This window comes from Bacillus cereus, assembly GCF_025917685.1.
GTDB classification, from domain to species: Bacteria; Bacillota; Bacilli; order Bacillales; family Bacillaceae_G; genus Bacillus_A; species Bacillus_A cereus_AT.
Map to the genome: position 1 here is coordinate 2878849 of NZ_CP089518.1, position 461373 is coordinate 3340221.

A 461373-nucleotide genomic window follows, 5' to 3' on the forward strand; every position below is an offset into this window, starting at 1 on the left:
AAATCGTAAACAACAACTATTACGTTTTGCCTCAATCATTACGATTGGTGTAATGAGTATGTTAATTGTTCAAGTGTTCCCTTTTATTCGACTTATGTTTGGTTTTATGACGGAAGTTATCGCATTAGGAGTCGGCTATGCTTTAATGCCATTAATTAAAGCAGCTGAATTAAAAGACACTGAAGATGTTTGGGCAAATAAAGGACATCTCTTAAAACCACGAATTGAAGACGGGAAAAAACTTCCTGACTTTGACCCAATACTTATTAATAGCATTACAGTATTAGTCTGTACAGCCATCGCTATTTATGTCGTTTGGAAAATAGTAAAAAAACGAAAACATTTAAGTTTACCAAATATGCCTGTCTTTGAATCTACAATCATTACTGATAAAGAAGGAATTAGTCAAAAACGAACGAAGCGAAATAAACCACCACATAACGAAATTCGAAGAGAAATTTTCAAACTGGAGAGTAAGTTAGCCCCTCCTTTAAACCGTGAACGAGGAGAAACAATTGAAGCTTGGCTAGAGAGAATTAATGAAGAAGAAGGTTTAAATATTCAGAGGCATATAATTATAGATGCGTATAATGCAGTACGTTATTCAAATCGTGAAGATACTATACTTCTGCAAGAATTTAAGAAAGAAATTAATAAGCTTTATGCGTATCAGAAAGGTTTGAAAAAGAAGAAAAAATGAATCAATTTAAGATATGACACACACAAAAGACTCCTATTAAACTAGGAGTCTTTTTGTGTAAAAGTCCACGTTGCTTTTCACAATTTATGCTTTTTTTCCTGCTTCAATTGCTAAAGATTCTTCATGCCACCAAAGTGTTTCTTCAGGGTCTTCTTTAGCGATTAAATGTGCTTCTTTCTTCGATTCTACGGTAGGATAAGATCCTTTTAGTGCACGTCCTGATGTTGTAACAAACAGTACACTAAATACAACTAATCCAATTACACTTACACCAGTTAAATAAAATGCTGGTGCGAGCGGGTTACCAGTAGCGTGAACTAAGTATGAACATACGAGCGGTGTTGTCCCGCCAAATATAGATACAGAAATATTAAAGGAGATAGATAGTGCACGATAACGTACATCGGTGAAAAAGAGTGCTGGTAATAACGAAGGCAATGTTCCTTCATAAACACTAAGGAAGAAACCTAAGACGAAAATACCCGCAAACATAGCTACAATATGTCCGTTACCTATTAGTAAAAATGCCGGAATTGCAAATACAGTTAAACCAAGTAAACCAATTTGCACTACGCGTTTATTACCTACTTTATCACTTAATTTACCGAAATAAAGTGCCAGTGGAATCATAAGTGCCATCGTAATTGAAATAATTAATAAGCCAGTTGTTTCTTTGACTTTTAGTACTTGTGTTAAGTAAGAAGGAATATACGAAAGGATCATATAGTTTGTAATGTTAAAGAAGGCAACAATTACTGTGCTTAATACGAAGTCTTTTTTATGATATTTTAATATATCAATAAATGAAAATTGTTCATTGTCTTCAGATTCCTCTTGTGCTTTTTCCATCTCTTCAAAAATTGGAGATTCATCTAAATGACGTCGTAAATATAAACCGACCAAACCAATTGGTGCAGCAATTAAGAAAGGAATACGCCATCCCCAGCTGAGCATTTGCTCATCTGTTAACAATAACGTCAAAATGGTAACAATTACCGAAGCAGCAATGTAACCTGAGAGTGTCCCGATTTCAAGACCACTACCGAGTATACCACGCTTTTTATCTGGAGAAGATTCTGCGATATAAACCATTGCTCCTGAATATTCGCCGCCTGTAGAGAAGCCTTGAATCATTCGCGCAATTAAAAGTAGTATTGGTGCCCATACACCAATTTGTTCATAGGTTGGTAGTAATGCGATGAATAATGTAGAAAGTGCCATTAAAATAATAGTTGTACTTAAAACAATCTTTCGGCCATACTTATCTCCTATTCTACCAAAGAAAATACCTCCGATTGGTCGAACGAGAAAGGCCGCCGCAAATGTACCAAATGTTAGTACAAGTTGCAAACCACTATTATTCACACCTGAGAAGAATAATTGACTTAAAATTACTGCTAAATACGCGTATAATCCGAAGTCAAACCACTCCATTGCATTCCCAATGCCAGTAGCAATAACTGCTTTCCTCGCTTGTTTAGGATTGACAATATTAACGTCTTGAGGTTCAAAATTTAAATCATTATTTTGTTGCATATAGTAAAACAGCCCCTTATTTAATTTAACTTCTTTAAGCACACCTTCTCTTACTAGAATAAATTCAATACGAAGCACTTAAGGAAAAGCAACGTCTCCTTATCTGTTATTATTGTTTCACATAATTAATTATTTGTCCAATGAGATGCTCCCTAGGTTAAGTAATTTAGTATTTTAAAAAGCTGAAGAAGGCGCTATACGAGTACCTTTTTCAGCTTTTTATTTTAATACATAAATTTATTTTTTTCACCCCTATTTTCTTCCTATTTGAATTAAAAATAAGGTACTTTTTCATAAAGCTTTTTAAACACTTGCTATAGCTGATAAGCTATGAATACAGGAGATAAACTCATAAATAAATGCATCAATCTCTTCTTTTGTAATTATATATGGAGGAAGTAAACGGATGATGTTCCCTTGTGTAACATCAACTAACATCCCTTTCTCCATTAGCTCTACCTGTAATTTCTTTACATTTGTATTCGTATCATTCAAACTAATTCCAAACATCATACCAGCATGACGTACTTCCTGAATATAATAAGAATTTTCATTCTGAATTTCTCGCAATTTATCATTTAAATATAGTGACATTTCATAAGCTTCTTGCATTAAACCATCGTCAATCAATGTATTTAAAACCGTTAACCCTAAAGCTGTTCCCATTGAAGAATGAGCAAACGTTGTGCCGTGATCTCCTGGTGCAAATACATCACATAATTTTTCACCTACAATAATTCCACCTAGCGGTATCCCGCCTCCTGCTCCTTTGCCAATTTGAATAATATCGGGTGTAATATTGAAATTTTGATAAGCGAATAGTTTTCCTGTTCTCCCCATACCACTTTGTACTTCATCAACAATAAGTAGTACATTATATTTCTCACATAAGTTTTGAACACCATGTAAATATTCACGCGATAAAGGATATATACCGCCGCTTCCTAAAACAGGCTCTAACATAATCGCAATTGGATTTTCATGAATTATTGTTTCTTCTAATTGCTCTATATTCTCACGCTCTACTTCATATACCGGAATCGATGTTTTAGGGAAATTTTGATATACACTTTCTTGTCTCGTAAAATGAAGTGCTCCTAACGTACGTCCGTGGAAACTATTCTTCAGCACTACGATTCCTTCACGTTCCTCATGCGTATTAGCTCTATACTTATCAATTAATTTCAACGTTGTTTCTGTCGCTTCCGTACCTGAGTTTGTAAAAAAGACCTTTCCGTTTTTTAAAGAGCAATCAACTAATTTCTTTGCATACTCAATCGCAACTGGGTTTAAAAAATGAAACGGTAGATGCAATGACTTCGTAACTTGCTCCATTGTCGTTTGCACAATTTTAGGATGATTGTATCCTAATACATTTACTCCTACACCAGAAAATAAATCTAAATACTCTTTACCATCTACATCATAAAGTTTACTTCCTTCTCCTCTTTCTATCGCAACCCCCGTACGACAATACGTAGGCATCATATATTCTTTATCTAATTGAGACCAATCCGACATAATAAATTCCTCCTGGCTATTTTCCCGTTTTTCATGTTCATTATCTATAAATTCATTTACAAATTAATTTTTAAGATTGATATTTTAATAGTGGTTTTCTTCCACCTCTTAAATAAAACGTGTTATTTCTCTTCCCGATATTCATTTTTCCATAATTTCTTCTATTTCAACAGGTCCACTGCATACGCGTTTTTTTCATCTAGCGGTCTGTTCCTATTTTGAACTTTGCATGTCATACATAATCAAGGTTAAAAAATCATATTTAGTAACAATGGACAAAAAAAATTTGGAGGCTATATTGATGGATGAAAACTATGATAAACAGAGGCAATCTTTACTAGGAAAAGACTTTAATGAACATGGAGAACGTAATGAAAAAGCTATAATTCACTCTCAAACAGTTGGTTCACGTGGACCTGTTTTAAAGCAAGATAGTGTGCTTCACGAGGCGTTACAAGAATTTATTCATGAAAAAATTTTAGAAAGACCTGTTCATGTAAAAGGTTACGGTGCATTCGGCTATTTCCAAACGATATATCCGATGTCAGAACATACTAAACTAAGTTTTTTACAAAATTCTAATGCGAAAGTTCCTGTTATGGTACGATTTTCATTTGCAGTTAGTACGAAAGGAACACCTGATACTTCTAGAAATGTACGCGGTTTTGCTACAAAATTTTATACAAATGATGGCGTTTTTGACCTTTTATGTAATCACATTCCTGTCTTTTCTGTTCGTGATCCGATGCGTTTCCCTGAAACAATTAAAGCGCTCTTACCTTCACCTAAAAATAACTTAATAGACCCTGATAGTTTTTGGAGTTTTGTCGCTACAGCACCAGAATCAATTCATTTTGTTGTCCGCTTATACTCTGATACTGGTACTGCAAAAAGCCTTCGCCACATCCCAGGACATAGTGTAAATACATATGTTTGGAGAAACGCTGAAGGTAATCGAAAGTATATAAAGTATCATTGGTATCCATTTGAAGGTGTACAATTCATTACTAGTGAGGAAGCAACTAAACTAGCTGCGGAAAACCCTGATTATAGCGGGAAAGATTTATACGATGCAATTGAGGCTGGTAAACCAGTGGAATATGGTCTATATGTCCAGCTCATGGATCCAAAAGATGAAGCTCATCTTTCTTATGATCCTTTAGATGATACAAAAGTATGGGACGAAAAGGCGTATCCTCTTATACCAGTCGGTAAAATGGTATTAAATAAAAATCCTGAAAATTATATGGAACAAGTCGAAAAAGTGTCCTTCTCTCCTTCTAATTTACTGGATGGAGCAGAACTATCTGATGATAAAATGCTACAGGGCCGTGCTAATATTTATAGCGATTCTCAAAGACGAAGAATTGGACCAGAATTTCGTAAATTACAGGTTAACCAGCAGCAAGATTGGACACCTGCTAATCAAATTACAAGCGGTGATGGAAGATACGTTGAAGGAAAACTTGAAAGAACTTCTATAACTAAGCAAGATGACTTTGGGCAGGCTGGTGATTTTTATGCGAAGTTACAACCGATAGAAAAAGAACATCTTGCTGAAAATTTAGCTAATGATTTGAAAGTCATTTCCAATGATATTAGGAAGATAGTTTTGGGGTATTTCGATCAAGTATCAACTGATTTGAAAACAAGAATTGAGACAAAAATGAAAGAGCATTAAGAAGATTAAAACATGCTTTACGAATGAGAATTCAAATCTATATTAATTATTTTCTTGTCAAAATCCAATGAGGTTACTTAATTTAAAAATATAAAGCCAATATACCCCTGCTCTAATTATAGAACAGGGGTATATTGAAGTAGTTTAATATTTAACATTAAACTAAAAAATACAACTAGCAGCCTCTCAAACCAACTATAGTAAACTATTTTACTTCCACTGTATAATTCCCTGTTCCCCCGCCATATTTATATACACTTAAATAATATTTCCCTGGCTTTGCATTATAATTGCCAAGCAATTTGTTTCCATCACGTTTTGTTGCATAAGTTACATAATTATTTAAGTCTGATTCAGAATATAGTACCCAGTTCAATCCAATATTTTGTTCGTTCGTAATAGTAATTTGTAAATCTTTTGGGTCCTTTACATCAATAACAAATCGGTCAACCTGATCTTGATCGCTTAAGTTTCCTCTTAGTAACGTATTTAAAGATAGTGGATTCGCTGTTTCAAATGAATTATTCGGTTCTTTTTCTACAGCCGTACCTTCTTCTGTATTCACTCCACTAAGCACAACATCATATTCAAATTGTCCAGCATTATTAACACGGTAATTTACAAAGTAAGCAGTCAATGTTTTATATCCAGTCCACTCTTTTCCTGAAAGACGTTTCAACATATCATTCGTTGCTTGATTCATCACTTTCCAGTCCTCAATTTCTCCTTTTGCCGCACTTCCTGTATATGTCCCCTGTAGTGTAAATGTATTAAAGAATTGTGATTTATTTTTTGTTACCTTCACATCTTTTAACTTTGCTTCATTAGTGATATCTGAAGTAACGTCCGAAAGCGATTTTGGATCATGCTGAGTTAAATACTCATCTGATACTTGTGGAATTGTATACTTATCACGATTATCAATAAGCATTTGCATATAAGATTGATATTCTTCATTTAATTTATTATCTTTGCTTAATGTAGAACGGTATGCATCGTAACTTGAAACATCATTTGCACGAATTAAATCATGCACTTTATCGAACATTTCAGGACGGTTATTATACATATATGATTGCAATGCAAACGAATAGTTATAAAAATCCCACGTTCCATATCTCGCATTTAATGTTTGTGATGCTGTATAACGTTTTGCAGGATCATAAGATAATCCACCAATTATACTTTTTCGCGGTACTACACTATCTAATCGCGTTGAACCTGCAAAGAACTCTGCATTCCCTTCTTCAAACCATGTTAAACGTTCATTTTGATACATTTCCCCTTGGCCCCATAATCCCTGAACTTCGTATCTTCCCTGTAAGTAGTGCGTAAATTCATGGCGGAACAATTCTTCCAAACTATAAATACTTTGCTCTGGTGTACGTTCATATGTAAAGAACGTTCCTGTCCCTTCAATATAAATTCCACCATTATTCGTTTCATATCCGTACAGTTGGCGATTAAATTGATACTCATCTGGACTATTATAAATAACCATCGTTAGTACATCATCAGCATGTCCACTTTCAAGTGGTTTATCGCTACCAACTGTACGATAAAATTGAGAACGTACTTCTTTTGCCGCCCAGTATAGACGCTTAATTTTCTCTTCACTAACTTTATCCCCAGCTTTAAAGACAATTGCTCCATCATCAAACGTATACGTTTTCGGTAAATATTTCTTTTTACCATCTTCTCGAATTTGATCTAAATTTATTGTTTTTCCGTTCGCATCTACTCCTCCGTAATTTGTAGTAATTTGTTCTGCTGCAACAAAATATTGCTCCCCAAAATGTGGATAAATCCTCATCGCTTCGGTAACAACTTGCTGGCCTTTTGTTGGTGTACTATAAAGCTTGCCTAATCGACCAGCATAATAAATTCCATTATTAATTAACCAGCCGTTTTTATTTGTTACTGTACCAATTAGTGCAAAACGATTTACTTCATTTATAAAGTTATCAATATTTCGATACCACATCGTATCTTTTGGCTCTTTTCCAGTCGTGTACATATCCGTCTGAATATCAAAGTCAATCCCCTTCATCAACTCATAAATAGCGTCTCCTTTCGTTCGGTCTTCAATGAAAGTTGCAAGATTATCGTTGTATTGTTTGAAAATTTCACCTGCATATAAAACCGTTTCAACATCAGCCGATGCATTTCCAATTAATTTTCCATATGATGAAATAACTTTATTTTGTTCTGATGTACCAAGTTTGAAATTCGGATTTTTTGCAATTGTTTTTAAAGCCGGTAAACATTTATCATGGTAGCTACGCTCATTTAGTTTGCTTAATTCATCATGGTAAAAACCTAAATAAAATGCTGCACGTAAAGCTTCTACTAATGTTTCAATCCCTTTTGAATCATCTTTCGTATAAGCTTGTCCTTGTTCTGCTAGTTTATTAATAATCGCTTGCATTCGGCTATCATCTTGATAGAATTTGAGACTATCACTATTAAACTGAAATAATTCCGGAATTTGATACCAATTAATTGTCACAAGAAGATCAGTTAATTGTTTGTTACTTAATTGATTTAACTCAGCCATCGAATACTTTTTTTCTTCAGCTAACGGTTTAACATCCTTGTTTGGCGCTAGCGGACGCTGCGATAAATCCGATAACTTTAACCGTTTTGTAAAAGATGCATTTTCTTGTACTTTTGAAGAGTGTGCCAACTCATCAACGGATTTCTGTATACCTACCGGCTCCATTTGTAATACGTTCTTCACATTTTTTTCTTTTGTCTCTGCTTGAATTTGTAAACCATTGCATGATATTGTCACTAGTCCAACACCAAGAATCAACTTAGAAATTTTTGAATATTTAACCATAACATTGCCCCCTAATAATTTTAAAGAAAATTCTGAATTTTTATATCAGAACATACTTATTTGTATGTATTTACAGTTCCGCTATAAATACAAGTATGATCAATGATGCAATAGTAGCTTGTTTTATACTATTACGAATACAGATTCCTTACATACAATCCCCTTCCTTAAATTTAATACAAGCAAAAACTGTGCCAATGATATTTTTTGCGCATAGTAAACATTTCTTTATTAGTACTGTAGAATAAAATATACATAAGTGGTTCAACAATGTATAAATCTTTTGACACATACTCCTCTCTCTTTTTACGATAAAAAGATCCTTTGAAAATTATAAGCACATTTACTAGCAAGTAATTTGCAATATACACCATCCTAAATGTTAATAACCTCAAAAAAAGAAGGTAAGTATACATAAGGTTAATATGTATACTTACCTTCTTCTATAGCAACCTTTCAGCAGATAAAAACAACATTAATTAGTATTTCATTACATCATTTCATATTATGGTATTCATTCCTCTTTTTCAGATAATCCTTTTCACATTGTAACGGTTTGTATTCCACTATTTTGCCTTGCTTCTTTTTTGTTTCGGTAACAATCCATTCCCCTTTTTCAAGGTTTAGATTTAGGCGTTTCATTACATTAGTATCGTCTATTTCTTTATAAAGTAAAAATGCTTCTTGCGCCCTCACAAATAAGCTAGGTTGCCCTCTAAATCCACCACTATCATAAATTTTAGTTAATGAATTATAATATGAATCATTTTCCTTTCCGCCATACATCAAATGCGCAGCCTCTAGGTCTCTTTTACTAACTTCCCAAAAACTGTTTTCATCAATATTTAAATTAAATGTGGATTTAATGTCCTGTATTATATTTTCCGCATACTTTTCATCTCGAACTTTTCTTTCTTCGAGACAATCCGAAGATAATCTTGGTGCATCTGTTTGAGAATGTACAACGTGTTGAATAGATACACATAAAATAAATACACTTAAAATAAACAATATTTTTTTCATCATTACATATCACCTCAAATGATTTAGATACTATATTATTTGAGGCTTAGGATATTCTTATGCTAAGAATGAGAAAGGTCCTATAAAATAGACTTTTTATAGAACCTTTCCTTTTAATATTGATTTATCAGTTTCATCGGCGAAGCAAGTACCTTACTACTTTTCACATCATATAATCCTATAGGTGTTACCCGTATAAAAGGCAAGTGCGTCGCAGAAAAGAATAAAATCGTAAATGCTGGATCGTTATAGGTGTATCCTCGCTCTTGTAGTAATTCCACCATTTTTTTCTCTTTATGTATTAATTCGCTCATTTTTAAATCGGACATAATCCCAAGCAACGGTAATGCAATTTCGTGTAACACTTCATTTCTTTCCGCTATTACCATACCGCCACCTAGCTCTTTTACTCTATGAAAAGCTGTAAGCATATCTTCTTTCCTTTTTCCAATAAGAATGATGTCACCTGTACCGGAATAAGAGCTAGCAAGACCTCCTAATCTATTCGCAAAACCTTTCACAACTGTATTCACTCGCCAAGTGCCATCACGAGCAATCATCATAAGGAAACATTCATCATGCTCAATAGAAAGTTCCTCAACGTTTAAGTCGATTTCAGTTACATATGGTTTTGAAATCACATCATTTAATAATTTTATACCTGTTGTTTCAGAAAAAATCATATCTTCTTTCTTTAAAGACCAGTCTAGTTGTAGAGGGGTTACTTGAAATTCATCCCATTCTATACGTAATGATTCATTTTTATTTTCTCCATCACGTTTCATCCATTGTCCTTTTGCAATTACACTAATCGGCACCGGGTTTTCTTTACTTTCCAAAATATTAATATTGGCGATTCTCCCTGTGGCAATCGCACCATGTAAATACTCCATATTATAATAACGAGCAATGTTATAACTTGCCATATTATAGGCATCAATAACCGGTATCCCTTGCTTAATCGCTATTTCTATCAATCTATTTGTCATTCCGTTTTCATAAAATGATGGATGCGAACCGTCTGTTGTGAAAATGAATCTATCAAATTGTTTAACACCTAGTTCTAGCAATTCTTTTAGTAAAACTTCTAAATCCGGTCTAATTGAAGAATTTCTAAGAGAAACGGTGTAGCCTTGCATAAGGCGTATTAATGCTTCCTGCCCTGTCATCGCTTCATGATCACAATCCGTACCTAACAATTTTAACTTTGCTAAAGTTGTTTCAGATGCTCCAGGAAAATGCCCTTCTACTTTCTTCTGTAATCGTTTTGTTTCCTGTACCCAATTTAACATTTCCTCATCGCCATGCAATAGTTTTGGCCATGCTGTTAACTCCCCGCCTTGAAGAACATCTTCATGATTAAGCCATTCCATTATTTCTTCACTATTAAACAATGATTGGCCATTTTGCAACTCAGTTTGTCCATCGAAACGACACCACCAATACATGCTTGCCGGAATCTTTTTAAATTCATCTAATAAACGAAATGCTTCTTCACGTTGTAATGTGAAAAATAAAGTTAAATTATCATTAATAAAAGTTGTTGTCCCAAATTGCATTGCATGATTTGCTAACGTCTCTGGATTGTATAATTGATATGGATGTGCATGCGGTTCTATGTAACTAGGAACTACATACTTCCCTTCGCAATCAATAACTTCACAATGAGTAAATTGCTCTGGCAGTTTTTCTCCTACGTATACAATGCGGTCATCATAAACCCAAATATTTGCTTTCATCCACTCACGCATATATGAATTTAAATATGTCGCATTCTTTAATAAAATGTGTGGACTTCTCATGCCATCTAGTACTTCAACATGTTCTCGTAATTGCTTATTACTCCATTTATAATTATTTTGTCCCAATGTACTCAACTCCAAATCTATTAATTGTTATATTGGTTAAAACGAGAAATAGTTAATCAACTAAAGTATTTTCCATTCATAACTCCCCTGTATAAATCCCTATAGCCTTTATTATATGTAATAGTTGTAAGAATAACAATTTTCAGAATAGTAAGCATACCTCTTTGCTCCAAAATAAAAAGGATGTCATGAACAGACATCCTTTTATCTTTTGCTAAGCTAATGGATATACAATTATTTTAGCTTGATATTGATGTGGTAGACCCCTTTTGAACCGCTATGTTTTTTGAAGCTAAGCTTACAATAATAGTTATTACGATATTAATAAATAATGCGATTGCTCCTGTACTAATGTCGTTAATAGTGTGTGGGACTGTTGGGAAAAAGGTTGCAATTTTTATATTAAAAATCGTAGCATACAATACAATAAGTACCCCTGTAATAATACCAGTCATTGCGCCATATTTATTAATATAATTTTTTTGAGAAAAACTAAGGAATAATGCAGGTGCCAATTGTGCGATAAGACTGTACGACATGATATTTAACAGTGCAAGTGCTGTCCCGCCAAATACGGTGAAGATTAAAGCAGTCAAAGAAAGGATAATGATGAATAGTTTTGAGGCTACTAATTGTTGTTTTTCGGTAGCTTTTGGAAAAACAACATTGTAAATCCCTTTTGTTAATCCAACAGATGCAGACATTAACATAACAGAAGCTGGTACTAAAGCTGTTAATAAACCAGCTGCTCCAACTATTCCAACCACCCAAGGATCAAATGTTTGAATAGTTAATCTTAAAAGAGAAAGATCTCCATCAGCTCCTTGTAAACTAGGAATTTTTACGATAGCTGAAAAGCCAATAAAGAAAACAAACAGTAATAATATCGTGTATAAAGGTAGAGTAATTGCATTTTTGCGAAGTGCTTTTTCACCATTTGCTGAGAAGACCACAGTGAAAGAAGTCGGTAATAAATAAAAAGATATTGCATTTAAAAGGATTGTAGAGATAAACCACGGTACACTTAGTCCCTGATCGGCTAACGTTAACAATTCAGGTTTAACAGCCTCAACAGACTTAAACATTTGCTCAATTCCACCAAAATAGTGGCTAGGAATGTATAGGCCTAAAAAAATAACTACTCCCAAAATCATAATATCTTTAATCACAGCTGTCCAAGCTGATCCATGAATACCAGAAAATATTACATATGTTGTAATAACTATTGCACCTATAATACTTGCAACTATTGGTGAAATAGCTCCAAAAGAAGCCTCTGAAACAATAATCCCTAACCCTTTCATTTGTATACAAATGTATGGTATAAGCGCCAAACTTCCCACAATAGCTACTATAACCCCCATTGCACGACTATCATATTTAGATGCAAAATAGTCAGGTTGTGAAATAATACCATGTTCTTTACCGTATCTCCAAATTTTAGGTGCAATCCAATAAGATATTACATATGCTAAAAATATATACGTGGGTACATAATATGCAGCAGCACCTTTAGAATACGCCCAACCACTTCCGCCTAGAAAAGTAAAAGTCGTATAAACCTCTCCAGCTATTAATAGGAATATGAACAGGGGTCCAAAACCTCTGCCGCCAACTGAAAATTGCTGCAAATTCATCTTTTTTCCTCGTCTGGCTGCTATCCCTAAATAAAGAGATAGAATTAAGAAAATAAAAATAATAAATAATGATATATTCATTCTGCCTCACTCCCTTTATTATCAGGATCCAGCTTATAAACAATGGTTAAAATAATTGAGGAAAGTACCATCCAAAATACAATCCAAAATAAAAGAAAAGGCATCCCTAATACGTAAGGCTCAATTTTATTTGCAAATGGTAAGAATCCAACACACCCTATAAAAGGAATTAAGAGTAAGAGTTTAATATATTTCAAAATATTCTCGACCTCCTATTTCATCGTTTGAATTTTTATGGATTAAGAGCCGATATTATAAAAGGATTTGTTAATATATATCCTTTTTAACTTACTAGCATCTAAATCTCTGATATGCAGAATAAAGTGAAACATTAATCAGCGGGGTTTTGTCCATCCCCAACTGATTATTAGCCCGCAAATAGCGGGCTAATGGTAACGAATAATACGAGGTAATATCATTGCAATACTCCATTTTTTTCCTAAATCTAATTTTTCATCATTAAATCATTCTCTTTTTGATAGACAATTTCTCCGTCAATAATCGTTGTTTCCACTTTCAAATCCTTAATAAGGTCTGGTTCAGCTTTTAAAATACTTTCACTTAAAATAACTAAATCAGCTAATTTCCCTACCTCTATGCTTCCTTTTATATCCTCTTCAAAACTTGCATAAGCGCCATTCCATGTGTAAAGTTTAATAGCTTCTAGTACACTAATGGATTGATTAATGCCAATTTCAGCTCCAAATTGGCTTTTTCTATTAACTGCAGTATGAATTCCCAATAATGGATTATAATCGGTAACCGGTGCATCTGAACTACCTGCTGCAATAATACCTTTATCTATATAATCACGAGCAGCGTACATATAATTAACACGTTCACCATAATTGTGAGCATATATCTCGCCATATTCATATGGAAATGGCGGGTTTGGAATAGGGATGACTTCAAGTTGTTTCATTCTTTCTTGTAAATCTGGAGTTGAAACTCCTGCATGCTCGATTCGATGACGATGATTTTTCCTTGGTGCTTCTTTTAACGCTCTTTCTACGCAATTTAAATACATTTCAATGGCTTTATCACCTTGAGCATGTACTGTAATTTGATAGCCTTTTTTATGTGCTTCACCTAGAACTTTATATATTTCTTCCTCACTATAATAAAGAATCCCGAAATTGTTAGGATCGCTGGAGTAGGGTTTTCGAGTTGCAATTGTTGGACCAGAGCTACTTCCATCTAAAAATATTTTAGCCGGCCCAACTCTAAACTTCTCATCCCCTGTACCGGTTACTATCCCTGCATTCATCATTTTATTTACAAATTTATCCGATTCATTTATGGTACCAATTATTGCATATATCCGAACACCGATGTCTTTCGTTTTTATAGCTGTTTGTAACAAACGATAACAATTAGAATCAAAAGTAGCTGCTTCATGAATACTCGTGATACCCCCAGAAATGAAATGATCCGACGCAATTTTTACAGCTTTCATAAGCTCATCATCTGTATAACTTGCTACATCATTCATCTTCATATTTGCAGCTTCAAATAATTTCCCTGTAATTTCCCCCTTCTCATTTTTTTCAATTACTCCACCTTGAGGATTCGGTGTCTTTTCGTCATATCCAGCCTTCTCTAGTGCTGCTGTGTTTACGATACAAATATGTCCGCACGTACGAGAAATGATGATTGGATGCTTCGCTGAAATGGCATCTAGCTCCGCAATCGTTGGATACCTTTTCTCCTTTATGGTAGTTTCATTAAATCCCCAAGCTCTTATCCACTCACCTTCTGGAGTTTCCAACGCTTTTTTCTTAAGCTCATTCAGCACATCTGCAACAGAGTCGATGTGACTTTCTTTACAACTGATATTCAATTGAAAAACCCCATATAAAACCAGGTGTGTGTGTGCATCAATAAATCCAGGAAGAAGAGATTTGCCTGCTAGGTCAATGACTTCAGTCTTCTCCCCAATGAATTTATTCGTTTCTAAATTTGAACCAACCCCAATTATTCGATTATCCTTTATCGCTACAGATTCTACTATTGAGTTTTGTCTGTTTGATGTAATAACTTCACCATTGATAAATACTAGATTTGCATTCATACAAACACCATCCTTTTTATATAAGTACAAATTGAAAAAACGACATAAAACTTTTCTTTTTAAGTGAAAGAGACAACGAGTGCAGATCACCTTTTAGTCTTCATAAACGTGACTTAATTAGAATTACGCGCGATTAAAGCGCTTTCAATAAAAAGGGAAATCCTTGACAAATAGAAAAGATTCCATTAACTACCTCCCTCTATAAATTAATAATTCCGCACTGTACATTTTTATAATGCAAAAATTATGCCATCAATTTGGAACAAAAACATTAAAAATAGACGGAAAATTATAAAAATTTCATTTAAATCTGGCATTTGTGAGATATAATGAATTAAATTCGTTTCAATAGATTCATAAATGGTTCATTCTTTTCACTAATTTCCATCTATGTTGAACCACTTGCGTTTCAACATAGATGCATTCATAGGAGGATTTAAGCCATGTCCGACATTCCTGTCCAAATTGAAAGTAAATATCTCTTGAAGATTCTTGATAGTCTTGAAAGTGGGATGAATATTGTTGACAAAAACGGAACGATTATGTGGGTAAACCAAGCATGTTGTAAGCTTTTTAACAAAAGCAAGGAACATTTGATTGGTAGGAATATTTTCGTTCTGAAAAAAGAGGGTGCGTTCACTCCATCCGTAATCGAAATGGCTTTACAAAATGGAAGTACTGTAACCACTGTGCAAGAAATCACCGGTGGTAATAAGATGACAGTAACAGGGGACATTATTTTGGATGAGCAGGAAAACCCCCTTTATTTTGTAGCACATGGTCATGATATAAACAATTGGATGGATAATGTTTCTAAGCTAGAATGGGAAGAATTAGCCCCCGTATTGAAGCGGTATTTGCTAGAAATAAAAAAAATGAATACCCGGTATATTCTAATGCAAGAGGAACAGTCCTTTATTGGACATAGTAAAATACATAATTTGCTTGCTGAAATCCTGGAAAGAGTGGCAAGTGTTGATTCAACTGTGCTTATTAACGGAGAAACAGGCGTTGGAAAAAACGTAGTTGCAAAACGTATTCATGAATTGAGTGAACGAAACAGTCAACCCTTTGTCCACTTAAATTGTGCAGCAATTCCCGATACACTTCTCGAATCTGAATTGTTCGGCTACCATAAGGGAGCCTTTACAGGTGCGAATTCAAAAGGGAAAACAGGGCTCGTCAAAACAGCCGAAAAAGGAACGCTTTTTTTGGATGAAATTAGTGAACTTCCGCTACATTTGCAGCCCAAGCTCCTTCAATTACTGCAGGACAAGACCTATATGCCTATTGGCGGTTCACAGTTAGTAAAGGCTGATATTCGCATTATTGCAGCAACAAACCGCAAAATCGAGGAAATGGTAAAAGAGGGAAAATTCCGGGCCGATCTATATTATCGCCTTCATGTTTTACCAGTAAACATTCCGCCGCTACGCGAGCGACATGAAGATATTTTTCCACTACTCCATTTCTATTTGCAAAAGTATAACCAAATATTCAACCAGACACGTACCTTCTCGAAGCAAACGATAGGTGTTTTTCAACGTTATCAGTGGCCGGGAAATATACGCGAGTTGGAAAATACTGTTGAGCAGCTCGTTATTATGGCTAAAAAGGAAGAAATCTCAATTCATGATTTACCAGAGCGCTTTCTTTCAGTAAGTATGGAAGAAGAAGCTTTACAATCTCTGAAAAAAGGCAACAATTTAAACGAGATTATCGAAAGTATGGAAAAAATAATTATTGAACAGGCAATTAAGAAAAATAAGACTACACGTAAAACTGCAAAAGTTCTTGGAATTACCCAAACTTCACTGATTCGTCGGTTAAAGAAATACAATATCCGCAATGAAAAAGAATAGCGTTTTTGTTGTAGAGGGATTAATTTTTTTCTTAATTTGATGGCAATATGGCGGTACCCCATCGCTATCAAGCTAAGCTTATGTAAAGTCAATTTTAGGCGAGATTGTTTCTTTTTTCTAAAGGGCACGTGTAGGTAATTTTAAAATTTGCATATGAAATAAACCCTAGTATAAAATCCTTGATTTTTTAAGAAAAGGTATTGGAGTTTATCTTTTGTATATACACCATCATTTCATTAAAAAAAGAAAAATAGATGCCTATGGGCATCTATTTTTTTAAAAACGACTACTTAAAATCATTTTACTTCTACAGTATAATCCCCTGTTCCACCGCCATACTTATATACACTTAAATAATATTTCCCTGGCTTCGCATTATAATTTCCAAGCAATTTGTTTCCATCACGTTTTGTTGCATAAGCTACATAATTATTTAGATCTGATTCAGAATATAATACCCAGTTCAGTCCAAGGTTTTGTTCGTTCGTAACGGTAATTTGTAAATCTTTTGGGTCCTTTACATCGATAACAAATCTGTCAACTTGATCTTGATCACTTAAGTTTCCTCTTAATAACGTGTTCAAAGATAATGGATTCGCTGCATCAAATGAATTATTCGGTTCTTTTTCTACAGCAGTACCTTCTTCTGTATTCACTCCGATAAACACAACATCATATTCAAATTGTCCAGCGGCATTGACACGGTAATTTACAAAATAAGCAGTTAATGTTTTGTATCCGCTCCACTCTTTTTCTGCAAGATGCTTCAGCATATCATTCGTTGCTTGATTCATCACTTTCCAATCCTCATTTTCCCCTTTTGCCGCACTTCCTGTATATGTTCCTTGTAGTGTGGAGGTATTAAAGAATTGTGATTTATTATTTGTTACCTTCACATTTTTTAACTTCGCTTCATTGGTGACATCTGCTGCAACATCCGAAAGTGGTTTCGGATTGTGCTGTGCTACATAATCATCTGATACTTGCGGAATTGTATACTTATCACGATTATCTATCAGCATTTGCATGTAAGTTTGATATTCTTCATTTAATTTATTATCTTTACTTAATGTAGAACGGTACGCATCGTAACCTGGAACAGCATTTGTACGAATTAAATCATGCACTTTATCGAACATATCAGGACGGTTATTATACATATACGATTGCAATGCAAACGAGTAATTATAATAATCCCACGTTCCGTATTTTGCATTTAATGTTTGCGCTGCTGTGTAACGTTTCGCAGGATCATTAGACAATCCACCAATGATACTTTTTCGCGGTACCACACTGTCTAATCGCGTTGAGCCTGCAAAAAACTCCGCATTTCCTTCTTCAAACCATGTTAAGCGTTCATTTTGATACATTTCTCCTTGACCCCATAATCCCGGAACTTCGTATCTGCCCTGTAAATAGTGTGTAAATTCGTGACGAAACAATTCTTCCAAACTATAAATACTCTGCTGTGGTGTACGTTCATATGTAAAGAAGGTTCCTGTTCCTTCAATATAAATTCCACCATTATTTGTTTCATAGCCGTATAGTTGACGGTTAAATTGATATTCATCCGGACTATTATAAATAACCATTGTTAACACATCATCAGCATGTCCACTTTCGAGTGGTTTATCACTACCAACTGTACGATAAAATTGAGATCGTACTTCTTTTGCTGCCCAATATAAACGTTTAATTTTTTCTTCGCTAACTTTATCCCCCGCTTTAAAGACAATAGCCCCATCATCAAATGTATACGCTTTTGGAAAATAATGTTTCTTACCATCTTCTCGAATTTGATCTAAATTTACCGTTTTTCCATTTGCATCTATCCCGCCGTAATTAGTAGCAATTTGTTCTGCTGCAACAAAATATTGTTGCCCTAAATATGGATATATCCCCATTGCTTCTGTAACAACTTGCTGTCCTTTTGTTGGTGTACTATAAAACTTGCCAAAGCGACTAGCATAGTAAATACCATTATTAATTAGCCATCCGTTTTTGTCTGTTACTGTCCCTATTAGTGCAAAACGATTTATCTCATTAAAGAGAACTGACTTCTATTTGGGTAACCATAATTATCATAGAACTTTTACTTTAACAGTTTGTCTTCCCCAATTCATGGCCTTACTTTTTGAACCTACTAAAACATCAATACGATTACCTTTAATGGCACTACCGGTATCACCAGCGATTGCTTCACCATAATTTTCTACCCACACTTTTGATCTTAACAGTTACGTGCTTTTTGGCTACGCCAAACTGAAATTCATCTCCCACCTATCGTTGGGCTACGCCCTGTGCACGCTTGAGGAAGGAGAATTCTTTCTGGTAATCCGTTAAATTCATTTTCTTTTGTTAGAATTTCGTAAATACGTTTTGTAAATCTTTTCATCAGAATCGTTTCCGTACTCTCTATTGATTCACTGCTTTTGCTACAAGGGCAGCATATGCTTCTGCACCTGTTTTCGTTAAATGTACGCCATCTGGTTCAAAGTATGCCTGATTTCCAGCACTTGCTGCATACCAATCAACTAACACTACATTTTTGTAAGCTGATGCTGCTTCTTTTAACTTCTCATTCACCAACGATTCCCACGGACGTGGTACTCTCGTATTAATTAATATAATTTTACGTTCATCCCCAATCACTTTTATTAATGATGCTAATTGCTCCTTAGTAAAGGCTCCATTTGTACCTAATCCAATAATGACATGATTTCCTAAATTCCCCTCATTCTTTAGCTGTTCCACAGCAGGGATTGCTTTGGACATTTGCCGCCCTATTTCCGCATCAATCCTAATATTAGGAAAAGTATTTTTTAAATACGGAGCAATATCAATCATGATTGAATCTCCTACAGCTGTAACTGTTAGAGGGTCTTTAGGCTGTGCGGGAATCGCTTCTTTTTGTTCTTCTTTATTTTGAGGTGGTTCATTAGCTGGTTTATCCCAAACTGCAACGGGATGTTTAGCCTGCTCTTCTTGCACAGCTTCCACCTTATCTTTTGGAGGATTCTCCTTTGCTTTAGTAGCTGTTGTTAATCCAAAAGTAGCTATCGAAGAAATAAATACTGCACATATTAAAGCTAACTTACCACTTACAGTTAAGTTTCTTATTTTCAAGTTTTTAATCCGAATATTCTTCAATGCACCTTTTCGTATTGGATTTTCAATAAACTTCCACGAAATTTGTGCAATAACTATAATTAGGAGAAATTGAAGAATTGCTCTTGTAATCGAAAACTCTCCAGCATTTACCTTCGGAGTCGTCAATGTAATAATCGGATAATGCCAAAGATATATTCCATATGATCGCACGCCCATCCAACGCAGTGGTCTAAATCTCAAAAATAGTGCGATTCTGATAGCCGGATGCGCAAGGTTAGCGACTAACAAGGCTGTAGCAATTGATAAAAGGACCATTCCCCCACGGTATAGAAACGGCTCATATTGATTCGTCTTCCAAAACATAATGAGAATGATACTAAGAGCAACTCCCCCAATAACATCAAGAATAAGACGTGCTTGCGGAATAATTTTATTCGCAAGTCTACTGCTTGGCCAAATTAAAGCAAGCGCCGCTCCAATTAATAAAGAAAAAGCCCGTGTATCAGTACCGTAATAAATTCTACTTGGGTCAGAGCCTGGTTCATATAGAATTGCCATTGCTAAAGCAGATGCAATTGCTCCTAGACAAATAAATAAGATCATGCGTGATTGTTTTTTTATGTAATAAAATCCTAAACTAATGACGAACGGCCAAACCACATAAAATTGTTCCTCAACAGCTAACGACCAAAAATGATTTAGTGGAGAAGGCTGACCAAAGCTATCAAAATAAGATAATTTATGATAAATATACCACCAGTTACTAACATAAAATAACGCCGCTAATGAGTCTCCACGCATTTTTTCAAGTAAAGAGCTATGAAAAATCGTAATCCATGCCAACGTTATAACGAGCATAACAAACATTGCTGGAAGCAATCTCCTTGCCCTACTAAGCCAGAATTTCTTCAAATCAATTCTCTTATTTCTCTTCCACTCCATCGCTAGAATATCTGTAATTAAATAACCTGAGAGTACAAAAAATACAGTAACCCCTAAAAATCCTCCAGGCATCCAATTAAAGTTAATATGATACAAAATAACACCTAGTATAGCTAGGCCCCTTAGACTGTCTAATCCAGCCATATAACGACTATTTTTTTTAAAAGGTTTAGTCACCTACAATCACCTCTATTTCTTGGAAATTAGGTAAATAATAGTGGTATAAAATGCTATTAATTTCCTAAAATCATATAAACTAAACTATTAAAAACATCATTTGGGAAGGCTCTTTTTTTTATAATTACACGCACAGTAACTAATACTTTATCGCGTTATCTGTTTCTGGTGTGAAAATTTTTAAACTAGTTTTTTTGCTCATCCCCCCGACAAAGGGAAATTTGCTTAGTTAATTAAAAAGTTATATGCTGTGTATCAAAAAGTACACCTTTTGATACGTTTTTTACAGACGTATCAAGGACTGACATTGTGCATATGATCTATAACGCATATATAACGGGTTTCCTATAAAGAAACGTTATAAAAAAGGTCTACTCATTACGAGCAGGCTCTCTATTTTCTTCACTCAGCCTACTTTATTTAAAACTTCGGCTGCTTCTGTAAACATTGGTGCATAAGTAGAAAATAATAAAAATAATGATACTATAAGTCCTATGATTTTCTTCATACTCGCATCTCCTTATCAATCCATTTAAAAACCTTTTAATTATATATTAAGCTTTGATACTATTGAAATAATAAAAAAGGATATGCATAATTACATATTTCTCTTATTGATAGAATGTATCCTATTGAAAAGAAAGCCTTTCCTTGGTATTATTAGTCTCTTTGTTAGCTTAATAGCGATATGGGGTTCTGGTGCAAAAAAATGATAAATAAAAAAGAATCATGGATTCCTAACGAAATTACCTGTTAAGTAGTTAATCCAAACAGCTGGTTGATAAAAATATTCTGATTTTGGACAGACTGGTCCTGCAAATCAATTTGTTCTTTTTTGAGCGTATGCATGGCTTCCACACCACTCAATATAGAAGCTGATGTTTTGTATGATTTAAATCCCAACATAGAGCGTATACGTTTTTTAATAAAACGAGGCTCTTGTTCTACTATGTTATTTAAATATTTTATCCTTCGGATTTCGGTGCCTATTGGTATCCTTTTCCTTCCTTCAACTGTTCGATAGCAATTGGAAAAGCAGGATTCTTATCGACTGTTATAACACGAGGCTTTGAAACATGAAAAGACTGCAAAGCTTTCTTGAAAAAGTGCTTTGCAGCCTTATGATCTCTAGATTTACTCAAATAAAAGTCAATCGTGTTTCCTTCAGAATCAACGGCACGATATAGAATCAAGTTTATCTTATCTATACTATAATAGCTTAGTCCCTCACAACAAGAGCGGATAGCATTTACAGTTCTCTTATTTATTTTACCACTTGAACAGATACTGGTTTCCAACCCTGATTCTCTACCCAATCAATATCAACCTTATATTTTTTATTACTTTGCTTATCTCGTACATTACCGTAGGCTTTATTATTACCATTATTCCCAATAAAATCAAAAATCAATTGACTCTCTGGAACATCAACAGCATATGAAATTGCTTTTTTCATCTCATTCCAATCTGCTGTTCCTTCTTTAAATTTCATTGCAGGTTTTGCTCCTTGCTCTGTACCAATTGGCTTCCAAGAAGGATTAGTTTGAGAACCCTTTTCTTGAGATATCGTTTTTTCTCCCTCTTTATTTTCATTTTCGTTCGTTTTTACAGGTTCTTCTACTTTTTGTTTCTCTTCTAAATGTGCTGTTTCTTTATCTCCGTTTTTCTTTTCTTCTATTTTTGCCGCTTCTTTATCTTCATTTTTCTTTTCTTCTACCTTTGCCGCTTCTTTATCTTCATTTTTCTTTTCTTCTACCTTTGCCGCTTCTTTATCTTCGTTTTTCTTTTCTTCTATCTTTGTTGCTTCTTTATCTTCGTTTTTCTTTTCTTCTATCTTTGTTGCTTTCTTTTCTTGAGCAATTGCTTTCTCTGATGTATCAGAAGTGAAAAACAACTGATATGTCACTATGCCAACTGTTACTAATACCACACTAAATGCGATATTAAATATCCCCTTATTACGACGATTTTGTTGTTTTGCTTGAAACCTGCTTCCTTGTCCCATTTTTCAAACCTCCGTGTTTATTTTCGCCACTAATCTTTACGTATTCTTCCTAAGAATCTTAATATTTTTATTAAATAATAAAAATGAACTACACTTCCCATACAGAATTCCATATAAAAATAATAAAATTTATTCTTTTTCAAGTATCTGACATATGTTATTCAAAAATAGTTTAATAAATTAAAGATTGATAAGTTTCTGTACTTAAGTATACTTTTAACAATTAAGCCTCTTCTTCACCGATTTATAATTTTTAAAATCAAATGCCCTCTTTAGTTTGCGCTTTCCAATGGATATGCCGTAAAATTAAAAGAGATTTTACCTCTTTTACCTTCTTTTCAGAACAGCTTTCGCCACTAGGGAATTCTATTATTCCTAATCTAACCTTTAATTCGCTTTCATGACAAAACGAATCTTTATGAAGTCCCCTTATCTTTTGTATAAAGCGCCTTTATTTTTTTCTATATAGAGCATTATCTCTTTGTTTATAACCTTCTTAAAAGCTTCTTCTCTACTGTAAAAGTCATTTAAACTATACAATCCATACCATTTAATATGTAATGTCTCTATTAATTCCACCTCGTTTCCCAGACAATACTATCATTTCTGAATATTTTATTTATTATGAATACACATTCCCGCTTACTTGAATTAAAAATTGTGCTTTTCTATAATACATTTTATTGTTAATAACTTCAATAATGAATATGTACATATGTAGCATTGAATGGATGCAAAAAAACATAGAAATTTAATCTTTCTACGTTTTTCCTAACATCTTCCTTCCATTTCACTTTGTGATCGAATTCAAAACTACACTTGTGACTATTTGGTTGAGTGATCGGTACGTCAATATTTTAAAAAGGAGCTCTCTTGATAAAGAGAGCTCCTTTTCTTATTTCTTCTTCTTTTCTGTCGGTTGGCTTTGTTTAGCGAAATTAGACGAATCATCGAAATTCGGTTGTTTTTTACCAGCATTATTACTTCTACCTTTTCCCATATGTAATGCACCTCCCCTCATCCTTACTATTCCCAATAAAAAAATCCTCTTGCATCCAAGATAATTTTTTATCATTTTAGCCAAGAAGACTCCTTCCTCAAGGAACGCTTAGTGAGTAGGTGGGAGATGAATTGGCTTCGGACAAGAGATGGCAGGAAGCCATCTTAATTGTTCGACATACATAAACTATTACTTCACTACCTATCGAATATATGTTTGTTGTATAATAGACGCATATAGAAATGGAGGTGAATGGAATGATAATCAATACAGCATATAAATTTCGTATCTATCCAAATAAAGCACAAGCAACCCTAATCAATAAAACGATCGGATGTTCTCGTTTTGTATTCAATTATTTCTTATCTCTATGGGATAACGCATACCAAGAGACAGGGAAAGGTTTGACATATGGTACATGCTCTGCCAAACTCCCTGCTAATGAAATTATTGACGTTTCTTTATCCAGTAATGATAAATTGGTCGATATTGCAGCTAAATTAAAAAACATAAAGGGAAGATATGATGAAAAATTACCAGTGAAAATTATACTGGGACTTTTATGTGAGAAATTTATTATAACTGGAGAAAATGCATTGAAAATAAAACCATTTATATTTAAATTAGTACATAATAATTGCTGTGAGGGATTCGATTATATAGATGAACAGCTGTATAATTTCAATGAAGAAATTAATTTAGCCGCAGATAATATATATGGGAATCTAGAAGATATTAGTCAAGAAATAAAAAGGTTTTTATCTGTTTATAAAGATTTTATTATATATTTTCATTTACCTTATGGTGGGCTGGATGATGAATAAAAACAACAGGTCTCAAAGACTCTTAAAACTTCTTGAAGCAAATAGAAAAAGGCATAAACCTACTCATGGTGCTTTATATGATGAATGCATCTGCGTGTTAGGTGCTGAAACTAAAGAATTATCTCCTGAAAGAGGATCAGAAATATACAAATTATTAAATGACTCTTACCCTTTTGAATGGTGGGGACGAATCAGTTGGAATAAGGTTTCCCTTAAACATGCCATTGACTCCATGAATCAAATATCTCATCTTATCCCATTGGAAAGTAAAGTCTATATCCTCTGGAGTACCGGACCTACTCCTGTTCTCTATGCAAATTTAAACGATATATTACGTAATATTGGCGATGTAACGGCGGTTGGTAGCGACACTTATCTTTTTTGTCCAAATAATTTTGTTATAGAATTTTACCATGAAGGTGAAATCATGATTGGTTTTGGAAAAGACCGTATTTAACAGCCAACATACAAAGAATTTTTTTTGTTTCTAGATATATTCATACTGATATTGATGTGTTATGTAAACTTAATATGAATACCTTATGCAATCAAAATACCTTTCATCATCTATATTCTTGATGTAGTACACTCTGGATAAAAGGTAGAGGGAGATAGACAATGAAAGAAATCATTAAAGAGATTGTTTCTACAAGTAAAAGATACAAAGTTCATGTTATCAAACGAAATGATGGTTTTTACACTACAGAAGTTTTTGCGTGGTTTGAGGATTACGGATATGAGTATTGGGCTCCTATTAAGCAGGGGTTATCGTTAATTGATACAGAAAATCATGCCATATCTATAGCAACGGAACACTTAAAAGTGTATTCAGGTGAAAGTGATTAGTGGGGACCAGCCGAGAGTTATTTACTTTATTAAGGTTTACTTTAGTAAATAAAAGGCTAGTTAGCTCTTATAATGGACTAACTAGCCTTTTTATTATTTTTTCCTTTTTACATATGTTTCTCATGCAATTTACGTTCAGAGAATTCGATAAATCCCACCAGATTTTGTTTTCTAAAACCGATACGAAAATATAAACTAACTAAATATTACGATACACGAAATTACTATATTAATTTTAATAAAAGTCCCTTGAAAGAAGCCACTTATTTTACAAGGTACTGTTCTACTTCTTTTATTAATAGTTCTGCACCTTCTGGGCTTAATGTTATCTTACCGTTTGCTAATGATATGTTACGATTTGATACCTCTCCTGTTAATGCACAAACACCACCGGGCTGATATTTCTGTAAAACAATGTCTTCACCTTCTACAAAGATCTCTAATGGTGATTTTTCTTTAATACCTAGCGTATTTCTAAGTTCCTTTGGAATTACCACACGCCCTAAATCATCTACTTTTCTAGTCACTCCGGTTGCTTTCATCTAGCGTCTTTCCCCATTTCATTATCAATTGTACCCAAGTTATTCTCCACTATTATAACAAGCTTTCCCCATACATGAAAATTTAGTTACATTTACAAAAGAACAAGTGGAACAAATAGAGAATTATTGGCATGAAAATAGGCTGAAGAATCGAAATGAAGCAATTCACCAGTTCGTAGAGAAAGAATTTAAGTCATAAATAATGAGTACCCTTTTCATTTTCCCTAAAAACACATGTAAAGCCTGTATCTATCTTTACATGCGTTTTATAATGAATAAGACCTATTGTATTAACTTCTTCATCAAAACGCAAAATAAACCGATTTGGACAGCCGTTTTCAAATCAAAACTCATTTTTACAAAAAAGGAAAAAGTGCTGGATTTTTATCAACTATAATTACCCAGGTATTAGAGACATGAAAAGACCGCAAAGCTTTCTTAAAGAATCGCCTTGCAGCCTTATGATTCCTATACATTTAATTATTTTTATGTTTGAATTTATTTCTTAAGGAACTTTTTAAGGCAGTGAAAAATATCCTTCTTATTTTTCACTATATAATACTTAAACTTCTCATCTTCAATGTTTTTATAAACAGAAAAAAGGGTAAATGATGAGCGATTATACTGGTTTAGTTAGCCGGGATGTAACCAAATTTTATATATTCTGTTCCCAAAACTCACTTATAACTTTATTATTTTCACCTCAAGAAATCCATTCCCCTTTAAAGAGGTGTTGTATTTTAGACTCAATAATCATTAATCCCTCATGGGAGCACCATATCATACCCATCAAGCTCAGATTTTAAAGTACCCCCTAAATGGAGATTTTGTGTTTTTATGGTACCGAAGTTTATTTTTATCGTTTTGGGGAACAACAGATTTTTAACTTGATAGCAATGTGGCGGTACCCCATGCCCAACAAATTAAGATTTTGAAGACTGTCCAAAATTTCTTCTCCCCCTTCCCCCCTTTCTAACAAGATTACAATTTTATTAAGTACTAATAATTTTTATAATTAGTTAATCTCTGCATATGATTCCATTCAAAGATACAAAATATTTAAGTAACTATTTTTAATTACATTGTTTTTATATCTAAATTCACAAAGGAGCTACATAACATGGATGAAAAAAATCTATTAAGTCAACAACTTGACCACGTGTCATCAGATGCTCTAAATACTCCTAGTAAAGATCAAGAACAGATGGAAGAAACAACTAATCCAGACAATACCAATGTTAAAAAGAAAAGCATTAATCAAGATTTACATGGCGTGGACTTACCAATTTCAGACGTATATAGAACAACGAACAAAAAGTAAATTTCAAAGGGAAAACTCTTAAGAACGAGTGAACTTAATTCTTTTCCCTTTTCCTATTCAAATAACTATTTTGTTAAAGTTTAATTGGTCCGCTTTGATAGATTACTTCTAAATATTCACAGGTCCTCTTTGTCATTTAAAAAGAGGACCTGCTATTCGTAGCAAATCCTCTTTTGTTAACCTGAAACTTAATAAAAAATGCTTTCTTCAAATTATTTTTGAATGAATTCCAACAAAAAGAATATTTCCGTTTTACTTTCATTCGCTATCAATCATATACAGTTTCATACGAAATCGATTAAAAAGTCGTACCATCCTTTTTAACCTACATTGGATAATAAGACTGTGATGGATAATAGGACTGTGATGGATAATACGATTGTAATGGGTAATAAGGCTGTAATGAATAATACGATTGTGATGGATTATGGATTTCCTGCATTTGCTGTGCTTGAAATGCTTGTTGCTGCGCTTGTATAGCATGATGAACAGCTTGAATAGTACTTTGTGCAGGCCCCTGCCCCCCTAAAGGACGCATTTGCTTCTCATTGTAAAAACAATTACGAAACATTCTTTATTCACCTCACCCCTGCAGATATTTTTGTTTTCCACCTTTCATACTATGAATATTGAATTAAGGTGGATAATACATGAAACATTACACCTTGTAATTCCTAATTCTCTTTCGTTCAATTATTTTAACTTAATCCAATTTCCCATCCCCCTCTATCCACTTCATTGTTTTTTCTACATCTAATTCCGTATAAGTCTTTTCTCCATAGCGAACTGATTCATACAACGGAATAATGTCTCTCGTTCTACATATTCGTTTTAACCATTGTTGCATCGTTTCATAGGACCTTCTCTGTTCATGAAATGGTAAAGTCTTTTCCCATTCAACTAACGCTTTCCTTATCGTATCTGTAGGTAATGGTCGCTTTAACCGATGCTTCACTTTCTCGTTTTTTTCGGTTCTTACCGTATATTCTTTCATTACCGATTGTTTCTCCTGTTCTATTTCTGATTTCATTAACTTTTTCCTAACTGATTTATAAAGAAAATATATAATTACCGCTACAATAACTACATAAAAAAATACAGTAATCCATGAATTTGAAAGAAAAGAAAATATGGCTCCCCATGAATTTTTCTTTTCGAAATCTTTAAATTTTTTACCCGTTGTTGTTCTTTCTCCATTATCTCCTACTTTTTTCTTTTCAATAGGTGTTTCATAATCTTCCGTATTATTAGGATTTATTGTTTCCTTATAAATTTTTTCAGATTTCTTTTCACTAAAAAAACGTTCTTTTACTATGTTCTGTACATGCACCACACCTTGTGATAACGATATTGCACTAATCGCAAAGAAAAGTATGATTAAAGCTCTTACACTCCAAAACTTCACTTTCATATGCCGTTTTTTATTCCACATGACATAAATCCCTTCTTATTCTTTAATTACAATCCATTTATTCGTTCTACTATATTTCTTTGGAGAAGTACCCAAAATTAAAGGAACTGCATCCAATTCCTTACGACGAAAGCCAGCTGTGTAAAAATAAGAAGATGATACAGGCGTATCTTGGTCCGATATTGAGGCAAGTACTTTTAATACATTTTGCAAATGTTTCCGATTATCCCCGTTCTTTATATGTAGCAAACCGTTATCTTTCACACTATTAATCCATAATTCAAATGAACAATCTTGCAAAAGCAGTTGCTTGCATATGCCTGCTGTTAATTCAATTAGTTCTTCTGTATCCTTTCGCAAAGAAACGCCACTTTTGTTTTGCAAGTTGAGATAAATCGCGTATTTATCTGATTGCGTTCGCTCATACTTTTTCGCAGTTATCGTCCCTGTTTTCGCTGTTGCACTCCAGTGGATAGAACGAAAATCTTCATTTTCATAAGACTTCACTCCCATTACTTTCGTTTCATCATATAGCGGTGAAGACATCGCTTTTCGAAATCCCCGTGACCATTCTTGTAATTCAGGCACTTGTATTTTCGGCACAGCTGGTAAGACTAAATAGGAGGGCGTATCAACTTGTTTATATGTTATATGGTTCGTTATGAATCCAAAGAGATCAGTAATGACAATTTCAACTTCTTCCCATTTCGCAATTCCTCTTTTTAACGCTACAGCTTGCAAATCAAATGAAACTGACTCTCTTCCTTTTAAATTAAAATTCATATAATAATTTGAACCTGTACTATGATTTTTGTTTATTTCATCATGATTCCAAGTTAGCTTATTTTCACATTTAAATCGAAATACGATATTAAGAATAGGAAATATCGACTTGTTTGAAACTTTAATTTTGCACATATTCGTTTCACCTATAAAAACATTTGAATTCCCCTGACTGTATTCCCATTCAACACGAGATACTTTACGTATGTATACATACATAGCACCTATTAAAATTACATACAAAAATACGAGAGATAAAAACAATAGATTACTTGAAAATACACATAAAATAACGGCTACAACTGACATAACTCCCATTACGAAAGGCTCCGCTAAAGGTGTATACACAAGCTGTTGATTCATCGTACATTCTCCACTGGCACACTAATCGCACCAAGAATTTCTTTCATGATTTGTTCTTTCGTCGTTTTCATCTCTCCCTCAATCGTTAACGTTAAACGATGAGCGCAAACGGATGCAGCCAGCGTCTTTATATCATCTGGCGTACAATAATCTCTTTCATTTAATATTGCCCGTGCTTGAATCACTCTCATAAATGCCAACGTCCCCCGCGGGCTTACACCAATTTCAATTAACTCATGTTTACGCGTTGCCTCAATAATTTCAAGTAAATAATCTTGCACATCATTCCCTACTAACACTTCTCTTGCTCGTTTTTGCACTGTAATAATTTCTTCAGTTGAAATAATTGAATGTAACGTTTCTAACGGATCATTCGTTTGAAAACGATTCATCATCTCCTTTTCTGCTTCTCTCGTAGGATAACCTTGCCGAATCGTAAGTAAAAATCGGTCTAATTGAGCATCAGGTAAAGGAAATGTACCAGCCGATTCAAGAGGATTTTGCGTTGCAATTACTAAAAAAGGTTCTGGTAGTGAATGTGTCTGTTTCGCAATTGTAACAGTACGTTCTTCCATAACTTCAAGTAACGAAGATTGTGTTCTCGGTACAGCCCGATTAATTTCATCCACTAATACTATATTTGCAAAAATAGGTCCTAACCTCGTTTTAAAATCCGATTCCTTCACATCGAAATATTCAAGACCAATAACATCTCCAGGCAAAGTATCCGCTGTAAATTGTATTCTTTGAAACTTAGCGTCCACACTTTTAGCCAAACTTTTCGCTAATGTCGTTTTTCCCGTCCCAGGTACATCTTCTAATAAAATATGTCCTCTTGCTATAAGAGCTATTGCAGCCAGCTCAATTGATTCATCTTTCCCTATAATAACCTTCGAAATATTGTTAGTAATTTTCTTTAATATGCTCATATATTTATCTCCTGCCTTTATTTATTCTGAAAATTAAGAATTATCATTTTCCAAATTATAACACATTGCAGTAGAAGTAAATATGTTCCTATCAAAATAAAAAAGATACCCTTAGCAATACGCTAAGGATATCTTTTTATCATATTATTTTACTAACTCTCCATTATAAGCTTTTATATCAAGTGGAGCAGTTAAAAATTGTGGTGCTTTACTAACGAAGGCAGTATAATGTTCACTCGTATTATGACTCGCAACTGCTTCTTTATCTTTCCATACTTCTACCATCGTATAGACATTTTCATTTTCTGTATCTTTATAAAGGTCATAGGATACATTTCCACTTTCTTCTCTTGAACCATGAATGAGTGGCTGAATTTCTTCTAAAAATGGTTGTTGTTTCGCTGGATCTACTTGAAATATTGCGTGAATAATAATCATGGTGTTTCCCCTTTCATACCTCACTTATTTCTGTACTATGTTAAATTACTTCCACTCAGCAACTTTTTCAACTGGAAGACGTACTGATTGATAACCACTGTCAGCTGCTTTTCCGATTGAAATTAACATTACTGGTACGTGACGCTCTTTGTCTAATCCGAATGCTTCTGCGATTTGGTCTTTTTCAAATCCACCAATTGGGCAAGTGTCATAACCGTGAGCACGAGCTGCTAGCATAAATTGCATCGCTACAAGACCACCATCAATTAAAACAGTATCTTTCATTACTTCTGGTGTAACCATTGAGAAGTAACCTGAAAGTTTTTGCATTTGATCTTCTTTTACTTCAGCTGGCATTAAACCGCGCTCAACTGCTGTACCGTAAATTTCTTCTGCGTTATCAAAGTTGTTTAAGTCACCAAATACAGCAATCATTGCTGAAGATGTTTCTACTTGAGATTGGTTAAATTTAGCAAGTGGCGCAAGTGTTGCTTTTGCTTCGTCACTTTCAATAACAAGGAATCTCCATGGTTGCATATTTACTGAAGACGGTGCAAGCGTTGCTTCTGTAAGAATTTCAGTCATTTCCTCTTTGCTAATTTTTACAGCTGGATCGTATTTACGAATTGAACGGCGTCCTGTTAAAATTTCATTAAAGTCATTTGTTTTTAGTAAGTTTGTCATAGTTGTATTCTCCCTTTTTTATAATTCTTTTATATTTTCTTGAATGCGGTCTAACATCGTTAAAAGATTGTCGCGTTCTTCTTCACTTAATCCTTTAAATGCTGAAGTAGCGAAACGCTCTTTTTCCTCTTGATACACTTGAATTTTATTTCGCCCCTCTTCTGTAAGAGTAACTAACGTAATTCTGTTATCATCTGGATTTTTACGTCTTGTAATCATTCCGTTTGCTTCCAGCTGTTTTAAATGCCTCGTAATCGCAGCATTATCAATATTCACTTCTTGCTGAAGTGCTTTTTGACTAATTTCACCTACTTCATATAACTGAAGTATAAGCTCTAGTCTAGATTGACTCATACCCGTACACCCTTCAAACTTCGAACTTACTTCTTTATTGAGGAAGTGTAATTTATATAAAATTATTGCTTCTTTTGAGCATGAACTTGTCAAATTACCCCTCCTTTACATCCAAACTAAAAATGTTTGATACATCAATAGTTGATATGTCAATTAATATAATCTATATCGATTTAGAATGCAAGCATTTTGTTTTCATTTTATTTTTTCCAAATTAAGGCGCATTGTAGCGTTACAAAAAATGTAAATTACATTATAATAGTAATAATTTAAATGACTGGAGAGTGATTGTAATGCGGCAATACACAAATAGAAATGAGGAAATGAAAATGGAAAATGAAATGAGGATATTTATATATGACAACAATAAATATAGGGATTGTAGCGCACGTAGACGCTGGCAAGACGAGTTTGACTGAGCGTATTCTTTATGAAACGAATGTGATTAAAGAACTTGGCCGAGTTGATAGCGGCAGTACGCAAACTGATTCAATGGAATTAGAAAGACAGCGCGGAATTACAATTAAAGCATCTGTCGTTTCTTTCTTTATTGATGATGTAAAAGTAAATGTCATTGATACACCTGGACACGCTGATTTTATCGCTGAAGTGGAGCGATCATTCCGTGTTTTAGACGGTGCAATTTTAGTTATTTCTGCCGTTGAAGGTGTGCAAGCACAAACAAAGATTTTAATGCGGACATTACAGAAACTAAACATACCGACTTTATTATTTGTAAATAAAATAGACCGTAGTGGTGCAAATACTGAAAAAGTTGTGAAACAAATAAAAGAAATCCTTTCAAATGACGCATTCCCCTTTTACTCTACTGAGAACGAAGGAACAAAGGAAGCTCGTATTATTGAATATAAATCATATGACGATTGTATGGAACGATTGGCATTGTATAATGAATCATTGCTTGAATCCTATGTAAATAACGACATAGTACCGGACACACTATTAAGAAAAGAACTAGAAATACAAATACAGCAAGCAAATGTGTATCCGATCTGTTTCGGTTCAGCAATGACAGGTATGGGAATAGCTGAACTACTTGGAAATATTTCAGCACTAATTCCAGCTAATAAATCGGCACAAAATGAAATATTATCTGGTGTTGTATTTAAAATAGAACGTGAACCTTCTGGTGAAAAGGTTGCTTATGTAAGAGTTTTTTCAGGTAGTTTACACGTTAGAAAATATGTTGAGATACAGCGCGCTGAGTCTCAATCACATAAAGAAAAGATTAAAAAAATGTGCATATTTCATAATGGAGATGCCGTTCAAACTTCTACCGTTCCTAGCGGTGAATTTTGTAAAGTGTGGGGACTGAATGATATTAAAATTGGTGATATTATCGGTGAACAGACGGATTATATAAAGGATATTCACTTTGCCGAACCGCAAATGGAAGCTGTCATCGATGCAGTACCTAAAGAACGAATTCATGATTTATACACTGCTCTTATGGAACTATGCGAAGAAGATCCGCTCATTAAAGTGTGGAAAGACGGTGTTCATAATGAACTATACATTCGCCTTTTCGGTGAAGTACAAAAAGAAGTGATCGAAACAACGCTTTATGAGAAATACAATATACAAGTTGCTTTTTCAAATACGCGAGTTGTATGTGTTGAAAAGCCAGTTGGTATAGGTTATGCCGCCGAAGTAATGGGTGAAAAAGCGAATCCATTCTACGCAACAATTGGTTTCAAAGTTGAACGAGGTACACTTAACTCTGGCATAACGTATAACTTAGGTGTTGAACTTGGATCACTGCCTTTAGCATTTCATAAAGCGATTGAGAATACAGTATTTCAAACGTTAAAACAAGGTTTATACGGTTGGGAAGTTACCGATATTATTGTCACGTTAACACATACCGGATACGCAAGCCCGGTTACAACAGCGAGTGACTTTAGAAATTTAACACCGCTCGTATTAATGGATGCTTTAAAGCAAGCTGAAACATATGTATATGAACCAGTAAACGAGTTTGAATTAACCGTACCGGAGCATGCAATTAGTACCGCAATGTATAAGCTTGCAGCCATTCCAGCAACTTTCGCAGAGCCTATATTGCATAATGATTCTTATCACTTAACTGGATCATTACCTGTTGCGAAAACAGAGAATTTTAAACGAATACTACATTCATTTACAGAAGGAGAAGGTATATTTACAACGAAGCCAGCTGGTTTCACAAAGCTTACGGCTCCCTTCCCTACTCGAAAACGTGTTGATTATAACCCGCTGAATCGGAAAGATTATTTGCTTCATGTTTTGAAGGCTTATTAAATTAAAAAAGAGGTGCAAATTGCACCTCTTTTTGCATGTATTGAAACTTAAATTAGTTTGTCCTCACAACTTCTTTAAGTCTTTCTATTACTTTTGCTATAGCTTCAATCGAATTTTCTGTTTCATATTCCCCAACATTTACAGAATGATTTGCGTTTTTGACGACATCAATCGTTAAATTCGTTTTATGTAACTGATCAATTTGATCTACATTGTATTGGTGATCTTTGTCCCCAATTACTAAAAGCCCTTCGTGATGACTATGCAAGATAGAATCAAAAATCGTATCAAACGTCAGTAACGGTGTCATTAATATCATTTTTGACTGTAAAAACTCTTCTCTCTTCATTAAATTATTTGCAATCGGAATCGTTCCGAGTGATTTCCCTAAAAATATAGAATTGCTATAGCGTCCATTTTTCAACACTTCATTCATTACAGGATTAATATCATCCATCATTACTTTCGTTACTTCTTCCATTGGCTTATTCATTAATTGTCCATCATAGGAATAATGAATATGTACTACATCTATTTTATTTTCAAGCATAAGCATCGTTGCATAATAAAATAACGGCTTATCATAATTGTAGCCTGAACCTGAGAACATAAAGCAGATTGTATTAGAACCTTTTTCAATATGTGTGTAATGAATTACTTTACCCTCTATATGTATCTCTTTTTTAGTCCCCTTCACCGTTTTCCCCTCCGGATACGTTTACTTTTGTAAAACAATATGTTCTGTATGAACTGATAAATCCTTTACTTTATCTTTTATAAATGCTGGTTGTAAGTTATATGCATCTAACTCTTCTACCGGCACCCACTTAAACAAATACGTTCTACCCTCTTCTTCAAGAATGTATTGATCCGCCCCATTCGCGGGTAATTCATGTAGCTCTACTTCATAATAAAAACTGATTTCATGAAACTTTCGCTCAGAAAGTGTAAAGAAATTTTCTACTGACCATACCAATCTCTTCACTTCAATTGGAACACCTACTTCTTCTGCAAGCTCCCTTTTTAACGCATCTTCACTATTTTCTAACATTTTCACTCGTCCGCCTGGTACGTACCAAAAATCTTCACCGTCACCTTGCAAAATAAGGATTTTATTACCTTGTTTACAAATTGCTCCAACGCGGTAATTAAAACATGTTTCCTCTACTTTAAACGTAAGATCCATCCGTAATGCCCCCTTATATATTAAATATCGAATTATAACAAAACGATTATGTATGTACAAATAAGATTACTAAATTCGCCCACTTCATTCAATCATTTTTGAATTTTCCAAACACTTATTTTTCATCATTACAAGTGTATATACATATGTTACAATCACAGTGCACACTAGAAGAATATGATGGGGGTACGAATGGAAACGTTATTAATCCAGCAAACTGAGAAATCAAATAAGTTTTGGAAAATCGTTGTAAAAGATACAGACTACGTTGTTTTTTACGGAAAGATTGGCACAGCAGGTAGTGTGAAAGCGACAGAGTTTGAAACAGAAGAAGAATGTATGAAAGAAGCTAACAAACTAGTTACTTCCAAACGTAAAAAAGGATATACAGACCCATGTCTTGGGGAAGATTACATAAAAGAAAAAACGATAACAGAAGAAGAATTTTGGGAACTACTTGATCGTGCAAAAACGAAAGGTGAAGACCAAGAAGAACAACTCGAATGGCTTACTTCTCACCTTGCTAAACGTACGGTGCATGAAATTGTAGCTTTTGATACGCATATGCATCGCATATTAAAAGATTCTTATACTTCTCATTTATGGGCAGCTGCCTATATTATTATGGGCGGCTGTTCGGATGATTGTTTTGATTACTTCCGCGGATGGTTACTATTCCAAGGAAAAGAAGTTTACAAAACGTGTATTGAAGATCCAGAACGGTTAATTCCTATATTAGAAAATATGAGCGAATATGACGTTCCTGAAATGGAAGAACTTACTCTATATTATGGTCAAACTGTATATGAAGAAAAGACTGGAAATGAAGAAGATACATACTTTACACTTTATCATGTACTTTCAAATGAAAGAGCCTCTAATATTGACATCGAGTTAGATTGGGATGAAGATGACGAAGAAGGATTGAAAAAAATGTTACCAAGGTTATGGGAAAAGTACGGGGAAGATCCAATTGAATGGTAGATGAATATTAGGACTCTGTTTAACAAATAAACAGAGTCCTTTTTTCATAGGATTCTTATTTAAACTCCCTTTATTTCACGCCACTTATCTAATAGTACCTGTTCTCTCTCAATTTCAATACCTGCTTTTAATTCCCTATCTTTCATATCTCTCATCCATACATATACATCTGTAACCGTATTTTCTAAACTTCTAAAAGTAAGCCCTTCTTTCACGGCACTATCGATACTAATAGAAAATCCACCTTTCCATGGCTTCGTTTCACCTTCTAAAGGAAAAGTTTCTGGAATCCATAAAGGCATCTCTGTCCATGGCTCTACTTTATGTTCCTTCATAAATGATTCATCTATCCAAACGAATTCAGCATCGCTATTCATAACCTTTTTACACGTGTTTAATAGCTCTTCCATCGTCATTTCATAATTCGGACCTGTTATATTGAATGTGCCTACTTTATTATTTTCTGCCATGTTTAGTCCAAAGCTAGCGACATCTTTTATATCCACTAATTGCACTGGACGATCCTTTCTTCCTGGCACTAACACATTACCGCCCTTTGCTACGCGCTGAATCCAGTATGGAAGTCGATCTGTATAATCAAATATTCCTGATAGAAGTCCTGCTCTTACATGTAAAACACGACCCGGCCAATACTTCTCTGCTTCTTTTTCACATAACACTTTAAGCGCACCATAATGCTCAAAAGGAGATATTTCACCATTCTCTACAGCCTTTATTTGATCAGCCGGTGGTTCAGGTTGTAATGTATAGTCTTCTTTTATGTGGTGGGGAATCCAGTCTTTATATACGGAAAGGCTTGAGATGAATATATAGTGTTCAATATTATCTTTAAGTACTTCTCCAACATTCCGAATGTGATGCGGAGAAAACCCACACGTATCTACGACAACATCCCATTTTCGATTTTCTAAGCTTAATACATCACCATTTCTATCACCGATTAACTGCTCCACTTCAGGAAAAATTTCTTTATTTGTTCCGCGATTAAACAATGTAACTTCATGCCCTCTTTTTAAAGCCTCATCTACAAAAGCTCTTCCTAAAAAACGTGTACCACCTAGAATTAGAATTTTCATGGTTCTCCCCCATTCGCGATTAAAAATCCTTTCTAATGTTTAACGATTTTTTGTTGTGAAAAGTTACGGTGGATTTGTTGTTTTTCTTTAATTCTATAAGTAAAAAAGAGACCATTTTGAAAAATTAATCAAGATGGTTTCTAAATTAAAAAGTAATTATATTTTATATGTATCTTAATTAAATTGCTAACTCTCATTCTGTTCATTAATTCTTTAACTCCGCACAACTTCCCCATCAACAACGAAAAAATAAGTCCGATGCAAAGGCATCGAACTTATTTTTTTAAGCTTGATAGCTAATAGGTTTGAATTAAAATTAATATGAAGTCCAACCTCCGTCTACAGAAATCACTTGTCCGTTTACGAAACTAGCTTCGTCTGAGCCTAAGAAGATAGCCAGTTGTGCAACTTCTTCTGGTTGTCCAGCACGTGGATTAATTGCCATACCTAATGCTTGGCGGCTCGCACCAAATTCGCTCACATTCGTCATTGTAGAAGCAATGTTTGTTATGACTGCTCCAGGAGCGATACCGTTACAACGGATGTTGTTGTTCGCATACATAAAGGCCGTGTTTTTTGTTAGGCCAACGACTGCATGTTTAGATGCTGTGTAAGCAGCACCAGCACGTGCACCGTATAATCCACCTGCAGAAATATTATTGACGATCGTACCATGTCCTTGTTCCAAGAATAGATTCACTGCAATACGCATTGTTTTCATTACAGATACTGTATTCACAGAGAAAACCTTCTCCCAGCGTTCGTCTGAAACTTCACCAACAGGCTCCATTCCATCCATGATACCTGCATTATTAACAAGAATATCTAATTTCCCGTAAGCTTGTTTTGTTTCATCGAAAAGACGTTGAACATCTTCATCGGAGGTAACGTTTGTTTGAACAGCAATGGCCTCTGCACCTGTAGCTTTAATTCCTTGTACTACATGTTGAGCCCCTTCTAAGTTTAAGTCTGATACAACGACTTTTGCTCCTTCTTTTGCATAACCTTCTGCAATTGCTTTCCCCATGCCTGACGCAGCACCAGTGACAATTGCTACTTTACCTTTTAATCTCATCTGAAACGGCCCCCTTTGTCTTTTATTGCACAGTTGTTCAATAAAAATTATAATAATATAAAAGAACGCTTACAATGAGCAAAAAAACGATAAATGTTCAATAATTAACACATCGTAAGAAATGTGTTCAATAAGAGGTGAAAAAAATAATGCGTACAGATATGCGTATTGTGAAAACAAAAGAGGCGTTACATAACGCATTGTTAGAATTATTAAACGAAAAAACTTTAGAAGTCATCTCCATCTCGGAAGTTTGTAGAAAAGCAAAAATAAATCGTGGTACATTTTACTTGCATTATAAACAAGTAGAAGATTTATTTGAGGAGTATTTTAAAGAAATTACAGCAGATTTGACACGTTCTTATCAAGAACCTTATCGCTATGTATCAGTATTGAAAACTAGTAAATTAGATCCTTCTACAATTCGGATTTTTCATCATATCGAAAAATATAAAACTTTCTATAGAATTGTTTTTTCCAAAAGGGTTCCTTTAATGTACTATTATTTATTTTTTGAGGAAATAAAGCATTTGTTACTTCAAGATAAAGAGGCTTTGCTTAAAGAAGGAGTGAACCATTCACTTTATTGTTCCTACCAAGCGAATGCGATTATTGGCATCATTATTCAGTGGTATCAAAATGATTTTTCTTATAATACAAGTTATTTAAATGATCAACTTGTTCAATTTTTAAATATAGGAGTAGACGGCTAATTTAAAACAAAGTTGTTTTATGGAATTATTCATTCCGTCTATTTTCATTTCATATATAATTAAAATATCGGATGTTCGATTAACAACTTATATATACTTAGGTAGGTGAAAAATATTAATAGAAACATAGTTTATCATTCTACATTATGTATTTATTGTCTCACATCGCTTGTATATATTATCTTGCTGAACATAGAAAATGGTCGTAATTATTTAGGGTTTACGATGGTTGTTCCGCTTTTAGCTGTTATTTTATATCAGAAATTATATAAGAAACAAAAAATAGTTCATACATTTGGATTTTCACGTCCAAAAATAAAAACACTACTCTTCTCCATTTTATTTCCACTATTTCTAGGACTATGTCTCCATTTTTATTTTTATATTTATAATATTAAGTTCCTATATAATCATTGGAATGAATTAAGATTTCTCTTGCTTATTGGTCTTACAATTGGATCTTTATCTGCATTATTAGAGGAAATCATATGGCGTGGAAATTTTCATTACCATTTACGAAAAAAATACTCATTAACGCAAACAGCAATCATTACTGCATCACTTTGGTCTTTTTGGCATTTACCAGTATCAATCTTTTATAAAAACTATGAGTTATGGTTTGTAGGAATATTAAGCTATCTCTCTTTATTATTTATATTATCTATAATTTTGACGTATACGAGAGAGTATAGTCGTTCTGTAATAACACCTGCAATTTTACATGGTATGTTTAATGTATTTTATTTAACAAACGGAGTGGAAACCACGAACGATATTAGCCTAATGGAATTAATTAAATTTATATTGCTGGTAATTGTGTTTGGCATGATGTACATTATACATCGAAAAGTTAAAGAATAATTTACAATAACAGAAAAAGGTGTTTCAGCTTGCAGTTTAATATACCTTAATTAACTCATAAGTACTTCAACACCTTGCAATTATTCAATAATCGTATAGGTGTTGAAGTTTTCTAATCTTAATTTAACGAATTCTTTCTCACAACACTTACTTCTATCATGGAGAACAAAAAAATTATAACTAAATCTTTTATTCTCATTTTCATAAAAATACACATCTTAATCTTTTAAATAAGGAAGGATACAGTCTTTAATTAAATCCCATCTATCCCCCGCTTCCGGTACAATTTCAGATGCAATCGCCACCACCAATTCCTTCTCCGGTATACAACAAATCACATTTCCACCATCGCCCATTGCACAATATGAAAAGATACCATCTTCTTCTCGTAACCACCATAAGTACCCATAACGGTTTGGATTCATCGCTATTGATTCTTGTACCCATGATTTCGAAACAATTTGTTTTCCATTCTGAATACCATTGTTCAAATACATTTGTCCAAACTTAGCCATACCTCTAACTGTTAACGTCAGTCCCCAGCCACCAGTTGAAATACCATTTGGATCATGAACCCATCCTTTCACATCTTTTCCGAATAAGTCATCGAATCCAAATGCTTTCATATTGTAGTTTGGAATTTCTCTCATACCGATTTGCTGGAATAGGTATTCATTCGCAAACCCACGAGCACTTTTCCCTGTTATACTCGTAATAATTGCTGATAGTAAATGTGCTCCTGCGGATGAATATTTAAAAGGTCCAATTTCTCCGCCGTTCCCAATTCTATTAAGTGTATACTGCACCCAGTCCTCTTGTGTACATAGTTCTTCTAACGGTTCCTGCCAGTCTGCAAAAGGGTATGGAGCTGTCATTGTAAGAAGGTGCCGCACTGTTACTTCAGAAGAATTAGAATTATGTTCTGGAAAAAACTCTATTACTTTTTGATCAACGCTTTTTATATACCCTTTATCTACACATATCCCAATTAACGCAGAAATAATCGTTTTTGTGACTGATGCTACATGAAATGTATCATCTGGACCGTGGCCATTATAATATTTTTCAAAAATAACATTACCTTTCTGTACTACTAGCATACCGTTTATATTTTTATAGTCTTCTTTTATTTTACAATCTAATTTTCCAACAATTTTCATTGTTCTTCCCCCTTAATCTACAATTAAAAAGGTTCGATAGGTACATATATTTCAACTATATGTTTATGTTCTGGGTGCTGCCTTGGATCATTTTTATACAATTCAAAAGGATACGAATCTCTCGGTTTATATCCGCTATTTGGTAACCACTCACCGTATAAAAAATCCCATGCCCCTTTATATTCATCTTGGCGTATTTCAAAATGACCTATCGCATATTTCCCTGAAGGTATTACCATTATTCCTATATCGTTCGTTTCTAATGCTAACTCATTCGGAATTGTTATACATAGACTTGTTCTTAAATGATAGTCCTCAGTAAATTCATGATGATCATGGTAAATGGTTAATACTTTCGTATCCTCAAATATATGATAGTTTTGCTCAATTGCGTAATGAAATAGTTTCTCTATCATTTTTGGAAAAGCTATAGTTAACTCTTCATATGTACCGATATGTCTTATGTATGCGACGTTTATATTGTCCACTGTTACAATTTCGACCTCTCCTCGAACCTTCTTACATTCATTGTATTGAGAAGTTTCACTTAGGTCTTTGCAATTCTTGCTATTATGATTTCTATAGTTGGACGGACTTACACCGTAATAATTTTTAAATGTCCGGGAGAAAACTGCTGAATCAGTGAATCCGAAGTGATAAGCAATATCTGTAATTGTCATATCTGGACGATAAGTAAGTAGATGTGTTGCTCTTTCTAATTTCAAACGATTCATGTACCGAGATAACGGCTCATCCACTATCCCTTTAAAAATTCTATGAAAGTGAAACTTTAAAAAGCCTGCTACATCGGCTAACTCTTCAATTGAAAGTGAATCATTTATGTGTGATTCTATATAATCTTGAACTTTATAAATACGCCGTAAATACTCGTTTTTACTTTGAGAATTCTCCATATTCATACCTCCTCACAACAAAAAGACTAACAATATGTTAGCCCATTCTTACACATGTTTTAAAAATAAAACTCTACCCCCGCCGTTCCCATCATAATTTTTATGTACGGATACACCATCTATCTCATCATCTCCAGCTTCAATTTGAAAGCCGATTTCTTGATGAAATTGTATCGATTTTTTATTAACTGGTGACGTGATTGCTTTTACAACTTTACGGTTGCTTGCACGAGCGACATCAAAGAAATAAGAATATAACGTCGTTGCAATTCCTTTTCTTCTATACTCCGGATTTACGCCGATAAAATGAACGTATGCTTCATCTTTATGCGTTTGTGAAAAAAATCCACATAAGAAACCTAACGTTTTTCCATCTTCTTCAATGATAAAACTCGTTTCTTGAAAGTGAACGAAAAACAGCTTCGGCAACATATTAGCCATGTTTCTCCCGCCCCACCAATCATTTAATACAGAATGAATCTTTACATAATCTTCCCCTTGAATGTTTCTTACTTGCATGTATTTCTCCCTCTCACTCACTTCATTTTTTCATATATTTTAATAACCGTTTCGACTAAAAGAATGAATACCCAAATACCTGAAAATACAAGCACAGACTGGAATATCGATCCAATTACCATAACACCAACTGCACCTGTTATTGAAAATGATATTCCACCAAGCCCTGGATCCTGTATAAGTGCTCCAGCAGAAAAAGCAGTTATAATAGATACTATTAAATAAATAACACTCATTATTTTTAATATTTTTATAGAAAGATACGAAGTTTGTTCTTTCTCCACTTGTGATAATTCGATTTCGCCACTCGCAATTCCTTTTTGTAGACAATCTTCACATAAAAATTCTTCCTTAATTTTTTTACCACCATGCAATGTACCTGTTATTTCTTTACATCGGGAACACTTTCGGTTTATCATTTTCGTACCACTCCAATCTAATAAGATTATACTTATATAATTCTACATTTACCTTAATATTACTTTTATGTATTTTATAGAGAAATGAGGTGTTTTATGATGTCTAAACTTACTTTTGGTTATAAAAAGCCCACTGAACAGTATGTATTACGACCTAGTTGCTATGCGGTTATTTTTAACGATACTTGCTCAAAAGTGGCTGTTATCCAAAAAGGAGATCGTTACTTTTTACCTGGTGGCGGTATGGAAGGTCAAGAAACCAAAGAAGAATGTTTACATCGTGAATTGCTCGAGGAATTAGGATGGGCAATTGAAATTGATCAATATTTCGGTAATGCAGCACGATATTTTTATGCAGAAAAGGAAGATACACATTATTTAAATGATGGGTTCTTTTATATTGCGAACATGGTGCAAAAACAAACTGAAAACTGTGAGGAGGATCATGTTTTACGGTGGATGTCTCCATTACATGCTGTAGAGCTTCTCATTCACGATCATCAAAAATGGGCTGTTGAACAAGCGCTTTTATTACGAAATAAAAAATGATCTCCTTCTATATGAAAGAGATCATTTTTACTACTAACTTACTTTTTTCAAATTGAGAGCTGGCTTTTTGATTCCGCTCTTTTTTACAACATATAAACCGATGAAGATAATAAGTCCACCAACGAGTTGCATCATATTAATTTGCTCTCCAATTGTTACAGCTGCAAAGATAACTGCGAATAATGGTACAAGATACATATAAACCATTACTTTCGTTGAGCCTATTTTACTAATACCAACATACCACATGGCAAGTCCGAAGATTGTCGCAAAGACGATTGAATATGCTAGTGATCCCCAGCTTGGCATATCTACTGGCCACGTTAACGTATTTACGTTGAATAAACAATATACAACAAGCGGTACAATTCCAATTAAAGTAGACCATGATGTGACTCTCATTGCGGAGTATTTTGTAATAAGTGGTTGCGCTAAAATTGGATACCATCCCCACGCAATTGCTGCGACTAATCCAATTACATTTCCGAGCCACGCATACTCGTATGTAGCTCCTCCCGTATGCCCTGTTAATAAAACGAATGCTGCACCAATAAATGCTACTATTGAGCCAATTTGTACTTTCATCGAAAAACGTTCTTGTTTGTGTAATACTGCTAATATTCCTGTAAAAATAGGTGACATCGCAATTAATAATGAGGCGTTCGTTGCTGAAGTATATTTCACAGATAGCATAAACATCGTTTGATACATTGTCGTACCAACGATACCGACTGCTACTAATCGTAACCAATCTTTTCTTTCAATACGTAATGAGCGTTCCATTAAAAATGTAATAAGTAATAATACCGGCGATGCTACTAAAAATCGTAAACTATTAAATTGAATGGATGACATAAATGCCACGCCATACTTTCCAATTGTATAATTTGCTCCCCATACTAAAGCAACTGATACTAGGAGCCACTCCATTTGCCATCGTTTCATCCGAATCTCCCCTTCCATATTTAGCATAGTAAAATTGGCTGGATATAACACCGTCCAATTGGCTGTTTTTTTACCCAGCCAATTTGTTATACTTGATACATATAAGATTTGCGGAGGCGTTTGTATGGAATGGAAGCTAGATAACGACAGTAAAATCCCAATTTATCAGCAAGTTGTTGACTTTATTGAAAGACGTATTACATACGGAGAGCTTCCCCCAGGTAGCTTCCTCCCTTCAGAACGAAAATTAGCTACGCAGTTAAATGTAAACCGAAGTACGGTAACGACTGCTTATAATGAACTTCGCGCAATGGGAATTGTAGAAAGTACGACCGGTAAAGGTACACGTGTTAGTACACATATGTGGGGCGTTTCTCCGACATTAACACCCAACTGGAGAGGTTTCGTAGAAGGTGGTACTTTTTTACCAAACTTACCGTTACTTCGTCATATTCGGGCAGAAGTACAACAAAATGAAAACATCATTGACTTCGCAAACGGAGAGCTCGGTTGTAACCTCTATCCTCATGATCAACTACAAACGATTTTACGAGAACAACCGTTAACACAGTCATTAAGTTACGATCATCCGCAAGGGTATCTCCCGCTAAGACAAGCGGTAGTAAAATATATGAAAGATTATTTAAAAATCGAAGCGACCGAACAGTCGATTATGATTACATCCGGCGCTCAACAAGCACTTCACCTTATCGTACAATGTTTATTAAATCCAGGTGATGCGGTCGCTTTCGAAAGTCCATCGCACTGTTATTCCTTACCTCTATTCCAATCAGCAGGTATCCGTATTTTCCCATTACCTGTCGATGAGCATGGTATTAATCCGGATGATGTACAAGAGTTATATAGAAAGCATCGTATTAAAATGATCTTTTTAAATCCAAATTTCCAAAACCCTACGGGAACAATGCTTCATCCAAACCGTAGAAAAAAACTGTTATCACTTTGCGCAGACTTACGAATTGCGATTGTTGAAGATGACCCGTCCAGTTTACTTAATTTAGAAAATAGGCAACCTTGTCCTACTTTAAAATCAATTGATGAAAATGGAACGGTCATTTATGTACATTCCTTATCAAAAATGATTGCGCCAGGGTTACGAGTTGGCTGGCTTGTCGCCCCGCAGTCTGTCGTAGAGCGATTATCAGATGCACGGCACCAAATGGAATTAGGAATGAGCATATTCCCGCAGTGGCTTATGCAACAATTTTTTGAAACCGTACCATTTCACTCGCATATTGTACCGTTACGAAAACAACTAGCAGAAAAAAGAGACATCATCGTCCGTGCTTTAAACGAACAACTTCGCGACAAAATCTCTTTTTCCAATCCTACTGGTGGTATATACATATGGGGAAAATTAAAAGAACCGATAAACGAAAAACAACTTATTATGCAAAGCTTAAAACAAGAAATCGCCTTTATGCCCGGCAGTATTTTTGGCGCGAAAGATGGTTATATTCGTTTATCTTATGGAAAGGTGAATATTGATCAAATTGAGGAAGGGATTTCTCGTTTGCGTGAGGCTATTTTAGTTTGTGAAAAATAGCTTTAGATAGAGCTTCCTCGTTTGACAAAAGTCAAATCTACCATTATTATCAACTCGAACCTATTTATCCCGCTATTTGTGGGCAATAAAACTCCCACCTGAAAATTCAGCTGGAACAAAGAAGTTGGGTGGGAGTCGGGCTGCCCGTAAACGCCCGATTGGTTCAACTAATAATCAGTGGAGATGAACACCCCCACTGATTAAAGTTTCACTTTATAGGAGTGATAAAAATGAAAATTTATGTTGATGCAGATGCTTGTCCTGTAAAAGATGTGATTATTTTTGAAGCTACGAATGCTGAAATCCCTGTTACCCTCGTTACTAGCTTCTCTCATTATTCTAATGCTAAGCAGCCAGCAGGTGTGGAAACAATTTATGTTGATTCTGGAGCAGATGCTGCGGATTACCGGATTATGCAGTTAGCAAAAAAAGAAGATTTAATCGTAACGCAAGATTACGGTCTTGCCTCACTCGCTTTAGCAAAAGGCTGTATCGTTCTACACCATAAAGGCTATAAGTATACGAATGAAAACATTGACCAACTATTACAAACACGTTATTTAAGTGCAATGGTTCGAAAAAGCGGCAAGCGCACCAAAGGTCCAAAACCATTTACAGCAGAAGATAAAGAGAAGTTTAGAGAGCTCTTTAAAAGTATGATCGCACTTTAAAAATGAACCTTCTATTTGTAGGGAAAGCTTAATAAAAAAGAAGAGAATATCCAAATAAACATTCTCTTCTTGAAGTTTACCCGTTTAAAATGAAGGTAAATTATCTAAGTTATTCTCTTTTATACCATCTGGTTCACTACGTATAATATCTCTACCATACTTATGAAATACGTCCACATGAGCTAACTTCCCTGATTTTGCTTCACTAAGAGCAGTAATATAATCTAACTCTCTTCCACTACTTGTTTTAAAAGCAATCAAATCCCCATCATCATTTTTACGAACAGCAACAATTTGTTCTACTCCTGAATCGACTTCCTGAGCTACTTCCAAATGGACTTGTTCTTCCCCTTGATGTAAGTATTCATTATAAACTTTTTGAAAGTCTTTTTTATCCAATAAACTCACCTCCAAAACATTTTATTAGTATGGTTGGGAGGCATTAGTTTTATGTACTTTAACATAATGTATTTTCATTTATTATAAGTATTGAATCATATATTCTAATCCGAAGACTTCTTTAATACCTACGCAATTTCTTCAAAGTCTCCACTATATCATCTGTAAAGGCTGTGCTACCCTCTGTCTCTAAAACTCTGAAATATAAACTTCTTAAGAAAGCTCTAATATTTTGTATTAAAATAGCATGCTGAGGATGTCGGATGTCTTCAACAATTGCTATACTATGTAACCAGTTGCTCCACTCTTCTTCAGTTAAAAGATTTTGGTTACGTAACGACATAATTGGCGTTACTAATCTCTCATCCTCAAAGTGTATGTATACGTAGTCATTTAAACGAACCTTTTGACGAACAGCAGCTAGTATTGCATATGAAAACTCACGATTTTGTATTGTACGTGCTAAAGCATCTAGTGCATCTGCTGCATGTGCAGTAGAGTGTGCCCAACCTTTTCCTTCTATGTAACCTCTTACATCTTCTTCTAAATAAACATATTCCAGCACTTGTTCTGCCACACTGTACAGTTGTTCTTCAGATAACAACGGTTCTCTTTCATGGACAGATAAAATAAGTGGTGGAATCAAAACGGAGAACGCACGTTTAAAAACCGAGTCTGTTCCCTTTTCACCAATTTTATAAAATAAATAATCAGGACTAATCGCTTGTAACATTAATCCTCGTAATTCTTTTTGTCTAAATACATCATTTGTAATCCATGTGTGAAGCGTACTATATATCAAATCATCACGTAATTCAGCATCAGGTGATCCGATATAATCTAGCATCCACTGTGCATATGGATATGCATCTACATCTTCTGGCACAGCATAATTATTATTTTTAATTTGTTGTAATTCTTCTTTTAGTTCTAGTACTTCTGTCATTATATTCCCTGTCCCCTTTTTACGTTTTTTAACTTATTTTCGCCTTATCCCCTGTAATGTTCCTCATAAAATCAAGTTGACTTTTAATATAGTTTTAGTCCCTATCTTTCTATGAACTTGATTCAATTATATAAAATTTCTCCCGAGAAATAAAAGGAAATACATTGGAGCACCAAAGCTTCTCACTTTGTTTACATGCATTTCATGTAAGTTTAGGTTATAAAATAAAGTATGTTTTTTCATATGTATTCAAACGTAGTTACAATCAAAATTCGAATCATTTTAGAACTTGTTTAATAAATTCGGTTTTAGCTTTTGTGTATGCTTCTCTATCTTGGTTAAACCTTTTAGCTAACTCTTGCTTTAGATTCGAATAATCATAAACTAATTGTGGATTTTCTCGTAAGCGGTTACGAAATGAAAGTTGTTGCTCCCATCGTTCAGTTCCTTTAATCATCAAATGCAGATGAGCTACACGCCTATTATTCTTAACTTTCACAAAGAACCTTCTCCAAGGTCTTCCATCTAATTCCGGGCCTACATAATGCCAATCATATATAGCCAATTTTGCTGAAATATCGAGCACTCTATCAAATGATTCTGTTTCAGCCATTAGATCAATGATAGGTTTTGCAGGTAAACCAGGTATGGATGTACTGCCTATATGTATTACTTTGCTTATACCGAGAGGAGTAAGCAGTTCATCAAGTTGCTGTTCCTCATATCGGCCTTTATCTTGCCAATCAGGATTTGCATTAACTATCTCTACTAACTCATTCGCCCATACAGGCCAATCGTTCGGATTATCTTTTTTATCCACCCAACACATCCCCTTTCACCAACTTTTTGCTATATAAACGATTTTAAATTCCTTTAAATACAACTACCGGATCATCAAAATTACTATTCTGAAATATAACATTCGCACATTCTTTCGGATTATGCTCATCTATATACATCTTACAAGCCGCATGATATCTGTTTATAAACATTTTCTCTGCTTCTTTATAACTTCCAAAAGCCTTAGTCTCCCGCTTCGCACCACGTTTTCTCGCAATCTCAAAATCTGTATCTACAAAGATTTTGTAATCAAATAAATGCTCAACGTCTTTTTTCAATAGAAATGTTCCATCTACTATTAGCACCATATTTGGCGGCGCCACTAGCGGCTCATTATGTACATGCATATCCGTTATTAAGTTATGAGAAATCATTTCATACTGTAAATTCCCGTTAGGTCCTAAAGGCTTTAATAACCTTTCTTTAAAAGCTGTATAATCGTGTGCATCTTCGTAATACCCTCTTGCTGATTCTTTGCCTTGTGTATAGCGAATCACTCTTGGATTATGAAAATCGTCAATGCTGGCGCGTGTTACTGGTAATCCTCGTTTTTTTATTTCTTCCGCTAGTTCTTTTGCAAATGTTGTTTTTCCTGAAGCTGTAATACCGCTTACTCCAACTCTTATTGGATGCGTTAAATTTAACGTTAAAATATGATCAGCGATTTCTTTCATTCGTTTTTGGCGACTCATTATATTCCCTCCCTAATCCAGTTCACATAATACAATTATAGTAAATATGTTTGGTCACTATTTGTAGGTAAGTCGATATTATTTGTCAAAACGTTGATTTATTTTTATTGCTTTACATACTCCTTACTTCCCCTTAAACCCTCGATATAAAGCAGTTCGTAACTCTTGTTTGTATTCTTCGATGTCTGGCATATCGAGTTCTTCTGCTAGCCTGATAGCTAATTCAATATCATACGGTACTCGTACGAATTGGATGGAAAAGCTCGCTGCTTCTTTGTCATTGTAAATCCCTTCAAAGATTAAATAGGAAGCTTGTGTAATTTCAAGAGGATTTCCAACACTACCAGCATTACATAACGTTTTGCCTCTAAAATTTTGAACGAACGCTTGGTGAACATCACCGTAGCAAACGACATCTGGTTTTCTTTCCCCTTCTATATTCTCTGTGAGATCACTATTTTCGAACATACTAACACGCTCTTCTCTTGAAGCGTGTGGTTGAATTCTTTCATATAAACTTCTTGGTGAAGCGTGGAACATACGAATGAGTTTGCCGCTCATAAAAAATTCGATTGAAAATGGTAAGCTTCTTAAATAATCATTTTGTTCTTCCGTTAATTGTTTTTGATGCCATTTTAACGCTTCAAATTCAGTCGGTTTTGTAATAAAATCATCCCAGTTTCCCATTACTACTACTTCACATTCTTTACGAATGATTTCAATCACTTCACTAGAATGAGGTCCTTTTCCGACTAGATCTCCAAGACAAATAATGCGTTCGATTCCTCTCAATTTAATATCTTGTAGTACAGATTCTAGAGCCGGAATATTACCATGTATATCTGAAATTATCGCTATTTTATCCACATAAATCCCTCCATTACTTATTGTTTATTATATCCTCATGTTGTGATTGATACCATTTTGGAATATAGGATGAAAAATGATTATGATCTTCTATAATTCGGTTTAATCTCTCTTTCATATCATCTACTAAATGTGGCGTACTTCGGTTTGTCCATACGATATCCGCTGGGAATGTCATCGCTGCATATAATGAATACAGTTTCCAAAAGTGGAGTGACGGATCGCCTCCGTAATAACCGTGAACTTGTCCAACAGCAAATGGTTTGCTTATTCTTGTAGTAAAAATCGCTACGTTATAAAAATCGTGTATTGGATCGCCAAAATCATATCCACTAAAATCGATAACGATAAATTCATTATTATGAATCATACTATTTGCTGGGTGGTAATCATCGTGTAAAAATGTGATAGGACGATTTTTCAATAAGTCTTTATGATCCTCTACAAAGGTTGATACTGGCTTCATATCAAGAAAGTCTACCTCAAAGTCTGCTAATGCCTTCAAGTATCTCTCGTACTTGTTCCACCGAAACGTTTCCCACGAATCAATGACATTCTCTTTTTCTATTGCATGAATTCTCTTTAAAACTTCTCCAGCTCTTTTCCCCGCAGCATATTGCTCTTTCACCGATAACTTACCTAAACTTTCTTCTCCATTTACACCTTGGGTCCATTCAAATATTTGAACACATTTATTTAATCCCTCAAGTTTTATGAAATGAATTAACTTCGGCGTTGGAATATGTAATAACTCTAATTGTTTCATATACATATATTCTTCTTGTTTTCGTTCAAAATTAGCAGAATCACACACTTTGACAAAATACGTTTCTCGATTCTCTAATTCAACTTTATATTTCTCTTCATTTGAAAACCCTTTTGTAATAGCTGTACATTTTACAATACGTGACCACTCTAGTTTTCTTTCTATCTCTGTTAATATCTCTTCCACACACTCACCTCTATCAATATACGTACAAACTACCTAACACTTCATACTCTCGTTTCTTTTCTCCTTTAAACTCCACTGCAAATGGATATTCGCCCTGGTTCTTCAGGCGATCTTGAACTAGCCCTTCCCCAATCGGTTCACAAAACTGCACATGAATATCTCCAAACACTACACTTTGACACTCAGCATTCCATTTTTCATTTTTCACAACTGAGCTTGTAGATAGTCCCATTACTTCTTTCCATTTCCGTACCGTTTCTCGAACATTTTTCACCGCGTAATGAATCGTTTCAATTTGTTGTACTTTGTTTTTATGTTCCGTGATCGTTCCAATGTTACGTAAATCATTTCTTCTTTCTTCGTCCGTTTCATTCCACTGTATAAAGAAAGGTAATTTCGGTTCGTTCTCTTCTTGCTTAACAAATAACATTTTCCATTCTAAAAGTCGGCCATCTTTTCTCATGCGTTTCCCTTCAAATGGCCCTATCGTATGTAAGCCGTGTTTACTAAAATTAACTGCGAGTTCCTCAATTTCATCTGTTCGGATTGCGATTTGTAGCATTCCTTCTCCATTTTGTAGTTTCACCACTGTTTCTTGTACTAATGGATTTTCTGCTTCTTTCACTTTTTCTTCATGTTGAACTGCCAGAAATTCTATGTATGATAAATCAAAATAACTTAAACTATTCCAAGTACCCCAAGTAGTATGCTCTCCGCCTAATACAGTATGAAATCCAAGTTCCTGCATTTGTTTTGCCGCTTCCTCCGGTGTACCATGAACTGCGTGAACAAGATGATCAAATCGTAACATGTCTCTCTCCCCTTTCTCTCCATCCTTTTATTGTATATTTTATTTTTCTTTCATTCAATTCAAAAACTTTAAAACCCAGTTGATTTATACGATTAATATGTATTATAATGAAACAAATTTAATTATTGCTGATTGGAAAAACCAAAGGCACTTTTCTCATACGGGAAAAGTGTCTTTTTCATTTATTATTACAGGGGGATTATTTATGCAGAAATTAATTGTCTTTGCTATTATTGGATTTTTCGCTCAATTGATCGATGGAGCACTTGGAATGGCGTATGGGGTAACGTCTACTTCACTATTATTAATGTTTGGTATTGCACCAGCTGTAGCTTCCGCATCGGTTCATTTAGCTGAAGTCGTTACAACTGCAGCTTCCGGCGCATCTCATATCAAATTTGGAAACGTTGATAAATATACAGTTTCCAGGCTTACATTACCTGGGGCAATCGGCGCATTTGTTGGGGCATGTTTTTTAAGTAATTTGCCTGGAGATGTAATCAAACCGTACATTTCAATATTTTTATTCACTTTAGGGGTTTATATTTTATTACGATTCATCATTCAAAAACAAATTGTCACTTCAAATAAGCGTATATCTGCAAAACAACTTGTGCCGCTTGGTTTATTCGCTGGATTCGTTGATTCAACTGGTGGCGGTGGTTGGGGGCCGATTACGACACCCGTTCTTCTAGCAAGAGGAAATGAAGCTAGAAAAGTTATTGGATCTGTAGATACGAGTGAATTTCCTGTTTCACTCGCTGCAACAATCGGCTTCTTCATCTCACTTGGCTGGGAACAAGTAAGCTGGGTTTGGGTATTTGCGTTAATGCTTGGCGGTATTGTCGCAGCTCCAATTGCTGCATGGTTAGTCCGCATCGTTCCACCCCATTTACTTGGTGTATTAGTTGGTGGTCTTATTATCTTTACGAATATTCGCACACTGCTTACTACATTTAAAGTGGATCCAACTATTATTTCACTTTCTTACGTTGCAGTTGGTCTTGTCGTTATTATTTCACTTTTCATTGCTGTCCGTAATCATTCCAATCGTTCTAACGTATCGACAGTCAGCTATCCGAAAGATCAAAAACAAATGCTACCATAATTAATAAAAATACCGCCCCATTTACTTCGAGCGGTATTTTTTATTTTTCAATCTTCCAATTTATCATCGTTTCAGTACTATTCACTCTTTTCATATGTAATTTCTCTAATACACGAATGGAGCTATAGTTTTCAAAGAGTGTTTCAGCTATAATCGTTTCCACTTCTCCTGTTTGAAAAGCCCACTTCATTAAATCACTAACAGCTTCTGTTGCATACCCTTTATTCCAATATTTCTCAATAAATCCGTAACCAATTTCTACCGTATGTTCCTCGTTTGGTTTCCCTTTAAACCCTATATCCCCTAGTACGATTTTATCTTCTTTCCGAATGACATACCACGCGCCCCAAGGTAATAAAGCTTCGTCTTGTTTTACACTTTCTACATGCCCTGAAATATGCGGGCCGCTATTGTATCCTTGATTCTTCGCAATTTGAACCCATTCTTCCGTACACGGGATAATATGTAATCTTTCCGTTTCTAATTTCATAACGATGTCCCCTTTTTAATTAAACAGTACTTCGATTTTACCACAAAAAGAAAGAATATTCACTCTTTTGATTTACACATATGTTTTTTCTTTGAAACAAAATAAATGAAGTAATCACCTTTAATAGTTATGTCGAATTATATTTTCTGAATTTTCTTTCGCTTTTAAAGGGTTTTTCATTATTTTTTGCGAAACATTTGTATAACAATTTTTTTCTTTATTTATTGTTACATAACAGTAGGTTCGGGTGGAGTTTTGCAAGCGTTTCCTATACAATAACCGATATTTTTTGACTTTTCCTAACAAAATCCCTTGCAATATATTCAGAAAATCATTACAATTGCCATATATTAAAAATCATAGCAATGAATAAATCCTCATCAATCCGATGAGGTAGAGGTTGCAACTTTTAAGAGTAGAACGGCCGAGACACAGAGAATGTCACCGACTCCGTTTGAAAGGAAAAGTTGCCGAAGTTTATATTTCATCTCTGGAAATATGAGCTGGGGCTGTCTCCGAAAGGAACAGAACTGTCACGTTTACAAAATTACCGTGTAGACGTGGGGTGCTATCTTAACGGAAGGGTATGATGGGGGTGGTTATTTGTGAAACGTTCCGCCTAATTCTTTTGGCGGTTTTTTGTATTTTTCTCCCCCGCTCCTTCCTATCTTACTAGAAAAGGAGTGTTGAACATGAATAGCGCAACGAATCAAGCTACCTCTAAAAAGCAAACTACACAAGGACAAGGTGAATTAAAACGCGGATTAAAATCTCGTCACCTTACGATGATTTCTCTCGGTGGTACAATCGGTACCGGATTATTTCTTGCCAGTGGTGGTGTTATCCATTCAGCTGGTCCTGGCGGTGCATTAGTCGCATATGCCGCAATTGGAATTATGGTTTATTTTTTAATGACAAGCTTAGCAGAACTCGCAGCTTACATGCCTGTTACTGGCTCTTTTAGCACTTATGCAACAAAATTTGTTGATCCATCACTTGGTTTTGCACTTGGATGGAACTATTGGTATAACTGGGCGATTACGATCGCTGCTGAACTAGCGGCCGTAACATTAATTATGAAATTTTGGTTCCCAGATACCCCTTCTCTTATTTGGAGTGGACTTTGCTTAGCTATTATTTTTCTCTTAAACTATTTATCTGTTAAAGGTTTTGGTGAATCTGAATATTGGTTCGCACTTATTAAAGTAGTTACTATTATTATCTTTTTAATTGTCGGCTTTATGATGATTTTTGGAATTATGGGCGGCGAAGCTGTCGGTTTTAAAAACTTCACTGTTGCAGATGCACCATTTAATGGCGGTATCATGGCAATTATCGGTGTATTTATGGCTGCTGGTTTCTCATTCCAAGGAACTGAATTATTAGGAGTGGCTGCTGGTGAAACTGCTGATCCAGAACGCAATATTCCAAAAGCAATTCGTTCTATCTTTTGGCGCATTATATTATTCTATATTTTAGCAATTCTCGTTATCGGTTTATTAATTCCTTATACGACTGATAGCCTTGCAGCAAGTGATGTAACAGTAAGTCCATTTACACTAGTATTTGAAAAAGCGGGCGTTGCCTTCGCTGCTTCTGTTATGAACGCTGTTATTTTAACTGCAGTACTTTCTGCTGGTAACTCTGGAATGTATGCATCAACTCGTATGCTTTGGGATTTAGCTCGTCAAGGAAAAGCACCAAAGTTCTTAGGCAAATTAGATAGCCGTGGTGTACCTGTTAACGCATTAATCGCAACATCAGTTGTTGGTAGCATTGCTTTCATCGCTTCTTTATACGGTGACGGTGTTGTATACATTTGGTTATTAAATGCTTCTGGGATGTCAGGATTTATTGCTTGGGTAGGAATTGCTATTAGTCATTACCGTTTCCGAAAAGCTTATGTTGCACAAGGGAAAGATTTAAAAGATTTACCATATAGAGCAAAATGGTTCCCGTTCGGTCCAATCTTTGCATTTACACTTTGTGTTATCGTTATTTTAGGACAAAACTACGGAGCATTTATGGGAGCATCTATCGATTGGAACGGTGTACTCGTTTCTTACATCGGTTTACCACTCTTCTTAGTACTGTGGTTAGGATATAAATTTACTAAGAAAACGAAAGTAATTCCACTTGATAAATGTGAACTAAAATAAAATAAAATAAAATAAAATAAAATAAAATAAAATAAAACGAGCAAACAAATTTGTTTGCTCGTTTTTTATTGCAATTCATCTCCCTTCCCTATCGCCACTGTTTTTGCGATAATAGAGGAAATATACATAAAGGTTGGGATTACATGAACATTCGTATTACTGATGAAGCAAAAGCTGCTATACATAGATTAGAACGTGAAGACAAAAAGATTATTCGCATTAGAGGGACGATGACAAACTCTTGTAGCATTTTCGTTGATGTCGATTTAATTTGGGATACATATAATGCGGATGATGTTGTATATGAAGATGCACATCTTATCGTACAAATGGATTCATTCACGACAGATTACACTGGTGATACTGTGAAACTTGATTATAAAACGACAGGTTTTAGTATTACGACTCCTAGTGAGACTTTGGTGTATGGATTGTCGATTAAAAAATAAACATTGTTTTTATCTGACCAATGGGGTGAAAAAATGGGTAAATATGTTCCGTTAAAATTTTTATTCAACAAAGAATTAGCAGAAAAAATGGTTGATTCTATTTCTAAACATGCTCCTAATTTCTCTAAGAAAAACTTTGTAGATTCTGTAACGAGTAAAGTTGAAAATTTAGAGTTGAAACAACGTATAGAAGTAATAGCAGATGAATTACACTATGCATTACAAAAAGATTTTAATGAAGCAATACATATATTACTGAAAACATTGGGGCCAGAAAACACAACAGAAGTAGGCACATTTACAAATGGTTATATGTACATGCCTATTACAAAATACGTTGAAAAATATGGGCTTAACGATTTTGAATCCTCTTTCAACGCAATGTATGAAATAACAAAAAGGAATACTGCTGAATATGCCATTCGGCCTTTTCTTGAAAAATATCATGAAGACACACTAGACATATTACAACAGTGGATTCATGACGAAAACAGCCACATTAGGAGATTAGTTTCCGAAGGTACAAGACCGAGGCTTCCTTGGGCTAAAAAAATTGGAGCTCTGAAAGGTGACTTTAGAAATAATTTAAAGCTTCTTGAGCTATTAATGAATGACACTTCTAAATATGTCCAAAAATCAGTAGCCAATCATATTAACGATATTACAAAAGAAGATAAAGAACTCGTTTTTCAATGGTTACAACAATTACGCGATAACAAACTTCCTGTTAACCCTTGGATTATAAAACATGGGTTAAGAACGGTGATAAAAAATGGTACTTTACCAAATGATTTTTCTTTTTAAGTATTTTAAACAAAAACACTTATGCTTCAAAAATGAAGTATAAGTGTTTTTTCTCTTTAAAACATTATCCCTGCCTTAAAATATTTTGAAACATTTCCGGCTTACTTTGTTCAAAGCTCTCTATTAATTCTTTTCCAAATATCGTTATACTCTTCTCCCAAGGATGACCTAAATACCCCCACTTAAAGTCCTTCTGAATAAAGAAGTAGTAATCTCCATTTGGAAAAATCGGGATTGTCCACTCATCAAATTCATTTCTATCGAACTTTAAATGTGGATTTACCCAGTAACACTCATGTTGCCAATCAAGTGCCATTATATATTCATTCGATACTGTATTCTCTTTTAAAACTAGTAATGCTTTTTCTTCCAGATCGTCATATACATTTAAATCTATCGATTCTCCAAAGTAATGAGAAATATCATATGTTATAAAAGGACTTGGCACCTTAAATGATGGGAATATAGAAACACTTGGTAAAAACTCAAGCTCACTATATATCCTATCCCATATTTGGTCATACTCTCCGTCTGTAAATTCCATCCAATTTTTCATTAAACAACTGCCTTCCCTTATAATTTCAAAGGATTTCCTCTTGGTTATCTCGAATATATAAATAACTATTCTCGCAAGGAGCGAATTTGTATGAATCTATTTGAACACGAAACGTAAAACCGCTTCATTTTAATAAGAGGTCCTCCCTTTCTCTTTTCTTACTATATCATTCATTAACGAAATAGGAGGACATAATATGAAACGTGATTCATTATTTTCGACATTATTAGAAAGTGCAAAGACAAACTTTAGTGGCTGGGATTTTTCTTTCATTTCAGAAACTGGCCGTATGAATAGCGAGCCTTTATCATGGTCGTACGGTAGCACAGCCTTCCAGCTTATGCAACGTGCAAAATCAATGCTAGATATGGGAACTGGCGGCGGAGAGTTTTTATCTATGTTACAACCGTTCCCGTCAACTATTTATGCGACTGAAGGCTACGCACCAAATGTACCAATTGCTCGAAAGAAATTAGAACCTTTAGGAGTTACAATCGTAGAAGTTACTGATGATACTGCTTTACCATTTCAAGATAGTCAGTTTGATTTAATTGTCAATCAACATGAATCCTATTCTGCTTCTGAGGTGAAAAGAATTCTTTCTACAAATGGGATATTCCTTACTCAACAAGTCGGTGGTCTTGATTGTGCGGAACTTAATGAGCAGTTTGGCACACCACTGAATAGCGAATTTTCAAGTTGGTCACTCAAAATGGCATGTAATGAACTAAGGGAGAATGGATTTACTATTTTAGATGCGAAGGAAGAGTTCCCTCTTCAGCGTTTTTATGATGTCGGTGCTGTTGTTTATTACTTAAAAGCAATTCCGTGGCAAATTCCTGATTTTATAGTAGATAGCTATACCGAGGAATTGTATCGCATACATGAAATTATCTTACAAAAGGGATATTTCGATGTGAAGCAACACCGCTTTATTATTAAAGCAAATTATGAAGAGTGAAATTGGAATTAGCATTCCTTGTAAAAAGCCAAATTCCCATAAAGAATTTGGCTTTCTCTTCGTATTTTAACGTTTCTTCTCTTATTGAGAAACGAGATATTTTTCATTTCGTTTTTTCGTATCATCTTCTGTCAAAAGTGTAGTTGTGTAATCAATAATATTCCGATTATCATATGTGAATGTATGCTCTAAATTGTTTTCTTCTTTTAATACTCTTGGTAAATATCTTTGCAAATTGCTAACTACACCTCTATTATCACCATCTAATATCCAATCAATTGACTTCCATTCTAATATACCTTCATCCGTACTTAATGGTGTATCCATATGCTCTCCACCTGGCAAATCAGCAAGGAATACATACATGCCCTCACTACCACGAGGCTCATCCTTTTCTTTAAAAATGACATTCCCCTTATACGTTACACTTTGCAGCTCTATACCCGTTTCCTCAAACGTTTCTCTAATTACACCTTCATATGGTGTTTCATTATCCTCTATTTTTCCTCCGACACCATTCCACATTCCCATTGTCGGCTTTTTGTTTCTATTTAATAGAAGTATGTTATCCCCTTTTCTAATGAAACATATTGTGTATTTATACATACCATCATTTCCTTTCTGTTTCCCAACTTTTTTAAATCTAAATTGTATTTTTCACGCATGTAAGCACCTCACATAATATACAGTACAACTTTCATACGTAAAAACTTTACGTCAAACGAAAGAATCCTTTTGAGAAAGGAGAATTCAACATCGATAACATAGGAAATGAATTTTTAAAACGCTTTTATGATAGCAATGTATGGCCAAACGGTACAAACTGGATCGGTGTTCCCATTTGCAAACTTCCCTCTGACCTTTTCTTATATCAAGAAATTATTTACGACTTACAACCGGATTTAATTATTGAATGTGGGACTTTCCACGGTGGTAGCGCACTTTATTTAGCTTCTATTCTAGATTTAATAGGAAAAGGTCACGTTCTTACTATTGATATAATGCCGCAACCAAATCGCCCATCACATAATCGGATTACGTATTTAACAGCTTCTTCTGTTTCTGTAAGTGCTGTCCAAACTATTTTAAGTATGCGAAAACCTGACGATGTTACTTTAGTTATTTTAGATTCCGATCATAGTAAAGAACATGTATTAAAAGAATTGCAATTATATAAATCAATTGTAACTACTGGTAGCTACATGATCGTCGAGGATACATGTATTAACGGAAATCCTATTCTTCCTGATTGGGGCCCTGGTCCGATGGAAGCTGTGGAAGAATTTTTAACAAAAAATAATAATTTCATAATAGATGAGACAAAGCATAAATTTTTCATATCATTTAATCCGAATGGTTTTTTGAAGAAAATAAAATAACTAGACTAAACTAGTCTAGTATTTTCATTTTCGAAAAAGGATAGTACACAAATTCCACTTTTCCTATTATATTATCTTCTTCAATATAACCTAAACCATTTCGACTATCCTTACTTTGTTCACGATTGTCTCCCATTACAAATAACTTATTTGGCGGAATCTTTGTCTTTTGAAAATTGTAAAACACTTGTGTATTGTTATATAAATCTTTATTTATATAAGGTTCATCTTGCTTTTTGTCATTTACGTATACAGTTCCATTCGTTATGTTAATTATGTCACCAGGAAGTCCTATTACGCGTTTCACATAATATTTCGACTCATCCTCTTCCTTAATAATGACAATTTCTCCGTGCTGTAAGCTAGAAAAATGTACAGCAGCTTTATTTACAAATACGTAGTCTTCTTCATGTAAAGTCGGCTGCATCGATTTTCCTTCCACCTTACATAAAGTAAAAGACTGGTACGTTACTACCATAACAAATATAAATAGTATGTATTTTCCCCAACCTCTCTTAATCTCCTCTTTCATATCTATTCCCACCTTATCAAAACACTTTTCAATTCAAAAATATATCACTGCACCTGTTCATTTGCGCAGTGATATACTACAATTTGAATTTCATTTTACTGTGCCGTACTCGGCTGTTGTGCTACTGGGACTAGACTTACACCCGATCGCTGCGCTTTTAAATCAAAATACGCATCCAAAATCTCTTTACCAATTGCAGAATTAATACCTGATTTATCATTATTCACCCATGGCACAACAACAGAAAAAGCGACTTCCGGATCAGCGTCATATGGTGCATACCCGGCGAGAGTTAAATTATAACATTTTTTTCGATAGTTGTTTTCATCTCTTCCAATATCACTCTCTCCACCGTACACTGTCTCTGCTGTTCCTGTTTTTCCAGCCGGTTTATAAGGTAATCCTTTAAAAGTTCCAGTACCGGTCCCATCTAACTCTTGGAACACCCTTCTAAATCCTTCTTTCACATGATTTATATATGAAAGATCCATATCCACTCGATTTAACACGACTGGTTCCATCGATTGCATAACTTTTCCGGCTTCCTCTGGTCTATTTGGTTGCTCTCTAATTTCTTGTACAATTTGTGGTTTCATTCGGTAACCACCATTTGCAATCGTTGAGATATATTGAGCAAGCTGCAACGGTGTATATGTATCATATTGTCCAATCGCATAATCAAGTAAAAAACCAGGTATATTATCAGTTCTACCCATTTGACCAATCGATTCATTTGGCAAGTCAATACCAGTTGGCACACCTAAACCAAATTGTCTAAAGTAATAGCGCATTTTATTGAATGTTTCTTGTTTAACATCTAACGGGTTGTTTGGTACATAATCAATACCTGCCATTTTTAAAGCTGTATTAAACATATATACGTTCGATGAAACTTGCAAAGCTCTTAAATCATCAATATCTCCAAAGTCTTTCCAAGATTTCTTCGGCTTCGAACTTCCTTTAAAGTACATTGGCGCATCAAAGAAATGCGTATATGGCTTAATCGCGCCTGCTTGATATCCAGCTAATAACGTAGCTCCTTTCACCGTCGACCCTAACTCATAAGAGCTTATCATCGTTCCTAAAGCGTAGTCTTCTATTTGCATACCGCCATCTTTATTTACAATTTTCTTGCCTGCTAATGATAGAATTTGACCATTTTTCGGATTCATCATAACGACGAATGCACGATCCATCATAGGTTCAGAAGAATGGAATGCCCTTAAATTCCTTTCAAGACTTTCCTCCACCTTTTTCTGTAAATCCATATCAACTGTTAACATTAAATTATTTCCACTTTTTCCTTGTGTCACTTTTTCAGTCCGAATAATATTTCCAGCTCTATCAGTAATATTTTTAGACTGTTCTTTCGTTCCATGCAACACATCTTCGTATTGTTTTTCGATGTAACTCTTACCAATACGATCATTTCGGTTATAATCTCGTACTAAATAGTAGTCTAATTGTTCCCTTGGTAATCCTTCATTCTCACTCGAAACACTACCAAGTACAGAACGTAGTATTTTGTCATTTGGGTATTCGCGCTCCCAATCCACAGTCGTATCTACGCCTGGCAAAATCGATAGTCTTTCACTCACTACTGCATATTCATTTTGACTTACATCTTTTTTGACGATTTGTGGCGTCATTTTATATCCCGCATTCATTTTGCTTTTAATTGCTAGTACTTCTATATCCTCTTTCGAAAGCTCGTTTAGTTCTTCTTGTGTAATTCTTTCTCGTCTCAACTCTTCTACTTTTTTATCTAATTCTTTTCCTTCAATCTCCTGTTTCCTAAATTTACTCTCATCTTCTTTCGTTACTTTTGTTGCTGCACGCTTTTCGTTTAACTGCATCCAAAAATCTTTTTTATCTGTCTCTGTTAACTTGTCCATATCTTCTTGTGGCATTTCAATTAGCTTTGCTAAATTTCTTGCCACTATTAAAACCTCTTTTGAGTCCACTCCTTTCATTTTCGTATATGTAACTGTTCGTAACGGTTTATTATTTACAATAACTTTCCCTTCCCGATCAAACATCTTCCCTCTCGGAACTGGAGTACTCACTGTTACATCTTCCTTTTTATTCACTTCATTTCGATACGTTTCTCCGTCAATAATTTGTACTTTACCTAATTGAATAATAATAGCTGAAAATAAAAGAAAAACGATAAAAAATAGTACATTTAACCGAAACGGAATATGAGTCTTTTTCTTTTTCGACTGTTTCTGCTTCTCCTTTTTCTGTCTCATTTTGCTCCCTCGCTTCATTCTATTAACATTTCTGCGCAAAATCATTATGTATCAAATTTATTTATATGATATATATAGAATTTTATATTAGTTACAAAGGAAAGAAAAGATTTAATTTTCAGTTTTTGTATTTTGCACCCTATTTATTACCATTCCCTTAATACGTAATTACATGAATATAATGGATACAAAAAACTGAGGTGGACATCATTCACCTCAGTTTCTTTACGAAAACAAAAACTTATTTAATCGAAGATAGCCCTTGGGCAAATTCACCAATCTTTTGTTGAAAAACATAATTAAAGTTATATTCTTGTCCTGTTCGTTCTTCATTTACTAAAATGGTTGTTGCCCCTATTTCTCTTTTGGCGATTTCTGGGAACGAAGCGACAGGTTGCACTTTTAATGACGTTCCCATAACGATAAGTACATCTGTTTCATATAAACGTTTAATCGCATTTTGATATTGCGGCAATGTATCTCCGTATAAAACAACGTCTGGATTTAAAATGAAATTACACTTCCCGCAGCGCGGTACTTCATGATCAATCATATATTGTAAATCATATCCCGCTTTACACTTCGGACAATGTGCTGTTTGAAGTGTTCCATGTAAATCAATGACATGTTTACTACCACTTAATTGATGTAAACCGTCAATATTTTGCGTTAAAATCGTAATATCTTTCCCTTGTTCTTCTAATTCAGCTAAAAAGCGATGTCCACGATTTGGTTTATATTGATGAAACGTATTAATTTGAAATATTTCTTTATAATGCTTCCAAAACTCTTTCGGACTTCTGTTATAGTATCCCCTTGATAAATACATCTCCACATTCGCATCAGCATACAATCCATTTGCTGAACGAAAATCTGGGATACCACTTTCCGTACTTGCACCAGCACCTGTTAACACTGTAATTTTCTTCGCTTGTTCTAAAATTGAACGTACTTCTTCAAATTGTTGCACAAAAATCACCTCTATGTATATTGCTATACTTATTATATCAGTTGTTTACAGGAGGTGTTATCCGATTCGTTTTATTTAATGCGTTGTACCCCCAATTTCCACGATATCCACCTCAACCGTCGTCGTTACCTCAACTGCCAATTCTATCCCTTTACTAATAGTAGAAAGTGACATACTCGGTTGCCCTGGATAATTGCTCGCTTGTTCTGGTAAAAATGGAATATGAACAAACCCGCCTTTTATTTTCTGATCATGTTTCTCCAGTTCATGCATAAGGCCATAAAAGATATGATTACAAACGAATGTACCTGCCGTTTGTGAAACGGAAGCTGGTATGCCTTCTTCTTGAAGTCTTTTTACGATTGCTTTCATCGGAAGCGTAGACCAATAGGCAGCCGGTCCTTCTTCTACAACTGGTACATCTACCGGCTGATTCCCTTCATTGTCAGCAATTCTTGCATCATCAATATTAATTGCGACACGCTCTATCGTAATATCTGGTCTGCCCCCAGCTTGTCCGATACATATAATCATTTCAGGATTTAGTTCTTCTATATATTCTTTTAAAACTTTTATTGATTTATGAAATACAGTTGGTACTTGTTTACTAATAATCTTGTACTCTCCAATTGTTTTTTCATGCAAACTTTTTGCTACTTCCCAAGCTGGGTTGATGCTTTCTCCGCCGAACGGATCAAATCCTGTTAATAATACTGTTTTCATATTTTCCCCTCCTAATTAGAAACGATATACAAGGCCGTACATAATAAACATATTGATAATAAAAATTGATAGAGCGATTGGTACTTGTGCTTTAATAACTGCATTTTTATCTTTCAATTCTAAAAGCATTGCCGGTACGATATTAAAGTTTGCTGCCATTGGAGTAAGCAGCGTTCCGCAATATCCAGCAAACATACCTAGTGCTGCCATAATTGCTGGGTTTCCTCCGTGCATTTGCACAATTAAAGGTAAGCCAATTCCTCCAGTAATAACGGCAAATGCTGCAAATGCATTCCCCATTACGACTGTAAATAGCATCATTCCTAAACAATACGCCATAACAGCAACGAACGGGTACTCTGTCGGTAACACTTGTCCGACTAAATCAGAAACGACTTGCCCAACGCCAGACTTCGCGAAAATACCGCCAAGTGCTGCTAACATTTGTGGTAAAATTACAGCCCAACCGACAGCTTGTAATAGTCTGCTTCCTTCTTGAACAGGCGTTGTTATTTTCGATTTTGTAATACGCATCGCCGCAACGAATGCAAGTAATGCTCCTAGCGCTAATGCTACTAACGTTACTTTATCCGGATCAACAAGTGAGACATTTCCCCATTTGATTTTCCCTAACGTTAATGTACCGATAATTGTAAAAATAGGAATTAATAGTGCAGGCATAAAAATTTTATTTTTCAATTTCTCAGCATGTTTCACACGTTCTTGTACTGGAATTTCTTTCTCCTCTGATTTTGTTACTTTGTTTAGTGAAGCTAACACGACCATAGCGAGTACAATACAGCCAACGTAAAACGAAGGGATTACATTTCCGAATAAAAATGTAACTGCAAATAACGCCCAAAATAAGCTAGAACCAAATCGATTTGGATGTTCACGATCAAATGCAATACGAACAGCGATAAAGGCAACGATTATACCTAATACGTAATAGATTGTATCCATTGTGATGATGTTCATTTTATATTGCCTCCTTCTCTTCTTTTTCTTTTGATTCCATCGTTTTCGCTATATACTTATCAAACCTTCTAAATCTAATCCAGCTTACAATAAGGGCAGATATCGCAGTTGGAATACCCCAAAGTGCCATATCCCATACACCAACATGCATTCCTACTGAATCGAAGAACCCTTTCATTAGTAAAATGGCACCAGTTGCGATGAAAATATCTTCTCCGAAAAACCAAGCTGTGTTTTCCGCGGCTGCTGCGTTTGCTTTAATCTTTTCTCTTAATTTTTCAGGGAGTTTACCGTATTTACCCTGCGCAGCTCCTTCTGCCATTGGTGCAACAAGCGGTCTTACTGTTTGCGCATGACCACCAATATTTAGTCCAAGTGCTGCTGATGATTCTCTTATCGTAAAATATGACATTAATACTTTTCCAGTTGTAGCGCCTTTTGATTTCGTTATAAGTGCTTCTGCTCTTTCTTTTAAACCGTAACGCTCTAAAATTCCGATTACCGGTAAAGTTAGTATAATAGGCATAGACATATATCTATTTTCTATGAAAAATTTACCGAACATGCTGATGACATCATAAAAGCTTAATCCTGAAACCATACCAGTAACAATACCTGCAACCATAACTACTAAAAGTGTATTTAATCTAAATAAAAAACCAACTGCAACAAGTAGTATCCCGATTAATTTAATCATTCTATCACTTCCCCCATTTTTTATTTCGGTGCACAAATAGAAACACCATTAAGTTCGAATGTTCTGTATATTTTTTTCGCAAATTGGACTGCTTTCTCCCCATCACCGTGTAAACAGATCGTTTTCGCCTGAACTGTTACTTTCTCTCCGCTCACCGCGTTTACATAGCCTTCTTTCACCATTTGAAGCACTTGCTTTATCGCTTCGTCTTCATTTTTTATAAGTGCATTTTCTTCTGTCCGGCTTGTTAACGTTCCATCTTGCTTATACGTACGATCTGCAAAAGCCTCTTGTACGAGCGTTATATTATATTTTTCTGTTGCCCTTATAAAAGCCTCACTATTTGCTAATCCGTAAAGTAATAGATTTGGATTGATATGATAAATTGCCTTTGCGATTGCATCTGCAATTTCTGAATCAATTGCCGCCATATTATATAAGGAACCGTGCGGTTTTACATGTTGCATTTTCCCGCCTGCCGCTTTAACAAATCCGTCTAATGCGCCAATTTGATATAAAACATAATCGTATACTTCACTTGCTGAAACATGCATGTTCCTTCTTCCAAATCCAATTAAATCAGGAAATCCAGGGTGTGCCCCTATTGCTACGTTTTGCTGCAGAGCTTTTTCAACCGTTTGCCGCATAACAGACGGATCACCAGCATGAAAACCACAAGCAACGTTTATAGAGGAAACGAACGGAAGAATTTCATCATCATTTCCCATTTTATAAGCTCCAAAACTTTCTCCTAAATCACAGTTTAAATCGATTGTATTCACGATGTTTTCCTCCTAATGTCAGCTTCGTAAAGCGATGAATTTCTTTAATAGACTCATACTTGTTTCCTGCTTTATATATAATTGCGCAGCTTTTTCCATAGTTATTTTTTCAAAAGTTACATAGTCTCCTGGTTTCAGCTGCGCTAGAAGAGGTAAATCCACTGAAACTACATTTCCAATTCTCGGATAACCACCTGTCGTTTGTCTATCCGCCATTAATATAATAGGCTGTCCACCATTCGGTACTTGAATTGTTCCGAATGTAACGGGACTCGATAAAATTTCTACCTCTTCCACTCTATTTAAAACATCTCCGTCAAGCCTATATCCCATGCGATCAGCATAATTGGATACTTTATACTCTTTCGAAAAAAACGACTTTATACTTTCTTCTGTAAATTGATCATATTCAAAGTCTGTTATGACGCGAAGAATAGGATGCTTCTTATATTTTGGTAAAGCATCGCTGCAAATTGCCCACTTCGTTTTTATACGCTCTTCTTCTTGTAAGTTTTGAATGAAACGATTCGCAACTTCTGCCCCTGTACCAATTTGAAAATAATCTCCTTTTTTCAGCATTCTCCCTTCAATACCACCAAGAGCAGCACGTATGTAAGTACTTTTACTTCCCATCGTACGATCAATATTTATACCGCCCGCAAAAGTCACATATGCTCTGCAACCGCTTTTCGCTTTTCCGAGGCAAAGCATGCTTCCTTCTTCAGCTAATATAGGGCGCCATAATGGAATGCGCTCTCCATTTAATAACGGTTCCATATCTGCTCCGCCAATCGCAAGCAATGTCGTTTTCTTTATTAACAATTTAGGTCCCATTATTGTAATTTCGATTCCCGCCTCATTCTCCTCATTACCTACTAACATATTAATCATCCTGAGCGCACTTTTATCCATAGCACCGCCAACAGGCACACCGTATTGCTGATAATGAAATCTCCCTAAATCTTGGACTGTTGTAAACATTCCAGCATGCAAAACCTCTACATCCATTCTTTAGCCCCCTCAAGCGATACGTACTCTTCCTTTGTTATTGGTTTAAATCGCAAATACATACCACTTTGAATATATGTTGGTGTTTCTTCTTTTGGATTAAATAGAGAAATAGGTGTTCGGCCGATAATATTCCAGCCTCCTGGTGTTTCAAGCGGATAAATACCCGTTTGATTTCCGCCAATCCCTACTGAGCCAGGAGCGATTTGTAACCGTGGTGTTTCTTTTCTAGGTGTTTCTAGTTCTTTTGATAATCCCCCTAAATAAGGGAATCCAGGCGTAAAGCCTAACATATAAACGAAATATGTTGTTTCACTATGTATTCGAATAACATCCTCTACTTGTAATCCTTGATAATGTGCAACCTCTTCTAAATCAGGTCCATATTCTCCCCCGTAACACACTGGTATAGAAATATGTTTCACATCTCGGTTCACTTCTTCTTTATAAGAATCAGACAGCTCCCGTATATACTGGCAAACATAATCATATGGTCTTATATTTCTATCATTTTCCTTCCATACTTCGTACAAATTGTAATAAACCGCTAATGAAGTAAACGACGGAACGCATTCAACTATTCCTGCAAACGGATGTTGCTGCAGTGCTTGAAATAATCGTTGTACTTTTTCGTATATATCCATCCCAATTTCTTCACCAAATGTAACAATAATTGCTTGATCCCCTAACGCAGAAAATTTCATCCCACTCCCTCTTTCTATGCCAAAAAGCCGAGTTCTTTCGAAATGCGGTTCGCTGTTTCTTTCACTTTCGCAGTAAAATACGCAATGTTACTTTCGCTATACTCAATTGCCAATCCCGAAATACTAATGCCTGCTACAACCGTTCCATCACTTGCAAAAATTGGAGCTGCTATAGCCGCTGTATGATTTTCTAATTCAGAATAACTAATTGTATATCCAGCTTGTTTTGCCATATGTAACACTTCTAGTAAATGTTCCTTATTCACAATCGTTCCATCTGCAAACTGCTTTAAATCCGTTTCCTCTACGTACTTTCTTTTCTCTTCCTCAGAAAAATACGATAGTAAAATTCTTGGACATGCACCCGCATAAAGCGGCGCTCTTCTTCCAACCGCCGTATAAACACGTACCGGCTGAACTCCTTCCATCTTCTCAACGTAAATTGCATCATTACCATCTTGAATAATTAAATTTACTGCCTGCCCTAAACTATCTCTAAGCTCTTTCATATAAGGAATCGCAATATTTCTTACGGATAACCTTTGTGAAACAAGTTGACCAAATCGTAAAAAAACGACTCCGAGACGATACTTTCCCTTTTCTGTTTTTTGTAAAAAGTCCATTTCTTCTAACGAGCCAATTAAACGATAAACAGATGTTTTCGGCATATTCGTATGCTGAACCATCTCTGTTAAACTTAGCTCTTCATGTTCATAAAACAACTCCAAAATATCCATTGTCTTAACTGCCGTTTTATTTATACTCATCCTATCTCCTTTTAGTTCCGAATTTCGGAACTTCAATTCCGTTTTTCGAAACAAATATATAATTTAAAATTATAAAATATTCTTTCAATTCTATCAATATATTTTTCACAAACAAAAAAAGTATGGAAGAATATTTCTCCCATACTTTTTCTTTATTTTATAACGCTCTAACTTGTTTCAACGGCCAGAAAACAGCTTGTCCTTTTCCGACAATTTCATCTTCTGAAATAAATCCAAACATACGACCGTCTTTAGACACTTCACGATTATCTCCTAAAACAAATACTTGGCCTTCTGGTACTTTTGTTTTCCCTGTGATTTGTTCTAACGTAAAGTCTGGAGTTAATACACGGCCTGCTGCTTTTTCTTTAAACTCTTTTAAATATGGTTCTTCCATCGCTTTTCCGTTTACATATAACACATCGTTTTTATACTCAACTGTATCGCCTGGTAAACCAATTACTCGTTTTACTAAATCGTATCCTTCTTTTCCGTGGAAGACGATAATATCAAAGCGTTCTAATCCACTTATACTATAACCAATCTTATTCACAAGAACTCGTTCGTTATTTTCTAAAGTGGGCATCATCGATTCACCTTGTACTAATGACGGTGTAAATAAAACACCGCGAATAATAGCGATTAATACAAGGGTAAATCCTATCGTTTTAGCCCATGAGAATAATTCTTTCTTCGTATTTTCCTTCATCGTTTCTCCTCTTTCTTACGTGTTTATTGTATTATTTGAACTAATTCCTGTACTAAATTAGGATCAATTTCAGCAAAACATGATTTCCCTTCTCTTACCGCTGTGCCGACATGAGCTTGCGAAATTCCAGTTTCATCTAGCAATCGCTTTATATTTTCTTTCGTCACGCCAGCTCCAGCTACAAGCTGAATTTGACCATCGCTTACCTTTTGCATTTCTGTAAGCACCGGAATATTATCAACTATATTTCCTTGCCCACCTGAAGTTAAGACGTGAGTCACTTTATGAAACTTCTTTAAAGTTCTCATCGCTTCTACTGGATTTTCTGTGTCGTCTATTGCTCGGTGATATGTGACATTTATCCCGTCTACCACAGATAGTAAATCCGCTAATTTTTCTTCATCCACTTCATTTTGTTCGTTTAATACGCCTAATACAACACCATTTGCACCTAACTTCTGTGCGATGATAATATCTTCCTTCATCATTTCAATTTCTTCTTCCGTATATGTAAAAGACTTTGCATGCGGACGAATCATAACATGAATCGGTATATGTACTGCTTCTACCGCTTTTTTAATAAATGCATAACTCGGCGTTAAACCGCCTTCTGTATAAGATGAAATTAATTCAATTCGCTTCCCGCCAGCTCGTTCAATTCGTTTCACATCTTCTAAACATGTTGCAATAACCTCTAGCATGAGATGACCTCTTTTCGTGCTTTTTTCTTATTATACAGTAGGTGAAATAAGAAACATAGCATTCCACTATAAAACTACAAAAAGAAGAATGAAAAGAAAGATTTTTTAAATTGATAATAATTTTCATATATGTTATGTTTTTCCTCGTAACTATACATTCTTACACCCTTATAAAAGGAGGTAAATATATACTTCTTACAAAAAAACGGTTCGTTATCTCTAGTTCATTTATTGTAATTGCATTACTGTGCGCGATTACTTTTTTAACAAAACCAAATACAAAACTAGATTCCTCGACTTCAAGTATAGAAACAGAAACTATTACCCTTTCTTCAAGCAATAAAGAAGAAATCCGAACATTTCATTCATCTTCATTTAATAATTCACATATATTCAAAGGTGACACAGGCACAGGATTTGAATTTAGCGGCCTAGGTGACTTAAATATTACGATTAAAAACACTGGTACAAACAGTTTTACTTATTCAATTAAATTCAAAGAAGATCGTTTAGTCAAACACACGTTACAGCCAAGTGAAAGTAAATCCTTCACTTTACGTTCACTCATCGCCAACCCTTTACCAGGGGATTATTCATTATTTGTACATAATCAGGACGGTTCTGAAAGTAGTATGAGTCTTGAAGTACAGCCACAATAGAACAAATTAAAAAGGCTATCCTCTCATCAAAAGGATGGCCTTTTTAATTTGTAAAACGAGAACTTCCTCTCCTTTGAACAATGACATAATACACGGAATTATATCAACGATTCAACATAGCATACCAATTCACCGACAACAAAAAGTCTGCTCCAGAATGGAACAGACTTTTTATTTCTTCATTACGACCGAAACGCCGCATCCGCCAGCATAGATAGTGTTGCATCATCCATCGGCGGATTGTGTAATCCTGCTCTGACGTTTAAATAGTAACGATGAAGCGGATTTTTTTCCGATAAACTTTTTGCCCCTACGATACGCATTGCTTTATCTACAATGGCTATCGCCGCATTTGTTACGGCGTATTTCACTGCTGCTAGCTCTGCTTGTAGTGAAAGCTTATCTTCTGCTTCATCGTACTTTTTCGCAATTTGATATAAAAAGACGCGAGCTTGCATAAGCTCAAGTTCTAATTCTCCGACTAACCTTCTAACATTCGGTAATAAACTAATTGAATGATTTAAACTATTTGGCTTGTATGATTCCGCAAACTGAACTGCATAATTTCTTGCCGATTGTGCAATCCCTAAATAACACGCTGGTATATGCAATAACCAGCCAATCCCCTTTTGTTTCACTTTCGAACCTTTTACATCAGTAAAAAGGCGATTCTCTATCTCTACATTTTGTAAAATAAGATCGTGGCTAGCAGTTCCTCGCATTGAAACGCTATCCCAAGTTTCTTCAATTGATACACCTAGCGTATTCTTTGGAATGACAAACTCCCCGATTTCTTCCCGGCCCTCAATACTTGCTGAAATGATAAAATAATCAAGTACTGGTGCCATCGTCGTAAAAGTTTTCCTTCCATTTATAATCCATTTATCACCTTTTTGAACTGCTAATGTCTCTGGTTTTCCGCCTCGCGTCGGACTTCCTGTTCTCGGTTCTGTCGCTGCCCTATTAAAGAGCGCACCATTACGTACTTCCTCACAAAACCATTGGAACATCTCTGCATTCCAAGAACGATTTTCCGCTAGCTCTTTCACAATACCAATATGCCATCCAATGGATAACGCAGTAGCTCCACAGCCTTCTGCTATTTTCTCTTGAAATAAAACAAAATCATATAAAGAAATCGCATTGCCTCCTAATTCTTTTGGCAACGTTAATTTCGTATATCCGATATCTTTCAAATCATTAATATTTTCATATGGAAAAGAACCTAATTCACTTAGTTGATGCTCCCTTTCCATGAACTTCGGAATCAACTTATTTATTTGCTCAATAACTAAAGTTTGTTCTTCTGTTTCAACAAATGAGAGTGCCATACTATAATCCCCTTTATGTTCGATTCATAAACCGTTCATTTTGTCATTATGATTATATGAAGTTACCTCTCTATTGTTTCACTATTCCGATAAAAATACAATGTTTTTGAACAATAAGAAAAGTTCCTATATAAAGATAGGTTCTTTTCTTATATTAATCTCCTTTCAATGCCTTTAACGGCAAGGAAGTTACATATCCGATATACGAGAATAATTCTTTAAAAAAGAATGGGATTTCTGTATCTAATGTTTTATATGCCGACGTTGGAGTTGGTGATGCATATGCTTCAATCTTAATATGTTTTGCTATTCTCATCGCACGTTTCATATGAAGTGGATCACTTACGATTGTATAGGTGCGTATTCCATTCTCTAATCCAACTTGCTTCGCATTCTTTAAATTTTCTTCAGTGAAAAGGGATTTTGTTTCAATTAAAATATCCTCTTCTTTTACACCATGTTTCAGTGCATACACTCTAGCAGTACGTGCTTCTTCAAGCTCTGCCTCAAACTTTGTACCACCTGTGAAAATAATTTTTTTAATATTACCGTTCTTATATAAAGAAATTGCATGATTAATTCTTTCTTTAAATACAGGAGATGGTTTTCCGTTCCATGATGCTGCTCCAAGCACGATACCAGCATCTGTCTTCACTCCATCATCTGTTTTAAAGCGATAACTCCAAATATCGTAAGCTGCATAACTTACATATAAAATAATAGAACAAATCATAAGCAAGAATACTTGCAAGATTCTTCTTTTCTTACTTTTCTTATTTTCTTTCATTTATAACTGCCTCCGTACATCATCCATACTTCTATATAAAAACGTATATATCAAATCATTTTGTTTGAATTTGTTTAAAAGAAGGAATTTTTCTTGTTATATATATGTATTAAAGGGTTTTCATTTAAAATTGAGGATTATCAATTCATTTTTCGTTTGCGGTTTTCATTACGTTTGTGTAATTTATAAGTTTATTACCATACAACTACATTGTAACGAATTTTTTCTCATAATGGAATGATGAAACAAAAGTAAATAAAAGAAGTAACAGTTTTGTAAGAAAAAAGGTATATTTTTCATCTGGACGATCCATACACCTTTTTTAATATGAATTATCGTTTTTCTTTATACGACTCTAATTTTTCTAATAACCGTTCCTTTACAACTGGCCATTCACTTGCAATAACACTGTATACAACTGCATCTCTAACATGTCCGCTCGGTAATTTTCTTTCGTTTCTAAGTACACCTTCTTTTACTGCACCAAGTCTTTCAATTGCTCTTTGTGCTTTTTCATTTCTTACATCAGTCTTAATTTGCACCCTCAGCATATGTAATTTTTCAAAAGCGTACTCAAGTAACATATACTTACACTCTGTATTTATACTTGTACGTTGTACACTCGGGTCATACCACGTTTGTCCTAATTCAACTATCTTATCTTCAACTGAAATATTATATAAGCGTGTACTTCCTGCAATTTCATTTGTTTTTTGATCAACAACTACAAATGGTAAATCCTTACCTGCTCCATAAGCTTTTATCGCCTTTTGAACATATTGCTGCATATCTTGAACAGTATCCATTTTAGAGATTAAATACGCCCAAATATCTCGATTTCCTTCTACGATTGAAAACATTTTTTCGACATCATTGCTATCCATTAACCGTAACTTTGCTCTTTCGTGAATAATTTCCATTTATTACCCCTCCTCTCTTGTAACTATATCATACAAAATAATAACGTATTATTAATATATAATATATTAAACGGAGTAAAAAACTCGCTTTTCTTTAAAGCGAGTTCATTCGTTATAGAAGTATGTATGCAATCGGCGTAATAATAAGCAACGTTAAAATTGTTCTTTGCACATATAAAATAATAAGTTCAGATACTTTTAACGGAATATCTGTTGATAATATACAAGGAATTGAAGCTGAGAAGAACAATATAGATGATACCGAAACAACCGCAATAACAAACTTTGTCAAAAGTGGTGCGCTTACAACTAATAATGATGGTAAAAACATCTCTGCAATACCTACTGATGCTGCTTTAGCAGCTAGTTCTGCTTCTGGAAGTTGTAAAGCCCATGTAAATGGATAGAAAATATAACTAACCCAATCAAATATTGGCGTGAACTTTGCTAAGACGATACCAATTAGCCCTACTGACATAATCGATGGTAAAATTCCCATTGTCATAATAAATCCGTCTTTTAAATTCACTGCGATATTTTTCATAATACTTGGCGCAGATTTCGATACTTCTAATGCATCTTCCCAAGCTCGCTCTAACATTTTCTCTTTATAAACGGGCTCTGGGGACCCTTCTTTCGTAATATATGTATCTGGTTTTCTACTAAGAGGTGGGATTCTTACGGTGATAGCGGTCACGATGAATGTTACAACAAGCGTAGTCCAAAAGTACATATTCCATAAATGCATAATGTCTAATGTTTTTGCGATGATGATCATAAATGTTGCGGATACTGTTGAGAAACCTGTGGCGATGATTGCTGCTTCTTTTGTCGTATACTTTCCTTCTTTATACACCCGGTTAGTAATAAGAAGTGCAAGTGAATAACTTCCAACGAAGGAAGCAACCGCATCGATTGCTGATCGTCCAGGTGTTTTCCATAACGGGCGCATAATCGGACGACAAAACGTGCCGATAAACTCAAGCAATCCGTACCCGACTAATAACGCTAAAAATGCCGAGCCAATTGGGACGAGTAAACTTACTGATATAACTAACTTCTCATACAAAAACGGTCCAACATCTGGCGCAAAGAACCAAGCTGGTCCTACCTTCAAACAATATAATACGCCAAAAACAACACCTACTACTTTTAAAATAGAAAAACAAATATCTACAATAGATGCATTCCATTTTTTCGTATAAAATGGATAAATCGCACCAATTATCATTACAAGTAGTGCGTAATATGGTACTACAGATGGAACTGAAGTCCGAATCCACGATACGATATGATCAATCATAATAGACGAAGCACCGTTTATCGTAACTGGTACGAAAAACATAAACACCCCAACTAGACTAGCGAGTATAAACCGAAGAATAATCCCCTTCTCTCGCCCTGTCTTAATTACATTACTTTTTAATTCAATTTCATTCAAAATTCGACACCTCCTATCATCTAAATATTCTGTATAATTATATTGAATCCCTTCTTTTCCATTGAAAATTAAAAAAGTAATAATCTTACTTTTTTATTGTCAGTCTCCAAAAATTATCATATAATGTTCTTCGTAAATGTTACATATACATACTTAAAACGCATAATTTGTAACCATTTTATTTCCTTTTCTCAATTTACTCATTAAATTAACCAAAATAGAAGGAGAATTTAAAATTGAAAACAATAAAAATAGCTATGGCAAGCGCACTGCTACTTGGTGCTATCATCGCTCCATCTAGTTCTTTAGCTGTGAGTGAAACTGTAACACAAAAAAATAATGTGCAGTTGGAGATTGACGAAGACGATTACTACTATCAGTTTCCCGATGTTATTGGCTGGGCAAAGCCGTCCGTTGATTATTTAGTAAAGAAAAAAGTCTTAACTGGCTTACCAGACGGTACATTTGGACCTAATCTTGAAATCGATAGAGCTTCTGCCGCAATTATCATGGCAAAAATATTAAACTTACAAATAGACGCTTCAGCAAAACCATCATTTAAGGATTCTCAAGAACATTGGGCTACTCCTTATATTGCTGCAGTTGAAAAAGCTGGAATTATTAAAGGAGTAGGTAATGGAAATTTCGAACCTTCTGGAAAGCTAACAAGAGCTGCTATGGCTTCTATGCTTGTTCATTCATATAACTTAGACAAAAAAGCCACTGAAAAACTACCTACTGTATTCCAAGATTTAAAAGGACACTGGGGTGAAAAATCGGCCAACCTTCTTGTTGCCCTTGGTATTTCACTGGGTTATGGTGGTAGTCATTGGTATCCAGATAACACTATTACTCGTGCAGAAGCTGCACATTTAGTTGCTCGCACAGACCAATCGAAAGATAAAGAAATTAAATTAAAGCAAGTTACTATGAAACAACATTATTTTATTTATCCTGAAACCTCTCTTCATTCAGGTATACTTGCTGAATATGCACCACAAACCGTTACTGTATTCGATGAATCTGAAAACGGATGGATTAAAATTGCTACAGATCATGGTCTAAAGTGGACACCATTACAAGAGAAACAAGTATATATTGATAAAAACTTTGTTACCTTTGATAGACCGTCAAGAACAGGATATGTGGTTGGTAAATATCCCCCTCAAACTGTAACAGTCGTTGAAGAAAATAGCATCTGGTTAAAGATTCGCACTAGCAAAGGTCTTCAATGGATGAATCCATACTTAGAAGAGGGTGAAGGAAAAGAACTCACATACATACCAAAGGAATTTTTCGCTTACGATAGCCCTAATTTTTCTTCTAGAGTATCTGGAAAGTATGCTCCACAAGGTGGTATAGAAGAATTAGCTAAGACAGATGACGGATGGGTACAAATTCGTACAGATAAAGGACCAAAATGGGTAAATATGTCTTATCTCTTACGTCCAAAGCTTCTCTTAAATGTTCCTGCTATTAATCAATTGCCGGAACTACAAAAAGGAAGTACAGTTGTTTCACTGCAAATGCTTTTAGAATACTACACAGGACGTTCATTAAATAAAGTAGAATTTGCGAAGCAAATGCCATTTGATACAACGCGACGCAAGACTGATGGAAACGGAAAAGTTACAGTTTGGGGTGATCCAGACATCGGATTCGTTGGTGATGTAAGTGGAAAGAGCTATGGTTACTCTATTAACCCAGCACCATTGAAACAATTACTTGATAAACATGCAAGAGGTACAGATTTAACAGGACAGGATTTCTCTGTATTAGAAAGCTATGTACGTAATGGTAAACCAGTTGTAGCGTGGGTAGGGAACAAAATAACTTCTCCGCAACTAGAACATACTTGGCAAACACCTCAAGGAAAAACCGTAAATGGATACAGAAATGCACATACTATTATCATAACTGGTGTAGATGATCGTAACATTTACTATAATGACCCATTAGACGGTAAAAAAGACCAACCCATGGTAAAATCCCGATTTGAGCACAGTTATAATCAAATGGGTAAAAAAGCTTTAAGTATCGATTAATAATGTAAAAAGCCTATGTTGATCATATAATCAACATAGGCTTTTTCTATGACATCTCAAAATCATCAACAATTACTTGAATTACACAATACGATTCTTCGGCTACTTTCTCACTATTATCCCTATTCGCATCATATGTAATTAACGCCTTCCAAAGCGCCCACCCTCTCGCTCTATTCCACGTTTCTTCATCCATACACAATACTTCTTTAAATACACTTCTACTATTTTCATCAAAAAACGTCCATGCCATCGCTGCATCACAGGCAGGATCTCCTACGCCTAAAATACCAAAATCGATTACGGCACTAAGCTTTCCATCCTTAACGAGTAAGTTTCCTGGTGCAACATCTCCATGAACCCAAACTGGTTTACGGTCCCATGTTGACCGAAGTGCTAAATCCCAAAGATGCTTTAATAATGCCTCATCAAAAATGTCCTTATTATTTTCAATGGCTGTTCTTGCCTCTTTATCGTATACGGATATAAGCCCGCCCCGGTAAAAATTATGCGCTCCAGCTATTGGTCCGTTACTCGTATCAATTGATTGTAATTCTACTAGAAATGAACCTAAGTCCGCCGCAAACTCATCTAAGTCACAAACATTTTCTTTCGTAACCGTTTCTCCCTCTATCCATTTATTAATAGACCAAGGCCATGGATACGCTTCAGATGGATTTCCTTTCGCAATTGGTGCAGAAATTGGCAAAGAAAGTTCCTTACTTAATATAGGAAGCCACTTGTTTTCTTTCTCTACTTGCGGTGTATATGCTGCATCACTCGGTAATCTGACACTCATCTGATTCCCTAAATGAAACGTTCTATTATCATGCCCGCTAAACTTTACAGGCTTCACTTCTAAATGTGCCCATTCAGGAAACTGTTCCTGTATTAACTTCTCAACTAAACTTACGTTAATTGGATTCATTCACTTTCTCCTTCTCTTTTGAAATTTACTAAGCCCATCTGTACTACCAATATATTCAAAGCCGCATCGCTTATAAAAATCATTCAACAGTTGGTTATGCCCAACACAATCTAACTTCAAATACTCTTTATCACTTTGCACATTCTCTTCTACCCAATGCAAAATCCATTCTCCTATTCCATTCCCCTTATACTTCCGTTTTACCGCAAATCTATGAATATATAATGAATTAGAAACTTCCTCTTTACCAAAAATGTGTTCATCCCATTCATTTTGTTTAGGAGAAACTGTAACTGTACCAACTATTTCATCTTCTTTCATAACAACATACGTATATTTCTCGCTTATGCCTTCTAATATTTCAGCTGTAGCTTCTCCTCCTAAAAGATACTGCCATTGATTCACTTCTTTATGTTGTAGCCATTGTGCTACTTCTTTTAATAGAATTATAATACTATTACTTTCATTTTCAGTAGCAATTCGAATTGTATATTCTTTACTAATATTTCTCTCCATATTGCTGTTCCCCTTTCAAATTACTACCATACTGACATACGAGTCCTTCCATCATTTTCATCTGTAATATATTCTACATAAAATCCTTGATTCAGTGCGTTTTCATACATCATTTCAATCTCTTCTTGTTTTTTCGCATAAATTTGTATGTAATCACCATCGGCTACTAATACGACTACTTCACACTTACTCTCCTTAAATTCTTCATATGTTTCAATTTCTCCTAGTACTTCCCCTTTTGGATATGCTTTTAAGTCTACAAATAAAAGATAATATATGTTATCTTTTATTTGTTTTTTTAATTCTGATCCTTCCATGATCTCGTTATCTTCTGAAAATAATTCTGGACCTAATCCATTCCCTACTATTATATAAGCTTCCTCCCTTCCCACGGCTTGCCAATCAAATGTAATAATATCAATTGGCTTTAACACTTTCCAAAGTAAATTATCATATCCATCTAGAATATCTACTGTAATTCCTCTTTTCATATGTTTGCTCCTAGCTTATTTATTTTCATTTTCGTTCCATACATTATATACCAAATTCAACTACTATATTTTGTCGATACTCTTTGTAACTTGTATTTCATCATAAAAAACCGCTCCACTACTAGCGAAACGGTTTCCTTCTGCTTACATTTAAATATCCTATTCAATTGTTGCACTGCGTTTTAAAATAATTCCTAATATATTCACCACATCAGCCATTCATTCTTAATGCTCACTTCGTTTTCACAAAATAATATAAAAACCATACCGCATGATTTTGTTCATCTGCAGCTATTCTCCGCAACAAATCTTTCATAGATGCATCTGATGTTTCATCTGAAATTTCTAAATAAAAATCTACAGTCTTTTGCTCATCTTGTATAGCGAATTCTAATCCTTGTAAGTAAGTATTAGGACATCCTTCATTAAGCTTTGGTTTCGGCTGCCTGCCAGTTAAATTCGTATAGATTTGTACAAAATTTTGAAAATGCCTTATTTCATCATTACGGATTTCAAGAATTTGTTTTTTTTCTACTTGATTTGGAGCCATATTAGCTAATTTTGCATAGCAATTTATAGCCGTAAACTCTCCATCAATTGCTTTTTCAATATCGCTAATTAGCTTATCATTTTGCCTATACCAATCATAATAATTCGAATTATACATCGTATCCCCTCCATACTTTCGCATAACATTTTATGCATTTTGAAATAGTAGGAGCATGTGTATATAACGGGACGGCTTTAGATTGAAAGTAAAGTTTGATAACAAGGTCTATTTTGTAGGGTAATTGCTTATGCATACAATAACACTAATTTTTTGTATACTGTTGCTATAAACTCTCGCGGGAGTTGGAAAATACATTCGCGAATCAACGAAAGGTTCAACATGATGCGGTGCGAAGCTATTATGAGTTCAGTGACATAACTAGGAGGTTCCACTATGCCATCTTTATTTAAAACTATGGAGTTCCAGCTAAAAACCGAACGACTTGATCTGAGTATGTGGGAGGAATCCGATTCAGTTTGGATGAGAAAATTAATTGGCGAACGTGGTGTGGACATGCCGACCCTCGACTCCGTTCGTAGCCGGCTTATTGAGATGCGCAAGAAGGCAGACGAAAATGGTATTTCCCTTCTCACTATTCGAAGGAGAGACGAAGGCGATGTCATCGGATACTGTGGCCTGATTATCGGGCGTTCCACACTTGAAGAGCCGGAGATTGCATACGAGTTGCTCCGCAGTACTCATGGTAAAGGCTATGCGACTGAGGCAGCATCCGTTGTGCTGGACGCTGCGATTGCTACTGGGCGCCATAGACTTTGGTCGACTGTAGGCGCTTGGAATGTTGCTTCCCTCCGGGTGCTAGAAAAGATAGGATTTAAGCGGCATCACAGTACATGGGAGGACGAACGTGGTGAGATTGTTTGGAACGTACGTGATCTTTAGAGATCCCGCCTTAATTCCAAACAAAACACTGTTTAACAATCAGGCGTTTAAATTGAGAAAAAATCACAAAAATTATCAAAATTTATTCCAAGGCTACAACAGCAAATACGAATTCTTCAGTTTATAGATTTCACCACAAAAAGCCGTTTCACTAAATAGTGAAACGGCTTTTTTTAAACATTCAATTCTGTTTTATGCCCTTTTACTGCATTACGTTTGAAAGCAGTTGCTAGTATAGTAACCATACTTACTACACCAATCCAAACGAGGACAGTAACTGGTGTATTCCAACTTAAACCTTTTCCGAAGAAGAAGATTTCTCTAAGTCCTTCGATCATAAATTTCATTGGTAACCATGAGTAAACCCAGTCTTGATAAAACGAGGGCAACATCTCAGGCGCTAGTGATAATAATGGTGCTCCGAAGAACAGCAATAAAGCGAATAATCCGATCCCATTTAGTCCAACTAATGAGAGCACCGCTGTAATCATTAAGAAGAAACTAAACGCTGTAATAGATAAGAACAACGCCGTATCCGTTACATTCGAAATATTTAATCCTACCATTCCATCTGCAATCCATGTAAGACCAAATCCAATTACAAGCGCCGCAACAGCTCCTGTTACTATTTGTTTTACTTTTAATACAAAGTTTTCTTTTCGTGAGCCGACTGGCATTTTACTAATCGCAATAAAGATGATTGCTGCACTCGCTAAACTGGCAATCCATAACGGTTGGAATAATGATATTGGTGAGTTACCGTTCGCACTATTTTTGCCAATTTCATTTACATTTGTCACTTTCTTCGCAATAGGTGTTACTAAATTTGAAGCTTGATCTGTTGTTAAAGTAGCACCTTTTGCTTTAAACGCATCTAGTAGCTGCGTACGAACAGTATTGTTCATATTATCAACCACACCATTTAATATTTGCCCTGCCATAGTTGATGCCGCTGTATTCATTCCTTGATTTATGAATATTTCTACCTCTGGTGAAGATGGTTGTGGTGTTCGTAACGATGCTTGTTTTGCGCTAAATTCTTTCGGAATGACTAATGCCGCGTAATATTCTTGATTGTTTAACCCCTTTTGAACTGATTCCTTATTTTTTACTTCTACCCACTTCACCGCAGGTTCTTTATCTGATTTCGATGATTTTTTCATCGTATCAACGATTTTTTGCCCCATATTCATTTTAGGTTGATTCGGAATTTCTACTCCTTGATCCTCATTTACAATTGCAATTGGTAAATTTTTCGGCTGAGGTTGAACGCTTGGAAATAATGTTAATGAAAAAATAAAAACAATAAGTAGTGCAATGACTGGTGATAATAATAAAAGTTTATTTTTAAACATGTTCTTTTCCCCTCCTTTAATTTCAGTTACAATAAGTGAACAACGTGTTGTTTATTTATATTTTGAATTATATGTTTGCGTTGAACCTTATACAATAATCAGAAATCGCGAATGTGTCGGTTATAAGACACATTTGATAAATATGTTGAAGAAAATTTAGGAGGGACATACTTTGCGAGATAGTAATTTAGATTTACGAGTGATTCGTACGAAAACGGCCATACGAAATGCATTTGTGGAATTAATTGAAGAAAAAGGCTTTGACGCTATTACAGTAAAAGATATTACAACGAAAGCAAACATAAACCGTGGTACGTTTTATACACATTACCTAGATAAATTTGATTTAATGACGAGATGCCAAGAAGAAATTATGTACGAGATGTCTAGCATTGCAAAAAAGAAATTTCCTGAAGTGATTGCGGATCTTGGATCAAACCCTTCCCCAACGACTCCATTTGCACTTCTCACTTCTATTCTTGAATTTCTAAATGAAAATAGTGATTTTATAAAAGCTGTACTTAGCCCAAAAGGAGATTTATCTTTCCAAACAAAACTGAAAGACTTTATGTGGAAAACACTGTTTGAAGATACGAATGATGCTCTCATAAAGAAAGAGAATTTACTTGTCCCGAGCCAATACTTTGCTTCTTATATGGCATCTGCTCATATAGGTGTCATTCAGCAATGGTTAAATAATGGGCAAAAAGAAACACCGGAGGAAATCGCTCACATTTTATCAACAATCGCAGTTCATGGACCTTTTTATGCAGCTGGCTTGAAGAAATAGGCCTGTTGCATAGAAACATGTTTTAATCAATCTCAATTACATCAACAAACTTAAAAGTGTGCTTACTACTAAGAGCATCAGTTGCATATAACCGTCTATCAACCACTGTTATCTAATTTTCATATAAGTGTAAGCACATTTTCATTGGAATAATACCCTTTACCAAATTTCTAGGCTAAGTAGTTACTATTTTATTAATAACTTAAAATTCATGTTCCTACGAAAAAAGCTGTTGAAAGGAATCCCCTTCAACAGCTTCTCCATTATTAACGATATAAACGAACTGCACCTGCAGAATTATCATCTGCTTGTCCAACTACTTCAAATTTCAATCCAAACTTCGGTAATTTACGTCCTGCATCTGGGATTAAATCGTTCATATACGATTTAGAATCATCAAACTTCGTTACACCTGGTAACCCTTTGTAATCATATGTTCCGCGTGTTGGAGATACAACTTTCCACGCTGGCGCTTGGTTAAAGGAGAACGCAGCATCTGCGATTTGGAATCTTGTACTATTTTTAACAGTAGGTTTGCCATTTAGCGTTCCAACAATTGCCTCTGGGTGAGAGTCAACAACTCCTAAGAAACCTTCGCCTGGATGCATACCAACCCAATTATCTGTAAAGCTAGAGTCTGCATACCATACAAGAAGACCTGTATTATACGGTACACCACTACTATATTTTAACGCTTGATCAGCACCGGCGTAGTTTCTCCACTCTAAATAGTAGTTATGTTTCTTCTTATCAAAACCGTTCGATACAACGAAACCATCTAATTTTAATTTCGCTTCGCCTTCTGTATCATCAGAGAAGACATCATTTCCATCTACAGTTAATGTAGCGTTATCAAGAGTAAAACCGTTCGGTGCAAAACCAGCATCTGTAATGTATTCGAATACTAGTTTTATTTTTTGACCTTTAAATTGACTTAAGTCATATGACTTATCTACCCATTTACCATCCGTTGTATCTAGACCATTTTTCACATTCTTTTCGCCAATGCGATCCACTAACGTTTTCTTATCATCTTCTGTCACTGCATGTACTTCTAGGAAGTCATAATCTGTTTCAATCTCATACAATGTTTTGTAATCAAATTTCACATTTGTTGCATTTGTTAAATCAAACATTGGTGTTTCTAATGTTGTATGAAGATTATCACCTTTTGTACTATAGTAATATTTCTTACCAAATGCAGGCTGTATACCCTTTACCTCTTTATCTGGTAAGTTAACGCGAATTAAACCAGGACGAGCTGATTTCGTTACACTTTGATCTAAGTACGTCGCCAAACCGATACCGCGGTTTAATTTTTCATAGTCAACCTCTACAATATTTGCCCAGTTTCCACCCATGTTCTTTTGAAAGAACTCTTTGTTTTGCGGAGAGAAACTCGGTGGCGTTGTACCCGCAATTTTACCAGCCCAGCTGCCGCCGCTCATAACAGACCAAGAGTTAATTGGCTCACCTGCTCCTGAATACTTCGTATCATACTCATCTGGAAGACCTAAATCATGACCAAATTCATGCGCGAATACACCAACTGCTCCGTCTTCCGGCTCAATTGTGTAGTCGTATGCTGCCATTTTACCGCCCCAGTTATCAACCTTTGCTTTTGTTCCTTCAATTGGATATGGTGCTCCAAGGTTCCAACGATGTGACCAAATTGCGTCATCACCTAGTCTACCACCGCCTCCATCTTGCCCAACTCCAGCGTGAATAACCATTAAATGATCAATAAGACCATCTGGTTCATTTTTATTGCCATCACCATTATTGTCATATTGATCGTATTGATCAAATTCCGATAAATCAATACCACTTTCTACTGCTGCATTCAATGCCTCTTTTACAAAATCACGAGGTCCTTTTGGTCCTTTATTATCATGACCGCCATCTCCTGCATCTGCACCATAATCCGCTGCATTACCAGAAACTGTCAACCACTTTGTTACTGTCCCATCAACTGTATAACTACCACCCGATTGCTCTTCATAATATTGTTTAAATGTTGGGGTTTTTGAACCATCAAAGAGTGTAAACGGCTCATCACCAAATAACATTTTTTGATAATGTTCTGGATTAAAATCATTTGAATACATATAACCTGGTACTTGATCAATATTGTTATGCTTAAAATCAGCAAACTCTACTAGCAATACAAGAACTTTATCTTTACGAACATCACCATTATATTGTTTTTGCTTCGCTGAAGTAGTTGGTACTTTGCCGTTTAATCCCCCTTTAACCGGCTCTTGTCCAGCTACCGGACCAATAGCAGGTTGATTTACTTTTTCTTTCTCATCTGCTTTTGCATCTTTAACTTTTTTCAAAAAGTCAGCAGCTTCTCTCGTAACACTGTCCCCCGCTGCTGGTTCTTTTCCAGCATTTTCGCCTTTTTTCTTCTCTACGTATTTTCCAACAGCTTTTAATGTGTCTTCTTTCGACGTAGATTCACTAATTACACCGCGTTTCTTGAGCGCATCTGCTAAACGCTCCTCTTGAATTAAATTTTCATCAATTGGACTTAAAGTTCCTACATTAGACGGCGTTGCTGCATAAACAGATTGACTACCAAACCCAAATGTGCAACTAAGCACAGCTGTCGCCGCAAGCGTAGACAGCACCTTAAAAGGCTTTTTCTTCATCCCTATTCCTCCCCAATATTAAATACGTTCCAACGTTTATATAATAAAGAATATTCTAATAATTCGCAATATATTGTCTTAATTTGTAATATTTTTGAAAATATTCTTTGTTTTAGATTGATATACATTCTGATTCATCGATGTTTCAGGTGATAGCAACTGGCTTAAAAAATAAAAAGACCATCCACTACTTATAGCGGATGATCTTTCATTTAAAGTGCAACTACAGTATCTCAATATACCCCTCTGTTCCATGTACCCGAATTCGTTGCCTGTCTTTTATTAGTTTTGTAGCATTCTCTACCCCTACGACTGCTGGTAATCCATACTCACGTGCGATAACTGCTCCATGTGTCATCAGTCCGCCAACTTCGGTGACCAATCCTTTTATAGACACAAACAATGGGGTCCATCCAGGGTCAGTAAAGGCAGTAACTAATATATCTCCATCTTCTAAATTCGCATCTTCCATATTTAAAATAACGCGTGCTCTCCCCTCAATCACCCCTGAAGAAACAGGTAGACCTACGATTGCTTCAGCCGGGAGATTTTCTCGTTTGTACTTCCCAGTAATGATTTCTCCATCAGACGTAATAACACGCGGAGGCGTTAGTTTTTCATATAATTTGTAATCATTTTTTTGTTTATGAATAACCTCATAATCTAGTTTATTTGTGCGAACGACTTCGTGAAGCTCTTCAAAAGTTAGGTAGTATATATCATCAACTTCATGAATGACACCGCTCTGCACAAGTTGCTCTGCTTCTTTCAATAACGCCTGCTTATATATGAAATAACGATGAATCATGCCGTATTTTGGGTATTCACGATAACCGGTGTAATTCCGGATGTTACGAATCATTCTCTTCGTCTCTTCTACTTTTTGTTTACCATCCGGCAAGTGCTGCAATCGCTCTAATAACTCTTCTTCTTTTTTCAAAGCTTCCCGCAGCCCTTCTTCAAACTTCCTCTTACTAGCACCAGCTTCAAAGTCTCTTATATGATTTAAAATCATCGGGATAATTGTAGCTGGCTGTTCACTCCAGCGCGTTTTCGTGATGTCGATTTCTCCGCTGCATCTCATTCCGTATTTATTCAGAAAAGCTTGGATTGCATCCCGAACTTTTTCCCCGCCTTTAAACTGGATTAGTTCATCTAAAAAGCTGTCATCTTCTACATGTTGTAAATACGCAATAACTTCTGGATACGACCGAATCACATCTGCCACATCCAATAACGCTAGCCCCATTTCTGACGTAACATTATGTTGTACAGATTGTGAAAGTATGTCTGCAGCATTCTTTTCCCCTAGCCATTTCTCCATCTTTTCATTAACCCATGAGGAAGCATTCATACCTGCCATAATGACAGATATACTTTGCGGGCTAAATAATACTTTCCTTAATTGCTTAATATCTTCCAAAATAAAATCAAGTACATCTGATCCTGATTTCGTTTGTATGTTTCGTTTTAACTCTTCGATCGATGCTTGACTATTCTTTATTAAATCCGTGACGATTGCCGGATCGTTTTCGATTTCTGGTTGCGAACTTGCAGGCGGCGCACTTTTACTAACACTTTTTTCTTTTTCATCATCCGGTAACAATTTGATAAAATTCTCTCGCTCGATTACAGTCGTTAATGCATCTCGTATGAGCGGATCTGATTTTCCTAAAGTGTTTATTAAGTAATCTCTGCTAACAGGTGAAGCTAATTTTTGTGTAGCATCAACAAACAGCCTTCCTCCCGCTTTGCGCATAGGGGCACTAGTCGTTAACAGGAAAAAAGATAACCCTAGTGGTTTCATCGCATCGGTCATCATTTGTTGGTGACCAACCGATATATATACATGATTTCCCCCACCATTTGCTTCTGGAATTGGATATAAAGTCGTAATCGGACGACTTTGAACTATATAAAATGTATCATCAACTAAACACCATTCAATATCTTGCGGACAAGCAAAATAAGCTTCGATTTGTCTTCCTATCTGTGCTAGCTGTAATATTTGTTGTTCCGTAAGTGTTTGAACCTTTTGCTGATTAGGAGCAATTTGTTTTGTTTCTGTTCCGCCTTCTTTTCGTCCATAGATAGCTAATTTTTTAGTCGCTATCATCTTTCCCACAATTTCGCCTTCTTTTACTTTATAATTATCAGCAGATACTAAGCCTGATACTAACGCCTCACCAAGCCCAAAACTTGCATCGATTGATAACACCTTTCGATTAGAAGTAATTGGATCAGCAGTAAATAAAATTCCTGAAGCCTGCGGGAAAACCATTCTTTGAACGACAACACATATAGAAACTTGGCTATGTTCAAAACCATTTTGCATTCGGTATATGACTGCTCGATCTGTAAATAAAGAAGCCCAGCACTTTCTTACATGCTGCAAAATTGCTTCTTTTCCAATGATATTTAAATACGTATCTTGTTGACCAGCAAACGAGGCATATGGTAAATCTTCAGCAGTAGCGCTAGAACGCACTGCATAAGCATGCTCATTTCCAAAACATGAGAGATAATGAGTAACTGCTTTCTCAACATCGGAAGTAATTTCTACTGCCATAACGATTTCTCTAATCCTCTTACTGATTTCACCGATTTGATTTCGGTCCTCAATTTTTAGCATTGTTAATTGATTCAACAAAGCTTGAAACGCTTCATTTTGTTCGATGGCCTTTTCATATCCTACCGTTGTAACACAAAAACCTTCTGGCACTTGTATACCTTGAATGTTAGATAACTCTCCTAAATTCAATCCTTTTCCACCAACGAGCGAAAGCTGCGTTTTTTCTATTTCCTGAAAATCGAGAACGAAAGAACTCATTTAACATCTCTCCTTACTATGCATGTGTTCTTGATTGTAGCAGTAGTAAATGCGAAGAAACAGTCTATTTTGAATGTTATTTACGTGATATAATTAAGTTAGGAAGAGATCATCACTTTTATTTCTCCCTCTAATTCACTTCAATCACATCAACAAACTTAAAAATCCGTTCATTATAAAAAGCATCTGTACAAATAACCGTCTCATTTATTGGATTAATATCCACTACTGTTATGTAATTTTTATATAAATAACCATCTTTATAATATGTAAGTAAAATCTCTTCTTCACCTAAAAATGAAGTTAATAGCTTATTTTCAATCATTTCTTTTGCATCTTGCGTTAAGATTGGACGCCGGGCTTTCGTTTGCTCCTGTATCATTTCTTTAATAACTGCAAACTGCTCTGGCATACTGGCAAACGGTTGCCACTTAACCATTCCTCTTCCTTTTGGCATGTTAGCATTTTTCACGATTTGTGCCCTCCTAATAATGTGTTTCTATATCTTGCTGTTGCGACGCTTGTGTAGGAAACCCCACGTAAAATACTGTTCTTACCAAATCGTGTTCGAATTTCGTCCATAACCTTCGTTAATCGCAGTTCTTTTTCTCTTTGTACAATGTTATCGAAAAGCGAAATTTGCTCTTCCCCTTCATTTATTAAATTTGTTAGCGAAATACTTATTGATCGAATCGGCTCCCCTGTATGTCGCTCGTATAAAAAGTATGTACAAACATTGTAAATATCCATTGTTAAGTTTGTTGCCCGATTTAATGTATGTGCCTTTCGTATCCCTCCGCCGTATTCCTTGCTATATCCAACTGAAAAATGGATTGTTTGCGCGCATTTCTTTTCTCGTCTCAACCTATAACAAACCTCTTCTATATGTTCTAATAAAATAACGATGAACTCTTCTACCGAATAATCACGTAATAATATTTGGCTTTTTGCTATCGATGTTGTTGCAGGAACGTATTTTTCTGCTATTCTGCTAAAATCAATCCCATTACTATGTAAATGTAACTCTTCTCCTATTACACCAAACGATTGTTTTAAATATTTCAAAGGATACTGCGCTAACTCCCCTATTGTATGTATACCTTTTCGGTTCAATTTCATTTCCGTTTTATACGATATACCCCAAAATTTACTGAGCGGTCTAATACCCCATAACTTCTCGGGTATATCGTCATACGTCCACTGCGCTATTCCATCCCTATTCTTTTTCGCTTCAATATCCATTGCTACTTTACTCAATAATAAGTTCGGACCAATGCCAACTGTACTGTCGATCCGCGTACGTTCATATATTTCTCGCTTAAACTTTAATGCGAACTCACGCGGATTACTTGCAAACAAATGAATACTTGCAGTCATATCCATGAAAAATTCATCGATACTATATTGATGAAAATCTTCGGGCGCGACATACTGCAAGGCTAAACCAGTTATGAAAGTTGAACACTTCATATACGTATGCATAATTGGATTCACAATAATAATATCTGGTCGCTTCGGTATTTCGTACAATCTTGCCATCTTCCTGATCCCTAACGCTTTTAATGGCGGTGTTGCTGCTAACACAATTGATCCGCTCTGATTCACATCCCCTACAACGGCCAATTTTGTATAACGTGGATCCAGTCCTTTTTTAATACATGATACACTCGCATAAAAGCTACGAAGATCTACACATAGAATAATACGATTAGGTAAAAGAAAATAATCATACAAGGTAATCACTCCTAATAAAAGAACATTTGTTCTTATTATATACGAACTCTTGTTCTTTTTAAAGGGGTTTCCATGAAAATTTTGGTTAAAATAACCTTAAAATTCTTTTTAAGAAAATCTTAAGAAAATCTCCCTTTATTCATAAGAATTTTTTTCTATACTGAAACATGTAAATGAACAAAAGGAGAAATAATCATGAAGAAATTTGTAATTTGCATAATAGGAATAGGCCTCCCTATATACTTACTACCTTTCATATTACGCGGAGATTTAGACAGATTTAATCCGATTGCTGAAGAAAAAAATGTATACGCCGTTGCGAAGGGATATGGCGTTCCAGATTACCATCATAAAGGAAGAGCTATGTACTCACTAAAGGGTGTTGATGAATTAAGGAATGAGAAAGAATATACAATAGGAACGAACACTCCTAATGATTTTATAAGAAAAACTTACTTGAAAATTCATGTGAAAGGTAAGTATGTCTATTCTTACGACGTTATTTCTGAAAAGGACATTCCGGAGAAAATAAGAGGACAATTAGAAATAGTAGATAACTAAAAGAGCCTACTCGTATGAGCTGGCTCTTTTAGTTTGTTTTATAATGTTACTTTTCCCATAAGCTAAAGATTCTATTACCCATTTTCATATTTTTTGAATCAATAGGTGGAATCTCTCCGTCTATTTATCAGATCGGGTGCTTAATCTGTTCCCCAAACCGATAATTGATATAAACTTTCTTCTGTATAAAGCATATTCTTATTGGTCGACTTAATCTCCATAAAAAGTCCCTCCAATAAATTTCTTAATGGAAGGATTCATCTAAGATAGTTAATTTCACCGGTGGTTAGCTCAACTTAATGACTACGGGATCTGTCCCCATTTAGTGATGAAACCCATTATCACATTTTGTATCATGTGGCATAGGCCCGTCCAGGGAATCCAGAAAGGCAACGGCCTGTTTGAGGTTCATCAAAAATAAATGCGCGAGATCCATTGATAATCCATTTCGAACCACAACGCGCATAATCGTCACCTCTTCCATATCTGGAGGCAATGGATAAGCGGGTACTTGCCAGCCGAACACACGCAATTGTCGAGATAAATCATAAAGATTCCAGTTTAATGTGTAACCATCTTTCAGTCGCCAAGCGAAAACCGGAATATCCGAACCATCGGACAAAAGTTCGAACGGTCCCATCTTCTGAATCGCCTTACTAAGAAAAAGAGCAACTTTCTGAGAAGCCCTTTGGACATCATAGTACCCACTTTTCCCCAAACGCAGGTAATTGTAATATTGCAGGAGCACTTGTGCGCCAGGACGAGAGAAATTCAGAGCAAAAGTCGGCATGTTCCCGCCCAAATAGGAGACGCGGAAGATTAGATCCTCAGGGAGATCTTCAGCTTCTCGCCAAATTATCCAACCCAACCCAGGATAGACTAATCCATATTTATGTCCGGATACATTGATGGACTTCACCCTCGGTAATTGAAAATCCCAGACTAAATCTGGTTGAAGAAACGGTGCTATAAATCCCCCCGAAGCCGCATCCACATGCATGGGAATGTCGAGGCCCGTCCTCTCCTGTAAATCGTCCAGCGCTTTCGCAATGGCGGCAACCGGTTCGTAAAGCCCGGTATAAGTCTCACCGAGAATCGGTACTACACCAATCGTATTTTCATCCACGACAGCGAGGACCCCCTGAGGATCCAATTGGGGATGCTCTGGGCTAACCTTCACATAGCGTGGTTCAACCTCCCAATAGTTCGCGAACTTTTCCCAAACGACTTGAACAGCAGAACTAAACACGATATTGGGACGATCCACCGGTTTCCCTTCGCTTTTGCGTGCGTTTTGCCAGCGTCTCTTTAACGCAAGCCCCCCGAGCATACATGCTTCCGACGATCCAGTTGTTGAAACACCCATAGTCGTAATGGGGTTGGGCGAATGCCAGAGATTGGCTAAAATGCGGACACACCGCTCCTCAATTTCGGCTGTCTGTGGATATTCATCCTTGTCAATCATGTTCTTGTCGAATGATTTGGCATATAATTGCTCTGCGGCAGGCTCCATCCATGTGCTAACGAATGTTGCAAGATTCAAGCGGGCATTGCCATCAAGAGCAATTTCATCATGGACGATTTGATACGCTGTTTCTGGTAACATGCCTTTATCAGGCATGTGAAAGCGCGGAACGGCTGATTCTCCTTCGCGGGCAAACAGAGGATTTATAGAAAATTCGTGAGGGAGCTCCATTTGCATGTGACGCGGTACATATTGTGGATTATCTGGTACAATCTCTTTTCCTTCGTATGCATCGTTTTGAGCTTCTACTTTTCGATCCTGTGGCATACAAGTCCCCCTTAATTAATTGTTTAACGAACATATTATTTACAAAAAAACATTTGTTAAACCAAGGAGACAATTCTAATAAAAGGTGCTGCCACCAAGTGAAAGCACTGTAGAAAAAACTGTGTCTATTTTCTTGACGTAGTATCAGTTATCATTTTTTGATTTTTTAAACACTTACAATATTTAATGCATGCAGCAAAGTTGGTGCTTCTCTCACGATAACAAACAGATTAAGGACTTACTGTTGTTGTCACAGTAAGTCCATTTTTCACCGAGTCTATTTCGGCATCAATGGCGCAGGTTTTACGGGCAGCGATCGAAGGCGGGCTGGACCCGGAACAGGCGTACACCATGAGCGACATGGCAATCCAGTGCATAGAAGAAATAGATGATATAAAGTAGCTTCAAGATCACCGCAACACCGTTGCAATCGAGTTTACAAAAATGGTAAATCAGATAAATGAACACAAATCCCCTAAGCCAGTCAGGGTCTGCGAAAGTTATATTAAAAATCATATTTACGAGCCTATATCGGTGAAACGGCTCTCTGAAATTACTGGGTTAAACCCAAATTACCTGTCCTCGATGTTTAAAGCAATCACCGGATTTTCTGTATTAGGCTTTATCAATAAAGAAAAAATCAATGAAACAAAAAAGCTGCTGATAACGACAGACCTTTCCTTAACGGACATTTTGAACCTACTTCGTTTTTATGACCAGAGTCATTTCACAAAAACATTCAAAAAATACACAGGTATTACACCTAAAATCTTTAGGGATCAAAACAAGCACACATATGGGAACATAGTAATTTGTTAGGAGAATACCATTTTTATTCGGAGAAAGTGATATCATTAGATTCTTTAAGGCCACTAAAACTTTCTTAACGTTGTTAAAAACGGGGTAATCGTCAGGAAAATGAGCTTAGCGTTGTAAATCACAAAATAAAAACCCCCATTTCTCTGTATTTAAATTGAGAAATAGGGGATTAATCACTTAACAATATTGCCCGATTGTTGAGGATTTTTATTTAAAATAAATAACTGATTAATAGTCCGATTGATAATAAGAAGCCGAAAATCGTATTTGTCATCGCTGTTGATTTCATTGCGATGCGCATATACCCTGGATCCTTTGCCCCTTTTTGGAAACTTTGAATTGCAGAAATTGGCTTTTTCAAACCTAAGAACATAACTAATGCCCAAGGGCTTATATAACCCATCAATACAATTACAGCAATCCATAAATAAGCAATGAAAAAGGCTACCGCTAGTGTTACCACTGCTTTTTCTCTCCCAAGGAGGATTACTAATGTCTTTCTTCCACCTTTAATATCTTCTTCGATATCTCGGATGTTATTCGACATGTTGATTGCACCTACTAAAATTCCAATTGGAACGGAAATCAATATACTTTCAATCGTTACAGTATTCGTTTGAATAAAGAAAGCAATGAGTACAAAACATGTTCCCATTAACAATCCAGAAACTAATTCTCCAAACGGAGTGTACGCAATTGGTAATGGACCACCTGTATATAAATAGCCAACCGCCATCCCAATTAACCCAATAACGACTAACCACCAGCTACTATTCATACAAATATAAATTCCAATAAGTGCTGCTACTACATACAATAAAAGCGCAACTGTTAAAACATTTTTTGGTTTCAATCCATGACGGACAATTCCACCACCAATGCCAACAGAATCAGCGGTATCTAATCCGCGTTTGAAATCATAGTACTCATTAAATAAATTCGTTGCTATTTGCAATGCTAAACATGCGCTCATCATCGCAATAAATAAAAGCCAATCAACTTTGGCAACATAAAGTGATGCTACTGTCCCTAAAATTACAGGAGAAAACGTCGCCGTCAATGTATGTGGGCGCGTCATCTTCCATATTAATTTAGCGGGACTAATTTCTTTTTCATTCCCCATAACTCTGTTCAATCTCCCTACATTTAAGTATAAATTACTAGCAGTATCGTTCTATCTATTTCCTGCTTCACATCCATTATATCAAAAAAACGAATTGGCATAGAACTGTAATGCTCTTACTTGTTCCCCTATCACTCTTAAATTCAGTTTTTCAAAAGAAAGTCCGTTGCTCAAATTCGAACAACGGACCTTCTTTATACCAACCAATTTAAAACATCCTCAGCAATCTCTTCTGGTCTATCCCAATGCATTAGATGCCCTGTATCTTTGTAAAGCTTAGTCGTAATATCAATATGCTTCTTAAATTCCGCAATCTGCAATTCTCTTATTTCTAAATAATTATCTGGAAGATCACAATACAATAATAAAATATCGCTTTTAATTTTATGAGATTTCAATGTTTTATACACCGTATATTGAAACTTAATTACACCTCTAGCGGTATCGCCATTAGCATGCCATTTCACCTTACTATCCTCTTCTCGCATTAAATCATAAACCGCACGTTCTATTAATGGTGACCATCTGCTGTAAACCATTTCTTCTGATTGGATGAATGCTTCTTTACTGTCAAAAATATATTCATCAAAATCCTTTTCGTAATGAGTGATTTCTTCTTCTAATGATCGCGGTGGACACTCTCCTTCTTTCTCATCTTTATACAGCTTCGCAAAATAATCTGCATTCATTTCACCATGATGATAACCACCATCTAGCAAAATCATTTTATTCACTTTTTCTGGACATTCTGCCGCATAGTGAAGTGCAACGCTTGCGCCCCATGAATGTGCTAATATATGAAATGTTTCTTTTCCTATGTGCTCAAGTAATGCTACCACCCAATTTGTTAAATGGAATGCACCGTAATCTTCATCCTTCTCAAAATTTGGTGTTTTCCCATGTCCAGGTAGATCAAACGATACAATATGATATTTATCTTTTAAAAGTTCCGCTATTTCTATAAAACTTAATTTTGTACTTCCTAAACCATGAAAACAAATGATTTGAGGTTTACTTTTATCTCCCCATTCACAAACACTTGCTTGGTATTCACCAAATTCTACAAAAAAGTGATTCATTTTTAATCTCCTCTAATTATTAGATATAAATTAGTTCCAATTCAAAATTGTTTTTTCAGAATAAATAGATTCTACAAAATTATCCGAATCCCTTTTTCGCAAATAATTTTTGTAGAATGCGAGAGTTAACTCTCGTTGAAAACACCAAACGCTTACCTTCATGTTTACCGCTGCTAATATATTTAAGTTAATAGTTAGACTACATCTTCACGCCAATGAAATTAATATAGTTTAATAATTGCAGTATTCGTTTATCATATGTGTGATTTTTCAAAGTCCTATCCAGCCCATTTTTCGCTATACGTTTTCTTTCTTGTACATGTTCCAAATAGTACTCCGCTTTTTGTATAAACTCCGATGCACTATTAAAAGTTTCTATTTCAACACCTGGTATGTAATGCTTTGATACATCTGGACGTATATCCGTTAATTGAAAAGAACCTACGGCATTAATTTCAAACGTCCTATTATTTACTGAATATGCTTTGATATTTGCAGAATTACAATTCAATTCCTTATCACTTGGTGAACGATGTAAATTTATATTGATTTTAGTAGATACGTAAAATTGTAACGCATCTTCATACTTTGCAAGTGGCAAGAGTTGTATTTTATCCTTTAATCTTTCATAATTCTTTAACTTCTCCCAACCAAACCCTACAATTTTTGTGTTCTTTTCTGCTAAATACTCTGCAATCGAATCAACAAAGTTAATTCTATTTTCAAATGCTGCGCCTATAAAACTAAGATCATACTTATATGTATCTTCTTTAAGAGAAGGTTTAAATACCTCTTGATTTGCTGCTAAAGGGAGATGAAACACATTGTTACATCCTATCTCCTTATAAAACTTGATACAATTTAAATCTTGCGTAAATATGTAATCATAATACGGAACAAGATTTTGTGTTACCTCCGTATAATAAGGATCCTCTGTCAGCCAAAGTCCAGTAGTAAAGCCTGCATTCTTTAAGACTGGCATGACACTATTAAATTCTCCGCTTAAACCACTTAGTACCAAAATAAAATCTGGTTTAACTTTTAACGCAATTTTTATAGCTTTTTCTGGACTCACCATAATTGTATTGCTGTTTACCTTTTGTAAACTATTCAAAATTGCTACTTCTATCATTGGATAATAAAAAGGAATGCCTGATTGAATAAATAAAATTTTCTTAGGAGTATTGTCTTTCATGTCCTTCCTCCTATACGTATTTTCTCATTCTCCAGAAAAATACTTTAGGATTTAGCTAAAAGCCTTTTGTGTAGGCTCTGCAATCTTTATTCATTTTCATAACGTCCTACTTTATATTTATAAGCACCGTTTATGTCCATTATGTTGAACTTTCTCGACTTCACAGACTAATAAGATTTTTACAGTGAATAATTTTTCATCCTCTTTAGAAGCTGTCACGAAAGGAATAAAATTAGGTTATATTCAGCCAAATTATGAAATATAAAAAATGAATACATAAAAGAAAGAGATAACCCCTGGGAGCTATCTCTTTCTTATCGTATTTTACAAAACTTCAATAATTACGCTAATTAGATTTTACTTTTGTAATCCAGTAATAATGGTATCTATATTCCATTTCATCATTTTCAAGTAAGTATCTCCATCCTCACCTGATTTACCTAGTGAGTCTGTAAAAATTGTCCCTGCAATCGGCACGTTTGTTTCTTTTGAAACAGTTTCCATACTACGTCGATCTACACTTGTTTCTACAAATAAAGCTGGCACTTTGTTTGTTTGAATTACACTTACAACATCTCTAATTTGATCTGGAGTACCTTGGTTTTCTGAGTTAATTTCCCAAATGTATCCCGTCTTAATATCATATGCTTTTCCAAAGTATTTAAAAGCACCTTCACTAGAGATTAAGAAACGTTTTTCCTCAGGGATTTGATGAATTCTGTTCACTGTCTCATCGTGTAACTTTTGAAGTTCTGCTACATACTTGTCGGTATTTTTAGTATAGAATTCTTTATTTTTAGGGTCTTCTTTAATTAATGCCTTTTTCACATTTTCAGCATATAAAATGCCATTTTTAATATTCATCCATGCATGTGGGTCTGGTTCTTTTTCTAATCCTTTTGTCTCTAAATAAATAGCTTCTACGCCTTCACTTACTTTATACACAGGTGCATCTTTCTCTGATTTATTTGCCGTTTTTAATAGCTTTTTAAACCACGCTCCACCTTCTTCTAGATTTAATCCATTGTAAAGTACCATATCTGCATCTGTCATTTTCATAACATCTTTTGGTAGTGGATCATATTCATGCGGGTTAGCTCCAATTGGAACAAGACTATGAATCTCAACTTTATCCCCGCCAATTTGCTTCACCATATCATATATAATGGAGTATGTAGTTACAACTTTTAATTTTTCACTGCCCTCTTCTTTTCCATTTGTGTTACTAGAACACGCTGTTAATGCAAATACGAAAATACAAATTACCGATAATAAAACATTTTTAAATTTCATTTTTATCCTCCAATCAATTATGACAACTCTGCTCTATTTTTTTTAATTTTGATAGCTCTCCAAAATAAACCTTGTGACGGTGAGAAAAAGAATGCCAATGCGAACAAGAATGTTGCAACAAGAACAATTGTCGCACCTGAAGCAAGATTATAAGAGAAACTAAAATATAGCCCTACTACAGATGAAAGTGCACCAATGCCTGCCGCTAAATAAATCATGACCCATAAACGATTTGTTAATAAATACGCTGTAGCCGCTGGTGTAATAAGCATAGCGACAACTAGAATAATTCCTACAGTTTGAAGTGATGCTACTGTAACCATTGTAAGTAGGATCATTAAGCCATAATGAATCCATTTGTTCGGTAACCCGTAACTTTGCGCCATCGTTGGATCAAAAGTGGATACGAGTAATTCTTTGTAAAACAGCATCACAAGCCCAATAATGACCACTCCGATAATAAGTGTCATCCACATATCTGAAGAACGAACTGATAGGACGTTCCCGAATAAAATATGATATAAATCTGAACTACTCTTCATAAAGGTAATTAAAATAATCCCTACAGCAAATACAGATGTAAACATAATCCCTATTGCCATATCATGTTTAATTCGGCTATTTTGACTTACAAATCCTATTCCAACTGCAGTAATAACACCTGTTAAAACAGCTCCTATGAAATAGTTCATACCAATCATATAAGAAAGTGCTACTCCAGGAAGAACGGCATGTGAAATGGCATCACCCATTAATGCCATACCTCGTAAAATAATAAAACATCCAATGACACCACAGATAATTCCTACCATAACGGAAGTTAATAACGCCTTTTGCAGAAAACTGTACTGCGTTAATGCATCTATAAATTCTACAATCTTCATGATGAATGTACCTCCGCTGCATTATTAAACAATATTCCTTGATTCACATATGCTTTTGACATAACAGTTGGTTCTAATACTTGTCGTACTTCTCCGCAATGAATTAAGCTTTTATTCAATAATAATAATTTATCAAAATACGATTCTGCTTTACTTAAATCATGATGTACAACAACAATTGTTTTTCCTTCTTTACGTAATTCCCTAAGAATTTTAATGATTGTCTCTTCACTTGTTACATCTATTCCAACAAACGGTTCATCTAAGAAGAATATTTCTGCCTTTTGCGCTAAAGCTCTCGCCAAAAAGACACGTTGCTGTTGTCCACCTGAAAGCTCACCAATTTGGCGATGTTTAAACTCTTCCATTCCGACTTTCTTTAGACATTCAAATGCCCAATCCCGCTCCCCTTTCTTCGGTCTTTTCATCATCCCTAAAGATGGATATGTTCCAATTAGCACGACATCTAAAACTGTGATCGGGAAGTCCCAATCTATATCACTTCTTTGCGGTACATATGCAACACTCTTTCTAACACTTCGAATATCCTCTCCAAGAATTTGAACAAATCCCTTATCATTTGGGATTAAATCCAATACAGCTTTCATTAAAGTAGATTTTCCCGCTCCGTTTGGACCAATAATTCCAACGAGATTTCCTTTTTTAATCTCAAAAGAAACATTTTGAACCACTTGATTCCCTTGATAGGATACAAATAAATCTTTGACAATTATAGCCTCAGTCATTTTTTATGTACTCCCCCTTCTTTTTTTCGTCAATGTAATTATTTTGCACAAAGGCAACTTTTAAACAAAAAAATATAATGCGAATGTAAATCCGCGCCTAAGTTTCCTTAGGGAAACTTTTTTATATGAGTCAAATTATATAAGCTAGATGCAAATTTGTAAACTAATTTTTACGAATTTATGAATATACAATAAAAATCATTATCACTATGAAACAAAATACATTATCCATTCTATGATTTTCTAAAAAGGATATTACTGTGAAAAATTAGCACTATAATAAACGAAAGAGCCCACTCATATGAGGTGGCTCCTTCTCTTTTAGAATATTTAATACGCTCTACAGCAAAAACTATGATTACGGTTAAATTACTTCCAAACAACACCTCGCCTCTCATATTCCATTCTATATTCAACAGCAGCTGCAATTTTAGAACTTGCGAACCTTTCCGTAATCCAAAGAGCTAAATCAATTCCTGAAGTAACTCCTCTTGCAGTAATAATATCGCCTTGATCTACAATTCTGTAATGAAGAAGTTCTGCTCCATATTCACTAATTTCAGTTTGCGCCAAATGATGCATTGTTGCCTTTTTATCATTCAATATACCGGATGCAGCTAGTAGCATACCTCCTGTACAAACTCCAGCAACAATCGTTCCTTCATTGTGCATCTCTCTAATCATTTCGGTCAAAGTACCAAGCTCTGCTTGCTTTCGTGCCCCATGTTCAGCTTTATGATTCCAGCCACCACCAGGTACAATTAACAAATCTGGACGATTATCCATTCGTAAAAAATCATGTAATTTAACCGTAACTCCAAACGAAGTAATAGCTTCTTGTTTTTGTTCACTCGAAACGAATTCAACCGTAAATGGTGCCCCTTCTTCTATCGCTCTTTTGAGTACCTCAAACGGTGCGAAAGAGACAAGTTCTCCGAAGCCATCAAACAATACAATTTGTATTTTCATTTTTTGAACACCTCATATCGTTTCTTTTTGAATCCCAAATTAGGAGAATACATGTTATCTACAAATTAACAATGAAGATAGTCTTTCTCCCCTCACTCTATAAACTTCCAAATGTTCTTCTAATTCCCTCTCATCACTTATTACACTTAGCGTTTTCTTCACAAAATTCCAATTCAAACTACCGGATAGCCATAGTAATGAAGACAGTCTCTTATAATCATTTGATGTTACAATATTACTAGCCTTATACCCTTCTAAAAATGCACTAGCAACACTTGGACTGACTTCATGTGATTGTATTCCTTCCGTTCGAGAGTACCATTTTAGTAAAAAGGCTAATCCCTCAATACGATCAACATAGCCAATCGATTCAAAATCTACAATTCCTTTTATCTGTTGATTTGAATCCCATAAAACATTCAAAGGATTTAAGTCTGTTTGTACGATAAACTCTAATTCACTCGTATATGCGCACTCTATATGATATTTAGCGAGCTCTATATACTCTCGTAATTCTCCACATGTGCTTGCCCTACTTTCTAGCATATGAATAAACTGGGCATACCCATCCAAATGAGATTTCTTTTGAAAAATCGAGCTTTGAGATGCGCAAGAAATATCATGAATCTTTCTTGCTTCCGTTCCGAAGGCTTTTGCGATAACTTCTGTACAATTTGTAATATGTTCTCCTTCAATCCAATTAGACAATACAAATCGGTATTGTTCATCATTCCAAATGACAAGTGTAAATGACTCTCCTGCCCTATTCTTATTTATCTGCATAAAAAGAATCCCATGCTCGCGTAAATAATACGTAAAACGCACTTGCTCTATCAGTTGTTCGTTTAATAACGTCCCAAAGGCGGGATTGATTGTTCGCTTGCTATTTATAAACCTTGCGGAATACCGCTTTCCATTTACCATTATTTTATAATGCAGATCCGTATTCCAACTATCTTTATGTAACTCTTCTTCCACTGCTAGTGAATGAATTTCTTTAAAATAATTCATTAATACATTTCTTATTATATGTTTCACCCTATTCCCCTTTCATGCAAAAATTCATTTTTGTACTTCCGAATAAAAACCTTTTAAAGTGAGGATTTTTAAGATATACCTAATTTATTCAAGTAAAAATCATATCCTACATGATTAAATACATTTCTAACTTTATCACTATGACAGAATATTCTCTATTCGTTTCATTAATTTCTGTAAACCAATTTAGTCATGACTATGTACAATAAAAAAAGAGCCAATCACCTATATAATAGAAGATTGACTCTTTTCTTTATTTACTCCCCTGTTTCTAAAAAACGTTTTATACGTTCACCAATTTCATCACGAACACGTTGAAATTCAGACCACTCTTTTCCTGCTGGGTCATCAAATCCCCAGTGAACACGATTTACATGCGGCGGAGTAGATGGACAAACAGAATCCGCATGACTACAGAGGGTAACAACTAAATCAGCGTTATTTAAAATATTTGAATCAATCATATCTGATGTTTGATTTGTTATATCGATATTTACTTCATTCATTGCTTTAATAGCATTTGGATTCACTCCATGTGCTTCAATGCCTGCAGAATATACATTCCACTTATCTCCTAAGTATTGTTTCCCCCATGCCTCTGCCATTTGGCTGCGGCATGAATTTCCTGTACATAAAAAATAGATTGTCTTTTTGTTTTCCATGTTGTTTTCCACCTTTGTTTTTAAATTATACTGGTTGATCATTAAAATATTTACGTTTAAACCAAAAAGCGACGTTTACAAGTGCAATCATTACAGGTACTTCAACTAACGGTCCAATGACAGCTGCGAATGCCGCGCCTGAATGAATACCAAACACACCAACTGCTACAGCAATTGCTAACTCAAAGTTATTACTACCTGCTGTAAATGCTAACGTTGTAGTCACCGGATAGTTTGCACCAATTTTTCTTCCCATAAAGAAAGAAACAAAAAACATTACAATAAAATAAATGAGTAATGGAATTGCTATTCTTACTACATCTAGTGGCACGCTAACAATCATCTCCCCTTTTAAAGAGAACATAATGATGATTGTAAATAGCAATGCAAGTAATGTAAGTGGACTAATTTTAGGTATAAATACCTTTTCATACCACTGTCTTCCTTTTAACTTCACTAGTACAAAGCGTGTCAACATACCTGCTATAAAAGGAATTCCCAAATAGATAAATACTGATTTCGCTACTTCTACCATTGTAATATCGACAATAGCACCTTCAATCCCTAACCATTCCGGGATTACTGTTACGAACACGTATGCATAAACCGAGAAGAATAACATTTGAAATACAGAATTAAAAGCAACTAGACCAGCTGCATACTCTTTATCCCCATCAGCAAGGTCGTTCCAAACAATTACCATTGCAATACAACGTGCTAAACCAATCATAATGAGCCCGACCATGTATTCTGGTTTATCAGGAAGAAAAATAATTGCTAACACAAACATAAGTACAGGTCCGATAATCCAGTTTTGTACTAAAGATAGAACTAGCACTTTTACATCTTTAAATACTCGGCCCATTTCCTCATAGCGAACTTTCGCTAATGGTGGGTACATCATTACAATTAAACCAACAGCGAGCGGAATAGACGTCGTGCCAACTTGTAATGAATTCAGTCCGTCTACTACACTAGGAAACACAAATCCTAAACCAATTCCAATAGCCATCGCTAGAAAAATCCATAGTGTTAAATATCGGTCTAGAAAAGATAAACGTTTCATTTTATTTTCCATCTCCCATTAACAACAAGAATTTTTATCTACTACGTTAGAAATCGTGCAACAAGATGACTCTTCTATTTTGTGAACATCACTATCTGCTTTTGTATAAAAGAATTCCCACTCATTACCATCAGGATCCGTTACCCAAAACTTATTTTGCACTGCATAGCAACAAGTTGTATCCATCTCATCACGCGCAAAGAAACCCTCTTTTTCTAATCTTTCTTTATGTAATATGATTTCTTCAGCTGTATCCACTTGAAAACCAAAATGATTTACCTGATTTCCATTCACTTCATCTCGCACGTTCAGCGTGAAATTAAGTCCTGGTGTCTCTAATAAAAATTTTGCATAATCCATTTTCACCTTAACTGGTGATACACCGAATACCTTTTCATAAAATTCAATAGACTTCTCTAAATTCGTAACGTTTATACCGACGTGAACATATTTCATACCTTATTCCTCCTCTTTATATATTATTAATCAATTTTTTTTGATTAATAGCGCAAAATTTTAACAACAACTACCTTTTCCTGTTTTTCTAAAGATACAGCACAATTCTTCTGATAATAAATTATTCACTTCCGCATCATTTAAATCATAATAACTCCACGTACCTTTTGTTTCTTTTACAATTAAACCTGCATCTAATAAAATCTTCAAATGATAGGACAACTTAGATTGCGTCATTTCAAAAATCTCTGTTAAATCACATACACAAGTCTGACCTCGCTGACAAAGTTCATACATAATCTCTAAACGCTTCTGATCCGCCAACGCTTTAAATTTTTTCTCATAGAGCTGAAAATCTTGTGCCATTTTAGTTCACTCTCCCTTCATCAATTTTTTTTGATGTTTATAGTATATACGCTGATTAGTTCTTTATGCAACTGATTAATCAATTTTTTTTGATTTACAAAAAGCTTCCTCGCACCATAACTTTGCTACAACTAAAAAGGACCATAGCCTTTTCAAAAATGAAAAACTACGGTTCTTTTTACAACTTAATAGTTAAAATATTTCCGAAGAATGGAGTCTCTATAACTGTTTTTAATTTTAATTTGATCGTTATAGAGTAGTGCCCCTATAAACAAAACCCTCCAGAAACATCTAAAATCTGCCCTGTTACCCAGCGACTATCAGAAGAAGCAAGGAATGCTACTGCATCTGCGATATCTTCAACTTGCCCTATTCGTCCAAACACAGATGAGTTCGTAGCAAAACTTCGTATTTCAGGATCATCTAGCAATTTCGCATTAATATCTGTCTTCGTATATCCAGGCATAATTGCATTCACTGTTATACCTCTTTCTCCAAGATGCTTAGCTAGAGGAAGTGTCATCGTATTTAATGCCCCTTTACTTAAACCGTATGCAATTGAGCCTGTAAAACCAAGTCGTACTTCAGCTGATGAAATGTTAATAATGCGTCCCTCTGCTCGTAGTAACGGTAATGTTTGCTGAATTAAGAAGAACGGTGCTTTAATATTTACAGACATAATTTCATCAAAAACTTCTTCTGTCGTATTTTCAATCGTTCCTTGTGTACCTATCCCTGCATTATTTACTAAAATATCTATCTCTGATGTACCAACTCTTATTTGTAATTCATTCTTTAATTGTTCTACTAGATTTTTGACACCATCAATTGAATTGAAATCTGCTTCAATTAAGAGCGCCTTTCCTCCATTAGATTCAATCTCACTAATCGTTTCATCTGCAGCTTCCTTATTTCGGCCGTAGTGAATCGCAACTAATGCACCGTCGTTTGCCAATCTCATCGCAATCGCACGACCAATACCGCGACTCGCCCCGGTTACTAACGCTACTTTCCCATCAAGATTCTTCATTTTTCCCATCCTTCCTAAATTTCCGTTTGATAAAGTGAAACTTTAATCAGCCCTCACCAATCGGGCTTTTACGGGCAGCCGCTCTCCCACCTAACCTCTTTGCTCCAGCTGAATTTTGAGGTGGGAGTTTTACTGCCCGGCAAATAGCAGGATAAATCCTATACTTACATTTTCATTTAAAAATCAATAATTTTAAATATAGATTTATAGGTAATTAAGTTCGTTAACTTATGATATTATAGTTATAATTTGTGATTTACTTTAGAAAACAAAAAGAGGAGGCTACACAATGCAAAATGCAGTAAAATTAGATGAAGTTGACCATAAAATTATGAACTTGTTGTATGAAAATGCGAGAATTTCTGTTTCAGAAATAGGACGAATTATATCCATGACGCAGCCTGCTGTAAAAGAGCGTATTAATAAACTTGAAGATCAAGGAGTTATAGCAGCTTATCGAACAAAATTTGAGCCTTCCAAAATTAATAAAAACATTCAAGCATTCATCATGTTTAAAACGAGCCAATGCTCTGATTTTATCCAATATTGTAATGCTGCTCCTGAAGTAACAGATTTATATCGAATTAGCGGGGAATTTAATTATATGATGAAGGTCATGAGCGATTCGATGGATTCTCTCGCTGCATTTTTAGACTCTTTAATGCAATTCGGATTATCGTCTCCTTTAATTGTTTTAAAGAGTGAGTTTGAGGAGAAATTGTCGTTCTAATAAAGGGATACGTATTATCCCCCGATAACAGTAAAAGTTTTTCCTTTATGAGAGAAACCAACAAAATCAATGATTAGTAAACAAAAAAGAACATTGATTTTCCAATGTTCTTTTTTACATTTCTGCTTATTAATTAGATTCCTCGTTGAATAAATTCCCCTTATCCCTTATCCCTGATTCCTCTGCGCTTCCTTAAACTCTTCCTTCACCTTCTCTAACAGCCCTTCTTCCGTAATTAATCGATACGCCGTATTTGCAAGTGCTTTTGCGGATGTAATTAGCGCTTTATCTCCGAGTTCTGAACGTGCTGCTTCTCTAAATTCATTCGTATGTGCAATTAAGTCATCTGGGCCAATTTTAATGTATGGATGTATTGTCGGTACGACTTGGCTTACGTTTCCTGCGTCTGTTGAGCCGATTCCAATTCTTTCTTTACGATTTACGTCTTCACCTTGTAGTTCTAGTTCTTCGGCTACGACGTCATTAAATGTTTTTGTTACGAGTAATTCATCGATTTCATTTTGGAATTGATGAATTTTCACTTTCGTACCTGTTGCTAACGCTGCTCCTTGTGCGATATTTTTTACTTTTTCTGTTACTTCCGCACATCTTTTTCGCGTTGCTGCACGAATGAAGAACCTTGCTGCGGCGTAGTCAGGAATAATGTTAGGTGCTTTTCCGCCCTCTGTAATAACACCATGAATTCTCACATCTGACGGCAATTGTTGGCGAAGTGCGTTAATACTGTTATACAGCTGGATAATCGCATCTAATGCGTTAATCCCTTCTTCTGGTGAGGCTGCTGCATGAGCTGTTTTACCGTAAAAATGAAAATCAAGTGGATCGACTGCTAGTGAGGGACTTGTTGTTGCTGTTTTTCCGCTTGGATGGATCATAAGCGCTGCATCAATATTATTAAATAAACCAGCTTTTACATAACTCGATTTTGCGCTACCATTTGGTCCGCCTTCCTCTGCTGGTGTTCCAAACACGACAACTTCTCCGCCGATTTCTTCAAGTGTTTCTGATAAAGCAATTGCTGCTGCAACACTAATTGTGCCAATTAAATTGTGACCACACGCATGACCGAGCCCCGGTAAAGCATCATACTCAGCTAAAAATGCGATAACTGGCCCTTGTTTTCCTGAACTTTTTCGTGCGATAAAACCTGTTTCATGTCCCGCTATATTGTGCTGCAGTTGGAATCCTGCACTACCTAGTAATAAACTTAACGTTCTTGATGCGTAAAACTCTTGGTTACCAATCTCCGGATTCGCATGAATATCATGACTTGTTTCTATGTACTTTTCCTTATTTCTTTCTATACTCTCTTCAATCGTTTTTCTTTGTGACGTTACTCCTGTCGCTCCCATTTTTCTTCCTCCTTTTATTTTCACGTAAAAAAGCCTCTTTCTAAAAGATAGAAAGAGGCTTTGAAATATACATTCAAAATGAGCTTCTTTCTTATCTTTCAAGTTACCTTGCTGGAATTGGCACAGTATTCATAAAGAATCCGCTGCCGAGGTGTCATAGGGCCAGTCCCTCAACCTCTCGTGATAAGAATTTTCATAAAATTATATTAAATTATTTTCATTCTAAATTCATTCCGAATAAAAGTCAAGGAATTCCTATCCGAATTTACCGAATATCTAAAAATCCTTTTAATACACCAATTGTCTCCGGTGCTTGCAGTCTTGCACATATGTACGGAAATTCCGTACTACCTTCAAACATCATTTGAGATGTGAGAGGTGCCCCTGCCCAAAAGATTTCATCATCAATTACTATAAACGGGAACGCTTTGTTTTGCCTTTGTAACTTTACATTTTTTAATGGAACTGGTCCGTCACTATACACTGTTATTTGCGCATTTGTACGCATTAACGCTTGCCATACTCGTTTATCCACTTGTCTTGTACTTGGAAGTGAAATGATAATTTTTCGTTTTGCCGCTAGAATATCTTTTAATAACCCTTTCGGCTCTTCAAGATTCATTTCCATAAACCAGCGTAAACGTTTCGAAATTTTTCGCTCCCACAATTGTCTTGATGTCGTTCGATCATACACATCACCGTGACGTTCTATATGTGCAGTTAATTGTGATAACGCTTGTTTTCTCGAAAGGTTTTTACGCATATAATGGCAATCCGATAATTGAATGAATTTCCCTCTCGCTCTCGTTACTGCTACATTGACGAGGCGATGGTTTTTATGATCAAAGAATAACACACCAGGACGTTCCTGTGGATAACTATCAACCGTATCAAAGATCATCATATCTCTTTCAGAACCTTGAAACTTATGAACTGTTGCCGCTAATACTGGTATATTTTGATATTTCGTTCTCTGTAACATTTCTCTAATACATGTTGATAAAAAGCGGGACTGTGCTCGGTACGGTGTAACTACACCAATTGATTGAACACCGTCTAACAGTCCAATTAGCATCATTTGCATCGCCACTAAACCAGACATAATATTAAAACGCGAACCAGAAGCAGCATCTTTTAACGAAAATGCTCCCATTAAGCTCGTATCAAATAAAACACTCGCTTCATTTGCGAACGGTTGTAGTTGCGCAAGTTTTTTACGCTCTGAAACAGACGGATGATCGTACACTCTATTTTTATAAATAAATGAGTTCGTAAACTTCGATATGTCTGCATGCATACGTCTTTGTTCCTGCAACATAAAAAGGTTGGGATGTGCTTCTGATTTATTTACAGTATCAACAATCCCGGCATGATAAAACATATCTTCGCCGAGCCATTTTCGAACGAGTTCATGGTTCGCCATTGCGATCGGAGGTAACTGTAAAAAGTCACCGCAAACGACGATACGTTTTCCAAGTGAAGCTGCTAATGCAATTTGCGGAACATAGGCCATACTTACTTCATCTACGACAACTAAATCAAATGTGCGATCATAAATAAGCGCATCAATTGCACATTTTGATAAAGTCGCACCGATTACTTTCGCATTTTCAATATATTCTTTTTCTACTTCTTTAATTTTCGCTTTTTGCTTTCGAAGATCACTTTCTATCTCTTGTATACGCTTCTTATCAGCAGAAGTCGCTTTATATGATAAAATCTTTTCACGAAGATCTTGTCGTGTCTCTTCTAAATAAAGTCTTTCTTCTCCCCAAGATCCGTTCGTCGTTTCAACCAACTTCGATGCTAGTAATGTTTCATGATTTCGTATATGCTCATGTTGACTATAACCGTAACGAACGATTTCACCAGGTGTCCATTTCTTTTTCTTCTCAATTTGCTTCGTTACTTCACTCATTAATACGTCAACTGCCGCATTACTATGAGCTAACACAAGTACCGATTTCCCTTTTTGATAATGAGCCGAAATAATACGTGATAAATTGTAAGACTTCCCTGTTCCCGGTGGTCCCCACACGTACGTTGTCGGATTGTAAAACGACCGATACGCCAATTCATTTTTCGGATTTTTCATCTTCTCAATATGTTTCGGACTGCTCGTTCCCTCTACTAAACGTTTAATTCGTTGACGTCTTAGTTTATCTTTACGGGCTTCCTTCAAACGCTCTTGCAGCTGTTCTAATAGTTGCCACGGTTCACTGTATAAAACCGCTTCTCTTATTTCGCCTTGTATATAATCATTTAATTTCAGTTCGATTTCTAATCCATGCACAGATAGTACTTCCCCTGTCGCTTCCTCACCATCGAACTCAATTCGAATTGGTGAACCTTCAGGTATGCTTACTTCCGAAATAAGCTGAAAGACATATACCGTACTTTCATAATCTGTATATAAAAAACGACCGTTCATGATAGAAATTTTACTACCACCTATCGTTTTCCAATGTTTAATTTCATACGCTAACGCATAATGCCACTCTTTCATTGTTTCCGATAATGAAGGAGTTTGAGTAGGTGTATTCATCGTATAATCTCCTTCCTTCTCCCCAAACATACTTTCTCACTATACCATATAACAAGCTCAAAATTGTAAGGTTTTTATCTTGATTATTTTCTTAATTTTCAATAATATATTGTATATAATTTTCAGAAAGAAGGAATCTACATGCCAGTTAGAAGAATTGAACACGTAGGACTTATGGTTGCAAACTTAGAAACATCTATCTCATTTTATGAAGAAGTAGTCGGCTTACAGCTCCTTAAACGTATGGGGCATCCAAACCCAGATTTAAAACTCGCTTTTTTAGGTGTGGAAGAATCGAAGGAAACAATACTCGAATTAATTGAAGGTTATAATTCTTCTCTTCCAGCAGAAGGAAAAGTACATCACATTTGCTTTAAAGTGGATTCATTAGAGGAAGAAATCGAAAGACTACAAAAACACAAAGTAACCTTTCTACTAGGAGAAGAAATTGAAACATTACCGGATGGAACACGTTACATATTCTTCGCTGGTCCTGATGGAGAGTGGATTGAGTTTTTTGAGACAGAAAGATAAAGTTCACACCGATCGGGCCATTTAATGGAGCGAGTTTGTGGAAGGTGAAAAACTATGAAAAAATTTTCTCGAACAGGAAAAATATTATTAGCTTTTGGCGCAGGTCAATTGTTTTGGGGACTTGTAATGCTTATTGGAACTAATTTATTTGAGCACACGGGTAACACAGTGAGATATAGTATTCTAATCACCGGAATGGTTTGTTGCATTGCATCTAACTTTTTTAGAGAACCTAAGAGCTAACTAATACGTGAGTTATACTTCCTGTTATAAATAACTTTATTATCAACATAAGGAGCAGAAACTGATGAATACAGTCTTTATTATCGTTTTTTGGGTACTTATACTATTTCCACTTCTTTATATAATCCTGATAAAGAAGTGGAATATAAAAGTAGCTACCTTATTTGTTGGAAGAATTCTATTAAGCATTGTCTATTTCATAAATGGAATGGTGTTAGGACTGCAACGAAATTGGATAGATCCTCCCTATGAAACCGAATGGGATTTCTTTATAAAGTCTTTACTAAAAGGAAAAACTGATGCACTTATACACTTGCTACTTCTAATTATTCTTGTCACATTCGACTTAATAATCTTATTTTATTATAGAAATAAAAAGAATTAGCATGTCTCCCTATTTCTTTTATCTTATCCCATATTGATGCGTAGGAAACAACCTTATTTATTATACGACAAAACAATGATAAATACGGACCTGTTATCAGGTCTTCTTTGTTACACTCTTTTTTAAAACACATAGCCCAAACAGAATTTGTTATTCCTAGTTACTAAACAATAGTAATGTTTATAATTTTGCAACATGTATAGATGGGTATATATATATTGCAATTACTTTAGCAAATTACAAATAAATTTGCATTTACTGTGACCCTTACCTCCCAGTAAGGGTCTTACCCTTTTATAAATAACTATTTCAATACAACTTTTTTCACAGTACTTTCACGTCAATTTCACAAACTCAAGAACTCTCAGATGTTACACTTAATACATCCTTTTCCAAGGAACTATATGCCGATACATGAATCCCTATCTATATAGGGATTCTTTTGTGCGAGATCCCCCTCACCATCAATTTAAGAATTCAAAAAAAGAAGGGGTTCATCCCCCTCCTTTTTAAGCTTGCTCCGACTGTCGGAATTATTTAATAGAACCACGATTCAGTTCCGTTAATTTTTCATTGATGTTAAAAATTCTTACTCTAATATCTTTAACACCAGCTGCTTCAAGTCTGTTCTTGTGCATTTCAGCGTATTTTTCAGCATCTTGTTTTTCTTCAAATACATAAATGCCTCCAGCTTCTTTCGTTTCTTCATTCTCTGTCCATATTTTCCAATGGAACCCTTCTTCTTCATTAATACTTTTTGCTAAATCCCAAAACGCTTTTTCCATTTCTTCACCAAAAGGACCTTCAAACGGAAAATCAACTTGTAATAAATATGCCATCTTTACTCACTCCTATTTTTAATATAAAATTCATCAGGAATTCCTTTGTATAAAAATCCTTCCCATTCTTTTACTGATTATGTTTTTTTCGATTCTAATAATGGGAATGTCTCAAGTTAGCGCTACTATTATTCCAGTACTAGTTTGAGGCTTTCCCTATTCTTTATTGTATTTAAAAATTAAAGAGTTATTAAAAGCTCATTAAAAAGAGATCTATTTAGACTTAAGATTCCTACCTATATATTGAACAATTTTTCTAAACTCTGTCGATGTTGAACGACCAAATGGAATCGTTTGTCTCTGTTGATATAGTAGTTGTCCATTTTTCTTCATAAGAAAGTAGGCAGGTTTTCCATGAGTACCATGGGCTTCATAAGGGATAGCATCGCCATGATAGAAAACATCATAAGCTTTTAAATCAACCAGATATTCATCTGATCCAATCAGGAATGATAAATTATTTTCCAATACCATATTCCTTAAGAATTGTCCGGTTAATTACTATTTATCTAAATACATTCATACTACTAATTAATAAGCAACGCTATGAGTAGTGCCGACACACTCAAAATGCACGTTAAGGTACGCGTGTGATTCAGCAACGTCCAATGGGATTCAAATTTGACTCTGAGTTCATCCCATCCAGAATCTCTTACAGGTAGTTCAGCTGAGATAATTGCTCTATTCATCGGAAGGTTTCCTGTGAAAGTGATCAGTAGAGTGGCAACATAACTAATCAATGCGATTAATCCTAAAATAACTTTATCAAATTGCTGTAGGTAAACGGCTAATACAACAAAACCAATCTGCGCTATAAGAGCACCGTTTGAAATGAAGAGAAAAATCGGATTAGCCACTGATGAGGTAAAGTGTCTAACCGAAAGAACGAAGGTACGATCATCCGAATTCCGAAGGCCAGGCATGACAGAATTTGAGTATGCAAAAACGGTTCCAGCAACAATACTTGTTGTCAATATAGCAAGAAACGCTAAGACGTTGAAAAATAATAACCCATTCATATGTTTTCACACCCCCTATCTATAAAATAATTACAAAACGATACCAGCTTAAACGCATAAAGTTTAACAGTTTTCGGTTATGTTTAAAAAATATGATAACAACTTATCCCTAAACTAAGGACAAACAAAACAAGCGCAGGTATTGCTTTCTTAAAGGGATCTTTCGCTAATACAATAAGAGTTAATGCAGCTGCAAGCATCGTACCGCCTAACAACAATCCTGCCAATAAAGCTGCCATTGGGACCCAAATTCCTATCAACATTCCAATTGCTCCTACAATCTCAAAAGCCCCAGTTAAGAAATTAAAAAACGAAGGTAAACCAAATCGTTTGAACTCATCTGCCATTTTCCCAGATATAATTTTCGTACCTGTCATTAAAAAGAACAGAAACAATACAACTTTTACTACATTGATTAATATTAAAATAGCAATCACATCTTTCTTATTTATTTGATATTTTTACATGCTATAGCATATATAATACAAAAATTTGACTGGTACTAGGAAAAAAGGTGATTCTGAATCAAATATCATACAAAATAAAGCTATCTCCCCATTACTCGAAACAACTAATATATGCTATAGCATACATTATACCTAAAACAAAGTTTGTCCCTTATAAATAGCATAGCATCAATAAGGAACAAATATTAATAACGTGTATCATACAATTTGTTTAATAATGATTGTAATACTTTAATCTCTTCCTCGCTCAAATTACTCGTAACGAAATGGTGAGCATCTTTCACTACAGGCAAGATTTCTTTTTTTAACTCGTCACCTTTTTCAGTTAAAAAAAGGTTGTGTGAACGCCTATCTTGGTCATTCAAAGCCTTCTTTACAATCCCTTTTCTCTCCATTGATTGTATCATTCTTACGACAGTAGTTTGATCTTTATCAATAGCTTCTGCTAACTCTTTTTGAGTAGTTCCCCTTTGGCTACAAAGAACACTAATAATCCCCCACTGCTCTGGCGTAACTCCAAAAGGCTTTAATTTCTTAGTAAAATAATTGGTCATTTTCACATCAGTACGATGAACAAGATAGCCTATTAAATCATGTAAATTCATGTTTCACCTCTATAAATTAAGATATAAAAGGATATAGCATACCAGTCAATTATTCACAGTGAATGCATTTGTTTCACTAATTACATGCTATGACATATATATTAAATTAGGTCATTTTAATTGTCAAATGAATTACCTATTATTCTACGGCAAAATTCATTCCATACAATATAAAAAAATATCTAATTTGATAAATTCCTCCAGCGATTTGACACTGTGCTAAAAACTGTTCAGCCAGTGCGCAAAGGTTTATATTTTAAATTTCAAATTACGTCAAGAAATTGGTTAACACCGTACCCATCAAGCTAAGATTATATAACTTTTGTTTCATATGAGATTTTTTCTACAGTATCAGTCCAGCTTATTTAAAAATAATAAAATCCCGTGTTCAATAACAATACGGGATTTTTATAAATAAGTTTATTTTTTAATTTAACACATATTCGAAAGAAGTTCATTAGTTACATATTACTTATCTAATTAAGAAAAATTCAGATACCAGCCCAAACATCTTTTCCATATCGTCCTTCATCTTGCAAACGATCCAACCAATTCCTTGCTTCTTGTTCACTGACTTCATGAATTTCTTGATATGCTTGACAAAGGGTATCTTCTACATCAGGAGCCATTTTACTTCCATCACCACATATATAAAGATGAGCTCCATTATCTAATAACGAAATTAAATTGATTCTATCTTGTTTTATTAAATGCTGTACATATGTTTTTGGATATCCTTCCAGGCGAGAAAAAGCTGCGTGTAAAGAGATTAATCCATCTCTTTCATCATTTTCTAGTTCTGTACGATAGAGATAATCCTTTTCAGGATGACGACAACCAAAATATAGATGTGCTTGTCCTAAGTTCATACCTTTTTGTTTTTGAACACGACGTGCTTGCAAGAATCCACGGAATGGTGCAATTCCAGTACCTGGCCCAACCATGATAATTGGTGTTTCTGGATTTTCAGGTAATTGAAAGTTTGATTGTGGCGTTCGAATGAAACAAATAATCTCATCTTTATTATGACGCTGAGCTAAATAATTAGAAGCGACTCCTTCATATGTCCCTTGCCCACTCCATGCAGGTGCATTAACAACACCAACCGTAATGCTCAGAAGATCCTGTGCAACGAGTGGAGAGCTTGAAATAGAATAGTAACGCGGCTTTAGCGCAGGAAGAAGTTCTAAAAAGCGTTCAAATCGGATTTCACAGGCCTCATACTTTTCAAGTAGATCCAACATTGAAATACGTCTCTTTAGTATTTGTTCATGATAAACTCCTTCTTCCAATAATGATTCCAATTCCTTTTTATGAGGAGGGCATGCTGTGAATGTCACCATTTCTCGTATTTGTGCCCGAGTGGCTGCTTCTTGAACTTCGACACTATAACTAAGAAGGGCAAATAAACTAACAGGACTGTCTAAAGGTATGTGATTTACACTGCGCCCACTTGCGCTCAGTATGACTTGATCCTTCCCGTTTAATCCAAAGCGCGTTAAAATTCGGTTAACATTTTTCTCGCTATTAATTGGCAGCACCCCAAGGTGGTCTCCTTCTTGATACGTAGCGCCTTCTGGCAAGGATATCTCAATATGTCGAGTGCTTCTATCACTACTGGATGATTGGAGTTCACGATTTTCCAATACAGATGCATAAACTGCTTCATATGTTCGCGCAAGAGGAGACCCTCCAAGACGACTGACAAATTGCAGACTCAAAGTACTGCGCTCTTTTTCCATATTTTTGTTGAGTTCCAATCCAAACGCCTTCATCGCATCAGACCACATGCTTTGTTTCCATTGCTCGAGCTGTTCCTCGAAATCACCACTTGCATCCGCTTCTCCACGTGTAGAAAATCTTGTTGCTCCTTTTTGAGCCATTTGCTCATCAATGTATCTTGGAATTCGCTGATAGGTACTAGCCCAATTATGATCTCCACAACCAAAAACTGCGTATTGAACACCTTTTAGCTCATCCGGTTTTAATTCCTCCAACCATTGCACAAACTGCCCTGCATTACTTGGTGGTTTTCCATTATAAGAAGAAGTTACAATAAGAACCGCTCCTTCTTTTGGCAGACTTCCAATTCGATCATTAAGAGCTACCACTTCCGTTTGAACACCTTCTAAACTAGCTGTATCTGCTAATTCTCTTGCAATACCTTCTGCTACCCCTGTATCCGAGCCATATAGAACAAGAAGTGACAGCTTATCGGCTCCAATAATAGAAGGAGTCTTCTGAACTTGCTGCTTGATTTCATGAGTTTTCAACTTCTCCCCTATAGGTGCAGGGACAGTAGGATGGCTGATAGTTTGATTTCGGGGTAAAATCCTAATCTTAAAATCACCGGGCTTTAGCGTTAATGTTTGTTTTACGTCCAGCTGATAGTCTTGATAATCGATTAATTCAAAATGTTGAAGAAGCATTCCCATTACGAGTGTGGCTTCATGAAGTGCAAACTGCATACCGATACATGCTCGTTGACCATTTCCAAATGGCTTATAAGCATGATGTGGAACCTTATCCAGCTCTTCAAATCGTTCAGGTTGGAATTCTTCCACATTGTCTCCCCACGCGTCTTTATCCCTATGTAGCTGTGGAATAAGAACAGAAATACGATCTTCTCCTTTCTTAATTGGGTATTTCCCACCAATCACTGTATCTTCTTTTGCATAGAGGCTGAATGCTGGAGCAGTAGGCCATAGACGTAGCGATTCATTTAAAATCATCCGGATATACTTAAGTTTCATAACTTGTTGGTATGTTGGAGTAGGATCTGTCAAAATCCGATCTACTTCTTCATATGCTTTTTTCAATTTATCCGGATTCTTTAATAAAAAATAGATTGCAAAAGATAACAATCCACTTGTTGTTTCATGCCCAGCTATTAAAAAAGTGATAATTTGAAAACGAATATTTTCATCATCTAATTTTTCACCAGTTTCCGGATCCTGCACATTTAACATACGGGAAAGTAAATCATTTTCTTCCTGATTTCCATTACTTTTACGTTCAGCAATAATATTATCTACTAAAGAAAACATGGATTGAATATCATGTTGAAATTGACGTTTCGTTCTCCACATGAGTTTGTCTTCTATATCCAGTCGCTGTAATTGATGCATAGCCTCATCTAGAGCACGGCTCATACTAGTGATGAAAGGATGAGAGGTCTCACGATAAAAGCTATTGAATCGGTAATTAAAACCACACAGACCAATTGTATCCAATGTAAGGCGAGTCATATCCTCCGGAACATCCACATTTTCATTCGGATTCAGTCTTGCCCATTTTTGAACGAGTTGTACGGCAATATCGGCCATCATGGCATGGTAATCTTTCATTGCCCGTTGGCTGAATGTAGGCATCAAAATATTATGAGCTTTTTTCCAGTTAGGCTCGTGAGTCTCGCTTGTAAACAATCCGTCTCCAGCAAAGGCACGAACCTTTGCTAAAGCACCCTCTATACTTTTATCGAACCGTGTTTCGTCACAGACTTCTGCTACCAGTTCATGTCCAGAAACGACAATGATAGTATCACTTAAAGTTTGAATTCGAAAAATGGGACCATACTCTTCCGCTAGCTTGATAAAGGATAAGGTCGGTTTATCTTTATCAATTAATGGGAGATTCCCCAGCGGTCCATATGTTTTCGGCTGAGGAATGGCAGATACTTTTTTTTCCATTAAAAACATCCTTTCAAAAAAGCATGAAATAAAGTGAAACTTTAATCAGTGGGGGTTTTGTTCATCCCCCACTGATTATCAGCCCGACCCCCGCCTAACTTCTTTGCTTCCGCTGAATTTTGAGGTGGGGGTCTTACTACCCGGCAAATAGCGGGATAAAATATCCCATTCAATAAAGAGAAGATAGCAATGAATCGCCTGGGATAAAGATATGTAATTGATTACCTTATTTTATCTTTTCCCTAACTATTCATGATTATGATATTGCTTATAAGGTTGGTAATCTAAGTTGTTTGTTGACATTAGATTTATAACTTGCAGAAAAAATACTAACTTAAAATGAAGCGAATTATTATAATGTTTATCAGAAATTGAAAGCGGATGTCATCTCTTGTATTTGTTTATAAAACGTTCATTTTGATGAATCTTTTTTATAAATCAAATTCCACCCTAACAACTCCCCCACATATTTTAATCAAACTTTATTTTAAAACCACAGTAGCACTACATACCCAGTAAGCTAAGATAAGCGAACACACCCAAATAAAGAAATTGATGAACTAAAGATTGTAGTATTTGGAAAACCAGTAGTTCCTAATATCTATTCAAACAAATACGATAAGCAAGTATACCGTGTTACTAATGAAAGAGGACCTGATATGAGCATCAGGTCCTCTTTCACTGTATATAATTATTTCACTGTTTCTTTCAGTTCTTTTCCCGTTTTAAATACCAGCTTCTTAGCAGCAGAAATTTGTACTTCTTCATAGGCTAACTAATCGGCAAAAAACTTGTAGAAATCAGTATCTAAAGTTTTGTTTCACACTACCGATTTAACCTCTCGACAGCTTCCGCACTTGTATCTACACGTTTAACGAAAAAAACTAATAGTAGTGCAACAACATTCATGCCAAGCGCTACATAGAATGAATATTGAATTCCGGATAATAAAGCCTTCTGAGTTAACATTGCCTTCGTAGCTTCTGTGAAGGTTGTTGGATCTAATTCAGACATTAGACTTTCAGCTTTTGTTTTTGTTACAGAATTCATAATCGTAACAAGAATAGCAGTACCAATCGAACCGGACACTTGTTGAGCTGTATTATTAACAGCCGTACCGTGCGGATTTAAGCGAGTTGGCAATTGATTAAGGCCATTTGTCATAAGTGGCATCATCACCATCGCCATCCCAAACATCCGCAGAGTGTAAATAAGAATAATATGTGTGTGACTAGAGTCGATTTGCAGGTTTGCCAGCATATAAGTTGAAACAGCTGTAATAGAAAGTCCTACTATGCCAAGAATTCGAGGTCCATATTTATCAAATAGTTTACCTGTAATTGGTGACATAACCCCCATTATTACCGCACCTGGAAGCATCATCAGCCCAGAGCTCAGCGGTGAAATACCGCGGACATTTTGTACATAAGCTGGTGTTAAAATCATACCCGAAAACATAGCCACCGCATTGACAATTGCAATTACAGACGCAAGTGCAAACATTGGGTACTTATAAACACGTAAATCCAATAAAGGCTCATTCATTTTTAATTGACGGATAATGAAAGCAATTAGGGAAATAGCTCCTATGATTAAGGTTGTTAAGACAACTTTATTCGTCCAACCATCGGAGCTTGCAGAACTGAATCCATATAACAAACCTCCAAAACCGACAGAAGATAATAGTAATGAGAGATAATCAAGTTTTGCATTTTTGTTTTGTCTCATGACATTCTCCGATTTCCAAATCCCTAACAGTAAGCTAATGATTGCTAGCGGTAAAATCATTTCAAACAGCAAACGCCAGTCATAGTACTCTACAATATAACCTGATAGTGTCGGTCCAATTGCTGGAGCTGTAATCATAACTAATCCAAAAATCCCCATTGCCGTTCCCCTTTTTTCTCTTGGAAAGCTTACTAGCATAATATTCATTAACAAAGGCCCCATGACTGAAGAACCTGCTGCTTGAACCATCCGGCCAGTAAGTAATAAACCAAAGTTCGGTGCTACAGCCGCTAAGGCCGTACCAAGAATAAAAATCATCATAGATGTAATAAATAAGCTCCTATTGGAGAAGCGGGTTATTAAAAATGCTGATGCCGGAATTAATATACCACTTACAAGCATATACCCTGTAGAAAGCCACTGGATCGTTGAAAAATCTTTAATGTCTAAATCCTTCATTATTGATGGCAAGGCTACATTTAAAAGCGAGTTATTTAGAAATGAAACAAATGCCCCAATAAAAAGGATTACAAGCATTAAATATGGTGGTTTTCTTTTATTTAATGTTTCACTCATATATTTATTTGCCCCTTCATTATAAATTCCATTGATTCGTTTAAATCGTTTGCATATCTGCACAAGAATACATTATCCTTGCAGTATTTTGCCAAACTCTTCGAATGGATATTCTCTTTTTAGCAATTTTACTTACTCAGCATAACATTTTAAAATCCTTTTTATTGATTAAACCTTTATACACATTTAAATAAGATTTTGAATAAATATTTAAACACGTTTGTTAACCGAAATTAAATTAGGCTGAAATAAAAAAAGAAGCAACTGAAAATACCCTTCTAAAATAAAGTGAAACTTTAATCAGTGGTTTTTTACAAGCAGCCCAACCCCCATCTAACTTCTTTGCTTTCACTGAATTTTGAGGTGGAGGTGTCTTACTGCCCACAAATAGCGGGATAAATCAACAAGACCATACACCCATTCCTTTAAATACAGGCTTGTAAATCTAGTTATGTAACCATCCATAAAAAGGAATATTACATAGGCTAAGTCTAACATTACATTTTTAAAGTGAGGGGAATAAGCTTATGCACCAATATTGGTATTTGAATTCAAAGGGAGACGAGGAACAATATAATAACCAAATTTCAATGTCATCATTATATTCACAGCCCCAAATAACTAAAGCTGAGGGAATGAATGGTCTGAAGATTCCTGAGAATTGGAGTTGTCGAGTCTATCCATTTGGTTGGGATTCGCCAGCCAATTATACGGGTTTCAATCCCCAGTCCTCCCCCTTCTCTTGGGGCCAGCCAAACAATTATGCGGGGATGATGCCCCAAGGACATCCTGCTAATTGGACTCCATTACCAAGCCATGTTGATTTTAATTTTCAAAAACCTCCCTTCCCCTGGGCCCAACCATTCAATCATGCAGGGATGATGCCCCAAGGACATCCTGCTAATTGGACTCCATTACCAAGCCATGCTGCTTTTAATTTTCAAAAGCCCCCCTTCCCCTGGACCCAACCATTCAATCATGCAGGGATGTTCGCACAAGGGCATCTTGCCGCGTTACTATCACCGCCAGCCAAGGCTTTTAATTTTAATGCCAATAAATGGGGTGTTTTCGGAAACCCTCCAGCGTGGGGAGGACAGGTAAGTCCCATGGGATGGGGGAATAACGGTCAGCCAGGAATGCTTGGAAACTTACTTGCAGTAGGAAAAAGCAGCATGAATGGAATAGGAATGATTAGTAGTCTAATCGGTATGGGGAAGTTCTTCTTTTAGTTAATTAGAACAGGCGGATAGGTCCATAGCCCAGACTTAAAAAACATTTCCTTTTCCATTGATTTAATCTTCTCAAACATGCTTCCAATACTCCCTCCAAGTTCGTTTCCTCGTCTTTCAAATTATAAAAACATCTATTACCATGTATCTGATAACTTGATAGCGGTGTGGTAGCACCAACAAAACGCAAATTCCGTACGCAAAAAACCGGTCCCTTTACGAAAGAACCGGTTTTTTTATTTTTATTTATTTGAAAAGTAGTCAAATCTTTTTTGAACTATTTAATGGATCTGGGCAAAACATAATAAAAAGTACAATACCATCTAAAATAAATGCTGTTGCTGATGAAGCGAAACTTTAATCCGTGTCATTAGGGGCTCATCCCCCACTGATTATTAGTTGCGCCAAGTGTATGTATTTTTTGTCAAAGTTTGTCGTATCCACTTAATTTGCACTAAAACACTGACACTACAATAAAAATGGAGATTTTCGATATGAACACACAAACAATCTCCCCCTCTTATTTAATGTTTTTACTAGTAGTAAAAACACAAAATCATGTCCATTAGTTACACAAGATAAAGGATATTTGTTAATGTTTATCCAATATGAAACACTATAAATAAAAACATTCATGCAAAGGAAAACATCATAAAAATTTATAAAGACAAAGGTGAGGTTATTGAATATTTCAGTTCTTGGTTGTGGACGTTGGGGTACTTTTATAGCTTGGTATGCTAACAAAATTGGTCATAATGTCATGTTGTGGGGCAGAGAAAACTCAAGAAATTACATTAAATTAAGCGAAACTAGAAAAAATGATTATCTTAATCTCTCAGAAGATATTGAGCTAAGTAATTCTCTACATAAAGCGATTTCAATTGCGGAGATTATTATTATATCGATTAGTGCACAGGAATTACGTTCATTTGCTAGTCAATTAAACTTAATTAATGAAATACAAGGAAAAACCTTTATCTTATGTATGAAAGGACTTGAAGCCACAAGTGGAAAGAGACTTTCTCAAGTATTTAGTGAAATCATTGAAACAAATGTCAATATAGCTGTTTGGGTAGGACCTGGACATGTACAAGATTTTGCGAATGACATTCCAAATTGTATGGTGATTGGATCTGAGAATATTAGTATCACTAAGAAGATTGTGCAGGAGTTTAATAGTGATTTAATACGATTTTACTACGGACAAGATTTGATTGGTAATGAAATAGGAGCTGCTACAAAAAATGTTATGGGCATTGCCGCAGGAATGTTAGATGGATTGAATTACAGCAGTTTGAAAGGTTCACTAATGGCTAGAGGGACAAGAGAACTTTCACGTTTGGTTACAGCTATGGGAGGAAATGATTTAACGATATACGGATTGAGTCATTTAGGAGATTATGAGGCAACACTGTTCTCCTTACATAGTCATAATCGAAAATTCGGAGAAGCGTTTGTCTCAGGTCAAAAGTTTAAAAAATTGGCAGAAGGAGTTTCAACAGTAAAAGCATTGAAAGAGCTATCTAAACAATACGATGTTGAACTTCCAATTAGTAACGCTTTATATGAGATTTTGTTTGAAGGTAAAGATGCAAAAGATACATTAGAAGAACTTTTTTTAAGACCTGTTAAATTTGAATTTTAAGGATACTTCACCCAATTCTTGCTGTTGTAAAATCAGTAACATATAATCAATTAAAATAATTTAACAACCCACATTAGCAACAGAAACATCAAGAAAAGGCATTCCAAATATGGAACGCCTTCTTTCACTTTATAAAACCTTTCAACAATCTGAAATATTCTACTTAACAAAATCACACATTTAACGAATGAAATGAATTAATTGCATAACGCTCTTCTAACTTTTCTTGCGAAATTTAGTGGATCATCAACGTCTTCAATATTAACGTAAATCAAATTTGGATCATCACATAACCACTCATTGTGTATAGACGAAACAATTATTCCTTGTTTAATAATTGTAGCAACAAATCCAGTGACTTCCTTTTGTAAGAGCGCTACCCGTCCTAGACATAATGCCCGTCCAGTTTTATGATCTCTTGATTCGAATGAGAAGGAAGTTGTTACTCTAAAACGTTTCCCTAAGATTGTTGCTTGTATTTCATCCCGATTTATTGTTGCCACACATTTTCCACCGGCGAATCCTTCTTGGCCACCGATAATTCTTGCAAACTGTTGACAAATTGATTCCTCATTAATCGCCATACCTTTAATCATCCCCCCTTTTACTGTTAGGTTATGAATGAATACATCGGTCTGAAACGGTAATGAATCTATTCTATTACAAGAAAGATGACGGGCATCGGAGACTAAAGGCAAAACTCGGTTATTATATGGGAAGACATTTTTAGAGAACATAAAAAAGACACCTTAAGGTGCCATCCTCCGACTTGAGAATCATATCTATGTATGGAAAAATTTTAAAAAAGACCAATACAAAAGAGAAGCTTCTAACTGTAATGTATGGAGCTCTTATGGTATTAAGAATCTCCGTTATATTACTTTCTAATCAATCTCGTTAAAGCCATCCCAAGAAATCCAGCACCCATTCCTATGAGCCATCCAGTTTGGGCACTACCTAACATAGATCCCACTCCTCCGCCAAGAAACATGCAGCCAACGAATACTAATCCTCCAATTCCCCAATTCGGCCGTTCCATAATTCAATCACATCCTTTCAATAAAACATATGCTTTTAGCTATCTAAACTTTCTTGCGTAGGATGGTTAATTATTTTGCTTAGGTTTAACACTATCAGGGAATTCAAAAATTTCTCTTTTTTATATAGACCAGTCATTTGCCACATTCTTTTTACATATATTTTTTTAAAGAAGGTTTCCATTCTGATAAATCCTGATAAACAAAAGTTATATTGTCACATATTCCCTCTGCAACTTCGTACATATGTTTTATATCATTAGCCGTAAATAATATAGATCCTTTGCGTTGAGTGCTATCTACAATAGTTGGTATGGTGTCGCCCTCTTTTACTAATAGATCAATTAATGCGACCTCGGATATGTTAGTTAACCCTTTATACTTGATTTCTTTTAAGCAACCTGGTTTTGGAATCAAGCTTAAAGACATAGCTTGACATTTTGAAGGTACACATCTAAATTCATCTATAGTCTCAGTAGCTAACGCATCATAATAGTATCCAAATTGAGATATGCCAGTTGTTAGTTCCACCATCTTCCAGATGTTTCCGCCACCTATTCTAACTTGAGATTCTATGATTATTGGCTTATTTTGTTTGTCTATCTTTATTTCTGTATGAGTAATGCCGTTTTCCATTTGCATGTCGTCCAAAAATAACATTACTTTCTCCATAATTAATTGTTTTTGAGATTCATCTATAGGTGCTGGCATAATAGTATAGTTTATTATAAATGTATCTTCTTTAAATACTTCAGCTGATATAGCAAGTATAGAATGTTTTTTGTTATAAGAAACGGTTTCAACCGTATAAACTATATCACCCTCAATGTACTCTTCCACTAAAACAGGTAGTTGAATACCATTTTCTTCAATAAATACCCCTACGTCATCTCCCGAGTCTAGCTTAGATACTCCTTTACCCCCTGCCCCAATCGGCGGCTTTATTATAACACTATCTTTTTTATTCAAAAATTTATTAATGTCTTCAGTGTTATTACAAACTGTCGAATCTATCGAAAAGTCCTTACCTGCTAGAATTTCACGCATCATGTCTTTATTGCGGGTTATCATATTAGCATTGTAAGAAGGCCCTTTAACATTAAAAATCTTTGCAATTATGCAAGCCGTATCTAATGCTGTTTCGTTGAAAGATACAACCACATCAAAGGGTTTCTCTTTGAATAATTCTTCAGCATAGTATATAGACAAGGGTATGTTTGTCGTGTCTAATTCTTTTTTATAGAAACATTTTTCTAAGATAGCCCCCTCAAAATATATGTGTTTAGCGTAAGATCCTATATACGAAACAGTATACCCACTGTCTAATGCACCTTGGATAGGCTTTGTCCATCCCCCTATAAATAAAATGTGTGGTTTATTTTCTATGTCAGTTCCTTTTAATACCTTATGCATCATAATCATCTCCTCTAAAATGAACTCGTATATTCAATGTCTGTTCCTTTTGATACGCCTCGTCTTAACAACGCCACTAAACACAATGTTGTTCCGAAGCCACCTATAAATAACGTAGTTTGAAGCCCAAATATAGAAATTAAAAATGCACTGGCAAAACTCCCCAATGCCCAAGCTCCCCAATTAAGCGTACGCTGTACAGCATTTACTCGGCCTAGCATATGATTTGGTGAAGCAAGTTGTCGTATAGTTGCAGCGTAAGGGCCAAATACACCTTCTCCCATACCATGTATGATACTTGCGGCTACTATACCGTAAACTGTTCCCATATATCCCATTATCGGTATAAAAGCCAAACCGGTAACTGATACAGTAGCGCTATAAATAAGCATTTTTGTATTATTGATTTGTTGACTTTTTTTCATGAGTATCGTATTACCTATTAAAAATCCCACCGCTGCTGAACCTACAACAAACCCTATTTCAATTTCAGATAGACCCATTACCTTATAAAGGAATATTACTAAAATGCTATTTAATATGTATTTAAAAAAACCGTAAACAGCACCACAAGTTACAATCGGCTCCAATACAGGGTGTTTTTTGAAATATATCAAACCTTCATATATGTTTTTGTATATGGATTTTATATTTACGTCTTTTAAAGAACCCTCTGTATGCGATTTAAACTTTGAAATGAATAATACAAACATAAAACAAACAAAATACGTTACTGCGTCAACAGTGAATGAGCCTGTTAATCCAACTAGAGTAATGACGATTCCAGCTAGCATAGGACCAATTACTATAGAAAGAGACTCCGAAAGTGCTAGTTGAGCATTTCCTTTTTTTAAGTTGTCTTTATCTGTTACTATTTCCGGTAAGAAAGAAGGAATGGCAATGTTGTAAAACGTGGTGAATATTCCATTTAAAAACATAATAAATACCAGTAAAGGGAACGTTATAATATTTGTTACAGTCAGTATGAATACGGATAAAAACAATACTCCTTGACATATACTACAAATTAGTAAGACATTTTTCCTATGAAAAATGTCTATTAAAGCACCGGCTACTAACCCGAAAATTAGGTATGGGAGAAATATAACCCCACGAAGCATAGCAGCATTTGCTTCACTGGTTTGTAACACCTCTAATGCAAAAAGTGGCAAAGCTACTATTGTAAACTGAGTACCTAATAAACTTATAGACTGTCCTAGCCAAAGCTTGTGAAAATTAAAATGTTTGCTATCTTTCATAATATCCTCCCATTAAATTCATATTTATAAATTATCAAGTTAACGATATAAGTAAGAGCAGGTAAACCTATCTTTCAACTAATATCTGTACCACATAAAAATTCGAAGCCTAATATAAAAGCGATTTTAGTTTCAAAATGAAGACTTGATATTTAAAACTCTCCTGGCTAATGAAAAGCTCATCTTCCGAAAAATAATTCCGCATTCGTTTATAAAACAATTGATATACGGATGGGATTTATTTGTAAGAATCTAGTTGTTAATTAGTTTATTTCGAATTCATTTTCCGATCGTATGGCACTTTGAATCACCTCCAGCATCAGTATAACCTTGAAGACACGCTGTTGTACGCATTTTGGAATGTAACAGCAAGATAACGAAGCTACGATGACGAACTGAATGGATTTAACCTTGTCATTGGAGGACATACATACATGACAATTGATTAAAATAGATCAAGCCCTATGAAATAAATTTTTAGATAAACCAAAATAACAAGCAAAAAGCCCCTTCAAATTTGAAGGGGCTTTTTAATATATAGAAATTAGCTTAAATTAAAGATAACATCTCTTAAAAGGGGGCATTTTTTTATTATTCATGTTTATTGAGGAGCCTTCGTTTGAAGCAACTTTAACCCCATACCAATAAAAATCAGTCCTGTTACTTTATTTAGAATCATTCCTACCTTTTGATTTCCTCTTAATTTTTTTGTGACATATGAAGAGAAATAAGCAACAAATAAACACCACAATAGTCCAGTTACTGTAAAAGTAATTCCTAAAATGATAAAAGGTATAGGACCTGCAGCCTTTGTATCTATAAACTGCGGAAGAAACGCAATAAAGAATAAAGAGACTTTTGGATTCGTAAGACTTGTTAAGAGTCCTTGTAAATATATCTTTCTAATGTTCAATTTATTGGATGGAGCTTGAAAAGCTACATTTGTCTTATCAAGTATCATTTTAATTCCTAAATATACAAGATAGATAACACCTATAACCTTAATGGTGTTAAATAACACAACGGATTTTGTAAGTATAATAGATAAACCAAAAGCAACCAATAACGTATGAACTAAAGAACCAGTAATAATACCAAAAACAGAATACACACCTGCTTTTCTACCTTGTGAAATACTTCTCCCCACAATATACATGGTGTCTGCACCAGGAATTAGATTTAATAAAATCCCTGTTAGTAAAAACACTTCGTAATTAATAATACCGTACATTCTAGCACCCCTATCTATTTTTTTGGTGCCCTTATTGATATTAAATGAAATAAAAGAAAAAGAAAAGTGTTTTCTATTTATTCAATAAAATTAGTGAATTCTTGATTTACAACCGATAAAACTGATGGAGTGTACCATTTATATTGCGGACCCAAAACTCACTATTGAATAAGTAAAACCCCAGAAATCCAAAGGTCTCTGGGGCTTCATTATATATTTAGCTCTTTTTGTTTTTTACTTTGTTTATGTTTATACAGCAATTTTCGACTTATGAGAGAAATCAGTAATAAGATCAGTATTAGTACGACAAGTTGCATAAATGATAAATCAAAATATTTAGCACCTGTAACTATTAAAAGTGTAGAAATCGTGCCTTTTACAATGAAAAAAATAATAATCCATAATCCGCCTTTTTTCCAGTTCATTTTATATTACCCTTTCCTACGTTTAAATTCTTGAAAGATTTAATGATAGTTCTTAAATGTGACAACTTAATAGAAATCTATTATATCAATATAAAAAATAGACTTTTTCACAAAAATCATATCCAATTACATACGACGATTCCATAATAAATGAAAATGATATTCAGTGTCAATTTTATTGATTATTTGAACACCTATTTTTTCATCTCAATCTCTTCCCACTTTGTTTCTTATAAGCAATGAACCCTTGTCTTTAAACAAAAACACCTCCATTGCATTTGCACACTTAGTATGCGAATGCAAGAGGTGTTTTTTCATGTACCATCAGGTAAGATTTCCTGCTTTGTTTATCAGTTTAAGTTTTTGATACGTAGCTATTTTCTAGTACACGATAACTGGATCATAAGTGTCCAAACTATCATACACAGTTTTTGCTACATCAGGAAGAAGGTTAACACATCCGCCTGATCCCCCTGTTAAATAAGCATTATTTGCCCAGTTTGTTCGCCAGCCTGCGTCATGGAATCCTTGACCGCTATTTGTGAATGGAACCCAGTAATCTACTTTAACTGCATAATCAGCTTTACCTACTGCGCTTCCTTTCAACGTGTATGGTGTTCGTTTATATAGGACGTACCACACACCTGGTGATGTATCTTCACTCGTGCTATGTTTACCAGTTACTACATTTGTTGTGACTGCTAATTTTCCATCTTTATAAATCCAAATTTGTTGCTCTGCAATTGAAACTTCCGCATACGTGTCTCCGATGCCATTATTCGATGTTGTTTTATAACCGATACCTTCCTTCTCCCAACCATTTCCGTGAATATTAGAAGCAGATAGCGATTTTTCACCCTTTTCAAAGGCTTGCCCAACTTGTTTTGTTTCTTTTTCAACATCTAGTGCCCAGCCGTAGCCTTGTCCTTTTACTGATATGACCGAACCGGAATGGGTTTTAAAGCTGAAATTTTTATTTAATGTTGATTTAGCATTATTAATTTCAGCAATCTTATTCTTAATATCGCTCGCATCGATTGTAACCTTCATATCCTTTGACATAGAGGCATTTTGAATTAAATCTTCCGCTTTTAAAGGATAAACTTCATTCTGCACTTTATATTCAACTGACTGTTGAAGAAGATTTTGTAGTGCTTTCTCCTCTTTTTTGATAATCGGATCGTCTTCTTTAATAGGCTGTATGTATGTAGACTTCAGATGAATTTCGCTTTTATATTTCTGTTTGTCGTAATCTTTCAGTAGACTAGTAACGTCATACTGTTTTCCTTCAACACTTTTCGAGATAACAATCTTTCCTTGTTCGAGCTTCGCCATAGCATCTTGAGGCGCTTTTAGTTTTTCATTCATAGAGATGAGTTTTTCTTCTACAAGTTTTTTCATCGTTTCACTACGATATTGATCCGCCTTTTCTGGTAGCAATGAATAATTTTTTTCCTTTGCGGAAGGGAAAAATGTCCACTGGCTTTTTAGTAGTTTCTTAACTTGTGGCAAATCTTTTTCCGTAAGTTCTGTTTTTGTCTCTTTTTCATCTAAAATTTGTTGTTGATCGACATAGACTTTGTTTGCTAGTCCAGATGTTTTTAATTTCTGTATTGCCTGATCAGCACTCAAACCACCGACTTTTGTGTCATTAATCGTAACATTCGAATTGAAGTGAGTTGCCTGATAATAACTTATTCCCCCAATGAGAAGTGCAATTATACCAATACCCACTGCGATAAGCTTCCAATTTGTAGAACGTTTTTTTGATCTTACCCGTTTTTTCTCAACTTCTTCAACTGATTCATTTACTGTATTGTTGTTCATCAATCTTTCCCCCGTATACATTAACGTCAATCGATTTTAAAGCAAAACCATTGACTAGTGTACCTCATTTTCCCTGAAATTTCATTATTTTTGGCCAAGTTTTATTGCATTTAAATGATTAAATTTAGATTTTTTAATAGAACAACACATTGAATAGTCCCTTACAAGCAGTAAATCATTACAATAAACACCAAAAGGTTAAGTACCATATACTTTTGCTAACTTCTCTCCCGTAACAATCCAAAACAAAGTAGCTGCGTTTTTCCCTTCTAATTGAGCATACCGATTATCCCCCGCCATTATCTCTACTTTATCCTTATTAGGACTAATCCAAATTTGATATGACACAGCTTTCACCTCAATTTTCGGATTTTTAAACTGAAAAATAAATCGATAATCAGCTGAACGAGACATTTCCACTTTTTTATTTTCAAAGTTAGTATCATTTAATATTTTCTTTACTTGCAACACCGGATTATTGTCTGTCACTATCTTAAAATCTTCATATTTATCATCACCAACATGTTTTTGCACTTCGATTCTTTGATCTTCATTTCCTAGTATATTTGAACAGCCGGTTACTATGAATATACATATAGCAACAAAAACTAAAACCAATTTTCTAACTCGCATATTAGTCCCCCTCTTTTAATAAAAGGTACCTTTTAATTTTACATATAAACATTAATAAGGAAGGAGTGCTATTCAATGCAAATGAATACATACACTTGGAAAAGTTATACGTTTCTCATTGTAAGTATATTCGTTACTATTAACCTCTTTCTCCCTATTTTAGAAAGAGTTGGAGCAGATTACGTAGTTCCTTTCGCATATTTCATAGTAACTTTTGCTGTTATAGCAATTATATTAGCGGTTATCGGTTTGTGTTTTACTCTATTTAACACAGCAATTATTTTATTTTTCCTTTGGTTCGGTTATCATTTCACGTAAAATATAAATATAATCCGTAACCTAAAAGAAGTATTAGTATTATAGAAATGCTGAGTATCGTGTATATGAACCATCTTAATGTTGTACTCATATAATCACCCCTCTCACGTTTCGATAATTCCATTATATAACAAATAATTCATTGAAAGTTTAGAACGTGCTTTAAAATAAATTAGGCGAAATAAGGGACGCCATTTGACTCCCCTTACTTCGCCTTTAAAGAACAATGAGTGAATCGCTTACTCAAGTAGCTTATTAAGTAATCTTTCACTATTTTTACACAATGGTAATTATAGTGTTTTTTGACATTTGATCAGTATAAATTTAAATGGAGGTTTACTTGCCATATTTTTATGTGGCTCCACAATTTCCTTAGTTTCCATCAGTCCATATTTTCCAAAGTCTTGTTGTACCGAGTCAACATCATAAAAATACATTTTTACCCCTTCCATTATCTCGAAGTAGTCTTTACCCAGTTGTTTCCCCTTCCCAAACATTGGGGCATCTTTAGAAATAGTAGTAAAAATCATATATCCGTTTGGTTTTAACTGACTATAACAATCTTTAATAAACTTCTCTCTCTCATCCTTATTCAATAAATGAATAAGGGCATAACAAAATATACCATCATACAGTTTGTTATCAAAAGGCATATCAGTTACTGAGCCATGGAAGAAATCGGCATTAAACTCATTTTGTTTTGCCAATTCAATCGCCGTTTTTGAAATTTCAATACCTGTTACATGTATTCCGTTATCAATAAAAACCTTTGCATTTCTACCGTACCCAATACCAGGAATCAATATATCCTTCACTTTCTTTTCAAGGAAAAAGTCCTTCGCTAAGATTGCGGAGTCTGAAGCTTCAAATCCCCACATCATTTGATTTTCTATAAAACTCGCTTCCCAAAATTCTGTCATACATCAATCTCCTATATATATATCGTTGTTTACCATTGCATGTTGAAAAATCATCGCGTATTCACGAAATTGTATCAAATTTCAACGTGAATTCAAAACAAAAAGCATTGGATATCCAATGCTTTTTCACACTTACGCAAACAGAGACGTATTCGCATATAAAGCTGGTGAGCCACCTGAATGTACGAATAAAATGTTGTCCTCTTTATTAAATTTACCTTTTCTAATTAAATCGATTAGTCCCGCTACTGCTTTACCTGTATAAACTGGGTCAAGTAAAATACCTTCAGTTTTCGCAAGTAACTGTACTGCTTCAACCATTTCTGATGTTGGTAAAGCGTAACCTGCTCCTACATATTCATCAAAGCATGTAACTGCTTCGCGTGAAATAGAGTTTGGAATACCTACGTGAGCTGAAGTTTCATCTACAAGTTTTGCTACTTTCTCTTCTTGCTCCGCTTTTCCTCTACTTACATTTATTCCGATTACAGGAATTTTGCTTTGCGTTCCGGAAAAACCAGTAATTAGACCAGCATGCATACCAGCGCTACCACTTACACAAACAACTGAACTGAAATCAATTCCTTGCTCAAATGATTGAGCCATAATTTCTTGCGCACAAGCAATATACCCCATTGCACCAGTAGGGTTCGATCCACCAACTGGTATTACATATGGTGTATTTCCTTTTTCACTTACTTCTTTCGCTACTTTATGCATTTCTTCCATAAGGTCTGTTCCGTTTGGCACAACAATTACGTTTTCAGCACCTAATAAATGATATAAGAAATAGTTTCCGTTAAAGTCTGGCTTTTCTTCTGGCTCAAGCCCTTCTTCTAACACAAGAATACATTTCATTTTTTCTTTTACCGCAGCTGCAAGTGTTAGACGGCAATGGTTTGACTGAATACCACCAGCTGTAATTAACGTATCTGCACCTTTCGCCTGTGCATCCGCAACTAAAAACTCTAACTTTCTCGTCTTATTACCACCAGCTGTTAAACCAAGTAAATCATCTCGTTTAAAATAAATAGTTGGGCCACCAAGTGCTTCAGAAAAATTGTTTAACTTTTCAATTGGTGTATATGATTCTGTATATTTTTTTCTAGGGAATTTAGCTAAATTCATTGTAACGCTCCTTTTGTACTTCTTTCACAATATATGTAACGATACTATTATTACATGTAAAAATGATGAAGTCACCTTTCTGGATTAAAAATGTATTGAATTTCAATTTCAGTACGGTACATGAAATTTATATCGACTTTCTGACAAAAAAGGCCTACTCATTAAAAAGTAGGCTCTCTTCCAATTACTTATTTACCGAAAAACGAAGCAGCTGCGTTAATCCCGGCTGTAAATTCATTTCTCCTTTATGACGGACGTAAACGATTTTGTCGCCATCAAATTTTGGCGGTTTTCCTGGATTATACGTATTCCACTCGTTCGTTCCTTCTACAGAATACTCCATATATTCTGTTGCACCAACGATTACATTATTTCTATCATCAGCCGTCACATCTGGTGCCATTTGTGCGATTTTTGCATCACTAATTGATAATTTCTTTATATCCTTATCACGTTTATAATCGTAAGCCGTTACGACTACATCGTTACCATATGCTTTTATTTGTAATCCTTGTTTGAAAGAATATCCATCCGGCGCAGTCTTCTCTCCGCCATTTGGTCCAGCCGACATCCAGCCCGTTTCAATTCCGCCAGTATTTACGACTGTAAATCCTTTTTCATCTCCACCTGCAATTTTCTTTTTACCAGCCCAGTCCGGTAAGTTTAAATCCCAATGCGTATGACTCGTAAAGAAAACGACCTGCGGATAGTCTTTTAATATATCGTACAATTTATCAACGTTTAAATAATCTTGTAAATATGGTGATTGTCTTGATCCAGACACAGTATCAGGTAAAACGTGATGAGAGAAAATGAAAATTGGCTTATTTTTATCTTTTTGACTGTACTCTTCTAAATTTTGCTTTAACCAACCTAATTGTTCATCACTCATATATACTTCGTCCCACATTTTTGAATCGTGATATTTCATATATTTTTCTGTTCCTAAAAATAGAAGCGGATAACCGTCTAATTCTTTTTTATGATATACCTTTTCTTGCCCACTAAATTTCAGATAGCGGTTAAATAGCGTTTCCTCAGTTACACCATTTGGCCATGTATTTTGAGAGAGTTTCCCATCAGCCGTCCATTTACCTGCATAAAACTCATGATTCCCAACTGTTGACCATACATTTTCCGGGAGCTTATTTTTGTTTAACACACGCTTTACATCATCATATTGTGACTGCTGTCCAGTTGACGTTATATCCCCATTCATAATAAGCGCTCTAGAAAGTGGCGTCACTTTGATCATATCTTTTAACACATGATCAAAATCCCCTAAATCTCCTTGAATGTCGCTAATAACATTAAAAGTTGTAGCTGACTTTCGAACTTGCTCTTTTACTTCTGCATGTGCTGAAAATGTCGCTAATAACGCCGCCATAACAGCTAACAAAGCAACTGCCTTTTTCATACAATTTCTCCCCCTAATAATAGAATGTATAAACTGACATGTTCTGCATTCTCTTAGTTGCTTGTCCAATTCATATTATAAAGAGGGATTGTAAAGATTGATGGCGTAAAAATTTAAGTGTTTTTTAAGAGATTTTGTCTTTTTTACACTACCCATTTAACAATTGGCACCAATTGTTCTATTTACCTATTAATATTAAATGAGTGTAAAATCACACGATAACTCGCTTAGTTTGATACGTTGTGTTTTAATCTATTTTACATAATCTCAATAAAACACTTTACCTTTTTAAATGTTCTTCATTTAATTCGAATAACTCCGGTAAAATAAAACGGCCATCTTTTCTGTATATTTTCACAAAAAGAATACCGTTTTTTCCGTTTTATAGATACAATCTCATTTATTTCTCTTGGTGTTCCGCATTCCATTCACTTAAATAGGATGCATATTCTAATTCATCTGGATTATCATGTAACATAGAAATAAACTCTAATTTATTTCCATCAAAATCCAAAAAGTATACACTTGCAGCTGGCATCCATCTTTGGACAATTGGCTCTTGATTTCCTTTTCCTTGGCTTCCTACCACTTCTATTCCACGATTCTCTAACCACGATCTAGAAGCCTTTAGAAATTCTAAATCTACACCAAAAGCAAAGTGTTTCATCTCAAAATCTTCAATATTATGTACTTCCCATAGTCCAAGCATTTGCTTTTTACTTTCTCCTACCCAAAAGAAAGCCACTTTTCTTTTGGATAGCTTTCTTGCTAATGCTAACCCTAACTTATTTTGATAGAAATCTATCGCCTTTTCTAAATCTCTTACATGTAAATGAGTTTCATATATGTTCTGTATCATTCTACTTGCTCCCTTCTTTATTGGTAACAACGGGCTTAGTAGTTCCTGTAATTCTAAATCCGAAGTATGTATCTCTATATCCAATATACCTATTTACTATTCTATCGAAATTGAAATATGATATATCCAACTGTGGTAGTAAATTCAAATGAAATTTCTACTACTTTTGTAGGAGAAATCTCCATTAAAAAAAGACACAGAGATTTCTCCCCATGCCTACTAATCCTCTACTTCTTCACCGCATGTACAAAATACACTGTTTCAAAGGCTTCTAAATAAGTGCTAGTTCTATTCACATTATATGGGGGGATTGTAAAGATTGATGTAGTAAAAAATTAAGTGTTTTTCAAGAGATTTTGTCTTTTTTCACTCAACAATTACCGAGCCACGCCAATCTAGCTATTTATTCATTTACATTAAATAAATGTAACTTTATACAATGAATTTTTTTGTTTGTTATGGTGGGTTTTAATCTCCTTTACACAATTTCAATAAAGCACTTTACCTTTTCAAATTTTCTTCATTTAATCCGAACAGCTCTGACAAAATAAAACGTCCATCTTTTCTTATCAGTACGTCATCAAACCAAATTTCACCACCGCCATACTCTGGCCTTTGAATGTTTACTAAATCCCAATGTATTGCTGATTTATTCCCATTGTCTGCACCTTGTAACGAATCTCCAATTGCTACATGATAACTACCATTTATTTTTTCATCGAATAACGTATTATTCATAGGGTGTAATATGTAAGGATTAAAAGCTAGTGCAAATTCTCCAATATATCGTGCTCCTTCATCCGTATCAAGAATTTGATTCATTCGCTCTGTATCATTTGCATATGCCTCTATTATTTTTCCATGCTTAATATGTAACTTTATATTTTGAAACGCATAACCTTGTTGAACTGATACTGTATTAAATGTTACTACGCCATTTACTGAATTTTTAATAGGTGCTGTATATATTTCGCCATCAGGGATATTATCCGTACCATCTCCCTTTAATACACCGATTCCTTCAATTGAAAAGTTCAAATCCGTACCATTCCCAATAATCCTCACTTGCTTTGTCTTTTCCATTAATTTTTTTAACGGATTCATTGATTTCGACATTTTATGGTAATCTAACGTACAAACATCATAATAAAACTTTTCATAAGCCTCGGTGCTCATATTCGCTTCTTGCGCAGAGGCTGCATTTGGAATTCGAGTTGTCACCCATCTCGTTTTATACACTGCTTCACTATGAGCTTTTCCAAATACCTTTTGATACAATTTCATTTTTTCTGCTGGTACATCCGCTAATTCGTATGCATTTCTAGGACTACGGAGATTAATATATACTTGCATCTTACTTAAGCGATAACACTCCCAATCCGCAAACAACTTAAATTGTTCTTCAGATCCAGACAAAATCAATTGCCTCGTAACAGAAACGTCACGCATTGATACATGTGCATATCCCCCTGCTTTTTCCACAGCCTTAATAATTTCACGAACTACCATAGGATCTATTTCAGTAACACTTTGAATTAATACTTGATCACCAGGTTGTACTTTAGTAGAATGGTTGACTAGCACGTTTGCTAATTTAGATAATCCCCGTTTCATTACGCTCCTCACCCTTCCATTTCCGTTTCAAAAACTTAATAAAAAAAGAGAAATACTTTCTTCAAGCATTTCTCTTTTTTATCCGAACGATAGATATAAAATAAATTATTAGAAATATAATATATAAATTCCATAACGTAGGTATTGCAGCTATACTAAGGTACAGCGTCCCAGGTAATAACCAAGCTCCAAAAAGAATCATCAAAATAGGTTTTCTAACAAGTACTGCAATTACTGCTAAAAAAGAAGGAAGCAACAAAATGAAAAATACAGTGATATATACTTTCTTATCAAGCATTTGATTGCTGTAAGGATTGAAATAAAGGAAAACGATCGAAAGGATAAAAATGCTTATAGCCGCTAAAACTCCTATAAAAACATATACTTTATTTTCCATAATCCATCTCCCTTCCAATCGCAACATACTCAATATGTTCCAGCACTATATAAACATTGCTCCCCTTTTAGTTCGCTTTAAAATTGTAAATCGGCTTAATAATATGTTTAATGTCGATTGTGTCCTTTGTATTCTCAACAATCTCATCCATTGGCTTATATACCATCGGGGCTTCATCTAACGTCCTTTCTGCAACAGATGTAGTCCAAACCGCTGTCATTGTGTTTTGAAAATCCTCTAAGTTAAGTACTTCTTTCGCCTTCTTACGGCTCATAATACGTCCTGCGCCATGCGGTCCAGAAAAGTTCCAATCTGGATTTCCTTTACCAAATGCAATGATTGAACCGTCTCTCATATTGATTGGAATGATTACTCGTTCATTTTTCTGAGCTGAAATAGCACCTTTTCTTAGAATCATATTTTCCAAATCGATGTAGTTATGAATTGTAGTGAATTGATCTGTTACTTTCCAATCCATTCTAGTGACGATTTCATCCATCATTGCTTTACGATTTAACTCCGCATATTTTTGAGCAATTTTCATATCATTCATGTAATCTTTAAATCCTTGACCTTCTAAATAAGCTAACTCTTTACGAATCGCCGGCTTCTTAATTCCTCGTATAGCTTCATGTATTTCTTGTTGTCTACCTTCTCTTGTAAGACGCTCAATGATTTCTTCTTTAATAGATTTAACATTAATAAGTTGCTCGTAAGCAAGGTTTTGATAATACTCTGCTACCTGTTTGCCTAAATTACGAGAACCACTATGAATGACAATATATACATTCCCTTTGTTATCCTCATTCAATTCGACAAAATGATTTCCTCCCCCAAGTGTACCTATACTCTTTTGAGCACGTTGCAATGTAAAAGGGGCTCTTACACTATCAAAATCAATCATTTTTGAAAATCGATGTTCCTTATCTCGAATACGAAAACCACTTGGGACAAATTTACGAATTGTTTCGTCTAAATGATCGAAGTTGATTTCTTCTTTTTTCTTATCGATCATAACAACTTCCATGCCACAACCAATATCTACCCCGACTAAATTAGGAACGATTTTATCTTGAATCGTCATTGTTGTCCCAATCGTACAGCCTGCCCCTGCATGAGTATCTGGCATAATACGAATCTTGCTATCCTTTACAAACTCTTGATTACAAAGATCAATAATTTGACCTGCTGCAGTTTCTTCAACATTCGTAGTAAATACTTTCGCTTCATTGTATTTCCCTTGTAATTTCAACATCTTCTATTTCCCCTTTCCTTTAGATTCTACAAAACATCGATTAGTATATATTATATATTCAGATATTATATAATATATAGCAATATATTTATAATTATATTTTCCATCACTACATTTAATTTCCTTGTTTTTCCTAAAAAAAGAGACACAGAGATTTCTCCCCATGCCTACTTATAGCTTTAAAAGTTAACTACTGAATATTTTTATTGCGCTCTAATTGGTTTTGAATTCCTGACCTATCAATTTGAATCCAATACTCTGCAATTTTCCCATCTTCTACTCTATACACCGCACTTGCCATTTGAATTATCGGAAGTCCTGTAGGTTGATATCCATCAATTTCTCCTACATGCATACCTACTTGTTTCCAACGTACATATACTTTACTTCCTTGTACTAAAAATTCTTGAATTTCTAAAGAAAAATTACCGTATACTTCAATCATCTCTCTTACATGTTCAGCATAATCTTCAGGTGTTCTACAAACTGTTTGTTCTTCTTCAGATACAATTTGATGTGCCAATACTTTTTCTGCCATTAATTGATTTGAATAGTCAGGATTATTCCCTGAACGTACTTCATCAAAAAATTTTCTAACAATTTGTTCTGGCTTCATTTTAACCCCTCCTTATTAAGAAATCCAATACTAATCATATCATAGTTTATTTTAATCTAACTATTAAAGTAAACTGATTCGTGTATACAATAAAAAGACAAAGTCTCTTCTTTCTTAAGATATCCCAATTGTTTCCCCTGAAAATTCACAATACTAATTATCTACTTCTTCACCGCATGAATATACTGCACCGTCTCAAAAGCTTCTAAATAATCGCTTCGTCCTTCAAAATATAATTTATTTATGTCTTCTGGCGATAAATGCTCATAAATGAGTAAGTCCGCCTTTTCTAACAGTGCTTCCATCTCGGCATAAGAATAACATGATTTCATCGGTTCTCCCCCTACTGCAGCCATTTTCACCATGTTTTCAACTCGATTGGATAATCCTTTTTCCATAAATAAGTTTTCATCCGGATAATCGAAAACGATAGAGCTCCCCTCTGGAACCATCTCGAATAAACATTCTATTAAACTAGAAAGCTCTTCTTTTGTTAAATAGTACGTAACACCTAAAAGGCTAAAGAAAGTCTTTTTATTTTCAAATCCTTCATTACGTAACTGTTCATAGGAAAAACCTTTCGTGAAATCCATGGAAACAAAATGAAGATTATTTGGAACTTCAAGTTTTGCTTCTTTTATTCTCTCCTTCTTAAAACCTTGTGTAGTAGGATGATCCACTTCAAATATTTCTATTTTATTTTCTAATTCTTTGTGTCTAAAACTGAACGTGTCTAAGCCAGCACCGAGTATGACGTATTGTTTTGCTCCCAATGTAATTTCATGGAGTAATACTCTTTCACAATATGCCGCACGTGCTAAAGGTGTTGGTGATAATTGAACTTGTGTAATCCATTTTAATATTTCCTTCGAATCATCTTGAAACTTCTCTGCAATATCTTTATTGAAAAAATGTATCCCTTGAACCATATTCATTTCAATATTGTTACGTTCTTTTTGTGAAATTAAATCTTTAGCTACATAATCATCAAAGATTTTAGGACTATCAAATTCACTATGATACGCCCTTCCGAAAGCTGATACTAACGACGTTACACTTGCTTCACCTTTTTTCACGCACATACACTCTCCTTCATTTTCACAACAAAAATAGGGTCCCCCTGGCCAGGAGAACCCTATTATACACGTTATTTTTATATTGGTAAATTATAGCATAAATAAGTTTTTTTGTCAAGTTTTCAGCTCTCCTTAACACTTCGAAAAATTGTATGTTTTCAAGAGGAAAATTGAAATTACATACATAATATTCCTATTTTAATGAGCAGGTCCTTTTGAAAAAAAGAAAAACACTCTGAGGTGTCTTTCTTATACTTCATTTTTCACCAATATAAATATTAAAAATTCTAAATTATTCGCCCATCCTTTTTTTAGCAGTATTAGTATCTTGAGATACTGCTATGTGCTTGGTAGCTATAGCTAAACCTGTTTTTGGCATATTAACATAGATTGCTTCAGAAGCACCTTTTTCTATTTGATAGGTTTCATGAAATACACCGACACTCCCATTATCTTTAATCTTATTGTTGTATGATTTCCAAGCATGTGAATGTTTTTTTCCGTGAGCGTAGTTTACTAACTCATCGAATCCTTTCCAGTATTGAATTAAGATTACTTTTCTCCAACTAAATAAAACTTCTGTATGTAAGAAACCCCATTGTGGGTTTTGATACAATTCTTTAATCATAGGTCCCATAGCGTTAAAAACTGGTATCCACTTCCAAAATTTTAATAGGTTATTAATACGCATACCAATAATAAAAACAACAAATTCTTTATCCTTGCTATTGGCTATATGCCTGCCGTTAAAAATTTTAGCTCCCACTTTAATCCCCCTTTTTTACTGAACATAAATAATGTGCAGCTCCCAAATAAACCATAACATTTTCCCATGAATTTTCCAATTACTTTAACATAGATTATGAAAGGCTGTACTTAACAATAAAAGGTATACGTTTCCCACCTTTTTTTATTATTAACAGCTATTATTAATATTTACTCTAAATCTCCTTTTCACCAGGAACATTCCCATACTTCAGGGATTTTTTAAAGCTTCAAGTAATTATTCCTTATGCTTCACCTCAAGAGAAATAAACGAAATTAAATTCCCTTCCATATACATATTTCAATAATAATAGTATTGCTTGCCTCTTTCTAAACAGAATATTTTTAGTTCATTTGAGTTAGGACAACATCACATCACAATCCTTCATTTTCACAACAAAAATAGGGTCCCCTTGGCTAGGAGAACCTTATTTCACACTTTTTTAATATTGGTAAATTACATAATAAATAAGTTTATTTGTAAAATTTTCGGCCCACTACCACTCCGACACTTTGCATATTCTCTGGCAGGAAAATTGTCGATTCACACCGAACATTCCTGATTATAACAATACTTATGGAGGCCAATATGAAAAGATTAGTCATCATCACAGTAGGAAAAACACACAGCGGGAAAACTACATTTGCAAAAGCATTAGAAAAAGAGCTATCCCACTCTTTCGTTATGGATCAAGATAACCAAGCCGAATTTATTAGCACGCATTATGAAAAATTACAGCCGACTAAGGGCCCTAATACATTTAAGCATGGTCTTTCAAAATTCATCGTTGATTATGCAAAAGAATATACAAATTTACACCTTATCATTTGTAATTCCAATCGCAGTAAAAACGGAAGATTATATTTACTAAACGAATTATTTCCACAAAACGAATATGTACGTATATTAGTACATTTTGACATCCCAGATGATGTACTTTATGAAAGAGTGGCTCGAAGCACGCGAATTACAAATATTTTTAGAGGTAACTATTCCAGTTTCAAAGAAGTTCTCAATCGCCAACAGGCTGAATCCCTTCATGAAGATGTAGTAGATCCTGTAGAAAACGAGGCTGATTATTTGTTTGTTATTCGCAATAATAAAGATGTAAACTCTACTATCGAAGAAATTGTTCATCTTGCTGAAGATTTATCCCCTATCCCAAAATAAGAGACTATAAGAATTACATAATCACAGATTATTATGCAAATACTTCCTCTAAGCGCCGAACATGGTATATAATGATATAATAATCTGCTTTTATATGCTCAATTTTACACAATAGAGTTTATTCATAGGAAAGAGGTACAAAAATATGAAAACAAAACAAACAATCGCTGCGTCTACACTAGCTTTAGCAATGATTGCGGGATCTACCCCTACTCATGCAGAAGTAAATGATGCTACTCCCCAGCAAAGTACTGGAGATCGATTAGCTGAAATTAAGCAACATAAACAAGAGTTAGATGCGAAATTGCAGCAACACAAAGAAAATGTGGATCAAACATTAAATGAACTTAACCAAGTTAAGGAAAATGTTGATACAAAGGTTAATGAACTACATCAACGTAAACAAGTTGCAGATGAAAAAATCGGCGAGATTAAGCAACATAAACAAGAGTTAGATGCAAAACTTCAGCAAGATAAACAGATTGCTGAGGATAAAATTGCTGAAATTAAAGAGCATAAAAAACAAGTAGATGACAAAGTCGCTGAAATTAAAGAGCATAAGCAAAATATCGATGAAAAGGTTAATGAACTTAAAGATCATAAACAAACTGTAGATGAAAAAGTGAATGAAATTAAGCAACATAAAGAGAACATCGATCAGAAGGTTAATGAACTTAAGGAAGTTAAAAAACAAGTAGATGAAAAATTGGCTGAGTTAAAGAAAGCGAAACAAACTGCTGAGGATAAACTTGCTGAAATTAAAGAAAACAAGCCGAATGCAGGTAACACGTTAGAAGAACTTAAGAAAATCAAACAAAATTTAGATAGTCTTTCAGCTAACTTAGAACTTGCTAAACAAGATGTGAAAAACAAACTAGCTGAGTTACAAGAGGCTAGACAAGACTTAATAAATAAAATAAATGAAATTAAACAAGCAAAACAAACTGTTTCAGACGATTTAACACAGAAAAAACAAGACTTAGATATTAAAATAAACGACTTTAAACATACTGAGAAGAAAATTGACGACAAATTAGCTGAGTTACATACAACGAAGCAAAATGTAGATAACAAAATTAATGAAGTATCACAACCTAAACAAACGACAGCGGATAACACCAATACTACTGTTCCAGCGAAAAATAATGCTAGAGAGCTCCCTAACGCTGGTAGTGAGCAATCAAGTAACGTGCCACTCGGGATGTTATCTGTCTTAGGCGGCGTTCTATTACTTACGCGTAATAAAATTAAAAAGTATTTATAAAACAGTTATAATTTATATTATATAATCTACTGTCTCTTCTTTAAGAACCTTTGCATCGGCTTCTTAAAGAAGAGGCCAAATATAGGTGAGTTTACGTACTAGCTATTCCTCTAAATTTAGATTCTCCTCTATCCACATATCATTTTTTGTAAAGGCAAACCTTTCACTTTTTCAATATGATAATTCCACTAAAAACATATATATCAATTATTTTATCAAATGCCAAACTTATATTAGTTCATTATGCTTTAACAAAACTGAAAAACTTTCACTCGTACTGTAATTCACCTAAGTCATACTGATAGGAAAATGTACAATTCTTTAACAAAGTTAACTCTCAATTCATACACTACTAATAGAACTTGTGTAGCAATAAAATTTTCCAAATCATCTATACTGCCGCATATTCACCCTCTACTGGCACCTACATGATATTTTCATCATCCCTCCCATAAAGTCCTTATTCTTCTAATTACTACATGACCATGTTCCATCGCTACATTAGAACGACATCTATAAAATATTTATAAGGAGTGAAATACATGGGTTCAACAAAGCTCACAGGACGAGTAATTTACAAAGGAGATCCCGGTTATATAGAAGCTATTAAGAATTGGAATCCTTACGTTGATGTCTTCCCCCTCGTCTTTGTTTTTGCACAAAATTCATATGATGTCAGTAACGCCATTAAATGGGCTCGCGAAAATCATGTTCCCTTACGTGTCAGAAGTGGTCGGCATGCACTAGATAAAAATCTTTCTGTAGTAAATGGCGGCATTGTTATCGATGTAAGTGATATGAACAAAGTTAGTTTAGATAAAAAGAATGGTATAGCAACCGTTCAAACTGGAATTCACGTCGGCCCACTTGTGAAAGGACTAGCTAGAGAAGGATTTATGTCACCATTTGGAGATAGTCCAACAGTTGGAATTGGTGGCATTACAATGGGCGGTGGATTTGGTGTAGTTTCACGAACAATCGGTCTAATAAGTGATAACCTTATTGCTTTGGAAACAGTAGATGCGACAGGCCGAATCATCCAAGCAGATCCATGTTGCAATAAAGATTTATTATGGGCTTCTAGAGGTGGTGGCGGTGGAAATTTCGGATACAATACTGAATATACATTGAAGCTTCACCGTGCTCCTAAAACTGCCACAGTCTTCAATATCATTTGGCCATGGGATCAGTTAGAAACTGTTTTCAAAGTTTGGCAAGAATGGGCACCTTTTGTAGATTCACGATTAGGATGCCTACTTGAAATTTACAGCAAAATAAATGGACTTTGTCATGCAGAAGGTATTTTTTTAGGTTCAAAAAACGAGCTTATAAGCTTATTAGAACCTTTAACAAGTGCTGGAACTCCAACACAAATTGTTATAGAAGAATTACCCTATCCAGCCGCTATAGATTTCTTAGATCCAGATGAGCCAATCCCTGGTCGATCTGATCAGAGCGTTAAGTTTTCTTCGGCTTGGGCACTTAACCTTTGGCCGGAAGAGCCTATTTCAATTATGAAACAATTTTTAGAAGAAGCTACTGGAACAGAAGCTAATTTCTTTTTTATTAATTGGGGAGGTGCTATAAGTAAAGTACCTAGCAATAAAACAGCTTTCTTTTGGCGTAGCCCATTATTTTATACGGAATGGACTGCTAGTTGGAAAGATAAGTCCGAAGAGGCTGCAAATCTAGCATCAGTTGAAAGAGTACGCCAATTAATAAAACCTTATGTAACTGGTTCTTATGTTAATGTTCCAGATCAAAACATCGAAAATTTCGGACAAGAATATTACGGATCAAACTTTGCTAAACTTCGGAAAATAAAAGCAAAATATGACCCTGAAAATCTATTCCGCTTTCCACAAAGTATACCACCCTCTTCCTCTTGTTAATGTATAACAAAATAAATAAAACCTCTTTAATTTAAATAAAAAAAGGAACTCTTACAATCGTAAGAGTTCCTTTTTCATCATACCAATTGCCCATCTCTAAGCGTCAATATACGATCACATACATCGAGCATTCTTTCATCATGTGTAATCATAATTGCTGCTTTTTGACTTTCTTTCACTTCACGTTTCATCATTTCAACGACTTCACGTGCACGTTTTGAATCTAAGCTTGCAGTTGGCTCATCAGCTAATATTAAATCTGGGTTGTTCATGAAAGCACGAGCGATTGCCACCCTTTGTTTTTCTCCACCAGATAGTTGATTGGGATAATGTTTTTTTCTTTCTCCTAATCCAAATGCCGCTAATAAATGATCCGCACGCTTTTCTGATTCTTGTTTACTTTCTTTTTTTAGCTTTGCAATGTAAAGTAATTGTTCTTTTACATTTAAATATGGAACAAGGTTTGCAAATTGGAAAATGAATCCGATTTTTTTCAAACGAATATCTGTCATTTCCTTTTCTGATAACTGCGTAATATTTTGCTCACGAATGTAAATATCCCCTTTTGAAGGTGATAGTAATGCACCCGCGATTGATAATAATGTACTTTTCCCTGATCCAGAAGGACCGACGATTCCGATAAACTCTCCAGCTTTCACATCAAGCGACATCGGATGAAGGGCTGTTACTTCAGTATTCCCTTCCCCGTACACTTTACTTACTTTGTCTAATTTTAATAATGAAGTCATTACATCCCGCCTCCAATTGCTTCTAATGCATCAACTTTTAATACTTGATATAACGAAATAAGTGTTCCTAAAATACTAATTACGATAAAGATTACTGCATATTGTGCAATCATCGGTGTCGTTAATAAGAACGGCATACCTGCTGGTAAAATTTGTTCTAACCCTTGTACAAGAACGATGCTGATTATCATCGCCACGACTGATAAGAATAGCGCCTGTACGACTAAGCTATTTGCTAAATAAGTGTTCTTTGTACCAATTGCTTTTAATACACCTAATTGCTGTGTTTTTTGCAGTGTAATTACGTAGAAGAATACACCGATTAGTAACGCAGCGATAACAAGTAGGAATGCAATGATCATCGTTAATGTTCCTTGCTCTTCTTTAAATCCTGGAATGCTTTGTAATACTTCTTTTTTGTCGATAACATGTGCATTTTTAATTTCTTTATCTGTATTAAGCGCAATTGCACTATAATCTTTTTGATTTGGTTGAGAGATAGAGCCCCATACGTCTTCATTTACATAAACGACTGGTGTATGGCTAAACATTTGATCTTTCGTAAATCCAACGATTTTAAATTCTTTCTTTGAAACAGGATCGATAATTGTATCCCCAATATCTACTCCTTTTTCTTTAATTGATTCGTCAGCAACCATTTCGTTGTTTGCTGTACCTAATTTCTCACCTTTTACAATTTTCGGTTCTAAAAATGAATCACGTTCGCTTGAGAAAATAGCGACATCAACTTTTTTCGAACTATCTTTCTTTTCATAAGTTGAAATCTTCACACGAAACGGAACTGCCTCTTTCTCGCCGGCTTGATTTACTACGTTATCTACATCATCTTTCTTAATTTGTGAACGAAGTAATTTATTTTCCGCATCATCTGCTAAAACGAACTTATTTGCCTCCATATTTTGAATTGACGATGCATTATCATACGACAACCCATTTGCTAATCCTGAAATCACAAGGACTAAAAATGATAATAACACCATAATAAGTCCGATTAACCCGTATCTTAATTTTGATTGTTTTAATTCACGCAGAGCTAAAAACATTTCGCTCGCTCCCTTCTCTTACTTTCTATGCACTTATCATAAAAAAGAAATATGAACGGAATATGAACAGAAGATCAAAAAATAAAGATTAAATTTTCTGAAAGTATTGAAAACAAATATAATCCTTGATACAATTCAGTCAAATAATATTGACCGAGTAATTTAATTTAAGGAGTTGATCATTTTGAAACCCATGTTCACACTAACTACTTATAGCCAACTAAAAGCAATGAGCGATCCACTACGAGTCGAAATGATGATGCGTCTATGTGAACGTCCTTATACAGGGCAACTACTATCTGAGAAATTCGGCATTTCAAGGGCGAAAATTCATTATCATTTAAAAGAATTAGAGAAGAATGGTTTTATAGAAATCGTCTATACAGAAGAAAAAAATGGCATCGTTCAAAAATTTTATCAATCTGTCGCTAGAGGCTTTACCCCTGCCGCAGAACTATTACCTCATTTAGAAATATTAAGCGAATCAGGTCGCCAAATCTTTTTACAAATGACGGAAAGAACGAAAAGCCATATTCTCGCTGCACCAGAAGAAGCTTTTACATTACGAAAAGTAAGCGAAGACCCCTCTGAGTGGAATTATGTTTCATCCTGCTGGGAGTTTGATGCTAAGCCAGAACAATTTCAAGTGTGGGTGAAAAAATTTTATGAATTGATGGCTGAATTAAATGAGATCACAAAAGACGCGGATAAAGATCCAAATAGTAAATCATATTACATTTCTACTACTGCACTACAAATCGATGAGCGAGCAATGCAACGCTTTGTTAAAAAAGAAGAAAAATCGTAATTCGATTTTTTTTACAACAACGGTCAATTTTATTTTACCGAATAAATTTATTATAAAGGAGTAGATTAAATGGACATATTAAAAAACCGGAATTTCCTCTTATTGTTTTTAGGGAGAATTTTTACAAACATAGGAGATAGCTTGTATTATGTCGCCGCAATGTGGCTCGTATATAAGCTGAGTGGCAATCCTTTTTATTCTGGATTAGCTGGTTTTCTTACATTATTACCTTCTGCACTTCAATTTCTTACTGGTCCATTCGTTGATAGGTGGCCAATTAAAAACACCCTCGTCATCACACAAGTTCTGCAATGCATTCTTATATTAATCATTCCTATTACACACTACTTCGACCTATTAACAGTCCAACTACTACTCATCATTATGCCCATCGTAGCCTTTATCGAACAATTCGCCTATCCCGCACAATCGAAAGCTTTACCACTTCTACTGCATAAAACACAATTATTAAAAGGAAACTCACTCTTTTCATTTGCATATCAAGGCATTGATTTAATTTGTACGACTCTTTCTGGAATATTAGTAGCACTACTTGGCGCAATCACTTTATATGTAATAGACTCTTTTACATTCGCGATTACTGCCCTTTTGTTCTTTTCATTGAAAATGCCAAAGCAAACAGAAACCAATACATCACTTTCAACTAAACAATATTTCACTGATTTAAAAGAGGGGTTTTCGATCGTCTTCCGTTCATTAATGGGCGTATTCTTAATCGGTTCAGTAGTCGCTAATTTTTCAATTGGTATGACGATGGCCATACTCCCTTCTTTCGCTGATTCTTTAGGAGGCGTGAAATCATATGGCTTCTTCTTAGCTGCTATATCAGCAGGTAGTCTCATCGGTGCTTTATTCAGTTCATGGGTTGGCAAACGTCATGTTGGCCGTGTCTCCATTATTAGCTTTGCGGCTGGTGCTTTCTTTTGGTTTCTCTCTACGATTGTACCGTTTCAATGGTTATCCATTTTTTTATTCGGCCTAGCTTGGATACCAATTGGTGCGACCAACATATTATTTGCGACAATTAGTCAAACTTTAATTCCAAATCAATATATTGGACGCATCAACTCTGTCATGCGAAGTATGGGTACAATCGCTATGCCGCTTGGTTCATTAATTGGCGGATACACCGCAAATGTATATAGTAGCCAACTCATTTTCGCGCTCGCTAGCATCGGGATTTTATTTATTTCTCTCGTATGGCTACTTCATCCGAAATTACGAGCATTGCCGAAAGCTGATGAAATTACAGCGGATACTTTTGGGGTCCATTTTAAGGAAGAACGTGGGAAAGGTGCGGCTTTATAGCAGAAATACAGTACGTTAAATTTATATCAGCGCAACTCGAATTATATCGACTTACCGACAAAAAACGACCAAAAAAGAGGCCGTTCCAAAACAGCCTCTTCCTTTTCATTTATTTCGGAAGCTCAACCTGAACGGTCGTCCCTTCCCCTTTCGTACTATACACTGAAACATTTCCATTATGCAGTTCCACAATCTTCTGCACAATCGATAATCCTAAACCACTACCTTCTACGTTTCTTGCTCTTGCTGTATCTACTTTGTAAAAACGATCAAATATACGATCCATTTCTTCTTTTTCCATACCAATTCCGTTGTCTGATATAGAGATCATAACGCTAGATTCTAATTCTTCTACAACAAATTCAATCGTATCGCCATCGTTTGAAAACTTAATGCTATTCGTAAAAATATTGCTCCATACTTGATGCAGTAAGTTTTCATCACCTTTTATAGTGATGTCCGGTACATCAAATTCAACAGCTATATCTTTCTCACGCCACTTCCATTCGAGCATAAAAATGACGTCTTTAATTTGCTTTTGTAGGTGAAACTCTTTAATTTGTAAAACTTTCTCTTCTTTATCTAGTGAAGCGAGCGTAAGTAACTGTTTACATAAACTAGACATCCGCTTACTTTCGCCCTCAATAATTTTCAAGTAACGTTTTCTTTCCTCTTCACTCATATTCTCCGACTGTAATGTTTTCGAAAAACCTTGTATCGAAGAAAGTGGCGATTGGAATTCATGAGAAACGTTAGAAACGAATTCTTGTCTCATTTGATCTAATTCTTTTATACTCTTCGTCATCTTTTGAAAATTAGTCGCTAGCGTACCAATTTCATCTTTTCGATTTTCATCTAATTCAATATCATATTCACCACTTGCAATCTTTTTGGTAGCTTTCGTAAATGTTCGAATGGGACGAACAATATAACCTGCTGCGATCGCTATAAAAATGATACTTAATAAAACGATAAAACCGAGTAATACTGCTAAGAAAATTCTCATCTCGCCAAATTGTTGCTGAATATCAGGGCGAATAAATAAAGCGTACTGTTTATCACCATGTTTTAATGGGACACCTACACTATTAATTAATTCATTATCGAAAAATCCTGTAATAAACAAACGGGTTGGATATGTGGAAACGCCATTAAACGTTTCACCTTGCAATACTTTATGAACTGTATCATCACTAATCTTTATTTTACGAAACGCATTCCCGATACGCTTTCCATTCTTTTGGTCATCTACAATATAAATTTCATATCCTAATTTCGCAATAGACTGTAAGTATACCTCTTTATTTTCTTCACTTTGCTTTTCATATAATGATTTTACTTCTTCAGCATACTTTAAAATCTTTTCACTATTGTACGGTTTTAACTTCACTTGATAGTACACATTCGTTAATAAAAAGCCAATTATACTACTAAGTAGCATAATTCCAACTGTCATAAAAACAAATCTAGAATACAGTGATTTCATCTTATTTCAACTCCAACTTATAACCGAGCCCGCGTATTGTCGTAATTTGAAAATCATCAGTTCGTTTTGAAAAACGATCTCTAAGACGTTTTACATGAACATCAACCGTTCGTTCGTCCCCTTCAAAATCCATTCCCCATACTAGCTCAATTAACTCTTCTCTTGAAAATGTTCTTCCAGGATAACTAGCTAATTGTGATAATAATTCAAATTCCTTTAATGGAAGCAAAATCGTCTGCCCGTTACACTTCACTTCAACACCTTTACGATCAATTGTCGTTCCATGAAGTGTAATAATGTCAGCACTAAGCATTTGATAACGACGCAATAATGCTTTCATACGGAAAATCACTTCAGCTGGCTCAAATGGTTTTACAATATAATCGTCCGTACCAGAAATAAATCCTTTTTCTTTATCAACTAACTGATCTTTCGCCGTTAATAAAATAACAGGAATATCATGATACTTCCGTATTTCTTCACATAACGTATAACCATCAACGAACGGCATCATAATGTCTACTATCGCAAGATGAATATTTTCCTTTTCTAAAACGTCTTGCGCTACCTTTCCATCTTCCGCTTCAAAAACTTTAAACCCCTCTTTTTGTAAATGGTAATGTAATAACTCTCTAATATGCTTATCATCATCAGCTAATAAAATATGTATCATCTTCATTAAACCCTCTCTTGTTCATCCTTCTACATTCTTACATTAAGAAACAATTGTACTTTTTGCAAGAAAAAGAAAAACAATTACAGCATTAATTTTTTCATGGCAATGAGCTAAATTTTAAAATCCATTAAGTGAAATTATTGAGGTTATCAAAGATACTACGCATTAGAACCACAATACAGTACAATAGATCGTATGATAATGTAGCTTTGGAATAAAGGTTCATAAATAATACCTACAAGCCAATATTTTATGATAAATAAAAAGAATCCATTTTGAAATAGATTTTAAATAGACTAAACTAAGAAGAGGATATTACGTTCAATATATGAGCATATATCCTCTTTTCTTATAAACATTAGATTACTTATACAGATAATAAAAATAAAACTCTATATGTATGACAAATTCAGAAAAATTTGTATAATTTAGATAACTAACGTATCTCGTAACGGAAAGCGTTGTGAGGTCTTTAGACTGAGCGTTAATTGCTTTAGGCGTGCAGTGCTATGAGAGTTACAAGAGGTTCTCATAGAGAATAACAACAAAGGATACATATTACTGGATCCAAAAGGATTCCCTGTAATAAATCATTTAAGAGGTGACGATTATTAATGAAACAACAAGAACGTATTATCTTTCGTGAGGTTCAGCGACCACAACAAATTTGGGTATGGATACTCATATTGGGGATTTCCGCACTGATGTGGTATGGATTCATTCAACAAATTATCCTTGATACCCCGTTTGGAGATAAACCAGCTCCCAATGGTGTGTTAATTGCTTTGTGGTTGTTTTTTGGGATTGCCTTTCCTGTATTAATGCTTGGGGTATTGAAGCTGATCGTAGAGGTCCGTGAAAAAGGTCTTTATGTCCGTTTTGTTCCTTTTCATTTTCAATATAAACAGTACCTTTTCAAAAATATACGTCACTATGAAAGCATTACTTACAGTCCACTAAAAAGATTCGGAGGATGGGGAATTCGTTTTAACCTTAAGGGTGAAACGGCCTATAATATGAATGGAAAGAAAGGTATTGAGTTAAAGTTAAAATATAATACAGTGGTAATCGGCACTCAAAAACCGGACGAATTAAAAAAAGCATTGGACTCGGCACAAAAAGCATAATGAAAATTAATCGTCAACAAACGGGCATTATTGTGGAATAAGAAAGGACATTACATATTAGTCATATAAAATATATAATGTCCTTGAATTTATTTGTTTTTTTTAAAATTTAGGTCTTGATAATTAAATGATCAAAATAGGTTCTCATATTTTCGCATTAAGATTATTTCAATAAAAAATATTGCTCATTTTCTGCCTTTTTAAAAACTAATTCTAACTCTTATTAAGCCTTAGAAATATCAACAAATCCTTCTCCAAATACGTCACGAACATCGTGTATAGCGATGAACGCAGCCGGATCCGTAGTTTGAACAATCCGTTTTAGCTTCACTACTTCTTGTTTATTAATAACAATATAAAGAATTTCCTTCGGAGTTTTCGTGTAATATCCATGACCTGAATACACAGTAACTCCTCTGCCCATTAAGGTAGTCACCTTCCCGGCAATTTCATTCGGGTTATCAGAAATAATCGTAATGGCCTTTTTCGGATTTAAACCTTCAATTACAAATTCCATTACTTTCGTTCCTACATATAGCATAATAATTGTCAGCATCAGTTTTTCTGCACCAATGATGAAATAAGATGAAAACGCAACGATTAAATCGAAGAACAGTAGACCGTAGCTAATGCTCCAACCTAAGTACTTATGTGTCATCCTCGCTAAGATGGTAGTACCTGCTGTCGTTCCACCAACGCGAATGATGAGACCAATCCCGCATCCGATAAATATTCCACCGAAAATGGCATTTACGAGCATTTCATCAGAAGCAATCGTCCATCCTTCTGTTAAATGAAGGAATAGCGAGTTCGTAACTACAGCAATAATCGTATAAATCGTTGTGATCTTATTTAAAAATTTATAGCCGACTATTAATAAAATCGCATTTAAAATTAAATTGACTAAACCTGGTGACCACTCAAATAAGTAGTAAGTAATAATCGTGATCCCTGTTACCCCGCCTTCACCGAACTCATTCGGGATAACAAACAAATTGACACCTAAAGCAAAAAGGAATGCACCAATAATAATAAAAATAATGTCTGTCGTTCTTTTTTTCATACAGTACCTCACTTCTTATGTAAATATTTCTTCAGATATAAACTCTCACCATTATATCGTGGAATATTCAAATCGAACAGTGGTTTATTTTTATTTTAATATAGGATGATAAATCAACTTTATCCTATATCCACATGTAATTAAAAAAGGATAACAACTGTATTTATTATGTGCTACAAATAAAGTTTTGATTTCACATGCAATTTACCCTAAAAAATGTATATGAACACTCTCACTCGCACAAACTTCGAATACAAAACAAATAGGCGAAGCTATCGAATAGACTTCGCATCAAGCATTTGATTACAGAGATTTATATACAATTTTATACCTCCGTATGTTGTTGATTTTGTTTGGTTGATCATTTCTCTTTATTTCTTCCGGGCAATGAACTCTTTTCTTCAAACAAAAAAACTCCATTAAATTTGCATACTTAGTATGCAAATTCAGGAGTTTTTTCATATACTACGATTCGGATTCACTTCAAATACATACAATTCATTTTTTATACCTAACTTTACTTATTCAAAATTAGCACGAGGTTCCTCTAACCCCTTCTTACTACTCCAGTTAAATAAGCTTTCAGACTTCGTTTGCTGCCCTGGCTTCACAAACAACATTGCCCCCATTGCAATAGCGGCTAAAATGGCAGCTACGATAAACATAGAAGGATAGCCATAACTTACAACTAAATATCCAGTTAATGTCGGGGCTAAGATTGTCGCGATATTAGCGATGAAATGCATAATTCCACTATATGTTCCTGAGTAAGCAGGAGCAGCCGTATCGACAATAATTGCCCAAAATAATGAACTTGGTAAAAAAGCAAACGCATTTCCAAGCGACATAAGCGCTAATACAGCTACATAATTGTCCATTACGGGAATGAAGCTAAAACATATTGCTGTAAGTAATAAAGAAATAATTGGTAACCCTGTTCGAGCTAAACGAAGATTCCCTGTTTTACGTAAAATACGATCAGATAGCTTCGCCCCTAGCGGCAATGTTATACATGCTCCAAGCCAAGGAATCATCCCAAGATACCAAAGGGAAGATAATTGAAAATGGAATACATCTTGCAAATATTTCGGTGTCCAAGTTAATATTAAAAAATTGATATATTGAAAGCAAAAATATGCTATCGTAACCATAACGAATGTCGGAACTTTAAAAAAGGAGTACCATGGCTCTTTTGAAGTTTCTTTCTCTGCTTTTACTGCTTGAAGCACACCTTCCGTACTTCGTATTTCAGCTAGTTCTTCTTTTGTCACTCGCGGATGATCCTCAGGCATATTCGTAAAAGTAAAATACCAAATAATCGCCCATACAATCCCAATTGTACCAAGGATAAAAAACATGATTTTCCAACTTGTAAAAGATAGTAAGAAGACCGCTACAGGTGCAGTTAATACTGCTCCTAACGGAACGCCAACAAAACCAAGAGATGTTAGAAAAGCTCTTTCTTTTGGAGCTGCCCAGTTTGCTGCTGTCTTATTCGAAACCGAGAAAGATGGCCCTTCTGTTAATCCAAATAAAACGCGGAAGATAGCAAATCCTATTAAAGCAGACCCTCCAAAAACAGCAATCCCTATTTCTCCAGCAAAAGCGGTCGCAATTTCAAAAATAGACCAAGCGGTTGCTGCTATGATCCATACAAATTTCGGCCCCTTTTTATCTGAAAAAATACCTCCTAATAAAGAACCAATCATGTAACCGTAACCAAAATACCCTAATATAGCTCCCCACTCCTTCGGGTCAAAGCCATATTCTTTTATAATGAAAGACTGCGCATAAGCGATGGCCCCTCGATCAATATAATTCACCATCGTAATAAACGTGAGCATTGTAAAGACATAATAACGAAATTTATTCTTCATCAAAACCCCCACTCCCCTCGTATTCTTTTGTTTTTCTCTCTAATCCTTTAATAAAATGACATGAACCTTTCCAGGACCATGAACTCCAAAAGCTAATTCCATCTCAATATCACCTGTCCGGCTAGGCCCAGTGATAAAATTAATACAGGCAGGTAATCCATTCGAAACTTGTTCATGAACTCTGGTTACTCCTTCTGTTAAACGTCTATAAATTGTATGCTCTGAGAGAATCGCTACATAAACTGCTGGCAAAACGCTAACTAAACGTCCGCGTCCACCACCATTCCATAAAACAACTGTTCCCGTCTCAGCGAGTCCCATTTCGGCATATGTAATTCCCATATCTACTTGAGCTGCATAATCCCGTAGTTCTCTTTCCTCTTCTTTACTTTGCCAAATTCGATGAGAAACGAAATTTCCTGTTAAATACTTTCCTATTTCAAGCTGATGTAATCTATCATCATCCCAATACACCGCAGATTGAACATTAAATTTATGTACAACATACTGAAGTGCACTCTCTATTTCTGAACGGTATATATGACTTACTTCTGTATGTAAAATATTCAAGTTTGCAATAAACTGCTTTATTAAAATTTCGTGATTTATCTCTTTAGGAAAGTGGCTGAGTGGATCGTTTTTCCACCTGGGAGGAGTAACCCCCGAGCGACGTTCTCGGTTTAGTTTCCGTGCGATATTGTTTAAAAAAGATTGTTGTACATCCGTATTCATATTATGAATCCCTCATTTCTTTTTTCCACCAATCACGGAATGATTGTTTCGCAGGTTTTGGAAAATCTCTACTTTCTGTCCACCCTTTTAATGGGCCTGGACCATTCGCAATATAACCATCTTTTGCAAATATTGATAAACCTGTGTGTGCCATTTTAATAGCTTTCTCATAAACGAATGGATGACTCGCCATAAACGTGAAACCTTTAAAGGCCAGTTGCTCAAATTTCGTTATAAACCCTTGTTCCACCACATCTTTACGGTGTTCAATGAGAAGGTCATGTAATGGAATTTTCACGGGGCAAACATCTGTACATGCTCCGCACAAACTTGATGCAAAAGGTAATTCTTTTAATTCTTCATATCCTTCTAATAAAGGCGCTAGTACTGCCCCAATTGGCCCGCTATAAACACTTCCATAAGCATGGCCCCCAATATTACGATACACAGGACAAACATTTACACAAGCTCCGCACCTTATACACTTTAATACTTCTTCATAAGCAGTTCCTAAAATATCAGAACGGCCATTATCTAGAATAATTAAATGAAATTCTTCAGGTCCATCCATATCTTCATGTAAACGCGCTCCATTAATTCCAGTTACATAAGATGTAATCTTTTGGCCTGTAGCACTTCTTGTTAACATTGAAACGACTACATCAAGATCTTTCCATGTGGGAACAAGGCGTTCCATCCCCATAATAGCAATATGAACTTTTGGCAATGTCGTAGTAAGACGAGCATTTCCCTCATTACTTATAAGAACAACTGATCCAGATTCCGCTACCGCAAAGTTACAACCAGAAATACCAATATCAGCTTCTAAAAACTCTTTACGCAATTGCTCCCTAGCAAATTGCAGTAATTGATTCGTATCAACTGGGATCTTTCTTCCTGCTTCCTTAGAAAAAAGCTCTGCTACTTGTTCCTTCGTCTTATGAATGGCTGGGGCGATTAAATGAGATGGAGCTTCTCCAGCTAGTTGAATAATGTACTCCCCAAGATCAGACTCTACTACTTTTACCCCTATCTCTTCTAATTTTTTATTAAGGTGTATTTCTTCTGAAACCATGGACTTTGACTTAATTACTGATTTCGCTCCTTTTTTTCTTGCGATTTCAGAAACATACGATACGGCATCTTCTGCTTTGAAAGCAAAATGAACATGCCCCCCATTTTTTCGAACATTAGTAGCTAATTGTTCCAAATAACTATCTAAATTTTCAATTGTATGCATCCGAATTTCAGATGCTGCCTCGCGCCATTCTTCAATATTCCCTAATTCCTGTGTAGCTTGTTCCCGTCCCATCCGAAGCCTATCTTGTGTAAACGGAACCGCGCTTCTCATCTGCGGATCGTGCAACGCTTTATCTACTCTTTTCAAAAAAACTTGTTCCCTCGCCACACTCATTTATTCAGCCCCTTCGCCAGTACTTCTGCTACATGTAACACTTGAATATTTTTATTTTCCCTGCGCAATCTTCCTCCAATATTCATAAGACATCCCATATCTGCTCCAATTAAGAGATTGGCTTCTGTCGCCTCAATATGTTTTATTTTTTCATCAACCATCGTTTCAGAGATCGAGCTCATTTTTACTGCAAAAGTACCACCAAACCCGCAGCAATCTTGGCAATATGGTAATTCTTTTACGTCTAAACCTTCTACTTGCGATAATAACTTAAGTGGTTCCTCTTTTATCCCAAGCGCCCGACTCATATGACAAGATTGATGGAAAACCGCTTTCTCAACTAGCTTAGATTTCAAATCATTTTTTCCAAGTACATTCACTAAAAAATCCGTCAACTCATACGTTCTATCCGCTAAATGAACCGCTTTTTCATACCATTCACTATCATCTTTAAACATCTCTTTATAATAATGATGAACCATGCTAGCACAAGAACCTGAAGGAGTCACAATATATTCACTATGTTCAAATGCTTTGATCATTTGCTTTGCTGCTAGTTTTGCTTCTTCTTGATATCCGCTATTGTAAGCTGGTTGCCCGCAACAAGTCTGTCCTTCAGGGAAATCTAGTTCCACTCCACATTGATTCATAATTTCTACGACACTCTTACCTACTTGAGGAAAAAACATATCTGATAAACAAGTAATAAATAACGAAACTTTCATAAAAATCCCCCCTCAAAACGATACAATCTATTTTCAAATTATTAATCTATCGAATGAAATTTTTAAATTTTTAGAATTTTCTATTTTTAAAACTTTTTGTTTATGATATCATGTGGGAGATTATATGAAAACTATCTATTAGGTTGTTTTTGTATACAAAAATGGTATAGAAAGGGACTTTGACATGGATATAAGAAAACTTCGTTACTTTATTGTAATCGCTGAGGAAAAACAGCTTACCCGTGCTGCCCACCGACTTCATATGGCACAGCCACCTCTAAGTAGACAACTATCGCTACTAGAACAAGAATTATCAGTAAACTTATTTGAAAGAAATGGTCGAAATATGCATTTGACTGAAGAAGGTAAAATTTTATATACGAAAGCCAAAAACATTATTCATCAATTAGAAGAAACTATTACGGAAATTAAAGATACCGGTGAAGGGCTAAGGGGCAAACTATCTATTGGAGCATTTCATTCTTGCATTCCTTTTCTCTCTGAAAAAATCCGCTATTTTCAAGATAACTATCCAAATGTGAACTTAAAAATATGGGAAGGTGGCCCTTTATACTTAATAGAGCAATTAGAAAATCGGTATATCGAACTCGCTATCTTACGTACACCCTTTAATAAAGATATTTTTTCTAGTATTTGTTTATCAAAAGAACCTTTCGTATTAGTCATGCCTGCTAAATGGGAACTATATCATTCACACCTTCCAATCCCTCTAACCGAGTTAAGTCATATTCCCCTTTTACTTTTACATAAAGATAAAGAAAACAGCTATCATCAGCTCGTCATCGATGAATGCAAACACCTTGGTATAAAGTTAAATGTAGCATGTGAATGTCCTGACTCAGCATTTATTCTTATGCTTATCATGACTGGAATCGGCGCCTCTATCTTGCCGAAAAGCGCTGTATCTCATATCCCACAAGAATTTATAAAAATAGTAGATTTAATAGATTTCCCTTATGAGTCTGAATCATCGATTATATGGCTGAAAGATCGGAAACTTTCTAAAAGAGCTCAAAGATTTATAGAATGTACATGAATTTATTTTAGAGGTGTAGCGATGAATCCCTTCGCTTCTCTATCACTATTACCTCGTTTACAAGAATATTTCTCCTGTTATTATCATTGGACATGTTATATTCGCCGCTTATGTGAATACGAGAATGGCTCATTAATCCTTCTAAACAGAAAAAAACAAAGATGCGAAGTCATAGAAGAGACTTCACATCTTTGTTTTTTTAAATGAATGAAAATCCTCCGTAAGGTCTTTACTACAAGCGTAACACCTTGCTGCTTTATATCCTATTTTTCTAAACGGAAGCCCCATCCTCAGTATTATTTTGAAAATAGAATGATCAAAATGGGTTTACTTATCTTTCTCCATATATTCTTTAATCTTTCGTTCTTCCCACTCTTTTCCGAATATCCCAAATGGAAAAGTTGTCAAACCGTGTATAACGATACCGATCCCCCAACCTCCAAGTGGATATAAAAACCATAATTTACTTGAATCAGAGCTTATATTTATGAAAAAAAGCATTAAGTTCACTAGTATATAGACCGTTAAATGAATGTAAAATGCTTGTAAATTCTCCACTCTTTTTTTAGCTCGTAAATAATTCTCATCTCGCTCCATATGTAAACACCTCTTTCATTATTGGATTTTTTAAATTCGCTCCGATTTAAACATCATATTCTAATCGGAAATCCCTTATTCTCAAAAAAACACAAAATAAAAAATACCCATCAAATTGTCATACACATGATAATTTAATGGGTACTGCATGATACATTTAGTTTTTACATTTATTGTTTAGAGTAAATTGCAAATAACGACTTATACTCGCCTTATTAAGACCAAATCCAAACATCATCATTATTTTCAACGTTGCTCTTTACCTCATAAACCTTTTCGATATGATCCGTTGTGTTCCAGTTAATAGAACTTCCACCCCAGCCCACATACTTCATATCAATTTTCACTTTCTCACCCGTATTAAATACTTGTCCCTTTGTAAGGTACACTTCAATAATAGATTTCTTTCCATTTACTGATGGATACTGAACAACGACATATTTAGTAGCACTGTCTCCCTCATCTTCCATCGTTCCTACTTTTGATACTTCTCCAATCACATAATCAGGTGAGCCATCTTCTTTCATGTGCATACCTAACTTGTTTGTTGTATTCTCAACTGCAGTTGCAACCATATATTCTGTAAAATTACGCATCATAGATCCAGTAGCTTTTACTTCATCTCCTACTTTCACGTTTGAAAGTGAATCCATATATACACTAACAGGTTCTTCGTATTGCTTAGATTTTACTACAATCACACCATTATCTACTTCTATTACTCGTCCTTCTAACATCGAGAAATTCGATTCAATAGAAGCTGCACTCGCTTTTGTTACTTCTAATCCTGGTAAATTCGTTCCTGATAATGCTGCGATACCTAAAGCACCTGCTAAAATTATTTTTTTCATACCCATTATGAAACATCTCCATTCATGATGATTTTATTTGTTTGATTGGCTACGACCAACCTGTAATCACTATAGTTACAGGTCATAAAAATAACAACCACTTTTCCCATGCGATGTTATATACTGTAATATTCAAATATAAAGCATACGATTCTTACACTTGTGACTTTCATATAAAGTTAAATAAAAAAGGCAGTGTAGATTATTCCTATATCCAACACTGATGCTAGATTCTTAAATGACAGCAGGTGTATTTGTTGATGATGGAGAAACTAATGTCATATACAATGTTCTTCAATTCTACGGTTTGTATAATCGTAGTTCATTACATTATGTAGGGGCGGAATTCATATGTTAATAAAACCAAAAAGATTACAGGCAGGAGATATTGTAGCAACAGTAAGCGCTTCATGGGGAGGAGCGGGTGATTCTAAGCTAAGATGGCGTTATGAGCAAGGAGTAAAGAGATTAGAAGAAGTATTCGGTCTTAAAGTTATCTCAATGCCAAATAGTTTAAAAGGTAGTGAATACCTTTATAAAAATCCACAAGCTCGTGCGGAAGATTTAATGACAGCATTTAAAGATACGCGTGTTAAAGCAATTATTACGAATATTGGTGGCGAAGATAGCATCCGTTTACTACCTTATATTGATTTTAATGTGATACGTGAAAATCCGAAAATCTTTATGGGGTACTCTGACGATACCGTTTCGCACTTGTTTTGTCATAAAGCAGGAATTTCCTCTTTTTACGGTCCAGCAATTTTAACCGATTTTGCCGAAAATGTAGCGATGGATTCATATACAATTGAAATGGTAAATCGGACTCTCTTTTCAAATGAAACTATTGGCGAGATTCAACCATCTCTTGAATGGACGAGTGAGCGTTTAGAATGGATAGAGATGAATAAGAATAAACGGCGTACAATGCAGCAAAACAATGGATATGAGCTACTTCAAGGCTCTACCACTATACAAGGGCGCTTAATTGGTGGTTGCATTGAAGTACTGGAATTTGCAAAAGGAACGGAACTTTGGCCTGAGAAAAAACATTGGGAGAATAGTATCCTTTTCTTTGAAACATCTGAAGATCATCCAGAACCAAGTTATATAAAGTATTGGTTGCGGAATTATGCAGCGCAAGGCATTCTGCAAAAAACAAAGGGTATCATCTTTGGTAAACCAAAAGACGAAACATATTATGAAGAATATAAGCACGAAATACTGAAAGTTATGAAGGAGCATAATTTAGAAGATTTGCCGATTCTTTATAATTTAAATTTTGGCCATACCGAACCAAAGTTTATTTTACCTTACGGTGCGATGGCAGAAATTGATTGTGAAAATGGATCTTTCCGTATTTTAGAAAGTGGTGTGGAATAAAGTGAAACTATAAATAAGTGGGGGTTTTTCACCCCCACTTATTTATTACATCCATTTGGTTCCTTCTCCTACTAATTTAAAGAATAATCCCTGAAAAACTCCCCTTCAATACTTCTTTTTCAAGTTGATTCATACATGTAAACATCGCAATAATCTTTGTACGATTTTTTTCATCGGGTTCAAATTGTTCAATAATTACATCACAACGAATCGTATCCCCGCTAAAAACAGGGCGTAAAAATTCAAAATCCATCTTACGAGCTAATACATTATGATCATCGCCAATTTTTGTGGGCAGTGTTGATGTTAACAGCCCTTGTACAACAAATCTCCCTTGCTCATCCGGTGTAACATGATGAATTCCCTCATCCTTAGATACTTCTGTAAATAAAACAACATCTTCTTTTGTAAAAGTTCGCTCAAAGGTGATTTTTTCGCCTACTTGCAATTTCATCGATACCCCTCCTCAAAAAACAGTTCACAATTAACTAAACTCCTGTTCCCTTTGTTATATAAGAAAAACCGAAACTAAAAATCATTTCGGTTTTTCTAAACTATAGAAGTCTATATTTATCCCGCATTAACGGTCAGTAAGACTCCCGAATGCGAGAAACCTAGGTGGGAGATAACTGCCCGTAAATGCCCGATTGGTTCAACTAATAATCAGTGGGGATGGACAAAACCCCCACTGATTAAAGTTTCACTTTACTTTAACGAATGAACAAACAACCCGCTACGTAGTTTCGGTTCAAACCACGTTGATTTTGGCGGCATTACTTCTCCAGCGTCAGCAATTGCTAATAAAGCTTCCATTGATGTCGGATATAATGCGAATGCTGCTTTATATTCACCGCTATTTACAAGGCGTTCTAGTTCTTCTAATCCGCGGATTCCTCCGACAAAATCAATGCGTGAATCAGAGCGCGGATCATGTATTTCAAGTACTTGGCTTAATAAATGATCTTGCAGGATAGATACATCTAAACCTTTAACGAGATCATTCGCATCAAACGTTTCCTCTTTCACTGTGATCTTATACCACTTCTCGTTTACATACATACCAAATGTTTTTGGCTCATTTGGTTTATATGGAGAAATCCCTGCTTCTTCTACATAAAAGTATTGTGCAATTTGTTTTAAAAACTGTTCTTCTGATAGGCCATTTAAATCTTTCACAACTCGGTTATAGTCCCAAATAGAAAGTTCATCATGAGGGAATAAAACAGATAAGAAGAAATTAAATTCCTCTTCTCCTGTGTAATGCGGATATTGTTCTCTCCGCATTAGACCAACTTTTGCCGCTGATGCTGAGCGGTGATGTCCATCCGCAATATATAGATTAGGAATCTCTTCAAATGCTGCTACTAATTTCGCAATCACATCTTCATCTTCAATCTTCCATGCAACATGCTCGACTCCGTCTTCTCCCGTAAATTTATAAATAGGCGCATGTTCTTCTTTCCAGCTTGCAATTAAGCGTTTCACTTCTTCTTTTGTACGATACGTTAAAAAGATAGGTCCCGTATTTGCGTCACACACATCTACGTGGCGAATACGATCTTGTTCTTTCTCATGACGCGTTCGCTCATGTTTTTTAATTGTATCATCCTCATACTCATCAATTGATGTACAAACAACCAGGCCTGACTGCGTTCTTCCTTGCATCGTCAGTTCATAAATGTATAGTGCTGGCTCTTCATCTTGAATGAACACTTCTTCTTGTATAAATTGCTTTAAATTTTCACCCGCTTTTTCATATACGCGATCATCGTACGGTGAAAGTGCCGGATCTAAATCGATTTCTGCTTTATCGACATGTAAAAAAGAATATGGATTCCCTTTTACAACTTCTCTTGCCTCTTCACTATTTAATACGTCATACGGTAAAGCTGCAACTTCTACTGCTTTTTCTTCTACTGGACGAATGGCCCGAAACGGTCGGATTTTTGCCAAGTTTCTCTCTCCTTTACACAATCATTCGAACGGCTACAACACCTGTAATTTTGCTTATATTTTCCACAATATTCTCTTTTATTATATCATCAATTCCGTTATCAATATCAATCATTGTGTATGCCCAAGAATGTTTACTACGATTAATCATATCGGCAATATTAATATGATGTTCTGCTAAGCATCCTGTAATTTGTCCTACCATGTTCGGAACGTTTTGATGCATTATTGTAATACGTTTCTTTCCGATATACGGAAGTTCTACGTTTGGATAGTTTACTGAATTACGAATATTTCCTGTCTCTAAATATTCACGTAATTGACGAGCTGCCATTACTGCACAATTTTCTTCAGACTCAGACGTAGATGCACCAAGATGAGGCGTCGCTGTTACATTTTTCATCTTTATTACATTTTCATTCGGGAAATCTGTTACGTAATGTGTAATAATATCTTCTTCTAACGCTTTTTGAAGAGCATTTTCATCTACAAGTTCTCCTCTTGAGAAATTGAATAGACGCATTCCTTTTTTCATCGTCTCTATAGCGTGTTCACCAACAATCCCTTTCGTTTGGTTCGTAAGTGGAATATGCAGTGTAATATAATCACAAGTTGTAAAAATTTCATCTAAACTAAATGCTCTTTGCACATGTGTAGAAAGACGCCATGCTGTTTCAACAGATATATACGGATCGTATCCGACAACATCCATCCCTAAAGCTAACGCATCGTTCGCAACTAAAGCACCGATTGCACCAAGACCGATAACACCTAAACGTTTCCCCGCAATCTCTGATCCAACGAATTGCTTCTTCCCAGCTTCAACAAGCTGTGGTACTTCTTCTCCATCCAACTCTTTCGTCCAGCTCACTCCGTTTATAATATTACGGGAAGACATAATAAGACTTGCGATAATAAGTTCCTTCACTGCATTAGCATTAGCCCCTGGCGTATTAAATACTACAATCCCTTTTTCTGTACAACGCTCAACAGGAATATTATTTACACCGGCACCAGCTCTTGCAATTGCCTTTAAATCTTCTGAAAACGCTTCTTGATGTAAAGAATAGCTTCGAAGTAAAATACCATCTGGATGACCTATTTTGTCTCCAATTTCATACCGATTTCCATCAAAAATTTGCAAACCCTTTTCCGCAATTTGATTTAACGTTTGAACACGAAACATATCCCCATCTCCCTATCTATTCTCAAGCTCAAATTCCTTCATATAATTTACTAATTGCTGTACACCGTGTACTGGCATCGCATTGTAAATACTAGCGCGCATACCACCGACTGAGCGATGTCCTTTTAGCGTAACGAAACCACGTTCTTTTGCATTTTGTAAAAATTGATTGTTCAGCTCTTCTGACGGTGTTGTAAACGGAATATTCATAAGTGATCGATATGTAGGATCAACTGGTGAAGTAAACAATTTTGATTCATCTAAGAAATTGTAAAGAAGTGAAGATTTCATTCTATTCTGTTCTTCAATCGCAGATATCCCGCCTTGCTCTTTCAGCCACTCTAATACAAGTTTTGTTACGTAAATACTAAAGGACGGCGGTGTATTATATAAGGAGTTATTTTTGCTGTAAGTTTCATAGTTTAACATCGTAGGACAAGAGCGATCTGCTCCTCCAATTAAATCTCTTTTTATAATTGCAATCGTTAAGCCCGCTGGCCCTAAATTCTTTTGCGCTCCCGCATATATAAGACCAAACTTCGAAACATCATATTGTTCTGATAAAATATTTGAGGACATATCCGCAACGAGCGGTACTTTATCTACATGTGGAATGTCCACATATTTCGTCCCCTCAATTGTATTGTTCGTTGTTATATGTACATAATCTAGTTTTTCATCGCCTAGTAAACCATCCAGTTTAGGAATTGTAGTAAACTTCTCTTTTTCAGAAGAAGCAATCACTTGCACTTCTCCAACTTTTTCAGCTTCTTGCAGCGCCTTTTTAGACCATGAACCTGTCAGTACGTACCCAGCTTTTTTATACGCACTCATTAAATTTAACGGTATCATAGAAAATTGTAATGACGCACCACCTTGTAAAAATAAAACTTCATACTCATCAGGAATGTTCATTAATTCACGAAGCAAGCTACTCGCTTCCTCTATAATACTTTGAAAATAAGAAGATCGATGACTCATTTCCATAATAGACATGCCTGTCCCGTTATAATTTACAAGCTCCTTTTGCACTTTCTCTAAAACTGGCAAAGGGAGTATAGATGGTCCAGCTGAAAAATTATACACTCTCTCCATCACCCAGATGACCTCCTTATTTCTCATTTTTATTAATTTTTAAACTTTCTGAATTATACCTCACAATACAAGACACGGTCAATTTGTTTTCTATTATTACGGTGCAAGACGCAATGGAATCGCTTGCACGTGCATACTATATATAAACATACAAAAAAGTGTTAAGTACATAATCGTACTTAACACTCTAATAATAAAAGAATAATAGCTAATTGTTCGTAAAGAACCGATCAAAAATTTGATAAATAGCAGAAAGACCAAAGAGCCAATAAATAGTGTCCACAAGCGCCGGCATAGAACCAAACCATTTCTCAACTACATTGTAATCTAACGCCACAAACAACCAATTCAAACCGCCAAGAATCACCAATATTACTGTAAGGTAAGACAAAAATTTCATTATGATTGCCCCCTAGGTGATAAGATGGTGAAAGGCCTTTCACTAAAATATATGTAATAGATTCTAAAACTTACCTATTTTATAAAAATTATTTTCGATACCATCCATTAATAACTGCCTCTGCTTCTTTACTATGTATTTGATATGAATGATTACTATCATTTGAGCCAATAAACCATATTGAAAACCCTTTAAAATACGGCTTCGGTTCTAATACATCACGGTAAGCACGCCACCCGTTAAGTTGTACATCTTTTGAAAACACATTCGTAACATCTGGGTTCCACGGATTTTGCAGTCCAAGTTCACGTGCTGGAACGTTAAATCCACCAAAATACACTGGCTTTCCTGTTGTTTTATGTAATTTCTCAAGTTGCTGCACGACATTTTGGCCACGATTATATACTGTCGTCGCAAATAAACTTTGTTTTACTTCTTCGTACGATGGATTTCTTTTTCCTGAAACTTCAAACCAACTATCAATACTTACGATGTCCACCTTTTTTAAATACGGGCGATTTATTTTTTCCAGAAACTTCGCTTCATAAGATGGATCAAAGCTTGCAGTTAACCACCAGTTCATTTGATACAAAACATTTCCTTTATACTGTTTACGAACAAAATCAATTGTATCGCTCCAGTATCCTTCTGCATATTCCATATTCACGAAATTAGAAGCAATCTTGAGTCCATACACATTGTATTTACTAGTAATGGAATCAAAAATATCTTGTAAAACAACCGTTTTCCAATTCCAGAAGAAATCGTTAATATTACTCGGGTTCCATTCCGTCTCTCCAATATTTCCTTGCTGAATAAACGGGAACGGCTCCACTATAACTTGAATATTACGCTTTAATAATTCTTGAATTAAAATAATAGCTTGTTTCTTTTGCGCCTGATTAATTACCATATTAGCAGAATTCACATTCGGAATATCAACTTGGATCGGTACATTCACCGTATTTAAATTCAAACGCTCCACATCTGCTAACACTTTCGCTACATTGCCTACTTCCCATACCGTTACGTTTCCTGATTTTATTTTTCCAGATTGAACAGTATTTACATCCGCCTGTACCTTTCCTTGGAAACAAAAAGAAAACAACATGATACACACTCCTAAAATACTTACTAAACTCTTATTTTTCTTCATAACTTCCCTCCCTGTAATTTTTGGCATTATTAATTATTTTATACAACATTACACATATATTCCAGAAATATATGAAGTGGAATTTTTATTAAAAGAAATACTGTTCAACCTCATTCATTATTTATTCATATCAGCCTCCTAAAAATAGTAGGGAAAATTTCAAAAGAGACCCTTACATATAGTAAAAGTCTCTTCTAACATTATCGCGGCTTTAAAGTTAATACTTTTCCTTCAATTCCGTCTGTATTTAAAGTAGTCTTATGATAATCTCCATTGACCCAATCATCTATTTGATCATGATACCAATCGCTTCTAAAATGTCCCGACTGCCCCGGTCCTACTATATGATAACCGTTTGACATATCTTTCGTATCAATAACAAATCTCCAAGAAGCACCATGATTTACAATACCGTTATCTCCGTAACTCGCTGCTTGAACGGTAACTTGACTTCCGCCTATCGGAACTGCTTTCTCACGATTAAATGCAAGTAATGCTAACATACTAGATGATTTCGAAATTGGATGCGTAAAAGCAAGTTGATGGTAATCGCCCCACTTCCACTCTGCAACATCGGGTCCATATTCCTTCTGTAATTTCTTCATTACATTCTCGTACGATGTATGCACAACTTTCGTGAAACCTCCGTACTTCGTAAACCAAGCGCTATTTTCTCCTGCTACTTGTTTTCGAATCAATTCATCAACAACTTGTGACTTCCCTTCAAATAACTCCATCACATCTTTCGGTATTTCTTTTGAAAATAACGTATTCGAAATTTCTTTCATTAACAAATGGTATATTAACGGTGCCGCTTCATCTTTACTATCGTAATAATTCCACTTTGTTAATTGTTTTACGCCTTCTTTCTCTACTTCATTTAAAGATGCTTTATTTAACTCCTTTAAAAATATAGGAGCAAATTCTTTCCCGTATAAATTTTTTTGATCCATCTGTAAATCTTCTAAATCTTTCACCGTATATTTTTCCTTCTCTTGTAAAAACTCTTGAATACGCATTTGTCTATATGGTTGCGCCCACGTATTACTAATATGGTATGGATAATTATCATCAACAATCTTATTATTTGCAGTTGAAATAAACCCTTGTTTTGGATTTATTACTTTTGGAAGCTGATCAAACGGGATATAACCTTCCCATTCATATTCATCTGTCCATCCTGGCACTGGCAAACTACCATCACCTTTTTTACGCACTGGTATATTTCCATTCGCTTTATAAGCAATTGTGCCGTCGTTTGATGCAAATACAAAGTTTTGAGTTGGTGTATGAAAGTCTTGAAGTGCAGTTTCAAACTCATCCCAATTTTTCGCTTTATTCATATTTAGTACAGCCTTTAATTCAGCGGAAGGCTCCAAAGCAGTCCATTTCAAAGCGAATACTGTTTTCGTTTTCTCTTTCCCTTTATCCGCAAACTCTGAAATGACTGGACCATGCCTCGTAACAGTCACGTTATAAGGAATTGTTTTCCCGCCTTTTACTTTAATAGATTCATCAACAACTGTAGCTTTTTCCCACTTATCGTTATACAAAAATTCATTTTCATTATTAGGATTTTTCTTCTCAATATATAAATCTTGCACATCAGGACCTGTATTCGTAACGCCCCATGCTATTTTGTCATTATGACCTAATATAACACCTGGCACTCCCGCAAAAATAACGCCACTCACATGTAAATCTTTCATTTCAAGTTGTGATTGATACCAAATAGAAGGCGTCGCAAGAGATAAATGAGGATCATCCGCTAAAATCGGCTTACCAGACGCACTCTTCTCACCGCTTATAACCCAATTATTACTACCATTAAACTCAGGCGGAATTACCGTTTTTGCAAAACTTTGTGCTACATTCACATTTGTATTTTTCAGTTCAGCTAGCAATCTAGGCGCATCTTTCGGATATGTAGGAAATAGCTCATTTGCTTGCTCTTTCGGTAGGTTTTTCAGCGCCCAATATCGAAATGCCTGCCCGTGCCAATGTCCGCCCAAATCAAACGCCATATACTTTCCAATCGTTAAAGAATCCACAATTGACCATTCAGCAGGCTCATAGCCTAGTAAAGTAAACTCAACCGGCAATATTTTTTCCTGTTTCGCCTCGCGTATAAAAGCGTTCACTCCATCAGCAAATGACTGCAAAGCGTATTTCGCTTCCCCATCATATTGACTAACAGACGCTTCTGCCGCTCGCCGTAAACCGAGCGTTCGAAACAACTTATCCCTATCAACAGCTGCTTCCCCAACAACCTCACTTAACATTCCAGAAGCTTGCCTTCTACTTAAATCCATTTGGAACAAACGATCTTGCGCTTGTACATACCCTTGCGAGAAATATAAATCATGCGCATTTTCCGCTTTAATATGCGGTACACCTTTACCATCCCGCTTCACCGTAACAGCATGTTGTAAATCATCGAGACTTATCGTTCCATCTATCTTCGGCATAGATCTAAGCGTATACAAGTTCAAAAAAATCGCAGCACAAATAACTAACAAAAGAACGATACTACTAGACCAAATAAAAATTCTCTTACCCCTAATTCGTTTCTTCTTTATGACGACTTCCATATCCATATAACCCCTCCTTTCTCAAACTATTCGCTTCTATCGTGAAAGAACCTTTTAGAAAAGAAAAAATCCTTGCTCTCTCATACTATGGATCATACAAACTGAATACCGCTCTCGTACGCACTACGTCCTTTCCTTTACTGAATTTTACTCGTCCTTTCTTACACCAATTCCTCAAAATCGCCTTTACATAAGCGAACGTTCCCTTATTATTTTCAAACGCAATTTTAAGTGCCTCTAGTACTCTATCTCCTGAAATCCTTTGCATCCATTCCTTTAATTCCTTCACGATATATGGAGTTAGACTACTTATATTTTGTTCGTAAAATTTGTAGACTTCACTTTGCGGAGTGGCATCCTCTACTATTTCTATTTCTACCTCTTCTGCCTCTTCATTCTCTTGAATAATCCCTTGTTGTGAATTACTACTAACCTCTTCCTCTGGCATACCAAAATACTGAAGTAATAATGGAATCTTGCATTCTTCTTCAAGACATTTACGCAAAAACTTATGTAGGAACTCTTTACTTTTCACCATTTTCAGCTCACGTAATACACATTTCTCTATGTTCGCATTAAAAATAGGATTATAGTGTAGCCAATTCATAATGAATAACTCTTTCGTTTCCGCATCATATAAAATCTTCCCGTATTCCACAAACCGGTTCAATAACTTCTCAACAGTCTCCATACTGTAACCAGTCTCAAGCTCTGCCAAACACTTCGGTAATATGTAAATACCACATTGCTTCGTCTTCGTACCAGTTAACAAATATATGTAAAAATAACGCTCTTCTGGCGTTAAATCTAAAATGAATTCATCTTGCCAAAAGTTCACCTGCACATTACGGTACACTGCCATCAGTTTCCCTCCCGCTCTTTACTAGTAAAAAGGAAAATTCCAATCCTTCAATATAAATATAGGAATGAGTAAACGGTTTTGGCATTCGATTTCCAATTTTTTTTACTACTACTACGCCGGTTTTATTTTTTCGCACTTGTTTTGTTCTTGTAGTTGTTCTTGTAGTTGTTTTTGTTTTTTCTTAATGATTTATTACTTGGTAGGTGCTTATGAGGGGCTTTGAAGGGGCTTATATAGTGTTTTCATTCCCCTCTTATCTGATATCTAATTACAAATGTCTCCAACAATCTTCATACATTGCAGACAACCATTATGATTCACCTGCTCATATTTACCCGAAAACAAAAAGCACTTGTTGCCTTCATAGACAATTCAGTGCTTAAGGTTGAAAGTTTATAAATAAGAGTGTCTATAATCGACATAGTTGATTGAAATATTTATTTTAGTAACGATAATATGATACATACCGTATTATCTACAACTGAACGTTCTGGGCGAGATTTCATTAACACTGTTAATCCAATTAATGAAGTGACTAGCGTTTGCGCCAATGCTTTAGCATTCACATCACTTTGCAGTTCTCCAGACTGAATACCTTTGGCGATTAATTCTTGAAATATAATTGCAAGGTACATTTGATGTTCTCTAGTCAACACTTCAAATTTTTCATTATGAGGAGAAAGCTCAACCATTGTGTTAATACAAAAACAGCCTTTATTTGATTCTCTTTTATATTCCTCTTCCACCATATTTTCAAAAAATGTACGAATGGCCTCTTTTACAGATCGTTCTTTTTGAAGTTTTGTTCGAATGCTGGTCGCATGTATATTTATGTATCTCCGTAATGCAGCTTCAAACAGCCCTTCTTTATCACCAAATGCCGCATATAAACTCGGTCTTTGTATTTCCATTTTAGCAGTTAGATCACTTAATGAAGTAGCAGCGTATCCTTTCTCCCAAAAAAGTTGCATAGCAGCATCCAAAGCTTTTTCTTTATCAAATTCGCGTAGTCGAGCCATTTAACCCCTCCTCTTTTTTCACCTGTTTTCTAAATTACAAATCACGTTTTTATGTACCAATCAGTATATTATATATCGTATTAAATTATAAATAATATGTCAAAAAAACTGAAATTACTTTACAATTCATTTGACATATTAACTTATCCCTGATTATATTTTATTTAAGAAATAACATACCGTTCGGTACATTATTTCAAAGACAAAAGGAGATGATATTATGGATGCTAAAGAAAAAATGACAACTGCTCTTACTCAGAATAATGATCAGTTTCAACTCCCTATCAATACAATCATGCCCCGCTATATAATTCTATTATTTTCAATAGCTTGTGGGATGGCTGTGGCGAATATATACTTCGCTCACCCTCTACTTGATTCTTTATCCAATGAGTTTAAGATCAACCATTCAACTATTGGTGTCGTTATTACTATTACTCAAGTTTGTTATGCACTCGGATTACTTTTATTAGTTCCACTTGGTGATTTATTAAACCAAAAAAGACTTATTATTGTTCAAATGCTTTTATCCGTTTTCGCTTTAATTGTGATCGGAGTCGCTCCTTCAAGTACCGTACTTTTTATAGGTATGGCCTTAGTCGGAATTCTTGCAACTGTTACGCAGACACTCGTTGCTTACGCATCCATTTTAGCTAATCCAAAAGACCGTGGGCGAATAGTAGGTTTCGTCACGAGTGGTGTCGTAATAGGAATTCTACTTGCACGTACATTTGCCGGAACATTAACAGATCTAGCTGGATGGCGTTCCGTTTATCTTACCTCTGCTGTACTTATGCTCTTCGTAATTGGTTTGTTATATCGTAATTTACCTAATCTTGAACATAAAAAAACAGCTATGACCTATCGTAAATTATTACATTCCGTTCTCTTATTATTTGTAGAAGAGCGCCTCTTACGCATTCGCGGAATATTAGCATTGCTCATTTTCACTTCATTCAGTATTTTATGGACTTCATTAGTTTTACCTTTAAGTGCTGCACCATATAATCTATCACATACAGCTATCGGAGCATTTGGTCTTGCTGGAGTTGCTGGTGCATTAGCTGCCACTAAGGCCGGACAACTTGCTGATCGCGGATTCAGAGAAAGAACTACTGGCATAGCCTTATCCTTATTATTACTTTCATGGCTCCTCATTAAATTAATGAACCATTCTCTATTCCTACTTGTTACCGGCGTTATCCTTTTAGATTTAGCTGTGCAAGCTGTACATGTCACGAACCAAAGTATACTTTTCACAGTGCGTCCTGAAGCAAGAAGTCGGCTCACTGCTAGTTATATGATTTTCTATTCTATCGGCAGTGCTACAGGTGCCATTCTTTCCACAAACATTTATGCAAGCTACGGATGGAACGGAGTTTGTATATTAGGTGCATCCGTTAGTGCTTGTGCTCTTTTATTCTGGGCAATGACCTTACGACGATCATCAAAACTAAAAGAAGAATAATTCATTTGTGTATTTTTTAATACGTGTTTTTCTACAAGGCTATAAAGTGAAACTTTGATCAGTGAGGGTTTTGCTCATCCCCCCGCTGATTATTAGCCTACACCAATCGGGCGTTTACGGGCCCCACAAATAGCCGGAAAAAATAGCATTTACTTTTTAACATAAATCAACGGCATTTTTATATTAAAAATGCCGTTGATTCCAAATTCTATGTATGCGATTCGCCATTTCATGATAATAGATCATATACTAGCGAAATACATCTATTACAAATTACCTTTAACTTTTCCAACAATCTCGTTTATCGTATTTCGATCTAGCTTGTCACTAATTTCGTATGGCTCACGATCTCCTACTAATTGTACGCCTACGATGTCGTTGCGGTCCTTACCGTATTGCACTTCAATAATAGATCCGCGCTCTATTTGTTTCCAAATGTAACCTGCTTCATCTTTATTGTCTAATGTAATACAGTCCTCAATGTTTTCATTAATTCCAATTAACATATTATCGTCAATATACCCAATTTCGTACTGTTGACGTTCTTTCGCTTTTCCGCTTACTAATATACCCGCGCTACCATATGAGTAATCCATATAGTCCTTTTGCTCCGTTTGTACCGCTTTCGGCTCTTGTACTTCAGTTTTTTCAGTAGTCCCACAACCGGTAAAAAGACCGATTGGCATAACTGCAGTTAATATTACTCTAGTAAATTTCTTTATCATTTATAACTAACCTCACATGATTAAGTTTTAGTTTCATTTATTGCTTTATTAAAAGATAACATGACAGCGCGAAGAAAAAGCCGAATAAAAAATATTTTTTACATTTCCCACTTATATAAAGGACTAGGCCATTTAAACCTAGTCCCTACATAACTTTAACTTTTCTTTACATGCTTAATGATGCTTCATTCTTATTTCTTTACTATACCCTGTACAACTTATATGTTAGAAACTTCTTCTTTCATTTTATCCCGCATTAACGCCCGATTGGTGCGGGATAATAATCAGTGGGGGATGCCCCCCGCTGATTAAAGTTTCACTTTATATACCCTATCTCTTTTCTCATCATTCTTGATAAAAGTAAGCTTCCCTTCCGTCACAAAACCTTCTAATAGTAAGCATACTTGTCCATATGCTTTTGGCTTATTCGTTGTGAATCTTTCATCTGATATTTTACCAGCTCGTATTAATTGTTCGCATAGCTCCAGTGCACTTATTTCTTCGGCATTCATTAATTCTAATATATCTTTTTGCAATGGTGATAAAGGTTCAGGTATCTCGGCTACCTCTACCTTTTCTTGTTTATTTTCTTTTTCGTCTTCAAATAAATCTTCAAATGAAATTTGATTCATTACATCTTTTCCTTTCTCATAACGAATTTGCTTAACATGAACTGAATCCTATATGTACTAGAACTTTTACATTTAGTTATTGTTATGTAGTCCTTACCTCTTTACATAAATTTTATAACACATGTGCATTATTTTACGTAGTATATTCCCATTATACCAAATATACGTTCTGTCATCTATTGCGGAATTCTTTATTGTTGAACTGAAAGCAATAGTAAACATCCAGTGCACAAATCATGCTAACAAAAAACACTGCTAATCGCATTGTTTGAGCTATCTCCACATGTCTATCAAGCTAAGAAAAACGAACATCCAAAATAAAAAAGCGAGGTTACTATTGTAGTACCTGAAAAGCAGACAGTCTTTAAGACCTAGTTAAGCAAGTATTCTATGTTGCGAATGAAAAAGGATCTGATATGAATATCAGATCCTTTTTCACTGCTTCTTTTATAAATTTAATTTCTTGATACATACATCGTTCCACACGATTACTGGTTCATACGTACTCAAATTATCATACACAGTTTTTACAATACTAGGCGGAAGGTTAACACATCCTCAGATCCACCTTTTCCTGTGGCAGTGCATAATGTTTAATAGAATTAAAGCATATTTTTACTTGCCAGACTTAATTTTTTCGCTATATTCTTCTAAAGTTAACCCTTTTTCTTTTAGATAAACAGCAACTTCTTTTCCTACATAACGATAGTGCCATGGCTCATACTTAATGCCAGTAATATTCTCTTTATCTTTCGGATAGCGGAGAATAAATCCATACTCTGCAGCATTCTTATCTAACCATTTGAATGCATCGGTAGTTTCAAATTTTGCATTTAAATCTTCTACAGTATTCTGCCATTCAACTGAAATAATGTCTAATGCTAATCCAGTATGATGTTCACTTGCGCCAGGATACTGAAGATATTCCAATGCCTTAGCACTAGCCTCTTTATCCGACAAACCTTGAGATTTATAGCTTTTAACTGAAGCATCATAATACGTTTGTTGTAATTTTATAGCTCGATAACCTGATCTTAAATAAAGATTGATTCCCTCTTTTTTTGCAGCTGCTACCATATCCTGATAGGAAGTTGCAATTCTACTATCTATTTTCATATTTGGCTTAGCATTTTGGGTGATACTTGTTAATTCAATTCCTAGTTCCTTTGATAACATATGGTCTCTATTTACAAGAATAATTCTCCAATCATTAGGATCAGAGATAGGTAAAACATCTTTTTTCTTCGCATTTATCTCATTTTTATTTTTATCGTTATTATTAGTAGTTTCCTGAGATGTTTGTTTTCCACTACAAGCAGCAAGGCTCCATCCCAATGCCAATACCAATGCTAAAATTATAAATTTTTTAATTGTATCTCATTCCCTTTTTGTTTATTAGTCTTTATACCAATTTCCCAACACATCTTTAGGAATATCCTTGAAATCCTTCAAAGAAACGGGGCCGACAAATTCTTTAATCCCATGATTTTTAGAATTTTCATCCGAATAATCTTTTAAAAATTGAATTTTAAAATGTTTCTTACCATCAGCATAGTCGGTTACTGTCGGTACAACTGCAGCTTGTCGTATACCAAAAGTTTCATCTTCATACTTGACAAATTGTATATACGATAGTCCTCCAATCAATGTTTCTAATTTTTCTTGAGCAGAAATAAGGTTTCCAAGAGAATAATAGATTAGCGTTTGATGTCCATCTTTATTTTGTTTCCACTCAACTGGTTGAATTACATGTGGATGATTTCCAATTACTACATCTACACCTAAATCTGTTAAATATTGAGCAACTTCTTTTTGTTGGTTTGAAGGTGTAGAGGTATATTCAACTCCCCAATGCACCATAACAATCACCATATCAGAACTACTCTTTGCCTTTTCCACATCATTTTGTATCGCTTTTTTATCAATTAAATTTAATGCCCAAGACTTATCAGCTGGAATTTTAATTCCATTCGTACCATATGTATAATTAAGTAACGCAAAACGAATCCCATTTTTTGTAATCGTTTTTATTTCATTGCGCTCGTTTTGACTCTCATTAATGCCTACCGGGATAACATCCGGATATTTCTTCCAGTATTCTCTTGTATTCGCAACACCTTTAATACCCATATCCATAGCGTGATTTGTCGCTTGAGTCACTATATTGAATCCAGTATCCACTAGAGATTGACCCACTTCTTCAGGTGTATTGAAAGTAGGATATCCCTGTACTTTTAAATTATTTCCTGCAATCGGGGTCTCCTGGTTCACTATAGCAAGATCACTTGATTTAACAGCTTTTTTGATATTTTCATAAATATAGTTATAATCATATGAACCGTCTTTTTGTTTGCCATCTTTAATTACTGCGTCATGGTATAAATTATCACCCGTTGCTAATAAATTCACAACCGATTTTACTTTTTTATCTTCCGTAAAATTAGGAGACTGTTGGATAGGACTTTTATCTACCCAATTCGGTGTTTTTAATGATTTATCTGTATTTGATTGTGCCGGTGGTAATGAAGCTTTAGATGTCTTAACATCTGTATTATCACAAGCGGTTAAAATCACTAAAAAAATAAGACATAATAAAAAAAACTTTTTACTTCTTTGTAAAGTATCTAACATGTGATCCTCTTTTCTGTTTTATTACTTATAACCAGTTCTAACAAATCATTCTTTAAAACAACGTATTTTGGTTTTACCCTTAATTATGGAAGGACACTTTGTTACATCAGCTTCGGAATATACGGATAATCATTTTCCATTCTCTAGCAATCTATCAATTCCATCAGAATTGATAGATTGCTAGAGAAACATGATCCATCAGGATGTCGACTAGATTCTAATCAATCCTCCAGATATTGAGTTTCATATACCTGTTCCAATTGCAGTAACTGATTTAATCTAAACAAGATAGGAGAATAGTTCATATAGCCTCTTCTCTTGCTTTACGTTCGTGAGTGGCTCCAAAAAGAGGGGATCGTTTGCTGTACCCCCTTTAAATATTATGAATCTTTGTAACTAATTTCTTTACGTTAAGCGACAAATATTATACCGATAAAAACAAGTAAGACCCAAGAACTTATTTTACCAATATACAAAAAAAGTAGCAATCTTTTCTACGCCCTATATAAAGAAGCCAATTAGGAGAAATGCAAAAGGAAATGGCATTTTATATGTATCGTACTCTGAATTGCACATAATTTTTAGCAAAAACAATAAATACATAATTCCCCGTTTGTTTTCTATGAATTTCCGCAAAAAAAAATAGAGGTAGTACCGAAATTGGTACCAACCCCTCATCCAATCATTTCAATATAATTTCACGCTTTCTTCAACGAAAATAGAATATAAATTTTTTCAATTTCATGCGATTCTTCTAATACCCACGAAGTTTGATTTAAAATCTTCTGTAACCCTTCCAATCCAAGATACCTAATTTGCACACCAATAAACTCCGTAAATCCAAGGTATCCCGGATTTACATGCGCTCGGTCGAAAATTAATGAACCCGTGACACGGGCATCCGCTGGGGAATTTTCAAAGAAACGGTTTAAATTCTCAATGATATCTGAATCCGAACCATACTCGAAAAGCCCCCCTTCCGATGAACAGAGCTGAATCCAACCCGAATGTTCCAAACTCATTGTTAATAATGAATCCGGTTGGCTCCAGTTATAATGAATTGTATTAAGAGTTATATCAAGACCATAGAATCGTTCCCCCTGCTGCTTCAAGACATCCATACACCTTTTTGCGAAATTAGGGCCGTAAGTATCAATATCTAAAATATTAATCTCAATCTTTCGTCCCTTAAGTAATTCCGGGTCTGATTCCTGTATTAAAATCAAAGTATTGATACTGTCCGTAGCAGCACCACCAGCTATATTAAAAAAACAAAGCCCCCGTTCAGGGAATTGCTTAAGCTGAGACAACAAAATTTCCGATTGGTGTCTGCAAAGATCCCTCAGCCTAATCCGAAGTCCCATAAAAGAAGTTTGCTTCACCGCCCACTTGTCCCGAAAGCCTAATTTTATCCCCTTACTTAAACCAGGGCCTAGTTTGTACAGTAAAGTACGCATACCGCTAAGATAAGAATCATCAACATTCGACATTTTCACAAAGATATTTTGAATAAAGCTAGGCATCTTTTTTAACGATTCAATGCTCCGGGCTGATTTGAGACAATTCAAATGATACGCCTGTTCATCAATACTTTCATTAAAAAGGGGATGAGTGATATCCAGCACCGGCAATTGAATTTCATCCTCAAAAACCGCATAGAGGATTCGCTGATTTTGATTTACTTCCATATTTTGAACTCCACCTCGCTTAAGCGATCAAATTCGAACTAACTAAAATACAAATCTAGTATAATTCTGCTCTTCCAGAAAGATTTAAAGTTGCGGTTGTATTTACTTGCCATTCCGCACCGAACACAAAAAAATGATACGTATTTATAGTATGCTTTTTGATATTACAATTTTCTTCTAGACGACAAAATTGATGGAATACGGATTAACGAGCACTCGGCTAATTCACCTATTTTCCCTGCAAATTTTTAGTTTTAATTTATTATATTCGCTCTCCAATCCATGTCCGGCCAACTAGTTTCTTTTCGTTCTTCCTAGAAAATATCCATTCATTCTATTCAATTCCTCATCTTCCTATTCCTTCATTGGTCAATAAAAAAATAAGCCATCCAACTCACAAAGACTGAATTGGATGGCTCTATACGATAATGAGAATTTGTTATTTGTATTACTTCAATTTCCCCTCAAAAACAATTTTTCTACCACACGGTTCAACTTCTGTTTTCCCGTCTTTCTTTACTTCATGAAAGATTGGCTCTTCCATGCGACGAGATGGTGCGTATCCTTCTTGTTCCATGCGTGCCAAGCACTCTGTAATTGTTTCATTTTCTAGTACTTCAAATTTTTTCTTATTAGGTTGTTTTGTCATGCCCTAACCTACTTTCTATTTTTCTTGATGCGAATTGATTTTTCATGTAAATAATATATAACATTGCGAGAATACCCATTATAATCATAACCGCAATAAAAAAGCTTGTATACTGTATTTTTTCTATAAATACGCCTCCTAATACAGGACCCATAATACTTCCTAAACTAAAGGCAATTCCAGATAATATATTTCCTGCTGGTAGTAAGTGTCTCGGTAATAAATCTGTCATAAATCCAAGACCTAATGAGAAGCATGATCCAATTACCATACCAGCTAGAAGCATACAGGCAAAGACAATCCAGTAATATTGATCAAATACTGCTGCAAGTAGGAAAATGCCAGTACTTACGCTGAACATCCACGTTAAAATACGATCTCTTCCGTATTTATCACTTAACATACCGAGCGGGATTTGTGTAATAATACCTCCAACTGCGAATGCTGGTAATAAGAAGGAAACTTCCGATACAGACCATCCTTTGCGAAGTGCGTATACTGGCAAATTACTATTTAACATCGCTTCAAGTACACCATATGCAAGTGGACCAATAAGTGCAATCCAAGCTAATCCAACGACTTGTTTATAACGAGAAAAGGATGATTCACTCTCAGTTTTCGCCTCATCTTGTGCTGGAAATGCATTTTTCGTTGGTAGTAGTAAAAGCCAGCCAATTAAACAAAGTATAGTAGATACGATAAATGGTGTTGCAAGACCGTACTGAACAGTACTCGCTAAATACGGACCAACGGCGAAACCAATTCCGAAGAATACACCGTATATCGATACTTGTCTACCTATTTTACTCGGGTCCGATGTTGTCGTAATCCATGTTTGCGTTCCAACATGAAGCATATGATCTCCGACTCCAACTAGAAATCTAAGAACGAACCATACCCAGAATGAAAAGGTTTGTGTAAAAAAGAATAATGAAATAATAACGAGAAACCCACCAATCACGATAATTGGCTTCATTCCAAACTTTTGCATCGGTTTTTCAAGAAACGGTGAAATAAATAATATCCCAATGTATAATGCCGTCGCATGAATACCATTAATACTTGAACTAACCCCTTCTTGTTCAAAAATCATTGCAATGGCAGGTAATAGCATGCCTTGTGATAAACCCGAGATTGCTACAATCCCAACCATAATCCAAAATGTAAAACGCATTGACATCCCTTATCTCTCCCTTTTGTAATTCACCACACTCATTATATATTGTTTACTATCGAATAAGAAAGAACTAGTGGCTGAAATAATTTTGGTTTTCCCACAAAAAAGAAGCTAGATACATTTCATCTAACTTCTTCCTCAACCTACTTACCTTCTAACCAATCCTCAACATGTTTTATAAATACATCTAAACAATCAATAAACGGTGAATGACCGCAATCTTCTAACAATTTTAATTCTGCATTCGGCAAATGTTTCGCTAACTCCTCACCCACTACTTGCGGTACGACATAATCTCTATCACCTTGTATGACGAGTGTCGGAGCTTTAATACGATGAATTTGCTTATTTCCCTCTACAACCCCATTATGTTCATCCGAAATATTAAATGTAATGAGCGCATAATTCACATCTACGAAATTACGTTGCGTTAACATATCATCTAAATACTTTTCATAACGATCCGGTTTAGGTTGATTATGTGTATATATTAATAGATTCCACACTGTACGGTAGTATACTTTATTCATATTTTTTATCGCATCTAGCACTGGTGCAATTTGTACGGGATCTTGCGCGATTTCTTCTTTCGTTTTTAATAGACTTGTTACGATCGGTTGCCCGTTAATATCTTTTTTAAAGATTGGATAGCCCTTCATTCCTACTGATTCTACTAAAATTAACTTTTCGACAAACGTTGGATGATTCGCTGTAAATTCCATCGCAACACCACCACCCATTGACCAGCCCATTAATGAAAATTTCTCTAGTTTTAATTGATTGATAAATAGTTTTACATCTCCTGCAAAGTCTTGTAGTGAATCTATCGACTTATTATAAGTTGATTGTCCAAATCCTCTTAAATCAATTGCGTAAATATGATATTGATCTTGCAGTTTCTCAATAACTAAATCAAAGTGTTGTGACGATGTCATATTCCCATGAATGAGTACGAGTATTTCTTCATTTTGCCTTCCAACTTCTTGATATGCAATCGTTTCTCCATTCGATAATGAAACAAACTCCATTGTTGCAGGCTTAATCATCACAAGTTCCCCCATTCTTTTTAATAGAAAGAAAATTCTTTACTTAATTAAAGAATACCATACAGAATATACGTTCTCAATATAAAATCTATACGAAAATTTAACATAAAACTACATGTCTATTACTAGACAATTATTATGAAAAAGGATATAGTTAGCTAGGTAACTAATTTGAAAGGATCAAAATACATGGACGAAAAACAACATTTTTTTCACATTGTAAGTCAAACTTCTCGTAAATTTACGAAGAAATTCAATGAACGCGTATCTCCAACTGGATTATTTAGTGCGCAATGGGCTGTTATATTCCGCATTAATCAAACTGGATCTTGCACCCAAACAGAGTTATGCCAATATTTAAATGTTGAATCACCAACGATGACTCGTACGTTAACACGCATGGAAACGATGGGCTGGATTATTCGTACTGAAGGAAAAGACCGCCGCGAGAAGCTCATTTCCTTATCGGAAACAGCAATAGAAATGATTCCAGTATGGCAAGAAGAAGTTGATGCCTTTGAAGAAAAGACGCTAGAAGGTATTAAAGCAGAAGACTTACATGAAGCTTTTCAATTGTTACAACAAATTATCAAAAATTTAGATCATTAATATGGAGGGATGACGATGCAAAGTGAAAAACTTTGGACGAAGGATTTCCTCGGAACTTGTTTTAGTAGTCTGTTTCTCTTTTTAACGTTTTACATGCTTATGACTACTCTGCCTGTCTATGTTATAGACGGCCTAAAAGGAAAACCTGAGGAAATTGGTTTAGTTGCAACTGTTTTTCTTATTTCATCTGTTTTATGTAGACCATTCACAGGAAAATGGCTCGATGATTTAGGAAGAAAAAAAATATTATTTATTTCACTTTCACTATTTTTAGCCGCTACTGTTATGTATTTCGGTACGCAAAGTTTATTTTTATTACTTGCCCTTCGCTTCTTACACGGTATTGGATTCGGAATGGCAACGACAGCAACTGGAACAATTGTAACTGATGTAGCACCAGCTCATAGACGCGGCGAAGCACTTGCTTATTACGGCGTATTTATGAGTCTACCGATGGTAATTGGTCCTTTTTTAGGTTTAACAATTATTTCTCATTTTTCATTTACTGTACTATTTATCGTTTGTTCAGTATTTTCATTACTCGCATTTTTATTAGGATTACTAGTCAATATTCCACATGAAAAACCAGTAAACAAACAAAGACGAGAAAAAATGAAATGGAAAGACTTAATTGAACCATCTTCTATTCCGATCGCTCTAACAGGATTTGTTTTAGCCTTTTCTTATAGTGGTATTTTATCCTTTATTCCTATTTATGCAAAAGAGCTCGGTTTAAGCGAAATTGCAAGTTACTTCTTTATTCTATACGCACTTGTTGTTGTAATTTCTCGTCCATTCACAGGAAAAATCTTTGATCGTTTCGGTGAAAATGTACTTATTTATCCAGCTATCATTATTTTCACAATTGGGATGTTCATTTTAAGCCAAGCGCAAACTTCATTTTGGTTCCTTGGCGCAGGTATGCTAATCGGTTTAGGTTACGGAACATTAATTCCAAGTTTCCAAACGATTGCGATTTCTGCAGCTCCAAACCATCGACGTGGTTCTGCGACAGCTACTTACTTCTCGTTCTTCGATAGTGGTATTGGCTTCGGTTCTTTCATTTTAGGAATAGTCGCTGCCAAATCAAGTTATCATAATATGTATTTCATCGCAGCTATTATCGTTGCGTTCACTTTACTTCTATATTATGGATTACACGGACGAAAACAAAAATTCAAAAAGCAACGTACAGACGGACAAATATCCGCGTAACGTTAATAAGGAAAGTAAACTCCTCTGTTTACTTTCCTTATTTTGTGTTTCTTTCAAGACGAGCGTATACTTATGATAGAAACTAAAGGAGGTACATACATGAATGTAAAGAAATCTCCCCTGCTATTATTGCTATTAATATTACTATTCGTAGTTACAGGGCTTGGATTTACTTTTTTTAAAAATAATAAAGCAACTCCAACTAAAGATAATGTCACTAAGGAAAATTGGTTAAGTGATCCATACTTACGTTGGTCGTATACACATATGAAAGAATTTACTTTAATTAATGAAGTAAAAAACAATCCTGACCAAATTGCTCACTTCCCTACCGCGTTACAAAACTTAGACGATTTTGCAATTGAACGTGGATTTGGAAATACGACTCCTTTAAAGAAACTTTTAGATAAAAACAAAACAGATGCTTTTGTCCTTGTACATAATGGACAACTTGTTTATGAACGATATTTCAATGAATATAACGAAAGCGAGCCTCACGGAATGGCATCGTTAGCAAAAGTGTTTACTGGTGCAATCATACAATCTCTCGCTGATGAAAATCGTATTGATGTAAAGAAAACAGCTGATACTTACATAAAAGAATTAAAAAATACACCGTTCGGCAAAGCAACACTTCAGCAATTAATGGACATGCAAGTTTCTGCAGAGTACCCTACTCACGGATATATGCAGCCAGGACTAGAAAATCAAGATGCTCAATTATATTTAGCTAGTAATATTTTACCCCGAGGTAAAAATTACGAGGGGCCAATGAAAATTTATGATATGTTACTAGAAGCAGAAGAAACCGCACCGCCTGGTTCAGCTTTTTCTTACAATAACGGATCAACTGAAACACTCGCTTGGGTTATTCGAACAATCACTGGTAAATCGTTAGCTGAAAATGTAAGCGAACGAATTTGGTCTCAAATTGGTATGGAAGAAAATGCTTATTACGTAACAGATGAAACAGAAGTAGAACAAGCAAGTGCTGGTTTAAATGCAACTGCTAGAGATATGGCGAGATTCGGTCAACTATTATTAAATAACGGGCAATATAATGGAAAGCAAATCATCCCTTCTTCTATAACAGAAAGTGTGAAAAATGTACAAGAAGGTGAACTTGCAATCGGCGATGGCGCTTCTATTTCTTATCATAATCAATGGTGGATTCCGCACAATGAACAAGATGCTTTCGAAGTGTTAGGCAGTTACGGACAAACGCTTTACATCGATCCGAAAGCAAATATGGTAATTGTCCACTTCTCTTCTAACGCTGCGCCTAGTAATGAAATCCATTCGGTTTATTCCAATATGTATATTGATATTGCACATCATTTGGAAAAGCTTCCACAGTAGTGGAAGCTTTTTTTATTTACACAAATCCTATTCCAGTTATCACTTGGTTATTAGAAGTTACCGAAAGAATTACTATGTGAGCCACGCCTAAACCCTATTTATTGTGATAATATTTTATAAATTTGAAAACACTAGTGCTTAGGAAAGGAGGGATTGCGAATGTCTGTAAAAAAGCTATTAACTGGATTAATCATTTCACTTGCGATGATTGTAGTTATAGCTACTTTAGGTTCGCTCCGTGTATTTGCCGAATCCGACGCTGTGAGACAGCCTGTTGAGGTTGAATTGAATGATGATTACTTTAATCCGAGTACCATCACTGTTCCGGTTGGGAAAACGACAACGTTGCTATTAAAAAACAAAGGCAATAGAGAACATACCTTTACGGTGAAAAAGCTCGGAATTGACGTAGAAGTCCCGTCAGGAAAAGAAATTACAATTACCGTAAAACCTGAAACTCCCGGTACATATGAACTAATATGTCGGTTCCACTACTTGAAAGGAATGGATGGAAAAGTAATAGCCAAATAACAAGCAGTACCGACCGATCCTTACTTTTTTATAAAGTGAAACTTAAATTCGCGGGGGTGCCCATCCCCCCGCAGATTATTAGCTCTCACTAATCCGTTTTTTACGTGCAGCATAAAATCTTTACGCTGTTGTAGCGTACGAAATTTGTGTTTTGTTGGCGGTACCCCATCGCTATCAAGCTAAGGATTGGGAATCACCTCAAAACGAAAATTTTACCCTTTACAGTTAGTTATAGAATCCGGCTTATTTTTTTCGTTTCGGGGAACTACCAATTTCTTAAGTTGATGGATGTGGGACGCTACTCCAGATAGGCATCATTTTAAAAAAATTAACTGCTCTTATATACTATAAAGAGCAGTTCTTTGTATGTAGTAACACAACTAAATGAGAATTTACGCCTTGAAATATTAGGAAATATATTCTTGGAAATGTTCGATAATAAATTCTTTAAATGTTCTTGCAGCAGGAGATAAATAGTGATTACGTGCTGTAGCTAACGCGATGGTTCGTTCACATGGATAATCAGTAATTTCTAGAAAATGTAGATGGGATTGATCGAATTCATTTACTTTAGGTAATATAGCTATGCCTAATCCAGTGGCTACAAAGCCTAAAATTGTTGCGATTTCTTCTCCCATAAACGTAATTTTTGGATAAACTTGAAGCGTTTCGCACATTTGATCGAATATATAGCGAAGGCCGTATCCTTCCTTAAAACAAATAAATTCTTCATTCTCTAATTCTTTAAATGATATATGTTTTTTCTGAGCGAATGGATGATTTTTTGAAACAGTGAGATACAGCGGTTCTACGTTTAACCTTGTCCATTCAATTTGCTCGTGTAAGATCGGCGGAGAAGTTAAGCATATGTCTGCTAATCCTTCTTTTACTTTTTCTAAAAGGTGAATGTTTGCCCCTTGATACATTTGAAATGTAACGTTTGGATAGAGCTTCTTATAATCCGCGATAATTTCAGGGATTGGACGAGTACCTAATGTATGTAAAAAAGCAATTGAGATTTCTCCGCTTTCAGGAGAAATCGTCTCTTGGATTTCTGCTATTCCAGTATGTAATGCGTTTTGTGCTTGTTTCGCTCGTTTTAGAAACATCTCCCCGTATCTTGTTAAGCGGACGTTTTTCCCTTCTCTAATGAATAAAGGAACATGTAGTTCTTCTTCCAATTTTAAAATTGAACGGCTAAGGGCCGGTTGAGAAATTAGTCGTTCTTTTGCAGCTTTTGTGAAATGTTTGTGCTGTGCTACAGCAACGAAATTTTCAATTTGATGCCATTCCATATATTCATCTCCCTATTATGCATTTTGGTTATCAATATGATGTGAATTATAAATTAGACACATAGATAAAGGAAGCGTAACATAAAGAGTGCAGTTTTGATAGAAAAAGGGGAGATTACAATGACTTATATCCAAAAAGGAACAAAGACATATACAAATGCTAGCATAGCATTGTTTCTTGGCGGGTTTGTTACGTTTGCTTCATTATATGCAACGCAACCACTACTACCTATATTAGCAAAAGATTTTGGGATTTCCGCACCAGCAGCGAGCATAACATTATCTATTACAACAGGGATAATGGCTATAATGATGCTCATTGTAGCAACAATTTCAGATGTAATTGGTCGGAAACGGATTATGGTAGTATCGATGTTTTTAACATCTATTATCGGAGTATTGACAGCATTTAGCCCGAGTTTTACTATGCTCGTTTTGTTAAGAGGAGCACTTGGATTATGTATAGCAGGTCTACCGTCTATTGCAATGACTTATATTGGGGAAGAATTTGAGCCAAGCGGACTAGGAAAGGTTATGGGGCTGTACATTTGTGGAAATGCGATAGGAGGCATGACAGGTCGTATTTTTATTGGAATTGTAACAGATATATCATCATGGAGAATTGCATTAGGATTGCTTGGTATTATTACAGTCATTTGTAGTATCCTATTTTGGCGTACATTACCAAATCCTCTGAATTCTAAGAAACAAACGGTTAACTTTCAATCTATGTGGAATGCTTATGCAGTACATTTCAAAAACAAACAATTGGTAGCGACTATTTTTCTAGGATTTACATTAATGGGGAGTTTTGTAACATTGTACAATTATATTGGTTTTTTATTAGAAGAGCCTCCCTATTCGTTAAGTCAAACGTTCATTGGATTTTTATTTATTGTATATCTGATGGGAACATTTAGTTCTGTATTTATGAGCAAGCAAGCAGATTTGCACGGGAGAAGCTTTATACTTATGGTTTCTATTACGATTATGATGATAGGAGCGATAGTAACACTTGTACCTAATCTTATTATAAAAATAATTGGGTTATCTATTTTTACATTTGGTTTTTTTGGAAGTCACTCTATTGCTAGTGCTTCGATTGAAAAATATGCAGAAGTGAATAAAGCGCAGGCGGCAGCATTGTATTTATTATTTTATTATCTAGGTTCAAGTTTTATTGGAGCATTTAGCGGTTATTTTTGGGAGCATTTCCATTGGATTGGAATCATTTCATTGATTGTGATGTTGTTAATTGGAGGACTTTCGCTCGTTTTATTAGCTCAAAAAGAGTATCATATTCAGCATAAATCTTGACGATGTAAATGAAAGTACCTTTTGTTAACATAAAGCCAATGTATTGTGAAAACTATAAAAGCCCCTTTAGAAGATATGAAGAAACTTTCTGATCACTCTAATAATACTAAGTTAAGCTATAATTGTGTTTGAAGGGTTCACCATACATACCCATCAAATTAAGAGTTTTATAACGCCCCAAAACAAAAAATGTACATTTTCTCCTGGAGGTGTCAATTTTTTCGTTTTGGGGTATTTGCTTTTCTTAGGTTGATAGCAATGTGGCAGTACCCCATGCCCATCAACTTAAGGTTTTGAAATACCTCCAAAGCAAAAATTTTATCCTTCCACAGCTGTCTATAAGAGTTCAGCTCATTTTTTCGTTTTGCGGAACAACAGATTTTTTAACTTGATAGCAATGGGGTGGTACCCCTAATACCCCAGAAGGAAAAGAAGAGTATAATTCCTTTAACGTACAAGGAGTTCCATATATCATTGTAAAAAATCATGAAAATAACACCCAAAAAATCAATTCTTGGATTCAGCACTTAATCATTAGAAGAGGCTATTTTATAATAATCATCCCCCAAAAAAGAAACGAACAAAAATGTTCGTTTCTTTTTCATAGTGTTTAATGCTCAAGAAAATTTATAACCGCATAAATATATAGAACGACTAGAGCAAAGGCACATATTCCCATAATTATAATCGCTAGTGCGCTTTTCTCTTGTCTAAACCCTATAATTCCAAGAATAAATGCACTCAACATTGTTACCATAAGCATTTTAGAAATGTTGGGAATTGAATATTCACTCAACCAGGTAGAGATACTTACAATTGCGAAAAAAGAGAACACAGTTAGAATAATAGATAATATATTAATATGCTTCCCATACTTCAAGTGCATTTCGCTCCCCCTTTTTCTTTTCATTAGTGAATAATAGGTAGATGATTATTTTTATTTTATTCTAAATTTTCTTGAAAGTATACACCCAAAAGAAGAGGTTGTCCCAAAATTCGCTGAATAGTTATTTTCGGGCAACCTCTTTTCTTTATTTTTTACTTTCCTCTAGTTTAGAGATACTTGCTTCTTTTTCAGGTAACGTATCAACAAAATCCTTTTGAGATTTTAATAGGTCAGATTGTTGTATCCAAGCCTTAAGATCATCTAAAGATTTACGGGCTTCTTTTACATCGCCAGTAATATCATTCATGTTCAACTTATTAAATTTTGCCTCCCCTTCTATATGCATATACTTATATTATTACAATTTCTGTGAAAACTGAAAGAGATACATATGTTATCAATTTGATAAATATTCTGTTGGAGGCATTATGTATCATTTATTATCTTTTTCGGTAGACTGAATATATTCAAAGAAATCCGGTGGTTCTTCCATTGCTTCTTTTTTAAATTTTTTAAGTTCTTCACGTTCACGCGGAGACAATTTTTCTAGTAGGAGTACTACCCCATTATGCAAAAGATAAAAATTGGAAGCCAATAGATGAAAAATAATAATTCCTTATTCAACTAACGCATGCATTAGTTGAATAACCTAAGGCTGTTTCGGTAGCCATTTTTTCGTACCAACTGGCATTTTAGTTTTCAATATGTGAAAAGGGATTTCTAAGTGATTAATTGAATATATATTTATTGTTTACTAATTTTCAGGAGGCCCTTTATGGGAGATAAGCTTTACTGTATTGCTGCATATCAAGTTCTTAATGAAGAAAGACTAGGAGCTTCGCACGGTTCTATAATAACTTATAGTGATGCTGTGACAGGATCTCCTGTTAGTGAGTTAGGGTGTTTTTTAATTTATGTATTATAGTAACGTATCCGAAGAGATTGATATAGTGACATATCAACCAACTGAGGTGGTACCACGAAATTGCAACTCTCGTCCGCAAGAATTATTTCTTTTGGGTGAAAGTTTTTTTACTATATAAGTTTCATTCTGTCATAATTTAAAGTTTTCGAGAGGAGAAATGATATGAATCCTATTTTATTAGATGTTCCGTTACAAATAGAAACAGACAGACTCATTCTTCGAGCACCACTTCCAGCTGGTGAAGGGAATGTAGTACATGAAGCTATTAAAGATTCAATTCATGAATTAAAGCAATGGTTGTCTTTATTCCAGTCAATTCCTACTGTTGAAGAAACGGAAATTCTCCTGAGAAATGCGCATATAGATTTTTTGAAAAGAGAAAGCTTTCGCTATCTTATCTATAATAAGGAGACGAATGATTTCGTTGGAACGGCTAGCCTTCACCGAATTAATTGGAAGGTTTCTAAATGTGAAATTGGATACTGGATTAACACACAATTTAGTGGCAGTGGATATATGACAGAAACAGTAAGTGCTTTAACAAACCTTGGATTTCAGTTATTCAAATTTAGAAGGATTGAAATACGATGTGAATCTAATAACACGAAAAGTCGTGCGATCCCTGAAAAACTAGGCTTTGAACTTGAAGGGATATTACGTAATGAAGATTTTGCAGCTGACGGCAAACAACTAACTGATACCTGCATCTATGCAAAGGTAAATTAGATTGAAATTTTAATACTCAATTGAGTCTGTTTACATAGTTTATTCCCCTTCTAATCCATTATTGTGATTTGTTCAAAACCATAGTACACCTATATGTTTAAAATGTAATGTACTGAAATGATATATTCTATTAAAACAATAAATTTTACTTCTCATAGTAATAATATCAGTATTATAGATGTTACAATCATTTTATAAATAACTTCATGAAGTTATAAAATTAGGACCGTACATATTAGACATATCTAAAATGTACGGTCCTTTTACAATTTGAATTTCTTTTTAAGCTTCTTATATTTTCTATATGAACGTCTAACAATGTTTAACATGAAATACGGTATTTTAACAGGGAAAGGTAATTTATAAATGAAAGGCAAATAAAATGTAAAATATGCCTTTTCTAGGTCTCTCCACTTACTATCTTCTTTTGTTTTTAAGAAATCAGATACATCGACTACATATCCCCTTCCGTTTTCCATCATCACATTTTTCCCGTGAACATCACAAGGAGTTAATCCTTGCTCCCTTGCATACTCTATAGCTTCATTGATATCAAGGATTACCTGCTTAGGAATTTTAATCCCCTTATGAATAGCATCGTATAAGGTAATTTCTTTTAAACGTTTCAATACTATGAAATTTTCTCCTTTATATATAAGCTTCGAATAAGAAGGATGATTTCCGATTCTTCGGTATACTTCTGACTCTTTTTCAATTCCTTCTCCTTCTCGCGCGTAAACTTTCACTACCCAATCTTTGTATTCTTTGTGCATAAATACTGCGGCATAATTACCTGTCCCTAAACACTTCCAAAGTCTAGGAATATCTTTAACTACTACAGGCTCGAATTCCTCCTCACTTCTTATGCTTACCTCTTTTAATAATTCGTCCTTTATCAATCCCACAAAACTATTTATACTCATCATTCCCACTCCGGTTTTGCTAAAAGGTGTACTACCCCATACCCATCAAGTTAAAAAGTACATTCTTCCCTAATACGAAAAAAATGAGCAGACTTCACTAAGTAACTAACTTTAGAGAAATAAAATTTTCATTTAGGGGGGTACTTCAAAACCTTAAAATGGATATTCTACGCAAATATATACTATTAATAAGTTATGTTAACTTCACATGATTATATTATAAAAAAATTCTGTAAATACCGTTACAAAAAGTGTACAAGCTACATTTATTAATAATATACAACTTACACAAGTTGTTCAATGAAGAATATTTCGCAGATAAAATTGACTGTTTTAAACTAGAAACTCCAAACCATTTACTCCCATATACTCAAGGAGTTAACGAATGGATTGGTTTATTTTTTGTCGGAGGAAATAGATTAGCAGATGGAGAAAGCACATCACCTCGTTGTCCAAATGATCCTAAAGGTCATAGTAACGAAGAAAATGATCTAATGCTTCCTATAGTACCAGCAATTCTTAATCCTATTCTCACACAAAAAGAGGTAGAAAAAGCTCTGCACAGTCCTAAAGCTTTTTATTTTCAAGATTAATATAAAAAAAGAGGACAAGAACATTCTTACATCAAAATTTCCTCCCATTTCTCTACTTATCAAGTAACATTAATAAATGAGGTACCGTCACATTCTCATAAAGCTAAGGCTTCACACCATTCATTAAGCAAAAAAAAGACCGTATTATTACGGTCTTTTTTTATCCCCCTTACACAGAAACTATGACTGTGTAACTTTATTAGAAACAAGTAGTTTTTCAATACATATAGGTAACATATCTAATAACGTTTCAAATGCGTAATTTACGTCCAGACGCTCCGTCCATTGATGTGCATCTTTTCCTACCGGTCCCATATTTAATACTGGAACGTCAAATTCTTCTAATTCCTGCAGTGGAATTGAATATCCTTTATCCCATAATGGCATATTGTCTACAAGAGAACTCATTGAATCCAATGGGTTCTGTAAGCCCACATAGCTCAAATCTGAAATTCCCCCGAAATAATTTTGATTTTCAAATGAAATGCTATGATTATAGTGGGCATACTTTTTCATTTCTACAACTGCCTCTTTAATTAAAGGATTGTTGCGTGAACTCACAGCTGGATAGTATGGCGGAGCAAAGAAAAGTACAATCATTGGAGCCTTTTCTTTACATAAGATAGCTAATTTGTCTACTAAATCAATAGTTACCGCACGATCATCTTTATCTTCTCTATTTTTTATAATATCGGATTGAATTTCATCTATTTTTTCTTGTCCATATTGTTCAATTGCATACGCGATAAGCTCTTCATACGTTAATACATTTACTTTGAGATTCGGCGGTATGAACGGATTATACTTAGAAAAATGATACGCGCGCTCCTCATACGATTCTTCGATTTTCTCTGCTACTTTCGTTACTTTTTGACGTAACAATGAAACTACATCTGTCATCGTTTTTTCTAGTAAAAACAAATTAAATAATGTGACAGCACGATGAGGAATTTGTACAGAATAATCCTCCTTTAAGTCTCTTTGAAGCAAGTTAGTTGGTGGAGGGCTCGCTTCCCCTTCTACAATATCACAAAGGTCCGTATTCAACTCTAATTCTGCTGTTAATAATGCAGCCATATAACTCCCATTTAACCCTGCAAAAGGTTCGCCTACATGTGTCTCTTTTCCATAGCAAAGGAAACCAGGTAACACTTTGCCAATAGAACCAGTATAAATATACTTATTTTGGTCACCAGGATGTCTTGAAAACATAGGCTCTGAATTTAAGACCGTTTTATAATCTAAGTCGTGTTCTTTTGCTAAATCTAATAACCTCGGAACAGCAGCCCTCATCCCTACAGAGTTCACTTCTTCATCTGGAACAGCCAATAAAAGAACATTCCCATCAAATCTTCCTTCACAAGCTTGTTCAACCATCGCCATTTGTAAAGCTAGACCACATTTCATATCCATTGTTCCTCTACCAAAGAGCCAATCTCCTTGTTCAATATCTTCACGTACATGATCTGGTAGCTCATCTTTATGAGAATAAAACATAGATGTTAACTTTTTAGGGTTAAATGCATCTTCTTTCCACACTCCGTAATCTTGTACATCTACAACATCAAAGTGACTAACAAGAATTACAGTATTTTTCGTACTATCACTTTTCTTTACTAGGGCTGTAACAAAATATCGTCCATCCCCCGTCGGATTTTTTTGCAAATGATGCGGATTTTGTTTGAAATACTGTAAGTCAGATAATTGTTCTACAACAAAGTCTGGCAATATAACTTCAGCTTCTGAACCTGTAATACTAGGAATTTCAACAAGATTGCTTAATAATTGCACCAATTGTTCTTTAGATTGCCACTTTGACATATAAATCCCCCTATTTTTCCGCATTATGAAAATCAATTCCAATATATGAATAAAAAATGACGACAGTTATCAAAATTATACTTCTGATGTTCTGCCGATTTTTATTGATATTTCATGAGCCGCTTGTTTTACCTTACTAATAAGAAAAGATAGTCGATCATCATTAATGCGATGACTAATCAATCCGATACTTAATGCTCCTACTACTTTATGATTAAACCCTATAATAGGTGCAGCTACTGAAGCTGTCCCTTCTGTTTTTTCACCATAACTCACAGCATACCCTTCGTTTCTTATCTGCTTTATTTGATCGGAAAGGATTTGCTTTTGTTCTGGTAAAGAAGAAAGTAATTGTTCTACAATGTGTTCCATTTCATTCGTGTTCATATTGGCAAGCATCGTTTTATTTGCTGCACCAATCGAAAGTGGAATCTGTTCCCCTAAGTTATCGATAACTCGAATTTTTAAAGGGCTATCAATTCTTTCAATGATAATAGAATGTGTTCCATTTGGAATGTTCAAATAAACACTTTCTTCAACTTCAGAGGCCAAACGCTTCATCACTTCTCTTGCAACAGATCTATAGTCTACCTTCTCCAATTGACGTAATCCTATTTCCATCCACATTGGTCCAATCTTGTACTGTTTTGTTTCTGAAATTTGCGTAACTAATCCATGCTCCATTAGAGAGTTCAGTAACCTATGTACTGTACTAACCGGGAGATGTGTTCTATCAGCTATATCAGAAATAGCCCAATACTCTTTTTCATTTGTAGAATTTAACAACTTAATAATACCTATCGCTCGATCAATGGACTGTACCATAACTCGCCTCAACTTTACTTGTAGTATGTTTAGCCTAATTAACTATCAATTTAACAAAAATTCAAACTGAAATCAATTAATTTATTTAATTTTCAAAATAAACAAAAGATACGCTATCAACATTTTGAAAACGCAAACAAAAAAATATTGACTTTTTCTCTTAATTATCTGAAAATTATAACAGGATTTCACATCACGGAATGCATTCCATAATACGGAAAAACATCAATTTTCATACTACCAATTTTGAAAGTGAGGAAAACAATGACGCAAGTAAACAATTCAAACAATGAATTAAAGCGCACGATGAAAAGTAGACATTTATTCATGATTGCACTCGGTGGTGTGATTGGAACGGGGTTATTTAACGGATCTGGTTTTATTATAAGTCAAGCTGGACCTGGTGGATCCGTACTTGCCTTTATGGCCGGTGGATTATTAATGTATCTTGTTATGTTATGTCTTGGTGAGCTTGCTGTAGCAATGCCTGTTTCAGGATCTTTCCAGGAATATGCTACCAAATTCATTAACCCTGCCACTGGGTTTACAATCGGCTGGTTGTATTGGTTAAGCTGGGCGAATACGACCGGTCTTGAATTTACAACTGCTGGTATTACAATGCAGCGCTGGTTTCCTGATATTCCTGTCTGGGTTTGGTGTTTAATATTTGGTGTTACAATATTCACTATTAACGCATTATCTGCTCGTAGTTATGCAGAAACAGAATTTTGGTTTTCAAGTATAAAAGTATCTGCCATTATTGCTTTCATTATTCTTGGCGGCGCCGCTATGTTCGGCTTTATTGATTTAAAAGGAAACGAACCCGCTCCGCTTCTTTCAAATTTTGTAAATCATGGTGGTTTATTCCCAAATGGACTTGCCGCTATTCTTTTAACAATGGTTACAGTCAACTATTCCTTCCAAGGTACAGAACTTGTTGGAATCGCAGCAGGTGAAAGTGAAGATCCAGCAAAGACTTTACCTCGTTCTATTAGAAATATAATATGGCGCACGATGTTTTTCTTCGTCTTAGCAATCTTTGTTCTTGTAGCTTTAATTCCTTGGGAAGAGGCAGGATTAACTAAGAGTCCGTTTGTTGCTGTTTTTGATAATATAGGTATTCCTTATGCAGCTGATATTATGAACTTTGTTATTCTTACTGCTGTTCTTTCTGTCGCAAACTCAGGGCTGTACGCTGCAACACGAATGCTTTGGTCATTATCAAAAAATGATATGGCTCCAGCCTTTTTAAAGAAATTATCATCACGAGGGATACCTCTAAACGCTTTAATCTTAACGATAGCTATTTCTGCTTTTTCTCTTTTGACAAGCGTTGTAGCTGCTGAAACAGTTTACTTATGGCTGATTTCAATTTCTGGAGTCATTACAATTATTGTTTGGATGTCAATTTGTGTTTCTCAATTCTTTTTCCGTAAACATTATTTAGCCGAAGGTGGAAAATTAGAAGACTTAAAATTTAAAACTCCACTTTATCCTCTTGTACCAATTCTTGGTTTTGGATTGTATGGCATTATATTAATAAGTCTTATCTTTATCCCGAATCAAAGACTAGGAATCTATTGCACTGTACCATTTATCATCTTTTGCTACACCTACTATCACTTAAAGGTAAAGAAAAGAATTGCTACTAACACTCATACAGATACTAAAATTAGCGAAACTTCTTAATACTGTAATTTAAAAGACCGCACATTGCTTTTATTTTGTGATAAGAGCCATAATTTTGCCGTTTGGCAAGCTTATGGTTCTTTTTATTTGCGGCAAACATATGCTTCCAGGATTTGAAGAATATTTTTAATATCGCTTTTAAATAAAGTCACGCTGTTTATAAAAAAGACGCGATGTTTTGTCCCTTTGGATCTGTTTATCTAAAGAGATGTTTTTATAGTGAAAAGAAGATCTGAACTGAAAGACGAATTAAGGAACTGCTAAGTAGCAATAAAGTTACTCCACTAAAGGGCCAGATTGTTGAGGAACCTTTTCAGGCAATTGGATTATTCAAGTTTGAATAGATCATTGAGATTGCGAAGGTTTTCACTTAAACTGACGGGGCAGTAATACTCAATTGAAAATAATGGTAAAGTTAGTGAAAAGAAGAAGGATTGAAAATCGTATAGATTCATTCATTGTAATACATTTTAAGTTTTTGTGTGGCGAGGTATTTGAGAAGTAAGAATGATTTCATCAAAAAAACCATTGGAGCTCCAACCCGTTTTTATATGACTATTTTTTCAGACCCAATTTAACATCATAACAAATTATAAATAAACAGTCTATACTTTTGGTTAGATTTTTTATATAGTTTGATTGACAGCAAAACCTAAAAAAGGGGGGTTATTCATTGAGAATCACTTGTCACCTTGATCAATCTGATTTACAGGAGTATATGCAAAAAGTCTTTGGTACCAGTTATTTGGTTTCTAGTGTAACGAAAATGCATGGTGGTGCACAAAAGGTAGTCTATAAGATTGACTGCAGCAATGGATTTTCCTGCGTTCTGTATGTTTGGGATCTTACCATGAATTATTTTCAAGAAGAAATAGCAAACGGAGATATACATGAGCACTCCTATAGTAGTGATTTATTTGAATTAAATAACAAGTATTTAATCCAACAAGGAATTCAAACTCCCCTTCTATATGATCTGAATAAGGAAAGAAACCGTTATCCTTATGATTATGCTCTCGTTGAATATGTAAATGGACAAAAGGCAGAAGTTTATTTTCAACATTCCGATTCATATGTTAAAGATAAAGTGTTTCAGCGGATAGGAGATATGCTGGCAGACATGCATGCTAACGAGAGACTTACTCATGGGAAAGCGAATCAAAGTAGGATCAACACGGAAAAATGTCATCACTTGCAAATGAAGAATGCAAAAAGAGCTTTAGATTACGCATGCCAACATATTGACAGCATCAGGGCTAGTCATAGCAATCTACTCGATACATTGTACGAGCTTGAATCAAAAATTGAACCAAGAAGTCGTTATGGATTTATACATGGGGAACTCGGCCCTGATCATGTATTAATTAATGACAAACTAGAACCTTATTTGATTGATATCGAAGGAGCCGAGTTCTTTGATATTGAGCATGAGCACAGTTTTTTGCAGTTTCGATTTGGGGATTATTATCGATATTTAAAGAATGGTACTCTCGATCCCAACAGGATGTTATTCTATCGATTCCATCATCATATATCCTTAACTTCAGGCGGGTTGAGATTGCTTCACAGAGGATTTCCGAATCAACAATTTGCAAAAGATCTAATCGATCACCATTCCCGTTGTGCACTGCATTTTATTGAAGGTTGAACTTATGTCATTAAAAACTAAAAGACAGACAGGAGTTAAATACAATGATAAAAGGTTTCGGAGGAATATTTTGGAGAACTAACAATCTTGATGTTATAAAAAAATGGTACAGTGAAGTGTTGAAGATTGAAATAGAAAATTGGAATGGGACTGTGATTAAACCTGAATTAGGAACTGAGACTATCTTTTCTTTCTTTACCGAGAATGACAGTTATTTTCCAACAGAACAACAAGTGATGTTAAATTTCCAAGTACATAATCTAAACGAGACTATTCAGCATCTTGAACATATTGGTGTACCTCTTGAAAAGAAAGAAGAGATTAGTGAATTTGGAAAGTTTATTTGGATTAAAGATCCTGAAGGTCGATTGATCGAACTTTGGGAGAAATAGTGGATTTTAATCCTTTACTATTAAGCTAACAGATGCTTTAGTTCAATAAGGTAAATAAAAAAAGTGCATCTCCGTTTATTAGACACATTCTAACAATCGGAGGTGCACTTTTTTATGTATTAACACTTCTTAGTGTTGTAAATCCGTATTTTCCTGATTCTCCCCCTTGTAGAGATTGATTACCAAAATGATTATATTCATTGAATCGTGCTTATTTACTCTAAAAGCTAGAATTAGAACCGATAATGACAGTAGCATCCAGTTCCTTGTTTCTAGCGACTTTTGTGCTAAGCCCAGCAGCAGCAAAGATTTCAAAGGCCTGAGGTGCCTGAACTTCGCTCGTCTCTATTAAAAGATGTCCATCCAAAGCTAACCAGAGTAAAGCTTCTTCTGCGACTCTTCGTAGAATGTTAAGACCATCGTCCCCTCCGTCAAGCGTTACATTTGGTTCATATAGGCGTGCCTCACGGGGGAGAAACTTTATTATTTCGGTAGGAACGTAAGGTACGTTCGCAACTAGGATATTTACATGACCCTTAAGTGAGTCTGGTAGAGCTTTATACAAGTCACCTTCAAAAGCATGACCGCCAAAATTCGTTACATTACGGCTAGCGCATTGTACTGCGATAGGGTCAATGTCAACAGAATACAATTCAACTCGTCCCAAAGCTGATGCCAGTGCGGCACCCACAGCACCTGATCCACAACATAGATCAACAATGATATCGCTAGAACGCAACAGGACCTCTGTTTGATGAACAAGGAACTCGGTACGTTTACGTGGTACAAAAACACCTCGATCCACTTCTATTCGTAGACCACAAAACTCCGTGTATCCAACAACGTATTCCAGAGGTAGACCGTTGACTCGCATTTCTACCATTTTCATAAGGTCCTCTGGAGTTAGTGCCTCTGACATAAGTAACCGGGTCTCATCTTCTGCGAAAACACAACCAGCGCTCCGAAGCTTGCTAACTATACATTTTTCTATTTTCATATCCAAAAAGAAATTTGTTTTATTCTCTATATTATCTCACCACTTTTGATAAAGTTTGTTTGTAATTCAAAATTCGTTAATAATAGCTAATATCCTTCTTCAATAATCTGGATCTTACATACAGTGAAACTTTAATCAGTGGGGGTTTTGTTCATCCCCCACCGATTATTAGCCCGCACCAATCGAGCGTTTACGGGCAGTTATCTCCCACCTAACTTCCTAGCATTCGCCGAATTTCGAGGTGGGAGTTTTACTGCCCGCAAATAGCGGGGTCACCTGTAATTTGATGGTCATATTCGTCTATGACCACCTCTTCCCTTGTATATAGAGCATTCTTTTCAATTTCAGTTCAAAATGAAATAACATTTCAATATAAAATATCAATCTACCTAGACATTATGACAACTATCTTTAATATCTGAATTTTCTATACATTAAAGGATGTTACTCAAACAACCTCGAATATTGTAATACAGTGAAACTTTAATCAGTGGGGGGTTTGTTCATCCCCCACTGATTATTAGCCCGTAAATAGCGGGATAAACATACATAAGGAGGTTGATCTATTTTGTTTCGTTCGTTTACAAATGGATGTGTTGCCCTTGTGCAACGTTTCTTGCCAGAACCGTTTATTTTATCATGTTTATTAACTGTTTTCGTTATCTTCTTCGGCATGTTTGCCACGCACCAAACACCGGTAGAAATGATCACGCACTGGGGCAATGGCATTTGGGGACTTCTCGCCTTTTCTATGCAAATGGCTCTTGTACTCGTGACAGGATCTGCTTTAGCAAATGCCCCACTTATTAAAAAAGGGTTAACGAAAGCAGCGAAACTACCGAAAACGAACGGCCAAGGTATTATCGCAATTTCAATTGTAAGTTTACTAGGAGCATACATAAACTGGGGATTTGGTATTGTTGTCTCTGTTTTATATGCAAAAGAAGTGGCAAGACAGTTAGACGGATTAGATTATAGGTTAGCAATCGCTTCTTCTTACTCCGGATTTCTCATTTGGCATGCAGGCCTTTCTGCTTCTATCCCTCTTACGTTAGCAACAGGCGGCGAAACTTTAATCAAAACGACGGCTGGAAGTATTAAAGAAGCGATTCCAATAACAGAAACGTTATTCTCACCATACGCTCTCGTTCCAGTCATTATCTTTTTAATTACGATGCCTCTCATTAATAAAGCAATGCATCCAGATGAAAAACATACGATTACAGTGGATCCAAGTGTATTCCGTGAAGAAGCTGCAGCTCAAGAAGTAGAGCAAAAAACATTCGCTGAAAAAATGGAAAATAGTATGATTATTACACTTTGCATCGGGCTATTAGGTCTTATTTATATTTTTAACTATTTTAGTACGAAAGGCTTTAACCTTACACTTGATATCGTTATTTTTATGTTATTGATTGCGGGTCTTATTTTCCACCGTACTCCGATTCAATATATTCGCGCTTTCTCTGACTCAACAAAGAGCGCTTCTGGTATTTTACTTCAGTTTCCGTTCTATGCTGGAATTATGGGCATGATGATTGGAGTAAATAGTGAAGGGCTTTCGCTTGGAGGAGCTATTTCTACTTTCTTTATTAGCATTTCAAATGAAACTACTTTCCCGCTCTTTACATTTTTAAGTGCTGGAATTGTTAATATTTTCGTTCCTTCTGGAGGCGGTCAATGGGCAGTGCAAGCACCAATTATGATTCCAGCTGGCGCTGAACTTGGTGTACCTGCTGCGAAAACAGCGATGGCCATTGCATGGGGCGATGCTTGGACAAATTTAATTCAACCTTTCTGGGCATTACCGGCATTAGCAATAGCTGGTTTAGGCGCTCGTGATATTATGGGATTTTGTGTTGTTAATTTACTTTATGCAGGATTTATCATTAGTCTGTGTTTCTTATTTATTTAAACAAAAAGCTAGTTTTATACTAGCTTTTTTACATAATAATTCATTTATTTCCCATGCAATTTATAATCATCTTCCACTCTATCTCCGTAAGATTTAATGCCTCAAATGCAAAAAAATCTTCACATATTTTTTCAATCAAATGTGGATTTTCCCTCAAGAAATTCCACTGTAATACTTTAGGAAGAAAATGTATTTCATATTCTTTACTTCCTCGTACTACCTCATCCACTTCTCTTTCACAAATCCCTCTTATTAAATAATCATTTCTTAATTGTATTTGAACTTGTTGAAACGCTTCGCTACACTTCTTCAATTGAAGTAAACACGTAATATACGTCCGAAAAAGTTCGTCATCACAATTGCAACATTTTATAATACGATCAAGTTCAGTCATAATGTATGAGCCTTTTCTTCTATTTGTAATAACCACTTTTCTCGCTTCATCATAATCCAATCCGCTGATCGATATAATAGTGCCACGTACCATAACGGTGAGTCTAACGTATTAATAACCCATGCTTTCTTTCCTTTCAATAAACCTTTCGGCAGGGCTCCTTCATATTTATAAGCAAATCCAGCTATAAAAATACGATCGATAAATCCTTTTAAAATAGCAGGCATGCCCCACCACCATATCGGATATATGAAAAGAAGAGTATCCGCTGCTTTCACTAATTCTCTATATCGCTTCGTCTCTTCTTCATATAGTAAATCCCGTCTTTTTTTCTCTTCATTAAATACAAGTACTGGATCAAATTGTTCCTTATATAAATCAAGTACCGTAACAGAATGATTTGTCTTCTGTAGTCCTTTTTGCACACGCTCTAAAATTGCCCCGTTAAAGCTTGAAGGATTAGGATGAGCGTATATAATTAGTACGTCCACTACAAAACAACTCCCTCTATAGTTAACGTTTCCCCTTCTTTAACATCTTCTCTACGATTTGTACATTTTTCGAACTTTGTAACAAACGATTTAATACTGTTAGTAACTCTTCTTTTTCTAGACCGTTCAGTTTCTCTTTAACCGTACTCTCACCAGCACCTTGAATATCATAAACAACTGCCGCCATATGCTTACAAAAATTCTCATATGGACACTCACAGCTACTTTCTGTAAAATCTTCTAGATCAATAATCACTTCATAATTCCCTGCATTCCCAGTAACAAAAGCAAATACTTTCTTATCGTGTATGTCAACATCTTCTACATGTCCCTCTTCATAATATTCATAACCTTTATCTATAATGTACTTGGGAATCCATTTCGTTATATCTTTTAATAAGTAAGCGTACATAACAACACTCCTTCCTTTAATTCCCTTTTGACTTCAAAAACCCCGCATGTTATTCTAATTACTGTCAAATAGCGAGTCTACGTGACAAAACGACTGACACCTATTCGGCGAAGGTGTCTCTTTTATTTGCAGCCGATAATGAAGTGCCTCTTTCAGGCACATTCAATCTTTGACACTACACACTCAACACCATTCCCTTGTATCAGGCTGCTTTAGCAGTCTTTTACACTACATACTTCAAAAAAAAGAGAGCCTAGCTCCCTTTTCCCGCTTTATAAAATACCCCTTTTTCAGCATAGCGATATTCATCATCAGCTAAAGTAATTTTCCCATCCAGTTTGAGTTCATCTAATAGTCTTGATAAATAAAATTGATGTAACATTTTTTTCGTGAATTTTCCTTCATGATGCGAAACGATATGTTCTTGAATATCTAACAATGATATTGGCTTATCTTGCTCTATCATATATTCATAAACTGTACTACGCAGTTTTACGTATTTTTCGAGTGTCACAGTACTTCGCAACCCCTTTCTTCTTATTATATGTTTTCGTAATCGGTTTTTTTGCAACAAAAAAACCTCTCCGATAAGAAGAAGTTACGTATATCTTCGTCTTATCTCCCAGAACAAAAATGTTCTGCTGGAATTAGCACCTGCATCGCGGTTGCTGGGTTTCATCGGGCCAGTCCCTCCACCTCTCTGGATAAGAAAATATTCACTTTATAATAAACTATACGTAATTTCATTTTAATTGTCAAATAAATATAACAAATTATATTTTTCTCCTCAGTGTTCATACTACATGTATATGAGTAAAAAAGGAGGACTATGAAATGTATCAAAACGCCCGCGGATATGTACAAGATTCTTTTCAATCATTAAAAGAAGCAAAACATTGTTTAGAAGAAGCACTACAAACAGTTGAAAAAGATTTTAATCGCGCACGTATTGAACAATCCCTTTACGCCGTAGAGCAAGCATTGCAAAGATGTGATTATACCGTTCACATTTTAGAAAAAGATTGAAAACTTCCCATCAATAGATGGGAAGTTTTTTCAAATGGCATACTTCATTATTATTGCCGTTATGATTAAAAAATATACAGAATTAACAATTTCTAAAACCCCTACTTTTAATGTAGAAATTTTTTTGCCATACAATATAATCGCTCAAATGACACTTGGTACGAATATAAGAGAACACCATGGATGGATAGCAAATACAATTACCGTCAATACAATATGATACCCCCAAGATATGAGACGATACTTCGGATTATTTTTCTCACGAATCATTGTTTTCACATAAAACGTACTTCCTAAAAAATACAAAAATGAAATAAGCGCAATGAATACTGCGGTTTTATCGATTTGCTTCATTGAAAAATAATAACTTATTAAACCACCTATACAAAACACTATAATCGCACAAATATCATTGAGTAATGCTCGTTCATTTTTTTGACGAGTGTAATACATATTTACAATAAACAATGGAATCATTAATACTGCGAATAAAAGAATCCGCCATTCATATAATAAAGAAATCATCCCAAATACGAGTGCAATAATAGAATACACCATTGCATTGTGTAGCAATTCTTTTTTTCGTCTTTGCCTTATGTACATGAGAAATGGATACGTAGCTAAATAGATAAAGAACCACGCTAAAAACAGTGGGATATGATAGAAAGTAGGGTTCCCAAGTATGACACTTAATAGAAATGGTATAACAAGCATGGCCCATGCACCGTGCTGCTTCGGAATAACTAACTTCATTAACTATACACCTCCTCTTTGAAAATAATTCTCACCTAATATTATACAAATATTTTTATATAATAGCTGACTTATATTGGATCTATTTTTTGACAATAAAAAAATGCTCCTTACAATATGTAAGAAGCATGAAAGAGGCAAACGAATATGTAAGTCGCGACCCTACCTTATATGAGTATGCTTTTCTATGTCACCTTATGCTCATCTAATATACCATATTTCTTTTTAAATCTTGTGAGGATCGTAATCCATGAAGTGCTAAATAACAGAAGGAAAATAACATTCGATATCGCATGACTAAGATCGAAAGAAAAACTTGCGACATAGTAAGCAATAACTGTTTCCCACGTTGCTTCCTGTATAAAACCGAGAAGACCCCAGAAATTCATAATCCAACCAAATAAAAATCCAACGACGAATCCGTACAACAGTCTTCCCCACAGTTTTTTCATCAAAAATGTATTTCGGAGTAATCCCGCTATAAAACCGATCATACCCCAAGAGAACATTTGCCACGGCGTCCACGGACCTTGACCTAAAAAGATGTTAGACACGATAGCTGCCGTTGCCCCAATCATAAAGCCAGTTTCGCTCCCAAATACAATTGCAGAAACGATAATAACAAACGAAGTCGGTTGTACACTCGGTAATATCGAAAATGGTACCCGGCTAACTGCTGCGATCGCCGCTAACACAGCAACGATAACAATTTCACGTGAAACAAACGCCTTCCTTTCAAAACGGATATAGAAAGGTAACATAATGATAGCTAATAAAAACAAACTACTTAACATGTAATAACCGTCCATGATAAGTGTAGTAAAGAGTAATGTGCCTATTATTACTATAAAAATACAAATTATGAATGCAACATATCGTTTGGACACGCTTCGTACACATCCTCCCACGTTAATGCAAACGGTAACTCTTTACGGATGAATCGATTAATAGATGTTGTATAAAAGAAGTTACCACTAAAGAACTCTTTCGGTGCATCATTCATAATAACTTTCCCATCAAATAACATCATGCATTGATCTACATATTTTGCTGCAAATTCAATATCATGCGTTGCCATTACAATTGTTGTACCTTCTTTTTGCAACTGTTTAAACAGCTCTCCTACTCTTTCCTTTTTCCATGGATCTAGTCCCTTTGTCGGCTCATCGAGTAATAATAAAGTTGGCTTTGATAATAACGTTGTACATAATGCTAGTAATTGCTGCTCTCCGCCGCTACAATCATGTGGATGGCGCTCTTTAAGTGAATCTAACCAGAACTTTTTCAACATTTCTTCTGCTATTACTTTTCCCTCTTCACCATATAATTCATTAGCACGCTCATAAACCTCTTCCCATACTGTATCAAATGTAAAATGATAATACGGATGTTGCGATACATACCCTATACTTTTAAATCGTTCTTTCGAATCAATTTTATGTATCACTTTTCCATTCCACTTTACCTTACCTCTTCTAGCTTTTTGCAATCCTGCTAAAATCGTTAACAGTGTAGACTTCCCAGTTCCGTTTTTCCCAACTAGAGCTGTCCATTTTCCTTTTTCGATGTTTACTGTTAAATCTCGCAAAATAAGTGGACTATTTTTCTCATATTGAAAAGATATATGTTCTGCACTTAAAATCACTTCTTGCTTTTCACATTGTTCTACTTGCCCATTCCTATATGATATCGCTGAAAAATCATTCATTTTCATTTGCGCTTCTCGTACTGTAAACGGAATATCTTCTACATTCCATTCTAAAAACAATCTTGGAATTTGTGGAATGAATGGATGGAACTTTTCTACTTCCCACATGTTCGCTATCACACTTTTAGAAGTACCATCATAAATGATTCTGCCATTATCCATACAAACAACACGTGTTGCGAGCGGTATAACTTCATCTAAACGATGTTCACTTAAAACTATCGTAATTCCAAGTTCTTCATTAATACGTTTTAACAATCCTAAAAACTCTTTTGCAGCAATCGGATCTAGCTGCGCTGTCGGTTCATCCAGTAATAGTAGCTTCGGCTGCATGACTAATACTGCCGCTAAATTTACTAGTTGTTTTTGACCACCAGATAACGTATGAACAGATTGGTGCAATAAATCTTGAAATCCTAAAAAGCTAATGAGTTCCGCTATTCTTTTTTGAATAATATGTGATGGTAACCCGATATTTTCTAAAGAGAATGCTAATTCTTGAATAACTGTATCCATTACGAGCTGATTTTCTGGATTTTGAAATACCATACCAATTTCTTGTGCAGATAATAAATCTGGTACATCTTCTAATAAAACACCCTCATAATATGTATGCCCAGAACGTGTACCAATTGGAAGTAACTCCTTTTTAAAATGTTTCAATAAAGTTGTCTTCCCAGATCCTGAACCACCAGCAAGTACTATAAATTCTCCTTTTTGAACAGAAAGAGAAATATGCTGTAACGCGTATTCATTTTCATCAGCATATATAAATGATAAATTCTTTATTTCTGCATGCGCCACCATATCCATTCCCTTCCTTCCATCATAATTGGTAAACTAACAAACATCATAAATAATAAAAACATCATTCCATCGTATTGCTGGAATAGTATTGATTCCACTTTCGGATAGATGATTAATTTCCCTCCTCCATAATAACTAAATATGAATGAGGCTATAAATAGAATACTTAAATAACTTAGCGTGTACCAATCGCGTCTTTCCATTCTATACCGAATATAAGTCGTACGTTTTGTTACACCAAATCCACGAGCTTGCATAGAATCTGCTGTTTGTAGTGCATCTTCTAACGAACAAACTAATAACACTTGCAGTAATTTCATCCCATTTTTTATACGCTCAATGAGTGAACCTGAATCTAATTGCACACCTTTCGTTTTTTGGACGAGTGTAATTTTCTTTAACCGCCTAATAAACAAAGGAACAAACCTCACTGTAATCATCGTTAACAATGCTACTTTCGGTGAAATTCTGGAAAATAAATATAAAAATTTATGACTCGAAATAATATCATTATACGAAGCAAACGTAAACATAATTGCAACTAATAATAATCCCATAACAAGTCCATACATACAGGCCTCAAGCTTAATCCGGCTATCTCCTAACCAAAATAACGTAGTCGCTCCTCTATGTGTTAATAAAGAGTTAAATAAAATAACCATCAAAAAGAACACGATAGTACTAGGTAGCATCTTTCTTATTTTATCGCCATTCCCTTGTACTATATTTAAAATTACTATTAGTATAATCGCTCCAATTAAAAAAAGAGGATGAAGACACATCATACATAGTATCATCACCCCAATATAATAGAAAAAATTCACAAAAGGATGTAAAGAAGAAAAGCTTATTTTCATAGTCCTTTACCGAAGATCCTTTCCTATTTTAATACAAACACCCACTCGATTGTATCTCCTGGTTTTACTTTCACTACACCAGCACTATAGTTTGGAAAAGCACCGTTCACACGATATTTCCATCCACTAGTTTCAGTAATATCTTTTTCATATAAATCATTAATACCTTTTACATAAATATCACCTTTAGATCCCATTACATCAAGCTCTAGCCCTGTGCTCTTTAGCACACTATAAACAGTGTCACCTTCTTGTACATCAACCTTCTTCGCACCTAATATATATCCTTCATGTCCTTTTACGGAGATAGTAACTTGTTTAGGTTTTGGTATTATTGGATCTGGCACTGGCGGTACTGGATCTGGTACCGGTGTTGGGGGAGCTGGTACAGTTACTTTTTGACCTTTATTTGGATCTTCTTTTTGCTCCTGCTTTGGTGTTTCTTTTGGCTGATTAACAACCTTTGCTTCTTCTTTTTCTTCTGGCGCTTTCTGCGGCTGAGGTTTCTCTTCTTGTACTTTTTGTTGTTCCGGTTGTTTATTTGCAGCAGGCTGTTCCTTTGGTTGCTCTTCTTTCTTTACTTCCGGTTGTGCCTGCGCTTTTTCTTCTTTTTGTTTCTCTTCTACTTTCTGTTCTTGTTTATCTTTCTGCTCTTCTTGTTGTTTCTCTTCCGGTTTCGGTACATCTTTTTGTTCTTCCTGTTTCGCTACTTCTTTTTGCTCTTCTTGCTTCGGTTCTGCCTTCTTCTCAGGCTTTACAGCCGTTTCTTCACATCCGGCTAATAATCCCAATGAAAGAACTAAAGAAATGAACCATTTCATCTTACTCATGCTGTCCCTCACCTTTCATAATAAAATTAGGAGCAAATGATTGCTCCTAATTTTTGTTAAGCTGCTTTACGTCTCCATAATACATATGCAGAAGCAATACATAATACACCCATACCTACTTCTGTTGCTGCACTATGAGAAGATGCTCCTGTTTGTGGTAATTGATTCTTATTCTTGCTTGTTTCTTTATTAACTCGTTCGTTATCTACAACAACTTTCAGATTTTCATCTTTTGGTTGTTTTTGTAACTGTTCTTGTTGTTTCGGCTGTTCTACAACTTCTTTTTCTTCTACAGTTGTCTCTGGCTCTACAATTGGTTTCGTATCGATTTCATTCTCTACTACATTTGACCAATCATAAATCGATTTTCCAAGATCTTTAAACTGAAGTAAAGCTAAAAATGCTTGCTCTGTAGCCATTCCGCTACCTTTTTGATCACTCGGTAACCATTTGAACTCACCATTTGGAAGCTGGTATGACATTAAATTTTGTACTGCTTTATTAAGACGATCGTGATCTACATCTTTAACTAGCGATAGTCCCATAATTGCTTGTGCAGTACTATTAGAATTCTCTCGTCCATCAGCGGCAAAACCACCATTACCTAGCTGCTGCTTGTATAAATAATCAACAGCTTTTTGGATAGCTGGCTTTACATCTGTTTGATCTTGATAAGGAGCTAATGCAGCTAATACCATACTTGTTACATCAACGCTACTAGCACTTTCTTTACTACTTGAACTATCATACGTCCAGCCACCGTCTGTATGCTGTGACTGTAAAAGTGCTTGTACTAAAGTAGTTCGATTCCATTTCGCTTCAACTGGAACCTCATATTTCTTTGTATCTAATGCAAGTAATGTAAATGCGTATCCTGTAACAGAATTCACTTTATCTGATTCAAATAAATTTTGTACTAAATTTTGTCCCTCTACCTTTGTAGGATCTACATTCATTGCATTCATCATAATAATCGTTCTAGCTAAATCTGTTGCTGAAAAACGATTTAAACGCTTCTTAACCTTTTCAGCTACTGGCTGAACATAGCTTATTTTCGTTTCAAGTGGAATATTTACACCTGAACGAGCGAGTCCAATCGCAACCCAATCACTACCAATTCCATCTTGTAACATCTTTTCTGACGTTTTAGAAATTGCTTCATTTAATTGTGCTACTGGAATTTCAACTTTCTCTTGCTTTGGTTGTTCTGTTGTTTTATCTTCTGATTTTGGTTCTTCTGTTTTACCGTCTGGTTTTTCTGTTTTCGGTTCTTCTGGTTTTGGTTCCTCTGTTTTACCATCTGGTTTTTCTGTTTTCGGTTCCTCTGGTTTCGGTTCCTCTGTCTTTGGCTCTTCTACAGTTTTGCAAGTTCCAAATTTATCCAGCGTTTGTTGCAATGTTTCTTGACTCATATTGCTCCAGTCTGCAACGTAACGAAATGCAACAACATCCCCAGACTCTAATTTATAACTATCCGCACCAACTTCTGCAGATTGGTCATTTACATCATATAACCAACCGCTCGTTGCTCCGGCCATTAATCCATCGATACCCTTTATATACGTTCCAAATGACATATTTTCAGATGTTACCTTGTCACCCATGACTTTTTGTAGCAAACTAAAAGCTGTTTCTCCATCTTCAATGGAAACTTCTTTTGGACATAACATAATTCCTTTTTGTGATTCACCAATAATTGCAAGTTTCGCTGTCTTTCCTTCAGCAAACGTAATATGTACTGTATTCGTAAAAGAAACAAATACAAGTGCCACTGCCATTAATGATGTAAGCAGCCATTTCTTTAACATTGCCATCCCAAAATTTCCTCCCTTTACTAACATTTACACAAAAAAAGACCCTTTAAGGGCGTGTGATTGACACTCTCTTTTTGTAAGTGTCGAACAAAATACACAACACCTCCTACCCGCATTATTCGCGTCTATATTTGTATAGGAAAAATAATTTCGTTTATGAACGCACCATTGTGATAACATTCACTTTTCTAGGCAAAATTTAATCCCTTTTCAAGTTATCGTAAACACGATAAACCTATACATTCTGCAAATTTTGATTTTCTGTATTATTTTACTATTGACAAAGATTTTTGTCCATGATTTATCAGATTTATTTTCTAAGAATAATAGATTAATAAGCTTCCATTAATAGAAGTCATCCCTCACTATGAAAGCTTTTATCACTAACAATAATCCCATCTTCATCTACATAAACATATTCATTCGGCTTCCATTCAACTTCACCAAATTGCACCGGAATATTTCTTTCTCCTTTTCCTTCTTTTACACTTCTATTTGGCATCGTCCCTAATGCTAAAATACCAATATTAATATTTTTTAGATCCATAGAATCACGAACATACCCATTTACAATAATTCCTGCTAAGTTTCTTTCTTCCGCAATAGCTGCTAAATTATCACCAAGTAACGCACAATTTTTAGAAGCTCCGCCATCAACCACTAATACTGTTCCTTCCGGCAGTGTTTGTAACCCCTCTTTTACTAGTACATTATCATCCTTCACTTTTACTGTTGCGATTTTCCCATAGAATTGTTCTTTCTTTCCATAAGATTGAAAAGACTGGCGACATATTTGTAATTCCTGTTCAAATTCATCACATAGATCCGTAGTTTTCCACATCTCTTTCCCTCTTTTCTTTTCCTTTTATATTACATATTCTTGGATTTTTTTCGTTTCCCTGTCTAATGTTGCAATAATTTGTATGTGCAGAAAAAGGATAGAAAAACTATTGCCTTAAGAAGCTACCTTTATTATAATCTATTTCACAGATAAATTTCAGAATATTAAAAATTAACAAAGTGAAAGGGAGGGGTTCTATGCAATTACAGACCGAGGCAAAAAAACAGCCTAGTAAACGAAAGTTTAAAATGCCTGACGCGTACGTACTACTATTTTTTATTGCCTTACTTTGTGCCATTGCTACATATTTCGTTCCTGCTGGAGAGTTTAAAAGAGTTACAAACGGTACTGTTACAACGACAATACCAGGAAGTTATCATTCTGTTCCACAATCGCCGGTAGGATTTCTTTCTTTTTTTACTGCTATTGAAAAAGGAATGACACTTGCTGCTCCTATCATCTTTTTAATTTTATTTACGGGTGGAGCTATTGCGATTCTTGAAAAAACAGGTGCTCTTGACGGTTTAATCTATCATGTGATTAACAAATTTCGTAATCAGCAATTACTTTTCATTTGTATTGTCGCCGCACTCTTTTCTATTCTCGGGACGACTGGCATTATCGTTAACTCAGTTATCGGCTTTATCCCCATCGGCATCATCGTTGCACGCACATTAAAATGGGACGCTATCGTCGGCGTAGCAATTATTTATTTAGGCACTTATGCTGGTTTTAATGCTACTATATTATCTCCCTCACCTTTAGGCATTTCACAAAAAATCGCAGAACTTCCGATGTTTTCAGGGATTGGTTTACGCACAGCAATCTATGTTTCTTTTTTAATTGCCACCATTTTGTATATTAATTGGTATGTAAAACGCTTAAAAAAATCGAATAAAGGAAGCATACTCGGAGATAACTGGTTTCCAAGTAACGCTCTTTCAAGTGAGAAAGAAACAGAGAAAACAGAAGTTCCTTGGACAATGCGCCATAAATTAATTTTACTCGTTTCAGCTTTATCATTACTTGTATTTTTAATAGGAGCTTTTCGGCTACATTGGACGGATGCAGAAATGACCGCTACTTTTATTTTCATAGCAATTACAGCTGGAATAATAGGTGGCATGAAAGCGAACGATATCGCTTCTACTTTTCTAGCAGGCTGTCAAAATCTCATCTACGGTGCTTTGATCGTCGGAATGGCTCGTTGTATTTCAGTCATTTTAGAACAAGGCAAATTACTTGATACAATCGTTAACCAACTCGCACAGTCTCTCGAAGGACATAGCCCTGTATTTGGGGTTATCGGTATGTATGTAAGTAGTGCCGCATTACATTTCCTCATTTCATCCGGGACAGGAGAATCTGTTATTTTCATTCCGATATTAGCTCCATTAGCTGATTTCATGCATATTACACGCCAAGTTACAGTACAGGCTGTTATGCTTGGCGAAGGTGTTGTGAACTGCCTCAACCCAACTTCCGGTGTTTTAATGGGCGTTCTCGCAGCGAGTGGCATTTCTTATGGAAAATGGATTCGATTTATGGCTCCACTTGCATTCATTTGGTTTATCATCGGACTTATTTTTCTTATTGTTGGCGTGAATATTGAGTGGGGACCGTACTAAAAGACTCATATTATACTTAACTTGATAAAATATCTATTCTATTCTCCAATCCTATAAAAATCACTTATTCTAGTATAGATATAAACAGGGATTGACCATAGTGATCAATCCCTTCTCTCGAAGTAAAATACCTTTAAGTATTTTACTTCCAAATTTTATTTACCCATTCAGGATGATCAATAAAAGGATTGCGATTATGTTGATATTTTGTAAAAATCACTTCATTACGCTTTCGCTCTAAATCATCGACAGGGTCTTGTTCATTCCATTTTAGTAAAACAGATAGTTTCCCCATGTATGGATCTTTATTGTTATTGACCTTTTCATTTAGTTCTAAGTCTATTTCGCCGTTATCTCCTTCGTAACGAACAGCCATGTAAAACAGCATTCTAGCGATATCTCCTTTTACACTATCACGAGGTTCCCAAGAATCACTATCATATTTACATTCTGTCGCTTCCGAATGATTCATACCACCATTATCAAAATCCAGATTTCCACGTGAACTATTTACAGATACATCCGTCGCTCTTAAATGATGCAAATCTGTTCCAGGTCCTGCAGCCGTTCCAAAATCACCGTGAGATTTTGCCCAAACATGCTCTCGGTTCCAGTTATTAACTCCTGAACCATTCGTAAATTTCCCTTGCGAACGCCCAGTATATAAGAGCAACACATTATTTTTATTATTTGGATCTTCATCAGTATCTCTTAGCGCTTCCCAAACCGCACTGTATGATATCTTTGTATGATTATCAATAACATTATGAAGTTCCTTCTTTAATTCTAAACCCGTTTTTCCTATAGCGTTATTATAATATGTATCGTCATAGTTTTTTACAGTAACCTCTTGTGCTGAAAACGTATCTACTTGTGGAGATGCTGAAACTACTTCACCATGTATGATATCTGTGAATGATAGAGATGCTGAACCTAAAATAAAAAATGAAGATAGTGTAACCATAGCAAGTTTTGTGTTTCGGAACTTCATATACCCATTTCCCCTTTAAAATATAATTTGAAGTCATTCACTAAAAATGTTCTCCCTAAAACTACGAAAACGTTTAAAACTCCATTCCCCTTCTCTTTTTATTTAATACAAAACCCTATTCAGTCTGTATCATTTCCACACTTTTGGTTTATCTACTTTTCAAAAAAATTCACTTTTCACAAGGAACATCCTTCTCTAGTAAAGATTATTAAACTATTCTTTACAATTAAAAAGTAGTTTAATGTTAACTTATAATTTTCAATTTTTTTATGCAATTATGCATATTTAATAAATTGTTCAAAAAACATTTTGAATAAAAATCATTCAAAGAAAACCGTGCAACAAAACAGATAGAGTCTAGGACAGAAATAGTACAAATCAAGATAATAGCTCGACTTTTCCTTTTTCCATAACTGTCTTTATTTTTTGTATAAAACTCTTCCTCCTCTGAAGAATAAGTACAAAAATAGATTGGATACCATGTAGGCACCAATCCATTTTAATTAAAGAAACTGTGTTAATTCTGCATTCACAACCCGTTGTGCAGTAATGATAACACTTTCAGTTGTTATTCCATAAACACTATATAGCCCACCCGGTTGATTAGGAACAATTTGAACTTCATATTCAAATGCTTGTCCAAAAGCAGGATGAACTAAACTTAGAGTTTCAATAGTAGAAGCATTAGAATTCACATTGAAATTCACCTGTTCAATTAATACTATTGAACCGTCAAGTCTAAAAACTCTAGCTACTCCAGTAAGTGGGCCAGCAGTACGGTTAAGGATTTTCACCCTAACTCTATTTGCATTAGCAGGTTGATTTCCCAAGTTTTCAATAGGACCTGTAGTAAAAGCCATATTACATTCACCTCCATTACATTATTACAATATTCAACGTTATACATTAACGCTATAAACTAATTACTCAATTCTTTCTAAATAAAAAAGCTCATTTCTTATATTTTTTAATAAGAAACAAGCTTTTCTTTTTCAACTATCATTCCTAAGATAAATCTATCTGTCCCGGAAACTTTTGGAGCTAATTGACGTTTATGTTGAGCATAAAACTACTTCTATTTATTTGGCATCGAATCTATATACTTTTTAACTACTTCATATACATATTCTTGATTTGCCGCTGCTGTATTTGGGTTGTATTTTCCGCCGTTTGTTTTATTGTTAGATAATACTCTAATTCCTAAAAATGGTACGTCATAAGCTTTTGCGATTTGCGCTGCGGCAGCGCCTTCCATTTCTTCTACAGATGTACCGTATTTTGTATGGAACCACTTAATTCTATCAACTTCATTATTCCAAACGTCTGCTGAACCTATCGTACCTTCAACCACTTTACCTTTTGTATATTTATCCTTTACTGCATTAGCTGCTGCAAGTAAATCCTTATCTCCCTCGTAGTATCGGATTTTCTCAGCATTTGGATCTTCTCCTGCACTTCCTTCAGAAGCCATTAAGTCCATAGATATCCATTTTGCCGGCTCAATTCCTTGATTCTCATCCATATTTGTTGTTTTTAATGAACCTATATTCGCGACTTTTTTTCCTAAAACAATATCAAATACATTTAAATTAGGATCATGTCCACCTGATGTTCCTTGGTTAATAATCGCTATAGGCTTATATTTTTCAATAGCCACTGCTGTAGCGGCTGCTGTATTTTCCATTCCTTTACCTGTTTTCGCAACGATTACAGGATAATTGTCTACAGTTCCTTTATAAAATACAAAACTCCCAGATTTTTCTTCTTTCACATTTTTTAACCTTTTTGCAAATTTTTCAGCTTCTATCGGCATTGGACCTTGAATTAAGATAGGGTTTTGATTGCTTTTTGCCTCTGCTACTTGTTTTGGACTAGCACTACATCCTGCAAGTATTGAGAATGATAATGCGATAGTAGTTGCTAGGGCACCATATTTTTTCAACAGATTGTTCTTCATAAATAATCTCTCCTCTTTCTCTTGTTGTTTTCTATACTCAAGGTTTTGGTCCAAAGAAAAAAGTTCTAGAAACTGTAGAAGACTCTCTACTTTCTAGAACTACGATAGTCAAAGTTAATTAAGCAAAAGATAAAACAAATGCAAAATTATAAATCGGTAGCACTCATTACATAGAACGACCGAATACTTTAACCCGTAGTCCAGTTCTTTCATTGGGAACTAGGTAGAAACGCTCGGACCATATTACCGAGTATATACGAGTGATGATATTTAAAATTATTATATGGATAATATAACAAACTATTAATCCACACGCAATAAAAACATGAACATTTTTTGTTAACACTTAAAAAACGTTCGTTTTTTAAGTGTTAAATCAATAGAAAATCCTATTTTCATAATACATTATACCGAAAAAAATATAACCTAAACTAGATTAACCCCCAACAACCACCCCAAAATAAAAAGAAGCTCCATAAAACTAGAACCTCTTTCTCTATGTATATTTACTTTGTTACCTCACCAAACTGCGCTCTCGTCACTTTCGCCAAGTCATCAACTTTCAGCTCAATTTGTATACCGATTTTCCCGCCGCTTACTATCATCGTTTCAAGTATTTGTGCGCTCTCATCAATGCATGTAGAAAATAATTTCTTCATTCCGACCGGTGAACAACCGCCGCGAATATACCCTGAAACTTTCGTAATATCTTTAACAGGAATCATTTCAATCTTCTTTTCACTTACTGCTTTTGCGGCTGCTTTTAAATTTAGTTCCTCATCTACTGGAATGATAAAAACATGATAATTTTTACTATTCCCTTGAGCGATTAACGTTTTATATACTTCTCTCACTTCTCGTCCAATTTTCTCGGCAACTGATACGCCATCAATTTTCCCATCGTCCGGATCATATGACATCATCGAATATTCAATTTTTTCTTTATCTAATATTCGCATCGCATTTGTTTTATCTTTTTTCATGAGCTTCTCCTTTTAATACATAGAAATTTATTTCACATCATTAATTTTCCTTTTATTATACACCTTTTTCAAATTCTCCTACAAAACTTCACATATTGTTCAATTTAAAGTAAAACTTTAATTATTAGGTTTTGACTCTAAACATCCTCAACTTAAAGGTACTAAGAGAGCAAAAAGAAAACCGACTCTTACCTTCAAATAAAAGGCTTGATGTCGGTTTTACATTTAACGTCCAAACTCCTTATTAAATATTTTATCCCTCCCCTCAATAACCTCCGGACCTACTGCATTGATAGCAGTTACTAAAATATGCTCTCCTCCAATAGGTCCACCGACCCTCGTTTCAAATCCATATGTCCCACCAGCATGCCCCCAATATGATTGTCCGTCCGGTGTTTTTTCTTCATAAATTCCTAGTCCAACCTTACCTATAGGTGAATCTACTGTTTTGAACATCTGATCCATTAGCTCTTGATTTAGAAGCTTTCCACCCAACAGTGCACTGAAGAAGGTAGTCAAATCTTTCACTGTTGAAACCATATCTCCAGCTGCATTCGCCCATGACTGATTTATTTCTGTCAAATCATATAAACGACCCGATCTATCCATATTATATCCTGTAGCATGTTCACCTGGTATGTGCGGACTTGCTTCCATTACGAATGTCTCTTTTAACCCCAGTGGCTCAATGAATCTTTTTCTAATTTGCTCCGCATACGTATCTCCTGTTATCTTTTGAATAATCTTCCCAGCTATAACAGTATTTGTGTTCGAATAGTCCCAGCCCTCCCCTGGTGCAAATACAGGCGGCTTTGCAAGTGCTAAACTGATAAGTTCATCGGTACTATAGTAACGAAATGGGTTTTGGGGCAGTGTAAAATCTCGCATATCCTTATCTATATTGGTTGCAATTCCACTTGTATGATTCAACAACTGACGAATTGTAATTTTATTTCCATCATATCCGTTACCCTGTACGACTCCTGGCAACCATTTTTCGACTGAATCATCAAGGTTTAATTGCTTCTCTTCAGCCAATTGCAGTACAACAGAAGCTGTGAATGTCTTAGTGATACTTCCGATACGGAATGAAAAATTCGGTTCCACTGGGCGTGGCATTTCATAACTTGCCGTCCCTGTAGCATAAGACCACCGCTTTCCATCCTTTAATCCACCAGCTATAACACTTGGGATTTTTTTATTCGTTACTACTCGATCCATTACGTATTTAACTTCTTCTCTATGATTACTTTTCTTTTCCTTATCCGTAGGTTCCTTTTTTGATTTTTCCCCAAATTCTTTAGCTAATATATTGTTAATCTGTTTTTCGGCTCCTAATACATTAATGTTTATCGAGATAACATGTTGACCATCTTCCGTTCCACCAGCAAAGTTAGTAAAACCAGGAATACCACCACCATGTCCCCATACTTCAGTACCGTCTGGCAATTTTGTTGCGTGAATGCCAAGCCCATACTTTCCTAATGGGGTATCAACTGTGTTAGTCACCATTTCCTTCTGTATCTCCGGTGTCAGTAGTTTACCACTTAATAAGGCACGGAAGAACGTTGTCATATTTTCTCCTGTCGAAATCATTTCACCACTAGCATTAGCAACTGATGGATTAAACAAAGTAATATCTACTAATTTATCTCCCGTATTCAAGTAGCCACGGGCATTTTTTTTCGGAATATCCATCGAACTTCCAGGAAGGACTGTTTCTTTTAAACTAAGAGGTTCAATAATTCGTTTTTTTATCTGCTCGGTATATGATTCCCCTGTTATCTTCTGAATAATCAATCCTAAAATAACCATATTCGTATTCGAGTATGACCAGCCTTTTACCGGTTCTAATTCTAAGGCACGGGAAATTAATTGTTCCGGTCTATAACTCTCACTTGGATTCTCTATTAATTTCGCTTTAAGATCTGGAGTCAAGTAATCTGCAATTCCGCTTGTATGATTTAATAATTGACGAATCGTAATTTTGTTACCATCATAGCCTTTCCCTTTTATAAGTCCCGGCAACCATTTCTCTACCGTATCATCTAGACTTAGTTTCTTCTCTCCAGCAAGCTGCAATGCAACTGTAGCTACAAACGTATTCGTTGTGCCCCCGATTCTGAAAGCAGAGTCAGCATCTACCTTATGATTCCTCTCAATATTTGCTTCACCAGAAGCATATGACCAACTAGCTTCTCCATTTTTCACAGTAACAATGACTCCTGGAATATTTTTTGTATCGGCAGCTTTATCGACAACTTGCTCAGTTGATATCTTTTTGTTTACCGCATGTATGTTTCCATGAGAAGGTATCGCTAACGCTCCAACCAATATAGTCCCTGTTAAAGTAAGGGCCGTTCCTTTTTTTAAGAAAAATGACTTCATTATACATCGCTCCTATTATTTTGAATTTTTCTGTTGCCTCACTCCCTCACCTTAACTTCAATATTGTTAAATAACATAGTGACAAAATGCTTTAATTTACTCGTGACACTATGTGCACCTCTGTCACATAAAACATGTGATAAACTGTCAACTGCTTCATATGACATGCTTTGTTGCCTGTCTTTCTATTGACGATTTAAAAGATATGTTACATGATGAATCTGAATCATTAGATAATTAATCTTAAAATATAAGTAGGTGCATAATTTATGTTCTCATTCACAAAAAAATGGTTTTGGTATGATTGGATATTTATATTAGTACGAACGTTTTGGCTATTCATTATCATCGGTACTAATTTTATGTTTCCATCATTCATTCATACGTCAAGTATAATCGTACTTGCTCTCGCTTTTGTCGTTTACCTTGTACCATTAATTATTCGATATAAGAAAACAGAATGGTACCCTGCATTCGATATTATCACCGCAGGTTGTTTTTATCTTTATTTAGCATCCGTAGCCCCAAATTTACTTTGGCCTTTCATTTTACTCGTAATCACTATTGGCCTATGTAGTAATCAAAATAATTATATATGGAGCGGTATTTTTTGTGGATTTGTATTCCCATTATTGAACGCCTTGATTGCCGGGCGGTCGCCATACGAAATGATTGTTAGTTGTAGTATCGGTTTTGCCATTGGCGTTTCTTTTAATATATTAATTCAGTATCATAAACAATCTCGAATTATTGAAGAGCAAAAACTACTATTAGAACAACATATTAAAAGGATTGAAGAGCTTACTCTCATAGAAGAGCGTAATCGATTGTCACATGAGCTACATGACACAATTGGTCATACACTTACTTCTCTCATCGCTGGCGTCACATCACTAAAATCATCAGTACCGAATTCACAGTTTGAAAGAATTGATTCACTTATCAGCATTGCTCAGCATAGTCTAGATGACATTCGAAAGCATCTACACGAGCTATCTCATAATCCACTTAGTAATTCATTAAGTGAATCACTGCAACAATTAACAGAAGAATTTATAAAATCTACAGGTACAACCGTTACATTTCGTACGATTGGCAATGAAACTCTTGTGATGCAAAAAGTGAATTTTTGCCTATATCGTTGTCTTCAGGAGTCGTTAACAAACGCTGTTCGGCACGGTAAAGCGAGCACCATATCCGTTCAACTGCATTTCGACGGACAACAACTTCGATTGCAAATTGAAGATAACGGTATTGGAATGGAAGAAATTCAATTTGGCTTTGGCCTCAGTGGAATGAAAGAACGACTTGAACAATTTCATGGTACATTATCTGTTCATTCTAGTACTGAGCAAGGAACATTCATCGTTTGTAATATTCCATTACAAACAGAGTTTGTACATAACATAATTCGCTTATTAGTCGTTGATGATCAGGAACTTATTACAAATAGTTTAGAGCAAATTTTAGAGCATCACACTGATTTTACTGTTGTTGGTAAAGCACACGATGGAGCTGAAGCTTTAAAATTATGTGAACAATTACAGCCTGGCATTGTACTAATGGACATTCAAATGCCAGAAATGAATGGTATTGAAGCTTTACTAGAAATGAAGCGACGTTGGCCTAATATGAAAATTGTTCTTATGACAACATTTGAAGATTCCTTACAAGCAACAACTGCACTAGAGCATGGAGCTGAAGGTTACATGTTGAAGTCTATTCATCCACAAGAAATGAAGGAAGCCTTGAAGCTTATTTATAATGGTGGGACTTGGATCGATCAATCGGTTGCTACACGAGTTTTCGAGGAAATGAAACTTCAACGTGAGCAATTAGAAAAAATCGGATCGACTAAACAAACTTACCCGTACGGACTTACAAAACGCGAAATGGAAATTTTAGAGCATCTATCAAAAGGATTACGCTATAAATCTATTGCTGCTAAGCTATTTTTATCTGAAGGAACGATCCGTAATTACTGTTCAAATCTCTATTCAAAGCTAGGTGTCAGCAATCGTGAAGAGGCGGTAAAAATGGCACGAACAGAAGATATCTTGTAGCTACTGTGGAATTAATAGGCTTCCCTTTAAAACTGAAAATATTGATATTTCAAAAATCATCTGTTATACTTTGAAAAAAACTTATTAAGGAGAGATTTCATATGTGTACTTTCAATACTTCTTTCCAACTTCATCATCATACATAACGCCGTGTATCCGAAGAAAAATTTTTCTTCGTGGGTACAGGGCTTTTCCTGTTGACCCACGAAGCGTTCATAAAGCTATGTGGGTATTTTTATACCTGCATAGCTTTTTTTAATTAAAAAAAGGAGTGATTACAATGGAAATGAAAAATGTAAAAGGAACGAAAGACTATTTACCAGAGGAGCAAGTATTGCGAAACAAAATTAAAAGAGCATGTGAAGATACATTTGAACGATATGGATGTAAACCTTTAGAAACACCAACGTTAAATATGTATGAACTTATGTCATACAAATACGGCGGTGGTGATGAAATTTTAAAAGAAATATATACACTTCAAGATCAAGGAAAACGTGAGCTTGCCTTACGTTACGATTTAACAATCCCATTCGCTAAAGTCGTTGCGATGAACCCAAATATCCGCCTTCCTTTTAAACGTTATGAAATTGGGAAAGTATTTCGAGATGGTCCGATTAAACAAGGGAGATTCCGCGAATTCATTCAATGTGATGTTGATATAGTTGGTGTAGAGTCTGTCATGGCAGAAGCTGAACTCATGAGCATGGCGTTTGAACTATTCCGAACGTTAAACTTAGAAGTAACAATTCAATATAATAATCGAAAATTATTAAACGGTATTCTCCAGTCTATTAACATTCCTACTGAATTAACGAATGACGTAATTTTATCATTGGATAAAATCGAAAAGATTGGGATTGATGGTGTAAAGAAAGATTTATTAGGGCGCGAAATCGCTGTACAAACAGTAGAGTCAGTATGTAGTACCGTTTTATCTTGTATGGAGTTTAAGCTTACTGAATTTGAAGAAGTATTTAATAATACACTCGTTACCGAGGGAGTAAACGAATTACAACAATTGCAGCAATACTTACTCGCTCTCGGAATAAATGAAAATACGATATTCAATCCATTTTTAGCAAGAGGACTCACAATGTATACAGGCACTGTGTATGAAATCTTTCTAAAAGATGGCATGATTACATCTAGCATCGGTAGCGGTGGTCGTTACGATAATATTATTGGAGCCTTCCGTGGTGATAATATGAGCTATCCAACAGTCGGTATTTCATTCGGTTTAGACGTCATTTATACAGCTCTATCACAAAAAGAAACAATATCGTCTACAGCGGATTTATTTATCATCCCACTTGGGACAGAATTACAATGCTTACAAATCGCCCAGCAATTGCGCTCTACTACTTCCTTAAAAGTCGAACTTGAACTAGCCGGACGTAAATTGAAACGTGCCCTAAACTATGCAAATAAAGAAAATATCCCGTATGTGCTTATAATTGGCGAAGAAGAACTATCTACAGAAACAGTTGTATTGCGTAATATGAAGGAAGGTACTGAAGTGAAGATTCCCCTCTTCTCTTTGGAAAATGGCACATTAAATAACTATATGTAATACGAACCACCCTCATTTGGGTGGTTTTTCTATTGAACAGATAAAACCCATTAAGTTTACATAATATAATTATTATAATCCATAAGTGTAAATCACAAAAACATATCCACTCACCACTATATTTGGTAATACATTCATATTAACTTATTTAGGAGGCATTTACTTTGAAGGCAGTCGTAAAAGCATTAAAGTGGACTACAGGTATTTCCCATCTATTATTAATTCCTTGTTATTTATTTCAGGGGCTAGTTGACTTATCCGGGATACCATTTCTTATAGTAATTGCTTTACATATTATTACTATTGTATTAGCTAAAAAGGCAGGTATGAAAGGCTATGCTAATTATATAGGAATCTTGGCTATTCTAGTTGCTTTCTTTCCATATATACAAATCGCTATACATATTATAGCGTCTATTTTCCTTCTATTAGATGCGGCTTCCACGAACATAAAAGAAGTGTATGATTCATAGTGAATTGAAAAATAGAAGTTAGAGACAGTTTTTTTAACCCTATACAAAAAAGAGGGCAGATATGCATCTCCCTCTTGCGTCAAACTACTCTTGTTCTTGCTCGTCCAAAATCTTCTCAAACGCAGCAGATACTTTTTCAAATTCCTCATCACTTTCAATGTATGAAAATTCGTCAGCTTCTTCTACTTTTAAAAAGAAGATATCAATGTCTTCCTCTGTTTCTGTTTGAATGTCTTCAACAAAGGCAACCGCAATGTATTCTGCTCCTTCGACATCCATCGCTCCAAGCACTTCAACTTCCTGTTCCTCATTATTCTCGTCGCTAAGGCTAAAGATTTCGCCTACTTCAATATCTGACATATTCATTCTCCTCCTATCACACTCTAAAAAATAGAACGTTCATATCGTATACTTACTAGCATATCTTTCCATAAAAAAGTTGAATTCATACAGAAAGAACAACAAATTTTCGCTGGTTTAGCATAAGTATCCAATTAATACTATAATCGATAAATATATATTTTCATACTAAAGAGACTTATGCAGCAATTCGAGTACATCTTTCATAGCATAAGGACCATCTTTTTTTACGTGCTCCGCAAATTCAGAAACGAGACGTAGTGTTCTCACACTTTCGATTGGATGCTCTCCTGATGCACTTTCAGCAGAAAGCATAACTGCATTTGTCCCGTCCAGTACAGCTTGAAATACATCAGTCACCTCAGCTCTTGTAGGAATAGAATGATCTACCATAGATTGAAGCATTTGTGTCGCTGTAATGACATACGTATTCGTTCGATTGCACTCACGAATCAGCATTTTTTGTAAAAGCGGAATAACTTGATACGGCAATTCCACGCCTAAATCTCCCCTTGCGATCATAATTCCATCCGCTTCTTTACATATATCTTGAAAATTCTCGATTGCTTCCAGCGTTTCTATTTTTGCAATTAAACTTGGGGACGTTTCTTTATGCTCTTGTATAAAATCTCGTATTTCTTTTATATGACTAGGTTTTCGTACAAAAGAACACGCAATAAAATTAACATCTTCTTCTAAAAGAAATTGAATATCTTTTTTATCTTTCTCTGTAATAGCCGGTAAACTAACGATTGTACCTGGTAAATTCACCCCTTTATGAGATGAAATATTGCCACCTGTTTTTACCCTTGTTTCTATTTTTTCCGTACTTACCTTTTCAGCGATTAACTCAACTTCTCCATCATTAATAAGAATTCTACTTCCAACTTTCACGTCATTCGCAATCCCTACATAATCAACACTTGCTTCTTCTTTATTCCCTTCAACTGGAGTGGTATGTAAAATAAATAACTCCCCTGCTTCAAGTGTAATTTGTTCCTCTTTCATTTCACCCAATCTTATTTTAGGACCTTGTACATCCCCTAGAATTTTAATAGAATCGTCTAACGATTTCACTAAACGCATGATTGTTTTATGACTTTCATGCGTGCCATGTGATAAATTCAACCGAACAATTTTCATACCATTGTTTATTAACTGCGCTAATGTTTCTTTATTATTACTTGCTGGCCCAATTGTACAAACTCGATCAATTGTCATTTTCCCACCATCCTTTTTTAAATGTTTCCCATAAAATAAAGAGAAGATTCTTTTTATAAGAAAGACCGTACAACTAAGGGTGCAAAGAAGTTTTATATGAGGAGAATGTTTTGCTGAAGAAGTAGCTTAAATTTAACTTTTTGACTCCATAGTTATTGTTAGTTTCGTTGCAATAGGGTACTACTAATAATAAATCTTGTTTACATACGAATGTTAGATTGGGATGTCGAAAACAATCTATGGAGGGACAGCAATGACTAATCTTCGTAAAAAGATAATAGGACTAACATTAGCGGGAACGGTAGCACTAGGTTCATTCGCTGCAGGAAGCATGATGATGAACGGTAATGAGGTAAAAGCTGCGGCGAAAAAAGCAGAGAAACAACCAAAAAACGTAATTATCATGGTTATGGATGGGACAAGTTCTTCCGTCACAACATTGGCCAGATGGTATAAAGGCACACCTCTTGCACTAGATCAAATTGTATCCGGAGGTGTTCGTACGTATTCCGCAGAATCAGCTATTACGGACTCTGCACCGGCAGCTACAGCTTTAGCGACAGGAAACAAATCAAATTCAGGTTACGTGGGCGTATTACCTTCTGTTGTGAATTCACCTGGCTTAGAACCAGTGAAAGAAGAATGGAAGTTTCGTCCAGTTGCCAACGTCTTAGAAGGCGCAAAACGTTCCGGCCGTGCGACAGGAATCATTGCTACTTCAGAAATTCAGCATGCTACTCCTGCTAGCTTCTCTGCCCACCACGTTAACCGTAAAAATTTCGAAGTGCTTGGTGAACAGCAAGTTTATCAAAATATGGAAGTTGTTTTAGGTGGTGGAAAGGCAGCGCTTCAGCCGACGACAAGCAATGGAATTCGTAAAGACAACGAAGATTTAGTAAAAGTCATTCGAGACAAAGGCTACGACTTTGTCGAAACAAAAGATGCGTTATTAAACTCTAAATCAAATAAAATCTGGGGTTCTTTCTCTAATACTGCCCTTGCCTTCGATATGGATCGTGAAGCAAATCATCCTGAGCAGCCAACTCTTTCCCAGATGACGAGCAAAGCAATTCAAACATTATCAAAAGATAAAGATGGTTTCTTCTTATTCGTAGAAGGCAGTAAGGCAGATTGGGCAGCACACGCAAATGACCCAATCGGGATGATTAGCGATGTATTGGCATTTGATGATGCGGTTACCGAAGCGTTAGAGTTTGCGAAGAAAGATCATAATACTATGGTTATCGCTTTAACCGATCATGGAAATAGCGGTATTTCCATTGGTAACAGCAATACCACAAAAGGCTATGATACTACACCAGTATCAGCTTACATAGACCCACTGAAAAAGGCAAAAATGACACTTGAAGGTGCTACAAATAAACTAAAAGATGATTTATCTAATATAAAAGAAGTAGCTGCTCTATACGGTTTAGACAACTTAACTGATGATGAAAGAGAAAAATTAAAAGCTGCACGTAAGAAAGCTGATGTAGGTCCGATCCTTACTACATTATTGTCCAACCGTGCGAACCTCGGTTTTACAACTGGTGGTCATACGGGTGAAGATGTATTCTTATACTCTTACGGTCCTCAAAAGCCATACGGTTTAGTCCAAAATACCGACATTGCGAAGACAATGGCCAAAGCAATGGGCTTTCAATTAGGAGAAATAACTAAGAAATTATTTTTAGATGCTGAAACATCCTTTAAAAAAATTGGTGCAATTGTAACGATTGATAAAAAAGATGCACTAAACCCTGTACTTGTAGCAAAACGCGATAATACGGAGGCAAGATTGTCTGTTAATAAAAACATTATCTGTATCGATGGAAAAGATTATGAATTAGGAAGCATCGTTGTAGAAAGCAATGGGAAATTCTATGTACCTGAGCAAGCAATTCAACTATTTTTAAGACACTCTCACTAAATTAAAAAGTGCCTCCACGTGTCCATCAAACTAAGTTTCGAAAAAAGAAATTGAACTTCCTATGCAAATATACAAACAGACGTCATACAAAAACGCCATCCTTTCCTATGTTTCTACAGAAAGGATGGCGTTTTTTTCGTTATATTGATACAAATTTATCTTATTAAATCCATTCAACAATTGTATCCATAGTTTTTCTTGTTTTATCACGCTTCGGCTCTCCTTTACGGTAACCAAAGGCAACCATAACTGATACTTCAAGATTATCGTCTTTTATAATTCCTTCTTGACGAAGTAAAGAATCTACTTTCGCTTTATCAAATCCTTCTATTGGACAAGAATCAATACCGATTTGAGCTGCACTAGTCATCATATTAGCTAAAGCAATATAAGATTGCTTTGATGACCAATCAAGTACAGCACGTTCGGAGTCTAGCAATTTAAAATCGGATTCTTGGAATTTTTTGAATATTTCATATCTCATCTGTTGGGCTTCTTCAGGTAATCCAATAATATCTTTCATCATGTGCTGAATATACGCTGCATCATAGTGCATATCTTTAATATTTCTTGAAAGAACAATGACAAAATGACTTGCTGTTGCGAGCTGCCCACCTGCTCCCCATGAATATGGTAATAGTTTTTCTCTTAATTCTTTATTTTGTACCACAATAAATTTCCAAGGCTCATAGCCAAAAGAAGAAGGAGATAATCTGCCTGTTTCTAAAATAAATTTAAAATCATCTTCTGAAATTTTCTTCATAGGATCAAACTCTTTACATGCATGTCTAAAGTTAAAAGCTTCCATAATTTTTTGTTTTGTATTTGTGTTAGTCATAAAAAAAACCTCTTTTCATTATTTTTTTGCTCAACCAAATTATATTTTTTAAGCAACAATGATACAAGTACGCACATTTATGTGGTATAGTATCAAAAAAGATACTATTGTAAAAGGAGAGTCTTTTTTATGGTTAGTTCGAAAGAAGATGATGTGAATTATCCATTTTTAAATACTTATTCATGTCCAGTAGAAGCTATGGTTGAAGTTATTGGTGGAAAATGGAAAGGTGTTATTCTTTATCATTTATTAGATGGTAAAAAACGATTAAACGAATTAAAAAGATTAAAACCTAATATCACTCAAAGAATGTTAACACTTCAACTTAGAGAACTTGAAGCAGATGGCATCGTACATCGAGAGGTATACCGTGAAGTACCTCCTAAAGTAGAATATTCGTTAACCGAACTTGGCGAGTCACTACGTCCAATGATCCTTTTAATGATGGAATGGGCAACTCATAATATGGAGAAGGTTTTGGAGTGTAGAAATAACATTAAATAATATATAAAACCTGTAATTAGCCATTACAAACAACTCAAAAAAGATTGCCTCATAGGATACGGGTAATCTTTTTTGAGTTGTTTAGGTATGAAATTTTTGTCTTTGTAGCCTGTATCCATCAAGTTAAAAGTTTTTTGTTCCCCATCAAAGATCTATTTCTATTTTGTCATTGTTCGCTATAAAACATATACAGTTTCATATGGCAACGATCGAAAATAAATTCCATCCTTGTGTAATCTACATCGGGTAATATGATTGTGATGGGTAATACACCTGTGGTGGATAATAAGACTGTAATGAATAATAAGATTGTGGTGGGTAATAACTTTGTTGCATTTGTTGTGCTTGTAATGCTTGTTGCTGTGCTTGTATAGCCTGATGAACAGCCTGAATAGTACTTTGCGCTGGCCCCTGCCCTCCTAAAGGGCGCATTTGCGTTTCATTGTAAAAATAATTGCAAAGCATTCTTTATTCACCTCATCTCTGCATATATTTTTGTCTTCATGTTTCATACTATGAATATTGAATTAAAGTGGATAATTCCTAAAACTTATCATCTTGCAATCCCTAAATTTCTTTCTCTTCAATAAAATGAATCAAATGTAAAATAAAAGTTAATTTCAAGACAAATCATTGAGATTTTTGAAATTTTCATATATTGTTTTAATTGGGTTTAAACTCTCGAATATCAGAGGTGTTATTTATGAAAAAGATATATATTATTATCGGTATTTTACTAGTTTCGATACTTATAATTTATATTTTGTTCAATACTTCAATTATACAAAGTCCGAATTTATCTCATGCACCTTCTAAAGAAAAGATGAAGAAAGAAAAACAGAGAGAGTTGCAAACTAACACCGTTTCTTACGGCTTAAAGGATGATCAAGGTCAACATATCGACAATGGAAGTGACATTACTAGTAAAAATAATAAGATCAACGTAGCATTATCATTTATACATAATATTAATGAAGACCGAAAATATGGATTAATTATTTTAGAAGATTACGAACAAAAGCCTTTTAAAATAGATGACACTCCAAATGCGGTATCCCACTATTCTTTCGATATAAAGCCAAACAGTTCGATTACTACTAAAATCCATTTACAAATTTCTCCTACTGCTAGGGAATTAACCTTTTTAATAATTAAAAAACCTGAATATAAATTAAAAGATAATGACTTAAATAAAGCCGCTATATTAGAAGAGGTTCTAAGTATGCGATATTCGATTAATACTCATCATAGAGATAATGAGAAAATAAAACCTACTCCTGTACAGCTGAAAACTGTTTTAAAAGATGATCTTTATGAACCATTATTTGTTACTAGAAATGAGGAAAAACTACAAGCGGTGCTTTCTGAGAATGAAGGTAAAGAGCTAACTATATCAAATGGAAATGAAACAACAGAAGAAATAAATTATGCAATCGTGGCCTTTAACAATTGGGAGCAAGTTGAATTATTAAATAACAAAAAAGTTGCTTATACTACGGTCGCTCCTGAAACGAGACAAATTTTTAATTTCACATTACCTATAGTGGAAAAAGAAAGTAATTTCCAATTAGTTGCTTTTCCATTTCCTTATAAAGTCAGTAAAAACAATTATATGAGTCAACAAGCATTCGGTTCATTTCGCATCGTAATTAAAAATGAACAATAAATTAAGTCAGACTGAATGTAGCGAGCCCCTTATACTACCTCTACAAACTAAAAAGGCCTACTCACACGAGTAGGCTTTTTAAACTATGAAAGCTTCGTTAATAATTGATTTAAATCTTTTTTCGTTTTCGTCGTTAATGACTTCATTTTATTAACATCGATCTTTTCTTTCTCCGCTCCTACAATTAACGGATACATACTTTGACCAATTGTTTTAGAATCCGTCGGATGTGATGCTTCTAACTCTTTTTCAATTACATCCCACTTCTCATTAATTTGTTTTCCGAGTTTATTTACTGTATCTAACTTAGGATTAGCAGCCAACTGCTTGTCTAAGCTATCAATTAATGCAACAACTTCTTTAACGCTCGTTTTCACAGCAACACTTTTCTTCGGATCTTTCGTTGTCTTTCCGTTATTGTTTGTGCTTGTACTTGTGCTTTGATCTGTTGTTTTCCCGCTAGTAGTTTGATCATTCGTTTTTCCTGTCGTTTCTTTTTCTTTTGTTTTTCCATTCTCATTTTGAGTTGACGTTTTACCGTTGCTTTCTGTTCCTGATGATTCTTTCGTATTTTTTGTATCTTTATCTGTTTTTTCATTCGAAGAAGTATTTGTGTCTTTTTCAGTATCTTTCGTTGTTTTTGACGCTTCATCTGCACTTGTCGTTTTTGATTGCTCTTCATTTTGTGCAGTTGCCTGATCCTTCTTCGCTGCATCTTTATCTGTGGAGGTACTACAAGCTGCCATTGTAAGCATTGTACCAATTGCTACTGATGCGATAGCGACCTTTTTCATTTTCATATAAATCCCCCTATGTTTATATAATTTATCCTCCTCTTTACGATTCTATTTTCCCTTGAAAAATTCCTTTTCACACGAATCACCATCTTTCCGACAGTAATCTTCATAATAATACGTACAAAAAACGATAAATTCATTTTAATATTCGAGTTTCTTCTACTTCATTTTTCTCCTCTGCAGCAAAAGAAAAAGAGTATATTGTCACATGAAGATTTACAATCTACAAATGACAACATACTCTCCTATCAATTTTTTATCTTTCTTGACATTTTATTTATGCAAAAAAATTAAATATTTTATAATATTTTTGTTTCTCAACAATTGTTAACATAATATTATTATGAATAACCTCCATTCGAATGAATGACTTGCCCAGTAATCCATTTTGCCTCTTCACTTACTAAAAAAGAAATTAAACGTGCTGCATCCACCGGTTCTCCAACTCTACCTTGCGGGAATTTCCATACTAAATGATGCTGTAATTCCTCTGTAATCCATCCTGTATTCGTTGGCCCTGGATCAATAGCATTGACTGTAATCCCCTTCTCCATCGCAACTGGTGCTACTGATTTTGTAAATGCTTCAATTGCTCCTTTCGTTGCTGCGTATGCTAGTTCATCAGGCATTGGCCCTAGTGACTGTCCTGAAGTAAGGTTAATAATACTTCCATTCGTCTTGCTTGCATAATGTTTTATAAATAATGAACTTAATAACATAGTGGCACGAACATTTACCGTATAATGTTTATCTAACTGTTCTATATTTAATTCCTCAATTCTCGTATGAGTAGCATACGCTGCATTATTAATTAAAATAGATGGATCACCTAAACGTTCTGAGACCATATAAAACAAACGATTTGGCGAATATGACTGCGATAAATTGATTTCTGCCATTTCACATCGAACACCGTAACTTTCAATCTCCTCTTTCAACAAAAAGGGCTCTTTGTCATGCATTCCCCACGGCATCGCTTTATCATACTGAGACCAGTACGTGAAAAAAATGTCTATTCCTTTTTGAGCAAGCACCTTGCATACAGCTGCACCAATTCCATTCAGACGAGTTGCCCCTGTTACAATTGCTATTTTCTTCACCTTTTCTCCTCCATCTATGGATAAATCCTCTGCACGAATACAGAGGATCTATCTTTTTATTCAATATTTGACAATATGCGTTCTGCACCTAGTTTTAAAATTTTAATAAAGATATAATTTACAATCGTAAACATTACAAATAAAACAATAAACATAACCCACAGTCCTACTTGAAGGAAGAAGTATAATACACTTACTCCCGCTACAATAACTAAAGCTATTAAAATATTAGCTAAAAAATTCCACAAAGTTGTATAGCGGCTCTTAAATAATTTCTGTTCTGTATCCCAATGTATATCGGCAGTTTGTGCATCCCAGCGTGTACCGATTAAATTGATTAGCAATAACCCGTTCGCACTTAGCAAGTACCAAAGTATCATAAAGACTGGTGAAACTCCCGCTACAACTGCCATCGTAATACCGAATACTGCTAGAATTGCTATATTAATTATCCAAGCTGTTAATGCTTTCGCAAAAAAGATATCGGACGCCTTTACTGGTAAGTATCGATTCACAAACCAAGAGCTTCCATCTCGTGAAAATGACGTTGTTGCAATAACGTTACTTCCCATTAAAAATAGAGATGCACAAAGCCCTACACCAATCGTAAGACCTGCTGATTCTGGATTATTAATATATTCTGTAATCCATTTTAAATTTCCATCTTGTACAAATAAAACAAAGAATAACATAATCGGCATAACGAAAGTTTGTACAATACAATTTAAGAAAAATTGCGGTGTACGGAATAACGTTTTAAATTCTTTTTTCACATATGCTTTTAAATGTGAACTTTGTACCGTTGATTTCTGTAAACCTTCCGACGTAATAGCTTGTTTCTTTGCTGTACTCGTTGAAAGTCCAATAACCCCTTTTAAATATGTACGCTCTGCAATGTAATAAAACACCACAAAAAATACAAATGAAATAAGTGCAAAGATTAATACATATAAAGGTCCCTTCCAACTTGCACTTTCTATTAATGCCACTGCTCCAAAATATGTAGTTGGAAAATAATTTGTCATTTGTACTAAAAGAGAGGATTGATTATTTACAAGGTATTCCGCAGCTGCGTCTCCAGAAAACGCACTTTTATTTCTCCACTGCATAAATACGTTAATTCCTACAATAAATAGTATACTTACGATTCCAATGAATATATTTCCTCGGTCTTTATTTTTCGCTATATTCGTATACCTCATAATAATTGTCATCAGTAACGAAGCTAATACTAACGGCACGATCGGGAAGAGTAAGTAAATAAAAATCATGTATATGTAATATGTAATAAATGCGCCACTTTTTAGACCGTACGTAATAAAGATTGGTAATAAAATGAATGAACTCATTACGTATTGTGTTATTAATACCGTTAAAAATTTCGCTGAAATAATTTGCGCTGGTTTTAATGGTAACGGCAGTAACATTTCAATATCATTGCTGTAGTAAAATACAGTTAAAATGTTCGTAATACTCATTAAAAATACCCAAATACTCGCAATCGCAAGTCCTATTGCGATAATAATTCCCGGTTCCTGTCCTATATGTTTCATACCTTCATACATTCCGTGTGTCATCGAACCAAATATTAAGAAGCCAACAAATAATATTGCTGCAAATGAAAATACATACGCCCAGCGTTTCTTCTTATCTGTTATGAAATCTGCATAATTTAATTTCAATAATACTTTCGTTAACGTCCAAATTTTACTCATTGCCCGTCATCTCCAAGAACATTTTTTCAAGTGATTCATTGGATTTAAAATGATCTCTCATTTCATTTAAATTCCCTTTAAACTGAAGATTCCCCCTATTAATAATCGCAACGCGGTCACATAATTTTTCTGCCACTTCTAATACGTGTGTAGAGAAAAATACAATCTTCCCTTTATCCGCATGTTCTCTCATCATTTCTTTTAAAATATATGCAGATTTCGGATCAAGCCCTGTTAATGGTTCGTCTAAAATCCATACATCCGGCTCATGTATAAGCACACCAATAATAACGATTTTTTGTCTCATACCGTGTGAATAACTTTGAATTTGGTCAGATAATGCATTATAAAGATCAAATTTCTTCGCTAAAGACTCTATTCGTTCTTGTCGTACCTCTTTCGGCACTTCATACATATCTGCCATAAAGTTTAAATATTCAATTCCTTTTAATCGTAAAAACATATCTGGGCTATCTGGCACATAACCAAACGTCTTTTTCGCTTCCATCGGCTCTTTCGTAATATCTTTGCCGTTAATCGTAATGGTCCCTTTGTCCACCCCATGAATACCAGTAATCATCTTAATTGTCGTTGATTTACCCGCACCATTCGGTCCTAAAAATCCAAAGATTTCTCCGCTAGGTACCGATAAGCTTAAATCTTTTACTGCATAGGTAGATCCATTATAACTTTTCGACACATTCATAATTTCAATCATTCCATCCAATCCTTTCCTTAATTACCAAATAACTATATTGATATTATAGCATACTTCTATTTTTAGATTTTTGTATTTTTTAGATTTTTGTATTTTTTCAGTTTTTTAACTTTTAAAATAAATATACAAACCTAATCCAACGATTAAAACAACAGCCAGTATAATATAAATCATCGTCAGCCGTTTAATATTCCCTTTTGTCGCCTTACTATAATTCGCATCACCATTCCGCCCAATTAACACCGTCGCCACTACAGTAATCACTACAAGTAATACAACGATCATGATCCAAGTTAACATTTCTTCCTCCCCCTCCTTACAATCATTTTACAATATTATCCTCTTTATTTCGCAGTATATTTCCTCTTTTTACTATTATTATGAAAAGAGCTGGAAAACTATTATTACCATTCATTTCCATACGTGATATATTTATAACATGATGTGATTTATTTCTAACATTATAAGGAGGATCTATCATGAAAACAACTTGGATAAAATATTTAGGATTTCTCGGTTTTTTCGGATTTCTCGGATTTTTTTACGAAAAAGGATTGTTTACTATGTTCTGTTTCTTCTCCTTTTTCACAACGTATAGAACGGTTCAACACGATGAACTGTTTGAACAAATCGTCAATAAATCGTGCCGCAATGCATTTATCGTTACATTACTAACTACCGCTATCATTATGTTTATTGAAATGTTATTTCCAAACCCTACACTACAAGAGATTGATATCGCTCTTATTTTCGGCACACTTATTCTTACGTTCGGTTTCTCTATGTTCTTTTACGATAAACCAGTTGATGAAATGGAAGATGCGCCATGGCGTTCATAACGAAGATAAAAGAATACCGCGCCAAATTGGATTTGACACAAGAAGATTTAGCGAAAAGTGTTGGTGTACGCCGTGAAACAATTAGCCATCTCGAAAAAGGAAAATATAATCCTTCCTTGCAGCTTGCCCATGATATCGCGAAAGCACTACATAGTTCTATTGATGAGATCTTTATTTTTGAAGATTAATGTAAAAAAGCCCTTATAAAATAAAGGGCTTTTTGTGTCATAACATGTCGTTAAATCGATATCTTTTGTTGAAAAGTCGATATATTTCATTTAGATTAGGAACAGACTACACTTTTTTCCGCAATCTCTACAATTCCTAAAATTTGCAGCAAACTCTCCACTTCATAGGTCGGCTTAACACTTGTCTTGTTTTCTTTCAATCTCGGATTATACCAACACGTATCAATGCCGTAATCTTCTCCGCCTTTCATATCAGAAGTTAGCGAATCTCCAACGATTAGTACGCTTGATTTATCAGTAATCCCAAACTTCTCAAATGCATACTCAAAAATCTCACGTGCTGGTTTTTGATGACCAACCTCTTCTGAAATAATAATATGATCAAAGAAGTTACTTAAAGGTGAATTTCCAATTCTCGATTGTTGTACTTTCGTATATCCATTCGTAATAATACCTAGCTTGCAATCTTGTAGATTCTCACATAATTGCACCGCACCTTCTATAAGGTGTACTTCTTTCCCTAAGTTTTCAAGGTATACATCACTAAATTGCTGTGCATCTACTTCTATATTATGAAGCGCAAATAATTGTCTAAATCGATCTACCGCTAATTCACTTAGCGTAATCATTTTATTTTCTAAGTCTCTCCATAATCCATTACTAATCTCTTTATAACTTGCAAGATAATCTTTATATCCTGTAGGCATGCCAAACTGTACAAACGCGTTATGTAATGCGTTTCTTTCCGTTTCAGGGAAATCTAATAATGTATCGTCTACGTCGAATAGTATTACTTTGTATTTCATGATGTTCTCCTCAATTCCTAATTTAAAAACTTCATTCTCATAGCTTAATTATAAGCTTATATATATTTCATTATAAAGTGCTTTAACCCGCTCTTTATAGAATACACCTTTATCTTCTATTTTCAAATGTGCTATAAATAAGTTTGCAAGCATGACCGCTGTATCTAACCTATAAAATAAACTAACAATATGCGGAGTAGCGTTAAAGATACTATCATTCTTATATCCCTCTTTAAATTCTTCCCAATTAACCTCATTCGTTTCAGCTATTCTCATAAGCTCCAATAATGGATGACCAATTAGAGCGTTATCCCAATCAACTATCGCTTTAATTTCTCCATTATATCCAATTAAATTGGCTGGTCGAATGTCCATATGCAATAAACTCTTTACATGATCTGCTGTACTAAGAATATGTTCAATTGTTTTTGTATCCGGAAGATTAATTTCACAGTTCGTGATTGTATTAAACCCTTCTATCCGTTTCACAATTCTTTCTGCCATATACTTACTAATGGGCTCTCTACTATTTTGTTCGTAATGCAAACCATCAATTGGCATACTATGAAGATTGCTCACTAACTCCCCTATTTTGCATGCAGAAATTGGCATATGATCAGTATACACACAATCCGAAATTAAAAAATCAAGTTCGGTTGAAAGATGCAATCCGTGTATCCTTGGTACTGGAATACTTTTTGAATGACAATACTTAGACAGTCCTGCTTCCTTTTGCAACGAAATCCGACTGTTAAATAAATCTTCATTTATATTTTCCACTTCTCTTTCCCATGGTACTCGAAATGCCAAAGGCCCCTTTTCTGAATCCCCTCGAAAAACAATATTTTGCACTCCCGTTCCAATCACCTTTAAATCCTGAACAGCTAGTTCCTTATACTCTTGACTTAGTATTGTTGCTAGCTTTTCTCTTAACCCCTCTGCTTTTACACGTGTATGAATCATTTTATCCCCCGATTCGTAAGTTCTTTTCATCCATTTTCTCCTCGGTGCACAACATCCTCATTAGCCAAATTATAGCAACAATAGTAAAAGGAGGCTAATCCAATTAGCCTCCTGACTTCTTATTTATCCTCTAACAATAACACTTTCATTTCCTCTAACGACTCTTTCGTAAAGCCAAGAGCTTTTTCAGCGTATGCTTCAATTGATCCGTATTGCTTCTTAATTTCATTAATCGCAGCTTGTAAATATTCAGCACGTGCTTCAAACATTGCACCTAATATCGCTCTGCTCTCATCGTTTTGTAATTTTGCACCTAAAAAGGCCATCATTTTCTCATTTAACTTTTCACGGAAGCCGTTACTTAATAAATAGTCTTCCATGACTGTTTCTTCTGATACACCTAATAGAAGTAATAATAATGCCGAACCAAATCCAGTACGGTCTTTTCCAGCTGTACAGTGGTTTACTAACGGTAAGTTTTCTGGATTTCGAGCTAGTTTTAAGAAGCTCACAAACGCCTCATTACCACTTACAAAATCTTGATTCATTTTCACAAGGTATTCGCCTGGTTTGCCTAATACTGATAAATCACCAACTTGGAAAAACTCATTTATATTTAAATCTTTCGCTAATTCTTGCATAACTGGTAAGCATATTTGACGAGCGCCTGTAATACCTGGATTTGGCTTATGTTTCACTTCAAAATCTGTACGATAATCACAAATTAATTTTAAGCCAGACTTTTGTAAATACTCGATATCCCACTCTGTTAATCCTGCTAATTCTTCAGAGCGGTACAACTTGCCCCATTTTACTTTACGGCCTTCTGTCGTTTCATATCCGCCCATATCACGGAAGTTAAACGCGCCTTGTAATGGCAGTCTACGCTCAGCTACTGTTACTGCTTGTCCATTACTACCTACTAGTCTAAAATATGGACGCTCATTTCCGCTTAAGTTTTCAATTGTATATGATGATTCTCCATTTACCGTTGCAAGTAATTCTCCAGTTTCTTCAATATGATCTGGTGAAGTACTCCAATAAATACGAACTTCTTCTATATTATTTTCCCACTTTATTTGTAACGTATTATCTTTATTTCTTTCTACAGTTGCTTGTAGCCAATTTCTTTGCTGCCCCATTCTTTCACCAACGCTTTCTCTTATAATCGAATCTTACTCTATTGTATTATAGGAATATCTACTTTGTCGTTCTCATTTTTCTTTTTATCTTACAAACAGGCAAAAAGTTCTTTTACTTGTTCAAAATTTGTACACGGATTCCCTCGAAATACGTATGCGATTTGTTCATTACCTAAATCTTCATATACAACTGTTCCTCGATCAGGGTGCGAATAAAACTCTAACCCGTTTATCATCTGTTTAACGCTATAATTCGTTGTCCATGAAGAAACAGGATAGTACGCTTTGTTTTTATGCCTACAAACCCAAAGTGCATATAGTTTACTATCTTCATCCCAGTATACATACTGCGTTTCGTCATTTCCTAATCCGACCGATTCGAGCTTCCAACTTAACTTTTCATGAATTGGCAATTTCGAATAGATTACGTCATCTGGAGCATTCCACTCACGACATCTTCCTATCTCACCCATTTCACCTCTATTCGCTTGAAAGCTTAATAAGTGAAATGGTGTATGTAATATCGTTTTCGCAAACTCCATATTTACCGGCTGTAACCCAAATAGAAATCTTTCCATTTCATCTTGTTTTACATTTCCACGATCAATAGAAATTTCAATTTGCGTTTTCCATTTAGATGTAACGTAACTTTCTTTTCCCTTATAATTTACACCTTTCCAATACACAAGCCCTTTATATTGAAAACAAGCTCCTTTTGCTTGAGAAATACAACTATCTGGAAATACCGGCTCTATTATATCGAGAAAAAACTCTTTTACCCGAAACATTCCAGTTGGAGTAACAACCTGAAACAAAAATGTTTCCCACTTTTCACCCTCATAACGCTCTGAAAATTTTTCGATGTTCCAACCTTCTAACAAGATCTCTGGATACAGTAAAACAAAAGAATGGAATTGTTTCTCCAGCATATATAACCCTCCCGCTAAATGAGTTCGAGAGAGTAAGCCATCCATCCTTCTAAAATATTCTCACATATCGCTCAGTAGAGCTCAGTTGCTGACATCCGTTCTTTTCAAAGACATCCTTCATCCACTCGTTTTGTACATTTGTCTCACCAATATAATAAGATGCGCCTATTTCCTTTAAGACAAACATTGCCCCTGTAAAGAATGCTGCTTCATACCCTTTATTTCGCATATTTGGAGCGACTGCGAAATACATAAGTTTTCCTTCTTCTAACGTACCTCTTTCAATATGCGGGATTACAATTCCTATTGGCTCTTCTTCATCGATACTCGCTGTTAAACAATGTTCTTTCCATTGCCCACCAATTTCTTGTAGCATCATATTTACAAATTGATCATAAGTGACTTGTTCTTCCGTCATTTCGTTCCAAAGAGAATAAAAAGTATCTTCTCCTACTTCTTCAATAAGCTTAAAATCAATTTCACTTTCTACAGCTTCTACTTCATATATATCCTTAAATACGATCATGTTTTCAGTAATATATTCAAATGAATACGTTTCGAAACATTTTTTATACACATCATAATTTGGGCTTTTTGAAGAGATTTCAAAATGTAGTTTTTCTAATCCATCTTTTTCAGCTTCAGCAACGCAATATTGCATCATCTCTTCTAATTGCTCTTCTGTAAAAATCTCTGCATTATTTTCTTTTATCATGACAGAAGAAGCATTTCTTCTTATTTTAAAATGTTTTTCTAACTGTTCTATAGTCATCATATATTTCCCTCATCTATGTCATACTCGAATTTCTACTTGTTCTCCTTGCATGAGCAGGATTGTCCTTGAATATATAGAATACTAGAAAACATCGCATCTTTAAAGTGCGGAGGAGGTTCTCCATTGGATATTACAGCGCTGCAACAACAGTTAGAGCTTATACAACAAAATGACTATACGCAACTGCAACATATAGATATTAATGAGTTAACGTTGAACATGCTTCAGTATGTCGGAACGACTGATAGTTACGTTCGTTACCAACTTATCTATAAATGTTTTTCCCATTTTATTCATCACGAATTTCTTATGGATGATCAACTGAAATTACTTTTACAAACTTGTTTAAGTGATGAGTATTTATATTGTGACATTCACTCCCCACATACAGATGGGGTTTTCACACGTTCTTACACTGTTTCGTTAATCGCGTTAATACTCCAATTCGCTAACTCGCACTACTTTTTTACAGAGGAGGATATCAAAGAAATAAAAAACAAACTCATTACATACACAAACTTAGAAATGGATTTTCGAGGCTATATTGAAAATAAAGGATGGGCTCATTGTCTTGCACACGTATCTGATGCCTTCACTGAAATTGTTCACAATTCCTATACGACCTTTGAGTCGTACGAGGAATTAATTCATTGTTTATTAAATAAAATGTTCATTCCATCGGATCTATTTCATAATAACGAAGATGAACGCATTGTTACGCCGTTACTATCGATGCTATATCATGACTTTCCGCAAGATGAGTTAATTTCAATTATTTATAAAAAAATAAAAAGGCTTCCTCAAATCAGAAAACGCCTTTCCCTTAATGAGTATTGTATTTTATGCGCAAACATTAAACTCTTTTTACGCACATTATTTTTTAGAACAAAAGATGATCATAACTTAGCATTTACAGCACGTAAAACAGAAAAAATGTTAAAAGAACTGCCTAATTATTATTAAATATAAGGAGAAGAAATATGGGCTATATTGAAGACATGAGAAATCTAGTAGGAAATCATCCACTCATTTTAATCGGGTCACACGCCATTATATTAAATGAGAAAAATGAAATATTATTGCAGCTCCGTACAGATTTTAACCGCTGGGGCATTATTGGCGGCGCCTTAGAATATCATGAAACGTTAGAAGACGCGTTAAAACGAGAAGTATTTGAAGAAACTGGACTTATTATCAAAAATCCAGAACTTTTCCGTACATACTCAGGACCTGATTTCTTTCAAACCTATCCAAACGGTGATCAAGTACATGGTGTACTCGTTGTTTATATTTGCCGAGAATTCCACGGCGAGCTTGTATGCGATCAAACGGAATCGAAAGAACTGCGCTTCTTTTCGCTTGATAAGCTGCCTTTTAATCTTCATCCAGTCATTGAGCGGATTATTAAGGAGTTCCAACACTCCAATTAAAAAACATTACATATTTTATATAGAAATAAAACAACCTCATCTCCCGTCATTATAACGTGAAATGAGGTTGTTACCGTTCACCATAAATTCCAATTTCCCCAAAATGATATTAACGCTCTCTTTCTACAGCTTTATATTCCTTTGCAAATAAGAGTGTTATATAAGAAGTAATAAATGAAAAAATAGTATACATGCCCACCCAAAAGAAAAATGATGGATCGTATAATGTAATATTTAACATAAGAAAAATAAGAAATGTTACCATTGGCATCATATAAAATGTACCTACTTTATATGTCACAGCTATTGATATAATACAAATAAGCAATGGATATATACAGAAAATAAAAATTGACTCACTCAATGTTATGTCCCCCTTTCTGAAGAAATAATAGGTTTCTCGTAAACATTTTGGGGAACAACAAAGTTTTATATTTTTATTCGTTATTAGTAAATAAAATGTTAGATTGTTATCTCAATCTGATTTCCTTCAGGATCACTTACTACACTTTCGTAGTAACCATCCCCTGTAGTACGCGGGCCGTTTAATACAGGGGATCCTGCTTCTCTTAATGTATTAGTTAATTCGTTCACTTTTTCTTTACTACCTACAGAAAAAGCAATATGTGCATACCCTATTGTTTGTGTTTTTATTACATCGTCTATCCCTACCTGCCTCATAAGTTCTAGACGCGCACCACCTTCAAAAGTTATAAAATAAGATTCAAACTGCTTTTTCGGATTGTGATATAAGCTATTTTCTTCACCATTAAAGTACTGTTTATAGAAATCACGCATTCCTTCTAAATCATTCACCCAAATTGCTATATGTTCAATTTTCATAATCGACACCTTTTCTTTTATGCTATTCAACTGACAATTGGATGCTTCATTGCCAGCACATTTAATTTTCTTTATTTGTTCTCGTAATCATAAGATCAAGTCCAAGACTTTTTAATCCATATAAATAATCTTCTTTCCAATTACTCACTGATATTTTCGGAATATGTTCTGCCGGGATATACTGCGGACAACTTTTTACAATTTGATCTATTACGAATTGGTTCACTTCATCATCACAGAAGATGAATCCATGAGGGTTAATAATAGCTATACATGTAGCTATTAATCGGGTAATAGCATCTATATTATATTCCTCTGGATTATTAGAATTTTCAACTTCGTCTCCACTTCTCAAAGCTTGCAAGAAATTTTTATTATCGTACTGCGGGACGAAAGATATCTCTCCTGAGAAAAATGTACTTCCGCGTACAACATCTCCATTTACCATAATCCCCGCACCTGGCCCATTTTGACCTGAATACAAATATACAAGAGATGAATTGTCATTACTTCCTGTGTTTTTATGATAGCCGAGCACAGCAGCATTCATATCGTTTTCTATTACTACTGGTATAGAAAACAGTTCCTCCAAATGACTTTTCAAATTAAAATTTTGGAACTTTTCATATCCAGGAATATAGAAAATACGCCCATTATCGACTGCACCAGGAACACCAATTGATATAGAACTTATTTTTGGAAACGTAGCTATAAGACTTTCTATATGTTCTGTTAATACGCTTAGGCCCGTATCAATTAATGCACTTGAAGTACTTCCTTGTTCTTTTACTTCCCCTAAACAGTTAAAAATTGTATAGTTCGTCTCATTTCTCTCTAAAAATATCGCTAAACCTAACATATATTCTGGATTATATTCATATCGTTTTGCTCTTCTTCCGCCACTTGAATCATCTAAACCGGCTAAAGTTACTTCACCGTCTTGTTTCATTTTTTCTATAAATTTACTTATCGTTGGAAAACTAATTTCTAATGTATTACTAAGTTCAACTTTCGTTGCACTACCTCGCTCTAGAAGAGCTGTACGAATGCCGCGAAGGATTGTCTCTTTAATCGATTTTTGAGTAACAAATTGTTCACTCAAATCGCTCACCACCTTAATCAACATACTTATTAAACACTTTTAATAAGTTGCGTTGACAATATATCATACATCATTTTCTAAAGCAATAGAGATGATATATTTCTACTAGCGGCACTCCGTATTTAATTCGATGTATTCTCTCTCGTAACAGACGATACAATTCCAGACAAGATAACAAATAATAAAACAGCTAGCAAAGCATTACGTATTCCAAATGCTTCTCCAAGTATCCCTAAAAATGGTGGTCCGACTAAAAACGCTGTAAAACCGATTATAGAAACTGTAGCAACATTAGAAGTCGCATTTTCGCCGCCATCTCCAGCAGCAGAAAGCCCAATCGGGAAACCTAGCGCGGCACCAATCCCCCACAGTACTACACCAAGTGCTAGAAAATATGAGTCACTCCCAAATATGACAATTGTCATTCCTATAATTGCCATCATAATAGTAGCACGCATAACAGCGGCACGACCGAATCGATCAAGAAAATAACTACTACACATACGAGCTAACGTCATTGCCAATACAAAAATAGTGTACATAATAGAACCTGTCACTACACTTTGCTGATATCCGTCTACCATCACGATAGGTAGCCAATCATTAGCACTCCCTTCTGCAAATGCCATTCCAAGTACAAAAAGACCAAGTAAAAGCACCTTTTTTTCCATACGTAAGGAAGTATGCTTTGCTCGCTGTTTGTTCCGCGATTTCTCCTTCTTTCCTGTTCCATGCGGAAGAAAACGATACAACATACATACAAGTAATACAAATACGATCGAAATTGCAAGAAACTGATACAGAATTGGGATGTGAAGCGAAGCCGCGACAGAACCACTAAGCGCGCCTACTAAAGTTCCTACGCTAAAAAAACCGTGAAATTTCGGTAGAAGTGTTGTTCCTAATTTCCGCTCAATGGAAGAACCTTCTACATTTAATGCGACTTCTGCTAATCCATATCCTACCCCAAATACTAGTAAGCTACCAAAAACCCCCATACTAGAAACAAAATAAATATTAATACCTAAACAAAGCAATCCAACAATCATAAAAAACATACTGCCTATAATAACGCCTCTAGCTCCCTTACAGTCAATGAAGCGACTTGCACTCAGTAAACCAATTATTGAACCGACTGATAGTCCGAACAAAATCCAGCCCATTTCTGCATTTGAAACTGCTAAAATCTCTCGCACCGCTGCCGTTCTAGAAATCCATGTAGCAAAAGCGACACCTGGCAAAGCAAATAAGAGGAATAGAGCGTTTCGAGAGGCAAGTAGTATCTTTGTATCATTCTCCGCGAAATCTTTCTTCATATGAAACACCTTTCAAATTGTTTATGCGTTAATTTACACACTGATGAAAACACCTTTTATTCTTCTATCGTTTTAATAACTTTAGCTGGGTTACCACCAACAACTACATTATTAGGTACATCTTTTGTCACAACTGCCCCTGAAGCAATTACAACATTATCTCCAATTGAAATACCAGGGTTAATAATGGCTCCCCCGCCAACCCAAACATTGTTACCAATCTTTACAGGCTTCCCATATTCTTTTCCAGAGTTCCGCTCTACCGGATGCAACGGATGCGTAGCAGTATAAATGTGAACGCCAGGTGCAAACATACAATTATCACCGATTCGTACTTCACAAACATCCAAAATCACACAATTAAAATTTGCGAAAAAGCTCTTTCCAACATGAATATTGTAGCCGTAATCACAACGAAAATCAGGATTAATGTGGGTTTTTCCGTCAGCTGAAGAACCTAAAAGCTGATTTAATAAAGTAAAACGTTGTTCATCTCCTGTCTCCATAGCCTCGTTATAAAGACGTGTCAAACGTTTTGTCTCCACCCTATCAGCCACTAATTCTTCGTCATCCGCAATATACATTTCTCCCGCCAACATCTTTTCTTTTTCCGTTTTCATAGAATCATCTCCTTCGTTATAGAATGAATTACACTTATTAAACAACTTTAATAAGTGACTTCAATTATACTTATTAAACACGTTTAATAAGTATCCCTATATTAGCATACTTTTTAATATATGCAACTAATAAGTTTGGAAAAGAAGTGCGAACTCCTTGCTCTACGTATCGATATAAAGAATAATTTATATCGAAAAACGAGGGAACGCTCATCGCCCCCTCTCAAATCCAATCCGTTTTTTAATTTCTGCTAAATTTATCTTCGCAATTTCACGAGCCTTCTCAGCACCGTTTTCTAACGCTTCATATAATAAATGCGGCTCATTCATATACATTTCGTATTTTTCCCGAGGTCCAGCCAATTCGCGGTCTACAACGCGAAACAACTCTTTTTTCACATCTCCCCATCCAATGCCTGTCTCATACTTTTCACGCATCGACTGCATTTCATCTTTCGTCGCGAATTCTTTATATATTGTAAATAACGTTTCTATTTCTTTCGGTTCATTTGGAAGTGAAGAATCTGTTTTGATTTTAAATATTAACTTTCGTAGTTTTTCTTGTTCTGCAAATAATGGGATCACATTCCCATAACTTTTACTCATCTTTCTTCCATCAAGGCCGGGTAAAATGGCACCCTCTTCTTGCACTACATACTCTGGAAGCGTAAATGTCGTGCCGAATGTATGATTAAAATACGTCGCAATATCACGCGCAATTTCAATATGCTGAATTTGGTCTTTTCCAACTGGTACATGAGTAGCTTGGAATAGTAATATATCAGCCGCCATTAAAATCGGATACGTATATAATCCCATATTCACTCCAGCATCGACCTCTAACCCTGCTTCTTTATTTTGCTCTACTTTCGCTTTATACGCATGAGCACGGTTCATAAGACCTTTCGGAGTTAGACAAGCTAATATCCAAGCTAGTTCTAAAATCTCCGGCACTTCTGTTTGTCGGTAAAAAATAACATCTTCTCCAAGTCCGAGTGATAACCAAGTAGCTGCTACCTCTTTCGTATAACTACTGAACTTTTCTGGATCATGCACAGCATTTAACGCATGATAGTCAGCTATAAAATATAATGCTTTTCCTTCATTATTTTTTGACATTTGTAATGCTGGTTTAATTGCACCAATATAATTTCCTAAATGCGGATAACCTGTTGGCTTAATTCCTGTTAACATTATTTTTTCACTCACACTAACTCCTCCTTCCTCAAAATAAAATAAAAAGAGCCCCTCATCCTATAAAAAGGACGAGAGACTCCCGCGGTACCACCTTAATTAGCTATCATTAGCTCACTTCATACTTCGATAACGTGAAGTAACCGTCTTTACCTACTCATTTCAGTGAGAAGCTCCAGAGCCCATTCCATATCCATCCCTTACTGATTCCCACCACATATCAGTTCTCTGAAAAGTTTTGAATATGTACTCTTCTCTTTCATTGCTTTTTAGTTATTTTTTACAGTTTATCACATTTTCCCTTCTAATAAAACTGAATTTTCTGATTTTCTTTATTTGGAATTTTAACAATAACCATTACCGATTTATTCCATACCATATATAATCAATATATACAGAATTTCTTTGCAATACAAAAACGGGGTGAAGTTATGGGTTGGTTTACTAAAAAAATCGATAAGTTTAAGAGAAATATTCAGACTAACGATGATACTTTAGGGGTAATTATACATTTCACACCTATCGCTATATATTTATACACCTGCGATGAGTACATAGAAACGTTTGAAGGTGCGCTCACTTTTGAGAATGAGAACGGAAATCAAGTAGAAATAGGGGGTACTTTCATTTCTCTTGAAGTAGATGCTAATTTTCGCATGGACGATTTAATATTTGATTACAAACTAAAGGAAAGCAATCTACCTATTGTTGAATTAAAAGCCTACGCATGAGACTAATTTGTTTACTATAAACTAAATAAGAGTAATAGATTTCTCCTCCCCAAAAGTCCTTATCGCTACCAAAACTGAAGATAAAAGAATCTTCTCGAAATGATAATACTATATCTTTTGTTTAAAAGGATTGATGATAACAAACTCTAACATGAACAGATTGCCCAGTTTATCAATTCATTGTATAAATTATTAAATTCTTATTCGAAGATTGAAAGTCCTTTTATCTATATCCTATACATATGAAGTTCACATAACCCCACTTATCAGTAGTTAGTCTGCCTAATTTCAAATGAGAATAAGCTCCTTTATTTTCTTTAAGCATAGCATGTAAAAGAGTATGAAATATTTATAAAAAGTAGGTGGAAACATTACATTAGATTCTCACCGTATTATAGGTTTTCCTGGAATGGGTATGGGCGGTTTCCCTGGAACAGGTATGGGTGGTTTTCCTGGAATGGGTATGGGTGGCTTCCCTGGAACAGGTATGGGTGGTTTCCCTGGAATGGGTATGGGCGGTTTCCCTGGAACAGGTATGGGTGGTTTCCCTGGAATGGGTATGGGCGGTTTTCCTGGAATGGGTATGGGCGGTTTCCCTGGAATGGGTATGGGCGGTTTTCCTGGAATGGGTATGGGTGGTTTCCCTGGAATGGGTATGGGTGGTTTTCCTGGAATGGGTATGGGCGGTTTCCCTGGAATGGGTATGGGCGGTTTCCCTGGAACAGGTATGGGCGGTTTCCCTAGAATGGATATACCAGTTATCTATAACCTTGATTTTTAATAGGGATACCGCTACATTGCTATCAAACTTTGAAAATACATTTTAATATCTATATACCAAAAACCTAAACATACTTCTTATTAAATGCAGCAAATGAAATTACATTTTTCGATATAAAAAAACAATTGATGCCCATCATAAAGTAAAAAACCCTTCTCTAGACGCTATATTAGAAGCTGATTAATGGGCACGCCAATATGCAAATCAATTATTAGTAAAAAAGAGCTAAAACAGTTTTATCTGTTTTAGCTCTTCTTTACGTATTCAACTTCACAAATCTATAACCGTGCGTTACTAACACTTTTAATATCGCATATCCTGGAATTGCTAAAATAATCCCCATAATTCCAAATAAATTTCCCGCAGTTAAAATGATAAATATAATAGTAATCGGGTGAATATCTAACTTTTTCCCCATGACTTGCGGAGAAATAAATTTACCTTCTGCTAATTGTACAATCATCATAACGATAATTACTTTTAACACCATTGATGGCGAGTCGATAAATGCGATAATTAAAGCTGGTGTAATTGCAATGATTGGTCCTACGTACGGAACGATATTTACAATCATCGCTAAAATAGCAAGTAGTACCGCATATTTAATACCAATAATAAGATAACCGATTAATAGCATAATACCGATAAATAAACTAACAATAATTTGCCCTCTAATATACGAACTAATCGCATAATGCATATCATCTAGTATTCTCTTCGCTGCTGGTTGTCTTTGCTCAGATATAAACCTTAAAAAATGATTCGGTAATTGCTCACCATCTTTTAAAAGATAGAACAATATAAACGGAACCATTACAAATGTTAAAACGACCTCTGTAACAGTACTTAAAAATCCAGTTACATTTCCTGTCACTGATGATAACGACTTCGTAAAATCAACTGTGTAGTCTTTTACCATACTCGCTACATCAATATTTAAATTCTCCTGAATTTTCCCTAGTAAATTACTTTCTCCGAATCTACGTGCTGCTCGTTCGATTTCATGACCGAAATACGGTAAGTTATCTATTAATGCATCAATTTGATCTTTAATAATTGGGATTACAGTTACAACTAAAAATACAAATAACCCTAGTACTACTAAATATATGGAAGCTATTGATACGATTCTTGAAACACCTTTCTTTTCTAAAAGCGAAACGAATGGATGTAAAATATAAAATAGCACTCCCGCCAATAATACCGGGAAGAAAATTGTTTTTAAAAAGACGATAAACGGAGTAAACACAAAAGAAATTTTCGTTAGCAGTAATATGTTAATGAACAATAACGCAAATCCAAGTAACACCGCTAAATAATTTTGTTCTCTAAAAAACTTTTTCAACTTATCTCTTTTTCTTATATTTACTTTCTCCAACGAAACCACCTCTTTGAATAATGAAAAGCCCTTATTCAGGGCTTCTCATTATAATCTATATCTTTATTTTCTTGCAGCTTTCACTACAAATGATACAATAAGAATTAAAACGATTGCTCCTAATAATGCTGGCACGACATGAATCCCACCAAATGATGGCCCAAAAGATCCAAATAATCTACCACCTAACGAAGCACCTAATAAACCTGCGATAATATTTCCAAACATACCACCCGGAAAATTTTTACCCGTTATAGAACTAGCAATTGCACCTATAATAGCACCAACTATTAATGTGATAATCCATCCCATCTTTAGTCCTCCATTTCTATTATGGTGTATTTCTTTTTAATACTAAATGATTATGTAACTATTATAATTATTATATCCAAAAAAGAAAAATGTTGTCAAATCTATGAAAATAAAGTCTACAAGGAGGTTTTACCCTATGATTCAAAAATTAATAACAGCTTCTCACAACACGGCTACTTCTATTTTAAACATTCAAATACCCGCTTATGAAATCGAGGCGAAATATATAAATAGTACAGCTATCCCTCGTCTTTATGATACTGTAGCCGATATTCAATCATGTGATGAAATTTTTTACGGCTATTTTTATGAAGATACACTTGCCGGGTTTATTTCATTTAAAATGGATGAAGAGGAAGTTGATATTCATCGTTTAGTAGTATCCCCTGATCATTTTCATAAAGGAATTGCAACAAAACTACTACTATATGTATTTGACATGTTCTCCCCTTCCAAAACATATATTGTACAAACAGGGAAAGAAAATACCCCTGCTCTATCTTTATATAAAAAATACGGATTTATTGAAGTAAAGGATATCATATTACCCGATGGTGTGGTTTTAACCTCCCTTAAAAAATCAGAAAACAATAAATAGTTTGACTCATTAAATTATTTATGTTATCTTTTACTTTATAAAACCTTTTGCTGAGTCCAAATTTTGGAGCGGGGGAACCATTTTTGTAGCTATGCTACTTGGGGCGAATCTTATTTAAGTAGGGAAACTCTCACTTCCCGAGTCCGACAGCTAACCTCGTAAGCGTAATGGGAGAGGAAGGTGCTTTTTGCCTATGTTACACAGTGTACCTCCTTAATTATAAATATGGAATCGATACCATTAGACACCTATATTTATAGAAAAGGAGACATGTATAATGTTACGTTTATCTGATCACGCAATAAAAATGATGGAGCAAAGACTTCGACTTGAACAGCACCGCACATATCAAGCAAATAAAGTTGTAGATAATTTACATCACAAATACTTCTTTCAGCATATTTTTCAGCCGAAAAGATAAGGAAACCATACGTATAATATAATTTAATACAGAAAGCTTTGCGGTTCTGAATCGCAAAGCTTTTTGTATTACTATTAAAAATAATTTTCCATTAACTTATTCATCCAATCTGGCACACGAGCATTTTCTCTTGTATCAAAAGCAGCAATATATGGTTTTATATCTAAAATAGCCGTTCGATCATTAGCGTCTAATCCTTGCACAGTCATAATGTTATTTTCAATCGACAATATTTCAACAGTAGTAATTCCAATAGGGTTTGGACGATGCTTTGTCCGCTGAGCAAAACATCCCTTTTCATCAAAATCACTTAACCCCCTTGGCTTTCTAGCCCACGACTGTTTATTTTCTTCCTGAAAATCATTCATATAAAAAATAACAATTGCATGAGAATAATCCTCAAGACCTGTTAATCCTCCAATATACTCTGGATATATTTTGATGTTTGAAATAATACTTCCCCAATTACGATACACTTTCTCGTCTATAGAAGATTGTACTTCACCAATCTTCACCATACTCACATGGACCATTTTCCTCCCCCTTTATATAACACTATTTACTTCCTCGCCTTAATAATAAAAGTAGTTGGTACCATCCTAGCTTTATATAAAGAATAATATTTCGTAGACGGCTCAGCTCGTTCTCCATCAAACGAGCTCGATGGTTCAGGCTCTTCTATTCTCTCAATTATAAATCCGGCTCTATTTAACTCATTTATGTATGTACTTATTTTTCTCTTATATAATGTCGCTTGTACATTTTCTCCTTTAAATGTTTCAAACGTAATAGGCGTTTCCTCATGATAAGAAGACTTTATAGCAATTTCTTCTGTACCATACTGTAAATTTGAATATACTGGGTGCTCCCAACTAAAAATAAAACTTCCTCCTGGCTTTACATATGAATAAATCAGTTCCAACGTTTTTCTTAAATTCGAAGTCCAACCTAATGCATAAATGGAATATACAATATCAAAATACCCTTTCGGAATATCCCCTTCTTCTTCCATTGCTCCGCATACTAACTTTGGATTCCAACTCTTTAACGTTTCATTCGCTGTTTTAATTTGTTCACTTGAAAGATCAAGCCCCCATAATTCCTCTGCTCCATGTTCCGCCATATATTGCAACGAATGCCCACTTCCACATCCAATATCAAGAACTTTTTTATTTCTGATTGAATCGAACAAATGAATCTCATCTTCAGACGCTGTATACGGGCCGTATTTAGGTAAACAATCCACTTGAAAGAAATAAGGTGCAACTGTATCCCAACACTTTTTATTTAAAGCTAACATTTGTGTATCTTCCATATCCTACATTCCTCCATCCAATTTTCTTCCCCTACTATAAATTACACATTATAGCCTGATCTTCCTTTTCTCTTTGCCCGGTAATTTTTCACTTTCGCGATCGTTCCGCACGCTCTTCCTCCTTCTTCTCCAGCATACATACCACACCATCTTTTGCTTCCATTTCGCGAATGATCATAAAATACCCAGCGACAATCTGGACATGCTTTTAACCTTCCCCACAAATTTCCTTGAATTGACATTAACACAATGCTTAATACTTTTGTATATACATTCTCTTCGTGCACAGGCCCATATGTAATACCTTTCATATCTTCCTTTACATGTACATGAAATGGGTATTTCACTAACCAATTTTGCAACGATCCTTCGCCTTCAATTGCCACCCGAATATCTTCTCGAAAACTTTTTAATTCCTCTATCGTATGAAATGGAACCTTTTTATGAAAATATTTTTTCATAAAAAGGTTTATATCCTCTTCTGTTTGTAGCAAATCAATTGGCTCTCTCGTATCGTTTGGTATTCTCCATGTATTTAAAAATTCCCGAATATATTCTAGTTCATTTGGTGCATTTTGATTCAATTCCATCCACCTTCTTCTCAAAATTTACTTTTTTCTGACTTTATGTATAATTATAATATAAAATAGTTAACCATCAAATAATTTTACTGGTTACATAATTAGGAGGAGTTCTATGAAAAGTCTCTCAATACCGATACGTTTCATGCTTATTTCTTCATTTTTTATGTCTTTTGGGTATTTTGCAGTATACGCATTTTTAGCTATTTATCTATTAACCTTTCTCCATTTTTCAGCTGTTCAAGTAGGAACAGTGTTGACGGTTATGACAATCACATCACGAGTTATCCCATTATTTTCAGGATTAATTGCTGAGAAAATCGGCTATATCATTATGATGATAGCCGGATTATTTTTAAGAGGAATCGGATTTATCGCTTTAGGAATATGCTCTGATTTCCATACAATTTCTATTTCTTCTGCACTTATCGGTTTTGGAACTGCATTTTACGAACCTGCTGCTCGCGCCATATTCGGGTCACAACCAGCTCATATGAGAAAAAATTTATTTACATATTTAAACCTTAGTTTTAATTGCGGTGCAATAATCGGACCAATTGCAGGAGGTTTTTTACTCTTACTCGATCCAATCTATGCTTTCTCCCTAACAGGATCTCTTATGCTGTTATTCGCTTTTATCTTTTACTTACTTAAAAATCACTTCCAAGTCACTACTGAAAACACGTCTATTACATTAGGAATACAGGCCATCTTACAAAACAAGTCTTTCCTTCTGTTTTCATTTATCATGATTTTCTTCTATATTATGTTTACTCAGCTTACTGTCGCACTTCCACTTCATATGAAAAACATTAGTAATAGCAACCAACTCGCTACATTAGTTATTACGATAAATGCAATAACAGGCGTCATATTTATGGTGCTATTCCGAAAACTATTTCACAAATACAACACACTTTCGATTATTAAATACGGTGTTTTATTAATGAGTATTTCCTTTTTACTCATTCCTTTATTTCAACACCCATATTGGCTATTTATTTGTGTAATTTTATTTACAATCGGTGAAACACTCGTATTACCTAACGCTGATATCGCTATTGCAAATTACAGTAGCGAATCATATACAGCTACTTACTTCGGATTTTATCAACTATCACTCGCATTTGGTTTTATCATCGGTAATTATACCGGTACATCTTTTACATCCAACTTAAACGGAATGTATACACCATGGCTTATTTTCGGTGGAATAGGACTTATTGGTTTTATTTCCCTACATATTTTAAATGTTAAAAAAGGATTACCTAAGGAGGATATATACCTATGTAATGATACGAAACACCTTTAACAAATTACAATTGAGATGGTACCTTTAGACAACCGACCTATAATAAAAAGATGATTATGTCTTTTACAACCAAATAAATAGCAAGCCCCTATATAATCAGTTTCAAATTCTAATCCTGGAACGTATCCAGATTTGATACGTTCTATCATTTTTTTATAACAATCATTCTCTTCTATATATTCCTCAATTAACTCTTTCTTATCGTTTTCTGTCCAGTTTTCTTCTACTTCTTCATTCTGAACATCTTCTATTTCTGCTGTTTTCGCTTCGATAGACTCCCGTATAACTTCATTTATACGGGAGAAATTATTAACTTTATATAGAGCATAAACAAATCTACCAATCCAATTGGGGCTTTTCCAATATTCTTTGTATCCCTTTTCGAACCATTCAATTGCTTCTTTATAGCAATTCAACTCAACATATAAATCTGCTACATTAATTTCCCCTAAAAAATTATCAGATTCCCTGTTAAAAGCATCTAACTTCTCTTTCGCTTCTGTCGTTCGTTCTAAATCAATTAAACATTTTACATAGTTATACATTATATAGTCCGAATCCCCTGCAACTCGTAAGAAAAATTCCGAAGCTTTTTCCAGCTCTCCAAGATTATAATGTGCTACAGCTACATTGTGATATGCTTCATCCGATGGTTGAATCGAAATAGATTTTTGTAATACTGCTTTCGCTTCTGCCCACTTTTTTGTTTCATATAAATTTCCCCTAAGATGTTATAGGGAAAGTATGAGGAAGGATTCAACTTAACAACTTCTCTTATTAATTCAAGAGCTTTATCATCATTCTCTTCCTCATAAAAATACATCCAAGCAAGATTATTGAGAGATTGTACATCTCTAGATTCATGTACTGCTTGTTGAAACAGTTCCATTGCTTCCTCATATTTATTTTGTTCAAACATTTCAATTGCCTTCTCGTTAATGTTCAAATAACTACCTCCGAAGTGAATGAATTCATCTATTCTTTATCATTATTTTAAAATGTAAAAATTGTAATTTCCATAAAAAATTTCTTTATCCTGTCTACATTTCGCTTGAAACAGAAGCTAAAACACACGAATTCACAACAATAAGTATACATTTCAATCTCCCTTAAATTGGATATGCAGCCTGTTTTAATTTACATATTATGGTATAATTAAAAAGAGTACTAGCTAAACATTTAAGCTCCACACTAGCAGTCTAACAATGCCAAAATCAAAAATCACATAGAATTGGGGGATATTATGAAACAGAAATTAATTGTTCTTCTATTCATTGGAATCATATTATCAGGATGTTCCACTATAGCAGAAAATTCTTTAGAAACCAGGAGTGGCAATATGGAATTATTAACACCAACGATTATTACAAAAGATAACGAATTAGAAATTAAGACCGAGGGCATTGATGAAAATAAAGTGACTTTTATTTATGTTGCCAATAAAAAAGTATTGGAACAAAAAATTAATAATGGCGAATCTTACAAACTTAACATTAAAGATATCGAGCACGCACATAGGACAGATTACAAACCAAGAGTTCAACTTTTGCAAACGAAAGATGATAATAATGATGGAGAAATAGTAACCTTCAAACAAGTGAGATATACAGTTAAAAACTAATTTGAAAGTTGTTTCATTATAAATGTAACGAACGAAAATATAATTTCAACAGTGGGTAAATGTAAGGGGTGCTAACATGAAAAAACGATGGATTTCTTGGTGGATTGGTAACATATTTTGGATTATCGTTTTTGGAATCTGGGCAGCTATTATTTGGCTACGAGATGTTGATGGTGCTGGTGTTACTCAAACACCTGAGCTTAAATTAGTGGCATTTATCGTTTTATTAATTGCTTTTATATTACCGATACTTATTCAAGTTGTATGGTTAATTGTTAATCTGAGAAAAGGTAGAAAAAAATAACGCATAAAAAAGAGAGGAACCTTTTTCAAACTAGATTCCTCTCTTTTTTATATGGGGATTATGCCATTCTTGTTAAGCTGCACTATTCCCTTTTCTTTACGATGCATGATCATCTTTCTTCTTCAACAACGCTCTCTTCTTCATCGCCTTCGTTAAATATCCGCCTTTAAATGAACGGATTTCATAAGAAGACATAAATGCTTTTGGTGCAATTTCATTAATAATTTCTAAAAGCTCTTTCTCTCTAGAACGCTTAGCAACGATATCTAACCGATAACGTATAGAATTAATACCTTCACCTTCAAATACTGTAACACCAAATCCAGAGTGCCGTAATTCATCTACTAATTCATTACAACGGTCTAGTAAACTAACTTGATACGTAATATAACCAATTGCTAATTTATTCTCTATATAACCGCCTAATAATAGTCCTGTACTAAAGCCAATGACATAGGCAATGATGTTCATCCAATTTGATAAATCTTGAAACACAATACCTAAACTGACAATGTAAATAGCTCCTTCTAACAATCCAACACCAGCAGCGGATCTTGTTTGATTCTTTACAAGCAAAATCGTACGGATCGTTAAAATGGGAACGTAAATAATTTGAAGCACAAAAATAAGTAGCGCTTGTAACATTGGTATCCACCTCTTTCACGAATTCTTTTGTCATGATAACATACTTAAGCTTTAGAAATCGATGGGTTTTTAAATTTTCTCGAATTTTTTTCCACACTATTGAAAAACCTAAAAAAGAAGCGTATTATATTTGGTCGTAAATTCAATTGTCATTATTAAATCGCTCATAGTATATTAACTATTGCGCCATTTATTCTCAAACACAAAAAAGGAACCCGGTCAGGTTCCTCTCATTATAACTCTATGTTTTTCGAAGCTTGTTCTCTTTGCTTCTCTTCTTCTTTTACTAACTGCATATTTGCATAGGCTAAATTCGCAATCATTAAAAAGTGACCACCTAAAATACCCGTACCAAATGCCCACATTTCCATTTCATGCTCAATTTCATACATAATGATAGCCCCTAATATCGCGGCTGCAAATCGGTTTAAGACTCCTAATCCAGGAGCCTTTTCTTTCATTACAATACTTCTTCCTAGTTTCTCCACTCTACGAGCTAATAACCAAAGGCAATATGCGCTAACTGCTAAACCAATACCGAACCCTGTCACTTGTTTTCCAAATGGAGTAATCGCCCACATTAGTAGTAAACCACTAAAGATTGTATACAATTGTAATCGATATACACGTAAGGCTACTTGAATCAAAATATCCGCTCCTAATTTCACATTTTATTATGTGTCAGAAGAAAAGCAGCAACTTACACAGTTGCTGCTTTCTCTTGTTCTTGTTCCATTTTTTGAATTTCAACACGTTTAATTTGATAAGCATCTTTTTCTAACACTTTAAATTCATAACCTTCTGCTTCAACGTATTGTCCTTCTTCAATTTCATGATTTTGCATCATAATCCATCCACCGATTGTATCCACATCGTCTTCTTCAATGTGTAATCCAAACAAATCTTTTACTTCTGAGATAAGCACTTTTCCATCAACAATTTTATGATACTCGTTCACATGTTGAATTGGTGGTGCTTCATCTTCATCATATTCATCACGAATTTCGCCGACGATTTCCTCCAATATATCTTCAAGCGTTACAATTCCAGCTGTTCCTCCGTACTCATCATATAAAACAGCCATTGGAATTCGCTTTTTCTGCATTTGCAGTAATAAATCATGAATTGGAGTAGTTTCCATAACTTCAATAATCGGACGCATATACGTGCGAATCGATGATAAATCTTCTTTATCGTTGTTCATATATCGAATAAAGAAATCTTTTACATTGACCATACCGATAATATCATCTTTATCTTCTCCAAAAATCGGATAACGTGTGTATCGTTCATTTTGGATTACTTTCATGTGTTCTTCTACTGAATCTTCAAGATAGAAACCAACGATTTCCGTACGCGGTACCATGATTTCTTTCGCAATGCGATTATCAAATTCAAAGATATTATTTACATACTTGTATTCAGCTTGATTAATTTCTCCACTTTCATAGCTCTCTGAAAGAATAAGACGTAACTCTTCTTCTGTATGAGCTACTTCATGTTCAGAAGCTGGCTTCAAACCGAATAAACCAGTTACAACACGAGCAGAACCATTCAATACCCAAATAAACGGATACATAGCTTTATAGAATATCATTAACGGACCTGCTAATAACAATGTCACTTTTTCAGCTTTTTGAATTGCCATCGTTTTCGGAGCTAATTCCCCGACTACAACGTGCAAGTACGTCATCGTCATAAATGCAAGACCAAATGTTAATACTGATGAGATAGAAGGATTTAAATTCCATTTCTCAAATAATGGGTGTAATAATTTTTCTATCGTCGGTTCACCTAACCAACCAAGTCCCATCGCTGTAACTGTAATACCTAATTGACAAGCAGATAAATATTCGTCTAAATTTGTTGTTACTTTTTTCGCTGCTAATGCGCCGCGTTTCCCTTCCGCAACAAGCTGATCAATGCGACTTGAACGTATTTTTACAATCGCAAACTCTGCTGCTACGAAAAATCCAGTAAATGCGATTAAAACCGCAACCATGAATAAATTAAATATTTCCAATGAATCCCCTTAGTTAAAAAACTAAGGTGTCCACCTCCTGTATACTATAATGTTTTCTTATTTGTTCGTTAGAAAACATAGCCCGATACAAAAATTAAAGAGGTCGGATTTCACTTATTCTATAATAATAGAGCAAGTGTCTGTATTAAAGCTGTCGTTTGACCTGATAAAGATTTCGATATTTTTTCACGTTGTGAATCAGTCAATTCATCTAAAAGAGGCTTTAACTCCGTTAGTTCTGCTTCTAATCTATGAATATGGTCTGTCACATCATTCACATGTTTCGAAACGTGTTCATTGATACCGAGCAGCTTTTTCTTCTCCTCGATTCTCTCTTTAATCTCACAAAGCGGCATATGCATTTCTTTGCACTTCTCAATAAATTGTAATGTCTCAAATGCTGTTTCGTCGTAATAGCGATAATTAGATTGAGATCGCTCCGCTTTTAAGATACCTAGATTCGTATAATAATCAATCGTTCGTTTCGACACGTGAGCCATGAGAGCCAACTGTCCGATTCGATACACCTTCCCAACGATCTTCCCCCCTTGTTTATATTACTCCCATCATACAATACATAAACTGTACAGTCAAACGTGATGGTTTCTTATTCACAATTTATACAAAATTTTACGTCGCATCTTATGTTATCCATACACATATAATCTATTAAATTAACTATATAATAAAATCATTAGATTCATTAAGCCACCACTACCAAAATATAGCCAGTGAATAGCCCGTTCCTTTCAACCTTTCTTATTTAAGAACATATCATAATAGTATCGATATAAAATTCTTATTTATTCTATAGGAGGAGATTGAAATTACCACGACTATTATTTCTCATTTTTATAACGAAGAATATTTGCTTCCTTGGTGGCTTATGCACCATACAAAAATATTCGATCACGGTATATTAATTAATAGAGGCTCCACTGATCGTTCCGTTGAGATTTGTAAATTATTCGCACCCCATTGGGAAGTACGAAATTCAAGATTTATTGAGTTTGATCCAACAAATACTGACATTGAAGTGATGGGAATTGAAAGAGAAGTTTCAGGTTGGAAAATCGTTTTAAATACTACGGAATTCTTTTGTTGTAATAATGCAGAAGAGTTTTTCTCATCCCTTCATACACTAGGGCAAAATATGTATGCAATTAGAATGATTTTAATGATTGATAGCCATACTTACAATTATTCAAAGCCAAGATATTCTATCCCCTTAGTGGAACAACGACACCACGGTGTCTTCCCTTATAACCCAAAACTCGGATGTGCCTGGAGATTTATTCACAATCACCTAGATGGAGCATATTTACCCGGTAGACATTATTCGCGGCACGGGAATATAGTTTATAACTATCCTTCATTTATTTTAAAATTTTATTTTAGCCCTTGGAATGAACAGTCAAAGGCAAGAAAATTACAAATCACACCTACCCTTTCCAAAATGGGTGTTCAAATGGGGCTCCAAACACATTATGGACAATCTCCCGAAGAACTTGAAACCCGTTTTTTAGAGCTTAATAACGTAACACAAGATCTCCGTAATAATCCTGAATATCAAGAATTATTTCCAAAGTTCAAACCTTAATATTATACGTACCGGCATTCTCACACATACTTTTTTCCTTCTTGATCAAAAACAATACCATTCGCATAAAATATGAATACTGTATATACTATAACTTTTTTAATTTAGGAGGACAAAATGAAAGCTGTTATTCTTGCTGGTGGGTACGGGACAAGGATTGGGGAAGAAACTCATTTAAAACCAAAACCTATGATTGAAATTGGAACAAAACCTATTCTATGGCACATTATGAGTTTGTTTAGTCATTACGGAATTACTGAATTTATTATTTGCTTAGGCTATAAAGGATATGCAATTAAAGAGTTCTTTTTAAATTACAACTTACACATGTCAGATTTCACAATACATTTAAGCGATAATACAATTACTAACCATTCTCATCGTATTGAACCTTGGAAAGTTACACTAATTGATACCGGTCTAAATACTGAAACGGGTGGACGGGTTAAAAAAATACAAAATTACGTCGGGGACGAACCTTTTTGCCTTACTTATGGTGATGGATTAAGTAATGTAAATATAAAGGAACTAATTGCATTTCATAAAAATCACGAAAAAATAGCTACTGTTACTGCCGTACAGCCTCCAGGAAGATTTGGATCTCTCGTTTTAGATAAACAATCTGTCACATCCTTTCAAGAGAAGCCACTAGGTGATGGTGGTTGGGTGAATGGTGGTTTTTTTGTTTTAAATCCTGATATTTTCAATTATATTAGCGGGGATAAATCTATTTTTGAAACAGAAACTTTAGTGCAGTTAGTAAATAAAAATGAATTAGCAGCCTTTCAACATACTGGTTTTTGGCATCCGATGGATACATTGCGCGATAAAAATAAATTAGTCGAGCTATGGGAAAATAATAAAGCTCCGTGGAAGGTTTGGTAATATGGCTTCATCATCTTTTTGGAATAAGAAAAAAGTATTTATTACGGGACATACTGGCTTTAAAGGTTCATGGCTCACCCTTTTTTTAACTTCTTTAGGTGCAGAGGTCATCGGCTACTCTTTTCAGCTTCCATCCTTCCCTAACCTTTTTGAACAAGGTAACGTGGCAAAAGAGTGTACGACAATTAAAGGCGATATTACAGATTACGATTCTTTATTCCATGCCCTGAAACAACATACTCCTGACATACTATTTCATTTAGCAGCCCAACCAATCGTCACCACTTCATATAAAAATCCTATCGAAACATTTAAAACGAATGTTTTAGGTACTGTTCACGTATTAGAAGCGGCAAAACATATAGAAAGTATACGCTGCATCATTAATGTTACAAGCGATAAATGTTATGAAAATGATGGGAGCGGTAACCGGGCATTCGTGGAAAGCGACCGACTTGGAGGGTTTGATCCTTATAGTGCTAGTAAAGCTTGTGCTGAACTAGTTGCAACGTCATATCAAAAATCATTCTTCCGCACTAACACTCAGAAAATTGCCTCAGTCAGAGCAGGTAACGTCATCGGCGGCGGTGATTGGGCAGAAGACAGATTATTCCCAGATATCATTCGAGCGTATTTACAAAATGATACGTTAAATATTAGAAACAAAAACGCTATTCGCCCGTGGCAACACGTATTAGATCCTTTACATGGCTATATCCTTTTAGCTGAAAAACTTTGGGAAAATACCGAATATGCAGAAGCTTGGAATTTCGGCCCGATGAATGAACCTAACAGAACGGTTCATGATGTCATTCAATCTATAATGAAATTATGGAATAAACCACTAACAATCCTTTCTCCTCTTACAAATACTCCTTATGAATCACCTACTTTAACACTCGATAGTACAAAAGCAGTAAATAAACTCAGTTGGACTCCTAAGTTATCAACAGATCATTCTATCGCTTGGGCTGTTGATTGGTACAAAAAATATGCATCTGGTCAAAATATGGAATCTTTCACGCGACAACAAATCGATGCATTCAAAAATTTATAAGGGGGCTATAAAATGGAACAGAAAAAATGCCGTTTTTGCCACTCATTACTAACAAATACTTTTTTAGATTTAGGAGTTTCCCCTCTCGCTAACTCATTTGTAGCTCCTGAAAACTCATATAAAATGGAACCATTTTATCCGCTGCACACATTTGTTTGTAACTCTTGTTTGCTTGTACAATTAGATGAATTTGAATCTCCGCACAATATTTTTCATGACTATTTATACTTCAGTTCTTACTCATCAAGCTGGCTACTACATGCTAAGCAATACGTAGAAATGGCAATTAAGCGTTTTAACTTAACAAACCATTCAAAAGTGATTGAAATTGCGAGTAACGACGGGTATTTATTACAATACTTTCAAAAAGAACATATCGAAACGTTAGGAATTGAACCAGCAAAAAATGTAGCAGAAATCGCTATCCAAAAAGGAATCCCTACTGAAGTGAATTTTTTCAGCAACGACTTAGCAAAAAAATTACCACAAGCCGATTTAATCATCGCAAATAACGTATTAGCACACGTTCCGAACTTGCATGATTTTGTCGCCGGTTTAAAAACGTTATTAAAACAAGATGGCACGATAACAATTGAATTCCCGCACTTATTAAATCTCATATCATTTAAACAGTTTGATACGATCTACCATGAGCATTTCTCCTATTTCTCACTTATAAGTCTTCAAAAAGTTTTAGCTCATCATCATTTACAAATTGTTGATGTAGAAGAGCTTTCAACGCACGGTGGTTCATTGCGTATTTTTATAAACCATCATAGTGACTCATCCACTATCCATTCCAATGTTACAAACTTAATCCAAAAAGAAGTAGATCACGGGCTAGATACATTAGATTGCTATCTCCTTTTTTCTAAACAAGTGGAGCAATTGAAAATAGATATTTTGAAATTTTTTATCGAAGCAAAAACTTTAAACAAACAGGTTATCGGCTACGGAGCTCCCGCTAAAGGAAACACCCTTTTAAATTATTGTGGAATCGGAAAAGAATTCCTAGCTTATACGGTAGACAAAAATCCCCATAAACAAGATCTCCTTTTACCAGGAACTCGTATCCCTGTAAAATCTCCAGAAGAAATTCAGCACACTAAACCTGATTATATTCTCATATTACCTTGGAATTTAAAGGAGGAAATTATGAAAGAATGCTCCTTCATCCATGAATGGGGCGGCAAATTTTTAGTGACGATTCCAGAAGTTGGGGTAATTGAGCCATGAAAAAAATCCTTATAACAGGCGGTAGTGGATGGATAGGTAAGTATGTTGTACATTCACTTATAGAAAAGGGCTATGAAGTGCACGCCACTTATAATAAAAATAAGCCTTCTCACCTTTCCTGCCATTGGCATAAAGTAAACTTGCTTCGCGATGAAGAAGTAAAGAAACTCATTTACGAAATTAAGCCTACTTATCTTGTTCATTTAGCTTGGGAAGCAGTGCCACCCAAATGCTATGTATCCATCAATAATTATTATTGGCTCCAGTCCAGTATTTCTTTAATTCAACACTTCACAACATGTGGTGGAAAACGAGTCGTTGTAGCAGGTACAGGTGCAGAGTATGAATGGTTTAACGGTGTATTATTTGAAGATTCTCCGCTTCTTTCCTATAAAACACCTTATTCATTATGTAAAAATGCATTACATTCCTGGTTACAATCGTACGCAAAACAAACCGGCCTCAGCATGAGCTGGGGCCGAATTTTTCATATGTATGGTCCTTATGAACATGGCAATCGTCTCATTTCTAATATTATCACTTCATTATTAAAAAACGAGGAAGTACTATGTACACATGGAAATCAATCTCGAGATTTTCTCCATGTGAGTGATGTCGCTGATGCTCTTGTTACCTTATTACAGTGTAACGTTACAGGTACGATAAATATCGCTTCTGGTCACTCTGTACAAATTAAAGAATTAGCTTCTATCATTACCAAAAAGATAGGAAAAGAAAATCTAATTAAACTAGGTGTTATCCCTTTTCCTAAAGATGAACCTTTATTTGTCGGTGTTAATGTGGAACGTTTAAAAACTGAAGTAAAATGGGTACCAAGATACAATCTAAACGAAGGAATTGAGGAAACTATTTTCTGGTGGGAATCATTTATAAAAAAGCATAACGATACGCAGCACTAAAACGTAAATCCTTCGTCCCTCTCGCTAATTCCCTATACCATTCTTCCAATCTTTCAGGTGTAATAATGTGATGTGTCCCCATTCCTGCATGCTTACTACCTTCAGAAAGAGTCGGACCAATTTGTAATTTTCTCTTCCTCATCTCATCATTCCACGGACTAAATCCAAGCCATGCAATACAAGCAAGAGGTGGGTAATTCATAAATTCATGTGCAGTTAAATGTCTTCCAACTGTGTAGCTTCCATGTTCATTATTATGAATGAACCTACCTCTTCTCCATAATCTCCAATCTTCTGGTAAGTAACCATGAAATCGCTGTTTCATTAAAGGCATATCATACTTAAGTTCTGGATAACTATAGTCAGGATTATCGACCATGATAAGCCCTTCCAGCCAGTACATCTTTCCTCCCATTTCATTAAGTGATTTCCAAAATTGTTTTTTATCTTGAACACAAAGAAACTCCGTCGTATTTAAAATCATTTTCCAACCTTCTAATTCTTGTTCTACATGCATTACTTCACGGTCAGTTGCTAACGCATCAAATTCTGGATGTGCAGAATCTCGCACTTCCCAATGCGGTGCGAATTTTTTGCAAATTTCGACTGAACGATCTGTAGAACCTTTATTAATTAAAATACCATGATCAAACAGTTTCGTATGATGCATAAGCCACCACGGTAATAAATATTCTTCATTGTAAAAATGAGAAATAACGGTTGTAGTTATAATAATCTCCTCCTCTTTCTCTATTAATCTACTTTTTCATCCTACTCTTAATATACTTATCAGTTATGCAATTGGTTTCTTTTATTTTAAAAATATGTTTTTCTACCATATACTATGCTTTCTTCGACAACCACCATTTTCTAAAGAATCAACTCCGTACAATTAACATCCCAATAAACTGAAAATTAAGTTATAATATCATTATAAAATTATGAAGGAGGAATGCGCTCATGTACTACAACACTTCATTCGAAAACGATCAACCTGTAGACCGTCTATAATCTAAGACGGGCATTCATATAACAAGTGCACTATGCCTCGTCTTAGGGAATAAATCATAACCCTAAAAATAGACGGAGGTAATTCAAATGAAACAAACAATTTTAGGAGCTATATGTTTATCTCTAGCAGCAAGTATTTGGGGCGGTATGTACGTCGTTAGTAAATACGTACTCGACTTTATCCCGCCACTTACACTCGTTTGGCTACGTTTTATTATCGCTTTTGTTGTTTTATATGTGATTTTGAAAATAACTGAAAAAAAGCAAAAGAAAAAAATAACCATCCACAAAAAAGATTGGCTATCATTTGCTTGGATTGGATTCATCGGGTATTTCATTTCGATCACATGTCAATTTATCGGAACGAAATTATCCGATGCTCATACAGGCTCCTTAGTGACATCAGCTACCCCTGCATTTATGGTTATATTTGCAGCGCTCATTTTAAAAGAGAAACTAACTACTCGTAGACTTTTATCAACTATAATAGCGACAATCGGTGTCATTATCGTTATCGGATGGGATATTGAAATCGGCTCCTATTTTATCGGTACAATCATTTTAGTTGGAGCCGCTATTACGTGGGCTTTACTGTCCATTTATGTAAAAATCGCTTCAGCTCGATTTTCATCTTTAGTTATTACAACGTACGCAATATTTTTTTCACTCTTTTTCATTACACCTTTTATGATATGGGAATTCCAATCAAGTCCTATTGAACATATGAACATGTGCGTATTATTAGGCGTACTCTATTTAGGAATCGTCTCAACCGCAGGTGCATTTTTCCTTTGGAATAAAGGGTTAGAATTAATGGATGCTAGCATCGGTTCCTTATTTTTCTTCTTCCAACCGATCGTTGGTTCAATACTTGGCTGGCTTTTATTAAATGAGACATTAAGCAGTAACTTTTTCATTGGTGGTATCCTTATTATATGTAGCGTTATAATTACGACTTTTGAAAAGAGAACGTAGTATAAAAAAACAGGCAGAGACTTAGTCTCTGCCTGTTCGCATAATTGGCTCTTGGTCGTGAAAACCAATACAAATTGGTATATTACTTTGTAATCCACCACATGCACTTATAAAACTACACACTGTTCTTGCAATTAAATATAAAGTAATACCTACAGACTTTTTATCTGAATCAAAGCCATTTTCACCATAAATATCAGCTAACTCTCCTAAAGATGGTCCTTCTATTTCATCCGTCCAATCACTTGACCAATCTTCATCTTCTTCTTCAAGAAACATGTAATCGTCACAAATATAGAACTGACTATCCCACTCATTATCAAGATCATACTCAAAATAAATCGCCTTTGCTTCTTCACTTTCAGCAATTTCTAACGCTTCTTTCAAACCTATTCTCATACTTTCCTTGTATGAATCTAATGGAATCCATTTAATTCGCTCCGCATGCTTACTTGATGCTAGTGTGCTACAAATATCATAATACTTCGATTCAATTTGAGATACTGATAACGAAAATACATCCTCTTGCATTTCCTCTAAATGCTGAAAAACATCCAAACTATTTCACTCCATACTCTTTACGCAGGCCAATGCGCTGGACGAGACAACACTTTCGGTAATTTCGTATGTTTGTCCCCTTTCGCCGCGTTAATTTGAACTTGTGTAAGAAAAATACTATTTGTAAAATCCGTCCCGCGAATATCTGCATCTCGCAAATCTGCTCCGATGAGATCTGCTCCTCTTAAATCTGCACCGTTTAAGTTAGCCGCAATTAAGTAAGCTCCTCTTAAATTCGCCCCTTGCAAATTTTTCTTTTTCAGATTTGCTCCCATAAGGTCTGCTCCGCGGTGACTAATTCGTTTCTTACGCGTGACATTCATTTCCTTCCAAACTAGCTCACTCGTTTCTAAAAGTAAAACATTTACTTCTGCACGGTGTAACGGGATATTTACTTTCATTAACTCGTCCGCAGTTAAATTCGAAAGGCGCTCTGTCTCTTCAATTGCTTTACTTAGTTCTTTATGAATTGATTGTGTCCCATTTAAATGAAGAGCCTCAGTCAAATACCACAGCATTTCATGAAGCTGATGCATAACTGGAAAAGCATCATACATTTTTCTCGCATGCTTAGCATCTTTCCGCCAATCAATCCCGTTAAATGTAACTTGAGAAATCTTCTGTCCAGCGCCAAAACATTCAAATACTGTACAACCTTTATAACCTTTTCCTCTGAGATCTTTATGTATGCTACATTTATAATCTGACTGTAAATTAGAACATGGCTTCCCACCATCTTTATTCACCGCAAAATCTACCGATGCTGCGAACGGTAACGCCACGCAACATAAACCGAAGCATTTTTCGCAGTTTGCTTTTAAATGATCGTTATGATTAGTCAAAATATATACCCCCTGTTGTCTTTTGACTATTTCATAATATTCCAACTGCACTAAATAATCAATTTTAAAATAAAATAGCATCTTTCATTTCAATTCATAACTTTATCCTGCAATTTCCTTTCAATTGAAAAAGACAGTTTCTATCAAATGAATTATAATTAAATTACAAATATTCAAATTAAAAGGAGACTTACTATGGCACTCGAAATGAAAACAAACTGTCAAATTTGCGATCATTCCCTTCAGCCCGATTCTGAAGCATACATATGCGTGTATGAATGTACATTTTGTGCACCATGTACAGAGGAAAGACAAAACGTTTGCCCGAATTGTGGCGGCGAGTTAGTACGTAGACCGAAAAAGAAATAATAAAAAGCAAAGCGATATCGCTTTGCTTTTTATTATTTTCTGGGTATCTGAAATTATATCAACGATTTTTTAATATATCGACTTACTGGTAAACAACGAGATTTCTACATGAATTGAGTTTCAATCCCTCTCATAAGTTACACATTTAAAAATTTAACACACACAGGCTCTGGTACAACAACATCAGGTTGTAAAAGTGTTAACTTTCCTGTAGATTCATTTCTTGAAAATAGTACAAGATTATGTGACTTTTCATTTGTCACAACAAGGAACTTTTCAGTAGGATCTAATACAAAGTCCCTCGGCCAATTTCCTTCTGTAGATGTATGTTCAACAAATGTAAGCTGACCTGAATTTTGATCCACGCTGAAAACAGCGATACTATTATGACCACGATTACCTGCATATACAAACCGGCCGTCAGAAGAAATATGAATCGCACTTCCTTGACTATTCCCATCAAATTCTTCTGGAATAGTAGAAATATACTGCAACTCTGTAAAGGCCCCTTCTGACGGGTTATATGTTAACACAATAACCTCTGAACTAAGCTCAGTCATCACATACGCATACTTTCCATTCGGATGAAAAGTAATATGTCTCGGACCACTCCCTGGATTTACAGATAAACTATTCACTTCTGTTAATGTACTATCTTTTATTTCATACGTAATTAATTTATCTATCCCTAAATCAACACCCACCACATATTTTTCATCAGGAGTATATCCCGCGTAATGCGCATGTGGTTTTTCTTGCCTTTCCTTATTCGGACCTGAACCTTTATGCGTCATAATAGATGCGGCAGGATTTACAGTTCCATTTTCTTCATTTACTACGAAAGACTCAATCGTTCCTTTATGATAATTCGCTGTAACTACCGTATGATTTCCACTATCAACACTCACATGACAAGGAGAAGCACCTTCTACTACTTGTCTATTTCCCGCCTTTAGTTCTCCAGTATGACTTTCAATCGAATAAGTAGCTACTCCGCCATTTTCTCCTTCCTTAACAACAGAATAGAGATATTCATTATTTCGATTAATCGTTACATATGTAGGGTTATCCAGCTTGGCCGCAAGTGTTACATTACTAATTTTTTTCGCTTCCGTGTCTAACGTAAACTTATATATTCCTTCACTATTTTCTTTCGTGTATGTTCCAACATATCCAATAAACTCTTTGTTATCCTTCATTTTCATAACCCTCTCTCCCTATATTTTTCGTTCATCATACTACTTAAAATATTTTATGTTGAAAGAGTATCCTAGAAAATCGGAGTACCTCTTTATACGTTACCATATTTTCCTGCTAAATAGCTTTTAAACCCACTTTTTTTGATACGCTGCTATACTTTCGTATTCTTCTTCCAAGTGACGAGACAGACGAATATAGATTGGCGTTAAATCTTTATATTTCTCCACACTTTCCACGTTTGGCTCATGATAAAAATTTGCACCTACCATTTCAGAAACTACGTGTAATGTATCTACTTCGCCTAAGCTATATAAACCGAGAATCGCAGCTCCTAAGCAAGAGCTTTCGAAACTTTCCGGAACATATACGTCTTGATGAAAAATATCCGCCATCATCTGTCTCCAAAGTTCCGACCTTGCAAAACCACCTGTCGCTTGAATTTTTTTCGGTTCACCAATGAGTTCTTTTAAAGCAAGAAGAACTGTATACAAGTTATAAATGATCCCTTCTAAAACAGCGCGAATAAGATGTTCTTTTTTATGATGCAATCCAAGTCCAAAGAATGATCCTCGTGCATTGGCGTTCCATAAAGGTGCTCTTTCTCCTGCTAAATATGGATGAAATAATAAACCATCAGATCCAGGATTCACTTTTGCTGCTATTTCCGTAAGCACTTCATATGGATCTTTTCCTAAACGCTGCGCATGCTCAACTTCTAACGTACACAATTGATCACGAACCCACCTAAAAATCATACCACCGTTATTAACCGGTCCGCCAATTACCCAAAGATCCTCAGTTAACGCATAACAAAAAGTCCTACCCTTCGGATCCGTTACAGGATGATTTGTTACAACTCGCACTGCACCGCTCGTACCAATTGTAATAGCAACTACTCCAGGTTCTATTGCATTTACACCTAAATTCGATAATACCCCATCACTCGCACCTACTACAAAAGGAGTAGTAACAAGTACATTCATCTCTTTTGCGAGTTTTTCATTTATTCCTATTAAGCTGTGCGTCGTTGGAACAAGTGTAGAAAGTTTTTCATCTGAAATCCCCGCAACACGAAGAGCTTCCTCATCCCATTTTATAGATTTTAAATTGAACATCCCTGTCGCTGATGCTATAGAATAATCAATTACATATTCCTTAAATAACTTATAAAAAACATACTCTTTAATAGAAATGAATTTATAGCTTTTGGCGAACAATTCTGCCTGCTCGTTCTGAAGCCAAACTAATTTCGAAAGTGGTGACATAGGATGAATTGGTGTTCCAGTACGAAGATATATTTCATGACCATTCATATCATTTTTTATTTTCTCTGCCCAGCTTGCGCTTCTATTATCTGCCCAAGTAATACATCGCGTTAATGGATTTCCTTCTTTGTCTACAGCAATGACGCTATGCATTGCCGAGCTAAAAGAAACACAAAGAATATCAACCGGCTGTACATTACTTGATTGTATAACTTCTTTAATCGTATGTATCACTGCTTGAAAAATCTCTTCCGGATCTTGTTCTGCTATTTCCGGCGTGGGAGAATATAAAGGATATTCAATTCCATGACTTGCAATAACAGATCCATCAGTCGAAAATAGAACTGATTTTGTACTAGTTGTTCCAATATCTACACCGATCATATATTTCGAGCTCACCATGTAACCCCTTTCAAATTATTCCTATAACAAAAGAGCACTATGATTTTGATTTATACAAAAAAGACTCTCCCTTATGAGAGGTACGCGCTAACTAACTTTACTCTCATAAGGGAGGCCTTTTCATATCTATTGTGCTAATTTGAAAAAGAATCGTTTCTTTATTATATTGCCGTTTTCACATAATAAGATGCCAAACTCGAGATTAAGTTTATAGGATGAAGTTACATAGAGATTGGCCCTCTCGTGAAAAAGAAATTGGTGAAACTTTACTTCATTATAACTTAGGTGCTTTCGCCCAATCAGCAGCAAACTTTTCAATACCTTGGTCTGTCAATGGATGCATAGCAAGTTGTTCAATTACTTTATAAGGAATTGTTGCAATGTGAGCACCTGCCATCGCTACACGAGTTACATGATCCGGGTGTCTGACAGAAGCTGCAATAATTTGTGTATCTAATTGATGAACATCGAATAATTCAGCAATTTTAGCAACTAATAATACGCCATCTTCAGAAATATCATCTAAACGTCCTAAAAATGGAGAAACGTACGTTGCACCTGCTCTGGCTGCTAAAAGGGCTTGGTTCACAGTGAAAATAAGTGTAACGTTCGTTTTCACACCTTTTTCAGTAAGATAGCGACAAGCTTCTAATCCTGCTAGCGTCATCGGAAGTTTTATCGTGACGTTTTTATCACCACCGTTAATTTTAATTAATTCTTCTGCTTGAGCAATCATTTCTTCAGCTGTAACAGCATCTGGCGTTACTTCTGCCGAAACAGACTCAACTTTAGGTACTGCCTGACAAATTTCTGCGATACGGTCTTCAAACTTAACGCCCTCTTTTGCTACTAAAGAAGGATTCGTTGTAACACCAGCTAAAACTCCAAGTTTATATGCTTTTTTTATGTCCTCAAGATTTGCAGTATCAATAAAAAACTTCATGATCCATTCCCTCCATTTTTTAAACGTTAACGAGTTAAATTTTTAAGATGTTTATTTCTTTTCTACTGCATGTCCGCCAAATTCATTGCGCAGAGCTGCTACAACTTTTCCTGTAAATGTATCATTGTCTAATGAGCGGTAGCGCATTAATAGAGACATTGCGATAACAGGCGTTGCTGTTTGAAGGTCTAATGCTGTTTCTACTGTCCATTTCCCTTCACCAGAAGAATGCATAACACCCTTAATTTCATCTAGTTTTGCATCTTTAGAAAATGCATTTTCAGTTAATTCCATTAACCAAGAGCGAATCACTGAACCGTTGTTCCATACTCTTGATACTTTTTCATAATCGTAATCAAATTCACTTTTCTCTAAAATCTCAAATCCTTCACCAATAGCAGCCATCATACCGTATTCAATTCCGTTATGAACCATTTTTAAGAAGTGACCACTACCAGCTTTTCCAGCATATAAGTATCCATTTTCTACAGCTGTATCACGGAAGACAGGTTCAACGATGTCCCAAGCTTCTTGATCTCCTCCGATCATGTAACAAGCACCATTACGAGCGCCTTCCATTCCGCCAGAAGTTCCTGCATCCATAAAGTGAATGCCATCTTTCTTTAGTTGCTCGTATCGGCGAATAGACTCTTTATAATGTGAATTACCAGCTTCAATTAAAATATCTCCTTTTGAAAGCAATGGTGTAACCTCTTCAATAACAGAATCAACAACAGCGTGCGGAACCATAACCCAAAGAATTCTTGGTGATTGTAATGACTGAACAAGTTCATTTAAGCTAGATACACCTATAGCTCCGTACTCTTTCATTTCTTCTACTGCACTTGAATTTAAATCAAATGCTACTACTTCATGTTTATGATCTATTAAATTTTTCCCTAAGTTTAATCCCATTTTACCTAAACCAATTAATCCTACTTGCATAATATAATTCCTCCTCAAATCATCTTTTATTAAAAATCCATATCACTACAATCTGGAATGCCTTTCAGCACTAATAAGTTAGTATGTACAGAAAGGTATTCACAGTCATAGCTTACGAATTCAATACATTTTTTGTAATTTGAACAACATTTTCTGTCGTAAATCCAAATAGATTCATGACTTCAGCTCCAGTTCCTGAAGCTCCAAATGTTTCAATCGATAATATTTTTCCTTCTTGTCCTACATAACGCTCCCATCCAAGAGATACACCCATCTCAAGAGATACTCGCTTCGTTACAGAAGACGGAAGAACTGATTCTTTATATTCTTTCGATTGGCGATCGAATAACTCCCAGCTCGGCATTGCAACGATACGAACAGAAACTTGATCCTCTTCTAATTTTGCTTTCGCACTAGCAGCTAAGGATACTTCAGAACCTGTCGCAATTAAAATCACATCCGGCTTTTCATTCGTTTGTGTTAATACATAAGCTCCTTTAGAAATATTCTCTATGTTCGCTTTCGTTTCATTAAACACCGGTAAATTTTGACGGCTAAGTACTAAAACGACTGGACCATCCGTTTGCTGTAAAGCATAAGCCCAAGCACTCGCTGTTTCATTTGCATCTGATGGGCGGATAACTGTTAAACCAGGAATTGCCCGAAGAGCTGCCAATTGTTCAATTGGTTCATGCGTTGGACCATCTTCTCCTACAGCAATCGAATCATGTGTAAATACGTAAGTAACAGGTAACTTTTGCAATGCAGCAAGTCGAATAGATGGACGAAGATAATCATTAAATACAAAGAATGTACTCACGAACGGTTTTACTCCTCCATGAAGTGCAAGCCCATTCGCTGCCGCGCCCATTGCATGTTCACGTACACCGAAGTATATATTTCGGCCAGCATACGATTCTACCGCATACACTGCTTCACCTTTTATATCTGTCATAGTGGAATGCGAAAGATCTGCACTTCCACCGAAAATAGAAGGTATCGATTTCACATAATGATTAATAGCTTCCCCACTTGCAACACGAGTTGAAATTGTTTTTTCCATATCGAAGGATAGAATGTCTTTCGCTTCGATTAAAACCTCACCTGTAATCGCTTTTTCTAATTCATCTGCTAGCGCAGGATTCGCTTCTCTGTATAAGTTGAACTGCTCATTCCATTCGTTATCTTTTTCAATACCTTTTTGTTTCAGTTCATTAAAATGAGCTTTCACTTCTTCAGGTACAAAGAAATCTTCCTCATAATGCCAACCATACACTTGTTTTGTCGCTGTTGCCTCTTCTACTCCAAGCGGATTACCATGTGCTTTGTTTGTTCCAGCAACTTTTGGACTTCCGTAACCTATAATGGTTCTAATTTCTATAAGAGTAGGTTGGTCCGTATTGTCTTTCGCTAATTGAATAGCTTTAGTAATAGCCTCAACATCATTTCCATCTTCAACTCGTACATATTGCCAATGTGCAGATTCTACCCTTTTTTGAATATCTTCAGAAAAAGCAATGTTTAATTCACCATCAAGTGAAATTTCATTTGAATCATACAGTACAATTAACTTACCAAGTTTCATATGCCCTGCCATTGACATCGCTTCATAAGCGACACCCTCCATTAAGTCACCGTCTCCAACTAAAGCATACGTATTGTGATCGATAATAGAGTAACCATCCCTATTAAACTTCGCTGCTAAATGAGCTTCTGCCATTGCCATTCCGACAGCATTGGCAATCCCTTGTCCTAACGGGCCTGTAGTTGCTTCAACTCCAGGAGTATGACCAAACTCAGGGTGTCCTGGTGTTTTACTATTTAACTTTCTGAAGCTTTTCAAGTCATCAATTGAAACGTCATATCCAGCTAAATGAAGTAGGCTATATAATAGACTCGATCCATGTCCCGCCGATAAAACGAATCGATCACGGTTAAACCATTTTGGGTGATTAGGATTGTAATTTAAATGATTCGCCCATAATGCATAAGCCATTGGTGCTGCGCCCATCGGAAGACCTGGATGACCTGAATTTGCCGCATTAATAGCATCAATTGATAACGTACGAAGTGTATTCACTGCTAATTGATTTATATTTTGTGCCATAGTAATTGTCCCCCTAAATACTTTCATTAAAGAAAATACTTATTTTTCCGTTTTTTGATCTAACCACCATTTAAATCCACTTTCTTGTAATAGTTCATTAGACGCATCTGGACCATATGAACCCGACTCATATTCATGAAGTGGCAATAAGTTTTCCTCGAATGCTTCAAGAATTGGTTGTACCCATTCCCATGACAATTCAACTTCTCTCCAATGTGCAAAGAATGTAGCGTCTCCACTCACAGCATCATGAATGAGTCTTTCATACGCTTCAGGTACTCCCACATCCGCTTGCTCGCAAGTAAAGTTAATACGGATCGGTTCAATTTCTCCATTTTTCAATGGATTTTTACTATTTAACTGTAATGAAACGTTCTCACCTGGGCTAATTTCAATTATTAATAAGTTAGGTTCTGCATTTGGATTATTATCTTGATACTGCTGTTTTAACGTATTTTTAAATTCGATTACAATACGAGTAGACTTTTCTTTCATTCTTTTGCCTGTTCGTATATAAAATGGAACGCCTGTCCAAAATGGATTATCGATCCACAAGCGAGCAGCAACAAATGTGTCTATGTTAGAAGAAGGATTTACTCCTGGCTCCTCTTTATATGCTACAACTTGCCCGCCTTTTATCTCTCCTGCAGAGTATTGGCCGCGAACGATATGGTTCTGAACATCTTCTTTTTTCACTTTACGAAGCGTCTCCATTACCTTTCGTTTTTCCTCTCGAATTTCACATGCGTTAATCTTTTCCGGCAGATTCATAGCAGTCATCATTAATATTTGTAACATATGATTTTGAACCATATCACGAATGGCTCCTGCATGATCATAATATCCTGCTCTTTCTTCAACCCCAACTGTTTCACTCGCTGTGATTTGTACATTCGCTATATGTTCTTTATTCCAAATCGATTGGAGAACAGGATTTGCAAATTCTAATGCTTCAAGGTTTTGAATCATCGGCTTACCTAAATAATGATCAATACGGTATATCTCATCTTCTTCAAACGTTCGACTAAGCTTATCATTAAGCTCACGAGCAGATTTAAGATCGTGCCCGAACGGTTTCTCAATCATCAAACGTTTCCATCCATCCGTTTTATCGAGTCCGCTTTCCTTAATATTTAAAGCAATTGTCTCGAAAAATTCAGGTGCAACTGAAAGGTAGAACATTCTATTACCTTTTATGTTTAGTTCTTCTTCCCTTTCACGAACGACTTGTAATAATCTCTCATAGTCTTCCGGCTTACTCACATCTAATGGACAATAACGAAAATTATCTAAAAAACCTTCGAGTTCTGGAGTACCTTCTTCTCTATGACGGGAAAACGTCTCTATTGATTCTTTTATTCTTTTTTGAAAATCTATATGAGATACTTCACGTCTTCCAAGCCCAATAACGGATATTTGCTTTGGAAGCTTTTGATCACTATATAAGTTATATAGTGCGGGGTAAATTTTACGTTTCGCTAAGTCGCCTGTCGCTCCAAATAAAACAAAGGTCATTGATTCCAATTTCAGTCCCCCTCTTGTTGTATAATCCTGGTCAATATATTAGAAATGAATTGTACAGAAGCCCATGTTTTATAAAAAACAAAGAGTTATCAAATTCCAATTCTTTTTTATACCTTTCGCTTTCTAATTGTCCCCAATATTAATAGTGCCAATTCAAAGCATTTCTACCACAACTTACTTATTTATCGAACTTAACAAACTAATGTATATTCAATTACTTTTAGTAATTAAATAACCTTACGTCTAGTATATTAACTATATAAATTACTATCGTCAATAAAAATGTCTCGAAATAAAGATTCTTTATTTCGTAATAGTTTTTTTGTGTATTCCTAGTTACCATCCATTTTCAAAGATAATGATCAATACAATAAATATCAGCTTTATCAAAACTTTTAATTACCTTCGTATTTAACTCACGAGCAGATTTTACACTATGACCAAAAGGCTTTTCTAAAATGAGACGGTTCAATCCTTTTGTAGCCCACAATCCACTTTCCTTAATATTTAAAGCAATTACATCAAATACTTCTGGTATAACAGATAGGTAAAACATGCGATTTTTAGGAATGTTTAATTCTGTTTCACGCATCTTTACAAGACTCAACAAATCTTGATAGTCCTCTATATTCGCTGTATCTAATTGACAATAACGAAATGTGCTAATAAATTCTTCTACTCCTGGTTCGTCATCAGTAGATATTCTAGAAAATGTAGCAAGGGATTGTTCTACCTTTGTTTGAAATTCCACATCTGATATTACCCTTCTGCCAATACCGATAATCGAAATAGATTGCGGTATATTTTGATTACTAAATAGTTTGTATAAAGCCGGATACATTTTGCGTGTCGCTAAATCCCCTGTCGCTCCGAATAAAAGAAATGTCATTGAATCCATTACTTGTTCATTTCCATCTCTTGTAATACATTTTTATCTCCATATTGCATAAGTCCTATCGCTTTCATTCTTTATACTCCTTTACAACGCAGGGAAATGAGGTAGTACTTCTTCTCCTAGCTCATCCAATACTTCGTCAGCCGGGCGTTGACCATCAAATAGAGCAAGGAATAAATGATTCACACCAATACTTCGGTATATATCAAGTAATTCAATTAGTGCCTTACGCCCTGTACGGTAACCTAAACGTATTGGTGTAGGTCGTTCATTTGGATCTTCGGATAAGTCTAAATGCATCGGCTGTATAAATGGTTTGAATACATCTTGGTGATAATCCTCTACTAGTTCTCGCCATTGTCCAATTGCTGCTGCCTGATGTACCGGACTACGTGGGTAATACATCCATCCATCGCCATGTTCAGCGAACCATTCCATATTTTGCTGACTAAAACCTGTGATAAAGGTTGGAACGTGCTTAGACGGTTTTGGAACTAAATTCGCTCCATGCACTTCTCCTAGTGTCGACTGGATAGATGGGAAGTTTTTATACAAAATCTCTTCCAAGTAAGCAAACGCTTCTCTAAACTTTTCACCTCGTGTTTCATGACTAACACCTAACGCCTTAAAATCAGCACGTCTGTCACCGGATGAAACGCCAAGCATAATTCTTTCTGGAAATAGTTGATCCAATGTCGCAATTTCTTTCGCCACACGCAATGGATGACGAAGTGATAATACAGTTGCCGACGTTCCAAATGCGATTTTCTCTGTTTTGCTTGCTAAATACGTCAAATAAATCATCATATCGTAAATTTGACCTGTTGCAGGATCGCCAAAGTCAGGATCTTGTAGCAAAACATCTCGAAGCCATACGCCTGTAAAACCGTATTGTTCCGCTTTTTGTACTAACTCTACTTGTTTTTCCATCGTTGGAGCATGAAACTGATAATTTTCAATCGGAATGTGAACTCCTAACGTAAGTTGATCTTTTGCAAACATACGATTATATCCAAAATGATTCGCAAACTTTTCCATGTGTTTCACTCACTTTCCTTCATTCATATAAATCTATAATTTTCTTTAATTTCGGTATTTTTTTCCAGAATTCATAAACAATACTGTACACCTTGTTGCCGATGGTAATCGTATTACCCCAAACATAATCGTTATAACTTTGTGCTACGAGTGTTATTATAAATCGGTCATAACATGAATAACAGTACGTACTTTAAAGTGATGTAGGTACTTTTAAGTACCTATACTAAGTGAGTAATAATAAAGTGAAACTTTAATCAGTGGGGGTTTTGTTCATCCCACACTGATTATTAGTTGAATCAATCGGGCTTTTACAGGCAGCCCGACCCCCACATAACTTCTTTGCTTCCGCTGAATTTTGAGGTGGGGGTCTTACTGCCCGGCAAATAGCAGAATAAACGTAATTAATAAATCATGCTGTAAAAAATAACATCTATCCTTTCTTCAAAAAGCTTTACAGTTGCTTTTGCAAGTGCGTTGCATTATTTCACGTACTTTCCCCTTCTTTATATAAAATTCTCACTTGCCAAATTCAAAATATTATACTTATTTTTCGTACTTTGCTATGCTATAACCACAAACAGGAGGTATAAACAATGAAAGCACAAGTTATCCATTCTTTTGGGGATTCATCTGTATTTCAATTAGAAGAAGTTTCAAAACCGAAAACTTTACCAGGTCATGTTCTCATTCATGTAAAAGCAACTAGTGTAAATCCAATCGATACAAAAATGCGTAGTGGTGCCGTTTCATCAGTTGCTCCTGAATTTCCAGCTATATTACACGGGGATGTAGCAGGTATTGTTATAGAAGTGGGAGAAGGCGTTTCAAAATTCAAAACTGGTGATGAAGTATATGGATGTGCCGGAGGTTTTAAAGAAACTGGTGGGGCACTTGCAGAATTTATGCTTGCTGATGCACGACTGATTGCTCACAAACCTAACAATTTAACAATGGAAGAAGCAGCTGTCTTGCCATTAGTTGCAATTACAGCTTGGGAATCTTTATTTGATCGTGCAAATATTAAACCTGGTCAAAATGTTCTCATTCATGGAGCTACTGGTGGCGTGGGACACGTTGCCATTCAACTAGCTAAATGGGCAGGTGCTAAAGTTTTTACAACAGCTTCTCAGCAGAACAAAATTGAAATAGCCCATCGTCTAGGAGCCGACATAGCTATTAATTATAAAGAAGAATCTGTTCAAGAATATGTTCAAAAACATACGAATGGCAACGGATTTGAAGTTATATTTGATACGGTAGGTGGCAAAAATCTTGATCATTCTTTTGAAGCTGCTGCAATCAATGGAACTGTCGTAACAATTGCAGCTCGTTCAACCCATGACCTCTCTCCTTTACACGCAAAAGGACTTACTCTGCACGTTACTTTTATGGCGTTAAAAATATTACATACAGATAAACGTGACGCTTGCGGGGAAATTTTAACTAAACTAACTCAAATAGTAGAAGAAGGAAAACTTCGTCCATTGCTAGATTCGAAAACTTTCACGTTTGATGAAGTTGCACAAGCACATGAACACTTGGAGTCGAATAAAGCAATAGGTAAAATAGTATTGAAAAACGTTTGGTAACTATAACTCGATAATAAAAATAATGATTCATTCATGCGGTTTAGCTTATTAAGCTTAATGCATAGATTAATTGTACAAATGTTAAACAAGGCGATCAAAAATGATCGCCTTGTTCTTTTTAAAAATATAATAGTGTTTTTTGGATTTCACCAATAGCATATCCCTATCCCTAAATAAAGCGAATAACTCTACTATAACTAGACCGTATTATTACATTTGAATATTACTTATGAAATTTCACACGCTCTTCAAGCGGTTGGAATTCTTTTTCACCTGGTGCAGCTATTGGATTACCAAATGGCATTTGTGCAATTAGTTTCCAATTAGCAGGGACATTCCATTCTTGTTTTACCTCATCGTCAATTAATGGATTATAATGTTGTAAAGATGCCCCTAATCCCTCTGCTTCTAATCCTGTCCACACGACTAATTGATGCATACCTGATGCTTGGTGTGACCAAATTGGGAAGTTTTCAGCATATGCAGCAAATTTTTCTTGAAGCGATTTAACTATAGCCTCATCTTCAAAGAATAGTACTGTTCCATAACCTGCTTTAAAGGAATCCATTTTTTGTTGCGTTCCTGAAAAATCTCCATCTCCAACTACTTTTCTTAATGTTTCAGTTGTAATATCCCATAATTTATTATGAGCTTCACCAAATAATACAACTAATCGCGCAGTTTGAGAATTGAAAGCTGAAGGAGTATATTTCACAGCAAACTCCACGATTTCTTTAATTTTTTCATCTGATACTTGTACCTCTTTATTAATCCCATAGTAAGTACGTCTTTCTTGCAATGCAGTATAGAAATCTTTTGTCATAATTCAATTCCTCCTAAGTTTTAATATTCTTCAAAATGATACATCTCGAAGATAATATGCGTTTAAATGAGTCCATTTTTGAATCATTGAACTTCATAACACCCATTGTCAGTCATTCTGAATCTAAACACACTGCTTCCTTTAGTTGCCCTAAAAAAGCCTTATTACATCATTGATACAATCTAGTGATCATTCGGTACTATTTTACCCATTCTCTATTCATGTATCCTGCGTGTTTCATATTTACACAAATATGAAAATAACCTTAAATTGATGGTCAAAAAAGCCAGGTAGCATGAATAACGCATCACCTGGCTTTTTACATTTTAAATTTAAGTTCAACTAAACATTACCACTGAATAGTAGTAAAAACTATACCCGTCACTTATTTAATAATTAACATCTCATAAGGATGTTGTTCCATAAATCTATTCTCCCAAGGAATCTCTAATGATGTCCAATTTGAACCACCGTCTACTGACTGATAAACCCCTTTATTGCTAAATAGATAGAACGTTCCATCACTTGTTGCCTTTAATACTGGTATGATTGTGCCTTTAGGAGTTGGTAAACCTACATTCATTTCTGCCCAAGGCTGATCTTTTTCTTTCTTATAAATAAATGATTCACATTTTCCATTATTGTAATCATGCGCTACATGTGGATTTGAAGATGTCGCGATAATAATATTTTCTGGATCATTTGGGTTAACTGCCATTTGATATGCGTAATGATGCTTTAACCCACTACACATATAGTTCCAAGTCTTACCTCCATCATTACTCTCCGCATATTCTTGACCTGGTTCTTTCAAGAATGAATCACCTAACACCCCATATAAACGATTTGGAGCATTGCGATGCGATTTAAGAATATGAATATCTTGAGGATAGTTCCCCTCTTTTTCCTCAGTCCACGTCATACCGCCATCTACACTTTTAATTAATCCCCCAACCTCAATCGTTGTATAAATAGTTTCTGGATTATTAGCATCAATTTCAATATGTTTTACGTGGTGCGTATATGTTCTTTGAGGAAAGAACCATGATGAATACGATGGCATTTGTCGATAATCCGTTAGCAATTCAAAACTGTCTCCTCCATTTTTGGATACAAACATGGCGCTCGGTTCAGTTCCTACATATACGATCCCGTTACCGTCATCACCCTTCTCTGGAGATACAGAAACTGCTGTAATAGCTCTCATATGAATAGCATTGGCCGGGAACACTTCACCAAAAGAAGGTAACGTACCAATCGCTTCCCATGAACTTCCTCCATCTTTGCTTCTCCATAATCCCCTATCAAAAGTACCACAATACATTCTTTCTTGGTCGTATGGATCTAAAGCTAACGCAACTGGATTAGCACCTACAAACTGTGATTGGACGCTCCATGTTGAGTCTTTTTTTTCTGCAATTACAAGTTCTCTATCAAACGCTAATATGAATTTTTCCATAACTAAAATCTCCTCGTTTCATAAATTCCCTACTATATTATTTAAATTTTGAACATTACAAGTTAAGAAATGGCATTTATATGCTATAGCATATAAATGATGAATTTTATAAGGAATATGTGATTAATAACTTACATTATATAATTTGTTAACTTCACATCAGTACGATGAACAAGATATCCTGTTAAATCATATAAGCCCATATGCCACCTCCAAACAACTTATAATATACATGCTATAGCATACATTTTATAGAATGCATTATTTTATGTCAAACTTTATACTATTTTAAAATCAGTTTTCCACATAACCTAAAACAATTCAAAAGTCATAAACAGAAACACTTTATTGAATAGAAACTATAAAAAAAGAGCGCAATTTTTTGCACTCTTTTACTCATTTCTATTAGAAATCAAAGTTATCAGGATCTGGACCAACGCGGTGATTTTGATTTAACGCATCGATTTTTTCCATATCTTCTTTCGTTAATTCAAAGTTAAATACATCAGCGTTTGCAATAATACGGTGTTCTTTCGTTGATTTTGGAATTGTAATAACTCCATTTTGTAAGTCCCAACGTAGGATAACTTGCGCTGTTGTTTTACCGTGTTTATCAGCAATTGCTTGTAATGTTTCATTATCTAATAATTGACCTTGCATTAGCGGTGACCATGCTTCCATTTGAATACCTTGTTCTTTACAGAAAGCTTGTAATTCTTTTTGTGTTAAACGAGGGTGGTATTCTACTTGGTTAATCATTGGCTTGATTTCCGCATCTTTCATTACATCTTGTAAGTGATGGATTTGGAAGTTACTTACACCAATTGCACGCACGCGTCCTTCTTTATAAAGTGTTTCTAGCGCTCTCCATGTATCTTTATATTTTCCTTCTACAGGCCAGTGAACAAGATATAGATCTAAATAATCTAGTTCTAATTTTTTTAAGCTCTCTTCGTATGCAGCAATTGTTTCTTCATACCCTTGATCTGCGTTCCATACTTTTGAAGTGATAAATAATTCTTCTCTTGAAATTCCAGTCGCTTCAATACCAGCACGGATTCCTTCACCTACAGCTGTTTCATTTCCGTAAATCGCCGCGGTATCGATGCTGCGGTATCCTGCTTTAATCGCTGATTTAATTGCTTCTACAAGTTCTGGTCCTTCTTCTACTTTAAATACACCTAAACCGAACCAAGGCATTTCTACACCATTATTTAATACTGTTTTACTTTGTAAGTTTTTCATTTTATTTTCTCTCCTTTTATTTTGCTTGATCTCTTTTTTCTAATGTCATACTCCATGCTGTTAAAATAACAGCACCTACTACCATAATGCCGCCTACCCAAGCCGTATGAATTAACCCTAACGAGTTCGTTACAATACCGCCTAAATAAGCACCAAGAGCAATCCCAGCATTAAACGCCGCAATATTAATTGCCGATGCAACATCGACAGCACTCGGTACAAATCGTTCAGCTAACATTACGACATATACTTGTAACCCTGGAACATTCATAAATGCGAATAGTCCCATGAAAATAATTGTGATTAACCCAGCTACCTTAAATGGTGCTGTAAATGTTAAAACAAATAATATAATCGCTTGAATAAAGAACATGTAAAATAGCGCTCGAATTGGATTATGATTCGATAATTTCCCGCCAATCACATTCCCTATCGCAATGGCGATTCCATACACTAATAAAATGATAGTAACCGTATTTGCTTTAAATCCTGTTACCTCTTGTAATAACGGAGATAAATACGTAAATGTTACGAATGTCCCCCCATATCCTAATGCAGTAATGATGAAAACTAGTAACAGTCTTCCGTTCGTAATCAGTTTAAACTGATCGCGGACTGACACAGACGTACCTTTTTTCATATTAGATGGGATTAGAATACTATTTGCGATTAAGGCAATAATTCCTATTACCACGATTGCTAAAAATGATGTTCTCCAGCCAAATTGTTGACCAATAAAAGTTCCAATTGGCGCACCTGTAATAGTCGCAACTGTTACGCCAGTAAACATAATTGCAATCGCGCTAGCACGTTTATTTTCTGGTACAAGTGCCGCAGCAATCGTTGAACCAATTGACATAAACACACCATGCGAAAGCGCAGACACAATTCGCGCAATAAGTAATACAGTGAAACTTGTTGCGACAGCTGCAATTCCGTTACCAATAATGAAAATAACCATAATCCACATTAATAACGTTTTTCGTGACATATTAGCTGTTAACGACGTTAATACTGGAGCACCAAATGCTACGCCTAACGCATATAAAGAAACTGTTAAACCCGCTGTTGTAACCGACACATGTAAATCTTCCGAAATAGATGGTAGTAAACCGACACTAACAAATTCTGTTGTCCCAATCCCGAACGCACTAATTGCTAGAGCTAATAACGCAAATATACTTCTTCGATTCGTCTGAACTTCTGAAGACGATGCTGTATATGAATTCAATTGAGTTTCCCTCTTCCCTATAATTCCTATCATAATAGTGCGATAAAAAGACCTTTTTATCTTTCAAAAAATATATTTAATCTCTACAAACGCTATTATGAATGGTTTCATTCTCTTTTTAAAGAACGCACTTTAAAGTACGATAGGAACTTTTTAGTACCGTACTTCTTACTTTTCTCTTGCATGTACTATTATGAAATACATTTAAAATAATGAATAGTACGTACTTTAAAGTGCTGTAGGTACTAAAAAGTAACATAGTTAATTACTAGTACTATAAAGTGAAACTTTAATCAGTGGGGGTTTTGTTCATCCCCCACTGATTATTAGCCCTCACCAATCGGGCTTTTACGGGCAGTTCATCCCCCACCTAGCTTCTTTGCTTCCGCTGAATTTTGAGGTGGGGGTCTTACTGCCCGGCAAATAGCGGGATAAAGCTTGTTTCCCTCTCACATGTGCTATTATGAATGATATTTAACATAATAAAAAGTACTATAGGTACTAAAAAGTAACATTTACATAACCTAGCTTCTTTTGCTCAAAATTGAAATCTACATTCAACAATGAAGGGTTTCATATGGAGAAATACACTCTTCCTGTAGAGGCAACTTTAGAGGATATCGATTAAAAATGGAAGAACAGTGCTATCCGAAGAATAGCGTACAACCGGACATAGAATATTCTTTAACTGATTACAATCAATCTTTAGATTCTATACTAGATTCTCTTATCCTTTTCATCTAGAAAAGGGTGAGAATACGCTCATGCTCATTTCCCCAGATAAATAATAAAAAAGGTAAAAACGAACAAAAATATGTTCATTTTTGCCTTTTTATTTAACGATTAAAATGTACGACTTTTGGAAAGAAAGTCGTTATCGGCTCCTGTTACACCGCTTTGCCCCCAGTTTCCTGGAATCATTTCACGAATAAGAATTAGCACTTTATCCAAAGGTGCATGAGTATATTTAGATGTTAATTGTGTAAGTTCGTTTACCCACTTATCCTTTGTCTCTTGATCAAATGTATTCCATATATCAATCTTGATAATAGCCATTCCATCAACGTTACTATCCGGTGTATTGTAAGACTCTTTTGTCTCCCAATTGGACACCCTACTTTTCTCAGCAAAGGTAGCATCACTTGCTACAGCCCCAGCTTTCCCCCAATTTTCTTTCTCAAGTTCCGTTATCAACACTTGAATTTTGTCAGGGACAATTTTTAATAGTTTTATTGTAATTTCCGTTACATTATAAATGAATTCCTTCTTTTCTTCTGTTGACATGGTTGGCCAAGTATTTAGTTCAATTAATGGCATAGTATTGCCCCCCTAAAGTTAATTATTTATTCACTAACTACAATTATTGGTTCAAATGATTTTTAACTGCTCTTACTACCAATTCGTGATCTTCTTCTGGTGGTAATCCCGAAACCGTTATCATTCCAATAACCCCTACGTTTTTTATTCTGATAGGAAAGCATCCACCAAACGCAGCATATTCCGAAGTATCTAAAAGATATTTTTCATTATATGAAATTCCAGTTATCTCACTTTGTATCTGCATATAATACGAGCTATGATCATGCAGGGAAACGACTCGTTTTTTACGCTCAATCCATTTCGTATTTTCCTCATTTGTCCCTGTCATCTTGAAATGAAATAATTGCACACCATTTTTCGTTATATCAACAGCAATCAATTTCCCTTCTTGCTTCGCTGTTTCAACGATACATAAACCTAGTTGCAAGGCATCTTCATTTGCAAAAGAGGAAAATTGAAGTGTTTCCTCCTCTTTTAAAATTTGTTTACTTATTTCATTCAAATTTGAAGTACTCATATCTTTAACCTCCATAATTGTTTTATGCCACACCGACATTTTTTGAAATTATTAGGCCATATAATATAACCTTTCAAACAATCTGAATCTAAATAAACTGCTTTAACATCGTTAGTAACTAGTACCGTAAAGCTTGTTTTTTTCTTACTGGTGCTATTATGAATGATATTCAAAGTTATAAAAAGTACGCACTTTAAAGTGCTATAGGTACTTTAAAGTACTATTCTACTTATCCCCATCTTACAGAGACTATTATGAAATATATTTAACATCTTAAAAATGTATGTACTAAAGAATAATATTTTTAATATCAAGCTTTTTTGCTCAATGGCTGTAATTCAAATTCATCAAATTTTTGTATCAAGACAAATGAAAAATAAAAAGAACCTAGCCGATACTAGATTCTTTTCCAATCAAAAAACACTCTTATATTTCTCGTGTGTTGTTACAAACGACTTAGAATAGAACTCCTACTAAAGGCTCATTTTAATTACAGTAAAAGATTGGTGAAACAAATACATTACACCACCTAAAAATAGGAGGCAACAAAAATGAGTGAAAAAACAGCAGGATTCTCACAAGTAAATCACGTCGGAATTACAGTAAGTAATTTAGAAAAATCTATCGTTTTTTATGAAGCATTAACAGGTAAGAAAATATCAAACATCGATAAAATTGGCGGAAAGAGAATGGCGCAAACCCAAGGACTTGAAGATACTCGTATTAAATATGCCAACCTACACTTAGACAATTTGAATATCGACATTCTAGAATACGTTGTCCCTAAATCAGATAAAGCCTCTTACTCAAATGATCAAATTAGTGCGATGCATCTTTGTTTTGAAGTAGAAGATATCAATGCCGCTGTAGAACGTCTAAAAGCAATTGGAATAGAACCAGATGGAGAACCTATTGTCTTCCAAGAAGATGATGGCTTGAAATCTGGATTTGGTACAGGTGTTGCCTACTTCCGTGATCCAGATGGTACTAATTTAGAGCTAATTGCTCCAAAAGGTCCATTTAGACGTGACTAATTACAATAAGCTGCCCATTTGGACAGCTTATTTACATAATTATCGTTATTGGCAGTGAAATGACTTTACACATCTAAGCTATTGATGATAGATAATATTTGATGAATGGAACTATTTAAAACCAAAGGATTGATCTTACAGAAACTTAAAAATACAAATAGATATCATATTTATTATAATTTTTAAACTCCCCCATTAACTAGCTCTTTTATCGAGTTTAATTTTGAAGAAAGCTCAATAAACCATTCTTCATCCCCTGTTAATAATGCTAGATCTATAAGATAAAGAATTTGCTCCTTATTGATTACCTTTGATTCAGGGAGTTTGTTAACGTGTTTACTAAAGAGTAAAATCGCTTCGTTTATTGTGTACTTGTCGTCACGTTTCACAATGCTAACTGTAACTACATCTTCCACTTTATCAAGGGATACAATGTAACCAACTATAAATTCACCCTCATTTGATATTCCACGAACCCAATCTCCTACTTTTAAAACTTGATTATTATTTGACATCATAATTTTTCACCTTCTTATAAATATTTTTTGTGACGATATAAAAGATATAAAAACGAAATTGAACTGTAATATTTTTCGTTACATTTAAGTGTTAAGAACTCACGGCTATATAATCTTTAAGCCGCTTAACGTTCTTGATTAATAAGATCAACAACTTCTTTCATTGTATAATTCTTTAAGTATTCACCTAGATGCTCTTCCGCGCCTAAGAAAATGGCAAAAAGAACTTTTCGCATGTTCGATCCTACAACACACTGATCATTCGATTCCGGACACTTCGGCTGCAATGCACCTTCAGAGGTTATTTGATAAATATGCCAGAGATTAACTTCACTTAAATCACGAGCGAAAATAAAACCTCCACCAGTTCCCTCTTTTGATTGTATGAACTTATGTTTTTTTAACAAACTTAGCACTTTGCGAATGCGTACTGGATGAACACCTGCACTTTCTGAAATAGCACTACTTGTTGACATCCGGTCTGACTGTAAAGCTAAATAAGTTAAACTGTGAATGGCCAAGGTAAAGTCGCTGTTCATTGTTTTCCTCCTATGATCAAAAATGTTGTTTCTCGTATATTAACATACTGTAGCCATAAATATTACAGATAGGTTGGTCGAATGTTAAAATATATATAAATAATTCTTACCATAAAAAATAAATTCCTTTATATTCTATCCGGACTCGCCTATATTCCATAACTTCATTTAGCTTTTTAAGTTAAAAATACATTTAACGACTCCATTGTTTCTTCACTTGTTCTTCTGCCAACTGTTTAATTTTTGTCCATATCGTATTTTTGCTTACAATAACATTTGTTTGATAATTTCTATCGTTATAATTAACTGTTACGCATACTTCTATCACCTTCTGTTTCCTCCTTTCAAATTTTTTTATATTTAATTGCTGAAAAGTCTTGGATTTAGTTATAATCTCTAACCTACAACTTCATTTTTTAAATAATCAAATTTAAAAATCCCACTGTTTTTTGACTTGTTCTTCTGCCAATTGTTTAATTTTTGTCCACACCGTATCTTTGCTTACAATAACATTTGTTTGATAATTTCTATCGTTATAATTAACTGTTACGCATACTTCTATCACCTTCTGTTTCCTCCTTTCAAAAAATTTCTCTTTCATACTATTACTTATTAATTAGCCAACTTTTGCAGTTCAATATTTAAGAATGTTCGAACGCTACGTGGTAAAAATTTACGAATTTCTTCGTCATTAAAACCAATCTGTAATCTTTTCTCGTCCAGCATAATTGGGCGACGCAACATTAGCGGATGCTCAATTATTAATTTATAAAATTCATTCAGCGAAAGCTCATCTATATTTATATTTAAGTCTTGAAAAGTTTTAGATCTAGTTGAAATAATTTCAGTAGCACCCTCTTCAGTTAAACGAAGAATGGATTTAAGTTCATCCACTGTCATAGAATTGGATACGATATTTTTTTCAGTATAATCAATTTGATTCTCTTCAAGCCATGCTTTCGCTTTTCGACATGAACCACAGCTTGCTGTTGTATATAAAACCACCATATTTCACTCACTCCTTTAATTTTCTTTATGAAACGTACATGTCAAATATCGGTTATTGAAATGTATTAAAAAAGATTACAGTTCAAAAACAAATACACGTAATATTATTTATTCGGCAATGTTTCGTTTATTTCTACTATTCGTTTCTTTTCATGCTTCTTTTATAAAATTATTGAAACTACATTTTACAGACGATGACCACTCACTTTTAAAAATCTTACTGTAATTTTAAACATTACAGTAAGATTAATCAACTGTTAAGTCTTGGAGTAATTAATCATTTTTTGTGTGAATTTCCCCATAGCGTTATGGCGAACCAATTTCCAATGCACTTCAAAATACATTTTATTCATTTCTTGCTTACATGTGCTATTATGAAATATATTTAGCATAATAAATAGTACGCGCTTTAAAGTGTTATAGGTACTAAAAAGTAATGTATGCATTTTCAAGTGCCGTTCTGCTTATTTCTCTCTTACATCGGTTATTATGAACGATATTTAGCACAATAAATAGTACGCACTTTAAAGTATTATAGGCACTAAAAAGAAATAATTTTAGTATGTGAATCCAAAACTGTAATCTAAATTTATCAAAGGAGTTTTTTATGAAGACATATAATATTCCTGTCGAAGCAACTTTAGAAGTTATTGGTGGAAAGTGGAAAGTTGTTATTCTTTGTCATTTAAAAAAGGGAACAAAAAGAACGAGTGAATTAAAACGGTTAATGCCTGGTATTACTCAAAAAATGTTAACACAACAATTACGTGAATTAGAAGAAGATGATGTAATTCAAAGAAAAGTATATGACCAAGTACCACCGAAAGTAGAGTATTCTTTAACTAATTACGGTTCGTCTTTAGGAGCCATACTCGATTCCCTCTGCACTTGGGGCGAAGTTCATCTTGAAAAAAACGGAAACACATCCATGCTTATTACAGCCGATGAATAATAACCGTTCCTATTGTAGCTACATTGAAGACAAAAAATAGGTCGAGGCATTACTTGCCCCAACCTATTTTTTATGCCTCTTTATAACTTTTTTGCGGTAATGACTGTTTCGAATTCAAAGGTTTCCGGCAAATGATCGGCGTAAGAGTACTCAAAAGTGCGTCCATCCGTTAAGTAGGCTACTTGTTCAACTCTCATTAGGAAATCTTGATTTGTTAAGTTCATAAACTGCTTTTCTTTATCATCTGGGCGAATTCCTTTGACCCTAACAACGGATGTTCCCACTTCAAGACCTAGTTTATTTTGAATGTGCGAGTAGATCGACTCCTCTAAAACCGAAGCTTCAACACCTGGGATGACCGAAATAGGCATCCATGTATGTTCCATAATCGTTGGGATACTGTGAATGATACGGAGGCGAATGATTTTATATACAAAATCCCCTACTGAAATGCCCAATTTTTCAGCAATGATTTCCTCGGCTCCGACAATCGTAAACTCGATAATTTCACTTTCTACCTCACTGCCGTAAACAGCTTTCGTACCTGTTAAAGTTTGAATCATTCGTGCCTTTTCCTGCTGACGCCAATCTTGAACGACTGTTCCACTTCCGCGCCGGCGGATGATGTATCCGTCTCTAACTAACAAATCCAGCGCTTTTTTAATAGTAAGAGCTGAAACCCCAAATTCTTCAGCAAGGACGGGGCTACTTGGAATTTTTTCGTTAATTTTATATTCACCGTCTAAAATTTGCTGTTTAATTTTTTGATAAATGCCGAGGTATTTTACTTGTGTTGATCCGCTTGCCATTTCCATACCTCCTTTAAGCTGTATTCCCTCTTCTATTCATTCAAATGTAAAGCCACAAGTTTGTAAACTGAAGGTGATTGAGCAGCAAATCCATTTTCCAAGATTTCAATATTCGTTACTGCTTCTTCGTCTTTCACAAGCTTTGGTGCACCATTTACGATTGTTTCATATGCTGCATCATAGAAACGACCGTAATCACCAAGCGGCGTTTTAATTTGTTTTTCAATCCAATCACCATTTGCATTGCGATATTTAGCAATTCCATAATACATCGGTGAATCTTCACCAAATCCTGCACTCTCAGGCATAATACCTGCTTTCAAATCATTCTCTTGCTGATCTTCACCATATTTAATAAATGATCCGTTTGTTCCATGAACGATAAAACGTGGATAATCTTTCGCTACAACATGGTTCGTTTTTAGTTTAATTTTCAGCTGATTTCCGTAATGTAGACCAACATCGAAATAGTTATCAACGGCACCTTCCTCTTCATTATTGCGAATATCGTATGTCACCGTATCTGGACGGCCAAATAGTGAAATCATGCGGTCCATCGTATGAATACCTAAACTATAAAATGAACCTTCTTCTTTTGGACCTTCGTGAGTGATTGAACCAGGACGGAAGTAATCAATATGTGATTCAACCTCAACAATATCACCAAGAAATCCTTGTTCAACAACTTGCTTCACCGATAAGAAATCACCATCAAAACGACGGTTTTGATAAGGCATAACTACTACACCTTTTTCTCGGCCTAAAGCTAATAATTCTTTAGCATGTTCTACTGTATCGCAAAATGGTTTTTCAACGATAACTGATTTTCCAGCAAGTATAACTTTTTTTGCTAATTCGTAATGCGTATGTGCTGGCGTACAGACCGTCACCACTTGAATTTCTTTATCATTCAACAATTCATCCAAATTAGTAGTAAAACTAACACCTTTTTCCTCATACGGAGCCGCTAATTCTTCATGAATTTGGCGAGCAAAAATCGTTTTCACTTTTATATTTTTACGTGCATTTACATAAGGTAAATGATAGCGGTTAGCTGATTTTCCAAATCCAATAAAGCCCATTGTTAATATCATATTCTTCAACTTCCTTGCTCCTATATTTTCGATTCTATATTTATTATATATTTTTATTATCAAAAGTATATAGTTTTGATTTTAAAATTATATATAAAAAAATCGAGATAGAAATCATTTTCTGATTACCATCTCGACTTTAAGTTATAGACCTATGTCCTACCATCATTTTATTTACACCCGATGAGTAGTAGAGAGCTACTTGGTTACATGCTCTTATTCATACATATAAGAACGTGTCATCGGAATTGTATCGTTAATGCCTTTTGTAAATACAAATTGATGTAAATCAATATTACCTGTAAAGAACGAAGCTGCACATGCATTTAAATATAAGCGCCACATACGAATGAATCGCTCATCTTTCGTTTTGCGAACTTCCTCCAGTACGTTTTCAAAATTTTGAGACCAATGTTGTAATGTTTTCCCGTAATGTCTACGTAAGCTTTCCACATCAACAATGAAAAATTGTTCGTTTGTCATGTTCGTGATTAATTCGTTAACAGCAGGTACATATCCGCCAGGGAATATATATTTTTCAATCCAACCATTCGTAGCACCACCATTTGCTGGAGAAGTAATACAATGAAGAAGAGAGATCCCACCATCATTTAGTAGTTTATTAACTGTCTCAAAGTATTGCGTAATGTTGTCTTTTCCTACATGTTCAATCATACCTACACTAACAATTTTATCAAATTTATGATTCTTAATATCTCGGTAATCAAGTAAAGATACTTCAACTAAATCTGTAAGTCCCTCTTTTTTAATTCGCTCGGAAGTCTTAGCGTATTGTTCCTCACTTAACGTTACTCCCATCGCTTTCACACCGTACTGCTTAGCGGCAGCTGTAATGAGCTCACCCCACCCGCAACCAATGTCTAATAGCGTATCACCTTTTTGAAGGTTCAACTTTTTCAAAATATGATTCACTTTATTATGTTGAGCTGTCGTTAAAGAATCCTGCTCATTTTGGAAATATGCACAAGAATACGTCATTGTTTCATCAAGCCATAATTTATAAAAATCGTTCCCAATATCATAATGGTGAGCTATATCTTCTTTATTTTTTTGTTTTGAGAAATTCCATTTACTTTTGAAATATTGCAATTTACTATCACCTAAAAAGCTATCTTGCCTTTTATAAATAGATTGAATTGCTTTTTCAAGGTTACCCTCTATTTCAAGATCCCCATTCATATATGCTTCACCGAATGCGATAGAAGGATCCTTAGCTATCTCTTTTTTTGAAAGCGGCTTATGGAATGTTACATGAAATTGAGGTTCCCCTTCTCCATAATGGATTGTTTCTCCATTCCAAAGTGTAATTTGAACTGGATCTGAAAAAAGATTTTTGAGTATTTTTTTATAAAAAAGTTCTTCAACCATATAGACATCTCCTACTAAAGAAATTGAACAAAAAACTATACTAGTTAATAAGTCTTTTTGAACATAGCTTAAGATCGTTATGACTTCTTGCTACGAGTGTCATTATAAAACGGTTATATTATGAAGCATAGTACGTACTTTAAAGTGATGAAGGCACTTTTAAGTACCTATTAAAGCTTTAATCAATTATTCATAACGGCTAAAACAGTTGTTAATATGGTATAGATCCTTGCTTTTACTTTCTAAAGTTTCATATTGAAAACACCACCTCGTCATTAGGTGGTGTTTTCAATATTACATATAGAGATTTCACTTAACTTTCGTATTTTTTCTATCTATGCATTGTTCTCCCCATGCGGTTAATTGGTTTAATACACTTTGTAAAGACCAACCATAATCAGTTAGGGAGTATTCTACTCGGGGCGGAATTTGTTTATAAATTTTACGTGTAATTACACCGTCTTCTTCCAGCTCACGTAGTTGCTGCGTCAACATTCTAACAGAAATTTCAGGAATCAAACGTTGCAACTCGCTCGTTCACTTCGTTCCTTTCGTTAAGTGGCATAAAATGACGACCTTCCATTTTCCACCGATAATTTCTAACGTTACTTCTATAGGTATATTATATTGTTTCACGCGTTCTCCTCTCCTTTTTTATAAATTCGCTCTTTATTGTTGCGTAAAACTACATAATTTTCTATACGGCACATTTTAGTTCCTACAGCACAAAAAAGTACCTATATTACCAAAAAGTAATTATGCTACTAAAAAATCTCCCTCTATATACATGACAAAACAAAAAAAACGAACGTATTTCCGTTCGTTTTTTTCTTTTTTATTCTGCTGCTGTTATAAGCATAGACGTGTTGCCATTCTTTTCAAGATGATTTTCTCCCCAGTTACAAAGAGAATCGAGTATAGCATCTAAAGAATGACCGTAATCCGTTAAAGAATACTCTACTTTTGGCGGCACTTGGTTATACACTTTTCTCTCGATTACACCGTCTTCTTCTAATTCACGTAATTGTTGTGTTAACATCTTTTGTGTAATACCAGACATTAATTGTTTTAATTCGCACGTTCTCTTTTTGTCTTTCTTTAAATGACAAAGGATAACTACTTTCCACTTTCCACCGATAACCTCTAAAGTCGCCTCTACAGGAATATTGTATGTTTTCATATAAAAATCTCCTTTAATAATGTTATAAGGCAATTAAGCTAAAGATTTAAATATTACTTTTAAGTATCTATAGCACCTTAAAGTACGTACTTTTTATTGTATTAAACATGTTTCATAATAGCATACGTAAACAGCAGATGAGTAGTACGGCACCAAAAAGTACCTGTATTACTTTTTAGTATCTATATCACTTTAAAGTACGTACTTTTCATTATGTAAAATACATTTCATAATAGCATTTGTAAGAGTTGAGTGAGTCATGTAGTATTAGAAATTACATTTTAGTACCCGTACTTTAAAGTGAGTATTTTTATCATGCATTTTGTCAGACGATGAAATGACATGTATTGATTTTCACATCTATTCACAATGATTAATTAATTTTCAAATACATTTTAGGAGGATATCTTTAATGAGTAATTTACTAAAAGAAAAAATCGGTTTTGGTACAGCACCACTAGGTAATATGTACCGTAATATCCCAGAAGAAGAAGCAATCGCTACAGTAGATGCTGCTTGGGAGAATGGCGTTCGTTACTTTGATACAGCTCCACTTTATGGTTCTGGTTTAGCGGAGATTCGTCTTGGTGAAGCACTTTCAAAAAGAAATCGTGATGATTACTTTTTAAGCACAAAAGTCGGTCGAACTATTTCAGATGAACTAGAAGATCCATCTGCACGTGATTTAGGTGAAAAAGGCGGACTTTTCGAATTTGGTCGTAAAAATAAAATGATCAATGATTATAGCGCAGATGCAACTCTTCGTTCTATCGAGCAAAGTTTGAAACGTTTAAAAACAGATCGTCTAGACTTTGTTTTCATTCATGATTTAGCACAAGACTTTTATGGCGACGAGTGGATTTCACAATTTGAAACGGCTCGTACAGGAGCATTCCGTGCGCTAACACGTTTACGCGAAGAAGGAGTCATTAAAGGTTGGGGACTTGGAGTAAACAAAGTAGAATCAATTGAACTTATGCTAGATTTAGAAGAAGCGCAGCCAAATATATCCTTGTTAGCTGGCCGTTATTCATTATTAGACCACGAGCGTGCCTTACAACGAGTAATGCCTGCAGCTGTAAAGCATAATATGGATATTGTTGTTGGTGGCCCATATAGCTCAGGTATTCTTGCTGGAGGTGCTCACTTCGAATATCAAAAAGCATCACCAGAAATCATTGCAAAAGTTGAGAAAATCAAAGCTCTTGCAGATCGTCACGAAATCAGCATCAAGGCTGCTGCATTACAATTTTCACTAGCTAACCCAGCAGTTGCTGCCGTTGTTCCTGGTGCAAGTAAACCGGAACGAATTGTAGAAGACCAAAATGCCTTAAACACAGTAATCCCAGCAGCATTCTGGGAAGAAATGCGCGAACAAAAACTAGTAGCACCTAATGCACCACTACCAATCAACGTAAAATAAAGTGAAACTTTAATCAGTGGGCCATCCCCCACTGATTATTTCCCTGCAAATAGCGGGATAAAAAGGAGTCTAATAAATATGGCACATACTACTACATCTATGACAGTTTTTGCTTCACCTGAACAAGTATGGCAATTAATCGGAGGTTTTAACTCCCTTCCAGACTGGTTACCTTATATACCTAGCAGCAAAGTAACTGAAGGTGGACGCGTACGTCATCTAGCTAATCCAGATGGTGATACGATTATAGAGCGCTTAGAAGTATTCAATGATAAGGAACGCTACTACACGTATTCAATTATGAATGCACCATTCCCAGTCAATAATTATCTATCCACAATCCAGGTTAAAGAAGGGACTGAAAATAACACATCATTAGTAGAGTGGTCTGGTACTTTCACTCCTGTAGGGGTTAGTGATGAAGAGGCAATTAATCTGTTTCATGGCATCTACAGCGATGGACTAAAAGCATTGCAACAAGCATTTCTAGATTGATCCACCTTAAAAAAAACGATGAAAAGCAAAGCGATATCGCTTTGCTTTTTTATAAAATCCCTTTTAACTTTTCACCAATTAACTTCGCTACATACTCATAGCCTTCTAGTCCAAAATGCAAGCCATCTTTTTCTTCATCTTCTACGAATATTTTATAATTTTCTTCCTGAATCATCTCAGCATACAAATTTAGAAAATGGCTCCCGGTTTGCTTCGCTACTTCCTCTACAACTTCTGCATACTGGCCGAGTATTTCATTTGTTCTATTACGTTGTCTTTCTTCATCAACTGGCGCCGGACTAATAAGTAATACTTTTTCTGGTGAAATCGCGCTTACAATTCTCTCTAAGTTTTCTTTATATGCTTGTAATGGGACTTGAGCAAAAGAAACTGCATCATTCGTACCAAGAAAAACTGTTACAAAGTCTGGTTCATGTGATAATACATCTTCTTCAATTCTATGTAACGCGTCGAACGTATTATCACCTGGAACACCTGCATTCACTACTTCCCAATTCGGAAACATCTCTTGCAAACGTGGTGTTAACCTCGGCGTTCCATTGAAAAACGTTTCATCAGCTGTAATACTATCTCCAAAGCATACTAACGTTTTCATAAAGCTAACTCTCCTTTTATGTATGAAACAACTTTCCTTCTATCGCTTTCATATATCTTTCAGCAGAACGTTCCACTGCCTCATTTGCATTCTCTTTTACTACGCGATGAAAAGCGTTGTATAAACGATTAAACTGTAACGGCTTCACTCGATTCGCCATTTCCTCAACCTTTCTCGCAGGTAATGGAATTAAGTTCGGATAGCTATACATGAAGCTCACCCACTGCTGATCCGCTACAACTTGAATAATATCACCTGTTAATAAAATACCTTTTCCATCATTTCCTTCTTCCCAATGTAATACAGAACCACCACTAAAATGTCCTCCGAGACGATGAATGGTAATTCCATCTGCTAATTGTAAAGACTCTCCAGTCCAATAAATAATACGACTACTCGGGCGCATCACCCATTCTTTATCATCTTCGTGTATATAAATTGGTACATCAAATGTTTCCGCCCATTCTACTTGCGTTGAATAATAATGTGGATGTGACAGTGCGATTGCATCTAATCCGCCCCACTCTTTTATCTTCTCAATTGTCGTGTCATCTAAATAAGTAATACAATCCCATAGCAAACGATATGACTCTGTTTTTACTACAAATGCCGTTTGACCGATCGCAAATTCTGGTTTTGTCGTAATACTATAAAGTCCATTTTCTTCTTCTATAATTTCATTTTTATACGTATCACTCGTTCTCAAGTTTTCTAAAGTTGTCCATGACTGCCCTTTCGGATTAACATATTGTCTCTCCTCATCACAAATAACACAACTTACTGGTTCTTTCACACTCGCTGCATACTGTACTCCACACGTTGTACAAATAAAATTATTCATAGTTATTCCTCTACCCCTTTAATTTTTTATTAAGCTGATATTTGTTGATATTTTTCTGCTTTTTTATTTTCAATTGATAAGCTTATAAGAGTAATAAAGTAAACAACTGTAACCGCCATAGGAATTACGATAAATCCTTTTTCTGAAAAAAGAATCCCGCAAACTGACGTTACGAATACAGTCCCTACTGACAATAAACCATAACTTTTACTTTCATAAATCCATACGTACGGAATAAAATGCACACCTATTAACATTGCTACTACAAAAGGTAACCATTCTGGAAATTGAAAATAGGCAAGTAATACAAGCGGAATATTTAATACATTTATCCCACCAATTAATCCTGCTAAAATCCCTAACGGATTTCCTTTCGCAAACATATCAATTTTCAATATAGCAGCTAACATTAGGCCGAAAGGAAACACACAGCCCATACCAATTAAATACACCCACACAACTTGCTTTTCTGAAAGAAAAACACCAGTTATGCTCGCAATACTCCAAAATAAAAGACCGGCTAGTATAACAGGAAATCCCTTCTTCGTTTTTTGTGCTAAATCTCTTTTTGCTTCTGAAATATTCATTTCACTATCTCCCCCCCAATATTTGTGCTATAAATTCGTCTCAATTTCGTCCATCCAATAACGCCAAGCTACTAAGTAATCTTCTAAATCTTTCGGGTGGTGTCTTAAACACGTATCTATACGCAAAAATAAACCTATAATTATTTCCTCATATAAATCTCGTTCTTTTTTATGAAATACACATTGTTTCATCGCATAATCAATTGTTTCTTTCATTAAATCTTCCGGAGTTGAACAGAACGCGTAAATTAAATCGTATATAGGATCTCCTAAGACTGGTAAAGGATCTATCACACCGGTTAACTTATTCTTTTGAAATATAAAGTTATGGAATCCAAGATCACCATGTAATAAAAATGGCTTATTTATTCCAGTCCCCTTATTTAGACTATTTGTAAGCTTAAGAACAGTTCTATACTCTTCATCACTTATATATGGTTTTAGGTTTTCATAAGCTTCTATCACATTTGTTGTTAAAAATTCATTCCAAGATTGAACCGGACTTTCTTTCCATCCCCATCCATCTATATCTGAAACTATTTCATACTTATTAATAGCTTCTTTTACAAGTATACTAAGCGTAATTCGTTTATATCCACGTTCGCACGAAGTAGCCCCATCGAGAAAGGAATACACAATATATCTATTTAAAGGTTCCTTATACAAAAGCTTTGAAAATAAAGTATTCCCTTCATAAAAAGAAAGAAAATCAGCTTCTTCACGTATCACTTCTGATTCATTCAGCTTTACAACGTATTTCGCGTCCAACAAATATACTGTACTTGTCGTTCCTCCGTTCAACACTTTCATGCTTTTCGGATAATGTGAAATAACCTTCTCATTAACTAGTTGTTTAGCGATTACTGAAATATCCATTCACTCACCCTTGCATCTGAAGATTCCCTCAATTTAAAAGACAACTTTACTATTATTTGACAATTACAAGAGAATCCCTTCTAACATCTTAATATTGCAGAAATTAATTTTTATTTTATTAAAACGGCTTCCTTCAATATTTCATCATATAATTCATTCCATTTATAATGATACATTGCACTCTCTTCTACTCTAACAAACATCCTTTTATCGGATTCATACTCACCGTCAAACTTATGCACTTCATTGATCTCCATCCGGTAGAACGGCTGATACCCTACTTTTGGATACGGACTATGTTCATTCCAATTTGGATTATCACTATGGTCAACGATAATATATCCAAATAAAGTACATTCTCCTTTTACATAACCTTCTTCCCACGCTTCTCATGGTCTATTAGTAAAACCTTATTATTATGAAAACAAAAACCGTGAACACTTGTGATTCTTTCGTATTCTGGCAATATACAATCTTTTTTCCACGTTAACTTCACTTTTGATTCCCCATAATTTACGTATATAGTTACTATTTCCCTCACTCCAAATGATCTTCATTTAATCTAGTAATTTCTATTGAATTATCTCTTTCTTTTAACTTACGAGCCAAACTTTCTACACCAAACACTTCTGTAAATGTGTGACTACCTACAATTAAATTTATCCTTTTAAATTTTGCATGTTGCACCGTATATAATGTTTTTTCTCCCGTTATGTACGTATCACAACCTTTTTCTAGTGCACGCTCAATAAGGTTTGTATTGTTCCCTGCACCCGTTAAAATCGCAATCCGTTTCACTGGTCTGTCATGATTTTTCCAGCTCTTCACTTTCTCTTCCATTCTCTCTTCAAGTTTTTCAACTAAGTTTGAAAAGGGCATCGCTTCTTTATATTCTCCTATTCCCGGTAGCTCTTCTTCCTCATACGTGGAATATTCCAGTATTGTATGTATCTCAATTTCATTAAACAACGACGTACATGTGCCAAACTTTACAAAATCTAACGGCAAATGAATCCAAAAATGGTTCATTTCATATTCTTTTAATTTCTCAATACAAGCCTCTTCCATACCGAATAAAAAACTCCACGGTGCATGATGTGTAAGTATCATATCAACCCCATTTCGATATGCTTCTTCAATTGTTTCTAGCGTCAAATTTGTCGTGTAACCTATTTTGTGAAATCCCTCTTTACTAATGTGAGTGAAACCATACTCGTCATCACCGTATTTATTAAGATGCTCTTCAAAAAGTGATGTAATATGTTCTTTAAACTGCGTTATATTCATTTTCATTTCTCCTTTCATTTACTTTTATATTTCAAAAATAAGGAAATACTATTTAACGACGTTACATACATATAGGAGGACAATATGAAACCTGAATTTTTAAAAGCTATACATGAAGCGATTGGAAATGTTGAGCATATTCATATTGAAGAAAGTGGTGCAGATAGTTTACTCATTCATCACGATGATGCACAGCAATTAAAACAAGTTGCTGAAACGTTAGAACACAACAATTTCCGCTCTACAATTCGAACAACTGGGGATGCTTCGTATATTGAAGTATTGAACAGATAAAGAGAAGTCCCAGCTATATGCTGGGCTTTATTTTTTTATATTGAAATTTCAAACTCTTTCACATATACCGCTGTTCCCGCAATATCTATTTGTAACTTCTCATTTTCTACATCTTTCGTTACATAAACCGTCACACGACCGTCTTTATCTATTTCCTGTCCTTGCTCAACGATTGACTCCAGTTCATGATCAAAATTGTTCTCTAAATACGTCGCATAATAGGCTCCCATTACACCTGAAGCAGTTCCTGTCACTGGATCTTCTATTGTTCCAGAATAAGGTGATGAGAAATGACGACCGTGCATTTTTGCTTCTGCATCATATGTCTCCAAGCAAAGTGGATGAATAGCAACCTTTGGCATTTCTTTTAATACAGATGGAAATTCACTATTATTAGGTTTCATCCTTTCACATGCTTCAAGTTTTTTAATAGGTACAATTAAAGTCCAAATACCAGTACTTCCATATACAATCGGTAATTTTTCATCTAAATCATTTACTTCAAGACCAATACTGTAAGCTAATGCCTCTTTGGAACCTGTAAAATTTTGAAACCGTGGTGTTGCTTGTCTCATTTTAATAAAAGTTTCCCCACTTTTATTCGCACCTATATGTATCGGCAAAATCCCTGCCTTCGTTTCAATTGTTAAATTGTGTTTCCCTTCTAATAATCCTCTTTCATGAAGTGCATATATAGTCCCTACTGTCGCATGACCACATAAATCATTTTCATGACCAGGCGTAAAATAGCGAATTCTTACATCTGCTACTTCTGAAGAAAGAACAAAAGCTGTTTCGTTAAATCCAACCTTTTCAGCAATGAGTTGCATTTCCTCTTCCGCTAATCCATCTCCTTTTAATACAATACCTGCTGGATTTCCCATATTCGGCTTATTACTAAATGCATCATAATGGACTACGTTTACTTTTTTCATTCTCATATCCCCTAATCCTCTTTTGAAACTTTTTTAAAGGCCCAAATATATTTTGAATGGTTGTAAGATCGTACATTACCACTTTAACTCCCCTATACCCGGTTCAATAAACTTACCCGAAACATCCTCATTTGAATCCATTACCCAATCATATATATTTTGAGCTCCTTCAGCAGGAGTCATATTCGCATCAAAAGCACCAATGTCAGTCTTTAACTTTCCAGGGTGAATTGCGGTTACACGAATTCCTTTATCCGTAAACTCTTGTTGTAAACAAAGCGTTAACATATTTTGTGCAGCTTTTGCGATCCGGTATGAATATGAGAACTGCCCTTGTAGAAATTCTTTTTCGGCCATTTTATGTAAAGAGCCTAAACGAGATGATACGTTTATAATTCTCGGCTGATTTGATTTAGTTAAAGCTGAATACGTACCTTTTATTGCTCGAATAACACCTAAACAATGAAGGTTAAATAGTTCCATTAACTCTTCTGAATTTGTACGTAAAATTTCAGTTTCCTTTCCAGTAATTCCAGCGTTATTAATAACTAGATCAATATGCTCTGTGTACTCTCCAATTTGCTCCTTAATACTCTCAGTACTCTCATCATCTGACAAGTCTGCTAAAATAGGAAAACATCTAGAAGTAAAAACCTTATTCAATTGTCCTATCGCTTCCTTACTTCTAACTAGTGGATAAACAATATGTCCATTTTCATGAAATACTTTTACTAACTGCAATCCTAATCCTCGATTCCCACCTGTAACAAGTACCTTCATATATTCATCTCCTTATTTTTATAATAAATAAGAAAATCTACCCACCTACCATTTTCCTGAGAAAATGCTTCCCTCTTACATTCAAAGGAAAATCCGGCTCTGTCTGCAAGACGAACGGATGGCTCATTATCAACATGTATATGTAATTCGATTCTATGGAATTGAAGACTATTAAAAAACAACGGTAACGTCGATTTTACACTTTCAATTCCGTAGCCATTTTTCCAATATTGATTATGAATAGAATAACCCATCATTGCCCATTGATAATCCATACGTAAAATTTTTATAAGTTCTAGTTTTCCAATATTCGCTCCATCTTCTTTTCGGAATATGCCTAATACGTACATTTCATCTCGATGTGCCGCTTCATCAAAACCTCTTATCCATTCCGTAAACCATTCTTTCGTTGAAGACGACATATCATGATAGCCATCATCATATTTATGTTGAGATGGTAACCTCTTATTGAAGCCATCTAACCAATTTTCATAATCCTCTTTTTGAAATGGACGAATAATAAGTCTCTCTGTCTCTACTTGTAATAGCGGCAGCTTCATTTATATCTCTTCCTTTAATTATTTTATTGAATATTCTTTATTATCTTACACAAAATACAAAATCTAGTAAATTATTATGTTTTTTATAAACAAAAATCCAGTTATGCTTTATACATAACTGGATTCTTCATTATTTGATAACCTTTTTTATTTTACAAGAAAAACATCCCTTAATTCCCTCTTCAACACTTTCCCTAAAGCGTTTTTCGGTAATTCGTCCATAAATACAACTTCTGGTATTTTATAGCTTGCTAGTTTTTCTTTACAATGCTGAATAATTTCTTCTTCTGTTAAAGATGTTTGAATGTCTTTTACAATGTAAGCTGTCGGAATCTCTCCCCAAAAATCATTTGGAATCCCAACTACTGCAACTTCTAGAACTCCATTTATTTCATGAATTACATCTTCTACTTGATCTGGATATACGTTGTCACCACCGTGCACGATAACATCTTTATATCTTCCCATAATATGTAGGAATCCATCATCATCTATCATGCCGGCGTCACCCATGTTAAACCAATTATCTTTTACTACCTTCTCCGTCGCCTTTTCGTTATTCCAATATCCTTTAAACATGTAAGGACTTCTTACGTGGATCTCTCCAACTTCATTCGTTGCTAGTTCATCACCCGTTTCTGGATGAATAATTTTTAATTCTACATGCTTAAGTGTTTTCCCTACAGAAGACATTTTTTCTTTTCCCATATTTGGATGCCATGAAGTTACGACCCAACCTTCTGTACTACCATAGCCTTGCACCATGTATATTCCTTTTTCCATATATTTTTGAATAAGCGTTTCCGGTACTTTTGTACCGCCGCTTTGTGCTACTTTCAAAGTCGAAATGTTACGCTCTTGTTTATTTAGTTCATCAAGCATATAACTATAAACAGCTGGGAACGCAAGCATCGTAGTAATCTTTTCTTCTTCAATCTTATCCCAAATAAGAGTAGGATTCGAATCAGCTAAGAAAATCATCGTAACACCATGATAAATACAATTTAAAATAGAAAGCACGCCACTCATATGAAACAATGGGTGCACTGATAAAAAGCGTTCACCTGCTGGAATTTCTCTTTGCCCCGCAATCTCAGTAAAATAATGGTGTAAGTTTTTATGACCAATTACACATGCTTTTGCCTGTCCAGTCGTTCCTGAAGTAAACAAGTAAATGGCATCATCTTCTTCATGAACTTCCACGTTCGGCTCTGTAATTGACTGTTCTTGTAATTTTAATTCAAATGAACCAAAGCCTTCTTTTGTCGTTTTAATTACATAAGGAATATCTTTAACAGCATCAACCTTTAATAAAACTTCACTAAATTCATCATCAATAACTAATACTTTTAATTTTGCTTCTTTTACAATCGTTTCTAATTCATAAACAGTAAGCTGATGATTTAGCGGAATAAATACCGCTCCAATTTTTAAGCTTGCCATCATAACGCTTGGAAACGGATGATTATTTTTGCATAAGATCCCTATGCGATCTCCTCTTTGCACACCGCAATGTAACAAGTAATGTGCAAGCTGGTTTACTCGTTCATTATATTGTTGAAACGAATACCTTTTCTCTCCCCCGACAAGTGCTTCCATATTCAGTGATTGCATTGCTCTCTTTTGTAATAATTGTCGCATCGTTCTCAAGTAAAACTCCCCTTTATATATATTAGGTTTTTTATTTTATCAGATTAACTATTAATTTACTAAAGATTAAACTTAATGAATTAAATACATATACAAAAATAGCCATCTACTTAACAAGTAAATGGCTATTTCTCCTTATATATTAGAATACTCCTTATTCATCACATATTTCACATACTCAGGTGCACTTTTATTAATCTCTTCATCACTGATTTCATATTCTGCTCCATATAAATAAAATGATGGTATAAATTCCATTCCTGTATATAAGCTTGTAGCGTGAAATGGTTTCTTCAATTCATCCATCGTAATTCCGCTATTTTTATAGTCTTTTTCTAAGCCACCTATAGAAATAGCTACACCAAATTCTTTCCCCTTCACTTTATCCCCTTTTGATCCGTAGGCAAATCCATATGTTAATACATCATCGAACCATTTTTTTAATAATGGTGGTGAGCTATACCAGTAGAGTGGAAATTGAAATATATATCGGTCGTGCTCTACTAACAGCTTTTGTTCCTCTTCAACATTAAACTCCCAATTTGGTGCCGCTTTATATAATTCATGCACCGTAATTTCATCTGAATATTTCTCAAGTTCTTCTACCCATCTTTTATTAATTCGAGACTTTTCAATATCAGGATGTGCTACAATTACAAGTGTTTTCATATATTTTCTTCCCCCTTATAAATAATTCAAACGCTTTAGTATTAGTATGAATGAGTCACATATAATTGAAAAGTACGTACTTTCAGGTACTATAGGAACCTTAAAGTACCTGTGGAGGTGTTATATGAATCAAAATGATGATTGCCCAATCGCAACGACACTCGACGTGATTGGAGGAAAATGGAAAGTTCATATTTTATGTGTTTTGATGGATGGAAAAATGCGAACGAATGAAATCAAACGAGAAATCCCAAACATTACGCAAAAAGTTCTTACACAACAACTTCGGCAACTTGAAGCTGATGGGATTATCCATCGTACTGTATATCAAGAAGTACCACCAAAGGTTGAGTACACAATAAGCGAACATGGAAAATCTTTAATGCAAATTATGGATGAGCTATTTGAATGGGGAAAAGATCATCAGATGAAGAGGTTAAATGAGTAAAAGAACTCTACTTACTGTGTTACATCTTCTATGTCAAAAATTCTTCTGAAATTTTATAATAGGGGTATCGTCACATCACTATTAAGCTAACAAAAAATACCCCTAAAATGAAAAAAAGTTTATTTCTCAAAGGAATTAACTGTAGTGAAAGAAAATTACATATTCTTATAAATATAGCTCTTATGTAAAATCCTAAAAAATTATGGGAACAAAATTTCTTTCTTATTCTCATCTTACTGTTAAATTCAAGAAATTCAGCATTTAAACTAAACTTGATAATATCGCTTTTGTACGATTGTCCGTTACCTCATAATAAATTTCTAATCCTTTCCGAGTACCTGTAACGATTTTAGCGGCTTTTAGTTTGGACAAATGCTGACTAATTGTACTTTGGGGCATTTGTAAAACTCCATACATTGTTGTTACATTCGTAGGGCCTTTTGCAAGCATTATTTTTACTAAGGATAAACGGACAGGATGTGCCAATACCTTTAATACTTCAGCGATTTCTTCATACATTTCTTTTGTTTTTTTCATATTTTTTCTCCCCTTTTATATAAATATTAATGATATCCATATATATAATTCGAAAGGATACACCATTTTGTGTCCGTCATTTAAAAAATTTAAATAATAAAAATTTCTCTAGTTTGAAACTAGAGGGGTTTATTAACATGAAACGAATTCTCATATTCTATAGATTCTTCTTTCCATCCCCTTGATGCTGTGTGGCAGGAATGTTTTCCCCCTCATTATTAGGCCCGTTATTTTCTTACTGAGACACCCTACCGTTGTTTTCTCGCTGATGTTCATTATTTCCTTGTTGAGACCCTCTACCGTTGTTCTCTTGCTGATTTCTATTATTTTCTTGCTGAGATCCTCTACCGTTGTTTTCTCGCTGATGTTCATTATTTCCTTGTTGAGATCCTCTACCGTTGTTCTCTTGCTGATTTCTATTATTTTCTTGCTGAGATCCTCTACCGTTGTTCTCTTGCTGGTGTCCATTATTTCCTTCCTGAGATCCTCTACCGTTGTTCTCTTGCTGGTGTCCATTATTTCCTTCCTGAGATTCTCTACCGTTATTCTCTTGCTGGTGTCCATTATTTCCTTCCTGAGGTCCTCTACCGTTATTCTCTTGCTGGTGTCCATTATTTTCTTGCTGAGATCCTCTACCGTTATTCTCTTGCTGGTGTCCATTATTTCCTTGCTGAGATCCTCTACCGTTATTCTCTTGCTGGTGTCCATTATTTCCTTGCTGAGATCCTCTACCGTTATTCTCTTGCTGGTGTCCATTATTTTCTTTTATTTGCTTCAGTTGCTGTTCCTTGGATTGCTTTTGTTCTATATGCTCCTGCTTCTCGTACCTTTCTTCTTTTGCAAGAGACGAATCCGATGATACATCAGGAGATGACTTTGGTTGCTCTTGATTAGACGGCGGCGCAGGAGGAGTAAGCGATTTCTGCTTCTCATTCTCTTGCTTTATATAAACACCTGTGCCAACTCCTGCTTTCATGGCATTCTCACGCATTTGCATCGTACTGCTTTGATATACGACTTTAACGTGTTTTGTTTCATACTCTTTCTTTAATTTTTGCATAGCCTTTTCCAACTGTGGTTCTAACGACTTGTCCTTTGTAACAGCTGTTAGCATAACTTGCTTATCATTCGTTAAGTACTTATCCTCTTGACTCTGCTTTATAATAATACGTATTACGTCTTGCAGGTGTTTATTTTCCCATCGCTTCATTTCTTTTAAAATACGCCTTCCATCATCATTACAAGCTCGCAAATCTATAACACGAAGATCCTTTGTTACGCTCACCTCTAAACTTGGATTTATATCAACTGAGATATAGGCAAATACTTTTTCTTCCGGTTGGTTGTAGAAAAACAGCAACACACATAGAAAACAAGCAACTAGTAATGATGCAGGCTTTAAGGAAGAAGGGATTGAAAAACGCGGTGCTCTTTGTTCTTGTTCTTTAAACGAGATTTCTTCTCCAATCATGTAAGAGTGCGCTTTTCTTTTAAACGAAATAAATTCTCCATTTGGAGTTAAAACAACTACGCTATGTTTTTTTATATCCATCACAATTCCTTTATTCATCATGCTTCCCCCCTCTTATATAATCAAGAATATATGTATAGTTATTTGCAAAGATAATACACATTGCAATAATGTATTTTCTATGTCGCTCCAACGTTTTACGACTTACCCTAACACGTGGCTCAATATGTTTCAGCGGTAACTTTTTCTTTCTGAACAGCTCTTCCATCATTTTCTCGTCTTTTATAATAATCTTTACAATTTCTATTAAGTGCTCACGCGTATCACGATGCTTAGGAGATTCCTTAGCAAGCTCTGAAAATGTGATTTTAAACTCAGCTAGCACACTTTGAAAATGAAGAATTTCCTCCTTACGGTTACTATTTTCTATCTCTTTCATATACTCCGTAAGCGATACTTGCATTTCTAATATTTCCTCTTGCTTATCTTCTTTTAAAAAGACAAGATTATGCTTAGACTCCTTGCGTATATAGTCAATTACATCTCTTTTTATAAGAAGATCAGCAAACGCTAGAAAAGATTTTCCTTTTTTATATGAATACTGTTCAATTGCCTCGTTAAACGCAAACAATCCAATACTATATTCATCATCCTGTTCTGTAATATATCGGCGGCAGACAGACGAGATTGATTTTCTAATAAACGGCTGATACTGTACGATAAAAGCGTCCTTATCTCCACCGTTGTTTTGTATGTTAAATACGATATCTTCTATTTTCGGTTTTCTTAAGATCTTCATTACTAAACTCAACACTTGTAATCTCTCTCCCTCCTTCTGCTTTAAATAGCAAAATGGTCACTAAACAAGTGACCATTTAACCACATTTTCTTAGTACTTTTCTTTTAGCTTGTCTTCTTGCTGTTGTTCATATTTTTCACGACCGATTTTTCAGATGATTATTCTTTTCTACTTGCGCTAGAGTGAAGTCTGTATTTGGTTCTGCTTTCTTGTTTTCTTTTGCAATAGCGTCCGCTAGTTTTTCTTGTTCTTTTTCTATTTTAGCCGCAATCTTTGAATAACTCTTCTCTATATTTTTGGTAATTTTAGCTTTTACTTTCGGATTCCCCACTTAATCTAGCAATTTTAGTAATGCTTCAATGTTGTTTTCGATGTGTACTTTTACTTTCATGACTTCTTTTTCATTCATTTGCTTTCTTCACTATATATATTTCGAAGGAACAAAAAGATTTATGGGGGTCAAAAAAACATTTTTTATAAAATAGCTATTTATTTCAAAAATAAAAACTATCAATTTGAAAAAAGATTAATCAAATTGATAGTTTTCTTGTTATATTTATTAATTTTGTATAACTAAGGTTAATCATATAAGCCTTTAATTGTAGTTATCCTTTTTCCTGTTACTTCTATTGCAAACATGATACAAGATTTTATCGGCCACCCCTTCACTAAAACCGTTCATTGCCATAAAGTCTTTTTTTAGCACCAAAAAATCCCTACAGATATAACTCCATACTTAAAAAGTAAGGGGATTATTATTAAAATTACGGAAAGGAATATTCCTAAAGATATTCTTTCAAACTTACCATTTACTCCACCACCAATGTATTTACCTGAAGCTAAATATTTATCTACATTAGACAACATATACTCTGTCATTTGGGTAGGTAATCCTTCTTCTCTTAAAATAAACTTAAATATATTATAGATTTAAAAATATCAGAAAGATAAATGTTATAATTTTCTAAAACATCCAAAAAAGTTGTTTTTTAGAAAAGGAGTAGAGGGGAAATGTTTCAGAAGCTCAAATTTTATTTAATCAGTCTTGTAATTAGTTCAATGTTCGGTGGGATTATCATAGGTGCTAATTTCTTGGTCCATAACATCTACTATTTAGTTGTAGGTAAAGAATTTCATTTTAATATGTGGTCTTCCATTATTATATTTAGTATCGTATTTATTTCGGGTTTCTCGTATATGTTGAAAAAGGGTCCAGATATACTTATTAATGATTAAACCAATAGTAATTATCGTAGGCGCTACCATAATTTTGGTGGCGTCTTGTTTGTTGTTCAGGAAAGCTAACAAAACTAAATCCCCTTAATAATGAAAAAACACGCCATCCTTTCCTATGATCTCAAGAAAAAATAGTGTGTTTTTTAATTTTATGAAGAACTAATTATTTCTTTTATATAAATAAGAAAGGAAATTTATTATCATATTAATTAAACATATAACCTCGCTTCCTATTAAAAGGAGTATTTTGTTTTGAACTGTCGCTCCATTTCATTCATTTGCAACTTTTTCCTCATCTTTCATTTTCCAACATATATGAAACACGACCTGCACCATCCCACTTAAAAAGAAAGAGTTTTTTATATTACCGTTTAAAACCCTTAACAAATTTATCACAAAATTCTCCCCCCTAAAAGTTGCATCATATCTTCATATAGTCATAAAATTAATCTGTGGTCGAAAATACGTAAAGAGCTGCTGGAATGAATTACTGAGAATACGAAGAATAAAGGAGAGAAACGGAGTAAAAACTAAAAAAATTAGACAAGGAAAATGGAGAGATGAATTAAATGTTAAAGATTATCAAACATTTAAAGCCATTTGTTGCTTCCATCATTGCAGTTGTATGTCTTTTAACTGTGCAGGCAGTATGCGATCTATCACTGCCAGACTACATGTCTAACATTGTCAATGTAGGGATTCAACAAAAAGGTGTAGAAAATGCAGTACCTGAGGTTATTCGTAAAAGTGAAATGGATAAACTTACGCTCTTTATGAATGAAAATGAGAAGAAAAAAGTTGCTGACAACTATGTGCTTTTAGATAAGAACAACCTCTCTCAAAGTGAACTAAAAAATGACTTAAAAGATTATCAGCAGCTTGATAAAGAGCCACTTTATAAGCTACATACAGAAGATAAAAAAATAATTAACGAACTTAACGATATCTTTGGGAAACCAATGTTAATTACACAAGGAATTGAAAAAGGTGGCTCATCTGCTTTCTCTCCTGCTGCGACAGGTGACAACAACACACCAGCGAAGCTTCCGCCAAATACAGATCCTTTTGCAATCATTGCGAAACTTCCTCAAGATCAAATCAATGCAATGAAAGAAAAGGCAGATGAAAAGTTTAAGAATATGCCAGGCAGCATGGTAACACAATCAGCTGTTTCATACATTGAGAATGAGTATAAGAAGATCGGTATCAATACTGATAAGCTTCAATCTAATTTTATTCTTACTTCCGGCGGGAAAATGCTACTTTTATCCTTAGTAAGTATGGCAGCTACCGTTATCGTGAGTTTACTTGCTGCAAAAGTAGCTGCAGGACTCGGCAGAGACCTTAGAAAGAAAGTATTCCGGAAAGTTACAAACTTCTCGAATGCAGAGTTTGATAAGTTTTCCACTGCATCTCTAATCACAAGAAGTACAAATGATATCCAGCAAGTTCAAACACTTATGGTTATGATGCTTCGCATTGTATTCTATGCACCAATTTTAGGTATCGGCGGCATTATTAAAGTACTTACTACAGACCTTTCAATGGGATGGATTATCGCAGTTGCGGTAATTGCGATTTTAAGCCTAGTCATTGGTTTATTTAGCATCGCGATTCCTAGGTTTAAGCGTATCCAAAAGTTAGTAGATAAAATTAACTTAATCACTCGTGAATCTTTAACCGGTATGCTCGTTATTCGTGCTTTTAATAATCAAAAACATGAAGAAAAGAAATTTGAAAAAGGAAATCAAGATTTAACAAAAACAAATTTATTTGTAAGCCGTTTAATGTCATTTATGATGCCAATGATGATGTTTATTATGAATGCCGTTACTGTACTTATTATTTGGGTTGGATCACACCAAGTGGATATGGGACATATGCAAGTTGGTGATTTGATGGCATTTATGCAATATACAATGCAAATCATCATGGCCTTCTTAATGATTTCAATGGTATCTATTATGGTTCCACGTGCTTCAGTTTCCGCACAACGTATCGCAGAAGTTTTAGATACTGACATTACCATTAGTGATGTAAAAGAGCCGAAAACATTTGCTTCAGACAAGAAAGGTTACGTTGAATTTAAAAATGTTGGCTTTAGATACCCAGGTGCAGAAGAAGATGTGCTTTCCAATATCACCTTCACTGCAAAACCTGGTGAAACGACAGCTTTCATCGGAAGTACAGGTAGTGGTAAATCAACATTAATCAACTTAATTCCACGCTTTTACGATGTCACAAGCGGCCAAATATTAATAGATGGCACGGATATTAGAGAAGTATCTCAGAAGGAATTAAGAGAGAAAATTGGTTATGTACCGCAAAAAGGAGTTCTCTTCTCAGGTACAATCGAGAGTAATTTGAAATACGGTAAGAAAGAAGCAACTGAAGAAGAACTCGAAAAAGCGGCAGAAATCGCGCAGGCTATGGAGTTTATTAATGCGAAACCTGAAAACTTCCATACAGAAATATCACAAGGTGGTACGAACGTTTCCGGTGGTCAAAAACAAAGACTTTCTATTGCGCGTGCTCTTACGAAAAAATCGGAAATCTTCATATTCGATGATAGTTTCTCAGCTCTTGACTTTAAGACAGACGCAGCATTGCGCAGAGCTTTAAACAATGAGATTACAGGAAGTACTATTTTACTTATTGCCCAAAGAATCAGTACAATCATGAATGCCGATAAGATTATTGTACTTAACGAAGGAAAAATAGTTGGAACTGGTACTCATGAAGAGCTTATGGAAAACTGTGAAGTTTATAAGCAAATTGCTTTATCACAACTTTCAAGAGAGGAGTTGTCATCATGAGTGATAGAAAAATAGAAAATAGAAAACAAGGCGGTCCTGGCCCTGGCGGTGGCGGTCATATGGGCGGCGGCATGAGAAAGATTGAGAAAGCAAAAAACTTCAAAGGAACGATGAATAAACTCCTTCAATACTTGAAGCCCTATAAATTATCAATCTTAATCGTTATCCTTTTCGCAATCGGTAGTGCAGCCTTTACAATCGTTGGTCCAAAAATTTTAGGAAAAGCGACAACAAAACTTTTCGAAGGACTCGTAAGCAAAGTATCAGGAGCACCCGGTGCGGCCATTGACTTTACCTATATCGGAAACATTGTCATTTTACTCCTTGGATTATATATACTGAGCACTGTGTTTGGTATTATTCAGGGGTACATTATTTCTGGAGTAGCTCAAAAAGTATCTTATAACTTCAGAAAAGAAATCGATGAAAAAATTAACCGTATGCCGCTGAAATACTTTGATAAAACAACGCACGGCGAAGTATTATCGAGAATTACAAATGACGTAGATACGGTGAGCCAAACTTTAAACCAAAGTATGTCGCAAATCATCACATCCGTTATTACAATCATCGGTGTACTTATCATGATGTTATCAATCAGCTGGCAGATGACATTAGTGGCGCTTTTAATATTGCCAGTATCGATGATTCTCATCATGGCAGTCGTAAAACGATCACAAAAATACTTCAAATCCCAGCAAGAATATTTAGGACACGTAAACGGTCAGGTCGAAGAAATTTATAGTGGTCACAATATTGTAAAAGCCTTTAACAAAGAAGAAGAAGAAGTAAAAAAATTCGAAAAGGTAAATGATACCCTTTACCACTCCGCATGGAAATCTCAATTTTTATCTGGAATGATGATGCCGATTATGACATTTATCGGTAATATCGGTTACGTCGCTGTATCTATTTTAGGTGGATGGCTTGCGGTAAAGAGAACCATCGCGGTTGGAGACATTTTAGCCTTTGTGCAATATGTTAGAAGCTTTACGCAACCCATCGCTCAAGTAGCGCAAATCGCAAACGTACTTCAATCCACTGCGGCTGCTGCAGAAAGAGTCTTCGAATTTTTAGAAGAAGAAGAGGAAGTGCCAGAAGCAGAAAATCCAGTGAAGCTGCAAAAGGTTCAAGGAGAAGTTACCTTCCAAGATGTTCAATTTGGATACAATCCAGATAAGATCATCATCAATAATTTCTCATCTAACATTAAACCTGGACAAAAAGTAGCAATCGTCGGACCAACCGGAGCTGGTAAAACAACGATTGTAAAACTGTTAATGCGTTTCTATGACATAAACAGCGGTGCAATATGTATCGACGGTCACGATATAAAAGACTTCACGCGAGAAGACCTGCGCAACATGTTTGGTATGGTACTTCAAGACACTTGGCTATTTAACGGATCCATCATGGAAAATATACGTTACGGTAGACTCGATGCTACAGACGAAGAAGTAATTGAAGCAGCGAAAGCAGCTCACGTTCACAACTTCGTAAAAACATTACCAAATAAATATCAAATGGAACTAAACGAAGAAGCAAGCAACGTATCCCAAGGACAAAAGCAACTACTAACAATTGCACGTGCCCTTATAGCGGATCCGAAAATATTAATACTCGATGAAGCAACAAGCTCCATTGACACTCGTACAGAAGTACTGATTCAAAAAGCGATGGAAAACCTTATGGAAGGTAGAACAAGCTTCATTATCGCTCATAGATTATCAACAATACGTGATGCAGATTTAATCCTTGTCATGAAAGATGGGGATATTGTAGAGCAAGGTAATCATGAAGAGTTATTGAAAGCTGATGGTTTCTATGCTTCGCTTTACAATAGTCAGTTTGAAGGTGCGGATGCTTCGTGAGATTGATGGGACACTCCTCTTTTTTAGAGGGGTGTTTTATTTTTAGCCCCTATTTTAATAACAGTCATTGAAAACATAAAAATAGCCATCATTTCACGGATATTAGGCTAACCCCCATCGCTATCAAGCAAAGGTTTTAATATACCCCCTAAACAAAAATTCACATCAACTAGCCCCCGCAAGAGGTGCTAGTTGATGTGAATTTCGTTATCGAAAGTGAAATGAGCTTACACATCCAAGCTGTTGATGATAGCTTATATTTGATGATCTGTCCATTTGGCATTTCAAACTGTTTGCGTAGCCTGCATATCCTTAGCGTATAAAATCTGCGTTTTGTCGTCAGCACTCTGTTAAGAAAAAGAAAAAACACTCGAATAAGAGTGTCTTTTCTAATAGTTTTTTTAGCAGAAGCAGCTAGCCCCAACTATGATTAATAAAATAAATAATACAACTAATAAAGCAAATCCTCCAGCAAAGCCGCCACAACTACCACCAAATCCCATAATAGTTCCTCCTTTAGATAAGAGGGGAAAACTAGGGGTCACTCATGTATTTTAATGGATTCATTTTACTTTATGTTTTTACGCATGAATTGAGCAGGTCCTTTTGAAAATCGAATAATACAACAGTTGAAATGCTTCGTGTTGCATAAGTTTGCAAAATATGAAGGCATTCCCCACTCTCTATAGAAGTATATACCTATCGAAAAAATAGGTAGGTGAGAAAATGAAAGCACTTTTGGTCATTGATGTGCAAAATGGCATTGTTAATTTAGGTGATTTCAAAGAAGAACTTTCATTGATGGAAAATGTGATTAACGATTTCAAAGAAAGTAATAGTCCTGTAATCTTTATGAAGCATTTGGATGACACAGAAGAAAGTCCTTTGTGTAGAGGTTCTATTGGTTCTGAACTACATAATTCATTAAAAGACTATGCTGATTATGTACTTGAAAAACAAACACCAAGCTCATTTTTCAATACCGAACTCTCAAATACATTAGATAAATTAGGGGTAAATCATCTTTTTATTATTGGTTTTGAGACTGAATTTTGTTGTATGTTTACGGCTATTTCCGCATTTGATAGAGGATACAAAGTAACATTTATTAAAGATGCAGCTGGAACAACTAATACAGAAAAATCATATGAAATGCAGGGATTAGACATTAGAAACTTTGTAGGAAAAGTCCTCAAATGGTCGAGTGTTATAGAAGTATTAGACTACGAAAGATATGTAGAAGTATACAAAACAGAAAACACCATTTGAGAAAAGGGATACCTTATAAAGAACAACAAAATTTACGAAAACAGCAAAAATAAAGAGAAGACACCTTAAGGTGTCTTCCTCCAACTTGAATCATCTTAATTTTAATACTATGTATTGGACTCCCATCCAACATTATTGTATCACACTGGTGTATAACGATTGTTGAGAAATACGATTCAAAATCACGCCTTTTAAAAGAACAACTCAATACAACAAAATATTGAATTATTCAACTTGCACTATATTCTCCTTTAATTACAAAAAACGAACCTCGAATTGTTCCAGCAAGTTTAGACTTCTGCCTAGCAAACTTAAATTTCTCTTCTAACTCCTTTGGTATCTCCATTCCCTCAGAAAGCTTAAATCCAACAGCCCGCTTCTTCGGATTATCCAGCGTATACATGACGTTAACTGCAAGACCATCCTCATAGAAGACATAGGAAAATTTAATATTTTCCACTTGAAAACACGATGTTTCTAAAGGTTTAGCCGCAAACTCAATATTACGTTCTTCTTTCAAAATGCGATTCACATAATTAAGAGTCTCCTCGCTTTCACTAGCTGGTACAACCGTAAATTCATGCTTATATTTGTTCATAAAGTAACGAGCTTCATGGGCGCGTAAACCAGCCAGCGCTTCTGCTACAGGTGAAGATTCTAAACCGGCTGTAGTTACATTTTTAAAATCTACGATATTGGACAATTCCATCTCTCCTTTTAACTCTTTACTTCCTAACAACTGGAATCCATATTTCACCAAATACTAGGCCGTTTCGCCGCCCCATCTCAACTGTTGTATTTGGCCCACCAACATAGGCAAAATCTTTTGCTTCTGCTAATGCTTGACCAAATGCAATACCAGTAAGCTTATTACTTAGCTCCTCAGATGTCTTGCCCTCCCCTTTAACTACTAGGTATTCTCCCCTCGGAAACTGGATAACTCTAGATTCTTCTTGTATCGTTGCCTCTGTCATGACACCAGCATAATACATCATCTTGTTATTCACCGCTTCACTCACAGCAAAAATGTAATCATTTGTAGCTAAAGTTTTTAAAGTGTCCAACCTTCCATCTTGTTCGACGGCTAGCCAAAAGTCTACCTTTTCCTTGTTTATGCCCGCAAAGTCTGTGTAGTGGCTCTTAAGTTCAGTTCCAATACCTAACACGATAAAACTATCTTTTTCTTCTATTGTATAATTTTTCATATTCAAAACCTTCCTCACTTTTAAATGAATCAAACGATTTATCTTTTCACTTGATGAGTTTATAATATCCTTAAATAATGTCAAAAAATGATACTGTTTAGGAGCACAAAATGAAAAAAGTTGAACGAATTAATACTATCATGCGGTACATCAACAACCGCTCCCACTTTACAATTTCTGAAATCATACAAGAATTTAACATCTCACGATCGACAGCTATTAGAGACATTAGAGAAATTGAAGCTATGGGGATGCCGCTTGTCGCTGAAGTTGGAAGAGATGGAGGATATTCTGTCATGCATAACTCTATCCTGCCCGTTGTTCGCTTTACCGATAATGAGGTTAAAGCTCTTTTTATTGCCTTTATGGCCACAAGAAATCAACAACTCCCTTATCTAAAGAGTCGTCAATCTTTAGCTGAAAAACTACTAGGACTCATCTCAGAAAACCAGCAGGATGACCTTGTTGTTTTAAATCAGCTCTTGCTTTTTGAAGGGACTAATCCCAATAATCCGGACCTACTTGAGCTTTCTGACCTCCCTCATCCTATGTTAGAAAAACTCATCCAAATCCTTCTTTTGGATAGCCATTTATTGATTACCATAAAAGAAGAGAAGGAAATCAAGTCTTATCCAATTTATCTATTGCACCTTTATAAAGAAAAAAGCCATTGGATAATTGAAGGCTTTGACTTAAAGGAAGAAAAGAAGAAAATATTTCCTGTCGACCATCTCACCAATGTCGAACCCTACAAACCGAAACAAAGATTAAGTAAGAAAAAGATTTTAGAAAAACTAAGTAAGAGGGACGAAGCAATTAACCTCGTAATTGAACTTGGTCCAAAAGCGATTGCCCAGTTCAAAAAATATCATCCTTTAAAAGTTTCAATTTCCTATACAGATCCTTACCAATCCACAGCCATTCTAAAGACTTTTATCAATGTTAACAATCTAGATGAATTAACAGAAATAATAAATTGGCTACTTTTCCTAGGTGGGGATATCAAGGTCAGAGAAATGCCCGAAGAAGCCTTAGAAATTTTACAAGAGAGATTATGCTTATATTGCCCATAAACAGTGATCAGTTAAACCCAAAATAATATTGAGTTTGACTAGATGCCCGTTGCCCCTAATTTCAAACATCTAGTAAAAATATTTTATTTGCTACCGCTGCTTTAAACGCTCTTCTAGGAATAAAGCCAACACAAAAAAGACATGAACTAATCTTTGTTCATGTCTTTTTATATTAGAGTTTAATCTTCGTTAAAATTCGAGTGTGGATTTATCTTATCCATAAGATCTTTCATTCTTTTTTCATATTCCACTATTTTTGAACTAAAACCAACAATAGTGAATTAAAATAATGACTTAATACTTGCTAAGACAGTAAGTATACCTATAACAATGACAAATACATTGCTCATTTTCCCTCTGTATTTAGCTAGTACTGGTACTTTACGAATCGCATACATTGGTAATAGACACAAGATGGCAGCCACTAACGGACCGCTAAGGGCATCAATGATTCCAAGAATACTTGGGTTTGCATAAGCTACATACCAGCATGTTAATACGACAAAAGTAAGAATCATTGTCTTAACTGTTTTTTCTCCTATATCTTTCCCACGTTTTTTACCGGACTTGATAATCATGTCACGCATTACCTCATACGCTCCTATATAATGGCCAAGGAAAGACTTTGTAATAGCCACAAACGCAATGATAGGAGCTGCAATAGTGATTACAGGCGAATTAAGCTCATTAGCAAGATATGATAGGATTGACAAGTTCTGTTCTTTTGCCACCTTAAGATCATCTGGAGTCAAACTTAAAGTACTGCTCCAAACAAAGAACATAACAACAGCGAATGTCATGATATAACAAACTTTTTGTATTTGAGCACACTTGGCATCAGTAGCGTCTATTCCATACGTAGCTCTCTGTTTCACAACAAATGATGAAATCATAGGTGAATGATTAAATGAAAATACTATGATTGGCAGTATCATCAATATCGTTCCCAAATATCCTGTTCCTGTTGAAGTAGTAGAAACACTTGAAAAGCTAAGCATTGACGTATTCCACTGTGGAATTAAAGATATTGCGATAAAAAGTAGAGAAGCTATGAAAGGATACACTAGCATACTCATGATTTTCACAGTAATATCTTGACCAAAATTTAGTATAGCTATAAGGCCGAGCACTAATACAAGAGATAAAATGGCCCTTGGGGGCTCCGGCATGTGCAATTGATGCACGATAAAACTACTTGCAGTATTTGTAAGTGCAACCGAATACATCAGCACTATCGTATAAATTGAAACGAAATATACTATGTTAAAAATTATACTTGCCTTATTTCCGAAATACTCTCTTATTGTACCTGTAATCCCCTCATCAGCAGAATTAGAAGCGTATATCATTTTAGCAAGTGCCCTATGTGAATAATACATAACAGGAAATGCAAGTATGGTAATTAACAGTAATGATAATAAACCACCTGAACCTGCATTAATAGGTAAAAAGAGTACTCCTGCTCCAATCGCTGTTCCAAAAAGGCTCAATGCCCAGGTAGTATCTTGTTTATGCCACTTTTTAGGATCTAGATAGTTCTCATTTTTCACTGCAGTATTTTCAGCTTGAAATTCTATTTTTTTTGCAGTATTCCCATTCATATAATAAATCCCCCTTGTATCCTATTCTTACGTCTCTTTTTAGGCTTAAGAATATAGACCATTCTTAAAAAATGAATCACTTACTAGGTGCACCACATTGTAAACGATTCCACCTAAACCTGTTTGCGAGGTATTTATCCTCCAACCCTATACTTCGTCAACATTGATGATATTGTGTACACCAGCTAATACGATGTCCGTTGCTACTAAACTATCTTGAAGAAATTCCCCTTCTGGTCACACACCCTTCTGCAATTAATCGTTTCAGTCTGTCCAACTTTAAAATGTTTGATATTTTCTCCGCAGGTAACCGATTACCTCTCGACGCCCTCATTATAACGTTTATATTTGCGAGTCTAATATTTTTTTATTTTTAGAAAGACTGAATAAACAGAATTATGAATAGATAATAAATTACAATTGCTATGTATTAATTGTGTCCATTGTTTGAAGCTGTATTAGTTAGCAAAAAGGGGAAAATAATACAGATATCATTTTTGTTAACACGTTAATTATGTTGGGAACTCATTATAAAGATAGTTATATTCCCTTTTGCTGAAACATCTTATTTTAGACGTAAAAACTGTTATAATGAATAATCATTGTAGATATAAAGGAATAAATTAAGAAAACATAAAATCATCCAACTGAATATTTATCACAAATATCGAATCAATATGCATTTTTCAGAAAAAAAGAACTTCTTTATCAAGGAGCCACCACATCTTCTATAATGATTGACATATTACGCCTTTCAAAAGAATAACACCATAAGTTTCCATTTACTATATGTAATATTTATTAAGTGTATCTTTTTCTAAATATGCATAATTGCATAGATAGTATACTTTCGTATTGTGTAATAAAGATATAGCCCATCTATGGAAATAGGCATACAAAAACGCCATCCTTTCCTATGATTCTACAGAAAGGATAACGCCTTTTTTGCTTTAGAGGTAGTGCAAAAACTTAGCTTTATAGCGATGGAACAGAATCCCTATAAAGATTTTTAATGTAATAAAATACGTTTATGTTACTATTGGATATTTCATCTCCTATTCCCTTGCTAAATGCCATTTAATGATATGTCCAGCGTGTGTAAGACCTCCTCCAAACCCATAGAGTAAGAGAGTATCCCCTTTTTTCACCTTTCCTTCATTCATACCTATGTCTAATGCTAATGGAATGGAGACAGAAGAAGTATTTCCCATGTATGTTACACTTGTTAACGTTTTATCCAGTGGGAAACCTGATTTTTCACATATAGATTCAATCATTCGTAAATTAGCACTATGTGGAACAAACCAGTTCACCTCTTCCAGTTGTAACTCTGCTTGACATAACAATTCTTTAATACCAATTGGTATTGTCCGTGCTGCCCACTTATATACTTCTCTTCCATTTTGAACTATCTTCCCATGTGTTCTTAAAGGATTTCCAAACATGGTAGTAGATAAATTTTTACGATATACATGCATGCCTCCTTCCCCATTTGTCCCAATATGGGTAGCTATAAAGCTAGACTCTTCTTCATCTTTCTCTACTAAAACAGCTGCGGCTCCATCTCCAAATAAGATACATGTAGTTCGATCTGTATAGTCTGTAATCTTAGATAAGGTTTCTGTCGTTACAATTAAAATCTTGCGATGAAGGCCAGATGTAATTAAACCATTCGCCAGATGTAATCCATATGTAAAACCAGCACAAGTCGCATTGAAATCAACAGCACCTGTATGTTGAATATTAAAATACTCTTGTATTTGGCAGGCTACACTTGGAAAAGTGTAGTCAGGCGTAGTTGTTGAAACGAGAATACAATCCACGTCGACAAGACTTTTATGATAACGTTCCACTAAGTTTTCAATAGCTTTAAAAGCTAATGTAGAGGCATATTCGTTATCACCAGTAATTCTTCTTTCCTTCATCCCAGTTCTTTGTACAATCCATGCATCATTTGTATCTACTAATTTTTCTAAATCATCATTGGTCAGCTTTTTTTCAGGTACATAGGTACCAATAGCTGTAATTCTTGCTTTTGATTGCATACATTTATCCCCCTTTACTATTTTCACACTTGGTTATATAATCAAATAATAGTACCAGGTACTAATTGTTGTCAATATTCGAACATTTTATTTTTGGAAATTAAACTAACTAAAATATCTAGCTATGGTATAAAGGAGAGACATTCATGCTCAATATTCAACAAATTGAAGAAATTATTCCCCATCGTTATCCCCTTTTATTAATTGATCGGATTATTGAAGTAGAAGAAGGAAAGCGTGCAGTTTAGATCCAAAATGTTGTAACTAATGAAGGATTTTTTATCATTCATTTTTCTGACTATTCAGTCACTCTCAACGTCCTTATTGTAGATGCCCTTTTAACATGAATAAATAAGTAGAAGTTTATTGAAAAATTTTCTGGAGAAGAACAATGCTAAACCCCTGTATTGATGTAGAAAAAAAGAAATTCAGAATAATGTAAAGGGAGAAGAGTGATGATTGATATTTTAAAGATTTTTGCGGCATTAGTTTTGGGATACCTTTTAGGAAGCCTTAATACAGCGGTGATTGTAGGGAAAATATACGGCAAGGACATAAGAAGCCATGGAAGCAAAAGCGCCGGGCTTACCAATACTCTGAGGGTACTTGGGAAATCTGCTGCGGTGTTTGTTCTTGCGGGAGATATATTAAAAGGGGTAATTGCCTGTTATATAGGCCTGTTCCTTAGCGTTTACTTTTATTCGGGAGAGGCTAAAGATTGCGTAAGCCTTTTAGCGGCGGGCGCAGGGGCGGTTATAGGGCATAACTGGCCGGTATATTTTGGGTTTAAAGGAGGCAAGGGAGCACTTACAGCAGTGGCTGTACTGTTTATGGTTGACTGGGTTATGGCCCTTTTATGCCTTGGCTTTTTTGTGATAATAGTAGCTTTAACCCGTTATGTCTCTTTAGGTACAATATGTGCTACATTGCTTGTTGCGGTCATTTCATTTATTCCTGTTTTTGGGAATACCTTATATTTTTATATATTTGCATTCCTAATGGCGTTTATGGTTATTTTCAGGCATATGGAAAATATACAAAGGCTGCTTTTAGGAACAGAAAATAAACTTATTTTTCCACAGCGTTGAGCATGTCGTCAAAATAGAAAAAAATTGGGGTTAGTTAACCGTTTAAGGAGGACGGCAACTATTCTTTACTTTTGGAGCCACTCAAGAAAAATGTACTTTATAATCCTATTTTTGGTATATCTCCTACCTTAGTAGCAATAAAGGGTTAATATAAGTCATCACATCATGCGTAAATATTAACGTACACATTGAATAGAAGAAATCAAAAAATACGTTATCCTTTCCTATGATTCTACAGAAAGAATAGCGTATTTTTTATTTTAGGGGGGTATTTTGTTTTGTTAGCTTGATAGCGATGCGGTTGTACCCCTTAAACTATAAACGTATTTTGTAAACGGGTTTATGCTGTTCAGAACTTTGCAACGGAACCACTTCTTTCATCACAGCCTCTTGAGATTTGTCTCGCATAATCTCTCGTCTTTCATGCTAAATGCGTTTATAACAATACTTGTCGAGTTGCCCCAATTGTTGAACAAAGAAATACTCTACAAAATAGATCTTTCGATTAAACTTTTTACAAATTATCAATCTTTATTCTTAATGATCAGACTGATTTATAAATTATCGAACCTTATTTTAAACCCACAGTAGTTGGAGGAAGGCTGATGGTAACAGACGATACACCTCCAGATAAAAAATGGCCTCTTTGAGACATACTGTCCTAAGAGGCCATTTTTATTAGTCTTTATTTTAAATCAACAGTTATAAAGCGATTATATATGGCTTAAGAAAATATTTACTCTGCTTTCTTAAATGTAAGTGATTTACCTTTTGTTTCTTTTACTAACATAATACATGAAATTGAAATAATACTTGAGATGACTAAATAAATCGAAATTGGGATAGAGCTATTAAATTTATTTAGGAGACTTAGTGAAATTAGTGGTGCCAATGACCCTGCCAAGATTGGTGCTACTTGATAACATAAAGACAAAGCTGTATATCTGATGTGCGTTGGAAATAACTCTGTCATTAATGCGGAGTATGGTGAATACGTCATAGATTGTATGAATAAACCAATAGTAATGGCAGTTATAATTAACCAATCATTTCCTGTATCCATCATGGGAAACCCGATAAATCCCCAAAATGCAGTTAAAACGGCTCCTGTCATATAGATTGGCTTCCGTCCCCACACATCACTTAAGTGTCCCATTAAGGGGATGAGGAAAAAGTGAATTGCATGAGCACCAAACATTAATAATAAAATTTGTGAAGTATCTTTATCGACAACAAGTTTTAAATAACTAATGGAGAAAGTGACAACTATATAGTATAAGATGTTTTCTGCAAAACGAGCTCCAATACCAGCAATAATCGCTTTTTTATGGTCTTTAAGCACTTCTATAACACCTAATTGTTGTTTTTCTAATTGAGCTTGTTTTTCTTGTGACTCTTTGAAAATAGGGGCATCGTCTACACTTTTACGAATCCAAAGACCAATTAGGACGACAACAGCAGAGAACCAAAATGCTACACGCCAACCCCAGTCCATAAATTGCTCTGGGCTTAAATTTTTAGATAAAAGTAAAAGGATAATTGTTGCTATTAAATTTCCTAATGGCACGCCTGCCTGGGGCCAGCTTGCCCAATACCCACGTCTATCACTAGGGCTGTGCTCAGATACTAAAATAACAGCTCCACCCCATTCTCCGCCGAAAGCAAATCCTTGAATTAAACGTAAAGTAACGAGTAAGATCGGAGCCCAATATCCAATACTACCGAATGTCGGAATACATCCCATTAAGAAAGTCGTTATTCCAACGATAATTAAACTAATCTGTAATAAATTTTTACGCCCAAATTTATCACCATAATGACCAAAAACAAGTCCGCCAATAGGTCTAGCTATAAAACCTACCGCATAGAGAGCAAATGCAGCCAGGATGCCGTCAATAGCACTTCCCGTTTGTTGGAAAAATAATTCTCCAAAAACGAGAGCCGAAGCGGTACCATATAAGAAAAATTCATACCATTCAGCCACAGATCCAATCATCGATGCAACAACAACTTTTTTTAACTGCTTATTATCTGTTTTCCCCATGTTTACTCCCCCAAAAAAGCAGATTCATATTATTATGAATGAACGTACCAAATTACTTTTGTCCGCACATATTGTTCAAAAGCTTCTAATCCATTGTCTTTGCCACCAAAGCCAGATTGTTTAAAGCCACCAAATGGAGTAGTGATATCCCCTTCACTAAAACCATTCACAGAAACGGTACCGGCTTTAATGGCACGTGCCACGCGCATCGTCCGCTGTACATTTTGGCTATAAAAAGAAGCAGCTAACCCATAAGAGGTGTTATTGGCAAGTTCAATTGCTTCTTCTTCCGTTTCGAACGTACTAACCGCTAAAATCGGACCAAATACTTCATTTTGGAACAAGGTCATGTCAGCGGTTACATTTTCAAAAATAGTTGGTTCTATGTACCAGCCACTACCCACATCACTGTGAATGTTCCCTCCAGCGACTAAGCTCCCTCCTTCTTGAAGCGTAATATCCAAAAACGATTTCACTTTATTAAAGTGTGCTTCTTCAATCATGGGGCCAATGGCAACTGACTCATCCATCGGGTTACCCAATTTCCAGTTTGTCAAGCCAGACTTTAATTTTTCTAACAATTCCTCTTTGACAGATTCATGCACGATCAAACGGGAACCACAACTACAGTTTTCACTCATATTCCAAAAGGCAGCTGATAAAATATGCGGAACAGCCGCATCCAAGTCAGCATCTTCAAACACGACTTGTGGGCTTTTACCACCACACTCTAAGACAATTTCTTTGAGGTTACTTTCTGCTGAATATTTTAAGAAATACCTGCCGACTTCCGTTGAACCAGTAAATGATACAATGTCCACATCCATATGTCGCCCTAATGGTTCGCCTACTTTTTCGCCTAAACCACATACTAAGCTTAAAGCGCCTCTTGGAACACCCGCTTCATAAGCAAGTTCAATCATACGGTGAGCACTGAGTGAAGTTAATTCCGCCGGTTTCACAATGACAGAATTCCCTGCAGCTAATGCAGGTGCCACTTTCCAAGCAAACATTTGCGCGGGAAAGTTCCAAGGTAATACCGCACCAACAACGCCAATCGGTTCAGTAACAATCAAGCCCAAAGCATCTTTACCCGTAGGAGCGACTTTGCCAAAGAGTTTATCAATCGCTTCAGCGTACCAATAAAACGTATCGATCGTTGCTGGCATGTCAGTATTTAAACATTCAGTAATCGGTTTTCCAGCATCTATACAATCTAAGGCAGCCAGTTCTTCGCTATGTTCTTCGAGCAATTGCGCCCAGCGAATCATCACTTTCTTACGCTCATTAGGGGATAATTGACTCCAAATCCCTTCTTCAAATGTCTCCCTCGCCACTTTAACAGCCGCATCCACATCCCGCTCATCTCCATCAGCAATATAGCCAATGAAGCTGTTATCAATGGGAGTGCGATTTTCTAATTTGTCGGCAGCACTCTTAAAACCATCAATTAAGTTGCCGGCCCATAGCTTTCCTTCTTTAGCAAGGGCAAAAATTTGTTCTCTTGATACAGTCATTTGTCTCTCCTCCAGATTATTTATTAAAGAAAGCTAAGAATGTCGCCTTTTCTTCTTCTGATAAATCAGATAATGGAAGTCGTACCGCGCCAACGTTGATCTCACCTTTCAGGCAGCCTAGTTTGGCTTTTTGGTTATAGTTTCCAGATTCCATTGAATGAATAGCAGGGTAGATTTCGCGCATAATTTGTCGAGCCTTGTCCCAGTCACCAGATTGCGCAGCATTAAACATGGCAACTTGCTCTTCTGGGAACACATTCCCTGCACCAGCAATCCAGCTTTTCGCACCCCAGAAGAAAAAGTCTACAGCTTGATCATCACAGCCACAAATCACTTCAAAATTCTCAAATGGGGTTTGTAGCAAGCGTAAAGCACGACTAAAGTCACCACTACTCTCTTTAATAGCGACGATATTCAGATTTTTCGACAGATGCACCACAGTGTCATGCTCAATTTCAATGCCAATGCGAGCAGGAAAATTGTACATGATAATCGGTAAATCGGTTGCTGATGCTACAGTTTCGTAATGGGCAATCACACCCGTTTGATCAGGCAGGCTATAAGGAGTTGGTGATAACATTAAGCCTTCATAACCCAATTCTTTCGCTTGTTTAGCACGGTTAACCGCTCCTTCGGTTGATAAATCATTGATACCTGCAATTAAAGTTACGCGTCCTTTAGCCACTTCTGCCACAGTTTTTAAAACGTTTTCACGTTCAGCTTCGTTTAAGGCGTAATATTCGCCAGTCGTTCCACACACTACTAAACCAGTAACACCTTTATCAATAAACGTGTTAGTCAGTTTCTTTAAAGTATCTACATCTAAACTTTTATCGTTTTTAAACGGGGTAACCAACGGAACTAAAATACCATGAAAATTCATCTTCATTCTCCTCAAGTGTTTATTCTTTTTAGTAATAGATTACTTCAATCAGAAATCATTTTTGAAGTGATACTTCAATTATTTACGATAATAACACACCGATTTTTCATTGTAAATGGAATTTTCAGAATATTTTTTTTGGAGATATTCTTCTTTTTTGAGCTAGTATCACTTACTATTTAAGTGGCACTTCATTTTAAAGTGAATTTTGGCACATCGATTTCTTGTTATCGTTCTTTAATTAGAGCTATTGTGTTATTCTTATGAACGTGTGCTCCTTGTATTTAGGATTTGGACAGAAGTACCAAACCTAGTTTTAAGGGGTTTTCACATAGCTAATCAGTTCAACAATCTATAAACTAACCATTAACATACATTTATTCAAAAATATCTTAACTAACTTTTTTATTTTCATCATGAGGTTACATCCAGCACCTTACTAAATAAATTTTCCTAGAATAGTAATCATGATTAATGTCAGTAGCGGGAGTGGATAAAAGTGAACGATTTAATTGGAGTAAAAATAAAGAGTTTGAGAAAAGAGCGTAAGTTAACATTAAAACAAATTGCTGATCAGACGAATCTTTCAATCAGCTTTTTATCGCAAGTCGAACGATCAAAATCATCCATAACACTCGAATCATTGAAAAAAATTTCAGAAGCACTCGGTGTCAATCCGAGCTACTTTTTTTCAGAGTCCGAAAAGCAGACAACACCAACAGTTATGAGAAACATCATTAGTAAGACGAACACTCTACATAACCAATTTTTTTATAGAGATTTAGCGGGCAACATTGAAAATCCACTATTTAATCCCATTTTAGTTTTGCTTAACCCAGGTGCTCAAAGAGAGGAATCTTATTCACATTCGGGGCAAGAATTTCTATACATTCTAGAAGGAAAACTGACGATCATCATTGACAAAGAGGAGCATGTTTTGAATCCTTATGATTGTATTTTCCTAGATTCAACAACACCTCACAATTGGATGAATAAAACAGATTCGGTTGTAAAACTCCTTTGCGTTTCAAGTATTCCTGTGTAAATTTCAACAGGTTCATTAGACATGATCTATGATTGGGGTAGCTGCGAGTCATTCGTCCGAATCACCCGCAGCCCTTTCCAAACCTGGTTGAATCTTCAATATTACTGCATCAGTAACTTCAAATTTCTTTTTAAGAATTGGACATAGTCCTTCTTTTCGCTTTCCTTGTACAGGGAAAGGAAAGTCTCTATAGACTTCAGATGTTTCTAATGAGTAGTTATCTATTTTAGTAGAAAAGTAACTAGTTCCTTCAATATAATCTGACTTCCTAAGAAATTGTAGAATTAATTGCTGGACAAGTCTGTCCAAAATGAAGTGAAGTTTATTTATCGACTATTCGGAATAGAGAAAGCATTTGTACGGGAACCATATAAAAAATACCGGCATCCTTCCCATGAAGAATACCGGTACTTCTCATTTATCCCGCTATTTGTGGGCAGTAAGACTCCCACTGATTAAAGTTTCACTTTATCACCCATACAAAACCGCATGAAATACGCCTAACAGTAAGTATTGATCATGTATATAATCCCCATCATATACATTCATCTCCATGTAATACATATCTTCCTCAAGACGAATATTCCAATCTGCGATTACATAGCCCTTTCGTAATAACTTTCCAAGCCCAAGTGAAGTTTTGTGAACAACATATTCTTCTGTCTTATATGTAAAGGTAAATAAGAAATTTGCATCCAATAACTTTCCGTCACATACAATCATTTCATGCTCTGCATCATTATTATCGATGTACGTTACTAAAATCTTTCTTTGACGCTGCCTACTTATATCCTTTGCAATAACGCGAATATTGTCCTTACTATCCTTTATTTCATAAATGATATTACTACCAACTTTCGGAATGAAGTCTAGCACTTTCATCAGCGCATTTTTATAATAGCCCCGTACTACGCCTACTTGCTCGCTTCCATTGTAAACCTCTATCGACGTCGTGTCCGCTTTACTATCACACAGTCGTTTGTAAGAAAGCTGCATCATTCGCTCTCCTCTTAAGTACTGATCAAACGTCACAGGATATTCTATCGCGCGGAGTTCCTTATTTAGCCCATACAAATAGCGTTGAACGCTCTCTACTAATGTTGTAGTAGATATACGCTCCTGAAGTTCAAATTGTTGCCAACTGGAAGAAACCCTCCACTGATTGTCCTCTTCATAGAAGAAACCAAGAATTACGTCATCACGGTCACTCGTTTCATAATTCATATGTACGCTCTGCCCGTGTTGAACTTGTTCCATCCACTGTCCTAAATAAATGCCCAGCTCTGCAACCTTCATGCATGACTTTTGAAAAAATACTCTGTCACCCACACAAATCGTTAAATCCCCTTCGATAAAGCCCTTTGCATAAGTAACATACCGTGGCTCATCCTTCTGTGGAATATCCTTGTCTATTTCAAACGAAAACGTTAACATCCTTTACTCACCTCTAGTTGTTACACAGCTCACACCTGACATCGCATCACTCTGAGAAACTATGTATATACATATATTTAATTAACACACTATAATGCGTGAATGACCTTAGCATAGTAGCGCTATTTTTTCTTCGCGAACTCCCTCAAAACAATATACTTCCACCATCTCCAAGGAAGTAATTTTTTCATCATAATAGCAAACTTTACCCCTTTTCCAATTGGATAACGGAGCGTAGTTTTTTTGCGATTGTAATAGAAATAATTGAAATGCATGTAATGAGTGTACATCTAATTGTTCAATTTGTATATGTTCCGCAAGATTTAGTGCGGTAGCTGATTCTGGTGCAAACACTCCACAACGTTTGTAAGTAACTTAGATATACTGATACTAGTACTCTAAAAAAGGATCCTGATTAGTCAGGACCCTTTCTTCTCTTTTACAGAGACATTTTGTGCATTGTATTGATTTTATGACGATTAGAATTGCAGTCAAAATATTATCTCTTCCCCTTTAACTCTCTCAGGCTGATTTTTCTCAACGTCTGAACCTACTTACGTACCAACTGCGTAACCAGTAAGAATACCAATAATTATGGCAATAACTAAGAAGCATGTGATTTAAATCCATTTTCCCACATATATTTTTCCGGAAAGTTTAGTTTCCATAGAAAACCGAACCGATGGTGCACTTATCCTAACTGACGTTTAAATGCTTTACCAGCGAAGAAGTAAGCGATAACCATAATGCCCACACACCAAGCAAGTGCAATCCAAATATCGTTGCCAACAGACCCTTCATATAAGAGGGCACGAATCGCATTCACGATTGAAGTCACAGGCTGGTTCTCAGCGAATGCACGAACAATTTTTGGCATAGTTTCAGTAGGAACAAAGGCCGAACTAATAAAGGGCAGAAAAATTAGTGGGTACGAATAGGCTGTCGCTCCTTCCATAGACTTCGCCGTCAACCCGGGAATGACAGCCAACCACGTCAGCGCCAGCGTAAACATCCCGAGTATTCCAGCTACCGCAAGCCAATCGAGAATATTAGCGCTGGAACGGAATCCCATTAAGAGCGCAACAAGGATAACCACCACGATAGTAAGCGCATTAGCAACAAGTGATGTTAATACGTGAGCCCATAATACCGACGAGCGCTTGATGGGCATCGTAATGAAACGTGCCATCAGTCCACTCTTTACATCCGTAAACAACCGCACGGATGTGTAAGCGACACCGGATGCGATAGCCATCAGCAAGATTCCCGGCAATAAATAATTGACGTAGTTATCCGTTCCTGTCTTTATGGCACCGCCAAATACGTAAACAAACAACAGCATCATCATAATCGGTGTAATCGCTACCGTAATAATCGTATCCGGACTGCGCATGATATTGCGCATTAAGCGCCCTAGTAATACCCCTGTTTTGCTTTTCATTTACATCTCCTCCTTTTTGCCGATGATCGCAAGAAAAATTTCTTCCAATGTCGGCTGCTTCTCGATATACTCCACTTTTGCTGGTGGGAACATCTCTTTAAGTTCTGCAAGAGTACCAGTTGTGATAATTTTTCCGCCATGCAAGATAGCAATACGGTCAGCCAGTTGTTCTGCTTCCTCCAAGTACTGAGTCGTCAGCAAGATCGTTGTGCCGCCGCCGGCAAGTTCCTTGACTGTATCCCACACTTCAATCCGCGCTTCAGGGTCAAGTCCTGTCGTTGGTTCGTCGAGAAAAATGACTGCTGGTGTCCCGATCAAGCTCATGGCGATATCAAGCCGGCGCTTCATCCCTCCCGAATACTGGTCTGCCCTCTGGTTGGCTGCATCGGTCAGACTAAACCTTGCAAGCAAATTATCGGCAACTTGAGCGGGACTAGAAACTCCACGCAACTTGGCGATCATTATCAAGTTTTCTCTCCCAGAGAGCATACCGTCTAAAGCTGCGAACTGTCCTGTCAGACTGATGCTTTGACGGACATGATCCGGTTGATGCTGGACGTCAAAACCACAAATACCTACTTCACCACCATCTTGCTTCATCAGCGTCGAAAGGATATTGACCGTCGTCGTCTTGCCCGCTCCATTTGAGCCCAGCAGCGCGAAGATTTCGCCACGCTGCACCTCAAAATCCACCCCTTTTAAAACTTCCTTGTCTTTAAAAGATTTTTTTAAACCTTTTACAGAAATCGCTGCATTGCTCATACTTTTTCCCCCTTATAAAAATAGATTACCTATACCCTCTATTTAGTATCACTGATAATCTGTACTACTTAGTAGCGGTTTAAAAATATAACTGAATAGCGATGGCGGCAATTCACATTTGTAACCAGCTAATCAGTCAGTATTACTTATTACATTTATTTTTTTCTCAATTGCTTCATGATACTTTCATTCAAATCTTCACGATACTTGGAGACATATGTTTTAGCGTTTGCTACGAGTTCGTCAGCAAACGATGCTACGTCCTCCCCAGTAATGTCAAGCACTTGTCTGCCTTCCGCTGCACCGGCTTCAAACAAATCGATTAATTCATACTGTATGTGCAGCATATCCATTCCATTACCCGCTGAGAAATTCCACATGTAGTTTTGAATTTTCTTAAACACAAACTGATAGTCCTCTGGCAGTGCTCCAACACGTGCCATCATCATTTTGTACTCTTTTTTATCACCAATTAATTTTTTGAACATTTCCAACATCTTATTTTCCTCCTTTTTTATAAAGCAGAACAAGAAACTCTTCAAATATGAGTCGGAACATTTTATATTATGAGGCTAGTTTGACTTCAAGACGTTAATTTTTGAAGATACAAAATCCCATTTTTCCCAAAATAATTCAAGCTCCTGACGGCCATCCTCATTTAGTGAATAAAACTTACGAGGCGGTCCCATATCTGATGGTTTCTTTTCAATATTCACAAGCTTTTTCTTTTCTAATCGTACGAGGATGGTATAAACTGTCCCTTCCACGACTTCGGTAAACCCAAGATCATTCAGGTGGCGGGTAATCTCATATCCATACGTTTCACGACGGCTGATGATTTCCAGCACACACCCTTCCAGTGAACCTTTCAGCATTTCAGTTAAATTTTCCATGTTCTGATCCTCCTTTACCCCCTATTCTGTCTGACTTATATTCAGTATCACAGAGTACTAAGGCGATTTTTTTACTGAATAGCTCTTGAGTAAAATCAGACTATTCAGTATTACTTATTACAACTACATTGTATGACTAAGTAGTTGTAGATGTCAACTCATTTTCAAAATTTTTCTAAAATCCACTATTACCTATAGTTTACTGAAAATATTTTGAGAAACAATACTACTCAGTATCACCTATTACAAGTACATTGTATGACTGAGTAGCTGTAAATGTCAACTCGATTTTTTATATTTTTCTAAAATCAACTATTACCTATTAGATACAGGCGATTTTCTTTTTGAAGAAATTTCGCCACATACCTATCCCGTTAAGAAAAAAAAATACCCCAAAACAAAAATGTAGAATTTTTATTTTGGGGCGCCATACTATATCGAAGTTAATGAATACGGCTAGCTCTTCTTATTAATAAGACAGATTATCCTTTTGTTACGATAACATCATATCCATATCTTCTGCTGCAGTTGTAATCAATTTTAAACCGAATGTTTCTTGTAATACATCAAGCACGCTAGGTGAAATAAATTCAGGAGCCTTTGGACCGATACGGATATCTTGAATTCCAAGACTAAATAGCCCGAGTAAAATAGCAACCGCTTTTTGTTCAAACCAAGATAGGACAATACTCAATGGCAATTCGTTTACTTCACATTGAAAAGCATCTGCTAAAGCAGCCGCTATTTTCAATGTAGAAATTGAATTATTACATTGTCCTAAATCAATGTAACGCGGAATCTCCGTACCCGGTACAACCCCATAACTTACATCATTAAAGCGGAATTTCCCACAAGAAGTTGTTAAAATTACCGTTTCTGGTGGAAGTGACGTTGCTAATTCACGATAATATTCCCCGCCTTTTCCTGGAGCATCACAACCTGCGATGACAAAGAAACGCTTAATCTTTCCTTCTTTTACTGCCTCAATAATTTCTGGGGCTAATGATAAGACTGTATTATGATGAAACCCTGTTACTAACTGTTCATCCGAATCTATATGTACTTCTGGAAGTTCAAGCGCTTTTTGAATCAATGGTGTAAAATCATCATTTTCAATTTTTTGTACACCCTCTAAACCTGCAATATCATATGAATAGAATCGATCAGAATATGATCCTTTAATTGGCATCACACAGTTCGTTGTAGCTAATATTGCACCGGTAAATTTTTCGAAAAGTCGTCGTTGATCATACCATGCCTTACCAATGTTTCCTTTTAAATGTTTATATTTTTTGAGCTGCGGATATCCGTGCGCTGGTAACATTTCAGAATGCGTATAAATATTAATTTCTTTTCCTTCTGTTTGCTTTAATAATTCTTCTAACGCAAATAAATTATGACCAGTAACTACAATTGCCTTACCTTCTACATGGTTTTGCGTAATTTGAACAGGCTCTGGAACACCAAAGTGATTCGTATGTGCCTCATCTAATAATTCCATCACCCGCAAAGCTGATTTCCCAACTTTCATAGCCATATCAATATGTTCTTGTTCATTAAAATTAGAATTTGTTAATGTCATATATAAAGCTTCTTGCGTTGTAGCATCTACAAATGCATCAGTATACCCTAGCTGAGCAGCATGCGTACGATAAGCCGCAATTCCTTTTAACCCAAACACAATCGTATCTTGTAAACTTGCAATTGTTTCATTTTTACCGCAAACACCTATCACTTTACATCCACCTGTCGGCGTTTGTTCACATTGATAACAAAACATTATCATCCCACCCTCTCCCAATCATTCCTTACAACCTAAGCATAATACCCATTGATGAAAAGGGATGTGATATCAATCACAATAATATGTATAAATTTGTGACAGTTCACATTGTTGACATAATATTTTTACTGTCTTCTGATATTAATACTTGCGCATGATCAATTATTTGCATAATATATCAGCGCACTTTTAAGGAATACAAAAATCATACCCATCTAATATTTCACAAAATTTCCCTTGCTGATGGTACAATTAAAATTATGGAGGGATAATATGGTATATATGATGTTTTATTATGGGATACTATTTCTTATACTCGGTATTGCAGTATTTCTGTTTATTATGGCCGGGTCACGAAAAATTAGGGATAAAAAACTTTCATTCGTAATGATCGGTTTAGGGATAAATACACTTGCAAGTCCAGTGGCACTTTTTATAGGGGTGATGGCAACAGATTCTCCATATAGTACTAGACTTGATTTTTGGAAAGGATTTCTCTTTATTCAAGGAATACCTCTTTTCTTACTACTTATAGCTTTCATTTGGTGGTTTATTCGCCCGCCCAAAGTAAAAGTTTCAACGAGTATTGAAAAAGATCTTGAACAAAATATTAAAAGTACTAAGAAAAAAGCGACACGAGGCCGTCCCGTTACTGCCATACGTATTTCAATTCCAATTATTTTATTAGTAGGCTGTTTTTCTTACTTTTTGTATTTACAGGACATCACACTTAAAAAAAGTCATTCTCCGAATAATATAAATACGATTAAAGTAGTAAAAAAAGATTCGGACTCTACTCATGGTCCCTCTCCAGTCAGAATTAAATACGGTTGGTCGGAACATTTGGACACAAGTATTGCAAATGCTGGGGAACGTCTCGATTCTTCAAACGTTTCAATAGATTGGAAAAACGACTATGAAGCAACGATAACGCTACGCGGAAAAGAAACAGTACCTGAAGTTGTGGAATTTAATGTATCAGATAAATCCAGTAGTTCTGTTTTTAAGAAAGTACAAAAAGTGGTCAGTTCCTTTACCTTTCAAAAAAGTGAATCTCCAAATCTAATAAATATTATCGAGTTTAGGGAAACAATAAAATCAAAAGGACCAAGTCCCAGTTCAACTGTAAGAATCTATTATGGGAAAAGAGGTAGCATTTTAGAAAAATATAAAGAGGTCACTCTTAAGGAAATGTATACGACAGAGAACTTCAATATCAATTGGAGAAACGATGAACAAGTACAGGTAGATGTATTAGAGGAAAATGTAATAACAGCTACCATCGTGATTGATTTGTCAAAGTAAATTTATTTTTCACATGTTATAACTGTTTCCTACATGGCACACGAGAAATACATAGTATATACAACTAAAAAGATTTATAGACATTATGAGCAACCTCTTTCTTTACAATACATTTACACTATCTTTACATTGTTTACATTATTTATATGATATATTTATATAGAAACTACTTAAGAAATTTCATGTACATTTTATCTTTATGATTTCTTATCTGATTGATAAAAAGATCATGTTATATTTTTATAACAGGGGTGAACTAGGATGACTGAAACATTAAAAACACTTATAATGCTTGATGTTACTTACGTTGTTATAGCAATTATGACGGTACTGGTATTTGTATATTTGGAATTAAAATCTCAGTAACGTATACAGGCGTAATTGATAGCTTCGCATTTAAATATAGCTAGAAGAAAGCGAGGAGGAAATTGTTTCCCCTCGCTTTTATATTCCAACAGTTTCTTATTTCAACAAATCCAATGTATGTAAAAGTAATCCTCTGTCCCCTACTTCTCCATGACCAGGCACTACTAAGTTCATATTTCCATATCGGTTCAACACATTCTCAATTGATATCGACCATTCATTTACATATGCATCAGCAACATTCCCTAAATCTTTTGCCCCCGCAGATTTCACTAAACAGCCTCCTGCTAAAATGTTGTATTGCGGTAACCATACGACAATATTATCTTCTGTATGTCCTTTCCCTGGATAGAACGTTTCTACTTTCATATTTCCAAACTTCAAATTCGTAATTGTTTGTAAGTCTCCAAGTGGTTCTTCATATCCATTTTTCTTTGCTAATTCCGCAGTTAATGCTGTACTATGCGCTTTAATACCTCTTTCTTTCAACGTTTGTATTCCGCCAATTCGATCAGCGTGCGCATGTGTAATAATAACATCCGTTACGCGCTTCTTAAATTTCTTTTCTACCATCTCTATTAATTCTTTCGTTAACTTATCATCCCAAGAAGAATCGACAAGTACTAATCCTTTTGAAGTAGTAAGAACTAGACCGTTCGAAGGAACTGCTTCTCCGTTAAAATAACCTAACTCCGTATGAACCCATACATTTTTGTTTAACTGAGAAAGTGAAATAGTTCCTGTCTCATTTTTTATTACTTTGTGCTCTATCATTCGTTCTGCTTGTACAGAGGAAATTGTACTAACAAATTGAGTTGTTCCTAGTAAACTAACACATACCCCTACTTTTAATAATGTATTTTTCATTTTCTCCACCCTTTCTTTCAAACGAAATAGTTATTACCTATATTAGACAATTCATCTCAAATGTTTGTTCCATCTTTTCTTACATATTTTTCATGTAATTAATAAAAAAGCGTACAACATTCTGTACGCTTCAAAACTTAATCGTTCATTCCATAATTCTTAAATTCTTCCTCATTCCCATAAAATACATTCAAATCAATATACTTTTCTTTCCCGTTATACCCTCTTAACCTTCCACGATTTGTGTATTGCCAAAACGTCCAATTTCTTTCATCCGATAAACTCGGTTTTGTAAGAACACTACGAATCCATATATCACATTCGGGATATGCATCTTTTATGTACAACTCATACGCCTCTTGAGTTGCATACAATATTACTTTCTTGTCATAATGTTTTTCTAGCATTTTTACCATTACTGTCAACTCTTTCTCAACATCTTCACGCTGAGGTGGATTATCTTTTTTATTAGCATAAAACTCAACATCAATTACCGGTGGCAATGCTTGTTTATGTTTTGGAACGGTTCGTATATATTGCTTTGCTTGCGTTTCACCTTTACTATCAAAACTAAAAAAATGATACGCTCCGGTGCGCATACCTGTCTTATTTGCATTCGTCCAATTTGTCGAAAAGTACTCATCCACAAACGCACTTCCTTCAGTAGCCTTTATAAACGCAAACTTCATATTTTGCTTTTCTAACTCTCTCCAATCTATCTCTCCTTGATAAGACGCGACATCTACACCTTTTACCTCATACTTGTCCGCACTGAATTGATTCGGAATGAATATACCTTGAAAAACTAAATAGGCGACAACACCCATTACACTAATTAAGGTGAAAACTCCTCCTATAATAAACTTCTTTTTCATTCATATCCCCCATCTTTACACATTAAAATTCTACTTACCATTCACGTTTTTTATTAATCATCATTTTTTCTTCAAACGCCTTCTCTAAATCAATATTTAATTTATTCGCTAAATCACATACATTCCAAATTACATCAAACATTTCTAAACCAATCTCTCGTTTCGAATCTTGTATTTTATCACGCTTTAATATAACTTCCGCTAATTCACCTAATTCCGCCATCGCATACATCGTGCGTTCTTCAATTGTTGTATGTTGAAACCCTTTTTCTTTACTAAAACTTGCTACATATCTCTGGAATTCTGAAATATTCATACTTAATCTCCCTTCTTCACAAATGCCATTTTTCTATTACACTTAAAATCAAAACTGTATTTTGTTAAATTATAACATTCATACTATAATTTATTTATAGTCCATTAACGGAGGTGTTTCTGGTGACTCTCTTCGCGTATCCATCATTATTTATACTAGCAATCATTTCATTTGCACTAGCTTATTTTATTGAGGTAAAACAATACACTTGGCTCTTATCAGGATTCAATGAACGCCGTGTGCTAGATAAAGTGAAGTTATCAAAAATAGTTGGTCTTTATAATTTAACTTCTGGTGTTATTGCCACAATTGGCAGTGTCTTCATTACTCCTAATGTTAAAATTATATTTCCCAACATTATTATTGGCCACGTTATAATCGCTGCTTATGTAAATACACGTATGGTTCAGTAAAAAAAGACCATCCAATTGGATGATCTTTTTTATAACTTATCAACATATTGCTTCGCTTCTAACAATGAAAATCCAAAAGCCTCTCTTACTCTCTTAATTGCTGTAACTGTTTTTCCTTCTTCCACAAGCTGGCGTAATTCTTTATTAATTTCAGGTTCTCTATCTACAATTCCCATTTCTTTCGAAATTAATTGTAATCTATCTTCCATCTTCTTTAAACGCGCATCCGTTTTCTTTTCGATTTTATTTAATTTTTCAACGATATAAATAAACCCAAAAATCGCTATCGGTATGATCATCCAAAATTCCATGACTATTCCTCCTCATTAGCTTTCATTTGTTTTATTTCACTAATTTATGTAAATTTTACCACATGACACATTTAATGTATAATAGTAATATACAACACTATTGATAAAAACTTTTATGCTAGGGGGACACTTCATGAAAAGATTTTTGAAGACATTATTACTATTTGTAGTTCTTTCAATCGTATTACATGTGCTATTCGATATAACTGGTTGGCTCCTTTTCAAAGCACCTATTAAAAATAAAGAAATATTTATTTCCTTTATAACAGCTACATGGCTTATGTACATGTACCGAGATAAATTCCTTCAATTTTTACCTCGAACTTACTTAAAATAAAAAAAAACACTTCATCAACAAAAGATGGAGTGTTTTCTTTTATTCCCTCTTTCTCTTAAAACGCACCTTTTTATTCCATTCACTACACTTCTCTTTATCTACTAATGTATAATAAAGTTAATATTCTGTTTTATCAGAAGGGAGATACTATGAACTTATTAAGTAGAAATATATCCAAGCAAATGAAACAATATTCCGTTTCCGGGTTAAGCCTTGCCGTTATACGTGACGGTAGACTGGATGAAGCGACAGCCTACGGAACACTTGAGTCTGGAACAACTAGAAATATTACTACAAATTCCATCCTCAATTCTTGTTCTATTAGCAAATTCATCACCGCAATGCTCGTACTAACATTATCAGATCAAGCAATCGTACATTTAGATGAAGACGTAAATGATAGACTCACATCTTGGAATATCCCTACCAATCTATTTACTTCAAAGAAAAAAATCACTTTACGAAATTTATTAAGTCATCAATCTGGAATTACTGATCCTCCTAATAGTTTTGAACCTTATACCCTCGCAAAAGGACTACCTAAAATGTCCGAACTCCTTGCCGGTGATACATTATATTGCCCAGTACCTATAGCAGCAACTTATAAACCAGAAAGTGAATTTCACTACTCAGACGCAAACTTTTGTATAATCGAACAACTACTAGAAGATATTACAGGAAAATCATTTAGTCAGTTACTAGAAGAATTTATCTTCCAGCCACTACAAATGAAAAATAGTACACTCTTCTCTCCCGATGTCATAGATAAAACCGATGATTTTGCTTGTGGACATAATAAAGATGGCACCGTTACAAATGAGAAGTATCCATTTTACCCATTCGCAGCAGCTTCAGGCATTTGGACAACACCAACAGACTTATCAACTTTAGTAATTGAAATCATTCATTCCTTACAAGGAAAGGGCAAACTAAAACTTTCTCAAAAAACAGTACAAGACATGATTTCTCCTCAAGGTTGCTCAAAATGGACTGGACTAGGTGTTTTTCTAGATGATTCTAACGAAGACTTACAAATTTATTCCCTTGGATGGGGCGTGGGATTTCAATGTATGATGGTTTGTTATCCACATAGAGGTAATGGAGCTGTTATTATGACGAATTCCGATTTAGGTGTTCATCAAATGAAGGGCATCATTGGTGAGGTTTTAAAAACGTTATCCTTATAATGAAAAGAAAGAAGCTGTTCCTTCCAGCTTCTTTCTTTATCCCGCTATTTGCCGGGCAGTAAGACCGATTGGTTCAACTAATAATCAGTGGGGGATGAAGAACCCCCACTGATTAAAGTTTCACTTTATATAACATTTTTCGCAACAATTTTTATATGTTCTGGTGCGATAATTTCCGTTATACTTTCTTGGAAATCTTCATGCAACAGTTCTTCAATATGTTCTAACTGCACTTCGACATGTGTGCATTCTAAATTATGTATGTTTAATAGTGCATAATGATCTTTCTTCTTAATTACTAAATATTGATTTTCTTCTGTTACGAGTATCGATCCTAATCGTACTCCTAGTAAGCGTTGATCATCAAACTTCATAATTACTTCTCCTTCCCTCACATAAATGAAATCAAAATGAAAATAATTATATTTATGGATAACACTCTTTTTTAGACTATATCATAATTTACTAGAATATAAATATCATTTTTCCTTTTAATAAAAATTCCTATTCTTTCATATATTTCAATACAAAAAACTTTCTCAATACAAAATTAGAATTTTCAGTTTTTATTCTTATGAAAATCTATTATAATAAAGTTAATAAATGTTTGACCTCTCCTAATTCATGTACATATGGATGATCAGTAGTTGCTGCTACTGATCTATTTTTTTGATTTCAGAAAGTAAATACGCTGCATCCTTTCCTACACCACAAATAAGTGCAGAGCCCCTTTGAGATTGCCACGGCAAACCGATATAATATAATCCTCTTACGGGACTTATTCCCTTTACATGATTAGGAAATCCTTTCTCATTCACTGTCTTTTCTATTTCAATCCAGTTATAACCTGAAGCAAAACCAGTTGACCATATAATACTTTCTGCACTATATGTATCACCATTCTGAAACATAATATTATTTTCTGATGCACTTACTACTTTTTCCTGTAGTTGTATTGCTCCATTACGAATAAGTTCCTGACCTTCAAAACCAAAAATAGGATCCTTCCTCTTTTGAAACCATTTTCCCCTCTTTGTATTTACTTCAGCGTACAATAAACCCAATTTTTCTAACCAATTAAAAATGCTCTTTCTAAAAAGATGTAACGGTAGAAATGTTAAAGGATGACTGATAGACATTGTAACTTCATGAGTTTTTGCAAGTTCTACTGCGATTTGCATTCCTGAATTCCCACCACCTACTACTAGTACTTTCCCCTTAGGAATTTGCGGTGGTGATTTATATTGTGATGAATGTCTTTGAAAAACATGCGATGAAAGACGTTGTGAGTATGAGGGGATATACGGTTGCTGAAAACCACCTGTTGCGATAACAACCTTTTTTGATTGTAAAGTTTCTCTAGGAGTATGTAATTCGAATATATCTTTTTCTTTCTTTATTTTTAAAACTTCGGTTTGCAATTGGACCGGTAATTTAAAGTGCCTTGCATATTCTTCTAAATAGGTTGCAATTTCATCTTTATGTGGTAATTCATTTTTCCCACCTATTAATGCCCTCCCCGGCAAACTACTGTAAGACCTTGGGGTAAAAAGTTGCAAAGAATCATATCTGTTTCTCCATGAATCACCAATTCGCTTTCCTGCCTCAAGTAATAAAAAATTATATCCTTCTTGCTTCAAGTAGTATCCCATTGTTAATCCAGCTTGACCAGCTCCAATAATAATTAGGTCTTTCACTCTAATCCCTCCTTCTTTTATACATATGAATACTTGTTCATGTATTCATATGTTTCCGTAATCATAACATTTTATTTTTATATAATTCAATATCTACTCAAAATAAAAAAGAGCAGTTTACTATAAAGTAAACTCCCCTTCATTCTATCTTCCCAGTCTTTAGCGCCTGTGCCCAGTCATGTCTTTCCTGTTGAGCAGCTAATCCAACAGCTTCTTCCCAATTATAAGGAACTGAAATTTGTTCAATTATCCATTCTCCCAAAACCTTTTCTATCACTACATATTTTGCGTGCGGAGTTCCTGACTCCATTTTATGCATAACAGGTAATTCATCTTTGTATGCTGGAAGTCCTACACTCCCTGGATTTATAATAATCTTTCCGTTTGCTAAATAAACAACTCTAGGAATATGCGTATGACCGCATACTATTATTTTCTGCTCAATATTTTGGAGTTGGTCCATTATATTTTTTTCATTCTTTAATACCGCACCACTTTCATTCATCTCTTCTAACAAATACACCTCATCTGAAGTAGGTGTGCCATGACAACATAACATATCATCTACAATAAATTGTGAAGAATGCTGTTGTAACCAATCTATATGATTTTTTGTTAATTGATTTTGGACAAAAGTTAGTGTAGCAGACTGCTCTTGTATAGATTCCCAAAGCATGCGATCACAATTCCCCTTAATATGTACCATCTCGTTATTCATTAATATTTCAATTGTCCCTAAAGGATCTAACGGCCCATACACGCTATCCCCTAAATTTATTATCATTTCGACCTTACGACGCTCAATATCTTCTAATACAGATTTTAAAGCGTGACTATTCCCATGAATATCCGAAATTATCGCTATTTTTCTGTTCATTGTTACACCTACCTTGATAAATTATTTATGTCATCTCAATTTCTAAACCCGCTCCTCATAAAATATAATTCTATTTAAAAACGGATCAATCACAGTTGATTCCATTGTATCCCAAGGTGTTCTCTCTATATCAGGTTTTGAATAAGCATAATCTTTACTTGATAAAATAGCATAATAACTTTTTAAATCCTCTATTTTCACCCGAATCGCACCGCCTGGTGAAGCATCCCCATGATGTTCTGATAAATGTATCACAGCATCATGTAACGAAATTTGCATATATAATGGCATATTCTCCTCATACCGATGTTCTCAATCCAGTTTAAATCCTAAAAAGTTAAAGTAAAACAACTGAGCTTTTTCAATATCAAAAATTCTAAATATAGGTGTAATCATTTATAATCCTCTCCTATTTATAAACATCCGCAGCCAATTCTCTCAAAACATCCACGTTTACTACTTCAAAGCAACCATTATTTTTCTTGATTATCTCTTTATCACAAAAAATATTCAAAGTGCGCAATAAATGCCGATAACTCGTTCCTAACAATTCAGCTGTTTCCGTTAAATTCCCACTAAACACAATTCTATTTCCATGCTGAGCCGCTCGTTCCCCTGCTGCTAACATGTAACTCGCAAGTCTATTTTCAAGTGGATATAGTAAATTAATTGTACTATTTTTTGAAAGACGATTTAATTTATGTGCTAACGATCCGCAAATACATCGTAAAAATTTCGCATCATGAAATAATTGGTTTCTCACTTTCCCTAAAGGTAAACCAACACAATACGAATCAGCCATTACTTGTACGTTTGAAGCAGTCTTTTGAGAATGAATTAACTCCACATCTCCTAGTAACTGCAAACTATCATAAAAACATAATAATACCGATTTCCCGTTACTTAATGTGTTAAACGCTTTCGCTTTTCCTTCAACAAAAAAATATAAATAATCTATCTCTTCATTTTCTCTACAAATAAACTCATTCTTTTTAAAAAATAAAAGTTCCAAATATGGCTTCATATCATTACTAAAAAATGAGTCAATATTATTTTGTTTCATATACTCTGCTAATTTAATAGAATTACATACTTTCTTCATAGTTCCCCCACCTTTACAACCTATCCCCATTGTAATTAAAATTTTCTTCTTCCACTATGACATATGTCATAGTAATACACAATTTCAGCATGATACAGTCATTACAAATATGAAATATAAAGGGGCTATTACATTGTATAACTTTCTTTCTGTCTTTATTGGTGTGCTCATCGCCGTTATGCTTCCATTGAATGGGATTTTATCTGAGTTAATTGGCAAGTACACAGCGAGCGTTGTCATTCACCTTGTCGGTTTAATTGCAGTTATTTTCGTTTTAATCATAAACAAAAATAAAATCCATTTTGATAAAGGTATTCCACTTGTTTTATATAGCGCTGGAGCGATTGGGGTGTTCACTGTTCTTTTTAATAATATAAGTTTCTCCGCCCTTGGTGCCTCTATTACAATCGCATTAAGTTTACTCGGTCAATCCATTGCTGCAATTGTTATTGATCACTTCGGCTTATTAGGAATGAAAGTTGCAAAGTTTGAAAAGAAAAAACTAATTGGATTATTATTCATCTCTTCTGGGATTATAGTCATGACAATTTATTAATGGGGGTAAGAAAATGTTATATATTTGTATCGCTATTTTAGCTGGTGTTTCTATCGTTGTTGCTAGAATTATTAACGCGAATTTAGCAAAGAAAATTGGGAATTGGGAAGGTACATTTTTCAATTATATTACTGGATTATTTTTCTCTATGATATTTTTAATTTTCAGTTCAGATTCATTTTATATTCCTAGTCATACGTTGCGATCTATTCCTATCGCTGTATACTTAGGCGGATTAGTAGGCGTTATCGTTATTTCATTATCCAACTATATTACTCCTAAAATATCGGCATTTTATTTAACGTTACTCATCTTTATCGGACAATTATTTGCGGGGACTATCATTGACTTCTTCCTGTCAAACGAACTCTCAACTGGAAAAATTATCGGCGGTGTTTTCGTATTAATAGGGCTTACTTACAATTTACTTGTTGATCGCCCTATTAAAACTGTGCCTAATAAACACGTTCAACTATAATACTTTGCGCTTACCTATCATATATTAATAGAAAAGCTCTTCACACGAAGTAATAGAGAGGAGAATACCCTATTAAGAAAATCATTTTATTGATAGGTAGCGCATTAATTATTTTTGGGACCGTATGGTTTTTAAACTCTGGAAAATCTATTCAAGATCTCTATACAGCAAGTAAACCAAAAAAGAAAGCTACTATTATTTCAACTCAAAGAGACCCAGATGCACCTCCTGTTTTTTTAGGGAAACAGGAAATAAAAGATATACATGTAGAGTCAATTAAAACAAAAAAATCTATCTTCCTTACAAAAACAGATGAATTAAAAACATTCATTAACAGTATGAATACAGCAAAAAAAGGCGATTTAACGCTAGATGAAGAAGGTTCTGATCTAGTAGATTGTAACATGTGGATTACTTTCCAAGATGGGACTTATAAACAATATTTAATTTGGATAGTAGATAACAACAGTAGTGAAATTATGATTGCTCATCAAAACAGTCCTGATGACATAGATCTTACTTATTATCAATTAAATGAAGGCAATTCGAAAAAAGTATATAGCTTATTTAAAAAGATTATATAAAAGAGAAAGTCATGGGCACATTAGCTCATGACTTTCTCTTTTATATATATTCAGGGAACACTTTACAGCTCTTTTCCTGCTCTATATCATGTCCGAAGAAAACAATTGGGTTTTCTTTCCTCACAACTTCTTTTAAACGCTTAATTGAAGATAAAGCTAACTCCGAATCAACCCCCGCGAACGGCACTTCATCTTCAAAATTTTCTTTCGTATACGATGCATCGATCGTTAATAACACTGGGCCAGAGTTCTCCGTCTCAATGAATAGCGACTGATGCCCTGGAGTATGTCCTGGTGTATACAATAGTTGAACACCTGATACGACCTCATAATCCCCTTCAATGATTTTGTAGTTTAAATTCGGCAATATACATTCTTTCATATATTCTTCTCTATGCTGCGCCGCCTCGTATTCAGCACGCTGTACAATGATTGGTGTATTTATAAAAGCACCATTTCCTCCTGCATGATCAAAATGCAAGTGAGAGCTAATAATATAAAGAAGGTCTTCCGGCTCATACCCTGCACGCTTTAAAATATTTACAATTCTATCTTCTTCAGTCATTTTCGGTAAAATTTGCCCCTCAACAAATGTACCGTTAAAAAGACCTTCATTATTAACCGCACTTTCTGGCATGCCTGTATCTACTAAAATAGGTCCTTCTTCTGTCTCCAATAAATAACACCATACTGGTAAGTTCAATAAATTCCCCGGTGTGAGCGTACTATTAACAGAGGAATGATCTAACATACAACGACCAGCTGGCACGAAATAAAGCTTTTTTACCGTCATTATGTATCCACCTTTACATGTAGTTTTGAATGAAACAATACAGTAAAGAATTCCTCCCATTAGAAATAAAATCCTTCTCACCTTTCATTATTCCAGCTATTATTTTGAGTTGTTCACAACTTTTCATTATATTGACAATTACTATTTATTACTCTCCTAGCAGTCGAGAGTAATAAAACAGCTGTTTGTATTTTGAAATAAAGTTCGATGATTTATAAAACATCCTATAAGGAATACAGAAACAAACAATAGTTTAAGAATGAAAAAAATACACGCTTAAACGAATTTTATATATAAAATAACCGACTACCTATATGCTGAGAAAAGGAGTCGGCTATTTTGCTTGTTATTATTCATTTACAGGCTCTTATATGCGGCGAGCAATGATTATAAAAGATGATATGCTATTTTATTTCACTGAAATATTTCCATTATGCGTGGTTAATTTAATTAGATTTTCTCCCTTTCCAATAATCGCATTACCTTTATATTTATCCAGGATATTCGCTCTGCCATTATCGACAGAAACATTAAATTGAACATTAGTTGGTTTTTTTTCGGTTTCAATATTGATTTTTCCATTGTGAGTCGTAAAATTAAGATTTCGATCAAGTTCAGTTGTTTTAAGAGTAAGACTTCCATTCTTAGATTGCCCCTCTATTTCACCTTCCACATGATCTAGCATAATTCTTCCATTATTCGATTTCACATGAATATTTTGTGCCATTATATCTTTAAAGTCCATAATTCCATTGTTTGCTTCTGCAATAACTTTTTGCGAATTGATTTCTCTTAATTCAACACGCCCATTGCTTGTATTGATATTAAAATTTGTTGCGTTTAGTTTTTTGGCAGAAACGTAGCCATTATTATTGGAAACTTTTAATAAATCATATTGTTTTTCAGGCAGATAAACATTTAATGTTAATGGGGCCAATACTTCGGAAATGTTGAAGTTGAACCAGCTCTGTTGTTTTTCTTTGTAAGAAATGAGAAGCGTTGAATCTTTCTCATCCGTAGCTAACGTTCTTTTTATGTTAGGACTAACTTCCCCATCTAATGTTACTTTAATGTTACTATCTGTTGTAGGATTGATGTTAACACGAACGTTATTCGTATCGATAATGACGCTTGACACATTATTATTGCTAATAACCTTTTCTTCTGAAATTGGTACTGCAGCAATTGAACGATAAGTGAGTAGACTTCCTACAATTCCAATAATGAAAATAATAGCTGCAATGATGGAAAATTTCTTTTTATTTATCATGCTTAAAACCACCTTTTACTAGTGCTATATTGAACTTTAAATAACGAACAAATCCATTCTTTGCTAACTTCGTTAAAAATAACATAGCAATTACAATGAAATATCCAAGCCCACAAAGTGCTAAAGAAATGAAAAGGTTAAAAAGCAAGAATGTATTTGGATGCAAAATAGTATCTACAATAACAAACAGTGGTGAACCTAAAAATGAGATTCCTAGAACCCATCCCGAAAAAATCAATGCTGCTAATGTAATTGCAGGTCCAAGCACTATTACTAAATTGAAAAACCCTAATCCAATTACTGCCCAAATTGCCCGAAAAACATTTCCTGTTGTTGCACTTGCTGTTACTTTCTCAATATGATAATCTGCTAATAACTCTTTGGCGATTTGAGCTGGAGAACCTAATGAAGCTACAATTTCTTCTTCACTTTTACCTTCCTCTAATCCGAAGGTAAAATGTTCCTCATAATCTTTTAAAATATCTGCACGCTCTTTTTCAGATAATCTTTTTAGAGATGCATTTAATTGTTGTAAAAATTTATTTTTCGTCATTACGTACACCTTCTTTTATTAATTGATTGACACCTTGTGAGAACTCATTCCATTCCTCCAAAAGTTGGTACAAATACGTTCTACCTTTATCTGTCAGTTTATAATACTTCCTTGAAGGCCCTTCTGAAGACTCCTGTAAATACGTTGTAAAATATTCTTCTTTAGTTAATCTACGAAGTAGAGGATACACAGATCCTTCTGATATTTCAATTTGATTGGAAATACTTCGAACTAATTCATACCCATAACGGTCTTGCTTATCGAGTAAGACAAGCACACAAAGTTCTAAAACTCCTTTTTTAAATTGTACATTCAATGTTCGTTCACCCTATTCTAATTGACTTTCACTACTGTTTATTATTCAGTACCATTTTATAATAAGTAACTCATAAGTATAATATACCACTCAGTATTGTTCATTGCAAGGTACACTGGAAAAATAAGTATAACTTAAAAATAATGTTACAACGCTTATAAAATCAAAACGATGGCTTTCCTCTTTCAATGAAGACATTTTAAATGATGTTTAATCAAGCTCTTTATAAAATAGAAAGGAGTCCGCTTTTTTACATAACGACACTTTACCTACTATAATAAAAAAGAACAGACTCTTATTTTAATGGAGGGAATACAAATGAAAGCAATCGGTTTACATGAATACTTACCTATTGAAGAAGAAAACAGTTTAATTGATATTGAAGTTGAAAGACCTGTTGCCACAGGAAGAGATATACTTGTAAAAATTAACGCTATTTCCGTTAACCCAGTTGATACAAAAGTTCGATCTCCGAAAGATAAAAAAGAAGATGTAGCAAAAATACTTGGCTGGGATGCTAGTGGTGTTGTCGTGCAAACAGGCGAAGGTTGTACGTTATTTAAAGAAGGCGACGAAGTGTTTTACGCTGGAAGCATTACAAGGCAAGGTACATACAGTGAATACCATCTAGTTGATGAAAGAATTGTTGGTAAAAAACCAAAAACGTTAAGTGATGCTGAATCTGCAGCAATTCCTTTAACAGCCATTACCGCATGGGAAGGTTTATTCGAGCGTTTAGGCATTGATTATAATAAAAAAGATACGAACTCATTTAAAAATATTTTAATTATCGGCGGAGCTGGTGGCGTAGGTTCAATTGCCATTCAATTAGCTAAATGGGCTGGACTGAATGTAATCGCAACTGCATCCCGCAACGAAACAATACACTGGGTTGAAAAATTCGGTGCCGATTATATTGTTAACCATCACCAACCTTTAAAAGATCAAATATTAGAGTTTGGGCTAAAAGATGTAGATTATATCTTCTGCTTAAACAATACAGATCAACATTGGCATGCAATGTGTGACATCATTAAACCACAAGGAAAAATTTGCTCTATCGTAGAAAATGAGCACCCTCTTGAGATGGGCATTTTAAAAAGTAAAAGCGCCACACTAGTTTGGGAATTTATGTTCACAAAAGCGATGTATGAAACTGGCGATATGATTACGCAGCACGAACTATTAAATAAAGTGAGTGAGCTATTAGATGAAGGTATCCTTCATACAACTTTAAACGATACGTTAACACCGATACATGCAGAAAATCTAAAAAAAGCACATGCATTGCTTGAGAGTGGACGTACAATTGGGAAAATTGTATTAGAAAAGTTTTAATAAAAAAGTCCGATTTCTAAATATGAAATCGGACTTTTTTACCTTTATTTACTTGAAATCCCTTGATCATCTTGAGCGTCTAACGGAGCTCTCTTCCCTATTCCGAAAGCATAGAAACTAATTGTTACGATAGCTAAGAAAACAATACCTACAATTAGTGAAATACGAGTATCATCGTTAAACCACATACCGATTAATACCATAATTAAAAAGGCAATTGTTAAATAGTTTGTAACAGGAGCAAATGGCATTTTGAATGGATGATCTTTCATCTCTGCTCCTTTTTCTTTTCTAAAATTAATTTGACTAATTAAAATGACGAACCATGGCACCATACCAGGAAGTACACTCGCGCTATATACATATACGAATAAGTTTTTCGGTGCGATATAACTTAATACAACACCGACCGCTAGACCGATAATTACGCCAACTGTTCCGAATAAAGGTACACCATTTCCAGAAAGTTTCGTGAAATATTTCGGTGCTTGTCCATTTACACCTAACGTATACAGCATACGTCCAGCACTATAAATACCACTATTACAACCAGACATCGCTGCTGTAATAACAACGAAGTTAATAAGTCCCGCTGCTGCCGTAATACCAACCTTCGCAAAAGTTGCTACGAACGGACTACCAATTGTACTTAATTGATCCCACGGATACACAGTTACAATAACGAAAATAGCACCAATATAGAAAATTAGAATACGCCAAATTGTACTTTGAATTGCTCTTGTAAGTGTCTTCTTCGGATCTTTCGCTTCACCAGCAGTAATCCCGATTAATTCCACACCTTGATACGCTCCAACTACAAGTGATAATGCAAAGAAGAATCCTGAAAAACCACCTGTAAAGAAACCGCCATTTGCCCAAAGGTTTGATATACCAATCGCTTCTCCGCCGTTACCAATTCCGAAGAAAATAAGACCAAATCCAGCAATAATCATTAATAAAATCGTAACGATTTTAATCATCGCAAACCAAAATTCAAATTCACCAAATGATTTAACAGAAATTAAGTTAGCTGCACCAAGAATAACCATTGCGATAACACCCGGTATCCAGGCTGGTAAATCTGGGAACCAATACTTCATATACGCCCCAACTGCGATAATCTCTGACATCCCAACGATAACCCACTGGAACCAGTTACTCCACGCTGTCATATAACCAGCTAACGGGTGAATATACTTATGACCGAACGTCGCAAATGAACCTGTACTTGGCTCCATGTACAACATTTCTCCCATGGCACGCATAATGAAGAAGATAAAAATACCTGCAATTGCATAAGCAAGCATTACTGACGGACCTGTCCATTTAATCGTGCTGGCTGATCCCATAAACAAACCAACACCAATTGTTCCGCCTAAAGCAATCATTTGAATATGACGTGCTTCTAAACCTCTTTTCAATTCTTTGTTTGCCACTTCACTTCCCCCTCTTAGATGATTCATAGCCGCATTTTAAAACAAGATGCTTTCCCCTAATTCCTTTCGGCCCTGAAAATGATGAAGCAAACGTCATTTTACACTAGCTTTAAAGCTATCCTAAAATCGTTTTTTGCCCCTAACAAAATTCTCAAAACCTTTCATCTTCCAATATTCTATAAATCTTAAAATTACTTATTTTATATTAATTCATTTATCTGAAAAATTCAATTATTTTTTCAATAAATTAATATGCATGATTACGTTTAATTTTTAACTTAATTAGAAATAAAATACATCTATTCAATATGATTCTAGTGTAAATGTTATTACAATATAAATAACCGAGGAAAGCATTTCTTCCTCGGTTTTATACAGCATGTACTTCAATATTTATAGTTGATAACGTCATTGTCCATCATTTAAATGAATTACATTTCCATCTCACCTGGAAATATAATATATTAGTAAAATTACATACCATATACATCCTTCGCACGGACTTCCTTATCAAAGCGAACGAATTTACTCTTTACTTCCATTCCAGCTGCTTCGTATACGCGAGGTGCACCTGTAATATTCTCAGAATCTACATTTAGATGGACCTTTAAAATCCCTTCTTCGTATAATTGACCGAATGCGTGATGTAACAGCGCTAATCCCAATCCTTGTTTCCGCTTAGAACGCCTTACACCTAAGTGAGTAATTTCTGCTTTATTATCAGCACCCTTTTTACTAAAGACAAAACCAACTACTTCATCCTCAACCATCGCCAGTGACCATAATGTAGGATGAAACCCATCTCTTTCTGTACGCTGCAAAAACTCTTCTAACGTAGAAGGATGCGAATTCCAGTGGTCTGCAAATGCTTCATTAAAAGCTTGATGTAATCTTCCATCATCTAAACCTAGTATGTAATGTCGCACTGTAACACCATTTGGCCATATTGGTGATGGAATATCTTTCTTTAATTCAATCCCCATCCCCCACCATATACGAGTTGGGATAAATCCATCTTCTTCTAATACTTTTTCCTCATAGAAATTATTTGCTTGTGTTACAATCGTGCCATTCAAGCAAGACGAATTACTTACAAGCCCCGTAGCACGCTCTTCAAGCTTTGACCATATTACATGTTCAATTCCTTGATTTATATAATCAGGGTTTACAAATACAGCAGATGGAAACTGCCCTTCATTCCCTGTCAAAATTCCATAAGCGATTATTTCTTCTTCATTCATAACAACATAAGAGCTTTTACTAACATCAATACCTTTCCATGAGTTATTAATATCCTCTACCGTTGTATCAACTTCACCGTAAATGGCTTGATCATAAATTGTACATAGTTTTAAAATTTGTTGTAAATCTTCTTGTGTAGTTGCTTTAACATTTAGTTTATTTACTAAGTTTCGCATGCATTCCACCTCATTCTAATTGAAAATTCGAACCTTATCGCAAAAACATTTCATAATACTACTATTTTATGAAAAATATTAGTCCTCCTAAAGCAATCAACAATACACCCGAAAACGGAAAACTCTTCTCTTCAGCTTTTATCTTTTCCTCAATAATATCTTTAATTTTCCCCTTCATATCATCTGGACATTTTTTAAATAAAATATTAGTTGTATGTAATGGCCTATTTAATATTCGAATTTTAACAGGAGATCCTGATAAATATATATTATTTTTATCCGAAGTAAATTCTATATTTGCTTCAGTAAGCCCTTCTTTCACTAATATATTCACTCGGCTAGAAGGTAAATTAAACACTGTATAATCGTTAAAAGCTAGTCCTCTAATATCGAAATGTGAGTATACGAGAACTAAAGTTATAAACAACAAAACTAGTACAACTATTGTTTTCACTAATGAAAGTTGATTTAACATATAAGAAGATGTTGTCATATAAGCACAAAAGAATGCCATTAAATTACAAAGATAGTGGTTGACAATGAAAGTTTTTCTTATAACTATTGTAAGTCCGGAAATGATTAGTAGAGCGCATGCTAGATTCATTAACATATTTTCACCTCCCAAAAACTATAACCATACAACTTTGTTATATTTTAACATTAATTACATATTCATACCTGTAATTTTTTTCATAAAATATAAAAGAGTCTCATTAAAAAATGAGACTCTTTTACCATTTCATATTTAAATCGTTTTTGAAGTTTGTTTACCAAAAATAAATACTTTAGTAAACACCACCATGATAACTGCAATAGTCAGAAAATAAAGTGGCATCACCATCAACGAACCTGTATGAAGCTGACTCATTCCCCAAATTGTCACCGTTACAATTACATAGTAGCCTAAGCTAAACAATGCACCTGCTGTACCAATGACATCTTGAAAATCTACTAATGCTAAACTTAAACAGTTAGGCAACGCTATTCCAATTCCTAATAGCAATATAAACATCGCTACTAAAAATCCAATCATATATATTATGTTTGGATTTGATCCAACTGAAGTAATAACAGTTAAAAGGATAGCTCCCCCTGTCATTACAAGACAACCGATATATATAATTTTCTCTGGTTTATAAGTAGCCAGTAAACGTTTTGAAACTTTCGCCCCAATAATTGAAGCAAAAGCGACAACGATTCCTAAAAATCCATACATACTAGGCGATAACTGAAAGTATTCAATAAAGATAAACGGCGCTTCTGCATAATAGCTAAATAAAACACCATTCGCTCCTCCAATTAATAGACCGTATGTTACTACTTTCGGATTTGTAATCAACCGTTTTAAAACAGAAAACACATTTATTTGATTCGTCACTGAGTCCGTTTTTGTTTCTGGAAGAGAAACAAACGTATACAGCAAAATTCCGACGCTCATAACTACTAAACTTAAAAATACTATTTTAAATCCAAACATTTGATCGAGAAAACCACCAATTAACGGACCTATCGCTGGTGTAAAGGCAATGACTGCCGAAATTTGAGCAAACATAACATGACGTTTATGCCCCTCTACACTTTCACGAAGAATCGTTTGTGTAACAACTGATCCTGCACTTGCCCCAAACGCTTGAATAAAACGACTTAGCAATAAAAATTCAATGGAACTTGCAATATAGCATAAGAAACTTCCTATCCCGTATACTGCAATTCCAAATAACATTGCTGGGCGACGACCAATTATATCTGATAACCATCCAATAAAAAATACACCTAAAGCAAATCCAGCAAAATAAACACTTAGCGTTAACTGTACCTCATTATTACTTACGTGCAACGCCTTTGAAATGTCTGGTAAAGACGGCGTGTAAATTGTTTCACTAATTTGCGGAAATGCTACAAGAATAATCATTAACAAAAGTGATGGTACTGAGACTTTTTTCATTTTTAATACCCTCCTATAACTTTGAAAATCTCAGAAATAAAAAGACTTTCTTAGCTAGGGAACAGGAGGGGCCATTATAGAAATCCGATCATAAAACAACAAAGAAAACACCTCAATTACGCATGTTAATACTTATAGGAGGGTATATATTAACATTGATTTTACAATATAGTCTTTCAATTATATGATAGGTTATGTTCGTTTTCTAGTGTTCATGATCTGAATCTTTGTTAATAGATGACTGACCTTTTATTCTCTCAGAAAATTAATACAGTTTGAAAAGCGCAACTATACAACGGAAACGCACCCTCCAATTGTTAAAAACAGTCTTACAATTGAAGGGTGCGTTTTTTATGTTAAATTTTCACTGTTTGTTCTTCTTGATAGATAATTTCACCATCAATAATAGTTGTTTCTACTTTTAAATCTTTAATTTTGCTTGGATTGATACTTAAAATGCTGTCATTTAATATAACTAAATCCGCCAACTTTCCGGCCTCTATGCTTCCTTTTATCTCTTCTTCAAAACTCGCATAAGCACCATTCCATGTGTATAGTTTAATAGCTTCCATTACGCTTATAGATTGATTAGTACCAATCTCCATTCCAGACTTGCTTCTTCTATTGACAGCAACGTGAATTCCTAATAAAGGATTATAGTCAGTAACTGGTGCGTCCGATCCACCTGCTGCAATGATGCCACGATCAATAAAATCACGAGCAGCGTACATGTGGTTAACACGCTCACCATAGTGCTGGGCATATATCTCTCCAAATTCATATGGAAATGGAGGGTTTGGAATCGGAATCACCTCGAGTTTTTTCATTCTCTCTTGTAAATCTGGTGAAGAAATTCCCGCGTGTTCGATTCGATGACGGTGGTCTTTTCTTGGTGATTCCTCTAGCGCCCTTTCTACACAATTTAAATACATTTCAATAGCTTTATCACCTTGTGCATGTACAGTGATCTGATAGCCTTTTTTATGAGCTTCACCTAAAACTTGATAGATTTCTTCCTCACTATAATAAAGAATGCCAGAATTGTTAGAGTCACTCGAGTACGGCTCACGTGTTGCAATTGTAGGCCCAGTGCTACTTCCATCTGTAAACATTTTAGCTGGTCCAACTTTGAATCTCTCATCTCCGGTACCAGTTACCACGCCAGCTTCGACCATTTTATTAACAAATTCATGGGAGTTATTTAACTGACATATCATTGCATATATTCTGACACGAATATCCCTACTCTTCACAGCTTGTTGTAGTAAACGGTAACTCTCAGGTCCAAATCCACCTGCGTCATGTATACTTGTTATGCCCGCTGCAACGAAATGATCTGATGCAATTTTCACAGCCTTCATCATTTCACTTTCCGTATAACTCGCAACCGCGCTCATCTCCATATTTGCTGCTTCAATTAACTTTCCTGTAAGCCGTCCTGCCTGATTCTTTTCAATAATCCCCCCACTCGTGTTCGGTGTGTTCTCGTTAATTTGCGCAATTTCTAATGCTTTGCTGTTCACTACGCTTATATGGTTGCAAGTACGAGATACAATAATAGGGTGTTCAGCTGAAATTTCATCCAGCTCAGTAATTGTTGGATAACGCTTTTCCTTCACAGCGTTTTCATTAAAGCCCCAAGCACGTATCCATTCGCCTTTTGGAGTTTCTAAGGCTTTCTTTTTCAGGTCCTCTAACAAAGCTTCGATAGAATCAATATGTTCAGCTTTACAACTTACCGCCAACTGATTCAGCCCGTGAGCAATGAGGTGAATATGAGAATCAATGAATCCGGGAAGAAGTGTTTTTCCTTGCAGGTCAATTACAGCCGTTTGTTCTCCTATTAAACTCTTAACCTCCTGATTTGACCCAACAACTGCGATACGATTATCTTTTATTGCTACAGCTTCGACTACTGCATTCTTTTGGTCTACTGTAATAACTTCTCCATTTATCAAGACAACATCAGCTTTCATAAACTCAACCCTTTCGGAATTACTCTTTTAGAGTAATTCATTCAGTATTTAAAGCTATATCTCTCAATATTCTATTCCGCTTTTTAACAAATTAAAGTTGATATAAACATTCTTTCATTGTTTTAACGATAAAAGTAAAGTCTTCTTCTGTAATGCTTAATGGAGGCGCAAGCTGCAAAATATTATTGTAACCTGCAACAGTGTCGCCATTTTTACCAATAATTAGACCTTTTTCTTTACAAGCATTGATGACTTTGTTTACCTTTTCAATAGCAGCCGGTTCTTTCGTTTGCTTATCTTCCACTAGTTCAATACCTAAAAGAAGGCCTTTTCCGCGAACATCTCCTACGTTTGGATGCTCTTTTACATCTTCTAATTCATATAACAGTCGTTCACCCAATTCTTTGGAACGTTCAATGAGTTTCTCATTCTCCATAATTTCTAAATTCTTCAAAGCCAAGGCGCAAGCAGCTGGATTTCCTCCGAACGTATTCACATGGCGGAAGCGATCATAATCTTCACTGCCTACGTATGCCTCATAAATCTCTCGTCTGACTGCTGTTGCCGACAAAGGAAGATACGCACTTGTAATACCTTTTGCCATTGTAATGATATCTGGTTTAATGCCATAATTCATAAATCCAAATGGCTTCCCAGTCCGGCCAAATCCACATATAACTTCATCACAAATGAGCAACGCGCCGTGCTTCTCGCAAATTCCTTTTACTTTTTCCATATATCCATCAGGAGGCATCAAAATGCCGCCCCCAGTAATAATCGGCTCCATAATCACGCCGGCTACTGTTTGACTTAACTCCCATGTCATAACACGATCAATTTCATCAGCACTTGCCAGTGTACGAACATCATCTGGATTACGATACGTATCAGGTGGTGCTACATGCAAGAACCCTTGCCCGAGTGGTTCATATTTATACTTTCGCTGCGCTTGACCTGTTGCTGCAAGAGCCCCCATTGAGTTACCGTGGTAAGCACGATAGCGTGAAATAAACTTATAACGTGCATGATCACCTTTTTGTTGATGGTATTGACGAGCAATTTTAAACGCCGTTTCATTTGCTTCCGATCCACTGTTAGAAAAGAAAATAACATATTCATCATCAAGCCATCCATTCAATTTCTCTGCTAATTTAATAGCAGGAACATGGCTTTGTGTCAAAGGGAAATATGGCATTTCTTCAAGCTGTTCAAAAGCCGCTCTTGCAAGCTCTTTTCGACCATACCCAACATTCACGCACCAAAGACCCGACATACCGTCTAAATAACGGTTTCCATCAATATCCGTCACCCATGCCCCTTCTGCTTTTGTGATAATTAAATTCGTTGGATTAGGGGCTGCTCCTTTCATTGCATGCCAAAGGTACTTTTCATCTGCTTTTTTCAAACTTTGTGTTTGCTCTGTCGCTTGCACAATCACCAACTCCATTCTATTCTTTTATGGTTTCACATAAAGTGAAACTTTGATCAGTGCGGGTTTTGTTCATCCCCCACCGATTATTAGCCCTCACCAATCGGGCTTTTACGGGCAGCCCGACCCCCACCTAACTTCTTTGCTCCAGCTGAATTTTGAGGTGGGGATCTTACTGCCCGTTAATGCGGAATCAATCTTTCAATAACGAGCCGTAAGCATTTTCTTGCGAGTATAGAATTCTACGCCATCTTTTCCATTTGCATGGAGATCACCATAGAAGGATTTCTTATAACCTGAGAATGGGAAGAATGCCATTGGAGCAGGAACCCCAAGATTGACCCCAAGCATACCTGCATCAATTTCTTCACGGAATGCACGAATAGCTTTCGCGCTATCGGTGTACAGGCATGCACCATTTGCGAACGGTGATGCATTAGCAACATGAATCGCTTCCATCAAGTCTTTTACACGTACAATAGAAAGAACCGGTGCGAAGATTTCATCTTGCCAGATTTTCATTTCCTGTGTCACATTGTCAAAAATTGTTGGGCCAACAAAATAACCGTTACCGTTTACTGCATCATCTTCACGTCCGTCACGAATAAGTGTCGCTCCCTGCTCTATACCAGATTGAATGTATCCGAGTGTACGCTCTTTATGTCCGTCACGAATAACGGGACCAAGGAACACACCTTCTTCCAGACCATTTCCAATCGTAATAGCATTCGCCTCTTGAAGCAGTCTATTAACGAGCTCATCTGCAACGTCTTCTTCCACAACAACAACAGCCACGGCCATGCATCTTTCACCAGCTGAACCGAAGGCAGCGTTTGTAATTTCTTTCGCTGCAAAACTAAGGTCCGCATCTTTTAATACGATCGAATGATTTTTTGCACCTGCAAGAGCTTGTACACGTTTACCGTTAGCTGCTGCTGTTTTATATATGTACTCAGCCACAGGTTGAGAACCAACGAAAGATACAGCCTTCACATCCTCATTGTCAAGAATGCCATTTACGACGTCATGTGCACCATGCACAATATTTAGCACGCCACCTGGAAGACCTGCTTCTTTAAACAGTTCAGCTATGCGATTAGCCAGCAATGGTGTTCTTTCAGATGGTTTTAATACAAACGTATTTCCGCATGCAATCGCGAGTGGAAACATCCAGCATGGCACCATCATCGGAAAGTTAAATGGCGTTATTCCTGCAATTACTCCGATCGGGTAACGATACATCCCCGATTCAACACCAGTCGCAATATCAGGAAGTTGCTCTCCCATCATTAAAGTAGGTGCACCTGCGGCAAATTCAACACATTCAATCCCTCGCTGTACTTCACCGTAAGCTTCTTTATAACTTTTTCCATTTTCCAGGGTAACGAGTTTCGCTAACTCTTCCCAGTTTTCAATCAGTAACTGTTGATAACGAAATAGAATCCGAGCACGCCGAGGTACAGCGACCCTTCTCCAAGTTTTGAATGCTTCTTTCGCAGTTGCTACAGCTCTATCTAAATCTTCTTTAGTCGAAAGTGGCACACGAGCAATAATCTCGCCTGTTGCTGGATTTGGTACATCTTCAACTTGTTTACTTGTGGATTCTATCCATTGTCCGCCAATATAATTTTTCAACGTTTGTACATTTTTCGTTACTGCCATGGTGAAACCTCCTATTTTAAGATAACCGTCCTTTGTATTACACCTCTCGGAAGAAAGCGCATTCATCTGATTATATATAAACTGATTTACATATCTCCAACATTACTAATCTTGTCCATTTAATACGCAGGAGCAGCCATCTGCTTAGCATTTGTCCACTCCCAGTTCACATTATTTCAGATCAATCTCATGGTTCATCTTATAATTCTTTTTCAAAAACACTGGACAATCCCATTCACAAACAAGATCCTTAGCCAAAGAAACGACCCAGTCTTTTGTAATATGATACTTTTTTTCATCAACAGTAATAAACACTTCACCGTCTGTCACATAGAAAACTTCCTGCTCTTCTACATGCCACGTTCCTTTATTCGGTTCGCCTACCCATGGTTCCCATGTGTGAACACCTAGTTGCCCTGCTTCTTCTGCCGTAAGTTTTTTTGCAAAAAACATGATGATCCTCTCTCTTTCTTATTGGTAATTTTGAAGGAATCAATTCTATAAATCTACCGTCTTAACATTTGTAACTTTTAAACATTTGAATTCTTTTCTCATAAAGTATATGGCAATGAGAACACCTGGAATTTCTGCAGCAGGACCTGCGTACCATACACCTTCCACACCCCAGAATTTCGGGAAAATAAATAGAAATGGGAACAAGAACAATAGCATTTTGCTAACATTAATAAACGTTGCAATCCAATTCCTCTCTTGTGATTCGAAATAACCGGAGATAAGTAAACTGACTGCATTAAGCATAAACAAAGAATTGAATACAACCGTCGTCCAAATGCCCAGTTTCTGCAATTCAGGATTACCACCGGAGAAAAATGACACAACTGGATCTGCAAAAATGATTAGTATGGCTGTCACAATCACAAAGAAGGAAACTGTAAAAATGAGCCCCATTTTAATTGCTTGCTTAACACGATCAAGGTTTCCCGCACCGTAATTATAACTAATAATCGGTTGAAGTCCTGTCATCCCACCGAGCGCTGCTAAGGCGAGGAGATTTGTAATGTAACCATTTTGAATCGTGAAAGCGGCAACGTGCAGCCCACCACCGTAGCTTTGTAGTAAGTTGTTGAAGATAATAATGGCAAAAAACATCATAAACTGACTCGAGAAAGATGCAAAGCCCGTCCAAGCTACTTCACCAATGGTCTTGAGATTAATCATCATATCTTTCATTTTCGGCTTAAGTTTTGTTTTACCAAACCAGAAATAAAAGATTAGGAGAACAGGGATCGATTGCGAAATCGTATTGGCCCATGAAGAACCCATCATCCCCATGTCATACTTCGTTACCATAATCCATTCTGTAATCCCAGCAACAACTGCTGCGACTAACCAACTGTTCATTGATAATCCAGGTTTTTCATCGATATTAGTTAAAATACTTAATACAACGGCCAATATCGTTAATGGTAATGAAATCCATAGCAGTCGGCTATATTGCACCGCATACGGGAGCGCTTCATCACTTGCTCCGAATAAAATCATAATTTCATTTTCAAAGACCAATCCAAGTACAGCTATCAAAGTGGAAAGAAAAAGAGTAAACCATAAAGTTTGACCCATAATACCTCTAGCTTCTTCTATCTTCCCTTTTCCAAGTCGAAGTGAAATGACCGCTCCGGCTCCCACACCTAAAAGAACACCAATCATACGGGTAATAACCATGACCGTAAATCCAATTCCAATCCCTTCGATTTCCAGCTCCTGAAAGCCACTGACGAAATAGCCATCGACAACCGATACAACTCCTAGAATTACGTTAGCCATAATTCCTGCCAAAGCAAACCGTAAATATAGTAACGGAATACTTTTGTTTCCTAGCACTGAATCATCCACCGGGTTATTCATTATTTCTGGTTGCTCTATTTTCGATGACGGACGGTTATCCACTATTTTCATGAGCATATCCCCTTACAAATAATTTATATAGCAAGTTAAGCTCAATTAATTCGCATACCACCCTACCGGATTTGCATGCTGGTGGATATTGATTTGCTTCGTTTCCATAAAGTGCTCCAGCCCAGTAGCACCTAATGCTCTACCTATTCCACTTTGCTTATATCCGCCCCAAGGCCCTTCAACATAAGCGAGATGATAACTATTAATCCAAGTAATTCCCGCACGTAATTTACTAATGACACGTTTTGCCAGGTCCATATCTTCAGTAAATACAGCACCGGCTAATCCATAAATGGAATCATTCGCTTTTTGGATGGCATCTTCCTCATCTTTAAATTTCTGTACAACAAGGACTGGGCCAAAAATCTCTTCCTTAACAATACACATATTCGCATTTACATCAGCAAAGATTGTTGGCGCAATAAAAAACCCTCGATCAAGCCCATTTTCTGTTAAGCGATTACCACCACAAACTAATCTTGCACCTTCTTCGATTCCTCTTTGGATATAATGTAAAACTTCATTCATATGAGACTCATTTGTGAGAGCTCCCATTTCAATGTTCTCACTTTCCCCGTTGCCAACTACAATTTTGTTCGCACGCTCAGCCAATCTTTCAACAAACTTATCGTAAATAGTCTCTTGTACAAGTAAACGAGATGCAGCTGAACAAACTTGCCCAGCATTGTGGAAAATACCAAACATCGCATTATCGACTGCGATTTCAAAATCTACATCGTCGAACACAATAAGTGGAGATTTCCCACCAAGTTCAAGTGTGATTTTTTTCATATTGCCTGCAGCTGCACGCATAATACTTTGACCTGTTTTTGTTCCACCGGTAAAGGCTACTTTGTCAACATCATGGCTCTCTGCAAGCTCATTCCCAACCTTTGAGCCAGGTCCCAATACCAAGTTTGCCACTCCGTTCGGAAGCCCAACCTCTTCGATAATTTCAAATAATTTGAAAACGCTTACAGGAGTGACATCGGCAGGTTTAATTACAATTGTATTCCCTGCGGCAAGCGCAGGAGCAATTTGCCAAACGGCTAACATAAGCGGGAAGTTCCAAGGTACAATAAGTCCACAAACACCAATCGGTTCATGAATAATAATCGTTTCCGAAGAATCCTCACGAGTGTAAGATTCCTTTTTCATACCTTTGATCAAATCAGCATAATAGCGGAAGCATTCAATCGATACCGGGATATCCACATGGATTGTTGCACGAATAACCTTACCGTTATTTGCAGTTTCCAAACGGGCAATTTCAGCTGTCTTCTCTTCAAGACGGTCTGCAATCTTATATAGATAATCAGCTCTTTCATCAGCCGATAAGTTTGACCAGATTCCGCTGTCAAACGCTTTACGAGCCGCCTTAATTGCTACCTTCGCATCGTCTTCTGATCCATGAGCTGACGTTGCAATAACCTCACTGGTTGCAGGATTGATAATGTTTCGTCTAGCACCCGATAATGCTTCTACCCATTTTCCGTCAATGAACATGTTAATTTTCATAACAACTCTCCTTTACGCAATAATATCTAACATTTTGAAACCAATATGTGCTATATTGACCAGCATCGTTTTCTGATTATAGAACGGGAATGATTTGAGGCGTTCCTTTTCAAATCTATATCCACCTGCACTCCCCGTAACGATCCATTGTGCCAATAAATTACCAAACAATGTCGAAAGAGACGCGCCGTGGCCCGTATAACCCGTTGCGAAATATGCGCCCTCTTTGGATCTACCAATAACTGGGAACGTATCAATCGTTACCCCGATAAATCCACCCCACCGGTAATCAATCTTACTTCCTTCTAGTTTCGGCATTATTTTAACCATGGCATCGTAAACACTTTGATAAACAGCATCACCTAAGTTTGGACGAATATCGCCACCGCCAAATACGATCCGATTATCTGGTGTGCGCCTGAAATAGTAAAGGAAACTGCTTGTATCAAAAACCATGCGATCATTAGGAATGACGGTATTCACCAGCGATTCTGGAAGCTGTTCAGTAGCAATAATACGTGCCGAAATTGGCAGTACTCCTTTATTCAATTCAGCCATGATTTTTCCGGAGTAACCATCTGTAGCAACAATAATGTCTTTCGCTGTAACAGCACCTTTTTCTGTAACAACTTTCACACTGTTTCGCCCGTACTCAATAGATAGTGCTTTCGAGTGCTCAAAGATTTTTGCACCTATCGATTTAGCTGCTTCTCCCAAACCAATTGCATAGTTCAGTGGTTGGAACGAGTAACTCGAGTCGTCGACTAAGCAACCATAATATTGCGGGGAATCAATTTCTTGATGCAACTGACTTCGATTAAGCACGCTACATTCATATCCAAAGTTTTTGTTTAAGTATTCACTTTCAAGTTTCAATCCTTCAAAATGCTTGGCTTTGTAAGCCGCCACAATGTGACCTGTCTTTCTAAAGTTACAGTTGATTTGATGCTCATCGATGATGTTTTTAACTAGTTCAACACTAAGCAGCGAAAGATCGTTAAGTTGTCTCGCCTCTTCCGCACCATACTTCTTAGCAAGCTCCTGCATCGTTGGCTTATAGCCTGGCAATACCATCCCGCCGTTACGACCACTTGCGCCATACCCGATTGTTTCCTGCTCCAGGACAATGACACTCTTTCCTAATTTTTGCAAATGATATGCAGAAGAAAGACCTGTGAAACCTGCGCCAATAATGACAACATCTGCTTCTTCATTTCCTTCAAGAGGTTTTCCTTTGTCATAGCTGTTTGCAGTCGCTGTCCACAATGAGAGAGTATCCATTCGATCCATCTTATCCATAGCTAATCCTTCTCCTTTCGTGACATGTATGTTACAATACACTCAAAAATATTCACAATATTCAAACTTATTAAGTTAATCATATGACTTGGAGTTTCCTCCAAGTCAATACCCATTTGAGAGTTTTTTAAATTCATTTTGCGAAAAAAATGGAGTAACTCCACTTTTTTCATCGGGGGGACATCTATGAAAATTGGTACATTTGCGAAGCTTTTTCATGTTACAACTGATACCGTACGTTATTACATTGAACTTGGATTATTAATACCAGACAAAAAAAACACCCAGTATCAAATGAACCAATTGTGTTTAGACGACATGGCTTTTATTACTGAACTGAAAAAATTTCATTTTTCATTGATAGAAATCCAACGAATTTTATCGTATCGGCGTGTCACAAACTTCTCGGACCATGAGGATATCGACTACTACAACAACTTGCTCAATGATAAAAAGAATGAGCTGACTAAGAAAAAAGAAGACATATCAAAAGCTATCCAATTGATTGAAAAAGCGGTTCAACCAAACTCACCTTCAACCAAAGAAGAGGATATTACAGGAATCCCGCTTGACTTTGTAAATCTGCTCTATTGTCCGAAGTGCCGCATTCCACTTGAAATGAAAGATGTAACGATTAAAAAAGTCTACATTAACACGGGGAGTTTAACTTGTAACTGTGGATACGAAGCAGCTATCGAGGAGGGTATTATCATTACCGCGAACTTGTACGAGACGTCACCTTATCCATCTTATTTTTACGATAAAGAAACAATTAAAGAGATTAATCCCAAAATGATTAACTTATTTGAAAAAAGTAATTTTCAATTTCAAAAAGTTCTACAAAATATAGATTTAAAAAACAAATTAGTCGTGGAAACAAACGTTGACGCTTTTGTGTCACTACCGAAATATATCGACATTCTTGAACCGAGCGCATCCTATGTATTCAGTGGCTATTCGCTTGCAATGCTCAAGAAGGTTAGAAATAGAATTGAGCGTATGAATACGAAGCCACGCGTCCTTTATATTTTGAATTCCGATTTAAATCTACCATTGAAACCGCTTAGCATCGATGTTTTTGTGGATAGTTTTACAATAACTGATTTTTCACTGCTCAACCCAGAGTTCCCAAGTCACGTTCTAAAAAACTATTTACATAACAGTTCAAAAATTGTCGGTGGATACTCGTATTATGATAGCTCGGCCAAATCCTTGAAAAATATTTCAGCCTTATATCCAAATTCCCATGAGCATATTTTATATCCAAAATACTTAGAAGAGAATTTATCAGTTAACGGATTTCAAATCATGCAAAATGAAAATATTGGTTACTGTACAGATCCAGGACCTTATTTCGACTATCATGTAAGAGACGAAAAATTCCACATGCTCATGTATTTGGCTAGTACGAAAAAATAGCACATCACACTTCACCCCAAAAAAGCGCCATCACAAGTGACGGCGCTTTTTCTATGTAAGAGCTACTAGAAGATATCCTTCTAGCCTACTCCCATTTATAAGTCCAAAATTGTTCAAGTTGCAACCATTTTAATGTTGCTGCATCTTTGTTTTTTATTTTTGCATGTGTTTCTTCAAGCATTGCTTCTGTTTGTGAACGGTGCGCACCTAGTGCAGCTAATTTATGCTCAAATACTTCACTAATATTATTTACAACATCCGGCTCACCGAGTACAGCTTCTCGATTTCTCGTAATCGCAACCGCATGAATGGCTGGACGTTCTTCTTTTGGCATACGTGATACAGCGCGAACTACAGCGCGGCCAAATGCATCATGATCTGGATGTACGCCGTGTTCTGGATAAAATGTAATAATTCGAGATGGATTTACTTCTTGAATTATCGCTTCGATTTTATCTGCAACGAAATCAACATCTTCAAATTCTAACGTTTTATCATGGAAACCGAGCATTCTTAAATCTTGAATCCCCATCGCTTCACATGCATCTTTTAATTCTTTTTCACGGATATTTGGAATCGTTTCACGGTTAGCGAATACGTTTTTCCCCATGTTACGTCCCATTTGTCCAAGAGTACCACATGCGTATGTTACAGGTACTCCTTGATCTGTTAATAAGCGAATTGTTCCTCCCGCAGCAAATGCTTCATCATCTGGATGCGGAAATACAACAAGTACATGTCTCTCCATAAGTTCCCCTCCTTCTTACTTAAATGGCGTTAAGCTTAACTCAAGCGCTACCGCTAAGCGACCTTGGTTATCATGCCCTGCGAGTAATAAACGCTCTTTATCGTCTACTTCCCAGTGCGTAATACCTTCTGCATATACCCAGCCATGATCCATTTTCAAACCAACTCGGTATGGGTTTGTTCCAGTTATTTTCCCGCGCTCAAAGCGAATAATTGCATTTCGAATGAATGCTCCAACTGTCATCATCTTTTCATTAAAGTGTGACGCATACGCTCCGTTCGTCGTTTCTAAATGAATATATACATCTTTATTTACAAAACGTTCAATTTCATTTTGAATAAGAGAACTATCTTTTACTATTTCCATCGGAATTCACCTCTTTAAACCATTTTACGCAAAAATAATGTAAATTGCTATCTCTATATTAGAGGACAACGCTCACTTTTCCTAATAATTTGCACTGTGTTTTTTATATTTTTTATATGATATGTAAAAATCATATTTTTTCCTTCACTTTGTTAAATAGTTTTCTTTCTTTTTTGAATTTGCTACAATATATTTTATCCCGTATTCATACAGCGAGATACATTTCGACAATTGAATACATACTTTAAAGAAGGTGACATGATTGGAACAATCAGCACATGAAGTAGCAAATTGGCAATATTATTTTGCAATTGCCGTATTTTTAGTCACGTACGGCTTTATTATTTCTGAGAAATTGAATCGTGCTGTAATCGCACTATTCGGCGCTGCTATTATGATTATTTTTGGCGTTGTAGATTTACATACCGCTTTCACATCACATATTCAATGGGAAACGATTACCCTTTTAATTGGGATGATGATTCTCGTACATATTACGAGTCAATCCGGCGTGTTTGAATTTGTAGCCATTAAAGCAGCAAAAGCAGCTAGCGGAAAACCAATCCGCATTTTATTGTTACTATCCCTATTAACCGCTGTCGGTTCTGCATTTTTGGACAACGTAACAACCGTATTATTAATCGTTCCTGTTACACTATCCATTACACGTATTTTAAAAGTAAATCCTGTTCCTTATTTAATTTCAGAAGTACTATTTTCAAATATAGGCGGAACAGCAACATTAATCGGTGACCCGCCGAACATTATGATTGGATCAGCAAATAAGCATTTAGACTTTAATGCCTTTTTACTTAACTTAGCTCCAATCGTAATTATTATTTCTATCGTTACACTTGGCATTATTTACTTCATGTATCGTAACAAACTAAAAACAACACCTGAGCAAATTAAAAAATTAATGGCATTAAATGAAAAAGATTATATTAAAGATCAAAGTCTCCTTTTAAAATCCATTACGATTTTAGGACTAACTATTTTAGGCTTTGTACTACATTCTATTATTCATGTAGACGCTGCCGTTATTGCGATGACAGGTGCTACTCTACTGATGTTAATCGGAGCGAAAGAACATGAGATAGAAGATATATTCGCTCACGTCGAATGGGTAACAATTTTCTTCTTTGCCGGATTATTCGTTCTCGTTGGCGGGTTAATTGATATCGGACTAATTTCTTCACTCGCTAAAGAAGTAATCGACGTAACAAATGGTGATATCGGTTTCGCTGCTATACTTATCTTATGGGTATCTGGCATCGCATCTGCGACAATTGACAATATCCCCTTTGTCGCAACGATGATCCCGCTTATTCAAGATTTAGCTACAGGACTCGGACTATCTGTCGATTCTCCGCAAATCGAAGTACTATGGTGGGCTTTATCACTTGGAGCTTGCTTAGGAGGAAACGGAACGTTAATTGGAGCATCAGCAAACGTAGTCGTTGCTGGTATTGCAAAACGTGAAGGACATGGGTTCTCTTATATGGACTTCTTAAAAATCGGTTTCCCCTTAACGATCATTGCGCTATTGTTATCACATGCTTACATTTATTTACGTTACTTAATGTAAAAGTTGTATTGCATGAAATTATATCGTCAAATACAAAAGGTTTGCAGCATGGTGCTGCAAACCTTTTTTCTTCACCAAAATATACCTATAATTGCTAATCCACCTAAAATCATACCACCAATTTGTCCGACGATTGCCGGTGATAATTGAACACCTTTTCTCACTTCAACAACCGGTCTCTCGTGCCTTAATTGTTGTACTTCACTTTGAAGTTGATGTACACTTCCGTGTAATTCTTTAATTAGTTCTTTTAATTCAGCGACCTCTTCATTTACTGGTTTTGCTTTTTCTAAATTCATCTCGCATAACTCCTTATAAGTTCAATCAGTACACTGTGAAAATTCGCCAATTATTATTATTTCTCCTGCATACTATATATTCAACAATTCTATTTTTTATAGTTTCTTTTCACACCTAAAAAATATAGCTTCATTAAAATTTAGCAGGTGTACCTTGGTGAAAATACATTTGCCACCTTCCTTCTCTAAATTTCCAAATTGAACTACGTAACGAGTGTTGATTATTTGTTTCATTGAATATTCGATAAGTAGTTAATACTACATCTTTGGATAAAGGATGTACTTCAAAATCACTTAAAGTCATTTTTACCACGCCTATTCCATTTTTATCGATATCCTCATTTTTATATAAAACTTTACCAGAACTCCCAAACTCAAAAAAATCATCTGCAAGTATCTTTTTAAGCTCTTTTTGAGATGTGCGAACCTCTGGCTTAAGTAATCGTTCCTCTAGCTGATATAAACACTCTCTTAATGGAGAGAAACCTTCCATTATTACACCCCTCCCTTCTGATTATCTGAATATTAGATTTTCCTCAACACACTATACAATTATTCTGTATGTTTTTACTAGTTTTGCAGCTCAATCCATTCATCCCGCAATATCCCCATAATGATACGATCAAAACACTTTCCATCTCTCTGAACTGCTTCTCTCATACAGCCTTCCATTTGAAAACCAATCTTTTTATACAGTGCAATGGCAGATTTATTATACGAAATAACATCGAGACCGATGCGGTGTAAATTCAATTCATAGAAAGCATACTTTAGAATAAGCTGGATTGCTTCTCTTCCATATCCCTTCCCTCTATCATTTGCATCTCCTATACCAATTGCTAATAAACCTGTTCTGTTATTCCACTCTATGCCATGAATTGCAACAAAACCAATTAAGCGCTCATCTTGAACTGTTCTTAACATGAAAGAAATACTATTCGATCTTCGTCCCTTAAATAGTCCATCATTTGATATTTCATGTAAAGATTGCGGGCATGCTAAGTCTGTATCTACATTTCTTAAATACTCACTATCCTCTTGCCACTTAGCCATTTCTTTAGCATCCGTTTCTCTAACAGCTGATAATTTAATTGTTTTATCCTGAAAAAGATTAATTGTCATCTGAAACTCCCCCTTTATTAAATAGCGGGGATACTTATTCTAGCCTATTTATCCCCTAGTTCCATAAACTCTTTTATAAACTGGATACATACAATAAGCGCTGACATTGGCACATCTCCTTTATACTAAATTAACTTCATTGTATAATTTTTTATTTATTCTAACAATAACAGAAAGGCCCTCCAAATTTAGAGGGCCTTTCCTAATAGCAAAACTGTATTATTTCGTAAACATTTTCTCCGCTTCATCCATTGCCATTTTGTTACCTAAAGCAGAATAGTCAAGCCATGGTTGGTCATTAATAATATATACGTGCTTACCTTTAACAGCTTTTAAATCTTTCCAAATTGGTGTTTCTTGAAGTTGTTTAAATGCAGCTTTCGCTTTATCATCTCTGTTAACGACAACGAAAATAGCATCTGCATCAAAGTCAGGTAATACTTCTTGTGAAATGACTTCGAAAGGACGGTTTCCATCAATTTTCTCTACACCATTTGCAGGTTGTAATCCTAAGTCTTGGAATAAAATTGGTCCCATCGGTCTTTTCGTACTAAATACTCGTAATTCTTTTGCAGTAACACGAATTGCCATTACTTTTTCGTTATTACCTAGCTCTTTATCAATTAAACTTTTCACTCGTTTTGATTGTTCTTCATAGTCTTGAATATATTTATCTGCTTCTTTCTCACGATTTACAAGTTTACCAACTTGTTTTAACTGATCTCTCCACGTACCTTCATCTAAATTGAAAGAATGTGTTTTTGCAATTTTTTCGTATTTCGCTACATCTTTACCAGCATATTTTTCATCCACATAAATTTCAGATGGCTTTAATTGTAGTAATGCTTCCATGTTTGGATCTGTTACAACGCCTAGTTTCTTCGTATCTTTCAACTGCTCTTTTGCGTGCGGTAAGAAATCTTTTAAATCTCCACCAATAACAGAACCTACTGGTGTAATTCCTAATGCAAGTAAATTATTCGTTAAGTGAATGGACATAGAGGCGATTTTTGGATCATTACTTTTTTCCGTTTTTTCCGTTTTTTTCGTTGCCTCTGCATTAGATTTCGTTTGACCACATGCTGCTAATACTAAAATACACATGATGCTAAATAAAATAGTAAGTTTCTTTTTCATATGTTCTCCTCTTTGAAGTATTTATTTTGTTTTTGTAAGTAAATAAAGAAAATACGGTGCTCCTAAAGCCGCCACTACTACACCAGCTGGAATAGAGTTTGGCTCGAATATAGAACGACCTATCGTATCTGCGAGTACTAAAATAATCATTCCAATAATGCCAGCTAGCGGAAGGAAGTGCTGATATGTACTACCTACTAACTTCCTTGCAATATGCGGAGAAACTAAGCCGATAAAGCCAATTCCCCCTGCCATTGATACGCTTGCACAAGACAATCCTACCGCTGTAGCTAAGAGTAGTAACCGTTCTTTTTGAACAGATACACCAAGTCCTGCTGCTACACTATCACCTAGTGACAGTGCATTTAACGTTTTAGATTTCAGCCATGCGTACGGAGTTAGTATCAAAATCCAAGGTAATAATGCTAGAACATGAATCCAATCTCTTCCCCACACGTTACCAACTAACCACCTAGAAGCGAATGTATACGTCTCATCATTTAACTTGAGCGAGAAAAATAACGAAAGTGCACTAAAACCAGCTGAAACTGCAATACCAACAAGAATAAGTCGAATGGGAAGTAAACCTTTTGACCGATCACTCGCAAGCAAAACAATAAGAAATGCAGCTAACACTCCTCCGCCAAATGTAAATAACGGTATTAAAATCGATGCACTCTCGTTAATAGAATGAAAGAGAGTAACAAATACAATAAGCCCGAAAGATGCACCCGAATGTAATCCGAGAATACCAGGATCTGCGAGTGCATTACGAGATAGCCCTTGCAAAATCGCACCGGAAACCCCAAGGCCAATACCGGCTAACATGGTGATTATAATTCTTGGCATACGATAATCGTATAGCACGGTTGCACTCTCAAAATCACCATAGCCAAAAAGCGTTTGAATTACTTTGAGCGGTGCGATGCTCAGCGTCCCCGTATTTAAGCTAATCAAAATTACAGCGATACTTATACATCCGAAAATTGTAGTTACAGTAATAGCTCTCTTTTTATCCGTGTTAAAAAGATCCTTCACTTATAACTCCCTCCCAACTTTACGTGCTATATAAAGGAAGAACGGAACTCCAACAAGAGCTACCATAATTCCTATCGCAAGTTCTTTAGGAGGATTTACCGTTCTTGCCCCTAAATCAGCTAATACCAATAACATAGCTCCTAATAATGCTGACATAGGAATAATAAGCCGATAATTAACACCAACTAATTTTCTAGCAATATGCGGAATGACTAGTCCTACAAATCCAATAGAACCAACAGCTGAAACAGAAACACCTGCTAGAATCACTACCATAATCATCCCGAGTATTCTCGTTCGGTTCGTTTTTACACCTAAATTTGTAGCGACATCATCCCCCATTGATATGAGTGAAATAGATCGCCCTAGCGCTGTCGCAAAAACAATTGTTATGAGAATAATAGGCATTAAAAATTTCAAGTGCTCCCACTTAACCCCCGCAACACCACCAGCGTACCAAAAAGCTAAATCTTGACTTAAGTCATAATAAATTGCAATACCTGAACTTAACGAATGTAAAAGCGCGGCCATAACTGCTCCAGCAATCGTTAACCTCATCGGCGTTAGCCCACCTGATGTTGCTGATCCGATAATAAAAATGAGTACTGTACTTAAAACAGCTCCAATAAAGGAGACAATCATTAAATAGGAATACGGCATATGCGGGAAAAAAGCAAAACTAAGTGCTACTACAAACATCGCTCCTGCATTTATTCCGAGCACCCCTGCATCAGCTAAAGGATTTCGTGTTACTCCTTGCATTACAGCCCCAGCGACTGCAAAAGCTGCTCCTACAACTGCCGCACCAATTACCCTCGGAAGCCTTAATTCATAAATAATTTGATGCTGCGTTAATTTCGGATTGTAATCAAAAACCGCTGCCCACACCGTTTGCAAATGAATATCCTTTGCACCGAATGCAACGGCTAAAAATATAGATCCAATTAAGCATAAAATTGTTAAGCTCATGAAAGAAATGAACTTAATATGTATCCAGCGATTATTACCAGCATGTACAGTAGCCTTATGTAACATGTTTCATTTCATCCTTTATATTCAGTTGTTTTTTATAATCATTTTTTATTTATAATCATTATTGATAATAATTATCATTTTCATTTAGATATTATATCCCCACTTTTTTTAAATAGCAAACTATTTTTTTACTTTGTTAAACTATCAAAATACTTATTACAATTCCCTTCTAAAACTTACAAATACATGCAAAATTGTGCGATGTTATATTTTCAAATTTATAGTATACTGAGTTATTATTTTGACTTTTCAAATAAAAATATCAAAGGTGAAGAAATGTTTCATGTAAAACAACTTATCCTCCCTACTTGTCCAATAAAAAAGAAATACACTCTGTAAAAACAGTTAGCCCATCACTCATTAGAGAGTGATGGGCCTTTTTTAATAATATTTTTTAAACCGTCCTCATCAAAGGCATTATAATTTACAAGAGCATAAGCAGTTGCACATTATGAACTAGTACTAGCAGAAGAGGTTGCTGCAGATGAAGCGGCAATCGTTGCTATCATAGCTGCCTGTTGTGCTTGTATGAGGACTTCTATCATAGTTTGTAAACCTGTGCTAGTAGCTTTACTTTCCTCACCTTTCTGACTTACGAACAGCTGAATAGCAATAAGAATATTTGTATCTGTATGCCAACGGAACAATTTCTCTCCCTGCAATTTTTCAATAAATGCTTTAATAGAATGAATCTCTTTTTCTCCATCCTCAAGTAACGCTAGTAGCCCGATAGCTGGATAATGCATCTGTTTCACTTTTACCTTTTCTTGTTTTAACAAATGCCATATGTTTGTACATGTTGCAACTAACATTTCTTCACGGACATCCTTCTTTAGTGAAAGAATGTGACTTAAAAATTGAAGATCATTCCCCTTACGCAAACCCGCTTTCGCTAGTTTCTGATACAGACGTTCTACACGGTCCATAAGTGTTTCTACATTCTCTGATTGTCCTGCTAATAAAACCGCGAGCGGATAATCATTAGTACCTGTAAGAAAAAGATGATCCTCTTTCATGCGTTTATATACTTGCATCGAACGCTGAACGTGCATGCCATGCTGTTCATTTTCTTCTGTTAAAAGCACAGCTGCTGCGAGATAAGTAAATATACTTCGGCTAAAACCACCAGCGACCAATTGTTCATATAAATCTAAAAACCTCCGAAAAGCTTCCTTGTAATCTGTAAAGTGAATATCTAAAGTTGCGGCCACCACAAAGCGATGATAAGACTTTAAGTATGAAAACATCCCTACCTGATTCTTAATATAACTACTAATTTCTAAAAAACGGGCGAGATCAAACAATTTATCACTACTTGCATACATAGCAGCAATCATCATACCTGTTCGAGAATCACTCGTTTTCCATTTTAGTTCTCCTTTTAACTGTGCATATGTATGTGTGTATTGCTCCAACTTTTGTTCCAATGTAATCATAGTATTCCCCCATTTTCTAGTTCCTCTCTTTTATTATACGTATATTCCATATTTAGGAATACCCTATTTCATACAGATTTTGCAACCTTATACTTTCTTCTGTATTATTTTCAATATTTTTCTATTAAGTAATACAAAAAAAATAATAACTACCATAAAATTTAGGATGCTTCTTTATCCTAATAGGTTGGTTTTCTTTCCTTCTTCATCAGCATCACGATGATTAGCGTTCATAATCCTTCAAGAAGTTCAACAACAAAAAAGGATAGATAATAAATTATCTACCCTTTTTTGTCTATATATTATTTAACATTACACCTGTATTGTGAAAAATAAGGTTGTAATTACTTACACCTCAATTTTGACAAAACATCTGTGATTTCGTTTTTTATATGCAATTAAACTTTACCAAAAACTAAAGAGCCTTAATAATACGTTCCATCGCCTTCATTTGCCCAATATGGTCTGCTTCATGATAAAGCATCATACCGTAAAGCTCTCCAACTGTTTCCAATCCTAGGAATGGCTCTGGAAGTTTATTTTCAAATGCTTCTTCTGGAATTGCATGAATACGCTCTGCTTGTTCTTTTAATTGAGACGTTAACACTTCTAATGATGGCCCTTCTGTTTCCCATTTAGATGGTCTTGATCCATATCCAAACATACCTGGATATTCAGTTGGTAAGTGTTTAAACTCTCTTCCAAACATGAAAGTTTCTGCTGCACTTAACACGTGACCGATATGCCAACGGATTGTATTATTAAAGCCACCCGGCTGCGTATCCGCAGTTTTGTCATCTAACGTTTCCATAAATTTAAGTAATGCCCCACGCGTCATTTCAAATTGTTTTAAACCAATTATTCTATTCATCTTATCGTCCCCTTTTTTATGTACAATTTATTATGAACTAAGAATGTTAAACTTATTAAAGTTTCACCTTGTTTAATCTATCAGAAACAATTAAGAAATACATCTAATATGCTTAGTAAAAATAATAAAAAGGTTCACCTCTCGTAAATATAGAATTACTTACTACACGAATAGTTTAGTAAATAAAAGAGGAGTGTAGTTGCATGTTACATGTTTTAAAACAGCAATATAATCTTATTAGCTCTACAAGAGAAACTCTATTTACATTTTTGGAAGAAATTCCACAAGAAAAATTGCACAGTACGGTTCCTAACTTCGGAAGCGGTAGCATTATAAAGACCCATATTCACGTAGCCGATTGCTACCAATACTGGCTTGGATCATTCGCATTCAAGCAAAAACGAGCAGATTTTTCATTCGCTAGTGATTATGAAATTGAACATGCAGATGTCGCGAAAGTCCGTGCTAGATTTAAGTTAGTAGATGAGACTGTACAACGTTTTTTAGATGAACACAATGACCGGTGGCTCGAAAATATAGCAAATGAAGTGAAATGGCAAAAAGAACCTTGGAGCACAACTCCGCTATGGCTTTTAACTCATACAGAAACACATGAATTTCATCATAAAGGACAAATCGTATCTATGGCTCGTCACCTTGGATACACTCCTCCTGATACAGATCTTAGTTAATTCAATTGTTCTAACAAATGAACTACTATAACTGTCGTTAACATTGTTTATGTATACGGAAAGGCTCTTCATTCTTTTAGATGTTGTTTATAGTTTTGCAAACTTTCTTGCGGCACAAACTTGAAGACTTTTATTATATTTTAATTATGTTTGTGTCGTGTTCTTATTGCTTAGTTTCATATCCACAAAAAATATATTAATATGTTTCCTTTTATTATTTCAGTTACCTAATCAATAATAGTTTTTTTCTTTTTATTACCACTTTACACACAATAAAAACGAAAATTCCGAAAATAAAAGTTGAAAATGCTGGTAAAACTTTATCATTTGGCACGTACACAGTCCAAAAAGAATTAAGAAGCGCATGAAAAATTAGACACATAAAAATACTTTTAGTTGCGTTAAAAATTGTAGTTAATAAGAAAGAAACGGCAATTGTCGTAATTATAAAGGCTATAAAATCCCTTTGAGTTTGATTCGTGCCTGGAATAAACCATAACGGCCAGTGCCAAATTGCCCATATAACGCTCACAATAACCGTACTAAAAAATGCCGAAAATCTTTTCTGAAGGGCAGGTTGTAAGAATCCTCTCCATCCAATTTCTTCAAGACCACCACCAACGAGCATTATTGGAAAACTAAGTAATGCCACGTATAATGGTTTTTGCATCGTTGCTCCACCAAATATCGTTGGAAGATAACAGCTAATAAAAGCTAGAATAGTGATTAGAATATACCATGCAAAGTGATGTTTAGGATTTACAATATTTTTAATGAAACTTCTAAACTCCTCTTTTGATCCATATTTTTTCTTTAGGCTAATCGCAATGATTGCCGGCATGATTCCACCGAAAACAAATAATATCATCGCTAGCGGTGTACCAAATGTCGTAATGTTTAATTTTATTAAGCTAATTAATAGCCCCCATAGTATCCATGTAAATATAAAAGTGCGTATTACATATCGTTTAATCTCATTCCCCATTTACTTGCCTCCTTTATTTTAATTAGAGCATAAATTTAGAGATATGAAAATCACTTATGCTAAATTATTCCAAAACATTAAAGGAACCTCCCTACTCTATCGGCCTATCCGTTAATACGGGATAAACAAACAAAAAGAAAGAGCATGTTTTGAGAACCAATCAAAACATGCTCTTGTAAAGTGACAATAACGTTATTTAATTCTTGTTTAACTACGGTGCAAATTAGTGGTACATGCTTATTTCCCACTAAAAATATCTATAAAAACTCATGTTCATTTAAAAGCAGAATGAAAAACAATAATAATGATATTAGCAAAAAGTTTGATGATGTATTTTGTTGTGTATAAAACTTTTATTATTTGTTTTAGGTATACCATGCCATTATAAAATTCATGTAATATCAAAGTAAGACACATACTTTTCAAACAATACAAAAAATAAAGCTCTTCTTCCATGTAGATCAAAAATATTTATATACTCTATCACCAACCTTAAGGAGAAAATTATAATGAGATTAGAGAGTAAAAGAATTTATTTAAGGCCTCTTTGCGAACTAGATGCATCCATTATATTAGAAAGTACGATGGATACAGAGATACGTTATATGACTGGAACTAAGCCCACTTTTTCATTGGAGCAAATTAAGACACATATAGATCATATAAATAATGATTCAAGTCGCTATGATTTCGCTATTTGTTTACAAAGTACTGACGAAATGATTGGAGAGTTGTCGATTTTAGATATCGATGAGGAGAACAAAAGAGCAGGATTCAGAATATCAATGCTGTCCATAGCATTAACAGGACAAGGCTATGGAACTGAAGCTATTAAAATTGTTTTAAGATTTGTTTTTGAACAACTATCATTAAATCGTTTACAGTTAGAAGTATTTAGCCATAATTTACGCGGCATTAGAACTTATGAAAAGGTTGGGTTTGTAAAAGAAGGAACCTTACGTCAATCCTTATTTTATAACGATACGTACTCGGATGAAATTATTATGGCAATACTTAAAAGTGATTATAAAAATATGCTATAAAGAACCGATACTTGTTTCATCCAAGTATCGGTTTTCTCTATACAAAAGTGCTATTCTTCTTTCGTATAAAACAAATATTTCTCCACTTACTTCTTTGTAAAAGACTCCCTCGTTACATCAATAAATTGCTGTAACGGCGCTGTCATCCATTTATCTTTATGCCAAGCGATTTGCGTATAGATCGGAGTGATTGTATTCTTTAAGACTAATTCCTTTATCGTTCCCTCTCGTATATCTTTTTCTACTACTATCGCTGGTAAAACAGCTATACCTAAATCTGCAATGACACATTGTTTAATTGCCTCGACACTAACAAACTCGATTTTATTTGCCGGATATACATCTTCTGCGCGAAATAACTCTTCAAATAAAGTCCGATATGAGCAACCTAGTTCTGTTAGTAAAAGTGTTTCGCTCTCTAAATCTTTTGTAGAAACGAAAGGTTGTTCAAGCAAACGATGCCCCGGAGTAGCTACTACTTTTAATTCTTCTTTCATAAGTGGCTCTACATGCAGAACATCTTCTGTTTTACATTCGTCCAAAATAAATGCAAGATCGACTTTCCCCTCCATCAATTGTTCTTTCGCATCTTTATTGGAATGCGCTGGTTTAAATATAAGTTTTATTTGAGGGAATTGTGCTTTAAACCTTTTTAATATGGAAGGAAGCCTGTATGTACATTGACTTTCTTGCGCACCAATTATTAACGTGCCTGCTATTTCCTCATCATCTTTCACAGCCATTTTTGCTTCATTACTGAGTGCAATCATCTTATCAGCATATAATTGAAACTTCATGCCCGCTTCAGTTAAGAAAAGACGTTTTCCTAATCTTTCAAATAACGGCGTACCTAGCTCAGCCTCTAACGTTTTAATTTGCGCTGTCACGCTCGACTGAGCAAAGTTTAATTTCTTCGCAGTTTGTGTGAAATTCAAACTTTCTGCAGCCACTTTAAATGTAATTAATTGTTTTATCTCCATTTATCATCCCTCTTCTCAATCGATATTATCGATTGATTTCATCGAAATAATCTTCTTTGTCTATTGATAGTTGTATTGTATGATAAAGAACATCTACAAACAATATAAATGGAGGTATTCCATATGAAAGCACTTTGTTTCGAAACATTCGGAAACGCTGATGTACTACAATATAAAGAAATACATGATCCAATCATAAATCCAAATGAAATTCTTGTTCGCACGAAAGCAATCGGTTTAAATTTCGCTGATATTTATAGACGCCGCGGCGATTATCATCTCGCTGGAAATCCGCCTTATATATTAGGTTATGAAGGGGCTGGGATTGTTGAAAAAGTAGGTGCTGAAGTTACTACTATCCATCCTGGAGATCGTATTGCATTTGCTGATGTCCCATTTGCAAACGCAGAACTAGTAGCTGTTCCATCAGAGAAAGCAATTCCACTTCCTGAATCTATTTCTTTTGAAACAGCTGCTTCTGTATTATTACAAGGATTAACTGCACACTATTTAACAAAAGATAGCTATCAAATAAAACAAGGTGATATAGCTTTAGTACACGCTGCGGCTGGCGGTGTTGGTCAACTTCTCGTTCAAATGATTAAACTACAAGGCGGAAAAGTAATTGGTCTAACATCATCAAAAGAAAAAGCACAGGTAGCTACGTTAGCCGGCGCCGATCACGTATTTTTATATACTGAATCCTGGCATACGAAAGTACTTGAAATGACTAATAGTGCTGGCGTAAATGTAGTATATGAATCAGTAGGTTCTACATTAGAGGAAAGCTTTAGCGCTACTAAAATTGGTGGTACTGTCGTATTTTACGGAATGGCTGGTGGTAATCCTGCGCCTGTAGATCCACGTATGCTTATGGATACTTCAAAAACTTTAACTGGCGGAGACCTTTGGAACGTGCTTACTACGTATGAAGAACGTAAAAATCGCTCTACTCAATTATTTGATTGGATCGCTAGTGGAAAATTAAACATCGCAAGTCCTAGGACATTCTCTTTACAAGATGGTGCCCGTGCTCATGAATTATTAGAGAGCAGAAAAAGTACAGGGAAGATTTTATTGATCCCGTAATCGTTCCAATTTAAAAAGGAAAAATAAACATATAAAAGAGCATCGATTACGATGCTCTTTTATTATGGAATTTTATTCGTTTCTTTTTATTTCAGTAATTTCCGGCTCATCATATGAAATAATGTCGATTATATGGTTCAAACAAGGAATTTGATAGTGAATGAACTGCTCTTCAGGAAATATAAATTCAGCAATTGTTCCTGCTTTAACAAAATCTAAATATCTTGATTTCGAGTAAACCTTAAAGATTTCACCCTCTGAAATTTCGTAATCATCCATTACAGTAAACGATTCATTAGTAATGGAGTAAGCAACGTACGTTTCAAAATCCAATTGCAGAATTGATAGATTTTCATCAACATCAATGGAGTATGCTTCTAATTCAACCTCATCTGTGATTTTTACGAGGCTTTTAGTTTCGTTAACTTCACATCTATCAATAAGCACCTTCAGTGAATTATCTTCTGGTTCGAACAATTTGTTTAAATATATATATCCTTTAAATTTCATCAAATCATGAAAATCCATTGCCTTCCCCCCAGCTTAAACATCTAACAAAAACAGCGGCAAATCGCTTTACACTTACGCTACTACTCAGCGAAGGTTTCCTCCACACTTTCTTTCCCTTGTGCAACATAGCTCATATCTCCAACCGACTCGACTGTGTATGTTCCATCTTGATATACAATCTTCGTCACACTAGCATTTTCCACTCCAAGTTTTGTTTTGCTACTGTCTAACATTTCTATTAAGGTTGTAATCAAAAGCCCATGAACGACAACTAAAACGTTACCGCCACCATTTCCAGCAGCTTCTTCACTAATTTTATCAATCTCTGCTTTTATACGAGTAGAAAATAATTCCCAATCTTCCGCCTGTTTCGTAGGGTCTGCTGCTCTAATAAGATTAATCACTTCTTGAATAGAAAACTTCATGAGTTCTTCTGGCGATGCAACGTCCGCAGCTTTTCCAACCACATCCCACATATTTTCAAGCTTTTCACCTTCAAAAATACCAAAATTTAATTCTCGTAAATCTTTCCTTTTCTCAAGTTTCAATTTTGATTGCTCACTATATTTTAATACTAAATTAGCAGTTTCAATCGCTCGGCCGCTATCACTACTATACGCATTCGTAAAATGAATATCTTTTAATCCCATTCCTAAATTTGTGGCAACTTCCACACCTTTTTCTACTAACGGAGAGTCTGCCCAACCTTGCGCGCGATGGTTCGTATTTAATATTGTTTTACCATGTCTTGTAACATATAACGTAACTAAATTCTCATTAGCATCTGTTTCTCGCTTCTTCATCATATTCTCTCCCTTTAACTTTCTATGTTAATCTTACCATCTCAATTATCTATTGAGCAAAATATACGTAAGTGGATTTTCTTAATAAAAAACACTATCTTTCTGTATATCCCTACAAAAAGATAGCGTCTTTTATGATTACATTTTTTAACCGATACTCCTACTCAGCAAAAGCACTCGAATATTGTACAATTCCTTCTACACCTTGAAGAGCGTTCTCTCTTAGCTCCATCGCCATAAACACTTCATCAGGCACTTCAAAAGGCGCTTTTATATTCCACTCACATGCTTTTTTAAATCCAAATTTCGGATAGTACTCTGGATGCCCTAATACCACAACAGATTCATATCCTAGTTCTTTCGCTTTTTCTAAAGCAGCTACGATCAGTTTTCCGCCAATTCCTTTTTTCTGATGGCCCCTAGCAACTGATACTGGTGCAAGTGCTAATGATTCTACAGAAGTTCCATCCTGTTCTATTGTAATTTTTGATAACATAATGTGACCAACTATTTCTTCATCTACCGCAACGATAGATAACTCTGGAACAAACGCGTCACATTCTCTAATACGTTTTACAAGTTCATGTTCTTTTTTATCACTAAATTCTTCATTTAAAAATGCTTGTTTTACAACTTCTTCTGTCTTACTATAATCATTTTTTTGTTCTTGTCTAATCGTTACCATTCTATATTATCCTCTATTCTTTCTTATTTCTTTTTCAATTTTACGAAGCGCTTTTTTCGATCCGCGCTCAATATCGTGTTGCATTTTTCTTTCTTTATAATCAACAAATAGTGTATTTAAATCATATCCTTCTGGGTATAATTCTTTCGCCGCTACCTCTAAAGTAATACGTTTTACATTCACTTCAACGAATTCACCGTTATAATATACAACGACATTATAGAAATTATCTTTTTCCTTATATACAATCCCGAAATCGTTATGATCTAATAATTTCACACGGTCGCCTTTTTTGTATTCATAGTGCACTTCTCTTTTTTCCTGCACGAATTTCGGCTTTTTAATTTTACTTTCATTCACTTTTTCTAGAGCGTACTCTTTATTTCCCATATACTCTTTCGCTCTTTGCAGTACATGTTCTCTCACATTCATTTTATTCGCAATCCAAAGTGCATTACTTTCACCTGATTTACCGATCACTAATTTATAAAGTGGCTCTAGTGTTTCACTATTAAATTGCATTGCTGCGTTCATAAAATCACCATGCATTTCTGAAAAGCGTTTGATTTCACCGTAATGCGTACTCGCAATTGTAATACATCCCGCAAGGTAAAATTCTTCTAAAATAGATATCGCAAGCGCCGCACCTTCATTCGGTTCTGTACCGCTTCCTATTTCGTCAAATAACAGTAACGTATTATTATTTGACATCCTCATGATTTCAGAAAGATTTTTCATATGAGATGAAAATGTACTTAGTGCATTTTCGATACTTTGATTATCACCAATGTCTACAAATACATTTTCAAAAATAGCAATTTCTGTTTCTTTATCTCCAGCGATATGAAGGCCTGACATTGTCGCTAATGTTAACAATCCGATTGTTTTTAGCACAATTGTTTTCCCACCCGCATTTGGTCCTGTAATAATTAAACTTCGGTAGTTTTGACCGATTTCAAAGTTTAATGGTACTACTTTCCCACTTAAAAGCGGATGCTTACAATTCACTAAATGAATGTAGCCATGATCATTTAATTTCGGCTCTATTCCATCGATTGATTTACTAAACTTCGCTTTCGCAAATACCATATCATATTGACTAATCAATTCCATATTAATTTTTATATGATAAATATTTTCTAATACCATTCCTGATAAAGTCGCTAAAATTTGATACTCTTCCATCGCTTCTTCTGCTTTCAAACTTGCGAGCTCCGCATTTAACTTTGTAACCGTATGTGGTTCTATAAATACAGTAGAACCTTTAGCGGAAGCTTCAACAATACTTCCCGCAACTTGATTTTTATAGGTAGATTTGATTGGAATCGTATAGCGATCATCCTTTTTACTAATAAAGAATTCTTGAATATACTTCTTATTTGCACTACTATTTAAAAACTTCGTTAAACGTTCTTTTATTTTCCCATCTACAGAATCAATGTTATTTCGAATTCGTTTTAACTCTTTACTAGCCGCTGCATCAATGCTATTTCCTTTAATTGAAAAGTTAATTTCCTCTTCAATACTTTTAAATTCAGTCATTGAATTTGCATAGGAAGCTAATACTGGCGCAAAAAATTCTTTATCTAGCATAAACTTTTTAATCTTTCGGCACCCACGTAAGAAGTCTGAAACGCTCACTAACTCCGCTGGATCCAAAATCATCCCTTTTTCTAATTTTTGAATTGTACTAGCGATATTGGAAATTCCGAAGAAAGGAACATGCCCTTCTGCATCTACTATAGCTCGTGCTTCTGTCGTTTCATTTAAGCGATTTCTCACTACTTTTATACTCGTACTCGGCTCTAATTTATTTAATAATTCCTTACCTAATCCACTTACACAATATGATTTCACTATTTCCATTAATTCGTTATATTGTAACTTTTCAAAAGTCATCGTATTCATTTTGTTTCTCCTCACTATGATTGATTTATATCATAAATGAAGATACCTACTCATTAGATTCCAATGAGTTCTACATTATTCAATTACTATTTTTATACATTAAAAACATATACAAAAAAGCTGCGGGGATACCGCAGCTTTTACATTTACAAGGCAAGTGTAATAACATATGAGAAAATAAGCCATAAAAAACAGATGGCAATCCCCTTATTACACGCTTTATAAAGTATTGTAGGTATCTTCATAGGTTTCGAAATAAATCCATGACAAAATTAGGGGTATGATGTACATAAAAATCCCCTGGTCTCATCCGATTTATTTCATTAAATTTTTCCTATTTAGTACCTACCGCACTCACAAAAAGCACCTCTCATTAATTTATATTATAGTCATTGAAATCTAATTTACTGAAATCATCATACTATATGTTTTGTAATAAGTAAAGGTGCCAGACTATTGCCTTTCACACCTGAGGAATGTCACTTTTTTCACTTCGTAGACTGTAAAACCTTCATATAATCAGCCTTTTTCTCAAGGGTCTTTTTCGCATCTTCAGCCGTTAATATATAATCTACTGCAATATTTTTTAATACATCCTTATTAACGTCTGGCAGCTTAATCGTTATATCTTCCACACTACTCTTACTATTTTCAATCGTTTTATTAAATTCCTTAATAATTCTTGCAGCCTCCGCTAATGTTTCCATATGTACAGGATTGTTTACATCTAAAACAGTATTACTTCTAAAAACTGCCGTATAATACTGCTTCAAATTTTTCTTCGCTATTTCTTTCTCGGCATTCTTATCGAAAACAGTATCCCCCACCTGTATTTGAGCGAAAATAAGGATAGTATTATTCTCTTTTTTTTCATAATATGTATTGAATCTTTCTTGTAAATCATTCGCTTCTTTTTTTATTTTATAGTTATCATTATTTACTTTTGGAGAGATTTGTCCCTCGAAAGAAAGTTGAAATTGCAAATACGGTTCATCGACTTGCTGTACAGAAACTATCCGCCACTTTGGACCAAGGAAATCTTTTCCGCTATCCAGTGTTTCAACTTGGTTTAGTTTAACAGAAATACCATACTCCGATTTTGTATAACTTTGTGCTTTTTGTTCAAGTTCTTCATCCGTTATATCGCATGATGTTAATAGTAATAAAATAAATACTATGCTACATTTCATTTTTGTTTTTTTCATATTTCCTCTCCTTTTTCTACTACTTCCTATACAGAAATACCCTTAAAAATTTAAAATTACGATTTATATAAAGAACTTCCTCTAATAACCGCTACATCAAATTGTCTCCGCTAACATTAATAATAAAAACTCATCATCTTGCTTTAGAAAGCCCTAATAACCAAAAGTGTAAAAACACCCATTCATTGTCACTTTACACTTATAGTGTAATTTTACACTATAATCATTTTATCGTAAAGCAAATATAACATCTATTAAAATCACGTTAAAAACATACTAATATTTAGTTCTATAGCAATCACAGTACGATTTTTATTATTACGAAAAACAATATATAAATCTTTTATATTCAACGCTCGGTCGTACATTATAATTTTTGAAGCCTCCCCATTTCAGGCAAGGCTTCTTAATTTCCAGCAGGGATTTATTGTATTTCATAGTTATATAGGAATATGACTCATATTTAGAAAGGAAATGATTATGACTGAACTTAAAGATTGACTACAAGTAGATGATAAAGAGAAATGGGATTTAACGGATATTCACCATATAATTGAAGATTAAGAAAGCGATTTTCATAAAATTGAAGTATTAACGAAAGAATTACACGAGTTGGTGGTGGTTCTGGGGTAAGAGTTACATCCGCCAGAACTGATCTATTACCTTTAAACCAAGGAGATGTTCTTCGAGTACGAGTACGAATAAGAGAAGCCACGGGTGACATTATTTATTCCAACGCATCTCTTGTTATTTCAAAAGTCGACTAGTTCATTTATTAAAATAAAGATTTAGGTATGATAACAATATAAAAAGAAGAGGAAGACTTATATTTCAGTCTACCTCTTCTTTCCATCACCAATTCACTGCTGAACATATATGGAAACTGATCCTCCACTTACATAGAACTGCCCCCATCCGTCCTTATTAATTGTTACTGTATTTGTTTGATTACCCGTCATATCGTACCATACTTCCCCTGCGTTATTCTTTCCAACTTCCATCCACTTTGATCCTCCTGGTCCATCTGAGATTAATGTCGCTAGACCGGAATTAGCATGTACACCATCACCTTCTCTTGTCCATCCAATTACATCTGGATGATCCAAATAATCACGCTGCGTACCATATGCAAAGTTTTTTCGTGCCGTCAAAATCGGATCAATTTTATCTTTTAACGCTGGAATTTCATAACTACTATTTCCGCTTGTCCCATAGTAATCACCATAGAAAACTGAAGGATAGCCCTCTGCACGTGTTAAAATAAATGCATATGCCAACGGTTTAAACCACGGACTTACTACAGATTCCAATGACTGCCCAGGCTGAGAATCATGATTCTCAACGAGAGTAACTGCGAGTGCAGGGTGATTTTGCATTACTGTTCCATTTAAAATATTTCTCATATCATAATTCCCATTTCCTGTTGAAGCATAATGAAAATTGTAATGAAGCGGTGCATCAAACACAGATTGATTATAATTAACTTTCGCTAAATAATTGTTTAAAGCCTGAATATCATTTTGCCAATATTCTGCTACTGTAAACATTTCTTTCCCCGTTTGCTGTCTGGCATAATTTACCCAATCGCGTAAATATTCATGATCAATATGTTTAACAGCATCCAAACGAAATCCATCTAAATTTAATTCATTCGCATACCACGTTCCCCAATTTTTCATCTCATTCGCAACATCTGGATGATCAAAATCAAGATCTGCATACATCAAATAATCATAATTTCCATTTTCGCTAGACACTTCCCAGTCCCATGCTTTACCTATACCCCTAAATTTATAAATTCGATTTAATTTCCTTCCTTCATCCCAATCCGTTCCGTCAAAATGATACCATTTCCATTTGAAATTAGAATAAGCATCTCTGCGCCCTGGAAAGTTAAAACCCGTCCATGCACTAATTTCATAATCACCTGATACTTCAATATTTCGATTGTTACGGTCTACCTCAACAGCTGTTACGGTTTCAGTATAATCAGCCCCACCTTTATGATTCATAACTACATCACCGTATACGTCGATGTTTTGCTTATGTAAAGCGTCAATTGCAGATTTCAACTGTGCTTTTGTCCCATATTTCGTCCGCACCGTTCCTTTTTGATTAAACTCTCCCAAATCATATAAATCATAGGCCCCATATCCTACATCATTTTGCGAAGTCCCTTTATATGCAGGTGGTATCCATACAGATGTGATTCCTTTATGGGCTAAACTTTCAGCATCAGAACGCAAACGATTCCAATGATTCCCATCATTCGGAGCGTACCACTCAAAATACTGCATTAATGTTCCATTGTTTATCGTTGCTGCTTCTGCCTTGTTTCCCTCATATATATTAGGAAAAAGCAAAATAAAAAATAAACAGACTACCGTAATCCTTTTTAACATATTTACACCATCCCCTTCAAGAAAACGTTTGCATAATTCGTCAAAATTATTATAATATTCGTTCTACAGTTAGTAAAGTAACAATCTTTTAATCTCTCACATTATTTTTCAAAATATGAATTCAACTATTCCACAAGTACCCCACATAGTTTAAAATTCACATCGCATTCAAAATTGTATACAATTTATCTATAAAAGTATGGCGGGGGGATTTCTATGACAGACTTTCAAAAACAATTTTTCGCACGTTTACATATAGAAGAAAAAGAAACCGTATCATTTGAAGATTTATCTCAAATTATGTATAGAATGGCGCAAACTGTTCCATTTGAAAACTTAAATATTCTCGAAAATAACTTTAAAGAAATATCAAAAGAGAATTTAAAAGAAAAAATTTTAGTAAACAACCGTGGCGGTCTTTGTTATGAACTAAATCCTACTATGTATTACTTTCTTAAAGACTTTGGATTGGATGTTTATTTAGTTTCAGGGACAGTTTATAATGCTGCAAACTCTATATGGGCTGTCGATTCCGGACATATCGCAACTGTTTTAAAACTTCATCATGCACTTTATTTAATTGAAGTGGGATTCGGATCATACTTACCTCTTGCACCTGTTCCTTTCTCAGGTGAAGTCGTTCACTCAGTAACAGGAGATTATCGTATTCGCAAAGAAACAACTGAAAAAGGAAATTACATTTTAGAAATGCGTAAAAACAATGAGTTTCTGGATCAATCTTCTGCTGATGATTGGACGTTAGGCTATGCATTTTATATAGAAAAAGTGGATGAAACGAAAGCGAATGCAGCACAAAAAATCATCGTTGAACATAAGGGCTCACCATTTAACAAAGTACCTCTTATTGTAAAACTTACACATGACGGACACGCTTCTTTAACAAAAGATAGTCTTACAATAACAAAAGACGGTAAAAAATCTAAAGAAGAAGTTACAGACGAGCAATATACAAATCTTTTACATTCAAAGTTCGGAATTACACTATAACTGTTTAAGCCTCGCTATTTACAGCAAGGCTTTTCAATTTCCAGCAGGGATTTTTTGCAATTTGTTGTATTTCATAGTTATATAGGAATATAACTACATATTTAGAAAGGAAATGATTATGACTGAACTTAAAGATCGACTACAAGTAGCTGATAAAGAAAAATGGGATTTAACGGATATTTACCATACAATTGACGATTGGGAAAGCGATTTTCATAAAATTGAAGTATTAACGAATGAACTACACGAGTTTAATGGAAATATTCACGATGGCAATAGTTTATTAGCTTATTTAACAAAGAGTGAAGAAATTTCTAGCATAATATCTTTAATGTTCGCTTATGCACGATTACAATCTGATCTTGATACACGCGATACTGACGCTCAATCCCTTGTCGATAAAATATCACAATTACACGTGAAAGTAAGTGCGGCTAAATCTTTCTTTTCCCCATTCTTACTTAGCGTAGATGAAAACACATTACATGCTTACATAGAAGAAGCAGAAGGCTTACAATATTATAAAGAAGACTTATTTGAACTATACCGTTATAAAAAACACGTATTGAATAAGGACCAAGAAGAGATTTTATCACAAATGGGTGAAGCACTTTCCTCCCCGCAGCATACATTTGGCATGTTAAATAATGCAGATATACTATTTGGCGACGTGACTACTGATGATGGAGAGAAAGTAAATTTAACGCGTGGAATGTATGCAAAGTTAATAGAAGATGAGAATCGCGAGAAACGTAAAGAAGCCTATAAAGCTTATTACAAACCATATGTTCAGTTAAAAAACTCTATCGCTTCTACTTTATCCGCAGCTATTAAAAATAATGTTACTGTTTCAAAGCTAAGAAAATATCCATCAGCTTTAGAAAAATCATTATTTGGCGATATGGTTCCGAAAGAAGTATATGAAAATTTAATTGATACGACGAAAAAAAACATTCAATCATTACATACATATAATGAACTTAGAAAAGAAAAATTAAATGTAGATGAACTAAGACAATACGACTTGAGTGTTGATTTAGTAAAAGGTGTAAAGCAAGACATTCCATACGACGAAGCGTTTGACATAATGATCGCGTCACTAGCTCCTTTAGGTGAAGAATATATAGAAACATTAAAAAGCTTTAAAGATAAACGCTATATAGACGTGAGAGAAACACCTGGAAAACGCTCTGGCGCTTATAACTTTGGTGTATACGGTGTTCATCCTTTCATTCTTTTAAATCATCACGATGATTTAAATAGCCTTTTCACTCTAACTCATGAATGTGGCCACGGTATGCATACGCATTACTCACACGGATACCAACCAAGAATTTCTGCACACTATACTATCTTTGTTGCAGAAGTCGCGTCTACAGTAAATGAAGTGTTATTAATTCACTATTTATTAAAAGAAGCAAAAGAAACGAACGTGCGTAATCATTTAATTAACCATTTTATCGAGAGCTTTAAAGGTACTTTCTTTACACAAATCATGTTTGCTGAGTTTGAAAAAATCACACATGAAATGGCCGAGCAAGGTAAACCATTAAACGCCCAAGTCTTTAGTGAAATTTATGAAAAGTTATTTAGAGAATATAACGGTGATTCACTTGTATTTGATGAAGAAGTAAAATACGGCTGGTCTAGAATTCCTCACTTCTATCGTCCATTTTACGTGTACAAATACGCAACTGGATTTGCCTCTGCCATTCAAATTGCCGATAAATTATTAAGCGGCGATTCAAATGCTCAGAAAAACTATATCGAATTCCTTAAAGGTGGAAGCTCTGATTATCCATTAAACCTACTTAAAAAAGCTGGTGTTGATTTAACTACGCCAGAACCGATTGAAAGTGCACTAAATCGTTTTAGCTCACTTGTTGAAGAGTTTTCAGCATTATAAAAAGCATGCAGAGTATATGCTCTGCATGCTTTTTTCATTTGAATCACTTTACTCTAAATGCTGCTGCGTCACACAATGAATCATACCACCATACGCATACAGTGCATTTACATGAATACCAACGATTCTTCTTCCTGGAAACTGCCCTTCAATGATTTGCAGTCCTAACTTATCATGTTCATCACCGTATATAGGAACCAATACAACTTCATTGCCAATATAGAAATTCAAATACGAACCTTTACAGTCTGCCTCTTTTACCACTTTTCTTGTTACTGGTACTGGGATGAGTTGAAATGGACTTCCATCTATATTTCTTGCCTGTCGCAATTCTTGATAATGCTTTTCGTACGCTTCCAAAAGGTATGATTCACCTTCCCCGAAAGGATCATATTCATAAAGAATCGTATTTTCATTTACAAAACGTGCTGCACCATCAATATGATAATCTGTATCTTCATCATAATTATCTTCACCGCGAATACCGGTTATCCATATAAAATTCGTTACTCCTAAATATTTAGTCAACTCCATTTCAATCTCTTTCTGACTTCGTGTAGGATTTCGATTCTCATTTATAATAGAAGTTTTCGCTGCCATTAAGGTCCCGTTTCCGTTTACCTCAATTCCCCCGCCCTCTATACAGACACTAGATTTAACTTTTGGAATGCTATACATTTCACTTATTTCGGCCGGAATAACAGCATCATTTTCATACGGATATTTATCCCCCCAACCATTAAAGACCCAGTGGGTTAAGCAGAGATTTTCTTCCTTATCTTTTACAAATATCGGTCCATTATCTCTTATCCATATATCATCAGTTTTTTGAACTAAAAAATCAATGTTATCCATATTGACTTTCGCTTCAATTAGCTTCGATTGGACATGTGTTTTTTCTTCTTCATCATATACAACAATATGCACATTCTCTCCGTAATGAAGCTCCTTCGCCATCGTTATCCAAATATCATCTAACTTAGCTCTGTAACCTTCACCTCTATGCGTTTTATCATGAGGCCATTGGAGCCATGTCCCCTCATGTTTCTCCCATTCTGCAGGCATATAAAACAAACTATTTTCTATATTTCTCATACTTGTTCACCCCTTCTCTGAATGTAAGTACAGTCTATACTTTGACATCGTGTTAAGGTCAACAGAAATATATTCATTTACTTGTAGTAATTTTATAAAGCGATTCTTTATTTCTCCTTGTGATACACTACTTCTCCTTGTAAAACCGTCACTAATACTTTCGCATTTGGAATCTTATCGGCACTCATTTTAGTAATATCTTCATTTAGTAATATCATATCAGCTGATTTTCCAACTTCTATCGAGCCAGTTATATTATCAAGCCCTAATGCTTTCGCTGGCTTAATTGTATAAGCATCAATAGCTGCGTATACATCAGACAAACCCTTGTCATCAATGCTTAATGCATTCGAAATCGTCACTAGTGGATTGAGTTCATTTACATCCCAATCACTACTAAGTGATACGTTTGCTCCTGTTTTCCAAATCCGCCCTAACGGCATAATTCGTTTCATTTGCTGATTTGAAAAATACGTACTTGCCCAGCTTTGTTTTGGATCTTCTGCAAAATCATGACCTACTTGAAAATCAGCGCTAATACCTAATTTAGCAAAACGATCTATATCACTATCTTCTACCATTTCCACATGCGTAAGTGTATACGGCTGCTTTGCGCCTTCTTTTTTCGCTGCTTCAATCGCATTTAAACTCTCTCTTACCCCACCATCGCCAATTGTGTGAATGAGTGCACCGTAACCAATTTTATTAAGCTCCGTTAACCACCATTTCATTTTTTCTTCCGGAATATAGTTCAAGCCATACGGCGTTCCTTTAAACCACTCAAATTTATATTTTTCTAGTATTTTAGCTGTACTGTTAATGCTAATTCCATCACTATACATCTTCACTTGATTAATAAGCATTCGAGATGATACATCATCACGATTAATTTTTTTGAAATACTCCATTTGTTCTGCTTCATTTAAGTTCGGATATACCCACGGACGAAGTACTACTCGCGTTGTTAGCTTTTTCTCATCATATACTTTATTCCAAACATCTAACCAGCCTCGTTTCCAATAGAGACGTCCATCGCCTACTGTAGTAATACCATTCTTGGCAACCTCATCTAAACCGTCTAACAAGCCTTCGTAATTTTTTTCAAAGAGATTGGGCTGGGAATTCCATGCTTTTTCCATCACGATATCCCCTGCTGCATCATAAAGAATACCAAATGGTTCTCCTGATTCAGGATCTCGAATAATTCTTCCGCCTTGCGGATCTTTCGTATCTTTATTTATTCCAGCTAACTCGAGTGCCTTTGAATTAACCCATACAGAATGAGAGGTTCTTTCCATAATTAACACTGGATTATTAGGAAATAACTCATCAAGAACTTGTAATGGAGTTTGTTGTTCTGATTTTTCGTCCATATCTTTTAACAGCTCTTCTAAACTAAATCCAGTTCCGCTTATCCAGTCCCCATCTTTAACATCTTTTTTACAAACCTTTAAATACGAGCGTTGTTCTTGCAGAGAAGCATCTGGTGAGACACTACAATTCCCTGCTGCTGGTGATTTCGCTTCAAATATATGATTATGATTGTCCACAAAACCAGGGAGGATAAAACGTCCTTGTAAATCCACCACTTTCGTATCTTCACTTATAAATCCCTCTACATCCTTGTTTGAACCAACAAATGTAATTTTCCCTTCTTTAACGGCTACAGCCTCTACGATGTCTTGTTTTTCATTAGAAGTATAGATTGTACCATTTTTAAACACTACATTTTTGGGCAACTGATTAGGTAGAACTGAGCTACCATTCTCGCCTTCTCCTACTTCAGGAGTACATGCTGAAACCCATATCATACTAAGAATCAGACAAATAATCATGATTTTTCTTTTCATATTCTTTCCCCTTTTTATTATGATAAATTGCTTACATATATAGAATAAGGATTGACATAATGTTAATGTCAATCCTTATCCTCATTCTATTTTCATAACTAAAAAACAAATTTGTGTAACATACTCCTCTACTAAACAATCACATTCAGGTCCCTTTATATAAACTTCATATGGGTGACTATCTATTATATAGCCATTACTTTCCACCCACTCTTCTAATGCCATATAAGCATAACCTATATAGTCATAGCTGCCATAATGCATAGTAGTAACAATTTGATGCTGATTTAGCTTTTTTATTTCACACTCTTGTAATACACCTTTATTGTCATCATCCATAACCGGAATTCTTAATTCAATATCACTGTGATTTGGAATATACTCTTTATCATAAAAAACTACGGATGGAGAACCGACTATTTGAAAGCTATTTTTTTGTATATTTTCATATAAATCATAAAAATAATCATCCATATCATCTATATCTATTTGTAATCTTTGAGCAATTACCGTTATTTCATTTCTCATTCCAATTAATATATCGTAACTTCTATGGCGAGCAATATTTAGACCGTTATTCATATTTACCATTTCATTCATTTCAGAAATAACCTGTAAATTTTGTTTCACCTCATGAGACAATTCTATAATTTGCGCTTGCATATGTTTAATAAATGAATTTTGATCTGATGACTGGAGAATTACTTTAATTTTCGGCAAAGGAAACTTGTACTCCCTTAGCTTTTTAATTTTCAATGCTATTTCTAGCTGCCCTTGCTCATAATATCTATATCCATTTACCGGATTCACATATGCTGGTTTTAATATCTCCTCTTTGTCATAATGCCTTAGCATCCGCGTGCTCATTTTACAAATCCGCGAAAATTCAGTAATTGTATACATATAAATACCCCTTGAATACATTGTCTTATACGCTTATTTATTAAAACCAATCAAAAATTTTTCTAATTGAAGAACCTTCATTCTGATTGCTCAATCTTTTCATTTTTGAAGGTAACAAATGACTCGGACAATACCACGTTAAACAATTCATTGCGCCTCCCATAGTCGATATTTCTCCTACATGAATTTGAATAACTTGTTTTTCCGTATGCTGTTGAATATATCGTAAAACTTCCCCGTCTTTAGCTAATCCAAACTTAGGAACGTAAAGCGTATCACATGTTTCTAACATATTTATATACAAACCTTTTGCCGATGCTATTTCTTGATCATATTGCCCTTTCTCTGTATATGACGAAGGAACGACTATAAATTTAGCTTCTGGCATTTGCTCTTGAATAATCTCTTGAACATGATATCTAAATTCATGATCCCCTAAAAAATCACTAATAAACATTGTGTGTTCATCAATAAATTTAACCATTCCGTCTGCGTGCGCAAGTACATCTCCTTCTTCAGCAGGAATAATAATAACCCGGCTCACATCTAAATCCCACTCTAATTGCTCAATTATTTCCTCTTCTGTCCAATCATCGTTATCATCAAATATGCGCTCTGTTAATATAACAGTATCTTTTTTATTCCAAATAAGATTACCACCATCCAATATTAATGGTGATTTCACATAATCAAAGTCATTTTTCTTCAACCATTTATTAAATTGTTGATCTAAATATCGTCCTTGATCATCTGGTAAATAATTTGGTCGATATTTAAATTTAACAAGATGATTCGTTACAACTGGTGCAACATCTCTTAGCCAAATATCATCATACTCGAAAAAGTTTGTATGAAAGTCTTGCTCTTCAACAGATAAAGATATAAGTTGATCGGTAAATGATTTTTTTTCATTTAAGTATTCATTAAAATAAATAATGTCTTCATAAAATGGTTGATAATATTCATTCGATTCGTCTGGTATTGCAGTAAAAATAATTCCATTATGTTGTTGTTCCATACTATTTACCCCGCTTTTTAATAATGATTGAATAACTGATTTCAATAAGCCACCTATTTCTCTTTTCATTACAATTTTTGAAACGTGCACTTTTCATGAATGGATTATAGCACGGAGAAATTTTATATATTTATATAAAAAATATAAAGCTGTCGTTAAGCCGTAAATTGACTCTTGACAAGATTTTAAAATGAAGTATTTCATGACAATATAAAAAATGTAATCATCGTACACAATTAACGATTAGATGATTTTTTTATCAAGATTCATATCCATTACTTCGAACAGACCGTTTTGATTATATAAGTTTAATAAATGTGTTTCTACCCCTATACAAATCCCTTCTAGTGGAAGGTCGTTTGGGTCCTGACCAAATGGATCTTCAATTTCAACCCCTATTGCTTCAATCCCTATAAATGCAAAACTTATAAACGCAGTTGCAAGTACTGTAACCCACCCAAGGCTATCAACAAGACCAATCGATAAAGTCCCGCAAAATATGAGCAGTAAAATTTTAATATGAGCAAAATATGCAAAAGGAATAGGCGTTGTTTTGATACGATCACATCCACCCACAGCCGTAAGCAGATTATTCAGATCAGCTTCCATATTAATTATTGCATTGGGATGAATTTGACCCGTTTTCAAACCTTTTGATAGTATAGTTTTTAACATAAAAACTATACTAATCGGTAAATGAATAGACCCAGTCAATATTTCTTTTTCCTTCTCAGAACAAATATCAAGCAATGCTTTTATTTCAGATAAATCTTTTTCGTCTCTCAAATGTCCTTTCGCTATCTTTGGAAAAGCAATTAATAAATGGAAAAATTTTAGCTTTTCCTGATCCGTCTTTTTCCCTTCAGACTCCCAATGACATAAAAAACTAACTGCTAAATTTCTAGTACAGGCACCAATCGCGCCAAATAACTTTCTACCTTCCCAGTACCTATCATAGGCAGTGTTAGTACGAAAAACTAACAGTAAACCTAAAGCTCCTCCAACAATTACCCAAGGTGTTTGATTAATTTTTATTTCTACATAATAATAATTAATTACAGTTACTATCGTTGAAATACATATATATAATAAAATTTGCGGGAAAATATCTCTTATAACTGTTCCCTTTAATGTAAATATTTGATGTAAACTATTTTGATTATTGTAATGAACCATATTTACAAAAACCTCTTTCTTTATTAACTTGTTATTCTTTAAATTATGAAAGTATACAATTAAATAGTAGAATCATAAACCCTATTATTATGAAACTGGTTAAGATTATTTCTTTCAATACCGTTACTCCTTTTTACCAAAAGATAAAACATCTTTTTTGATTTAAACAACAAATGTTCACTCTTCTAAATCACGACGCATTATTTTAGAATTTGCAATGAATAAAGCACTAATTAATACAAGAATCGCGCAAGCATATAACAATGAATCAATTGGACTATCGTGATCTATAATAATTAAACGAACGATAGCAGTTATACCTATATATATAAAATAACGTAATGGAAAATGAAAATTCATTTGAAAGTACTTTATAATCATTACGATGAATTCAAAATATAAAAAGAATACGACGATACTATCAATCAAATGATAACTAGATTCCTCACTATTTAATTTAAGTTCTTGTATAAATTGAATAACTTCTTTCATCAGAAACACACTTAGAACAATCCCTAAGCAAATCAAAGCAACATTTAAAATGTACTGTAGAATGATAGGGAACAACGAAAAAACTTTTTTAAAATTCTTTAACACAAACATTTTTCTCCTTTTCCATATACAACAATAATGACAATATATTTTTATTTAATTATCATTACATTAAAATTACACATTCCATTCTTATTACAAATGTTAAAACAAGACAAAATAAGTAAAGATAGCATTTCACCTATTTTGTCTATAAAGCAACATAACGAAACTATAATCGATTACTTCAATTGAATCGGTTGTTGCTGTGTAACACAATGAATCATTCCGCCATTTTTATAAAGCTCTCTCACATCAATACCGACTACTTTACGATCCGGGTATAACTTCTGAATCGTATCGTTTGCGATTTTGTCATTTGGGTCATTATAGTTAGGCACCAATACAACTTTATTCCCAATATAATAATTGATATACGATCCCTTATAATCGAGAGTTTTTCCACCTTCTAAAGTAACTTTATCTTTACTAAGCGGTAAGTATTCATATTTATATTTCTTTCCTGAAGCATTTTTTGCATCTAACAATTTATCCATATCTTTGTTTGACAAGCCCCATTCAGCCAAGTCATCTTCTTTCATCGTTACAATGGTAGATTTATCATGGAATTTAGCAAATCCATCAATATGAAAATCCGTAATATCTAAATTAGGTACTCCATCTAACCAAATAAAGTTTGTCACCCCAAGGTCACTTATATATTTTTCAATTTCCTTTTCTGATAAATCAGGATTTCTATTTTTATTCGTTACTGCACTTCGAGTTAATAAAGCAGTCCCATTGCTGTCTAATTCAATTGCGCCACCTTCAAGGACGAATTTCCCCCAATCAATTCTTTCAATCCCTAATTGTTTACTAACATTCTCACGTACACGGGCATCATTTTTATAAGGCGTTTTCTTCCCCCAACCATTAAATGCTGGATCTAATATTTTTAGATTTTTATTATTGTCATAAACAAAAATTGGTCCACTATCTCTTGCCCATACATCATCAGTAGGCGCTATAAAGAAATCAATCTTCTCCATATTTAGCCCTTCATCTGTTAAAAGCTTATTAATTCGCTCTTTTTCTTCCTGATCATACGCAACAATGTGGACTTTTTCACCCTCAGTTAAAGTACTTGCCATCTTAACCCAAATAGGTTCCACTTCTTGTTTATACTCTTGACCGTATGTGTATTCATGTGGCCATTGTAACCATGTACCTTCATGTTTATCTTTTTCATCCGGCATCGTATATTTCCCAACGTTTTTCTGTACCTCTACTTTTTCACCCTCTTTCCCTTTAGCATTTTCATTATTCCCTTCAAAAGAACATCCACTAATAATCGCTGTAGATAATGTAGCTATTAAACAAAGCTTTACTACTTTTTTCATTTTTTCAACCTCCTGTTCGTGTCTCCAATAATGTAAAGCTTCACATAGTGTGAAGCTCAAGCTTTTTCATCAATGTAAAAATTACCAATTATTCTTCCGCATGATAATTACATTATTTCAATACAAATAGATGACATTCACAAAACAAAATCCCTATATTTAACATTAATATCATTTAACTTCCTTCATAAATTTATTCCAATATTAACCCCCTCTCATACATGCTTGTTCACTAAATAAAACATTATTAAATAAAAAAATCGGTATTGATAATTACATATCAATACCGATTTTAAAATAATTATTTTCCTTCTATTAAATCATTCGCTAATTTCCTAAACTCTTGATTAAATGTATCATTCATACCATTTTGTACGTTAGAGAATAATATTACAAACGTTCTTTTATCCCAGTTAAAATTATTAAAAGTGTTCCAACCAGCTAATACACCATGATTATGATAATAATCTGGGTAAATATAGAAACTAAATCCATACTTTCTAGCGGGTGATACAGTAAACATATCTGATAAACTTTGTTTAGAAAGCAGCTTCCCATCCATAATTGCCTCATCTAACCTTTTCATATCATCAACTGTAGTGTACATTTCACCACAACCATATAACCAATTCATCCTTAAACGAGGCGTAGCTACTAACTCATTATCTTTTTTCGTATATCCTTCTGCTAAAAACATATCTCCTGGGAAAGTGGCACCCATCCCAGATTCATGCATTCCAACAGGAGTAAAAATATTTTCTTTCACATAGTCAGCAAGTGGTTCATTTGTTATCTTTTCTACAATATATGCAAGCACCATATAATTATAATCTGTATATCTCCATCCCGTTCCTGCAGGAAATTGTAACGTTTGCGCTCCGATCCAAGTTACTAACTTTAAACGTGACGCTGCATCAACACTACCTTGTCCCTGTTCTGGTAACCCGGACGTATGTGTTAACAAATTTCGTAACGTAATGTTTTTATCTGCTGGAAACGATGGAATATACTTATTTACATTGTCTTCAATATTTAATTTCCCTTTTTCTCTTAGTTGCATGATAGATATTGCAACGACTGTTTTCGTAATAGAACCAATGCGATATTTCGTTCTTGGCGTTGTTAATACATTATCTTTTACATTCGCATACCCGTAACCTTTTCTTAAAATTACATGGTCTTTACTAGCTACAAGAACACTCCCATTAAATCCTTTATCTTTTAAATATTGATCTAGTTTTACTGCTGCAATCTCATAACGTTTTTGCTGATTCGCATCGACTTTCGGTTTATCATTTTCAAATTTATTCTTATAACCTGAAAATGCCTTCAAATTATATTTCTTATCTTTATTTGCATATGTTAGTGCAGCGACACTCCCACAAAAAACAGCAAAAATAAAGAAAACAATTAGCCATTTCTTAAACATATAGGGACCCTCTTTTATCCAGTTTCACTTTATATTTTTCCATTCTATTCTATATCTTTTAATTTTCAAACACTTTATAATCTATCTATCATTCATTATATTACACTAGATTCCTTTTTCTCACACTCAAATTTTAACTACTCTCTATTGTAGTTCTTTTTTATAAATTTTCTACCTTACAATCGGATACATCTAACTTTAATTTAAATTTTTTATGTAACATTCGTTACACATTAACAAGAATGGAGGTAGTAATTTGAAAAAGACCGATAAACGCAATCGTTTAGATGATATGATGTTTCACTATCGAGTAACAAGAAACAATATGATTTCAATTGAATATTACAGAAAACAAATTATGACTTTAAAAGGAAATGACGCTGAAAAATTTTTAAACAAAATAAATCGGGCAAGTAACGAAAAAGAAAAACAACTTATTATGGCTAAAATTACAGGCAATTTCAAAAGAGGGAATGAGCGTTAATGAAAACAAATCTCATTTCTAAATTGATTATACAGCATATTAAAAAAGAAATGTCACGCCCACGACATTTCTTTAGATTTTTTTCATAAAAGATTTACATTTTTAATATTCTTTTACTGATACTGGTTCATCAGTAAGACAAATATTATTGTGATATTTTGTATCCCAGTATGCTCTCACATCATCTATTGATTCACGCTCTAAATTACTTTTTCGATCGTCAAAATAATTGGATATAAACACTTCTTCAGTTCTGCCAACGTAGGATTATTAGGATACACTTTATTTGAAACTACTATTTCATTGTTGTACAATCGTTTACTTTCATTGTCTATAAAATAACCTTTTCTTCTCATAACGCTCAGCCCTTTATGTTCATTTTATTATACAGATAAGGCATAACTAGCGGTATATTATCATAGACGCCTACCATTGTACACATATTAAGCCAACGCAGACGGTGGCAATAATTGTGGTCCTTCCCCCGTGCGCGCCAATACCCAATCATCGTAATACCACATTTCTGTTTGACGGCGGCTCATCATATAATCCCAGCGTACTTCGCGCTCAAATTCGATGATTTGTCCGTCACCACCAATTGTCACCCAGTTAAAACTCCCGTTATTATGCATCATCTTTACCCATAGAACAGGAAACTCCACAGTTTGTCCCCCGTCAACATAATGTCTCGTTTGTTTTTCTATACGAAGTAAAGTTACGCCATTTGCATATTGTCGATCAACCTTTTCCATTACATCCATCGCTATTTTCTCTGCCTCATCCTTATGAGGTAGTTTATTAGAGTATACTGGCATCATATTCGTATAACTTAAAAGATGCTTATCCTTTTGAGAAGTAATAGTTGTTATATGAGAGCCACCATAATTCAGTCGTTCTTCTGCTTGATAACGCTGAATTTCAACATTTACACCGTCACGTAGTTCTTCATGCTCATGCACTAATTTTACATACTTCGGAATGGGTAATAACATTGAAACTTCCTTACTACAGTTTTGAAAAGCATTTAATTGATTAGCCATTAAGCATCTCTCCCTTTACTCATTTCGTTTTGAAATAATGCTTTCGGTACTTTCGAAAGCATTGTCGTAATTTCTCCTGCATAATATACATATAATTCATGCATCGCTCGTGTACATGCTACATAAAATAAATTCCGTTCAGATTCTTTGCTATACATGTCATTTGAAGCATCAAATATAATAACAGCGTCAAACTCTATCCCTTTTGCCAAATAAGTAGGAATAATAACAACGCCTTTTTCATAAGTCGTATTTTCTTTTTTTACAAGATGAAAATCTAATTTATCCCCTATTAACTCCATAACCCTTATACATTCTTCATCTGTTTTACAAATGATTGCAATCGATTTATGACCTTGCTTTTGCAAATCTCTTGCTTTATCTATGATACTTTCTGCGCGCTCTCGTTCATCATTCACTTTTATACATAACGGCTTCTTCCCGTTACGGTTAAAAGCTTCAATTTCTTTTCCATTTGGAATGATATGTTTTGTAAATTCAATTATCGGTTTTGCCGAGCGATAACTACGGTTAAGCTGAATTGTTTCTACTTTTCTATTTGCAAACAACGTTGAAATCATATCCATCCCTCTATTGCTAGCGTGTGATAAAATGTTTTGATTTACATCCCCAAGCATTGTCCATTTCGCCTTTGGAAACAGCCGCTTCATAAACGCTAACTGAAATGGTGTATAATCTTGTACTTCATCAATAAATACAAATTTCACAAGGTGATTCGTTTTAAATCCTTCAATTAACTCTTTTAAAAACAAATACGGCGCTGCATCTTCATACGCTAATTGTTTTCGCACCAACCGATTTACTGTTTGTTTACATATCTCTTCCCAACCATTTGGTACAAAAACATCTTTCTGGATGGTTTCAAAGAACTGCTGAAATATTGCAGAATGATTTACAAAAGCTAAAGATTTCACCTTTCTTCACAATGAACGAAAATGTTTTCTCACTACATATTTCGTTAATAATTCATGTTCCTGCTCATAATAATCAAATTGGTTATCCTTCTCTAATTTTTCATAAAAACGATTGTAATCTTCTTTATTTAAATACTGAACTTCTTGTTCTACCCAGTCTTTTTTCGCTTCTTTCTTTTCAAATTCATTTATCTTCTTACGAATCCATTCCGCTGTAAGCTGCATTCGATTCGGTATGGAAATAGACGTTTCTAACGCATAAAAATAATCATCTATCGTTCTTGCCTCAATCAGCACTTCACCTTTAAATGTGACATCATGAAATTTTAGTCCTTTTTCACTTAGACTTCTCGCATATTTCTCAATCAGTCCCATAAATTCAATTGATGATTTATATTGAATTCCTTTTAGTCTCGTTTCATACATGTTTTCCTGTTCTTTCGTTAACATGTATTCTAGCTGTGAAAAAGAATCTTCTACAATAAAACTTTTGCTGATCATATGCTCCACATACGCCTGAAAAGTCGTTTGCTGCATATTTTCCTCACCAAGCTCTGGTAAGACGTTAGCAATATAGCTATTGAACAACTCATTCGGAGAAAATAGCAAAATTTGATCCGCGTTTACTGTCCCGCGGTAACGATATAATAAATACGCAACCCGCTGCAGAGCTGCTGAAGTTTTTCCACTTCCAGCCGTCCCTTGCACAAGTAATACATCACTTTTATCGTTTCGAATAATTTTGTTTTGTTCCTTTTGAATTGTCGCTACAATACTTTTCATTTGTTCAGTTGCATTTCTTCCTAACGCTTCTTGAAGGAGTTCATCCCCTATCGTTATACCTGTATCGAACATACTTTGAATGTTACCATTTCGGATAATATATTGACGTTTCAAAAGTAAATCACCTGATATTGTCCCCATTGGCGCTATATACTTTGCACTTCCTAAAGAATAATCGTAATAAAGACTAGAAATAGGTGCGCGCCAATCATATACTAAAAATTCATCTGTCTCTTTATCATAAAAAGAGCCGATACCAATATAGATTTCATCAGTATCCGCCTCTTGTTCTTCTTTAAAATCAATTCTTCCAAAGTAGGGTGTATCTTTTATTTTCGTTAAAAGATTATATTCATTTTTCGCATGTCGATGGGTATGCTCCCTTTCCGAAAGAACCTCGGCCTCTTGCCTAATACTGGCCGCCGTTTCAACCGCCTCTTTAATATTATCTATATTTACTTTTACATCTTCCCAAAAGTTTTTTCTTATATTTACAATTTCAGACTTCACCGAACCAACTCGGCTGTCCAGCTCTTTCAGTTCCTCGTCTACTTTTTCAATGACTACATTTACACGTTGTTGTTCTTCTTTATAATGACTCATATAATCTCCCCTTCTCATTACGTTTCCTGATTGAAAGCCTTATATGATACGAAGTTCTTTACTTTTGAAAAATACCACGCGCAACAATTTCCCATGACTTTTGAAATTCTTCGTTTATCTTCTCTTCTTTCCATCGCTCAGAAAAAGCAGGGTGGTAGAACGGTGATAGGAGTCCAAAAATCGTATGCGCTAAAAATAAACTGTCTTGTTTTTCAATCTCGTTACGCTCTATCCCTTGATTTATAACCTTCTCCAGTTGCCTAACTAATCTTTCTTCGTGTTTTCGGATAACAGCATTCTTTTGCTGCACTAACGAACTATTCAATGTAAATAGCTCTCCATTTTCCAGTAACTCTTTCTTTTTAAGTTGGAACAAACATAAGAACCACTCTTGTAAAATCACTGCTGTTTCTCCGTCTTCTCCACTAATTTTCTCAAGTTGATCCGAATACTTTAATAACCATCTTTCCAAAATAGCGTCGCGAAGTGCTGCCTTACTACGAAAATAGGAGTATAAAGCTGCATGACTAACATCAAGCGATTTCGCAATACTAACAAGCGTCGTCCTACTCCATCCATATTTAATCAATTCCTTTTCCGCTGCATCCAAAACAACATTTCTCGTTAATGCTTTTTCTGTCATTTTTCTCACCGTCCACTTTATTTACATAATAAAATTATCTTCTGTTATTTCAACAACTTACATTTTTTATTATTTGTAAGTTACAATCAAAAAAATTCATCTTTCAAGTAGGTTATAAGATTAGCACACCTGCTTGCGACTTACAATATTTTATTTTTGTAAGTTGTAAGCAATAAAACCACCGCGTTTGAAATACAAGCGGTGGTTTTATATTAATTACATAATAAACGATTCATTATCTCTTCAAGTAATATCCCCGGATTTACTACCTCATTTTCCGTACGCCATCCAATAAATCCATCTGGTCTTATTACTACCGCTCCTCCATTTTCTATCCCGTATAGTTTTCTAAAAGAGTTACCTTGATCGATGAAATCACCAGCTAAACCTACCTGATACACTTTTATCTTTACGCCTAATCGCGATGAAACAACATTTGCAACTTCAGTCCAAGCACTAGGCTCTGCTCCAGTAAGTAACAAAAAGTTGCTACCAAATAGATCAAGTATAGAAACTTCTTTTCCTTCATAAGTTCCCCAAAAATGTGGTGCACGCGTTCCCGGGCGTCCGTTCAAATCAACTATATTCATTCTATGCGGTGTGTTACATTCGTCTATAATTGCTTCTGAGCAATACCGATAACCAACAGTGACAGCTAAACTATCCATATTACTCAAATTACCTTCCTCTCTGCCCGCAGCACGAAATAATATACTACTCGCATGGTCCGTTGTTAATTTTGCAACAGGGTATCTCTCTTCATGATATGTTTCTAACAATTTTGGTTTTGCTGCCCCTTTTATAACAGCCGCTAATTTCCAAGCTAAGTTATGCGCATCTTGTATTCCTGTATTTGAACCAAATCCTCCTGTTGGCGGCATAATATGTGCAGAATCGCCAACTAAAAAAATGCGATTTTCTTGAAATTTTGTAGCTGTACTTTCAGTCGCTTCCCACGGTAAAACACTTAATATTTCTGACTCTACATTTGTGCTTCCAATTGCTGTTTGAATAATTTGTTTACAGCGTTCTATAGTGAAATCCTCTGGTCGCTCTCCTTTTATTGGATCATAAGCTACATGATAGATCCATTTACTCACGTTATCGACCGGAATAAGTGCACCAAGAACCTCCGGATGAAGTACCATAGAAAAACCAAAGGCGTCTCCTTGTATAAATCCACTTAAATCAGCCTCAAAATAAATATTCATATAATAGCCACCGATTGTACCGCGACCTTCAGTTGTAATCCCTAACTGCTCACGTATTTTACTTTTGGCCCCATCTGCTGCAATTACATAGTCACAATGTATGACACTTTCTTTTTCTGTTTCACGATTTCGAATCGTTGCTTTTACCCCGTTTTCATTTTGTTCAAATGAAACTAGTTCATGATAAAAAGATAGTTGCCCGCCTAATGCTTTCGCTTCTTGTAACATCATCTCTTCTAAAATAATTTGATAACACGCAGTTTGTTTTGATGGACTAATCTTTTCTATTTTTTGAAGTAACTCTTCATCGTTTCCGTATTGAGTCGCTCTCATTTGTTCCAATTCTTCTTTATTCGCCTCAGCTATTGTATGAACTGCTATTCTTCCTCGGCAGTTCTCTAATGCTTTACCTGCCAATTTAATTCTTTGTTCCAAACCTAATTCTCGAAATAACTCCATCGTACGTAAAGTAAGACCGCCTGCTTTCGGATGAATGGCAGTAGACGGATGCCTTTCAACAAGTAAGTACTCAATGTTATGTTTTGCAAGAAATAACGCAGACGCTAACCCAGATAATCCCCCTCCAACAATTAAAACTGGTACATAATTCGATTTCATATATTTACCCTCCACATCATTGTTCTGAGCTCAGTGACATAAATATAATCAAAAAACCAACAAAAATATAGACTTATATTTTATTTTGAATTATCATATAGATAGATTACGCCCCAAAATTTCTTTTACCTTTTCATACATCTATAATCCACCTGAATTGTGTCTGTATGAAAGTGTAAAACAAAGGAACTTACTTTACGTTGAACCCTGTTCTATCGTAAAAATCAAAAATAATACAAACATTATAAGCGGTCATAACCTTTTGGATTATATAAGGTTGCGACCGCTTATTTTATTGTTACATCATTTTTTGTTTTTAAAACTTCATCTATTGTGTTATGTAGTCCTTCCAATCCCTTTTCTATCTCCCTATAATTTTCAACAATAAAAAATTCATTCGTCTCGATTTTCTTTCCCAATATTGCACCTCATACAACAATCATATAGCATTACCATATCGAAATAATGGTTCATCATCTTAAACCTTTCGACTAATTACCAGGAGGCAAAGTGATTGAAATGAATAAACAAGAACAATTAAATATTATAAAAAAAGATTTTATTGATTCTCAAAAAGTATTATTGGCAATTGGTGATGAAACGCGTCAATCTATTTTATTAGTTCTAATGGAAACGGAATGTCAAACAGGATTACGTGTAGGAGAAATCACGAAGCAAACACACCTTTCCCGTCCAGCAGTATCACATCACCTTAAGATTTTACGAGAAGCTGGCATTATTTTAATGAGAAAAGAAGGTACAAAGAACTTTTATTATATTGACATACGTACAAAATTAGGATTATTAAAAAACCTTGTATTAGATATTGAGAAGCTACTGCAAAACTTTTATTAAAATTTGGAGGTATAAGAAATGAAAGCAATGATAATTGATAGATATGGAAAAGTCCCAATGCGTATGACAGAGATACCTACTCCTGAAATAAATGAGTATGAGGTGCTCGCAGAAATTCATACGGCTAGTATTAATCCAATTGATTTTAAAATACGCGATGGAAAAGTGAAGATGTTGCTTAAATATGAAATGCCCCTAATCCTTGGTAATGACTTTTCCGGTGTTATCGTAAAGGTTGGGGCAAAAGTGACTAACTTTAAAGTCGGTGATGAAATATATGCACGCCCAAGAAAAAATAAGATTGGTACTTTCGCGGAATATATAGCCGTTCATGAGGATGATATAGCCTTAAAACCAAAAAATTTAACTTTTGAGGAAGCTGCTTCGATTCCACTCGTTGGCTTAACATCATATCAAGCATTACATGACATCATGCAATTACAAAAAGGACAAAAGATTTTAATTCACGCTGGATCCGGTGGTGTTGGTACTTTTGCTATTCAATTAGCAAAAATAATGGGCGCCACTGTTACAACGACTGCTAGTGAGGCTGGTGCGAATTTAGTAAAATCTCTTGGCGCAGATGAAATTATTAATTATAAAACTGAGAATTTTGAAGAAATACTAACAAATTATGATGCAGTATTTGATACAATCGGTGGTACAACACTTGAAAAATCATTCAATATTATAAAAAGCGAAGGCAACATTGTTTCCGTTTCAGGAATGCCAAATGCTCGATTCGGTAAAGAATTCGGTTCAGGATTTTTCAAAACACTCTTATTTTCATTAGCAAGTAAAAAACTTACTTCACTTGAAAAAAAACATAATGCTCAATATTCATTTTTATTTATGAAGCCAAGCGGAGATCAATTACGTACTATTGCAAACTATATTGAAGCTGGAAAAATCAAACCTGTAATCGATCGAGTTTTCCCTTTTGAAGATGCTCAAAAAGCAATGGAATATTCAGAGTCTGGAAGAGCGAAGGGGAAAATAATTGTAAAAATGAAATAATAATAAAAGCGCCATTTTAATCAATCTTTTTGAAAAATGGCGTTTTTGTATTTGCTGTTAAATAGACACAATGCAATGAAGTCCTTACAATAGATTGCAAGGGGAAATAATACATTATACTTTTAGTTAACTTTACAAAGAATATATATGTACAAATACATAATTAAAAAACATAAAAAGGAGGAGATAAAATGACTAAAAATAATGAAGCAGGTTGGAATTTAGACAATAGTTATGCTACTTTACCACAATCATTTTATACAGACATCCCCCCTACTCCCGTAAGTTCACCGGAGTTAGTTAAACTAAACCATTCATTAGCAATATCTCTTGGCTTTAATCCGGAAGAATTGAAGAAAGAAGCCGAAATTGCCGTTTTTGCTGGTAATGCACTCCCAGAAGGAGCTCACCCATTAGCTCAAGCATATGCCGGTCATCAATTCGGACATTTTAATATGTTAGGCGACGGTCGTGCTCTTTTAATTGGTGAACAAATTACTCCTTCAGGAAAACGTTTTGACATTCAGCTAAAAGGTTCTGGCCCTACTCCGTATTCACGCCGAGGAGATGGTCGTGCTGCACTCGGTCCGATGCTACGTGAATATATTATTAGCGAAGCAATGTATGCACTTGATATTCCGACTACTCGCAGTTTAGCAGTTGTCACAACAGGCGAACCAACATATCGTGAAACAAAGTTACCTGGAGCAATTTTAACTAGAGTCGCTAGTAGCCATATACGCGTCGGCACATTTCAATATGCTGCAGCCCGCGGATCTATCGAGGATCTTCAATCACTAGCGGACTATACAATAAAAAGACATTATCCAGAAATTGAAGCTCATGAAAACCGATATACTGCATTACTACAAAAAGTTATTAAAGGACAAGCAAGTCTTATCGCAAAATGGCAACTTGTTGGATTTATTCACGGTGTAATGAACACTGACAATATAACAATTAGCGGAGAAACGATCGATTACGGCCCTTGTGCATTTATGGATAGTTACGACCAAGGAACCGTATTCAGCTCTATTGATACACAAGGTCGCTACGCATATGGAAATCAGCCATATATGGCCGCATGGGACCTCGCGCGACTAGCTGAATCTTTAATACCGATCTTACACGAAGATGAAGAAGAAGCATTAAAGATTGCTCAAGACGAAATTTCAAAATTTAGTGTCCAGTATGAAAACCAGTGGTTCATTGGAATGAAAAAGAAATTAGGACTATTTGGCGAAGACGAACAAGACAAAGTGCTTATTGAGCAACTTTTAAAAATGATGGAGAAATATAAAGCGGATTACACAAATACATTCCGTTCTTTAACTCTTGATACGATCGAAAATACAGCTCTATTTGAAAGTCCTGAATTTAAAGAATGGTACAAACTGTGGCAATCTCGATTAGAAAGACAAGAGGAATCGAAAGAAAACGCCTACGAAATGATGAAAAATAATAACCCATCAATCATCCCAAGGAACCACCGTGTAGAAGAAGCACTAGAAGCAGCTGTTACAAATGACGACTATAGCGTAATGGAGAAACTTCTTGAAGCTTTATCAAACCCTTATGCGTATTCTACAGATCAAGAAGAATACTGCATTCCGCCTGCGCCGACGAATCGTCCTTATCGTACTTTTTGTGGAACTTGATTGTTTAATATGTAAAAAGGTGCGTTCATACAAATTGTGTGAACACACCCTTTTTTATACTATCTCCTCTGCTCTTTCTTTACTCCAAAAACAAACTCCACTCCATTTCAATGAGCTTAATCACAACTCTACTATACAAATGTTGAGAAATATAAAACATCATTTCTAAATATTGTTATTTTTGATACTATATTTTATAAGAATATTCAAAAAGCGAGGGGATTTCATGAACGTTCAACTACAAGGTAATGAACAAATTACGAAATTATTTAATGATTGGTATTTAGCTATGCTTAAACAAGATGTGTCTCAGGCGACCAACTTAAAGCATGAAATTGAGGAAAAGGAACTAAACTTTGAAGAAGATGAAAACGTAGCATTATATCATTCCTTACTAGATTTTCGATATAAAGTTTTAGTAGATAGTTTAAGCATTTCAAAACATAGTTTTGATAAGATAGATTCTTATTCAATCTCATCTAACCATTCACTTTCTTACTACTATCATTTATTTAAAGCTATTCATGCTACTTTAACAACAAACTACAATTTAGCTAGCGAGCATTACGAAAATGCTGAAAAGCTACTAGGCAATGTTTCAGATAAACTAGAGGAAGCAGAATTTAATTACCGATTCGCTATCTTTAACCAACATTTTTATAAACCTATTGAAGCAATTCAGCAAGCAACAAAAGCCAGAAATATGTTCATGACTGAAAACGGGTTTGAGATAAAATTAGCACTTTGCGACAATATAATTGGTTCCTCATGTGTATTTTTAAAGCAATATGAACAAGCAGAGGAAAAGTTCAATTCTGCTCTTTCCATTTTACAAAAACTAAACGCAAATGATTTAGTTTTAAGCATTCGTAATAATCTAGGTTGGCTCTATGCAAGTCAAAACCTGTCTTCACTAGCGATTCGACATTTATCAGAGGTGTCAACCAAAATACCTACACACTTTAAATCGCTCTTTTTACAAGCCAGAGAGCATTCTAAACTTGGTGAAATAAACATTGCTGAAAAACTTATCAAAAAAGGATTGGAAGTTTGTACAGAACTAAACAATGATGAATATATACTTCATTTTAAAATTTTAAATTCTCTTAACAATAATGAGACAACTGAAGATCTAGAAAATATTATTCTTGAAGGAATTACGTATTTCGACAAAGAATCTTTATATAACTACACTCAAGAATATTCAGAGAAATTAGCAGTTAAACTTTACGATGAAAATAATCACATAAAAGCAAGTGAGTATTTTCATAAAGCATTACAAGCAAAAGAAAAAACATTTGAGAAAGGGGCATTAAAATGATAAAAAAAATTAGTTCTATCTTATTAGGATTATCTGTTATTGGAATTGTGTCTATTGGGATAAATAGTTCATTTACATATAAAGCAAGTCACGCCGATCTTCCCGCACCACAAAGACCTGACTTTGTTCAATCTGTTGACGTAAGTAAAGACTACAACTCAACAACAGCTGTAAAAGCGCTTTAAAAAACGAAAGACCTTCAATTCAGAAGGTCTTTTTTAAATGCACTTATTGAGTTAATGTAATCGAATATTTCTTCATACAGGGTTTTCCATATGCCTCCGACGGGATTCGAACCCGCACTCCTTTCGTAAGCATAGGCTAAGGGAAACACGCTTCCCTACGGAATTTCACCGACAGGAATTCCACCTGTCTCAGCTTATTTGCTTTTCGGTGCTTCTGAAACCTTCGCCTTGCGACCCGGTGCGACATGTTTTCCGGCGCTCTTCCCTTCTAGAGCTACGGAGGCATTTTCTTTTAAGTAAAAGTATATTTTCTACAAAATTAGCAAATTACCTTTATTTCACAGAACTCATTTTGTTCCTTTCATTAAATCCGCGATTGCTTTACTCCCCTCACTACCAACTTTCTCAAGTTTCTCTACAACTAATTTTCTTCTTTCCGCAGAATGATTTTGACTTAACTTCGCTTTTCCTTCTATTTTATTTATCTTTATTTTAAAGCCCACTATACCTTTACTTAATCCTGCCATATAATTCGAATCCACCTCATTTAGCGAGTAGCTACTCTGTGGATCTTCATATGTATGTACTAAACCTTGAAGAGAATCTATTAATTCCTGTTCATCTTCAACAATTTCTAATTTACCGTATACATGTACTGCAACGTAATTCCATGTTGGCACTGCATTGTTTGTTTCATACCACGACGGCGATATGTAGCTATGTGGTCCTTGGAATATAACTAATACTTCTTGATTCCCACTATCTTTCCACTGTTCATTCGGACGTGCGAAGTGACCATGTAAAGTCAGGGTCTCCCTATTTAGTAACAACGGTAAGTGCGTTGCATATGGTTCTCCATTATGTTGAGAAAATAACGTCGCAAAGCTATTTTGTTCAATTATTTCGTACTTCATCTCTTCATCTTGTATTGCAAAATATTTTGGTATGTACATAATCTCCCTCTTTTCCGATCTTTTATTTCTCATTATATTTAGAAATCGTTTCATTCAACAGTGCCAGTTTGTATTTCTTTTACAATGGCAGCTTTCTATCAAAATAGAACAGGCGGCATATACTCCATGCCGCTTTAGTTTATTTTTTCTAATATATTTGTAATAAATACCGCCTTACCTCCACTATAGCCAGTTCTACTTTTCGACTCTCTTGCTAACTTTTCCTTTAAGCGCCCATATTCAATAGCAACATCGGCATGTTCACGAAGATAATCCCGAAACGCTACATGTCTCCTCAGCTCTTCACTATTCTTATCACACACATATAGATGCTGTTCCATCCAAACTGTATTTTCTTCATTCCACGGAACGAAAGCATCCTTTCTTCCAAACGCCTCTCTTCCTTTAAAGCTCCATTCCGATTGATGATAGTATCCTATCGTTTCAAGTTTTTTTACTACTTCAGGAAAAAATTTATAATCTTCTATTACGATATCAATATCTAATATTGGTTTTGCTGTAAGTCCTTTAATAGATGTACTCCCAACATGTTCAATAGATAAAATGCTGTCTTCCATTACATCGTTAATGAGAGTTTGTAGCTTATTAAATTCACTTTCCCACTTGGTGCTATATTCTTCGATAGTAATTCTCTGTTTCAATATATCCCTCTCCTCAAAAGCAATTACAACCTTTGAATATGAGTATCTTTAAAATCCGTCTCATATTTCAAGCCATATCCAAACATTCGATCCATTCCAATATGCGCTGTCCATATTAAGCCAATCATAATAACAGTATCTACCTTAAAATAGACACCTACTATAGCAATTAATATAGATATAATATACGTGTGACATATATTATAGATTTTAGCACCTATATGATTATTTATCCCATACGCTAACATTGATAAATCTGGAGCTAAAAGGAACAGAAAAAATATAATCCAACTAAATTCATATATTGAATACGCATAAATCGTAGCTACAAAAACAACCAGCCCTTCAAAATGTACAATACGTTTTTGCATTCTTTATCATTCCTATTTTTCTATATTTACCGATAAATTTTCATCACTGAAAGTATTCTTTGCATTTTTTGACCAGATGGTTGCTAAAATCGGCCCTGCAATATTATGCCATACTGCTGCTAATACACTTGGAAGTGCCGCAGCTGGTCCAAAATGTGCGGTTGCTAGCGCAACACCTAATCCTGAATTTTGCATTCCTACTTCTATTGAAATAGCTCTTCTTGTCCCCTCGTCTAGTCCAAGTACGAACGCTGTTATATATCCGAGTAAAAAACCAAATGCATTATGGAGCATAACCGCAATAAAGATAAGAAGTCCTGAAGAAGTAATACTACTTACATTGGCTGAAACCACCGCTGAAACTATAATGATAATTGCTAAAACCGATATTAAAGGGATAACAGTCATTCCTTTCGTAACAGTTTTAGGGAAAAACTTCTTTACTACTAATCCTAAAATAATAGGTATGATAATGACTTGTACGATAGAAAGAAACATAGACATAGGATTAACCGGCATCCATTGTCCTGCAAGTAGTAATAAAATGAGTGGTGTAGCAATTGGTGCTAGTAACGTTGATAATGACGTCATCGCAATAGACAACGCTAAGTTTCCTTTCGCTAAATAAACCATAACATTTGATGCAGTGCCACCCGGTACTGAACCGAGTAACACTAGTCCAGCTGCTAATTCAGCTGGTAACTTCATAACGTAGGCTAGTACGTATGCGGCAAGTGGCATAATAATAAACTGAGCACATACACCGATAATAACTGGCAATGGTTTTGTAGCTATGATTTTGAAATCAACAGCCTTTAATGTTAACCCCATCCCAAACATGACAACTCCGAGTAAAATCGTTATGTAACTATTTAACCCGAGAAATGGAGCGGGAATAAAATACGCAATAGCTGCAATACAAATAACCCAAAATGCAAAATACTTTCCAGCTATATTACTTATCGCTTCTAGTACTTTCACCCGATCAGCCCCTATCCTTTAATTCAAACACCTTATTCGGATTCAAAATATTTTGCGGATCAAGAGCTTTCTTTATTTTTTCCATTACGATTAATGCCGCCCCATGTTCTTCTTCTTGATACTTCCGTTTTCCAATCCCAACGCCATGCTCCCCTGTGCACGTTCCACCACGTTTAAGAGCATACAGTACGATACTTTCGTTTATTTCGTCCCCTTTTCTCACTTCATCTTTATCATTTGGATCAATCATTAATAGCACATGGAAATTCCCATCTCCTACATGGCCAAGAATACCACCAACAAGACCATTCTTTTCTAATGTCTCTTTCGCATGCTGTATTGCACCAGCTAATTCTGAAATTGGTACACAAACATCCGTACTCATTAGTTTTTTACCAGGATAACTATGAACGTAAGAGTAAGCTAAATTATGTCTTGCATCCCATAATTTATTTCTCGCCGCAGTTTCAGTTTCAAAAGCAACTTCTTTACATTTATGATCAAAAACAATTTCCTTCGTAAATTCAATGTCTTGCTTTAGCCCAGCTTCATTACCGTGAAACTCTAAAAACAATGTAGGCTCTTCTCTGTAACTTGTTTCATTATAATGATTTACTTGTTTCATAGATAATTCATCTACAAGTTCAATTCTCGCAATTGGAATACAAGCTTGCAAAATGTTTATAACCGCCTCTACTGCATCATTTTCAGTTGGAAACGACGCTCTCGCTGCCATAATATGTTCTGGTATGCCGTATACTTTTAATGTTAACTCTGTAAAGCATCCAAGCGTACCTTCTGATCCTACGAAAATTCCATTTAAATGATAACCTGATGATGACTTCGCTGCTAAATTCCCAGTATGTATTACTTCCCCATCAGCAAGAACCACTTCTAAATCACGAACTTGATCACGCATTACCCCATATTTAACTGCTGTCGTTCCGCTCGCATTCGTAGCAGCCATTCCACCTAACGTTGCATCTGCACCTGGGTCTACACTAAAGAACAGACCGTACTTTTTCAATTCTTTATTGAGCTGAGAGCGTGTCACCCCCGGTTGTACCTTCACTAGAAAATCTTTCTCTCTTATTTCAAGTATTTTGTTCATTAATGAAAAATCAACTGTAATCCCCTTTTCATAAGGAATTATATGACCTTCTAAACTAGAACCTACCCCAAAAGGAACGACAGGTTTTTCATGCTCACTCGCTACTTTCATTATCCTACTGACCTCTTCGGTCGTCTTCGGAAAAACAACTACATCAGGTAAACTACTAGTATGATAAGATTCATCTTTACTATGTAACTCTCTTACTGTCTTATTCACAACTACTCGATCTTCGGGAAGTATACCCCTTAATTCATTTACTAAACGCTCTACTGTTATTTCCATCGTATACTCTCCTACTTTCTATAAATTAGAATTACAAAATATGTTAACTATTTTATACATAATAATCCGAAAAGTTAAATAATTCAAGTTTTACATATTTGAAATTCGTTTCCTACTGTCGAATAAACAAAAAGAACTTGCAATAATTATTGCAAGTTCTTTGCTATAAGACTATATTTTAAATGACTTCTTTATTAACAACATAAACCAAATTAAAGTAACCGCCATCAACGAATGAGAAAACCCAACAATATAAGTTAACCCTTTGAAATCCGCTCCATTTAACTGAAGAAGCCCTCTCGCTGCTAACGAACCTAACATTAAAATTAATGCGATGTTATGTAAAACAAACCACTTATTAAAACTTTTCGCTTCATGAAATGCGAATACTTTTGCTAATCCCAAAGCAATTAAAAAGAAGAAAAAGCCAAGTACTAACGTATGCGTATGCAAAAGATTTAATAGTGTAGATCCTAAAATCCCTTTATATTTTCCATACTCCCTAGCGAATATTCCTGATAGTAAACCAATAATTAAATACGTAAACGATGCATAATATAATTTCTTCATTATGTACCTCCTTAAGTAGAATGTGTAGTGCGTCATATTTAGTAATAATGATAGTTATATAGTAAAAACTCCTAGTTTCCTAGGAGTCATTGTATAATGCATCTCACTCTTTACAGTCAATCCTAATTATAAAATATCCTTTTATACAAAACAATCGAACTTTATGTGAACAAGCAGGGCTCTATTAAAATATGTTGCGCTTTTGTGTTACACAATCCATACTAATTATTATAACTTATAAAGGTGGTGCAATAGATTGATAGTTCTTGAAACAGAACGACTCACTCTTCGTTGGTTCGATATACAAGATGCTCCGTTCATTCTCGAGTTAGTAAACGATCCTGCATGGATTCAGTTTATCGGTGATAAAAGGGTTAAAACCTTAGAAGATGCAAAAAATTACATCTTAAACGGACCTGTCGATATGTATAATAAAATGGGCTTTGGTCTTTACTTAGTTGAACGAAAAGAAGATCTCACTCCACTTGGCATGTGCGGCCTTATTAAAAGAGATTCATTAGAAGATGTTGATATCGGCTTTGCCTTTTTAGAAAAATTCCGTTCGAAAGGGTACGGCTATGAATCAGCTGCTGCGGTAATCGAATACGCTGTACATAAACTAGGTATGAAACGAATTGTAGCAATTACTTCTATAGATAATGCTGCTTCAGGCAATCTGTTAGAAAAAGTAGGATTGCGATTCGAAAAAATAATTTCAGACTCAGGAGAAGATTTAAAATTATTTGGGTATAACGCGTAATAAAAAGGGCGCCATTCACGGGCGCCCCTTTTACTACTTCACTTCTACTGTATAATTCCCTGTTCCTCCACCATATTGATATACGTGTAAATAATACTTCCCAGGATACGTATAGTAGCTGCCCACTAATTTATTCCCTTGCGGCTGGGCATACGTAACATAATTATTTAAATCTGCTTCTGAATAAAGAACCCAGTTTATTCCGATATTATTTTCATTCGTTACGTTAATTTGAAGGTTTTTCGCAGTTTCTACATTTATTTCAAAGTAATCACTTGTATCACCGTTTCCTAAACTAGCCCGTAACAATTGATTTAACTGCAGTTTATTCGCTGTTTTAAATGAATTATTCGGCTCTTGTTCTACACTGTTATCTTCTTTCTTTTTAACTGTTACGTTCGTTGTAACACTAGTAGCTGCTCCTTTATCGTCTGTTACTGTTAATTTTGCCGTATATGTTCCTTCTTTTGTATAAACGTAAGTTGGATTTTGTTCATTACTTATAGTACCATCGCCAAACTCCCATTTATAAGAAGCAATTTTCCCATCTTCATCTTTTGATCCATCGCTTTTAAACGAGATTGCTTCATTCACATTTCCGCTATACGGACCATTTATAACCGCAATTGGTGCTTTATTCACTGCACCTTCTTCTGTATTAATGCCGTGGAACACAACATCATATTCAAATTGCCCTGATGCATTCACACGATAATCCACAAAGTAAGCTGTTACTGTTTTGTAGCCTGTCCATTCTTTCGCACTTAAACGTTTTAACGTATCATTTACGTTTTGCGTAATTGTTTTCCAGTCTTCATATTCTCCTTTTGTAGCTGTTCCTGTATATGTTCCTTGTAGTGTAAATGTATTAAAGAACTGTGATTTATTTTTCTTTACTGATACATTACTTAATTTTGCTTCCGCCGTTATTTCTGCCGCAATATCTGAAACTGGTTTCGGTGCGTGAGTTGCTAAATAATCATCTGATACTAATGGAACATTATATTTCTCACGGTTATCTACTAACATTTGCATATAGTCTTGATACTCTTTATTTAAATTCGCATCTTTACTTAAAGCAGAGCGATATGCATCATATGCTGTAACATCATTTTTCCTAATAAGATCATGTATTTTGTCAAACATATCATATCTCTTATTGTACATATACGATTGTAAAGCGAAGGAATAATTATAGAAATCCCACGTTCCATACTTCGCATTTAACGTTCGCTCTGCCGTATAACGTTCTGCTGGATTTGAAGATAGCCCTCCTATAATGCTCTTTCTTGGAACGACGTTGTCCGTTCTCGTTGCACCTGCAAAGAACTCAGCATTCCCTTCTTCAAACCAAGATAATCTCTCATTCTCATACATCTTACCTTGCCCCCAAAGTCCTGGCACTTCATATCTACCTTGTAAGTAATGCGTGAACTCATGTCGGAACAATTCTTCTAAACTATAAATACTTTCTTCTGGCGTACGTTCATAAGTAAAGAACGTACCTGTTCCTTCTATATAAAGACCGCCGTTATTCGTTTCATATCCGTACAATTGACGGTTAAATTGATATTCAGCTGGACTATTATAAATAACCATTGTTAATACGTCATCTGGATTTCCTTTTTCTAAAGGTTGATCACTTTCAACCGTACGATGGAATTGTGCTTTCACTTCTTTTGCTGCCCAATATAAACGTTTCACTTTCTCTTCAGTCACTTTATCTCCGGCTTTTAAAACAATTGCCCCATCATCAAACGTATACGTTTTTGGCAAATATTTTTTCTTACCATCTTCTCGTATTTGATCTAAATCAACCACTTTACCATTTGCATCTTTCCCACCATAATTCGTCGTAATTTGCTCAGCTGCTACGAAATATTGCTCACCTAAATATGGGTAAATTTTCATCGCATCTGTTACAACTTGCAATCCTTTCGTCCCTGTACTATGGAACATACCGAGTCTACCTGTATAATAGATCCCATTATTAATAAGCCATCCGTTTTTCGCTGTAACTGTTCCCATTAACGCAAATCTACTTAACTCATTAATATAACTATCTATTTTTTGATACCACATTGTATCTTTCGGTGCTTTATTCGTATCGTACAAATACGACTGAATATCATAATCGACACCTTGCATAATATCGTACACTGCATTACCTGCTGAACGATTATCTATAAATGTAGAAAGACTATCATTATATTGCTTGAAAATGTTCGCAGCTGATGAAATCGTTTCCGCATCACTAGAAGCGTTTCCTATTAATTTTCCATATGACGATACAACTTTATTTTGTTCTAACGTACCGAGTTTGAAATTTGAGTTTTGAGAAATCGTTTTCAATGCAGGTAAGCACTTGTCATGATAGCTTCGTTCATTAAGTTTACTTAGTTCTGTATGATAAAAACCTAAATAAAACCCAGAACGTAATACCTCTACTAACGTTTCAATCCCTTTTGAATCATCCTTCGTATAAGTTTGTCCTTGCTGCTTCAATTTATCAATAATCGCCTGCATCCTACTATCATTTTGATAGAATGCAAGGCTGTCCTTATTAAACTGAAATAGCCCCGTAATTTGCTCCCAATTAATAGTTACGAGCAAATCTACTAACTGCTGATTACTTAATTGATTCAACTCAGCAATTGTATATGTTTTCGCTACAGCTAATTGCTGACTTTCTTTTTTTACTTCTGGTGGTCTTTGCGATAAATCGGCTAATTGTAGCCTTTTCTCAAACGATTTGTTTTCTAGCACTTTAGATGAGTGCGCTAACTCTTGCATCGGCAATTGTACACCAACTGGCTCCATTTTGAGCACATTTCGATAAGAAACTTGTTCCCCCCTAGTATCCTCTGCCGATATGTTCCCTTGAAAACTACCTAACATTAAACTAGCAAAACTTACCCCTACTAACATTTTTTTTGAATAGCCTTTCATAATCTCCCCTACCTTACATTTTTAGTGTCCCGCACCATAATTTTACTATTCTGACTATTTGTTATGTATTGAGAAAAAATAAGGTAACGTTCACACATGTATCTATTCAAAGCAAAATTAACACTTGACTTCCCATACAATTCGTGTCAAAAAAGGATAGATAATAGCGAAATTCCTGCTACATCTATCCTCTTTTTCAACGCTATGATTTTAACTTTATAAACGTGACTTCCGGTAATGTTTGCATATGCTGAATAAATGCATTCTTTTCTTCAGGTGATATATTTTTCAGCTTCATTCCTACCTTATAAACTACACCTGTATCTCGCTGTAAAGTTTCAACTTCATATGAAAGTATTGGAATACCTTTCACTTGTAGCGTTTCTAATATTTGTTGTACTGCTTCATGCTTATTAATACACATTTGCACTGTTATATTTTGTGGAAATAAAAATTGCACCTTAAAAATACGACTTACAATCTCTAAACCAATTAAAACGAGAATCGTAGCTCCAATCCCTACTACATACATACCCGCTCCAATCGCTAATCCAATTCCTGCTGTAGCCCATAAACCAGCCGCTGTCGTTAATCCTTTCACCGCCTGTTTTTGAATAATAATTGTACCTGCACCTAAAAACCCCACTCCACTAACAACTTGGGCTGCAATACGACTTGGATCAAGAGACATATGATTTTCAAATATAATATCTGAAAAGGCATATTTCGAAACAACCATTATTAAAGCACTCCCTACCGCTACGAGGAAATGAGTCTTTAATCCAGCTTCTTTTGATCGAATTTCCCTTTCAATACCAATCATTGCTCCTAATAAACCAGCAACACCAATTCGTATAATAAAATCAATATGTAAGCTCACGGACACTTCCCCCTTTCATTCATTATAGATAGATAAAATAAAAATTATCACACACATCCATTTATCGATATGAAAGCATTTCGTTAAAATATACTTAATATCCCGTTTTATTTATGTTAATATTTAAAATATTAACATAAATAAAAACAACATACTTTTCATATGATTACTTTAAATTTTAAAGCGTAACTAATTTTTAATTAAAAACGGAATGTAGGCTGCATGAAATGAGGTTGAGAAAGTTCAGAAAACGTTTTCATTTTATGCCGTGATTTTTTGAAAATACTACACAAATAAAAGGAGCTTACTAACAATGAACGTCACTTTACTTACACCTACTACTGATTTACAAAAAGAATACCTAGATTTCTATAACGAATGGAAAGATAGCGGTGAAACGATGATTCCATGGGTTATTTCAAAAGACCCTTCTAACTTCCCAGATATGATTCAAGAACTGCTCGATGCACATAACGGAATAAATATTCCGGAAACTTGGGTACCAGATTCTACGTATTGGCTCGTTACAGATAATAATAGAATTGTAGGAGCTGTTAATATACGCCATAGTTTAACTGAACATCTATTTAACGCTGGAGGTCATATCGGTTATGGCATTCGCCCTTCTGAAAGAAAAAAAGGTTATGCTACGAAGTTACTAGAATTATCATTAGAAAAAACGAAGGAATTAAACATCACGAAAGTACTTGTCGTTTGCGACGAAGTGAATACAGCTTCTGAGAAAACGATTTTACATAACGGTGGACTTCGTGATGATGATTTCACTGAGGAAGATGGGAATGTAGTAAGAAGGTTTTGGATTGAGCTATGAAAAAGTCATCCAATGAACATAATCTTGTTATAGAGAAATATAGTAGAAGTAATGAGCTAAAAATAAAACAACTTATTGATTTATACAATGAAGAATCTTATCTATTTAACTTATTACAAGATAATAAAACAAAATGTGCGTATGTTGCCTACTATAAAAAAGATGTAGTAGGCATCTTTTTCGCCTGGAATAGCAACTTCCATCCATACTGCACATACTTTCGAATATATACGAAACCTTTCTATTCAGGGCTACACATTGAACAATTTTTATTAAACGAGATTCAAAAACGAGAAAACTTCAAACTACCATTACAAACCTCTATATGGGAAACATCAGCTCATTTAAAAGCTTATTATGAAGAACATAATTTTACGGAAATCCGAAGAACATATATGCCGATATTAGACTTACAAAAAATAATACTTACCAATCAAATCCTTAATTTAAATTATCATTTACAAACCTTATCGAACATCTTATCCAACAATAGTTTATTAAAAAAACTAGCGCACTTAGTAAAAATGAATTACGAACAGACTCACCTAGCAAATCCCGTTGCCTCATTCCCCCTCGAAACTTGGCAAAAAATGATCTTAGCTGATGATATCCTACTTGAAGGAAGCTTTCTAATTATCGATGAAGAGAACGAGATTATTGGGTACTCTTTCCTCCATACATCAAAAAAGGATAATACGCTAGAACTAGGACTGTGTGGGACTCACACTACGGACAATTTACCATTACTAAAACTGCTCGTTTTAGAACAAACTACGTATGCAAATAAAAACGGTTATTCTTTCGTTCAAGGTGAATTCGATTCGACGAGTATGTATGCAATGGAAATATTAAAATCTTTTCCTTTTAACCCTTGTCCTACTTGGATTACTTATCAAAAAGAAACCAGAAAGTGATAGCACACTTTCTGGTTTCTTTTATAACGCCTCTATTTCAAACTGCACTGTAATACCACTTGGGTCTACTACGGTAAATCCATTTGAAGTTTCATTTATCTCATGTTGTTTTTCTATTAATCTTTCTTTTACTTCATCTAACGCTTCTTTATGTGGTAGTACAATCGTATACACTTTTAATCCAGTTGCATGTGCTGGCGGGTGCGGATTATTTACCCCATTCCACGTATTTGCACCGATATGGTGATGATACCCTCCTGCCGAAATGAATAAGCAATCATCTTCACGCTGCTGCACTTCAAAACCTACTGTTTCTACATAAAATTCATGAGACTTTTCTACATCAGCTATTCGTAAATGTACGTGTCCAACAACCGTATCAGCTGGTAATCCATCGACCTCATAATCAACGAGCGTTGCCAGTTCTTTTAAGTCAAGCGGCGTACTTCCTCCTGGCCCTTCTCCCCATTGATCACGTGGACGGTCTGCATATATTTCGATACCATTACCCTCTAAGTCTTGTAAATAAAACGCCTCACTATACGTATGATCACTTGCGCTATTAAACCTTGAAATTGGTAAAATTTCATTTGAATATGTATAACGCCCTTCTTGCTCAGATGGACTATCAATTACGTTCTTATTACGAAGCACACCAAATAGTGCCGAAGCAAAAGCTTCACGAGTCGGAACTAAAAAGGCGACATGATATATACCCGTCGTACGCGGTTCTTGCAGCGCTGCATCTTCCAGTTGCTCAAGAACAAGTAACGTATTCTTACCACCCTTCCCTACTAAATATGCTGTATTCCCGTCTTTCTTAATTACCTCTAGACCAACAACATTTTCATAAAAAGCAATTTGACGCTCTAAATCTTTCACTTTAAATGTAACATGACCAATACGTGTTTTCGGATGAATTTGTACCATAAATAACTTCCTCTCCAGTTTCCTCTAGTTTTTTATATAAGTTGATAGGTCATAGCCCCATTCAACGAATACACCTTAATTTTGTTTTTTTGTAGCATCAATTTTTAGCCATTTTTTCGATATGTCACTCAATGTTCCATCTTGCTCTAATTCTTTTAACGCTTTATTTATATCTTCTAACTTTTCACTCTTTTTTGCAAATGGAAATGCAATCTCTCCCCATTCAAGTGGACCAAATCCAACTTTCACATTATCTAGTTTCGCCTTTGTTATTGTTGTTTCCACTTGAACTTTATCATTATAATAAGCATCGACGCGTCCAAATCCTACTTCGTTCAATTCCGCCGTTGGATCCTCTGAGTACGTTTTAATCGTAAAAGCATTATTTTTATTTAAAGCTTTTAACTCCTGCTCTCCTGCTGTACCAAGTCCAACACCTACAGTTTTTCCTTTTAGATCCTCTATCGATTTAATTGTATTATTCTCTTTCTTCACCGCAAAAACAGATCCTGAATACACATATGGGATCGAAAAATCATATTTCTTTTTTCTTTCCGGAGAAACGGATAATTCATTTGCAATCGTATCAATACGACCTGAATCTAATAAACCAAATAATCCTTCAAAATCAGAAACATTCCATTCTACTTTATATCCAGCTTTTTTAGCAGCCGCCTCAATAATTTCAGCATCAAAACCTTTTACTTTTTCACCCTCTTTAAAAATAAATGGACTACGACCTGCAGAAGTCCCAACTTTCACTACTTTTTCATTCGTTTTTTCACTTGATACGTTAGAACCACATGCAGACAAAGCTCCAACTGATAGTGTTAATGCTATCGTTAGTAATAATGACGATTTTCTCATAACTCTTCCTCCTAAATAACGAAATGATTTCCTTCTTCAGATGCATTTAATTGTCGTAAAAACTTTTTCGTACGTTCATTTTGTGGGTTTCGAAAAATCTCTTCTGGCGTTCCCTGCTCTACGATAATTCCATCCGCCATAAATATAATGCGATCAGCCACATCTTTTGCAAAATTCATTTCATGTGTAACAATAACCATCGTTATATGCTGTCTTGCCAAGTCTTTAATAACTTGCAGTACCTCATTAACTAATTCTGGATCAAGCGCAGAAGTCGGTTCATCAAATAATAATACAGCGGGATTTAAAGCCATTGCTCTAGCAATCCCTACCCTTTGCTGTTGCCCTCCTGATAGCATCGTTGGATAAAAATCTTCTTTCTCAGCTAACCCTACTTGTTTTAATATTTCTCTAGCTATTCCCTTTGCCTCTTCCTCACTTTTTTTCTGTACAACCGTTAATGGCGTTGTAATATTTTGCAGTGCTGTTTTATTTTTGAATAAATTATAGTTTTGAAAAACCATAGCTGTTTTTTGCCGTAATTGTATTATTTCTTTTTTATAAAGTTTCTTCGCATGAATCTCCAAATCTTCAATTCTAATACTTCCATCATTCGGTTGTTCTAATAAATTCAAACATCTCAGTAGTGTCGATTTCCCTGAACCAGAAGGTCCAATAATTACTACCACTTCCCCTTTTTTCACAGTAAGTGAAATTCCCTTTAACACTTCATTATGTTTGTAGGATTTATACAAATCACTTATCTCAATCACATACTTCACCTCATTTCTGTTATAAATACGGCGCATCAAGTTTCTTTTCTAATTTTTTCTGCCCCCAGCTAATTGCAATTGTAATAATCCAATACACAATCGCTACCGCTAAATAACTTTCCATATAACGATACGATTGAGCAGCTAACATTTTCGCTTGTGCTAAAATTTCAGCCACCCCAAGCGCAAAAGATAACGAAGATTCTTTTAACAATCCAACAAAATTATTTCCAAGTGACGGCACTGCTACACGAATAGCCTGCGGAAAGATAATTTGCCGCATCGCTTGTGCTTTTGTCATCCCTACTGATAAACAAGCATCCATTTGCCCTGATTCAACAGCATTTAATGAACCTCGAATTATCTCTGACAAATAAGCAGCATTATTTAAACTGAGACCAATTAAAGTTGCTTGCATAGCTGTAAGTACTGTAAAAGCCGGAGATATTTGTGGCAATCCGAAATACAACACAAACAATTGAACTAATAACGGTGTTCCTCTAAAGAAAGAGATATACACCCTTGCAATTGGATATAAAAATTTCGTTTTGTTTTTTGTTATGGTTGCCAAGCCAATCCCTATAAAGAAAGAAATAATCATGGAAACAACAGTAATCCCTAAAGTTATGTATACATACTTAAATAATTGCGGAAAACTTTCTAAAAAATACGTTACATCAAATTTCATTCTATCCCCCCTCTCTAAACAAAAAACTCTTCTTACACATATAAGAAGAGTTGAATGTTAATCCATTCCCCCCATCTTCCAGACGCCTCATACGTCTGCTGGAATTAGCACAGTACTTTTGTAGCCTGTTGCTGAGATTTCATCGGGCCAGTCCCTCCATCTCTCTTGATAAGAAAACTAATAAATTTTTCCATTTATTAAGTTGTTATTATGAAGAATACAGCTAAATTAAAACAATGTCAATAGGAAAACTAAGAATTAAACCCATACTTATTTCTTACATACAAACAATATGCCATCAAAATTACTCTTCTTTATACAACGTACACAAAAAGCCGGTACTTCTAACAAACTTAGAAATACCAGCTTCCAATCTTTTACTCTTATAGCTTATGATATTTATCTCATTTTATGTACTTCAGCAACTAGCTTTCCACCTTGTATGCCCATATACAACTTAACAGGAGCATCATTCGTGTTTTCAAATACTAAGTCTAAATATGGATATGCAATTGTAGCATCTCTTCCTTGTGGTACATAACCTACTGTTTTAGAATGTGTAGTTCTCTCTACCATTTTCAAACCAGCTTGATCTGCCGCATTGAATAAAGTAGATGATGTTTGACAAACGCCACCACCATAACCATCTACTAATTTACCATCTACAATTTCTTTTCCTAATTGGTACCCTTTATCTGGTGTTGTATCTCCAATTAGTTCATTAAAAGAGAAACGGTCTCCTTTCGCTAAAACAACTCCACTTACGCTCTGAGCAGATAAACGAATATTTTCAATTCGACCACCTGTTGAGCCACCTAAATTCGTTTCATATCTACCAATTACAGTACCACTGCCTTGCGCATCACTTAATGTTGCGGTAGGCTTTTTCTCCACAATTGGTAACTGATAAGTAGAATCCCACATACCTACATTTAATAATTTGTCTACTAACTCTTTTTCCATTAATTCATACGAAGGTTTTCCTTCTTGCCACGTTCCATCTGGCGCTAAACGTGAAGGAACCATCTTTTTATCGACGCTCTTTCCTACCTCACTAGCAACCTTTGATACCGATTTTTTGAATTTCGCTTCATCTTCAAAATAACCTAAGCTTGATAAATCTAGTTTCTTCACTTCAGTACCAGTACGACCATCCACTAAGCTAATTGAATCCTGTACATCAGCCTTAGCCTCTACAACGTTCCCACCAATATCACTCACTAATGCAACATCACTTACTTTTGCGCCACAACCACTTACTATAGCTACGCATAGCACCCCTACTAATATACCCTTTACTTTACGGAACAATATACTCTCTCCTTTTCCCCAACATCATTTCTTATGTATTATTTCATTTTTATGTATGTTTTGTTACAATCATTTTACAATATATTTAGAAAATGTTACAAGTTATTTTTTACTCTATTTAAATTACTCTTTTCTTTTGTAAATGTCTATACATATTAATATAAATTTTCGAGTTTGATAAGATTGTAACTTTTATGTAACCTATCTCTATCCAGTATATACCATTTAACGCATGGAATACAATTGTAAAACTCTTTCATTTCACCTCTTTATTCACCTACATGCTTCATAAAACGTAATGCTGATTTCTCATATATGATCATTATTAAACAACTGAAACCAAATTTTTATAGATCAAAACAATCAATCCCTTCAGCGCATCTAGGTATTTGCCGTGCCACTACTCCGCTTCTGCACATACATTATGGTGAATTTAACCTAATTATAAAGAAATGGAGGATGTGTTTATGTATCCCTACAATCCTTATGATCCATATAACCAATATGGTTACCAACCTCAGTATGATTTAGAGACACAATACCAACAATATATAGATCAATCAGAACAAGTTAATCCATATGATCAAAATCGCCAATTTCAACTTCCAATCTCTTTCCCTGGTACTGGAAACCGTCAACTAGAACGACGAGTAAATGAGCTTGAGCAAAGAGTACGTCAACTAGAAAACACAGTTGAGCGTCATACGCGTAGATTAAACCGCTTAAATCAACGTTTACGTACAGTAGAAAATAGACTAAACATTCCATTTTCAGCATTAGAAGACGGATTTTAATTTCGAAAATAACAAATATATAAGGAAGGGGCTCCCCCTTCCTTATATAAATTGACGAAAGTTTTTTCCATCTCTATACTGATAAGAGTTAATGAAATGAAACAAGGTGATAAATATGGATTTTGAAATAAATTTTCTTTCCTTTTATGTAGTACAAGTAGAAGGAAAAGGTGAAGCAGTTGATAAACGCTATAAACATTTTCAAACATTAGACGCTGAAGAGTATGAAGATAGCTCTTTAAAAGAATTTTTGAATGGTGAATTATTAAAAATTTCAAAGCGAAAAGTAGAACGTCACGCAAAAACAGAACAAGCCCCAACCAAAATTGGTCGCTTTATTGTAGAAGAAGGACATGAACTTGATTCAAACCCTCATTACAACCTTTTTAATCGTATTCGCTTTGCAGAAATAAAAGAAAACTTCAAAGATATGAGCGAACCTCTCGTTTATACATATCTTGACACAAGCGCTGTACGTGGTGGTGTATTTTTAATCGCTCAAGCAAAACTACGCAAATACTTTGATGATCCATTCGTTTTCGTTATGAAATGTGACTTTGAACCGAAAGTTGCTTCTATTTCAGATGAATCAACACTGATTCGTAACGTTGAAATGGCCATCACAACAAAAAACATGAAATCTATCCAATATCCGTACATGCCTGAGGAAGGCATGGTCGAAGTAGGCGAACTAAAAATACACCAAGCATCACACGCCCGTTACTTTGAAGACTTCTTAAAATTCGTCGAATACGAACGCTCTATGCCTGAAATTATGAAAACACAAGTAATGGACATGGTATACGACCAAATTGAAGATGTATTTGAAGAAGGTACTGAAGAACGCGAACAATTCGACCAAGCGATGGAAGTATGGGCTGCCAGTCCGAAACGCGAAATTATGGAACAATTTTCAACCGAAGAAGTAATGGAAGCTACCGCTCAAATCGTCGAGCATGCTCCTGAAGTAGAATTAAAGTTAAAAGCAGATCATATCTCTGTGAAGGCCCTGCTTGCTGATTTTGGAGATCAAATACATATCGCAAAGGTAAATGACCGATACGTACTAATGATCGAAGCAGACACACTTACATTTGAAAAAGGATTCTCTCCAATTGAGTTTCTAAAGCCGGATGAATTGCAAGACGTGATTGAGCGGATTGAGAATAAGCAACAGTATTCTTATGATCCGAACGGGATTGAATAAATGCTTCCATATAACTATTTTTACCGAGCGCTATTAACAAGCGCTCTTTTATTTTGGTCACATTTACATATCTATTTTGTGGTCACTAAAGGTATATGGATACTAAAACCACTTTTTTTATACAATTTCATATTACTAATCAATCGGAGGTCTGATCATTTTCTTCTATAGAAACGAATTTATTCAATAAACCATGTAAGATAACTCCGTCTTGCAGATTTGTGTTTGAACTAATATAAAATGGAGTTCCTTCATCCGCACGAACGCTTACATTAGGAGCTACATATACATTATTTTTAATTCTCACATCGCCTATCACACTAGAAAATGGACTTATGAAAGCTGTTTTATCAATTTTAGGATAACGTTGAATCGGATTAAATGAGGTGATAGGGTTGGGGCTTATGAAGGGAGCAAACGAAGGATGGTGGCTCCTACAATTTCTTTTCGTCAAGAAAATATCTCCTTTAAAATCATATATATAGTATTCTATGTACCCCCTGCTATTTTGGAGACAAGTTGTTAAAAGATTAATAAGTATTATAGCGACTTGCTGATGGATTCGGTTACGTTTGAGAAGGGGTTCTCTCCTATCGAATTTCTGAGGCCAGATGAATTGCAGGATGTAATTGAGCGGATTGAGAAGAAGCAGCAGTATTCTTATGATCCGAACGGGAGTGAATAAATGCTTCCATGTACTAAACGTTATTTACATAAACAAACTATTTAGTGTCTTTTTGTTTTACAGTATCACATGCTCGCTATTTGGAACATAGTTGTCATTTATATTAAAAACCGATTCTACTAAGAATCGGTTTCTCTGCTTTATAACAAAATATGCTTATTTTTAAATTTTTTTAATCCAAGATGACATTTTTTGCAAGGTCAAGTAGATCCCTTCCTTGCTCTACAAACGTATTTCCATTACAAATATTCGCTTCAATATTTTTAGTTGACCAAGTCCTTCTATAAGTTTTTGGTGTCCTTTTAGTCACTATGTATGTTGGTAAAATGAAAATTTCACTTCACTACCTCAAATTTATTGTACTCGTAAAAAGATAATTGAAAACGATATTTTGGATGTTCTCTCACCCAATCGTAGGCTTCTTCTAAAATATCCATTTTGTTTTGTGAGTCATTAAGTTCACTACATTCATCCCTTTTCTGTTCGCACAGAGGGCAGAATCCATTCACTATCTCGGCACTCATCGCACTAATAGTTTTACTTTCTAAGTCAACTAATAGACGAAGAATAAGAGAATGTTCTGCTTTTGTAGTCACCATCATTTCAGCAATTCTATCCTCATTCCAAAAGACACCGTTTAATTCCATCTTTACGTTGACATCCTTGATATACAAGTTTATCACTATCACATCTCCCTTTTATAAAAATCTTATCTTACTCTTCTATTTTAATCGTTAATACCCCACGGTTTAAAGATATGTTAAGTTTTTTCCACTTCTTCTTCTTTGCTATAAGAGGAAGTGTAATTACTGCTAAAAGTAACGTGAATATTACACCAAAAACTAAAACGGTTAAAATATTAAAGATTGCTTCCATTTAACTGTCCACTCTTTCATTTCTATGAGTTCTTATTTTATTAATACATTTTACAATTCTTACTACGCCTTTATTTTCAAAGCAATTATAATGGCTCAATTATAACAACAAATTAATTTCTATTTAATATGAAGACTTTATCCACCGTCAAAGCGATAAAATTAAATTTATGTAGTTAGAAATGGAGGAGAATCTCATTTAACCTCTGTATTCTCCTCCATCTCAGCCAAATACCTAAGTTGCCGCTCTGCCTTTCTCACTGCAGTAGGAAAGTGTTTTTTTAGAAGTTCTACTGCAGATTCACTTATATAATATCTTTCCATTATACTTTCCCACGTGTCACTACTTTCAAATGCACTCCATACAAAAGGACGCTCTGCACTTTTTTTCATTTCTTTAAATACCCATTTTCGCATCTTTTTTTTCGCTTTTTCTGTTAGTTTTCCGTTCTTTACAAGTTCAAGCTCACCATGTCTCTTGTATCGCTTATTAATATCTCTCTCACTATATGCTTTAAGAAATATATTCGCTGTATTCTCAGCATCTGCGAAAGCACGATGTTGCCTACCTTCCCACGTTAAATCAAGCTGCTCCACTGCAAATTGTAAACTTGGTGTATGCTCAAATAATTCTTCATACGCTTGGAAAACAAATTTTTGCACATCAAATCTGCTCTCTTTTTCCATGCATGGGCATTCTACACCATGTAATGTACAATCGTGAGATAGAAAACGATAATCTTCTTTTCCCCATGAAATAAATATAGAATCTTCTCCGATAAACTTAATAAATTTCTCTATAATTTGAGGGAACTTCTCTACACCAATTAAATCTTGCTTTGTAATTCCAGTTAATTTTGTTGTATGACGAGTTAATGAGGCACTTGGTTTTACTAACTCTGAAAATTCTCCAATAATCTTCATCGTACTCGCATCTATTTTTACAGCTCCAATATCAACTATTTCTGACGGATCTTCCGATTTATAAGGCCTAAAATTCCTTTCAATATCAAACACAATGAAATGTGTAGCGTTTTTCAATTTATTTACCTCTTTCTAAATTCCTTTTCACGCAAATACTTTATTTTCAGTATTTATTTATTAATGCACTTTATGCATGAAATACCTCGTGTAAAAAAACAAAAATTCAGTCTTATTATCATATGTACATTGGAGGATATTCAATAAGAACGCAAAAAAAAGAAGGGCAAGCCCTTCTTTTTTTCATAATTACTTCTTGTTTACGTTTGTAGCTTGAGGTCCACGGTTACCTTGTTCTACTTCGAAAGTAACTTCTTGACCTTCTTCTAAAGATTTGAAGCCGTCGCCTTGGATAGCTGAGAAATGAACGAATACGTCTTCTCCGCCTTCAACTTCGATGAAACCGAAACCTTTTTCTGCGTTAAACCATTTTACTTTACCGTTTTGCATTTAAAAAATCCTCCTACAATGTACCTATATGTACATATTCATTTTCAACCACTTTACAATAATACGTCATAAATTAAAAAACTGCAACCCCCGAAGGAGATTTAACATTGCTACCCCCTTGGAAGTTACAGCTCATTTAAATCTCTATATTATTAAAAGTAAAATGGTTTAAAGTAACTATATCATATCAATATAATAAAAGTAAAGTTTTTTTTAAGCTATACAGCTTTTTTCTTCCATTGCATCGTTTTTAATTCACCTGATCCAGCTACAACATAGTCTTCTTTTTCATTCACAATGCGCCAACCATGCCCTTTAACCGAATCACATACTGTAACAATTCCTTCTTCAAGAAGCACACGGCAAACAGTGCTAATTCCCGCCTTATTTTGCGTTGACGTTGTATATAACACATGTTGATCTACACTTAAATCTAAATAGCTACTCGCTTTTTGTTCACTTTGACATGTATGCCAACATATTTTTTCATTCTCAATACTCTCATCTATTTTACAAAAAGAAATATTCCCATTAATTCCCCTGCACGATCCACTTGCCGCTACTAAATAGGAATTATGTATAGTCAACGCAGAAATCATCTGGTTCATCGCTATTTTAATCCTTTTTAATTTACGTGTCTCTAAATCAAAAAGCCAAACACCACCATATTTAGTATGTATTTTCGTACCGATAAATAAGTAATGTTTATATAAAAATAATGATCGAATAGATGGTGCCTCGCTATCGTAATTAAGAAATGGCTGAATAGTCTCCCATGTGGAACCAAAATTATTAGAATGATACAGTGTTTTATCTCCATGAGCAATTACTGTTCCATTTTCATTACTACATACATTCCAGCTCGTTGCTTTCGTTGGAAAGCGCTGGATCGTCCACGTTTCTCCACCATTCATACTACGAATAAAAACTCCTTCGTCTCCTACTCCGTAAACTACGTTATCTTCACTATGTAAATCTCGAATTCGTTTTTGGAATCCAGTTAAAATCTGTTTCCATTCTCCATTTTTTTCAATGAATAAACCATTATATGTAGTAGCTAACAAAAGCTTTCCATCTCTTAACTTTGTAATAGCGGTTGCACTGAACTCTGTTTCCACGTTGACACTCCCATTCTTAGAACTTCTCGGCAAAAGCAATTGCAAAATCACTGCATTTTTCAACGTCTTCTTTATCTTCTGGAGCTAATTCAATTTTCAATCCTTCTTGTACGAGTTCTGCCCCGCATTTTACAAGACGTTCTTCAAATATCGTTACCGCTTCACAAAACAGTTCATACGCCGTATCACCTGATCCAAAAACAGCCACTTTTTTACCCGTTAAATCTATATTTTCTAACTCATCATGGAAATCTTCCGCTTCAAATGGTAATTCACCATCACCCCACGTATAAGATCCTAAAATGATTCCATCATAAGCTAATAATTCTTCAGCATCCATACCTTCCATCTCTTGTAATACTACTTCATGATCAAAGGCATCTAAACTTACTTTAATTAAATCAGCAATACTCTCCGTATTCCCTGACATACTTGCATACGCTATTAAAATTTTCGCCACCTTGGCATCCCCCTCTTACAATAATTGATTCTCATTCTCATTATATTAATAATGAGAATCAATTTCAATTATTATTTTCATCCGATTTATATCCTTTTCATTTATGTTAAAAGAAATCGTACATATGACTATTACTTTTTCATTTTGAGTATTAACATTCATATTCGTCTATTGCCAAATCTAGTTTCTCAACTTATTGTATATACATCCTTTCACATTTAATATGTTGCATATATAATGCGAAAGGCCATTTACACATTTCATTTTTTTCAGGTAACAAACAATTTCGATTTTACAAAAAGAGGAGTCTTTATAATGAAAAAAATTTTTATTAGACTTTTAAAAATATCATCCCTTTTGACAGCACTATTATTAACAGTGGGTGCCATTATTCTATTTGGCACTTCATACGGCCATAATTTACGTGTCATCGCAGCGGAAAGTATTTTAACGTCTCAACATCCGCAATACGCAAAAATTACATTACTGTCTGATAACGAGTTAAATGATATTTCTCAATCCATTACAAATCCAAAATGGAAAAATAGCGAGTTTGCCAATACAAAACTTTCAAAACAAGAATTAGAGCGAAAGAAAAATTTACCACTAACTGTTTCGATTGAAACAGTTAAGAAAAAATATAACGACCATTTTTTCGAAGGTAAATTAATGACTATTAGTAATCCATTAAATGTAAAGCTCGTTACACAACAAGGTTCACAAGGAAAAGACGTTGGGGAAAAAATATATGTCATGGCAAAACGAAACCATGCACTTGCTGCTGTAAATGCTAGTGGGTTCTGGGATGAAACGGGGCATGGTGGTGGTAAAACAGGCATCGGTATTGTTATGGAAAACGGGAAGGTCATAAACACACCGCAAGACATTAATACCCCTACTCTCGTTAGTGGACTTACAAAATACGGACAAATGGTTTCAGGAGAGTTTTCTGCTAATCAACTGTTAAATAAGAATGTCGTTTCCGCTGCTGGCTTTATGCCTCAACTAATTGTAAATGGCGAAAAAATGATTACAAATGATGGCGGATGGGGCTATGGTCCCCGAAGTATTATGGCCCAGAAAAAAGATGGATCAATTATGTTTTTCATCATTGATGGAAGACAACCTCATAGTATCGGAGCTTCTTTAAGGGACTGCCAAGATATTCTTTATGAAAAAGGGGCCATAAATGCAATGGCAATGGACGGGGGCTCGTCAGCGACATTGTACGCAATGGGAGACATTTTAAACATCCCTTCAACCTTATCTCATAAATCACGCTATTTACCAAACGCCTGGGTTGTTACCGCGAACCCTAAGCAACAAGTTCATGTAACAATAGACGGCAACCCCGCAAGCTCTCAAAAGATTTCCGAAATGACAGGATCTACTACTGTAGCTATAAATAAATAAATAAATAAATAAATAAATAAATAAATAAAAAAGAACAGATGACTATACAATCATCCGTTCTTTTTTATTACTTTTTAAAAATACCAAATGGTTTTCCAACTGGTAATACAACTTTTCCGAAGTGTGTATTTAACACGGCTGCTGCTGAACCATAGAAAGATAATAATGAAATACATAGTTCAGAATACGCTGCTAAATTATGCATTGCGTGCGGCATAACACCTAAAGTACTTAATGAAAGACCGATAAATAAGAAATCAATAAGGACGAAAATCATAAATAATACTTTATGTGTTTCCATTGCACCAATTGTCATAAAGATCGTGAAAATCAAGTATCCGATAAAGGCTACACCAAGCTGTTTTGAATCTGCAGTTTGGGCTAATTTTTCGCCAAATACTCCAAGTTGAATTAACCAAGTCATTCCAACACCTAACCAAAATAGGCCGTACGCACCAAATGCTGTTGTACCGAACGTATTGTTGTGCTTTGCATCGTGAATGCATGCAAAGATTTGTGCAAATCCTCCTAAAAAGATTGCCCATGGTAATACAAGTGAAACGCCATCTGTTAAGCCTAACTTTTGAGACGATGCTACAAGTGTTACCATCGCTAATCCAAATAGACCTATTCCAGATGGATCTGCTGTTGTCATTTTCACATGATGTGTAGTAGTTTGATTGCTCATATAAACCTCCTGATTATAAACATACTCGAATACAATACTTAAATCAGAAGGCTATGTCAATGGTTTTTTTTGTATGTTGTCAGACCTTATCTTATATAATAATCGAAGATACTTCCAACCACTTCATAAGGTTTTATATTTACATTTTCCAATTCATTTACCGGCATCCATAAAGGAATATAGCTGCCTCTATCTTTCCGTTTGAATTCCTCACCTTTACCACTTCCAAAAATTCCATCTATAATATGGGCATCATAATAATACTCGGTACCGTTATACTCCACCGTTGCAATAAGGTGCCCCATTTGTATATGTACCCCTAATTCTTCGTAAACCTCTCGCTTCGTTGCTTCTTCAGGTGTTTCTCCTTATTCAATTCCCCCACCTGGAAAAACAAAATATACCTCACCTTCTCGAACACGTTTTATAAGAGCGATTTTACCATCCTGTATAATTATGGCTGCACCGCGATTTCTTCTCACTTTATTACCTCAACACCAATCGCAACTGTTCCCCATTCTTTTTCTTGTTCTTTCGTATATATTTCGTATGTACTTTCTAACATTTCTTTTATACTAAGTTCTTCACAATCAAATAATTTTTTATCAATTTGTTCGTACATTGCTTTAAAGCTTTCGTATCGTTTTATCTCCGTTACTTTTACAGCCATCGTTTCTGCTGTCGTAAGGTTCGTAAATACAATTTCATCGTCTTGTTTTATAAGTTGACGTTTTTTATCGTATAAGCGTACTTCATATACTTTTTTTCCTGATTGAATTGACTGAAAAGGTTTATTATATAATCCCATTTCGTATCTCATACATTCCACTCCCTTTTATTCATCTTGCCTACTAACATTTTTGCACATTACTATTTCATACAACATAGTTCGCCTTACTTCACCTTGCATACAATGTTCCATATCCATTACTTTCTTTAGAGAGGATGCTAAAATTGGTATGTTATATTTAAATCAAAAACCTGAATATAATAAATATGATATCGGTGATTATACTTACAGTAAAGTAGGCCCTATTATTTTTTCTTGGAATGATGAAACAAAATTAAAAATAGGTAAGTTTTGTTCATTAGGAGAAGAAGTCGTTTTCGTACTTGGCGGTGAACATCGTGCTGATTGGATAACAACTTATCCATTTAATGTCCTCTTCGAAGAAGGAGCACACATTACTGGTCATCCTTCTTCAAAAGGTGATATCGTAGTCGGCAATGATGTATGGATTGGTTATCAATCCTGCATTTTATCTGGTGTTACAATTGGTAACGGGGCCATTATCGGGGCCAAGAGTGTTGTTACAAAAGACGTACCTCCATATGCAATCGTCGCTGGTAATCCTGCCAAACTAGTTCGATATCGTTTCCCGCAAGAAATCATTGAAAAACTAGAAAACCTTGCATGGTGGGACTGGGACATTTCCGTTATAAAAGGAGCTATTCCATTTCTACTCTCCAACAAAGTCAACGAATTTTTCACTTCTCCCGAAGAAGAAGCTACTTGATCTAAACAAAAAGAGCATCCTATTCTTTCAGGATGCTCTTTTTGTGTTTATTTTTTATTTATTCGCAACTGATTACACGGAGAACAGTGAAATGGAATTTTGTCTAAACAATTAAAGTTTGTTTCACAAATTTGTTCTATCGTTGGAACAAATGGAATGACAACTATGTTACTATCTATTATTTGTGTAACAGGTGGCAATACTGTGCCTACTTGATGTTCGAAGCGAATACTCGCTTGATTAATATAATTCCCTGAACCACTTGGTGCACTCTGAACTGTTACTTGGAACAAAACTGTCCGTGCTTCACCTGGATTTAAACTTCCTATAAGAAACCCTGATACTGGGCTTACATTTGGCACTGGCGTATTATCAACAGTTACACTTCCAGGAACAAATCGAAAACTACTATCTAACATATCTTGAAAACGAATATTTTGTATCGCTGTATCCCCCGTATTCGTAATAACTGTCGTAAACGTAATAACATCGCCTATTGTTGCTGATTGAAGATCTGCCGTTTTTACGACTGTTGTTGAAACATTTTGAGGAATAAACGGGATAACGACTGTATTACTATCGCCTTCAACTACTACTGGCGGCTCATTAGGATTTACAGTTGCAAGCCCATTCGCTGTAGATGTATTTGTAACTAAATTATTTATTTGCCCTCCTGTTATTACAACTTGGAAATTAATAATTGCTGCATCATTCGGCTGAAAATCACCTAGCGGGATACCAATATTTGGATTAGCAAATGGAAGAGGTACATCATTCACTGTTACCGTTCCATTTATAAATAACGTATTAGGATCAATAATATCTGTTAAAATAATATTCGTCACAGGAACTGTACTATCATTTATAACTGCAATTCCATACGTAATAACATCTCCTACCATCGCTACTTCAAAGTTTGCTCCTTTTGCAACAAATAAGATTGCGGTGTTTATCGTTACAATAACTGTATTACTCATGTCCATCACTGTAATTGGCGGCTCTCCTGGTACTAAAATATATTCTGCTAATGCCCCAGCAACGTTCACTACTGTACCACCATCTGGAAAACTTGTAATCGTAGCGTCATATGTTACAATCACCGTTTCACCGACTGGAATATCTGGTATCGTAAATCCAATCTGTGGATTTAACCCTGGCTGTGGTACTCCATTTATCGTTACACTATTTGGGACAAAATCAGCTTCCTGAGATAACACGTCTATAAATTGAACATTCATCGCATCAGCCGTACCAGTATTTAATATACGAACAGTATACGTTACCGTTTCTCCTACTCCAACAATTGGATGATCTACTTCTTTTAGCATATCTAAACTACCTCTATTTACTGGAGTTACTGTCGTATTACTTGGACTCGTAATTGTAAACGGTGGTTCTCCTGGAATAAGTTCAAAACTACCCGTTACACTCGCCGAATTCATAATGCTATTAGAAGGCGGGATTGAGATTACAGTTACTTCAAACGTTATGAGTACACTACCTCCTACTGGGAGATCCGGTAATGAAAAGCCTACAAAAGGATCTAAACCTACTTGCGGAATCCCATTTATCTGTACACTCCCTGGAACGAATTCTAAACTAGGTGATGGAACGTCAATAAATTGCACATTTGTCGCTGTTACCGTTCCTGTATTTGTAACTTGCACACTATACGTTAACGTATCTCCTAATCGTGTCGCCTGTTTGTTGACAGTTTTTATAACATTGAATCGCCCTCTATTTACCCTTGTTATTGTCGTATTACTCGGCTCTGTTACTACAACTGGTGGTTCTCCTGGTACTAAAGTAAAACTTCCTGTTATATTTGCAACATTCGTTATCGTTCCTGAAGATGGGATATTTGTCACTGTCGCTTGGAACGTCACTATATTCGTATTGCCAACAAGTATATCGCCAATTCCAAACCCAGTAATCGGATTCAAACCAGGTTGCGGAGTTCCATTTACCGTTACACTATTTGGGACAAATGACGCTCCTGCTGAAATCGTATCAATAAACTGAACATTGTTAGCTGTTACTGTTCCCGTATTCGTTATTTGCACTGTATACGTTAATACATCGCCAACGAGAGTCGCAGCCCTGTTCACCTGTTTTATAACATTAAATCGTCCTCTATTTACAGTTGTGAGTGTTGTATTGCTTGGTTGGTTTACTATAACTGGTGGTTCTCCTGGTACTAATATAAAGCTTCCAGTCACATTTGCCGTATTGGCAATCGTTCCGTTTGATGGAACACTGGCAACTGTTACTTGGAATGTGACTTCTACACTTTCCCCTGGATTTATATCTGGAAGCGAGAATCCATTATTAGGATTGAATCCAGGTTGTAACACACTGTCTATCGTTACACTGTTCGGTACGAATGTTATAGAGGAAGGTAATACATCACTATATTGAACATTCGTCGCTGTCACTGTTCCCGTATTTTGAACTACTGTTGTATATGTGATTGTATCTCCTACTGCAACAACCGGCTGACTTACTGATTTTAAAACATTCAAACCAGATTCATTTATTTTCGTTAATGTCGTGTTACTTGTCGTTGTTTCAGTAATAGGCGGCTCTGTTTCACTTACAGCAAATGTAGCCGTAACATCCACAAAATTAACAACTGTTCCACCTTGAGGTATGCTCGTTACCATCTCTTGATATGTGACAAGTACAAAATCACCTACAGGTATATCTGGAACTGTAAAGCCTATGAACGGATCGAATCCAGGTTCTGGTATTCCGTTTATACTCACACTTCCTGGAACAAATGCTACACCACTCGTACTAGAATCAAGAAATTGAACATTCGTTGCCGGCACTGTTCCAAAGTTAAAAATTAGTACATCGTAGGTTAATATTTCCCCAACCGTTGCTGATCCTTTATCTACTAGTTTTAACGGAAAAATAGACGCTATATTAATCGTCGTAACGACTAAATTCGTTAATATCGTTTGCGTAATAGGTGGTTCCTGCGGATTTGGTTGTGAAGTAAATGTAACGTCAGCATCGTTTAGTATGACTTCATTATCTGGAATCTCTGTAATCGTCACTTGGAACGTTACCGTAATACTTCCACCAGCAATTAATAACGGAGTAACTGTAAATCCTATTTCTGGATTTACACCTGGTTGCTGTATTCCACCTATCGTTACACTATTTGCAACAAATGTCGTTCCTTCTGGAATTACATCTTGGAAGAACACATCTGTAACAGGAATAATTCCTACATTCGTTATTAGAACGGTATACGTTAATACATCTCCAACAGCTCCAGCAGCAACATTTACAGTTTTTGTTGCTGTTACTTCACCAGGCGGAGGTAACGGTATTGTAACTACTGTCGTATTACTTGAATTTGTCGTTGTTACAGGCGGTTGTAAAGGATTTAATAAAAAAGTGGCTGTAGCAGATGCTGTGTTTAATACTGCTCCACGTGTAGACGGTGCAACTACCGTAACTTGGAACGTTACTGTCAATGATGTTCCAGCTGCGATATTAGGGAGCGGGAAACCAACATTTGGGTCAAAGCCTGGTTGAGGCGTTCCATTTATCGTTACACTATTTGCGACAAATGTTGTTTCTGTTGCAATCAGATCAATGAAAGAAACATTCGTCGCTAGTACTGTGCCGTTATTTCGAATGACAACAGAATACGTGTAAGTTTCTCCAAGTGCTGCTTGTTGCACAGATGAAGATTTTTGTATATTTAACTGCGCTGTATTTACTTGTGTCACTACAAAATTACTATTCGTAACAGTCGTTATAGGAGGTCCTGCCGGATTTATAAGGAAACTTGCAGTAACGTTCGATTGATTTCTTATATTCCCTCCACTTGGAACACTCGTCACCGTAACTTGAAACGTAATTGTAGCGGTTTGCCCGACTGGAATATTTGTAACTGGAAAACCTGCTATAGGGTCTGCGCCTTGCTGAACAACTCCATTTATCGTTACACTATTCGCTACAAATGTAGCTCCAGATGGGATTGGATCTTGAAAAATGATATTTGTTGCAGGAACAGTTCCTGTATTTTGAATAAGAATCGTATACGTTAACGTGTCTCCTACACCTGCTTGCGGCGTATTTACACTTTTTATTACATTAATTGATCCTACATTTACTCGTGTCACAACGATATTACTAATCGTTACAATTGTAATCGGTGGCTGCAGAGGGCTTACTTGAAAATCAGCAGTGACATTTGCATTATTCGGAAGTACTCTATTCGTCGGTACACTTGTTACCAACACTTGAAAAATGACTGTTACCATTGATCCAACCGGAATATTAGCAAGCGGAAAACCAATAGTCGGATCTAATCCTGGTTGCGGGGTTCCGTTAATCGTTACACTATTTGCTACGAATGTTGTACCAGCTGGTATCGGATCGAGAAATGATACATTTGTCGCTACTACCGTGCCGCTATTTTGTATAGTAACTGTATACGTTAACGTATCTCCTACACCTGCTTCACTTGCATTTACAATTTTCATCACATTTAATCCTGCAGAATTTACGACTGTCATTACGGTATTACTTGGTACCGTCACAGTAATAGGTGGTTCTGTTGGATTTACAAGAAAATCTCCAGTGACATTCGCATTATTTACAACATTATTCCCTTGTGGAATTGAATCAATTAATACTTCAAACGTAACAATTACACTCGCACCAGTAGGTAAATTATTTAATGTAAATCCAAGTTCTGGATCTGCCCCTTCCTGTAAAACACCATTAACCAATACACTATTTTCAATAAATAACGTCCCTTGTGGAATTGAATCTTGGAAAAATACATTTGTAGCTGGTACACTACCTGCATTTATTATTTCGATTGTATATATTAAAGTATCTCCTACAGTTGCAACACTCGTATTCACAGATTTTATAACTTCAAAGCTCCCTGTTTGTACTGTCGTATTCACGACGTTACTCGGAACAGTAATAGTAACTGGTGGTTCACTCGGATTCACTTGAAAACTTGCGGATACAGTTGCACTATTTAAAATATCTTCATTCGGCGGATCCTGCTCAATTAATACTTCAAATGTAACTACAACTGTCTGAGCCGCAGGGATATTCGGAAGAGGAAATCCTGAATTTGGATTTAGTCCACTTTGTGGTGTTCCATTAATTGTTACAGAGTTTGCAACGAAAGAAACCGCTGAAGAAGTAGTGTCTTGGAAAAATACATTTGTTAACGGAACGTTACCTGTATTTTGGACGGCAATCGTGTATGTTAAAGTATCACCTACTGCCGCTTGAGCTGTATTTACTTCTTTTATTACATTTAAACCACCTGTATTAACTTGTGTTACAACGGTATTCGTTTGCCTATTAATCGTTACTGGCGGTTGATTCGGAATAACGACGAAATTAGCAGATACATTACCGCGATTCGCAATCGTACCTCCTGATGGGGTAGATGTAACTCGTACTTGAAAAGTCACCGTTCTACTTCCACCTGGAGATATATTCGCTACTGTAAACCCAGTCGCTGGATTTGCCCCAGGTTGCGAAACTCCATCAACAGTTACACTATTTGGTATAAAAGTCGTTCCAATTGGGATTGGATCTTGAAAAATAACGTTCGTCGCCAGTACATTTCCTGTATTTTCAATTGTAACGGTATACGTAAGAACGTCATTAACTGTCGCAAAAGCTCTATCTACTGTTTTTCTCGTTCTTATATCGGCTATATTTATTGTAGTAAATACTGTATTACTTGTCGCTTGGCCTGAAACTGGTTGTTGACCAGGAACCGGAATAAAGTTAAACGTTACACTCGCACGGTTTGGAATTGGATTTACAAGAGGATTAGATGTTACTCGAACTTGAAAGCGTACTACAGTCGTTTGCGAAGCATTAATACTTCCAAGATTAATACTACTTGCTGGATTCGCTCCTGGTCGCGCTACTCCATTTACCGTAACACTATTTGTTACAAACGTTGTTCCAGCAGGTATACTATCAACAAAAATAACATTATTTGCAGCGACATTCCCATTGTTCGTGACATTCACTGTGTAGGTTAATACGTCATTAAGTGTTGCCGTCTGTAGGTCTACAGATTTTTGCAAACTTAGATTTGCACGGTTTACCGTCGTCTGTACTGTATTTGAAGAAGCTGTACTTGTGATAGGAGGACTTCCGACGAAAGGACGGAATTGGTAAGATACCATTGCACGGTTGGAAATTGGATTTGGATTTGGGAATGACGTAACTCTCACTTGAAATGTAACAATTCTTTGAGCGTTATTTGGGATTGTACCTAAATTTATTCCACTAGCTGGATTCGCACTCGGCTGCGTTACTCCTCCTACTGTCACACTGCCGGCTATAAATGTCGTTCCATTCGGAATACTGTCTTGTAATACAACGTTATCTGCACTTCCCGTCCCTGTATTCGGAACGGTAATCGTATATGTGAGAATATCTCCAACTGCTGCCACTGTTTTATCAACAGATTTGACAGGATTTATAATCGGCCCCGTCGCATCTATTTGAACACCAAAACCAGCTGCAGCATATCCATCTCCATTTGTAATGAAGCGAACTGTTGCTGACGTTTGATTATTCACTAATGATGATGAAGCATCTACATTCGTAATATCCCACCCTTGTCTTCTGACAGCCAAGGCTGCCCCTAACGGCTGATTCAAATTTCCAAACGTGCCGCTCGTATCTAAATTCCCATTGTCATTACAAATTTGTGATTGAAAGAAATTATTTGCGGGATTTCTCGGTCCGAATAATGCAACTGTAGCATTAGCGTTCGGCCCAAAACGAAGTTGATCTCCAACAATGTTAGAATCACCTTCTTGAGCAGTTACAAGTACTCTTCCTGTAACTGTCCCCGTAGACGGCGTTGCAAAACCAGAAATAATAGCATCAACTGGTGGCGATGAAGCATCGATGATTTCTTGACCTGCATACACTGATAAATTTCGAAGTGGTAAACTCGCATTTTGATAAACTACCTCAAGTGTCCAGCCTACCGATCGACTAATAGTTGAATTGGCAGCAGTTCTCGCAGCAGGAACACTCCCAGTTGTATATGTCCCCGCTCCTCCTCCATTAACAAAGTTTGTTACATTGGCAGATCTAACGTAATAAAACTGATTCCCAACTGATCCTTGTTGAGCAGTTGCAGGATCTGGTGCAACTGAAAATGTTCCTGCTGGTGTTGTAAACGAAATATTATCATTTAAAAATGCAGTAACATCCTCAGTATCAGTCCTGTATGTGCCAGCCCACACTAGTTCTGCGTATAAAACACTACTCCCTGCTGGAAGGTTTAAAATTGCACTTGAAGAATTTAATGGCCAATCATTTGTCGTTCCTGCTGGGAACCCTGGCACTTGAAGCGATGTATTTACTGTAGTAAATACATCAATCGTACCGAAGTTATTGCCTGGTGCAGGAGATGTAGGACTGAGTCCCAACGTGTTCCCAGTGAACGTGACGGCACCAGTTACTGTCGTTGTAAAGCGATTCATAAAAGGCACATAATCATCTCATTTCATTTCATTTATAGTAAAAAGTGCTCTATACTATAAAATGTAGACAAACTATAGAGTGTACGTTGTCCAACAAAATTCCGCACATACGAGAGGGGTTTATAAAATTATGCGCTACGTAATCATAACAGGAACTTCACAAGGTTTAGGTGAGGCGATTGCCACGCAATTGTTAGAAGAAAATACAACGGTCATCTCTATTTCTAGAAGAGAAAATAAAGAGCTTACTAAACTCGCAGAGCAAAATAACAGCAATTGCATTTTCCATTCCTTAGATCTTCAAGATGTACATAATTTAGAAACTAACTTTAACGAAATCATTTCATCTATTAATGAAAAGGCTGTATCATCTATTCATTTAATTAATAATGCGGGCACAGTTGCACCTATGAAACCAATTGAAAAAGCTGAGAGCGGACTGTTCATTACGAACGTTCAAATTAATTTACTTGCACCTATGATTCTTACCTCCACTTTCATGAAACATACGAAAGATTGGAAAGTAGATAAACGTGTTATAAACATCTCATCTGGCGCAGGAAAAAATCCTTATTTCGGATGGGGAGCTTATTGTACAACGAAAGCTGGCGTAAATATGTTTACACAGTGTGTAGCGACCGAAGAAAAAGAAAAAGAATATCCAGTAAAAATCGTCGCTTTTGCACCTGGTGTTGTTGATACAAATATGCAAGCTCAAATTCGTGAAACAAATAAAGAAGACTTCATAAATTTAGATCGATTCATCGCATTAAAAGAAGAAGGAAAGCTACTGTTACCCGAATATGTTGCGAAGGCAATTCGTAGCTTACTAGAAACAGAGGACTTCCCGCAAGGTGAGGTAATTCGAATTGATGAATAACAAAAAGGCACGCTATACTAGTGTGCCTTTTCATTCTACTTCTCTAAAAATATAAGTACAGACTCCATAATCTCTTCATAACCAATTTCTTGATAAATTTTATTTGATGTTGGATTTGCCAGATCAGTATATAATGTCGTTGTTTTGTAACCTTCATCTAACATACGTTGACTAAGTGCAGCTACACAATTTGATGCGTACCCTTTTTTCCGTTCTTCTTTCGGCGTATATACGAAATTAACTGTTATATTATTTGTAGTTGGTCTTGTTTTTGCAGCTACAGAGACTAATTTCCCGCCAACCTCCAGACCAAATAGACGGTTGGTAGTTATTAATGTATGCGCGGTTTGTTTCGCTTCCTCTTTCGTAGTAGGTAACTTCACGTCTTCACAAAATTGATATATCCATTTTTCTATTAATGGTAGCTCATCACTATTTATCGTACGAAAAATCCCATCGTTCCACTTCTTCTTTACTCGTTTTAATTCATATACACCTTGCTCCATTCCAACTACAATTTTTTTCTGTTCTAATATCGCAATCTCTTCAGCTAACTTCTTTATGACTTTCTTATTGCCAATGAAACCAGGAATATCCGGATATACTTTCGTTAACTCCTTTGCAAGTTCCACTATATCCTCTTCCGCAATTTCAGAAGTTGCAACAATCATTTGTCTTTCCACAGTTTGAAGAAATACAATCGTAACCTCTTCTCCACGTTTCGCTACCGCCATAAATATCGGTTCTTGAACAACTTGTAAAACGCCTAATATTAAATTATTTGCCTGCTCATTCTTTTCTAAAAATGATGTAACATCTTCTTTAAAACGGAGAACCTCTTCATATACGTGTAATTGAATCATCGACAATCTCTTCCCTCGATTTATATTTTAATTAAGTATTGGCGATTAATTCATTAAATCCTCCTTTTACGATTCAATAATATTTGAAACTAATGTGTTCAAATCATTTTCAGCATGCAAAACTCTCTTCTTTTCCTTCTCAAATATCTCTTCTTCTTTTCGAAAAGATTCTTTGCGTTTTTGAATCATACGCTCCATCTCTTTTTTACTCGGACCACCATATACATTTCTTTTTTGAATAAAAGCTTCTGGTGATATAATTTCTTTCCACTCTTCTTCTAATAAAGTTACTCTTAACTTTTCTTGCAAGTACATATTTACTTCTTTGAAATGTAATTCATGTAATTCTTTCTTCTGCTGCATAGACATATTCGCAATCGTACTTGCTGCATGATGTGCATGCCGGAATGGTATTTCATAGTTCTTTGTTAAAACATCTGCGAAATCTGTAATCGTAATCGCGTGTTTATATGAACGACTTTTTAACGTTTCCGCTTCTACCTTCATCGTTCGAATAACTGCGTTCATAATACAAAAAACACGAATCGCCTTTTCGATTCCTTTATATAAATACGGCTGCAAGTCATCCTCCGTATCGACAATATCGCCAAATGGTGTATTATGAATCATTTGAAATACAGTAAAGGCTTCCCCTAAAGCACTACTCGTAATAGCGCGTGCATGTTCAATTGAAACAGGATTTCGTTTTTGCGGCATAATGCTACTTATTTGTACATATGGCTTCGCTACAGTAATCCCATCGTATTCTTTCGTCGCTAATAGTAAAAAATCATGAATCCATCTACTTGTGTTCGTCATAATAACCATTAGCAACGAACTAACTTCTAATAAATAATCCGCTCCAGCGACAGCATCATATGAGTTCTCAATTACATTTGTAAATCCCAGTAGCTGTGCCACTCGCTCTCGCTTAATCGGGAAACTTGTTGTAGAAAGGGCAGCTGCCCCCATTGGAGAATGATTTACAAAATGATACGCTTTTCTCGTTCGTTCCAAGTCTCTTTGCATCGTATCGTAAATTGCTAAAACATAATGACCAAATGTTGTTGGTTGCGCTGGTTGTGTATGTGTATACGCAGGCATAATTGTTCCCATATGTTCCTCAGCGAGCTCCAGCATACTTTCTTGCAGCAATAAATGATGTTCCATTAACCGTAATACATATTGCCGCAAACTCATGCGATACATCGTTACACCCATATCATTTCTACTCCTACCGATATGCATATTACTGACAAATTCACACTTTGCTTCTTGAGAAAGTAAATGTTCAACTAAGAAAAAAAGATCTTCATGTTGCTCTGTATATAGCAACTGATCCTTTGGAATTGCCCCTACCTTTTTAAGTGCTGTTAATATAGCTTTCGCTTCTTCTCTTTTCATTAGCTTTTCTTCAGTTAACATAATAATATGTGCCCTATGCACTTGAAACATATCTTTCAATAAATAATTACGCTGAAAATCAAATACATGCTGTAGTACACAGTCTACATATGTTTTCCCAGGGAAATCAGCGCCTTCATTTTTAATAAACTCTTCTTTACTCTGTTTCATCACCTTTTCCCCTTTCGCCTAAGTATTACTACCCATCATACCCAGCGATAGCTAAAAAGTGCTTGTACATAAAGTGAAACTTTAATCAGTGGGTGGTTCATCTCCCACTGATTATTAACCTTCACCAATCGGTCGTTTACGGAATAAAAATAAACTCGGCGCTCATAGCACCGAGTTTATTTAATAAAAGTCGCATCATACTTATCACTTTGCAACACTTGGAAGTGTAAATTTGCTAAATGTTTACGTATTTCAGCACTGTCATCTTCATTTAAATTATTCGCTAAAAATACAATTTCTGTACAGTTCCCGCGTTTATCCATTGCATAAACCGCTTTTGTAACTGTCCATGGTGTATAACCATTCTTTTGCCCCGCGTGTCTAAATGTTTTACGATATTTCTTGGCACTCATATCCGTTTCAACGATATCCGCCCACACTTTTTCTTCTGCTTCTGTCAAGCCACCTTTATGATTTGCCTTTTGAAGCAATACCATATAATCGTTTGCAGAAGCAGCCGGCAATCTATCCGACCAAATTTTATCGTAACGTTCTTCCAAATAAAGAGGAATTTCCTTCTGTAATAATGGGCCCTTCTTTTTTAAGCGTTCATGAATAATCATCGCATATTGACGATATTGCTCTTGAGACATTTCTTTTAACTTTTTCTCTATTTTATATTTTGGAACATGTAGTTCTTTATGCAAATATCCCGGAATGTATAAAGATGAAACGATCGGAAATAGTGGTTGATGTGCAGGAAGCGATAAACTTTGTAAATTACGATTAATGTTCTCTAATCCTAACACTTCCATTAAGTACTCAGTATTCGCATTTGAACTGAACCTAACCATACCTTTTGCAACTTCCTCTAAAGAGACTGCTCCTTCAGTTATTTTTTCTTTTTTTTGCAAATAACTTTGCCATCTGTCTTGTGCACCACCATCTGTATTCGGCACATAATAACGATTCACATCATTAATTGAAACGAAACTAGACGGGTCGATTTTCCCCTCTGTAACTTGTTTCGTATATTCAAGCGCCACAATTAACTTCATCGTACTAGCAACTGGCAATACAACATCTGGATTTACAGAATACACAACTTTATCATTTCTCTTTACTAGAAGAGCGCTATTTTTTTCATCTTTATGTTCTTCAATAAAAGATGCTATATACTGCGCATCATCATTATTTGAACTCCACACTTTTTTCACTAAAAAGTTACCCGAGATTAGCAAAACGAAAATACCCACAATCACCGCGCATACTATAGTTTTTTTCAAGTAAAATTCCTCTCCTATTGTGTAACTCTTCTCTATTTATCTCTTAAAAACAAAATAATGGAGATGATTATTTAAATAATCATCTCCATTATTTTAACTTGTATGCTCCTATTATGTCTACGTCATAATTTTCACAAAATCTTCAAGAAACTTTTTATAATGTAATGACCAACCAATTCTCACCCAATTTTTCAATGCTTTCGCATCAGGTTGCGGGCGAAAATCAGCGATACTTTCTCCTTTTGCAACTCCAACCGTATCGACATCAACACGGCGATACACGTAATCTAAAAGAGATGGATTTGCCGCTACCATCATTGTAACAACGTCATGTACTGGACTACCTGTTATTTTTGGATTTAACTTTTTATAAGCTTTATAATAATACGTAAATATCGGTTCAATTAACTTATTAAAACTTGTTTTAGAGTGTTTCGTAATATACTTTACCATCTCCGGCGTAATAATAGCTTCAGATGTAACGTTAAGTGGCACTAATGTCACATTCTTTGCATTTTGCATAACTAATTGCGACGCAATGGGATCACCATGAAAATTCGCCTCCGCGACTGGTGTAACATTACCAGGCATTAAGAAAGCACCGCCCATTATATAATACTCTTTCACATACTTCATCATCGGTTTTTCTAAAATAAATGCTGTCGCTAGTGTCGTTGATCTGCCAGCATCAACAATGATTAATTCACCTTTATACTTTTCAAGAATATCAAAAAATGCACAAAAAGGTTTTATATTAGGTGAAAATGCTTTTGGCGGTTTAATAGGACCTAAGCCATCTGCCCCATGAATCTCCGGGTAATACGTCACAAAATCCCCGGATAAAGGGATTTTCGCACCATTAATAACAGGTATATCTTCCCTTCCCGCCATTTGCAATAAATATGCCGCATTAGTCGTTGCTTTTTCTTGCGTTACATTCCCGTATCCTGTTACAACACCAACAATATCAACATCAGGATGCATAATTCCATACATGATGGCTAAAGAGTCATCAATTCCCGGGTCTCCCAAAAACAACACTTTTTTCATCGACCTCAACTCCATCCCCTCAGTTGTTATTAATTTATGAATAGTCATGGATATACAGAATAAAAAAGAATAAATTCATACGAAAAAACGCAGCCCTATACGGACTGCGTTCTCCATCTTATCTAGACGTTTTTCTTCATAGTAACCATACTGCCAATGATGTAAGCAATAAATGCAAAGCAGATTGGGAAGACAACTGTATGTATACCGAACGGGTTTGGATAGAAAAGATGAATACACATATATGAGCCTACCCCAACTAAAATGGAAGCGAGTGCTCCAGTTGCATTTCCCTTTCTCCAATATAAACCTAGTACAATCGGCCAAATGAACGCCGCTTCTAAACCACCGAAGGAAAATAAATTTAACCATATTAAAAAATCTGGCGGCTTAATAGCTGCAGCATATACGAGTAATCCTACGATACCAGTAATCAAAAGACTACCTTTCTTTATCGTACTATCTGCTGCATCTTTATTTATGTAATTCACATATATGTCCTTAATAATTGACGAACTTACAAGTAAAAGTAATGAGTTTACTGTAGACATTATCGCTGCCATTGGTGCAGCTAAGAAAACTCCAGCTAGCCAAGGTGGTAACACTTCCATCGCGAGTAGCGGCATCACTTTATCTGGTACCGTTATACCAGGAAGTACTACTCGTGCAAATACACCAGTTAAATGCATACCAATCATAATTGTACCAACGACAATCGTCCCAATGATAAGCGCTTGATGCATAGCTTTTGAATTTTTATAAGACATAGCACGCACACTAATTTGTGGTAATCCAACGACTCCGATTCCAATTAAAATCCAAAACGATGTCACATATGATTTCGTTAAACTGCCATCTGCTCCAAATGGTGTGATTAAATTCGGATTAATTTGAATGAGTTCCTGCATAATCTTTTCAACTCCACCACCAGCAATGACAGTAGCAATTAAAATGATTGTTGTTCCGACTAACATAATGATTCCCAATAACGTATCTGATAAAGCAACTGCACGAAATCCACCAATTAGCACGTACACAAGTACAGAAAATGTAAATAAAAATAGTGCTGTTGTATAAGAAAGTCCTGTTAGTGACTCAATTAATCGTCCGCCGCCAACCCACTGGGCTACTGTTGCTGAGAACAAAAAGATTATAATACATAACGCAGAAAGAACAACTACCGCTTTATTATTGTACCTTCCCTTTAAATAATCAATAAGCGTAATCGCTTCCATCTTCCTTGCGATAATCGCAAACTTTTTACCGATAACCGTTAAAACGATATATCCTGTTACAACTTGAATCGCTGATAATAGCACCCATCCAAGTCCCATATTGTAAGCAATACCAGGCCCACCGATAAAGCTACTTGCACTACCGTACGTAGCAATCATTGTCATAGCTAATAATAAGCCGCCAAGCTCACGTCCACCAAGAAAATATTCTTGTAAAAATTTATTATTAGCAGTTGCTTGTACACGTCTTGATGCGTATACACCAATTAAAAACACAACGATAAATGAAATTATCATTGGAATGATTACATACCAATTCATCTCTTATTCCTCACTTTTTTCTTCCTCATCGAGTGAAATATCTTTAAATACAAAACGAACAACTAAACTAAGCAAAATAACCATTACGATAAATCCAACGATACAGCTATAAAAAAACCATGATGGAAAACCTAATACATATGTATATTCACTTGGATCCTTGCTACCAAGCCCATAAGCAAATCCATACCATATTATAAAATTAATAATAGCTAATCCAAGACCAATTAACGCTTCTCTATGAGCAATTCGAAAGCGTGGATCATCATGATAATTCTTCATTTTCTCCCTCCTCTCACGATGTATAATTGTACCACTGTTCTTCTAGTTTTTCCTACTAGAAAACAAAAACGCGCAGGATTTTTTGTAATTGTATAGAATACCATGTATCATTACATATTTTTTACAATTGTAACACAATTGAAATTTGAATTTTCAGTGTTTATTATTTATGATTTTAATTAGAGGCTTTTCATCTAGTTCCCACATCCTTGATTTCGGAATAAACGCCGTCTCGTACTGCGTTTACATTATATTTTCAAGGGGGTTATACAATGAGTCAACTAGCTGTAAATCTTCATGAAAAGGTAGAGAAATTTCTTCAAGGCACGAAAAAGTTATATGTAAATGGATCTTTCGTTGAAAGCGCTTCCGGTAAAACATTTAAAACACCTAACCCTGCAACTGGCGAAACACTTGCTGTCGTTTCTGAAGCTGGTCGCGAAGATATTCATAAAGCTGTAGTTGCAGCTCGCATGGCTTTTGACGAAGGTCCTTGGTCTCGCATGAGCACTGCTGAGCGAAGCCGTCTTATGTACAAGCTTGCCGATTTAATGGAAGAACATAAAGAAGAGCTTGCACAGCTCGAAACGTTAGATAACGGAAAGCCAATCCGTGAAACAATGACAGCAGACGTACCACTTGCAATTGAGCATATGCGCTATTACGCTGGCTGGGCTACAAAAATCGTTGGTCAAACAATCCCTGTTTCTGGTGAATATTTTAACTATACACGCCATGAAGCTGTTGGTGTTGTCGGTCAAATTATCCCTTGGAACTTCCCACTTCTTATGGCAATGTGGAAAATGGGTGCAGCCCTTGCAACAGGATGTACAATCGTTTTAAAACCTGCAGAACAAACCCCACTATCCGCCCTATACTTAGCTGAATTAATTGAAGAAGCTGGATTCCCGAAAGGCGTTATTAATATCGTTCCTGGATTCGGTGAATCAGCTGGACAAGCTCTCGTTAATCATCCACTCGTTGATAAAATTGCATTTACAGGTTCTACTCCAGTCGGTAAACAAATTATGAGACAAGCATCTGAATCATTAAAACGCGTTACATTAGAACTTGGTGGTAAATCACCAAACATTATTTTACCTGACGCTGACTTATCTCGAGCAATTCCAGGTGCGCTTTCTGGCGTTATGTTTAACCAAGGGCAAGTATGCACTGCTGGGTCACGCTTATTTATTCCAAAGAAAATGTACGATAATGTCATGGCTGATCTCGTTCTATATTCAAAAAAATTAAATCAAGGCGCTGGTCTAAATCCAGAAACTACAATCGGACCTCTCGTTTCTGAAGAACAGCAAAAACGTGTAATGGGCTATATTGAAAAAGGCATTGCAGAAGGTGCTGAAGTACTTTGCGGAGGAAACAAACCATTCGATCAAGGTTACTTCGTTTCTCCAACAGTATTTGCTGATGTAAATGATGAGATGACAATCGCTAAAGAAGAAATTTTCGGTCCAGTTATTTCTGCATTACCGTTTAATGATATTGATGAAGTAATTGATCGTGCGAATAAATCACAATTCGGCTTAGCGGCTGGTGTGTGGACAGAGAACGTAAAAACTGCACATTATATTGCAAGCAAAGTACGTGCGGGTACAGTATGGGTGAACTGTTATAACGTCTTTGATGCAGCATCTCCATTTGGAGGATTTAAACAATCTGGCCTTGGCCGCGAAATGGGCTCTTATGCGCTGAACAACTATACAGAAGTGAAGAGCGTGTGGATTAACTTAAATTAACAAGAAAGAACCTGACCTACTCGGTCAGGTTCTTTTCATTATGTATTCATTTACACCTGCAACCCTCCGCTAACATTTAGAACCTCTCCTGTAATATAAGACGCATAATCTGACGCTAAAAAGGCAGCTGCGTTTGCAATGTCTTCCGGTGTTCCAATTCTTCCAACTGGAATCGCTCCAACCATTTTCTCTTTTACTTTTTCTGGTATTGTTTTTGTCATATCAGTATCCATAAATCCTGGACAAATCGCATTACACGTAATACCAAAACTCCCAACCTCTTTTGCTGCTGTTTTTGTTAAGCCTACAACCCCCGCTTTTGTAGCTGCATAATTTGCCTGCCCTATGTTTCCTTCTCTACTAATTGAAGATATATTAATAATACGCCCATATCCTTGTTGCCTCATATAAAGAAGCGCTGGCTGCATACAATAAAAAACGCCTGTTAAATTAACTTGTAATACTTGCTCCCAAGCAGACTTCTCCATCTTATGTAACATTGCATCTCTTGTAACCCCAGCGTTATTCACTAAAATATGTAGTGTACCAAATTTTTGAACCGCATATTCAATTAACGACTTCGCTTCATTTTGATTGCTCACATCACATCGATATAAGCTCACTTCATATCCTTCATCCGATAACTCACGTGTCGTTTTTTGTAGCTTCTCTTCATTTACATCACTAATTAATACTTTGGCCCCCAATTTTGCAAAAACTCGTGCGATTTCTTTTCCAATTCCCTGCGCAGCACCTGTTACAACAGCTGTTTTTCCATTTAACAAGTCCATCCCTATCCCCCATTTCTATTAGCTATACTGTATATTTCGGCTCTATGCTTTCCAAATCCTCTTTGTATAAAAAAGTCTATTTGTGTCAAACTAACTTTGCAACGCCGCATAAAGTGAAACTTTAATCAAGGGGGATTTTGTTCATCCCCCACTGATTATTAGCCTTCACCAATCGGGCATTTACGGGTAGCTAATCTCCCACCTAGCTTCTTTGTTCCATCTGAATTTTGAGGTGGGAGTTTTACTAACCGTTTATGCGGGATAAAACGCAAGGAGATTGTGTCGAATGAAAAACAAAAATGTAAACCGAAACAAAGCTGCTGATGGCATTGATGTTGAGTTCTCTCGCGAACTCGCTGACCACAATGACTTAGAAGCAAACGCACGTGCAAATGCCGCTGATGCACGTCAAAAACGCCAGTCATCAGAAAAATAAGGTACTACAACGTTCCTTATTCTTTTCAACAGGGACCTACTACCCGAAAAATAAACCGAGAGCTACTCTCGGTTTATTTTTTATTTTTTTTTATATAATGTGCCAAAGCAAGCAACGGATATATATGTTCGTAACTATGATACCGAATATAAAAACCACCCGGTAGCCCTGTGCCAGTAGGATATTCTTCATTCATAGTAGACTGCGCGAGCAAATATGAAATTCCTTTTCGAATAATTGGTGTTTCTTGATCATAGTAAGAAATAAGTGCATCAAGCGCCCACGCTGTTTGTGATGGCGTACTAAAGGGTAAAGAAACAAACTTTTTCTCCTCACTACTTTGACATGATTCTCCCCAGCCTCCATCTGTATGCTGTATATGTTCAAGCCATAAAGCTGCTTTTTTCAACGATGGATGAGTAGAGGGCACTCCTAATGCAAGTAGACCTGTCATCGCTGCCCATGTACCGTATATATAGCATATCCCCCATTTCCCATACCATGATCCATTCGACTCTTGTACATCCATTAACCATTTGACTGCTTTCCTTTTTTTCTCTTCAGACAATTCATTCGGCGCATACGTTCCGAAAAACTCTAACACCCTACCTGTAATATCTGGTGTAGACGGATCAGTTAGCATATCACTCGCATTTTCAATCGGTAAATTCGCTAGTAACTGGCTCGTTACACCTCTTTCAAAAGCTCCCCAGCCTCCATCATTGTTTTGCAATCCTTTTATCCATCCGACGCCTCTATCCCATGCACCATCTATTTTACTATTCCCTCTACTTCGTGCTAACGCTCTAAGAGCAGCCGTTGTATCGTCTATATCAGGAATCGTTGTATTCACATCTGAAAATCCCCAGCCGCCAGCTATAATGGACGGTGCGTGGACACTCCAATCCATTTTCTTAGTTTGTTGTCTTTGTAGTAAATATTCCGTCGCCTTTTGAATCATCTTATTTTCTTTTATTACATTAGCTTCTTGCAATGAATAGCTAAGTAAAGCGGTATCCCATACGGTAGAAGGAGAATTTTGCAAATGACTTCCTCTGTCCATCTTCCATATATAAGATTTTAATCCCGCCACAGCTTTCTCAATAATTGGAGACTGAATAGAGTGCCCTAATGCAAGCAAAGCATAAATCATATAAAACGTAGCACTCGCGTAACTATATAATGTTCCATTTTCATCTATACGTTCTTCCATAAAGCGCTCTACTTCTTCGTATCCTTTATGATGTAAAGAAAGCGGATAAGATATTACCTTTTTCACATCACCTAAAAATGATTGAAACAACGGAGATCGCTCCTCTCGAAACCATTGTCCACCTTCGCCTGCAATATGATTTAAATTTGGCAATAACTTTTTCGCTACACGGAATCTCTTATTCATACAAATCATCATCGGAATTAAATGTATACGCGCTGAGCTGCTTAGCCCAAATATACTGAGAGGGGAGTCATCTTGTAAAAATAAGATTGGCGTTGGAAAGTGAAAAAGCGCAGGAAATTCATATTCTCCATGAATCGCTAATAAAAATTTCGTCATAAAATGTGCACGAGAAACTCCCCCGTGTTCCTTAATAAACATTTCAGCTCGCCTCATATTCATATCTTCTTTCGAATATTTTTTCGAAGCAAGTAAAGCAGCATACGCTTGAATCGTCGCGGATAAATTCCCTCCATTTTCATCTTCGTATAATTTCCAAGTCCCTTCATTTGTTTGAAGAGATGCTAACCTTTTCACGAACGGTTCTATTTCTTCATTTCGCCCTAATAATTTGAGTAAAAAAATCATGTGACAATCCGTTAGCAAAGCTCCTTCAAAACAAAATTCCCACTTTCCGTCTTGCCTTTGCATCGTTTGAAGTGCAGTCGTTCTCCGCTCTATCTCCTCACGCACTTTGTCATATAGTAGCACACCGCTCACCCACCCTTTCTAAGTCCGTATACGATATTCGAAACACTAGCTAAATATGTATGAAAATAAAGAAAAGCAGAACGTGTATTACACATTCTGCTTACAAACAATACCCAACCCCGACAACAATTCCTAATAGTGCACCAACAACAACTTGATACGGTGTATGTCCAACGAGCTCATTTAACTTTTTATATTCTGTTTGTCTACCATGAAAAAAATCATTCAATATTTTCGCTTGCTTACTTACCGCAAGCCTTACCCCTGAAGCATCATACATAACAATAATGGCAAAAATAGCGGCAACTGCAAATATTGGACTCTCCACTCCTTCCACCACTCCGACACCTGTAGCAAGTGCAGTAACAGTCGAAGCATGCGAACTTGGCATTCCACCTGAAGCGAAAAACTTAGCAAAATCAAACTCCCCTGTTTTTATTAATTTAAAAACAACTTTCGTTAACTGTGCTAAAAACCAAGAAATTACAGCTGCCATTAGCGGGTCATTATGTAAAATTGTTTCCATGTTTTTCAGCTCCTCACTGACTATAATGGAATTTCTATATAATATAAGTATAAAGAAAAATGCGTAGAAAATACTACGCATTATGATACTTTTGCTGATTTATTTTTAATAAATTTCGGTTGTTTCTGTAGTAGAAACTTTGTTTTTGCCATCGAAAAGACAAATAAAGCAACCCATATACAGAAAAACGCGATCATATGAGTAGATGT

445 protein-coding genes, 22 pseudogenes, 6 riboswitches and 1 other annotated feature (2 of these 474 cut by a window edge) are annotated in these 461373 nt (G+C 35.2%); of the genes and pseudogenes, 129 read left to right on the forward strand and 338 right to left on the reverse strand.

Translation table 11 applies throughout. The features are described from left to right. A protein-coding gene (locus tag LUS72_RS14985) for a DUF4018 domain-containing protein (RefSeq protein ID WP_264446901.1) crosses the window boundary here: on the forward strand, positions 1-700 show its 3' portion. The gene continues 410 nt to the left of window position 1, outside the view; the window shows 700 of its 1110 coding nt (coding positions 411-1110); its start codon lies beyond the left edge, outside the window; it ends in the stop codon at positions 698-700. A gap of 84 nt (positions 701-784) precedes the next feature. On the opposite strand, the gene LUS72_RS14990 is transcribed toward LUS72_RS14985, so the two are convergent. Together LUS72_RS14990 and LUS72_RS14995 are read right to left on the reverse strand one after the other, a co-directional pair. Beyond that, entirely contained in the window at positions 785-2236 is a 1452-nt protein-coding gene (locus LUS72_RS14990) for an MFS transporter (protein WP_264446903.1), read from the reverse strand. A gap of 303 nt (positions 2237-2539) precedes the next feature. Continuing rightward, complete coding sequence (locus LUS72_RS14995; RefSeq protein WP_097830373.1) at positions 2540-3757, reverse strand: aspartate aminotransferase family protein; 1218 nt, start codon at positions 3755-3757, stop codon at positions 2540-2542. Positions 3758-4058: 301 nt separating this feature from the next. Here LUS72_RS14995 and LUS72_RS15000 point away from each other — a divergent pair, with 301 nt between their 5' ends. Beyond that, on the forward strand, positions 4059-5438 hold the full coding sequence (locus LUS72_RS15000; RefSeq protein ID WP_097830372.1) for a catalase: 1380 nt from the start codon (positions 4059-4061) through the stop codon (positions 5436-5438). 205 nt (positions 5439-5643) lie between these two features. Here the strand turns inward: LUS72_RS15000 and colA (LUS72_RS15005) are convergent, their stop codons facing one another. The 6 genes from colA (LUS72_RS15005) to LUS72_RS15030 form a co-directional block, all read right to left on the reverse strand. Further along, positions 5644-8280 (reverse strand): collagenase ColA, encoded by a 2637-nt coding sequence (colA, locus tag LUS72_RS15005; RefSeq protein ID WP_097830371.1) that lies wholly within the window; start codon positions 8278-8280, stop codon positions 5644-5646. A gap of 495 nt (positions 8281-8775) precedes the next feature. Then, positions 8776-9303 carry a hypothetical protein gene (locus LUS72_RS15010; protein ID WP_097830370.1) on the reverse strand — a complete coding sequence of 176 codons (528 nt, stop codon included), beginning with the start codon at positions 9301-9303 and terminating at the stop codon, positions 8776-8778. 113 nt (positions 9304-9416) lie between these two features. Next, positions 9417-11171, reverse strand: a complete 1755-nt coding sequence (locus LUS72_RS15015; protein WP_097830369.1) for an adenine deaminase C-terminal domain-containing protein — start codon at positions 11169-11171, stop codon at positions 9417-9419. A gap of 239 nt (positions 11172-11410) precedes the next feature. Next, entirely contained in the window at positions 11411-12889 is a 1479-nt protein-coding gene (locus LUS72_RS15020; RefSeq protein WP_264446909.1) for a sodium:solute symporter family protein, read from the reverse strand. Continuing rightward, the gene (locus tag LUS72_RS15025) at positions 12886-13086 is read right to left on the reverse strand and encodes a DUF3311 domain-containing protein (RefSeq protein ID WP_048374755.1); all 201 of its coding nucleotides are present in this window, start codon (positions 13084-13086) and stop codon (positions 12886-12888) included. The genes LUS72_RS15020 and LUS72_RS15025 overlap by 4 nt, the downstream gene beginning before the upstream one ends. Before the next feature lie 248 nt (positions 13087-13334). Beyond that, complete coding sequence (locus LUS72_RS15030; protein ID WP_097830367.1) at positions 13335-14960, reverse strand: amidohydrolase; 1626 nt, start codon at positions 14958-14960, stop codon at positions 13335-13337. Positions 14961-15403: 443 nt separating this feature from the next. Here LUS72_RS15030 and LUS72_RS15035 point away from each other — a divergent pair, with 443 nt between their 5' ends. After that, positions 15404-16822, forward strand: a complete 1419-nt coding sequence (locus LUS72_RS15035; RefSeq protein ID WP_097830366.1) for a sigma-54 interaction domain-containing protein — start codon at positions 15404-15406, stop codon at positions 16820-16822. Positions 16823-17118: 296 nt separating this feature from the next. Here LUS72_RS15035 and LUS72_RS15040 read toward each other — a convergent pair. The 6 genes and pseudogenes from LUS72_RS15040 to LUS72_RS15065 form a co-directional block, all read right to left on the reverse strand. Beyond that, a pseudogene (locus LUS72_RS15040) lies at positions 17119-18867 on the reverse strand (collagenase); the annotation flags it as partial. A 36-nt stretch (positions 18868-18903) separates the two neighbouring features. Then, positions 18904-19056: pseudogene (locus LUS72_RS15045) on the reverse strand (3D domain-containing protein); the annotation flags it as partial. A gap of 181 nt (positions 19057-19237) precedes the next feature. Beyond that, complete coding sequence (locus tag LUS72_RS15050) at positions 19238-21052, reverse strand: acyltransferase family protein (RefSeq protein ID WP_264446917.1); 1815 nt, start codon at positions 21050-21052, stop codon at positions 19238-19240. 753 nt (positions 21053-21805) lie between these two features. Continuing rightward, positions 21806-22245, reverse strand: a pseudogene (locus tag LUS72_RS15055) (IS6 family transposase); the annotation flags it as partial. A gap of 71 nt (positions 22246-22316) precedes the next feature. After that, a complete protein-coding gene (locus LUS72_RS15060) occupies positions 22317-23057 on the reverse strand; it encodes a YrrS family protein (RefSeq protein WP_264446919.1) in 741 nt (246 codons plus the stop codon). 236 nt (positions 23058-23293) lie between these two features. Then, positions 23294-23636, reverse strand: a pseudogene (locus LUS72_RS15065) (sodium:proton symporter). A 678-nt stretch (positions 23637-24314) separates the two neighbouring features. On the opposite strand from LUS72_RS15065, the gene LUS72_RS15070 reads away from it, so the two are divergent. From LUS72_RS15070 to LUS72_RS15080, 3 genes are all read left to right on the forward strand, one after another. Then, positions 24315-24881, forward strand: coding sequence for a helix-turn-helix domain-containing protein (locus tag LUS72_RS15070; RefSeq protein ID WP_097830190.1), 567 nt, complete (start codon positions 24315-24317; stop codon positions 24879-24881). Continuing rightward, complete coding sequence (locus tag LUS72_RS15075) at positions 24871-25338, forward strand: CDI toxin immunity protein (protein WP_097830191.1); 468 nt, start codon at positions 24871-24873, stop codon at positions 25336-25338. Before LUS72_RS15070 ends, LUS72_RS15075 begins: the two co-directional genes overlap by 11 nt. A 161-nt stretch (positions 25339-25499) precedes the next feature. Beyond that, entirely contained in the window at positions 25500-25727 is a 228-nt protein-coding gene (locus LUS72_RS15080; protein ID WP_097830192.1) for a hypothetical protein, read from the forward strand. A 263-nt stretch (positions 25728-25990) separates the two neighbouring features. Here the strand turns inward: LUS72_RS15080 and LUS72_RS15085 are convergent, their stop codons facing one another. The 3 genes and pseudogenes from LUS72_RS15085 to LUS72_RS15095 all read right to left on the reverse strand — a co-directional run. Continuing rightward, the gene (locus LUS72_RS15085; protein ID WP_000648339.1) at positions 25991-26269 is read right to left on the reverse strand and encodes an AbrB/MazE/SpoVT family DNA-binding domain-containing protein; all 279 of its coding nucleotides are present in this window, start codon (positions 26267-26269) and stop codon (positions 25991-25993) included. 374 nt (positions 26270-26643) lie between these two features. Then, positions 26644-26739, reverse strand: a pseudogene (locus LUS72_RS15090) (IS6 family transposase); the annotation flags it as partial. 28 nt (positions 26740-26767) lie between these two features. Further along, positions 26768-26902, reverse strand: a pseudogene (locus LUS72_RS15095) (sporulation protein YhbH); the annotation flags it as partial. 487 nt (positions 26903-27389) lie between these two features. Between LUS72_RS15095 and LUS72_RS15100 the strand changes: the two are divergent. After that, the gene (locus LUS72_RS15100; RefSeq protein ID WP_264446932.1) at positions 27390-27590 is read left to right on the forward strand and encodes a hypothetical protein; all 201 of its coding nucleotides are present in this window, start codon (positions 27390-27392) and stop codon (positions 27588-27590) included. Between the two features lie 325 nt (positions 27591-27915). Here LUS72_RS15100 and LUS72_RS15105 read toward each other — a convergent pair whose 3' ends face one another. The 7 genes from LUS72_RS15105 to LUS72_RS15135 all read right to left on the reverse strand — a co-directional run bounded on the left by LUS72_RS15105 (position 27916) and on the right by LUS72_RS15135 (position 32645). Then, complete coding sequence (locus tag LUS72_RS15105) at positions 27916-28161, reverse strand: DUF3947 family protein (RefSeq protein WP_097830194.1); 246 nt, start codon at positions 28159-28161, stop codon at positions 27916-27918. Positions 28162-28293: 132 nt separating this feature from the next. Further along, a complete protein-coding gene (locus LUS72_RS15110) occupies positions 28294-29022 on the reverse strand; it encodes a hypothetical protein (RefSeq protein WP_097830195.1) in 729 nt (242 codons plus the stop codon). Between the two features lie 15 nt (positions 29023-29037). Further along, positions 29038-30147 (reverse strand): DUF58 domain-containing protein, encoded by a 1110-nt coding sequence (locus tag LUS72_RS15115; protein ID WP_097830196.1) that lies wholly within the window; start codon positions 30145-30147, stop codon positions 29038-29040. Beyond that, positions 30144-31076, reverse strand: coding sequence for an AAA family ATPase (locus LUS72_RS15120; protein WP_097830197.1), 933 nt, complete (start codon positions 31074-31076; stop codon positions 30144-30146). The genes LUS72_RS15115 and LUS72_RS15120 overlap by 4 nt, the downstream gene beginning before the upstream one ends. Positions 31077-31220: 144 nt before the next feature. Continuing rightward, complete coding sequence (locus LUS72_RS15125; RefSeq protein ID WP_264446937.1) at positions 31221-31514, reverse strand: putative quinol monooxygenase; 294 nt, start codon at positions 31512-31514, stop codon at positions 31221-31223. A 45-nt stretch (positions 31515-31559) separates the two neighbouring features. Further along, positions 31560-32198 (reverse strand): nitroreductase family protein, encoded by a 639-nt coding sequence (locus LUS72_RS15130; protein ID WP_097830199.1) that lies wholly within the window; start codon positions 32196-32198, stop codon positions 31560-31562. Between the two features lie 18 nt (positions 32199-32216). Beyond that, a complete protein-coding gene (locus tag LUS72_RS15135; protein ID WP_097830200.1) occupies positions 32217-32645 on the reverse strand; it encodes a MarR family winged helix-turn-helix transcriptional regulator in 429 nt (142 codons plus the stop codon). A gap of 264 nt (positions 32646-32909) precedes the next feature. On the opposite strand from LUS72_RS15135, the gene LUS72_RS15140 reads away from it, so the two are divergent. Continuing rightward, positions 32910-34853 carry an elongation factor G gene (locus LUS72_RS15140; protein WP_097830202.1) on the forward strand — a complete coding sequence of 648 codons (1944 nt, stop codon included), beginning with the start codon at positions 32910-32912 and terminating at the stop codon, positions 34851-34853. Positions 34854-34905: 52 nt separating this feature from the next. Here the strand turns inward: LUS72_RS15140 and LUS72_RS15145 are convergent, their stop codons facing one another. After that, on the reverse strand, positions 34906-35550 hold the full coding sequence (locus LUS72_RS15145; protein WP_097830203.1) for an alpha/beta hydrolase: 645 nt from the start codon (positions 35548-35550) through the stop codon (positions 34906-34908). Positions 35551-35571: 21 nt separating this feature from the next. Then, positions 35572-36039, reverse strand: a complete 468-nt coding sequence (locus tag LUS72_RS15150) for an NUDIX hydrolase (RefSeq protein ID WP_097830204.1) — start codon at positions 36037-36039, stop codon at positions 35572-35574. 192 nt (positions 36040-36231) lie between these two features. Here LUS72_RS15150 and LUS72_RS15155 point away from each other — a divergent pair, with 192 nt between their 5' ends. After that, complete coding sequence (locus LUS72_RS15155) at positions 36232-37023, forward strand: DUF4240 domain-containing protein (protein WP_097830205.1); 792 nt, start codon at positions 36232-36234, stop codon at positions 37021-37023. 59 nt (positions 37024-37082) lie between these two features. Here the strand turns inward: LUS72_RS15155 and LUS72_RS15160 are convergent, their stop codons facing one another. Continuing rightward, on the reverse strand, positions 37083-38120 hold the full coding sequence (locus LUS72_RS15160) for an SDR family oxidoreductase (RefSeq protein WP_264446944.1): 1038 nt from the start codon (positions 38118-38120) through the stop codon (positions 37083-37085). A gap of 316 nt (positions 38121-38436) precedes the next feature. Further along, a complete protein-coding gene (locus tag LUS72_RS15165; RefSeq protein ID WP_002200050.1) occupies positions 38437-39195 on the reverse strand; it encodes an SDR family oxidoreductase in 759 nt (252 codons plus the stop codon). Positions 39196-39341: 146 nt separating this feature from the next. Here LUS72_RS15165 and LUS72_RS15170 point away from each other — a divergent pair, with 146 nt between their 5' ends. Then, complete coding sequence (locus LUS72_RS15170) at positions 39342-39908, forward strand: TetR/AcrR family transcriptional regulator (RefSeq protein WP_098361773.1); 567 nt, start codon at positions 39342-39344, stop codon at positions 39906-39908. 105 nt (positions 39909-40013) lie between these two features. Continuing rightward, on the forward strand, positions 40014-40769 hold the full coding sequence (locus LUS72_RS15175) for a CPBP family intramembrane glutamic endopeptidase (RefSeq protein WP_097830207.1): 756 nt from the start codon (positions 40014-40016) through the stop codon (positions 40767-40769). Positions 40770-40987: 218 nt separating this feature from the next. Here LUS72_RS15175 and LUS72_RS15180 read toward each other — a convergent pair whose 3' ends face one another. Genes LUS72_RS15180 through LUS72_RS15195 form a run of 4 tightly spaced genes read right to left on the reverse strand, consistent with a single transcriptional unit; the run spans position 40988 to position 43781 of the window. Then, the gene (locus LUS72_RS15180; RefSeq protein ID WP_097830208.1) at positions 40988-41929 is read right to left on the reverse strand and encodes a serine hydrolase domain-containing protein; all 942 of its coding nucleotides are present in this window, start codon (positions 41927-41929) and stop codon (positions 40988-40990) included. A 23-nt stretch (positions 41930-41952) separates the two neighbouring features. Continuing rightward, entirely contained in the window at positions 41953-42843 is an 891-nt protein-coding gene (locus LUS72_RS15185) for an AraC family transcriptional regulator (protein WP_264446950.1), read from the reverse strand. A gap of 48 nt (positions 42844-42891) precedes the next feature. Continuing rightward, a complete protein-coding gene (locus LUS72_RS15190; protein WP_097830210.1) occupies positions 42892-43362 on the reverse strand; it encodes a GNAT family N-acetyltransferase in 471 nt (156 codons plus the stop codon). Between the two features lie 17 nt (positions 43363-43379). Continuing rightward, positions 43380-43781, reverse strand: coding sequence for a DUF3980 domain-containing protein (locus LUS72_RS15195; RefSeq protein ID WP_097830211.1), 402 nt, complete (start codon positions 43779-43781; stop codon positions 43380-43382). A gap of 96 nt (positions 43782-43877) precedes the next feature. On the opposite strand from LUS72_RS15195, the gene LUS72_RS15200 reads away from it, so the two are divergent. Then, complete coding sequence (locus tag LUS72_RS15200; protein ID WP_097830212.1) at positions 43878-44330, forward strand: NUDIX hydrolase; 453 nt, start codon at positions 43878-43880, stop codon at positions 44328-44330. Between the two features lie 33 nt (positions 44331-44363). Here LUS72_RS15200 and LUS72_RS15205 read toward each other — a convergent pair whose 3' ends face one another. Next, the gene (locus tag LUS72_RS15205) at positions 44364-45275 is read right to left on the reverse strand and encodes a DMT family transporter (RefSeq protein ID WP_264446955.1); all 912 of its coding nucleotides are present in this window, start codon (positions 45273-45275) and stop codon (positions 44364-44366) included. A 124-nt stretch (positions 45276-45399) separates the two neighbouring features. Between LUS72_RS15205 and LUS72_RS15210 the strand changes: the two genes are divergently transcribed. Further along, a complete protein-coding gene (locus tag LUS72_RS15210) occupies positions 45400-46842 on the forward strand; it encodes a MocR-like pyridoxine biosynthesis transcription factor PdxR (protein ID WP_097830214.1) in 1443 nt (480 codons plus the stop codon). Between the two features lie 230 nt (positions 46843-47072). After that, positions 47073-47513, forward strand: a complete 441-nt coding sequence (locus tag LUS72_RS15215; protein WP_097830215.1) for a YaiI/YqxD family protein — start codon at positions 47073-47075, stop codon at positions 47511-47513. Positions 47514-47597: 84 nt separating this feature from the next. On the opposite strand, the gene LUS72_RS15220 is transcribed toward LUS72_RS15215, so the two are convergent. The 7 genes from LUS72_RS15220 to LUS72_RS15250 form a co-directional block, all read right to left on the reverse strand. Beyond that, positions 47598-47912 carry a DUF3892 domain-containing protein gene (locus tag LUS72_RS15220; protein ID WP_264446959.1) on the reverse strand — a complete coding sequence of 105 codons (315 nt, stop codon included), beginning with the start codon at positions 47910-47912 and terminating at the stop codon, positions 47598-47600. A gap of 121 nt (positions 47913-48033) precedes the next feature. Then, positions 48034-48858: a DUF2785 domain-containing protein gene (locus LUS72_RS15225; RefSeq protein ID WP_097830217.1), complete on the reverse strand. Its 825-nt coding sequence runs from the start codon at positions 48856-48858 to the stop codon at positions 48034-48036. Between the two features lie 277 nt (positions 48859-49135). Beyond that, positions 49136-49678 (reverse strand): GrpB family protein, encoded by a 543-nt coding sequence (locus LUS72_RS15230; RefSeq protein ID WP_071746434.1) that lies wholly within the window; start codon positions 49676-49678, stop codon positions 49136-49138. Between the two features lie 43 nt (positions 49679-49721). Then, positions 49722-50390: a nucleoside/nucleotide kinase family protein gene (locus tag LUS72_RS15235; RefSeq protein ID WP_097830218.1), complete on the reverse strand. Its 669-nt coding sequence runs from the start codon at positions 50388-50390 to the stop codon at positions 49722-49724. Positions 50391-50513: 123 nt separating this feature from the next. Further along, a complete protein-coding gene (locus LUS72_RS15240; protein ID WP_097830219.1) occupies positions 50514-51257 on the reverse strand; it encodes a metallophosphoesterase family protein in 744 nt (247 codons plus the stop codon). 13 nt (positions 51258-51270) lie between these two features. After that, on the reverse strand, positions 51271-52209 hold the full coding sequence (locus tag LUS72_RS15245) for an aminoglycoside phosphotransferase family protein (RefSeq protein ID WP_264446965.1): 939 nt from the start codon (positions 52207-52209) through the stop codon (positions 51271-51273). A gap of 13 nt (positions 52210-52222) precedes the next feature. Further along, positions 52223-53020 carry a VOC family protein gene (locus tag LUS72_RS15250; RefSeq protein WP_264446967.1) on the reverse strand — a complete coding sequence of 266 codons (798 nt, stop codon included), beginning with the start codon at positions 53018-53020 and terminating at the stop codon, positions 52223-52225. Between the two features lie 205 nt (positions 53021-53225). Between LUS72_RS15250 and LUS72_RS15255 the strand changes: the two genes are divergently transcribed. Then, on the forward strand, positions 53226-54128 hold the full coding sequence (locus LUS72_RS15255) for a sulfite exporter TauE/SafE family protein (protein WP_264446970.1): 903 nt from the start codon (positions 53226-53228) through the stop codon (positions 54126-54128). Positions 54129-54168: 40 nt separating this feature from the next. On the opposite strand, the gene LUS72_RS15260 is transcribed toward LUS72_RS15255, so the two are convergent. Then, entirely contained in the window at positions 54169-54618 is a 450-nt protein-coding gene (locus LUS72_RS15260; protein ID WP_264446972.1) for a GNAT family N-acetyltransferase, read from the reverse strand. A gap of 386 nt (positions 54619-55004) precedes the next feature. Next, positions 55005-55197: riboswitch (Lysine riboswitch) on the forward strand. 113 nt (positions 55198-55310) lie between these two features. Between LUS72_RS15260 and LUS72_RS15265 the strand changes: the two genes are divergently transcribed. The 3 genes from LUS72_RS15265 to LUS72_RS15275 all read left to right on the forward strand — a co-directional run bounded on the left by LUS72_RS15265 (position 55311) and on the right by LUS72_RS15275 (position 58030). Next, a complete protein-coding gene (locus LUS72_RS15265; protein ID WP_097830224.1) occupies positions 55311-56777 on the forward strand; it encodes an amino acid permease in 1467 nt (488 codons plus the stop codon). A gap of 143 nt (positions 56778-56920) precedes the next feature. Continuing rightward, positions 56921-57226 carry an iron-sulfur cluster biosynthesis family protein gene (locus LUS72_RS15270; RefSeq protein WP_071746442.1) on the forward strand — a complete coding sequence of 102 codons (306 nt, stop codon included), beginning with the start codon at positions 56921-56923 and terminating at the stop codon, positions 57224-57226. A gap of 33 nt (positions 57227-57259) precedes the next feature. Next, positions 57260-58030 (forward strand): DNA alkylation repair protein, encoded by a 771-nt coding sequence (locus LUS72_RS15275; protein ID WP_264446978.1) that lies wholly within the window; start codon positions 57260-57262, stop codon positions 58028-58030. A 64-nt stretch (positions 58031-58094) separates the two neighbouring features. Here the strand turns inward: LUS72_RS15275 and LUS72_RS15280 are convergent, their stop codons facing one another. Beyond that, entirely contained in the window at positions 58095-58586 is a 492-nt protein-coding gene (locus LUS72_RS15280; RefSeq protein WP_097830227.1) for a DUF2716 domain-containing protein, read from the reverse strand. A gap of 196 nt (positions 58587-58782) precedes the next feature. Between LUS72_RS15280 and LUS72_RS15285 the strand changes: the two genes are divergently transcribed. Next, the gene (locus LUS72_RS15285; protein ID WP_264446981.1) at positions 58783-59547 is read left to right on the forward strand and encodes a class I SAM-dependent methyltransferase; all 765 of its coding nucleotides are present in this window, start codon (positions 58783-58785) and stop codon (positions 59545-59547) included. An 81-nt stretch (positions 59548-59628) separates the two neighbouring features. Here the strand turns inward: LUS72_RS15285 and LUS72_RS15290 are convergent, their stop codons facing one another. Continuing rightward, positions 59629-60153, reverse strand: a complete 525-nt coding sequence (locus tag LUS72_RS15290) for an NUDIX hydrolase (RefSeq protein ID WP_097830229.1) — start codon at positions 60151-60153, stop codon at positions 59629-59631. 149 nt (positions 60154-60302) lie between these two features. Between LUS72_RS15290 and LUS72_RS15295 the strand changes: the two genes are divergently transcribed. Beyond that, positions 60303-60926 carry a cephalosporin hydroxylase family protein gene (locus tag LUS72_RS15295; RefSeq protein WP_097830230.1) on the forward strand — a complete coding sequence of 208 codons (624 nt, stop codon included), beginning with the start codon at positions 60303-60305 and terminating at the stop codon, positions 60924-60926. Between the two features lie 10 nt (positions 60927-60936). On the opposite strand, the gene lepB (LUS72_RS15300) is transcribed toward LUS72_RS15295, so the two are convergent. From lepB (LUS72_RS15300) to LUS72_RS15355, 12 genes are all read right to left on the reverse strand, one after another. Then, entirely contained in the window at positions 60937-61458 is a 522-nt protein-coding gene (gene lepB / locus LUS72_RS15300) for a signal peptidase I (protein ID WP_097830231.1), read from the reverse strand. A gap of 95 nt (positions 61459-61553) precedes the next feature. Next, on the reverse strand, positions 61554-63728 hold the full coding sequence (locus LUS72_RS15305; RefSeq protein ID WP_170961031.1) for a peptidoglycan D,D-transpeptidase FtsI family protein: 2175 nt from the start codon (positions 63726-63728) through the stop codon (positions 61554-61556). A gap of 223 nt (positions 63729-63951) precedes the next feature. Continuing rightward, positions 63952-64680, reverse strand: a complete 729-nt coding sequence (locus LUS72_RS15310) for an NAD-dependent protein deacylase (RefSeq protein ID WP_141533433.1) — start codon at positions 64678-64680, stop codon at positions 63952-63954. A 75-nt stretch (positions 64681-64755) separates the two neighbouring features. After that, positions 64756-65403, reverse strand: a complete 648-nt coding sequence (gene pcp / locus LUS72_RS15315) for a pyroglutamyl-peptidase I (RefSeq protein WP_097830234.1) — start codon at positions 65401-65403, stop codon at positions 64756-64758. Positions 65404-65418: 15 nt separating this feature from the next. After that, positions 65419-66381, reverse strand: coding sequence for a DUF979 domain-containing protein (locus LUS72_RS15320; protein ID WP_097830235.1), 963 nt, complete (start codon positions 66379-66381; stop codon positions 65419-65421). Between the two features lies 1 nt (position 66382). After that, positions 66383-67078 carry a DUF969 domain-containing protein gene (locus LUS72_RS15325; protein ID WP_097830236.1) on the reverse strand — a complete coding sequence of 232 codons (696 nt, stop codon included), beginning with the start codon at positions 67076-67078 and terminating at the stop codon, positions 66383-66385. Positions 67079-67098: 20 nt separating this feature from the next. Next, on the reverse strand, positions 67099-67860 hold the full coding sequence (pxpA, locus tag LUS72_RS15330) for a 5-oxoprolinase subunit PxpA (RefSeq protein ID WP_097830237.1): 762 nt from the start codon (positions 67858-67860) through the stop codon (positions 67099-67101). Positions 67861-67878: 18 nt separating this feature from the next. Next, on the reverse strand, positions 67879-68868 hold the full coding sequence (locus LUS72_RS15335) for a 5-oxoprolinase subunit C family protein (protein ID WP_097830238.1): 990 nt from the start codon (positions 68866-68868) through the stop codon (positions 67879-67881). Next, positions 68859-69572, reverse strand: a complete 714-nt coding sequence (gene pxpB, locus LUS72_RS15340) for a 5-oxoprolinase subunit PxpB (protein ID WP_097830239.1) — start codon at positions 69570-69572, stop codon at positions 68859-68861. Before pxpB ends, LUS72_RS15335 begins: the two co-directional genes overlap by 10 nt. A 14-nt stretch (positions 69573-69586) precedes the next feature. After that, positions 69587-70339 (reverse strand): IclR family transcriptional regulator, encoded by a 753-nt coding sequence (locus LUS72_RS15345; protein ID WP_097830240.1) that lies wholly within the window; start codon positions 70337-70339, stop codon positions 69587-69589. A gap of 157 nt (positions 70340-70496) precedes the next feature. Then, positions 70497-71048: a signal peptidase I gene (gene lepB / locus LUS72_RS15350; RefSeq protein WP_000662493.1), complete on the reverse strand. Its 552-nt coding sequence runs from the start codon at positions 71046-71048 to the stop codon at positions 70497-70499. Positions 71049-71071: 23 nt separating this feature from the next. Beyond that, on the reverse strand, positions 71072-71749 hold the full coding sequence (locus LUS72_RS15355; protein WP_264446995.1) for a copper homeostasis protein CutC: 678 nt from the start codon (positions 71747-71749) through the stop codon (positions 71072-71074). Positions 71750-71937: 188 nt separating this feature from the next. Here LUS72_RS15355 and LUS72_RS15360 point away from each other — a divergent pair, with 188 nt between their 5' ends. Then, positions 71938-72408, forward strand: coding sequence for a hypothetical protein (locus LUS72_RS15360; protein ID WP_336297074.1), 471 nt, complete (start codon positions 71938-71940; stop codon positions 72406-72408). Positions 72409-72590: 182 nt separating this feature from the next. Here LUS72_RS15360 and LUS72_RS15365 read toward each other — a convergent pair whose 3' ends face one another. The 4 genes from LUS72_RS15365 to LUS72_RS15380 all read right to left on the reverse strand — a co-directional run bounded on the left by LUS72_RS15365 (position 72591) and on the right by LUS72_RS15380 (position 76887). Continuing rightward, a complete protein-coding gene (locus LUS72_RS15365) occupies positions 72591-73739 on the reverse strand; it encodes an acyl-CoA dehydrogenase family protein (RefSeq protein ID WP_264447000.1) in 1149 nt (382 codons plus the stop codon). Positions 73740-73893: 154 nt separating this feature from the next. Beyond that, on the reverse strand, positions 73894-74526 hold the full coding sequence (locus LUS72_RS15370) for a YdcF family protein (protein ID WP_097830244.1): 633 nt from the start codon (positions 74524-74526) through the stop codon (positions 73894-73896). 332 nt (positions 74527-74858) lie between these two features. After that, positions 74859-75446, reverse strand: coding sequence for a GNAT family N-acetyltransferase (locus tag LUS72_RS15375; protein ID WP_098361772.1), 588 nt, complete (start codon positions 75444-75446; stop codon positions 74859-74861). Positions 75447-75558: 112 nt separating this feature from the next. Then, a complete protein-coding gene (locus tag LUS72_RS15380; RefSeq protein ID WP_097830246.1) occupies positions 75559-76887 on the reverse strand; it encodes a YjiH family protein in 1329 nt (442 codons plus the stop codon). A gap of 236 nt (positions 76888-77123) precedes the next feature. On the opposite strand from LUS72_RS15380, the gene LUS72_RS15385 reads away from it, so the two are divergent. After that, a complete protein-coding gene (locus LUS72_RS15385) occupies positions 77124-78932 on the forward strand; it encodes an S-layer homology domain-containing protein (RefSeq protein ID WP_097830247.1) in 1809 nt (602 codons plus the stop codon). A 46-nt stretch (positions 78933-78978) separates the two neighbouring features. Here the strand turns inward: LUS72_RS15385 and LUS72_RS15390 are convergent, their stop codons facing one another. The 4 genes from LUS72_RS15390 to LUS72_RS15405 form a co-directional block, all read right to left on the reverse strand. Further along, the gene (locus LUS72_RS15390) at positions 78979-79860 is read right to left on the reverse strand and encodes an aminoglycoside phosphotransferase family protein (protein ID WP_264447006.1); all 882 of its coding nucleotides are present in this window, start codon (positions 79858-79860) and stop codon (positions 78979-78981) included. Beyond that, positions 79861-80376, reverse strand: coding sequence for a GNAT family N-acetyltransferase (locus tag LUS72_RS15395; RefSeq protein WP_097830249.1), 516 nt, complete (start codon positions 80374-80376; stop codon positions 79861-79863). It lies immediately after the preceding gene. A gap of 23 nt (positions 80377-80399) precedes the next feature. Beyond that, positions 80400-80867 carry a DUF2691 family protein gene (locus LUS72_RS15400; protein WP_097830250.1) on the reverse strand — a complete coding sequence of 156 codons (468 nt, stop codon included), beginning with the start codon at positions 80865-80867 and terminating at the stop codon, positions 80400-80402. A 232-nt stretch (positions 80868-81099) separates the two neighbouring features. After that, positions 81100-81534, reverse strand: coding sequence for a ferritin-like domain-containing protein (locus LUS72_RS15405; protein WP_097830251.1), 435 nt, complete (start codon positions 81532-81534; stop codon positions 81100-81102). Positions 81535-81810: 276 nt separating this feature from the next. Here LUS72_RS15405 and LUS72_RS15410 point away from each other — a divergent pair, with 276 nt between their 5' ends. Continuing rightward, complete coding sequence (locus LUS72_RS15410) at positions 81811-82317, forward strand: GNAT family N-acetyltransferase (RefSeq protein WP_097830252.1); 507 nt, start codon at positions 81811-81813, stop codon at positions 82315-82317. A gap of 173 nt (positions 82318-82490) precedes the next feature. Here LUS72_RS15410 and LUS72_RS15415 read toward each other — a convergent pair whose 3' ends face one another. Next, entirely contained in the window at positions 82491-83672 is a 1182-nt protein-coding gene (locus tag LUS72_RS15415; RefSeq protein ID WP_097830253.1) for a YhgE/Pip domain-containing protein, read from the reverse strand. 172 nt (positions 83673-83844) lie between these two features. Here LUS72_RS15415 and LUS72_RS15420 point away from each other — a divergent pair, with 172 nt between their 5' ends. Beyond that, complete coding sequence (locus tag LUS72_RS15420; protein WP_097830254.1) at positions 83845-84462, forward strand: TetR/AcrR family transcriptional regulator; 618 nt, start codon at positions 83845-83847, stop codon at positions 84460-84462. 266 nt (positions 84463-84728) lie between these two features. Here LUS72_RS15420 and LUS72_RS15425 read toward each other — a convergent pair whose 3' ends face one another. From LUS72_RS15425 to LUS72_RS15440, 4 genes are all read right to left on the reverse strand, one after another. Then, on the reverse strand, positions 84729-87116 hold the full coding sequence (locus LUS72_RS15425; protein ID WP_097830255.1) for an immune inhibitor A domain-containing protein: 2388 nt from the start codon (positions 87114-87116) through the stop codon (positions 84729-84731). 223 nt (positions 87117-87339) lie between these two features. Further along, complete coding sequence (gene ppsA, locus LUS72_RS15430; RefSeq protein WP_097830256.1) at positions 87340-89946, reverse strand: phosphoenolpyruvate synthase; 2607 nt, start codon at positions 89944-89946, stop codon at positions 87340-87342. A gap of 130 nt (positions 89947-90076) precedes the next feature. After that, complete coding sequence (locus LUS72_RS15435; protein WP_097830257.1) at positions 90077-90418, reverse strand: YolD-like family protein; 342 nt, start codon at positions 90416-90418, stop codon at positions 90077-90079. Further along, on the reverse strand, positions 90415-91680 hold the full coding sequence (locus tag LUS72_RS15440) for a Y-family DNA polymerase (protein WP_097830258.1): 1266 nt from the start codon (positions 91678-91680) through the stop codon (positions 90415-90417). Before LUS72_RS15440 ends, LUS72_RS15435 begins: the two co-directional genes overlap by 4 nt. 195 nt (positions 91681-91875) lie before the next feature. Here LUS72_RS15440 and LUS72_RS15445 point away from each other — a divergent pair, with 195 nt between their 5' ends. Then, positions 91876-92241: a YxeA family protein gene (locus LUS72_RS15445; RefSeq protein ID WP_097830259.1), complete on the forward strand. Its 366-nt coding sequence runs from the start codon at positions 91876-91878 to the stop codon at positions 92239-92241. A gap of 322 nt (positions 92242-92563) precedes the next feature. Here the strand turns inward: LUS72_RS15445 and LUS72_RS15450 are convergent, their stop codons facing one another. After that, on the reverse strand, positions 92564-94033 hold the full coding sequence (locus LUS72_RS15450) for a glutamate decarboxylase (RefSeq protein ID WP_097830260.1): 1470 nt from the start codon (positions 94031-94033) through the stop codon (positions 92564-92566). A 444-nt stretch (positions 94034-94477) separates the two neighbouring features. Between LUS72_RS15450 and LUS72_RS27320 the strand changes: the two genes are divergently transcribed. Further along, positions 94478-94852, forward strand: a complete 375-nt coding sequence (locus LUS72_RS27320) for a helix-turn-helix transcriptional regulator (protein WP_097830261.1) — start codon at positions 94478-94480, stop codon at positions 94850-94852. A gap of 211 nt (positions 94853-95063) precedes the next feature. On the opposite strand, the gene menA is transcribed toward LUS72_RS27320, so the two are convergent. From menA to LUS72_RS15520, 13 genes are all read right to left on the reverse strand, one after another. Next, entirely contained in the window at positions 95064-95975 is a 912-nt protein-coding gene (menA, locus tag LUS72_RS15455) for a 1,4-dihydroxy-2-naphthoate polyprenyltransferase (protein ID WP_097830262.1), read from the reverse strand. Positions 95976-96169: 194 nt separating this feature from the next. Continuing rightward, positions 96170-97054, reverse strand: coding sequence for an alpha/beta fold hydrolase (locus LUS72_RS15460; protein ID WP_097830263.1), 885 nt, complete (start codon positions 97052-97054; stop codon positions 96170-96172). Positions 97055-97253: 199 nt separating this feature from the next. Further along, positions 97254-98249 (reverse strand): CgeB family protein, encoded by a 996-nt coding sequence (locus LUS72_RS15465; protein ID WP_097830264.1) that lies wholly within the window; start codon positions 98247-98249, stop codon positions 97254-97256. Positions 98250-98606: 357 nt separating this feature from the next. Next, complete coding sequence (gene mntA / locus LUS72_RS15475; protein WP_097830265.1) at positions 98607-99542, reverse strand: manganese ABC transporter substrate-binding protein/adhesin MntA; 936 nt, start codon at positions 99540-99542, stop codon at positions 98607-98609. A 17-nt stretch (positions 99543-99559) separates the two neighbouring features. Further along, positions 99560-100426 (reverse strand): metal ABC transporter permease, encoded by an 867-nt coding sequence (locus LUS72_RS15480; RefSeq protein WP_097830266.1) that lies wholly within the window; start codon positions 100424-100426, stop codon positions 99560-99562. Then, the gene (locus LUS72_RS15485; RefSeq protein WP_097830267.1) at positions 100423-101172 is read right to left on the reverse strand and encodes a metal ABC transporter ATP-binding protein; all 750 of its coding nucleotides are present in this window, start codon (positions 101170-101172) and stop codon (positions 100423-100425) included. The genes LUS72_RS15480 and LUS72_RS15485 overlap by 4 nt, the downstream gene beginning before the upstream one ends. Before the next feature lie 369 nt (positions 101173-101541). Continuing rightward, entirely contained in the window at positions 101542-102141 is a 600-nt protein-coding gene (locus tag LUS72_RS15490; RefSeq protein ID WP_097830268.1) for a DJ-1/PfpI family protein, read from the reverse strand. A gap of 54 nt (positions 102142-102195) precedes the next feature. Next, the gene (locus LUS72_RS15495; protein ID WP_264447033.1) at positions 102196-103179 is read right to left on the reverse strand and encodes a phosphotransferase; all 984 of its coding nucleotides are present in this window, start codon (positions 103177-103179) and stop codon (positions 102196-102198) included. A gap of 257 nt (positions 103180-103436) precedes the next feature. Next, positions 103437-103841, reverse strand: a complete 405-nt coding sequence (gene arsC / locus LUS72_RS15500) for an arsenate reductase (thioredoxin) (RefSeq protein ID WP_097830270.1) — start codon at positions 103839-103841, stop codon at positions 103437-103439. A gap of 25 nt (positions 103842-103866) precedes the next feature. Continuing rightward, a complete protein-coding gene (gene arsB / locus LUS72_RS15505; protein WP_097830271.1) occupies positions 103867-104907 on the reverse strand; it encodes an ACR3 family arsenite efflux transporter in 1041 nt (346 codons plus the stop codon). 18 nt (positions 104908-104925) lie between these two features. Continuing rightward, positions 104926-105363, reverse strand: coding sequence for an ArsI/CadI family heavy metal resistance metalloenzyme (locus LUS72_RS15510; RefSeq protein WP_264447038.1), 438 nt, complete (start codon positions 105361-105363; stop codon positions 104926-104928). Between the two features lie 60 nt (positions 105364-105423). Further along, complete coding sequence (gene arsR / locus LUS72_RS15515; protein WP_000046014.1) at positions 105424-105729, reverse strand: arsenical resistance operon transcriptional regulator ArsR; 306 nt, start codon at positions 105727-105729, stop codon at positions 105424-105426. Positions 105730-105994: 265 nt separating this feature from the next. Continuing rightward, the gene (locus LUS72_RS15520; RefSeq protein ID WP_141533431.1) at positions 105995-106759 is read right to left on the reverse strand and encodes an SDR family oxidoreductase; all 765 of its coding nucleotides are present in this window, start codon (positions 106757-106759) and stop codon (positions 105995-105997) included. Positions 106760-107048: 289 nt separating this feature from the next. Here LUS72_RS15520 and LUS72_RS15525 point away from each other — a divergent pair, with 289 nt between their 5' ends. Continuing rightward, positions 107049-107489 (forward strand): Lrp/AsnC family transcriptional regulator, encoded by a 441-nt coding sequence (locus tag LUS72_RS15525; RefSeq protein WP_097830274.1) that lies wholly within the window; start codon positions 107049-107051, stop codon positions 107487-107489. 167 nt (positions 107490-107656) lie between these two features. Here LUS72_RS15525 and LUS72_RS15530 read toward each other — a convergent pair whose 3' ends face one another. Further along, a complete protein-coding gene (locus LUS72_RS15530; protein WP_264447057.1) occupies positions 107657-108862 on the reverse strand; it encodes a M20 family metallopeptidase in 1206 nt (401 codons plus the stop codon). An 88-nt stretch (positions 108863-108950) separates the two neighbouring features. Next, positions 108951-109052, reverse strand: a riboswitch (SAM riboswitch). 75 nt (positions 109053-109127) lie between these two features. Further along, positions 109128-111437, reverse strand: a complete 2310-nt coding sequence (locus LUS72_RS15535; RefSeq protein ID WP_264447059.1) for an AAA domain-containing protein — start codon at positions 111435-111437, stop codon at positions 109128-109130. Between the two features lie 111 nt (positions 111438-111548). Between LUS72_RS15535 and LUS72_RS15540 the strand changes: the two genes are divergently transcribed. The 3 genes from LUS72_RS15540 (at position 111549) to LUS72_RS15550 (ending at position 112569) form a co-directional block, all read left to right on the forward strand. Beyond that, positions 111549-111941, forward strand: coding sequence for a VOC family protein (locus LUS72_RS15540; RefSeq protein WP_097830277.1), 393 nt, complete (start codon positions 111549-111551; stop codon positions 111939-111941). A gap of 54 nt (positions 111942-111995) precedes the next feature. Further along, a complete protein-coding gene (locus LUS72_RS15545) occupies positions 111996-112184 on the forward strand; it encodes a hypothetical protein (RefSeq protein WP_264447062.1) in 189 nt (62 codons plus the stop codon). A gap of 64 nt (positions 112185-112248) precedes the next feature. Beyond that, positions 112249-112569, forward strand: coding sequence for a hypothetical protein (locus tag LUS72_RS15550; RefSeq protein ID WP_141533429.1), 321 nt, complete (start codon positions 112249-112251; stop codon positions 112567-112569). Between the two features lie 533 nt (positions 112570-113102). On the opposite strand, the gene LUS72_RS15555 is transcribed toward LUS72_RS15550, so the two are convergent. The 7 genes from LUS72_RS15555 to LUS72_RS15585 form a co-directional block, all read right to left on the reverse strand. Then, complete coding sequence (locus LUS72_RS15555; protein ID WP_264447066.1) at positions 113103-113408, reverse strand: monooxygenase; 306 nt, start codon at positions 113406-113408, stop codon at positions 113103-113105. A 213-nt stretch (positions 113409-113621) separates the two neighbouring features. Further along, entirely contained in the window at positions 113622-113876 is a 255-nt protein-coding gene (locus tag LUS72_RS15560) for a hypothetical protein (protein ID WP_264447068.1), read from the reverse strand. 59 nt (positions 113877-113935) lie between these two features. Further along, on the reverse strand, positions 113936-114427 hold the full coding sequence (locus LUS72_RS15565; protein WP_264447070.1) for an anthrone oxygenase family protein: 492 nt from the start codon (positions 114425-114427) through the stop codon (positions 113936-113938). A gap of 83 nt (positions 114428-114510) precedes the next feature. Beyond that, positions 114511-114861, reverse strand: coding sequence for a DoxX family protein (locus LUS72_RS15570; protein WP_097830346.1), 351 nt, complete (start codon positions 114859-114861; stop codon positions 114511-114513). A gap of 218 nt (positions 114862-115079) precedes the next feature. Next, positions 115080-115499, reverse strand: a complete 420-nt coding sequence (locus tag LUS72_RS15575) for a MarR family winged helix-turn-helix transcriptional regulator (protein ID WP_097830282.1) — start codon at positions 115497-115499, stop codon at positions 115080-115082. A 491-nt stretch (positions 115500-115990) separates the two neighbouring features. Further along, complete coding sequence (gene cypD / locus LUS72_RS15580; RefSeq protein ID WP_264447074.1) at positions 115991-119188, reverse strand: bifunctional P-450/NADPH--P450 reductase; 3198 nt, start codon at positions 119186-119188, stop codon at positions 115991-115993. Positions 119189-120013: 825 nt separating this feature from the next. Then, positions 120014-121492: a DHA2 family efflux MFS transporter permease subunit gene (locus tag LUS72_RS15585; RefSeq protein ID WP_097830284.1), complete on the reverse strand. Its 1479-nt coding sequence runs from the start codon at positions 121490-121492 to the stop codon at positions 120014-120016. Positions 121493-122019: 527 nt separating this feature from the next. Here LUS72_RS15585 and LUS72_RS15590 point away from each other — a divergent pair. Continuing rightward, positions 122020-122721: a hypothetical protein gene (locus tag LUS72_RS15590; protein ID WP_097830285.1), complete on the forward strand. Its 702-nt coding sequence runs from the start codon at positions 122020-122022 to the stop codon at positions 122719-122721. 673 nt (positions 122722-123394) lie between these two features. After that, the gene (locus tag LUS72_RS15595; protein ID WP_240523207.1) at positions 123395-124366 is read left to right on the forward strand and encodes an NAD(P)H-dependent glycerol-3-phosphate dehydrogenase; all 972 of its coding nucleotides are present in this window, start codon (positions 123395-123397) and stop codon (positions 124364-124366) included. A 197-nt stretch (positions 124367-124563) separates the two neighbouring features. Here LUS72_RS15595 and LUS72_RS15600 read toward each other — a convergent pair whose 3' ends face one another. The 8 genes from LUS72_RS15600 to LUS72_RS15635 form a co-directional block, all read right to left on the reverse strand. After that, complete coding sequence (locus tag LUS72_RS15600) at positions 124564-124950, reverse strand: DUF1259 domain-containing protein (protein ID WP_264449065.1); 387 nt, start codon at positions 124948-124950, stop codon at positions 124564-124566. A 293-nt stretch (positions 124951-125243) separates the two neighbouring features. After that, complete coding sequence (locus LUS72_RS15605) at positions 125244-125405, reverse strand: hypothetical protein (RefSeq protein WP_170961029.1); 162 nt, start codon at positions 125403-125405, stop codon at positions 125244-125246. A gap of 151 nt (positions 125406-125556) precedes the next feature. After that, positions 125557-126816 carry an ATP-grasp domain-containing protein gene (locus tag LUS72_RS15610; protein ID WP_264447081.1) on the reverse strand — a complete coding sequence of 420 codons (1260 nt, stop codon included), beginning with the start codon at positions 126814-126816 and terminating at the stop codon, positions 125557-125559. Between the two features lie 14 nt (positions 126817-126830). Continuing rightward, positions 126831-128075, reverse strand: coding sequence for an MFS transporter (locus LUS72_RS15615; RefSeq protein WP_097830287.1), 1245 nt, complete (start codon positions 128073-128075; stop codon positions 126831-126833). Between the two features lie 601 nt (positions 128076-128676). Next, positions 128677-129306, reverse strand: a complete 630-nt coding sequence (locus tag LUS72_RS15620; RefSeq protein WP_097830288.1) for a LysE family translocator — start codon at positions 129304-129306, stop codon at positions 128677-128679. A gap of 209 nt (positions 129307-129515) precedes the next feature. Beyond that, positions 129516-129731: a hypothetical protein gene (locus tag LUS72_RS15625; RefSeq protein WP_097830289.1), complete on the reverse strand. Its 216-nt coding sequence runs from the start codon at positions 129729-129731 to the stop codon at positions 129516-129518. Positions 129732-130112: 381 nt separating this feature from the next. Continuing rightward, entirely contained in the window at positions 130113-131558 is a 1446-nt protein-coding gene (locus LUS72_RS15630; protein WP_097830290.1) for a L,D-transpeptidase family protein, read from the reverse strand. 198 nt (positions 131559-131756) lie between these two features. Then, positions 131757-132191 carry a YhfM domain-containing protein gene (locus tag LUS72_RS15635; protein WP_097830291.1) on the reverse strand — a complete coding sequence of 145 codons (435 nt, stop codon included), beginning with the start codon at positions 132189-132191 and terminating at the stop codon, positions 131757-131759. 75 nt (positions 132192-132266) lie between these two features. Here LUS72_RS15635 and LUS72_RS15640 point away from each other — a divergent pair, with 75 nt between their 5' ends. Then, positions 132267-132509 (forward strand): hypothetical protein, encoded by a 243-nt coding sequence (locus LUS72_RS15640; RefSeq protein WP_097830292.1) that lies wholly within the window; start codon positions 132267-132269, stop codon positions 132507-132509. 290 nt (positions 132510-132799) lie between these two features. Here LUS72_RS15640 and LUS72_RS15645 read toward each other — a convergent pair whose 3' ends face one another. The 10 genes from LUS72_RS15645 to LUS72_RS15690 all read right to left on the reverse strand — a co-directional run bounded on the left by LUS72_RS15645 (position 132800) and on the right by LUS72_RS15690 (position 142557). Continuing rightward, the gene (locus tag LUS72_RS15645) at positions 132800-133429 is read right to left on the reverse strand and encodes a class I SAM-dependent methyltransferase (protein ID WP_097830293.1); all 630 of its coding nucleotides are present in this window, start codon (positions 133427-133429) and stop codon (positions 132800-132802) included. A gap of 132 nt (positions 133430-133561) precedes the next feature. Beyond that, the gene (locus tag LUS72_RS15650; RefSeq protein WP_097830294.1) at positions 133562-134557 is read right to left on the reverse strand and encodes a D-cysteate sulfo-lyase; all 996 of its coding nucleotides are present in this window, start codon (positions 134555-134557) and stop codon (positions 133562-133564) included. 184 nt (positions 134558-134741) lie between these two features. Next, positions 134742-135974: a DUF4073 domain-containing protein gene (locus LUS72_RS15655; protein ID WP_097830295.1), complete on the reverse strand. Its 1233-nt coding sequence runs from the start codon at positions 135972-135974 to the stop codon at positions 134742-134744. Between the two features lie 400 nt (positions 135975-136374). Beyond that, the gene (locus LUS72_RS15660) at positions 136375-136833 is read right to left on the reverse strand and encodes a VOC family protein (RefSeq protein ID WP_097830296.1); all 459 of its coding nucleotides are present in this window, start codon (positions 136831-136833) and stop codon (positions 136375-136377) included. A 501-nt stretch (positions 136834-137334) separates the two neighbouring features. After that, complete coding sequence (locus LUS72_RS15665) at positions 137335-138447, reverse strand: aminopeptidase (protein ID WP_097830297.1); 1113 nt, start codon at positions 138445-138447, stop codon at positions 137335-137337. 61 nt (positions 138448-138508) lie between these two features. After that, on the reverse strand, positions 138509-138844 hold the full coding sequence (locus LUS72_RS15670) for a hypothetical protein (RefSeq protein ID WP_097830298.1): 336 nt from the start codon (positions 138842-138844) through the stop codon (positions 138509-138511). 67 nt (positions 138845-138911) lie between these two features. Further along, positions 138912-140099, reverse strand: a complete 1188-nt coding sequence (locus tag LUS72_RS15675) for an RtcB family protein (RefSeq protein WP_264447090.1) — start codon at positions 140097-140099, stop codon at positions 138912-138914. Positions 140100-140289: 190 nt separating this feature from the next. Next, positions 140290-140715 carry an ester cyclase gene (locus tag LUS72_RS15680; protein WP_097830300.1) on the reverse strand — a complete coding sequence of 142 codons (426 nt, stop codon included), beginning with the start codon at positions 140713-140715 and terminating at the stop codon, positions 140290-140292. 161 nt (positions 140716-140876) lie between these two features. Next, the gene (locus tag LUS72_RS15685; RefSeq protein ID WP_097830301.1) at positions 140877-141797 is read right to left on the reverse strand and encodes a class I SAM-dependent methyltransferase; all 921 of its coding nucleotides are present in this window, start codon (positions 141795-141797) and stop codon (positions 140877-140879) included. 286 nt (positions 141798-142083) lie between these two features. Further along, on the reverse strand, positions 142084-142557 hold the full coding sequence (locus LUS72_RS15690; protein ID WP_097830302.1) for a DUF4188 domain-containing protein: 474 nt from the start codon (positions 142555-142557) through the stop codon (positions 142084-142086). Between the two features lie 588 nt (positions 142558-143145). Between LUS72_RS15690 and LUS72_RS15695 the strand changes: the two genes are divergently transcribed. The 3 genes from LUS72_RS15695 to LUS72_RS15705 all read left to right on the forward strand — a co-directional run bounded on the left by LUS72_RS15695 (position 143146) and on the right by LUS72_RS15705 (position 146883). Then, positions 143146-143727 (forward strand): AAA family ATPase, encoded by a 582-nt coding sequence (locus LUS72_RS15695; protein ID WP_097830303.1) that lies wholly within the window; start codon positions 143146-143148, stop codon positions 143725-143727. 145 nt (positions 143728-143872) lie between these two features. Then, positions 143873-144991, forward strand: a complete 1119-nt coding sequence (locus LUS72_RS15700) for an LPXTG cell wall anchor domain-containing protein (RefSeq protein ID WP_097830304.1) — start codon at positions 143873-143875, stop codon at positions 144989-144991. Between the two features lie 542 nt (positions 144992-145533). Continuing rightward, positions 145534-146883 carry an FAD-binding oxidoreductase gene (locus tag LUS72_RS15705; protein ID WP_097830305.1) on the forward strand — a complete coding sequence of 450 codons (1350 nt, stop codon included), beginning with the start codon at positions 145534-145536 and terminating at the stop codon, positions 146881-146883. A gap of 77 nt (positions 146884-146960) precedes the next feature. On the opposite strand, the gene LUS72_RS15710 is transcribed toward LUS72_RS15705, so the two are convergent. Both LUS72_RS15710 and LUS72_RS15715 read right to left on the reverse strand, forming a co-directional pair. Continuing rightward, positions 146961-147632, reverse strand: a complete 672-nt coding sequence (locus LUS72_RS15710) for an ABC transporter ATP-binding protein (protein ID WP_097830306.1) — start codon at positions 147630-147632, stop codon at positions 146961-146963. After that, on the reverse strand, positions 147632-148696 hold the full coding sequence (locus tag LUS72_RS15715) for an ABC transporter permease (protein ID WP_097830307.1): 1065 nt from the start codon (positions 148694-148696) through the stop codon (positions 147632-147634). The genes LUS72_RS15710 and LUS72_RS15715 overlap by 1 nt, the downstream gene beginning before the upstream one ends. A 184-nt stretch (positions 148697-148880) precedes the next feature. On the opposite strand from LUS72_RS15715, the gene LUS72_RS15720 reads away from it, so the two are divergent. Further along, complete coding sequence (locus tag LUS72_RS15720; protein WP_097830308.1) at positions 148881-149504, forward strand: ArsR/SmtB family transcription factor; 624 nt, start codon at positions 148881-148883, stop codon at positions 149502-149504. A gap of 69 nt (positions 149505-149573) precedes the next feature. Beyond that, a complete protein-coding gene (locus LUS72_RS15725) occupies positions 149574-150833 on the forward strand; it encodes an MFS transporter (RefSeq protein WP_097830309.1) in 1260 nt (419 codons plus the stop codon). A gap of 109 nt (positions 150834-150942) precedes the next feature. Here the strand turns inward: LUS72_RS15725 and LUS72_RS15730 are convergent, their stop codons facing one another. Both LUS72_RS15730 and LUS72_RS15735 read right to left on the reverse strand, forming a co-directional pair. Next, a complete protein-coding gene (locus LUS72_RS15730; RefSeq protein WP_097830310.1) occupies positions 150943-152319 on the reverse strand; it encodes a sensor histidine kinase in 1377 nt (458 codons plus the stop codon). 1 nt (position 152320) lies between these two features. Next, on the reverse strand, positions 152321-152998 hold the full coding sequence (locus tag LUS72_RS15735; protein WP_097830311.1) for a response regulator transcription factor: 678 nt from the start codon (positions 152996-152998) through the stop codon (positions 152321-152323). 611 nt (positions 152999-153609) lie between these two features. Between LUS72_RS15735 and LUS72_RS15740 the strand changes: the two genes are divergently transcribed. After that, positions 153610-154122, forward strand: coding sequence for a DUF6141 family protein (locus tag LUS72_RS15740; protein ID WP_097830312.1), 513 nt, complete (start codon positions 153610-153612; stop codon positions 154120-154122). A 223-nt stretch (positions 154123-154345) separates the two neighbouring features. On the opposite strand, the gene LUS72_RS15745 is transcribed toward LUS72_RS15740, so the two are convergent. The 5 genes from LUS72_RS15745 to LUS72_RS15765 form a co-directional block, all read right to left on the reverse strand. Continuing rightward, a complete protein-coding gene (locus tag LUS72_RS15745; RefSeq protein WP_097830313.1) occupies positions 154346-155185 on the reverse strand; it encodes a YitT family protein in 840 nt (279 codons plus the stop codon). A 521-nt stretch (positions 155186-155706) separates the two neighbouring features. After that, positions 155707-157062, reverse strand: a complete 1356-nt coding sequence (locus LUS72_RS15750; RefSeq protein ID WP_097830314.1) for an MFS transporter — start codon at positions 157060-157062, stop codon at positions 155707-155709. A gap of 39 nt (positions 157063-157101) precedes the next feature. Further along, a complete protein-coding gene (locus LUS72_RS15755; protein WP_264447110.1) occupies positions 157102-157794 on the reverse strand; it encodes a LutC/YkgG family protein in 693 nt (230 codons plus the stop codon). Between the two features lies 1 nt (position 157795). Continuing rightward, on the reverse strand, positions 157796-159208 hold the full coding sequence (locus tag LUS72_RS15760) for a LutB/LldF family L-lactate oxidation iron-sulfur protein (RefSeq protein WP_097830316.1): 1413 nt from the start codon (positions 159206-159208) through the stop codon (positions 157796-157798). After that, positions 159205-159933, reverse strand: coding sequence for a (Fe-S)-binding protein (locus LUS72_RS15765; RefSeq protein WP_097830317.1), 729 nt, complete (start codon positions 159931-159933; stop codon positions 159205-159207). Before LUS72_RS15765 ends, LUS72_RS15760 begins: the two co-directional genes overlap by 4 nt. A 184-nt stretch (positions 159934-160117) precedes the next feature. Between LUS72_RS15765 and LUS72_RS15770 the strand changes: the two genes are divergently transcribed. Continuing rightward, positions 160118-160990 carry a LysR family transcriptional regulator gene (locus LUS72_RS15770; RefSeq protein WP_097830318.1) on the forward strand — a complete coding sequence of 291 codons (873 nt, stop codon included), beginning with the start codon at positions 160118-160120 and terminating at the stop codon, positions 160988-160990. Positions 160991-161317: 327 nt separating this feature from the next. On the opposite strand, the gene LUS72_RS15775 is transcribed toward LUS72_RS15770, so the two are convergent. Then, on the reverse strand, positions 161318-161587 hold the full coding sequence (locus LUS72_RS15775; RefSeq protein WP_097830319.1) for a 2TM domain-containing protein: 270 nt from the start codon (positions 161585-161587) through the stop codon (positions 161318-161320). Between the two features lie 215 nt (positions 161588-161802). Beyond that, complete coding sequence (locus tag LUS72_RS15780; RefSeq protein WP_264447117.1) at positions 161803-162444, reverse strand: hypothetical protein; 642 nt, start codon at positions 162442-162444, stop codon at positions 161803-161805. 345 nt (positions 162445-162789) lie between these two features. On the opposite strand from LUS72_RS15780, the gene LUS72_RS15785 reads away from it, so the two are divergent. Further along, positions 162790-163821 carry a S66 family peptidase gene (locus tag LUS72_RS15785; protein WP_097830321.1) on the forward strand — a complete coding sequence of 344 codons (1032 nt, stop codon included), beginning with the start codon at positions 162790-162792 and terminating at the stop codon, positions 163819-163821. Between the two features lie 76 nt (positions 163822-163897). Here LUS72_RS15785 and LUS72_RS15790 read toward each other — a convergent pair whose 3' ends face one another. The 9 genes from LUS72_RS15790 to LUS72_RS15830 form a co-directional block, all read right to left on the reverse strand. Beyond that, a complete protein-coding gene (locus LUS72_RS15790) occupies positions 163898-164275 on the reverse strand; it encodes a hotdog family protein (RefSeq protein ID WP_264447119.1) in 378 nt (125 codons plus the stop codon). Positions 164276-164526: 251 nt separating this feature from the next. Next, complete coding sequence (locus tag LUS72_RS15795) at positions 164527-165774, reverse strand: DUF1015 domain-containing protein (protein ID WP_097830323.1); 1248 nt, start codon at positions 165772-165774, stop codon at positions 164527-164529. 13 nt (positions 165775-165787) lie between these two features. Continuing rightward, positions 165788-166960: a 3-phosphoglycerate dehydrogenase family protein gene (locus tag LUS72_RS15800; protein WP_097830324.1), complete on the reverse strand. Its 1173-nt coding sequence runs from the start codon at positions 166958-166960 to the stop codon at positions 165788-165790. 12 nt (positions 166961-166972) lie between these two features. Beyond that, positions 166973-168055: a 3-phosphoserine/phosphohydroxythreonine transaminase gene (gene serC / locus LUS72_RS15805; protein ID WP_097830348.1), complete on the reverse strand. Its 1083-nt coding sequence runs from the start codon at positions 168053-168055 to the stop codon at positions 166973-166975. A gap of 208 nt (positions 168056-168263) precedes the next feature. Beyond that, positions 168264-168455, reverse strand: a complete 192-nt coding sequence (locus LUS72_RS15810) for a DUF378 domain-containing protein (protein ID WP_000670802.1) — start codon at positions 168453-168455, stop codon at positions 168264-168266. An 88-nt stretch (positions 168456-168543) separates the two neighbouring features. Continuing rightward, complete coding sequence (locus tag LUS72_RS15815) at positions 168544-169611, reverse strand: glycoside hydrolase family 113 (RefSeq protein ID WP_097830325.1); 1068 nt, start codon at positions 169609-169611, stop codon at positions 168544-168546. Between the two features lie 200 nt (positions 169612-169811). Further along, positions 169812-172202, reverse strand: coding sequence for a penicillin acylase family protein (locus LUS72_RS15820; protein ID WP_097830349.1), 2391 nt, complete (start codon positions 172200-172202; stop codon positions 169812-169814). Between the two features lie 85 nt (positions 172203-172287). After that, complete coding sequence (locus LUS72_RS15825; protein ID WP_264447128.1) at positions 172288-173064, reverse strand: DnaD domain-containing protein; 777 nt, start codon at positions 173062-173064, stop codon at positions 172288-172290. Positions 173065-173501: 437 nt separating this feature from the next. Next, entirely contained in the window at positions 173502-174083 is a 582-nt protein-coding gene (locus LUS72_RS15830) for a TetR/AcrR family transcriptional regulator (protein WP_097830327.1), read from the reverse strand. A 220-nt stretch (positions 174084-174303) separates the two neighbouring features. On the opposite strand from LUS72_RS15830, the gene LUS72_RS15835 reads away from it, so the two are divergent. Continuing rightward, positions 174304-175551, forward strand: a complete 1248-nt coding sequence (locus tag LUS72_RS15835) for an MFS transporter (protein ID WP_097830328.1) — start codon at positions 174304-174306, stop codon at positions 175549-175551. Positions 175552-175817: 266 nt separating this feature from the next. Here the strand turns inward: LUS72_RS15835 and LUS72_RS15840 are convergent, their stop codons facing one another. From LUS72_RS15840 to LUS72_RS15875, 8 genes are all read right to left on the reverse strand, one after another. Then, on the reverse strand, positions 175818-176276 hold the full coding sequence (locus LUS72_RS15840; RefSeq protein ID WP_097830329.1) for a hypothetical protein: 459 nt from the start codon (positions 176274-176276) through the stop codon (positions 175818-175820). 308 nt (positions 176277-176584) lie between these two features. Then, complete coding sequence (locus LUS72_RS15845; protein ID WP_097830330.1) at positions 176585-176908, reverse strand: DUF3895 domain-containing protein; 324 nt, start codon at positions 176906-176908, stop codon at positions 176585-176587. Between the two features lie 615 nt (positions 176909-177523). Further along, positions 177524-178255, reverse strand: coding sequence for a M15 family metallopeptidase (locus LUS72_RS15850; protein ID WP_097830331.1), 732 nt, complete (start codon positions 178253-178255; stop codon positions 177524-177526). A 48-nt stretch (positions 178256-178303) separates the two neighbouring features. After that, positions 178304-179539 (reverse strand): CapA family protein, encoded by a 1236-nt coding sequence (locus LUS72_RS15855; RefSeq protein ID WP_097830332.1) that lies wholly within the window; start codon positions 179537-179539, stop codon positions 178304-178306. A 698-nt stretch (positions 179540-180237) separates the two neighbouring features. Beyond that, positions 180238-181227, reverse strand: a complete 990-nt coding sequence (locus tag LUS72_RS15860; protein WP_264447137.1) for a hypothetical protein — start codon at positions 181225-181227, stop codon at positions 180238-180240. Between the two features lie 448 nt (positions 181228-181675). Continuing rightward, entirely contained in the window at positions 181676-181876 is a 201-nt protein-coding gene (locus LUS72_RS15865; protein WP_097830334.1) for an NETI motif-containing protein, read from the reverse strand. After that, positions 181860-183056, reverse strand: coding sequence for an MFS transporter (locus tag LUS72_RS15870; RefSeq protein WP_264447139.1), 1197 nt, complete (start codon positions 183054-183056; stop codon positions 181860-181862). The genes LUS72_RS15865 and LUS72_RS15870 overlap by 17 nt, the downstream gene beginning before the upstream one ends. A gap of 140 nt (positions 183057-183196) precedes the next feature. Further along, the gene (locus tag LUS72_RS15875; RefSeq protein WP_264447141.1) at positions 183197-184114 is read right to left on the reverse strand and encodes an intracellular short-chain-length polyhydroxyalkanoate depolymerase; all 918 of its coding nucleotides are present in this window, start codon (positions 184112-184114) and stop codon (positions 183197-183199) included. Between the two features lie 174 nt (positions 184115-184288). Between LUS72_RS15875 and LUS72_RS15880 the strand changes: the two genes are divergently transcribed. From LUS72_RS15880 to LUS72_RS15895, 4 genes are all read left to right on the forward strand, one after another. Next, positions 184289-184708: a MarR family winged helix-turn-helix transcriptional regulator gene (locus LUS72_RS15880; protein ID WP_141533425.1), complete on the forward strand. Its 420-nt coding sequence runs from the start codon at positions 184289-184291 to the stop codon at positions 184706-184708. Positions 184709-184723: 15 nt separating this feature from the next. Then, positions 184724-185923 (forward strand): MFS transporter, encoded by a 1200-nt coding sequence (locus tag LUS72_RS15885; RefSeq protein ID WP_264447144.1) that lies wholly within the window; start codon positions 184724-184726, stop codon positions 185921-185923. 99 nt (positions 185924-186022) lie between these two features. Further along, on the forward strand, positions 186023-187282 hold the full coding sequence (locus tag LUS72_RS15890) for a serine hydrolase domain-containing protein (RefSeq protein WP_097830339.1): 1260 nt from the start codon (positions 186023-186025) through the stop codon (positions 187280-187282). Between the two features lie 159 nt (positions 187283-187441). Next, a complete protein-coding gene (locus LUS72_RS15895) occupies positions 187442-187813 on the forward strand; it encodes a cupredoxin domain-containing protein (RefSeq protein ID WP_097830340.1) in 372 nt (123 codons plus the stop codon). Positions 187814-188220: 407 nt separating this feature from the next. On the opposite strand, the gene LUS72_RS15900 is transcribed toward LUS72_RS15895, so the two are convergent. Then, positions 188221-189108 (reverse strand): LysR family transcriptional regulator, encoded by an 888-nt coding sequence (locus tag LUS72_RS15900; protein ID WP_264447148.1) that lies wholly within the window; start codon positions 189106-189108, stop codon positions 188221-188223. 120 nt (positions 189109-189228) lie between these two features. Here LUS72_RS15900 and LUS72_RS15905 point away from each other — a divergent pair, with 120 nt between their 5' ends. Further along, positions 189229-190425 (forward strand): MFS transporter, encoded by a 1197-nt coding sequence (locus tag LUS72_RS15905; protein WP_264447150.1) that lies wholly within the window; start codon positions 189229-189231, stop codon positions 190423-190425. 610 nt (positions 190426-191035) lie between these two features. On the opposite strand, the gene LUS72_RS15910 is transcribed toward LUS72_RS15905, so the two are convergent. Both LUS72_RS15910 and LUS72_RS15915 read right to left on the reverse strand, forming a co-directional pair. After that, a complete protein-coding gene (locus LUS72_RS15910; protein WP_097833156.1) occupies positions 191036-191311 on the reverse strand; it encodes a hypothetical protein in 276 nt (91 codons plus the stop codon). Positions 191312-191456: 145 nt separating this feature from the next. Further along, positions 191457-191657, reverse strand: coding sequence for a hypothetical protein (locus LUS72_RS15915; protein WP_306475231.1), 201 nt, complete (start codon positions 191655-191657; stop codon positions 191457-191459). A gap of 429 nt (positions 191658-192086) precedes the next feature. Here LUS72_RS15915 and LUS72_RS15920 point away from each other — a divergent pair, with 429 nt between their 5' ends. Both LUS72_RS15920 and LUS72_RS15925 read left to right on the forward strand, forming a co-directional pair. After that, entirely contained in the window at positions 192087-192236 is a 150-nt protein-coding gene (locus LUS72_RS15920) for a hypothetical protein (RefSeq protein ID WP_170961028.1), read from the forward strand. Between the two features lie 162 nt (positions 192237-192398). Continuing rightward, the gene (locus tag LUS72_RS15925) at positions 192399-192962 is read left to right on the forward strand and encodes a GNAT family N-acetyltransferase (RefSeq protein WP_097833157.1); all 564 of its coding nucleotides are present in this window, start codon (positions 192399-192401) and stop codon (positions 192960-192962) included. A gap of 263 nt (positions 192963-193225) precedes the next feature. On the opposite strand, the gene LUS72_RS15930 is transcribed toward LUS72_RS15925, so the two are convergent. Next, the gene (locus tag LUS72_RS15930) at positions 193226-193885 is read right to left on the reverse strand and encodes a protein kinase family protein (RefSeq protein WP_097833158.1); all 660 of its coding nucleotides are present in this window, start codon (positions 193883-193885) and stop codon (positions 193226-193228) included. A 293-nt stretch (positions 193886-194178) separates the two neighbouring features. Between LUS72_RS15930 and LUS72_RS15935 the strand changes: the two genes are divergently transcribed. Then, positions 194179-194478, forward strand: a complete 300-nt coding sequence (locus LUS72_RS15935; protein ID WP_240523206.1) for a hypothetical protein — start codon at positions 194179-194181, stop codon at positions 194476-194478. A 180-nt stretch (positions 194479-194658) separates the two neighbouring features. Here LUS72_RS15935 and LUS72_RS15940 read toward each other — a convergent pair whose 3' ends face one another. Further along, complete coding sequence (locus tag LUS72_RS15940; protein WP_264447157.1) at positions 194659-196299, reverse strand: M20/M25/M40 family metallo-hydrolase; 1641 nt, start codon at positions 196297-196299, stop codon at positions 194659-194661. Between the two features lie 75 nt (positions 196300-196374). Then, entirely contained in the window at positions 196375-197124 is a 750-nt protein-coding gene (locus LUS72_RS15945) for an IclR family transcriptional regulator (protein ID WP_097833160.1), read from the reverse strand. Positions 197125-197388: 264 nt separating this feature from the next. Here LUS72_RS15945 and LUS72_RS15950 point away from each other — a divergent pair, with 264 nt between their 5' ends. The 3 genes from LUS72_RS15950 (at position 197389) to LUS72_RS15960 (ending at position 200853) form a co-directional block, all read left to right on the forward strand. Further along, the gene (locus LUS72_RS15950) at positions 197389-198813 is read left to right on the forward strand and encodes an amino acid permease (RefSeq protein ID WP_264447160.1); all 1425 of its coding nucleotides are present in this window, start codon (positions 197389-197391) and stop codon (positions 198811-198813) included. Positions 198814-199531: 718 nt separating this feature from the next. Further along, on the forward strand, positions 199532-200461 hold the full coding sequence (locus LUS72_RS15955; protein ID WP_264449066.1) for an aminoglycoside phosphotransferase family protein: 930 nt from the start codon (positions 199532-199534) through the stop codon (positions 200459-200461). A 44-nt stretch (positions 200462-200505) separates the two neighbouring features. Next, positions 200506-200853: a VOC family protein gene (locus LUS72_RS15960; protein WP_097833162.1), complete on the forward strand. Its 348-nt coding sequence runs from the start codon at positions 200506-200508 to the stop codon at positions 200851-200853. 220 nt (positions 200854-201073) lie between these two features. Here the strand turns inward: LUS72_RS15960 and LUS72_RS15965 are convergent, their stop codons facing one another. Beyond that, entirely contained in the window at positions 201074-201850 is a 777-nt protein-coding gene (locus LUS72_RS15965; protein WP_264449067.1) for a putative protein N(5)-glutamine methyltransferase, read from the reverse strand. Between the two features lie 568 nt (positions 201851-202418). Here LUS72_RS15965 and LUS72_RS15970 point away from each other — a divergent pair. After that, on the forward strand, positions 202419-203765 hold the full coding sequence (locus LUS72_RS15970; protein WP_097833163.1) for a short-chain fatty acid transporter: 1347 nt from the start codon (positions 202419-202421) through the stop codon (positions 203763-203765). 40 nt (positions 203766-203805) lie between these two features. Here the strand turns inward: LUS72_RS15970 and LUS72_RS15975 are convergent, their stop codons facing one another. The 4 genes from LUS72_RS15975 to LUS72_RS15990 form a co-directional block, all read right to left on the reverse strand. Next, on the reverse strand, positions 203806-204159 hold the full coding sequence (locus LUS72_RS15975; RefSeq protein WP_141533424.1) for a group-specific protein: 354 nt from the start codon (positions 204157-204159) through the stop codon (positions 203806-203808). Further along, positions 204156-204650, reverse strand: coding sequence for an NAD(P)H-dependent oxidoreductase (locus LUS72_RS15980; RefSeq protein WP_264447164.1), 495 nt, complete (start codon positions 204648-204650; stop codon positions 204156-204158). Before LUS72_RS15980 ends, LUS72_RS15975 begins: the two co-directional genes overlap by 4 nt. Positions 204651-204672: 22 nt before the next feature. After that, positions 204673-205062, reverse strand: coding sequence for an SWIM zinc finger family protein (locus tag LUS72_RS15985; RefSeq protein WP_097833165.1), 390 nt, complete (start codon positions 205060-205062; stop codon positions 204673-204675). A 253-nt stretch (positions 205063-205315) separates the two neighbouring features. Then, positions 205316-205636 carry a hypothetical protein gene (locus tag LUS72_RS15990; RefSeq protein ID WP_002110869.1) on the reverse strand — a complete coding sequence of 107 codons (321 nt, stop codon included), beginning with the start codon at positions 205634-205636 and terminating at the stop codon, positions 205316-205318. 38 nt (positions 205637-205674) lie between these two features. Next, positions 205675-205773, reverse strand: a riboswitch (SAM riboswitch). Between the two features lie 123 nt (positions 205774-205896). Here LUS72_RS15990 and LUS72_RS15995 point away from each other — a divergent pair. Beyond that, the gene (locus LUS72_RS15995) at positions 205897-206088 is read left to right on the forward strand and encodes a hypothetical protein (RefSeq protein ID WP_071744158.1); all 192 of its coding nucleotides are present in this window, start codon (positions 205897-205899) and stop codon (positions 206086-206088) included. Positions 206089-206118: 30 nt separating this feature from the next. Here LUS72_RS15995 and LUS72_RS16000 read toward each other — a convergent pair. The 7 genes and pseudogenes from LUS72_RS16000 to rraA form a co-directional block, all read right to left on the reverse strand. Further along, positions 206119-206841 (reverse strand): annotated as a pseudogene (locus LUS72_RS16000) (YwiC-like family protein). Positions 206842-207026: 185 nt separating this feature from the next. Continuing rightward, positions 207027-207728, reverse strand: coding sequence for an ECF transporter S component (locus LUS72_RS16005; protein WP_097833166.1), 702 nt, complete (start codon positions 207726-207728; stop codon positions 207027-207029). After that, complete coding sequence (locus LUS72_RS16010) at positions 207701-209362, reverse strand: ABC transporter ATP-binding protein (RefSeq protein ID WP_141533423.1); 1662 nt, start codon at positions 209360-209362, stop codon at positions 207701-207703. The genes LUS72_RS16005 and LUS72_RS16010 overlap by 28 nt, the downstream gene beginning before the upstream one ends. After that, positions 209335-210213, reverse strand: coding sequence for an energy-coupling factor transporter transmembrane component T (locus tag LUS72_RS16015; protein WP_097833168.1), 879 nt, complete (start codon positions 210211-210213; stop codon positions 209335-209337). The genes LUS72_RS16010 and LUS72_RS16015 overlap by 28 nt, the downstream gene beginning before the upstream one ends. Before the next feature lie 23 nt (positions 210214-210236). Continuing rightward, entirely contained in the window at positions 210237-211043 is an 807-nt protein-coding gene (locus tag LUS72_RS16020) for a DUF4430 domain-containing protein (protein ID WP_097833169.1), read from the reverse strand. 56 nt (positions 211044-211099) lie between these two features. Then, positions 211100-212857: a DUF4430 domain-containing protein gene (locus LUS72_RS16025; protein ID WP_264447179.1), complete on the reverse strand. Its 1758-nt coding sequence runs from the start codon at positions 212855-212857 to the stop codon at positions 211100-211102. A gap of 355 nt (positions 212858-213212) precedes the next feature. Continuing rightward, complete coding sequence (rraA, locus tag LUS72_RS16030) at positions 213213-213698, reverse strand: ribonuclease E activity regulator RraA (RefSeq protein WP_097833171.1); 486 nt, start codon at positions 213696-213698, stop codon at positions 213213-213215. 197 nt (positions 213699-213895) lie between these two features. Here rraA and LUS72_RS16035 point away from each other — a divergent pair, with 197 nt between their 5' ends. Further along, a complete protein-coding gene (locus LUS72_RS16035) occupies positions 213896-215326 on the forward strand; it encodes a YfcC family protein (protein WP_097833172.1) in 1431 nt (476 codons plus the stop codon). 142 nt (positions 215327-215468) lie between these two features. On the opposite strand, the gene LUS72_RS16040 is transcribed toward LUS72_RS16035, so the two are convergent. The 5 genes from LUS72_RS16040 to LUS72_RS16060 all read right to left on the reverse strand — a co-directional run bounded on the left by LUS72_RS16040 (position 215469) and on the right by LUS72_RS16060 (position 221645). Further along, positions 215469-216317 (reverse strand): endonuclease I family protein, encoded by an 849-nt coding sequence (locus LUS72_RS16040; protein WP_264447184.1) that lies wholly within the window; start codon positions 216315-216317, stop codon positions 215469-215471. 503 nt (positions 216318-216820) lie between these two features. Continuing rightward, positions 216821-217177 (reverse strand): ATPase, encoded by a 357-nt coding sequence (locus tag LUS72_RS16045; protein WP_264447187.1) that lies wholly within the window; start codon positions 217175-217177, stop codon positions 216821-216823. Between the two features lie 215 nt (positions 217178-217392). Continuing rightward, positions 217393-218274, reverse strand: coding sequence for a 5'-methylthioadenosine/S-adenosylhomocysteine nucleosidase (locus tag LUS72_RS16050; protein WP_097833174.1), 882 nt, complete (start codon positions 218272-218274; stop codon positions 217393-217395). A 176-nt stretch (positions 218275-218450) separates the two neighbouring features. Next, positions 218451-218554, reverse strand: a riboswitch (purine riboswitch). A gap of 226 nt (positions 218555-218780) precedes the next feature. Then, complete coding sequence (gene ybaK / locus LUS72_RS16055) at positions 218781-219257, reverse strand: Cys-tRNA(Pro) deacylase (RefSeq protein WP_097833175.1); 477 nt, start codon at positions 219255-219257, stop codon at positions 218781-218783. A 225-nt stretch (positions 219258-219482) separates the two neighbouring features. Beyond that, positions 219483-221645, reverse strand: coding sequence for a serine hydrolase domain-containing protein (locus LUS72_RS16060; protein ID WP_097833176.1), 2163 nt, complete (start codon positions 221643-221645; stop codon positions 219483-219485). 269 nt (positions 221646-221914) lie between these two features. Here LUS72_RS16060 and LUS72_RS16065 point away from each other — a divergent pair, with 269 nt between their 5' ends. The 3 genes from LUS72_RS16065 to LUS72_RS16075 all read left to right on the forward strand — a co-directional run bounded on the left by LUS72_RS16065 (position 221915) and on the right by LUS72_RS16075 (position 225754). After that, positions 221915-223708, forward strand: a complete 1794-nt coding sequence (locus tag LUS72_RS16065) for a helix-turn-helix transcriptional regulator (protein ID WP_097833177.1) — start codon at positions 221915-221917, stop codon at positions 223706-223708. A gap of 280 nt (positions 223709-223988) precedes the next feature. Continuing rightward, positions 223989-225281 carry a histidine--tRNA ligase gene (locus LUS72_RS16070; protein ID WP_097833178.1) on the forward strand — a complete coding sequence of 431 codons (1293 nt, stop codon included), beginning with the start codon at positions 223989-223991 and terminating at the stop codon, positions 225279-225281. A gap of 164 nt (positions 225282-225445) precedes the next feature. After that, entirely contained in the window at positions 225446-225754 is a 309-nt protein-coding gene (locus tag LUS72_RS16075; protein WP_097833179.1) for a hypothetical protein, read from the forward strand. 84 nt (positions 225755-225838) lie between these two features. Here LUS72_RS16075 and LUS72_RS16080 read toward each other — a convergent pair whose 3' ends face one another. After that, positions 225839-226114, reverse strand: a complete 276-nt coding sequence (locus LUS72_RS16080; protein WP_097833180.1) for a DUF1292 domain-containing protein — start codon at positions 226112-226114, stop codon at positions 225839-225841. Between the two features lie 168 nt (positions 226115-226282). Then, complete coding sequence (locus tag LUS72_RS16085; protein ID WP_097833181.1) at positions 226283-227335, reverse strand: pyruvate kinase; 1053 nt, start codon at positions 227333-227335, stop codon at positions 226283-226285. Positions 227336-227588: 253 nt separating this feature from the next. On the opposite strand from LUS72_RS16085, the gene LUS72_RS16090 reads away from it, so the two are divergent. Beyond that, positions 227589-229265, forward strand: coding sequence for an alkaline phosphatase (locus tag LUS72_RS16090; protein WP_264447198.1), 1677 nt, complete (start codon positions 227589-227591; stop codon positions 229263-229265). Between the two features lie 163 nt (positions 229266-229428). On the opposite strand, the gene LUS72_RS16095 is transcribed toward LUS72_RS16090, so the two are convergent. Further along, on the reverse strand, positions 229429-230103 hold the full coding sequence (locus LUS72_RS16095; RefSeq protein WP_097833183.1) for an NAD(P)H-dependent oxidoreductase: 675 nt from the start codon (positions 230101-230103) through the stop codon (positions 229429-229431). 129 nt (positions 230104-230232) lie between these two features. Here LUS72_RS16095 and LUS72_RS16100 point away from each other — a divergent pair, with 129 nt between their 5' ends. Then, positions 230233-230607, forward strand: coding sequence for a winged helix-turn-helix transcriptional regulator (locus LUS72_RS16100; RefSeq protein ID WP_264447200.1), 375 nt, complete (start codon positions 230233-230235; stop codon positions 230605-230607). A gap of 237 nt (positions 230608-230844) precedes the next feature. On the opposite strand, the gene LUS72_RS16105 is transcribed toward LUS72_RS16100, so the two are convergent. Further along, entirely contained in the window at positions 230845-231072 is a 228-nt protein-coding gene (locus tag LUS72_RS16105) for a DUF3947 family protein (RefSeq protein ID WP_097833185.1), read from the reverse strand. Between the two features lie 238 nt (positions 231073-231310). On the opposite strand from LUS72_RS16105, the gene LUS72_RS16110 reads away from it, so the two are divergent. Beyond that, positions 231311-232273, forward strand: coding sequence for a hypothetical protein (locus LUS72_RS16110; protein ID WP_097833186.1), 963 nt, complete (start codon positions 231311-231313; stop codon positions 232271-232273). A gap of 83 nt (positions 232274-232356) precedes the next feature. On the opposite strand, the gene LUS72_RS16115 is transcribed toward LUS72_RS16110, so the two are convergent. The 5 genes from LUS72_RS16115 to LUS72_RS16135 form a co-directional block, all read right to left on the reverse strand. Continuing rightward, a complete protein-coding gene (locus LUS72_RS16115) occupies positions 232357-233073 on the reverse strand; it encodes a hypothetical protein (protein ID WP_097833187.1) in 717 nt (238 codons plus the stop codon). A gap of 338 nt (positions 233074-233411) precedes the next feature. After that, positions 233412-234170: an SDR family oxidoreductase gene (locus LUS72_RS16120; protein ID WP_097833188.1), complete on the reverse strand. Its 759-nt coding sequence runs from the start codon at positions 234168-234170 to the stop codon at positions 233412-233414. Between the two features lie 56 nt (positions 234171-234226). Further along, complete coding sequence (locus LUS72_RS16125; protein ID WP_264447206.1) at positions 234227-235885, reverse strand: putative ABC transporter permease subunit; 1659 nt, start codon at positions 235883-235885, stop codon at positions 234227-234229. Further along, entirely contained in the window at positions 235878-236603 is a 726-nt protein-coding gene (locus LUS72_RS16130) for an ABC transporter ATP-binding protein (RefSeq protein WP_264447208.1), read from the reverse strand. Before LUS72_RS16130 ends, LUS72_RS16125 begins: the two co-directional genes overlap by 8 nt. 105 nt (positions 236604-236708) lie before the next feature. Next, the gene (locus tag LUS72_RS16135; RefSeq protein ID WP_097833191.1) at positions 236709-236903 is read right to left on the reverse strand and encodes a hypothetical protein; all 195 of its coding nucleotides are present in this window, start codon (positions 236901-236903) and stop codon (positions 236709-236711) included. 179 nt (positions 236904-237082) lie between these two features. Here LUS72_RS16135 and LUS72_RS16140 point away from each other — a divergent pair, with 179 nt between their 5' ends. Together LUS72_RS16140 and LUS72_RS16145 are read left to right on the forward strand one after the other, a co-directional pair. Next, positions 237083-237442, forward strand: a complete 360-nt coding sequence (locus LUS72_RS16140) for a DUF3796 domain-containing protein (RefSeq protein ID WP_097833192.1) — start codon at positions 237083-237085, stop codon at positions 237440-237442. After that, a complete protein-coding gene (locus LUS72_RS16145) occupies positions 237430-237630 on the forward strand; it encodes a helix-turn-helix transcriptional regulator (protein WP_264447211.1) in 201 nt (66 codons plus the stop codon). The genes LUS72_RS16140 and LUS72_RS16145 overlap by 13 nt, the downstream gene beginning before the upstream one ends. A 95-nt stretch (positions 237631-237725) precedes the next feature. Here the strand turns inward: LUS72_RS16145 and LUS72_RS16150 are convergent, their stop codons facing one another. From LUS72_RS16150 to LUS72_RS16170, 5 genes are all read right to left on the reverse strand, one after another. Further along, positions 237726-238436, reverse strand: coding sequence for a YjjG family noncanonical pyrimidine nucleotidase (locus tag LUS72_RS16150; protein ID WP_097833194.1), 711 nt, complete (start codon positions 238434-238436; stop codon positions 237726-237728). 48 nt (positions 238437-238484) lie between these two features. After that, positions 238485-239429, reverse strand: a complete 945-nt coding sequence (locus LUS72_RS16155; protein ID WP_264447214.1) for a phosphotransferase family protein — start codon at positions 239427-239429, stop codon at positions 238485-238487. Between the two features lie 89 nt (positions 239430-239518). Further along, positions 239519-240541, reverse strand: coding sequence for a tyrosine-protein phosphatase (locus LUS72_RS16160; protein WP_264447216.1), 1023 nt, complete (start codon positions 240539-240541; stop codon positions 239519-239521). Positions 240542-240630: 89 nt separating this feature from the next. Then, complete coding sequence (locus tag LUS72_RS16165; protein ID WP_264447218.1) at positions 240631-241470, reverse strand: hypothetical protein; 840 nt, start codon at positions 241468-241470, stop codon at positions 240631-240633. Positions 241471-241519: 49 nt separating this feature from the next. Next, positions 241520-242245, reverse strand: a complete 726-nt coding sequence (locus LUS72_RS16170) for a GNAT family N-acetyltransferase (RefSeq protein ID WP_097833198.1) — start codon at positions 242243-242245, stop codon at positions 241520-241522. A gap of 123 nt (positions 242246-242368) precedes the next feature. On the opposite strand from LUS72_RS16170, the gene LUS72_RS16175 reads away from it, so the two are divergent. Both LUS72_RS16175 and LUS72_RS16180 read left to right on the forward strand, forming a co-directional pair. After that, a complete protein-coding gene (locus tag LUS72_RS16175) occupies positions 242369-243208 on the forward strand; it encodes a DUF2785 domain-containing protein (RefSeq protein ID WP_264447221.1) in 840 nt (279 codons plus the stop codon). Between the two features lie 17 nt (positions 243209-243225). Beyond that, positions 243226-243675 (forward strand): NUDIX hydrolase, encoded by a 450-nt coding sequence (locus tag LUS72_RS16180; protein WP_097833200.1) that lies wholly within the window; start codon positions 243226-243228, stop codon positions 243673-243675. Positions 243676-243784: 109 nt separating this feature from the next. Here LUS72_RS16180 and LUS72_RS16185 read toward each other — a convergent pair whose 3' ends face one another. The 6 genes from LUS72_RS16185 to LUS72_RS16210 form a co-directional block, all read right to left on the reverse strand. Beyond that, positions 243785-244039: a YbeF family protein gene (locus tag LUS72_RS16185; protein ID WP_071744128.1), complete on the reverse strand. Its 255-nt coding sequence runs from the start codon at positions 244037-244039 to the stop codon at positions 243785-243787. A 98-nt stretch (positions 244040-244137) separates the two neighbouring features. Beyond that, positions 244138-244518 (reverse strand): VOC family protein, encoded by a 381-nt coding sequence (locus tag LUS72_RS16190; protein ID WP_264447226.1) that lies wholly within the window; start codon positions 244516-244518, stop codon positions 244138-244140. A gap of 61 nt (positions 244519-244579) precedes the next feature. Further along, positions 244580-245620, reverse strand: a complete 1041-nt coding sequence (locus tag LUS72_RS16195) for an ROK family transcriptional regulator (RefSeq protein WP_141533422.1) — start codon at positions 245618-245620, stop codon at positions 244580-244582. 122 nt (positions 245621-245742) lie between these two features. Further along, on the reverse strand, positions 245743-246936 hold the full coding sequence (locus LUS72_RS16200; protein ID WP_264447228.1) for an MFS transporter: 1194 nt from the start codon (positions 246934-246936) through the stop codon (positions 245743-245745). Positions 246937-246992: 56 nt separating this feature from the next. Further along, positions 246993-247556, reverse strand: a complete 564-nt coding sequence (locus tag LUS72_RS16205; RefSeq protein WP_097833204.1) for a maltose O-acetyltransferase — start codon at positions 247554-247556, stop codon at positions 246993-246995. Between the two features lie 210 nt (positions 247557-247766). Further along, positions 247767-248765 carry a tryptophan--tRNA ligase gene (locus LUS72_RS16210; protein ID WP_097833205.1) on the reverse strand — a complete coding sequence of 333 codons (999 nt, stop codon included), beginning with the start codon at positions 248763-248765 and terminating at the stop codon, positions 247767-247769. Between the two features lie 49 nt (positions 248766-248814). Further along, positions 248815-249022, reverse strand: a binding site (T-box leader). A 159-nt stretch (positions 249023-249181) separates the two neighbouring features. Here LUS72_RS16210 and LUS72_RS16215 point away from each other — a divergent pair. The 3 genes and pseudogenes from LUS72_RS16215 to LUS72_RS16225 all read left to right on the forward strand — a co-directional run. Beyond that, complete coding sequence (locus tag LUS72_RS16215) at positions 249182-249481, forward strand: hypothetical protein (RefSeq protein WP_264447231.1); 300 nt, start codon at positions 249182-249184, stop codon at positions 249479-249481. Positions 249482-249890: 409 nt separating this feature from the next. Continuing rightward, positions 249891-250262 carry a hypothetical protein gene (locus LUS72_RS16220; RefSeq protein ID WP_264447233.1) on the forward strand — a complete coding sequence of 124 codons (372 nt, stop codon included), beginning with the start codon at positions 249891-249893 and terminating at the stop codon, positions 250260-250262. Between the two features lie 92 nt (positions 250263-250354). Beyond that, positions 250355-250446: pseudogene (locus LUS72_RS16225) on the forward strand (1-deoxy-D-xylulose 5-phosphate reductoisomerase); the annotation flags it as partial. Positions 250447-250518: 72 nt separating this feature from the next. Here LUS72_RS16225 and LUS72_RS16230 read toward each other — a convergent pair. Continuing rightward, positions 250519-251640: an AI-2E family transporter gene (locus tag LUS72_RS16230; protein ID WP_141533421.1), complete on the reverse strand. Its 1122-nt coding sequence runs from the start codon at positions 251638-251640 to the stop codon at positions 250519-250521. A gap of 63 nt (positions 251641-251703) precedes the next feature. Continuing rightward, positions 251704-251952, reverse strand: a complete 249-nt coding sequence (locus tag LUS72_RS16235; RefSeq protein WP_000539733.1) for a GlsB/YeaQ/YmgE family stress response membrane protein — start codon at positions 251950-251952, stop codon at positions 251704-251706. A gap of 136 nt (positions 251953-252088) precedes the next feature. On the opposite strand from LUS72_RS16235, the gene LUS72_RS16240 reads away from it, so the two are divergent. Next, positions 252089-252550, forward strand: a complete 462-nt coding sequence (locus LUS72_RS16240; protein ID WP_264447236.1) for a GNAT family N-acetyltransferase — start codon at positions 252089-252091, stop codon at positions 252548-252550. Between the two features lie 38 nt (positions 252551-252588). Beyond that, a riboswitch (cyclic di-AMP (ydaO/yuaA leader) is annotated at positions 252589-252731 on the forward strand. 96 nt (positions 252732-252827) lie between these two features. After that, positions 252828-252971 (forward strand): hypothetical protein, encoded by a 144-nt coding sequence (locus LUS72_RS16245; RefSeq protein WP_000945246.1) that lies wholly within the window; start codon positions 252828-252830, stop codon positions 252969-252971. Positions 252972-253045: 74 nt separating this feature from the next. Here LUS72_RS16245 and tsaA read toward each other — a convergent pair whose 3' ends face one another. The 3 genes from tsaA to LUS72_RS16260 are packed head-to-tail and all read right to left on the reverse strand — an operon-like array spanning position 253046 to position 254870. Then, entirely contained in the window at positions 253046-253504 is a 459-nt protein-coding gene (tsaA, locus tag LUS72_RS16250) for a tRNA (N6-threonylcarbamoyladenosine(37)-N6)-methyltransferase TrmO (protein ID WP_264447257.1), read from the reverse strand. A 26-nt stretch (positions 253505-253530) separates the two neighbouring features. Then, positions 253531-254286, reverse strand: a complete 756-nt coding sequence (locus LUS72_RS16255; RefSeq protein WP_097833211.1) for a class I SAM-dependent methyltransferase — start codon at positions 254284-254286, stop codon at positions 253531-253533. A gap of 41 nt (positions 254287-254327) precedes the next feature. Continuing rightward, complete coding sequence (locus tag LUS72_RS16260) at positions 254328-254870, reverse strand: CGNR zinc finger domain-containing protein (RefSeq protein WP_141533420.1); 543 nt, start codon at positions 254868-254870, stop codon at positions 254328-254330. Positions 254871-254982: 112 nt separating this feature from the next. Here LUS72_RS16260 and LUS72_RS16265 point away from each other — a divergent pair, with 112 nt between their 5' ends. Further along, positions 254983-256179 (forward strand): MDR family MFS transporter, encoded by a 1197-nt coding sequence (locus LUS72_RS16265; RefSeq protein ID WP_097833213.1) that lies wholly within the window; start codon positions 254983-254985, stop codon positions 256177-256179. Here LUS72_RS16265 and LUS72_RS16270 read toward each other — a convergent pair. Further along, a pseudogene (locus LUS72_RS16270) lies at positions 256176-257125 on the reverse strand (tetratricopeptide repeat protein). The gene LUS72_RS16265 and the pseudogene LUS72_RS16270 sit on opposite strands and share 4 nt — an antisense overlap. A 279-nt stretch (positions 257126-257404) precedes the next feature. Here LUS72_RS16270 and LUS72_RS16275 point away from each other — a divergent pair. Then, a complete protein-coding gene (locus tag LUS72_RS16275; protein ID WP_264449068.1) occupies positions 257405-257800 on the forward strand; it encodes a hypothetical protein in 396 nt (131 codons plus the stop codon). A gap of 76 nt (positions 257801-257876) precedes the next feature. Beyond that, positions 257877-258104, forward strand: a complete 228-nt coding sequence (locus LUS72_RS16280) for a DUF3923 family protein (RefSeq protein ID WP_097833215.1) — start codon at positions 257877-257879, stop codon at positions 258102-258104. Between the two features lie 96 nt (positions 258105-258200). Here LUS72_RS16280 and LUS72_RS16285 read toward each other — a convergent pair whose 3' ends face one another. From LUS72_RS16285 to LUS72_RS16300, 4 genes are all read right to left on the reverse strand, one after another. Next, on the reverse strand, positions 258201-258749 hold the full coding sequence (locus tag LUS72_RS16285) for a DUF2179 domain-containing protein (RefSeq protein WP_097833216.1): 549 nt from the start codon (positions 258747-258749) through the stop codon (positions 258201-258203). A gap of 233 nt (positions 258750-258982) precedes the next feature. Beyond that, positions 258983-259396 carry an ATP synthase subunit I gene (locus LUS72_RS16290; protein ID WP_000616833.1) on the reverse strand — a complete coding sequence of 138 codons (414 nt, stop codon included), beginning with the start codon at positions 259394-259396 and terminating at the stop codon, positions 258983-258985. Positions 259397-259449: 53 nt separating this feature from the next. Then, complete coding sequence (locus LUS72_RS16295) at positions 259450-260772, reverse strand: hemolysin family protein (RefSeq protein WP_097833217.1); 1323 nt, start codon at positions 260770-260772, stop codon at positions 259450-259452. A gap of 119 nt (positions 260773-260891) precedes the next feature. Then, complete coding sequence (locus LUS72_RS16300) at positions 260892-261299, reverse strand: MerR family transcriptional regulator (RefSeq protein WP_097833218.1); 408 nt, start codon at positions 261297-261299, stop codon at positions 260892-260894. 299 nt (positions 261300-261598) lie between these two features. Here LUS72_RS16300 and LUS72_RS16305 point away from each other — a divergent pair, with 299 nt between their 5' ends. From LUS72_RS16305 to LUS72_RS16325, 5 genes are all read left to right on the forward strand, one after another. Next, positions 261599-262372 (forward strand): glycosyltransferase family 2 protein, encoded by a 774-nt coding sequence (locus LUS72_RS16305; protein WP_097833219.1) that lies wholly within the window; start codon positions 261599-261601, stop codon positions 262370-262372. 117 nt (positions 262373-262489) lie between these two features. Continuing rightward, positions 262490-263257, forward strand: a complete 768-nt coding sequence (rfbF, locus tag LUS72_RS16310) for a glucose-1-phosphate cytidylyltransferase (protein ID WP_097833220.1) — start codon at positions 262490-262492, stop codon at positions 263255-263257. Position 263258: 1 nt separating this feature from the next. After that, positions 263259-264314: a CDP-glucose 4,6-dehydratase gene (rfbG, locus tag LUS72_RS16315; protein WP_264447270.1), complete on the forward strand. Its 1056-nt coding sequence runs from the start codon at positions 263259-263261 to the stop codon at positions 264312-264314. Between the two features lie 12 nt (positions 264315-264326). Further along, positions 264327-265550, forward strand: a complete 1224-nt coding sequence (locus LUS72_RS16320; protein ID WP_264447272.1) for a class I SAM-dependent methyltransferase — start codon at positions 264327-264329, stop codon at positions 265548-265550. Beyond that, entirely contained in the window at positions 265547-266470 is a 924-nt protein-coding gene (locus LUS72_RS16325) for an NAD-dependent epimerase/dehydratase family protein (protein WP_141533419.1), read from the forward strand. The genes LUS72_RS16320 and LUS72_RS16325 overlap by 4 nt, the downstream gene beginning before the upstream one ends. Here the strand turns inward: LUS72_RS16325 and LUS72_RS16330 are convergent. Continuing rightward, complete coding sequence (locus LUS72_RS16330) at positions 266439-267224, reverse strand: glycosyltransferase family 2 protein (RefSeq protein WP_097833223.1); 786 nt, start codon at positions 267222-267224, stop codon at positions 266439-266441. The genes LUS72_RS16325 and LUS72_RS16330 overlap by 32 nt on opposite strands. A 344-nt stretch (positions 267225-267568) precedes the next feature. Here LUS72_RS16330 and LUS72_RS16335 point away from each other — a divergent pair, with 344 nt between their 5' ends. Further along, positions 267569-268456, forward strand: coding sequence for a DMT family transporter (locus LUS72_RS16335; RefSeq protein WP_264447275.1), 888 nt, complete (start codon positions 267569-267571; stop codon positions 268454-268456). Positions 268457-268477: 21 nt separating this feature from the next. Here LUS72_RS16335 and LUS72_RS16340 read toward each other — a convergent pair whose 3' ends face one another. Together LUS72_RS16340 and LUS72_RS16345 are read right to left on the reverse strand one after the other, a co-directional pair. After that, complete coding sequence (locus LUS72_RS16340) at positions 268478-269014, reverse strand: hypothetical protein (protein WP_264447277.1); 537 nt, start codon at positions 269012-269014, stop codon at positions 268478-268480. Between the two features lie 20 nt (positions 269015-269034). Beyond that, entirely contained in the window at positions 269035-269856 is an 822-nt protein-coding gene (locus LUS72_RS16345; RefSeq protein WP_097833226.1) for a pentapeptide repeat-containing protein, read from the reverse strand. A 195-nt stretch (positions 269857-270051) separates the two neighbouring features. On the opposite strand from LUS72_RS16345, the gene LUS72_RS16350 reads away from it, so the two are divergent. Beyond that, positions 270052-270225, forward strand: coding sequence for a DUF1272 domain-containing protein (locus tag LUS72_RS16350; protein WP_001162783.1), 174 nt, complete (start codon positions 270052-270054; stop codon positions 270223-270225). 137 nt (positions 270226-270362) lie between these two features. Here LUS72_RS16350 and LUS72_RS16355 read toward each other — a convergent pair whose 3' ends face one another. The 8 genes from LUS72_RS16355 to LUS72_RS16390 form a co-directional block, all read right to left on the reverse strand. Then, positions 270363-271430 (reverse strand): lactonase family protein, encoded by a 1068-nt coding sequence (locus LUS72_RS16355; RefSeq protein WP_264447282.1) that lies wholly within the window; start codon positions 271428-271430, stop codon positions 270363-270365. Positions 271431-271550: 120 nt separating this feature from the next. Continuing rightward, positions 271551-273092 carry a gluconokinase gene (gene gntK, locus LUS72_RS16360; protein ID WP_264447283.1) on the reverse strand — a complete coding sequence of 514 codons (1542 nt, stop codon included), beginning with the start codon at positions 273090-273092 and terminating at the stop codon, positions 271551-271553. Positions 273093-273366: 274 nt separating this feature from the next. Continuing rightward, positions 273367-274035, reverse strand: a complete 669-nt coding sequence (gene fsa / locus LUS72_RS16365; protein ID WP_000667692.1) for a fructose-6-phosphate aldolase — start codon at positions 274033-274035, stop codon at positions 273367-273369. A 51-nt stretch (positions 274036-274086) separates the two neighbouring features. Beyond that, the gene (gnd, locus tag LUS72_RS16370) at positions 274087-274980 is read right to left on the reverse strand and encodes a phosphogluconate dehydrogenase (NAD(+)-dependent, decarboxylating) (protein WP_264447284.1); all 894 of its coding nucleotides are present in this window, start codon (positions 274978-274980) and stop codon (positions 274087-274089) included. Positions 274981-275092: 112 nt separating this feature from the next. Next, positions 275093-277087, reverse strand: a complete 1995-nt coding sequence (gene tkt, locus LUS72_RS16375; protein WP_264447285.1) for a transketolase — start codon at positions 277085-277087, stop codon at positions 275093-275095. A gap of 39 nt (positions 277088-277126) precedes the next feature. After that, entirely contained in the window at positions 277127-278611 is a 1485-nt protein-coding gene (gene zwf / locus LUS72_RS16380; protein ID WP_264447286.1) for a glucose-6-phosphate dehydrogenase, read from the reverse strand. 349 nt (positions 278612-278960) lie between these two features. Further along, positions 278961-279509: a glucose-6-phosphate dehydrogenase gene (locus LUS72_RS16385; protein WP_264447287.1), complete on the reverse strand. Its 549-nt coding sequence runs from the start codon at positions 279507-279509 to the stop codon at positions 278961-278963. A gap of 81 nt (positions 279510-279590) precedes the next feature. Beyond that, complete coding sequence (locus tag LUS72_RS16390) at positions 279591-280544, reverse strand: LLM class oxidoreductase (RefSeq protein WP_264449069.1); 954 nt, start codon at positions 280542-280544, stop codon at positions 279591-279593. Between the two features lie 596 nt (positions 280545-281140). Here LUS72_RS16390 and LUS72_RS16395 point away from each other — a divergent pair. After that, on the forward strand, positions 281141-282136 hold the full coding sequence (locus LUS72_RS16395; RefSeq protein ID WP_264447288.1) for a zinc-dependent alcohol dehydrogenase family protein: 996 nt from the start codon (positions 281141-281143) through the stop codon (positions 282134-282136). A gap of 223 nt (positions 282137-282359) precedes the next feature. Here the strand turns inward: LUS72_RS16395 and LUS72_RS16400 are convergent, their stop codons facing one another. The 6 genes from LUS72_RS16400 to LUS72_RS16430 form a co-directional block, all read right to left on the reverse strand. Beyond that, positions 282360-282959 (reverse strand): nitroreductase family protein, encoded by a 600-nt coding sequence (locus LUS72_RS16400; RefSeq protein WP_097833235.1) that lies wholly within the window; start codon positions 282957-282959, stop codon positions 282360-282362. Positions 282960-283344: 385 nt separating this feature from the next. Then, entirely contained in the window at positions 283345-284418 is a 1074-nt protein-coding gene (locus LUS72_RS16405) for a WD40/YVTN/BNR-like repeat-containing protein (RefSeq protein WP_097833236.1), read from the reverse strand. A gap of 405 nt (positions 284419-284823) precedes the next feature. Then, the gene (locus LUS72_RS16410) at positions 284824-285663 is read right to left on the reverse strand and encodes an aldo/keto reductase (protein ID WP_264447289.1); all 840 of its coding nucleotides are present in this window, start codon (positions 285661-285663) and stop codon (positions 284824-284826) included. Positions 285664-285679: 16 nt separating this feature from the next. After that, positions 285680-286894 (reverse strand): MFS transporter, encoded by a 1215-nt coding sequence (locus tag LUS72_RS16415; protein WP_264447290.1) that lies wholly within the window; start codon positions 286892-286894, stop codon positions 285680-285682. 843 nt (positions 286895-287737) lie between these two features. Further along, entirely contained in the window at positions 287738-288211 is a 474-nt protein-coding gene (locus LUS72_RS16425) for a tautomerase family protein (protein WP_097833441.1), read from the reverse strand. Between the two features lie 43 nt (positions 288212-288254). After that, positions 288255-288770 (reverse strand): heme-degrading domain-containing protein, encoded by a 516-nt coding sequence (locus LUS72_RS16430; protein WP_141533441.1) that lies wholly within the window; start codon positions 288768-288770, stop codon positions 288255-288257. A gap of 512 nt (positions 288771-289282) precedes the next feature. Between LUS72_RS16430 and LUS72_RS16435 the strand changes: the two genes are divergently transcribed. Beyond that, entirely contained in the window at positions 289283-289765 is a 483-nt protein-coding gene (locus tag LUS72_RS16435) for a VOC family protein (protein WP_097833443.1), read from the forward strand. 182 nt (positions 289766-289947) lie between these two features. Here LUS72_RS16435 and LUS72_RS16440 read toward each other — a convergent pair whose 3' ends face one another. The 5 genes from LUS72_RS16440 to spxA form a co-directional block, all read right to left on the reverse strand. Beyond that, complete coding sequence (locus tag LUS72_RS16440) at positions 289948-290283, reverse strand: IDEAL domain-containing protein (protein WP_071747490.1); 336 nt, start codon at positions 290281-290283, stop codon at positions 289948-289950. 125 nt (positions 290284-290408) lie between these two features. Further along, on the reverse strand, positions 290409-290822 hold the full coding sequence (gene saiR / locus LUS72_RS16445) for an Rrf2-family transcriptional regulator SaiR (RefSeq protein WP_264447291.1): 414 nt from the start codon (positions 290820-290822) through the stop codon (positions 290409-290411). Between the two features lie 193 nt (positions 290823-291015). Next, the gene (locus tag LUS72_RS16450; RefSeq protein WP_141533442.1) at positions 291016-291150 is read right to left on the reverse strand and encodes a BA3454 family stress response protein; all 135 of its coding nucleotides are present in this window, start codon (positions 291148-291150) and stop codon (positions 291016-291018) included. Between the two features lie 102 nt (positions 291151-291252). After that, on the reverse strand, positions 291253-291387 hold the full coding sequence (locus tag LUS72_RS16455) for a BA3454 family stress response protein (protein WP_000573535.1): 135 nt from the start codon (positions 291385-291387) through the stop codon (positions 291253-291255). A gap of 47 nt (positions 291388-291434) precedes the next feature. Beyond that, positions 291435-291830: a transcriptional regulator SpxA gene (gene spxA, locus LUS72_RS16460; protein ID WP_000261180.1), complete on the reverse strand. Its 396-nt coding sequence runs from the start codon at positions 291828-291830 to the stop codon at positions 291435-291437. A 607-nt stretch (positions 291831-292437) separates the two neighbouring features. Here spxA and LUS72_RS16465 point away from each other — a divergent pair. Continuing rightward, positions 292438-292782, forward strand: coding sequence for a winged helix-turn-helix transcriptional regulator (locus LUS72_RS16465; RefSeq protein WP_071711655.1), 345 nt, complete (start codon positions 292438-292440; stop codon positions 292780-292782). Positions 292783-292862: 80 nt separating this feature from the next. On the opposite strand, the gene LUS72_RS16470 is transcribed toward LUS72_RS16465, so the two are convergent. The 5 genes and pseudogenes from LUS72_RS16470 to LUS72_RS16490 all read right to left on the reverse strand — a co-directional run bounded on the left by LUS72_RS16470 (position 292863) and on the right by LUS72_RS16490 (position 297254). Beyond that, complete coding sequence (locus LUS72_RS16470; protein ID WP_097832635.1) at positions 292863-293591, reverse strand: GntR family transcriptional regulator; 729 nt, start codon at positions 293589-293591, stop codon at positions 292863-292865. Positions 293592-293623: 32 nt separating this feature from the next. Further along, a complete protein-coding gene (locus tag LUS72_RS16475; RefSeq protein ID WP_264449070.1) occupies positions 293624-294685 on the reverse strand; it encodes an oxidoreductase in 1062 nt (353 codons plus the stop codon). Between the two features lie 216 nt (positions 294686-294901). Beyond that, complete coding sequence (locus tag LUS72_RS16480) at positions 294902-296074, reverse strand: cyclopropane-fatty-acyl-phospholipid synthase (protein ID WP_264447297.1); 1173 nt, start codon at positions 296072-296074, stop codon at positions 294902-294904. 309 nt (positions 296075-296383) lie between these two features. Then, positions 296384-296710: pseudogene (locus LUS72_RS16485) on the reverse strand (winged helix-turn-helix transcriptional regulator). A 199-nt stretch (positions 296711-296909) separates the two neighbouring features. After that, positions 296910-297254: a winged helix-turn-helix transcriptional regulator gene (locus LUS72_RS16490; protein ID WP_071771906.1), complete on the reverse strand. Its 345-nt coding sequence runs from the start codon at positions 297252-297254 to the stop codon at positions 296910-296912. 412 nt (positions 297255-297666) lie between these two features. Between LUS72_RS16490 and LUS72_RS16495 the strand changes: the two genes are divergently transcribed. Together LUS72_RS16495 and LUS72_RS16500 are read left to right on the forward strand one after the other, a co-directional pair. Continuing rightward, positions 297667-298677, forward strand: coding sequence for an aldo/keto reductase (locus tag LUS72_RS16495; protein WP_071747498.1), 1011 nt, complete (start codon positions 297667-297669; stop codon positions 298675-298677). Positions 298678-298755: 78 nt separating this feature from the next. Further along, a complete protein-coding gene (locus LUS72_RS16500; RefSeq protein ID WP_098888720.1) occupies positions 298756-299172 on the forward strand; it encodes an SRPBCC family protein in 417 nt (138 codons plus the stop codon). Between the two features lie 49 nt (positions 299173-299221). Here LUS72_RS16500 and LUS72_RS16505 read toward each other — a convergent pair whose 3' ends face one another. The 6 genes and pseudogenes from LUS72_RS16505 to LUS72_RS16530 form a co-directional block, all read right to left on the reverse strand. Further along, entirely contained in the window at positions 299222-299788 is a 567-nt protein-coding gene (locus tag LUS72_RS16505) for an SGNH/GDSL hydrolase family protein (RefSeq protein ID WP_071747500.1), read from the reverse strand. 16 nt (positions 299789-299804) lie between these two features. Next, complete coding sequence (locus tag LUS72_RS16510) at positions 299805-300629, reverse strand: MBL fold metallo-hydrolase (RefSeq protein WP_097832630.1); 825 nt, start codon at positions 300627-300629, stop codon at positions 299805-299807. A gap of 29 nt (positions 300630-300658) precedes the next feature. Next, on the reverse strand, positions 300659-301216 hold the full coding sequence (locus LUS72_RS16515) for a DUF7010 family protein (protein WP_264447308.1): 558 nt from the start codon (positions 301214-301216) through the stop codon (positions 300659-300661). A gap of 27 nt (positions 301217-301243) precedes the next feature. After that, on the reverse strand, positions 301244-302092 hold the full coding sequence (locus tag LUS72_RS16520; protein WP_097832628.1) for an aminoglycoside phosphotransferase family protein: 849 nt from the start codon (positions 302090-302092) through the stop codon (positions 301244-301246). 110 nt (positions 302093-302202) lie between these two features. Next, positions 302203-302624: pseudogene (locus LUS72_RS16525) on the reverse strand (NUDIX hydrolase). A 5-nt stretch (positions 302625-302629) separates the two neighbouring features. After that, positions 302630-303379 carry a Nif3-like dinuclear metal center hexameric protein gene (locus LUS72_RS16530; RefSeq protein WP_264447311.1) on the reverse strand — a complete coding sequence of 250 codons (750 nt, stop codon included), beginning with the start codon at positions 303377-303379 and terminating at the stop codon, positions 302630-302632. 84 nt (positions 303380-303463) lie between these two features. Between LUS72_RS16530 and LUS72_RS16535 the strand changes: the two genes are divergently transcribed. Then, positions 303464-303673 (forward strand): hypothetical protein, encoded by a 210-nt coding sequence (locus LUS72_RS16535; protein WP_000801638.1) that lies wholly within the window; start codon positions 303464-303466, stop codon positions 303671-303673. Positions 303674-303708: 35 nt separating this feature from the next. Here LUS72_RS16535 and LUS72_RS16540 read toward each other — a convergent pair whose 3' ends face one another. From LUS72_RS16540 to LUS72_RS16560, 5 genes are all read right to left on the reverse strand, one after another. Further along, entirely contained in the window at positions 303709-304608 is a 900-nt protein-coding gene (locus LUS72_RS16540) for a PhzF family phenazine biosynthesis isomerase (RefSeq protein ID WP_097832626.1), read from the reverse strand. A gap of 75 nt (positions 304609-304683) precedes the next feature. Continuing rightward, positions 304684-305388, reverse strand: a complete 705-nt coding sequence (locus LUS72_RS16545; protein WP_097832625.1) for an SDR family NAD(P)-dependent oxidoreductase — start codon at positions 305386-305388, stop codon at positions 304684-304686. After that, a complete protein-coding gene (locus LUS72_RS16550; protein WP_264447317.1) occupies positions 305385-305948 on the reverse strand; it encodes a GNAT family N-acetyltransferase in 564 nt (187 codons plus the stop codon). Before LUS72_RS16550 ends, LUS72_RS16545 begins: the two co-directional genes overlap by 4 nt. Positions 305949-306095: 147 nt before the next feature. After that, positions 306096-307598, reverse strand: coding sequence for a class I adenylate-forming enzyme family protein (locus LUS72_RS16555; RefSeq protein ID WP_141533443.1), 1503 nt, complete (start codon positions 307596-307598; stop codon positions 306096-306098). A gap of 135 nt (positions 307599-307733) precedes the next feature. Then, the gene (locus LUS72_RS16560; protein ID WP_097832623.1) at positions 307734-308267 is read right to left on the reverse strand and encodes an NAD(P)H-dependent oxidoreductase; all 534 of its coding nucleotides are present in this window, start codon (positions 308265-308267) and stop codon (positions 307734-307736) included. Positions 308268-308391: 124 nt separating this feature from the next. Between LUS72_RS16560 and LUS72_RS16565 the strand changes: the two genes are divergently transcribed. Further along, on the forward strand, positions 308392-308715 hold the full coding sequence (locus LUS72_RS16565; RefSeq protein WP_097832622.1) for a winged helix-turn-helix transcriptional regulator: 324 nt from the start codon (positions 308392-308394) through the stop codon (positions 308713-308715). A gap of 261 nt (positions 308716-308976) precedes the next feature. Here the strand turns inward: LUS72_RS16565 and LUS72_RS16570 are convergent, their stop codons facing one another. From LUS72_RS16570 to LUS72_RS16595, 5 genes and pseudogenes are all read right to left on the reverse strand, one after another. Next, positions 308977-309252 (reverse strand): ArsR/SmtB family transcription factor, encoded by a 276-nt coding sequence (locus tag LUS72_RS16570; RefSeq protein ID WP_097832621.1) that lies wholly within the window; start codon positions 309250-309252, stop codon positions 308977-308979. Between the two features lie 235 nt (positions 309253-309487). Next, the gene (locus LUS72_RS16575; protein WP_272502238.1) at positions 309488-310822 is read right to left on the reverse strand and encodes an anti-sigma-I factor RsgI family protein; all 1335 of its coding nucleotides are present in this window, start codon (positions 310820-310822) and stop codon (positions 309488-309490) included. Further along, positions 310815-311537, reverse strand: coding sequence for an RNA polymerase sigma factor SigI (gene sigI / locus LUS72_RS16580; RefSeq protein WP_097832619.1), 723 nt, complete (start codon positions 311535-311537; stop codon positions 310815-310817). Before sigI ends, LUS72_RS16575 begins: the two co-directional genes overlap by 8 nt. 121 nt (positions 311538-311658) lie before the next feature. Continuing rightward, positions 311659-311853 carry a hypothetical protein gene (locus LUS72_RS16585; protein ID WP_240523212.1) on the reverse strand — a complete coding sequence of 65 codons (195 nt, stop codon included), beginning with the start codon at positions 311851-311853 and terminating at the stop codon, positions 311659-311661. Between the two features lie 264 nt (positions 311854-312117). Then, positions 312118-312407 (reverse strand): annotated as a pseudogene (locus tag LUS72_RS16595) (hypothetical protein); the annotation flags it as partial. Between the two features lie 126 nt (positions 312408-312533). On the opposite strand from LUS72_RS16595, the gene LUS72_RS16600 reads away from it, so the two are divergent. The 3 genes from LUS72_RS16600 to LUS72_RS16610 all read left to right on the forward strand — a co-directional run bounded on the left by LUS72_RS16600 (position 312534) and on the right by LUS72_RS16610 (position 317445). Further along, complete coding sequence (locus LUS72_RS16600; protein ID WP_097832618.1) at positions 312534-312758, forward strand: hypothetical protein; 225 nt, start codon at positions 312534-312536, stop codon at positions 312756-312758. 569 nt (positions 312759-313327) lie between these two features. Continuing rightward, a complete protein-coding gene (locus tag LUS72_RS16605) occupies positions 313328-315574 on the forward strand; it encodes an ABC transporter ATP-binding protein (protein ID WP_264447326.1) in 2247 nt (748 codons plus the stop codon). Next, positions 315571-317445 carry an ABC transporter ATP-binding protein gene (locus LUS72_RS16610; RefSeq protein ID WP_097832616.1) on the forward strand — a complete coding sequence of 625 codons (1875 nt, stop codon included), beginning with the start codon at positions 315571-315573 and terminating at the stop codon, positions 317443-317445. Before LUS72_RS16605 ends, LUS72_RS16610 begins: the two co-directional genes overlap by 4 nt. 401 nt (positions 317446-317846) lie before the next feature. On the opposite strand, the gene LUS72_RS16615 is transcribed toward LUS72_RS16610, so the two are convergent. After that, the gene (locus LUS72_RS16615; protein ID WP_097821250.1) at positions 317847-317948 is read right to left on the reverse strand and encodes a YjcZ family sporulation protein; all 102 of its coding nucleotides are present in this window, start codon (positions 317946-317948) and stop codon (positions 317847-317849) included. A gap of 223 nt (positions 317949-318171) precedes the next feature. Between LUS72_RS16615 and LUS72_RS16620 the strand changes: the two genes are divergently transcribed. Then, a complete protein-coding gene (locus tag LUS72_RS16620) occupies positions 318172-318714 on the forward strand; it encodes an isochorismatase family protein (protein WP_097832615.1) in 543 nt (180 codons plus the stop codon). Positions 318715-318943: 229 nt separating this feature from the next. On the opposite strand, the gene LUS72_RS16625 is transcribed toward LUS72_RS16620, so the two are convergent. Both LUS72_RS16625 and LUS72_RS16630 read right to left on the reverse strand, forming a co-directional pair. Next, the gene (locus LUS72_RS16625) at positions 318944-319453 is read right to left on the reverse strand and encodes a phage tail protein (RefSeq protein ID WP_264449071.1); all 510 of its coding nucleotides are present in this window, start codon (positions 319451-319453) and stop codon (positions 318944-318946) included. Next, on the reverse strand, positions 319440-319919 hold the full coding sequence (locus tag LUS72_RS16630; protein WP_264447332.1) for a GyrI-like domain-containing protein: 480 nt from the start codon (positions 319917-319919) through the stop codon (positions 319440-319442). The genes LUS72_RS16625 and LUS72_RS16630 overlap by 14 nt, the downstream gene beginning before the upstream one ends. Positions 319920-320029: 110 nt before the next feature. On the opposite strand from LUS72_RS16630, the gene LUS72_RS16635 reads away from it, so the two are divergent. Beyond that, positions 320030-320992 (forward strand): helix-turn-helix transcriptional regulator, encoded by a 963-nt coding sequence (locus LUS72_RS16635; RefSeq protein WP_097832613.1) that lies wholly within the window; start codon positions 320030-320032, stop codon positions 320990-320992. A gap of 281 nt (positions 320993-321273) precedes the next feature. On the opposite strand, the gene LUS72_RS16640 is transcribed toward LUS72_RS16635, so the two are convergent. Together LUS72_RS16640 and LUS72_RS16645 are read right to left on the reverse strand one after the other, a co-directional pair. Then, positions 321274-322593 (reverse strand): aromatic amino acid transport family protein, encoded by a 1320-nt coding sequence (locus tag LUS72_RS16640; protein ID WP_097832612.1) that lies wholly within the window; start codon positions 322591-322593, stop codon positions 321274-321276. A 1055-nt stretch (positions 322594-323648) separates the two neighbouring features. Beyond that, complete coding sequence (locus LUS72_RS16645; protein ID WP_264447337.1) at positions 323649-324638, reverse strand: ketoacyl-ACP synthase III; 990 nt, start codon at positions 324636-324638, stop codon at positions 323649-323651. A gap of 146 nt (positions 324639-324784) precedes the next feature. Here LUS72_RS16645 and LUS72_RS16650 point away from each other — a divergent pair. Next, positions 324785-324976 (forward strand): annotated as a pseudogene (locus LUS72_RS16650) (3-hydroxyacyl-[acyl-carrier-protein] dehydratase FabZ); the annotation flags it as partial. Between the two features lie 117 nt (positions 324977-325093). Next, positions 325094-325726, forward strand: a complete 633-nt coding sequence (gene plsY / locus LUS72_RS16655) for a glycerol-3-phosphate 1-O-acyltransferase PlsY (protein WP_098135982.1) — start codon at positions 325094-325096, stop codon at positions 325724-325726. Positions 325727-326462: 736 nt separating this feature from the next. Here plsY and abaF read toward each other — a convergent pair. From abaF to dapA, 3 genes are read right to left on the reverse strand one after another with little or no spacing between them, the layout of a single operon-like run. Next, complete coding sequence (gene abaF, locus LUS72_RS16660) at positions 326463-327770, reverse strand: fosfomycin efflux MFS transporter AbaF (protein ID WP_097832609.1); 1308 nt, start codon at positions 327768-327770, stop codon at positions 326463-326465. Between the two features lie 32 nt (positions 327771-327802). Then, positions 327803-329287 carry an aldehyde dehydrogenase gene (locus LUS72_RS16665; protein WP_097832608.1) on the reverse strand — a complete coding sequence of 495 codons (1485 nt, stop codon included), beginning with the start codon at positions 329285-329287 and terminating at the stop codon, positions 327803-327805. A gap of 16 nt (positions 329288-329303) precedes the next feature. Beyond that, positions 329304-330170: a 4-hydroxy-tetrahydrodipicolinate synthase gene (gene dapA / locus LUS72_RS16670; protein ID WP_264447345.1), complete on the reverse strand. Its 867-nt coding sequence runs from the start codon at positions 330168-330170 to the stop codon at positions 329304-329306. Positions 330171-330669: 499 nt separating this feature from the next. On the opposite strand from dapA, the gene LUS72_RS16675 reads away from it, so the two are divergent. Then, positions 330670-331215, forward strand: coding sequence for a helix-turn-helix domain-containing protein (locus LUS72_RS16675; RefSeq protein ID WP_097832606.1), 546 nt, complete (start codon positions 330670-330672; stop codon positions 331213-331215). A gap of 471 nt (positions 331216-331686) precedes the next feature. Here the strand turns inward: LUS72_RS16675 and LUS72_RS16680 are convergent, their stop codons facing one another. The 7 genes and pseudogenes from LUS72_RS16680 to hcp all read right to left on the reverse strand — a co-directional run bounded on the left by LUS72_RS16680 (position 331687) and on the right by hcp (position 337525). Further along, on the reverse strand, positions 331687-332649 hold the full coding sequence (locus tag LUS72_RS16680) for a tubby C-terminal domain-like protein (RefSeq protein WP_264447349.1): 963 nt from the start codon (positions 332647-332649) through the stop codon (positions 331687-331689). 122 nt (positions 332650-332771) lie between these two features. Further along, positions 332772-332894, reverse strand: a pseudogene (locus LUS72_RS16685) (short-chain dehydrogenase); the annotation flags it as partial. Positions 332895-333340: 446 nt separating this feature from the next. Continuing rightward, positions 333341-334090, reverse strand: a complete 750-nt coding sequence (locus LUS72_RS16690) for an ABC transporter permease (RefSeq protein WP_000837807.1) — start codon at positions 334088-334090, stop codon at positions 333341-333343. Then, a complete protein-coding gene (locus tag LUS72_RS16695; protein WP_097832604.1) occupies positions 334091-334852 on the reverse strand; it encodes an ABC transporter ATP-binding protein in 762 nt (253 codons plus the stop codon). It abuts the gene before it with no gap. Positions 334853-335007: 155 nt separating this feature from the next. Beyond that, complete coding sequence (locus LUS72_RS16700; protein ID WP_000891991.1) at positions 335008-335349, reverse strand: DUF1048 domain-containing protein; 342 nt, start codon at positions 335347-335349, stop codon at positions 335008-335010. 75 nt (positions 335350-335424) lie between these two features. Next, positions 335425-335745, reverse strand: a complete 321-nt coding sequence (locus tag LUS72_RS16705) for a PadR family transcriptional regulator (RefSeq protein ID WP_000429485.1) — start codon at positions 335743-335745, stop codon at positions 335425-335427. A 493-nt stretch (positions 335746-336238) separates the two neighbouring features. After that, positions 336239-337525 carry a hydroxylamine reductase gene (gene hcp, locus LUS72_RS16710; protein ID WP_097832603.1) on the reverse strand — a complete coding sequence of 429 codons (1287 nt, stop codon included), beginning with the start codon at positions 337523-337525 and terminating at the stop codon, positions 336239-336241. 276 nt (positions 337526-337801) lie between these two features. Here hcp and LUS72_RS16715 point away from each other — a divergent pair, with 276 nt between their 5' ends. After that, positions 337802-338833, forward strand: coding sequence for an MFS transporter (locus LUS72_RS16715; protein WP_264447357.1), 1032 nt, complete (start codon positions 337802-337804; stop codon positions 338831-338833). Between the two features lie 462 nt (positions 338834-339295). On the opposite strand, the gene bla2 is transcribed toward LUS72_RS16715, so the two are convergent. From bla2 to LUS72_RS16730, 3 genes are all read right to left on the reverse strand, one after another. Then, positions 339296-340066 carry a BcII family subclass B1 metallo-beta-lactamase gene (gene bla2, locus LUS72_RS16720; protein ID WP_097832601.1) on the reverse strand — a complete coding sequence of 257 codons (771 nt, stop codon included), beginning with the start codon at positions 340064-340066 and terminating at the stop codon, positions 339296-339298. 137 nt (positions 340067-340203) lie between these two features. Then, positions 340204-340941: a glycoside hydrolase family 25 protein gene (locus LUS72_RS16725; protein ID WP_097832600.1), complete on the reverse strand. Its 738-nt coding sequence runs from the start codon at positions 340939-340941 to the stop codon at positions 340204-340206. 34 nt (positions 340942-340975) lie between these two features. Next, positions 340976-341257 (reverse strand): MazG nucleotide pyrophosphohydrolase domain-containing protein, encoded by a 282-nt coding sequence (locus LUS72_RS16730; RefSeq protein ID WP_097832599.1) that lies wholly within the window; start codon positions 341255-341257, stop codon positions 340976-340978. 122 nt (positions 341258-341379) lie between these two features. On the opposite strand from LUS72_RS16730, the gene LUS72_RS16735 reads away from it, so the two are divergent. After that, positions 341380-341670, forward strand: coding sequence for a DUF3784 domain-containing protein (locus tag LUS72_RS16735; RefSeq protein WP_264447362.1), 291 nt, complete (start codon positions 341380-341382; stop codon positions 341668-341670). A 29-nt stretch (positions 341671-341699) separates the two neighbouring features. Here the strand turns inward: LUS72_RS16735 and LUS72_RS16740 are convergent, their stop codons facing one another. Beyond that, positions 341700-341981: a hypothetical protein gene (locus tag LUS72_RS16740; RefSeq protein WP_097832597.1), complete on the reverse strand. Its 282-nt coding sequence runs from the start codon at positions 341979-341981 to the stop codon at positions 341700-341702. A gap of 133 nt (positions 341982-342114) precedes the next feature. Between LUS72_RS16740 and LUS72_RS16745 the strand changes: the two are divergent. Beyond that, positions 342115-342305, forward strand: a pseudogene (locus LUS72_RS16745) (hypothetical protein); the annotation flags it as partial. A gap of 162 nt (positions 342306-342467) precedes the next feature. Continuing rightward, the gene (locus LUS72_RS16750; RefSeq protein ID WP_264447365.1) at positions 342468-343505 is read left to right on the forward strand and encodes a serine hydrolase domain-containing protein; all 1038 of its coding nucleotides are present in this window, start codon (positions 342468-342470) and stop codon (positions 343503-343505) included. Between the two features lie 125 nt (positions 343506-343630). Here the strand turns inward: LUS72_RS16750 and LUS72_RS16755 are convergent, their stop codons facing one another. From LUS72_RS16755 to LUS72_RS16775, 5 genes and pseudogenes are all read right to left on the reverse strand, one after another. Continuing rightward, positions 343631-343879 (reverse strand): hypothetical protein, encoded by a 249-nt coding sequence (locus LUS72_RS16755; protein WP_000666936.1) that lies wholly within the window; start codon positions 343877-343879, stop codon positions 343631-343633. A gap of 279 nt (positions 343880-344158) precedes the next feature. Continuing rightward, positions 344159-345202 (reverse strand): flavin-containing monooxygenase, encoded by a 1044-nt coding sequence (locus LUS72_RS16760; protein ID WP_264447369.1) that lies wholly within the window; start codon positions 345200-345202, stop codon positions 344159-344161. A gap of 139 nt (positions 345203-345341) precedes the next feature. Further along, entirely contained in the window at positions 345342-346079 is a 738-nt protein-coding gene (locus LUS72_RS16765) for a metallophosphoesterase family protein (RefSeq protein WP_097832593.1), read from the reverse strand. Between the two features lie 42 nt (positions 346080-346121). Further along, positions 346122-346475, reverse strand: a pseudogene (locus LUS72_RS16770) (glyoxalase superfamily protein). 13 nt (positions 346476-346488) lie between these two features. Beyond that, on the reverse strand, positions 346489-347181 hold the full coding sequence (locus LUS72_RS16775) for a cyclic nucleotide-binding domain-containing protein (protein WP_264447372.1): 693 nt from the start codon (positions 347179-347181) through the stop codon (positions 346489-346491). A gap of 109 nt (positions 347182-347290) precedes the next feature. On the opposite strand from LUS72_RS16775, the gene LUS72_RS16780 reads away from it, so the two are divergent. The 3 genes from LUS72_RS16780 to LUS72_RS16790 all read left to right on the forward strand — a co-directional run bounded on the left by LUS72_RS16780 (position 347291) and on the right by LUS72_RS16790 (position 348799). Then, entirely contained in the window at positions 347291-347737 is a 447-nt protein-coding gene (locus LUS72_RS16780; RefSeq protein ID WP_071747543.1) for a DMT family transporter, read from the forward strand. A 13-nt stretch (positions 347738-347750) separates the two neighbouring features. Next, a complete protein-coding gene (locus LUS72_RS16785; protein ID WP_097832591.1) occupies positions 347751-348215 on the forward strand; it encodes a DMT family transporter in 465 nt (154 codons plus the stop codon). 89 nt (positions 348216-348304) lie between these two features. Further along, the gene (locus LUS72_RS16790) at positions 348305-348799 is read left to right on the forward strand and encodes a hypothetical protein (RefSeq protein WP_097832590.1); all 495 of its coding nucleotides are present in this window, start codon (positions 348305-348307) and stop codon (positions 348797-348799) included. A gap of 40 nt (positions 348800-348839) precedes the next feature. Here the strand turns inward: LUS72_RS16790 and aiiA are convergent, their stop codons facing one another. From aiiA to LUS72_RS16810, 4 genes are all read right to left on the reverse strand, one after another. Beyond that, on the reverse strand, positions 348840-349592 hold the full coding sequence (gene aiiA, locus LUS72_RS16795; protein ID WP_097832589.1) for a quorum-quenching N-acyl homoserine lactonase AiiA: 753 nt from the start codon (positions 349590-349592) through the stop codon (positions 348840-348842). A gap of 409 nt (positions 349593-350001) precedes the next feature. Then, complete coding sequence (locus LUS72_RS16800; RefSeq protein ID WP_264447378.1) at positions 350002-350862, reverse strand: DUF4097 family beta strand repeat-containing protein; 861 nt, start codon at positions 350860-350862, stop codon at positions 350002-350004. Beyond that, positions 350852-351415, reverse strand: a complete 564-nt coding sequence (locus LUS72_RS16805; RefSeq protein WP_097832587.1) for an HAAS signaling domain-containing protein — start codon at positions 351413-351415, stop codon at positions 350852-350854. Before LUS72_RS16805 ends, LUS72_RS16800 begins: the two co-directional genes overlap by 11 nt. Next, a complete protein-coding gene (locus tag LUS72_RS16810) occupies positions 351402-351731 on the reverse strand; it encodes a PadR family transcriptional regulator (RefSeq protein WP_002137567.1) in 330 nt (109 codons plus the stop codon). Before LUS72_RS16810 ends, LUS72_RS16805 begins: the two co-directional genes overlap by 14 nt. Positions 351732-352049: 318 nt before the next feature. On the opposite strand from LUS72_RS16810, the gene LUS72_RS16815 reads away from it, so the two are divergent. Next, positions 352050-353069 (forward strand): zinc-binding alcohol dehydrogenase family protein, encoded by a 1020-nt coding sequence (locus LUS72_RS16815; RefSeq protein ID WP_264447383.1) that lies wholly within the window; start codon positions 352050-352052, stop codon positions 353067-353069. Positions 353070-353113: 44 nt separating this feature from the next. On the opposite strand, the gene LUS72_RS16820 is transcribed toward LUS72_RS16815, so the two are convergent. The 11 genes from LUS72_RS16820 to LUS72_RS16870 all read right to left on the reverse strand — a co-directional run bounded on the left by LUS72_RS16820 (position 353114) and on the right by LUS72_RS16870 (position 367669). Then, entirely contained in the window at positions 353114-354505 is a 1392-nt protein-coding gene (locus LUS72_RS16820; RefSeq protein WP_141533444.1) for an amino acid permease, read from the reverse strand. 473 nt (positions 354506-354978) lie between these two features. Beyond that, positions 354979-355923: a GNAT family N-acetyltransferase gene (locus LUS72_RS16825; RefSeq protein WP_097832584.1), complete on the reverse strand. Its 945-nt coding sequence runs from the start codon at positions 355921-355923 to the stop codon at positions 354979-354981. 61 nt (positions 355924-355984) lie between these two features. Continuing rightward, a complete protein-coding gene (locus LUS72_RS16830; RefSeq protein WP_264447386.1) occupies positions 355985-356533 on the reverse strand; it encodes a hypothetical protein in 549 nt (182 codons plus the stop codon). A gap of 135 nt (positions 356534-356668) precedes the next feature. Beyond that, positions 356669-357868: a multidrug effflux MFS transporter gene (locus LUS72_RS16835; RefSeq protein WP_098361783.1), complete on the reverse strand. Its 1200-nt coding sequence runs from the start codon at positions 357866-357868 to the stop codon at positions 356669-356671. Positions 357869-358224: 356 nt separating this feature from the next. Then, positions 358225-359844 carry an amidohydrolase gene (locus tag LUS72_RS16840; RefSeq protein WP_264447389.1) on the reverse strand — a complete coding sequence of 540 codons (1620 nt, stop codon included), beginning with the start codon at positions 359842-359844 and terminating at the stop codon, positions 358225-358227. Between the two features lie 91 nt (positions 359845-359935). Beyond that, complete coding sequence (locus LUS72_RS16845; RefSeq protein ID WP_264447391.1) at positions 359936-361291, reverse strand: aspartate aminotransferase family protein; 1356 nt, start codon at positions 361289-361291, stop codon at positions 359936-359938. A 183-nt stretch (positions 361292-361474) separates the two neighbouring features. Then, entirely contained in the window at positions 361475-362935 is a 1461-nt protein-coding gene (locus tag LUS72_RS16850) for a CoA-acylating methylmalonate-semialdehyde dehydrogenase (protein WP_264447393.1), read from the reverse strand. A 171-nt stretch (positions 362936-363106) separates the two neighbouring features. Continuing rightward, positions 363107-363388, reverse strand: coding sequence for a cupin domain-containing protein (locus LUS72_RS16855; RefSeq protein WP_097832578.1), 282 nt, complete (start codon positions 363386-363388; stop codon positions 363107-363109). A 45-nt stretch (positions 363389-363433) separates the two neighbouring features. Next, complete coding sequence (locus tag LUS72_RS16860; protein ID WP_264447397.1) at positions 363434-364852, reverse strand: MATE family efflux transporter; 1419 nt, start codon at positions 364850-364852, stop codon at positions 363434-363436. A gap of 45 nt (positions 364853-364897) precedes the next feature. After that, positions 364898-366370: an aldehyde dehydrogenase family protein gene (locus LUS72_RS16865; RefSeq protein WP_097832576.1), complete on the reverse strand. Its 1473-nt coding sequence runs from the start codon at positions 366368-366370 to the stop codon at positions 364898-364900. Positions 366371-366382: 12 nt separating this feature from the next. After that, positions 366383-367669, reverse strand: a complete 1287-nt coding sequence (locus tag LUS72_RS16870) for an NAD(P)/FAD-dependent oxidoreductase (RefSeq protein WP_264447399.1) — start codon at positions 367667-367669, stop codon at positions 366383-366385. Between the two features lie 186 nt (positions 367670-367855). Here LUS72_RS16870 and LUS72_RS16875 point away from each other — a divergent pair, with 186 nt between their 5' ends. Then, entirely contained in the window at positions 367856-369088 is a 1233-nt protein-coding gene (locus LUS72_RS16875; RefSeq protein WP_097832574.1) for a MerR family transcriptional regulator, read from the forward strand. Between the two features lie 85 nt (positions 369089-369173). Here LUS72_RS16875 and bshB2 read toward each other — a convergent pair whose 3' ends face one another. Beyond that, a complete protein-coding gene (bshB2, locus tag LUS72_RS16880; RefSeq protein WP_000439465.1) occupies positions 369174-369836 on the reverse strand; it encodes a bacillithiol biosynthesis deacetylase BshB2 in 663 nt (220 codons plus the stop codon). A gap of 15 nt (positions 369837-369851) precedes the next feature. Continuing rightward, positions 369852-370202: a YojF family protein gene (locus LUS72_RS16885; RefSeq protein WP_000407039.1), complete on the reverse strand. Its 351-nt coding sequence runs from the start codon at positions 370200-370202 to the stop codon at positions 369852-369854. 262 nt (positions 370203-370464) lie between these two features. Between LUS72_RS16885 and LUS72_RS16890 the strand changes: the two genes are divergently transcribed. Next, positions 370465-371790, forward strand: a complete 1326-nt coding sequence (locus LUS72_RS16890; RefSeq protein WP_097832573.1) for an ArsB/NhaD family transporter — start codon at positions 370465-370467, stop codon at positions 371788-371790. Positions 371791-371861: 71 nt separating this feature from the next. On the opposite strand, the gene LUS72_RS16895 is transcribed toward LUS72_RS16890, so the two are convergent. The 8 genes and pseudogenes from LUS72_RS16895 to LUS72_RS16930 form a co-directional block, all read right to left on the reverse strand. Beyond that, on the reverse strand, positions 371862-372089 hold the full coding sequence (locus tag LUS72_RS16895) for a coiled-coil domain-containing protein (RefSeq protein WP_001047302.1): 228 nt from the start codon (positions 372087-372089) through the stop codon (positions 371862-371864). A 133-nt stretch (positions 372090-372222) separates the two neighbouring features. Further along, on the reverse strand, positions 372223-372582 hold the full coding sequence (locus LUS72_RS16900; protein WP_097832572.1) for a nuclear transport factor 2 family protein: 360 nt from the start codon (positions 372580-372582) through the stop codon (positions 372223-372225). Positions 372583-372659: 77 nt separating this feature from the next. Continuing rightward, complete coding sequence (locus LUS72_RS16905) at positions 372660-373211, reverse strand: GNAT family N-acetyltransferase (protein ID WP_264447420.1); 552 nt, start codon at positions 373209-373211, stop codon at positions 372660-372662. Between the two features lie 219 nt (positions 373212-373430). Then, positions 373431-374348 carry an iron-hydroxamate ABC transporter substrate-binding protein gene (locus LUS72_RS16910; protein ID WP_264447422.1) on the reverse strand — a complete coding sequence of 306 codons (918 nt, stop codon included), beginning with the start codon at positions 374346-374348 and terminating at the stop codon, positions 373431-373433. A gap of 21 nt (positions 374349-374369) precedes the next feature. Beyond that, positions 374370-375386, reverse strand: coding sequence for a FecCD family ABC transporter permease (locus LUS72_RS16915; RefSeq protein WP_097832569.1), 1017 nt, complete (start codon positions 375384-375386; stop codon positions 374370-374372). Beyond that, positions 375387-376421: a FecCD family ABC transporter permease gene (locus tag LUS72_RS16920; RefSeq protein WP_264447426.1), complete on the reverse strand. Its 1035-nt coding sequence runs from the start codon at positions 376419-376421 to the stop codon at positions 375387-375389. Positions 376422-376870: 449 nt separating this feature from the next. Then, positions 376871-377907, reverse strand: a pseudogene (locus LUS72_RS16925) (DUF4003 domain-containing protein). Positions 377908-378272: 365 nt separating this feature from the next. Next, positions 378273-378728 (reverse strand): DinB family protein, encoded by a 456-nt coding sequence (locus tag LUS72_RS16930; protein WP_264447430.1) that lies wholly within the window; start codon positions 378726-378728, stop codon positions 378273-378275. A 203-nt stretch (positions 378729-378931) separates the two neighbouring features. Between LUS72_RS16930 and LUS72_RS16935 the strand changes: the two genes are divergently transcribed. Continuing rightward, the gene (locus LUS72_RS16935) at positions 378932-379420 is read left to right on the forward strand and encodes a DinB family protein (RefSeq protein ID WP_264447432.1); all 489 of its coding nucleotides are present in this window, start codon (positions 378932-378934) and stop codon (positions 379418-379420) included. 223 nt (positions 379421-379643) lie between these two features. On the opposite strand, the gene LUS72_RS16940 is transcribed toward LUS72_RS16935, so the two are convergent. Beyond that, positions 379644-380405: a CPBP family intramembrane glutamic endopeptidase gene (locus LUS72_RS16940; protein WP_264447434.1), complete on the reverse strand. Its 762-nt coding sequence runs from the start codon at positions 380403-380405 to the stop codon at positions 379644-379646. Positions 380406-380914: 509 nt separating this feature from the next. Between LUS72_RS16940 and LUS72_RS16945 the strand changes: the two genes are divergently transcribed. Next, positions 380915-381448 (forward strand): GNAT family N-acetyltransferase, encoded by a 534-nt coding sequence (locus LUS72_RS16945; RefSeq protein ID WP_097832562.1) that lies wholly within the window; start codon positions 380915-380917, stop codon positions 381446-381448. Between the two features lie 86 nt (positions 381449-381534). On the opposite strand, the gene LUS72_RS16950 is transcribed toward LUS72_RS16945, so the two are convergent. Further along, positions 381535-382428 (reverse strand): LysR family transcriptional regulator, encoded by an 894-nt coding sequence (locus LUS72_RS16950; RefSeq protein WP_264447437.1) that lies wholly within the window; start codon positions 382426-382428, stop codon positions 381535-381537. A gap of 123 nt (positions 382429-382551) precedes the next feature. Between LUS72_RS16950 and LUS72_RS16955 the strand changes: the two genes are divergently transcribed. Continuing rightward, entirely contained in the window at positions 382552-383517 is a 966-nt protein-coding gene (locus LUS72_RS16955; protein WP_098361788.1) for a quinone oxidoreductase family protein, read from the forward strand. Positions 383518-383589: 72 nt separating this feature from the next. On the opposite strand, the gene LUS72_RS16960 is transcribed toward LUS72_RS16955, so the two are convergent. The 5 genes from LUS72_RS16960 to LUS72_RS16980 all read right to left on the reverse strand — a co-directional run bounded on the left by LUS72_RS16960 (position 383590) and on the right by LUS72_RS16980 (position 388628). After that, positions 383590-384045 (reverse strand): hypothetical protein, encoded by a 456-nt coding sequence (locus LUS72_RS16960; protein WP_097832559.1) that lies wholly within the window; start codon positions 384043-384045, stop codon positions 383590-383592. Between the two features lie 62 nt (positions 384046-384107). Next, the gene (locus LUS72_RS16965) at positions 384108-384830 is read right to left on the reverse strand and encodes a histidine phosphatase family protein (protein ID WP_097832558.1); all 723 of its coding nucleotides are present in this window, start codon (positions 384828-384830) and stop codon (positions 384108-384110) included. Positions 384831-384990: 160 nt separating this feature from the next. After that, a complete protein-coding gene (locus tag LUS72_RS16970; RefSeq protein ID WP_097832557.1) occupies positions 384991-385515 on the reverse strand; it encodes a GNAT family N-acetyltransferase in 525 nt (174 codons plus the stop codon). Positions 385516-385521: 6 nt separating this feature from the next. Beyond that, entirely contained in the window at positions 385522-387423 is a 1902-nt protein-coding gene (locus tag LUS72_RS16975) for an endonuclease MutS2 (protein WP_097832556.1), read from the reverse strand. 488 nt (positions 387424-387911) lie between these two features. Then, positions 387912-388628: a hypothetical protein gene (locus LUS72_RS16980; RefSeq protein ID WP_097832555.1), complete on the reverse strand. Its 717-nt coding sequence runs from the start codon at positions 388626-388628 to the stop codon at positions 387912-387914. Positions 388629-389233: 605 nt separating this feature from the next. Here LUS72_RS16980 and LUS72_RS27210 point away from each other — a divergent pair. Next, a pseudogene (locus LUS72_RS27210) lies at positions 389234-389395 on the forward strand (exosporium leader peptide); the annotation flags it as partial. A gap of 93 nt (positions 389396-389488) precedes the next feature. On the opposite strand, the gene amyS reads toward LUS72_RS27210, so the two are convergent. Next, positions 389489-391030, reverse strand: coding sequence for an alpha-amylase (gene amyS, locus LUS72_RS16985; RefSeq protein WP_097832554.1), 1542 nt, complete (start codon positions 391028-391030; stop codon positions 389489-389491). A gap of 216 nt (positions 391031-391246) precedes the next feature. On the opposite strand from amyS, the gene LUS72_RS16990 reads away from it, so the two are divergent. Then, positions 391247-392038, forward strand: coding sequence for an arylamine N-acetyltransferase family protein (locus tag LUS72_RS16990; protein WP_097832553.1), 792 nt, complete (start codon positions 391247-391249; stop codon positions 392036-392038). Between the two features lie 118 nt (positions 392039-392156). Beyond that, positions 392157-393944 (forward strand): oligoendopeptidase F, encoded by a 1788-nt coding sequence (gene pepF, locus LUS72_RS16995; RefSeq protein ID WP_097832552.1) that lies wholly within the window; start codon positions 392157-392159, stop codon positions 393942-393944. Positions 393945-393992: 48 nt separating this feature from the next. On the opposite strand, the gene LUS72_RS17000 is transcribed toward pepF, so the two are convergent. The 8 genes from LUS72_RS17000 to LUS72_RS17035 all read right to left on the reverse strand — a co-directional run bounded on the left by LUS72_RS17000 (position 393993) and on the right by LUS72_RS17035 (position 403346). After that, positions 393993-395039, reverse strand: coding sequence for an agmatine deiminase family protein (locus tag LUS72_RS17000; RefSeq protein ID WP_097832551.1), 1047 nt, complete (start codon positions 395037-395039; stop codon positions 393993-393995). Positions 395040-395146: 107 nt separating this feature from the next. Next, a complete protein-coding gene (locus LUS72_RS17005; RefSeq protein ID WP_097832550.1) occupies positions 395147-396889 on the reverse strand; it encodes an amidohydrolase in 1743 nt (580 codons plus the stop codon). 81 nt (positions 396890-396970) lie between these two features. Further along, a complete protein-coding gene (locus tag LUS72_RS17010; RefSeq protein WP_264447448.1) occupies positions 396971-397792 on the reverse strand; it encodes a MerR family transcriptional regulator in 822 nt (273 codons plus the stop codon). Between the two features lie 40 nt (positions 397793-397832). Beyond that, the gene (locus tag LUS72_RS17015) at positions 397833-398810 is read right to left on the reverse strand and encodes an agmatine deiminase family protein (protein ID WP_097832638.1); all 978 of its coding nucleotides are present in this window, start codon (positions 398808-398810) and stop codon (positions 397833-397835) included. A gap of 243 nt (positions 398811-399053) precedes the next feature. Continuing rightward, a complete protein-coding gene (locus LUS72_RS17020) occupies positions 399054-399986 on the reverse strand; it encodes a bestrophin family protein (RefSeq protein WP_264447450.1) in 933 nt (310 codons plus the stop codon). A 177-nt stretch (positions 399987-400163) separates the two neighbouring features. Continuing rightward, complete coding sequence (gene psiE, locus LUS72_RS17025) at positions 400164-400583, reverse strand: phosphate-starvation-inducible protein PsiE (RefSeq protein WP_070144297.1); 420 nt, start codon at positions 400581-400583, stop codon at positions 400164-400166. 176 nt (positions 400584-400759) lie between these two features. Continuing rightward, positions 400760-401917, reverse strand: coding sequence for an agmatine deiminase family protein (locus tag LUS72_RS17030; RefSeq protein WP_264447454.1), 1158 nt, complete (start codon positions 401915-401917; stop codon positions 400760-400762). A 301-nt stretch (positions 401918-402218) separates the two neighbouring features. Continuing rightward, entirely contained in the window at positions 402219-403346 is a 1128-nt protein-coding gene (locus LUS72_RS17035; RefSeq protein ID WP_097832546.1) for a serine hydrolase domain-containing protein, read from the reverse strand. Positions 403347-403602: 256 nt separating this feature from the next. Between LUS72_RS17035 and LUS72_RS17040 the strand changes: the two genes are divergently transcribed. After that, entirely contained in the window at positions 403603-403830 is a 228-nt protein-coding gene (locus LUS72_RS17040; RefSeq protein WP_097832545.1) for a hypothetical protein, read from the forward strand. 200 nt (positions 403831-404030) lie between these two features. On the opposite strand, the gene LUS72_RS17045 is transcribed toward LUS72_RS17040, so the two are convergent. The 6 genes and pseudogenes from LUS72_RS17045 to LUS72_RS17070 all read right to left on the reverse strand — a co-directional run bounded on the left by LUS72_RS17045 (position 404031) and on the right by LUS72_RS17070 (position 410082). After that, entirely contained in the window at positions 404031-404186 is a 156-nt protein-coding gene (locus tag LUS72_RS17045) for a hypothetical protein (protein ID WP_240523213.1), read from the reverse strand. An 87-nt stretch (positions 404187-404273) separates the two neighbouring features. Next, the gene (locus tag LUS72_RS17050; RefSeq protein ID WP_097832544.1) at positions 404274-404870 is read right to left on the reverse strand and encodes a hypothetical protein; all 597 of its coding nucleotides are present in this window, start codon (positions 404868-404870) and stop codon (positions 404274-404276) included. Next, a pseudogene (gene helD / locus LUS72_RS17055) lies at positions 404870-407191 on the reverse strand (RNA polymerase recycling motor HelD). The gene LUS72_RS17050 and the pseudogene helD overlap by 1 nt, the downstream one beginning before the upstream one ends. A gap of 58 nt (positions 407192-407249) precedes the next feature. Further along, positions 407250-407834 (reverse strand): TetR/AcrR family transcriptional regulator, encoded by a 585-nt coding sequence (locus tag LUS72_RS17060; protein WP_264447459.1) that lies wholly within the window; start codon positions 407832-407834, stop codon positions 407250-407252. 212 nt (positions 407835-408046) lie between these two features. Then, a complete protein-coding gene (locus tag LUS72_RS17065) occupies positions 408047-409663 on the reverse strand; it encodes an FAD-dependent oxidoreductase (protein WP_097832541.1) in 1617 nt (538 codons plus the stop codon). Positions 409664-409950: 287 nt separating this feature from the next. Continuing rightward, the gene (locus LUS72_RS17070; RefSeq protein WP_254915713.1) at positions 409951-410082 is read right to left on the reverse strand and encodes a hypothetical protein; all 132 of its coding nucleotides are present in this window, start codon (positions 410080-410082) and stop codon (positions 409951-409953) included. Between the two features lie 91 nt (positions 410083-410173). Here LUS72_RS17070 and LUS72_RS17075 point away from each other — a divergent pair, with 91 nt between their 5' ends. The 5 genes from LUS72_RS17075 (at position 410174) to LUS72_RS17095 (ending at position 414699) form a co-directional block, all read left to right on the forward strand. After that, positions 410174-410518, forward strand: a complete 345-nt coding sequence (locus LUS72_RS17075; protein ID WP_097832540.1) for an ArsR/SmtB family transcription factor — start codon at positions 410174-410176, stop codon at positions 410516-410518. An 18-nt stretch (positions 410519-410536) separates the two neighbouring features. Next, a complete protein-coding gene (locus tag LUS72_RS17080) occupies positions 410537-411535 on the forward strand; it encodes an NADP-dependent oxidoreductase (protein ID WP_097832539.1) in 999 nt (332 codons plus the stop codon). 191 nt (positions 411536-411726) lie between these two features. Then, a complete protein-coding gene (locus LUS72_RS17085) occupies positions 411727-413193 on the forward strand; it encodes a protein adenylyltransferase SelO (protein WP_097832538.1) in 1467 nt (488 codons plus the stop codon). Between the two features lie 226 nt (positions 413194-413419). Then, the gene (locus LUS72_RS17090; protein WP_097832537.1) at positions 413420-414514 is read left to right on the forward strand and encodes a Rap family tetratricopeptide repeat protein; all 1095 of its coding nucleotides are present in this window, start codon (positions 413420-413422) and stop codon (positions 414512-414514) included. After that, entirely contained in the window at positions 414511-414699 is a 189-nt protein-coding gene (locus tag LUS72_RS17095) for a Phr family secreted Rap phosphatase inhibitor (protein WP_000592005.1), read from the forward strand. The genes LUS72_RS17090 and LUS72_RS17095 overlap by 4 nt, the downstream gene beginning before the upstream one ends. A gap of 347 nt (positions 414700-415046) precedes the next feature. Here LUS72_RS17095 and LUS72_RS17100 read toward each other — a convergent pair whose 3' ends face one another. From LUS72_RS17100 to LUS72_RS17125, 6 genes are all read right to left on the reverse strand, one after another. Beyond that, positions 415047-415652, reverse strand: coding sequence for an FMN-binding negative transcriptional regulator (locus LUS72_RS17100; RefSeq protein WP_264447469.1), 606 nt, complete (start codon positions 415650-415652; stop codon positions 415047-415049). A 134-nt stretch (positions 415653-415786) separates the two neighbouring features. Then, entirely contained in the window at positions 415787-416314 is a 528-nt protein-coding gene (locus tag LUS72_RS17105) for a GrpB family protein (RefSeq protein ID WP_097832535.1), read from the reverse strand. A gap of 23 nt (positions 416315-416337) precedes the next feature. Next, positions 416338-416685: a DUF4260 domain-containing protein gene (locus tag LUS72_RS17110; protein ID WP_264447472.1), complete on the reverse strand. Its 348-nt coding sequence runs from the start codon at positions 416683-416685 to the stop codon at positions 416338-416340. Positions 416686-416697: 12 nt separating this feature from the next. Then, positions 416698-417666, reverse strand: a complete 969-nt coding sequence (locus LUS72_RS17115; RefSeq protein ID WP_097832533.1) for a bile acid:sodium symporter family protein — start codon at positions 417664-417666, stop codon at positions 416698-416700. A 4-nt stretch (positions 417667-417670) separates the two neighbouring features. Further along, on the reverse strand, positions 417671-419062 hold the full coding sequence (locus tag LUS72_RS17120) for an FAD-binding oxidoreductase (protein WP_264447475.1): 1392 nt from the start codon (positions 419060-419062) through the stop codon (positions 417671-417673). Between the two features lie 171 nt (positions 419063-419233). Further along, positions 419234-419632, reverse strand: a complete 399-nt coding sequence (locus LUS72_RS17125) for a DUF2871 domain-containing protein (protein WP_264447477.1) — start codon at positions 419630-419632, stop codon at positions 419234-419236. Between the two features lie 256 nt (positions 419633-419888). Here LUS72_RS17125 and LUS72_RS17130 point away from each other — a divergent pair, with 256 nt between their 5' ends. Further along, positions 419889-420392: a GNAT family N-acetyltransferase gene (locus LUS72_RS17130; protein ID WP_264447480.1), complete on the forward strand. Its 504-nt coding sequence runs from the start codon at positions 419889-419891 to the stop codon at positions 420390-420392. A 33-nt stretch (positions 420393-420425) separates the two neighbouring features. On the opposite strand, the gene colA (LUS72_RS17135) is transcribed toward LUS72_RS17130, so the two are convergent. After that, on the reverse strand, positions 420426-423341 hold the full coding sequence (gene colA / locus LUS72_RS17135) for a collagenase ColA (protein ID WP_264447482.1): 2916 nt from the start codon (positions 423339-423341) through the stop codon (positions 420426-420428). Positions 423342-423543: 202 nt separating this feature from the next. Then, entirely contained in the window at positions 423544-424221 is a 678-nt protein-coding gene (locus tag LUS72_RS17140) for an MgtC/SapB family protein (protein ID WP_097832776.1), read from the reverse strand. 313 nt (positions 424222-424534) lie between these two features. Between LUS72_RS17140 and LUS72_RS17145 the strand changes: the two genes are divergently transcribed. Further along, positions 424535-425053, forward strand: a complete 519-nt coding sequence (locus LUS72_RS17145) for a GNAT family N-acetyltransferase (protein ID WP_097832775.1) — start codon at positions 424535-424537, stop codon at positions 425051-425053. Beyond that, on the forward strand, positions 425050-425967 hold the full coding sequence (locus LUS72_RS17150; protein ID WP_097832774.1) for a GNAT family acetyltransferase: 918 nt from the start codon (positions 425050-425052) through the stop codon (positions 425965-425967). The genes LUS72_RS17145 and LUS72_RS17150 overlap by 4 nt, the downstream gene beginning before the upstream one ends. A 21-nt stretch (positions 425968-425988) precedes the next feature. Here the strand turns inward: LUS72_RS17150 and LUS72_RS17155 are convergent, their stop codons facing one another. The 5 genes from LUS72_RS17155 to LUS72_RS17175 form a co-directional block, all read right to left on the reverse strand. Then, on the reverse strand, positions 425989-426897 hold the full coding sequence (locus tag LUS72_RS17155; protein WP_097832773.1) for a VOC family protein: 909 nt from the start codon (positions 426895-426897) through the stop codon (positions 425989-425991). A 75-nt stretch (positions 426898-426972) separates the two neighbouring features. Beyond that, positions 426973-427764: an amino acid ABC transporter substrate-binding protein gene (locus tag LUS72_RS17160; protein ID WP_264447489.1), complete on the reverse strand. Its 792-nt coding sequence runs from the start codon at positions 427762-427764 to the stop codon at positions 426973-426975. A gap of 11 nt (positions 427765-427775) precedes the next feature. Further along, positions 427776-428537, reverse strand: a complete 762-nt coding sequence (locus LUS72_RS17165) for an amino acid ABC transporter ATP-binding protein (protein ID WP_170961061.1) — start codon at positions 428535-428537, stop codon at positions 427776-427778. 19 nt (positions 428538-428556) lie between these two features. Beyond that, positions 428557-429225, reverse strand: a complete 669-nt coding sequence (locus LUS72_RS17170) for an amino acid ABC transporter permease (RefSeq protein ID WP_264447492.1) — start codon at positions 429223-429225, stop codon at positions 428557-428559. Between the two features lie 68 nt (positions 429226-429293). Then, a riboswitch (SAM riboswitch) is annotated at positions 429294-429400 on the reverse strand. A 224-nt stretch (positions 429401-429624) separates the two neighbouring features. Further along, the gene (locus tag LUS72_RS17175) at positions 429625-430536 is read right to left on the reverse strand and encodes a VanW family protein (protein WP_097832770.1); all 912 of its coding nucleotides are present in this window, start codon (positions 430534-430536) and stop codon (positions 429625-429627) included. 467 nt (positions 430537-431003) lie between these two features. Between LUS72_RS17175 and LUS72_RS17180 the strand changes: the two genes are divergently transcribed. Together LUS72_RS17180 and LUS72_RS17185 are read left to right on the forward strand one after the other, a co-directional pair. Next, positions 431004-431330 (forward strand): hypothetical protein, encoded by a 327-nt coding sequence (locus LUS72_RS17180; RefSeq protein WP_071747617.1) that lies wholly within the window; start codon positions 431004-431006, stop codon positions 431328-431330. Between the two features lie 115 nt (positions 431331-431445). Further along, on the forward strand, positions 431446-432537 hold the full coding sequence (locus tag LUS72_RS17185) for a DUF3900 domain-containing protein (RefSeq protein WP_264447496.1): 1092 nt from the start codon (positions 431446-431448) through the stop codon (positions 432535-432537). Positions 432538-432691: 154 nt separating this feature from the next. On the opposite strand, the pseudogene LUS72_RS17190 reads toward LUS72_RS17185, so the two are convergent. Further along, a pseudogene (locus LUS72_RS17190) lies at positions 432692-432991 on the reverse strand (carbonate dehydratase); the annotation flags it as partial. Positions 432992-433063: 72 nt separating this feature from the next. On the opposite strand from LUS72_RS17190, the pseudogene LUS72_RS17195 reads away from it, so the two are divergent. Continuing rightward, a pseudogene (locus tag LUS72_RS17195) lies at positions 433064-433222 on the forward strand (DUF3898 domain-containing protein); the annotation flags it as partial. A 335-nt stretch (positions 433223-433557) separates the two neighbouring features. On the opposite strand, the gene LUS72_RS17200 reads toward LUS72_RS17195, so the two are convergent. From LUS72_RS17200 to LUS72_RS17225, 6 genes are all read right to left on the reverse strand, one after another. Continuing rightward, positions 433558-433905 carry a hypothetical protein gene (locus LUS72_RS17200; RefSeq protein ID WP_264447500.1) on the reverse strand — a complete coding sequence of 116 codons (348 nt, stop codon included), beginning with the start codon at positions 433903-433905 and terminating at the stop codon, positions 433558-433560. 31 nt (positions 433906-433936) lie between these two features. Further along, on the reverse strand, positions 433937-434098 hold the full coding sequence (locus tag LUS72_RS17205; protein WP_097832769.1) for a hypothetical protein: 162 nt from the start codon (positions 434096-434098) through the stop codon (positions 433937-433939). A gap of 194 nt (positions 434099-434292) precedes the next feature. Next, on the reverse strand, positions 434293-435138 hold the full coding sequence (locus tag LUS72_RS17210) for an exonuclease (protein ID WP_097832768.1): 846 nt from the start codon (positions 435136-435138) through the stop codon (positions 434293-434295). A 189-nt stretch (positions 435139-435327) separates the two neighbouring features. Continuing rightward, entirely contained in the window at positions 435328-435528 is a 201-nt protein-coding gene (gene cspB, locus LUS72_RS17215) for a cold shock-like protein CspB (RefSeq protein ID WP_001179147.1), read from the reverse strand. A gap of 218 nt (positions 435529-435746) precedes the next feature. Next, entirely contained in the window at positions 435747-436646 is a 900-nt protein-coding gene (locus LUS72_RS17220; protein ID WP_097832767.1) for a WD40/YVTN/BNR-like repeat-containing protein, read from the reverse strand. Positions 436647-436662: 16 nt separating this feature from the next. Next, positions 436663-437106, reverse strand: coding sequence for a flavodoxin (locus LUS72_RS17225; protein WP_001062757.1), 444 nt, complete (start codon positions 437104-437106; stop codon positions 436663-436665). A gap of 315 nt (positions 437107-437421) precedes the next feature. Here LUS72_RS17225 and LUS72_RS17230 point away from each other — a divergent pair, with 315 nt between their 5' ends. Beyond that, on the forward strand, positions 437422-438519 hold the full coding sequence (locus LUS72_RS17230) for a phosphodiester glycosidase family protein (protein WP_002146386.1): 1098 nt from the start codon (positions 437422-437424) through the stop codon (positions 438517-438519). Between the two features lie 67 nt (positions 438520-438586). Here the strand turns inward: LUS72_RS17230 and LUS72_RS17235 are convergent, their stop codons facing one another. The 3 genes and pseudogenes from LUS72_RS17235 to LUS72_RS17245 form a co-directional block, all read right to left on the reverse strand. After that, positions 438587-439207, reverse strand: coding sequence for an acetate uptake transporter (locus tag LUS72_RS17235; protein ID WP_000070943.1), 621 nt, complete (start codon positions 439205-439207; stop codon positions 438587-438589). 86 nt (positions 439208-439293) lie between these two features. After that, positions 439294-439689 (reverse strand): annotated as a pseudogene (locus LUS72_RS17240) (NUDIX hydrolase). Beyond that, complete coding sequence (locus LUS72_RS17245; RefSeq protein WP_097832765.1) at positions 439686-440027, reverse strand: ASCH domain-containing protein; 342 nt, start codon at positions 440025-440027, stop codon at positions 439686-439688. Before LUS72_RS17245 ends, LUS72_RS17240 begins: the two are co-directional and overlap by 4 nt. A gap of 139 nt (positions 440028-440166) precedes the next feature. Between LUS72_RS17245 and LUS72_RS17250 the strand changes: the two genes are divergently transcribed. Further along, a complete protein-coding gene (locus LUS72_RS17250) occupies positions 440167-440724 on the forward strand; it encodes a CatB-related O-acetyltransferase (RefSeq protein WP_002128459.1) in 558 nt (185 codons plus the stop codon). Positions 440725-440771: 47 nt separating this feature from the next. On the opposite strand, the gene LUS72_RS17255 is transcribed toward LUS72_RS17250, so the two are convergent. After that, complete coding sequence (locus LUS72_RS17255; protein ID WP_097832764.1) at positions 440772-448244, reverse strand: DUF7507 domain-containing protein; 7473 nt, start codon at positions 448242-448244, stop codon at positions 440772-440774. Positions 448245-448365: 121 nt separating this feature from the next. Between LUS72_RS17255 and LUS72_RS17260 the strand changes: the two genes are divergently transcribed. Further along, positions 448366-449115: a (S)-benzoin forming benzil reductase gene (locus LUS72_RS17260; protein WP_097832763.1), complete on the forward strand. Its 750-nt coding sequence runs from the start codon at positions 448366-448368 to the stop codon at positions 449113-449115. A gap of 35 nt (positions 449116-449150) precedes the next feature. On the opposite strand, the gene LUS72_RS17265 is transcribed toward LUS72_RS17260, so the two are convergent. The 6 genes from LUS72_RS17265 to LUS72_RS17290 form a co-directional block, all read right to left on the reverse strand. Continuing rightward, a complete protein-coding gene (locus LUS72_RS17265; protein ID WP_097832762.1) occupies positions 449151-449978 on the reverse strand; it encodes a GNAT family N-acetyltransferase in 828 nt (275 codons plus the stop codon). Between the two features lie 66 nt (positions 449979-450044). After that, positions 450045-451553 (reverse strand): argininosuccinate lyase, encoded by a 1509-nt coding sequence (gene argH, locus LUS72_RS17270; protein WP_097832761.1) that lies wholly within the window; start codon positions 451551-451553, stop codon positions 450045-450047. Positions 451554-451729: 176 nt separating this feature from the next. Beyond that, positions 451730-452839, reverse strand: coding sequence for a serine hydrolase (locus LUS72_RS17275; protein WP_097832760.1), 1110 nt, complete (start codon positions 452837-452839; stop codon positions 451730-451732). A 117-nt stretch (positions 452840-452956) separates the two neighbouring features. Beyond that, entirely contained in the window at positions 452957-453889 is a 933-nt protein-coding gene (locus LUS72_RS17280) for a nucleoside hydrolase (RefSeq protein ID WP_071747631.1), read from the reverse strand. Positions 453890-454011: 122 nt separating this feature from the next. Next, the gene (gene panF, locus LUS72_RS17285) at positions 454012-455445 is read right to left on the reverse strand and encodes a sodium/pantothenate symporter (RefSeq protein WP_071772002.1); all 1434 of its coding nucleotides are present in this window, start codon (positions 455443-455445) and stop codon (positions 454012-454014) included. A gap of 3 nt (positions 455446-455448) precedes the next feature. After that, complete coding sequence (locus LUS72_RS17290; RefSeq protein ID WP_071747633.1) at positions 455449-455727, reverse strand: YhdT family protein; 279 nt, start codon at positions 455725-455727, stop codon at positions 455449-455451. 272 nt (positions 455728-455999) lie between these two features. Here LUS72_RS17290 and dhaS point away from each other — a divergent pair, with 272 nt between their 5' ends. After that, positions 456000-457484, forward strand: a complete 1485-nt coding sequence (gene dhaS, locus LUS72_RS17295; RefSeq protein WP_097832759.1) for an aldehyde dehydrogenase DhaS — start codon at positions 456000-456002, stop codon at positions 457482-457484. Positions 457485-457534: 50 nt separating this feature from the next. On the opposite strand, the gene fabG is transcribed toward dhaS, so the two are convergent. Beyond that, positions 457535-458275, reverse strand: coding sequence for a 3-oxoacyl-ACP reductase FabG (gene fabG / locus LUS72_RS17300; RefSeq protein ID WP_097832758.1), 741 nt, complete (start codon positions 458273-458275; stop codon positions 457535-457537). A 286-nt stretch (positions 458276-458561) separates the two neighbouring features. Between fabG and LUS72_RS17305 the strand changes: the two genes are divergently transcribed. After that, positions 458562-458711, forward strand: coding sequence for a YfhD family protein (locus tag LUS72_RS17305; protein ID WP_002121294.1), 150 nt, complete (start codon positions 458562-458564; stop codon positions 458709-458711). A 73-nt stretch (positions 458712-458784) separates the two neighbouring features. Here LUS72_RS17305 and LUS72_RS17310 read toward each other — a convergent pair whose 3' ends face one another. From LUS72_RS17310 to rarD, 3 genes are all read right to left on the reverse strand, one after another. Then, positions 458785-460638 carry a terpene cyclase/mutase family protein gene (locus tag LUS72_RS17310; RefSeq protein WP_097832757.1) on the reverse strand — a complete coding sequence of 618 codons (1854 nt, stop codon included), beginning with the start codon at positions 460636-460638 and terminating at the stop codon, positions 458785-458787. A 100-nt stretch (positions 460639-460738) separates the two neighbouring features. Further along, positions 460739-461164, reverse strand: coding sequence for a divergent PAP2 family protein (locus LUS72_RS17315; RefSeq protein ID WP_070144340.1), 426 nt, complete (start codon positions 461162-461164; stop codon positions 460739-460741). Positions 461165-461244: 80 nt separating this feature from the next. Then, positions 461245-461373, reverse strand: the final stretch of a protein-coding gene (rarD, locus tag LUS72_RS17320) for an EamA family transporter RarD (protein WP_097832756.1). Its footprint extends 813 nt past the window's final position; the window shows 129 of its 942 coding nt (coding positions 814-942); its start codon lies off the right edge, out of view; it ends in the stop codon at positions 461245-461247.

Coding starts and splice junctions, on each gene's coding strand:
- LUS72_RS15835 (WP_097830328.1), top strand. CDS start 174,304: ATGGATGCTAAAGAAAAAATGACAACTGCTCTTACTCAGAATAATGAT.
- LUS72_RS15925 (WP_097833157.1), top strand. CDS start 192,399: ATGAATCCTATTTTATTAGATGTTCCGTTACAAATAGAAACAGACAGA.
- LUS72_RS15985 (WP_097833165.1), bottom strand. CDS start 205,062: ATGTACGCTTACTTATTAAAAGATATAACGAAATGGATTCCCAAGTAC.
- LUS72_RS16695 (WP_097832604.1), bottom strand. CDS start 334,852: ATGAGCAATGCAGCGATTTCTGTAAAAGGTTTAAAAAAATCTTTTAAA.
- LUS72_RS16435 (WP_097833443.1), top strand. CDS start 289,283: ATGAGTGAAAAAACAGCAGGATTCTCACAAGTAAATCACGTCGGAATT.
- arsB (WP_097830271.1), bottom strand. CDS start 104,907: ATGAAACGTTTATCTTTTCTAGACCGATATTTAACACTATGGATTTTT.
- hcp (WP_097832603.1), bottom strand. CDS start 337,525: ATGTTTTGTTATCAATGTGAACAAACGCCGACAGGTGGATGTAAAGTG.
- LUS72_RS15150 (WP_097830204.1), bottom strand. CDS start 36,039: ATGGATCTTACGTTTAAAGTAGAGGAAACATGTTTTAATTACCGCGTT.
- LUS72_RS15730 (WP_097830310.1), bottom strand. CDS start 152,319: ATGAAATCACTGTATTCTAGATTTGTTTTTATGACAGTTGGAATTATG.
- LUS72_RS16615 (WP_097821250.1), bottom strand. CDS start 317,948: ATGGGATTTGGTGGTAGTTGTGGCGGCTTTGCTGGAGGATTTGCTTTA.
- colA (WP_097830371.1), bottom strand. CDS start 8,280: ATGGTTAAATATTCAAAAATTTCTAAGTTGATTCTTGGTGTTGGACTA.
- LUS72_RS15585 (WP_097830284.1), bottom strand. CDS start 121,492: ATGAGTGAAACATTAAATAAAAGAAAACCACCATATTTAATGCTTGTA.
- LUS72_RS15870 (WP_264447139.1), bottom strand. CDS start 183,056: ATGTCAATGCGTTTTACATTTTGGATTATGGTTGGGATTGTAGCAATC.
- LUS72_RS15815 (WP_097830325.1), bottom strand. CDS start 169,611: ATGAAGAAAAATAAGAGTTTAGTAAGTATTTTAGGAGTGTGTATCATG.
- LUS72_RS16140 (WP_097833192.1), top strand. CDS start 237,083: ATGAAAACAACTTGGATAAAATATTTAGGATTTCTCGGTTTTTTCGGA.
- LUS72_RS17030 (WP_264447454.1), bottom strand. CDS start 401,917: ATGAAAAAAGTAGTAAAGCTTTGTTTAATAGCTACATTATCTACAGCG.
- LUS72_RS16870 (WP_264447399.1), bottom strand. CDS start 367,669: ATGGATAAGATGGATCGAATGGATACTCTCTCATTGTGGACAGCGACT.
- LUS72_RS16900 (WP_097832572.1), bottom strand. CDS start 372,582: ATGGAAGGTTTCTCTCCATTAAGAGAGTGTTTATATCAGCTAGAGGAA.
- LUS72_RS15020 (WP_264446909.1), bottom strand. CDS start 12,889: ATGAATATATCATTATTTATTATTTTTATTTTCTTAATTCTATCTCTT.
- LUS72_RS15155 (WP_097830205.1), top strand. CDS start 36,232: ATGGAAACGTTATTAATCCAGCAAACTGAGAAATCAAATAAGTTTTGG.
- LUS72_RS15865 (WP_097830334.1), bottom strand. CDS start 181,876: ATGACAAAACAACCTAATAAGAAAAAATTTGAAGTACTAGAAAATGAA.
- LUS72_RS16125 (WP_264447206.1), bottom strand. CDS start 235,885: ATGAGTAAAATTTGGACGTTAACGAAAGTATTATTGAAATTAAATTAT.
- LUS72_RS16575 (WP_272502238.1), bottom strand. CDS start 310,822: ATGAATAAAGGAATTGTGATGGATATAAAAAAACATAGCGTAGTTGTT.
- LUS72_RS15665 (WP_097830297.1), bottom strand. CDS start 138,447: ATGAAACGGGGATTATCTAAATTAGCAAACGTGCTAGTCAACCATTCT.
- LUS72_RS15895 (WP_097830340.1), top strand. CDS start 187,442: ATGTCTGTAAAAAAGCTATTAACTGGATTAATCATTTCACTTGCGATG.
- ybaK (WP_097833175.1), bottom strand. CDS start 219,257: ATGAAAAAAGATAAAACAAATGCGATGCGAATATTAGATAAAGAAAAA.
- LUS72_RS15555 (WP_264447066.1), bottom strand. CDS start 113,408: ATGGCATATTTATTACAAGTTGATTTTCCGTTTGAAGGTCCTTTTGGT.
- LUS72_RS15710 (WP_097830306.1), bottom strand. CDS start 147,632: ATGACTTCATTATTAAAATTAGACAAAGTAAGTAAAGTGTACGGGGAA.
- LUS72_RS16530 (WP_264447311.1), bottom strand. CDS start 303,379: ATGAATATAACGCAGTTTAAAGAACATATTACATCACTTTTTGAAGAG.
- LUS72_RS15195 (WP_097830211.1), bottom strand. CDS start 43,781: ATGATAAACCGAAAGTGTTCCCGATGTAAAGAAATAACAGGTACATTG.
- LUS72_RS16035 (WP_097833172.1), top strand. CDS start 213,896: ATGCAATTACAGACCGAGGCAAAAAAACAGCCTAGTAAACGAAAGTTT.
- LUS72_RS17250 (WP_002128459.1), top strand. CDS start 440,167: ATGTTATATTTAAATCAAAAACCTGAATATAATAAATATGATATCGGT.
- cypD (WP_264447074.1), bottom strand. CDS start 119,188: ATGGAAAAAAAAGTATCTGCCATTCCTCAGCCGAAAACATATGGACCG.
- LUS72_RS15525 (WP_097830274.1), top strand. CDS start 107,049: ATGCAAAATGCAGTAAAATTAGATGAAGTTGACCATAAAATTATGAAC.
- LUS72_RS15550 (WP_141533429.1), top strand. CDS start 112,249: ATGAATACAGTCTTTATTATCGTTTTTTGGGTACTTATACTATTTCCA.
- LUS72_RS15995 (WP_071744158.1), top strand. CDS start 205,897: ATGTATCAAAACGCCCGCGGATATGTACAAGATTCTTTTCAATCATTA.
- LUS72_RS15375 (WP_098361772.1), bottom strand. CDS start 75,446: ATGGAAATTATTCACGAAAGAGCAAAGTTACGGTTAATGGATAGCAAT.
- LUS72_RS16500 (WP_098888720.1), top strand. CDS start 298,756: ATGGCACATACTACTACATCTATGACAGTTTTTGCTTCACCTGAACAA.
- LUS72_RS16070 (WP_097833178.1), top strand. CDS start 223,989: ATGGAAATGAAAAATGTAAAAGGAACGAAAGACTATTTACCAGAGGAG.
- LUS72_RS15700 (WP_097830304.1), top strand. CDS start 143,873: ATGAAAACAAAACAAACAATCGCTGCGTCTACACTAGCTTTAGCAATG.
- LUS72_RS17150 (WP_097832774.1), top strand. CDS start 425,050: ATGAAAAAGTCATCCAATGAACATAATCTTGTTATAGAGAAATATAGT.
- LUS72_RS17185 (WP_264447496.1), top strand. CDS start 431,446: ATGGATTTTGAAATAAATTTTCTTTCCTTTTATGTAGTACAAGTAGAA.
- LUS72_RS16425 (WP_097833441.1), bottom strand. CDS start 288,211: ATGCCATTAATTGAACTAAATACTTGGCCAACCATGTCAACAGAAGAA.
- LUS72_RS15250 (WP_264446967.1), bottom strand. CDS start 53,020: ATGTTACGATTTGATCATCTTGTTCACGCAGTTCATGGTACACCGGAG.
- LUS72_RS15280 (WP_097830227.1), bottom strand. CDS start 58,586: ATGAAAAATTGGATGGAATTTACAGACGGAGAGTATGACCAAATATGG.
- LUS72_RS15100 (WP_264446932.1), top strand. CDS start 27,390: ATGGATGAAAAAAATCTATTAAGTCAACAACTTGACCACGTGTCATCA.
- LUS72_RS15010 (WP_097830370.1), bottom strand. CDS start 9,303: ATGAAAAAAATATTGTTTATTTTAAGTGTATTTATTTTATGTGTATCT.
- serC (WP_097830348.1), bottom strand. CDS start 168,055: ATGGAGAGAGTGTATAATTTTTCAGCTGGACCATCTATACTCCCTTTG.
- LUS72_RS15125 (WP_264446937.1), bottom strand. CDS start 31,514: ATGATTATTATTCACGCAATATTTCAAGTAGATCCAGCGAAACAACAA.
- LUS72_RS15275 (WP_264446978.1), top strand. CDS start 57,260: ATGGGTAAATATGTTCCGTTAAAATTTTTATTCAACAAAGAATTAGCA.
- LUS72_RS15705 (WP_097830305.1), top strand. CDS start 145,534: ATGGGTTCAACAAAGCTCACAGGACGAGTAATTTACAAAGGAGATCCC.
- LUS72_RS17290 (WP_071747633.1), bottom strand. CDS start 455,727: ATGAAGAATTATCATGATGATCCACGCTTTCGAATTGCTCATAGAGAA.
- LUS72_RS16135 (WP_097833191.1), bottom strand. CDS start 236,903: ATGTTAACTTGGATCATGATCGTTGTATTACTTGTAGTGATTACTGTA.
- LUS72_RS16115 (WP_097833187.1), bottom strand. CDS start 233,073: ATGAAAATGAAAAAGGTCGCTATCGCATCAGTAGCAATTGGTACAATG.
- menA (WP_097830262.1), bottom strand. CDS start 95,975: ATGGGGAATGAAAAAGAAATTAGTCCCGCTAAATTAATATGGAAGATG.
- ppsA (WP_097830256.1), bottom strand. CDS start 89,946: ATGAGTTCTTTCGTTCTCGATTTTCAGGAAATAGAAAAAACGCAGCTT.
- LUS72_RS15130 (WP_097830199.1), bottom strand. CDS start 32,198: ATGACAAACTTACTAAAAACAAATGACTTTAATGAAATTTTAACAGGA.
- LUS72_RS16060 (WP_097833176.1), bottom strand. CDS start 221,645: ATGAAGTCATTTTTCTTAAAAAAAGGAACGGCCCTTACTTTAACAGGG.
- LUS72_RS15365 (WP_264447000.1), bottom strand. CDS start 73,739: ATGGCACTCTCATTTGTTGAAACAGAAGAACAAACTTTAGTTATTGAG.
- LUS72_RS16545 (WP_097832625.1), bottom strand. CDS start 305,388: ATGAAGGTACTTGTTACAGGTGGGAATCGAGGATTAGGATTGCAGTTA.
- LUS72_RS15410 (WP_097830252.1), top strand. CDS start 81,811: ATGCCATCTTTATTTAAAACTATGGAGTTCCAGCTAAAAACCGAACGA.
- LUS72_RS15740 (WP_097830312.1), top strand. CDS start 153,610: ATGAAACAACAAGAACGTATTATCTTTCGTGAGGTTCAGCGACCACAA.
- LUS72_RS16920 (WP_264447426.1), bottom strand. CDS start 376,421: ATGTTACATAAGGCTACTGTACATGCTGGTAATAATCGCTGGATACAT.
- LUS72_RS15460 (WP_097830263.1), bottom strand. CDS start 97,054: ATGAATCACTTTTTTGTAGAATTTGGTGAATACCAAGCAAGTGTTTGT.
- LUS72_RS16895 (WP_001047302.1), bottom strand. CDS start 372,089: ATGAATTTAGAAAAAGCAAAACCAGTAAATGAAGAGGTCGCTGAATTA.
- LUS72_RS15510 (WP_264447038.1), bottom strand. CDS start 105,363: ATGAAATATGTTCACGTCGGTATAAACGTTACGAATTTAGAGAAGTCT.
- LUS72_RS15185 (WP_264446950.1), bottom strand. CDS start 42,843: ATGGAGAATTCTCAAAGTAAAAACGAGTATTTACGGCGTATTTATAAA.
- LUS72_RS16825 (WP_097832584.1), bottom strand. CDS start 355,923: ATGCGAAACTTAGTAAATAAACTAAATGTTAAAGCAACTACACAAGAA.
- pcp (WP_097830234.1), bottom strand. CDS start 65,403: ATGAAAACAGTATTATTAACAGGATTTGATCCGTTCGGCGGAGAAAGC.
- LUS72_RS17280 (WP_071747631.1), bottom strand. CDS start 453,889: ATGAAAAAAGTGTTGTTTTTGGGAGACCCGGGAATTGATGACTCTTTA.
- LUS72_RS16510 (WP_097832630.1), bottom strand. CDS start 300,629: ATGAATAATTTTATTTGTACAACGTGTGGAGTACAGTATGCAGCGAGT.
- lepB (WP_000662493.1), bottom strand. CDS start 71,048: ATGAAGGAAAATACGAAGAAAGAATTATTCTCATGGGCTAAAACGATA.
- LUS72_RS15490 (WP_097830268.1), bottom strand. CDS start 102,141: ATGAAAATACAAATTGTATTGTTTGATGGCTTCGGAGAACTTGTCTCT.
- LUS72_RS16830 (WP_264447386.1), bottom strand. CDS start 356,533: ATGTTAATGAATCTAGCATGCGCTCTACTAATCATTTCCGGACTTACA.
- LUS72_RS15950 (WP_264447160.1), top strand. CDS start 197,389: ATGACGCAAGTAAACAATTCAAACAATGAATTAAAGCGCACGATGAAA.
- spxA (WP_000261180.1), bottom strand. CDS start 291,830: ATGGTGGTTTTATATACAACAGCAAGCTGTGGTTCATGTCGAAAAGCG.
- LUS72_RS16635 (WP_097832613.1), top strand. CDS start 320,030: ATGAAAAAAGTTGAACGAATTAATACTATCATGCGGTACATCAACAAC.
- LUS72_RS16610 (WP_097832616.1), top strand. CDS start 315,571: ATGAGTGATAGAAAAATAGAAAATAGAAAACAAGGCGGTCCTGGCCCT.
- LUS72_RS15265 (WP_097830224.1), top strand. CDS start 55,311: ATGAATAGCGCAACGAATCAAGCTACCTCTAAAAAGCAAACTACACAA.
- LUS72_RS17315 (WP_070144340.1), bottom strand. CDS start 461,164: ATGGAAACAATTTTACATAATGACCCGCTAATGGCAGCTGTAATTTCT.
- LUS72_RS17085 (WP_097832538.1), top strand. CDS start 411,727: ATGACTAAAAATAATGAAGCAGGTTGGAATTTAGACAATAGTTATGCT.
- LUS72_RS17005 (WP_097832550.1), bottom strand. CDS start 396,889: ATGAAAAGAAAAATCATGATTATTTGTCTGATTCTTAGTATGATATGG.
- LUS72_RS17155 (WP_097832773.1), bottom strand. CDS start 426,897: ATGGTACAAATTCATCCGAAAACACGTATTGGTCATGTTACATTTAAA.
- dhaS (WP_097832759.1), top strand. CDS start 456,000: ATGAGTCAACTAGCTGTAAATCTTCATGAAAAGGTAGAGAAATTTCTT.
- LUS72_RS15660 (WP_097830296.1), bottom strand. CDS start 136,833: ATGATACAGAACATATATGAAACTCATTTACATGTAAGAGATTTAGAA.
- LUS72_RS17060 (WP_264447459.1), bottom strand. CDS start 407,834: ATGACAGAAAAAGCATTAACGAGAAATGTTGTTTTGGATGCAGCGGAA.
- LUS72_RS17065 (WP_097832541.1), bottom strand. CDS start 409,663: ATGAAATCGAATTATGTACCAGTTTTAATTGTTGGAGGGGGATTATCT.
- LUS72_RS16750 (WP_264447365.1), top strand. CDS start 342,468: ATGAACTTATTAAGTAGAAATATATCCAAGCAAATGAAACAATATTCC.
- LUS72_RS16950 (WP_264447437.1), bottom strand. CDS start 382,428: ATGGAGATAAAACAATTAATTACATTTAAAGTGGCTGCAGAAAGTTTG.
- LUS72_RS16640 (WP_097832612.1), bottom strand. CDS start 322,593: ATGAATGGGAATACTGCAAAAAAAATAGAATTTCAAGCTGAAAATACT.
- LUS72_RS17180 (WP_071747617.1), top strand. CDS start 431,004: ATGTATCCCTACAATCCTTATGATCCATATAACCAATATGGTTACCAA.
- LUS72_RS15625 (WP_097830289.1), bottom strand. CDS start 129,731: ATGAACTGGAAAAAAGGCGGATTATGGATTATTATTTTTTTCATTGTA.
- LUS72_RS15905 (WP_264447150.1), top strand. CDS start 189,229: ATGACTTATATCCAAAAAGGAACAAAGACATATACAAATGCTAGCATA.
- LUS72_RS15000 (WP_097830372.1), top strand. CDS start 4,059: ATGGATGAAAACTATGATAAACAGAGGCAATCTTTACTAGGAAAAGAC.
- LUS72_RS15590 (WP_097830285.1), top strand. CDS start 122,020: ATGCACCAATATTGGTATTTGAATTCAAAGGGAGACGAGGAACAATAT.
- LUS72_RS16620 (WP_097832615.1), top strand. CDS start 318,172: ATGAAAGCACTTTTGGTCATTGATGTGCAAAATGGCATTGTTAATTTA.
- LUS72_RS16955 (WP_098361788.1), top strand. CDS start 382,552: ATGAAAGCACTTTGTTTCGAAACATTCGGAAACGCTGATGTACTACAA.
- LUS72_RS15765 (WP_097830317.1), bottom strand. CDS start 159,933: ATGAAAGTTTCGTTATTTATTACTTGTTTATCAGATATGTTTTTTCCT.
- LUS72_RS16095 (WP_097833183.1), bottom strand. CDS start 230,103: ATGACTAACACAAATACAAAACAAAAAATTATGGAAGCTTTTAACTTT.
- LUS72_RS15325 (WP_097830236.1), bottom strand. CDS start 67,078: ATGATTAAATTAATCGGGATACTACTTGTTGCAGTTGGTTTTTTATTT.
- LUS72_RS15760 (WP_097830316.1), bottom strand. CDS start 159,208: ATGAGTGTGGCGAGGGAACAAGTTTTTTTGAAAAGAGTAGATAAAGCG.
- LUS72_RS16715 (WP_264447357.1), top strand. CDS start 337,802: ATGGTATATATGATGTTTTATTATGGGATACTATTTCTTATACTCGGT.
- LUS72_RS16405 (WP_097833236.1), bottom strand. CDS start 284,418: ATGGAAAAATTCATATTAGCGTTTGATAGAGAACTTGTAATTGCAGAA.
- LUS72_RS15335 (WP_097830238.1), bottom strand. CDS start 68,868: ATGGATGTAGAGGTTTTGCATGCTGGAATGTTTACAACAGTCCAAGAT.
- LUS72_RS15880 (WP_141533425.1), top strand. CDS start 184,289: ATGGACGAAAAACAACATTTTTTTCACATTGTAAGTCAAACTTCTCGT.
- LUS72_RS15205 (WP_264446955.1), bottom strand. CDS start 45,275: ATGAAACGATGGCAAATGGAGTGGCTCCTAGTATCAGTTGCTTTAGTA.
- LUS72_RS15945 (WP_097833160.1), bottom strand. CDS start 197,124: ATGGTACAGTCCATTGATCGAGCGATAGGTATTATTAAGTTGTTAAAT.
- LUS72_RS16160 (WP_264447216.1), bottom strand. CDS start 240,541: ATGGGGCAGCAAAGAAATTGGCTACAAGCAACTGTAGAAAGAAATAAA.
- LUS72_RS16840 (WP_264447389.1), bottom strand. CDS start 359,844: ATGAAAGCTGATGTTGTCTTGATAAATGGAGAAGTTATTACAGTAGAC.
- saiR (WP_264447291.1), bottom strand. CDS start 290,822: ATGAACAGCGACTTTACCTTGGCCATTCACAGTTTAACTTATTTAGCT.
- LUS72_RS16325 (WP_141533419.1), top strand. CDS start 265,547: ATGAAAAAAATCCTTATAACAGGCGGTAGTGGATGGATAGGTAAGTAT.
- dapA (WP_264447345.1), bottom strand. CDS start 330,170: ATGAATTTTCATGGTATTTTAGTTCCGTTGGTTACCCCGTTTAAAAAC.
- LUS72_RS16970 (WP_097832557.1), bottom strand. CDS start 385,515: ATGGTAACGATTAGACAAGAACAAAAAAATGATTATAGTAAGACAGAA.
- LUS72_RS16025 (WP_264447179.1), bottom strand. CDS start 212,857: ATGGCAATGTTAAAGAAATGGCTGCTTACATCATTAATGGCAGTGGCA.
- LUS72_RS15715 (WP_097830307.1), bottom strand. CDS start 148,696: ATGTTTTTAGCTCTGCGTGAATTAAAACAATCAAAATTAAGATACGGG.
- LUS72_RS16965 (WP_097832558.1), bottom strand. CDS start 384,830: ATGAAGAAGCGAGAAACAGATGCTAATGAGAATTTAGTTACGTTATAT.
- LUS72_RS16050 (WP_097833174.1), bottom strand. CDS start 218,274: ATGAAGAACAATCTGTTGAAAAAATATGGTGCCCTAGCAACTACTATC.
- LUS72_RS16520 (WP_097832628.1), bottom strand. CDS start 302,092: ATGGATATTTCAGTAATCGCTAAACAACTAGTTAATGAGAAGGTTATT.
- LUS72_RS16885 (WP_000407039.1), bottom strand. CDS start 370,202: ATGGAAATAGTAAAAGATAGTTCTCTTATTCAAAATGAAATTGAACGT.
- LUS72_RS15085 (WP_000648339.1), bottom strand. CDS start 26,269: ATGAAAGCAACCGGAGTGACTAGAAAAGTAGATGATTTAGGGCGTGTG.
- LUS72_RS15955 (WP_264449066.1), top strand. CDS start 199,532: ATGCAAAAAGTCTTTGGTACCAGTTATTTGGTTTCTAGTGTAACGAAA.
- LUS72_RS16495 (WP_071747498.1), top strand. CDS start 297,667: ATGAGTAATTTACTAAAAGAAAAAATCGGTTTTGGTACAGCACCACTA.
- LUS72_RS16515 (WP_264447308.1), bottom strand. CDS start 301,216: ATGAATATTTCAGAAGCAAAAAGAGATTTAGCACAAAAAACGAAGAAG.
- LUS72_RS15675 (WP_264447090.1), bottom strand. CDS start 140,099: ATGTTGAAATTACAAGGGAAATACAATGAAGCGAAAGTATTTACTACG.
- LUS72_RS15160 (WP_264446944.1), bottom strand. CDS start 38,120: ATGAAAATTCTAATTCTAGGTGGTACACGTTTTTTAGGAAGAGCTTTT.
- LUS72_RS17050 (WP_097832544.1), bottom strand. CDS start 404,870: ATGGCTAATCAATTAAATGCTTTTCAAAACTGTAGTAAGGAAGTTTCA.
- LUS72_RS15450 (WP_097830260.1), bottom strand. CDS start 94,033: ATGCCACAGGATCGAAAAGTAGAAGCTCAAAACGATGCATACGAAGGA.
- LUS72_RS15745 (WP_097830313.1), bottom strand. CDS start 155,185: ATGAAAAAAAGAACGACAGACATTATTTTTATTATTATTGGTGCATTC.
- LUS72_RS15875 (WP_264447141.1), bottom strand. CDS start 184,114: ATGGGGGAACTTGTGATGATTAAGCCTGCAACAATGGAGTTTGTTTCA.
- LUS72_RS16505 (WP_071747500.1), bottom strand. CDS start 299,788: ATGAAAACGTTAGTATGCTTTGGAGATAGTATTACAGCTGATGAAACG.
- LUS72_RS15535 (WP_264447059.1), bottom strand. CDS start 111,437: ATGTTTGGGGAGAAGGAAGGAGATTATACGATGAATACACCTACTCAA.
- LUS72_RS16240 (WP_264447236.1), top strand. CDS start 252,089: ATGATTCAAAAATTAATAACAGCTTCTCACAACACGGCTACTTCTATT.
- LUS72_RS15750 (WP_097830314.1), bottom strand. CDS start 157,062: ATGAAGAATAAATTTCGTTATTATGTCTTTACAATGCTCACGTTTATT.
- LUS72_RS15615 (WP_097830287.1), bottom strand. CDS start 128,075: ATGAAAGATAGCAAACATTTTAATTTTCACAAGCTTTGGCTAGGACAG.
- LUS72_RS16935 (WP_264447432.1), top strand. CDS start 378,932: ATGTTACATGTTTTAAAACAGCAATATAATCTTATTAGCTCTACAAGA.
- LUS72_RS15425 (WP_097830255.1), bottom strand. CDS start 87,116: ATGAAGAAAAAGCCTTTTAAGGTGCTGTCTACGCTTGCGGCGACAGCT.
- LUS72_RS15885 (WP_264447144.1), top strand. CDS start 184,724: ATGCAAAGTGAAAAACTTTGGACGAAGGATTTCCTCGGAACTTGTTTT.
- LUS72_RS15255 (WP_264446970.1), top strand. CDS start 53,226: ATGCAGAAATTAATTGTCTTTGCTATTATTGGATTTTTCGCTCAATTG.
- LUS72_RS15225 (WP_097830217.1), bottom strand. CDS start 48,858: ATGACAGAAGTACTAGAACTAAAAGAAGAATTACAACAAATTAAAAAT.
- LUS72_RS16865 (WP_097832576.1), bottom strand. CDS start 366,370: ATGAAAATTAACATGTTCATTGACGGAAAATGGGTAGAAGCATTATCG.
- LUS72_RS15405 (WP_097830251.1), bottom strand. CDS start 81,534: ATGTATAATTCGAATTATTATGATTGGTATAGGCAAAATGATAAGCTA.
- LUS72_RS15110 (WP_097830195.1), bottom strand. CDS start 29,022: ATGTGGAATAAAAAACGGCATATGAAAGTGAAGTTTTGGAGTGTAAGA.
- LUS72_RS16165 (WP_264447218.1), bottom strand. CDS start 241,470: ATGCTGGAGAAACAATTCCATTCTTTTGTTTTACTGTATCCAGAGATC.
- LUS72_RS16320 (WP_264447272.1), top strand. CDS start 264,327: ATGGAACAGAAAAAATGCCGTTTTTGCCACTCATTACTAACAAATACT.
- rraA (WP_097833171.1), bottom strand. CDS start 213,698: ATGTGGAAAACTACGGATCTATGTGATGAATTTGAACAGGAATTACAA.
- LUS72_RS16170 (WP_097833198.1), bottom strand. CDS start 242,245: ATGATGACTATAGAACAGTTAGAAAAACATTTTAAAATAAGAAGAAAT.
- LUS72_RS17235 (WP_000070943.1), bottom strand. CDS start 439,207: ATGAGCAATCAAACTACTACACATCATGTGAAAATGACAACAGCAGAT.
- LUS72_RS15545 (WP_264447062.1), top strand. CDS start 111,996: ATGAAAAAATTTTCTCGAACAGGAAAAATATTATTAGCTTTTGGCGCA.
- LUS72_RS16850 (WP_264447393.1), bottom strand. CDS start 362,935: ATGGCAGTAACGAAAAATGTACAAACGTTGAAAAATTATATTGGCGGA.
- LUS72_RS16805 (WP_097832587.1), bottom strand. CDS start 351,415: ATGACGAAAAATAAATTTTTACAACAATTAAATGCATCTCTAAAAAGA.
- LUS72_RS15390 (WP_264447006.1), bottom strand. CDS start 79,860: ATGAATCCAATTAACGTAAGTTTAGTTGAGAAGTTAATACAGGAACAG.
- LUS72_RS17015 (WP_097832638.1), bottom strand. CDS start 398,810: ATGGAACAACAACATAATGGAATTATTTTTACTGCAATACCAGACGAA.
- LUS72_RS16785 (WP_097832591.1), top strand. CDS start 347,751: ATGTTATATATTTGTATCGCTATTTTAGCTGGTGTTTCTATCGTTGTT.
- LUS72_RS16355 (WP_264447282.1), bottom strand. CDS start 271,430: ATGAAAATGAAGGATAACAAAGAGTTTATTGGATATGTTGGAACATAC.
- LUS72_RS16975 (WP_097832556.1), bottom strand. CDS start 387,423: ATGAATACGATGACTTTTGAAAAGTTACAATATAACGAATTAATGGAA.
- LUS72_RS16265 (WP_097833213.1), top strand. CDS start 254,983: ATGAAAAGTCTCTCAATACCGATACGTTTCATGCTTATTTCTTCATTT.
- LUS72_RS15520 (WP_141533431.1), bottom strand. CDS start 106,759: ATGAAGAATCTTGATGGGAAAGTAGCGTTAGTAACCGGGGCGAGTCGC.
- LUS72_RS16090 (WP_264447198.1), top strand. CDS start 227,589: ATGACTAATCTTCGTAAAAAGATAATAGGACTAACATTAGCGGGAACG.
- LUS72_RS15965 (WP_264449067.1), bottom strand. CDS start 201,850: ATGAAAATAGAAAAATGTATAGTTAGCAAGCTTCGGAGCGCTGGTTGT.
- LUS72_RS16645 (WP_264447337.1), bottom strand. CDS start 324,638: ATGCAATCAAAAGCAAGAATTACAGCTATTGGTACCTATGTACCTGAA.
- LUS72_RS17125 (WP_264447477.1), bottom strand. CDS start 419,632: ATGAAGAAATTATATTATGCATCGTTTACGTATTTAATTATTGGTTTA.
- LUS72_RS15645 (WP_097830293.1), bottom strand. CDS start 133,429: ATGACAGAATTTTGGGAAGCGAGTTTTATAGAAAATCAAATGATGTGG.
- LUS72_RS15140 (WP_097830202.1), top strand. CDS start 32,910: ATGACAACAATAAATATAGGGATTGTAGCGCACGTAGACGCTGGCAAG.
- LUS72_RS16065 (WP_097833177.1), top strand. CDS start 221,915: ATGTTCTCATTCACAAAAAAATGGTTTTGGTATGATTGGATATTTATA.
- LUS72_RS16180 (WP_097833200.1), top strand. CDS start 243,226: ATGGGCTATATTGAAGACATGAGAAATCTAGTAGGAAATCATCCACTC.
- LUS72_RS15530 (WP_264447057.1), bottom strand. CDS start 108,862: ATGGGAGCGACAGGAGTAACGTCACAAAGAAAAACGATTGAAGAGAGT.
- LUS72_RS15060 (WP_264446919.1), bottom strand. CDS start 23,057: ATGGGACAAGGAAGCAGGTTTCAAGCAAAACAACAAAATCGTCGTAAT.
- bshB2 (WP_000439465.1), bottom strand. CDS start 369,836: ATGGAGAGACATGTACTTGTTGTATTTCCGCATCCAGATGATGAAGCA.
- lepB (WP_097830231.1), bottom strand. CDS start 61,458: ATGAAAGAGGAGATTAAGAGAGGTTGGGGAAAATACATACTATTTATA.
- LUS72_RS17145 (WP_097832775.1), top strand. CDS start 424,535: ATGAACGTCACTTTACTTACACCTACTACTGATTTACAAAAAGAATAC.
- LUS72_RS15830 (WP_097830327.1), bottom strand. CDS start 174,083: ATGGCTCGACTACGCGAATTTGATAAAGAAAAAGCTTTGGATGCTGCT.
- LUS72_RS15565 (WP_264447070.1), bottom strand. CDS start 114,427: ATGAATGGGTTATTATTTTTCAACGTCTTAGCGTTTCTTGCTATATTG.
- LUS72_RS15180 (WP_097830208.1), bottom strand. CDS start 41,929: ATGAAAATTGTTGGAAAATTAGATTGTAAAATAAAAGAAGACTATAAA.
- LUS72_RS16350 (WP_001162783.1), top strand. CDS start 270,052: ATGGCACTCGAAATGAAAACAAACTGTCAAATTTGCGATCATTCCCTT.
- LUS72_RS15270 (WP_071746442.1), top strand. CDS start 56,921: ATGAACATTCGTATTACTGATGAAGCAAAAGCTGCTATACATAGATTA.
- LUS72_RS16680 (WP_264447349.1), bottom strand. CDS start 332,649: ATGTTAACGTTTTCGTTTGAAATAGACAAGGATATTCCACAGAAGGAT.
- LUS72_RS16905 (WP_264447420.1), bottom strand. CDS start 373,211: ATGACAATTAATCTTTTTCAGGATAAAACAATTAAATTATCAGCTGTT.
- LUS72_RS17245 (WP_097832765.1), bottom strand. CDS start 440,027: ATGAGATACGAAATGGGATTATATAATAAACCTTTTCAGTCAATTCAA.
- LUS72_RS15575 (WP_097830282.1), bottom strand. CDS start 115,499: ATGAATTTACATGATTTAATAGGCTATCTTGTTCATCGTACTGATGTG.
- LUS72_RS16945 (WP_097832562.1), top strand. CDS start 380,915: ATGAGATTAGAGAGTAAAAGAATTTATTTAAGGCCTCTTTGCGAACTA.
- fsa (WP_000667692.1), bottom strand. CDS start 274,035: ATGAAGTTTTTTATTGATACTGCAAATCTTGAGGACATAAAAAAAGCA.
- colA (WP_264447482.1), bottom strand. CDS start 423,341: ATGAAAGGCTATTCAAAAAAAATGTTAGTAGGGGTAAGTTTTGCTAGT.
- LUS72_RS15620 (WP_097830288.1), bottom strand. CDS start 129,306: ATGTACGGTATTATTAATTACGAAGTGTTTTTACTAACAGGGATTTTA.
- aiiA (WP_097832589.1), bottom strand. CDS start 349,592: ATGACGGTAAAAAAGCTTTATTTCGTGCCAGCTGGTCGTTGTATGTTA.
- LUS72_RS15395 (WP_097830249.1), bottom strand. CDS start 80,376: ATGGAGAGAAATATTAGTAAAGAATATACAATTCGAATTGCTACTGAA.
- LUS72_RS17110 (WP_264447472.1), bottom strand. CDS start 416,685: ATGCAAAAACGTATTGTACATTTTGAAGGGCTGGTTGTTTTTGTAGCT.
- LUS72_RS15235 (WP_097830218.1), bottom strand. CDS start 50,390: ATGAGTCGCCAAAAACGAATGAAAGAAATCGCTGATCATATTTTAACG.
- LUS72_RS15610 (WP_264447081.1), bottom strand. CDS start 126,816: ATGCATAAGGTATTAAAAGGAACTGACATAGAAAATAAACCACACATT.
- LUS72_RS16400 (WP_097833235.1), bottom strand. CDS start 282,959: ATGACAAAAGATTTCTATACTGCATTGCAAGAAAGACGTACTTACTAT.
- LUS72_RS16280 (WP_097833215.1), top strand. CDS start 257,877: ATGAAAAAACGATGGATTTCTTGGTGGATTGGTAACATATTTTGGATT.
- LUS72_RS15735 (WP_097830311.1), bottom strand. CDS start 152,998: ATGAAGATGATACATATTTTATTAGCTGATGATGATAAGCATATTAGA.
- LUS72_RS15210 (WP_097830214.1), top strand. CDS start 45,400: ATGGAATGGAAGCTAGATAACGACAGTAAAATCCCAATTTATCAGCAA.
- LUS72_RS15755 (WP_264447110.1), bottom strand. CDS start 157,794: ATGAATACGGATGTACAACAATCTTTTTTAAACAATATCGCACGGAAA.
- amyS (WP_097832554.1), bottom strand. CDS start 391,030: ATGTTAAAAAGGATTACGGTAGTCTGTTTATTTTTTATTTTGCTTTTT.
- LUS72_RS16980 (WP_097832555.1), bottom strand. CDS start 388,628: ATGAAAAAAACAAAAATGAAATGTAGCATAGTATTTATTTTATTACTA.
- LUS72_RS15785 (WP_097830321.1), top strand. CDS start 162,790: ATGTTAATAAAACCAAAAAGATTACAGGCAGGAGATATTGTAGCAACA.
- LUS72_RS17305 (WP_002121294.1), top strand. CDS start 458,562: ATGAAAAACAAAAATGTAAACCGAAACAAAGCTGCTGATGGCATTGAT.
- abaF (WP_097832609.1), bottom strand. CDS start 327,770: ATGGGGAAAACAGATAATAAGCAGTTAAAAAAAGTTGTTGTTGCATCG.
- LUS72_RS17260 (WP_097832763.1), top strand. CDS start 448,366: ATGCGCTACGTAATCATAACAGGAACTTCACAAGGTTTAGGTGAGGCG.
- LUS72_RS17020 (WP_264447450.1), bottom strand. CDS start 399,986: ATGGTTCATTACAATAATCAAAATAGTTTACATCAAATATTTACATTA.
- LUS72_RS17090 (WP_097832537.1), top strand. CDS start 413,420: ATGAACGTTCAACTACAAGGTAATGAACAAATTACGAAATTATTTAAT.
- LUS72_RS16215 (WP_264447231.1), top strand. CDS start 249,182: ATGGGTTGGTTTACTAAAAAAATCGATAAGTTTAAGAGAAATATTCAG.
- LUS72_RS15190 (WP_097830210.1), bottom strand. CDS start 43,362: ATGCAAGTAAGAAACATTCAAGGGGAAGATTATGTAAAGATTCATTCT.
- LUS72_RS16440 (WP_071747490.1), bottom strand. CDS start 290,283: ATGATGTCAAATAATAATCAAGTTTTAAAAGTAGGAGATTGGGTTCGT.
- LUS72_RS15825 (WP_264447128.1), bottom strand. CDS start 173,064: ATGGCAGTGTACCGTAATGTGCAGGTGAACTTTTGGCAAGATGAATTC.
- LUS72_RS15415 (WP_097830253.1), bottom strand. CDS start 83,672: ATGTTTAAAAATAAACTTTTATTATTATCACCAGTCATTGCACTACTT.
- LUS72_RS15115 (WP_097830196.1), bottom strand. CDS start 30,147: ATGAATCAACAGCTTGTGTATACACCTTTAGCGGAGCCTTTCGTAATG.
- LUS72_RS15810 (WP_000670802.1), bottom strand. CDS start 168,455: ATGAAATTTTTGTCTTACCTTACAGTAATATTGGTGATTCTTGGCGGT.
- LUS72_RS16285 (WP_097833216.1), bottom strand. CDS start 258,749: ATGTTACAAGCGCTACTTATTTTTGTGCTTCAAATTATTTACGTTCCC.
- LUS72_RS15775 (WP_097830319.1), bottom strand. CDS start 161,587: ATGGAGCGAGATGAGAATTATTTACGAGCTAAAAAAAGAGTGGAGAAT.
- LUS72_RS15035 (WP_097830366.1), top strand. CDS start 15,404: ATGTCCGACATTCCTGTCCAAATTGAAAGTAAATATCTCTTGAAGATT.
- LUS72_RS16755 (WP_000666936.1), bottom strand. CDS start 343,879: ATGAAGTTTGATGATCAACGCTTACTAGGAGTACGATTAGGATCGATA.
- LUS72_RS16570 (WP_097832621.1), bottom strand. CDS start 309,252: ATGAAAAAAACAAAAGAAATGTATGAAGAAATCGCTGAAGTATTAAAG.
- LUS72_RS15635 (WP_097830291.1), bottom strand. CDS start 132,191: ATGCGAGTTAGAAAATTGGTTTTAGTTTTTGTTGCTATATGTATATTC.
- LUS72_RS15290 (WP_097830229.1), bottom strand. CDS start 60,153: ATGTATAAATACACAATATGTTTCATTAGAAAAGGGGATAACATACTT.
- LUS72_RS16550 (WP_264447317.1), bottom strand. CDS start 305,948: ATGAAGCTGCCGCTATTACAAGTAGAGACAGAGAGACTTATTATTCGT.
- LUS72_RS16335 (WP_264447275.1), top strand. CDS start 267,569: ATGAAACAAACAATTTTAGGAGCTATATGTTTATCTCTAGCAGCAAGT.
- argH (WP_097832761.1), bottom strand. CDS start 451,553: ATGAAACAGAGTAAAGAAGAGTTTATTAAAAATGAAGGCGCTGATTTC.
- gnd (WP_264447284.1), bottom strand. CDS start 274,980: ATGCAAGTAGGATTAATTGGTTTAGGTAAAATGGGATTAAACTTAGGG.
- LUS72_RS15780 (WP_264447117.1), bottom strand. CDS start 162,444: ATGGGTATGAAAAAAATAATTTTAGCAGGTGCTTTAGGTATCGCAGCA.
- LUS72_RS16780 (WP_071747543.1), top strand. CDS start 347,291: ATGAAATATAAAGGGGCTATTACATTGTATAACTTTCTTTCTGTCTTT.
- LUS72_RS16765 (WP_097832593.1), bottom strand. CDS start 346,079: ATGAACAGAAAAATAGCGATAATTTCGGATATTCATGGGAATAGTCAC.
- LUS72_RS17170 (WP_264447492.1), bottom strand. CDS start 429,225: ATGAAATTTGATGTAACGTATTTTTTAGAAAGTTTTCCGCAATTATTT.
- arsR (WP_000046014.1), bottom strand. CDS start 105,729: ATGGCACAAGATTTTCAGCTCTATGAGAAAAAATTTAAAGCGTTGGCG.
- LUS72_RS16930 (WP_264447430.1), bottom strand. CDS start 378,728: ATGAATAGAATAATTGGTTTAAAACAATTTGAAATGACGCGTGGGGCA.
- LUS72_RS15920 (WP_170961028.1), top strand. CDS start 192,087: ATGGGAGATAAGCTTTACTGTATTGCTGCATATCAAGTTCTTAATGAA.
- LUS72_RS15105 (WP_097830194.1), bottom strand. CDS start 28,161: ATGTTTCGTAATTGTTTTTACAATGAGAAGCAAATGCGTCCTTTAGGG.
- LUS72_RS15770 (WP_097830318.1), top strand. CDS start 160,118: ATGGATATAAGAAAACTTCGTTACTTTATTGTAATCGCTGAGGAAAAA.
- LUS72_RS15285 (WP_264446981.1), top strand. CDS start 58,783: ATGAAACGTGATTCATTATTTTCGACATTATTAGAAAGTGCAAAGACA.
- arsC (WP_097830270.1), bottom strand. CDS start 103,841: ATGGAAAACAAAAAGACAATCTATTTTTTATGTACAGGAAATTCATGC.
- LUS72_RS16245 (WP_000945246.1), top strand. CDS start 252,828: ATGTTACGTTTATCTGATCACGCAATAAAAATGATGGAGCAAAGACTT.
- LUS72_RS17230 (WP_002146386.1), top strand. CDS start 437,422: ATGAAAAAAATTTTTATTAGACTTTTAAAAATATCATCCCTTTTGACA.
- LUS72_RS15640 (WP_097830292.1), top strand. CDS start 132,267: ATGCAAATGAATACATACACTTGGAAAAGTTATACGTTTCTCATTGTA.
- LUS72_RS15800 (WP_097830324.1), bottom strand. CDS start 166,960: ATGTTTCGTGTTCAAACGTTAAATCAAATTGCGGAAAAGGGTTTGCAA.
- LUS72_RS16565 (WP_097832622.1), top strand. CDS start 308,392: ATGAATCAAAATGATGATTGCCCAATCGCAACGACACTCGACGTGATT.
- LUS72_RS15080 (WP_097830192.1), top strand. CDS start 25,500: ATGAAAGAAATCATTAAAGAGATTGTTTCTACAAGTAAAAGATACAAA.
- LUS72_RS15820 (WP_097830349.1), bottom strand. CDS start 172,202: ATGGAAGTCGTCATAAAGAAGAAACGAATTAGGGGTAAGAGAATTTTT.
- LUS72_RS15940 (WP_264447157.1), bottom strand. CDS start 196,299: ATGTCAAAGTGGCAATCTAAAGAACAATTGGTGCAATTATTAAGCAAT.
- LUS72_RS17035 (WP_097832546.1), bottom strand. CDS start 403,346: ATGTTTAAGAAATGGCTAATTGTTTTCTTTATTTTTGCTGTTTTTTGT.
- LUS72_RS15845 (WP_097830330.1), bottom strand. CDS start 176,908: ATGAATCAAATTTCATTTGAAGATTTATTTGAAGACGAAAAAGAAAAT.
- LUS72_RS15840 (WP_097830329.1), bottom strand. CDS start 176,276: ATGATAAAGAAATTTACTAGAGTAATATTAACTGCAGTTATGCCAATC.
- LUS72_RS15630 (WP_097830290.1), bottom strand. CDS start 131,558: ATGAACAACAATACAGTAAATGAATCAGTTGAAGAAGTTGAGAAAAAA.
- LUS72_RS14990 (WP_264446903.1), bottom strand. CDS start 2,236: ATGCAACAAAATAATGATTTAAATTTTGAACCTCAAGACGTTAATATT.
- LUS72_RS16470 (WP_097832635.1), bottom strand. CDS start 293,591: ATGGCAAGCGGATCAACACAAGTAAAATACCTCGGCATTTATCAAAAA.
- LUS72_RS16385 (WP_264447287.1), bottom strand. CDS start 279,509: ATGGATTCAATGACATTTCTTTTATTCGGAGCGACAGGGGATTTAGCG.
- LUS72_RS16605 (WP_264447326.1), top strand. CDS start 313,328: ATGTTAAAGATTATCAAACATTTAAAGCCATTTGTTGCTTCCATCATT.
- LUS72_RS16725 (WP_097832600.1), bottom strand. CDS start 340,941: ATGAAAAAGAAGTTTATTATAGGAGGAGTTTTCACCTTAATTAGTGTA.
- LUS72_RS17265 (WP_097832762.1), bottom strand. CDS start 449,978: ATGATTCAATTACACGTATATGAAGAGGTTCTCCGTTTTAAAGAAGAT.
- LUS72_RS15685 (WP_097830301.1), bottom strand. CDS start 141,797: ATGTGCGTGAAAAAAGGTGAAGCAAGTGTAACGTCGTTAGTATCAGCT.
- LUS72_RS17160 (WP_264447489.1), bottom strand. CDS start 427,764: ATGAGAAAATCGTCATTATTACTAACGATAGCATTAACACTATCAGTT.
- LUS72_RS16990 (WP_097832553.1), top strand. CDS start 391,247: ATGACAGACTTTCAAAAACAATTTTTCGCACGTTTACATATAGAAGAA.
- LUS72_RS15355 (WP_264446995.1), bottom strand. CDS start 71,749: ATGCTAGAGGTTATTGCAACATGTTTAGAAGATGTGAAACGAATTGAA.
- LUS72_RS15930 (WP_097833158.1), bottom strand. CDS start 193,885: ATGAGTATAAATAGTTTTGTGGGATTGATAAAGGACGAATTATTAAAA.
- LUS72_RS15605 (WP_170961029.1), bottom strand. CDS start 125,405: ATGGAACGGCCGAATTGGGGAATTGGAGGATTAGTATTCGTTGGCTGC.
- LUS72_RS27320 (WP_097830261.1), top strand. CDS start 94,478: ATGGTAAATCAGATAAATGAACACAAATCCCCTAAGCCAGTCAGGGTC.
- LUS72_RS15465 (WP_097830264.1), bottom strand. CDS start 98,249: ATGAAAGACAATACTCCTAAGAAAATTTTATTTATTCAATCAGGCATT.
- rfbG (WP_264447270.1), top strand. CDS start 263,259: ATGGCTTCATCATCTTTTTGGAATAAGAAAAAAGTATTTATTACGGGA.
- LUS72_RS15075 (WP_097830191.1), top strand. CDS start 24,871: ATGATGAATAAAAACAACAGGTCTCAAAGACTCTTAAAACTTCTTGAA.
- LUS72_RS16465 (WP_071711655.1), top strand. CDS start 292,438: ATGAAGACATATAATATTCCTGTCGAAGCAACTTTAGAAGTTATTGGT.
- LUS72_RS16815 (WP_264447383.1), top strand. CDS start 352,050: ATGAAAGCAATCGGTTTACATGAATACTTACCTATTGAAGAAGAAAAC.
- LUS72_RS16015 (WP_097833168.1), bottom strand. CDS start 210,213: ATGAAAATAAGCTTTTCTTCTTTACATCCTTTTGTGAATTTTTTCTAT.
- LUS72_RS15655 (WP_097830295.1), bottom strand. CDS start 135,974: ATGAAAAAGGCAGTTGCTTTGTTAGCTGTTATGGCGGCGTTATTAGCG.
- LUS72_RS16775 (WP_264447372.1), bottom strand. CDS start 347,181: ATGAAGAAAGTATGTAATTCTATTAAATTAGCAGAGTATATGAAACAA.
- tkt (WP_264447285.1), bottom strand. CDS start 277,087: ATGGCACAAAATATAAATCAATTAGCAGTGAATACACTTCGTACGTTA.
- LUS72_RS17080 (WP_097832539.1), top strand. CDS start 410,537: ATGAAAGCAATGATAATTGATAGATATGGAAAAGTCCCAATGCGTATG.
- LUS72_RS15790 (WP_264447119.1), bottom strand. CDS start 164,275: ATGAAATTGCAAGTAGGCGAAAAAATCACCTTTGAGCGAACTTTTACA.
- LUS72_RS16690 (WP_000837807.1), bottom strand. CDS start 334,090: ATGAAAAGCAAAACAGGGGTATTACTAGGGCGCTTAATGCGCAATATC.
- LUS72_RS16535 (WP_000801638.1), top strand. CDS start 303,464: ATGAAACCTGAATTTTTAAAAGCTATACATGAAGCGATTGGAAATGTT.
- LUS72_RS15540 (WP_097830277.1), top strand. CDS start 111,549: ATGCCAGTTAGAAGAATTGAACACGTAGGACTTATGGTTGCAAACTTA.
- LUS72_RS16845 (WP_264447391.1), bottom strand. CDS start 361,291: ATGGAGTTGGTGATTGTGCAAGCGACAGAGCAAACACAAAGTTTGAAA.
- LUS72_RS15030 (WP_097830367.1), bottom strand. CDS start 14,960: ATGAATGCAAATCTAGTATTTATCAATGGTGAAGTTATTACATCAAAC.
- LUS72_RS16860 (WP_264447397.1), bottom strand. CDS start 364,852: ATGAAAATAGTGGATAACCGTCCGTCATCGAAAATAGAGCAACCAGAA.
- LUS72_RS16020 (WP_097833169.1), bottom strand. CDS start 211,043: ATGAGTAAGATGAAATGGTTCATTTCTTTAGTTCTTTCATTGGGATTA.
- LUS72_RS16390 (WP_264449069.1), bottom strand. CDS start 280,544: ATGGAAAAGTTTGCGAATCATTTTGGATATAATCGTATGTTTGCAAAA.
- LUS72_RS16480 (WP_264447297.1), bottom strand. CDS start 296,074: ATGGTTGAAGAACTTTTTTATAAAAAAATACTCAAAAATCTTTTTTCA.
- LUS72_RS16190 (WP_264447226.1), bottom strand. CDS start 244,518: ATGAAAATTGAACATATAGCAATTTGGGTGAATGATTTAGAAGGAATG.
- LUS72_RS15975 (WP_141533424.1), bottom strand. CDS start 204,159: ATGACTGAACTTGATCGTATTATAAAATGTTGCAATTGTGATGACGAA.
- LUS72_RS17120 (WP_264447475.1), bottom strand. CDS start 419,062: ATGGAAATAACAGTAGAGCGTTTAGTAAATGAATTAAGGGGTATACTT.
- LUS72_RS14995 (WP_097830373.1), bottom strand. CDS start 3,757: ATGTCGGATTGGTCTCAATTAGATAAAGAATATATGATGCCTACGTAT.
- LUS72_RS15305 (WP_170961031.1), bottom strand. CDS start 63,728: ATGAAGCGAGGGAGCAAAATGAGACAGAAAAAGGAGAAGCAGAAACAG.
- LUS72_RS16130 (WP_264447208.1), bottom strand. CDS start 236,603: ATGATTGAAATTATGAATGTGTCGAAAAGTTATAATGGATCTACCTAT.
- LUS72_RS16730 (WP_097832599.1), bottom strand. CDS start 341,257: ATGAATATTTCAGAATTCCAGAGATATGTAGCAAGTTTTAGTAAAGAA.
- gntK (WP_264447283.1), bottom strand. CDS start 273,092: ATGGTGAGCTCGAAATATATGATCGGTGTAGATATTGGAACAACTAGT.
- LUS72_RS16665 (WP_097832608.1), bottom strand. CDS start 329,287: ATGACTGTATCAAGAGAACAAATTTTTGCCCTTGCTAAAGAAGGAAAG.
- LUS72_RS16940 (WP_264447434.1), bottom strand. CDS start 380,405: ATGGGGAATGAGATTAAACGATATGTAATACGCACTTTTATATTTACA.
- LUS72_RS15070 (WP_097830190.1), top strand. CDS start 24,315: ATGATAATCAATACAGCATATAAATTTCGTATCTATCCAAATAAAGCA.
- LUS72_RS15370 (WP_097830244.1), bottom strand. CDS start 74,526: ATGAAAGAAAATAAGAAAAGTAAGAAAAGAAGAATCTTGCAAGTATTC.
- LUS72_RS16835 (WP_098361783.1), bottom strand. CDS start 357,868: ATGAAAAAAGTCTCAGTACCATCACTTTTGTTAATGATTATTCTTGTA.
- LUS72_RS16540 (WP_097832626.1), bottom strand. CDS start 304,608: ATGAAAAAAGTAAACGTAGTCCATTATGATGCATTTAGTAATAAGCCG.
- LUS72_RS15960 (WP_097833162.1), top strand. CDS start 200,506: ATGATAAAAGGTTTCGGAGGAATATTTTGGAGAACTAACAATCTTGAT.
- plsY (WP_098135982.1), top strand. CDS start 325,094: ATGATTGATATTTTAAAGATTTTTGCGGCATTAGTTTTGGGATACCTT.
- LUS72_RS16910 (WP_264447422.1), bottom strand. CDS start 374,348: ATGAAAAAGAAACTTACTATTTTATTTAGCATCATGTGTATTTTAGTA.
- cspB (WP_001179147.1), bottom strand. CDS start 435,528: ATGCAAAACGGTAAAGTAAAATGGTTTAACGCAGAAAAAGGTTTCGGT.
- LUS72_RS15215 (WP_097830215.1), top strand. CDS start 47,073: ATGAAAATTTATGTTGATGCAGATGCTTGTCCTGTAAAAGATGTGATT.
- LUS72_RS16110 (WP_097833186.1), top strand. CDS start 231,311: ATGAAAAAGATATATATTATTATCGGTATTTTACTAGTTTCGATACTT.
- LUS72_RS16085 (WP_097833181.1), bottom strand. CDS start 227,335: ATGACAATTGATCGAGTTTGTACAATTGGGCCAGCAAGTAATAATAAA.
- panF (WP_071772002.1), bottom strand. CDS start 455,445: ATGAATTGGTATGTAATCATTCCAATGATAATTTCATTTATCGTTGTG.
- LUS72_RS16855 (WP_097832578.1), bottom strand. CDS start 363,388: ATGTTTTTTGCAAAAAAACTTACGGCAGAAGAAGCAGGGCAACTAGGT.
- LUS72_RS15900 (WP_264447148.1), bottom strand. CDS start 189,108: ATGGAATGGCATCAAATTGAAAATTTCGTTGCTGTAGCACAGCACAAA.
- LUS72_RS16600 (WP_097832618.1), top strand. CDS start 312,534: ATGTTTCAGAAGCTCAAATTTTATTTAATCAGTCTTGTAATTAGTTCA.
- LUS72_RS16800 (WP_264447378.1), bottom strand. CDS start 350,862: ATGATAAATAAAAAGAAATTTTCCATCATTGCAGCTATTATTTTCATT.
- LUS72_RS15400 (WP_097830250.1), bottom strand. CDS start 80,867: ATGAAAAGAGGAATTACAGTAGATATTCTAGATGGATATGATAATTTA.
- tsaA (WP_264447257.1), bottom strand. CDS start 253,504: ATGGTCCATGTGAGTATGGTGAAGATTGGTGAAGTACAATCTTCTATA.
- LUS72_RS15860 (WP_264447137.1), bottom strand. CDS start 181,227: ATGGAAGTAAATCAAAATCAGCGAATCCTCTATGCGGTTTTTGAGGAT.
- LUS72_RS15260 (WP_264446972.1), bottom strand. CDS start 54,618: ATGAAATTAGAAACGGAAAGATTACATATTATCCCGTGTACGGAAGAA.
- LUS72_RS15725 (WP_097830309.1), top strand. CDS start 149,574: ATGGACATATTAAAAAACCGGAATTTCCTCTTATTGTTTTTAGGGAGA.
- LUS72_RS16010 (WP_141533423.1), bottom strand. CDS start 209,362: ATGGATATGGTGGCGCATGCAGAAATAAAGAATTTATCATTTATATAT.
- LUS72_RS15485 (WP_097830267.1), bottom strand. CDS start 101,172: ATGACTGAGGCTATAATTGTCAAAGATTTATTTGTATCCTATCAAGGG.
- LUS72_RS16145 (WP_264447211.1), top strand. CDS start 237,430: ATGGCGTTCATAACGAAGATAAAAGAATACCGCGCCAAATTGGATTTG.
- LUS72_RS15345 (WP_097830240.1), bottom strand. CDS start 70,339: ATGAGTATAAATAAAACGGCAGTTAAGACAATGGATATTTTGGAGTTG.
- LUS72_RS17045 (WP_240523213.1), bottom strand. CDS start 404,186: ATGAGAAGAAAAGGTTATTTTATAGACAATGAAAGTAAACGATTGTAC.
- bla2 (WP_097832601.1), bottom strand. CDS start 340,066: ATGAAAAATACATTATTAAAAGTAGGGGTATGTGTTAGTTTACTAGGA.
- LUS72_RS17095 (WP_000592005.1), top strand. CDS start 414,511: ATGATAAAAAAAATTAGTTCTATCTTATTAGGATTATCTGTTATTGGA.
- LUS72_RS15890 (WP_097830339.1), top strand. CDS start 186,023: ATGAATGTAAAGAAATCTCCCCTGCTATTATTGCTATTAATATTACTA.
- pxpB (WP_097830239.1), bottom strand. CDS start 69,572: ATGAAATTTTCTGCGTTAGGGGATCAAGCAATTATTGTTACATTTGGT.
- LUS72_RS15200 (WP_097830212.1), top strand. CDS start 43,878: ATGATGTCTAAACTTACTTTTGGTTATAAAAAGCCCACTGAACAGTAT.
- LUS72_RS16705 (WP_000429485.1), bottom strand. CDS start 335,745: ATGGAAAATTTAACTGAAATGCTGAAAGGTTCACTGGAAGGGTGTGTG.
- LUS72_RS15165 (WP_002200050.1), bottom strand. CDS start 39,195: ATGAGATTAAAAGGTAAAGTAGCAATTGTCACTGGTGCTGCGTCAGGC.
- LUS72_RS15650 (WP_097830294.1), bottom strand. CDS start 134,557: ATGAATTTAGCTAAATTCCCTAGAAAAAAATATACAGAATCATATACA.
- LUS72_RS16255 (WP_097833211.1), bottom strand. CDS start 254,286: ATGGAAGATACACAAATGTTAGCTTTAAATAAAAAGTGTTGGGATACA.
- LUS72_RS16395 (WP_264447288.1), top strand. CDS start 281,141: ATGAAAGCACAAGTTATCCATTCTTTTGGGGATTCATCTGTATTTCAA.
- LUS72_RS15600 (WP_264449065.1), bottom strand. CDS start 124,950: ATGGCGATTAATGAGGAATCAATTTGTCAACAGTTTGCAAGAATTATC.
- LUS72_RS17010 (WP_264447448.1), bottom strand. CDS start 397,792: ATGTATACAATTACTGAATTTTCGCGGATTTGTAAAATGAGCACGCGG.
- LUS72_RS16875 (WP_097832574.1), top strand. CDS start 367,856: ATGAAAATTGGTACATTTGCGAAGCTTTTTCATGTTACAACTGATACC.
- LUS72_RS16490 (WP_071771906.1), bottom strand. CDS start 297,254: ATGAAAACATACAATATTCCTGTAGAGGCGACTTTAGAGGTTATCGGT.
- LUS72_RS17205 (WP_097832769.1), bottom strand. CDS start 434,098: ATGGAAGCAATCTTTAATATTTTAACCGTTTTAGTTTTTGGTGTAATA.
- LUS72_RS16220 (WP_264447233.1), top strand. CDS start 249,891: ATGGGTATGGGCGGTTTCCCTGGAACAGGTATGGGTGGTTTTCCTGGA.
- LUS72_RS17100 (WP_264447469.1), bottom strand. CDS start 415,652: ATGTACATACCAAAATATTTTGCAATACAAGATGAAGAGATGAAGTAC.
- LUS72_RS16080 (WP_097833180.1), bottom strand. CDS start 226,114: ATGTCAGATATTGAAGTAGGCGAAATCTTTAGCCTTAGCGACGAGAAT.
- LUS72_RS16630 (WP_264447332.1), bottom strand. CDS start 319,919: ATGAAAAATTATACAATAGAAGAAAAAGATAGTTTTATCGTGTTAGGT.
- LUS72_RS16430 (WP_141533441.1), bottom strand. CDS start 288,770: ATGTCGGTGTGGCATAAAACAATTATGGAGGTTAAAGATATGAGTACT.
- pepF (WP_097832552.1), top strand. CDS start 392,157: ATGACTGAACTTAAAGATCGACTACAAGTAGCTGATAAAGAAAAATGG.
- LUS72_RS16150 (WP_097833194.1), bottom strand. CDS start 238,436: ATGAAATACAAAGTAATACTATTCGACGTAGACGATACATTATTAGAT.
- LUS72_RS15695 (WP_097830303.1), top strand. CDS start 143,146: ATGAAAAGATTAGTCATCATCACAGTAGGAAAAACACACAGCGGGAAA.
- LUS72_RS15855 (WP_097830332.1), bottom strand. CDS start 179,539: ATGTTAGATACTTTACAAAGAAGTAAAAAGTTTTTTTTATTATGTCTT.
- LUS72_RS15680 (WP_097830300.1), bottom strand. CDS start 140,715: ATGAAGCCAGAACAAATTGTTAGAAAATTTTTTGATGAAGTACGTTCA.
- LUS72_RS17000 (WP_097832551.1), bottom strand. CDS start 395,039: ATGAGAAATATAGAAAATAGTTTGTTTTATATGCCTGCAGAATGGGAG.
- LUS72_RS16205 (WP_097833204.1), bottom strand. CDS start 247,556: ATGAAAACGGAAAAAGAAAAGATGTTGGCGGGAGAAATGTATATTGCG.
- LUS72_RS15910 (WP_097833156.1), bottom strand. CDS start 191,311: ATGCACTTGAAGTATGGGAAGCATATTAATATATTATCTATTATTCTA.
- LUS72_RS15670 (WP_097830298.1), bottom strand. CDS start 138,844: ATGGAAAATAAAGTATATGTTTTTATAGGAGTTTTAGCGGCTATAAGC.
- LUS72_RS16960 (WP_097832559.1), bottom strand. CDS start 384,045: ATGGATTTTCATGATTTGATGAAATTTAAAGGATATATATATTTAAAC.
- rfbF (WP_097833220.1), top strand. CDS start 262,490: ATGAAAGCTGTTATTCTTGCTGGTGGGTACGGGACAAGGATTGGGGAA.
- LUS72_RS16200 (WP_264447228.1), bottom strand. CDS start 246,936: ATGAAGAAAGATTTCGCGGAGAATGATACAAAGATACTACTTGCCTCT.
- LUS72_RS16040 (WP_264447184.1), bottom strand. CDS start 216,317: ATGAAGTTCCGAAACACAAAACTTGCTATGGTTACACTATCTTCATTT.
- LUS72_RS16560 (WP_097832623.1), bottom strand. CDS start 308,267: ATGAAAACACTTGTAATTGTAGCACATCCTGATATTGAAAAGTCTCGA.
- LUS72_RS16045 (WP_264447187.1), bottom strand. CDS start 217,177: ATGGCTTTTACTACAGGTCCTATTGAAAACTTGGGAAATCAACCTGCT.
- LUS72_RS15120 (WP_097830197.1), bottom strand. CDS start 31,076: ATGAGCATATTAAAGAAAATTACTAACAATATTTCGAAGGTTATTATA.
- LUS72_RS16475 (WP_264449070.1), bottom strand. CDS start 294,685: ATGATATTAACAATGGGCTTTATTGGATTTGGAAAATCAGCTAACCGC.
- LUS72_RS16235 (WP_000539733.1), bottom strand. CDS start 251,952: ATGGGATGGATTATCACATTAATAGTTGGTGCTATTATAGGTGCAATT.
- LUS72_RS15915 (WP_306475231.1), bottom strand. CDS start 191,657: ATGCATATAGAAGGGGAGGCAAAATTTAATAAGTTGAACATGAATGAT.
- LUS72_RS16100 (WP_264447200.1), top strand. CDS start 230,233: ATGGTTAGTTCGAAAGAAGATGATGTGAATTATCCATTTTTAAATACT.
- LUS72_RS16155 (WP_264447214.1), bottom strand. CDS start 239,429: ATGAAAAGAACTTACGAATCGGGGGATAAAATGATTCATACACGTGTA.
- LUS72_RS16700 (WP_000891991.1), bottom strand. CDS start 335,349: ATGTTGGAAATGTTCAAAAAATTAATTGGTGATAAAAAAGAGTACAAA.
- mntA (WP_097830265.1), bottom strand. CDS start 99,542: ATGAAATTTAAAAATGTTTTATTATCGGTAATTTGTATTTTCGTATTT.
- LUS72_RS16410 (WP_264447289.1), bottom strand. CDS start 285,663: ATGAAAAACTTACAAAGTAAAACAGTATTAAATAATGGTGTAGAAATG.
- LUS72_RS16740 (WP_097832597.1), bottom strand. CDS start 341,981: ATGGAATTTTGGATGATCATACCGATAGCGATTTTTGGGTTTATTTAT.
- LUS72_RS15445 (WP_097830259.1), top strand. CDS start 91,876: ATGAAGAAATTTGTAATTTGCATAATAGGAATAGGCCTCCCTATATAC.
- LUS72_RS16105 (WP_097833185.1), bottom strand. CDS start 231,072: ATGCTTTGCAATTATTTTTACAATGAAACGCAAATGCGCCCTTTAGGA.
- fabG (WP_097832758.1), bottom strand. CDS start 458,275: ATGGACTTGTTAAATGGAAAAACAGCTGTTGTAACAGGTGCTGCGCAG.
- LUS72_RS15480 (WP_097830266.1), bottom strand. CDS start 100,426: ATGAAGATTGTAGAATTTATAGATGCATTAACGCAGTACAGTTTTCTG.
- LUS72_RS15320 (WP_097830235.1), bottom strand. CDS start 66,381: ATGAACATCATCACAATGGATACAATCTATTACGTATTAGGTATAATC.